At 35.6% G+C, this 461,373-nt stretch carries 462 protein-coding genes, 7 pseudogenes, 4 riboswitches and 1 other annotated feature (2 of these 474 cut by a window edge); of the genes and pseudogenes, 381 read left to right on the top strand and 88 right to left on the bottom strand.

Going from position 1 to position 461,373, the window contains the following annotated elements; genetic code table 11:
- The 3 genes in view from LCF45_RS20120 to LCF45_RS20110 are tightly spaced (each overlapping or abutting the next) and all read right to left on the bottom strand, a layout consistent with a single transcriptional unit that may run on beyond the window.
- A protein-coding gene (locus LCF45_RS20120) for an ABC transporter permease subunit (protein WP_002128959.1) crosses the window boundary here: on the bottom strand, positions 1–887 show its 5' portion. 175 nt of this gene lie to the left of the window's left edge; only the first 887 of its 1,062 coding nucleotides appear in the window; its start codon is at positions 885–887; its stop codon lies beyond the left edge, outside the window.
- Entirely contained in the window at positions 877–1,758 is an 882-nt protein-coding gene (locus tag LCF45_RS20115) for an ABC transporter ATP-binding protein (protein ID WP_002128958.1), read from the bottom strand. The genes LCF45_RS20120 and LCF45_RS20115 overlap by 11 nt, the downstream gene beginning before the upstream one ends.
- Positions 1,724–2,143, bottom strand: a complete 420-nt coding sequence (locus LCF45_RS20110; RefSeq protein ID WP_002033900.1) for a GntR family transcriptional regulator — start codon at positions 2,141–2,143, stop codon at positions 1,724–1,726. Before LCF45_RS20110 ends, LCF45_RS20115 begins: the two co-directional genes overlap by 35 nt.
- Positions 2,144–2,309: 166 nt before the next feature.
- On the opposite strand from LCF45_RS20110, the gene dacF reads away from it, so the two are divergent.
- The 13 genes from dacF to LCF45_RS20045 all read left to right on the top strand — a co-directional run bounded on the left by dacF (position 2,310) and on the right by LCF45_RS20045 (position 11,417).
- Positions 2,310–3,500 carry a serine-type D-Ala-D-Ala carboxypeptidase DacF gene (gene dacF / locus LCF45_RS20105; protein WP_002088461.1) on the top strand — a complete coding sequence of 397 codons (1,191 nt, stop codon included), beginning with the start codon at positions 2,310–2,312 and terminating at the stop codon, positions 3,498–3,500.
- Positions 3,501–3,665: 165 nt separating this feature from the next.
- Positions 3,666–4,016 (top strand): anti-sigma F factor antagonist, encoded by a 351-nt coding sequence (spoIIAA, locus tag LCF45_RS20100; protein WP_002128957.1) that lies wholly within the window; start codon positions 3,666–3,668, stop codon positions 4,014–4,016.
- Positions 4,017–4,457 (top strand): anti-sigma F factor, encoded by a 441-nt coding sequence (spoIIAB, locus tag LCF45_RS20095; protein WP_001243400.1) that lies wholly within the window; start codon positions 4,017–4,019, stop codon positions 4,455–4,457. It abuts the gene before it with no gap.
- 12 nt (positions 4,458–4,469) lie between these two features.
- Positions 4,470–5,228 (top strand): RNA polymerase sporulation sigma factor SigF, encoded by a 759-nt coding sequence (gene sigF, locus LCF45_RS20090; RefSeq protein WP_002014922.1) that lies wholly within the window; start codon positions 4,470–4,472, stop codon positions 5,226–5,228.
- 157 nt (positions 5,229–5,385) lie between these two features.
- Positions 5,386–5,484, top strand: a complete 99-nt coding sequence (locus LCF45_RS20085) for a methionine/alanine import family NSS transporter small subunit (protein WP_000016829.1) — start codon at positions 5,386–5,388, stop codon at positions 5,482–5,484.
- Positions 5,485–5,599: 115 nt separating this feature from the next.
- The gene (locus LCF45_RS20080; RefSeq protein WP_263893573.1) at positions 5,600–6,220 is read left to right on the top strand and encodes a stage V sporulation protein AA; all 621 of its coding nucleotides are present in this window, start codon (positions 5,600–5,602) and stop codon (positions 6,218–6,220) included.
- The gene (gene spoVAB / locus LCF45_RS20075; protein ID WP_016092269.1) at positions 6,213–6,629 is read left to right on the top strand and encodes a stage V sporulation protein SpoVAB; all 417 of its coding nucleotides are present in this window, start codon (positions 6,213–6,215) and stop codon (positions 6,627–6,629) included. Before LCF45_RS20080 ends, spoVAB begins: the two co-directional genes overlap by 8 nt.
- 12 nt (positions 6,630–6,641) lie before the next feature.
- Positions 6,642–7,100: a stage V sporulation protein AC gene (gene spoVAC / locus LCF45_RS20070; protein ID WP_002128953.1), complete on the top strand. Its 459-nt coding sequence runs from the start codon at positions 6,642–6,644 to the stop codon at positions 7,098–7,100.
- 13 nt (positions 7,101–7,113) lie between these two features.
- Complete coding sequence (gene spoVAD / locus LCF45_RS20065; RefSeq protein ID WP_002128952.1) at positions 7,114–8,130, top strand: stage V sporulation protein AD; 1,017 nt, start codon at positions 7,114–7,116, stop codon at positions 8,128–8,130.
- A gap of 3 nt (positions 8,131–8,133) precedes the next feature.
- The gene (gene spoVAE, locus LCF45_RS20060; RefSeq protein WP_002014916.1) at positions 8,134–8,484 is read left to right on the top strand and encodes a stage V sporulation protein AE; all 351 of its coding nucleotides are present in this window, start codon (positions 8,134–8,136) and stop codon (positions 8,482–8,484) included.
- A gap of 5 nt (positions 8,485–8,489) precedes the next feature.
- Positions 8,490–9,059 carry a stage V sporulation protein SpoVABEA gene (locus LCF45_RS20055; protein ID WP_002088445.1) on the top strand — a complete coding sequence of 190 codons (570 nt, stop codon included), beginning with the start codon at positions 8,490–8,492 and terminating at the stop codon, positions 9,057–9,059.
- Positions 9,046–10,518 (top strand): spore germination protein SpoVAF, encoded by a 1,473-nt coding sequence (spoVAF, locus tag LCF45_RS20050; protein ID WP_002128950.1) that lies wholly within the window; start codon positions 9,046–9,048, stop codon positions 10,516–10,518. The genes LCF45_RS20055 and spoVAF overlap by 14 nt, the downstream gene beginning before the upstream one ends.
- A 95-nt stretch (positions 10,519–10,613) precedes the next feature.
- A complete protein-coding gene (locus LCF45_RS20045; RefSeq protein ID WP_002014913.1) occupies positions 10,614–11,417 on the top strand; it encodes a Cof-type HAD-IIB family hydrolase in 804 nt (267 codons plus the stop codon).
- 31 nt (positions 11,418–11,448) lie between these two features.
- Here the strand turns inward: LCF45_RS20045 and LCF45_RS20040 are convergent, their stop codons facing one another.
- Complete coding sequence (locus LCF45_RS20040) at positions 11,449–12,315, bottom strand: DUF1002 domain-containing protein (protein ID WP_263893563.1); 867 nt, start codon at positions 12,313–12,315, stop codon at positions 11,449–11,451.
- Positions 12,316–12,502: 187 nt separating this feature from the next.
- On the opposite strand from LCF45_RS20040, the gene LCF45_RS20035 reads away from it, so the two are divergent.
- Both LCF45_RS20035 and ribT read left to right on the top strand, forming a co-directional pair.
- The gene (locus LCF45_RS20035; RefSeq protein ID WP_000853785.1) at positions 12,503–12,940 is read left to right on the top strand and encodes a peptidylprolyl isomerase; all 438 of its coding nucleotides are present in this window, start codon (positions 12,503–12,505) and stop codon (positions 12,938–12,940) included.
- A 485-nt stretch (positions 12,941–13,425) separates the two neighbouring features.
- On the top strand, positions 13,426–13,794 hold the full coding sequence (gene ribT, locus LCF45_RS20030) for a GNAT family N-acetyltransferase RibT (protein ID WP_000908403.1): 369 nt from the start codon (positions 13,426–13,428) through the stop codon (positions 13,792–13,794).
- A 20-nt stretch (positions 13,795–13,814) separates the two neighbouring features.
- Here ribT and LCF45_RS20025 read toward each other — a convergent pair whose 3' ends face one another.
- Both LCF45_RS20025 and LCF45_RS20020 read right to left on the bottom strand, forming a co-directional pair.
- Positions 13,815–14,333, bottom strand: a complete 519-nt coding sequence (locus LCF45_RS20025; protein ID WP_002128947.1) for a DUF309 domain-containing protein — start codon at positions 14,331–14,333, stop codon at positions 13,815–13,817.
- 99 nt (positions 14,334–14,432) lie between these two features.
- The gene (locus LCF45_RS20020) at positions 14,433–14,528 is read right to left on the bottom strand and encodes a YjcZ family sporulation protein (RefSeq protein WP_000510194.1); all 96 of its coding nucleotides are present in this window, start codon (positions 14,526–14,528) and stop codon (positions 14,433–14,435) included.
- A gap of 169 nt (positions 14,529–14,697) precedes the next feature.
- Between LCF45_RS20020 and LCF45_RS20015 the strand changes: the two genes are divergently transcribed.
- The 6 genes from LCF45_RS20015 to phnF all read left to right on the top strand — a co-directional run bounded on the left by LCF45_RS20015 (position 14,698) and on the right by phnF (position 19,954).
- Entirely contained in the window at positions 14,698–15,441 is a 744-nt protein-coding gene (locus LCF45_RS20015) for a segregation/condensation protein A (RefSeq protein WP_002128945.1), read from the top strand.
- A 156-nt stretch (positions 15,442–15,597) separates the two neighbouring features.
- Positions 15,598–16,170, top strand: coding sequence for an SMC-Scp complex subunit ScpB (scpB, locus tag LCF45_RS20010; protein WP_002128944.1), 573 nt, complete (start codon positions 15,598–15,600; stop codon positions 16,168–16,170).
- A 78-nt stretch (positions 16,171–16,248) separates the two neighbouring features.
- Positions 16,249–17,151 carry a ComEC/Rec2 family competence protein gene (locus LCF45_RS20005; protein WP_002128943.1) on the top strand — a complete coding sequence of 301 codons (903 nt, stop codon included), beginning with the start codon at positions 16,249–16,251 and terminating at the stop codon, positions 17,149–17,151.
- A gap of 206 nt (positions 17,152–17,357) precedes the next feature.
- Entirely contained in the window at positions 17,358–18,500 is a 1,143-nt protein-coding gene (gene nagA / locus LCF45_RS20000; RefSeq protein ID WP_002088433.1) for an N-acetylglucosamine-6-phosphate deacetylase, read from the top strand.
- A 4-nt stretch (positions 18,501–18,504) separates the two neighbouring features.
- Positions 18,505–19,293: a glucosamine-6-phosphate deaminase gene (nagB, locus tag LCF45_RS19995; protein ID WP_002033913.1), complete on the top strand. Its 789-nt coding sequence runs from the start codon at positions 18,505–18,507 to the stop codon at positions 19,291–19,293.
- Positions 19,223–19,954 (top strand): phosphonate metabolism transcriptional regulator PhnF, encoded by a 732-nt coding sequence (phnF, locus tag LCF45_RS19990; protein WP_078172874.1) that lies wholly within the window; start codon positions 19,223–19,225, stop codon positions 19,952–19,954. Before nagB ends, phnF begins: the two co-directional genes overlap by 71 nt.
- A 73-nt stretch (positions 19,955–20,027) precedes the next feature.
- Here the strand turns inward: phnF and LCF45_RS19985 are convergent, their stop codons facing one another.
- Complete coding sequence (locus LCF45_RS19985) at positions 20,028–20,846, bottom strand: Cof-type HAD-IIB family hydrolase (RefSeq protein ID WP_002167724.1); 819 nt, start codon at positions 20,844–20,846, stop codon at positions 20,028–20,030.
- Between the two features lie 165 nt (positions 20,847–21,011).
- Between LCF45_RS19985 and glcT the strand changes: the two genes are divergently transcribed.
- From glcT to ptsP, 4 genes are all read left to right on the top strand, one after another.
- Positions 21,012–21,860 carry a glucose PTS transporter transcription antiterminator GlcT gene (gene glcT / locus LCF45_RS19980; protein WP_002033914.1) on the top strand — a complete coding sequence of 283 codons (849 nt, stop codon included), beginning with the start codon at positions 21,012–21,014 and terminating at the stop codon, positions 21,858–21,860.
- A 340-nt stretch (positions 21,861–22,200) separates the two neighbouring features.
- Complete coding sequence (ptsG, locus tag LCF45_RS19975) at positions 22,201–24,264, top strand: PTS glucose transporter subunit IIABC (RefSeq protein WP_002014901.1); 2,064 nt, start codon at positions 22,201–22,203, stop codon at positions 24,262–24,264.
- Between the two features lie 135 nt (positions 24,265–24,399).
- Positions 24,400–24,663, top strand: coding sequence for a phosphocarrier protein HPr (gene ptsH / locus LCF45_RS19970; protein WP_002033915.1), 264 nt, complete (start codon positions 24,400–24,402; stop codon positions 24,661–24,663).
- Positions 24,663–26,375, top strand: coding sequence for a phosphoenolpyruvate--protein phosphotransferase (gene ptsP, locus LCF45_RS19965; RefSeq protein ID WP_002128938.1), 1,713 nt, complete (start codon positions 24,663–24,665; stop codon positions 26,373–26,375). Before ptsH ends, ptsP begins: the two co-directional genes overlap by 1 nt.
- Before the next feature lie 96 nt (positions 26,376–26,471).
- On the opposite strand, the gene LCF45_RS19960 is transcribed toward ptsP, so the two are convergent.
- From LCF45_RS19960 to LCF45_RS19950, 3 genes are all read right to left on the bottom strand, one after another.
- Positions 26,472–26,846, bottom strand: a complete 375-nt coding sequence (locus tag LCF45_RS19960) for a DUF3915 domain-containing protein (protein ID WP_263893346.1) — start codon at positions 26,844–26,846, stop codon at positions 26,472–26,474.
- 196 nt (positions 26,847–27,042) lie between these two features.
- Complete coding sequence (locus LCF45_RS19955) at positions 27,043–27,261, bottom strand: hypothetical protein (protein ID WP_002088422.1); 219 nt, start codon at positions 27,259–27,261, stop codon at positions 27,043–27,045.
- 234 nt (positions 27,262–27,495) lie between these two features.
- On the bottom strand, positions 27,496–28,113 hold the full coding sequence (locus tag LCF45_RS19950) for a nitroreductase family protein (protein ID WP_002033918.1): 618 nt from the start codon (positions 28,111–28,113) through the stop codon (positions 27,496–27,498).
- A 310-nt stretch (positions 28,114–28,423) separates the two neighbouring features.
- Here LCF45_RS19950 and LCF45_RS19945 point away from each other — a divergent pair, with 310 nt between their 5' ends.
- The 4 genes from LCF45_RS19945 to LCF45_RS19930 all read left to right on the top strand — a co-directional run bounded on the left by LCF45_RS19945 (position 28,424) and on the right by LCF45_RS19930 (position 32,217).
- Positions 28,424–29,716: a GGDEF domain-containing protein gene (locus LCF45_RS19945; RefSeq protein WP_002128934.1), complete on the top strand. Its 1,293-nt coding sequence runs from the start codon at positions 28,424–28,426 to the stop codon at positions 29,714–29,716.
- A 149-nt stretch (positions 29,717–29,865) separates the two neighbouring features.
- Positions 29,866–30,996 (top strand): serine hydrolase domain-containing protein, encoded by a 1,131-nt coding sequence (locus tag LCF45_RS19940; RefSeq protein ID WP_002128933.1) that lies wholly within the window; start codon positions 29,866–29,868, stop codon positions 30,994–30,996.
- 4 nt (positions 30,997–31,000) lie between these two features.
- Positions 31,001–31,879, top strand: a complete 879-nt coding sequence (locus tag LCF45_RS19935; protein ID WP_263893340.1) for an NAD(P)-dependent oxidoreductase — start codon at positions 31,001–31,003, stop codon at positions 31,877–31,879.
- 5 nt (positions 31,880–31,884) lie between these two features.
- Entirely contained in the window at positions 31,885–32,217 is a 333-nt protein-coding gene (locus LCF45_RS19930) for a DUF3909 family protein (RefSeq protein ID WP_002014892.1), read from the top strand.
- Between the two features lie 111 nt (positions 32,218–32,328).
- On the opposite strand, the gene LCF45_RS19925 is transcribed toward LCF45_RS19930, so the two are convergent.
- The 6 genes from LCF45_RS19925 to LCF45_RS19900 all read right to left on the bottom strand — a co-directional run bounded on the left by LCF45_RS19925 (position 32,329) and on the right by LCF45_RS19900 (position 37,362).
- A complete protein-coding gene (locus tag LCF45_RS19925) occupies positions 32,329–32,604 on the bottom strand; it encodes a hypothetical protein (RefSeq protein WP_002014891.1) in 276 nt (91 codons plus the stop codon).
- Positions 32,605–32,923: 319 nt separating this feature from the next.
- Positions 32,924–33,436 (bottom strand): 1,2-dihydroxy-3-keto-5-methylthiopentene dioxygenase, encoded by a 513-nt coding sequence (locus tag LCF45_RS19920; protein WP_002128927.1) that lies wholly within the window; start codon positions 33,434–33,436, stop codon positions 32,924–32,926.
- A complete protein-coding gene (locus LCF45_RS19915; protein WP_002128926.1) occupies positions 33,414–34,052 on the bottom strand; it encodes a methylthioribulose 1-phosphate dehydratase in 639 nt (212 codons plus the stop codon). The genes LCF45_RS19920 and LCF45_RS19915 overlap by 23 nt, the downstream gene beginning before the upstream one ends.
- Positions 34,049–34,708 carry a 2-hydroxy-3-keto-5-methylthiopentenyl-1-phosphate phosphatase gene (locus tag LCF45_RS19910; RefSeq protein ID WP_002128925.1) on the bottom strand — a complete coding sequence of 220 codons (660 nt, stop codon included), beginning with the start codon at positions 34,706–34,708 and terminating at the stop codon, positions 34,049–34,051. The genes LCF45_RS19915 and LCF45_RS19910 overlap by 4 nt, the downstream gene beginning before the upstream one ends.
- Entirely contained in the window at positions 34,705–35,949 is a 1,245-nt protein-coding gene (mtnW, locus tag LCF45_RS19905) for a 2,3-diketo-5-methylthiopentyl-1-phosphate enolase (protein WP_002128924.1), read from the bottom strand. Before mtnW ends, LCF45_RS19910 begins: the two co-directional genes overlap by 4 nt.
- Before the next feature lie 64 nt (positions 35,950–36,013).
- Positions 36,014–36,119, bottom strand: a riboswitch (SAM riboswitch).
- Positions 36,120–36,171: 52 nt separating this feature from the next.
- A complete protein-coding gene (locus tag LCF45_RS19900) occupies positions 36,172–37,362 on the bottom strand; it encodes a pyridoxal phosphate-dependent aminotransferase (protein WP_002128923.1) in 1,191 nt (396 codons plus the stop codon).
- A 14-nt stretch (positions 37,363–37,376) separates the two neighbouring features.
- On the opposite strand from LCF45_RS19900, the gene LCF45_RS19895 reads away from it, so the two are divergent.
- The 4 genes from LCF45_RS19895 to LCF45_RS19880 all read left to right on the top strand — a co-directional run bounded on the left by LCF45_RS19895 (position 37,377) and on the right by LCF45_RS19880 (position 41,199).
- Complete coding sequence (locus tag LCF45_RS19895; protein ID WP_002131202.1) at positions 37,377–38,240, top strand: carbon-nitrogen family hydrolase; 864 nt, start codon at positions 37,377–37,379, stop codon at positions 38,238–38,240.
- A gap of 71 nt (positions 38,241–38,311) precedes the next feature.
- A riboswitch (SAM riboswitch) is annotated at positions 38,312–38,452 on the top strand.
- 88 nt (positions 38,453–38,540) lie between these two features.
- Positions 38,541–39,719 carry an S-methyl-5-thioribose kinase gene (gene mtnK, locus LCF45_RS19890; RefSeq protein WP_002131201.1) on the top strand — a complete coding sequence of 393 codons (1,179 nt, stop codon included), beginning with the start codon at positions 38,541–38,543 and terminating at the stop codon, positions 39,717–39,719.
- On the top strand, positions 39,716–40,771 hold the full coding sequence (gene mtnA / locus LCF45_RS19885) for an S-methyl-5-thioribose-1-phosphate isomerase (protein ID WP_263893331.1): 1,056 nt from the start codon (positions 39,716–39,718) through the stop codon (positions 40,769–40,771). Before mtnK ends, mtnA begins: the two co-directional genes overlap by 4 nt.
- A gap of 290 nt (positions 40,772–41,061) precedes the next feature.
- Positions 41,062–41,199 (top strand): YvrJ family protein, encoded by a 138-nt coding sequence (locus tag LCF45_RS19880; protein ID WP_002014881.1) that lies wholly within the window; start codon positions 41,062–41,064, stop codon positions 41,197–41,199.
- Between the two features lie 150 nt (positions 41,200–41,349).
- Here the strand turns inward: LCF45_RS19880 and LCF45_RS19875 are convergent, their stop codons facing one another.
- Positions 41,350–42,126: a 3-hydroxybutyrate dehydrogenase gene (locus LCF45_RS19875; protein ID WP_002128918.1), complete on the bottom strand. Its 777-nt coding sequence runs from the start codon at positions 42,124–42,126 to the stop codon at positions 41,350–41,352.
- 196 nt (positions 42,127–42,322) lie between these two features.
- Between LCF45_RS19875 and LCF45_RS19870 the strand changes: the two genes are divergently transcribed.
- The 4 genes and pseudogenes from LCF45_RS19870 to LCF45_RS19855 all read left to right on the top strand — a co-directional run bounded on the left by LCF45_RS19870 (position 42,323) and on the right by LCF45_RS19855 (position 44,529).
- Positions 42,323–42,655 carry a PadR family transcriptional regulator gene (locus LCF45_RS19870; protein ID WP_002014879.1) on the top strand — a complete coding sequence of 111 codons (333 nt, stop codon included), beginning with the start codon at positions 42,323–42,325 and terminating at the stop codon, positions 42,653–42,655.
- Complete coding sequence (locus tag LCF45_RS19865) at positions 42,655–43,410, top strand: DUF1129 domain-containing protein (RefSeq protein ID WP_263893329.1); 756 nt, start codon at positions 42,655–42,657, stop codon at positions 43,408–43,410. Before LCF45_RS19870 ends, LCF45_RS19865 begins: the two co-directional genes overlap by 1 nt.
- Positions 43,411–43,423: 13 nt before the next feature.
- Entirely contained in the window at positions 43,424–44,185 is a 762-nt protein-coding gene (locus LCF45_RS19860; RefSeq protein ID WP_016120762.1) for a DUF1129 domain-containing protein, read from the top strand.
- 51 nt (positions 44,186–44,236) lie between these two features.
- A pseudogene (locus LCF45_RS19855) lies at positions 44,237–44,529 on the top strand (DNA-binding protein).
- A 15-nt stretch (positions 44,530–44,544) separates the two neighbouring features.
- Here LCF45_RS19855 and LCF45_RS19850 read toward each other — a convergent pair.
- Positions 44,545–45,162: an ImmA/IrrE family metallo-endopeptidase gene (locus tag LCF45_RS19850; RefSeq protein ID WP_002167734.1), complete on the bottom strand. Its 618-nt coding sequence runs from the start codon at positions 45,160–45,162 to the stop codon at positions 44,545–44,547.
- Between the two features lie 177 nt (positions 45,163–45,339).
- Between LCF45_RS19850 and LCF45_RS19845 the strand changes: the two genes are divergently transcribed.
- From LCF45_RS19845 to LCF45_RS19835, 3 genes are all read left to right on the top strand, one after another.
- On the top strand, positions 45,340–45,633 hold the full coding sequence (locus LCF45_RS19845) for a DUF3928 family protein (RefSeq protein ID WP_002088390.1): 294 nt from the start codon (positions 45,340–45,342) through the stop codon (positions 45,631–45,633).
- Between the two features lie 261 nt (positions 45,634–45,894).
- Positions 45,895–46,344: an NUDIX hydrolase gene (locus LCF45_RS19840; RefSeq protein ID WP_012261633.1), complete on the top strand. Its 450-nt coding sequence runs from the start codon at positions 45,895–45,897 to the stop codon at positions 46,342–46,344.
- A gap of 139 nt (positions 46,345–46,483) precedes the next feature.
- Positions 46,484–47,659: an acetyl-CoA C-acetyltransferase gene (locus LCF45_RS19835; protein ID WP_002128911.1), complete on the top strand. Its 1,176-nt coding sequence runs from the start codon at positions 46,484–46,486 to the stop codon at positions 47,657–47,659.
- A gap of 29 nt (positions 47,660–47,688) precedes the next feature.
- Here LCF45_RS19835 and LCF45_RS19830 read toward each other — a convergent pair whose 3' ends face one another.
- Both LCF45_RS19830 and LCF45_RS27075 read right to left on the bottom strand, forming a co-directional pair.
- Positions 47,689–48,414 carry an AAA family ATPase gene (locus LCF45_RS19830; RefSeq protein WP_002088384.1) on the bottom strand — a complete coding sequence of 242 codons (726 nt, stop codon included), beginning with the start codon at positions 48,412–48,414 and terminating at the stop codon, positions 47,689–47,691.
- 10 nt (positions 48,415–48,424) lie between these two features.
- Positions 48,425–48,683: pseudogene (locus tag LCF45_RS27075) on the bottom strand (hypothetical protein).
- A 148-nt stretch (positions 48,684–48,831) separates the two neighbouring features.
- Here LCF45_RS27075 and LCF45_RS19825 point away from each other — a divergent pair.
- A complete protein-coding gene (locus tag LCF45_RS19825; protein WP_263893327.1) occupies positions 48,832–49,560 on the top strand; it encodes a DUF4184 family protein in 729 nt (242 codons plus the stop codon).
- A 36-nt stretch (positions 49,561–49,596) separates the two neighbouring features.
- On the top strand, positions 49,597–50,355 hold the full coding sequence (locus LCF45_RS19820; RefSeq protein WP_002128908.1) for a hypothetical protein: 759 nt from the start codon (positions 49,597–49,599) through the stop codon (positions 50,353–50,355).
- A 44-nt stretch (positions 50,356–50,399) separates the two neighbouring features.
- On the opposite strand, the gene LCF45_RS19815 is transcribed toward LCF45_RS19820, so the two are convergent.
- Positions 50,400–50,831: a DUF3997 domain-containing protein gene (locus tag LCF45_RS19815; RefSeq protein ID WP_002128907.1), complete on the bottom strand. Its 432-nt coding sequence runs from the start codon at positions 50,829–50,831 to the stop codon at positions 50,400–50,402.
- A 131-nt stretch (positions 50,832–50,962) separates the two neighbouring features.
- Between LCF45_RS19815 and LCF45_RS19810 the strand changes: the two genes are divergently transcribed.
- The 3 genes from LCF45_RS19810 (at position 50,963) to LCF45_RS19800 (ending at position 52,362) form a co-directional block, all read left to right on the top strand.
- Positions 50,963–51,418: an RDD family protein gene (locus LCF45_RS19810; protein ID WP_002138152.1), complete on the top strand. Its 456-nt coding sequence runs from the start codon at positions 50,963–50,965 to the stop codon at positions 51,416–51,418.
- Between the two features lie 270 nt (positions 51,419–51,688).
- Positions 51,689–51,787 carry a hypothetical protein gene (locus LCF45_RS19805; RefSeq protein ID WP_002128904.1) on the top strand — a complete coding sequence of 33 codons (99 nt, stop codon included), beginning with the start codon at positions 51,689–51,691 and terminating at the stop codon, positions 51,785–51,787.
- A gap of 65 nt (positions 51,788–51,852) precedes the next feature.
- Positions 51,853–52,362, top strand: coding sequence for an SDR family NAD(P)-dependent oxidoreductase (locus tag LCF45_RS19800; protein WP_002066937.1), 510 nt, complete (start codon positions 51,853–51,855; stop codon positions 52,360–52,362).
- Between the two features lie 69 nt (positions 52,363–52,431).
- Here the strand turns inward: LCF45_RS19800 and LCF45_RS19795 are convergent, their stop codons facing one another.
- On the bottom strand, positions 52,432–53,532 hold the full coding sequence (locus tag LCF45_RS19795) for an ABC transporter ATP-binding protein (RefSeq protein ID WP_002128903.1): 1,101 nt from the start codon (positions 53,530–53,532) through the stop codon (positions 52,432–52,434).
- Between the two features lie 278 nt (positions 53,533–53,810).
- On the opposite strand from LCF45_RS19795, the gene LCF45_RS19790 reads away from it, so the two are divergent.
- Positions 53,811–55,487 (top strand): glycoside hydrolase family 13 protein, encoded by a 1,677-nt coding sequence (locus LCF45_RS19790; RefSeq protein ID WP_139358482.1) that lies wholly within the window; start codon positions 53,811–53,813, stop codon positions 55,485–55,487.
- Between the two features lie 38 nt (positions 55,488–55,525).
- Here LCF45_RS19790 and LCF45_RS19785 read toward each other — a convergent pair whose 3' ends face one another.
- A complete protein-coding gene (locus LCF45_RS19785; RefSeq protein WP_002128901.1) occupies positions 55,526–57,286 on the bottom strand; it encodes an alpha-glycosidase in 1,761 nt (586 codons plus the stop codon).
- Between the two features lie 324 nt (positions 57,287–57,610).
- Here LCF45_RS19785 and LCF45_RS19780 point away from each other — a divergent pair, with 324 nt between their 5' ends.
- The 4 genes from LCF45_RS19780 to malR all read left to right on the top strand — a co-directional run bounded on the left by LCF45_RS19780 (position 57,611) and on the right by malR (position 62,405).
- On the top strand, positions 57,611–58,870 hold the full coding sequence (locus tag LCF45_RS19780; protein ID WP_002128900.1) for an extracellular solute-binding protein: 1,260 nt from the start codon (positions 57,611–57,613) through the stop codon (positions 58,868–58,870).
- 76 nt (positions 58,871–58,946) lie between these two features.
- Positions 58,947–60,248, top strand: a complete 1,302-nt coding sequence (malC, locus tag LCF45_RS19775) for a maltosaccharide ABC transporter permease MalC (protein ID WP_002088367.1) — start codon at positions 58,947–58,949, stop codon at positions 60,246–60,248.
- Complete coding sequence (gene malD, locus LCF45_RS19770) at positions 60,249–61,091, top strand: maltosaccharide ABC transporter permease MalD (RefSeq protein ID WP_002088365.1); 843 nt, start codon at positions 60,249–60,251, stop codon at positions 61,089–61,091. It abuts the gene before it with no gap.
- A 282-nt stretch (positions 61,092–61,373) separates the two neighbouring features.
- Positions 61,374–62,405 carry a maltose operon transcriptional repressor MalR gene (gene malR, locus LCF45_RS19765; protein WP_002014809.1) on the top strand — a complete coding sequence of 344 codons (1,032 nt, stop codon included), beginning with the start codon at positions 61,374–61,376 and terminating at the stop codon, positions 62,403–62,405.
- Between the two features lie 4 nt (positions 62,406–62,409).
- Here malR and LCF45_RS19760 read toward each other — a convergent pair whose 3' ends face one another.
- Both LCF45_RS19760 and LCF45_RS19755 read right to left on the bottom strand, forming a co-directional pair.
- Positions 62,410–63,573 carry an aminotransferase A gene (locus LCF45_RS19760; RefSeq protein WP_002128899.1) on the bottom strand — a complete coding sequence of 388 codons (1,164 nt, stop codon included), beginning with the start codon at positions 63,571–63,573 and terminating at the stop codon, positions 62,410–62,412.
- A 234-nt stretch (positions 63,574–63,807) separates the two neighbouring features.
- On the bottom strand, positions 63,808–64,008 hold the full coding sequence (locus LCF45_RS19755) for a hypothetical protein (RefSeq protein WP_000929276.1): 201 nt from the start codon (positions 64,006–64,008) through the stop codon (positions 63,808–63,810).
- Positions 64,009–64,317: 309 nt separating this feature from the next.
- Between LCF45_RS19755 and LCF45_RS19750 the strand changes: the two genes are divergently transcribed.
- Positions 64,318–65,592 (top strand): sensor histidine kinase, encoded by a 1,275-nt coding sequence (locus LCF45_RS19750; protein WP_002014814.1) that lies wholly within the window; start codon positions 64,318–64,320, stop codon positions 65,590–65,592.
- Positions 65,593–65,651: 59 nt separating this feature from the next.
- Here the strand turns inward: LCF45_RS19750 and LCF45_RS19745 are convergent, their stop codons facing one another.
- The gene (locus tag LCF45_RS19745; protein ID WP_002014816.1) at positions 65,652–66,395 is read right to left on the bottom strand and encodes a DUF3967 domain-containing protein; all 744 of its coding nucleotides are present in this window, start codon (positions 66,393–66,395) and stop codon (positions 65,652–65,654) included.
- Between the two features lie 236 nt (positions 66,396–66,631).
- Between LCF45_RS19745 and nucA the strand changes: the two genes are divergently transcribed.
- Both nucA and comJ read left to right on the top strand, forming a co-directional pair.
- Positions 66,632–67,066: a DNA-entry nuclease gene (gene nucA, locus LCF45_RS19740; RefSeq protein WP_002014817.1), complete on the top strand. Its 435-nt coding sequence runs from the start codon at positions 66,632–66,634 to the stop codon at positions 67,064–67,066.
- Positions 67,067–67,104: 38 nt separating this feature from the next.
- Positions 67,105–67,494, top strand: coding sequence for a competence protein ComJ (comJ, locus tag LCF45_RS19735; protein ID WP_002088359.1), 390 nt, complete (start codon positions 67,105–67,107; stop codon positions 67,492–67,494).
- A gap of 41 nt (positions 67,495–67,535) precedes the next feature.
- Here comJ and metE read toward each other — a convergent pair whose 3' ends face one another.
- From metE to LCF45_RS19720, 3 genes are all read right to left on the bottom strand, one after another.
- Positions 67,536–69,824, bottom strand: a complete 2,289-nt coding sequence (gene metE, locus LCF45_RS19730; protein WP_002185031.1) for a 5-methyltetrahydropteroyltriglutamate--homocysteine S-methyltransferase — start codon at positions 69,822–69,824, stop codon at positions 67,536–67,538.
- Positions 69,825–69,953: 129 nt separating this feature from the next.
- Positions 69,954–70,142, bottom strand: a riboswitch (cobalamin riboswitch).
- A gap of 223 nt (positions 70,143–70,365) precedes the next feature.
- Complete coding sequence (locus LCF45_RS19725; RefSeq protein ID WP_002128898.1) at positions 70,366–70,923, bottom strand: PadR family transcriptional regulator; 558 nt, start codon at positions 70,921–70,923, stop codon at positions 70,366–70,368.
- Between the two features lie 91 nt (positions 70,924–71,014).
- Positions 71,015–72,556, bottom strand: coding sequence for an MDR family MFS transporter (locus LCF45_RS19720; protein ID WP_263893318.1), 1,542 nt, complete (start codon positions 72,554–72,556; stop codon positions 71,015–71,017).
- A gap of 552 nt (positions 72,557–73,108) precedes the next feature.
- On the opposite strand from LCF45_RS19720, the gene LCF45_RS19715 reads away from it, so the two are divergent.
- Positions 73,109–73,609, top strand: coding sequence for a hypothetical protein (locus LCF45_RS19715; RefSeq protein ID WP_002033821.1), 501 nt, complete (start codon positions 73,109–73,111; stop codon positions 73,607–73,609).
- Between the two features lie 31 nt (positions 73,610–73,640).
- On the opposite strand, the gene LCF45_RS19710 is transcribed toward LCF45_RS19715, so the two are convergent.
- On the bottom strand, positions 73,641–73,874 hold the full coding sequence (locus tag LCF45_RS19710) for a phage holin (protein WP_002014824.1): 234 nt from the start codon (positions 73,872–73,874) through the stop codon (positions 73,641–73,643).
- A 162-nt stretch (positions 73,875–74,036) separates the two neighbouring features.
- Here LCF45_RS19710 and LCF45_RS19705 point away from each other — a divergent pair, with 162 nt between their 5' ends.
- Positions 74,037–74,690, top strand: coding sequence for a diguanylate cyclase domain-containing protein (locus LCF45_RS19705; protein ID WP_263893315.1), 654 nt, complete (start codon positions 74,037–74,039; stop codon positions 74,688–74,690).
- Positions 74,691–75,240: 550 nt separating this feature from the next.
- A complete protein-coding gene (locus tag LCF45_RS19700) occupies positions 75,241–75,903 on the top strand; it encodes a YkyA family protein (protein WP_263893314.1) in 663 nt (220 codons plus the stop codon).
- Positions 75,904–75,935: 32 nt separating this feature from the next.
- On the opposite strand, the gene LCF45_RS19695 is transcribed toward LCF45_RS19700, so the two are convergent.
- Positions 75,936–76,394: a YkyB family protein gene (locus LCF45_RS19695; protein WP_002014827.1), complete on the bottom strand. Its 459-nt coding sequence runs from the start codon at positions 76,392–76,394 to the stop codon at positions 75,936–75,938.
- A gap of 141 nt (positions 76,395–76,535) precedes the next feature.
- On the opposite strand from LCF45_RS19695, the gene LCF45_RS19690 reads away from it, so the two are divergent.
- Positions 76,536–78,110, top strand: coding sequence for a Ppx/GppA family phosphatase (locus LCF45_RS19690; RefSeq protein WP_050551294.1), 1,575 nt, complete (start codon positions 76,536–76,538; stop codon positions 78,108–78,110).
- A 108-nt stretch (positions 78,111–78,218) separates the two neighbouring features.
- On the top strand, positions 78,219–80,327 hold the full coding sequence (locus LCF45_RS19685; RefSeq protein WP_002014829.1) for a polyphosphate kinase: 2,109 nt from the start codon (positions 78,219–78,221) through the stop codon (positions 80,325–80,327).
- A 166-nt stretch (positions 80,328–80,493) separates the two neighbouring features.
- Here the strand turns inward: LCF45_RS19685 and LCF45_RS19680 are convergent, their stop codons facing one another.
- Positions 80,494–80,730, bottom strand: a complete 237-nt coding sequence (locus LCF45_RS19680; protein ID WP_002014830.1) for a hypothetical protein — start codon at positions 80,728–80,730, stop codon at positions 80,494–80,496.
- 97 nt (positions 80,731–80,827) lie between these two features.
- Positions 80,828–81,685, bottom strand: a complete 858-nt coding sequence (locus LCF45_RS19675) for a metallophosphoesterase (protein WP_002014831.1) — start codon at positions 81,683–81,685, stop codon at positions 80,828–80,830.
- Between the two features lie 195 nt (positions 81,686–81,880).
- On the opposite strand from LCF45_RS19675, the gene fadH reads away from it, so the two are divergent.
- From fadH to LCF45_RS19660, 3 genes are all read left to right on the top strand, one after another.
- Positions 81,881–82,645, top strand: coding sequence for a 2,4-dienoyl-CoA reductase (gene fadH, locus LCF45_RS19670; RefSeq protein ID WP_002128892.1), 765 nt, complete (start codon positions 81,881–81,883; stop codon positions 82,643–82,645).
- A 254-nt stretch (positions 82,646–82,899) separates the two neighbouring features.
- Positions 82,900–84,117, top strand: a complete 1,218-nt coding sequence (locus LCF45_RS19665; protein ID WP_002128891.1) for an EAL domain-containing protein — start codon at positions 82,900–82,902, stop codon at positions 84,115–84,117.
- Positions 84,118–84,300: 183 nt separating this feature from the next.
- Positions 84,301–84,789: a DUF3993 domain-containing protein gene (locus LCF45_RS19660; protein ID WP_002128890.1), complete on the top strand. Its 489-nt coding sequence runs from the start codon at positions 84,301–84,303 to the stop codon at positions 84,787–84,789.
- Positions 84,790–84,814: 25 nt separating this feature from the next.
- Here LCF45_RS19660 and LCF45_RS19655 read toward each other — a convergent pair whose 3' ends face one another.
- A complete protein-coding gene (locus LCF45_RS19655) occupies positions 84,815–85,051 on the bottom strand; it encodes a glutaredoxin domain-containing protein (RefSeq protein WP_002014835.1) in 237 nt (78 codons plus the stop codon).
- A 232-nt stretch (positions 85,052–85,283) separates the two neighbouring features.
- Here LCF45_RS19655 and LCF45_RS19650 point away from each other — a divergent pair, with 232 nt between their 5' ends.
- The 10 genes from LCF45_RS19650 to LCF45_RS19605 all read left to right on the top strand — a co-directional run bounded on the left by LCF45_RS19650 (position 85,284) and on the right by LCF45_RS19605 (position 92,311).
- On the top strand, positions 85,284–85,520 hold the full coding sequence (locus LCF45_RS19650; protein WP_000055151.1) for a YkuJ family protein: 237 nt from the start codon (positions 85,284–85,286) through the stop codon (positions 85,518–85,520).
- A 185-nt stretch (positions 85,521–85,705) separates the two neighbouring features.
- Positions 85,706–85,855 (top strand): hypothetical protein, encoded by a 150-nt coding sequence (locus LCF45_RS19645; RefSeq protein ID WP_002033828.1) that lies wholly within the window; start codon positions 85,706–85,708, stop codon positions 85,853–85,855.
- Positions 85,856–85,929: 74 nt separating this feature from the next.
- The gene (locus LCF45_RS19640; RefSeq protein WP_002033829.1) at positions 85,930–86,448 is read left to right on the top strand and encodes a ribonuclease H-like YkuK family protein; all 519 of its coding nucleotides are present in this window, start codon (positions 85,930–85,932) and stop codon (positions 86,446–86,448) included.
- 127 nt (positions 86,449–86,575) lie between these two features.
- Positions 86,576–86,767, top strand: coding sequence for an antirepressor AbbA (gene abbA, locus LCF45_RS19635; protein ID WP_033708000.1), 192 nt, complete (start codon positions 86,576–86,578; stop codon positions 86,765–86,767).
- A 163-nt stretch (positions 86,768–86,930) separates the two neighbouring features.
- The gene (cbpB, locus tag LCF45_RS19630) at positions 86,931–87,374 is read left to right on the top strand and encodes a cyclic-di-AMP-binding protein CbpB (RefSeq protein ID WP_002066926.1); all 444 of its coding nucleotides are present in this window, start codon (positions 86,931–86,933) and stop codon (positions 87,372–87,374) included.
- Positions 87,375–87,551: 177 nt separating this feature from the next.
- Positions 87,552–88,436, top strand: coding sequence for a transcriptional regulator CcpC (locus LCF45_RS19625; protein WP_003191095.1), 885 nt, complete (start codon positions 87,552–87,554; stop codon positions 88,434–88,436).
- A 71-nt stretch (positions 88,437–88,507) separates the two neighbouring features.
- On the top strand, positions 88,508–89,230 hold the full coding sequence (gene dapD, locus LCF45_RS19620; RefSeq protein WP_002128886.1) for a 2,3,4,5-tetrahydropyridine-2,6-dicarboxylate N-acetyltransferase: 723 nt from the start codon (positions 88,508–88,510) through the stop codon (positions 89,228–89,230).
- A 61-nt stretch (positions 89,231–89,291) separates the two neighbouring features.
- On the top strand, positions 89,292–90,422 hold the full coding sequence (locus LCF45_RS19615) for an N-acetyldiaminopimelate deacetylase (RefSeq protein WP_002033831.1): 1,131 nt from the start codon (positions 89,292–89,294) through the stop codon (positions 90,420–90,422).
- A gap of 273 nt (positions 90,423–90,695) precedes the next feature.
- Positions 90,696–91,562 carry a hypothetical protein gene (locus LCF45_RS19610; protein WP_002014843.1) on the top strand — a complete coding sequence of 289 codons (867 nt, stop codon included), beginning with the start codon at positions 90,696–90,698 and terminating at the stop codon, positions 91,560–91,562.
- 83 nt (positions 91,563–91,645) lie between these two features.
- Positions 91,646–92,311, top strand: coding sequence for a potassium channel family protein (locus LCF45_RS19605; protein ID WP_000504033.1), 666 nt, complete (start codon positions 91,646–91,648; stop codon positions 92,309–92,311).
- Between the two features lie 38 nt (positions 92,312–92,349).
- On the opposite strand, the gene rnjA is transcribed toward LCF45_RS19605, so the two are convergent.
- Positions 92,350–94,017, bottom strand: coding sequence for a ribonuclease J1 (gene rnjA, locus LCF45_RS19600; protein WP_002033834.1), 1,668 nt, complete (start codon positions 94,015–94,017; stop codon positions 92,350–92,352).
- A gap of 4 nt (positions 94,018–94,021) precedes the next feature.
- Positions 94,022–94,234, bottom strand: a complete 213-nt coding sequence (locus tag LCF45_RS19595) for a DNA-dependent RNA polymerase subunit epsilon (protein WP_000576436.1) — start codon at positions 94,232–94,234, stop codon at positions 94,022–94,024.
- Positions 94,235–94,782: 548 nt separating this feature from the next.
- Between LCF45_RS19595 and LCF45_RS19590 the strand changes: the two genes are divergently transcribed.
- Positions 94,783–95,556 (top strand): Cof-type HAD-IIB family hydrolase, encoded by a 774-nt coding sequence (locus LCF45_RS19590; protein WP_002014845.1) that lies wholly within the window; start codon positions 94,783–94,785, stop codon positions 95,554–95,556.
- A 62-nt stretch (positions 95,557–95,618) separates the two neighbouring features.
- Here the strand turns inward: LCF45_RS19590 and def (LCF45_RS19585) are convergent, their stop codons facing one another.
- The gene (gene def, locus LCF45_RS19585; RefSeq protein WP_002014846.1) at positions 95,619–96,173 is read right to left on the bottom strand and encodes a peptide deformylase; all 555 of its coding nucleotides are present in this window, start codon (positions 96,171–96,173) and stop codon (positions 95,619–95,621) included.
- A 167-nt stretch (positions 96,174–96,340) separates the two neighbouring features.
- Positions 96,341–96,490 carry a YjcZ family sporulation protein gene (locus LCF45_RS19580; protein ID WP_002014847.1) on the bottom strand — a complete coding sequence of 50 codons (150 nt, stop codon included), beginning with the start codon at positions 96,488–96,490 and terminating at the stop codon, positions 96,341–96,343.
- A gap of 513 nt (positions 96,491–97,003) precedes the next feature.
- Between LCF45_RS19580 and pdhA the strand changes: the two genes are divergently transcribed.
- The 5 genes from pdhA to LCF45_RS19555 all read left to right on the top strand — a co-directional run bounded on the left by pdhA (position 97,004) and on the right by LCF45_RS19555 (position 102,344).
- On the top strand, positions 97,004–98,119 hold the full coding sequence (pdhA, locus tag LCF45_RS19575) for a pyruvate dehydrogenase E1 component subunit alpha (RefSeq protein WP_000536893.1): 1,116 nt from the start codon (positions 97,004–97,006) through the stop codon (positions 98,117–98,119).
- A 3-nt stretch (positions 98,120–98,122) separates the two neighbouring features.
- Positions 98,123–99,100, top strand: a complete 978-nt coding sequence (gene pdhB, locus LCF45_RS19570; protein ID WP_000068162.1) for a pyruvate dehydrogenase complex E1 component subunit beta — start codon at positions 98,123–98,125, stop codon at positions 99,098–99,100.
- Positions 99,101–99,193: 93 nt separating this feature from the next.
- Positions 99,194–100,486: a pyruvate dehydrogenase complex dihydrolipoyllysine-residue acetyltransferase gene (gene pdhC, locus LCF45_RS19565; RefSeq protein WP_002033838.1), complete on the top strand. Its 1,293-nt coding sequence runs from the start codon at positions 99,194–99,196 to the stop codon at positions 100,484–100,486.
- Positions 100,487–100,491: 5 nt separating this feature from the next.
- A complete protein-coding gene (lpdA, locus tag LCF45_RS19560) occupies positions 100,492–101,904 on the top strand; it encodes a dihydrolipoyl dehydrogenase (RefSeq protein ID WP_002014851.1) in 1,413 nt (470 codons plus the stop codon).
- Positions 101,905–102,116: 212 nt separating this feature from the next.
- Positions 102,117–102,344: a hypothetical protein gene (locus LCF45_RS19555; protein WP_002088334.1), complete on the top strand. Its 228-nt coding sequence runs from the start codon at positions 102,117–102,119 to the stop codon at positions 102,342–102,344.
- A 1-nt stretch (position 102,345) separates the two neighbouring features.
- On the opposite strand, the gene LCF45_RS19550 is transcribed toward LCF45_RS19555, so the two are convergent.
- Positions 102,346–102,738 carry a DUF1885 family protein gene (locus LCF45_RS19550; protein ID WP_002128879.1) on the bottom strand — a complete coding sequence of 131 codons (393 nt, stop codon included), beginning with the start codon at positions 102,736–102,738 and terminating at the stop codon, positions 102,346–102,348.
- Positions 102,739–102,872: 134 nt separating this feature from the next.
- Here LCF45_RS19550 and LCF45_RS19545 point away from each other — a divergent pair, with 134 nt between their 5' ends.
- The 4 genes from LCF45_RS19545 to LCF45_RS19530 all read left to right on the top strand — a co-directional run bounded on the left by LCF45_RS19545 (position 102,873) and on the right by LCF45_RS19530 (position 103,854).
- On the top strand, positions 102,873–103,169 hold the full coding sequence (locus LCF45_RS19545; protein ID WP_000462037.1) for a DUF3055 domain-containing protein: 297 nt from the start codon (positions 102,873–102,875) through the stop codon (positions 103,167–103,169).
- 195 nt (positions 103,170–103,364) lie between these two features.
- Positions 103,365–103,493: a GapA-binding peptide SR1P gene (locus tag LCF45_RS19540; RefSeq protein WP_000536778.1), complete on the top strand. Its 129-nt coding sequence runs from the start codon at positions 103,365–103,367 to the stop codon at positions 103,491–103,493.
- 59 nt (positions 103,494–103,552) lie between these two features.
- Positions 103,553–103,681, top strand: coding sequence for a GapA-binding peptide SR1P (locus LCF45_RS19535; protein WP_002033839.1), 129 nt, complete (start codon positions 103,553–103,555; stop codon positions 103,679–103,681).
- Positions 103,682–103,725: 44 nt separating this feature from the next.
- Entirely contained in the window at positions 103,726–103,854 is a 129-nt protein-coding gene (locus LCF45_RS19530) for a GapA-binding peptide SR1P (protein WP_000536785.1), read from the top strand.
- Between the two features lie 37 nt (positions 103,855–103,891).
- On the opposite strand, the gene LCF45_RS19525 is transcribed toward LCF45_RS19530, so the two are convergent.
- Positions 103,892–104,722, bottom strand: a complete 831-nt coding sequence (locus tag LCF45_RS19525) for a protein-glutamine gamma-glutamyltransferase (RefSeq protein ID WP_263893261.1) — start codon at positions 104,720–104,722, stop codon at positions 103,892–103,894.
- A gap of 619 nt (positions 104,723–105,341) precedes the next feature.
- The gene (speA, locus tag LCF45_RS19520) at positions 105,342–106,814 is read right to left on the bottom strand and encodes an arginine decarboxylase (RefSeq protein ID WP_002128878.1); all 1,473 of its coding nucleotides are present in this window, start codon (positions 106,812–106,814) and stop codon (positions 105,342–105,344) included.
- Between the two features lie 383 nt (positions 106,815–107,197).
- Here speA and LCF45_RS19515 point away from each other — a divergent pair, with 383 nt between their 5' ends.
- The gene (locus LCF45_RS19515) at positions 107,198–107,467 is read left to right on the top strand and encodes a UPF0223 family protein (RefSeq protein WP_002014862.1); all 270 of its coding nucleotides are present in this window, start codon (positions 107,198–107,200) and stop codon (positions 107,465–107,467) included.
- Positions 107,468–107,547: 80 nt separating this feature from the next.
- Here LCF45_RS19515 and LCF45_RS19510 read toward each other — a convergent pair whose 3' ends face one another.
- Complete coding sequence (locus LCF45_RS19510) at positions 107,548–108,174, bottom strand: YktB family protein (protein WP_002128876.1); 627 nt, start codon at positions 108,172–108,174, stop codon at positions 107,548–107,550.
- Positions 108,175–108,379: 205 nt separating this feature from the next.
- Here LCF45_RS19510 and LCF45_RS19505 point away from each other — a divergent pair, with 205 nt between their 5' ends.
- Positions 108,380–108,568 carry a hypothetical protein gene (locus tag LCF45_RS19505; protein WP_002121995.1) on the top strand — a complete coding sequence of 63 codons (189 nt, stop codon included), beginning with the start codon at positions 108,380–108,382 and terminating at the stop codon, positions 108,566–108,568.
- 88 nt (positions 108,569–108,656) lie between these two features.
- Positions 108,657–109,448 (top strand): inositol monophosphatase family protein, encoded by a 792-nt coding sequence (locus LCF45_RS19500; protein WP_002033721.1) that lies wholly within the window; start codon positions 108,657–108,659, stop codon positions 109,446–109,448.
- Between the two features lie 43 nt (positions 109,449–109,491).
- Here LCF45_RS19500 and LCF45_RS19495 read toward each other — a convergent pair whose 3' ends face one another.
- Complete coding sequence (locus tag LCF45_RS19495; RefSeq protein WP_000400127.1) at positions 109,492–109,671, bottom strand: DUF5325 family protein; 180 nt, start codon at positions 109,669–109,671, stop codon at positions 109,492–109,494.
- A gap of 140 nt (positions 109,672–109,811) precedes the next feature.
- Between LCF45_RS19495 and typA the strand changes: the two genes are divergently transcribed.
- From typA to LCF45_RS19480, 3 genes are all read left to right on the top strand, one after another.
- The gene (gene typA, locus LCF45_RS19490) at positions 109,812–111,656 is read left to right on the top strand and encodes a translational GTPase TypA (protein ID WP_002014867.1); all 1,845 of its coding nucleotides are present in this window, start codon (positions 109,812–109,814) and stop codon (positions 111,654–111,656) included.
- A 161-nt stretch (positions 111,657–111,817) separates the two neighbouring features.
- Entirely contained in the window at positions 111,818–112,120 is a 303-nt protein-coding gene (locus tag LCF45_RS19485; RefSeq protein ID WP_002014795.1) for a YlaH-like family protein, read from the top strand.
- A gap of 17 nt (positions 112,121–112,137) precedes the next feature.
- Positions 112,138–112,413 carry a hypothetical protein gene (locus tag LCF45_RS19480; protein ID WP_002014793.1) on the top strand — a complete coding sequence of 92 codons (276 nt, stop codon included), beginning with the start codon at positions 112,138–112,140 and terminating at the stop codon, positions 112,411–112,413.
- A gap of 35 nt (positions 112,414–112,448) precedes the next feature.
- Here LCF45_RS19480 and LCF45_RS19475 read toward each other — a convergent pair whose 3' ends face one another.
- Positions 112,449–112,649, bottom strand: coding sequence for a YlaI family protein (locus LCF45_RS19475; RefSeq protein ID WP_002094429.1), 201 nt, complete (start codon positions 112,647–112,649; stop codon positions 112,449–112,451).
- 145 nt (positions 112,650–112,794) lie between these two features.
- Between LCF45_RS19475 and LCF45_RS19470 the strand changes: the two genes are divergently transcribed.
- Both LCF45_RS19470 and LCF45_RS19465 read left to right on the top strand, forming a co-directional pair.
- Positions 112,795–113,250, top strand: a complete 456-nt coding sequence (locus tag LCF45_RS19470; RefSeq protein ID WP_002014791.1) for a PNPOx family protein — start codon at positions 112,795–112,797, stop codon at positions 113,248–113,250.
- Between the two features lie 246 nt (positions 113,251–113,496).
- A complete protein-coding gene (locus tag LCF45_RS19465; protein WP_002088317.1) occupies positions 113,497–114,825 on the top strand; it encodes a PhoH family protein in 1,329 nt (442 codons plus the stop codon).
- Positions 114,826–114,874: 49 nt separating this feature from the next.
- On the opposite strand, the gene LCF45_RS19460 is transcribed toward LCF45_RS19465, so the two are convergent.
- The gene (locus LCF45_RS19460) at positions 114,875–115,372 is read right to left on the bottom strand and encodes a molybdopterin-binding protein (protein ID WP_002014789.1); all 498 of its coding nucleotides are present in this window, start codon (positions 115,370–115,372) and stop codon (positions 114,875–114,877) included.
- Between the two features lie 150 nt (positions 115,373–115,522).
- Between LCF45_RS19460 and LCF45_RS19455 the strand changes: the two genes are divergently transcribed.
- The 3 genes and pseudogenes from LCF45_RS19455 to pyc all read left to right on the top strand — a co-directional run bounded on the left by LCF45_RS19455 (position 115,523) and on the right by pyc (position 120,896).
- On the top strand, positions 115,523–115,810 hold the full coding sequence (locus LCF45_RS19455) for an Fpa/YlaN family protein (protein WP_000135698.1): 288 nt from the start codon (positions 115,523–115,525) through the stop codon (positions 115,808–115,810).
- Positions 115,811–115,935: 125 nt separating this feature from the next.
- The gene (locus tag LCF45_RS19450) at positions 115,936–117,114 is read left to right on the top strand and encodes an FtsW/RodA/SpoVE family cell cycle protein (protein WP_002128874.1); all 1,179 of its coding nucleotides are present in this window, start codon (positions 115,936–115,938) and stop codon (positions 117,112–117,114) included.
- A 333-nt stretch (positions 117,115–117,447) separates the two neighbouring features.
- Positions 117,448–120,896: pseudogene (pyc, locus tag LCF45_RS19445) on the top strand (pyruvate carboxylase).
- Positions 120,897–120,982: 86 nt separating this feature from the next.
- Here pyc and ctaA read toward each other — a convergent pair.
- Positions 120,983–121,918, bottom strand: a complete 936-nt coding sequence (ctaA, locus tag LCF45_RS19440; protein WP_002014781.1) for a heme A synthase — start codon at positions 121,916–121,918, stop codon at positions 120,983–120,985.
- A 497-nt stretch (positions 121,919–122,415) separates the two neighbouring features.
- Here ctaA and cyoE point away from each other — a divergent pair, with 497 nt between their 5' ends.
- From cyoE to ctaG, 6 genes are all read left to right on the top strand, one after another.
- A complete protein-coding gene (gene cyoE, locus LCF45_RS19435; RefSeq protein ID WP_002033731.1) occupies positions 122,416–123,339 on the top strand; it encodes a heme o synthase in 924 nt (307 codons plus the stop codon).
- 93 nt (positions 123,340–123,432) lie between these two features.
- The gene (gene coxB, locus LCF45_RS19430; protein WP_078203115.1) at positions 123,433–124,482 is read left to right on the top strand and encodes a cytochrome c oxidase subunit II; all 1,050 of its coding nucleotides are present in this window, start codon (positions 123,433–123,435) and stop codon (positions 124,480–124,482) included.
- A gap of 60 nt (positions 124,483–124,542) precedes the next feature.
- A complete protein-coding gene (ctaD, locus tag LCF45_RS19425; RefSeq protein ID WP_002014777.1) occupies positions 124,543–126,378 on the top strand; it encodes a cytochrome c oxidase subunit I in 1,836 nt (611 codons plus the stop codon).
- On the top strand, positions 126,378–127,001 hold the full coding sequence (gene ctaE, locus LCF45_RS19420) for a cytochrome c oxidase subunit III (protein ID WP_000557861.1): 624 nt from the start codon (positions 126,378–126,380) through the stop codon (positions 126,999–127,001). Before ctaD ends, ctaE begins: the two co-directional genes overlap by 1 nt.
- Before the next feature lie 3 nt (positions 127,002–127,004).
- Complete coding sequence (gene ctaF, locus LCF45_RS19415; RefSeq protein ID WP_002014776.1) at positions 127,005–127,337, top strand: cytochrome c oxidase subunit IVB; 333 nt, start codon at positions 127,005–127,007, stop codon at positions 127,335–127,337.
- Between the two features lie 81 nt (positions 127,338–127,418).
- Entirely contained in the window at positions 127,419–128,324 is a 906-nt protein-coding gene (gene ctaG, locus LCF45_RS19410) for a cytochrome c oxidase assembly factor CtaG (protein ID WP_033708188.1), read from the top strand.
- A 36-nt stretch (positions 128,325–128,360) separates the two neighbouring features.
- On the opposite strand, the gene LCF45_RS19405 is transcribed toward ctaG, so the two are convergent.
- Positions 128,361–128,726, bottom strand: a complete 366-nt coding sequence (locus LCF45_RS19405; protein WP_002014773.1) for a YugN family protein — start codon at positions 128,724–128,726, stop codon at positions 128,361–128,363.
- Positions 128,727–128,934: 208 nt separating this feature from the next.
- Here LCF45_RS19405 and LCF45_RS19400 point away from each other — a divergent pair, with 208 nt between their 5' ends.
- The 6 genes from LCF45_RS19400 (at position 128,935) to LCF45_RS19375 (ending at position 132,451) form a co-directional block, all read left to right on the top strand.
- Entirely contained in the window at positions 128,935–129,969 is a 1,035-nt protein-coding gene (locus LCF45_RS19400; protein WP_002128869.1) for a CAP domain-containing protein, read from the top strand.
- 174 nt (positions 129,970–130,143) lie between these two features.
- Entirely contained in the window at positions 130,144–130,581 is a 438-nt protein-coding gene (locus LCF45_RS19395; RefSeq protein WP_002088296.1) for a YlbD family protein, read from the top strand.
- Positions 130,582–130,592: 11 nt separating this feature from the next.
- On the top strand, positions 130,593–130,838 hold the full coding sequence (locus LCF45_RS19390; protein ID WP_002014770.1) for a YlbE-like family protein: 246 nt from the start codon (positions 130,593–130,595) through the stop codon (positions 130,836–130,838).
- Between the two features lie 77 nt (positions 130,839–130,915).
- Complete coding sequence (locus LCF45_RS19385; protein WP_263893242.1) at positions 130,916–131,488, top strand: histidine phosphatase family protein; 573 nt, start codon at positions 130,916–130,918, stop codon at positions 131,486–131,488.
- Between the two features lie 116 nt (positions 131,489–131,604).
- Positions 131,605–132,057 (top strand): YlbF/YmcA family competence regulator, encoded by a 453-nt coding sequence (locus LCF45_RS19380; RefSeq protein WP_002128868.1) that lies wholly within the window; start codon positions 131,605–131,607, stop codon positions 132,055–132,057.
- A 127-nt stretch (positions 132,058–132,184) separates the two neighbouring features.
- Complete coding sequence (locus LCF45_RS19375; RefSeq protein WP_002088292.1) at positions 132,185–132,451, top strand: YlbG family protein; 267 nt, start codon at positions 132,185–132,187, stop codon at positions 132,449–132,451.
- Between the two features lie 55 nt (positions 132,452–132,506).
- Here the strand turns inward: LCF45_RS19375 and LCF45_RS19370 are convergent, their stop codons facing one another.
- Complete coding sequence (locus LCF45_RS19370; protein WP_002014762.1) at positions 132,507–132,896, bottom strand: DUF7147 family protein; 390 nt, start codon at positions 132,894–132,896, stop codon at positions 132,507–132,509.
- 529 nt (positions 132,897–133,425) lie between these two features.
- Here LCF45_RS19370 and rsmD point away from each other — a divergent pair.
- Both rsmD and coaD read left to right on the top strand, forming a co-directional pair.
- Positions 133,426–133,992, top strand: coding sequence for a 16S rRNA (guanine(966)-N(2))-methyltransferase RsmD (gene rsmD / locus LCF45_RS19365; protein ID WP_001266992.1), 567 nt, complete (start codon positions 133,426–133,428; stop codon positions 133,990–133,992).
- Positions 133,989–134,480, top strand: coding sequence for a pantetheine-phosphate adenylyltransferase (coaD, locus tag LCF45_RS19360; RefSeq protein ID WP_002128865.1), 492 nt, complete (start codon positions 133,989–133,991; stop codon positions 134,478–134,480). The genes rsmD and coaD overlap by 4 nt, the downstream gene beginning before the upstream one ends.
- On the opposite strand, the gene ylbJ is transcribed toward coaD, so the two are convergent.
- A complete protein-coding gene (gene ylbJ, locus LCF45_RS19355; RefSeq protein WP_002033736.1) occupies positions 134,472–135,701 on the bottom strand; it encodes a sporulation integral membrane protein YlbJ in 1,230 nt (409 codons plus the stop codon). The genes coaD and ylbJ overlap by 9 nt on opposite strands.
- A 112-nt stretch (positions 135,702–135,813) precedes the next feature.
- On the opposite strand from ylbJ, the gene LCF45_RS19350 reads away from it, so the two are divergent.
- Together LCF45_RS19350 and LCF45_RS19345 are read left to right on the top strand one after the other, a co-directional pair.
- Positions 135,814–136,605 carry a patatin-like phospholipase family protein gene (locus LCF45_RS19350; protein ID WP_002088284.1) on the top strand — a complete coding sequence of 264 codons (792 nt, stop codon included), beginning with the start codon at positions 135,814–135,816 and terminating at the stop codon, positions 136,603–136,605.
- Positions 136,598–137,623 carry a SepM family pheromone-processing serine protease gene (locus tag LCF45_RS19345; protein ID WP_002088283.1) on the top strand — a complete coding sequence of 342 codons (1,026 nt, stop codon included), beginning with the start codon at positions 136,598–136,600 and terminating at the stop codon, positions 137,621–137,623. Before LCF45_RS19350 ends, LCF45_RS19345 begins: the two co-directional genes overlap by 8 nt.
- 26 nt (positions 137,624–137,649) lie before the next feature.
- Here the strand turns inward: LCF45_RS19345 and LCF45_RS19340 are convergent, their stop codons facing one another.
- Positions 137,650–138,891 carry a nucleotidyltransferase gene (locus LCF45_RS19340; RefSeq protein WP_175491553.1) on the bottom strand — a complete coding sequence of 414 codons (1,242 nt, stop codon included), beginning with the start codon at positions 138,889–138,891 and terminating at the stop codon, positions 137,650–137,652.
- A 153-nt stretch (positions 138,892–139,044) separates the two neighbouring features.
- Between LCF45_RS19340 and LCF45_RS19335 the strand changes: the two genes are divergently transcribed.
- From LCF45_RS19335 to LCF45_RS19325, 3 genes are all read left to right on the top strand, one after another.
- Entirely contained in the window at positions 139,045–139,545 is a 501-nt protein-coding gene (locus LCF45_RS19335) for a YceD family protein (RefSeq protein WP_002014753.1), read from the top strand.
- A 61-nt stretch (positions 139,546–139,606) separates the two neighbouring features.
- Positions 139,607–139,780: a 50S ribosomal protein L32 gene (gene rpmF / locus LCF45_RS19330; RefSeq protein ID WP_001984764.1), complete on the top strand. Its 174-nt coding sequence runs from the start codon at positions 139,607–139,609 to the stop codon at positions 139,778–139,780.
- 129 nt (positions 139,781–139,909) lie between these two features.
- Positions 139,910–140,416, top strand: coding sequence for an RsfA family transcriptional regulator (locus LCF45_RS19325; protein WP_002185042.1), 507 nt, complete (start codon positions 139,910–139,912; stop codon positions 140,414–140,416).
- Positions 140,417–140,449: 33 nt separating this feature from the next.
- Here LCF45_RS19325 and LCF45_RS19320 read toward each other — a convergent pair whose 3' ends face one another.
- Positions 140,450–140,923 carry an N-acetyltransferase gene (locus tag LCF45_RS19320; RefSeq protein ID WP_002014751.1) on the bottom strand — a complete coding sequence of 158 codons (474 nt, stop codon included), beginning with the start codon at positions 140,921–140,923 and terminating at the stop codon, positions 140,450–140,452.
- Positions 140,924–141,218: 295 nt separating this feature from the next.
- On the opposite strand from LCF45_RS19320, the gene panE reads away from it, so the two are divergent.
- The 39 genes from panE (at position 141,219) to pyrE (ending at position 185,109) form a co-directional block, all read left to right on the top strand.
- Positions 141,219–142,106 (top strand): 2-dehydropantoate 2-reductase, encoded by an 888-nt coding sequence (gene panE / locus LCF45_RS19315; RefSeq protein ID WP_078177801.1) that lies wholly within the window; start codon positions 141,219–141,221, stop codon positions 142,104–142,106.
- Between the two features lie 79 nt (positions 142,107–142,185).
- Complete coding sequence (gene bshC / locus LCF45_RS19310; RefSeq protein ID WP_263893216.1) at positions 142,186–143,802, top strand: bacillithiol biosynthesis cysteine-adding enzyme BshC; 1,617 nt, start codon at positions 142,186–142,188, stop codon at positions 143,800–143,802.
- A gap of 366 nt (positions 143,803–144,168) precedes the next feature.
- Positions 144,169–145,101, top strand: coding sequence for a 16S rRNA (cytosine(1402)-N(4))-methyltransferase RsmH (gene rsmH, locus LCF45_RS19305; RefSeq protein WP_002014746.1), 933 nt, complete (start codon positions 144,169–144,171; stop codon positions 145,099–145,101).
- Between the two features lie 15 nt (positions 145,102–145,116).
- Entirely contained in the window at positions 145,117–145,479 is a 363-nt protein-coding gene (gene ftsL, locus LCF45_RS19300; protein ID WP_002014745.1) for a cell division protein FtsL, read from the top strand.
- Positions 145,480–145,552: 73 nt separating this feature from the next.
- Positions 145,553–147,649 (top strand): penicillin-binding protein, encoded by a 2,097-nt coding sequence (locus tag LCF45_RS19295; protein WP_003190911.1) that lies wholly within the window; start codon positions 145,553–145,555, stop codon positions 147,647–147,649.
- Positions 147,650–147,730: 81 nt separating this feature from the next.
- A complete protein-coding gene (locus LCF45_RS19290) occupies positions 147,731–149,647 on the top strand; it encodes a stage V sporulation protein D (RefSeq protein ID WP_002014741.1) in 1,917 nt (638 codons plus the stop codon).
- Positions 149,648–149,857: 210 nt separating this feature from the next.
- Complete coding sequence (murE, locus tag LCF45_RS19285) at positions 149,858–151,333, top strand: UDP-N-acetylmuramoyl-L-alanyl-D-glutamate--2,6-diaminopimelate ligase (RefSeq protein ID WP_002014740.1); 1,476 nt, start codon at positions 149,858–149,860, stop codon at positions 151,331–151,333.
- 22 nt (positions 151,334–151,355) lie between these two features.
- The gene (gene mraY / locus LCF45_RS19280; RefSeq protein ID WP_002014738.1) at positions 151,356–152,330 is read left to right on the top strand and encodes a phospho-N-acetylmuramoyl-pentapeptide-transferase; all 975 of its coding nucleotides are present in this window, start codon (positions 151,356–151,358) and stop codon (positions 152,328–152,330) included.
- Positions 152,331–153,683 carry a UDP-N-acetylmuramoyl-L-alanine--D-glutamate ligase gene (murD, locus tag LCF45_RS19275; protein ID WP_002142942.1) on the top strand — a complete coding sequence of 451 codons (1,353 nt, stop codon included), beginning with the start codon at positions 152,331–152,333 and terminating at the stop codon, positions 153,681–153,683.
- A gap of 89 nt (positions 153,684–153,772) precedes the next feature.
- Positions 153,773–154,864: a stage V sporulation protein E gene (gene spoVE, locus LCF45_RS19270; RefSeq protein WP_078177805.1), complete on the top strand. Its 1,092-nt coding sequence runs from the start codon at positions 153,773–153,775 to the stop codon at positions 154,862–154,864.
- A gap of 102 nt (positions 154,865–154,966) precedes the next feature.
- Positions 154,967–156,061 (top strand): undecaprenyldiphospho-muramoylpentapeptide beta-N-acetylglucosaminyltransferase, encoded by a 1,095-nt coding sequence (gene murG / locus LCF45_RS19265; protein WP_002088269.1) that lies wholly within the window; start codon positions 154,967–154,969, stop codon positions 156,059–156,061.
- A gap of 61 nt (positions 156,062–156,122) precedes the next feature.
- The gene (gene murB / locus LCF45_RS19260) at positions 156,123–157,028 is read left to right on the top strand and encodes a UDP-N-acetylmuramate dehydrogenase (protein WP_078206269.1); all 906 of its coding nucleotides are present in this window, start codon (positions 156,123–156,125) and stop codon (positions 157,026–157,028) included.
- Between the two features lie 98 nt (positions 157,029–157,126).
- On the top strand, positions 157,127–157,897 hold the full coding sequence (gene divIB / locus LCF45_RS19255; protein ID WP_002014733.1) for a cell division protein DivIB: 771 nt from the start codon (positions 157,127–157,129) through the stop codon (positions 157,895–157,897).
- A gap of 401 nt (positions 157,898–158,298) precedes the next feature.
- Positions 158,299–159,600 carry a cell division protein FtsA gene (gene ftsA, locus LCF45_RS19250; protein WP_002014731.1) on the top strand — a complete coding sequence of 434 codons (1,302 nt, stop codon included), beginning with the start codon at positions 158,299–158,301 and terminating at the stop codon, positions 159,598–159,600.
- A gap of 39 nt (positions 159,601–159,639) precedes the next feature.
- Positions 159,640–160,794 (top strand): cell division protein FtsZ, encoded by a 1,155-nt coding sequence (gene ftsZ / locus LCF45_RS19245; RefSeq protein ID WP_002014730.1) that lies wholly within the window; start codon positions 159,640–159,642, stop codon positions 160,792–160,794.
- 457 nt (positions 160,795–161,251) lie between these two features.
- Positions 161,252–162,169, top strand: coding sequence for a sigma-E processing peptidase SpoIIGA (spoIIGA, locus tag LCF45_RS19240; RefSeq protein WP_002165147.1), 918 nt, complete (start codon positions 161,252–161,254; stop codon positions 162,167–162,169).
- Positions 162,170–162,188: 19 nt separating this feature from the next.
- The gene (gene sigE, locus LCF45_RS19235) at positions 162,189–162,908 is read left to right on the top strand and encodes an RNA polymerase sporulation sigma factor SigE (RefSeq protein ID WP_002128857.1); all 720 of its coding nucleotides are present in this window, start codon (positions 162,189–162,191) and stop codon (positions 162,906–162,908) included.
- 157 nt (positions 162,909–163,065) lie between these two features.
- Entirely contained in the window at positions 163,066–163,845 is a 780-nt protein-coding gene (gene sigG, locus LCF45_RS19230; protein ID WP_002014725.1) for an RNA polymerase sporulation sigma factor SigG, read from the top strand.
- Positions 163,846–164,138: 293 nt separating this feature from the next.
- Positions 164,139–164,417 (top strand): YlmC/YmxH family sporulation protein, encoded by a 279-nt coding sequence (locus tag LCF45_RS19225; RefSeq protein WP_012261605.1) that lies wholly within the window; start codon positions 164,139–164,141, stop codon positions 164,415–164,417.
- A 117-nt stretch (positions 164,418–164,534) separates the two neighbouring features.
- The gene (pgeF, locus tag LCF45_RS19220; RefSeq protein ID WP_002128855.1) at positions 164,535–165,344 is read left to right on the top strand and encodes a peptidoglycan editing factor PgeF; all 810 of its coding nucleotides are present in this window, start codon (positions 164,535–164,537) and stop codon (positions 165,342–165,344) included.
- A gap of 5 nt (positions 165,345–165,349) precedes the next feature.
- Positions 165,350–166,024, top strand: coding sequence for a YggS family pyridoxal phosphate-dependent enzyme (locus LCF45_RS19215; protein WP_002033757.1), 675 nt, complete (start codon positions 165,350–165,352; stop codon positions 166,022–166,024).
- Positions 166,025–166,043: 19 nt separating this feature from the next.
- Positions 166,044–166,514, top strand: a complete 471-nt coding sequence (locus LCF45_RS19210; RefSeq protein WP_002014721.1) for a cell division protein SepF — start codon at positions 166,044–166,046, stop codon at positions 166,512–166,514.
- 6 nt (positions 166,515–166,520) lie between these two features.
- Complete coding sequence (locus LCF45_RS19205) at positions 166,521–166,784, top strand: YggT family protein (RefSeq protein ID WP_002014720.1); 264 nt, start codon at positions 166,521–166,523, stop codon at positions 166,782–166,784.
- A gap of 15 nt (positions 166,785–166,799) precedes the next feature.
- Positions 166,800–167,567 (top strand): YlmH family RNA-binding protein, encoded by a 768-nt coding sequence (locus LCF45_RS19200; RefSeq protein WP_002033759.1) that lies wholly within the window; start codon positions 166,800–166,802, stop codon positions 167,565–167,567.
- Positions 167,568–167,656: 89 nt separating this feature from the next.
- A complete protein-coding gene (divIVA, locus tag LCF45_RS19195) occupies positions 167,657–168,163 on the top strand; it encodes a septum site-determining protein DivIVA (protein ID WP_001131609.1) in 507 nt (168 codons plus the stop codon).
- A 51-nt stretch (positions 168,164–168,214) separates the two neighbouring features.
- Positions 168,215–168,439, top strand: a binding site (T-box leader).
- Between the two features lie 72 nt (positions 168,440–168,511).
- On the top strand, positions 168,512–171,277 hold the full coding sequence (ileS2, locus tag LCF45_RS19190) for an isoleucine--tRNA ligase (RefSeq protein ID WP_002128852.1): 2,766 nt from the start codon (positions 168,512–168,514) through the stop codon (positions 171,275–171,277).
- A 158-nt stretch (positions 171,278–171,435) separates the two neighbouring features.
- Positions 171,436–171,765: a TraR/DksA C4-type zinc finger protein gene (locus LCF45_RS19185; RefSeq protein ID WP_002014715.1), complete on the top strand. Its 330-nt coding sequence runs from the start codon at positions 171,436–171,438 to the stop codon at positions 171,763–171,765.
- 125 nt (positions 171,766–171,890) lie between these two features.
- Positions 171,891–172,349, top strand: a complete 459-nt coding sequence (lspA, locus tag LCF45_RS19180) for a lipoprotein signal peptidase LspA (RefSeq protein ID WP_002128849.1) — start codon at positions 171,891–171,893, stop codon at positions 172,347–172,349.
- 4 nt (positions 172,350–172,353) lie between these two features.
- Positions 172,354–173,262: an RluA family pseudouridine synthase gene (locus LCF45_RS19175; protein ID WP_002128848.1), complete on the top strand. Its 909-nt coding sequence runs from the start codon at positions 172,354–172,356 to the stop codon at positions 173,260–173,262.
- Between the two features lie 204 nt (positions 173,263–173,466).
- Positions 173,467–174,009, top strand: coding sequence for a bifunctional pyrimidine operon transcriptional regulator/uracil phosphoribosyltransferase (pyrR, locus tag LCF45_RS19170; protein ID WP_001156489.1), 543 nt, complete (start codon positions 173,467–173,469; stop codon positions 174,007–174,009).
- 146 nt (positions 174,010–174,155) lie between these two features.
- Entirely contained in the window at positions 174,156–175,448 is a 1,293-nt protein-coding gene (gene uraA / locus LCF45_RS19165; RefSeq protein WP_002014712.1) for a uracil permease, read from the top strand.
- 147 nt (positions 175,449–175,595) lie between these two features.
- Complete coding sequence (pyrB, locus tag LCF45_RS19160) at positions 175,596–176,510, top strand: aspartate carbamoyltransferase (protein ID WP_002128846.1); 915 nt, start codon at positions 175,596–175,598, stop codon at positions 176,508–176,510.
- Positions 176,494–177,780 carry a dihydroorotase gene (gene pyrC, locus LCF45_RS19155; protein WP_002088243.1) on the top strand — a complete coding sequence of 429 codons (1,287 nt, stop codon included), beginning with the start codon at positions 176,494–176,496 and terminating at the stop codon, positions 177,778–177,780. The genes pyrB and pyrC overlap by 17 nt, the downstream gene beginning before the upstream one ends.
- Positions 177,777–178,874, top strand: coding sequence for a carbamoyl phosphate synthase small subunit (locus LCF45_RS19150; protein WP_002111416.1), 1,098 nt, complete (start codon positions 177,777–177,779; stop codon positions 178,872–178,874). The genes pyrC and LCF45_RS19150 overlap by 4 nt, the downstream gene beginning before the upstream one ends.
- The gene (carB, locus tag LCF45_RS19145) at positions 178,859–182,077 is read left to right on the top strand and encodes a carbamoyl-phosphate synthase large subunit (RefSeq protein ID WP_002128845.1); all 3,219 of its coding nucleotides are present in this window, start codon (positions 178,859–178,861) and stop codon (positions 182,075–182,077) included. Before LCF45_RS19150 ends, carB begins: the two co-directional genes overlap by 16 nt.
- Positions 182,074–182,853: a dihydroorotate oxidase B electron transfer subunit gene (gene pyrK, locus LCF45_RS19140; RefSeq protein WP_002088239.1), complete on the top strand. Its 780-nt coding sequence runs from the start codon at positions 182,074–182,076 to the stop codon at positions 182,851–182,853. The genes carB and pyrK overlap by 4 nt, the downstream gene beginning before the upstream one ends.
- Positions 182,850–183,779 (top strand): dihydroorotate oxidase B catalytic subunit, encoded by a 930-nt coding sequence (gene pyrD, locus LCF45_RS19135; RefSeq protein WP_002088238.1) that lies wholly within the window; start codon positions 182,850–182,852, stop codon positions 183,777–183,779. Before pyrK ends, pyrD begins: the two co-directional genes overlap by 4 nt.
- Positions 183,764–184,480, top strand: a complete 717-nt coding sequence (gene pyrF / locus LCF45_RS19130; protein ID WP_000083510.1) for an orotidine-5'-phosphate decarboxylase — start codon at positions 183,764–183,766, stop codon at positions 184,478–184,480. Before pyrD ends, pyrF begins: the two co-directional genes overlap by 16 nt.
- A complete protein-coding gene (gene pyrE / locus LCF45_RS19125) occupies positions 184,477–185,109 on the top strand; it encodes an orotate phosphoribosyltransferase (protein ID WP_012261599.1) in 633 nt (210 codons plus the stop codon). The genes pyrF and pyrE overlap by 4 nt, the downstream gene beginning before the upstream one ends.
- A gap of 116 nt (positions 185,110–185,225) precedes the next feature.
- Here pyrE and LCF45_RS19120 read toward each other — a convergent pair whose 3' ends face one another.
- Positions 185,226–185,480 (bottom strand): YbeF family protein, encoded by a 255-nt coding sequence (locus LCF45_RS19120; protein WP_002033769.1) that lies wholly within the window; start codon positions 185,478–185,480, stop codon positions 185,226–185,228.
- Between the two features lie 166 nt (positions 185,481–185,646).
- Positions 185,647–187,032, bottom strand: a complete 1,386-nt coding sequence (locus tag LCF45_RS19115) for a membrane protein (protein WP_033731203.1) — start codon at positions 187,030–187,032, stop codon at positions 185,647–185,649.
- Positions 187,033–187,133: 101 nt separating this feature from the next.
- Between LCF45_RS19115 and LCF45_RS19110 the strand changes: the two genes are divergently transcribed.
- Both LCF45_RS19110 and LCF45_RS19105 read left to right on the top strand, forming a co-directional pair.
- Positions 187,134–187,565 (top strand): YoqO family protein, encoded by a 432-nt coding sequence (locus LCF45_RS19110; RefSeq protein ID WP_254841782.1) that lies wholly within the window; start codon positions 187,134–187,136, stop codon positions 187,563–187,565.
- Between the two features lie 15 nt (positions 187,566–187,580).
- Positions 187,581–187,937 carry a YoqO family protein gene (locus tag LCF45_RS19105; protein WP_078206264.1) on the top strand — a complete coding sequence of 119 codons (357 nt, stop codon included), beginning with the start codon at positions 187,581–187,583 and terminating at the stop codon, positions 187,935–187,937.
- 164 nt (positions 187,938–188,101) lie between these two features.
- Here LCF45_RS19105 and LCF45_RS19100 read toward each other — a convergent pair whose 3' ends face one another.
- Complete coding sequence (locus LCF45_RS19100) at positions 188,102–189,172, bottom strand: M24 family metallopeptidase (protein ID WP_263893212.1); 1,071 nt, start codon at positions 189,170–189,172, stop codon at positions 188,102–188,104.
- Positions 189,173–189,627: 455 nt separating this feature from the next.
- On the opposite strand from LCF45_RS19100, the gene LCF45_RS19095 reads away from it, so the two are divergent.
- Positions 189,628–190,809 carry a lysozyme inhibitor LprI family protein gene (locus LCF45_RS19095; protein ID WP_078206262.1) on the top strand — a complete coding sequence of 394 codons (1,182 nt, stop codon included), beginning with the start codon at positions 189,628–189,630 and terminating at the stop codon, positions 190,807–190,809.
- A 40-nt stretch (positions 190,810–190,849) separates the two neighbouring features.
- Here LCF45_RS19095 and LCF45_RS19090 read toward each other — a convergent pair whose 3' ends face one another.
- Positions 190,850–192,559: an Rqc2 family fibronectin-binding protein gene (locus LCF45_RS19090; protein WP_002128838.1), complete on the bottom strand. Its 1,710-nt coding sequence runs from the start codon at positions 192,557–192,559 to the stop codon at positions 190,850–190,852.
- A 105-nt stretch (positions 192,560–192,664) separates the two neighbouring features.
- On the opposite strand from LCF45_RS19090, the gene LCF45_RS19085 reads away from it, so the two are divergent.
- From LCF45_RS19085 to spoVM, 17 genes are all read left to right on the top strand, one after another.
- Entirely contained in the window at positions 192,665–195,388 is a 2,724-nt protein-coding gene (locus LCF45_RS19085) for a calcium-translocating P-type ATPase, SERCA-type (protein ID WP_002014490.1), read from the top strand.
- 99 nt (positions 195,389–195,487) lie between these two features.
- Positions 195,488–196,363 (top strand): YicC/YloC family endoribonuclease, encoded by an 876-nt coding sequence (locus tag LCF45_RS19080; protein WP_002088227.1) that lies wholly within the window; start codon positions 195,488–195,490, stop codon positions 196,361–196,363.
- Between the two features lie 67 nt (positions 196,364–196,430).
- Entirely contained in the window at positions 196,431–196,694 is a 264-nt protein-coding gene (gene remA / locus LCF45_RS19075) for an extracellular matrix/biofilm regulator RemA (RefSeq protein ID WP_001251456.1), read from the top strand.
- A 13-nt stretch (positions 196,695–196,707) separates the two neighbouring features.
- On the top strand, positions 196,708–197,325 hold the full coding sequence (gene gmk, locus LCF45_RS19070) for a guanylate kinase (RefSeq protein ID WP_002014492.1): 618 nt from the start codon (positions 196,708–196,710) through the stop codon (positions 197,323–197,325).
- A 2-nt stretch (positions 197,326–197,327) separates the two neighbouring features.
- Positions 197,328–197,540, top strand: coding sequence for a DNA-directed RNA polymerase subunit omega (rpoZ, locus tag LCF45_RS19065; protein WP_002014493.1), 213 nt, complete (start codon positions 197,328–197,330; stop codon positions 197,538–197,540).
- Positions 197,541–197,737: 197 nt separating this feature from the next.
- Positions 197,738–198,943 (top strand): bifunctional phosphopantothenoylcysteine decarboxylase/phosphopantothenate--cysteine ligase CoaBC, encoded by a 1,206-nt coding sequence (coaBC, locus tag LCF45_RS19060; RefSeq protein ID WP_002014494.1) that lies wholly within the window; start codon positions 197,738–197,740, stop codon positions 198,941–198,943.
- Positions 198,940–201,345: a primosomal protein N' gene (gene priA / locus LCF45_RS19055; RefSeq protein ID WP_002128835.1), complete on the top strand. Its 2,406-nt coding sequence runs from the start codon at positions 198,940–198,942 to the stop codon at positions 201,343–201,345. The genes coaBC and priA overlap by 4 nt, the downstream gene beginning before the upstream one ends.
- A gap of 11 nt (positions 201,346–201,356) precedes the next feature.
- Positions 201,357–201,827, top strand: coding sequence for a peptide deformylase (def, locus tag LCF45_RS19050; protein ID WP_002014496.1), 471 nt, complete (start codon positions 201,357–201,359; stop codon positions 201,825–201,827).
- A gap of 22 nt (positions 201,828–201,849) precedes the next feature.
- A complete protein-coding gene (fmt, locus tag LCF45_RS19045) occupies positions 201,850–202,794 on the top strand; it encodes a methionyl-tRNA formyltransferase (protein ID WP_002014498.1) in 945 nt (314 codons plus the stop codon).
- On the top strand, positions 202,791–204,125 hold the full coding sequence (gene rsmB, locus LCF45_RS19040; protein ID WP_002128834.1) for a 16S rRNA (cytosine(967)-C(5))-methyltransferase RsmB: 1,335 nt from the start codon (positions 202,791–202,793) through the stop codon (positions 204,123–204,125). The genes fmt and rsmB overlap by 4 nt, the downstream gene beginning before the upstream one ends.
- Before the next feature lie 4 nt (positions 204,126–204,129).
- Entirely contained in the window at positions 204,130–205,218 is a 1,089-nt protein-coding gene (gene rlmN, locus LCF45_RS19035) for a dual-specificity RNA methyltransferase RlmN (RefSeq protein ID WP_002014500.1), read from the top strand.
- A 4-nt stretch (positions 205,219–205,222) separates the two neighbouring features.
- Positions 205,223–205,975, top strand: coding sequence for a Stp1/IreP family PP2C-type Ser/Thr phosphatase (locus LCF45_RS19030; protein WP_002066780.1), 753 nt, complete (start codon positions 205,223–205,225; stop codon positions 205,973–205,975).
- Between the two features lie 8 nt (positions 205,976–205,983).
- Complete coding sequence (gene pknB, locus LCF45_RS19025) at positions 205,984–207,957, top strand: Stk1 family PASTA domain-containing Ser/Thr kinase (RefSeq protein WP_002014502.1); 1,974 nt, start codon at positions 205,984–205,986, stop codon at positions 207,955–207,957.
- 270 nt (positions 207,958–208,227) lie between these two features.
- Complete coding sequence (gene rsgA, locus LCF45_RS19020) at positions 208,228–209,109, top strand: ribosome small subunit-dependent GTPase A (RefSeq protein WP_002014503.1); 882 nt, start codon at positions 208,228–208,230, stop codon at positions 209,107–209,109.
- A gap of 2 nt (positions 209,110–209,111) precedes the next feature.
- Complete coding sequence (gene rpe / locus LCF45_RS19015) at positions 209,112–209,756, top strand: ribulose-phosphate 3-epimerase (RefSeq protein ID WP_002014505.1); 645 nt, start codon at positions 209,112–209,114, stop codon at positions 209,754–209,756.
- A 104-nt stretch (positions 209,757–209,860) separates the two neighbouring features.
- On the top strand, positions 209,861–210,541 hold the full coding sequence (locus LCF45_RS19010) for a thiamine diphosphokinase (protein WP_002014506.1): 681 nt from the start codon (positions 209,861–209,863) through the stop codon (positions 210,539–210,541).
- A gap of 66 nt (positions 210,542–210,607) precedes the next feature.
- A complete protein-coding gene (spoVM, locus tag LCF45_RS19005; protein WP_001213599.1) occupies positions 210,608–210,688 on the top strand; it encodes a stage V sporulation protein SpoVM in 81 nt (26 codons plus the stop codon).
- A 73-nt stretch (positions 210,689–210,761) separates the two neighbouring features.
- Here spoVM and rpmB read toward each other — a convergent pair whose 3' ends face one another.
- Entirely contained in the window at positions 210,762–210,950 is a 189-nt protein-coding gene (gene rpmB / locus LCF45_RS19000) for a 50S ribosomal protein L28 (RefSeq protein WP_000124776.1), read from the bottom strand.
- Between the two features lie 378 nt (positions 210,951–211,328).
- On the opposite strand from rpmB, the gene LCF45_RS18995 reads away from it, so the two are divergent.
- From LCF45_RS18995 to dpaB, 56 genes and pseudogenes are all read left to right on the top strand, one after another.
- On the top strand, positions 211,329–211,691 hold the full coding sequence (locus tag LCF45_RS18995) for an Asp23/Gls24 family envelope stress response protein (protein WP_002014507.1): 363 nt from the start codon (positions 211,329–211,331) through the stop codon (positions 211,689–211,691).
- 22 nt (positions 211,692–211,713) lie between these two features.
- Entirely contained in the window at positions 211,714–213,390 is a 1,677-nt protein-coding gene (locus tag LCF45_RS18990) for a DAK2 domain-containing protein (protein ID WP_263893201.1), read from the top strand.
- A 424-nt stretch (positions 213,391–213,814) separates the two neighbouring features.
- Complete coding sequence (recG, locus tag LCF45_RS18985; protein WP_002014510.1) at positions 213,815–215,863, top strand: ATP-dependent DNA helicase RecG; 2,049 nt, start codon at positions 213,815–213,817, stop codon at positions 215,861–215,863.
- Positions 215,864–215,951: 88 nt separating this feature from the next.
- Positions 215,952–216,545 carry a transcription factor FapR gene (gene fapR / locus LCF45_RS18980; protein ID WP_000747354.1) on the top strand — a complete coding sequence of 198 codons (594 nt, stop codon included), beginning with the start codon at positions 215,952–215,954 and terminating at the stop codon, positions 216,543–216,545.
- Positions 216,542–217,534, top strand: a complete 993-nt coding sequence (plsX, locus tag LCF45_RS18975) for a phosphate acyltransferase PlsX (RefSeq protein WP_002128828.1) — start codon at positions 216,542–216,544, stop codon at positions 217,532–217,534. The genes fapR and plsX overlap by 4 nt, the downstream gene beginning before the upstream one ends.
- A gap of 14 nt (positions 217,535–217,548) precedes the next feature.
- Entirely contained in the window at positions 217,549–218,493 is a 945-nt protein-coding gene (fabD, locus tag LCF45_RS18970; protein ID WP_002128825.1) for an ACP S-malonyltransferase, read from the top strand.
- On the top strand, positions 218,493–219,233 hold the full coding sequence (gene fabG / locus LCF45_RS18965) for a 3-oxoacyl-[acyl-carrier-protein] reductase (protein ID WP_002014514.1): 741 nt from the start codon (positions 218,493–218,495) through the stop codon (positions 219,231–219,233). Before fabD ends, fabG begins: the two co-directional genes overlap by 1 nt.
- A gap of 69 nt (positions 219,234–219,302) precedes the next feature.
- Positions 219,303–219,536: an acyl carrier protein gene (gene acpP / locus LCF45_RS18960; RefSeq protein ID WP_002014515.1), complete on the top strand. Its 234-nt coding sequence runs from the start codon at positions 219,303–219,305 to the stop codon at positions 219,534–219,536.
- A 58-nt stretch (positions 219,537–219,594) separates the two neighbouring features.
- The gene (gene rncS / locus LCF45_RS18955; RefSeq protein ID WP_002033792.1) at positions 219,595–220,332 is read left to right on the top strand and encodes a ribonuclease III; all 738 of its coding nucleotides are present in this window, start codon (positions 219,595–219,597) and stop codon (positions 220,330–220,332) included.
- A 148-nt stretch (positions 220,333–220,480) separates the two neighbouring features.
- Positions 220,481–224,050, top strand: coding sequence for a chromosome segregation protein SMC (gene smc / locus LCF45_RS18950; protein ID WP_002014517.1), 3,570 nt, complete (start codon positions 220,481–220,483; stop codon positions 224,048–224,050).
- Between the two features lie 14 nt (positions 224,051–224,064).
- Entirely contained in the window at positions 224,065–225,054 is a 990-nt protein-coding gene (gene ftsY / locus LCF45_RS18945; protein ID WP_002088200.1) for a signal recognition particle-docking protein FtsY, read from the top strand.
- A gap of 132 nt (positions 225,055–225,186) precedes the next feature.
- Positions 225,187–225,519, top strand: a complete 333-nt coding sequence (locus tag LCF45_RS18940) for a putative DNA-binding protein (RefSeq protein WP_000891061.1) — start codon at positions 225,187–225,189, stop codon at positions 225,517–225,519.
- A 12-nt stretch (positions 225,520–225,531) separates the two neighbouring features.
- Complete coding sequence (ffh, locus tag LCF45_RS18935) at positions 225,532–226,881, top strand: signal recognition particle protein (RefSeq protein WP_002014519.1); 1,350 nt, start codon at positions 225,532–225,534, stop codon at positions 226,879–226,881.
- Positions 226,882–226,981: 100 nt separating this feature from the next.
- The gene (gene rpsP, locus LCF45_RS18930; RefSeq protein ID WP_000268750.1) at positions 226,982–227,254 is read left to right on the top strand and encodes a 30S ribosomal protein S16; all 273 of its coding nucleotides are present in this window, start codon (positions 226,982–226,984) and stop codon (positions 227,252–227,254) included.
- 14 nt (positions 227,255–227,268) lie between these two features.
- Positions 227,269–227,496, top strand: a complete 228-nt coding sequence (locus tag LCF45_RS18925; RefSeq protein ID WP_002088196.1) for a KH domain-containing protein — start codon at positions 227,269–227,271, stop codon at positions 227,494–227,496.
- 121 nt (positions 227,497–227,617) lie between these two features.
- Positions 227,618–228,133 carry a ribosome maturation factor RimM gene (gene rimM / locus LCF45_RS18920; protein ID WP_002014521.1) on the top strand — a complete coding sequence of 172 codons (516 nt, stop codon included), beginning with the start codon at positions 227,618–227,620 and terminating at the stop codon, positions 228,131–228,133.
- Positions 228,133–228,867 carry a tRNA (guanosine(37)-N1)-methyltransferase TrmD gene (trmD, locus tag LCF45_RS18915; RefSeq protein ID WP_050000358.1) on the top strand — a complete coding sequence of 245 codons (735 nt, stop codon included), beginning with the start codon at positions 228,133–228,135 and terminating at the stop codon, positions 228,865–228,867. Before rimM ends, trmD begins: the two co-directional genes overlap by 1 nt.
- Positions 228,868–229,013: 146 nt before the next feature.
- A complete protein-coding gene (gene rplS, locus LCF45_RS18910) occupies positions 229,014–229,358 on the top strand; it encodes a 50S ribosomal protein L19 (protein WP_002014524.1) in 345 nt (114 codons plus the stop codon).
- Between the two features lie 100 nt (positions 229,359–229,458).
- Entirely contained in the window at positions 229,459–230,010 is a 552-nt protein-coding gene (gene lepB / locus LCF45_RS18905; protein WP_002066791.1) for a signal peptidase I, read from the top strand.
- A gap of 20 nt (positions 230,011–230,030) precedes the next feature.
- Positions 230,031–230,921, top strand: coding sequence for a ribosome biogenesis GTPase YlqF (ylqF, locus tag LCF45_RS18900; RefSeq protein WP_002128821.1), 891 nt, complete (start codon positions 230,031–230,033; stop codon positions 230,919–230,921).
- 55 nt (positions 230,922–230,976) lie between these two features.
- On the top strand, positions 230,977–231,750 hold the full coding sequence (locus LCF45_RS18895; RefSeq protein ID WP_002142917.1) for a ribonuclease HII: 774 nt from the start codon (positions 230,977–230,979) through the stop codon (positions 231,748–231,750).
- A 193-nt stretch (positions 231,751–231,943) separates the two neighbouring features.
- The gene (gene sucC / locus LCF45_RS18890; RefSeq protein WP_002014529.1) at positions 231,944–233,104 is read left to right on the top strand and encodes an ADP-forming succinate--CoA ligase subunit beta; all 1,161 of its coding nucleotides are present in this window, start codon (positions 231,944–231,946) and stop codon (positions 233,102–233,104) included.
- Between the two features lie 19 nt (positions 233,105–233,123).
- Positions 233,124–234,024 (top strand): annotated as a pseudogene (gene sucD / locus LCF45_RS18885) (succinate--CoA ligase subunit alpha).
- A gap of 88 nt (positions 234,025–234,112) precedes the next feature.
- On the top strand, positions 234,113–234,982 hold the full coding sequence (dprA, locus tag LCF45_RS18880; protein ID WP_002167750.1) for a DNA-processing protein DprA: 870 nt from the start codon (positions 234,113–234,115) through the stop codon (positions 234,980–234,982).
- A gap of 144 nt (positions 234,983–235,126) precedes the next feature.
- Positions 235,127–237,205, top strand: coding sequence for a type I DNA topoisomerase (gene topA, locus LCF45_RS18875; RefSeq protein ID WP_002088184.1), 2,079 nt, complete (start codon positions 235,127–235,129; stop codon positions 237,203–237,205).
- A gap of 48 nt (positions 237,206–237,253) precedes the next feature.
- Complete coding sequence (gene trmFO, locus LCF45_RS18870) at positions 237,254–238,558, top strand: FADH(2)-oxidizing methylenetetrahydrofolate--tRNA-(uracil(54)-C(5))-methyltransferase TrmFO (RefSeq protein ID WP_002066796.1); 1,305 nt, start codon at positions 237,254–237,256, stop codon at positions 238,556–238,558.
- A 71-nt stretch (positions 238,559–238,629) separates the two neighbouring features.
- On the top strand, positions 238,630–239,529 hold the full coding sequence (gene xerC / locus LCF45_RS18865) for a tyrosine recombinase XerC (RefSeq protein WP_078175468.1): 900 nt from the start codon (positions 238,630–238,632) through the stop codon (positions 239,527–239,529).
- Positions 239,530–239,571: 42 nt separating this feature from the next.
- Complete coding sequence (gene hslV / locus LCF45_RS18860) at positions 239,572–240,114, top strand: ATP-dependent protease proteolytic subunit HslV (protein ID WP_002014538.1); 543 nt, start codon at positions 239,572–239,574, stop codon at positions 240,112–240,114.
- Between the two features lie 22 nt (positions 240,115–240,136).
- On the top strand, positions 240,137–241,528 hold the full coding sequence (hslU, locus tag LCF45_RS18855) for an ATP-dependent protease ATPase subunit HslU (protein ID WP_002014539.1): 1,392 nt from the start codon (positions 240,137–240,139) through the stop codon (positions 241,526–241,528).
- A gap of 77 nt (positions 241,529–241,605) precedes the next feature.
- Positions 241,606–242,385: a GTP-sensing pleiotropic transcriptional regulator CodY gene (gene codY, locus LCF45_RS18850; RefSeq protein ID WP_002014541.1), complete on the top strand. Its 780-nt coding sequence runs from the start codon at positions 241,606–241,608 to the stop codon at positions 242,383–242,385.
- Between the two features lie 353 nt (positions 242,386–242,738).
- The gene (gene rpsB / locus LCF45_RS18845; RefSeq protein ID WP_002185070.1) at positions 242,739–243,440 is read left to right on the top strand and encodes a 30S ribosomal protein S2; all 702 of its coding nucleotides are present in this window, start codon (positions 242,739–242,741) and stop codon (positions 243,438–243,440) included.
- Between the two features lie 82 nt (positions 243,441–243,522).
- Complete coding sequence (gene tsf / locus LCF45_RS18840) at positions 243,523–244,410, top strand: translation elongation factor Ts (protein WP_002088177.1); 888 nt, start codon at positions 243,523–243,525, stop codon at positions 244,408–244,410.
- A gap of 66 nt (positions 244,411–244,476) precedes the next feature.
- Positions 244,477–245,199: a UMP kinase gene (gene pyrH / locus LCF45_RS18835; RefSeq protein WP_002014544.1), complete on the top strand. Its 723-nt coding sequence runs from the start codon at positions 244,477–244,479 to the stop codon at positions 245,197–245,199.
- A gap of 3 nt (positions 245,200–245,202) precedes the next feature.
- Positions 245,203–245,760 carry a ribosome recycling factor gene (gene frr / locus LCF45_RS18830; RefSeq protein ID WP_000531506.1) on the top strand — a complete coding sequence of 186 codons (558 nt, stop codon included), beginning with the start codon at positions 245,203–245,205 and terminating at the stop codon, positions 245,758–245,760.
- Between the two features lie 85 nt (positions 245,761–245,845).
- Positions 245,846–246,622: an undecaprenyl pyrophosphate synthase gene (gene uppS, locus LCF45_RS18825; RefSeq protein ID WP_033731196.1), complete on the top strand. Its 777-nt coding sequence runs from the start codon at positions 245,846–245,848 to the stop codon at positions 246,620–246,622.
- Positions 246,623–246,639: 17 nt separating this feature from the next.
- On the top strand, positions 246,640–247,431 hold the full coding sequence (cdsA, locus tag LCF45_RS18820) for a phosphatidate cytidylyltransferase (RefSeq protein WP_002088171.1): 792 nt from the start codon (positions 246,640–246,642) through the stop codon (positions 247,429–247,431).
- 23 nt (positions 247,432–247,454) lie between these two features.
- Entirely contained in the window at positions 247,455–248,597 is a 1,143-nt protein-coding gene (dxr, locus tag LCF45_RS18815; RefSeq protein ID WP_002014547.1) for a 1-deoxy-D-xylulose-5-phosphate reductoisomerase, read from the top strand.
- A gap of 17 nt (positions 248,598–248,614) precedes the next feature.
- Positions 248,615–249,871 (top strand): RIP metalloprotease RseP, encoded by a 1,257-nt coding sequence (gene rseP / locus LCF45_RS18810; RefSeq protein ID WP_002088169.1) that lies wholly within the window; start codon positions 248,615–248,617, stop codon positions 249,869–249,871.
- Between the two features lie 109 nt (positions 249,872–249,980).
- Positions 249,981–251,681: a proline--tRNA ligase gene (locus LCF45_RS18805; protein WP_002137931.1), complete on the top strand. Its 1,701-nt coding sequence runs from the start codon at positions 249,981–249,983 to the stop codon at positions 251,679–251,681.
- A 124-nt stretch (positions 251,682–251,805) separates the two neighbouring features.
- Positions 251,806–256,107: a PolC-type DNA polymerase III gene (locus tag LCF45_RS18800; protein ID WP_002185075.1), complete on the top strand. Its 4,302-nt coding sequence runs from the start codon at positions 251,806–251,808 to the stop codon at positions 256,105–256,107.
- A 333-nt stretch (positions 256,108–256,440) separates the two neighbouring features.
- Entirely contained in the window at positions 256,441–256,911 is a 471-nt protein-coding gene (gene rimP / locus LCF45_RS18795) for a ribosome maturation factor RimP (protein ID WP_002088165.1), read from the top strand.
- 17 nt (positions 256,912–256,928) lie between these two features.
- Positions 256,929–258,035 (top strand): transcription termination factor NusA, encoded by a 1,107-nt coding sequence (gene nusA, locus LCF45_RS18790; RefSeq protein WP_002014554.1) that lies wholly within the window; start codon positions 256,929–256,931, stop codon positions 258,033–258,035.
- 11 nt (positions 258,036–258,046) lie between these two features.
- Positions 258,047–258,319 (top strand): RNase P modulator RnpM, encoded by a 273-nt coding sequence (rnpM, locus tag LCF45_RS18785; RefSeq protein ID WP_002088161.1) that lies wholly within the window; start codon positions 258,047–258,049, stop codon positions 258,317–258,319.
- Positions 258,320–258,631, top strand: coding sequence for a YlxQ family RNA-binding protein (locus LCF45_RS18780; RefSeq protein ID WP_001286519.1), 312 nt, complete (start codon positions 258,320–258,322; stop codon positions 258,629–258,631).
- A gap of 4 nt (positions 258,632–258,635) precedes the next feature.
- Complete coding sequence (infB, locus tag LCF45_RS18775) at positions 258,636–260,702, top strand: translation initiation factor IF-2 (RefSeq protein WP_002014558.1); 2,067 nt, start codon at positions 258,636–258,638, stop codon at positions 260,700–260,702.
- Positions 260,699–260,980 carry a DUF503 domain-containing protein gene (locus LCF45_RS18770; RefSeq protein ID WP_002088157.1) on the top strand — a complete coding sequence of 94 codons (282 nt, stop codon included), beginning with the start codon at positions 260,699–260,701 and terminating at the stop codon, positions 260,978–260,980. Before infB ends, LCF45_RS18770 begins: the two co-directional genes overlap by 4 nt.
- Positions 260,981–260,995: 15 nt before the next feature.
- Positions 260,996–261,352 (top strand): 30S ribosome-binding factor RbfA, encoded by a 357-nt coding sequence (gene rbfA, locus LCF45_RS18765; protein ID WP_000776437.1) that lies wholly within the window; start codon positions 260,996–260,998, stop codon positions 261,350–261,352.
- Positions 261,353–261,442: 90 nt separating this feature from the next.
- Positions 261,443–262,366 carry a tRNA pseudouridine(55) synthase TruB gene (truB, locus tag LCF45_RS18760; RefSeq protein WP_078206256.1) on the top strand — a complete coding sequence of 308 codons (924 nt, stop codon included), beginning with the start codon at positions 261,443–261,445 and terminating at the stop codon, positions 262,364–262,366.
- Between the two features lie 43 nt (positions 262,367–262,409).
- Positions 262,410–263,381, top strand: coding sequence for a bifunctional riboflavin kinase/FAD synthetase (ribF, locus tag LCF45_RS18755; RefSeq protein WP_002128800.1), 972 nt, complete (start codon positions 262,410–262,412; stop codon positions 263,379–263,381).
- A 100-nt stretch (positions 263,382–263,481) separates the two neighbouring features.
- A complete protein-coding gene (gene rpsO / locus LCF45_RS18750) occupies positions 263,482–263,751 on the top strand; it encodes a 30S ribosomal protein S15 (protein ID WP_001229392.1) in 270 nt (89 codons plus the stop codon).
- Between the two features lie 161 nt (positions 263,752–263,912).
- Positions 263,913–266,066, top strand: a complete 2,154-nt coding sequence (pnp, locus tag LCF45_RS18745; RefSeq protein ID WP_002033682.1) for a polyribonucleotide nucleotidyltransferase — start codon at positions 263,913–263,915, stop codon at positions 266,064–266,066.
- Between the two features lie 154 nt (positions 266,067–266,220).
- On the top strand, positions 266,221–267,120 hold the full coding sequence (locus tag LCF45_RS18740) for a polysaccharide deacetylase family protein (protein ID WP_002128798.1): 900 nt from the start codon (positions 266,221–266,223) through the stop codon (positions 267,118–267,120).
- 86 nt (positions 267,121–267,206) lie between these two features.
- Complete coding sequence (locus tag LCF45_RS18735) at positions 267,207–268,448, top strand: M16 family metallopeptidase (protein WP_002088150.1); 1,242 nt, start codon at positions 267,207–267,209, stop codon at positions 268,446–268,448.
- A 135-nt stretch (positions 268,449–268,583) separates the two neighbouring features.
- A complete protein-coding gene (locus LCF45_RS18730; protein WP_002014571.1) occupies positions 268,584–268,832 on the top strand; it encodes a YlmC/YmxH family sporulation protein in 249 nt (82 codons plus the stop codon).
- A 172-nt stretch (positions 268,833–269,004) separates the two neighbouring features.
- The gene (dpaA, locus tag LCF45_RS18725; RefSeq protein WP_002128797.1) at positions 269,005–269,907 is read left to right on the top strand and encodes a dipicolinic acid synthetase subunit A; all 903 of its coding nucleotides are present in this window, start codon (positions 269,005–269,007) and stop codon (positions 269,905–269,907) included.
- Positions 269,904–270,329: pseudogene (dpaB, locus tag LCF45_RS18720) on the top strand (dipicolinate synthase subunit B); the annotation flags it as partial. The gene dpaA and the pseudogene dpaB, both read left to right, overlap by 4 nt.
- A gap of 32 nt (positions 270,330–270,361) precedes the next feature.
- On the opposite strand, the gene LCF45_RS18715 reads toward dpaB, so the two are convergent.
- From LCF45_RS18715 to LCF45_RS18695, 5 genes are all read right to left on the bottom strand, one after another.
- Complete coding sequence (locus LCF45_RS18715; protein WP_263893181.1) at positions 270,362–271,909, bottom strand: recombinase family protein; 1,548 nt, start codon at positions 271,907–271,909, stop codon at positions 270,362–270,364.
- A gap of 111 nt (positions 271,910–272,020) precedes the next feature.
- Positions 272,021–272,545: an ImmA/IrrE family metallo-endopeptidase gene (locus LCF45_RS18710; protein WP_263893180.1), complete on the bottom strand. Its 525-nt coding sequence runs from the start codon at positions 272,543–272,545 to the stop codon at positions 272,021–272,023.
- 114 nt (positions 272,546–272,659) lie between these two features.
- Positions 272,660–272,977, bottom strand: a complete 318-nt coding sequence (locus LCF45_RS18705) for a hypothetical protein (RefSeq protein WP_263893179.1) — start codon at positions 272,975–272,977, stop codon at positions 272,660–272,662.
- A gap of 18 nt (positions 272,978–272,995) precedes the next feature.
- Positions 272,996–274,975, bottom strand: a complete 1,980-nt coding sequence (locus LCF45_RS18700) for a DEAD/DEAH box helicase (RefSeq protein ID WP_263893178.1) — start codon at positions 274,973–274,975, stop codon at positions 272,996–272,998.
- Between the two features lie 208 nt (positions 274,976–275,183).
- A complete protein-coding gene (locus LCF45_RS18695; protein WP_263893177.1) occupies positions 275,184–275,555 on the bottom strand; it encodes a helix-turn-helix domain-containing protein in 372 nt (123 codons plus the stop codon).
- 162 nt (positions 275,556–275,717) lie between these two features.
- Between LCF45_RS18695 and LCF45_RS18690 the strand changes: the two genes are divergently transcribed.
- From LCF45_RS18690 to LCF45_RS18640, 11 genes are all read left to right on the top strand, one after another.
- The gene (locus LCF45_RS18690; RefSeq protein WP_070146863.1) at positions 275,718–275,933 is read left to right on the top strand and encodes a helix-turn-helix transcriptional regulator; all 216 of its coding nucleotides are present in this window, start codon (positions 275,718–275,720) and stop codon (positions 275,931–275,933) included.
- A 65-nt stretch (positions 275,934–275,998) separates the two neighbouring features.
- A complete protein-coding gene (locus tag LCF45_RS18685; RefSeq protein ID WP_263893176.1) occupies positions 275,999–276,247 on the top strand; it encodes a hypothetical protein in 249 nt (82 codons plus the stop codon).
- Between the two features lie 90 nt (positions 276,248–276,337).
- Positions 276,338–276,925, top strand: a complete 588-nt coding sequence (locus LCF45_RS18680; protein WP_263893175.1) for a sporulation sigma factor-processing peptidase — start codon at positions 276,338–276,340, stop codon at positions 276,923–276,925.
- A gap of 14 nt (positions 276,926–276,939) precedes the next feature.
- Complete coding sequence (locus tag LCF45_RS18675) at positions 276,940–277,161, top strand: hypothetical protein (RefSeq protein WP_018780945.1); 222 nt, start codon at positions 276,940–276,942, stop codon at positions 277,159–277,161.
- Between the two features lie 184 nt (positions 277,162–277,345).
- Complete coding sequence (locus tag LCF45_RS18670) at positions 277,346–277,630, top strand: hypothetical protein (RefSeq protein ID WP_263893174.1); 285 nt, start codon at positions 277,346–277,348, stop codon at positions 277,628–277,630.
- Between the two features lie 278 nt (positions 277,631–277,908).
- Positions 277,909–278,889, top strand: coding sequence for a DnaD domain-containing protein (locus LCF45_RS18665; protein ID WP_263893173.1), 981 nt, complete (start codon positions 277,909–277,911; stop codon positions 278,887–278,889).
- Positions 278,886–280,208, top strand: a complete 1,323-nt coding sequence (gene dnaB / locus LCF45_RS18660; protein ID WP_263893171.1) for a replicative DNA helicase — start codon at positions 278,886–278,888, stop codon at positions 280,206–280,208. Before LCF45_RS18665 ends, dnaB begins: the two co-directional genes overlap by 4 nt.
- A gap of 2 nt (positions 280,209–280,210) precedes the next feature.
- The gene (locus LCF45_RS18655) at positions 280,211–280,399 is read left to right on the top strand and encodes a hypothetical protein (protein WP_016109007.1); all 189 of its coding nucleotides are present in this window, start codon (positions 280,211–280,213) and stop codon (positions 280,397–280,399) included.
- Positions 280,374–280,736, top strand: coding sequence for a cell division protein SepF (locus LCF45_RS18650; protein ID WP_263893167.1), 363 nt, complete (start codon positions 280,374–280,376; stop codon positions 280,734–280,736). The genes LCF45_RS18655 and LCF45_RS18650 overlap by 26 nt, the downstream gene beginning before the upstream one ends.
- A gap of 71 nt (positions 280,737–280,807) precedes the next feature.
- Entirely contained in the window at positions 280,808–280,999 is a 192-nt protein-coding gene (locus tag LCF45_RS18645) for a DUF3954 domain-containing protein (RefSeq protein ID WP_000512853.1), read from the top strand.
- A gap of 1,466 nt (positions 281,000–282,465) precedes the next feature.
- Positions 282,466–282,603: a hypothetical protein gene (locus LCF45_RS18640; RefSeq protein ID WP_263893166.1), complete on the top strand. Its 138-nt coding sequence runs from the start codon at positions 282,466–282,468 to the stop codon at positions 282,601–282,603.
- A gap of 1,469 nt (positions 282,604–284,072) precedes the next feature.
- Here the strand turns inward: LCF45_RS18640 and LCF45_RS18635 are convergent.
- Complete coding sequence (locus LCF45_RS18635; protein WP_263893165.1) at positions 284,073–284,381, bottom strand: hypothetical protein; 309 nt, start codon at positions 284,379–284,381, stop codon at positions 284,073–284,075.
- Between the two features lie 76 nt (positions 284,382–284,457).
- Here LCF45_RS18635 and LCF45_RS18630 point away from each other — a divergent pair, with 76 nt between their 5' ends.
- The 5 genes from LCF45_RS18630 (at position 284,458) to LCF45_RS18610 (ending at position 286,589) form a co-directional block, all read left to right on the top strand.
- Positions 284,458–284,544 (top strand): DUF3983 domain-containing protein, encoded by an 87-nt coding sequence (locus LCF45_RS18630; protein ID WP_263894893.1) that lies wholly within the window; start codon positions 284,458–284,460, stop codon positions 284,542–284,544.
- Positions 284,545–284,658: 114 nt separating this feature from the next.
- On the top strand, positions 284,659–284,829 hold the full coding sequence (locus tag LCF45_RS18625) for a hypothetical protein (RefSeq protein ID WP_263893164.1): 171 nt from the start codon (positions 284,659–284,661) through the stop codon (positions 284,827–284,829).
- A gap of 27 nt (positions 284,830–284,856) precedes the next feature.
- On the top strand, positions 284,857–285,339 hold the full coding sequence (locus tag LCF45_RS18620; protein WP_263893163.1) for an ArpU family phage packaging/lysis transcriptional regulator: 483 nt from the start codon (positions 284,857–284,859) through the stop codon (positions 285,337–285,339).
- Positions 285,339–285,881: a site-specific integrase gene (locus LCF45_RS18615; protein ID WP_263893162.1), complete on the top strand. Its 543-nt coding sequence runs from the start codon at positions 285,339–285,341 to the stop codon at positions 285,879–285,881. Before LCF45_RS18620 ends, LCF45_RS18615 begins: the two co-directional genes overlap by 1 nt.
- 474 nt (positions 285,882–286,355) lie before the next feature.
- Positions 286,356–286,589, top strand: a complete 234-nt coding sequence (locus LCF45_RS18610) for a hemolysin XhlA family protein (protein WP_263893160.1) — start codon at positions 286,356–286,358, stop codon at positions 286,587–286,589.
- A 344-nt stretch (positions 286,590–286,933) separates the two neighbouring features.
- Here LCF45_RS18610 and LCF45_RS18605 read toward each other — a convergent pair whose 3' ends face one another.
- The gene (locus LCF45_RS18605; protein WP_016092203.1) at positions 286,934–287,263 is read right to left on the bottom strand and encodes a WGxxGxxG family protein; all 330 of its coding nucleotides are present in this window, start codon (positions 287,261–287,263) and stop codon (positions 286,934–286,936) included.
- A 345-nt stretch (positions 287,264–287,608) separates the two neighbouring features.
- Between LCF45_RS18605 and LCF45_RS18600 the strand changes: the two genes are divergently transcribed.
- The 19 genes from LCF45_RS18600 to LCF45_RS18510 all read left to right on the top strand — a co-directional run bounded on the left by LCF45_RS18600 (position 287,609) and on the right by LCF45_RS18510 (position 306,973).
- Entirely contained in the window at positions 287,609–288,124 is a 516-nt protein-coding gene (locus tag LCF45_RS18600; RefSeq protein WP_000512143.1) for a DUF3231 family protein, read from the top strand.
- 451 nt (positions 288,125–288,575) lie between these two features.
- Entirely contained in the window at positions 288,576–288,803 is a 228-nt protein-coding gene (locus LCF45_RS18595) for a hypothetical protein (RefSeq protein WP_016092202.1), read from the top strand.
- Positions 288,803–289,138, top strand: a complete 336-nt coding sequence (locus LCF45_RS18590; RefSeq protein WP_263893156.1) for an HNH endonuclease — start codon at positions 288,803–288,805, stop codon at positions 289,136–289,138. Before LCF45_RS18595 ends, LCF45_RS18590 begins: the two co-directional genes overlap by 1 nt.
- Before the next feature lie 121 nt (positions 289,139–289,259).
- On the top strand, positions 289,260–289,571 hold the full coding sequence (locus tag LCF45_RS18585) for a P27 family phage terminase small subunit (RefSeq protein ID WP_048517240.1): 312 nt from the start codon (positions 289,260–289,262) through the stop codon (positions 289,569–289,571).
- A complete protein-coding gene (locus LCF45_RS18580; protein WP_263893155.1) occupies positions 289,568–291,235 on the top strand; it encodes a terminase TerL endonuclease subunit in 1,668 nt (555 codons plus the stop codon). Before LCF45_RS18585 ends, LCF45_RS18580 begins: the two co-directional genes overlap by 4 nt.
- A gap of 8 nt (positions 291,236–291,243) precedes the next feature.
- Positions 291,244–292,407: a phage portal protein gene (locus tag LCF45_RS18575; protein ID WP_263893154.1), complete on the top strand. Its 1,164-nt coding sequence runs from the start codon at positions 291,244–291,246 to the stop codon at positions 292,405–292,407.
- A complete protein-coding gene (locus tag LCF45_RS18570; protein ID WP_263893153.1) occupies positions 292,391–293,185 on the top strand; it encodes a head maturation protease, ClpP-related in 795 nt (264 codons plus the stop codon). Before LCF45_RS18575 ends, LCF45_RS18570 begins: the two co-directional genes overlap by 17 nt.
- A gap of 3 nt (positions 293,186–293,188) precedes the next feature.
- On the top strand, positions 293,189–294,343 hold the full coding sequence (locus LCF45_RS18565) for a phage major capsid protein (RefSeq protein ID WP_263893151.1): 1,155 nt from the start codon (positions 293,189–293,191) through the stop codon (positions 294,341–294,343).
- A 5-nt stretch (positions 294,344–294,348) separates the two neighbouring features.
- Complete coding sequence (locus tag LCF45_RS18560) at positions 294,349–294,642, top strand: hypothetical protein (protein WP_263893150.1); 294 nt, start codon at positions 294,349–294,351, stop codon at positions 294,640–294,642.
- Position 294,643: 1 nt separating this feature from the next.
- Entirely contained in the window at positions 294,644–294,994 is a 351-nt protein-coding gene (locus tag LCF45_RS18555; RefSeq protein WP_263893149.1) for a phage head closure protein, read from the top strand.
- Between the two features lies 1 nt (position 294,995).
- Positions 294,996–295,340, top strand: coding sequence for an HK97 gp10 family phage protein (locus LCF45_RS18550; protein ID WP_263893148.1), 345 nt, complete (start codon positions 294,996–294,998; stop codon positions 295,338–295,340).
- Complete coding sequence (locus LCF45_RS18545; protein ID WP_263893146.1) at positions 295,337–295,666, top strand: hypothetical protein; 330 nt, start codon at positions 295,337–295,339, stop codon at positions 295,664–295,666. Before LCF45_RS18550 ends, LCF45_RS18545 begins: the two co-directional genes overlap by 4 nt.
- Entirely contained in the window at positions 295,667–296,260 is a 594-nt protein-coding gene (locus LCF45_RS18540) for a major tail protein (RefSeq protein WP_263893145.1), read from the top strand.
- Between the two features lie 6 nt (positions 296,261–296,266).
- Positions 296,267–296,629 carry a hypothetical protein gene (locus tag LCF45_RS18535; RefSeq protein ID WP_263893143.1) on the top strand — a complete coding sequence of 121 codons (363 nt, stop codon included), beginning with the start codon at positions 296,267–296,269 and terminating at the stop codon, positions 296,627–296,629.
- Positions 296,630–296,861: 232 nt separating this feature from the next.
- A complete protein-coding gene (locus LCF45_RS18530; RefSeq protein ID WP_263893142.1) occupies positions 296,862–298,109 on the top strand; it encodes a hypothetical protein in 1,248 nt (415 codons plus the stop codon).
- A gap of 264 nt (positions 298,110–298,373) precedes the next feature.
- Positions 298,374–300,770, top strand: a complete 2,397-nt coding sequence (locus LCF45_RS18525; RefSeq protein WP_263893141.1) for a phage tail protein — start codon at positions 298,374–298,376, stop codon at positions 300,768–300,770.
- Between the two features lie 41 nt (positions 300,771–300,811).
- On the top strand, positions 300,812–302,269 hold the full coding sequence (locus tag LCF45_RS18520; protein WP_263893140.1) for a distal tail protein Dit: 1,458 nt from the start codon (positions 300,812–300,814) through the stop codon (positions 302,267–302,269).
- The gene (locus tag LCF45_RS18515) at positions 302,266–306,588 is read left to right on the top strand and encodes a phage tail spike protein (protein ID WP_263893139.1); all 4,323 of its coding nucleotides are present in this window, start codon (positions 302,266–302,268) and stop codon (positions 306,586–306,588) included. The genes LCF45_RS18520 and LCF45_RS18515 overlap by 4 nt, the downstream gene beginning before the upstream one ends.
- Positions 306,589–306,604: 16 nt before the next feature.
- A complete protein-coding gene (locus LCF45_RS18510; RefSeq protein WP_263893138.1) occupies positions 306,605–306,973 on the top strand; it encodes a hypothetical protein in 369 nt (122 codons plus the stop codon).
- Positions 306,974–307,202: 229 nt separating this feature from the next.
- Here the strand turns inward: LCF45_RS18510 and LCF45_RS18505 are convergent, their stop codons facing one another.
- Positions 307,203–307,517, bottom strand: a complete 315-nt coding sequence (locus LCF45_RS18505; protein WP_263893137.1) for a hypothetical protein — start codon at positions 307,515–307,517, stop codon at positions 307,203–307,205.
- 167 nt (positions 307,518–307,684) lie between these two features.
- On the opposite strand from LCF45_RS18505, the gene LCF45_RS18500 reads away from it, so the two are divergent.
- The 6 genes from LCF45_RS18500 to LCF45_RS18475 all read left to right on the top strand — a co-directional run bounded on the left by LCF45_RS18500 (position 307,685) and on the right by LCF45_RS18475 (position 311,068).
- The gene (locus tag LCF45_RS18500; RefSeq protein WP_147740033.1) at positions 307,685–307,921 is read left to right on the top strand and encodes a hemolysin XhlA family protein; all 237 of its coding nucleotides are present in this window, start codon (positions 307,685–307,687) and stop codon (positions 307,919–307,921) included.
- A complete protein-coding gene (locus tag LCF45_RS18495) occupies positions 307,921–308,160 on the top strand; it encodes a holin (RefSeq protein WP_078180706.1) in 240 nt (79 codons plus the stop codon). Before LCF45_RS18500 ends, LCF45_RS18495 begins: the two co-directional genes overlap by 1 nt.
- Positions 308,157–309,221 (top strand): N-acetylmuramoyl-L-alanine amidase, encoded by a 1,065-nt coding sequence (locus tag LCF45_RS18490; protein WP_263893135.1) that lies wholly within the window; start codon positions 308,157–308,159, stop codon positions 309,219–309,221. Before LCF45_RS18495 ends, LCF45_RS18490 begins: the two co-directional genes overlap by 4 nt.
- A gap of 259 nt (positions 309,222–309,480) precedes the next feature.
- The gene (locus LCF45_RS18485; protein ID WP_263894892.1) at positions 309,481–310,029 is read left to right on the top strand and encodes a spore coat protein; all 549 of its coding nucleotides are present in this window, start codon (positions 309,481–309,483) and stop codon (positions 310,027–310,029) included.
- Between the two features lie 371 nt (positions 310,030–310,400).
- Positions 310,401–310,601 (top strand): spore coat protein, encoded by a 201-nt coding sequence (locus LCF45_RS18480; protein ID WP_131247531.1) that lies wholly within the window; start codon positions 310,401–310,403, stop codon positions 310,599–310,601.
- 14 nt (positions 310,602–310,615) lie between these two features.
- The gene (locus tag LCF45_RS18475) at positions 310,616–311,068 is read left to right on the top strand and encodes a spore coat protein (RefSeq protein ID WP_263893134.1); all 453 of its coding nucleotides are present in this window, start codon (positions 310,616–310,618) and stop codon (positions 311,066–311,068) included.
- Positions 311,069–311,337: 269 nt separating this feature from the next.
- Here LCF45_RS18475 and LCF45_RS18470 read toward each other — a convergent pair whose 3' ends face one another.
- The 3 genes from LCF45_RS18470 to LCF45_RS18460 all read right to left on the bottom strand — a co-directional run bounded on the left by LCF45_RS18470 (position 311,338) and on the right by LCF45_RS18460 (position 313,326).
- On the bottom strand, positions 311,338–312,192 hold the full coding sequence (locus tag LCF45_RS18470; RefSeq protein WP_263893133.1) for a manganese catalase family protein: 855 nt from the start codon (positions 312,190–312,192) through the stop codon (positions 311,338–311,340).
- Between the two features lie 142 nt (positions 312,193–312,334).
- A complete protein-coding gene (locus tag LCF45_RS18465) occupies positions 312,335–312,634 on the bottom strand; it encodes a WGxxGxxG family protein (protein ID WP_263893132.1) in 300 nt (99 codons plus the stop codon).
- Positions 312,635–312,810: 176 nt separating this feature from the next.
- Complete coding sequence (locus tag LCF45_RS18460; protein WP_263893131.1) at positions 312,811–313,326, bottom strand: DUF3231 family protein; 516 nt, start codon at positions 313,324–313,326, stop codon at positions 312,811–312,813.
- Between the two features lie 377 nt (positions 313,327–313,703).
- Here LCF45_RS18460 and spoVFB point away from each other — a divergent pair.
- From spoVFB to mutL, 33 genes and pseudogenes are all read left to right on the top strand, one after another.
- Positions 313,704–313,892, top strand: a pseudogene (spoVFB, locus tag LCF45_RS18455) (dipicolinate synthase subunit B); the annotation flags it as partial.
- Between the two features lie 149 nt (positions 313,893–314,041).
- Positions 314,042–315,088, top strand: coding sequence for an aspartate-semialdehyde dehydrogenase (gene asd / locus LCF45_RS18450; RefSeq protein ID WP_002014577.1), 1,047 nt, complete (start codon positions 314,042–314,044; stop codon positions 315,086–315,088).
- A 23-nt stretch (positions 315,089–315,111) separates the two neighbouring features.
- A complete protein-coding gene (gene dapG, locus LCF45_RS18445) occupies positions 315,112–316,344 on the top strand; it encodes an aspartate kinase (protein ID WP_002088068.1) in 1,233 nt (410 codons plus the stop codon).
- Between the two features lie 11 nt (positions 316,345–316,355).
- Positions 316,356–317,234 carry a 4-hydroxy-tetrahydrodipicolinate synthase gene (gene dapA / locus LCF45_RS18440; RefSeq protein WP_002014579.1) on the top strand — a complete coding sequence of 293 codons (879 nt, stop codon included), beginning with the start codon at positions 316,356–316,358 and terminating at the stop codon, positions 317,232–317,234.
- Between the two features lie 607 nt (positions 317,235–317,841).
- Complete coding sequence (locus LCF45_RS18435) at positions 317,842–319,512, top strand: ribonuclease J (RefSeq protein WP_002088065.1); 1,671 nt, start codon at positions 317,842–317,844, stop codon at positions 319,510–319,512.
- 102 nt (positions 319,513–319,614) lie between these two features.
- The gene (gene tepA / locus LCF45_RS18430; protein WP_002014582.1) at positions 319,615–320,364 is read left to right on the top strand and encodes a translocation-enhancing protein TepA; all 750 of its coding nucleotides are present in this window, start codon (positions 319,615–319,617) and stop codon (positions 320,362–320,364) included.
- Positions 320,361–320,564, top strand: coding sequence for a YlzJ-like family protein (locus LCF45_RS18425; protein ID WP_002088064.1), 204 nt, complete (start codon positions 320,361–320,363; stop codon positions 320,562–320,564). The genes tepA and LCF45_RS18425 overlap by 4 nt, the downstream gene beginning before the upstream one ends.
- Positions 320,565–320,778: 214 nt before the next feature.
- Complete coding sequence (locus LCF45_RS18420) at positions 320,779–323,163, top strand: DNA translocase FtsK (RefSeq protein WP_002128718.1); 2,385 nt, start codon at positions 320,779–320,781, stop codon at positions 323,161–323,163.
- A 203-nt stretch (positions 323,164–323,366) separates the two neighbouring features.
- A riboswitch (purine riboswitch) is annotated at positions 323,367–323,468 on the top strand.
- A 233-nt stretch (positions 323,469–323,701) separates the two neighbouring features.
- The gene (locus tag LCF45_RS18410) at positions 323,702–324,427 is read left to right on the top strand and encodes a GntR family transcriptional regulator (RefSeq protein ID WP_002088063.1); all 726 of its coding nucleotides are present in this window, start codon (positions 323,702–323,704) and stop codon (positions 324,425–324,427) included.
- A 90-nt stretch (positions 324,428–324,517) separates the two neighbouring features.
- Positions 324,518–325,594, top strand: a complete 1,077-nt coding sequence (locus LCF45_RS18405; protein WP_002128714.1) for a BMP family lipoprotein — start codon at positions 324,518–324,520, stop codon at positions 325,592–325,594.
- 108 nt (positions 325,595–325,702) lie between these two features.
- Positions 325,703–327,235, top strand: coding sequence for an ABC transporter ATP-binding protein (locus LCF45_RS18400; protein ID WP_002128712.1), 1,533 nt, complete (start codon positions 325,703–325,705; stop codon positions 327,233–327,235).
- Positions 327,228–328,286, top strand: coding sequence for an ABC transporter permease (locus LCF45_RS18395; protein WP_002088061.1), 1,059 nt, complete (start codon positions 327,228–327,230; stop codon positions 328,284–328,286). The genes LCF45_RS18400 and LCF45_RS18395 overlap by 8 nt, the downstream gene beginning before the upstream one ends.
- A complete protein-coding gene (locus LCF45_RS18390; RefSeq protein WP_002066758.1) occupies positions 328,287–329,246 on the top strand; it encodes an ABC transporter permease in 960 nt (319 codons plus the stop codon).
- A gap of 210 nt (positions 329,247–329,456) precedes the next feature.
- Positions 329,457–330,731, top strand: a complete 1,275-nt coding sequence (gene yfmF / locus LCF45_RS18385) for an EF-P 5-aminopentanol modification-associated protein YfmF (RefSeq protein WP_002033691.1) — start codon at positions 329,457–329,459, stop codon at positions 330,729–330,731.
- Complete coding sequence (gene yfmH, locus LCF45_RS18380; protein ID WP_016120680.1) at positions 330,732–332,018, top strand: EF-P 5-aminopentanol modification-associated protein YfmH; 1,287 nt, start codon at positions 330,732–330,734, stop codon at positions 332,016–332,018.
- Positions 332,019–332,135: 117 nt separating this feature from the next.
- Positions 332,136–332,849, top strand: coding sequence for an elongation factor P 5-aminopentanone reductase (gene ymfI / locus LCF45_RS18375; protein ID WP_002014593.1), 714 nt, complete (start codon positions 332,136–332,138; stop codon positions 332,847–332,849).
- Between the two features lie 76 nt (positions 332,850–332,925).
- Positions 332,926–333,174: a DUF3243 domain-containing protein gene (locus LCF45_RS18370; RefSeq protein ID WP_000114449.1), complete on the top strand. Its 249-nt coding sequence runs from the start codon at positions 332,926–332,928 to the stop codon at positions 333,172–333,174.
- A gap of 139 nt (positions 333,175–333,313) precedes the next feature.
- On the top strand, positions 333,314–334,099 hold the full coding sequence (locus LCF45_RS18365) for a DUF3388 domain-containing protein (RefSeq protein ID WP_000574107.1): 786 nt from the start codon (positions 333,314–333,316) through the stop codon (positions 334,097–334,099).
- A gap of 21 nt (positions 334,100–334,120) precedes the next feature.
- Positions 334,121–335,032: a helix-turn-helix domain-containing protein gene (locus LCF45_RS18360; protein WP_002128706.1), complete on the top strand. Its 912-nt coding sequence runs from the start codon at positions 334,121–334,123 to the stop codon at positions 335,030–335,032.
- A 63-nt stretch (positions 335,033–335,095) separates the two neighbouring features.
- The gene (gene pgsA / locus LCF45_RS18355; RefSeq protein WP_002014596.1) at positions 335,096–335,674 is read left to right on the top strand and encodes a CDP-diacylglycerol--glycerol-3-phosphate 3-phosphatidyltransferase; all 579 of its coding nucleotides are present in this window, start codon (positions 335,096–335,098) and stop codon (positions 335,672–335,674) included.
- 20 nt (positions 335,675–335,694) lie between these two features.
- Positions 335,695–336,933 (top strand): competence/damage-inducible protein A, encoded by a 1,239-nt coding sequence (locus LCF45_RS18350; protein ID WP_002014598.1) that lies wholly within the window; start codon positions 335,695–335,697, stop codon positions 336,931–336,933.
- Between the two features lie 141 nt (positions 336,934–337,074).
- Positions 337,075–338,106, top strand: a complete 1,032-nt coding sequence (gene recA / locus LCF45_RS18345) for a recombinase RecA (RefSeq protein WP_002014599.1) — start codon at positions 337,075–337,077, stop codon at positions 338,104–338,106.
- A 483-nt stretch (positions 338,107–338,589) separates the two neighbouring features.
- Positions 338,590–340,155, top strand: a complete 1,566-nt coding sequence (rny, locus tag LCF45_RS18340; protein ID WP_002014600.1) for a ribonuclease Y — start codon at positions 338,590–338,592, stop codon at positions 340,153–340,155.
- Positions 340,156–340,334: 179 nt separating this feature from the next.
- Complete coding sequence (locus LCF45_RS18335) at positions 340,335–341,129, top strand: TIGR00282 family metallophosphoesterase (protein WP_002014601.1); 795 nt, start codon at positions 340,335–340,337, stop codon at positions 341,127–341,129.
- 149 nt (positions 341,130–341,278) lie between these two features.
- Entirely contained in the window at positions 341,279–341,539 is a 261-nt protein-coding gene (spoVS, locus tag LCF45_RS18330) for a stage V sporulation protein SpoVS (protein WP_000404341.1), read from the top strand.
- 59 nt (positions 341,540–341,598) lie between these two features.
- Complete coding sequence (locus tag LCF45_RS18325; protein WP_002128703.1) at positions 341,599–342,522, top strand: dipeptidase; 924 nt, start codon at positions 341,599–341,601, stop codon at positions 342,520–342,522.
- 227 nt (positions 342,523–342,749) lie between these two features.
- Positions 342,750–344,507, top strand: coding sequence for a 2-oxoacid:acceptor oxidoreductase subunit alpha (locus LCF45_RS18320; RefSeq protein WP_002014603.1), 1,758 nt, complete (start codon positions 342,750–342,752; stop codon positions 344,505–344,507).
- On the top strand, positions 344,494–345,360 hold the full coding sequence (locus LCF45_RS18315; protein ID WP_002088040.1) for a 2-oxoacid:ferredoxin oxidoreductase subunit beta: 867 nt from the start codon (positions 344,494–344,496) through the stop codon (positions 345,358–345,360). The genes LCF45_RS18320 and LCF45_RS18315 overlap by 14 nt, the downstream gene beginning before the upstream one ends.
- Before the next feature lie 432 nt (positions 345,361–345,792).
- On the top strand, positions 345,793–347,322 hold the full coding sequence (miaB, locus tag LCF45_RS18310; protein ID WP_002128700.1) for a tRNA (N6-isopentenyl adenosine(37)-C2)-methylthiotransferase MiaB: 1,530 nt from the start codon (positions 345,793–345,795) through the stop codon (positions 347,320–347,322).
- A 3-nt stretch (positions 347,323–347,325) separates the two neighbouring features.
- Positions 347,326–347,757, top strand: coding sequence for a YlbF/YmcA family competence regulator (locus LCF45_RS18305; protein WP_002033698.1), 432 nt, complete (start codon positions 347,326–347,328; stop codon positions 347,755–347,757).
- A 128-nt stretch (positions 347,758–347,885) separates the two neighbouring features.
- Complete coding sequence (cotE, locus tag LCF45_RS18300) at positions 347,886–348,428, top strand: outer spore coat protein CotE (protein WP_002014610.1); 543 nt, start codon at positions 347,886–347,888, stop codon at positions 348,426–348,428.
- A 180-nt stretch (positions 348,429–348,608) separates the two neighbouring features.
- The gene (gene mutS / locus LCF45_RS18295; RefSeq protein ID WP_263893101.1) at positions 348,609–351,281 is read left to right on the top strand and encodes a DNA mismatch repair protein MutS; all 2,673 of its coding nucleotides are present in this window, start codon (positions 348,609–348,611) and stop codon (positions 351,279–351,281) included.
- Positions 351,282–351,289: 8 nt separating this feature from the next.
- Positions 351,290–353,233, top strand: coding sequence for a DNA mismatch repair endonuclease MutL (gene mutL, locus LCF45_RS18290; RefSeq protein ID WP_002167757.1), 1,944 nt, complete (start codon positions 351,290–351,292; stop codon positions 353,231–353,233).
- Between the two features lie 73 nt (positions 353,234–353,306).
- Here mutL and LCF45_RS18285 read toward each other — a convergent pair whose 3' ends face one another.
- Positions 353,307–354,275, bottom strand: a complete 969-nt coding sequence (locus tag LCF45_RS18285; RefSeq protein ID WP_002167758.1) for an SHOCT domain-containing protein — start codon at positions 354,273–354,275, stop codon at positions 353,307–353,309.
- Positions 354,276–354,719: 444 nt separating this feature from the next.
- Here LCF45_RS18285 and LCF45_RS18280 point away from each other — a divergent pair, with 444 nt between their 5' ends.
- Entirely contained in the window at positions 354,720–356,738 is a 2,019-nt protein-coding gene (locus LCF45_RS18280; RefSeq protein ID WP_016120675.1) for a pentapeptide repeat-containing protein, read from the top strand.
- 454 nt (positions 356,739–357,192) lie between these two features.
- On the opposite strand, the gene LCF45_RS18275 is transcribed toward LCF45_RS18280, so the two are convergent.
- Positions 357,193–357,378, bottom strand: coding sequence for a hypothetical protein (locus LCF45_RS18275; RefSeq protein WP_000461142.1), 186 nt, complete (start codon positions 357,376–357,378; stop codon positions 357,193–357,195).
- Between the two features lie 485 nt (positions 357,379–357,863).
- Here LCF45_RS18275 and LCF45_RS18270 point away from each other — a divergent pair, with 485 nt between their 5' ends.
- Entirely contained in the window at positions 357,864–360,647 is a 2,784-nt protein-coding gene (locus tag LCF45_RS18270) for a dynamin family protein (protein WP_078203099.1), read from the top strand.
- A gap of 176 nt (positions 360,648–360,823) precedes the next feature.
- On the opposite strand, the gene LCF45_RS18265 is transcribed toward LCF45_RS18270, so the two are convergent.
- The gene (locus LCF45_RS18265) at positions 360,824–362,161 is read right to left on the bottom strand and encodes an NAD(P)/FAD-dependent oxidoreductase (protein ID WP_033731171.1); all 1,338 of its coding nucleotides are present in this window, start codon (positions 362,159–362,161) and stop codon (positions 360,824–360,826) included.
- A 302-nt stretch (positions 362,162–362,463) separates the two neighbouring features.
- Positions 362,464–363,261: a cell wall hydrolase gene (locus LCF45_RS18260; RefSeq protein ID WP_002167762.1), complete on the bottom strand. Its 798-nt coding sequence runs from the start codon at positions 363,259–363,261 to the stop codon at positions 362,464–362,466.
- Between the two features lie 381 nt (positions 363,262–363,642).
- On the opposite strand from LCF45_RS18260, the gene LCF45_RS18255 reads away from it, so the two are divergent.
- From LCF45_RS18255 to LCF45_RS18210, 10 genes are all read left to right on the top strand, one after another.
- Positions 363,643–364,632 (top strand): phosphatidylinositol-specific phospholipase C, encoded by a 990-nt coding sequence (locus LCF45_RS18255; protein ID WP_002128693.1) that lies wholly within the window; start codon positions 363,643–363,645, stop codon positions 364,630–364,632.
- Between the two features lie 205 nt (positions 364,633–364,837).
- A complete protein-coding gene (locus LCF45_RS18250; protein ID WP_002167763.1) occupies positions 364,838–366,247 on the top strand; it encodes a glycoside hydrolase family 1 protein in 1,410 nt (469 codons plus the stop codon).
- 30 nt (positions 366,248–366,277) lie between these two features.
- The gene (locus tag LCF45_RS18245; protein ID WP_002088023.1) at positions 366,278–366,985 is read left to right on the top strand and encodes a GntR family transcriptional regulator; all 708 of its coding nucleotides are present in this window, start codon (positions 366,278–366,280) and stop codon (positions 366,983–366,985) included.
- A gap of 193 nt (positions 366,986–367,178) precedes the next feature.
- The gene (locus LCF45_RS18240) at positions 367,179–367,373 is read left to right on the top strand and encodes a hypothetical protein (protein ID WP_002014626.1); all 195 of its coding nucleotides are present in this window, start codon (positions 367,179–367,181) and stop codon (positions 367,371–367,373) included.
- A gap of 32 nt (positions 367,374–367,405) precedes the next feature.
- Positions 367,406–368,086 carry a bacillithiol biosynthesis deacetylase BshB2 gene (bshB2, locus tag LCF45_RS18235; RefSeq protein ID WP_002167764.1) on the top strand — a complete coding sequence of 227 codons (681 nt, stop codon included), beginning with the start codon at positions 367,406–367,408 and terminating at the stop codon, positions 368,084–368,086.
- The gene (locus LCF45_RS18230; protein WP_263894891.1) at positions 368,086–368,883 is read left to right on the top strand and encodes an alpha/beta fold hydrolase; all 798 of its coding nucleotides are present in this window, start codon (positions 368,086–368,088) and stop codon (positions 368,881–368,883) included. Before bshB2 ends, LCF45_RS18230 begins: the two co-directional genes overlap by 1 nt.
- A gap of 67 nt (positions 368,884–368,950) precedes the next feature.
- Entirely contained in the window at positions 368,951–370,384 is a 1,434-nt protein-coding gene (locus tag LCF45_RS18225; protein ID WP_002033714.1) for a MocR-like pyridoxine biosynthesis transcription factor PdxR, read from the top strand.
- Positions 370,385–370,417: 33 nt separating this feature from the next.
- Positions 370,418–370,774: a CidA/LrgA family holin-like protein gene (locus LCF45_RS18220; protein WP_002014630.1), complete on the top strand. Its 357-nt coding sequence runs from the start codon at positions 370,418–370,420 to the stop codon at positions 370,772–370,774.
- A 23-nt stretch (positions 370,775–370,797) separates the two neighbouring features.
- Positions 370,798–371,469, top strand: coding sequence for an LrgB family protein (locus LCF45_RS18215; RefSeq protein WP_002185096.1), 672 nt, complete (start codon positions 370,798–370,800; stop codon positions 371,467–371,469).
- 65 nt (positions 371,470–371,534) lie between these two features.
- Positions 371,535–371,957: a YfmQ family protein gene (locus LCF45_RS18210; protein WP_002088014.1), complete on the top strand. Its 423-nt coding sequence runs from the start codon at positions 371,535–371,537 to the stop codon at positions 371,955–371,957.
- Positions 371,958–371,984: 27 nt separating this feature from the next.
- Here LCF45_RS18210 and LCF45_RS18205 read toward each other — a convergent pair whose 3' ends face one another.
- Positions 371,985–372,386, bottom strand: a complete 402-nt coding sequence (locus tag LCF45_RS18205; RefSeq protein ID WP_002128679.1) for a CBO0543 family protein — start codon at positions 372,384–372,386, stop codon at positions 371,985–371,987.
- Complete coding sequence (locus tag LCF45_RS18200) at positions 372,361–373,539, bottom strand: DUF2515 domain-containing protein (protein WP_002128677.1); 1,179 nt, start codon at positions 373,537–373,539, stop codon at positions 372,361–372,363. The genes LCF45_RS18205 and LCF45_RS18200 overlap by 26 nt, the downstream gene beginning before the upstream one ends.
- 467 nt (positions 373,540–374,006) lie before the next feature.
- On the opposite strand from LCF45_RS18200, the gene LCF45_RS18195 reads away from it, so the two are divergent.
- Genes LCF45_RS18195 through LCF45_RS18180 form a run of 4 tightly spaced genes read left to right on the top strand, consistent with a single transcriptional unit; the run spans position 374,007 to position 377,356 of the window.
- On the top strand, positions 374,007–374,993 hold the full coding sequence (locus tag LCF45_RS18195) for a UDP-N-acetylglucosamine 4,6-dehydratase family protein (protein WP_002142824.1): 987 nt from the start codon (positions 374,007–374,009) through the stop codon (positions 374,991–374,993).
- Positions 374,990–375,898: an SDR family oxidoreductase gene (locus tag LCF45_RS18190; RefSeq protein ID WP_002128673.1), complete on the top strand. Its 909-nt coding sequence runs from the start codon at positions 374,990–374,992 to the stop codon at positions 375,896–375,898. Before LCF45_RS18195 ends, LCF45_RS18190 begins: the two co-directional genes overlap by 4 nt.
- The gene (locus tag LCF45_RS18185; RefSeq protein ID WP_170935245.1) at positions 375,898–376,242 is read left to right on the top strand and encodes a DUF6572 domain-containing protein; all 345 of its coding nucleotides are present in this window, start codon (positions 375,898–375,900) and stop codon (positions 376,240–376,242) included. Before LCF45_RS18190 ends, LCF45_RS18185 begins: the two co-directional genes overlap by 1 nt.
- Positions 376,243–376,291: 49 nt before the next feature.
- Entirely contained in the window at positions 376,292–377,356 is a 1,065-nt protein-coding gene (locus tag LCF45_RS18180; RefSeq protein WP_002128671.1) for an undecaprenyldiphospho-muramoylpentapeptide beta-N-acetylglucosaminyltransferase, read from the top strand.
- A gap of 107 nt (positions 377,357–377,463) precedes the next feature.
- On the opposite strand, the gene LCF45_RS18175 is transcribed toward LCF45_RS18180, so the two are convergent.
- On the bottom strand, positions 377,464–380,184 hold the full coding sequence (locus LCF45_RS18175; protein ID WP_002128670.1) for a putative bifunctional diguanylate cyclase/phosphodiesterase: 2,721 nt from the start codon (positions 380,182–380,184) through the stop codon (positions 377,464–377,466).
- 430 nt (positions 380,185–380,614) lie between these two features.
- On the opposite strand from LCF45_RS18175, the gene LCF45_RS18170 reads away from it, so the two are divergent.
- Positions 380,615–381,004 (top strand): VOC family protein, encoded by a 390-nt coding sequence (locus LCF45_RS18170; protein WP_002014647.1) that lies wholly within the window; start codon positions 380,615–380,617, stop codon positions 381,002–381,004.
- A gap of 224 nt (positions 381,005–381,228) precedes the next feature.
- Entirely contained in the window at positions 381,229–381,804 is a 576-nt protein-coding gene (locus LCF45_RS18165) for a histidine phosphatase family protein (RefSeq protein ID WP_002128669.1), read from the top strand.
- Between the two features lie 67 nt (positions 381,805–381,871).
- Here LCF45_RS18165 and LCF45_RS18160 read toward each other — a convergent pair whose 3' ends face one another.
- Positions 381,872–382,516 (bottom strand): YczE/YyaS/YitT family protein, encoded by a 645-nt coding sequence (locus LCF45_RS18160; RefSeq protein ID WP_263893100.1) that lies wholly within the window; start codon positions 382,514–382,516, stop codon positions 381,872–381,874.
- Between the two features lie 182 nt (positions 382,517–382,698).
- On the opposite strand from LCF45_RS18160, the gene pepT reads away from it, so the two are divergent.
- Both pepT and LCF45_RS18150 read left to right on the top strand, forming a co-directional pair.
- The gene (gene pepT, locus LCF45_RS18155) at positions 382,699–383,931 is read left to right on the top strand and encodes a peptidase T (RefSeq protein WP_002128664.1); all 1,233 of its coding nucleotides are present in this window, start codon (positions 382,699–382,701) and stop codon (positions 383,929–383,931) included.
- A 100-nt stretch (positions 383,932–384,031) separates the two neighbouring features.
- Positions 384,032–385,096: a lactonase family protein gene (locus LCF45_RS18150; protein WP_002128663.1), complete on the top strand. Its 1,065-nt coding sequence runs from the start codon at positions 384,032–384,034 to the stop codon at positions 385,094–385,096.
- Positions 385,097–385,130: 34 nt separating this feature from the next.
- Here the strand turns inward: LCF45_RS18150 and LCF45_RS18145 are convergent, their stop codons facing one another.
- From LCF45_RS18145 to LCF45_RS18135, 3 genes are read right to left on the bottom strand one after another with little or no spacing between them, the layout of a single operon-like run.
- Positions 385,131–386,042 (bottom strand): DNA-3-methyladenine glycosylase 2, encoded by a 912-nt coding sequence (locus LCF45_RS18145; RefSeq protein WP_078206844.1) that lies wholly within the window; start codon positions 386,040–386,042, stop codon positions 385,131–385,133.
- A gap of 2 nt (positions 386,043–386,044) precedes the next feature.
- Positions 386,045–386,569, bottom strand: a complete 525-nt coding sequence (locus LCF45_RS18140) for a methylated-DNA--[protein]-cysteine S-methyltransferase (RefSeq protein ID WP_263893098.1) — start codon at positions 386,567–386,569, stop codon at positions 386,045–386,047.
- 4 nt (positions 386,570–386,573) lie between these two features.
- Entirely contained in the window at positions 386,574–387,146 is a 573-nt protein-coding gene (locus tag LCF45_RS18135) for a bifunctional transcriptional activator/DNA repair enzyme AdaA (RefSeq protein WP_002014656.1), read from the bottom strand.
- Between the two features lie 154 nt (positions 387,147–387,300).
- Here LCF45_RS18135 and LCF45_RS18130 point away from each other — a divergent pair, with 154 nt between their 5' ends.
- From LCF45_RS18130 to LCF45_RS18105, 6 genes are all read left to right on the top strand, one after another.
- Positions 387,301–388,059 (top strand): exodeoxyribonuclease III, encoded by a 759-nt coding sequence (locus LCF45_RS18130; RefSeq protein WP_078206845.1) that lies wholly within the window; start codon positions 387,301–387,303, stop codon positions 388,057–388,059.
- 303 nt (positions 388,060–388,362) lie between these two features.
- Complete coding sequence (locus LCF45_RS18125; RefSeq protein WP_002185107.1) at positions 388,363–389,328, top strand: iron-hydroxamate ABC transporter substrate-binding protein; 966 nt, start codon at positions 388,363–388,365, stop codon at positions 389,326–389,328.
- A 27-nt stretch (positions 389,329–389,355) separates the two neighbouring features.
- Positions 389,356–390,363 carry a FecCD family ABC transporter permease gene (locus LCF45_RS18120; RefSeq protein WP_263893097.1) on the top strand — a complete coding sequence of 336 codons (1,008 nt, stop codon included), beginning with the start codon at positions 389,356–389,358 and terminating at the stop codon, positions 390,361–390,363.
- On the top strand, positions 390,356–391,378 hold the full coding sequence (locus LCF45_RS18115; protein WP_002128652.1) for a FecCD family ABC transporter permease: 1,023 nt from the start codon (positions 390,356–390,358) through the stop codon (positions 391,376–391,378). Before LCF45_RS18120 ends, LCF45_RS18115 begins: the two co-directional genes overlap by 8 nt.
- 14 nt (positions 391,379–391,392) lie before the next feature.
- Positions 391,393–392,214: an ABC transporter ATP-binding protein gene (locus tag LCF45_RS18110; protein ID WP_002014663.1), complete on the top strand. Its 822-nt coding sequence runs from the start codon at positions 391,393–391,395 to the stop codon at positions 392,212–392,214.
- A 16-nt stretch (positions 392,215–392,230) separates the two neighbouring features.
- Positions 392,231–393,049: an alpha/beta hydrolase gene (locus LCF45_RS18105; RefSeq protein WP_033731157.1), complete on the top strand. Its 819-nt coding sequence runs from the start codon at positions 392,231–392,233 to the stop codon at positions 393,047–393,049.
- 47 nt (positions 393,050–393,096) lie between these two features.
- Here LCF45_RS18105 and LCF45_RS18100 read toward each other — a convergent pair.
- Positions 393,097–393,784: pseudogene (locus tag LCF45_RS18100) on the bottom strand (class I SAM-dependent methyltransferase).
- A 90-nt stretch (positions 393,785–393,874) separates the two neighbouring features.
- Here LCF45_RS18100 and LCF45_RS18095 point away from each other — a divergent pair.
- The 10 genes from LCF45_RS18095 (at position 393,875) to LCF45_RS18050 (ending at position 402,316) form a co-directional block, all read left to right on the top strand.
- Positions 393,875–394,951, top strand: coding sequence for a helix-turn-helix transcriptional regulator (locus LCF45_RS18095; RefSeq protein ID WP_016096283.1), 1,077 nt, complete (start codon positions 393,875–393,877; stop codon positions 394,949–394,951).
- A gap of 153 nt (positions 394,952–395,104) precedes the next feature.
- Entirely contained in the window at positions 395,105–395,479 is a 375-nt protein-coding gene (locus LCF45_RS18090; protein ID WP_002066747.1) for an ArsR/SmtB family transcription factor, read from the top strand.
- 66 nt (positions 395,480–395,545) lie between these two features.
- The gene (gpmA, locus tag LCF45_RS18085; protein ID WP_078203092.1) at positions 395,546–396,268 is read left to right on the top strand and encodes a 2,3-diphosphoglycerate-dependent phosphoglycerate mutase; all 723 of its coding nucleotides are present in this window, start codon (positions 395,546–395,548) and stop codon (positions 396,266–396,268) included.
- A 60-nt stretch (positions 396,269–396,328) separates the two neighbouring features.
- Entirely contained in the window at positions 396,329–396,589 is a 261-nt protein-coding gene (locus LCF45_RS18080; RefSeq protein ID WP_002066749.1) for a ferredoxin, read from the top strand.
- Between the two features lie 92 nt (positions 396,590–396,681).
- Positions 396,682–397,617, top strand: coding sequence for a cation diffusion facilitator family transporter (locus LCF45_RS18075; protein WP_002167777.1), 936 nt, complete (start codon positions 396,682–396,684; stop codon positions 397,615–397,617).
- 261 nt (positions 397,618–397,878) lie between these two features.
- The gene (locus LCF45_RS18070; protein ID WP_000849103.1) at positions 397,879–398,106 is read left to right on the top strand and encodes a hypothetical protein; all 228 of its coding nucleotides are present in this window, start codon (positions 397,879–397,881) and stop codon (positions 398,104–398,106) included.
- A gap of 292 nt (positions 398,107–398,398) precedes the next feature.
- On the top strand, positions 398,399–398,701 hold the full coding sequence (locus LCF45_RS18065; RefSeq protein ID WP_002014668.1) for a metal-sensing transcriptional repressor: 303 nt from the start codon (positions 398,399–398,401) through the stop codon (positions 398,699–398,701).
- A 195-nt stretch (positions 398,702–398,896) separates the two neighbouring features.
- Positions 398,897–399,103: a copper chaperone CopZ gene (gene copZ, locus LCF45_RS18060; RefSeq protein WP_002033654.1), complete on the top strand. Its 207-nt coding sequence runs from the start codon at positions 398,897–398,899 to the stop codon at positions 399,101–399,103.
- Positions 399,104–399,197: 94 nt separating this feature from the next.
- Positions 399,198–401,618 carry a heavy metal translocating P-type ATPase gene (locus LCF45_RS18055; RefSeq protein WP_002128640.1) on the top strand — a complete coding sequence of 807 codons (2,421 nt, stop codon included), beginning with the start codon at positions 399,198–399,200 and terminating at the stop codon, positions 401,616–401,618.
- 218 nt (positions 401,619–401,836) lie between these two features.
- Positions 401,837–402,316 carry a GNAT family N-acetyltransferase gene (locus LCF45_RS18050; RefSeq protein WP_002128639.1) on the top strand — a complete coding sequence of 160 codons (480 nt, stop codon included), beginning with the start codon at positions 401,837–401,839 and terminating at the stop codon, positions 402,314–402,316.
- Positions 402,317–402,335: 19 nt separating this feature from the next.
- Here the strand turns inward: LCF45_RS18050 and LCF45_RS18045 are convergent, their stop codons facing one another.
- Positions 402,336–402,608, bottom strand: coding sequence for an HU family DNA-binding protein (locus LCF45_RS18045; protein WP_002033657.1), 273 nt, complete (start codon positions 402,606–402,608; stop codon positions 402,336–402,338).
- 141 nt (positions 402,609–402,749) lie between these two features.
- Positions 402,750–403,565 carry a formate/nitrite transporter family protein gene (locus LCF45_RS18040; RefSeq protein ID WP_002014675.1) on the bottom strand — a complete coding sequence of 272 codons (816 nt, stop codon included), beginning with the start codon at positions 403,563–403,565 and terminating at the stop codon, positions 402,750–402,752.
- A gap of 196 nt (positions 403,566–403,761) precedes the next feature.
- Here LCF45_RS18040 and LCF45_RS18035 point away from each other — a divergent pair, with 196 nt between their 5' ends.
- A complete protein-coding gene (locus tag LCF45_RS18035) occupies positions 403,762–404,655 on the top strand; it encodes a metallophosphoesterase (RefSeq protein WP_078203091.1) in 894 nt (297 codons plus the stop codon).
- Positions 404,656–404,779: 124 nt separating this feature from the next.
- A complete protein-coding gene (locus tag LCF45_RS18030; protein ID WP_263893090.1) occupies positions 404,780–405,991 on the top strand; it encodes a M20 metallopeptidase family protein in 1,212 nt (403 codons plus the stop codon).
- Between the two features lie 54 nt (positions 405,992–406,045).
- Here LCF45_RS18030 and LCF45_RS18025 read toward each other — a convergent pair whose 3' ends face one another.
- Entirely contained in the window at positions 406,046–407,128 is a 1,083-nt protein-coding gene (locus LCF45_RS18025) for a chitinase (RefSeq protein WP_263893089.1), read from the bottom strand.
- 270 nt (positions 407,129–407,398) lie between these two features.
- Here LCF45_RS18025 and gabP point away from each other — a divergent pair, with 270 nt between their 5' ends.
- From gabP to LCF45_RS17985, 8 genes are all read left to right on the top strand, one after another.
- Complete coding sequence (gabP, locus tag LCF45_RS18020) at positions 407,399–408,793, top strand: GABA permease (protein WP_000360102.1); 1,395 nt, start codon at positions 407,399–407,401, stop codon at positions 408,791–408,793.
- A 133-nt stretch (positions 408,794–408,926) separates the two neighbouring features.
- The gene (locus LCF45_RS18015) at positions 408,927–409,265 is read left to right on the top strand and encodes a hypothetical protein (protein WP_078175321.1); all 339 of its coding nucleotides are present in this window, start codon (positions 408,927–408,929) and stop codon (positions 409,263–409,265) included.
- Positions 409,266–409,581: 316 nt separating this feature from the next.
- Positions 409,582–410,124: a DUF420 domain-containing protein gene (locus LCF45_RS18010; RefSeq protein ID WP_000228316.1), complete on the top strand. Its 543-nt coding sequence runs from the start codon at positions 409,582–409,584 to the stop codon at positions 410,122–410,124.
- A 119-nt stretch (positions 410,125–410,243) separates the two neighbouring features.
- On the top strand, positions 410,244–411,407 hold the full coding sequence (locus LCF45_RS18005) for an iron-containing alcohol dehydrogenase (RefSeq protein WP_002128630.1): 1,164 nt from the start codon (positions 410,244–410,246) through the stop codon (positions 411,405–411,407).
- A 157-nt stretch (positions 411,408–411,564) separates the two neighbouring features.
- Positions 411,565–412,317, top strand: coding sequence for a DeoR/GlpR family DNA-binding transcription regulator (locus LCF45_RS18000; protein WP_002128628.1), 753 nt, complete (start codon positions 411,565–411,567; stop codon positions 412,315–412,317).
- Positions 412,314–413,225: a 1-phosphofructokinase gene (gene pfkB, locus LCF45_RS17995; RefSeq protein ID WP_263893088.1), complete on the top strand. Its 912-nt coding sequence runs from the start codon at positions 412,314–412,316 to the stop codon at positions 413,223–413,225. Before LCF45_RS18000 ends, pfkB begins: the two co-directional genes overlap by 4 nt.
- A gap of 13 nt (positions 413,226–413,238) precedes the next feature.
- A complete protein-coding gene (locus tag LCF45_RS17990; RefSeq protein WP_263893087.1) occupies positions 413,239–415,101 on the top strand; it encodes a PTS fructose transporter subunit IIABC in 1,863 nt (620 codons plus the stop codon).
- A 348-nt stretch (positions 415,102–415,449) separates the two neighbouring features.
- On the top strand, positions 415,450–416,415 hold the full coding sequence (locus LCF45_RS17985; protein ID WP_002014694.1) for a 3D domain-containing protein: 966 nt from the start codon (positions 415,450–415,452) through the stop codon (positions 416,413–416,415).
- Between the two features lie 62 nt (positions 416,416–416,477).
- On the opposite strand, the gene LCF45_RS17980 is transcribed toward LCF45_RS17985, so the two are convergent.
- Positions 416,478–416,723, bottom strand: a complete 246-nt coding sequence (locus LCF45_RS17980) for a hypothetical protein (protein ID WP_002014695.1) — start codon at positions 416,721–416,723, stop codon at positions 416,478–416,480.
- 181 nt (positions 416,724–416,904) lie between these two features.
- On the opposite strand from LCF45_RS17980, the gene miaA reads away from it, so the two are divergent.
- Entirely contained in the window at positions 416,905–417,855 is a 951-nt protein-coding gene (gene miaA / locus LCF45_RS17975; protein ID WP_016120658.1) for a tRNA (adenosine(37)-N6)-dimethylallyltransferase MiaA, read from the top strand.
- Positions 417,856–417,880: 25 nt separating this feature from the next.
- Positions 417,881–418,105, top strand: a complete 225-nt coding sequence (hfq, locus tag LCF45_RS17970) for an RNA chaperone Hfq (protein WP_000813896.1) — start codon at positions 417,881–417,883, stop codon at positions 418,103–418,105.
- 81 nt (positions 418,106–418,186) lie between these two features.
- Here the strand turns inward: hfq and LCF45_RS17965 are convergent, their stop codons facing one another.
- Both LCF45_RS17965 and LCF45_RS17960 read right to left on the bottom strand, forming a co-directional pair.
- Complete coding sequence (locus LCF45_RS17965) at positions 418,187–422,179, bottom strand: Gly-Xaa-Xaa repeat protein (RefSeq protein ID WP_263893037.1); 3,993 nt, start codon at positions 422,177–422,179, stop codon at positions 418,187–418,189.
- A 116-nt stretch (positions 422,180–422,295) separates the two neighbouring features.
- Positions 422,296–423,258: a tyrosine-type recombinase/integrase gene (locus tag LCF45_RS17960; protein WP_263893036.1), complete on the bottom strand. Its 963-nt coding sequence runs from the start codon at positions 423,256–423,258 to the stop codon at positions 422,296–422,298.
- Positions 423,259–423,371: 113 nt separating this feature from the next.
- On the opposite strand from LCF45_RS17960, the gene spoVK reads away from it, so the two are divergent.
- Positions 423,372–424,328, top strand: coding sequence for a stage V sporulation protein K (gene spoVK / locus LCF45_RS17955; RefSeq protein WP_002014481.1), 957 nt, complete (start codon positions 423,372–423,374; stop codon positions 424,326–424,328).
- Positions 424,329–424,359: 31 nt separating this feature from the next.
- Here spoVK and LCF45_RS17950 read toward each other — a convergent pair whose 3' ends face one another.
- Both LCF45_RS17950 and LCF45_RS17945 read right to left on the bottom strand, forming a co-directional pair.
- Positions 424,360–424,497, bottom strand: a complete 138-nt coding sequence (locus LCF45_RS17950) for a hypothetical protein (RefSeq protein ID WP_002087943.1) — start codon at positions 424,495–424,497, stop codon at positions 424,360–424,362.
- Positions 424,498–424,596: 99 nt separating this feature from the next.
- Positions 424,597–425,220, bottom strand: a complete 624-nt coding sequence (locus LCF45_RS17945) for a trimeric intracellular cation channel family protein (RefSeq protein WP_263893035.1) — start codon at positions 425,218–425,220, stop codon at positions 424,597–424,599.
- Between the two features lie 92 nt (positions 425,221–425,312).
- On the opposite strand from LCF45_RS17945, the gene hflX reads away from it, so the two are divergent.
- The 31 genes from hflX (at position 425,313) to LCF45_RS17790 (ending at position 460,007) form a co-directional block, all read left to right on the top strand.
- On the top strand, positions 425,313–426,584 hold the full coding sequence (gene hflX, locus LCF45_RS17940) for a GTPase HflX (protein ID WP_002069969.1): 1,272 nt from the start codon (positions 425,313–425,315) through the stop codon (positions 426,582–426,584).
- Complete coding sequence (locus LCF45_RS17935) at positions 426,577–427,848, top strand: methionine gamma-lyase family protein (RefSeq protein ID WP_263893034.1); 1,272 nt, start codon at positions 426,577–426,579, stop codon at positions 427,846–427,848. Before hflX ends, LCF45_RS17935 begins: the two co-directional genes overlap by 8 nt.
- Positions 427,849–428,010: 162 nt before the next feature.
- A complete protein-coding gene (glnR, locus tag LCF45_RS17930; protein WP_002014475.1) occupies positions 428,011–428,400 on the top strand; it encodes a transcriptional repressor GlnR in 390 nt (129 codons plus the stop codon).
- A gap of 48 nt (positions 428,401–428,448) precedes the next feature.
- On the top strand, positions 428,449–429,783 hold the full coding sequence (glnA, locus tag LCF45_RS17925) for a type I glutamate--ammonia ligase (protein WP_002014472.1): 1,335 nt from the start codon (positions 428,449–428,451) through the stop codon (positions 429,781–429,783).
- 270 nt (positions 429,784–430,053) lie between these two features.
- Entirely contained in the window at positions 430,054–430,794 is a 741-nt protein-coding gene (locus LCF45_RS17920) for a YveK family protein (protein WP_002128610.1), read from the top strand.
- Entirely contained in the window at positions 430,743–431,405 is a 663-nt protein-coding gene (locus LCF45_RS17915; RefSeq protein ID WP_078203433.1) for a CpsD/CapB family tyrosine-protein kinase, read from the top strand. The genes LCF45_RS17920 and LCF45_RS17915 overlap by 52 nt, the downstream gene beginning before the upstream one ends.
- Before the next feature lie 305 nt (positions 431,406–431,710).
- Positions 431,711–433,540, top strand: coding sequence for a polysaccharide biosynthesis protein (locus LCF45_RS17910; RefSeq protein ID WP_002167788.1), 1,830 nt, complete (start codon positions 431,711–431,713; stop codon positions 433,538–433,540).
- A 29-nt stretch (positions 433,541–433,569) separates the two neighbouring features.
- Entirely contained in the window at positions 433,570–434,727 is a 1,158-nt protein-coding gene (locus tag LCF45_RS17905; protein ID WP_263893033.1) for a glycosyltransferase family 4 protein, read from the top strand.
- Positions 434,712–435,821 carry a glycosyltransferase family 1 protein gene (locus LCF45_RS17900; protein ID WP_002128605.1) on the top strand — a complete coding sequence of 370 codons (1,110 nt, stop codon included), beginning with the start codon at positions 434,712–434,714 and terminating at the stop codon, positions 435,819–435,821. Before LCF45_RS17905 ends, LCF45_RS17900 begins: the two co-directional genes overlap by 16 nt.
- A 5-nt stretch (positions 435,822–435,826) precedes the next feature.
- Positions 435,827–436,720: a glycosyltransferase family 2 protein gene (locus LCF45_RS17895; protein ID WP_263893032.1), complete on the top strand. Its 894-nt coding sequence runs from the start codon at positions 435,827–435,829 to the stop codon at positions 436,718–436,720.
- 35 nt (positions 436,721–436,755) lie between these two features.
- Complete coding sequence (locus LCF45_RS17890) at positions 436,756–437,817, top strand: EpsG family protein (protein ID WP_002014464.1); 1,062 nt, start codon at positions 436,756–436,758, stop codon at positions 437,815–437,817.
- A 35-nt stretch (positions 437,818–437,852) separates the two neighbouring features.
- Positions 437,853–439,025 carry a glycosyltransferase family 1 protein gene (locus LCF45_RS17885; protein ID WP_002128602.1) on the top strand — a complete coding sequence of 391 codons (1,173 nt, stop codon included), beginning with the start codon at positions 437,853–437,855 and terminating at the stop codon, positions 439,023–439,025.
- Between the two features lie 119 nt (positions 439,026–439,144).
- Positions 439,145–440,353, top strand: coding sequence for a glycosyltransferase (locus LCF45_RS17880; RefSeq protein ID WP_002014461.1), 1,209 nt, complete (start codon positions 439,145–439,147; stop codon positions 440,351–440,353).
- A gap of 63 nt (positions 440,354–440,416) precedes the next feature.
- Positions 440,417–441,385 carry a polysaccharide pyruvyl transferase family protein gene (locus LCF45_RS17875; protein ID WP_002014459.1) on the top strand — a complete coding sequence of 323 codons (969 nt, stop codon included), beginning with the start codon at positions 440,417–440,419 and terminating at the stop codon, positions 441,383–441,385.
- 43 nt (positions 441,386–441,428) lie between these two features.
- Entirely contained in the window at positions 441,429–442,697 is a 1,269-nt protein-coding gene (locus LCF45_RS17870) for a hypothetical protein (RefSeq protein ID WP_016120649.1), read from the top strand.
- An 18-nt stretch (positions 442,698–442,715) separates the two neighbouring features.
- On the top strand, positions 442,716–444,275 hold the full coding sequence (locus LCF45_RS17865; protein WP_016120648.1) for a lipopolysaccharide biosynthesis protein: 1,560 nt from the start codon (positions 442,716–442,718) through the stop codon (positions 444,273–444,275).
- A gap of 334 nt (positions 444,276–444,609) precedes the next feature.
- The gene (locus LCF45_RS17860) at positions 444,610–446,844 is read left to right on the top strand and encodes a right-handed parallel beta-helix repeat-containing protein (RefSeq protein ID WP_002128596.1); all 2,235 of its coding nucleotides are present in this window, start codon (positions 444,610–444,612) and stop codon (positions 446,842–446,844) included.
- 616 nt (positions 446,845–447,460) lie between these two features.
- Complete coding sequence (locus LCF45_RS17855) at positions 447,461–448,066, top strand: sugar transferase (RefSeq protein ID WP_002128595.1); 606 nt, start codon at positions 447,461–447,463, stop codon at positions 448,064–448,066.
- Positions 448,053–449,030 carry an ATP-grasp domain-containing protein gene (locus LCF45_RS17850; RefSeq protein WP_033729827.1) on the top strand — a complete coding sequence of 326 codons (978 nt, stop codon included), beginning with the start codon at positions 448,053–448,055 and terminating at the stop codon, positions 449,028–449,030. The genes LCF45_RS17855 and LCF45_RS17850 overlap by 14 nt, the downstream gene beginning before the upstream one ends.
- A gap of 1 nt (position 449,031) precedes the next feature.
- Complete coding sequence (locus LCF45_RS17845) at positions 449,032–449,727, top strand: HAD family hydrolase (RefSeq protein ID WP_002128593.1); 696 nt, start codon at positions 449,032–449,034, stop codon at positions 449,725–449,727.
- Between the two features lie 30 nt (positions 449,728–449,757).
- Entirely contained in the window at positions 449,758–450,921 is a 1,164-nt protein-coding gene (locus LCF45_RS17840) for an aminotransferase class I/II-fold pyridoxal phosphate-dependent enzyme (RefSeq protein ID WP_263893030.1), read from the top strand.
- Positions 450,922–451,208: 287 nt separating this feature from the next.
- The gene (locus tag LCF45_RS17835; RefSeq protein ID WP_078203421.1) at positions 451,209–453,146 is read left to right on the top strand and encodes a lasso peptide isopeptide bond-forming cyclase; all 1,938 of its coding nucleotides are present in this window, start codon (positions 451,209–451,211) and stop codon (positions 453,144–453,146) included.
- A gap of 15 nt (positions 453,147–453,161) precedes the next feature.
- Positions 453,162–453,287, top strand: a complete 126-nt coding sequence (locus LCF45_RS17830; RefSeq protein ID WP_000712621.1) for a paeninodin family lasso peptide — start codon at positions 453,162–453,164, stop codon at positions 453,285–453,287.
- A gap of 77 nt (positions 453,288–453,364) precedes the next feature.
- The gene (locus tag LCF45_RS17825) at positions 453,365–454,336 is read left to right on the top strand and encodes an aldolase (RefSeq protein WP_263893028.1); all 972 of its coding nucleotides are present in this window, start codon (positions 453,365–453,367) and stop codon (positions 454,334–454,336) included.
- Positions 454,299–454,607: a lasso peptide biosynthesis PqqD family chaperone gene (locus LCF45_RS17820; protein WP_002128586.1), complete on the top strand. Its 309-nt coding sequence runs from the start codon at positions 454,299–454,301 to the stop codon at positions 454,605–454,607. Before LCF45_RS17825 ends, LCF45_RS17820 begins: the two co-directional genes overlap by 38 nt.
- Positions 454,608–454,643: 36 nt before the next feature.
- A complete protein-coding gene (locus LCF45_RS17815; protein ID WP_033713202.1) occupies positions 454,644–455,117 on the top strand; it encodes a lasso peptide biosynthesis B2 protein in 474 nt (157 codons plus the stop codon).
- A 1-nt stretch (position 455,118) separates the two neighbouring features.
- Positions 455,119–456,306 (top strand): nucleotidyltransferase domain-containing protein, encoded by a 1,188-nt coding sequence (locus LCF45_RS17810; RefSeq protein WP_002167807.1) that lies wholly within the window; start codon positions 455,119–455,121, stop codon positions 456,304–456,306.
- Positions 456,307–456,317: 11 nt separating this feature from the next.
- Positions 456,318–458,117 (top strand): ABC transporter ATP-binding protein, encoded by a 1,800-nt coding sequence (locus tag LCF45_RS17805; protein WP_002128582.1) that lies wholly within the window; start codon positions 456,318–456,320, stop codon positions 458,115–458,117.
- A 227-nt stretch (positions 458,118–458,344) separates the two neighbouring features.
- The gene (locus LCF45_RS17800; protein WP_002066545.1) at positions 458,345–458,668 is read left to right on the top strand and encodes a PadR family transcriptional regulator; all 324 of its coding nucleotides are present in this window, start codon (positions 458,345–458,347) and stop codon (positions 458,666–458,668) included.
- Positions 458,661–459,203, top strand: coding sequence for a DUF1700 domain-containing protein (locus LCF45_RS17795; protein ID WP_002128581.1), 543 nt, complete (start codon positions 458,661–458,663; stop codon positions 459,201–459,203). Before LCF45_RS17800 ends, LCF45_RS17795 begins: the two co-directional genes overlap by 8 nt.
- Positions 459,204–460,007: a DUF4097 family beta strand repeat-containing protein gene (locus tag LCF45_RS17790; RefSeq protein ID WP_002014437.1), complete on the top strand. Its 804-nt coding sequence runs from the start codon at positions 459,204–459,206 to the stop codon at positions 460,005–460,007.
- A 103-nt stretch (positions 460,008–460,110) separates the two neighbouring features.
- Here LCF45_RS17790 and lexA read toward each other — a convergent pair whose 3' ends face one another.
- Entirely contained in the window at positions 460,111–460,725 is a 615-nt protein-coding gene (lexA, locus tag LCF45_RS17785) for a transcriptional repressor LexA (protein ID WP_002087894.1), read from the bottom strand.
- Positions 460,726–460,866: 141 nt separating this feature from the next.
- Here lexA and LCF45_RS17780 point away from each other — a divergent pair, with 141 nt between their 5' ends.
- A protein-coding gene (locus tag LCF45_RS17780) for a YneB family resolvase-like protein (protein WP_002128580.1) crosses the window boundary here: on the top strand, positions 460,867–461,373 show its 5' portion. It continues 150 nt past the right edge of the window; the window shows 507 of its 657 coding nt (coding positions 1–507); it begins with the start codon at positions 460,867–460,869; its stop codon lies beyond the right edge, outside the window.

Genomic DNA, 461,373 nt, shown 5'->3' with positions numbered 1-461,373 from the left:
ATAAATATCTTTTGACTATTTTCATTTGGAGAACGTTTGTATAAATATGTGCCAAGTATTAAGTAAAATATTGTATAGAAAATAGGGACTAACATGGATTTAGCCGAATAGTACCTATAAGATGCTGGATCTCTTAAAGTGGTTGAATCGTTTTCTTTTTCACGTGATTTTGGATCATAATCGTAATAAATAGAAAAATTATATATTGGTGCAACTATATTTGTTTTATTATTTATTTCAGAAAGACTTTCATATAAGGAAGAATTTCTATTATTCTGAGCATCTAAATGATTTATTGTAAAATTGTATAGTAATGAAATAAATGTAAGACCCATTAGTAACCAAGGAATACAAAAAACGATTTGTGAAACAACGCTTCCAGTAAAGGCACCAATACATAATGCAGCTGTATATACTGCAACATATGAAACAATTGCATAAAGAAAGTATCGATGAAATGGTTCGAATGATTGATAATCCAAATGAATTGTTGTTCTATAAATAAAGTACATAACAATCCAGTTTACAAGAAGAGACCCCACAATCCAGAATGAACCGAAAGCCCATTTAGATAAGAAAACATCTTTTCTTTTAAATGGCATTGTCATAAGTAGTGCATTAGACTGGTTGCTACGTTCCCATCCTATTAATAGACAAGCAATAGAAATAATAAGAATAGTTATCGAAAAACTATTACCTGTATTTGACGAAAAAACATAATCATAATAGAACGTTCCCTTTTCATGTAATTTATAATAATTAGCAAGTTGTTGCTGAGCTGCTTTATAGTATCCGAAAGATAGAAGATAAAGAGTATAAAAGAAGAACAGTAGTACAGCATATTTCCCGCGTTTCCAATTCCACATCCACAACGCCTTATGAAACATACCCATCCTCCTCAAGTGTCGTAACGAAGACATCTTCAAGTGACATTGATAATTCTTCAATGAGTATTGGTTGCTCTTTATAAAACTTCTCCAGTGTTGTAGCCACATTTTCCTCAATTAAGATTGTATATACTTTTCCTGTTTGGTTTAATATTTTAATATTGCTTAAGTTTTCTAGTTTTTGAGGTAATGAACGTTCATAAGCAACTTGTATTTTGGCAAATCGTGATTTTGCATCATCTAGTGATGTAATAGAATCTACTGTATGTCCTTTTAAAATAATGATTGTATCGGCAATTTTTTCAACTTCATCTAAATGGTGAGTGGAGATGAAAATTGTAATTTCTTTTTCTGCCACTTCTTCAACGAGAAATTGTAGAATCTGTCTTTTGACGATAGGATCAAGTCCGTTTGTCGGTTCATCTAAAATGACATATTCTGCTTTTGCAGCGAAAGCTAAAATGATCGCAAGCAGTGCTTTCATTCCTTTTGAGTAACTACGAATACGTTTGTTTGGTAAATTAAAACGTTCTAATATTTCATAAAAATATTGTTCATCAAATGCTGTATAAACCGCTTTATAAAACTTTACGATTTCTTTTACTGTATATCCGTTCAGTATGTTAGTAGAGTCTGGAACGTATACAACTTTTTGTTTAATTTCAGGATGCATATGAACATCTGTATTCTCATATGTAACAGTTCCTTCATCGGGGTCTAAAATGCCGACCATCGTTCGTAATAAAGTTGTTTTCCCCGCACCGTTTCTTCCGAGCAATCCGACGATACTACCTTTTTGTAATGTGAAAGAAACATCGTCTAAAATCGTTTGGTTATCAATTGTTTTCTTCAAGTTTGTCACTTTCAACATCTGTATTTCCTCCAATCTCTTTATAGTATGAATCTATCCAATCGTGAATTTTATCTTTCGTAATCCCAAGATAAGAGGCTTCTAGTAATAATTGATGAAATTGCTTTTCAACCATAGCGATTTTCCTTTCGTCTAATGTTGGGGTAATCGATTGGGCTACAAATGTTCCTTTTCCTCGTAATGTTTCAATAATCCCTTGTCGCTCTAATTCTTGATAAGCTTTACTTACTGTATTTGGATTTATAACGAGCAAAGAAGCAAGCTCGCGTACAGAAGGAAGTTTATCACTTGGAGCTAACATATTTTTTAGTACGAGCTCTTTTATATTTTGAACAATTTGTTCCCATATCGGAGTGTTGCTTCTTGGATCAAGTTGAATATGCAAGAGCAATGTCTCCTTCCTGATGAGTATTAAGTGTACTACTACGTGTAATACACTTAATACAATATAGGCAAGGAATTTATTTGTCAACTGAAAATAATAGAAAAATATGGTATTGAAAATGTATAAATTGGAAAAAATAAGTTTGATATAGAATGGAGGGTTAGTCATGAAGCGAGTTTTTGGAATACTTGTTTGTTTCATGTTATTGCTTTCTGGTACTTCAGTTAGTTTCGCACAATCTGAGAAAACGAAGCAGGAAAAAACAGAAGAAACCACGCCGAAGTTAGCGGAACAAGCGTCGTCAGCGATCGTAATTGAGCAAGATACAGGTAAAGTTTTGTTTGATAAAAATCCGAATGAAAAGTTACCACCTGCTAGTATGACAAAGATTATGACAATGCTATTAATTATGGAACAAGTTGAAAAAGGAAAACTAAAACTAAACGATAAAGTTAGAGCGAGTGAACACGCAGCTTCAATGGGCGGATCACAAATTTTTCTAGAACCTGGGGAAGAGATGACTGTAAATGAAATGTTAAAGGGCATTGCAATTGCATCTGGAAATGATGCATCGGTTGCAGTAGCTGAGCATATCGCTGGTTCAGAAGAAGGTTTCGTAAATATGATGAACAAAAAAGCGAAAGATCTAGGATTGAAAAATACACATTTTCAAAATCCGACAGGTCTTCCAGCGAAAGATCATTATTCTACAGCGAATGATATGGCTATTATGGCGAAAGAGTTGATGAAGTATCCACTTATTCGAAAATACACAGGTAAATATGAAGACTATTTACGTGAAAATACGGATAAGAAGTTTTGGCTTGTTAATACGAATAAGCTAGTACGTTTTTATCCTGGAGTAGATGGGGTGAAAACAGGCTTTACGACAGAAGCGAAATATTGTTTAACGGCATCGGCTGAGAAAAATGGTATGCGTGTTATTTCAGTTGTAATGGGAGCACCTACATCAAAAGAGCGGAACAATCAAGTAACGAAGCTTCTTGATTATGCATTTGGACAATACATGACAAAGAAATTATATACACGTGGTGAGAAAATTAAGACTGTACAAGTAGGAAAAGGTAAGGAAGAAAAAGTAGATTTAGTTGCGTCAGACAATGTGTCTCTTCTTATGAAGAAGGGCGAAAATATGGACAAAGTTAAACAAGAAGTGATTGCTGAAAAGAAAGTGAAGGCACCGATTAAAAAAGGTGATGCACTTGGCACACTTGTTATTAAAAGAGATAAAGATGTTTTATTAAAACAAACAATTGTAGCGAAAGAAGATGTTGAGGCAGCGAGCTGGTGGGAGTTATTTAAAAGAAGTTTTGGGATGTTTTCAACATCAAAATAGCGGCGGGAATTTTGATGTTTTTCTGTTCGTATTTACTGAAATAATTGCTGAAAGGTTTCACTTTATGACGAAATAGTTCTTCTTTTGTCAGTAGGAAGGATTCTGATTTTATATCACGAAAATCTTATGTTAATGAGTAAAGTTTGAGCATAAGGAGGAAATCGTGTGAGTCTTTCCATGCATTTAGAAGTAAAACGTGACGTCTTATGTGTGAGGCTAGAGGGCGAGTTAGATCATCATACTGCTGAAGAGTTGCGAACGAAAGTCACAGATATGATTGAGACACATGGTGTTCATCATATTATTTTGAGCCTAGAGAACTTAACATTTATGGATAGTTCTGGTTTAGGCGTTATATTAGGCCGATATAAACATGTAAAGGGATTAGGTGGAGAGATGGTTGTCTGTGCAATTTCACCGCCCGTTAAACGTTTATTTGAAATGTCAGGTCTATTCAAAATTGTTCGTTTAGAAGAAAGTGAAGCGCATGCGCTCGCGACGTTGGGGGTGGCGTAGATGAGAAATGAAATGAACCTTCAATTTTCAGCGTTAAGTCAGAATGAATCATTCGCTCGTGTTACGGTAGCTGCTTTTATTGCGCAATTAGACCCGACGATGGAAGAACTAACAGAGATTAAAACAGTTGTGTCAGAAGCGGTTACAAATGCAATTATTCATGGGTATGAAGGAAATGCAGAAGGTGTTGTTTATATTTCAGTGATTTTGGAAGAAGCGATGGTGAAACTCACGATTCGAGATGAAGGGATTGGTATCTTTAACTTAGATGAAGCAAGACAACCCCTTTTTACAACTAAACCTGAATTAGAGCGTTCCGGAATGGGATTTACTATCATGGAAAATTTTATGGATGAAGTAGAAGTTATTTCAAACGAATCTTTCGGGACAACAATCCATTTGACAAAATACTTATCAAATAGTAACGCTCTATGCAATTAAGGAGAATAGCCAATGGACATAGAGGTCAGAAATGAGAAGAAGAAACCTCAGTTAAAGGACCACGAGCTAAAAGCGTTAATTCAAAAAAGTCAAGATGGAGATCAACAAGCGAGAGATACAATCGTTCAAAGTAATATGCGTCTCGTATGGTCGGTTGTACAGCGATTTCTTAATCGAGGATACGAACCAGACGATTTATTTCAAATTGGATGTATTGGACTCTTAAAATCGGTAGATAAATTTGATTTATCTTTCGACGTGAAATTTTCAACATATGCAGTTCCAATGATTATCGGTGAAATACAACGATTTTTACGTGACGATGGATCAGTGAAAGTAAGTAGATCTTTAAAAGAAACAGGAAACAAAGTCCGAAAGATGAGAGATGAGCTTTCGAAAGAATTTGGAAGGGCTCCAACGATTAATGAGGTAGCACAGGCTCTTGAACTAACGCCGGAAGAAGTTGTTCTGGCGCAAGAAGCGAGTCGTGCTCCTTCGTCGATACATGAAACTGTGTATGAAAACGACGGAGATCCAATTACTATTTTAGATCAAATTGCAGATCAATCGGAAACGAAATGGTTTGATAAAATTGCTTTAAAAGAAGCAATTAGAGAATTGGATGAACGAGAAAGGCTAATTGTGTATTTGCGCTATTATAAAGACCAAACCCAATCAGAAGTAGCGGAGCGAATAGGCATTTCGCAAGTACAAGTTTCAAGACTTGAAAAGAAAATATTAAAACAGATGAAAGATCGAATAGATGAATAGCTATCTATTCGATTTTTTTTGTTGTAACGTATGGTTGGTCGATAGCGGCAGCATTCCTTCTAGTCGCGTTAGTTATTGGTCTGAAAAAATGGAATGCACAAATACATTCAGACTCTGTCCAGCTTGAAAAAGAATGGAAGGACCGAGGTGTTTCATGATGAGTGGATCAGCGATTATGATGATGGTTATAGGTATGGTAGTCATTTGGGGAGGACTTGCATTAAGTATTGCAAATTTATTTAAGAAAAAGGCATAAGCTAAAAACATCTGTCCCGAAATGGTACAGATGTTTTTTTATGAAAAAATTGTATTAGAAAAAATTCCAATAACCATACTACAACTACGAGGAAGAGTGAAGGGGTGAATGAAAATTGGAACAAACGATTTATATTAAAATGCGCAATCGCTTAAAAGTGTCTCCTACGTATGAAGTAAAGCTGAGCGATGTTGCTCAACTTGCCGGAGATTCTTTTGTAGTTGAGTTGTTACAAAATGAAATAGTCTACAAAATAACAGCGCATGATAAAACACATGTTGTAATTGATGTTATGAAAGTGATTGAGATTATTCAACAAAAAGTGGCTCACATACAAATTAATTTACTTGGTTCTGGACAAACTCTTGTTGAAATTATATACGAAAAAAAGAAAGTGCATCCGGTTTTCTTCGGACTTGTATGGTTGTTACTTTTCATTGGAGCGGCCCTTGCAATAATTTATTTCCATGAGGATGTAAGTATGCAACAAGTACACCAACGGTTATATTACATGATTACTGGAGAATTTAAGGCGCAACCACTTTTATTTCAAATTCCTTATTCATTAGGTCTTGGATTAGGTATGGTCTTATTTTTTAATCATGTATTTCAAAAGAGAATTAATGAAGAGCCGAGCCCGTTAGAAGTTGAGATGTTTCAATATCAGCAGTCGCTTGATCAATATGTAATTGTTCATGAAAACAAGGATAATATGAAACAGATTGCTGATGATTGAGTGTGCATTTGTTGTATTAATTGGCTTAGCTGGAGGGATTGCAGTAGGTAGCGGATATGTCGCGTTTTTAGCTGTACTTGGTATAATCCCTCGTTTAGCTCAATTAACGAGAAGTGGAAAGCATATTCAATACTTTGAGTGGGCGGTCATTGCAGGTACTTTAACAGGGGCTTGGTGTAGTTTGAAAAATATTACATTTCAAACGTCACAATATTGGCTTGTTATATTAGGGATATTTTGTGGCACATTCATTGGAATGCTCGCTGCGGCGTTAACGGAAGTGTTAAACGTTTTACCTATTTTAGCGAAACGAGTAAGGGTAGAGGAGAAAATTATTGTTTTACTCGTTGCTCTTGTACTTGGGAAAGTAATAGGCTCGTTGTTTCACTGGATTTATTTCGTAAAGTAGGAGGCAATATATATGGCAGGGCGAAAATTGAAGGACGATTACATAAATAAAGTGAAGGAGTACCATCCAAAACCGAACTATTTCATAAATTGTGTGAAGGCATTTCTTGTTGGTGGACTCATTTGTACGGTTGGAGAAGTGTTGATGAAATTTTATATACATTACTTTCACTTTAGTGAGAAAGAGGCAGGAAACCCTACAGTTGCAACTCTTGTTTTACTATCAGCGATTTTAACAGGGTGTGGTGTATATGATAAAATCGGGCAGTTTTCTGGAGCGGGATCAGCAGTACCAGTTACTGGATTTGCGAATTCTATGGCGAGTGCCGCACTAGAGCATAGGAGTGAAGGGATTGTTCTAGGAATCGCTACTAACATGTTTAAGCTTGCAGGAAGTGTCATTGTATTTGGAGTCGTCGGTGCATACATTATCGGGTTAATAAGATATACATTTCAAATTTTAATGTCTTAAAGGAGGGGTGGGTATGAGATTGACAGGAAAACAAACGTGGGTATTTCAAAATGATATCTTCGTGAATGCAACTGGTACTGCTGTCGGTCCGAAAGAAGCTGAAGGCCCTCTGGGAAAGGATTTTGATATTTCATATTCTGACTTACATTGCGGAGAGGAAAACTGGGAACTTGCTGAACGAAGGTTAATGTCAGACTCAATTCAACAAGCGATGCAAAAAGGGAATATAAAAAAATCGCAAATTGATTTCTTTTTAGCGGGAGATTTATTAAACCAAACAGTGACAGCAAATTATGTTGCTCGTGAGTATGGTATTCCTTTTTTAGGGATGTTCAGCGCTTGTGCGACGTCAATGGAAACTTTGGCGATTGGATCAGCTTTTATAGATGGTGGATTTGCGAATCGTATTTTAGCTACAGTAAGTAGTCATAATGCGACGGCTGAAAGACAATTTCGTTCCCCGACAGAATACGGAGGACAAAAGCCAGGGACAGCAAACTCAACTGTTACCGGAGCAGGGTCAATATTAATTAGCAATGAGGAGAGTGCAATTAAAATAACAGCAGCAACAATTGGTAAAGTGCAAGATTTAGGAATTGCTAATCCTTTAGATATGGGATCAGCGATGGCACCAGCTGCTGCTCATACAATTCAACAACATTTTGAAGATTTGAGAAGAAGTGCAGCTGATTATGATCTTATTGTTACTGGTGATTTATCGGCTGTTGGGACACCGATTGCGAAACAACTTTTACTTGAGGAAGGGTATGATTTGGGGAATGTATACAATGATTGTGGATTAATGATTTACAATTCAAATCAAGAAGAAGTGTTTGCAGGGGGCAGTGGTTGTGCTTGTTCAGCTGTTGTAACATACGGCCATTTATTGAGTGAAATGCAAAAAGGGAATTTACAAAGAATTTTTGTTGTTGCAACTGGAGCTCTATTAAGCCCCATGATGATACAACAGAAGGAAACGATTCCAACGATTGCGCATGGTGTTGTGTTTGAAAGCGTTAAAGGAGAGTGAATTGTGGATTTTATATATGCATTTCTTGTAGGAGGAGCTATTTGTGTAATTGGACAAGTGTTGCTAGATTTCGCAAAGTTAACACCGGCACATTTAATGGCAACTTTTGTAGTCGCCGGAGCTATTTTAGACGGATTCGGATTGTACGATAAGCTTATAAAATTTGCAGGTGCTGGGGCAACAGTCCCTATTACAAGTTTTGGACACTCACTATTGCACGGGGCAATGCATGCGGCAGAAAAACATGGATATTTAGGAATTGGAATCGGTATGTTTAGCTTAACGTCTGCGGGGATTTCAGCAGCGATATTATTTTCATTTTTTGTTGCACTTATATGTAAACCGAAAGGATAAATCAAATGAGACGAAGGGTTGTTTTGGTCACAGATGGAGATGAATATGCAAAGCGGACAATTGAGCTGTTAACAAAGGAATTTGGGGGGAGGTGTATTTCAGCATCGCAAAGTAATCCGACCAAATTGACAGGGAAGAAAGTTGTTGAGCTTATTATGCAAACGCCATATGACCCTGTATTTGTCATGTTTGATGACAGCGGATTTATAGGAGAAGGATCTGGTGAAAAGGCGTTAAAGTATGTCGCAACACATAAACAAGTTGATGTACTCGGTATTTTAGCAGTAGCATCTAATACACATCATTGGGAATGGGCGCGTGTAGATGTAAGTGTAGATCGGAATGGGAATTTGACAGAATATGGCGTTGATAAATTTGGACTCCCAGATGGTGAAATTGGCAGGATTAGTGGGGATACGATTTATTGTTTAGATGGTCTGAATGTTCCTGTCATAGTGGGGGTCGGTGATATTGGCAAGATGTGCGGAAATGATGAATGGGAGAGAGGATCACCTATTACTAGAAAAGCGATTCAATTAATTTTGGAAAGGAGTGGGTTTTATGACGAAGCCTAAAAAAGTGAATATCCCGATTTCATCTTTTTTAAGTGATAATGAAAATTATTTAAAGCAAACAGTTGGACTTGGTGTTACATACGATGTTGGTATTCGTAAATTTCAAATTTTAAATAAAGAAATTGGTGTGTTATTTGTAAATGGACTTTGTGATACGAATTATATTATCCCTATTTTAGAAGAAGCGGTGGATACAAATGAAATAAGGGATGTAGAAGAAGATACAGTAAAGCTTTTAGAGAATCGTTTAATTCATCAACAAGTAAGTAAAGTAAAAACGATGGATGATGTAATGCTCCAAGTATTATCAGGACTCATTGTTATATTTGTGGAAGGTGAAACTGAAGCGTTCGCAATAGATGTTCGTAGTTATCCGGGCCGGACACCGACAGAACCAGATACAGAAAAGGTAGTGCGTGGTGCAAGGGATGGCTTTGTTGAAAATATCGTTGTAAATACAGCGTTAATTCGTAGAAGAATACGCGATCCACGTCTTCGAAATGAAATGATTCGAGTAGGGGATAGATCGCAAACGGATATTTGTATTACATACGTTCAAGATGTTGCAAATCCGGATTTAGTGAAGATTATAAAACAAGAATTAAATAATATTGAAGTAGATGGGATTACGATGGCGGATAAAACGGTAGAAGAATTTGTAGTGAAACAAGGTTATAATCCATTCCCGCTTATCCGATACACAGAGAGACCAGATGTAGCAGCAAATCATCTGTTAGAAGGACATGTGTTAGTACTCGTTGATACATCACCAAGTGCTATGATCACTCCAACAACATATTTTCACCATTTACAGCATGCAGAAGAGTTTAGACAAAATCCAGCTGTAGGTACATTTTTACGTTGGGTACGTTTTTTAGGTGTTATATTTTCGCTATTCTTACTGCCATTTTGGCTAGTTTTTGTTTTTGATCCGACTCTTTTACCGGAAAGTCTTGCTTTCATTGGACCAAATAAGATGACGCATTTACCGATTTTATTACAAATTTTGATGGCGGAAGTCGGACTCGAATTTTTAAGAATGGCCGCCATTCATACACCGACATCATTGTCGTCGGCAGCAGGATTAATTTCTGCCATATTAATTGGTCAAATTGCAATTGATGTAGGCTTGTTTGTACCAGAAGTTATTTTGTACGTAGCAGTTTCTATGATTGGAGCATACGCTACGCCAAGTTATGAGTTAGGGCTTGGGAATAAGATTGGAAAATTGTTTGTCATTATTTTAACAGGCATATTTCATGAAATGGGATTTGTCATTGGAATGACGATATTGATTCTATTTTTAACATCTATAAAAAGCTTGCAAACACCGTATTTATGGCCGTTTTTACCGTTTGATTGGGGCGCGTTAACGAAAATTTTACTTCGTCCAACTATGTCTAGTTTAAAGGTTCGTCCAAGTATTGTAAGACCTCAAAATGTGCGAAGACAAAAATAAGCGGGATTATGCTCCGCTTATTTTTTATTGAAAATTTATTGTTTTTTTAACAAAAATCAAACATTTTTTTTGTACAATTAGAGTAGATATTGTGTATGGAAGGGGAAGAGGACATGATTAAACTATTTGTAAGTGATTTAGATGATACACTCGTTTACAATATGAATGATATGCAAAAAGAAGATGAACGAGCGCTTTGTTGGCTAGCTGAAAACGGGACAAATATTTGTTTTGCCTCTGGCCGTTTTACTCACCGAATTGATGAGGCGGTAAAAAGGTTTTCGTTCCCGTATTACACAACTAGTTTAAATGGAGCGACAATGATACTACCGGATGGAAAAGTATTTCATGAATCGAGTTTTGAAGATGGGGTTGCCCAGGAAATATATCGATATATACATAAAAAGGGACTAGCAGATATTGTTTGTGCAAATGAGCAGCGATATACAAAAAGGAAGAATGAACATCACCATACTTTTGAAGAGTATATGGGAGTGCATATTGCTGAAATCGAAGAGTTAGAAGAGGAATTTGGGAAGACTGTACATCCTGCGAAATTATTTGTTTTTGGCGAAGAAGAAAAAATTGTAGCATTAGATCAAGAGTTGAGAGATACATTTCATAGCGAAGCGGAAGTCTTTATATCGGGTAAGCGATATGTTGACATTATGCCAAGAGGTGTAAGTAAAGGAAGCGCTCTGAAGCGATTAATGGAACATTTACAAATTGAAGCAAATGAAGTTGCATGTATTGGAGATTCTTTCAATGATATTTCTATGTTTGAAGTAACCCCGCACTCCTTCACCCTCCATCATGCTCATCCGTATGTGAAGGAGAAAGCAAATTATGTTGTCCGTTCGGTTGAAGAAGCTATTATGAAATTACCGTTACTTGTATAAAAAAGAAGCTCGTCACTGGCGAGCTTCTTTTTTACTTGAATAAAGATTTAACGAAATCAATGATACTAGAGAAGAAATCTTTTACTTTATCTAGGAAACTTTGCCCTTCTTCAGATCCTAAGAAGGCAGACACATGGTCTTTTGCTTTCTCTAATTGGCTACCAACTTGGTTCCAATCGATATTAAGATTTTTCATTTTATCAAATAACGCTACTAGGCTATCCAACTGTTCATCTGTTAATGTAATACCGAGTTGATCAGCAATTTTTTTAATTAATGTACGTAAATCTTCAGTTGTTTTTGGCTGTTCTTTTGCAATTTCTTCTTTAATTTTTGCAACAAGTTGAACTGCTTTTTCTTCGCCGATTTTATCACCAAGCTGGGCTGTTTGTACCATTTCTTCATTGGCTACTTTTTTTACTTCTTCAGGAATGGCTTTGTTTGATGTTGTTTCATAGGCCTTCATTAAACCTGTTAAAGCAGCAGTTCCTGAAACTTTAAATGGTGCAGTAATTTGAATCTCTGCATCTTTCACACCTGCTGTAATAAGTGAATTTGTGTACATTGCATCTGTTATCGAATTAATGTTTTTTGAGCGTACAATGAGACCTGACCCTGGTTTTGTGTATGTAATCATAGAAGAGGAAATAGCTCTCGTACCAATTTGCGCTTTTGGAACGATGCCCTCTAGAAATTTATGTTCTTCCGCATTAGATACAGTAATAATTTGTGCATCTTTTGGTGCTTTCATTTCTTTCAAAAGATCTTGTTTCTGTTGTTCAGATAAGTTTTCTCCTAGTGTAACAATTGATTCTCCCTCAATGATGTCTGCAAATGAAGCTGTTGGCATAATAAATACGGCTACAGCTAATAGCAGAGCTAGTAATTTCGTTTTCACGAAAAATCGCTCCCTTTCTCTTTCTTAAATTTTCGGGCAACACAGTTATTATAGTATATTTTTCTTATTTGTCACCTAGCTTCTTCCACATTTCAAAAAAGAAGTATGCAGATTGTCGGATTCTTTTTGTTTCTCGTCATGAATATGGTAATATAGTGCTGAGATAGTTGAAAGGAGACATATACATATGAAAACTTTAGGATACATATTAATGGAAAATGGCGAAAAAATCGATTTAGAATTTTTCCCAGAAGAGGCACCAAAAACAGTAGAAAACTTTAAAAAATTAGCAGAGCAAGGATTTTATGATGGTGTGACATTCCACCGCGTTATTCCTGGCTTCGTAAGCCAAGGTGGAGACCCAACAGGCACAGGAGCAGGTGGCCCAGGTTACTCTATCCCATGTGAAACTGATGGAAATCCTCATAGACATCTTGTTGGCTCACTTTCTATGGCACATGCTGGCCGTAATACAGGTGGTAGCCAATTCTTTGTTGTTCATGAGCCACAACCGCATTTAGATGGCGTACATACTGTATTCGGTAAAGCAACAAGCGGTATTGAAACAGTATTAAACATGCGTCAAGGCGATGTAATGAAAGAAGTTAAAGTTTGGGAAGAATAAGTTACGAGAAAAGGAGAGCGATTTTGCTCTCTTTTTTTATTTCCTATAAACAGGGATTGGTATATATTTTAAAGTATATGACACAAATAGGACGGCTACTAACGTTAAATTATATTGTTCATGAGAACAAACTTTTAACAAAATACATAGGATGGAGTACGAATTATATGCTTCAATAAATGTATTTCTCTTAACATATTGCTTTTGGTAGAACTACTTTGTTCAAAAGTGGTTAATAAGTGAAATGTGATGAGAAAGGGATTTTCCTTTTAGTTCCTATATAGTATTGTCTCTTTTTTGAGCGGTGTAATAGAAAGAAATAGCGTGGAAACATATATTTGACTTTCTTCTTAACGCTTTGTATGATTATCAAGTTGTTTCAGCCCCTTCTCACTCTGGTAAAAATATTGTAGAATGAATGTGATATGAAAAGAGTGATTGAGGGGATAAATAGTTTGTAACTTTTGTAAGAAGGGATAAGGGTTATGTTAATTCGTTTTAAAAAAAGTTATGAAAAAATTGCAATGGGGCTTCTTTCATTTATGCCAACTGAAAAAGATGTAAAAACATTACAATTGACAATGAAAGAATATGAAGCGAAAGAGGATTGGCAATTGTATTTGTGGAAACAAAATGAAGATTTTGTTGGGATAATGGGGATTATAAAAAAAGAAGATCAGGTATTGGAAATTCAGCATTTGAGCGTGAATCCGTCTCACCGTCATATGGGGATTGGGACGAAGATGGTTCAAGAGCTTAAGAGTAAATTTCTTGAGTTTACAATTTGCGGAAATGAGCAAACAGCAAGTTTTTGCAAAAAGTGTAAAGAGCTTGAACAAAATATACATTCATGAAAGCAGGGATAAGTAGTTTATTATCTCTGCTTTCTTTTTTGTAGTTGCTCGTGTCGCTCAGAAATGACTTCTGTTCGATCACGCAATGTGTGCTTACTTATGATGTATTCACCAGGAATGACGTTCACATCTTTCCAAGAGAGGTTTTGTTTCTTACATAACTGTATGCATTGTTTTTCTAACGATACGTCTAATAAGGGTAAAAATAACGGCGCAAAAATTTCCTTTTTGTGGATATAGTGTAATCTTTCATTTAATAAGAACATAAGTTGTTTATGATCTATTCCTAATTGATGTAAAGATGTACTGTTCTTTTCTAAAAGTGCTATTGCGCTTTTTATCATCTTCTCTGCACCATTCCAGTTGGATCGTCTGTGATGGTATAAGGAAACAGCAATTTGAATGAGACCGACTAAGTAATTGTCGCGTTCTCCTCTAGGTTTTAATTTCCAATACTCTTCTAATATTTCATGACATTCAAAATAATCATAGTCTCCGTGAAAATGAATTAAAAATTGTATGTACTCGGTAGGATACATTTTATTCGCTCCTGTCTAACGGTTATATGTACAGTTTATCATAGAAATATTAACAATAAGCGACTAGGGAAATATCCCTAGTCGCTTTATTGCGTCCTATTAGCAGAAGCAAGCTGCTCCTACAATGATTAGTAAAATGAACAGTACAACAAGTAATGCGAACCCACCGCTAAAACCGCAATCAACGTGACCCATAGTTTTTTGACCTCCTACATTGTTCTTACTACATTGTTATCATATGAAGCGGTGGGCATTATGACATGGGCATAGGTCTATTTTTAATTAAATTTCTTAAAAAGGTTGGATAGAACATGAGTATGCTCTATACTTATGGTGTTATAGAAAAAATGTGGTGGGATGCTTTGTGCAGTATAATTTTAAAGTAGAGGCTTTTGAAGGGCCTTTAGATCTATTGTTACACTTAATAAATCGTTACGAAATTGATATATATAATATTCCTGTAGCGAAAATTACAGAGCAATATCTATCTTATGTCCATACGATGAAAGAATTACAATTAGATGTTGCCAGTGAGTATTTAGTAATGGCTGCAACGTTATTACAAATTAAAAGTAAAATGTTGTTACCGAAACAAGAAGAAGATGTACCTGATAACGGTGAAGACTTTATAGATGATCCTCGTCAAGAATTGATGGAGAGGTTAATTGAATATAAGAAATATAAGCAAGTTGCTACTGAGTTAAAAGAAAGAGAACAAGAAAGAGCACAGCTATATACACGTCCGCCAATTGATTTTACATCATTTCAACAAGAAGAGGAGACAAGCTTACCTCTTGATGTTACGTTATATGATATGTTAGCGGCATTTCAAAAGCTAATGCGTCGTAAAAAAGCAAAAACCCCCGTAACAACGCGAATTACTCGCCAAGAAATACCAATTGCACAGCGAATGACTGATATTCTACAACAGTTAGAAGTAAGAGGCGGTCGTCAAAGCTTTTATGATTTGTTTGTTGATGAAGAACGTGAAATAATGGTTGTAACATTTTTAGCGGTTCTTGAGCTAATGAAAAATCAACAAATCATAATTGAGCAGGAACATAATTTTGATGAAATTTTCGTATCAAGCTCTAATAAATCCGTATAGAGTTGATGTGAAGATGGGATAGAAATATTTTATCTCATGTTAGGTTTTAATGTATCGTTTGGAACGAGAGAAGAAATATTGAACCGAACGCATTTACTGTGATTCGGTTTTTTTATGTGTGTTTTTTATGGGAAATAGGAGAAAGGAGTTCGTAAAATGGATAGAAAAGAACAAAAATCGATTATTGAAGGGCTTTTATTTGTTGCAGGTGACGAAGGGATTTATCCGGAACAGATAGCTAAAGTTCTGGAAGTTGAAGTGGAAGAAGTAATAAACAGTATAGAGGAAATGCAAAAAGAATGCGAAGGATCGAATCGCGGTTTGCAAATTGTACAATATGCAAAAGTGTATCGTTTTGCAACAAAGAAAGAACATGCTTCGTACTATCAAAAATTAATAGATACTCCAACCGCGGCTTCACTTTCTCAAGCAGCTCTTGAAACGTTGGCAATCGTTGCGTACCGTCAACCGATTACAAGGACAGAAATGGAAGAGATTAGAGGTGTGAAAACGGATAAGGCATTACAAACGTTAGTTTCACACTTACTTATAAAAGAAACGGGAAGAGCGGAAGGACCAGGGCGCCCTATTTTATACGGAACGACGAAAGAATTTCTAGATACGTTTGGATTGAAAACATTAGATGATTTACCACCTCTTTCGGAAGAAAATGAACAAATGAATGAAGCAGATTTATTCTTTGGTTCTTTACAGGAATTATCAAAATAAAAGCTTAGCATTTTGCTAAGCTTTTTTTGTATATCAATTACAGAGCGTGCCATACTAAATGAAAAAAGGAGACGAGTTATGAAAGGTGTACGGAGTATTCTATTGTTGGTTTCTGTTTTATTATGTTTTTCGTTAAACAGCGCATCGGCTAAAAGATATATGATGTCTATTCATACTGCGTCTTCTATACATATGCAGCGGCAACATTTCGGTAAAATGAAAGTGAGTTTTTTAAAAGTTGGACAAGGTGATGCGACACTTATTACATTGCCAAATGGTCAAACGATGTTAATAGATGGGGGTCCTTATGAAGCGGGAGAGGTCATTATTCAAAAACTAATTGAAAAAAGAATTAATCATTTAGATGTGATTGTAAGTACTCATCCTGATATGGACCATATAGGAGGACTTATTCCAATTGTAGAGCAAATGCCAGTTTCCCTCGTATTAGATAGCGGGAAAACATATAGTTCATTTACTTATCATACGTATCGAAATAACATTAAAAAAAGGGGCATTCCTTTCATTTCAGTGAAGGAAGGACAATACATACCGCTAGATCCACATGTTTCTATACAAGTATTAAACAATGGTAAATCGAAAGACGAGAATAACGAGTCCTCAATTGTGTTAAAGATTCGATATGGTAAAGCGGACTTTTTATTAATGGGTGATGCTGATATACGGACGGAAAATGAAATATTAAAGCAATTTGATGTACATGCAGATGTATTAAAAGTTGGGCATCATGGCTCGTATACTTCAACGAGTGAAACATTCTTAAAAAAAGTAGATCCACAATTCGCTATTCTTTCGTACGGGAGTAGAAATCCATATGGGCATCCTCATCAGAGTGTAGTAAGACGATTAAAACAGCGTGGTATAATGATATATGGAACAAACAAGCGAACTGTGGAAATAGAAACAGATGGTGAACATATTACTATGGGGGCAAGCGGTCTTATGCCATTACTTAAGTAACTAATTATATAAGAGGTTATTATCCATTTTGGTAAAAATGGATAATATATATTAGAATGAAAAAGAAATCAATTTCCTTTTTTCGCTGAACGAAGAGGAAATTTCATTAGAATGTATAGACAACTACTTGTGTGTATATTAAGATGGAATTAGGCGAATAAGGTAATAATAATAAGTAGGTATTTCATGGGAAAGGGTCGATGAAAATGAAAACGCAAGTTGTCATCAATGCCGAAATTTATACAGGTAAAGAAGTAGTGGAAAACGGATTTATTCGTTACACAGAAACAGTTAAAGAAATTGGTTTGATGGCTCAATATGTATCACAAGAAAATGAAACTGTGTTAGATGTGGCAGGAAAGATTGTGATTCCAGGTATGATTGATGTTCATATTCATGGTGGATACGATATTGATGCGATGGATGCAAATAGCGATGGATTAGTAACTCTTGGTAAAGAAATGTTAAAAGAAGGAGTTACAACTTACTTCCCAACAACAATGACACAAGCTCCAGAAGCGATTGAAGCGGCGCTAAGTGCTGCGAAGGAAGCGAAAGACAAAGGAGCACATTTCGAATATATTCACTTAGAAGGACCATATGTTTCAAAAAAACGTGCGGGTGCACAACCACTTGAACATATTGTTCCTGCGAGTATCGAGCAATTTAAACAATGGCAGGAAGCAAGCGGTAATTTAATTAAATTAGTAACATATGCACCAGAAGAAGAAGGTGCGTTAGAGTTTGAACAGTATCTTGCTGAAACAGGTGTTGTTGGCACAATGGGGCATACAGATGCAATTGATGCACAACTGAAAAATAGAAAAATTACACATGCAACACATTTATACAATCAAATGCGTGGATTACATCATCGTGAACCAGGAGTTGTTGGTCATGTGTTATTAAATCCAGATGTAATGGTTGAAGTAATTACAGATGGTATTCACATTCACCCTGATATGGTGAAATTAGCATATAAATTAAAAGGACCGAAAAAAGTAAGTGTCATTACAGATGCAATGCGTGCAAAAGGTCTTGAAGAAGGATTATATGAGCTTGGCGGACAGCCAGTACATGTAAAAGATGGCAGTGCCCGATTAGAAGATGGAACGTTAGCTGGTAGTATTTTAAAAATGGATCAAGCTTTCCGAAATGTAATTGAATTTACAGGATGTTCAATCGAGGAGGCAGTGTTAATGACATCAGTTAACCAAGCAGAAGAATTTGGATTAAATAATAAAGGCGCATTAGCGGTAGGTAAAGATGCAGACTTTGTTGTTATGACTGAAGAATTACATGTATATGATACGGTTCGTTTAGGAATTCATATGAAGGAAGGGAAGTAATTAGATGAATATTCTAGTTGTAAAAACTCCAGAAGAATTAGCAGAAGCAGGTTATAAGTTAATTAAAGAGGTTGTAAAATCAAAAGAAAATCCAACTTTAGGAATGGCTACAGGAAGCTCTCCATTAGGTATTTATGCAGAAATGCGAAAAAATAAACTTGATACAAGTCATGCAACCACTGTAAACTTAGATGAGTACGTAAATTTACCACACGAAGATAAAAACAGCTATCACTATTTCATGCAAGAACAGTTGTTTGATCATCTTCCATTTAAACAAACTTATGTACCGAATGGGATGGCAAGTGATTTAGAGGAAGAGTGCAAGCGTTATGAAGGCATTCTAGTAGCTAACCCAGTTGACTTACAGATTCTTGGAATCGGTGAAAACGGTCACATCGGATTTAATGAGCCAGGAACACCATTTAATTCTCCAACTAACATTGTAGAATTAACAGAATCTACACGCCAAGCAAACCTTCGCTTCTTTGAAAATGAAGAAGATGTGCCGACTCATGCGATTACAATGGGAATTGGAAGTATTATGAAAGCGAAACAAATTCTACTTGTTGCTATGGGATCTAAAAAGGCAGAAGCTATTAAAGAATTATTGCAAGGTGAATATAGTGAGGCGTGTCCTGCTACAGTTTTACAACGTCATCCGAATGTAACCGTAATCGCAGATCCAGAAGCTCTATCTTTATGCAGTGAGGCGATTGCTGATGAACATCGACAAGTATTCACCATTTCCGATTTATTATCAGATTCAAGAGTGGGTGAAACAGCTAATTGAGGAAGGCGAATGGAAGCCGGGAGATAAAATTCCGTCTGAGAATGAACTTTGTGATAAGTTCGAAGTGAGTCGTATGACAATCAGACAGGCGATTAATAACTTAGTGGAACAAGGTTATTTATACCGGAAACGTGGGATTGGAACGTTCGTCCAACTTCCGAAAGTGGAGCAAAAGTTGCAAGGAATGACGGGATTCACAGAAGATATGATATCTCGTGGTATGAAACCGAGCAGCCAGTTATTAAGTTTCCGCCTAGTTCCAGCTACTGCTAAAATAGCAGACCGGCTGAGAATACAAGAGGGAGAATCGGTTTATGAAGTGAGGCGTACGCGCTTAGCTGATGACGAACCGATTGCATTTGAGACGACATATTTGTCGCCAACTCTTGTGAAAGATATTAACGAAGAAATATTACAACAATCTTTATATGAACATTTAGAGAAAAAACTGGGCTTTAAGCTTGTTCGCGCTACTCAATCAATTGAAGCTTCAATTGCAACGGATAATGAAGCTGAACATCTGCATATTCCTAAAAAGGCGCCTGTACTTGTAATGCGTCAATGGTCATATTCAGAAGGTGAGTTACCGTTAGAGTATGTGAAATGTATTTATCGTGGGGATCGTTACAAGTTTATTACGAACATCGCACGTAACAAGTAATATATTTCAGTTTGTGAAGTACAGTGAACTTTGATGTTTTCAACATGTAAAGAAATAAAAATACGACTCATCCTTATAAGGATCGAGTCGTATTTTTATTTGCTTCTTCATTATAAACAAGTACTTGGTTAACGGCATCTTTGACAGTATCTACTACATAGTGAGCGTGCTCTTTTACCGCATCATCAGCTTGAGACATAGCAAAACTATGGGGAGTTAAGGAAAACATTGGAATATCATTGTAAGAATCCCCTATGCACGCAACCTCCTCTGGTTGTATTTGAAACTCTTGTAATAAAACAGAAATAGCAGAACCTTTACTAATATTTGGTGGCATTACATCTAAACATTGTTCAGCTGAAATGAAAGTACTAACTTTTCCATGGAATTTTTCATCGATCTTTTTTTGAAGGAGTTGTAAGTTTTCTTTTGTTCCACCGATAGAAATTTTATTTGGAAAAATTGTATCATCGATTTTCTGTAATAAATTTGGTTCTTCAACAGAAGTCATTGCTACTTGTTTTTCGAGTTCATGAATAAAAGGTGTCTTTTCTTCAATATAGTAATTATGCTCATCACTTACATAACGGAAATAAGGGTCTTGATTTGTCATAGCTAGTAAATCAGGAAGAATGCTGGAATCAAAATTTGCGGATAATAGTTGCTTATTTTCATTAGTGTATACAAACACACCATTTACACTAATACGATGGAAATTTGTATTTACAGCTTTCATTAAGTCTGCGATTTCATTATCAAGTCGTCCAGAAGCGAAGCAAAGAATAACATTTTGCTCAGCAAGACTGCGAAGTGCCGCAACATCCTGTTCATCAATCAGACCTCCATGCTGCATCATTGTACCGTCAATATCACTTACAAACATTTTAATCATGTTGCTATCTCCTTTCTATGTACAGTTGCTCTTACATTATACGCATCATATACAAACATGTCTAAAAAATGAATTTTTATCAAATGGTAGATGTTTTACATTGACGACAAAGAAGAATGTTCTGTAACATAAAAGTAGGCTATTTAAGTACGAGGGTGGTGTTATATGAGTAATTATCTAGAAATTAAAAAAGTTTTAAATAATAATGTCATCATTGCTAGCCATCCTGAACACGAGGAAGTAGTAGTGATCGGTAAAGGAATTGGATTTGGAAAAAAGGCTGAAGATGTGTTGGAGCAAGAACAAATTGAGAAAATGTTTGTTTTAAAAAATGAACGTGATCGAGAACAATACAAACTTTTAGTGCCGCATGTGAGTGAAAAGCTAATTGAATTGATGAATGATATTATGTTATACATTCAAGAAAAAGCGGAGTCTCCATTAAATGAACATATTCATATCGCTTTAACAGATCATATTTCTTTTGCAATTAAAAGGCTGAAACAAGGACTTACAATAGATAATCCTTTTTTAGTTGAAACGAAAATGCTATATCCAGAGGAATATGAAATTGCTGAAGGAGTTGTGAAACTTTTAAATTCTCGTTTGCAAATTACATTACCAGAAGGAGAAGTTGGCTTTATCGCACTCCATATTTATAGCTCGCTTACAAACTCTGATTTATCTTCTGTTAATCAAAATTCTCGTCTTATTGCACAACTTGTGTCTTTAATTGAGACAAACCTACAAATTACATTAGACCAAGAAAGCATTCATTATTTACGCCTTATTCGCCATTTACAATATGCTATTGAACGGGTGAAAAAAGGAGAAAAAGTAGAAGAAGCACAAAGTTTTGCTGATTTATTAAAATTAGAATATCCAGTTTGTTACAATTTGGCGTGGAAGCTAGTCAAAGTAATGCAGAACGAATTACAACTTCCTGTTTATGAAGCGGAGAGTATTTATTTAACGATGCATTTACAACGATTAGTGAAAGCAGAACATGTGTAAAAAGACATATATTTTTGTCTAAAATGAAAACGTTAAAAAAAATGATTGAATCGCTTACAATAGTTATGTATAATAACTATTGCAAAGTTATACAAAATTCGACAAACACATTAAGGTAAATAACGAAAACGTTTGCTTTAATTATAGTGAACTTATACGTAATCCTATTTTTGACACGTGTTACTGATTCGATCAGGCATGAGTGGAGAAAAGTTGGGAATGTAAGCTAAAGAAAGGGACATACTACCCTTTGTATAGCTATCGTTCTATCTTTTTTTTCCTCATGCCTTTTTGGCGTTTGTCGAAAAGTATCAATATAGATAAGAGAGGAAGGGTTTCCATGTTTAAGAAGATCTTTGGTGTTCTTCAAAAAGTCGGAAAAGCGCTTATGCTTCCAGTAGCGATTTTACCGGCAGCAGGTATTTTACTTGGATTTGGTAATGCATTTCAAAATCCACAACTAACAAATGTTATCCCTGCTTTAAAAGCAGATTGGTTCGTAATGGTTGCAAAAATTATGGAACAATCTGGCGATATTATTTTCGCTAACCTTGCGCTATTATTCGCAGTTGGGGTAGCGATCGGTTTAGCTGGTGGAGACGGAGTAGCTGGTTTAGCAGCGTTCGTCGGATACTTAATTATGAACAAAACGATGAGTGTATTCTTAGAAGTAGATAAACTAGTGAAAGTAACAAGCACTGGAACAGATCCAGTAAAAATTGGATTTTCAGATCCAGCATATGCAAACGTATTAGGAATTCCAACGCTGCAAACAGGAGTGTTTGGTGGTATTATCGTCGGGATAGTAGCGGCATATTGTTATAATAAATACTTCAACATTGAATTACCATCATACTTAGGTTTCTTTGCAGGTAAGCGTTTCGTACCAATCGCAACTGCAACATTCTCTTTAGTGGTAGGTATTATCATGTGCTTCATTTGGCCATACATTCAGGGTGGCTTAAATACGTTCTCACATCAAATGATTGATGCAAATAGAACGATAGCAGCATTTATATTCGGTTTAATCGAACGTTCATTAATTCCATTTGGATTACATCATATTTTCTATTCACCGTTCTGGTTCGAATTCGGTCAGTATACAAATGCAGCTGGCGAATTAATCCGTGGTGACCAAAAAATCTTTATGGCACAGTTAAAAGACGGCGTAGAATTAACAGCAGGTACATTTACAACTGGTAAGTATCCGTTCATGATGTTCGGTCTTCCAGCAGCAGCTTTAGCAATGTACCATGAAGCACGTCCGGAAAATAAAAAATTAGCAGCTGGTATTTTAGGATCTGCTGCATTAACATCTTTCTTAACAGGTATTACAGAACCGCTTGAATTTTCATTCTTATTCGTAGCACCAGTATTATTCGGAATTCATGCAGTATTCGCTGGTCTATCATTTATGACAATGCAAATTTTAGGTGTTAAAATTGGTATGACATTCTCTGGTGGTTTAATTGACTTCATATTATTCGGTGTACTACCAGGTCGTACGGCATGGTGGTGGGTAATTATTGTTGGTCTTGTACTAGCAGTTATTTACTACTTCGGATTCCGTTTCGCAATCCGTAAATGGAACTTAAAAACACCTGGTCGTGAAGTAGCGAATGCTAATGAAGGCGCAGGGAAAACAGAAGCAGGAGAACTTCCACGTGAAGTATTAGTAGCACTTGGTGGTAAAGAAAACATTGCTTCGTTAGATGCTTGTATTACTCGTTTACGCGTTCAAGTTAACGAACAAAAAAATGTAAATAAAGACCGTTTAAAAGAGCTTGGAGCAGCCGGTGTACTTGAAGTTGGAAATAACATTCAAGCTATTTTCGGACCGAAATCTGACACGTTAAAATCACAAATTCATGATATTATGTCGGGTCGTACACCTCATGTGGAAAAAGAAGCGCCTGTAAAAGTGGAAGAAGCTCCTCAACAGGTTGATGAAAATGAAACAATCGTTTCACCAATTGAAGGGAAAATCTTACCGATTACAGAAGTACCTGACCAAGTATTCTCAGGGAAAATGATGGGAGATGGATTTGCGATTGAGCCAACAGAAGGAACAGTAGTTTCTCCGGTTAATGGTGAGATTGTAAATGTATTCCCTACAAAACATGCGATTGGTATTCAGTCTGAAGGCGGAAAAGAAATTTTAATCCACTTCGGTATTGATACTGTAAAATTAAATGGTGAAGGCTTTGAAGCGCTTGTAGCACAAGGTGATAAAGTGAAGCAAGGACAACCATTATTAAAAGTAGATCTTGCATTTGTAAAAGAAAATGCACCATCTATTATTACACCAATCGTCTTTACGAATTTACAACAAGGGCAACAAGTCGAATTGAAAAAAGATGGAAATGTTAAGAAGGGCGAAAACGCTATTATTGACATTCAGTAGGAATTTGACGCAAAATGTTTATAATTATAATAGGCGATGTGGTTGACCGAACATCGCCTATTATATACAATAGATGATGTAGTACTCACGTCTATACAACTAAAAAAATACTGTATTTGAAGGAGATAAATTATCATGGAAAAAATCTTTAAAGTAACTAGCGACTCAGGAATTCATGCTCGTCCAGCAACTCTACTTGTAAACACTGCAAGCAAATTTGGTTCTGACATCAACTTAGAGTATAACGGAAAAAACGTTAACTTAAAATCAATCATGGGTGTTATGTCTTTAGGAATTCAACAAGGCGCGGAAATTAAGGTCACTGCAAATGGTGATGATGCAGCTCAAGCACTAGCAGCTATCGAAGAAACTATGAAAAACGAAGGATTAGGAGAATAATGACTCTTAACATTCAAGGGATCGCTGCATCAAGTGGGATTGCTATTGCAAAGGCTTTCAGACTTGAGAATCCTGAATTTAACATTGAAAAGAAATCAATTACAGACGAAGCTGCTGAAATTGCACGCTTAGACGCTGCGCTTGAGAAAGCAAAATCTGAACTAGAAGCTATTAAGGACCATGCTTTTGCTGAGCTAGGTGCTGATAAAGCTGCTATCTTTGAAGCACATTTATTAGTATTAAATGATCCGGAATTAGTAAATCCAGTAAAAGATAAAGTAAATGGCGAAAAAGTAAATGCTGAATTTGCAATGGATGAAGTTGCATCAATGTTTATTTCTATGTTTGAAAACATGGATAACGAATACATGAAAGAACGTGCTGCGGATATTCGCGACGTAACAAAACGTGTTCTTGCACATTTACTAGGAATTAACTTCTCAAACCCTGGTACAATTTCTGAAGAAGTAATCATCATTGCTGAAGATTTAACACCATCTGATACAGCTCAGTTAAACCGTAAGTATGCAAAAGGTTTCACAACTGATATCGGTGGACGTACATCTCACTCTGCAATTATGGCTCGTTCTATGGAAATTCCAGCTGTTGTTGGTACGAAAGTTGTTATGGAGAAAATCCAAAACGGCGATATCGTAATCATTGACGGTTTAGATGGAGAAGTAATTGTAAACCCATCTGAAGAAACTCTTCGTTCTTTTGAAGAAAAGAAAGCGAAATTTGAAGAGCAAAAAGTTGTATGGGCAAAATTAAAAGACCAAGCAACTGTAACAAGTGATGGACATCACGTTGAGCTTGTTGCTAATATCGGAACACCAAATGATGTACAAGGTATTATCGATAATGGCGGAGAAGGCGTTGGTTTATACCGCACAGAATTCTTATACATGGGCCGTGACAATCTTCCAACAGAAGAAGAGCAGTTCGAAGCGTATAAAGCAGTTCTTGAAGGTGTAAAAGAAGATCAACCAGTCGTTGTTCGTACACTTGACATCGGTGGAGATAAAGAACTTCCATACTTACATTTACCAAAAGAAATGAACCCATTCTTAGGATACCGTGCAATTCGCTTATGTCTTGATGAGCAAGATGTGTTCCGTACACAACTTCGTGCATTACTTCGTGCTAGCGTATACGGTAACTTGAAAATTATGTTCCCAATGATTGCAACTCTTGATGAGTTCCGTCAAGCGAAAGCAATCTTATTAGAAGAGAAAGCAAAACTTGTAGAAGCGGGTACAACTGTTTCTGATTCTATTGAAGTTGGTATGATGGTTGAAATTCCAGCTTCAGCAGTATTAGCAGATCAATTCGCCAAAGAAGTTGATTTCTTCTCTATCGGAACAAATGACTTAATCCAATACACAATGGCTGCAGACCGTATGAACGAACAAGTAGCTTACTTATACCAACCATATAACCCATCTATTTTACGTCTTGTAAAAATGGTTATCGATGCTGCTCATAAAGAGGGCAAATGGGCTGGTATGTGTGGTGAGATGGCGGGAGATTCACTTGCTATCCCATTATTATTAGGATTAGGCTTAGATGAGTTCAGTATGAGTGCAACATCTATCCTTCCTGCAAGAACACAACTAAGCAAGTTGTCAAAAGCAGAAATGGAAACATTAGCAGAAAAAGCATTAACAATGTCAACTGCTGAAGAAGTTGTTGAATTAGTTAAAAGCATATAATAGTAAAAAAACCTGAGTCGATTTGAAATCGGTCTCAGGTTTTTTCTATGAGAAAAGTAAATCTTATTTTCTTACTATAGAGGATAAGGAACAGAATTAGATAGCGATTGCAACGATATCAGTTGGGCATACACGTAAAATACCAGTAAAAGTATTTCGATTTTGATTGTTCTTATCGTCTTTATCGTTAGCTTTGTCGTCTTTGTTATTACGAGCTAAAGCAGAGAAAAGAGCAACGCCGTTAGCGAAACCTTCAAAAATTACATTGTTGAATGTTCCGTTACCTCTAATGCTTAAAAGAGAAAGTTCTGTTCCAACTGAAATGCTAGCAAGTACGTTACATACAGCTGTTTGTTGTGGTTTTACCTCTTTCTCTTTCTCGCGATGATCGCGATGGTCGCGATGGTCACACTCTCTTTCACGATGATGACAGTCTCTAAAGTTATCACAGCATCCAAATGATCCAAACATAATCCTCATCACCCCCTTCACACTTATAATCTATGTAAGTTCGGTAGTTAGTGACTGGACAGATAATGGAAATTTTTCTAGGGGATTTTCTCATTTTAAATGACTAGATGGGTATTTAGTATGGAATGATGTTTAAAATAGGGGAAATGTCACAAAAAAATGTAAAGACCACCGAAATGAATGAATTAGGTAGCCTTTACACTTTTTTGCTTTTATATAAAACGATGATATATACAGGAAGAGCTAAGAGTAGTGGTGCAATGGATCGTGCAGTATGTTTTTCTGCTTCTAATTGTAACGCTTCTTCTTTAGGGAATTGTAACACTGATATGTTTGCAGCATCGCCAATAAAATATAGCAGTAGTACAGTTACTATGTAACTCAAAAGTGCGATAAAGCTTCCGTATGAACTCAATGAAAATCCCTCTCTTGTTATCTATTTGTTATCATTGTATCACAATTGTAACAAAAATACACGGTTATATTTCAATGCTTTAACAAATTTCGACACAAAACGCCATATTTGTTTATGGTGATAGCGTAAAAATTACAATTTCTCTATGTGTAGATGTCGAATAATACATTGTAATATTACGGATGTGTGACAGAATATAAAAAAACGAAGGTAATGAAATTACCTTCGTTTTTATTATTTCGCCCATTCACTTACTTGTTCTACGCTCATGCGCGGTGCAGGGTGACCTTTTAAAGTGGATTCACCAATTGTAATAAGCATAATTGGTACGTAACGAGATGAAACATTAAATTCTTCCATTAGTGCTTGTGGGTTGAAACCACCAATTGCGCAAGTATCCCAGCCAGTTGCTTTAGCAGCAAGCATAAGTTGCATTGCTGCTAAAGCAGCATTTGAAAAGGCAGCATCTCGTGGGTATTGCTCACGAGTATATGCAGATTCAATATTTTTAGCTAAGCGCTCTTTTGCGTCTGCTTTCATAAATCCTTGTTCTACAATTGGACCGTAAACAGGTTCAACATTTTTATATGCCTCTAAATCACCTAAAATAGCGACTACGGCAGAAGCATCAAGAATTTGTTGTTGGTTATAAGCAATTGGGTGTAATCGTTTTTGTACATCTTCGCCTTGGAAAACAAGGAATTTCCAGTGTTGCAAGTTCCAAGCAGAAGGTGCTTGCGCAGCTGCTTTTAAAATTTCATGTAACTCTGTAGATGAAATTTCTTTTTCAGGGTTGAATGCACGTGTAGATGTGCGTTCATATAAAACGTTAAAAAAGTCATTGTTTGTCATTATATATCCTCCAAATTAAATATCAACTTAATATAAAATAAATGTAATATACTCTACTTACATTTTGTAAGTTATTGAATTTAAGAATATAATACCTTTATTTTAATTGTCAAGTTTTAAATAGTAAGGCAGGGCATTCATACAAACGATACAATTCATATAATCATACACTAAAAAAGGAATTTCCAGAGCAGATAAGCGAAGATAACATTCTCAATTAGCTTGTTAATATGAGTTCCTCACAATTCTTTATAAAATGATTGTGAGGAATTCAGTAAAACAAGATATATGAAGTGAGTGAAGACTAGTGATGAACATACTACATTTTTTATTAGAGAATACTGTTTTCCAAAATGTATTACAAGATCTTCAGTTGAATGTCCTTTATATAGAAGATGGATGTACACATCAACAAACGATAGAAAACGTCCATCCAAAATGTATGTTTATAGCAAATAGTTTTGAAGAAGGAGAAATATTGTTTCATAGAACTAGACCACATATTGTAATTATGTATGTAACAGATTTCGCTCAAATAAAATATATAAAGAATATATATAATTCACAGAGCACATTCATTATCATTTGGGATCAACAGATAGATAATCAGTTTGCAGATTTACTACTGTTAGGAATACGTAATATTGTTATAGCACCAGTAACTCCACAAGTGGTACTAGAGGAAGTGAATAAGAGTTTATATCAACTTTCTTTAGTGCGGCAAGTAGGTTTACAACAAGAATTGCTTCAAACGATGTTTGATTTTCAAAATGATTTATTATTTATAGTAGAAGATGATGAGATTGTTGATTGTAATACGAATTTTTTACAATTCTTCGGACATGATAATTTATTTACGTATCGTGAACAACATTTAGTGTTTGCAGAACATCTTATTAGAGAAAACGGATATTATTCGACGACTCACGATATAACATGGCTGGATGATACTTTATCAAATGGAAGAAGAATTAAAATGTACAATTATGAAGGAGAAGCATTTACTTTTCTATTACGTGCGACACCATTACCAGAAGACTTATCGCGATTTATAGTAAAATGCACAGAGATTACAGAATTAGATGAAATCTATCAAGAGCAAGAAAGATTGGCTATGATAGATTCATTGACAGAAATATATAATCGCTTGAAATTCCAACAAATATTGGAGACAGAGTGGGAGAATGTATTACGTAATGATGAAAAAGTTGCACTTATTTTGTTTGATATAGATAATTTTAAATCAGTAAATGACACATATGGTCATGATTTTGGCGATTTAGCATTAGTACAACTTGCAGATCTTATGAAATCTAAAGTTGAAGATCAACATGTATTTGCAAGATGGGGAGGAGAGGAATTTATAATATTAGTGACAAATACGGTAGAAAAAGAAGCGTTTCAAGTTGCGGAATCATTGCGATTTTTCATTGAAACAAAGCATTTCTCTGGAATTTCGAAATTAACAGCGAGTTTTGGAGTTGCGTTATATGAGCAAGGGATTACAAGAGAAGAGTTAATGCAAAGAGCGGATATTGCGTTATATGAAGCGAAAAAAAATGGGAAAAATCAAGTATGTATATATAGAAAAGAAAAAATGTGATTTTTCGCAACAAATTGTTGCGATTTTTTTTTATTACTTGATAATAGAATATAGGGGACCATTTTAACCGAGAAGCTCCCACTTCAAGTAAGCTCGCAAGAGAGACTAAGTGGTGGGTAGTTCACATGAAGTAATTACGGAGGAACAATATGATAAAAAAAATAACGGTTATGGCTTCACTGTCTGCTGTAGTTTGCGGCGGAGTATACTATTTTCTCTATAGTCCCGATCCAAAGGAACAAGCAGTATTAACAACAAAGGTAACTCCTGCTATTGAGTCAGAGGTACAGGATAATATAGAAGAAGTACAAAAAATTGATTATGCTAGTATATCTCAAAAGTTAGATCAGTATTTAGTAGGAAAGCAATTTAATGGGACAGTTTTGGTGACAGATAAAGAGCATGTTATATTGAATAAAGGATATGGATATGCTGATGTTCAAAATAAAATAGAAAATACGCCTCAAACAAAATATCGTATCGGTTCTATTACGAAAACAGTTGTTGCTACATCCATTCTACAGTTACAAGAACAAGGGAAGTTAAATATCCAAGATAATGTAAATAAATACATTCCTTCATTTCCAGCAGATAAACACATCACGTTATATCACTTATTAACGCATACATCTGGTTTACCGGAAAATGGGGAAGGGAAGGTTAATGTAGCTTCACGTATAAATTTAGTAACTTGGATTGGAAGTCAAAAATTAGAGTTTCCACCAGGAACAGGTTGGAAGTATACGGATTATAATTATATGGTGCTCGCTTATATTATAGAAAATATAACGAAAAAGCCTTTAGGAGACTATGTAAAAGAAAATATATTTACAAAGGCCGAGATGCATGAATCAGGTATGGGAAATATGGTGCCTGGAGATAAAAACTTCACGAAGGGGTATGTGAAGAAAGATCAAGAGCTTGTACTAGCACAAAAATTAGGGATGGACTGGTTATATGGATCGGGTGAGATGTATACGACAGTAGGGGATATGAAAAAATTAGATGAAGCGATTATAAATGGAAAGCTTCTTTCTGAACAAAGTATACAAGCGATGTTTACACCTTCACAAGAAAGAAAATATGCATTTAGCTTTTACATATATCCAGATTATTTCCATAACCATGGTGTACTATCTGGTTGGAACACTTTCAATAATTTTAATAAAGAAAAAGGAACTTTTGTTATTTTATTTTCAAATGTGAAAAATAGTATGGATGATGATTTTAATAAAGAGTTCCGAAAGATGGTAAATGATTTATTAGAACAAAGGGGATGAGAAGATGGAAAATAAAAATTTATCAATAGGTTTCATTGGTATTGGTGTAATGGGAAAAAGTATGGTACATCATTTAATGCAAGGCGGTCATAAAGTATATGTATATAATAGAACGAAAGCGAAGGCAGCTTCTTTAGTGCAAGAGGGTGCGACTTGGTGTGATACACCGAAAGCGTTAGTAAAGCAAGTTGATGTTATTATGACGATGGTTGGTTATCCTCATGATGTAGAAGAAGTGTACTTTGGGATTGATGGAATTTTAGAACATGCAAATGAAGGTACGATAGCAATTGACTTTACAACATCTACACCAACATTGGCAAAACGTATTAATGAAGTTGCGAAAAGCAAGAATATATATACATTAGATGCACCAGTATCTGGCGGGGACATTGGGGCTAAAGAAGCAAGACTAGCAATTATGGTCGGTGGAGAGAACAGAATATATGATATTTGCTTACCTCTATTTGAAAAACTAGGAACAAATATTCAGTTGCAAGGCCCTGCTGGGAGTGGACAACATACAAAAATGTGCAATCAAATAGCAATTGCTTCTAACATGATAGGAGTATGTGAAGCGGTAGCATATGCGAAAAAGGCTGGACTTAATGCAGATAAAGTATTAGAGAGTATTTCGACAGGAGCAGCAGGTAGCTGGTCATTAAGTAATTTAGCTCCTCGAATGTTAAAAGGAGATTTTGAACCTGGCTTTTATGTAAAGCATTTTATGAAAGATATGAAGATTGCTTTAGATGAAGCTGAAAAATTACAATTACCAGTACCGGGTTTAACCCTAGCGAAGGAATTGTATGAAGAGCTAATCGCAGATGGAAAAGAGAATAGCGGAACACAAGTATTATACAAAAAGTATATAAGGGGGTAAATGGAATGGATCTCCAAAAGTTTGACGAGATGATTGATGCTGTGCAGCGAGCAACTTGTGTACAGATTAATGATAAGCAAAAAGAAGCTTTTAAACAAAAATACGATTTTGGACCAGATTTTGAATATGGAAGAGATGAGAAAGGGCATTATGTTATCCGAAGCTCGAAAAAGATGTTAGAGGAAATGGAGTTTTATTTGGCATTGAAATATGATCGAGATGGAATTGTCCTTTATATGCATGCTGAGATTGAAGGGACATGTCATGTATCCGTTAGCTACAGTGAAGATGCACTTCATTTGCAAGAATTGTTTCAATTTCTAGAAGAAAATAAATAAAAAGTCCTCATTTGAGGACTTTTTATTTATTTAGGCAGGCATAATATTTAAGTTGGATAATTTATCCCGCTATTTGTGGGCAGTAAAACTCCCACTGATTAAAGTTTCACTTTATAGGCTGGAAGCGCGGCGGCATCGTTCAATTGGGAATGGAATAACTTGGGCAATGTGATTAGGGCCGAGCTGTTTCGCGCGAGCATGGCGTAGTATATAAAATGCGCACAGAATAGAAACAGGAATAGCACCATATAAACCGAAAAATAAAGCGCTTACACATGATGCAACAAAACCTAAAACACCAACTTCTAATTCTTCCATAATAGCTCCTAAAATGACAGGAATAGCTCCGCATGTAACTCCTAGTATAAGTGCGATAAGTAAACTCATGATTATCCCCCTCTGTTTGCAATATTCTTTTCCTTCTTATTAGTTGTAGTATATCATACGTAAAACAGAATTTTCAGAAAAATTTCAAAAAAAGTTCAATAAATGTTCAAAAAAAATTCCGAAATATACTTGATAAAGTGGAATTGTGATTCGAGATATTTGATTTAAACAAACGAAAGGGAAAAATCATTTTAGTAAATAAAAAATCAGGCTTACTTCAATGTTATGAAATAAGCCTGGTCCATAGGAGGATGTATATATGTAGAGTGAATAAAAGGTTGGAAAAGGGGTTCCAAGTTCTTTTATTCAACTAGCTACCTTAATAAATTGGAACCCAACCTTCTGTTGTAACAAAAATACGAATAGCTACAACTTGGCGATCATCTTGTAAGGTGAAATAGTGTCTTGCATTTTCAGGCACAGATATAAGATCACCAGGCTCGAGTTCAACGTCAAAGAATCGACCATCTTTTCCTTCAATAGCGAAGATGCCATGACCGCTGACAATAAAGCGAACTTCATCGTCAGTATGATGGTGTTCTTTTTGGAAATTAATTAATAACTCGTCAAGGTTAGGTGTGCTATTTGAAAGTGAAATCACATCATATGCTTTATAACCTCTGCGCTCTGAAACATCAGCAATTTCTTTTGAAAACAACGTTAATATTTCAGCTTTGTTTTCATCTGTTAAGGAGTAATTTTCTTTTAAATGAGTAGGAAGTTTAGAAATATTCCATTTCTCATATAAAACATCTTCTCCTTGTAGAAAGTTTGATACTGCTACTTCATTTTCAATACGAGTATTTTCCTCATGAATACGAATTTGCGCCATTAGAAACGCCTCCTTGAATTGATAATAATTTTATATGAAATTGGAATAAAAACTCATAAGCTTCTAATCTTTTTTTTGCATCAAAGCTATCACGGCCCCATACGGTAATGCCATGGTTTCGAATTAATACTGCTCCTGAATCTCCTTGTATATGCTTTCGGAATTTCTCTCCAAGCGTCGGGATATGAGCATCATTTTCGATAATAGGAATGTTAATCGTTGCACCTTCTTCCCAAATATCAAGAGCTTTAATAATCTCTTGATTTTGAAGGGTGACTGCATCACTATACAAATTTGTGATGACATTGTTATCAGTTGTATGAACATGAAGTACGCACCCGGCGTTCGTATTGTTATAAATATGTGTATGCAATATTGTTTCTGCCGAAGGGCGTAACTCAGTTTCTAAAACGGGAACTCCTTGATGATTTACTAATAAAAAATCATCTGGAGTGGTTTTGGTTTTATCTTTGCCACTTGCTGTAATAAGAAAAGTAAGGGGATCATGACTGACTTTTATAGAAATATTTCCACTCGTTGCTGGAAACCAATTCCGAGTTGTTAATTCTTTTTTAATTTCACTTAAGTCATACCATTGACGAAAAAGTTGTTTCATAATTTCACCTCCAACAAATGTTTTAGTTCAGCTAGAACATCGTGAAATGTTTCAAACGGTGTATAAGCAATACGATTTTCTTCACACTTTGTAATAAGGAAGTCACGGGCGAATACTTTATCTGCTTGTTTTGTTGCTTGTAAATCAGTAATAGAATCTCCAATCACAATATGAAAATCATCTTTAGAGCTTAGTTTACGAATTAATGATGATTTACAGAGACCACAACTATGCTGACATTGCTCGTCACAAGGGTGCGGCCATTTCACTTCAACAAATTCTCCTGAAAAGTCAGTTGCATTACAATAAATTTGTTCTTTAGGGATTATTTCTTGTAAGAGTGGATAGACGAAGAAATCCATTCCACCTGATATAACGTAAAAGGAAATGTTATTTTCATTAATGAATTGTATGAATTCATGAAAACCTGTACGGATTTCAGCAGTTTCTTGTAAAAACTGAATAATATCATCGTGTAGATTAATAGGTATTAATCGAAATAATTGAGAAACACCTTCTTGAATAGAAAGTTCTTGCGATAAAATTTTTTGCTTTATTTCCTCTGCTTCTGGTGGTGCGAATTTTTCCATAATGGACATGATATTATCGTTATTTGTAATCGTACCATCGAAATCACAAAATACTTGAATACTCATAATTTCACCTCATGAGAAGGATTTCCCCATATTTGTAGTGCGCTATGCAAATTTATTTCATCCACTTCATGGAGTGGTTTACCTTGTAAAGTAGCTTCAATTGCAGCACGGAAAGCTTTGCCACCACCTTGAGCTCCATTTGGATGCCCATGAATCCCGCCGCCGGCATTAATAACAACATCCTTACCAAAATCTCGTAAAATAAAGGGAACGAAACCAGGATGAATTCCAGCAGATGGAACAGAAAAACTTTTCTTGAAATAGTGGTCTTCCTCAGTTAATGCTTCTGTAATGAGAAGAGCTTCCTCTTTTTCTAATGCAACGTTGCCGTATGGTGATGGGAATAAAGAGAAATCAGCACCAGCGTAACGTAGTAATTTTCCAAGTAGTAATGGAGAAGAGAAACCGTATAGTTTCGATGATGAATATGCGCCACTTACAGCAGGGTGTGCCATAATAGGAATTGGAATTTCATCGTCTTCTACAAGTGCTTGCAGTACATCTAATCCATAAGAAAATACATTAAATAAAAGAATGTCTGCTCCAGCTATCACCGCACGTTTCGCGTTTTCTTTTAAATCATAAGTTCGACCTGTTAAGTTTACTGCGTATAAAGTTTTATGCCCGTAAGTTTCGTATACAGATTGTAAAACTTCTTTCCCAGATTCAATTCTTTTTATAAGTGGTGTTAATGAGTTTTCGAATAAAATTTCATCATCTTTTACAATATCTACGCCTCCAATTGCCTGATCGCGTAGTTGAGTTTTTAAATATCCAATATTCCGTCCTATCATCCCTTTGAAAATACTCATTAGAAGAGGTCGATCTTGAACTTGTAAAAGGTTTCGGATGCCTTCAATTCCAAATTTTGGTCCAGGGAACTGTTTCTTTAATTCGTCTGAGAATGTTAAATCAATTAGTTTAATTTCTCCATCTAACGAAAGTTTTCCAAATGTTGTTGTCAAAATGGCTGGTAAGTCAGGGCTAAAGTTCAGCGATGGATAATGAATTTTAATGAGTCCACGTGATACTTTTTTGCCGAGGTAAGAGTTAATATGTTCTTGTTCGTCTAACGCTTCAATATGAATGACATTACCTTTATGTTGTTTTAATTGTTCTTGTAATAAGTGTGGTAAATGAGTCCATGAACCAATTGTTAAACCGATTGCAATTTGTTCTGCTTTCTTTTCTAAGTTGTGAGAATCATCGTGGATTAAATATGTCGCTATAATTCCGCTCATTGTTATACCCTCCTAGTTAAATAAAAAAACCTCTCAGCTAAGGAGAGGTTTTTTTACAACCAGCTCCTTATCTGTCAGCGTAACGCTGCGAGAATTAGCACCGTGTCTACAATTGTAGATCGGTTGCCGGGTTTCGTCGGGCTCGTCCCTCCACCTGCTCTTGATAAGAAGTATTTAGAAATGTTTTAATTTTTAAGATAACTGAATTTTGTCAGATATTTTTTATGTTGTCAATGACTTTTTGAAAAAATTTAATTTATCAATTCGATTAATTGCTTCTCGTAATCTATCTTCTGTATGCAAGAGACCAACACGGACATACCCTTCGCCGTGCTCACCAAATCCAACACCAGGAGCAACTGCAACGTGTGCTTTTTCTAGTAAAATGTCAGAAAATTGCTCAGATGTATATCCTTTTGGAACAGGAAGCCATGCAAAGAATGATCCTGTTGGAATGTTTACTTTCCAACCAATTGAGTGACAAGCTGAAATAAGAGCATTTCTCCGAGATTCATAACTATTAACAAGATCTACCACACAAGACTGCGAGCCTAATAGTGCTTCGCGGGCAGCATCTTGAACTGCACCAAAAATACTAACATACATATGATCTTGCAATAGGTTAATAGTTTCGATGACACTTTCATTTCCTACTGCAAAAGCAATACGCCATCCAGCCATATTGAAAGTTTTCGATAAAGTGTAAATCTCAATACCTGTATCTTTAGCGCCGTCTGCTTGCAAGAAACTAACAGGCTTTTGACCATCGAATCCGATAGCACCGTAAGCAAAATCGTGAACAACTAATATATTATGTTTATTAGCAAAATGAATGGTTGCATCAAAAAAATCTTTTGATGCAGTAGCGCCGGTAGGGTTATTTGGATAGTTTAAAAACATTAACTTTGCTCGCTCCGCAACAGAGTCATCAATTTTTGTATAATCCGGTAAAAAATTATTTTCTGCAATAAGCGGCATTGTTTCAAATTGTGCTTTTGCTAAAGCAACTCCTGATAAATAATCTGGATAGCCTGGATCTGGAACGAGAATAGTATCACCAGGGTTTGTAAAACAAACTGGTAATTCTACTAATCCAGCCTTTCCGCCAAACAAAATAGCAACTTCAGTTTTTGGATTTACTACTACATCATATTCACGTTGATAGAATGTTGCCACGGCTTCTTTTAAGCTTTCGTGTCCGCGAAATGGCGGATATTTATGATGAATGGTCTTTTCAGCAGCATCTTGTAAAGCTTTAACGATATGCTGCGGTGTTGGTTGATCTGGATTACCTTGACCTAGATTAATAACATCGTGACCAGCTGCAACGACTTTGTTAACTTTTGCAACAAGTGAAGCGAAAAATTGTGTTGGCAATGATGTTACTATCTCAGAAGGTTGAAATAATTTCATACTTTCCACCTCTTTTGAAAGTTGTTACAATTCTAGTGACAAATGATATAATCTTTCCAGTATTTTGTAAAGAAAAAAATGAGAATGGGGCTGAAAAAATGAAAGTCGCATGTATTCAAATGGATATTGTCTTTGGAGATGTAGAAAAAAATATTGAGAACGCTAAAAAAAAAATAAGTGAAGCGATGAAAGAAAGACCAGATGTTATCGTCTTACCAGAACTCTGGACAACAGGATATGATTTAACGAGACTTTCTGAAATTGCAGATACGGATGGATTAGAAACGAAAGAAAAGTTGAAAGAATGGTCGAAGCAATATGGTGTACATATTGTTGGTGGTTCCATAGCAAAGCAAACAGAGCAAGGGGTTACAAATACAATGTATGTTGTAAACAATGAAGGGAATCTAGTCAATGAATATAGTAAAGTACATTTATTTCAGCTGATGGATGAACATAAATATTTAGTTGCTGGTAATGAGACAGGTGAATTTAAGTTAGATGATGTAGAGTGTGCTGGTACAATTTGTTATGATATTCGTTTTCCAGAGTGGATGCGCGTTCATACTGCTAAAGGTGCAAAAGTTTTATTTGTTGTAGCAGAATGGCCATTAGTACGTTTAGCACATTGGCGTTTGCTTTTACAGGCGAGAGCAGTTGAAAATCAGTGTTATGTTGTTGCGTGCAATAGAGCAGGAAAGGATCCGAATAATGAGTTTGCAGGTCATTCTCTAATTGTGGATCCTTGGGGTGAAGTTGTGGTAGAGGCAAATGAAGAGGAATCAATTTTATTTGGAGAACTTAAATTCGAGAAAATTAAAGAGGTACGTAAAGGAATTCCAGTTTTTGCAGATCGTCGTCCAGAATTATACAAATAAAATGTTGACAAGTGATTTTTATTCTTGGTATAGTCTTCATCATAAAGTTAAAAATTCTAAAAATTATAAAACTCTTATCAAGAGCAGGTGGAGGGATTTGGCCCGATGAAGCCCAGCAACCGACCGTAATACCATTGTGAAATGGGGCGTTTATGACGCCAAAAGGCACGGTGCTAATTCCAGCAGAAAGTAAACTTTCTGGCAGATAAGAGGGGAGAAGATAAACTTCAAACCTCTTTCTTTGTGGAAAGGGGTTTTTCTATTTTAGAAAAACCTCTGAATGAAAAGGAGGAGAAGACGATGGGATATTATTCATTAACTGAAACAACAGCTATACAATATGCGAAAGAACACGGTTATTTTGAAAAGAAAGCAAATGTAGTTTGTCATGAAATTGGAGATGGAAATTTAAATTACGTGTTCAAATTAGATGATGGAGAGAAGTCTATTATAATAAAACAAGCACTGCCATATGCGAAAGTAGTTGGTGAGAGCTGGCCACTGTCTATAAAAAGAGCGACGATTGAAAGTAAAGCATTACAAATTTTTGCGAAGTATGTGCCAGATTATGTTCCGGTAGTGTACAGTCATGATGAAGAGTTAGCAGTTACAGTAATAGAAGACTTATCAAGACTAACAATTACAAGAAAAGGATTAATAGATGGAGAAGGATATCCACTTTTATCCCAGCATATCGGTCGTTTTCTAGCACATGTTTTGTTTTATACTTCAGATTTCGGTTTACAGTCAGAAGAGAAAAGGGTACTAGAAGGTACATTTGTAAATCCAGACCTTAGTAAAATTACAGAAGATTTAGTTTTTACGGATCCATTTGGACATTATGATACGAATGATTATGAGTCAGATTTACAGTCAGTGATTGATGAACTTTGGAGTGACAAAACTTTAAAACTAAAAGTAGCACAATATAAATATAAGTTTTTAACGAGAAAAGAAGCGCTTATTCATGGTGATTTACATACTGGTAGTATTTTTTCATCACCTTCTGAAACGAAAGTGATCGATCCAGAATTTGCAACGTACGGTCCATTTGGGTTTGATATCGGTCAATTTATTGCAAATCTATTATTAAATGCTTTATCTAGAGAAGAAGAAAAGAGAAGTGTACTATTTTTCCATATAGAAAAGACATGGAGTTATTTTGTAGAAAACTTTACGAAGTTATGGATTGGAGAAGGTGTAGAAGCATATACGAAAGAAAAACAATGGTTACCAATTATTTTGCAAAATATCTTTACTGATGCCGTCGGATTTGCCGGATGTGAACTGATTCGTAGAACAATTGGCTTAGCTCATGTAGCGGATTTAGATGGGATAGCAAATAAAGAAAATAGAATTCAAGCTAAAAAACAAGCGTTATCCTTAGGTAGAGAACTAATAAAATATGAAGCCAAGGGTGCTGATATTCAACTGTTTCGAACATTATTTCAACAGACAGTTGGAGGCGTAAAAGCATGAGTACAATTATTACTATTCCGAGATCTGTAAGTTGGAAAGGCGATGGAATTGCAGTATTAAATCAAACAAAGTTGCCGCATGTCACTGAATACAAAACATTAACGAATATTGAAGATGTATGGAAAAGTATCATTATGTTAGAAGTACGAGGAGCGCCTGCAATTGGAATTGTAGCTGCGTTTGGTTTGGCGCTTGCGGCAAAGAAATACGATGCTATAAATATCTATGAGTTTCAGAAGAAGTTTAATAGAGATTGTAACTATTTAGGAACATCACGCCCGACAGCAGTCAATTTATTTTGGGCAATCGATCGTATGAGAGAATCTATTCGAGAGATTACTACAATAAAAGAAGCTCAAAAAATATTAGAAGAAGAAGCGCTTCATATTCAGCAAGAGGATGAAATGGTGTGCCGAAGTATTGGAGAACATGCTTTAACATGTTTTAAAGACGGTGATAAAATTTTAACAATTTGTAACGCTGGAAGTATTGCAACTGCTAGATATGGAACAGCATTAGCCCCATTTTATATTGGGAAAGAGAAGGGTGTGCGTTTACATGCGTATACGTGTGAAACGAGGCCGGTTTTACAAGGTGGCCGTTTAACGACATGGGAATTGAAACAAGCAGACATTGATGTAACGCTTATTACGGATAATACTGCAGCACATGCAATTCGAACGAAAGAAATTAATGCGATTATCGTAGGGGCAGATCGAATCGTTGAAAACGGTGATACTGCTAATAAAATAGGAACATTAAATTTAGCTATATTAGCAAAGTATTTCGGTATCCCATTTTACGTTGCAGCACCGTTATCTACATTTGATACTACGAAACAAACAGGTGCTGAAATTGTCATTGAAGAAAGAGATGAAACAGAAGTTACGAAAATTTTTGGGAAACAAGTGGCGCCACTTGGAACGCCTGTATTTAACCCTGCATTTGATGTAACACCGCGTGAATTAATTACGGGGATTATTACTGAGAAAGGTATTTTACGTGGAGATTATAAGCAAAAAATTACATCATTATTTGAAAAAATAAGCTAACTGCTCAGTCGCTATATAAAAAAACGGTAGAAGAGCATGTTTTTAAATGGTCGAGAGGGACTGGCTATGTATAGGAGCGGTAAGTGCCTGTTCCTACCACGCGCAACGTTTTAAAACAAAGAAAGGTAGCAAGGTGTAGGACCATTTGTATCTTCATGGTAGCAATCTATATGCTGAAAAATGAAATGTATGGCTGAGTAGTTAAAAAACAAGCTAATAAAAAATAGCTTGTTTTTTATGCCTTAAGTCTTCGTTTCCTCTTATTTATGTAATGAAGGGAGGAGAGAAAGATGGAAGAGTGGATCGGGATGATAGGTAATGTGGGCTTTCCAATTGTTGTAACGCTATATTTACTACATCGCATTGAAAGTAAATTAGACGGAGTGATTGTAGCAATTGAGAAGCTCCCTAAACAATTACTAAAGTAGGAAGATCCTCGCGATAGAAAGTAAAATAAAGTTTGCTCGCGAAGAGCAAACTTTATTTTTTATCCTGCATTAACGGGCAGTAAAAGCCCGATTGGTGAAGGCTAATAATTAGTGGGGATGAACAAAACCCCCACTGATTAAAGTTTCACTTTATTGAGCAGTATAACCACCATCGATAACGACAGCTTGACCAGTTATACCTTTTGCTTTTTCACTCGCTAAAAACATAGCATAATCAGCAATTTCTTGTACTTGTAGCAAACGCTTCTGTGGTACAAGAGGATAAATGACATCTTCTAAAACATTTTCAAGTGGTACATTTCGCGTAGTTGCTAAGTCTTGTAGTTGATTTCGTACAAGAGGGGTATCAACATATCCGGGACAAAGAGCATTTACAGTAATTCCATGAGTTGCTCCCTCTAAAGCAGCAACTTTTGTTAATCCAATTACACCATGTTTCGCACTATTATAGGCAGCTTTTCCAGCGAATCCAACAAGTCCGTTAATCGAAGCAACATTAATAATACGACCATATTTTTGCTTTTTCATAATCGGAAAGGCATGTTTGATGGCGATAAATGGAGCGATTTGCATAATTTTAATAAGAAGCTCGAATTTATCAGTTGGAAAATCTTCAATCGGTGAAACATGTTGCATTCCTGCGTTGTTAATTAATACATCTAATGAACCGAAATGACGAACTGTTTGAGAAAGTGCTGCTGTAATTTCTTCTTCAGATGTAACGTCACATTTTAAACCAATGGCTTGATAGCCTTCTTTTTGCAATTGTTCAGCAGCTTCTTTTGCACGATCTTCAAGGCGATCACTAATGACAACTTTCGCACCTTCTTTTGCGAAAGCACTTCCCATTTCATAACCAATACCGCTCGCAGCACCTGTTAAAAAGACAACTCGATTTGTAACCATGATGAAAAACACTCCTTCATAATAAAAGTTCTCTTATTGCTCTATTTAGAGAGGTGATAATAAAATCCCTGCAAACATTTGGAAAAATATCTTTAGCTATCTTGTTTTGCAAAATAGTCTCTGCTATACTATTTTGTAAAGCAAGGTACTTACGCTTATCTATCTTGTAAAACAAGATAGCAGGAGGATTTCAATTATGTCGACAAGTCAAATGCTGAAAGGGATTTTAGAAGGATGCTTACTTGCTATTATTTCTGAAGGTGAAATATACGGTTATGAAATGAGTGAAAGATTAGCGAAGTATGGTTTTACAATGGCGAGTGAGGGAAGTATTTATCCGTTATTAATACGAATGCAAAAGGAAGGGTTAATAACAAGTGTAATGAAGGAATCTCCATCTGGCCCAAAGCGAAAATATTATACATTAACAGAAAAAGGCGAGGAAGCACTGGATGAATTTATGGATCGCTGGGAAGCGATGCAAAGTAGTGTAGAGCGTCTACTTGAAGGGAAGGGGAGAAAAAAATAATGTTATCAAATGAAGCGCGAAATTTTTTATTAGATATGAGATTATTTTTAACTGCAAAGAGTGTGAAAGAAAGCGATATTGAAAGCTTTTTAGAAGATGCAGAGTTGCATTTAATAGAAGGTGAGGGTGAAGGGAAAAGTGTAGAAGATATTTTCGGAAGTTCACCGAAAGAATATGCGAATGAACTTGTAAAAGTGATGGAAAGGGATAGAAAGGAAAATTGGAAGCAAATTGGTTTTACGGTAATGAATATCGTATCGTTTTGGTTTATTACTTCTATCTTAATAGTGAATAACGGAATTCTACAGATTTCACTTATTCAGTGCATTGGCTATAGCTTTACATTGATCGTAGCTGTAATGGGTCCAAATTTTCTGCTTCGTAAAATGACATTTGTAACAAGTTTTACAAAAACGTGGTTTTTAGTCATGATTGCGCCAATGTTTTTATTAGGAGCAGTTCCGATATTAGATATGATATATCCTACAACGATGTTTACGTTGACTCTAGTCCAAAGTTATATATTAGCTGGAGGGATCTTTATCCTCACGGTAGCTATAAATATATATTTTGAAGGATGGTTTAAAAATTTATATTTAATTATTCCGCTTTCTATTATGTTAGTTTTTAAAACGTTCACATCGGAAGATCTCGTGCCAATGTTATTTCAAATTATATGTTTATACGGAAGTTTGTTTATTTTAATCTTCCTTGAAATTATGATGAAGGCGAATAGAAAAGAAACGGTTAATTAAGGGAGGGATTCTAATGCAAGTTTCTAAAGAAGGAGAAAAGTTTTTAATCGATACGAAAGTGTATTTAATTACGAAGGGAATTAAAGAAGAAGATGTAGATGCTTTTCTAGAGGATGCAGAGCTACATTTAATAGAAGGTGAGAAAAAAGGAAAGACGGTAAGTGATATATTTGGTGATTCGCCAAAAGAATATGCAGAAGAATTAGCGAATGAGATGGAGAAGGATAAAGGCGGGAGTATAAAGACTATTTTAGGAATGATAATTGGGATAGGTGGATATTGGTTACTTACAAATATTTTATTTGAAAGTCCGAATCATGAACTTACATTAACGAATGTACAATTGATTGGGTACCCAATTGTTTTAATGATAACTATTGTGGCTATTATTTTTGCTTTTAAGATGTCATCATTTAAAAGCAAAATAAAAGAATTTAGCATTATTTATGTAGCAGCTTTGCTACCAATTTTATTACTAGTATTATTAATGTTTATGAATAAATGGTATGGGACACCTGTATTGCAATTAACTACTATGCAAAGTTATATACTAGCTGGAATTGTCTTATTAGTGTTGTTAATTGGTGAAGCTTTTATACTTGGATGGATTGGAATATTAGCTGTTATCGTACCGCTATTAATTATGTTTGTATTTAAAGAATTAGGGAAGCAAAACCCATATTGGGGAATACTAGAGCCTTTACTTCTGTACGGAAGTTTGTATGTATTAATGCGATGGTCTTTGAAAAATGAGGAGAAAAAAACTGTAAGCTAGCTTTATATTAATAGTGCACGAACTGAATTTTTTATTAAGGGGGGAACAAATATGCAAAGTATATTTCTAGGTATATTGTCTATTATATTTTTAGGTTTAACGATTTTTGGGCTATATACTACCTTTTCGAAAAAGGTACATGATGACTATTTCGATACTTTATTAGATGACACATCGGGTTATGTTTTGTTCTTCGGTTTAATAGGAAAAGGGCTGCTCTGGATATACAAAAAATTATTTCCAAAGAAATACTATATTTTGATTTTTAGAAGGATTATGCTTAGGTGTATAGTGTATCCTTTGCAGCCGAAAACTGGTTTGTTGATTTGAATATATTGTTTTAAACAGTAACAATATCGTTACTGTTTTTTTCTTTGTAATAAAGGACTTTGTAAAGAGAGCGCTTTTTGTTCATTTGTTAATAATGAATTGATGTGAACGTTATTAGGGCTAGGGACTATAGGGTACATAAGGTTCGATGGTGAATGGTGATGTTCAGAACCGGTTGGAGAGTGGGGATCTGCGTGCGTAAGTTTTCCATGAATTCGTCTTGTAAATAAAATATGACCAATTTCGTGAGCGAGGGTGTATATATTTTTCATTGGAGCAGCTGAGTTTGTTAAAACGATGTAACCAGTAAGTTGTTGTTGTTTCGCTAGAGAGTAAGCGCAAGCGATTACTGCGGTTTCTTTGAAATAATCACTACCAATATAACAAATATAAAGGTCGCATTCAGGAGCTTCGTTAACACAAGTTTGAAAAAAAGATGATAATTTTTCCTGACTTTGAATGGAGTTTTTATAACTAATTTCCCGATTACAAAAACGGAAAAGCTCGTTTAGTACAATTACTTCTTTAATTTTAAATGTAATGGGATGCCAAATTGATTCTGCAACTGCTAAATCTTTTGCAATACGGTCGTCAGAAATATCGGCGCCTGGAGTAATGCAAACACATATATTAACGTATGAATTCATAAGGAACACCTCAAATGAAAAAATTCTTTCTATAATATATGTGGGGGAAAGGTCCTATGTATGGATAAACGCCTTGTTTATTACACGAATATATAGACTATAAGTCGAAAAAATTTCATAGTTCTATAACGTAGTATGGTCTGCTTTTTGATATAGTAAAGAAAAGGGGGAGAATATATGTATACATTAAAAATCGTTTCAGACAGAGAAGCTCTGTATCAATTTGCGAGCTATGTAAGAGTTGTGCAAGGGGTTGAAGATGTATATGTGGAGGTGGGAGAACCTTTATATGAACATCCATTAATGAAGTTTTATGTACATATTACAATTGAAGAAACATATGATCAGCATAAAGCATTGCAAGAAATAGCTAGGTTAGTAGAATTAGGGCGTTTTACATATGTCCATTATCATAATGAGGAAATTGAAGAAGCTTTTGAAGTTGTAAAATACGAAAGCTTTAAGAAATAAAGTGAAACTTTAATCAGTGGGGGCTTTGTTCATCGCCCACTGATTATCAGCCCTCACCAATAGGGCTTTTATGGGCAGCCCGATCCCCACCTAACTTCTTTACTTTCGCTGAATTTTGAGGTAGGGGTCTTACCGCCCGCAAATAGCAGGATAACGGTAAAAAAAGGAAGTGGAAGCTTCCTTTTTTATTGAAAATTACAGCAACAAAAGAAAGAGAATTTTGTTATGATAAGGAAGGGTGAGGAAAGGGGAGTTTACATATTGGGGTATATTGAAGAGTTACGCAAAGTAGTTGGTACGAGACCACTTATTTTAGTAGGATCAGCAATTATTATATTAAATGATAATCAAGAAGTATTGCTTCAATATCGTTCAGATACATATGATTGGGGCGTACCTGGTGGGGCAATGGAACTGGGAGAAACGACAGAAGAAACTGCTCGTAGAGAATTATTCGAGGAGACGGGACTAAACGCGAAAATTATGCAATTTCTTGGCGTTCTTTCAGGAAAGGAAGTTTATTTCCGTTATCCAAATGGAGATGAAATTTTTAATGTGATTCATCTGTATCAGGCACATCATGTAAGCGGAGAATTAAAGCTCGATCATGAAGGGTTAGAACTTCAATATTTTCCAGTAGATAAGTTACCAAAATTGAATGAAACGACAGAGAAGATATTACAAAAATTCTTATACGCATTGACAGAATAGAAGGTTAATTCCTTCTATTTTTATTATATTAAATATTTTGATTTTTTGGTATGTTTATAGTATGATAATTTTAGACATACAACTTATGGAATTTCACCTACAAACTTACTAGGGTACATAAGAGAGGGGCAAGTACAAAATGCATAATGTTGTCATTACAGCTGCAGTTCGTTCACCAATTGGAACTTTCGGAGGAGCACTAAAAAATATAACACCAGTAGAATTAGCTGTTCCTGTACTTCAGGAAGCTGTAAAAAGAGGCGGAGTAGAGCCACATGAAGTTGATGAAGTAATTTTAGGTCATTGTATTCAAAGAACTGATGAAGCAAATACGGCAAGAACAGCTGCATTAGCGGCAGGATTTCCTGACACAGTTACTGGTTATACAATTCAACGTCAATGTTCTTCAGGTATGCAAGCAATTATGTCTGCTGCAATGCAAATCCAATTAGGTGTAAGTGATATTGTTGTTGCAGGTGGAGTAGAAGCAATGAGCTCGAGCCCTTATGCATTAAAACAACACCGCTGGGGACAACGTCTACAGCACGGAGAAATTCGTGATACGGTGTGGGAAGTTTTAGAAGATCCGATTCACCATATTATGATGGGTGAAACAGCGGAAAATTTAGTTGAACAATATGAAATTACAAGAGAGGAACAAGATGAAGTTGCGCTTCGTAGTCATACATTAGCGTTGCAAGCGATGGAGTCTGGATACTTTGACGATCAAATTGTTCCTATTACAATAAAAGAACGTAGAAAAGAAGTTGTATTTGCGAAGGATGAACATCCACGTGCAGATATTACAGCTGAAAAATTAGCAGGATTAAAACCAGCTTTCCGTAAAGACGGATCAGTAACTGCAGGGAATTCATCTGGTCTTAATGACGGAAGTGCAGTTCTAGTATTAATGAGCGAAGAAAAAGCAAAAGAAAAAGGCTTACAACCGTTAGCTCGAATTGTTGGATACTCAGTAGCGGGTGTAGATCCGAAAATTATGGGTATTGGACCAGCACCAGCAATTCGTAAAGGATTAGAAAAAGTAGATTGGTCATTAGAAGATGCAGATTTACTTGAAATTAATGAAGCTTTCGCTGCACAATATTTAGCTGTAGAGAAAGAGTTAGGGTTAGACCGTGAGAAAGTGAATGTAAACGGTAGTGGTGTAGGACTTGGACATCCAATTGGTTGTACAGGAGCTCGTATTACGGTAAGTTTAATTCACGAATTAAAAAGACGTGGATTAGAGAAAGGTATTGCCTCTCTATGCGTTGGAGGCGGTATTGGAGTAGCTTTATTTATAGAAGCATTATAAAAAAGAGGCAGCGATTGCTGCCTCTTTTTTTATGACTCAAATAAGTGATGAAATAATCGATCGCGATTTTCAAAGAAAAGTTTTGTTGTTTGGTAATGCTCCGTTTCTTCTAATGTCGATTCGTGAATCCCCTCTTGAGTTAAAGAGTATATAGTAGATTCAGGATAAGCCATTAAAATGGGAGAATGCGTCGCGATAACAAATTGTGAACCTTGTTCAGCTAGTTCGTGCATGCGAATGAGCATTGAAAGTTGTCTCATCGGGGATAAAGCTGCCTCAGGCTCATCTAAAATGTATAAACCTTGTCCTGAAAAACGATTCATAAATAATGAGAAGAATGATTCGCCGTGTGATTGTTCGTGAAGTGAAACGCCGCCGTAAGATTTTATAGCATCTATTTCATCGATATAAGAAGCAACGTTATAAAATGATTCAGCGCGAAGAAAGAAACCGTCGTTTGGTGTATTGAAACTTTTTGAAATTCGAAGGTATTCATGTAAAGATGAATGGGAATCGTTTGTGCTAAATCGGAAATTTTTTGTTCCACCTTCTGCATTAAAACCTAAAGCCACTGCAATTCCTTCGAGTAATGTTGATTTACCTGTTCCATTCTCTCCAATAATGAATGTTACATTTGGGTGGAAAGCTAGTGATTGTAAAGTTCGAATAGCGGGTAGACAGTAAGGGTATGCGGAAAAGCTAGGGATATTTTCTTTTTTTAATGTGACATTTTTTAAAAAGGGTACGTCAATCAATATATAAACCTCAATTCATAACGGATTTTGATTCTAAAAAAGCGGCAAATACTAATGTAAGACAACTTGCTAATAGTATTATATATTGAAGTGCGCCAAAACCGAGACCTTCCCAGCCGAAAGCCATTCTCTTTCCTATAAAAATGATAAGAACGTTCATAAATCCATATATATTTTATAATTTTGTAGTACTTCCATATAAAGAATCCGATGTATGTACTTAAAAACAATATAAACAAAACAAGAAAAAAGACAAGTGTTAATGACACGTGAACACTTCCTTATTTTCTGAATATTTTATGTGGATTATAACACGTAAACTATCATATTCCAATGTGAAAATAAACATTGCATCAAGATTAATTCTCTCGTTATGATAGATGGTATTCTATTAGAAATATGAAGAGGAGTATTAATATGCCGTTTACATTCGCACATCCAGCAGCTGTTCTCCCTTTTGCTAAGAAACATTCTAGTTATATTTCGGTGACGGCTCTTATATTGGGTAGTATGGCACCTGATTTTGAATATTTTTTATATTTTAGGCCATACGGTATTATTGGCCATACATGGGTTGGTTTCTTCTATTTGAATTTACCACTCGTTTTTTTATTAGCATATGCATATCATTTTATTTTAAAAGGACCATTTATAACACATTTACCTAAGCCTTTTGCTAGTTACTATAAATATGTAGTAGATGCGAAGTGGGGGCTGTATACTTGGAAGGATTTTTTTGTATTTTGCTATTCTGCTTTATTCGGTATGGTGACGCATGTCGTTTGGGATGCTTTTACTCATAAGACAGGCTATTTTGTTATGGAAATGCCGCTGTTACAGCAAGAAGTATATAGTATTCCAATTTATAAATTTTCACAGCATGGGAGTACATGTTTTGGTCTACTATTACTAATATATGTACTATGGAAATATAGGAGGGAAACTGATCAAGATACTAGTTTAACTGCGGAAAAAAAGAAATATTGGGCTTCATCTATCGTTGTGGCGGCCATTATATTTATCGTTCACGCGTTATTAGACCCCTATTTTCATATTTTCCAAATAGGAGGTATAATAGTATCTGGACTGACAAGTTCGTTTTGTGGACTTCTTATTGTTTCTATAGTTTACAAATCAAGGGACTAATTTATATTAATGAATGATAGTGTTAGGAGAAATTAAATGATGAAAGCATGGAAAAGTATTTTTGTTTTATGCAGTTTTCTTCTTATGTTAAGTGGTTGCTTCCAGCAAGAAGAAAAGAAGGCAGAACCTAAAAAGAAAGAATCTATTCCAGAAACAAAAGAGTATGGTGGGCGTGAGCTTAAAAAAGTAGGACAAAAAGTGAAAGAAAAAGGGTGGGGGACATTTGAATTAGAACAGATTCATTCTGTGAATCAGACATTTGAAGTAGCCCCAATGAAAATTCACGTACAAGATGTTAAAGTTATCTCATTATCACAAATGAGCAAAGAGGCAAAAAATACATTGAAAGTGTATACTGCATTAACTCCTGAAGAAGTAAAGCGTAGATTGGGAGATAAAGTGAGTCAAGAAGATGCTGAATTATATGCATCGTTAAGTGGAACAGAGATTAGCGATACGATTCGGTATGTTGAAATTACATATAAGGTAGAGAATAGTGGAGATAAGAACATGCAATTTTTCTCTATGAATGGTGTTGCTATAAATGACAAACAACATTTTAATGTAGCGACTCAAAACTTTTTATATGATGAAGATACGCTCGTTGGTACAAAGAGTGTTTCAAGGGAAGATTATAGGCCTGGTGAGACACGAGAAGGAATTATCGGTTTAATACTTGATGATGGAAAAGAAAAAGTAAAGGATATTAAGTTTACGACAGATGATTTAGCAGCAGGAGACACAAATGAAGCTGTTAAAGAACCGCAAACTTTTAATATTTCACTCTCTAAATAAAGTGTCTTTATAATAATTTAAGCAAAAACAGTCAGCATAAAAAGTTATGCTGACTGTTTTTTTAGCTCTTTCACATATGAATCTACACTTTGAAAAGGCACTGTAATTTTAAAAGCATCTTTTTGCTCGTTAAATTGTTTTTCATTATAAGGACCAAATCGTTTATTATGCTTTACATCGATAATCCAATAATGTTCAATTTTTTTATTTGTAATTGCTGCGTCAGGATTGTTTGGATCTGATTTTTCCTCAATTTGCTTTGTGATAATGTATTTATCGTCCCAAGCAATTTCTGTAATTTTTGCAGGGATGTATTGTGTAGCATATACAGCATCCTGCGATGGGAAAAGTTCAAATGCATCTCCAGAAGTATGTATGAGTTCATATTCATCGTTAATTGTATAGGTTAAATGGTTTGTATTGCCTGTGCAACCTGTTAATAAGAGTGCGGCAAATAGGATTATCCATCTTTTCAATATGGGAACCTCCTTTATAATGCTGTTGTAACACATTGTACAAGAAAAGTAAGCGAAACGCCAGTTTACAATGTTTTTTAGAAGTGGTACGATGAAACGGGTAAAGAAGGATATGAAGGAGTCGACACAAAATGAAGTTAAAGATGCATCGTCCAGCGCTTGTAATGAATCGCATAGGTGCTTCCCTTATTGACATGTTTTTAATCTCGGTTACGTACGGTGCAGTAGTAGCTATTATTACAGGAAACTATAGTGCTATTTTTAATCGTTTTAATATAAGTTTAGGTGACTATAGATATGACCTTACACTTGTTTTCGTATTAATGGCTATAAATTTTATTCTGTTACCTTTTCTTTGGAACGGTTCTACACTTGGTAAAAAGGTAACAAGAACAAAAATAATCTCGTTAACAAGTGAAAAACTAACGTTACAAACATTAATAATACGATTTTTGGTATTATTATTACCAAGCATATTATTACTTGGAGTTCCATTAATATGCAATGTATATATGATGTTATTCCGCAAAGATAATTGTGGCTTCCATGATTTAATTGCAAAGACAAAAGTGATGAGTCTTGTATAATTAATATTTAGAGTATACGTGCTACTAATGAAATAAGACTTTTTATTGTTTGTATATAAAAAGTCTTATTTTTAATTTCATGAAAAATTCCATAAATGGAATTGATATAGGGCGGATATTTCCTATATAATACCCTCCATATTATTGATGGATGTTTAAAGAAGCTGTAGCTAATTCAAACATCCTATTTTCGTTTTGAATAGATTGAAAATTGAGAGAATTATATAATGGGTATAAATAATATCGTTATATAACAAAGGGGGATTTGGAATGACTGGAGGTAGCTTAATATTTTGGGGAATTCTTATTTTTATTGGTTTAACCTTCGATCAATATAATAGTAAGAAAAAAAAAGAAACAAAAAAGTAATCGCTTACAAGCTGTAGAGTGAACTTTTCCTGCTTGCAGACTAATCTAATAAAGGAGTATACTGAATGACGGTAAGACTTATAGAAGGGGTAATGAAAATGAAGCTTGCAGGAAAGGTTGCCATTGTAACTGGTGGTGGCATCGGTATTGGACGTAGTACAGCTCTTTTGTTGGCTAAGCAAGGCGCAAAAGTAATTGTGACGGACATTGATCAAGAAAGTGGACAAGCAACAGCTGAGGAAATTACGGATTTAGGCGGAGAAGCACTTTTTGTATCCTACGATATGGGGAAACAAGGAGATTGGCAACGTGTTATTAGTTTTGCTATGGAGGCATACAGTCGTATTGATATGCTTTTTCAAAATGCTGGTCTATATAAAATAGATTCTATTTTTTCTCGCCAACAAGAGAACGATTCCAATGTACTTTGTATTAATGACGTTTGGATAGAGATAAAACAATTAACGTCATCTTTTATGAAACAGCAAGAAGAAGTGGTGCTTAGTGATTTACCTGTTTTTGGTATTATTAGCACGAGAGGACAATCATTTCATACAATAGAAGCCCTAGTATAATAATGGAAAACCGCCCCCAGTATATATGTGGACGGTTTTTTTGTATGTTCTATTATAGAACTTTATTTTTTAACGAATACGTTGTTCGGTTTGGCTATCAAAGAAATGTGCTTTATTCATATCAAAAGCAAGTTTAATTTGGTCACCAGGTGAAAAAGTATGTCTTGCATCAACACGTGCTGCAAAATCTTGATTTCCAAGTTTCATATATAAAATGGATTCAGCCCCTAACAACTCTGCAACTTCAATTTTTGTTGTGAAAGTAGTAGATTGTGAAGCTTCTAAAAATAATAGTTCATCATGAATATCTTCTGGACGAATACCTAAAACAATTTCTTTATTTACATAGCCTTGTTCGCGTAATAACTTCATTTTTCCTTCAGATACTTTAAACTTTAGTGAACTGTCTATAACGAAATCGGTTTCAGTTAATTTTCCACGGAAGAAATTCATTGCGGGTGAGCCGATAAAACCACCAACGAAAATATTTTCAGGTGTTTCATATACTTCTTTTGGAGTTCCAATTTGTTGGATTTTGCCGTCTTTCATAACAACAAGGCGTGAAGCCATTGTCATTGCCTCAGTTTGATCATGTGTTACATAAATTGTCGTTGTGCCAAGGCGGTGGTGTAATTTAGAAATTTCTGATCGCATTGCAACACGTAGTTTAGCGTCTAAGTTTGATAATGGTTCATCCATTAAGAAGACTTTTGCGTCTCGAACAATTGCTCTACCTAATGCAACACGTTGACGTTGTCCACCGGATAAAGCTTTCGGTTTTCTATCTAAATATTGTTCAAGCCCTAAAATTTGAGCTGCATGTTTCACTCGACGGTCGATTTCATCTTTCGGTATTTTTCGAAGTTTTAATCCAAATGCCATATTATCATACACACTCATATGTGGATAAAGAGCGTAGTTTTGGAAGACCATTGCGATATCTCGATCTTTTGGAGGAACATCGTTCATTAGCTTACCATCAATTGAAAATTCTCCTTTTGAAATATCTTCAAGTCCAGCTACCATTCGTAGTGTTGTAGATTTTCCGCATCCAGAAGGACCAACGAATACGATAAATTCTTTATCTTGAATGTGTAAGTTAAAATCTGTTACGGCTGTTACGTTATTATCATATATTTTATAAATATTTTCTAATTTAAGTTCTGCCATGATATTTCCCCCTAGAAAGTTTATGCAAACGTTTTCTTTGAATTTATTATAAACGAATAGATTCAAAAAAGAAATAAAAACACTATAAAAAAATAAAACGTTTTCATTATCCCTATGAATATATAATAAGTTCCACATGTTTTATTAGAAAAAGAAAATAAATATTGTAAGCGCTATTTTAAATTTGGATAGAATCTGTTATCATTCAGTAATGAAAACGTTTGCGCCTTGAAAAAAAGAAAAAAGAATCAATAGTATAGATGAAATGGGGTAGCATAATGGGAAAACAATGGTGGAAAGAAAGTGTAGTATATCAAATTTATCCTCGTAGTTTTATGGATAGTAATGGTGATGGTATAGGTGATCTTCGTGGTATTCTTGCGAAGCTAGACTACTTAAAAGAATTAGGTATTGATGTAATTTGGTTATCACCAGTCTATGAATCTCCAAACGATGATAATGGTTACGATATAAGTGATTATTGTAAAATTATGAACGAGTTCGGAACAATGGAAGATTGGGATGAACTATTACATGAAATGCATAAACGTAATATGAAACTTATGATGGACTTAGTTGTTAATCATACTTCAGATGAACATAATTGGTTTATTGAATCATGTAAATCGAAAGATAATAAATATAGAGACTATTATATATGGCGCCCTGGAAAAGAAGGGAAAGAGCCGAATAACTGGGGAGCAGCATTTAGTGGATCTGCATGGCAATATGATGAAATGACAGATGAATATTATTTGCATCTGTTTTCTAAAAAACAGCCAGATTTAAACTGGGATAATGAAAAGGTAAGACAAGATGTTTATGACATGATGAAGTTTTGGTTAGAAAAAGGAATTGATGGGTTCCGTATGGATGTTATTAATTTTATTTCTAAAGAAGATGGCTTACCATCTGTTGAAACGGATGAAGAAGGATATGTTTCAGGGCATAAACATTTTATGAACGGTCCGAATATTCATAAGTATTTGCATGAAATGAATGAAGACGTATTGTCTCAGTATGACATTATGACGGTTGGGGAAATGCCTGGTGTAACGACAGAAGAGGCTAAATTGTATACAGGGGAAGCTAGAAAAGAACTGCAAATGGTATTCCAATTTGAACATATGGATTTAGATTCCGGAGAAGGCGGGAAATGGGATGTAAAACGATGCTCACTTCTTACTTTGAAACAAAATTTAACAAAGTGGCAAAAAGCATTAGAACAAACAGGATGGAATAGCCTTTATTGGAATAACCATGACCAGCCTCGCGTTGTATCTCGTTTTGGTAATGATGGAGCTTATCATACTGAATCAGCAAAAATGTTAGCGACAGTACTTCATATGATGAAAGGGACACCATATATTTATCAAGGAGAAGAAATCGGAATGACCAATGTTCGATTTGAATCAATTGATGAATACCGAGATATTGAAACACTAAATATGTATAAAGAAAAAGTTATAGAGCGCGGCGAAGATATAGATAAAGTGATGCAGTCTATATATATAAAGGGCCGAGATAATGCTAGAACTCCGATGCAGTGGGATGATAGAGAACATGCTGGATTCACAACGGGTGAGCCTTGGATTGCGGTAAATCCTAACTACAAAGAGATTAATGTGAAACAGGCAATCCAAGATGAAGAATCAATTTTTTATTACTATAAAAAATTGATTGAATTACGTAAAAACAATGAAATAGTTGTGTATGGAACATATGATTTAATATTAGAAAATAACCCTTCTATTTTTGCTTATGTAAGAACATATGGAGAAGAAAAGCTTCTGGTGATTGCAAACTTTACTGCAGATGAATGTGTATTTGAATTGCCTGAGGACATTATTTATAGTGAAGCAGAGTTATTAATACATAATTATGATGTAGAAAATGTATTGATAGAAAACATTACATTACGACCGTATGAAGCAATGGTATTTAAATTGAAATAAGAAAAGCCTTATGCCACCCTGGCATAAGGCTTTTACTATTACCATTTTAAAATAGAGAATCCATACGGTGGAAGTGTAACTTGTAATACACTTGCTTCCGCTGAAAATTCTTCGTTTGTATAAATGTTAATTATTTTCTTCCTGGTAATATGAAGAGGGAGTGAAGTTGTAACTTCACTGTTAGTAGGATTTAAAACGAAAAAGATAGTTTCATCTTCATATGTTTTTGTATAAGAAATATAATTATGTTCATCATTTGCCTCAATGAATTGAAAAGTACCATTTCCTCCAAATGCTTTATGTTGTTTCCGTAATGAAATTAATGTTTGTATATGTGTAAATAAAAGAGTATCTTGTTCTTTTTCATCCCATATCATACATTTGCGGCAGTCAGGATCCATTCCACCATCCATACCGATTTCATCGCCGTAATAAATACAAGGAGAACCGATGAAAGAAAGGTGAAATACATAGAGTAACTTTAACTTATTTTTATCCCCGTTACATGTTGCTAAAATTCTAGGTGTGTCATGACTGTCTAATAAATGAAATGCCGCTTCATTTACATTCATAGAGTAGGAATGTAGAGAATCGGTAATTTGTTTCATAAATTCACTTGCATGAATGGATTCGTTAGCAAAGTAAGAAAGTAGAGCGTTTGTAACAGGATAGCTCATTACAGCATCAAATTGGTCACCTTGTAGCCATGGGAGTGCATCGTGCCAAATTTCACCTAAAATATATACTTCAGGATTTAATGCTTTTATTTCACTTCGGAATTCTCTCCAAAAACTGTGATCGACTTCATTTGCTACATCAAGGCGCCAACCGTCTATATTGAATTCTCTTACCCAATAACGCCCTACTTCAAGTAAATATTCTTTTACATCTGGGTGTGCTGTATTTAATTTAGGCATATACGGTGTAAATGCGAAAGTATCATAATTGGGAAGTGGCTCGGTTATAATTGGAAATTCATGAATATGGAACCAATCTTTATAGGCGGAATTTTCACCTTGTTCCAGCACGTCTTGAAATTTATCAAAGAAGTACCCGCTATGATTAAAAACAGCGTCGAGCATTACTTTTATACCATGTTTATGACACTCCTGAACGAGTTCTTTGAAAGTTTCTTTCGTCCCAAATTGTGGATCGATTTCCATGTAATCAATTGTGTCATATTTATGATTCGAATGAGCTTTGAAAATAGGAGTGAAATATATTCCGGAAATTCCAAGCTTCACAAGGTAATCAAGGTTTTGAATAATACCAGCAAAATCTCCGCCGAAAAAATTAGTTGGAGTTGGTTCGGTACTTCCCCAAGGGAGGGTGTTTGCTGGATTTAATGTGTTATCCCCGTTAGCGAATCGTTCCGGGAAAATTTGATACCATACTGTGTCTTTAATCCAGGATGGTGCCCTGAAAACGTCTTTTGCATGAACAAATGGAAAGCAGAAAAAGTTACCGACATCGTCATTTGGGATATTAGAAAAAAATCCTCGTTCTGTATAAATAAAAGTTTCTACGTCGTTTTTTAATTCGAATCCATAACGTAAGCGTTTAAATTTTGGTTTGATTGAAACGGACCAATAATCAAATAACTCAGTAGATCCAGTTTTTTTCATCGGTGTACTCGCTGTAATCCATTTCCCGTCCTGCCATTCGTACGGGTCACCGTAGATGAGAGCGGCGTTGTGAACATCATCTCTTTTTGTGTGTATTCGGATGTGAATTGTTTTTTCGTCGTAAGCGTATGCATAATTATCTTTTGGCCTATGATAGATCGCTTCTTTAAGCATATAGAAAATCCCCCTTTAATATCTCTATACATATAGTTCCCTTAAACGAAATAATAAAGATTATGTTGCAAACGATTGCCTTCCACATAACTTTAATATTGCTTATAAGAGTAGTATTCATTTTATGTAAAGTCAATGAATAAAGAGTATGATAAGATTATTTTGAAAATTAATATTTGCAAAATGAATAAAAGGATGTATAATGATAGACAAATAGCGCAAACGTTTTCATAGATTTAGATATTGTTTGCGCTTCTATTAAACAATCAAATGCAAACGTTTTCAATTAAAGAGGTACATAGACAATTTAGGGAGGTTTTTGGGATGAAGAAAGCATTATCACTATTAACGATTTCAGCATTGTCAATTGGCATGTTATCTGCATGTGGACCGAAAGATTCAGGAAAAAAAGAGGAAAGTAAAGCGAAGAAAGACTATGATCTTCTCGTTTGGGAAGATGATAAAAAAGGTGTTGGTTTAGAACCAGCAGTGAAAAGCTTTGAGGAAAAATATAAAGTAAAAGTAAAAGTTGTTGAAATGCAAATGACAGATCAAGTGAAAAAGTTACGTCTTGATGGACCAGCGGGGACGGGACCAGATGTTGTAACATTGCCACACGATCAAATCGGAAATGCAGTAACAGAAGGCTTAATTTCTGAAGTAAAAGCAGATGATGCTGTGAAGAGTAAATTTACTGACTTATCAATAAAGGCACAAACATACAACGGGAAATTATATGGTTTACCAAAAGCAATTGAAACACCAATTTTTATTTACAATAAAAAATTAATGCAAAAAGCTCCAGAAACGATGGACGAGCTATTTAACTTCTCAAAAGACTTTACGAAGGATGGCAAGTACGGATTTTTAACATTAGGAGATAACTTCTACTTTGCTAACGCGTTTATGGCAGGTATGGGCGGATATGTATTTGGTGAGAAAGACGGAAAGCCAAATGCAAGTGATGTTGGATTAAATAATAGCGGAGCAGTACAAGGTGCTGAATATCTTCAAAAATGGTACAAAGAAAAGTTATTCCCGAAAGGTATTATCGGTGAATCTGGTGGACCTGCTGCTGACGGATTATTCAATGAAGGAAAAGCAGCATCTATTATGAATGGACCGTGGGCGTTCCAAGCGATGGAAAAGAACGGAATTGATTATGGTGTTGCTCCAATGCCGAAATTACCAAATGGTCAACCGATGAAAACATTTGTTGGGGTAAAAGGATGGCATGTAACAAGTTTCTCTAAACAAAATGATTTAGCTACAAAGTTCACTGAGTGGGTAACAAATGAAGAAAATGCAAAAATTCGATTTGAGAAGACAAAAGAGATTCCTCCAGTAAAATCAGTAATGGAAGATCCAATTATTAAAGATAATGAAGCTGCAAAAGCAGTTGCAACTCAATCAGAAAATGGAATTCCAATGCCGAATATTCCAGAAATGCAAGAAGTATGGAAACCAGCTGGAGACGCTCTTCAGTTAGTTGTTACAGAAAAAGAGGCACCAAAATCCGCGCTTGATAGTGCAGTGAAACAAATTAAAGGAAATATTGAGGCAAATCATAGTAAGAAAAAATAAGGTGAAATTCGTGCCTCTAATAGGAGAGGCACGAATTCTCTCCCTTCCAAGTAGGAAGAAAAAAGGGGGAAAGAACATGCAAACATCTATGGAACCAATGAAAGATATGAATGGTTCGAAACATAGGAAAATGGCGACCATGTTATCTATTATTCCAGGCATGGGCCAAATATATAATAAACAATTTGTAAAAGGTCTTATTTTTCTAGTATTAACAGGTTCATTTATTGTAGCATTTGCTGATTTGTTAAATATGGGATTATGGGGAATTGTAACGCTCGGTACAGAAGTTCCACGTGACCATTCTGTCTTTCTATTAGTAGAAGGGATTTTGGCACTTATCGTCATAGTGTTTGGACTCGGAATATATGGATTTAACTTATATGATGCATACCAAAATGGGAAGAAACGTGATATAGGAACACCATTAAACTCAGTAAAAGAGCAATACCGTAACTTATTAGATCAAGGTTTTCCATATTTAATGGTTTCACCAGGATTTCTATTACTAATCTTTGTAGTTGTATTTCCAATCATTTTTGTAATCTTAATTGGATTTACGAACTATGACTTATATCACTCTCCTCCAGCTAAATTAGTAGATTGGGTGGGCTTTAAAAACTTTATTGATATTTTCACATTACCAATGTGGAGAGAGACATTTTTAAGTGTATTTTCTTGGACTGTCATTTGGACATTTGTTGCAACAACATTACAAGTTGCACTTGGTATTTTCTTAGCGATTATCGTAAATCAGCCTGGTATTAAAGGTAAGGCAATTATTCGAACAATCTTCATTTTACCGTGGGCTGTTCCAGCATTCGTATCTATTCTTGTCTTCTCGGGTATGTTTAATGAAACATTTGGAGCAATTAATAATCAAGTATTAGCTTTATTCGGGATTGAAAAGATTGCTTGGATGACAGATCCGTTTTGGGCGAAGATTGCTTTAATTATGATCCAAACGTGGCTCGGTTTCCCATTCGTATTTGCAATGACAACAGGTATATTGCAATCGATTCCAGGAGAATTATATGAAGCGGCTACAGTAGATGGAGCAACTGCTTGGCAACAGTTCCGCAAAATTACATTGCCACTTGTTTTATACGCAACAGCACCAATTTTAATTACACAATATACGTTTAACTTTAATAACTTTAGTATCATTTATCTATTTAACGGCGGAGGTCCTGCTGTAGCGGGGCAAGATGCAGGTGGAACGGATATTTTAATTTCATGGATTTATAAGTTAACGATGACTTCAGCGCAGTACGGAAAAGCAGCAGCTCTTACAATGATTTTATCGTTAATCGTTATTACAGTTGCGTTATGGCAATTTAAGAGAACAAAATCATTCCAAGAAGAGGATATGATGTAAATGAATATTAAACGACAAAAGATGTTACGTCTTTCATTAAGTTATTTGGTTATCTTCATAATGTGTGCGATTATTTTCTATCCATTACTATGGATTATTGGTTCATCGTTTAATCCAGGAGATAGTTTGTCTGGTTCTAGCATTATTCCAAAAAATGCTACGTTAGATCATTATCGTAAGCTACTTGATCTTGATTCAAGTAATTACTTACTTTGGTATAAAAATACGTTAAAAGTTAGTGTTATGACGATGATTTTTTCGGTGTTAGCAATTAGCTTTACTGCTTATGCATTTTCGAGATATCGTTTTGTCGGAAGAAAAAATGGTTTATTAACATTTTTAATTCTACAAATGATTCCGAACTTTGCAGCGTTAATCGCACTATATGTATTAGCGCAGTTAACAGGATTAATTGATACACATCTTGCATTAATTTTAATTTATGTAGGTGGAGCAATTCCAATGAATACTTGGCTTATGAAAGGGTATTTTGATACGATTCCGAAAGAGTTGGATGAGTCAGCCCGCATGGATGGAGCAGGACACTTCCGTATTTTTTGGCAAATCATTATGCCGCTTGCAAAGCCAATCGTAGCGGTTGTAGCATTATTCACTTTCATCGGTCCATTTACAGATTTCATTTTAGCAAGTATTATTTTACGCACGCCGGAAAATTACACTTTAGCAGTTGGACTCTATGAAATGGTAGCGAAGAAATTTGGTAATGAATTTACGACGTTTGCGGCTGGTTCCGTATTAATTGCAATCCCGATTTCGATTTTATTCTTATCACTACAAAAATACTTTATTTCTGGTTTAACAGCTGGAGGTACGAAAGGATGAGAAATGGGACATTATGTCCCATTTTTCTTTTCATCTCTCTATAAAAAAATTATAGAGAGATGAAAAGAGATTTGACATCGCATATGAAAAGAAGTGAAATAAATAGTATATTATAGTATAGGAAAAAAGAGCTATATCCCTTACAATACATGGAGAGGGAGAATATGATAAGTTTTGCAAGATAGAATAAATAAATGACAGTTTATGACTTCTCCTATGACTTGCAACGGGTGCAAGATAAAATATATGAAAATGGCAGAGAAGTGAAAGGAGGGGATTTTTATGACAGTTACAATTAAAGATGTGGCGAAGAAGGCGAACGTAGCACCATCAACTGTTTCTCGTGTAATTGCTGATAATCCAAGTATAAGTGAAAAGACAAAGCGCCGTGTTCGAAAAGTAATGAGTGAATTAGGGTATCATCCAAATTTAAATGCAAGAAACCTTGCGAACCAAACGACGAAGACACTTGGTCTTGTTATGCCGAGTTCTGCAAGTAAAGCTTTTCAAAATCCATTTTTCCCAGAAGTTATAAGAGGAATTAGTTCATTTGCACATGTGGAAGGGTATGCGCTTTATATGTCGACTGGTGAAACGGAAGATGAAATTTTTAATGGTGTTGTAAAAATGGTACAAGGGCGTCAAATCGGTGGTATTATTCTTTTATATTCAAGAGAGAACGATCGGATTATTCAATACTTGCATGACCAAAACTTCCCGTTTGTTTTAATTGGAAAACCATATGATCGAAAAGATGAAATTACATATGTAGATAATGACAATTATACAGCTGCAAGAGAAGTAGCGGAATATTTGATTTCATTAGGCCATAAACAAATCGCATTCATCGGCGGTGGATCAGATTTACTTGTAACGAGAGATCGTTTGGCGGGGATGAGTGATGCTTTGAAACTAGCAGATATTCTATTGCCGAAAGAGTATATTTTACACTTTGATTTTTCAAGAGAGAGTGGTCAACAGGCTGTTGAGGAATTAATGGGACTAAAGCAACCACCGACGGCAATTATGGCAACGGATGATTTAATTGGACTTGGCGTGTTAAGTGCGCTTTCTAAAAAAGGATTTGTTGTACCGAAAGATGTTTCGATTGTAAGCTTTAACAATGCTTTATTATCAGAAATTGCTAGTCCACCACTTTCGACAGTTGATGTGAATATTTATCAATTAGGGTATGAAGCGGCAAAAGCTTTAGTTGATAAGGTGGAGCATTCTGAATCTACTTCAAAATGCATTATTATTCCGCATAAATTATTGAAGCGTCAAACTTGTGATCATTATGCAACAAAAAGCTAAGAGTTTAACTCTTAGCTTTTTTCTTTAGAAAGGCTTCTAAACGGTCACAGCCTTCTTTTAAAGTTTCAATACTGTAAGCATAGGAAAGGCGAAGGTAGCCTTCACCGTATTCGGAAAATGCGGTTCCAGGAACAACGGCTAGCCCAGCCTCTTTTACAAGATCAAGTGCAAAATCAAATGATGAAGATGTTAAATGTCCAACATATGGGAATAAATAAAATGCACCTGTTGGCTTCTCAACCGTTAAACCCATTTGAATGAGTCTATTATATACGTAATCACAGCGTTTTTTGTATTGATAGCGCATCATCTTCGGGGCATCTTTAGCAGCTGTTAAAGCTTCGATTGCAGCATACTGAGCGATTGAAGTAGCGCATGTAACATTGTATTGATGAACTTTTAATATGTGTTTTGCTAAATATTCTGGAGCAAATAAAAGTCCGATACGCCAGCCGGTCATAGAATGTGATTTTGATAAGCCGTTAATGACAATCGTCTTATCACGCATTTCTGGGAAATGAGCGATAGATGTGTGTTTTTCTTCATATACAAGTTCACTATAAATTTCATCAGAAAGAACGAAAATATTTTTATCTTTTAAGACAGATACAATATCTTCTAATTCTTCTTTTGATAAGGTAACACCAGTTGGATTAGAAGGATACGGTAAAACGACGCATCTTGTTCGTTCTGTAATTGCATGTTGCAATGCTTCAGCTGTTAAACGAAATCCAGTTTCGCGAACATCTATAAAAATAGGAGTTGCACCACATAGTCGAATAATCGGCTCGTAACCAGGGTAAATAGGAGCAGGTAAAATTACTTCCGTTCCTGGTTCTAAAATAGTTCGGAATGCAACATCGATCGCTTCACTAGCACCGATTGTAACAATGGTTTCGTTTTCAGGTGAATAATGTAAATTGTAGTTGTCCTTTACAAAGTTACAAGCTGCCTTGCGTAATTCTAGTAAACCAGCGTTATGTGTATAGCTTGTATAATTTTCTGTAATGGCCCGTTTAGCTGCTTCTTTTACTAGAGAAGGTGTAGGGAAATCGGGTTGCCCAATTGTTAAAGAGATAAGATTATCATAGTTTTGAATCATATTAGAGAACTGACGGATTCCAGAAATTTGGATGTCCTTCACTCTAGGATTAATGAATTGTTCCATTGTATCTCCCTTTCTTCCGTTTGAAAATTAAGTTCATTTTATCATATTTTCAACTATTACGCTTTGTTTATAAAATTTCCCCCGCTATTTGTGAAAGATAAGAATCGTATCTTAAAATTCAGTGGAAGTAAGAAATTATGTGAGGGTTCAAATGTCTATAAGAGTATAAGCTGTGTGAGTTAATTAAAGTTTCACTTAAGCATAAACACAAAAAAAGCCGCTGCAAGCGACTTTTTAATAACCGTATTCCCAATCTATTTCATCTTCGTTCCAAAGTACGGAAGATACTTTGCCAAGATGGACAACGGATTCATTTACAGCACATGTACAGTCTTCGTCCCCTGCTTTATGTTGCAATTCTTCGTATACTGATTTTTCAACGTTTTCTAGCACAACCAAATTTTCTTCTTTTAAAACAAGCGTAGTACCCGCCATATTTATCTTCCTCCTACTAAAGTAATGATCACTTATTTGTAAACATAGATAGTATGGATTATATGCTGTATTTTGCGATAGTTGTCCGTCTAGTGAAGTGTTTTTTATTTTCTTTGTAATCCGTATTCATTGTATACTGCACGAAGGAAATTTGGTACAGGGTTTACAATCATTTCGGAAATTTGTAACATTTATTATTAGTTGTTAACAAATAATTAACAAAGATGTTAAGAAAAATCAAAATTTTGAAACAAATAGACTTATAAAATGATATAATCATATCAAAATACATATAGGGGATGAGAGGCTATGGAGCTGATTCGTGATTTAATGATCCAAATTGCCATCATTATTTTACCACTATTTTTATATGAAGCGATTCGTTTAAATCGTTATCAAGGAATGCTTCCGAAGCCTAATCGCTACTTTATTATGTTTTTATCTAGCGTTACACTCGTTCTCTCCATGACATACTCTATTTGTTTTGGTACCGTTTGCGGATACAATTTTCATCCAGTCCCAATTGTTAGTGGTTTTTTATATGGTGGGATTGTTGGGCTCATCCCTGCCATTATTTATGTTGCATATGAATGGATTTTTAAGGGGCTTAGTTGGTTGCCTATGGTAGAAGTTATATTTCTTTCGATAATTCCATTATTTTTGTCAAAGAAATGGTCTCTTTTTTCAAGAGATAAGAAGCTAATATTAGCTTTTATGATTGCATCATTTTATGTTCTTGTTTCATTAGTAGTCGGGATGTTGAATGTCCTTTTAGAAACAGGTTTTACACCGTACATATCTAATCTATATAGTGGGTATATATTTGCATCACTTATTATGGTTATGACAATGGTATTTCAAGTGTATTTGACTGAGTATTTAAACGAAAATGCATTATTGCGTACAGAAATGCAAAAATCAGAAAAACTTAATATTGTAAGTGAGTTAGCTGCAAGTGTTGCACATGAAGTTCGAAACCCTCTCACTGTTGTACGAGGGTTTATTCAATTGCTAGAGAGTACGGAAGACGTAAAAAACAAAGATTATATGCGTCTCGTATTAGCTGAACTGGATCGTGCTGAACAGATTATTTCAGATTATTTAAATTTAGCAAGGCCTCAAATTGAAAAAAAAGAACATATTTGTTTATCAGCACAATTAATTGAAATGACAACTCTTATGTCATCATTTGCAGCGATGCAGGGCGTTTATTTGCAAGTTGAGATTTCTGAGAGCCTTTATACTATCGGCGATAAGACGAAATTGAAGCAAGCTATTATGAATGTTGTTAAAAACGGTATTGAAGCAATTCAAGGAAACAAAGGGTATTTAAAAGTAACAGCTATTCAAAAAGATGAATTGATAATAATAAGAGTTAAAGATAGTGGTGTTGGAATGACAAAAGAACAGTTAGTAAGGCTTGGACAACCGTATTATTCTTTAAAAGAAAAAGGAACAGGATTAGGCCTTATGGTAACATTTAGTATTTTACAAGCGCATAATGGCACATTGGAATATAAAAGTGAAAGCGGAAAAGGAACTGAAGCTATTATTATATTGCCAGCTGTACGATATAAGGAATAAAAGTTACCGATAGAAGGTAACTTTTTATTTTATCGTGCATTAGAAAAAGATACAAAATTTCATTCATTTATTTTTTCTTGTTTTGTTCGAACGAATAAACTTTTAAATGATTGAAAGAAGCTTTGCTCTTTTGAGGCGGCGACTAATCTTTTTGTTTCTTGAATTTCGCGAATAACTTGCATAAGTTGTGTATCACGGTTGCTATCTTTATTGTAAATTTGATTGACAAGTTTATTCATTTTTTCTTCTTGTTTGGATTCTCGCTTATACATATGATTCATTAATAAGTCCATCTTTTCTTTTTGGAGTGCATCTGTTTGAGCGGCGTGAACAACTAGATCTTGTAACATTTTTTCTTGTGAGCCTTCTTTTACATAAACTTGTTGCATTAGTTCATCTAATTTCTCGTCTTTTAAACGATTTTGTGTAATGAGAGTAGAGTTTTGATGAATAATTGCTTCATTTAATTGAGCAAGCATTTCAAGTTTTAGCATGAACTCCTCAAAGTTACGCCCATCTTCTTTTGGTTGCACTTCTTGCTTATCTTGAATAACAGGTACAGGTGGGGCCTCTTTTTCTTTTAAAATAATAGGTATTGTTTCTGAAATGTCCTCTTGTAATGTAGCAGCTCTTTCATGTATAGATTTCAATAGTTTTAAATCATCCAATTTATAAATACGAGCATCAGCTGTTTTTGAAATGATATAACCGTGTTCCTCTAAGAGTTGGCTATATTTTCGGACTATATGTTTTGGGATACCTGTTTTATTTGTAACATCTTTCGTTTTATAAATAGCTTCCATGATAGTTCCTCCCCAAAAAGTATCGTATATATCATTTCAACCTTTTATGTGGACTTCCTTTGAAAAAGAATGTCGGAAGGTTATTAGTTTTCTACAGCATTAGTGAAAAGATGAAGAAAAATGAATGTTTTTGGCGGAATGGAGAGGAAGAGCTAAAATAATGTCTGAAAACATACATAGAAGAAGTTTGTTATAATAACTGAGGAAAAGAAATTGGTAGGAACACGGAGGTACACATGAAGCAATTTAAAGGTATTATCATTTCAATTATTGCAATTCTTTCTCTTTTGGTAGCGGTATATGAAGTACTTGTGCCAGAGGAGACAAGTACTAAAAAAACAACTACGTATGATCAAATTCTAGAGTTCCCGAAAGAACGATATCCAGAGACCGGGAAACATATAACGGATGCTATAAAAGAAGGACATTCGGAAATGTGTACAATTGATCGTAATGGTGCAGCGGATAGAAGGAAATTATCGTTAGCGCCATATCCGACGAAGAAAGGTTATGATCGTGATGAATGGCCGATGGCGATGTGTAAGGAAGGCGGAAAAGGAGCTCATATTGAATATATAAGTCCAGCAGATAACCGCGGTGCAGGTTCTTGGGTAGGGAATAAGCTAGACAAATATCCAGATGGTACGCGTGTGAAATTTGAAGTGAAATAGTAATTGGCATACATTTCATAGTGGAGAGAGGGATAGTTATGGAATTAACAATTTCATATTCGCAATTAATGATAATGAACTATGATGGTCAGCAGCCTTATGTAGATTGGACTCCTGAAGATTTTGAAAGAGGCTATGCTGAGGTGGATGGAGCTATTATTTTTGAAGCAATCTCTGACTATACTTGTGAAGTGGAAGTTACTTGTGGAAATCATATTGAGAAAGAAGAAGTGGTTAGAACGATATCAGTTCCTTTCACAGTGAAGAATGAAGAAGTATATATAACAAGTATTCTTTCTAATAAATATCATATTCCTATTCCGAACGGGGAATATATGATAGTCTTGCAGGCAACTCCTCTTGAAGAGCCATCAGACGATGAATTGTATAAAGTACAATACGACTTCTATTTTGAGAGTGTAGAATAAAAAAACGTGTTATCCTTTTTGAAGGATAACACGTTTTTTTATTATGCGTTTGTTTTTAGGAGAGAACGAGCGTCTTTTGCTGCCTGAACCATGTGCTCTAAAGCAGGTATAACTTCCTCAGTTCTTCGTGTTTTTAAACCACAGTCTGGATTAATCCAGAAATATTTAGGGTCACATACTTGTAAAGATTGTTCTACGATTGTGAACATTTCATCTTTACTTGGGACACGTGGGCTATGAATATCATATACCCCTAGACCAATTCCTTTTTCATATGTTGTATGCTTTAATGTATTAATAAATTCTCCATGACTTCTTGATGTTTCGATAGAAATAACATCTGCGTCTAACGCTCGAATTGCATCTACAATATCTTCGAAGTTACTATAACACATATGAGTATGAATTTGTGTTTCATTTTCTACAGAAGATGTTGCTAAAAGGAATGATTGAACTGCCCATGTAATGTATGCATCCCAATCTTTTTCTTTTAACGGCATACCTTCACGAAGTGCAGGTTCATCGACTTGGATTACTCTAATTCCGGAAGATTCAAGTAACTCAATTTCATGACGAAGTGCTAATGCAATTTGATATGAAACTTCTTTTCTTGAAATATCATTTCGAACGAATGACCAATTTAAAATAGTGACAGGTCCAGTTAGCATACCTTTTACTACTTTCTCTGTTAAGCTTTGTGCATATACAGTTTCTTTAATAGTCATTCCACTTATAAAGGCAACATCACCATAAATAACAGGTGGTTTTACGCAACGAGAACCGTATGATTGTACCCATCCGTTTTTAGTAAAGGAGAAACCAGCAAGTCTTTCTCCAAAATATTCCACCATGTCAGTTCTTTCGAATTCACCATGTACTAGTACATCAAGACCAATATCTTCTTGGTAACGAATCCACTTTGCAGTTTCTTTTTCAATGAATTGATTATATTGTTCATTTGTAATATCGCCGTTACGCCACTGTTTACGTGTTTGACGAACTTCAGATGTTTGCGGGAAGCTACCAATAGTTGTTGTTGGTAACAACGGTAATTGTAAAGCTACTTGCTGTAGTTCATATCGTTTTTCAAATGGAAGAGGACGTGAGAAATCATCTTCTTTAAGTGATGTACGTGCCACTTTTACATCTTCACGATTACGTGCAGCTGATGAGCGGATTGCATGATGTGCATTACGATATGTTGTTAAATCGCTACTGATGCTTTCTACACCTTTAGTAAGAGCAGAATGGATAAGGACTAGTTCTTCTAATTTTTGATTAGCAAATGCAAGTGCATCAAATAATTCACTTGTTAAGTGCGTTTCTTCCGTTTTATCAATTGGAGTATGCAATAAGCTACAAGAAGGTTGAACAATTAAACCTTTTGCTGTGATTTGATTTTGTAATGTTGTAAATAAAGAAAGTACATCATCAAGATCAGCTCTCCAAATGTTACGGCCATCTATACAACCGATAGCTAAAATTTTATCAGCTGGGAATCCGTATTTTGAAATAGCATTTACATTACCTTCTTTGCCATGAACAAAGTCTAATCCAATACCAGAAACAGGGAATGCAATAATTTCTTCATAGTTCTCTTCTACACTGTCAAAATATGTTTGTAGAAGAAGATTAGCATTTGGAACCTGTTTATGAATAGCTTCGTAAAGTTCTTTCGCTTGATTAATTTCATCTTTTGTTAAAGAGGCGAAGATTGGTTCGTCAACTTGAATAATTTGTGCTCCAGCTGCGTGTAATTCAGAGAATAATTGTACATAAGGTGCAACTAGCTCTTTTAAAATAGTGGCAAATTGCTCTTCGTTATAACCTTTTGCTAGTTTTAGGAATGTATAAGGGCCTAAAATAACTGGTTTTCCATCAACGCCTAACTCTTTTTTCGCTTCTTCATATAAACGAAGAGGACGATTGTCTTTTAAAGAGATTTGTAATCCTTCTTCATATTCAGGAACAATGTAATGATAGTTTGTGTTAAACCATTTTGTCATTTCAGAAGCAACGTGATCTTTAGAGCCGCGTGCCATTGCAAAATATACATCAAGGTAAGAGGTAAACTCTGAAAAACGTGACGGGATGAATCCTAACATGTAGGCCGTATCCAGAACGTGGTCATAATATGTAAAATCGCCAACTGGAATTAATTCAATTCCCTTTTCTTGCTGTACTTTGACGTGTTGAAGGCGAATTTCTTTCATTGTCGTTAAAAATTGTTCTTCATCAATTTTATTGGACCAAAAAGCTTCCAATGTTTTTTTCCACTCTCGTTGTAGTCCGATACGTGGATAACCTAAGTTACTTGTTTGAATTGCCATTTTAAATTCCTCCCTAATTGAAAGTAAGCATTTCCGTTTACTCGGAAATACCTATAACAAAAAGCATAAAGGCATAGAAAAATAAGCCTTCCTTTTTGTTCTTAACACCTCATCATCATCCGTGAGTCTATCAGTGTTGTTAAAATAGGCAGGTATCCTGACTTATGCTTCATATAATTTCTTTCACCTTCCCGTTTTCACAGTGGCACAAAAAAGAAATCTCAGCATTTACAGTGGCGGGACCGTGTTGGAGTTTCACCAAACTTCCCTTTTAAACACGAAGTGAAATATTCGTGTACCTATTTTCCTTTTGAAAGGAATTTAACAAGCGATATGATATTGAAACAAATTCTAACACAATTTTCGGAATTTTGTCCACTGTTTTAAAATAAGAAAATTCTAAAGTTTTTCATTTCTTTTTATTCGGAAAATTAAGTTTTTTTAATGTTTATTTATTATTAAAATGAGGGTGTTTTGAGTTGCGAGGAATAATTATAGTGTTAAGTTTTTCTAGAAGAGGAGGCACCTCTTTTAGAAAAACTTAATCATTATCTACACCTATTTCTGAAAGACGACCTGCAGTTGCATCTTGTAAGAGCGTGTTTAGCCAACGTAATTCAACATTAATATGCTCAATGACGCTTTGTAGAATATATAGTTGAGCACGAGGAACTAGTTGTTTATTATGATCGTATATCGTTTGCATTGTATGTAAATAGAGCATTGTATCATCTCTCTTTTTTTTCAAAATAGGAACTAGAGCTTGTTCGTCGCTAAAGTGAGCGAAAGAGAGCGCTGAATAAATAGGTTTATATATTTGGTTTTTCGCTTCAAATTGTTTTAATAATAAGGTGTGGAAAAGGGCTTTTCCTTCCTCTGTTATATGGAAGATTGTTTTATCTGGTCTATTCGTATCTCTAACAATATTGGTAATGCTAATCGCACCTTGTTTTTCTAATTGCTCGAAGGCGTAGTATAGCGATCCCTTGGCATATTTAATATAACAATCCATTTGTCTTTCTTTCATTATGTGCTGCACTTCATAGGGATGTTTATCTCCTTCGAGTAACAAGCCGAGAATGACTAACTTCATGCTCATGCTGTCTCAACTCCTGTATATAGAAACTTTATATATATTATAAACGGTATATCCTCTTTCATAAAGGGATATACCGTTTCGTTTTTCTATATTAGCTTACTTGTTTTTGTTTTTGCTTTGTTTTTGGTCCTGTTAAAAGACGTTCATTTCCCATAAGTAAAATACAAATTATACTTAGCGTAGCTGGGATAAGTGCCCAGAAAAATGTATTAGCAATAGATGTTGCAAGAGCCTCTTTAATTCCGCTCAGTACTTCAGGAGGTAGCTTTTCAGTAGCATTTGGTGATAATAAAAAGCTTGTGTCTCCACCTTTAGGAGCCATTTTTTCTAGTTCAGGAGGGAAGACTGCTTTTAATTTATCAGTGAAAACATGATTTTGAATCGTACCGAAAATCGTGACGCCAAGGGTCATTCCAAGTGAACGGAAGAATGAGTTCGTGGATGTAGCAGAACCGCGATCTCTCATTTCTAATTTGTGGATAGATGCCATACTTAAAACTGAGAAGGAGAATCCAACTCCAAGTCCAGCAAGCACCATAAACATTGTTACGAGTGTACGAGGTGTTTCCATAGTTAAAGTACTTAGTAAATAAATACCAAGAACGAAGAAAACTCCAGATACTGTCATGATGTTACGATAACTTGTTCGTGAAGCTAATTGTCCACCAGTTTGACTTCCGATTACAGATCCTACCATCATAGGTGTCAAAATTAACCCAGCATTTGAGGCTGAACCACCGAGAACACCTTGAACGAAGATTGGAATATAAACTGTACAGATGATAAAAGCTGCGCCATAGAAAAAGGCAACACCTTGGCTAGCTGCAAATAAAGGTTTTTTAAATAAATGGAAAGAAATAATAGGCTCGGTTGCGTTTCTTTCTACGAAGAAGAAAATAATAAGCAGAATAACAACAGTTGAAAATAAACCAATAATCACATTAGAGTCCCATGCATATTCTTTACCACCAAGTTCTAAAGCAAACATTAAGCAAACCATACTAATGACAAGCGTAATAGCACCAGCCCAGTCAATTTTTTGTTTTCGATATTCTAGAGACTCGCTATAGTATTTAGTAATGAAGAAGAAGGAAATAAGTCCTAACGGAATATTAATATAGAAGACCCAGTGCCAACTTATATAATCTGTAATGTAAGCACCTAATAAAGGTCCGAAAACACTAGATGTTCCGAAAACAGCACCAAATAGTCCGGTCATTTTTCCTCGTTTTTCAGGCGGGAATATATCATACATAATTGTAAATGCGATAGGCATAAGAGCGCCGCCACCAATTCCTTGAATGGCTCTATAAATACTTAGTTGTTCAATACTTGATGCTGTCCCGCAAAGTGCAGAACCAAATAAGAAGAGAATTAATCCGCCAATAAAAAAGCGTTTCCGTCCGTACATATCAGACAGCTTACCGAAAATAGGCATTCCGGCCATTGTTGCTACCATGTAGGCGGATGTGACCCAAACGAATTTGTCGAACCCTCCTAAGTCTCCGACAATCGTTGCCATCGCAGTTGCGACGATTGTGTTATCCATTGCTGCCATTAGAATACCAAGTAGTAAACCAGCAACAACAAATTTTGTTTTACTTGAATCGTTTTTTGATAGTTGTGCTTCCAAAAGTAGCCCTCCTTTAATAAAAATTAAACTAACTTAAGTTTTTTAGTGCAATGCATAAAAAAACTTTATGTACAGTTTGTATAGTTCCTCTTCATTTTATAAAAAATTGCACTGACATGATATAAAGGATGGAAATCATAAATTATATTATAGTCAAATTTGACTAAAAGGCAAATGTTTTCTACCGCCAAATTATTTTATCCCGCTTTAACTGCCCGCTAAAGCCCGATTGGTAAAAGCTAATAATCAGTGGGGGATGGACAAAACCCCCACTGATTAAAGTTTCACTTTATTATATTGACCAAAAGAGAGTAAGAATTTATTTTGTTATGTAGTCAAGGAAGGAAATTGTAAAAAAATATTTAATAAAGTATAACCTGTGTCAACCTATTAAAAATGGTTTTTTCTTTATATTGTCGAATAGGATAAAAGGAAAAGAAAAATTTAATATGATTTGTAACAAGCTAAATATTTTTTCTAAGTGTAGTTCATTGCATCGAGAGGCAGAATACAGTTGTATAGATGATATATCTGGAATGAGGTGAATATATTATGAAAATATGGAAACGAATTTCGGATCAAGGAAGGTATTCTATACCGTTACAGCCGGTTTTGTGGATTGATGGTTCTAAAAAGGACACGGAAGCATCCGATGTAGCAGTCACATTGCAAATCCGTAGTATGTATAAAGAAAAATTTTCGTATGAGATGATCTATGATGTTAATGACATACTAATTATTCGACTTGAAGTTGAAAATAAAGGCGTTGAAATGATTTCGCGAGTAGTTGTAAGTCATATGATTCGTGATTATTTCGCGTATATCCCAAACTCTTTAAAAGCAGATAAGGGAATAAGTGAGTTTTTATTTCAGCTTGTAAGGTGGCGAATCGATAATTTATCACCGAATGAAAAGGTAGAATTAATTTGTCAAATAAAAGCAAATAAAGATAAAGCTCCTCCCAATTCATTATTTCAGGCTACATATACATTTCAATATAAAGGTGTATCATATGGACCGCTACAAACAAATGAAGTGGTTGTCAGAAAATGATAAGAAGGAACCTGTGCGAAAGGTTCCTTCTTTAATGAAGATTGTGCTTCTTGAGTAATTTCTTTTGTTCCACTCCCTTTTTTCCAATATAGTTATTTTTGTATCCAAAATATAGAATGAATAGAAATGAAATAACATTTACTATAGCGTCAATTTGATCGTTTGTAATGAAGTTTATTCCGAAAGAGTTAAATAGTAATTTTAATGATAACAAAAAGCCAGCTAGTAAGCGCATAATATCTAATAGATTTTCTTTTTGAGGCATATAGGTCACTCCTTCCTAAAAACGATATATAGTATATATATGAAATAAAATAGAAAAGGTATACAAGCTTAAGTAGAAATGTACATTAAATATGTACATTTTTTATTTTATAGAAAAACATTATTGTTATAGAAACATATATTGGTATAAAAGGAGGAGAGTATGAAACATAAAGGGAAAATTAGTGGGTTATTACTTGGGAACACAGTTGCGGTTACAGAATGGATTGCACTTCAGGATGTAATTGCTAAGCTAGATTCGAGATCATTTTTAACCGTCTTTATTATTTATATATTGCAAATGATACTAAGCTATTATTTTGGACATTGGTACGATAAAAGAACGAATACGCGTGTAAATATTGAAGTAGGAGGAATGACGAATAACGATTTTGTCGTTGATTTTTTTGGAAAAGTAGCTGCTTTATCAGAAAGAGATTCTCGTAATATTACAGTGTATATTCTTTCCGTAAAAGAATGGGATGTATTAAAAGCCACAGTGCAAGAAAAAAAGTTAGATGAGCTAGTCCAAAGAGTAGAACGTACAATTGTAAAGACAGTTCGAAAAGGCGATGTAGTTACGAGGTGGGATGAAAATAAATATGTTATCGTAGCTGTTGATAATGGCTATGAAAAGTCAACAATAACAAGTAGATTAATCAAAAATATTCAAAATGAAATAGCGAATGATTTATTAAGTGTCACACTATTATTTGGGGCTGCAAGTTATCCTATAGAAGGGAAAACTTTTGAAGATTTGTTTAGAAAGGCACAAAATCAATTGTATAATTATAGAAACTTGCAAAGTCATGAATGAAACTTTGATTTAAAGAAGTATGATATAAAGATTTTTTGTAACATTTTTTTGTCTTTTGTTACAAGAAAACTTTTTTTTGTAACAAAAGTCTTTAAAAATATATGAAATCAGCATATAATTGTGTGTGGATGTGTCAATGCATTTTGCACAATGTTTTCAGTTTAAAAGTGTAGAGGAAAACATGCTCTACACTTTTCCTTTTTAAGAAATTAAAAGAATCTTTGTAAGAGTTGCGAGGTCCCCTTTGCACTATGTAAAATGGACAAAGAGGTTATTTGATAGAAAGTGAGAAAGGGAATGATAGACGTGAGAGGTCAACGATCATCTTTTATCAGGTGAAACATTATAGTGTTTCTTGCAGTAGGTAAGATTAAGGAAAATACCTTTATGTTTTAAGACATTACATAATTTTAAGTACGAAAATTGTACAAGCAGTATAAATAATTATTGATGATCTTCGTAAAAAGATGCGAGCGTGAAATAGCTAACGAAGTTACATGTTTTTCATGGGATTTTTGGCACGATGGTCGTTTATTAATAGGGGGAAAAGATGTTGAAATATAATAAATTAGCAATTGTAACTGCATTATCAATGACTTTACTAGCTGGTTGTTTTGGCCCAAAACCAGAAGAGGAGCTATATGTTGCATTTGAAAATGCTGCCAAGCAAGAAAAAACAATGTTTGAAGATGCGAAAAAATTAGAGTCATTAGAGAAAGAGGGTCAAGTATTATATAATCAAATTGTCCAAGAAGGAAAAGATAATAATCAGGCTGTTAAGGATAAGCTTGATCAAGCGGTGAAAAATACAGCTGAACGAGAAAAAGTTCTTATTAAAGAAAAAGAGGCGTTAAATAAAGCGCAAGAAGAAGTGAAGTCAGTTGATAAGCATGTGAAGAAAATTGAAGATAATAAATTAAAAGAACAGGCTGATAAAGTAAAGAGTACTTATGAGAAACGACATGATTCATTCCAAAAGATGTACGATAGCTATAATAAATCTTTAAAGCAAGAAAAAGAATTATATACAATGCTACAAGATAAAGGTACAAAATTAAAAGATATTAGCGAGAAAGTAAAGGTAGTAAACCAAGCATATAAAGATATTGAGACAGAAAAAGATAAGTTTAATGAATATACGAAATCATATAATACAGAAAAAGTTGCATTCTATAAACAAGCTAATATTAAAATTAAGGAAGATAAAAAATAAAACAGTTTGGCCTAATATTAGGCCAAACTGTTTTATTTTTTTGTATAGGTACGGCTATACCATGGAACTGGTTCGCTTAATTTTTTTTCCTGTTTTAATGCTTCAGGACCAATATAATCTTGAAGTGTTTTTTTTGCTATTGTTAAAGATAAGGTTGTTTTCGGATTTCGATAGGAGGATTCAAGGTGACCAAGATGCGGTAGGGTGCGAAAATCATCTTTCGTAGGAGGGATATGGAAAAAATAATCACCTAAACGTATAAGAACATCGGATTGTTGTTGACTAAAACGTGGATTTCTAGAAAAATGTAATCCTTCTTTGATAGCCTTTTTTTCAGTAATTAAGCGTTCTAAAGCAGTCTTTTTTAACCAATATAAGTACTTAGGGTTAGTTGCAGCTTTAGCATGACGATTCACAACGAAAATAGATTGAGCTAGTCTATTAATAGAATGTTGATTATGCAATGGAGATTGTGGTTGTGAAGGTTTCATATTGACTCTCCTTTCAATTTTTCCTTATTATAGCATAAATAAAATGGGTTTTTATTATATGCAAAAAGTAATTGTATATATTTTCAATATTAAAGCAATATTGTTACAAAAAACAACTATTTTGTATAATAGTGATAGAATATGTTTCAGAAATTTGATAATGAAAGAGTGAGAAGTTTGAAAGAAATATTAAAATTACAATATGCCATTATAGATATTGGATCTAATACAATGCGTTTAGTTATTTATGAAAAGCAAAATGGAGGTTTTTATAAAGAAATTGAAAATACGAAAGTGGTTGCTCGGTTAAGAAATTATTTAATCGATGGTGTTTTGAATGAAGAAGGTAAAGAAGTATTGTTACAAACATTATTTCAATTTCAAGAAAGTACAAAATTCCATCAGTTGCATCATGTACTTTGTGTTGCAACGGCAACAATTAGACAGGCTGAGAATCAAGAAGAGATTAAAAAACTTGTTGAAGGACAAACAGACTTTACTCTTAGAGTATTATCAGAATATGAGGAAGCACGTTACGGCTATTTAGCAGTTATGAATTCTACTTCGTTTTCGGAAGGAATAGCAGTAGATATTGGTGGCGGAAGTACGGAAGTTACATATATTAAAAATAGAGAGATTTTAGAGTACCATAGCTTTCCTTTTGGTGCGCTTTCTTTAAAACATCTATTTATTAAAGGTGATATTCCTACTAAAGATGAATTAGAGGAAATTCGAGAGTATTTAGAGTGTCAATTTCGAACGTTACCATGGTTAATTGATAAGAAATTGCCTCTTATTGCAATTGGTGGTAGTGCGAGAAACTTAGCGAAAATCCACCAAAATTTAACAAACTATCCTATAGCGGGAGTACATTTATACAAAATGAAAGAAGAAGATATTGAAAATGTAAAAGGTGCATTGGAAAAACAATCGTTTATCGAACTTCAGAAAATGGAAGGATTGGCAAAAGATCGAGCTGATACAATTATTCCAGCGGTTGAAGTATTTCATAAACTTGTAAATATTACAGAAGCAACGGCATTTGTATTAAGCAAAAAAGGATTAAGAGAAGGTGTTTTCTATGAAGAGTTGACGAAAGATTTAGGGATTTCATATTATCCGAATGTAGTTGAAGAAAGCTTACATTTGTTATCACACGAATATGAAATGGATATGGAATTTGTCATTCAACTTATTAAACATGGAAGATTGATTTGTAAACAACTCGAAGAAATGGGACTGATTTCTGTTTCAATAAAAGACTGGGAAGCATTCCATCAAGCAGCGAAAGTATTTAATATTGGAAAATATATAGACGAAGAAGCGAGTCGTTTACACACGTTTTATTTATTGGCAAATAAAACAATTGACGGCATGATGCATAAAGATCGAGTGAGGTTAGCGCTTATTGCATCTTATAAATCAAAAATGCTATTTAAACAACATTTATCTCCATTTGAAGGTTGGTTTGATAAAAGCGAACAAAAAAAAATCCGCCTATTAGGCGCTGTTTTACAATTTTCAGCTGCTTTAAATGTAAGACAAAGATCGCTTGTTGATACGATATCCATAACAGAAAATAAAGAAGGATTAACGTTTAGAATTTTATGTGAGCAATCGGCATTAGCAGAAAAAGTACAAGCTGAAAAACAAAAAAAGCAGCTAGAAAGAGTATTGAAAACAAATATTCACTTATCATTCGAATCAAAACGTTAAGTTGTACGGATGTCTTTACAGAAAATTAACACTTTGGAATATTGTAATTTGATAAAATGAAAGTAACTAAATTATAGTGAAAAAGTTTCAAAGGGAAGTGTGAAGAGAATGGAATTGCTAAAGGGGAATTTAGTAAATTTAAATGATACAGCGTATTATAATAATCGTGAATTAAGCTGGCTAGCATTTAATGAACGTGTATTACAAGAAGCGCAAGATGAAAATAATCCACTATTAGAAAGACTAAAGTTTATTAGTATTTTTAGTTCGAATTTAGATGAATTTTTTATGGTGCGCGTAGCAGGTTTGAAAGATCAAGTAAGTGCGGGATTTAATCAGCCAGAAAATAAAGCAGGTTTAACACCAAAGAAACAGTTAAATAAGATTGCGATAAAATCGCATGAGTTAATGACTGTGCAGTATGAAACGTTTAAAAATTATGTATTGCCAGCGCTTGAACTAGAGGGGATTGAGCGTTTAACATTCCATGATTTGACGAAAGAGCAAAGGGAATTTATCGAGGAGTATTTTGATGAACAAATATTTCCGGTTTTAACCCCTGTATCTATTGATGCGTATCGTCCATTTCCAATGTTATTAAATAAAAGTTTGAATTTAGCTACTATTTTATATGATGAGCAACAGGCTGAGGAAGAAAATCGTACGAAGTTAGGAATTGTACAAGTGCCTTCATTACTGGAGCGTTTCATATTTTTACCGAGTGAAGGGCAAAAACATAAATTTATTTTATTAGAAGATGTAATTAGTGGTTTTACTCATAAACTATTCACAGGATATAACGTATCACCTGTTACTCGTTTCCGTATTACACGTAATGCGGATTTAACGATCCATGAAGAAGGTGCACGCGATTTATTAAAAGTAATTGAAAAAGAATTGAAAAAGCGTAAGTGGGGAGCTGCCGTTCGTTTAGAAGTTGGTAAAGAACACATTGATGAAAGAGTGTTAGCGTTATTGTATGATGTGTTAGAAGTAAAAGATGAAGATGTGTACATGATGGATGGACCGTTAGATTTAACATGTTTATTCTCCTTATATAAAAAATTAGCGCCTTTATATGAACATCTAGTATATCCGGCTCTTATTCCTCAACCTCCTCAAGATTTAGGTGATGAGGAAGATGTATTTGAAAAAGCGATAGAACATGATATTTTATTACACCATCCCTTTGAGTCGTTTCAGCCAGTCGTTGATTTTGTCCGTGATGCGGCAGATGACTCGAATGTACTTGCGATCAAACAAACATTATATCGTGTAAGTGGAGATTCTCCAATAATTCAGGCGCTGAAGGTAGCAGCTGAAAAAGGAAAACAAGTGACGGTATTGGTTGAGTTAAAGGCAAGGTTTGATGAAGAGAATAATGTTCATTGGGCTAAAGAATTGGAACAGGCCGGATGTCACGTTATTTACGGAGTAAGTCACTTGAAAACGCATAGTAAAATTACGTTAGTTGTAAGAAGAAGAAACGGAAAAATTGAAAGGTTTGTACATCTTGGAACCGGAAATTATAATGATGCAACAGCGAAGTTGTATACCGATTTTGGATATATTACATCGCGAAAAGACTTTGGTGTAGATGCAACAAATTTCTTTAATTATTTGAGTGGTTATACAAAAAAACCGCATTTTCATCATTTATCTGTTGCCCCGTTTGATATAAGAGAGCAGTTTATGGAGTTAATAGATGAGGAAATCCGTTATCATAGACAATATGGAAATGGATATATTATCGCTAAAATGAATTCGTTAACAGATAAACCGTTAATAAAAAAAATGTATGAAGCATCACAAGCTGGGGTAAGGGTAGAGCTCATCGTTAGAGGGACATGTTGTTTAAGACCTGGGATTCCGAATGTAAGTGAAAATATTCGTGTAGTTAGTGTTGTTGGAAGATATTTAGAACATAGTCGTATTTATTATTTCCATCATAATGGAGATGAAAAAATATATTTATCTTCAGCTGATTTGATGACGCGAAATATGGAAAAACGAGTAGAAATATCCTTCCCAATTTTAGATATTGAAATGAAAGCGAGAATAAAGGCAATTTTACAGCTGGTTTTAGCTGATAATGTGAAAACACGTGAACAAAATAAAGATGGTGACTATTATTATATAATTAATAGTAGTATAGAAGAAATTGATAGCCAAGTGAATTTATTTAAGATGGCGTATCAAAATACAGACGCTGAATAGTGTGAAAAAAGTAAAAACCTCTTATTGAATTTAAGAGGTTTTTACTTTTTTTCTCTACTCATATATTCTCAAAATGGAAGGATGAGTAGAGAGAATAGTTTTTATTATAGGCGTGTGATGAGTTGGTTCGTTGAGAGAAAAACATTAGAAGAATGGTTGGTTTAAATTAATAATAGTATGGTTGTTGACAAGGCCCTCCGTAACAAGGAAAAGGTGCTGGTGGTGGGAAAGGCGGTGGATAAGGCGGATAAAACGGTCTAGGCCCGAAAGCTAATGCTCCACCGAGCAATCCTCCAGCAATTCCAGCTAGAAATGGAACACCGAAAAATGGAAAGAAGCGTGAGTCGCCTGCTGGGCCAAAAGGTGCTGAACGAACTGGGATTGGTTGATAATATGGATACATGAACAAACCTCCTTTACTGGACTCATTTTTATCATATGGTGGACCAAGCGTGGATGAGCGCGTACAAGGAAGGATATGTAAGGAAATAGGCGAATTGTTACGAATGTTGTAGGATGAAGAGTGTAATTTCAGGTTTTGACATAAAGCGGAATGGGACACGTGTTCTTCCAATACCTCGATTGACATAGAGAGTCAAACCTTGAATGTTATAGAAACCTTCAATATATTCTTTTGCAAGCGACGGGGTAATAATAGCACCTAAAAAAGGAATTTGTACTTGTCCCCCATGGCTATGACCAGAAAGTTGAAGATTGATTGGATATGTAGCGATTTGTGGCGCGATATCTGGTTCGTGAACGAGAACAATTGTATAAATATTTTGTTTTGCATGTTGTAAAGTTTCCGCTATTTTTGGTTTACCCAGTAGCATATCATCGAGTCCGAAAATAGAAATTTCACTATTATCCAGTAAACGAATTCGCTTTTCGCTATTTTGCAAAAGTTCAAATCCAGATTCGCGCATGATGTGATCATAGTATTCAGTTCCATATCCGCCATGGTCGTGGTTACCATAAATAGAAAATTTACCGAAGGGTGCCTGTATATTCTTTAAAATGGATGCAACAAAAGAAGCCTCGGTATATGTTTGGTAATCATCAATGAGGTCACCAGTAAAAAGGACAATATCTGGCTTTTCAGCATTAATCTTGGAAACGATTTGAGATAAATGTTGGAGAGAGAAATAGTATCCTAGATGTAAATCGCTAAATTGAAGGATCTTCATACCATGAAAACCTTTTGGTATGAGCGGTGATTTAAGTGTGTGTTGCGTAAAAGAAAGCAAATAGGGCTCTATATATTTAGCATAATAATAGCCGATGCTTGCGGTTATAAATGAATATAGACAAGTGCGTATTCCAGATTTTAAAAAATTTCTTCTTGTAATTTTCTTCATATACAGGTTACTCGAACCTCCCTTCAGTTTTTTAAAAATATATTTTAAATACTAAAAAAGTAGTATAGATTACGAAAAAAATGAACGAAAAGAAACCTCTTTACGTTAAAATATCAGAAAAATTGAAAAATATAAAGATTTCTATCAAATAAAGTGATAAAATGAATATGTATTCATTTTTTGGAGGGGATGTATGTGAAAGAGAAGGTAGTTATTATAACAGGTGGATCAAGTGGAATGGGAAAAGGGATGGCGATACGTTTTGCGAAAGAAGGGGCACGTGTTGTTATTACAGGGCGTACAAAAGAAAAGCTAGAAGAAGCAAAGTTAGAAATTGAACAGTTTCCAGGGCAAGTATTATCTGTACAAATGGATGTACGAAATACTGATGATATTCAAAAAATGATTGAACATATTGATGAGAAGTTTGGACGAATTGATATTTTAATAAATAATGCAGCTGGAAACTTTATTTGTCCAGCAGAGGACTTATCTGTGAATGGCTGGAATTCGGTAATTAATATTGTATTAAATGGTACATTTTATTGCAGTCAGGCTATTGGGAAATATTGGATTGAAAAAGGTATAAAAGGAAATATTATTAACATGGTGGCAACATATGCATGGGATGCAGGCCCAGGGGTTATCCATTCGGCAGCAGCTAAAGCTGGTGTACTAGCGATGACAAAAACTCTTGCTGTTGAGTGGGGACGTAAATATGGAATACGAGTTAACGCTATCGCACCAGGACCAATTGAGCGTACAGGTGGTGCCGATAAATTATGGATTTCAGAAGAAATGGCTAAGCGTACATTGCAAAGTGTTCCACTTGGTAGAATGGGTACACCAGAAGAAATTGCGGGTCTAGCTTATTATTTATGTTCAGATGAAGCTGCATACATAAATGGAACTTGTATGACAATGGATGGTGGCCAGCATTTGCATCAATATCCATTTTAAAAGGAAAGAAAAATGAATGATTCATTAATTTTTCTTTGGTGAAATGTGACGAAGTTGTGACACGTGAGAGAAATGTGTTTACAAAGGGGAATATATAGGTTATATTTAAGACCTCTTTTTTCTTCATAGTAGAATTGCTAATTCCCCTTAGCATTTTACCCCTCTAATCCCTTCAGGAAAACTGAAGGGATTTTTTATTATTTTTCCGTAAATATCGTGTTATAATTTTTGAAAAGTAAAGGGAGGGAAGCACGTTGATAGATGCATTAGATGTAATGAGTAACTTGGATAAAGTCCTTCCTTATTATCAAGCTATTTTTAGTGCTGATGAGCATACAGTAATTGGATATGAAGTTGTAGGACGTATTCAAACAGAAGAGGGCATACAAAGTTTAGCATCTTTCTTCCATGATGATTCTATTCCGAGTGAGTTCCAACTTGAAGCGGATAACATCATCGTAGAAAAAGCGTTAAATAGGTATTTAGAAACGGATCAAAAATTATTATTATTTATACATCGGAATGCTAATGTATTAATGAATGATGAAGATGAAAGTTTACTTCAACTTTTGCTGATGTATGAAGAACAAGGTTTGAACTTACAACGCATTGTTCTGGAAATAACAGAACATGAATGTAAAGAAGATATAGAACAATTTAATCATTTACTCATGTATTATCGTACATATGGTATTCAAATTTCGATTAATAAAGTCGGAACGGGTACAAGTAATTTAGAGCGTATTAGCGTGTTAGCACCGGATATTTTAAAAGTAGATTTAACAAATTTAAGGCAAACTGCACTTTTACAATCTTATCAAGATATTTTATATTCCTTATCTTTACTTGCTAGAAGAATTGGTGCGACATTGTTATATGAAGAAATTGATGCTTTTTATCAACTACAATATGCTTGGAAAAACGGTGGTAGATATTATCAAGGTAATTATTTGAAAGAATGTTTACCTGATTTTATTGAAACGAATGTTTTAAAAGAGCGACTTGGTAATGAATGTCATCAATTTATTCTGCATGAGAAGAAGAAGTTGCAAAAAATTTATAATTTAACAGAGATGTTACGTGATCGAATTGGTGATGTTCTGTCAAAACAAAAAAAGAATGAAGATATAAATGATTGGTTATTACAATTTAGCCAAAGCATATCACAATATAGTTTTCGGATATTTATTTGTAATGAAGATGGTTTTCAACAATCGGGTAATATTATGAAAAAAGATGGTGGATGGATCATTATGCCAGAGTATTATATGAAGAACTGGAGCTGGCGCCCGTATTTTCTAGAAAATATAATGAAAATGCGTTTTGAGAATAAGGCAAGACTTTCAGATTTATATGCTGATATCGAAACTGGTGAAATGGTACGAACATTTTCATTCCCGATTGATGATGAAAACTTTTTATTTATAGATTTATCGTACGAATATTTATATGAAGAAGATGTTTTATTTTAATGCACGAAGAAATTCGTGTATTTTTTTGTTTGTTTTTATCATAAATTGGTAATAGTGAAAATGATGATGAAAATGCTGTCTATCGTTGTAAAGATTTTACGAACGAAATCATCCCTTTCTTTGCATAATCATTGTTACAATGAATACTACAAAGACAAGCTCTTTTAAAAGGAAGGTGAAAAAATGAAGAAATATGGAATATGGTTTGTTCTATTTATATGTGTTGCCTTTCTAGTTGGCTATAGTGTCACAACTGTTTTAGGAAAAGAAGAAGTGAAAGTGGATCGGAAAGAAGTGTTTACAACGATACAAAAAGGTTATGAGACGCAATTTTCAATCCGCGGGAAGCAAATACCTACGAATAAGATGATAGAGACGTTATCACCATATTTTACAAATAATTTCCTTCAAGTTTTTACAGATGAAAACAGTAGAAATGAAAAACAAAGTGGTGAATATTTACTTCCAGCAAAAGAAGCTCCATTTTCTTTTAATTCAGAAACAAAAATGTCTTATGATGAAGAACATAAAAATTTATATGTCTATGAGCGGACAAAGAGTGGACAATATCAAATTGTGACATTGCAAAAGGATAATGGAAAATGGAAATTAGCAGGGTATCATGAAAGTCAGGAACTGTTGACTGAAATAAAAAGGTTACAACAATTATGAGAATAGGAATAGGTGTCGCCTATTCCTATTCTATACCGAGTAGCTGTTGTAATTTTTCAATTTGAAAACCTGCCACAACTTCTTCGTCAATTACAACTGTTGGAGTTGAATAGGATTCATAGTCATATAAAAGACGATTGCGTGCAGCAGCGTCTTTTTTTATGTCAAATTCTTCATATACAACGTTATTATGTTTTAAAAATTCTTTTACAATGGTACAAGGCGGACAATCAGGTTGTGTATAAACCTCAATTTTTTTCATTGTAATTCCTCCCTTTTTCTGTTGTTTATTATATTCTGCCAGTATAAAAAGCGCAATAAAGAAGTAAAAAGATGCTCTTTCATCTTTTTACTTCTTATTTCGACAAATTTTAGTTGAGTTTCTTGCCAAGAACCTTTATCCTAGATTGTGGAACGTTTTTTCTGTTATGACGGATAGAATGAGTATAGCTGTAAAACCTATTGGTAGGAAGATCAGAGAAAGGAGAGATTTCATGTCTCTACTCCAAGGAATTTTAACTCGACTTGTTAGTCTACAAGAACAAGCTGAAAGCGGTGAAGTAGCACAACGCTATTTTGAAGTGAACGGTGAGCGCAAATGTAGCGTGAAATTTTTCGATAAAAGTGAAATGTATGAGTTAGAAGTGTATCAACAAGGTGAAAAACCTCAAGTGTATCAATTCGATAACATCGATATGGTTGCAATTGAGATTTACGATATCATTTCTTGATACATATAAAAAAGGTACTGCCAAATGGCGGTACCTTTTTTAGTTATATTAATTAATGGGCTATATAGGTAGTAGAAGTTTCAATTTAAGTCGCGATTAAATAAAAGAGTTTTTATAAAGGTATATGTATAGGAATTTTTCATTTTTCCTACAATGATAGTAAATATTAATAGGAGGTGCAAAGGATGGAACGCTTACCGATTGTTATTTGTCCTAATTGTCACAGTCATGCTGAAATTAATCACGTATTAACCGCCCAATCTAATCAAAATGTAATATATACATGTAGGTTTTGTAATTATGTAATTCGAAATATTGAAACGAATAAAGGGTAGTAAGTTATAATTTTTGTTTTTGTCCCATACAATGAGAATACGAAAAGTCTGTCTAATTGAAAGGACGTGACTATGTGGACGGTGAGCATACATTTTATAATGTTTCAGAGAGACATTTGAATTTTGATATGGTATTTAACCGTATTTGTAGTTTCATTGAAAAGGATCCGCGAAATTTATATCGATTATCTATTGGGACAGACTCACAAGCGCATCAAAAGGATACGAGGTTTATTACAGCGATACATATTCATCGTGTTGGAAAAGGAGCATGGGGATGTTTGCATCATAAATCAGTGAAAAATAAGCCAGCAACGTTGCGAGAGAAAATATATTTAGAAACACAGTTTAGTCAAGAAATCGCCTATCTATTTACTCCCAATCATATACAAGCGATATGGGATTTATTGCACCCATACGCTCAAGATGGAGCAGGATTCATAATGGAGATTCATTTAGATATCGGGAATGATGGTTTAACAAAAGAATTTATTTTAGATATGACGATGAAAATTCAAGCAATGGGATTAACAGCAAAAATTAAACCAGATGCTTATGCGGCATTTAGTTACGCAAACAGATATACAAAATAATGTGAAATGATGTCTATATATTCGCAGTCGTTAAGTATTTCTAACAAAAACTGAATATTACATCTGTTAAATAGACTGAAAAATTTATATAATGAGAGTGATGATGCGAGTGCAAGGAGAGGAGCATATGGAAAAGGAATTTGTTTTAACAAGAGAAGAAGAAAATTTATTGTTGGATATTCTGTTTCAGCAAAATTACGCGAGCGAAATTTTAGCGGTGGAGCTTACAGACATTGAGAATGGTTTAAAACAGATAGATGTGACGCAATATAAAAAAATCACAAGATTGTTTTACCGATTAAAAAATAAAGGGTATTAAGCACTACCGGAATGGTAGTCTTTTTTTTATGTTATATGCTAAAATAGTTATGTATTTTTATTAGAAGAATGTCAGGACAAAATAATAATATGAAAACGCTATCATAAAATGTGAATAGGACCGGAGAATATTAGCAGGAAAAAGGGAAAATGGGGGATGTAACATGATTAGTATTCCGAAAGACGAGTTTCAACAAATTCTTGTGAAGGATTTAATGATTTCATCAGATAAAGTAGCACATGTACAAATAGGGAATGGTCTAGAACATGCTTTACTCGTTCTTGTGAAATCTGGATATTCGGCGATTCCTGTTTTAGACCCTATGTATAAATTACATGGGTTAATTAGTACTGCTATGATTTTAGATGGTATTTTAGGATTAGAGCGCATTGAGTTTGAAAGACTTGAGAATATGAAAGTGGAACAAGTGATGAAGGAAGAGATTCCAGTTCTTATGTTAGAAGATTCTTTTGCAAAAGCTTTAGAAATGACAATTGATCATCCTTTTATTTGCGCTGTCAATGAAGAAGGTTACTTCGAGGGTATTTTAACACGGCGGGCTATTTTAAAATTGTTGAATAAAAAAGTGAGACAGCATAATCGATAACGTAGGGAAAGTGACTTCACAGAAAAGGCGAAGTCACTTTTTTTCGTGCATATCAGTTGTGTATGTATTATATTTAAAAAGACATAAAGCATAAGAAAAGTTTGAACTAACAAACCGTTCTAATGTATAAAAGTATGCAATTAAATTAAGGATGAAATACTTATTAAAATTAGGTGTATGGAAGCTAAGGAAAGAGGGAGAAAGTTGCAAATTGATGATTTTCAAATGATGGTTGTGTTAGCTCAGGAATCAAATATGAGAAAAGCGGCGGAACGTTTATTTGTTTCCCAACCTGCGCTTAGTCAACGATTACAATCTATGGAGAAACAATGGGGAATGAAATTTTTTATTCGTTCACAAAAAGGATTAACAATTACACCTGAAGGGGAAAAAGTTGCAAATTATGCAAAAGAAATGTTACAACGGGAAGAGGGTATTAAAAGTGAACTGGCTCTTTTTAGAACCGAAACATACGGTACGTTAAAAATAGCTGTTGCATCAGTCATTGGGCAATATTGGCTTCCACCTGTTTTGAAAAAATTTGTGCATAAGTATCCTTCTGTGAAGATATCTCTGTTTACTGGCTGGAGTAGTGAAGTGCAAAAGCAATTTTATGAAGGAGACGTTCATGTTGCTATACTGAGAGGATCACAAGAATACAAAGGGCAGAAACAACAATTATTTGAAGATGAATTATATTTAGTTGATAAAGAAATAAAAGATATTTCGATGTTAAAAGAGACAAATAGACCATTTATTCAATTTAAAAGTGATTCGACCTACTATGGACAAATACAAAATTGGTGGTATGGATTATTTTCAAATCCACCTAAGCGAACGATTGTAGTTGACCAAATTGAAACGTGCAAACAGCTTGTTTTAAATGGAATAGGTTATGCTCTTTTACCTTCGACTGTTTTAAAAGAAGTGCAGGAAAATATGTATAAAACACCTGTTCAATTAACGAGAGAAACATGGTTATTGACGAGTGACTCGGCAAGGCAGTTGAAGCAAGTACAAGCATTTTTAGAAATTATAGAAGAAATTCAAATGGGAAAATAAGATTATTGTCTTGCTACTCGCTCTATCGTTTGGTAGAGTAACATTATAAATGGATTTAGGAGGCAACAAGAATGAAAATGATGGACGCTAACGAAATTATTTCGTTTATTCAAAACAGTGAAAAGAAAACTCCTGTAAAGGTATACATAAAAGGGGATTTAAAAGAGGTAACATTCCCTGAAACAGTACAAGCATTTGTAAATAAAAAATCTGGTGTATTATTCGGAGAATGGTCTGAAATTAAGACAATTCTTGATGAAAATAGCAAGCACATTGTTGACTATGTAGTTGAGAATGACCGTCGTAATTCTGCAATTCCAATGCTTGATTTAAAAGGTATTAAAGCTCGTATTGAGCCAGGCGCGATTATTCGTGACCATGTAGAAATTGGTGACAACGCTGTTATCATGATGAATGCAACAATTAACATCGGTGCTGTAATTGGTGAAGGTACTATGATCGACATGAACGCAGTGCTTGGTGGACGTGCAACAGTTGGTAAGAACTGTCACGTAGGTGCAGGTGCTGTACTTGCCGGTGTTATTGAGCCACCTTCTGCAAAACCAGTTATTGTTGAAGATGATGTTGTAATTGGTGCAAATGTAGTTGTTCTAGAAGGCGTTACAGTAGGTAAAGGTGCAGTTGTAGCAGCAGGAGCTGTTGTAACAGAAGATGTGCCTCCATATACAGTTGTTGCGGGAACTCCGGCACGTGTAATTAAAGAAATTGATGAGAAGACAAAAGCAAAAACTGAAATTAAACAAGAGCTTCGTCAATTAAACCCAGAGAAATAAAAAATAAAAAGCGTAAGAGCATGAATGTGCTCTTACGCTTTTTATAGATAGAGGTGCAAAAATGACAGTAAGCAAATTTGTCCAAGTTCGTAGAGATTTACATAAAATTCCGGAGATTGGATTTAAAGAGTGGAAAACACAACAGTATATTTTAGATTATATAGGAACGCTTCCTAATGAATATTTGGAAGTGAAAACATGGAAAACAGGTGTAATTGTTAAAGTAAATGGAAAAAATCCAGAAAAAATAATAGGTTATCGTGCAGATATAGACGGTCTACCAATTACAGAGGAAACTGGATATGAATTCTCTTCTGTCCATGAAGGAATGATGCATGCATGTGGACATGATTTGCATGCAACAATCGGTTTAGGACTTCTAACAGCGGCTGTAAGCGAAAGAATAGATGATGATCTTGTGTTTATATTCCAACCAGCTGAAGAAGGTCCAGGTGGTGCACTTCCTATGTTAGAAAGCGATGAGTTAAAAGAATGGAAGCCTAATATGATTCTTGGACTTCATATTGCGCCTGAATACTCTGTGGGAACAATCGCGACAAAAGAAGGTTTATTATTTGCGAATACATCAGAGCTATACGTTGATTTAAAAGGAAAAGGTGGACATGCTGCATATCCGCATACAGCAAATGATATGATTGTTGCAGCGAGTCATCTCGTTACACAACTTCAATCAGTTATTAGTCGTAATGTGAACCCTCTTGACAGTGCGGTAATTACAATTGGGAAAATTACAGGTGGTACAGTTCAAAACATTATCGCAGAAAAGTCTCGTTTAGAAGGAACAATTCGAACGCTATCAGTGGAATCAATGAAACGTGTTAAAAGCCGAATTGAGGCAATTGTTGCGGGAATAGAAGCTTCTTTTCAATGTGAAGCTGTTATTGACTACGGAGCGATGTATCATCAAGTGTATAACCATGAGGAGCTAACGAGAGAGTTTATGCAATTTACACGTGAACAAACGACTATGGACGTAATTACGTGTACGGAGGCAATGACAGGTGAAGACTTTGGTTATATGCTTCGAGAGATACCTGGATTTATGTTTTGGCTTGGAGTAAATTCAGAATATGGTTTACATCATGCGAAATTAAAACCAGACGAAGAGGTTATTGAGAAAGCAATTGTATTTTTAAATCAATATGTGAAGTGGAAGGGAAATAGAAAGTGAACTTACTCGCTAATTGTGCAATAGTTTAGAGTGGGGACTTCTTAGTTCAGAGACGAAAACATCTTTCGTATTCGTTAGTGTTAGACATCTTCATACAAATGAGTAAAGTTAAATTTGACGTCTTAATAATGAGCAGGGGGTTTTTAGCCACTGCTCATTATTAATTATTGCTAATAGGGAAGATAATTATTTAACTACCCTATATATGTTTACTTTTAGTATGAAAAGTGTGTAAAATCAATGTGATACATAGAAAAAAGGGTGGGGAATTACGTGCAAATTAGCAGTGCGATTTTATGTTTCGTCTTATATGCATATGTTATTATTGCGGCGGTTTATTTTGGGATAAGTTTTTACGCCTATCGTTTAGCAAATAATAGTGAATATGAAGAAACATACAAATGGGTGAAAAGATATTTGTCACCTGTACTAGAAATTATGAATGGATTTGTTCTTTTTTTATTTATTGGATTAATTGCTTTCTCAACGAGTTTAGTAGGGAATAAGACTACGTTATTTGTACTAGGTATCATTATTTTTATGCTATTAGGAATTCGGATTGGTAATACGGTGTTTTGGAACGAAAGGAAAATAGATGGTTGGACAGGGATGTTTATTCCATGTATGTTAGCTGCAATTGTGACGAATATAGAACATGAATATTATCAATTACATTTTTGGCTTATCATTGTTTTAACAATCCTCTCTGTTTTGTATATAAGTACTGTCGTGCTAACATACATCGCAAATGAAAAAGGAGATGCAAAAGGTGCGCACTTCTTTAGAGGGCGTGCATTATTATGGAGTGTGCCGACGATGGCAGTTATAGGAATTATTGCGATATTAGTAAATGGATATCAATTTACTAATTGGCAATTGTTTTTAGAAACTTGGTGGATCTTCATTGTTTCGCTTGTAGCTTTTTTAGGCGCAACACATTATTTATTCCATCAACATCATTACATATTGGCACTGTTATTCGCATTTACACAACTTTTATTTGCTTTTTTCGGACAAGAAACGCTATTGTTCGTTTTTGAAACATTTAGTTCATTTGGAAATATATTTGTATTTGGTATGTTAATTTTCGGTATCGCGTTTTATTTACAACAGTATTTTTATATGCAAAAACAAAAATAAGAAGTATATACAGGTTTTTGTAGCGAATTTAAAGTATGTTACAATAAAAGTACATAGTATTTGATGTTATTGGAGGAATTCATGTGGGCGAAAAAGAGAAAGAATTTGCTGTTATTGGGCTTGGCCGTTTTGGTGGAAGTATTTGCCGTGAATTAGCTCAATTAGGTATGGAAGTAATGGCAATTGACTCAGATGAGGATAAAATTAATGAGTTTGCAAATATAGCTTCGCATGCTGTAATTGCAGATTCAACAGATGAGATGGTATTAAAAAGTCTTGGTATTCGTAATTTTGATCATGTAGTCGTTGCTATTGGAGATAATTTGAATTCAAGTATTTTAACAACGTTAATTTTGAAAGAATTAGGTGTGAAAAATATTACTGTAAAAGCTCAAAATGACTATCATGAAAAAGTGTTAAGTAAAATAGGGGCAGATCATATTGTGCATCCAGAACGAGATATGGGAAAAAGGATTGCTAATAATATCGCATCAAGTAATGTGTTAGATTATCTAGAGCTTTCAGATGAGCATAGTATTGTAGAGATTATCGCAAATAAAAAAATTGATGGGCACTCTTTAATTGAATTAGATATTCGTGCGAAGTTTGGTTTGAACATTGTAGCAATTAAACGTGGAAAAGAAGTTATCGTATCTCCTCGAGCTACAGAAAATGTTCAGGCGGGAGATATATTAATTGTAATTGGTCATGACGATGAAGTAGATCGTTTTAAGCATTTTTTAAGATAAGAGAAAAGGACAATGCCGAGGAGGCATTGTCCTTTTTCTTATATTTCCATAATGATTGGTAAAATCATTGGACGACGTTTCGTTTTTTCGTATAGGAATGGTGCTAATGTGTCTGTAATCTCATTTTTAATTTCAGACCATTGTGTTGTTTTTCGCTCCATTACTTTTTCTAAATGTGTTGTAATTAATGTTTGAGCATCGTTGATTAAATCGCTGCTTTCACGCATATAAACGAAACCACGCGAGATGATATCAGGTCCTGCTGCAACTTTAAATTCTTTCATATCAATGCTTACAACTACAATAACAAGTCCTTCTTCAGAAAGAATGCGACGATCACGTAATACGATATTACCGATATCTCCAATACCATTTCCATCGATATAGACAGAGCCAGATGGGATTTTCCCAGCTACGCTTGCTTCATCAGAACGTAAAGCAAGAACATCTCCATTATCCATAATGAAACAATTTTCTTCTGGAATACCACAATCATTAGCTAATTTCATATGCATACGTTGCATACGGTATTCACCATGAATTGGCATGAAATATTTCGGCTTAATAAGACGTAGCATTAACTTTTGTTCTTCTTGTCCACCGTGTCCACTCGTATGAATATTTGAGAGTTTACCATGGATTACATCAGCACCAGCGCGGTACAACATGTTAATTGTACGACTTACACTAATTGTATTGCCTGGGATTGGTGAAGAAGAGAAAACAACTGTATCGCCAGGGATAATTTGAATTTGACGATGTGTACCATTGGCAATACGTGAAAGTGCTGCCATCGGTTCCCCTTGACTACCTGTACATAACATAACAACTTTATTAGCTGGTAGGCGGTTTAGCTGAGCTGTGTCTATGAATGTATCCTTTGGACACCGGATATAACCAAGGTTTTGTCCGATTTCAATAGCCGCTTCCATACTTCGACCGAATACAGCTACTTTACGATTGTTTTCAACAGCAGCCTCAACAACTTGTTGTAAGCGATGGATATTCGATGCAAAGGTTGCGAATATAATACGACCGTCTACTTTGCGGAATATATCTTGAATACTATCACCAACGCGGCGCTCAGACATCGTAAAGTTTGGCACTTCACTGTTTGTACTATCAGATAAGAGACAAAGTACACCGTCTTTTCCGATTTCGGCCATTTTTGTTAAATCTGCTGGCTCACCTACTGGTGTGAAATCAAATTTGAAATCACCTGTATGAACGACTTGTCCTTGAGGTGTTTTCACAACAACTCCGTATGAATCCGGAATACTGTGAGTTGTACGGAAGAAGGAAACAGATGTCTTTTTAAATTTAATAACATCATCTTCTTGAATTTCATAAAGTTTTGCTTTACGAAGTAATCCGTGCTCTTCTAATTTGTTTTTTATTAGGGCAATTGCTAATTTTCCACCGTAAATTGGAATGTTTACTTGACGTAATAGATAAGGAATTCCACCGATATGATCTTCGTGACCATGTGTAATGAATAACCCTTTAATTTTATCTTCGTTTCGCACAAAATAAGTGTAATCTGGTATTACATAATCGATCCCGAGGAGTTCGTCTTCTGGAAATTTAATTCCAGCATCAATTATAATAATTTCATCTTGAAATTGAACAGCATATGTATTTTTACCGATTTCACCAAGACCACCGAGTGCAAAAACGGCAGCTTGATCATTTTTTAGGAATTTCATATGACTATACGATCTCCGCTAATATTAAATCAGCGTTTTGTTTTTCATATTCAAGATGAGCACCAGTAACAGACTGAACGAACTCGATATTATATGCGAACTTATTTAATTTTTTACGAACATCCTTTTGAGACGTAGCCTCTAAATATAAAACTTTTGTATTTTCACGTACTGGGACCTCAGTTAATTTTTCTTGATAAAATACTTTAAAAATCATTGGGAAAACCTCTCCTTGTCTATGTTTTGCATTATCTGTTACTTATTATAAAGCAAACAGTCACGATTTTCATGTTTTTTCGAATGAGAATGAAGAAAAAGCCCGAAATGGGCACAATTTAAGCGATTGTCTTCTTACGGACTAAATCGTTTAAATAACGCTTGAGCTTTTTCTTCAGCTTCTTCAGCATGATTACTCCTTCCTTTCCTTATTTAAAACATGCATATTACTAATGATAACTCTGTCTCCCATACAAGAAAGAAGATTAGAAGTGAATAGTGAATCTTGTTCTTTTTAGTATAGTGTAAGTTATCTTGTAGTAACGATTAGTAGCCGTTAGTTATAGATATAGTATGAGGAAGAATAGAAAAGAAAATTCATCCGAACAAGTATCCACATTTTTTCACTAATAGTATATGCACATTTCATAAATAAGGTCAGAAAGTGAACGCTTTCTTCACAGATGTTTAATATGTTATACTTTTTTTTGAAATTTGAAAAGTGATAATCAAAATAGGAATATAGAGTGCCAGAAAGGATTTTGACAAATGAATGATAAAATTGTCTTTTTTGATATTGATGGAACATTATTAGATCATGATAAGAAAATTCCGCAATCTACAAGAGATGCAGTAAGAGATTTACAAGAAAAAGGTGTGCATGTAGCGATTGCAACAGGGCGTGCGCCATTTATGTTTGAAGATATTCGTGAGGAACTCAATATACATAATTATGTTAGTTTTAACGGGCAGTATGTTGTATTTGAGGATGAGGTATTATTTAATAATCCATTACATCCTGATGCTCTACATAAGTTTACTCAGTTTGCAAAACAAGAAGGATATCCACTTGTATATCTTGACCATCAAGAAATGAGAGCGTCAGTGGAATATCATGATTATGTAAAAGAAGGTTTTGGAAGCTTACAATTCGAGCATCCGGCATATGAACCTGATTTTTATGAGAAACGCGATATTTATCAAACGCTTCTTTTTTGTGAAGTAAACGAAGAAGAAAAGTTTATTCATCATTATCCAGATTTTCATTTTATACGCTGGCATGCATATTCAATGGATATTATCCCTAATGGTGGTTCTAAGGCAAAAGGGATTGAGAAGTTTATTGAGAAAATAGGATTTAATCGTGAACAAGTATATGCATTTGGGGACGGATTAAATGATTTAGAAATGATTGAAGCAGTAGGAACGGGCATTGTGATGGGGAATGGTCATGAGGATTTGAAAAAACTTGCTAATTATGTGACAAAAGATGTTAATGAAGACGGTATTTATCACGGATTAAAGTGGGCTGGCTTGTTATAAGTAAGTGTGGAACCCATTTCACATAATAAAAAGGCGGAAGATTAACTTCCGCCTTTTTACTATTATCGCTCGAGAGGTTTTGAATCATCGGGAGCCACAAATGGATTGTCTTTATTAATATGGTCATAGAACATAACACCGTTTAAATGGTCGATTTCATGTTGGAATACAATTGCTGGTAAACCTTTTAATCGCAGTTTTACGTCTTCACCGTTAATCGTTGTTGCCTTTACTGTAATTCTCGTGTAACGAGGGACATAACCAGGTACTTCACGGTCTACAGATAGACAGCCTTCACCATTTTGTAAATATGTACGTTCAACAGAATGACTAATGATTTTTGGGTTAAATAATGCGTAGCTATATAACGTATCATTCGTATCAGTTACATGAACCGCAATCATTTTCTTTGAAATACCGATTTGCGGAGCCGCTAATCCGATTCCGGGGCGTAAATTATATTTTTCAGCCATTTCAGGGTCCTGGCTATTTATTACAAATTCAATCATTTCTTTAAGAGTATTTGTATCTTCCTCGCTAGCAGGTAAGGAGACCTCTTCTGCGACGTCGCGCAAAATAGGATTTCCTTCACGAATTACCTCATTCATTGTAAGCATATGTAATCTCTCCTTTCTCCTTTAGTCTACCAAAAGAGATAAAAAAAGTCATCGGCAAGTAAGGAAGAGCTACTTGGAAACAAATCTTCTACAGATAAGTTATGTAATAAAAAGAAAAGACGGCAAAGCCGTCTGTTTCTTTCCATAGTTGTTTCATTTTACATTAATTAGCGAATGCAAGCAGCACCAACGATAATTAAAAGGATAAACAACACAACGATTAAGGCGAAGCCGCTTCCAGATCCGCCACAAGAACCGCCATAACCGTAGGAAGGATATGAACAAGTTGTTGGATAGCAATATGAGTATCCGTACATGAGATGACCTCCTTTATCATTTCCCGCTAATACTGCGGTTACTATAATGTATGGAGGAATGATCAGAAATGTATAGGTATTTACCTATAAAAGGAAGAAGTGTTTGTATAATTTTCTTGAGAAGAGAGAAAAACTAAGGAGAATTAAATCGTTTACATATTATTCTAAGAGAAAAAATAAGTTAAAAAGGGAATAATATAACAGCAGGTTATTGCTTACTAATACAGATGTGAAAAATAAAAACACGTTTGTGTAGAGGAAACCGGCATATTATTTATAAAAAAACGTATTCAAAGTAATTGACATCGTAATTAGAATAGTTGTAAACTAAAAAACGTGATCAAGATTGTATTAATATGTTTTTGAAAAAACATTAGTACAGATTGTTAGGTACACAAAATTATTCTCAACCGACAAACAAATTTGTTGGTTTACATTGTTGCGCTTTCAGTCTAGCTAATAGATAGTGAAAGCGTTTCAGAATATGGTTCAAGAGAGGAAGAGGTGAACGGAATGGGTACTAAAACAAAAAAGACCCTATTTAATGTTGATGAGCAAATGAAAGCTATCGCAGCTCAATTTGAAACATTACAAATTTTAAATGAAAAAGGCGAAGTTGTGAATGAAGCAGCTATGCCTGAATTATCTGATGATCAATTAAAAGAATTAATGCGCCGTATGGTGTATACTCGCGTACTAGATCAACGTTCTATTTCTTTAAACCGTCAAGGACGTTTAGGTTTCTACGCACCAACTGCTGGACAAGAGGCTTCTCAATTAGCAAGTCATTTCGCACTTGAAGCAGAAGATTTCATCTTACCAGGATATCGTGACGTTCCACAATTAGTGTGGCACGGTCTACCATTATACCAAGCATTCTTATTCTCTCGTGGACATTTCATGGGTAACCAAATGCCTGAGAATGTAAATGCACTTGCTCCACAAATCATTATCGGTGCGCAAATCATCCAAACTGCTGGTGTTGCGTTAGGTATGAAATTACGTGGTAAAAAATCTGTTGCAATTACTTACACTGGTGACGGTGGTGCTTCACAAGGTGACTTCTACGAAGGTATGAACTTTGCGGGTGCATTCAAAGCTCCAGCAATCTTCGTTGTACAAAACAACCGTTATGCAATCTCTACTCCAGTAGAAAAGCAATCTGCAGCTAAAACTGTAGCACAAAAAGCAGTAGCAGCAGGTATTTACGGAATTCAAGTAGACGGTATGGATCCATTAGCTGTATACGCAGCAACTGCTTTCGCTCGTGAGCGCGCAGTAAATGGCGAAGGTCCTACTTTAATCGAGACTTTAACATTCCGTTATGGTCCACATACAATGGCTGGTGATGACCCAACTCGTTACCGTACAAAAGATATCGAAAACGAATGGGAACAAAAAGATCCAATCGTACGCTTCCGTGCATTCTTAGAAAACAAAGGCCTATGGTCTCAAGAAGTTGAAGAGAAAGTTATCGAAGAAGCAAAAGAAGATATCAAACAAGCAATTGCTAAGGCTGACCAAGCTCCAAAACAAAAAGTTACTGATTTAATGGAAATCATGTACGAAAAAATGCCTTACAACTTAGCTGAACAATATGAAATTTACAAAGAAAAGGAGTCGAAGTAAGCCATGGCTCAAATGACAATGATTCAAGCAATCACTGATGCTTTACGCGTTGAAATGAAAAATGATCCTAACGTACTTGTGTTTGGTGAAGACGTTGGTGTAAACGGCGGAGTATTCCGTGCTACTGAAGGTTTACAAGCTGAATTCGGTGAAGATCGTGTAATGGATACTCCACTTGCAGAGTCTGGTATTGGTGGACTTGCAGTTGGACTTGCACTTGAAGGCTTCCGTCCAGTTCCAGAAATCCAATTCTTCGGTTTCATTTATGAAGTAATGGATTCAGTTTCTGGTCAATTAGCTCGTATGCGTTACCGTTCTGGTGGACGTTGGACTGCTCCAGTAACAATTCGTTCTCCATTCGGTGGTGGTGTTCATACTCCTGAACTACATGCTGATAGCTTAGAAGGATTAGTGGCACAACAACCTGGTCTAAAAGTTGTTATTCCATCTACTCCATACGATGCAAAAGGTCTTTTAATCTCTGCGATTCGTGACAACGATCCAGTTATCTACTTAGAGCATATGAAATTGTACCGTTCATTCCGTCAAGATGTACCAGAAGGTGATTACACAATTGATTTAGGCAAAGCTGACATCAAACGTGAAGGTACAGATGTATCTGTTATCGCTTATGGTGCTATGGTTCATGCTGCATTAAAAGCTGCTGAAGAACTTGAAAAAGAAGGTATCTCTTTAGAGGTTGTTGACTTACGTACAGTTCAACCATTAGATATCGAAACAATCATCGCTTCTGTTGAAAAAACAGGCCGCGTAGTTGTAGTTCAAGAAGCTCAAAAACAAGCTGGTATTGCAGCTAACGTTGTAGCGGAAATTAACGACCGTGCAATCTTAAACTTAGAAGCTCCAGTTGTACGTGTTGCAGCTGCTGATACAGTATTCCCATTCTCTCAAGCTGAGAGCGTATGGTTACCAAACCATAAAGATATTGTTGAAGCTGTTAACAAAGTAATGAACTTCTAATTTTTAGTTTTTCATGTGCAAAAGAAATCAGCACATGCTGGTTTCTTTTGTACATATTCCATAATAATGAAATGAATCAGGGGGCTGAATTCCGTGGCATTTGAATTTAAACTACCAGATATCGGTGAAGGTATCCACGAAGGTGAAATCGTAAAATGGTTTATTAAACCAGGCGATGAAGTAAATGAAGATGATGTACTTCTTGAAGTACAAAATGATAAAGCAGTAGTAGAAATCCCTTCTCCTGTTAAAGGTAAAGTACTTGAAGTACTTGTAGAAGAAGGAACAGTTGCAATTGTAGGAGATACATTAATTAAATTTGATGCTCCTGGATACGAAAACCTTAAATTTAAAGGTGACGATCATGATGAAGCTCCAAAAGCTGAAGAAGCAGCAGTAGAAGCGCCAGCAGCGGAAACTACTCCAGCAGCAACTGCAGAAGTAGTAAATGAGCGTGTAATCGCTATGCCATCTGTTCGTAAATATGCTCGTGAAAAAGGTGTAGATATTCATAAAGTAGCTGGTTCTGGTAAGAACGGCCGTGTTGTGAAAACTGACATCGATGCATTTGCAAATGGTGGACAAACTGTAGCAGCAACTGAGGCTCCAGCAGCAGTAGAAGCTACTCCAGCAGCAGCAGCGAAAGAAGAAGCACCAAAAGCACAACCAATCCCAGCTGGTGAATATCCAGAAACTCGTGAGAAAATGAGTGGTATCCGTAAAGCGATTGCGAAAGCAATGGTTAACTCTAAGCATACAGCTCCTCACGTAACATTAATGGATGAAGTAGATGTAACAGAACTTGTTGCTCACCGTAAGAAGTTCAAAGCTGTTGCAGCTGACAAAGGTATTAAATTAACTTACCTTCCATACGTTGTAAAAGCTTTAACATCTGCATTACGTGAATTCCCAATGTTGAATACTGCTTTAGACGATGCTTCTCAAGAAATCGTTCATAAACATTACTTCAACATCGGTATCGCAGCTGATACAGACAAAGGTCTATTAGTACCAGTTGTTAAAGATACAGATCGTAAATCTATCTTTACTATTTCTAACGAGATCAATGAACTTGCTGGTAAAGCACGTGATGGTCGTTTAGCTCCAACTGAAATGAAAGGTGCTTCTTGCACAATTACAAACATTGGTTCTGCAGGTGGACAATGGTTCACTCCAGTTATCAATCACCCAGAAGTAGCAATCCTTGGTATCGGCCGTATCGCTGAGAAACCAGTTGTGAAAAACGGTGAAATCGTTGCAGCTCCAGTATTAGCATTATCTCTAAGCTTTGACCATCGTTTAATTGACGGCGCAACTGCTCAAAAAGCATTAAACCAAATTAAACGTCTATTGAATGACCCACAATTATTAGTAATGGAGGCGTAATAACAATGGTAGTAGGAGATTTCCCAATTGAATTAGATACAGTCGTTGTTGGTGCAGGTCCTGGTGGATACGTTGCGGCAATTCGTGCAGCACAATTAGGTCAAAAGGTAGCGATTATTGAAAAATCTAACCTTGGTGGCGTATGCTTAAACGTTGGATGTATTCCTTCAAAAGCGTTAATCAATGCAGGTCATCGTTATGAGAATGCAATGCATTCTGATGACATGGGTATCACTGCAGAGAACGTAAAAGTTGACTTTACAAAAGTTCAAGAATGGAAAAACGGCGTAGTTAAGAAATTAACTGGCGGTGTTGAAGGCCTTCTTAAAGGTAACAAAGTTGAAATCATTCGCGGTGAAGCTTACTTCGTAGATGCTAACACATTACGCGTAATGACTGAAGATGCAGCACAAACTTATACGTTTAAAAATGCTGTTCTTGCAACTGGTTCTACACCAATCGAAATTCCAGGATTCAAATACTCTAAACGTGTTATCAACTCTACAGGCGCTTTAAGCTTACCTGAAATTCCTAAAAAACTTGTTGTAATCGGCGGCGGTTACATCGGTATGGAATTAGGTACTGCATATGCTAACTTCGGTACAGAAGTTACTGTAGTAGAAGCTGGCGACGAAATCTTAGCTGGTTTCGAAAAAGCTATGAGCTCTGTTGTTAAACGTGCTCTACAGAAAAAAGGTAACGTAAATATCCATACAAAAGCTATGGCTAAAGGCGTTGAAGAAACAGAAACTGGCGTAAAAGTTAGCTTTGAAGTTAACGGTGAAATCCAAACTGTAGAAGCAGATTACGTATTAGTAACTGTAGGTCGTCGTCCAAACACTCAAGAAATCGGTCTTGAGCAAGTTGGAATTAAAATGACTGACCGTGGCATTATCGAAATTGATGAGCAATGCCGTACAAATATTTCAAACATCTATGCAATCGGTGATATCGTTCCTGGACCACCATTAGCTCACAAAGCTTCTTACGAAGGTAAAGTAGCTGTTGAAGTAATTAGTGGCCATGCATCAGCAATCGATTACATCGGAATTCCTGCAGTATGCTTCACTGATCCAGAATTAGCATCTGTTGGTTACACTAAGAAACAAGCTGAAGAAGCAGGAATGACAGTAGCTGTATCTAAGTTCCCATTCGCTGCAAACGGTCGTGCGTTATCATTAAACAGCACTGACGGTTTCTTACAACTTGTAACGCGTAAAGAAGATGGTCTTCTTGTAGGCGCGCAAGTTGCAGGTGCAGGTGCTTCTGATATTATCTCTGAGATTGGTTTAGCTATCGAAGCTGGAATGACAGCTGAAGATATCGCTCAAACAATCCATGCTCACCCAACATTAGGTGAAATCACAATGGAAGCAGCTGAAGTTGCTCTTGGAATGCCAATTCACATTGTAAAATAATTTAAGTAATGTAAATACCCCATCTCTTATTTAAAGAGATGGGGTATTTTTATTTTCATAAAATGACTTGCAAGGTCTTTATATGTACTTGTCGAATGAATATATAATACTTTAAATGAACCGTTAGCATATATGCCGTTATATAATATGTAATTGATTCAAACTTAATCCCATATATTAATAAAATAGAGCATGTCAAAGGAGAAGGTTCCATGAGAATATTACATGTTATATTTTATCATTTTCTATTATGGAGTGGTTTTTCCATTGTATTAACATTATCGAATGGTGATAAGTTTCATTATAAAGTAATTCTCTTTTTCGTATTTCTTTATTTGGCATATGTGATTGCATGTTTTGTATTACACGTAAGAAAGCAGGCATTATTCCTTACGTGTTCAAATTGCATACTTTTTTTAATCATATTCTCTATTTTTTAAATTAACGTTTATAGAAATACATTGTTCTTCCATTAAATAGTTGTAACTCTCCTTCTAATTTCTTCGCTAGAAAACGGCTAAATTCATTTGCTTTTCCTTTATCACCAAATGTTGCTGTAGTAGGCAAAGAAACCTGAATAAAAGATTGTTCCTTTTCTATTCCAATCCCAACATAAATAGAATCATATCGATCGTGACTCGATTGGAGTTTTAATGTTGTTGCTGATGTATCTAATATTTCATAAGGAAAAGCTGTATTTGTATAAGCATAATTAATTTGATTACCAGTCTTGGAAGTAACGGTTTTATAGTTATGAAAAAGGTGTTTAACATCTTCTATTGAAACAGATTGTTGATTGGATTTAGGTACAAGTGTGATAAAGGCGTGTTGCATACAAATTCCCCCTTAGCTTAGTAGAATAATATCATTCTACATCCTACTGAATTTTTTGACAATTAAAAGGAGTATTACTTTTTTTGTTTAATATATTAATGAGTAGGAAGTGTTATTTAGAAAGGTGGAAACTCATGTTTGAAAAATTGTATGATGAGCATGAAAGTGTGAAGGTACGATTTTTAGGATTTATGACGCATGATACACGTTATGATTTTGGAGTTATTTATACAAATATGTTTTTTGGAAAGCCACTTATTGTTTGTATGCAAACAGGGAGATCTACTTTGCTTGGGAGAGATGATGTAGAAAATGTTCCATATATACAGGAAACTTTTAAGTTAGGATCGGAAGAGGAGGCGGAGGAGTTAGCTCAATTTTTTAAATTTCTTGTTCCGTCTACTTCTTTGCATGCGGAGTATGAAGAATAATTAACAAGAAACAGTCGTACGTATGAGATATGGCTGTTTTTTTGTGTTAATATCGCATACTAATTTAATTTTAAAATATTTAATGTGTTATACTAAAAACCTATTGACGTAAAAAGTATAACATATTAAAATAAAGACAGAAAGTTAAGCGGTTACAAAAGTTTTTGGGATTATAAACTTAGGGGGAAATGAAAAATGGGAACAATCGTATGTCAAGATTGTGAAGGTACAATTGCACACTTCGAGGATGAGAAAGTAACGGTACTTTACGGGAAATGTGGATCTTGCGGATGTGATCACACAGAACATACAAAAGCCCAATAATTGATAGGAAATTGACAGCTAAAAGTTTTTAGGACCATAAACTTAGGGGGAAATGAAAAATGGGAACAATCGTATGTCAAGTTTGCGAAGGAACAATCGGACATTTTGAGGATGAGAAAACGACAGTACTTTATGGGAAATGTGGTTCCAATTGTGACTGTGCTAGTAGAGACAATGCGAAAGCTTAATCATATATAAGTAGATTATTCTTAAAAATCAGGGGGAAATGAAGATGGGAACAATCGTATGCCAAGTTTGTGAAGGAACAATCGCACATTTTGAAGATGAAAAATCAACAGTACTTTATGGGAAATGTGGATCTCATTGCGAATGTGACCATAAAGAACATACAAAAGCTTAATAATTAAGAAAAAACGCCTACACATGTAGGCGTTTTTTTAATAGATTGTAGTTATATGTCCGACTGTTGCAACAATTGCATCATCTCTAATAGGAATAAATCCAATTGATGTTTGTGGCGTGTTAGGAGGGGCATATTGACTCATCATACGGCTATCAATACGAGTAATAAAATCGGTTAAATAAGCTGAAATAAAAGCATAAGGGATCCTTCGTTCATTTAATGAATAAATAATTTCCTCTTTCGTTTTTACGCCTACGCCATGTCCGTAAAAAAAGAAGTTTCCTAGATAGATTGTATTTTCTCCTTGCCACTCAATCGTAGCTGGATTAACTTGTGGGTTTTTAAAGTAAACGAGGTCACCTGGAACGATATCGCCACTCGTTTTTGTTATGAGCTTTAAGTCGCGATCGTAGTCCCATGTATAAAGTAAGAGGTTTGCGAATAGACGGTTGAAAGTTTTTTCCTCATATAATGATAGTAATGCTTTGTAAAAAATGATAATCATTGCGGTGGCACATTCAGTTCCATATAGTTTTCCGTTTTTAAAAATATCTTGGATGGCAATGGAAGGGGCTATGTTTGGAAGTAGTTGAAATCCGCCAAGTGATGTTCTTTCCCAAAACTGAGGATTGCAAAAAGATTGTTGAAACGTACGAAACTGAAATCCACTTTGAAAAAGTTCTAGCGCGGAAGTAATAATATTAACTCGTAAATTAAGATCAAAGCTGAGTTCATCGGCTGTTCGGAAGGAATAAACTTCTTGATTTCCCGCCATTATGGATAAAATCTGTTGTTTTTCAGCTGCAAATGGCTCATATTCATTTGTGATATAAGGGTGTACAATAGAACGGCCTATCACAATCATAATGGTATCCCCACCTATACGTTACAGATTTCGCGATACGGGAAAGCCTATATTGGACTTTAGACATAGGATGAAAGTATCGCTTTTTCATAGAAAAACATTTATCCCGCTATTTGCGGGCAGTAAGAATTCCACCTCAAAATTCGGCTGGAGCCCTGCTGCCCGTAAACGCCCGATTGGTGAAGGCTAATAATCAGTGGGGATGAACAAAACCCCACTGATTAAAGTTTCACTTTATATTTTGGTAGACTTTAACTACAGACAAGTACAAGTCTTTAAAACGCCAATGTGTTCTTTGAAAAAAGATAGCATAGGGAGTTCGATAGCCGAATTCAAGCTATCGGTAAAATGATATGTGTCGTCAAGAACAAGACGCTAAAACACCTGAACACGAATCTGTACGGTATGGTATAAGTACCGTAGCTCACGAACCTATACGATTTGTTGTGAGAGTGGTGATGGCACACCGCAATCTTGCACGTCAGCGATACCAGAAATGGACTTCGCCTTAGGTAGCAAGAATCCCACTGATGTTAGTCAGCTTGCCCCATTAGGGTGGGAATGTCAAATTCTTTAGTATCGTATGAAAAAAAGAGAAAAAAGGTGAAAGAAAAGCCTATCAACTGATAGGCTTGTACTCTTTAATAACACGTAATGTTTGTAATGTCATATCTTCAGGACCTTGTACAGGTAACCCAGCTTCTAAATTTTTAAGAATATACTCTAAGTTATCTTGTGTAATAATTTCCCCCGGAGTAAAGATTGGAATCCCTGGCGGATAAACCATAACAAAATCAGCTATAATACGACCTGCTGCGTTTTCAAATGGAATGACTTCTGTTTCTGAATAAAAAGCATCTCTAGGAGAAAGTGCTAGCACAGGTATTTCTGGTATTTCTACTTGTACTTGAACACCTTTGTCTGCTCTATTTCTATATGTTGCTGCTAAATCTTGTAATGCTGTAATAAGTGTATCTGTTTCACTTTCTGTATCTCCAAATGTGATAAGACAAAGTATGTTATATAAATCAGAGAGTTCTACTTCAATGTTGTAATGTTCTCTAAGCCATACTTCAGCCTGATGGCCTGTAATACCTAAATCTTTTACAGATACAATTATCTTTGTAGGATCATAGTTAAAAGTAGCATCTGTTCCTAGCATTTCTTTTCCGGGACAATAAAGATGCTCAATAGCATTAATAGCATCACGAACATGCTCAGCTAATTGTATTGTTTGTTCTATGAGAGCTGTTCCTTCTGTAGCAAGACGTTTTCTAGCAACATCAAGGGATGCTAACAAAATGTAAGAAGTTGATGTAGTCGTAAGCATGCTAATAATGGATTGGACATGCTTTACGTTCACAAGACCTTCTTTTACATTAAGAATAGAGCTTTGGGTTAAAGACCCACCTAATTTGTGAACACTTGTTGCTGCCATATCTGCACCTGCTTGCATAGCTGATATTGGTAGTTCATCATGAAAATGGATATGAACACCGTGAGCCTCATCAACAAGTACAGGAATATCGTAAGAATGAGCTAATTCTACAATCTGCTCTAAATCTGCAGCAAACCCAAAATATGTTGGATTTATAACAAGTAAGCCTTTCGCATCTGAGTGCTCTTCAAGAGCCTTTTTGACAGATTGAATTGTGATCCCATGTGAAATACCGAGCTTCGGATCAATCTCAGGATGCATGAAAATTGGTTTTGCACCTGAGAAAATAATAGCTGACATTACTGATTTATGCACATTCCGTGGCACGAGGATTTTATCCCCAGGACCGCACACGCTCATCACCATTGTCATAATTGCACCACTTGTACCTTGAATAGAAAAGAACGTATGATCTGCACCGAAAGCAGCGGCTGCTAAATCCTGTGCTTCTTTAATCATACCTTTTGGATGATGTAAATCATCGAGCGGCGCAATATTAATTAAATCAATTGCTAATGCATTATGCCCAATAAATTCGCGAAATGTAGGATCCATGCCCTGTCCTTTTTTATGACCAGGAATATGGAATTGAACTGGATTTCGCTTACTGTGCTCAACTAAAGCGGTAAACAATGGTGTTTCGTATTGGGACAATCTATACACCCCTTCTTCTTCGTAATATTTATTAGAGTTTGTTTTATATGATTTCATCTCATTCTAAAAGGAAATTAAGATGACAAACTTTTAGAACTTGACTTGTTTTTCTGCCATTCGCAAAAGCCTTTTTGGGGATGGTAGTCTCACTTTATTCTCTATAAAACAAAAGCATTATATCACCAATAATTATAGATGTATAGAAAAATCTCATTTTCAAGGTGAGTATGTTTAATAGTTATATTTTAAATGCTGCAAAGAGGAAGACAATTCCATTGAAATGGATAAATGGTGTATAATGCAGAGTGGCTATAGTGAAGAATAAAAGTTTGTCTTAAAGGTAGCATAATGGAAAAAGAAAGAATACTGAATGAGGTGCAAAAATGGAATATCAATATCCACTTGATTACAATTGGTCAAATGAAGAAATGGTAGCAGTTGTAAAGTTTTATGAAGCGATTGAAAAGGTATATGAAAAAGGAGTTTTGAGAGAAGATTTGATGGAATTATATCGTCGTTTTAAAGAGATTGTGCCATCGAAGGCAGCGGAGAAAAAAATTGATAAAGAATTTCAAGAAGTAAGTGGATATTCTATATATCGTACGATTCAAAGAGCAAAAGAAGTAGCAGAAAAAAAGATTGTAAAAATGTAAAAAGATTTTGAAAATTAAAATACAAAGTGCTATAATGTGATAACAACTAAAAACGGACAATATAAATTGTCCGTTTTCTACTATCGATTACAAAGTGCATATAAAGGAAGGAGTGGTTGCATCGTAGATTCAATCTTAGCAAGGAATTGTTCGTTGGTCATTGCTGAAAACTCCTCTGGTGATATATGAATACCGACTAATAATTCTGCTTTTTTCACAGTAGCTAAACGTTCAATCATCTTTTGTAAGTCTTCCGTTTCAAGCGTTTCATGTAATTTTACACCTGGTTTAGTATGGTCAATGGACCAAACGAAGTCATTTGGAATATTTGTTTTTAAATCATTTAAATGTTCTAAGAAGGCGTGAGCCGTCTCCACTTTTTGTGGACACTCATAGATTAAACCAAAGTATATGAAGGCATGAGTACCCCATAAACCAATTTGGAAGTGTGGTAACATTTTATATCCACGTTTATTTGTTGAAAAAGCAACCCAAGTATCGTTTGGTGGATTGACTTTGCGGCGTGCATGTTTTGCTACATGGTAGAAAAAGTTTTCGTCAGTTTGTTGTGATAAATATGCTGCAAACTGTTCCCCTAAAGCGTCTAGCTTAGGATGAATATTCGTTTTAATTGCGCTCATTCGTTCTTCAAGACCATCAACAGTAAAGACTTCAAAATCAGTTGATGTGAATGTTTGTAGTGTCATGATTGTTCCTCCAACTCCTATTTTGTTTTAATTTTAGCATAGCTTGTACTATTCATAAAAAAAACAGCACAAAAAAATTTAAATAAAAAAATATAATTTTGTTGCATAGATGATTTATCCAACATAGTATAGTATAAAACAAAAAATCAGAAAATTGAATCAATTCTAGTCCGAGGGCAGACGAATATTGGGAGGAGGCAAAAAAATGAGACAGGTGATTAATGCGTTAAAGAGAACAGATGCTGAAAAGAGAATTCCGGTGCTACGTTTGGAGCTAGATTATGAATTAGCAACTTTATATGATGCGATGATGGATAACGACAAACAGAAAAAAGAAGAGTGCGTACAAAAATTAGAAGTGTTAAGACTTGAAATGATCCGTTTAGAAGCGTAATAATAGTATATGTATAAATAATTAGTTGGTGCGAACCTTATAAAGGGTTCGTTTTTTCTGTGAACAGTATAGATCGGAGTGTTTAAACATGCAAGAAGTATGGAAAGACATCGATACACACGCGAAACAGTGGATTCGAGAAGCCGGAGAACAATTAATGGCGTCACTGAAAAAAACACTTATTATAGAAACAAAGTCAAATGCAGCTGATCTAGTAACAAATATGGACCGAGAAACGGAGCAGTTTTTAATTGGGAAAATTAAAGAAACATTCCCGGCTCATAACATTTTAGGAGAAGAAGGCTATGGAGATGAGATTACCTCTTCTAATGGGGTTGTTTGGTTAATTGATCCAATTGATGGCACGATGAACTTTGTTCATCAAAAAAGAAATTTCGCAATCTCAATCGGGATTTATGAGAACGGTATCGGAAAGATTGGTCTTATTTATGATCCAGTTCATGACGAACTATATCATGCGGTAAAGGGAGAAGGGGCTTTTTGCAATGATTTAGCTATTCCCATGTTGGAAAAAGGAACGGTAGAGCATGGAGTTATAGCTTTGAATGCGATATGGCTTACTGATAATCCATTGCTTAATATGGAAAAAATGATGATGCTCGTTAAGAAGGCGAGAGGTACGAGGTCATATGGTTGTGCAGCGTTAGAAATGGTATATGTTGCCACGGGAAGATTAGACGCATATGTAACACCGCGCTTATCGCCATGGGACTTTGGCGGGGGACAGATTATTGTAGAGGAAGTTGGCGGTAAAGTGACAACGTTCTTGGGAACGCCTCTTTCTATTGTAGAGAAAAGCAGTGTGTTAGTTGCAAAACCAGGAGTATACGAAGAATTATTACCATTTGTATCGCAATAATGAAAAAAGTAAGAGGCATAAAGAAGCTTCTTACTTTTTAATGTTATTGCGATTTACGCATTTTTCTTTTTGTTACAAAACCGTATCCAACTGTAACAAATGTGCCGATAATGCAAATAATAATGCCGATGGGACTATTTTCAGCAATCATAATTCCGATACCAATTAAGAAGATAACACCGATAATTGCTGTTAATAAAAAGCGATATTGAATGTGTTCCATTTCTTCACCCTCCAATCTTATTTTACTTTCACAAAAGTAAGAATACAACTATATTTTCATTCTTGATTTTATTTTGATTGCCATTGTATCCCCTTCGCTCTTATAATAGAGAAGGATTAAAAAGACATTAGGAGTTGGACATGTTGAAAAAACGACAAGATTTACGAAATATAGCAATTATTGCCCACGTTGACCATGGTAAAACAACACTTGTTGACCAGTTATTACGTCAAGCGGGGACGTTCCGTGCGAATGAACATATTGAAGAACGCGCAATGGACTCAAATGATCTAGAAAGAGAACGTGGTATTACAATTTTAGCGAAGAATACTGCGATTCACTATGAAGATAAAAGAATTAACATTTTAGATACACCTGGTCACGCTGACTTCGGTGGAGAAGTAGAACGTATCATGAAAATGGTTGATGGTGTTCTACTTGTAGTTGATGCATATGAAGGTTGTATGCCACAAACACGATTTGTTTTAAAGAAAGCTCTTGAGCAAAACTTAACTCCAATCGTTGTTGTAAACAAAATTGACCGTGACTTCGCTCGCCCTGATGAAGTAGTTGATGAAGTAGTTGACTTATTCATCGAACTTGGTGCAAACGAAGATCAATTAGAGTTCCCAGTTGTATTTGCATCAGCAATGAACGGAACAGCAAGCTTAGATTCAAATCCAGCAAATCAAGAAGAGAATATGAAATCATTGTTTGACACAATCATTGAACATATTCCAGCACCAATTGATAACAGCGAAGAGCCACTTCAATTCCAAGTAGCACTTCTTGATTACAATGACTATGTTGGTCGTATTGGGGTTGGACGCGTATTCCGCGGTACAATGAAAGTAGGACAACAAGTTGCATTAATGAAAGTTGACGGAAGTGTAAAACAATTCCGTGTAACTAAATTATTTGGTTACATTGGATTAAAACGTCAAGAAATTGAAGAAGCAAAAGCTGGAGATTTAGTAGCTGTTTCAGGTATGGAAGACATTAACGTAGGTGAAACGGTATGTCCGGTTGAGCATGAAGAGGCTTTACCATTATTACGTATTGATGAGCCAACATTACAAATGACATTCCTTGTAAATAACAGCCCATTTGCAGGTCGTGAAGGTAAATTCATTACTTCTCGTAAAATTGAAGAGCGTCTTCGTTCACAATTAGAGACAGATGTAAGTTTACGTGTAGATAATACAGATTCTCCTGATGCATGGATCGTATCTGGACGCGGAGAGTTACATTTATCAATCTTAATTGAAAACATGCGTCGTGAAGGTTATGAACTACAAGTATCTAAGCCTGAAGTAATTATTAAAGATGTCGATGGCGTAAGAAGTGAGCCTGTAGAGCGCGTACAAATCGATGTTCCTGAAGAATACACTGGTTCTATTATGGAATCAATGGGCGCACGTAAAGGTGAAATGTTAGATATGGTGAATAACGGAAACGGTCAAGTTCGCCTTACTTTCATGGTTCCAGCACGTGGGTTAATTGGTTACACAACAGAATTCCTAACATTAACTCGTGGTTATGGTATTTTAAACCACACATTTGATTGCTACCAACCAGTACATGCTGGACAAGTGGGTGGACGTCGTCAAGGTGTTCTAGTTTCACTTGAAGCAGGAAAAGCATCACAATACGGTATTATGCAAGTTGAAGACCGTGGTGTAATCTTCGTTGAACCAGGTACAGAAGTATATGCTGGTATGATCGTTGGAGAACATACACGTGAGAATGATTTAACAGTTAACGTTGTAAAAATGAAACAACAAACTAACATTCGTTCTGCGACGAAAGATCAAACTTCAACAATGAAAAAACCACGCTTAATGACTTTAGAAGAGTCATTAGAGTACTTAAACGATGACGAGTTCTGTGAAGTAACTCCAGAATCAATTCGTCTACGTAAAAAGATTCTTGATAAGAGTGAGCGCGAAAGAGCTGCTAAGAAAAAGAAATCTGTTGAAGCATAAAATAATAGAACAGCTACCTTTTATAAAGGTAGCTGTTTTTTTGTTTTATGTTTATTTTTTTAGAATATTTACTCTTTTTTTGTAGACAGTATTTTTTTTGCGAGTTACTCTTGTATTAAGTACATAAAGAGAATTTGTTTCATGAGAAGGGGTGAAAGATAGTGTTAGAAAGAATGTCATTTTTCGCGAAACTTTGTAAAGTTGATGAAAATCCAGAGTTAGGGATGTGGTTACTTTATGGAACAATAATTTTATTAAGTGCACTTGTATATAATTTAGGATTTGCAAGGAAGCTATCGGTACTAAAAAATATAGTGATATATATTTCTTTAGCAATTGGATGCACGGTATTAACTTTTTTTGCAGTTTTTTTACCCGTTGGAGAGGGGCTCGTTGTAGCGGCAATTGTACTTGGAATTTATAGACTGCGTTTACGTCAAGCTAAACAACAAAAAACAGGGTGAAAAAAGGAGGGGCTTTCATGCGCTCAGTACAAGATGCATTATATAATTGGTTAACAATTAAAACGGTTGCGGAAGCACGTCCAGATGATAGAGCTGCACAAGAAACGTATGTATTATTTCAAAATATGATATATGAAGAGCATAAATTACGAAATGTAGAAGTTGAAAAGAACGAGGAAATGTATTTGATTACATATGAAATTGATGGAGAAATAAGGTGTGCAAGATTTCCGGTAGAAGCCATTGATTGTTTTTTGGATCAGATGAATCGTGAACCAGAAAAATACAAATAAGTCCTTATCTATATGATTAAGGACTTATTTCCGGTTTACCAATCGTCTTCTACTTTTTTATCACGATATAATCGGAAATTACCACTCGCATGGCGTTCCATAGTACGCTCTGCAATTCGTTCCGTACATTCCATGCACATATATGTATGAATAGGGCGATTACGCAGTTTTTTTGCCATAGGATTTTCGTCATCTAACATATCTTTTTTATCACAAATCATACATCTGACTCTCATTTCGTCACCTCAATACGAATTCTATCAGTATAAGTATATCATGGAAGCATAATGTTTTTGAATAATAGCGGGAAAAAATAATATTTTCGCAATTCGAAAAATAGGTTATGATAAGGATATATAAATAATATTTGGAGGTGGAAATATGGCGAATGTAGTTGAGCCTACATTGACAGGTGATTTAGTACAATCTTTGCGTAAAGAGTGTATCGTTATGATAGCAACAACAGATTTCGAAAAACAAATTCCTAACGTAAGTGCTATTTCTTGGGTATATGCAGTGAGTGAAACTAGTATTCGATTTGCGGTAGATCAACGCTCACGTATTGTGGGGAATATACGGCATAGTGCAGGGGTTGTATTGACTATAATGGCGAATGAATCCGTATTTTCCATAAGTGGTGAAAGTGAAATTTTAACAGATAGAATGGAAGGGATTCCTCTAAAATTAACGGTAGTAGAAGTGAATGTACAAGAAGTTCGTGATGTTATGTTTTATGGTGCGAAACTTGCTACTGAACCAACATATGAAAAAACATATGATCTTCGAGCAGCTAAAAAGCTTGATAACCAAGTATTAGTAGGAATGAAAGAATTATAAAGAAGATGAATAGGAACATCGTTCATAAACTTTTACAAGTGAGTATTGTGATTTAATGTGAAAAATTATAATAAAAAGTAATATATTGAATAGAAATGAATAAAAAATAAAGAAAAGGTTTAATTTCTATGAATTTCGATTCTACCTCGTTTTTACGGTACATATAATTATAACAATGGTTCGTCCATATTTTATGGATGAAACCCTTGTTCTACAAATTTAAAAGTGGAGTCAGGGGGTAACAGGTTGGATAAAATTTATGTGTTAGATACGAATGTACTTTTGCAGGATCCTTTATCTATTTTTTCATTTGCAACAAATGAAGTAGTGATTCCAGCAGTTGTATTAGAAGAGGTTGATTCGAAAAAACGTTATATGGATGAAGTAGGACGAAATGCTCGCTATGTATCTAAGTTAATCGACAAATTTCGCGAAATAGGAAAGCTGCATGAAAGTATTCCGTTAGAAAACGGCGGTACATTTCGTATTGAATTAAATCATCGCTCATTTGTTCAACTGCAAGATATTTTTGTAGAAAAAACAAATGATAATCGAATTTTAGCGGTAGCGAAAAACCTCTCTTTAGAAGAACAAGAAAAAGAGGACGGGAAATCAGTTATTTTAGTAAGTAAAGATGTACTCGTAAGGGTAAAAGCTGATGCAATCGGATTGCAGGCCGAAGATTATTTAAGTGACCGAGTAATCGAAGTGGAAAATATATATTCAGGATTTTTAGAAGGGTATATATCAAAAGAACAGTTAGATTATTTTTATGAAAAAGGTGAACTACCTTTATCTGAAATCGCAAATCATCCTTTTTATCCAAATCAGTTTGTTGTAATGAAAGATGCACTAGGGGGTTCTAGTTCTGCACTTGGGATTGTGGATCATTTAGGTAAGAAGGTAAAAAAACTTATTTTTCACAATGAACAAGTGTGGGGGATACGCCCACGAAACGTGCAGCAAATTATGGGATTAGAATTGCTACTTCGGGAAGATATTCCACTTGTAACGTTAACAGGGAAAGCCGGTACAGGAAAAACGTTACTTGCATTAGCTTCGGGACTAATGCAAACGGAAGATTTAGGGTTATATAAAAAACTACTTGTCGCGAGACCAATTGTACCGGTAGGGAAAGATATAGGCTATTTACCAGGAGAGAAAGAGGAAAAATTAAGACCGTGGATGCAGCCGATTTTTGATAATCTAGAGTATTTATTCAATACGAAAAAGCCTGGGGAGCTAGATGCTATTTTAGCTGGAATGGGTTCGATTGAAGTAGAAGCGCTTACCTATATACGCGGGAGAAGTATTCCAGACCAGTTCATTATAATTGACGAGGCACAAAATTTAACGAAGCATGAAGTAAAGACGATACTAACAAGGGTAGGCGAAAAAAGTAAGATTGTATTAATGGGGGATCCTCAGCAAATTGATCACCCGTATTTAGATGAATATAATAACGGTTTAACATATGTTGTAGAGAAGTTTAAAGAACAACGTATTAGTGGTCATGTAAAGTTTGTTAAAGGAGAGCGTTCTAATTTAGCACAACTAGCAGCGGATTTATTATAAAAAGGAGTGAGCTTAAGCTCACTCCTTTTTTGCCTTTTAATTATACAATTTAAATGATTGTAAATTTACGGATGTTACGAATCGGATTTTGTCTATTAGATCCATCATGGAAATATAGATGAACAGGCCCGTCTTCTCGTAATGGTTTACCTTCTTTTGAAAAACCGAGAATAGCTTTATGAGCTGTTTCTAACGGAAGTGTAATTGTATTGTCTGTGGTTTCAATTTCGACATGAGTAGCATCTTCTAAAATTTCAGCATTTTTTAGAAATGGATGAAGTGGTATGCCAAAGGTCCCGTTAATAAGCTGTTCTTTTTTATATTTCTTTACACTTTGTTGTATTGGCGGGAAGGCAGCACCATCACGGATTTCGCGATCCCAATGCTCTGAAGTATGTTTTAAGTATGTTTCTAATTCGGATGATTCTTCTCTAGTTTCATCAAAGTAGGTTGTCAAATCTATTTTTCGATCATCGAAAATCCATACAGTTGGATCGATAGTGATTGGAAAACGAACTTTTCCATTAATAAATAAAATTTCGCTCATTGTTGTTCCCCCATTTGTGTTATACTCCCACTTTTCAGTATAATAGTATTAGACACTGTTGTCACAAAAAATGTTTCTATTGCAATTTATTAAAACTATCGCTAATATTAATAGATATGAGAGAGTAGGACGGAAACGGAGGGAATCAATTTGGCGTCTGAGACAGTATCAAATCATCAGGAAAAGGCACTAGCCCTTCTACAAGCGGATGCAGAGAAGATTTTAAGACTTATTAAGGTACAAATGGACAATCTTACAATGCCGCAATGTCCATTATATGAAGAAGTTTTAGACACACAAATGTTTGGACTATCCCGCGAGGTCGATTTTGCGGTTCGCCTTGGTCTTATTGCAGAAGAACAAGGGAAAGCAATGTTAGGAGAGCTCGAACGTGAGTTGTCTGCACTTCATGAAGCATTTACAAACAAACAACAATAACGGGTTCAAATAAGGGGGCTCAAACTGAAATAGTTTGGGCTTTTTATTTGTATAATAAAGAAGGAAGAACCTATATACATATGGAATACAACAATAATTAAATTGAAACAGAAAGAGGAAATGAAATGAAAAAAGTATGGAAATCGATGGATTATTCCTTATTACTTCCTCTTGTTATCTTATGTGTGCTGGGAGTAATAATGGTATATAGTTCTAGTTCCATTGTTGCGATTTCGAAGCATGGGAAACCAGCGGATTTCTTTTTTAATAGGCAAGTATTAATTCTAGCTGTTGGAGCGATAATGTTAGCGATTATCATTGCTATTCCTTATAAACTTTGGAGGAAGCGAATAGTTTTAATAGCAATGGGAATAGGTAGTGTTGGTTTATTAGCAGCAGCCTTGTTTTTCGGTAAGGAAGTAAACGGTGCAAAAGGGTGGATATTAGGTATACAGCCCGCTGAATTTGTTAAAATATCGATTATTATTATATTAGCTCGTTTTTTTGCGAGAAGACAAGAGACAGATACTCCTGTTTTTAAAGGATCGGGACTTACGCTTGGTTTTGTTGGATTGGCAATGTTTTTAATTTTAAAGCAAAATGACTTAGGTACCGATTTATTAATTGCGGGAACGGTTGGAATTATGTTTCTTTGCTCGGGGGTACGGATTAATTTATGGATAAAACGAATCGTTTTAACTGCCATAGTGTGGATTCCGGCACTATATTTTCTCGGGAATTATGCATTAAGCAAGTATCAAAAGGCACGTTTTTCCGTTTTTCTTGATCCATTTAATGATCCTCAGAATGATGGATTCCAATTAATAAATTCTTTTATTGGAATTGCTTCAGGAGGGCTAAATGGTCGAGGATTAGGGAACAGTGTGCAAAAATATGGATACTTACCGGAACCGCAAACAGATTTTATTATGGCAATTATATCTGAAGAGCTTGGTTTTATAGGTGTAGCTGTCATTTTAATTTGTTTATTACTTATTATTATTCGGGCATTTAGAATTGCACAAAAGTGTAAAGATCCATTTGGAAGTTTAATAGCAATTGGAATTGCAAGTTTGTTTGGAGTTCAAACTTTTGTTAATGTCGGTGGTATGTCTGGGTTAATACCGCTTACAGGGGTGCCATTACCATTTGTTAGTTATGGTGGGAGTTCTTTGTTAGCTAATCTGCTTGCAATGGGTATACTGTTAAATATTGCTAGTTATGTAAAACGACAAGAGAAACAACAAAACAAATTGACTAACGAAATAGAACAAGGTGGACCGCATCTTGTTGTTGTAAAATAAAAAACACATTGAGCTCTAGAGTTCAATGTGTTTTTTATTTTGTTAGATTTTAAATGTGATACAATATTGATTGTTTTAAAATGAAAAGTATATTACATTTAAGTTAATGTGATATACAATATTGTTGTTAGAAAAGGAAGAGGTATGCTATACTATTTTTGTGAAACAAATTGATCAGAAAACTTATCATTTGTTGAAAAATAAGGTATGATGGATAAAAATAAAGTGAAGCTTTCTAAGTATAATATAATGTAGAAAGTGAAGAACTTCACGCTCTTTAGAGTGTGTATGTATTTTATCTCTAGAGTGGTAGGAAAATAGAGGGGGAAAATCATGACAAAGCTGCAACGTATTCAAAAAGTATTGGTAGCTAACCGTGGAGAGATAGCAATTCGTGTGTTCCGAGCATGTTCAGAACTTGGATTAAACACAGTTGCGATCTATTCTAAAGAGGATAGCGGTTCTTATCATCGCTATAAAGCCGATGAGTCCTATTTAGTTGGGGAAGGGAAAAAGCCAATTGATGCTTATCTAGATATTGAAGGCATTATTGAGATTGCGAAAAGTAATCATGTAGATGCAATCCACCCTGGATATGGTTTCTTGTCAGAAAATATTCAATTTGCAAAACGTTGTGAAGAAGAAGGGATTATCTTTATCGGTCCAAAAAGTAAGCATTTAGACATGTTTGGAGATAAAGTTAAAGCAAGAACACAAGCGCAGCTAGCACAAATTCCAATTATTCCTGGTAGTGATGGTCCAGTAAATTCAATAGAAGAAGTTGAAGAATTTGCTGAAAAGTATGATTACCCGATTATTATTAAAGCATCCCTTGGTGGCGGCGGTCGCGGTATGCGTATTGTACGTGCTAGTGAAGAATTAAGAGAATCGTATAATCGCGCGAAATCAGAAGCAAAAGCAGCCTTTGGTAATGATGAAGTGTACGTTGAAAAATTCGTTGAAAAACCTAAACATATAGAAGTACAAATTTTAGCAGATGAAGAAGGTAATGTTGTTCATTTGTATGAGCGTGATTGCTCTGTACAACGACGCCATCAAAAAGTAGTTGAAATTGCACCGAGCGTGTCGCTTTCAGATGATTTGCGTCAGCGTATTTGTGATGCTGCAGTAAAGTTAACGAAAAATGTAAATTATTTAAATGCTGGAACGGTAGAATTCCTTGTAAAAGGTGATGAGTTTTACTTCATTGAAGTAAACCCACGTGTTCAAGTTGAACATACGATTACAGAGATGATTACAGGAGTGGATATCGTTCAATCGCAAATTTTAATAGCTGATGGACATGCATTACATAGCAAAATGGTAGGTGTTCCTAAGCAAGAGGAAGTGGTTGTGCATGGATTTGCAATCCAATCTCGTGTAACAACAGAAGACCCACTTAATAACTTTATGCCTGATACAGGAAAGATTATGGCGTACCGATCAGGTGGTGGTTTTGGTGTTCGTCTTGATACAGGTAATAGTTTCCAAGGTGCAGTTATTACACCGTACTACGATTCTTTACTTGTAAAAGTTACTACTTGGGCACTTACTTTTGAACAAGCCGCTGCAAAAATGGAACGTAACTTAAAAGAATTCCGTATTCGTGGTATTAAAACAAATATTCCATTCCTAGAGAATGTAGTAAAACATAAAAACTTCTTATCAGGAGAATATGACACTTCATTTATTGACGCGTCACCTGAACTATTCTTGTTCCCGAAACGTAAAGACCGCGGAACAAAAATGTTAAATTATATTGGTACAGTAACAGTAAATGGCTTCCCGGGAGTAGGGAAAAAAGAGAAACCAATTTTCCCAGATGCTCGTATACCAAATGTGATACACTCAGAGCCAATGCAAAATGGAACGAAACAAATTTTGGATGAGCGTGGAGCGGATGGATTAGTAAAGTGGGTACAAGATCAAAAGCGTGTACTTTTAACTGATACAACATTCCGTGATGCACATCAGTCATTACTTGCAACTCGTGTTCGTACAAAAGATTTACATCACATTGCAGAGCCGACAGCGAGAATGTTACCAAACTTATTCTCAGCAGAAATGTGGGGCGGTGCAACGTTTGATGTTGCATATCGTTTCTTGAAAGAAGATCCATGGGAACGATTACTAGATCTTCGTGAAAAAATGCCAAACGTTTTATTCCAAATGTTACTTCGTTCTTCAAACGCAGTTGGATACAAAAACTATCCAGATAATTTAATTCAAAAATTTGTAGAATGTTCCGCGCAAGCCGGAATTGATGTGTTCCGTATTTTTGATAGCTTAAACTGGGTAGAAGGCATGAGAGTTGCAATTGATGCTGTACGAGATACTGGTAAGATTGCAGAAGCAACAATGTGTTACACAGGAGACATTCATGATCCGTTACGCAGTAAATATGATTTAAATTATTATAAAAATTTAGCAAAAGAGTTGGAAGCATCAGGAGCTCACATTTTAGGAATTAAAGATATGGCGGGCTTACTAAAGCCAAACGCAGCATATGATTTAGTTTCAGCACTAAAAGAGACGGTGTCGATTCCAATTCACCTGCATACACACGATACGAGCGGAAATGGTATTTTAACGTATACGAAGGCGATTGAAGCAGGTGTTGATATTGTCGATGTAGCGGTGAGTTCTATGGCTGGTCAAACGTCACAGCCGAGTGCGAATACATTATACTATGCGTTAGGTGGAAACGAAAGACAACCAGATGTTAATATAGACTCATTAGAAAAACTATCTCATTATTGGGAAGATGTACGAAAATACTATGCTCCATTTGAAAGTGGTATGAATGCTCCTCACACAGAGGTATATATGCATGAAATGCCGGGTGGACAGTATAGTAATCTTCAACCAACAAGCAAAAGCGGTTGGTTTAGGAGATCGCTTTGATGAAGTTAAAGTGATGTATCGCCGTGTTAATGATATGTTTGGCGATATTGTAAAAGTAACACCATCATCTAAAGTTGTCGGTGATATGGCATTATTTATGGTTCAAAATCACCTAACAGAACAAGATATTTTAGAACGTGGACATGCTATGGACTTCCCAGGATCTGTTGTTGAAATGTTCTCTGGAGATTTAGGACAACCATATGGTGGTTTCCCGAAAGAATTACAAAAAAATTATTTTAAAAGGGAAAGAGCCATTAACAGTAAGACCGGGTGAATTATTAGAACCAGTAGATTTTGATGCTTTAAAAGAAGAGTTATTCCACAAACTTGGACGCGAAGTAACAATTTTTGATGTAGTCGCATATGCATTGTATCCAAAAGTATTTATGGACTACGAAAAAGTTGCTGGGATTTATGGAAATGTATCTGTGCTTGATACACCGACATTCTTCTATGGTATGAGACTTGGTGAAGAAATTGATGTGGAAATCGAGCAAGGTAAAACATTGATGGTTAAACTAGTTTCCATTGGGGAGCCACAGCCAGATGGAAATCGTGTGCTTTACCTGGAGTTTAATGGACAACCGCGTGAAATCGTAGTGAAAGATGAAAGCGTGAAATCAACTGTTGCACAGCGTGTGAAGGGGAATCGTGAAAATCCAAATCATATTAGCGCAACGATGCCGGGAACTGTTATTAAAGTAGTTGTAAAAGAAGGCGATGAAGTGAAAAAAGGTGATTCCATGGCAATTACAGAAGCTATGAAAATGGAAACGACGGTTCAAGCGCCATTTAGTGGTAAAGTGAAAAAAGTATATGTAAATGATGGGGATGCAATTCAAACGGGAGATTTACTCATTGAATTAGATCATTAAAATAAAGAAAAAGAGCTGTGCGAAAGCAGCTCTTTTTTGTGTGTAAATAATACCTTGCCGAATTGGCAAGGTATTAAAGTTTTACTTTATTTTGTTTGCTTAGAAGTTGATTCAGTTTCTTTTGCATTGACTGTACTTCTTGTACCTATCATAACTAAATAGCATAGTACAGCAAACAGGCAAGAAATGAAGAGCGAATGTAATAATGCCATTGCTAAACTAGCATTTGTAAATACGACTAAAATCCCTACTATAGCTTGAAGTGTAACAAGGATAAATGAAATAATCCATCCCCAGTATACTACACGCTGCTGCTTGTAATGGCGAATAGCGATAATCATCGCATATAGTATCCAAGCGAAAATTAACATCGCTGCAACTCTATGTCCCATTTGAACCCACTCATGTAGTTGAGTTGGCATAGGTCTATTTTTGCTACATAAAGGGAAGTCTGGACAGGCTAAGGTAGCTCGTTCGTGACGTACTAAAGCTCCTGTGTAGACAACGATATAACTGTAAATTGTTACACCATAAATATGAAATTTCATTTTTTTGTCCATAATAAGTGAACGTGCATCAAATTTCTGATCAATTTCAAAAATAAGACACGTTAACAAGATGACAGAAGCAAATGAAATTAAGGAAATACCGAAATGAATAGCTAATACAGCAGGCATTTGACCCCAAACAACCGCCGCCGCTCCCATTAATGCTTGTGCAACTAAAAATACGAAGGATAAAATTGCTAACGTCTTTGTTTCGCGCACATGTTTATAATATTTCCAGGACAAGATACAAAGAAGAGTAACAAGGATTCCTGCTGATCCAGATGTTAAGCGGTGACTTAGCTCAATAATAGTCTCCATTGATAAATTAGATGGAACAAATTCACCGTTACAAAGAGGCCATGATTTGCCGCATCCTTGGCCTGAACCCGTTTTTGTAACTAAAGCGCCTCCTAGTAAAACTACTAATAAATCGAGACTTGTAATGACTGCTAACCATTTAATAAAGCGTTGCAATCTCTTTCACCATCTTTCTGCTATGAAGTTATTGCGAAATATTTTCATTCCATTATGTATAGAATAAAACGTGCTACAGTCCTATGATATATAAAAAATAATAAAATAGCAAAGAAATGGAGGGCGAGGACAACGTACGTATTATAAAGAAAAAAATGGGATTTAAAATACATATTTTAGGAGGAATTTAGGCTATTTTGAAAAGAAGTGGGGAGAATACATGCTAAATATGACAAAATAGTTTATTATAGAAGATAACATCATGTTATGATAAGGATAAATTAGAATAAAGTTTTTTAATGTTCGACACAAAAAGTTCATGTTTTCTTCACAAAATGTTCGGGAAATGTGATTTAATATATTGGAGTATGGGCGTAGATTAGTAGTAGAATGGGTTAACAATATTTCTACTGTAATAATATTGCTATATAGAAGCGAAATATTTCACATGAAATATATGCTTAGAAAGATGATAGGTTTAAGAGGGGGTTAAAGTGATGAACCATGCAACAAGTGAGCTGCATGATGAGTCAGCTGTTTCAATTGTACCGGAAACAACTCGGTTACAAGATTTATCAGCGCTCGTTAAAATGGGGATTGTAAACTCAAATACACTTACTGTATTTACAGGATTTTGGTTGGCTTTACATTTTAATGGATTGAGTGTTATGGACAATCTAGATAAGTTATTTTTCACAATCGTTGGTTCGGCATTAATTATGGCAGGGGTATGTTGTTTAAATAACTACATTGACCGAGATATCGATCCATTAATGGAAAGAACAAAAAACCGTCCAACGGTAACAGGTAAATATAAACCTGGCTTTGCACTTGCATTTGGACTTGTAATTTTACTTCTTGGCTTTGCATTTTTATTACTTACTACACCGATGGCAGTGTTAATCTCATTTATTGGTGCCTTCACATATGTTGTTTTATATACGTTATGGACGAAGAGAAAATATACGTTAAATACTGTTGTAGGTAGTATATCAGGAGCAGTTCCACCTTTAATTGGATGGGCGGCAATTGATCCGTCTTTAAATCATCCAATTGCTTGGATGTTATTTTTAATTATGTTTATTTGGCAAATCCCACATTTCCTCGCATTAGCGATGAAGCGTGTTGATGAATATCGAAATGCAGGAATCCCAATGCTTCCTGTTGTACAGGGATTTGATATTACGAAACGTCAGATTATGATTTGGACAGTATGTTTATTACCACTACCATTTTATATGAGTGGACTTGGAATAACATTCATGGTAATTGCAACATTGCTTAACATCGGATGGATCGCATTAGGGCTTTATGGCTTCCGTCAGCAAGATGACATCAAGTGGTCCGTAAAAATGTTTGTTTATTCCCTGAATTACTTAACAATCTTATTTGTGTCAATGATTGTAGTTACATTCTTCTAAGACAACGACATGATTGGATTTCTTTACGTTGAGATTTACTTTACTTAACTATAAAGTACAATCTAATTCACAAAGAAAGTGGGGGTTGTTTGTATGAAGAAACAGTGGCGACTGCTTTCGTTCGTTTCACTGCTGGCTTTACTGTTAGGGGGATGCGGTAAAGCTTTTCAGTCTACTTTAATTCCGCAAGGGGAAGTAGCAAAAATGCAATATGATTTGCTCTTACTAGCGAGTGCAATCATGGTAGGAGTAGTACTTGTAGTTACTATTATTTTCTTATATGTAATTGTGCGTTTCCGACAAAAAAAGGGTGAGGAAGATTATATTCCAGAGCAAGTTGAAGGAAATCACAAACTAGAAATTATATGGACAGTCATTCCGATTATTCTTTTGTTAATCTTGGCTGTTCCGACTGTTACATATACATTCAAGCTTGCTGATGTAAGTGCGATGGAGAAAAAGAATATTGATAAAGATACTATCGTTGTTGATGTAACAGCGAATCTTTATTGGTGGGAATTTTCTTATAAATCAGAAAAAATAGTAACTTCTCAAGATTTAGTTATCCCCACAGGTAAGAAAGTGTATTTGAATTTGAAGGGTGCCGATATTAAACATTCGTTTTGGGTTCCATCTTTAGCTGGGAAAATGGATACAAATACAGATAATGTAAACAAAATGTGGTTAAAGGCAGATAAATCGGGCACTTATAATGGTTTTTGTACAGAATTTTGTGGCCCATCACATTCTTTAATGCAGTTCAAAGTGAAAGCTCTGGATGAAAGCGAGTACAAAAAGTGGCTTGCTGACATGAAGAAGATTGATGGAAAAAAAGAAGTAGCTTCTACAAAGGCGCAAGAGGGTCAAGAAATATTTAATAAAAGCTGTATTGGTTGTCATGCAGTTGGATCAAATGATAGTAGACCACCTTCTGCTCGTATCGCACCGAACTTAGCAAACTTCGCAGATCGCGATATGGTTGCTGGTATTGCCGAAAATAATGAAGAGAACTTAAAAAAATGGCTCAAAGATCCTGAAAATATGAAACCAGGTAATAAAATGACTGGTAAATATGACAACTTAACGGATGATCAAATTAATGCATTAAATGCATATTTACAAACGTTAAAGATTGAAAAATAAAGAGGGATCATTTGCGAAGGGGAGGTTGAAAACGTGAGTTCTGTAGCAAAAAAACAGGGGATGGGTGCTGTCATATGGGATTATTTAACGACAGTAGACCATAAAAAGATTGCCATTCTCTATTTAATTGCAGGTGGATTGTTTTTTGTAATAGGTGGAATAGAAGCACTATTTATTCGCCTGCAGTTAGCGATTCCTAACAATGCTTTTCTTGTTGGGGATGCTTATAATCAAGTATTAACGATGCACGGTACAACAATGATTTTCCTCGCAGCTATGCCACTCGTGTTTGCATTTATGAACGCCGCTGTACCACTTCAAATTGGAGCACGTGATGTGGCGTTCCCGTTTTTGAATTCGCTCGGATTTTGGTTATTTTTCTTTGGTGGATTATTTTTAAATTTAAGTTGGTTTTTAGGAGGAGCGCCTGATGCAGGGTGGACATCGTATGCATCTTTAGCTTTAGCCTCTAAAGGACATGGTGTTGATTTTTATGTACTCGGCTTGCAAATATCAGGTATTGGTACATTAATTGGAGGTATTAACTTCCTTGTTACAATTATTAATATGCGCGCGCCAGGGATGACGTACATGCGCATGCCGATGTTTACATGGACAACATTTGTAACATCTTCACTTATTTTATTTGCATTTCCACCATTAACTGTAGGATTAGGACTTTTAATGTTAGATCGTTTATTTGGCACAAGTTTCTTTAATCCGGCACTAGGTGGGAACACGATTATATGGGAGCATTTATTCTGGATCTTCGGTCATCCGGAAGTATACATTCTTATACTCCCAGCTTTCGGAATATTCTCAGAAATCTTCGCCACATTTTCGAAAAAACGATTATTCGGTTATTCCTCTATGGTGTTCGCGACAGTATTAATAGGGTTTTTAGGATTTATGGTATGGGCGCATCATATGTTTACTGTTGGTCTTGGGCCTGTTGCAAATGCTATCTTCTCGGTTGCAACAATGGCGATTGCAGTTCCAACGGGTATTAAAATATTTAACTGGCTCTTTACAATGTGGGGTGGAAGTATTAGGTTTACAACACCAATGATGTGGGCGGTAGCTTTTATTCCATCCTTCGTTATGGGTGGAGTTACAGGTGTTATGCTTGCTTCTGCACCAGCTGATTATCAGTTTCATGATAATTATTTCGTAGTAGCACACTTTCATTATGTAATTGTTGGTGGTGTTGTATTTGGTTTACTTGCAGGTGCGCATTATTATTGGCCACTTATGTTTAATAAAGTATTAAATGAAACATTAGGTAAGATAACATTTTGGTTATTCTTTATCGGTTTCCATTTAACATTCTTTATTCAGCATTTCCTTGGATTGATTGGTATGCCACGTCGTTACTACACATATCTTGAGGGCCAAGGGTTGGAAATGGGGAATATGATTAGTTCTATCGGAGCTGTGTTTATGGCTCTTGGAACGATTGTTCTTTTATTCAATGTAATAAAAACAACGGTATCAAAAGAGAAGGCTGGCCGTGATCCATGGGATGGACGTACATTAGAATGGACAATGCCAGCACCAACACCGGAATACAATTTTAAACAATTGCCATTTGTTCGCGGATTAGATCCGTTTTGGATTGAAAAACGTGAAGGTAATAAAGAGATGACAGCAGCGGAACCAGTTGGTGATATTCATATGCCAAATGCTTCATTTTCACCATTTATCATTTCTCTAGGCTTATTCATAGCAGCATTCGGTGCGATGTATATGCAGGGTGGCAAAGATAAATTTTGGTTATTAGTAGCGATTATCGGTTTAATCATTACGTTTGGTACAATGTTCCTTCGTTCAGTAATTGATGATCATGGATATCATATTCATAAGGAAGATTTAGATGATAAGGGGGGCAAGGCGTAATGCATGTAGATGAGAAATTAACGAATGAAACATTTCCAGCAGAGCCTGAAAAAGCAACCCTTGAGGGGAAAAATAAGTTTGTTGGTTTTTGGTTATTTCTTGGAGGCGAAACAGTGTTGTTCGCTTCCTTATTTGGCACATATTTAGCGTTAAAGAACTCTACAAATGGTGGACCAACATCTCAAGAGATGTTTCAAATGCCACTCGTTTTCATTATGACGATGCTTTTGTTAACAAGTAGTTTAACGAGTGTATACGCAATGTATCATATGAAAAATTTTAACTTTAAGAAAATGCAACTTTGGTTACTTGTAACAGTGTTGCTTGGCTTAGGATTTTTGGGGTTTGAAATATATGAGTTTTATCATTATACGCATGAATTTAAGCATACTATGAGAAGTAGTGCATTTGGTTCTGCATTTTATGCTCTTGTTGGTACACACGGGCTCCACGTGTTGTTTGGATTATGTTGGATTTTAACATTAATCTTTAGAAACGCGAAGAGAGGCTTAAATTTATACAACGCACCAAAGTTTTATGTTGCATCAATTTATTGGCACTTTATTGACGTAGTTTGGGTGTTTATTTTCACTGTAGTATATTTGATGGGAATGGTGGGATAAACAATGGCGGTTAAGCAAACGAATAATCCTAAGGTGGATCTTGTTTATCGGAAGAGAAAAAGTGCAGAGGAAATGAAGCACCAAGTTGTTACATTTTCACTAATGATTTTTTTAACATTAGTTGCATTTGCAGCGGTGGCATATCCGAAAACATTTAGCCCGATTTTTTCGGTTCCATTTATATTATTGTTAGCAGTCATTCAAGTTATATTTCAGTTATATTATTTCATGCATATGAGTCATAAAGGGCATGAAGCGGCGAGTTTCTTCTTGTACTCTGGATTGTTAATTGGTTTATTAACAATATTAGCCTTTATGACAATTGTGTGGATTTAAACAGTGATAGTAGGGGGCTCTGATATATCAAAGCCCTCTTTTTATATGAAATATAAGAATTTTGAAAAGGTAGGTGTGGAAATGGAAAACTTATGGGTATTTGGTTTTCAAGCTTTATGGAGTCCAATTTTTTTATTATTTATGATCTCGATTCTTATTAGTTATTTTTTAATTATTGGACCGTATAGAACGCGATTTGAAAATGCGACAAAGGTAAGTAAGAAGCAAATTTTTTATTTTACGACCGGGATTGTTCTTTTGTATGTTGTAAAGGGAGGACCTATTGATTTAATTGGTCATATCATATTTAGTGCACATATGTTTGAGATGGCAGTAATGTATATTGCGGTGCCTCCGTTATTACTGCTTGGTATACCTGTTTGGTTATATCGTTATATTACTTCTTTTAAGTTCGTTCAAATTGTGATAAAGTTTTTTGCTAAGCCGCTTATTGCGTTGTTTGTATTTAATGGCCTGTTTTCCTTTTATCATTTGCCAATTGTTTTTGATGCAGTAAAACAAAGTCAAATAGCGCATCCTATTTGCCTTGCTATATTGTTTTTTGCAGCAATGATGATGTGGTGGCCAATGTTAAATCCACTGCCAGAATATCAAACTTTAAGTGATATTAAGAAGCTTGGTTACATGTTTGCTAATGGTATTTTATTAACGCCAGCTTGTGCGTTAATAATTTTTGCGACTGCACCATTATTTGCAACATATACAGATCCGGCCGCTTGGATGAAGGCAATGGAACTCTGTGTACCGGCGGGTACTTTATCAGATTTAAATATAACTGGACCAGAATTTTTACATTGGATGCCGGTAGTACAAGACCAGCAAACAGGTGGTATTATTATGAAAATTGTCCAGGAAATAGTGTACGGTACGATTATCGGTTATGTGTTCTTTAAATGGGCACGTAGAGAGCGTGAAAAGGATAAAGAGCAGCTGCAAGAGTTACCTCCTTATTTGCAGACGAAATAAAAACTAGCGCATCGTGTTAATGCGCTAGTTTTTTTGTTATTCAATAATTTGAAATTCTTTTAACTCTTTTTCAATATTTTGTAGGAGTTGTTCGCTTTTTTGAAGTACATTCGTTGGAAAAATCTCATCATCGCCATATTCAACGCCATGAGGATAATAATGTTTTCCTAATAAGGGTGGCAATAGTTTTACTTGAGCGTGTCTGCCGCCGATGTCACCTTCAACAGCAAATCCTTGTACACGTAAATAATAAATATCCTTTAATATTTCAAATTTATAATCATATGTAACGCGTTCGTAATCCCATTGTCCGGCAAGTACAAAATGATTGTTTTCCATAATCTCAGTTAAAAGAGTTAGATCAACGACTGCATCAGTAAAGTTTGTATTTGTAAATTGCATAGAATACCTCCTTATTTTAATGTTAGTTCATTATTTTTATAATAGTACGAATAATAAGAAAGTGCAATTCGTATTGCAAGAAAAGGGATAATCCAGACTTTTTTTCGTGAAAATATGATATAGTGAAAAGAGTACGGTACACACAAAAAAGGAAAAAAAAGGATTTGTGTATATCTCGATTTTATGCTTTGTTCAGGAGGTATATCGTTTGAAGAAATTATTGCGTATCGTAATGATTACATTTTTAATTTTAGCTGTTGATTTATACGGGAAGTTACTCGTGTCACAATATATATTAACCCCATCTCACTCTAAGCAAGAAAATAAAATTGTGAAAAAGAAGAAGCAAGTAAATGAAGAATCCACAGACACTGTTTTAAATATGATCGGTGGGGACTCTGAGAATTTATTAGCGAAGTGGGGCGAACCATCTCGAATAGAGCCGTCTGCTTATGGATATGAATGGTGGGTGTATAATCAAGATTTAGCTCAGTATGTTCAATTTGGAGTTGCTGAACGTAAAGTTGTAACGGCGTATGTTGCTGGTGAGCAAGTTAAGGTGGCTCCCTATTATATAAATGAAAAGTATGAAGAGGTATATAAAAAGAATCCACTTTCACATGAGATTTCATTAAAAAGAGGAAAGAATAGTTATCAATTTGAGTTATCTGATACGGAAGTAATGGAACAACCGCTAGTACCTGTAGAAGATGGATGGGCACAATTATACTTTGATCACTTTACACATGAGCTTGTTGGTCTTCGTTATATGGATGATGAAACGTTATTACGACAAAGACCATATCAACTTGTTTATTCAGGTGAATTAATAGCGGAACAGCCGCTGACGCCAGAAAAAATGAAGCAAGTAGAAAATGGAAATATGCAACAAATTCTCGATTTAACAAATATTATTCGGAATCGTCATCAATTACCGTTGTTAACGTTGGATCAACAAACTGCAGATGTTGCGTTTGGCCATAGTAAAGATATGAAGGATAATAATTATTTTTCACACGATTCACCTACTTTTGGTACGTTAGGAGATCGCTTGCAACGTGGGCAAGTGGCTTTTCAACTTGCTGGTGAGAATATAGCGGCGCAACATAGCGATGGAATTGCGGCGGTACAAGGTTGGTTAAATAGTGAGGGTCACAGAAAGAATTTATTAAATGAGCAATTTACTGGATTAGGTGTTGGGGTATATGATAAATTTTATACTCAAAACTTTATCCGAAAATAAAATGAAACTTTAATCAGTGGGGGACATCCTTCAATGATTATTAGCCTTCACCAATCGGGCTTTAACTGTCCACAAATAGGAAGATAAAAAGGTGCATGAATCGTCTAAAAATAGGCGAACCATGTGCCTTTTTTTTCTTACAATATAGTAGATATACATGAAGAGGTGAGGATTATGCCAACAACAAAAGGGCCGTTACATCCATCGGTTCAACAGTTTAAAGAGTTTGTAAACCATCACCCTAAAATGGTTCATGAGGTTAGAAGTGGTCAAAAAACTTGGCAGCAATTTTATGAAGAATGGTACTTACTTGGTGAAGAAGATCAAATATGGACAGCATATAGACCTGATGGAGCACCTGCTTTTTCTTCGGTAAAAGAAAATAAAGAAGAAAAAGAAAATCGAACAGAAGAGGAAAAAACTGCTGATGTGATGGGGCAAATGCTTTCTTTCTTTAAAAAGCTAGACGTAGAACAAATGCAACATCATTTAGCAAATGTAACGAGTGCGATTGGTAGCGTGCAACAAGTTATTCAACAATTTCAAGGAAACCGTGCGCAGCAAGAACAAAGTACTTCTGAAAATAATCCTTTTTTCTTTCAAAAGGATTAGGGGGAAAGAGAATGAGAGCAGAGCTTATGGAGTTTATAAAAGCTGATGAGGATTTAGCTCGCTATATTCGGGAACAGCCATACTGGTACCGGAAATTGACGCGTAACCCAGAAGAAAAAGAAGCTTTTGAGTTAGCTGCCATGCAGCATTTCAAAAAAACGATACCAGATAAAGTGGAAAAATTTCAAAATCAATTGGCCGTTGCTTCAATTATGATTGATATGTTCCAGTATATGAAGCAGCAAAATACGACGTAATTGGAAGGGAAAACTATGTCCGTTATGCAAAACTTTTGTTACAATAGAATCGGATTATTTAAAAAAGGAGTTGCAGCATGACGGAAATTTGTTTAGTACGACATGGACAAACTGATTGGAACTTTCAAGAGATTATTCAAGGGCGCGAAGATATTCCACTCAATGAAGTTGGGAAGAAGCAAGCTAGTCAAAGTGCAGCTGCCTTGCAAGCGGAATCGTGGGATATAATTATAAGTAGCCCGTTAATTAGAGCGCAAGAAACAGCTAAGGAAATTGCTGGGGCTATTGGATTACCATCTATTTTATTAGATGAGCGATTTATGGAACGTAATTTTGGCGAAGCTTCTGGGAAACCAGTTGCGGCCGTTAGAGAGTTAATTACAGAAGGTAAAGTAGAAGGAATGGAGCAGGATGAAGAAATTGTAGAGCGCTGTTTTACGGCTTTACAACAGGTTGCAGCAGCACATGGAGATAAACGTATTATCATTGTTGCGCATTCACATGCAATAAAAGCTATTTTACACGCAATTGCACCAAATGAAATTACATTTAAAACGCCGTTAAAAAACGCATGTATTAGCTACGTGAAAGAGAATAGCGGGAAATGGGATGTTCTTAAATATAATATTGCGGAGCATATTAGTGTATAAGAGTGCAAGAAGATTGTATGAAAAGTAATTAGAATCATATCTTTCTTTTAGGTGAGACACTTCAATTAGTAGTTCTGTTCCAAATGTGTTATGATGAATACTCGGAGGTGTCTCTCATGATTGTAGCGACGCTGGAAAGCGTATTGATTTTAGATAAGGCAGAGCAGCTTGCAAAAGCGATCATCTGTTCAGATATAGCAGAAGATTACCGTAAGTATTATAAGGATTTACAAGAAGATATAGAAGTTCAGACGCTAATTCAGCAATTTACAGCGATGAAAGAGCGATACGAAGAAGTGCAACGTTTTGGTAAATATCATCCTGATTATACTTTCGTTTCGACGAAAATGAGGGAATTAAAGCGTTCTGTAGATATGCATGATAAGGTTGCGACCTTTAAAAGAGCAGAAACAACTTTACAGAAGTTATTAGATGAAGTTAGTGTAGCAATTGGTTCTGAGGTGTCTTCTTCCGTTAAAGTTCCAACAGGAAATCCGTTTTTTGATGCGGGTGGCTGTGGCGGTGGTTGTGGTACCGGAGGCGGTTGTGGTTGTAAAAAAACGGGGTAATTTACCCCGTTTTTTAGAATATAGAAGAAAACGTATACAGAGTTTGTTCTTTAATGTCATAAATTTATGATTGGTTTTCATAAAATATAAGAATATAAGTTTTTAAAAGGAGAAGATGGAGAAGATTATGTTCGGGCAACGACAAAGTATGATTGTTTATTTACATTCATTGAAACATGCCAAGATTTTAAGGAAATATGGTAACATTCATTACATATCAAAACGTTTGAAATATGCCGTTGTATATTGTGATATGGAACAAATTGAGCATATGATGCAAAAATTGAATAAACTTCCTTTTGTAAAAAAAGTAGAACAGTCGTATCGCCCATTTTTAAAAACGGAATTCGAAAATTCGCGTCCTGATCGGGCAAAAGAATACGATTATAGCTAAGTAAAAAAATCCCCTGCTAAATTTAGCAGGGGATTTTTTTACTTGAAATAACGTGTTATTTCATTGGAGGAATGAAATTGTTCATTCGTAAAATACCAATTAGATGATTAAAAAATAGTTCTTTTTCAGGGAAAGTTGTTGATGGTTTTACAGTAAAGGGAGTAACTTTTTTCCCTATTTGTTCCGCCATTTCTTCAAATAAAACGACACGTTTACTTTTTTTATTTTCAAGTACAGGAATGCCTTCACGACATATGTATAATGGTTGGAAATCACCAGTAGTTGTCGGTTTTAGTATTACAACAAGTGAACACACTTTTTTTTCGTTTTTTACAGTTTCGAATTGTAACATATGTGTTACACGTTCTTGGTTTGTTTTGGCAATTTCAAGTAATTCATATAAGTCAGAGTAGCCTTCTCCGAGTTCTATAAAGCGTTGAATCATATTTTTTCCTCCTCTTTCTTTTACTGTACCACCTGACTTTTTAAATGAAAAGTAGACAAATAAAAAAACCCTGCAAAGCAGGGCCCTTCTAATACTAGTATGTACTACTAGTAAGAAGGCAAAGGGAGAGGAGAAACCGGAGGAAGAACTTATGGGGAAACGTAAGTCTTCTCCGCGGTTGGCAACAACATCGAAAATGATGTTGTTATATTTATTTATGTCCAATCTAAAATGAAGATATACATAATGAAATTAAAATTTATGTTAGGCTTTTTATTTTTCTTTTTTTTATTTTATGATAGGATAAAAAAGGTAAAGTGGAACTGATGTACATAGAGGGTTGTTGCTTGCAAATAGTGAAATGGATATGAAAGAAATAGCGAGCGATTATTTTAACTGAGGTTTTCAATTAGTTAAATAACAGATTAATGAAAAAATGTATGAAATAGTATGAATCGGTAGCGGTTACCGAATTGAAATGAATTTGCTGTAATCGCTCTATAGATTGAAATAAAGGTAGTGACAACAGATGAGAGTAGTTTCAGGAAAATGTAAAGGGCACCCACTTAAAGCGGTACCTGGTAATACAACGCGTCCAACGACAGATAAAGTGAAAGAATCTATTTTTAATATGATAGGTCCTTATTATGATGGTGGTATCGCTCTTGATTTATTTGGTGGTAGCGGTGGTCTTGGAATTGAGGCCATAAGTAGAGGGATTGATAAAGCGATTTTTGTTGACCGAGATAGTAAAGCGATAAAAGTCATTCATCAAAATTTAGAAAGCTGTAGACTACAAGAACAAGCTGAAGTGTACCGAAATGATGCAGAGCGTGCGGTAAAGGCGCTTATAAAGCGTGAAATATCATTCGATCTTATACTAATAGACCCTCCATATAAAGCTCAAAAAATTGTGTCTTTAGTTAGTGTAATGGATCAACATGGATTGTTAAATAAAGATGGCATCATTATGGCAGAGCATGGGGATGACGTGGTTTTACCTGATTCTATAGGAGAGCTTGTAAAAGTACGGGCAGAAAACTACGGGATTACAGCAATTTCGATTTATAAGTATGAAGGTGAGGGGACAGAATGACAAGTATAGCTATTTCTTCAGGGAGTTTTGATCCAATTACCCTTGGACATTTGGATATTATTAAAAGGGGAGCAAAAGTATTTGATGAAGTATATGTAGTTGTTTTAAACAATTCATCAAAAAAACCATTCTTTTCGGTAGAAGAACGCCTAGAGTTAATTCGAGAGGCGACAAAGGATATTCCGAATGTAAAAGTTGATTCACATAGTGGATTATTGGTGGAATATGCAAAAATGCGTAATGCAAATGCAATATTACGTGGTTTGCGAGCAGTTTCTGATTTTGAATATGAGATGCAAATTACTTCAATGAATCGAAAATTAGACGAAAATATCGAAACTTTCTTCATTATGACAAATAATCAATATTCATTTTTAAGTTCAAGTATTGTGAAAGAAGTTGCGAGATATGGTGGGAGTGTAGTAGACCTTGTTCCTCCGATTGTAGAGCGTGCTTTAAAAGAAAAGTTTAAAACCCCGTTAAAGTGAACGGGGTTTTTCTTTATGAATGCGTAAAAACAATAAGATGACATACAAATATAAACAAAATAAGGTGAAGATTGGTCCGTAGTGTATAAATGATGTCCAAATATCAGTTAGTGTATAAGAATGATTCAATAAAAATACGGGAAGATCTTCTTGCGTAGGCGAGAAAGAATGAACTTTTTCATAAAATGGTCCCCAAAATATAAAAGTGAAAATAGGAGCGAGAATACTTTGGATAATTCGAGCTAAAAAATATGGTTTAAAGCGGATATCTGTCTCCGCTAATATGCTTGCTACTTGTGCCTGAATAGAAAGACCGCTAAATGCTAAAATGAAGCTTGTTACCATCGCTTGTTGAAGAAGTGTTGATTCATTAATTTGACTAATCATTTGGCTTCCAAGCGTCATTTCAAAAATACCGGATAATATCGGAATACTAAATTGGGATGTAAGTTGGAAGAATGATAAAATATGTTGCATAATAAAAGAAAGCGCTTCTGTAATTTTGAAAACAGTAATCATTTTATTTAAAACAGAGAATAAAATAATAAACCCACCAATCATGAGCAATGTTTGAATAGAAGAAACGATAGCGTCACCGAGTAGTTTTCCGATTGGTCTTTTTTCTTGCATACGTGTTTGGTGGAGGATGGAAAAAGGGTTTTGAAAGGCACGCTTTTGATTCGTATGTTTGTCTTTTATGTAAGTATCGTTATTACCATAAAAGCGCATAAGTAATCCGACGATAAAGTTACTTATATAATGTGCTGCTGCTAATACGAGTCCTAATTTCGGATTATTGAAAAAACCAATAGAAACCGCTCCGAAAATAAAAAGTGGATTAGAAGAATTTGTGAAAGATACGAGTCGTTCCGCTTCAATTTGTGTTAGTTGATTGCTCTTGCGTAGTCTAGCGCTTAATTTGGCGCCAGCGGGGAATCCTGAAGCCATTCCCATTGCCCAAACAAATCCGCCTACCCCTGGAACACGAAACAGTGGACGCATTAGTGGTTCTAATATAACACCGATAAATTTTACAATACCAATACTGATTAGAAGTTCCGCAATGATGAAAAACGGTAGTAGTGAAGGGAATACAACTTCCCACCATATATTTAACCCGCGAATTGAAGCTTGCAAAGCATCTTGGGGGTGAAGTACAAGAGAAAAGGTTAAAAACAACATTGATATGGTAAGAAAAGCAGTTTTCCATTTTTCGTACATGTAAGAAAATCCCCCTTTGTCCCAAAAACGTTCATTTCAGTATACGTGGATATGTGGTGAATTTAGACCATAAGTATGAAAAAGGAATGAAAAAAATTAAAGGGTGAGAAAAATGAAGGAACCAAAAATCGGTTTAGCGCTTGGATCCGGAGGTGCAAAAGGTTTTGCTCACATAGGGGTAATAAAAGTGTTGAGGGAAGCTGGCATCCCTATTCACATGATAGCAGGTAGTAGTATAGGGGCATTAATTGGTACATTTTATGCAGCGAGTTGTAACGTTGAAAGACTGTATAAATTGGCAGCTGTTTTCAAAAGGAAATATTATTTGGATTTTACAGTTCCTAAAATGGGATTTATTGCTGGAAAACGTATTAAAGATATGATTAAAATGTTTACATATAATAAAAATTTAGAAGAGTTAGATATCCCGACAGCTGTTGTGGCTACTGACATTTTGAAGGGGGAGAAAGTTGTTTTTACAAGTGGTCCGATTGCGGAGGCGGTTCGAGCTAGTATATCTGTACCAGGGGTGTTTGTTCCAGAAAAAATAGATGGCCGCTTATTAGTGGATGGAGGGGTAATTGACCGTATTCCAGTATCGGTTGTAAAAGATTTAGGTGCTGATATTGTTATTGCTGTTGATGTATCTCCAATTAAGGTGAATGGAGAGGTTACATCGATTTATGATGTAATTATGCAAAGTATTGAAATTATGCAACATGAACTTGTGATGAATCGGCAAATAGCATCAGATTTAATGATGCGGCCAGCAGTGGAACAATTTAGTTCGCGTGCTTTTACACATATTGAAGACATTATTAGGGTCGGAGAAGTGGAAGCGGAAAAACATATTTCAAACATTTATTTACTAATTGAGCAGTGGAAGGAGAAACATAATGTTTAAGCGTTTTCGGTTTATATATGCAATTTTAATAGGGGTTATATTGGCGATGCTACTTGTTTATGTGCGCTTGCCGTATTATGTGACAAAACCAGGTATGGCCGCGAAATTAGCGCCGTACGTGCAAGTTGACGGTGGAACTAAAGAGTCTGGCGATTTCATGCTTGTCACTGTCTCAATGGGACCTGCTAATGTGGTGAACTTAATAGCCGCGCAATTTAATAAATATACACACGTTTCGAAGGCGGAAGAAATATTGCAAAAAGGCGAGAGTGATGAAGAATATCAATTTCGCCAAAATTATGCAATGAAAGATTCGCAAAATGCAGCAATCTATAATGCTTATAAACGTGCAAATCGCTCTGTTTCTTTTGAAAATAAAGGTGTACTGGTTGCTGGTGTAGCAAAGGGTATGCCGTCAGAGGGAAAGCTTAAGCTTGGAGATGTTATTATAGCTGTCGATGGAAAAATATTCGACAAGACGGAACAATTTATTGAGTATATGACAGGGAAAAAAGAAGGGGACACAGTAAATATTGAATACAAGCGGGGCGGAAAACAGTTTAAAGAAAATTTAAATGTAAAGACGATCCCTAATGGGAATGGACGCGTCGGTATAGGGGTCTCTATCGTTACAGAAAGAGAGTTAGTAGTAGATCCGAAAGTGAAAATCGATTCCCATGAAATAGGCGGTCCATCAGCGGGGTTAATGTTTACACTAGAAATTTATAATCAGCTCGTTGAAGAAGATTTAACAAACGGACATGAAATAGCTGGAACAGGTACAATCAATGATAAAGGAGAAATTGGTCCAATTGGTGGTATTCAGCAAAAAGTAGTAGCTGCTAGTGATGCGGGAGCTGAAGTGTTTTTTGCGCCAAATGAAAAAGGTGTAGAGAAATCGAATTATAAAGATGCTCTTGAAGCTGCGAAAGATATTAAAACGAAGATGAAAATTGTACCGGTGGACACACTGGATGATGCATTAACTTATTTGGAAAAAATGGGTAAAACAAAGTAAACCTCTCTGAAGAAGAGAGGTTTTTCTTATAGGAATTTTTTCGTTATTTCATCATAACGAATTGGATGATGCGTTGCGTCTTGTTTTAGCAGTTGTGTCCGCAAAGGTTCTTGCATTATGGAGAAATATACAGCATTTGATTTTCGTTCTATGTCTAAAGTTGGATGTTCGAATGTTTTTGTATGAGTAAGGATTGGGAGTTCTATTTTTTTCTTATTTCTAGAAAGATAAGTTTGTCCTTTTTGTGACATTCCGAGAAGACGGATATACGGCGCATGTTGCTCTATATTTGCTTTGTGTATTTCTTCCTTCGTTGTATTTGTTAAAATATGTGTACAAGCTCTTTGCAATCTAGTCCATGTATAACGTTTTGTTTTTAATGCTTCCATGAATGAATAGAAAGATGAACTGTTTTGTATTTTTGATAAAATACGATGCTCTAAACCTTCTTCCATTTCATATATATGTTGTAAGTCCTCTGAAGACATCGTCATAAGTTTGTATTTAAAAAATGAAAAGTATTTTTCCCAGTTATGTAACGTCCCGTAGTTTTGCTTGTAGTTTTCTAAAAGAGAAGCAGTCATTTTCGGGATAAAAGGCTCAATAGTTGTAGAGGAACTGTTTTCATTAAATAGCTGTTTGCGAATACTTGTTGCACTTGCAATATGTTGATCGTGAAATGTTTCATCATGATAATGAGAGGCGAATCTTTTTATAGTTTGTGCTTGCATCGAACTGTTTTGTAAGAGAATTGCTTTAATGTACTGTAAGCCTAAAATGTTATTTGGTTGTGACATATCTACGTTTTTTTCGGGTGGTAAGATGTGTAGAAAGGCTTCAGATGTAGCTTTGGCATAACTATTACCTGCATTCATAAATCGCTTCACAAGACGATTAAAAGTCTCTTCTTCATTTTTTTGTATAGCGATGGTATTGTAGAAATTTTCAGCTTGTCCATCTTCACTACCGAAACAAATTTCAGAAACACCAAGGGCGTTTAAAATCGAAATTGCGCCATTTGCGAAAGTTTCGGCCTTTTGTGTTGCGAATGCATATGGAAGCTCTACAACGAGGTCTACGCCGTTTGTTAAGGCCATTTTGGTACGATACCATTTGGAGATGAGTGCGGGCTCACCACGCTGCAAAAAAGGACCACTCATAACGGCGATAATAATATCAGACTGTGTTAACTTTTTTGTTTGTTGCACATGATAAGCATGACCGTTATGAAAAGGGTTATATTCAACAACAATACCACTGGATTTTATGGTAATCTCTCCTTTCGATGTAGCATCTTTTTGGAAAACGTGATAGTCTATATATTATTTCCTATGATGACTTCATTATAGTGTAAAGAAAAAACATTGACAAATATAAAATGGCTAGCTATAATTTTGTTTGTTGCCTTGAGGTGATATGATATGAAATGGTCCATCCATCAATTGAATAAATTGAGAAATAAAGGATTGACATTAAATGAAATGGTAGATGTAAGTGAACTAAAAGAGGTCGAGAAAGATATTCGTGAAATTAATCCTGCTCATGTAACAGGAAGAGTTGATTTTGGCTCCGGTAAGTTTACGTTTCATCTACATATAACTGGAAGCATGGTTTTACCATGTTCTCGCTCTTTAGTAGATGTGACATTACCATTTGACATTAAAACAACTGAGGTGTTCCAAACTTCGGAAGAAGAATTTGAAACAGAAGCTGAAATTCATTGTTTAGAAGGAGAAGTACTTGACTTACTGCCCGTAATCAAGGAAAATATACTTTTGGAGATTCCAATGCAAATTTTCAGTGATGATGTTTCTGGTGGAGCACCGATGCAAGGTCAAGACTGGCAAGTGATTTCGGAAGAAAACAAAGAAAAGACTGTTGATCCACGATTAGCAGGACTTGCAAAGTTTTTTGACAAATAATCGGAAGACTGGTTTAGGCCTTCATATGAAAATAACTATTTCTTTTAAGGAGGTGGGAAGAATGGCTGTACCTTTTAGAAGAACTTCTAAAACAGTAAAAAGAAAGCGTCGTACGCATTTCAAATTATCAGTACCTGGTATGGTAGAGTGCCCAAGCTGTGGTGAAGCGAAATTAGCTCACCGTGTATGTAAAGCATGCGGTACTTACAAAGGTAAAGAAGTAATCAGCAAGTAATTGCGGGAAAATAAACGTAGAAGATATCTTCTACGTTTATTTTTTTTGTCTTATTCTTTATTTGTTGTATTCTATCTTTTCTAGTAACTGCATATGCTTAATAAAAAATGCATAGGGAGGACTAGAGAGATGGCGACAACAAGACAAGATGCTTGGACTGATGATGAAGATTTGCTTCTGGCAGAAGTAGTACTCCGGCATATTCAAGAAGGTGGAACGCAACTTTCTGCCTTTAAAGAAGTGGGGAGACATTTGTCTCGCACACCAGCAGCATGTGGATTTAGATGGAACTCTTATGTTAGAAAGCAATACAAAGAACGTATTGAAGAAGCAAAGCAACTTCGTAAAGTAGAAAATTATGAAGTGAAAGAGACAAAGGTAGTAGAGCCTACATCAATTACATTGAATGATGTTATTGAATTCTTGCGAAATTATAAAGATGAAAGCTCTTTAATGGTGTTGCAACAACAAATTGAATCGTTACAAACAGAGAAAGAACGTCTTCTGGAGCGATTATCAGTATATGAGGAAGAATATAGAACATTACTTGATTATATCGATCAAAAAAGAAGTGTAATGGTAGCGGAAAGAAATGGCGCTCGCTCGAATGGAGAATTAGAAAAATTAAAGAAATAAAAACAGCTGCGTAACAGCTGTTTTTTTTGTTTCTTATGCAGATTCTTCGTTTGTAATCGCATTCGAATTTGTTTCTGGATGCCAAATATAAAAATCACCATCAGTTACTGATACTGGCTGGAAACTTAATTTATCCCAAAAACCAGATGACTGGATACGTGCTATCGTTTTAATTGGGAATTGTAGTTGTTTCGCATAATTAACAAGCATTTGTCCGAATCCTTGTTTTTGAAAAGTCGGCAATACTTCAAGTTTATAAAGTTCTAGGTAAGTACCTGTAATTTCAAATGGTTCTCCACCGTTCCTTTTCATATATAGACTCATACGTGCGATTAGCGATCCACCATAATAAATCCCGTAAAATGGAGACTCACTATCATTTTCAATAATGTTTGCTTGTAATTCTTCCAACATGGATAGTTCTTGAGCTCCGCACCCTTTAAATTTTTTAAATTCATCTAATGTTTTATAATTGATGAGCAAGCGTTCAACTTTTGGGAATCCCATTACATCACGTCCTTTTCTTATCTTGTTGAATGCAGAAAAGTTAAAATATTTATAATAATATTATAACTCATTTTTAAATTTTTATGAAGAAGATAGAATATTTCTTTCATTATTTTTTTGAGGATTTGCTAAACTAAGAATAGAACTATGTATATAGGTAGTATATACGTAGTGAAAGAAGAGGTTGCATTTGTTAAAAGATAATTGAATCCTCAACTATGTAATTGTAATTTAATAAGATATAAAGGGGGAAAGGCAAGGGAACTTATATCACTTGTTAATATGAGTTCTTTGTGTGAAGATGAAAATTGGAATTGTTGGACCGGGAGCTATTGGTCTCCTATATACATTTTATTTACAAAAAAGTAATCAAGATGTTACGTTGTTTACAAGAAACGATAAGCAAGCAGAAGAATTAAACTTAACGGGTGTAACTTGTATTAGGAATGGAGAACGTGAAACGGTATTTCCATCTATTTTACCGATAGAAAGTATGCTGGATAAACAGTTAGATTATACATTTATTGCTGTAAAGCAATATCATGTAACTGATATATTACCTTTTGTGCAGGGAGAATCGTCATTAATCTTTTTGCAAAATGGAATGTCACATCTTCACGTTATGCAAAAAATAGGAAATGAACGTATAGCAGTCGGGATTGTGGAGCATGGTGCAAAAAAAGAGGATGGACATACAGTTCGTCATACTGGAATAGGTGTTACAAAGTTTGGTGTAGTGCGTGGTCAATCTAGTTGTTTTAAAAAGGTATTTAATTGTTTTCCTTTTGATTATTTTCCGATTCAGATAGAAGATGATTGGAAGGGGATTATGCGTAATAAATTAGTAGTCAATGTATGTATTAATCCGTTGACGGCATTATTGCGGGTTGAGAACGGGGAGTTAATTTCAAACCCGCTTTTTTATCAAATGATGGAGCAAGTATTTCAGGAAGTTGCATTTCTTGTTAAAGAAGAAGATAAGGAAATGCTATGGAAAATGGTATGCCAAGTATGTGAAAAAACATCCCATAATATTTCATCTATGTTAGCAGACGTAAGAGCGAATAGACAAACGGAAGTTAACGCGATTGTTGGATATGTATTAGAAGAAGCTAAGGAACAACAACAATCTGTTCCGACACTTCGATTTTTGTTCAATGCAATAAAAGGAATGGAATTATAAGTGTTTTTCTTTGCTTTTACGTGAAACATTGAATACAATGTGGGTTGGTGAGAGAACAGGATACGAAAGGAAGAATTATATGGAGATAAAAGAAATCTCTGTTCCACTACAAGGTGTTGTAGCGGACTATATGAACGGTAAAAAAGAGATACAGTCATGTTTTGATTATCTGTTAACAGAGGATGCTTTTAAACAGCGTTTACATGATTTACGTGAGAGAGAGTTTTTCCGTCAAGATTTAGTAACGCATTTATTAGAATATAATACACAATTGCAAGCGGGAGAATTTACAATTCAAAATATAAAAGCGCTTGAAGATGAAAATACATATGTAGTTATAGCTGGACAACAAGCTGGGTTATTAACTGGTCCGCTTTATACAGTTCATAAGATCATTTCAATTTTACAGCTTGCAAAAGAAAAAGAAGAGAGCTTAGGGGTTCGGGTTGTTCCTGTCTTTTGGATTGCTGGTGAAGACCATGATATGGATGAAATTAATCATACATTTGTAACGAAAAATAAAAAAATAAAAAAGACCATTTTTCATGATCGTTATCCGAAAAAGGCGAGTGCTTCTGAGTCTGAGTTTTCTATTGAAGACTGTAGAAAATGGGTCGAAGAGATTTTTAAAACATATCCGGAAACGAATTTTACAAAGGATGTATTACAATTTGTTGATGATGCTTTAGGTAAATCGCATACATATGTAGATTTCTTTGCGCACCTTATTACGAAAATGTTCGCAAATTCTGGTTTAATTCTTGTAGATTCACATCATCCTGCATTAAGAAAATTAGAAGTGCCGTTTTTACAACACATTATAAGTAAATATAAAGAAATTCAAGTAGGGCTTCGTAATCAACAGGAAGTACTTAAGGAATTAGGATTTAAACCGATTATTGAAACGAAGACAAATGCAGTGCATATATTTATGGAAATTGATAATGAGCGAGTATTGCTTGAAGAGAATCAAGGGAAGTTTATTGGAAAAGATGGAGTGCATTCATTTTCGTATGAAGAATTGATGGAAGAGATGGAAAGAAGTCCAGAACGTTTTAGTAATAATGTTGTAACGCGCCCTCTTATGCAAGAATATGTGTTTCCTACGTTAGCGTTTATTGGCGGTCCAGGGGAGTTAGCTTATTGGAGTGAATTGCAACAAGTGTTTCATACGGCAGGTTTCCAAATGCCACCTGTTGTTCCGCGGCTTACAATTACTTATATGGAGCGAGATATAGCGACAGATTTATATGATTTAGATTTGCAAGAAATTGATCCATTTCTAAATAATATAGATAATCTGCGTGACAATTGGCTTTCTAATCAAATAGAGGAACCGATAGACGAGCGATTTATAGAAGCGAAAAAAGAAATAATGGATATTCATACATCATTACAACAATTCGTGAAAAAAATAGATCCAGGGTTAAATGAGTTTGCGGGGAAAAATGAACTGAAAATTAATGAGCAAATTGAACTGTTAGAAAAAATGTTGAAAAGAAATGTTGAGAAGAAACATGAGGTTCAACTGAATAAATTCCGCCGTTTACAATTCGCGCTTCGTCCATTAGGAGCACCGCAAGAACGTGTGTGGAATGTGTGTTATTATTTAAATCAGTTCGGCCTTGATTTTGTTGACCGGGTAATGGAACAATCTTTTTCGTGGGATGGAAAACATCATGTAATAAAACTATAGAATCTTGCTCTTTTGAGCAGGATTTTATTTTTATTCTGTTGAATTAACTGTGAAGTGAAATATTTCTGAATTATCCATCTTATGTTAATGTAATGAATCGCTATGTATCAGGTATATATATATGACAAAATAGCACAAAATGTAAACGGATTAATATCTTTTTCGACAGGTTTTTGTTTAAATTCCCGCAAAAAATGATAAAATTTAGTATATAATAAAATAAAATAGCGATTTGTATAGCGTACTACCTTGTTGGAAGTTAAATGAGTCGTTCTTTAGTAGCATTTCATCCTCTAGTAGTAAATTGTGTTTGTAGAGTGAGAAATGTATTTAACATAATTAATTGGAAAAAGAGTAGGTGCAGCAATGTTCAAACACGTAACAGTACTTTTGAAAGAAACAGTAGATGGCTTAGATATAAAACCGAGTGGTACATATGTAGATTGTACACTGGGTGGAGGAGGACATAGTTCTTATTTATTATCTCAGCTAACAGATGGTGGAAAGTTAATAGCATTTGATCAAGATGAAATAGCGATTCAAAATGCGAAGGAAAAATTTTCTTCTTATGGTGAACAATTTGTAACAGTGAAGAGCAACTTCCGTTATTTATCTGAAAAACTACATGAATTAGGTATCACAGAAGTAGACGGGATTTTATTCGATTTAGGTGTTTCATCCCCACAATTAGATACACCAGAGCGTGGCTTTAGTTATCATCATGATGCACCGTTAGATATGCGGATGGATCAAGATGCCCCATTAACAGCATATGATGTTGTGAACAGCTGGTCATATGAACAACTCGTAAGAATTTTCTTCCAATACGGAGAAGAAAAATTTTCAAAGCAAATAACAAGGAAAATTGAAGCTTATCGCGAGAATAAGGCTATTGAAACGACAGGAGAATTAGTGGAATTAATTAAAGAAGGTATTCCAGCTCCGGCACGTAGAACAGGTGGACATCCTGCGAAGCGAGTATTTCAAGCGATTCGTATTGCTGTAAATGATGAATTAAAAGTATTTGAAGAAGCGTTGGAATCTGCAATTGATATGGTCAAGCCTGGTGGAAGAGTTAGTGTTATAACATTCCATTCTTTAGAAGATCGTATTTGTAAAACGACGTTTAAGCGAAATAGCACAACGCCGCAATTACCACAGGGACTACCGATTATTCCGGATGAATTTAAGCCGAAATTAAAGCTTATTACAAGGAAACCGATTTTACCTTCTGACATTGAATTAGAAGAAAATAATCGAGCGCGTTCTGCGAAGTTGAGAATCGCTGAAAAACGATAAAAAGGAGAGAGAGGTATGACTAATTTAGCTGTAAAGTATAAACAACAGGCGCAAGAAGAGGTACAAATTCAAGCGCCGCCACAGCAGATGGTTAAGCCAAAAGTTAAAACGAAAATTACAAGAATTGAAAAGCTATTGTACGTAACGTTTATTGGATTTTTATTATATGCTTGTGTAGCTTTTATTGGGAATAAAGCGGGTCTATATCAAGTTAATGTAGAAGCAGCGACGATAGAAGAACAAATTGTGAAAAAACAAAAGGAAAATCAAGAATTGCAGGCTGAAGTAGAAAAGTTAAGTCGTTATGAACGTATCGCTGAAGTTGCAAAAAAACACGGGCTAGAAATTAATGCGAATAATGTGAAAGGCCTAAAGTAAGGCAAATAGGTGTGAAGAAAAGATGAAGAGAAATATGACCAAATTTCATACCAATAAGGGAGCAGGTTATTTTATGATATTTTTCCTCCTGCTCTTTTTGCTGTTATTAGCCCGATTTTTTTACATACAAGCAACAGGAACAGTGGACAATCATGATTTGAAGAAACTTGCTGAACAGAAACATAGTAAAAAAGGAGTTCTCGAAGCGAATCGAGGAACAATTTATGACCAAAATGGTCATGTGCTAGCACAAGACGCAAATTCCTATAAAATGGTAGCGGAATTAAAAGGTGCTAGGCCTGTTGAGGATAAAGAGGATACTGCAAAGAAAATCGCTGGAGTACTCGGAACGGGCGAAGATGCGATCTTAGCCGCTTTAAATAAAGATAGAAGTCAAGTGGAATTTGGAACATTAGGTAGGGGCTTGACGAAAGAAAAGAAAGAACAAATAGAAGCGTTGAAATTGCCAGGAATCTCTTTTATCACCGAAAATGCGAGAGTGTATCCAAACGGTGATTTCGCATCTTACGTCATAGGGCATGCCAGCCCTGATGAGAATGGAATCGCAGTAGGTCAATTTGGCTTAGAAAAGAGTTTGGATAAGTATTTAGGTGCTTCTAATGGTGAGGTAGCTTATACAGGGGACCGTAAAGGAGTATCTCTTGACGGTGGGAAAGTGAATGTAAAGGCACCTAAAAATGGAGATAATGTGTATTTAACGCTTGACCAACGTATTCAAAGTTATTTAGAAGACGCAATGAAAGAAGCGAGTAAACATTATGAACCAGAAAATTTAATTGGAATTGTTGCGGATCCAAAGACGGGGAAAATATTAGCGATGTCTAGTAAACCTGGTTATGATCCGAACCAGGGAAAGATGGATTATTATTATAACGATGCAATTGCAAATGCATTTGAACCGGGATCAACAATGAAGATTTTCACATTAGCGGCGGCCATTAATGAAGGTGTATACAATGGACAAGACTTTTATCAGTCTGGTACATATCAAGTTGGTAATCGCAAAATAAAAGATCACAACGGCGGCGCTGGATGGGGTTCTATTACTTTTGATGAAGGGGTAGAGCGCTCTTCAAACGTAGCGTTTGCAATTTTAGGTGATCAAAAACTTGGTCCAGATCGTTTCCGGAAATATATTCATAATTTTGGATTAGATGAAAAAACAAACATTGATTTACCTAGTGAAGGGTCAAATACAATTTTATTTGATCAACAAATACAACAAGTAACAACAGCGTTTGGACAAGGTTCTACAGTTACACCAATTCAACTTGTACAAGCTGCAACAGCGATTGCAAATGATGGGAAAATGATGAAACCTTATACAATTGATAAAATTGTGGATCCAATAACAGGTAAAGTACAGCTAGAGCATAAACCAAAAGAAGTAGGGAAACCTGTTTCCAAAGATACAGCAGCGCAAGTAAGGCAATTACTAGAACGTGTTGTTACATCACCGAAAGGAACAGGAACTGCATATAAAATTGATGGGTACTCAGTTGGGGGGAAAACAGGTACAGCACAAATTCCTGACGGGAAAGGTGGCTATATGACGGGAAGAGAGAATTATATATTCTCATTCTTAGGTATGGCACCGATGGACGATCCGCAACTTGTTGTGTATGTGGCAGTTAAACAACCAAAATTAAAAGATGATGAAAACGGGGCTAAGCCTTTAGCTGATATCTTTAAATATGTAACGAAAAATAGCTTAGAGTACTTAAAGATTAAGCCGAATGAAGTAAAAGACCCGAAAAAATATGTGAAAGAACAACAAACTGTCGTTCCAGATGTAACCGGAAAAACGATGGAAGAAGCGAAAAAAACAATTGATAAAGCAAAACTTCGTCCAATCGTATTAGGTGAAGGTAAAGTGCAGCAGCAAGTGCCAAAAGCAACTGAACAAACATTAAAGGGTGATCGAGTCTTCTTAGTAGGAGATAAACCTACAATGCCAAATATACAGGGATGGGCACTGCGTGATGTTATGAATTTAGCAAAAACATTAAAGCTTAACTTAAAACCTTCTGGTACAGGATATGTAACTGAGCAAAGTGTAGCGGAAGGGACATTGTTGCAACCTGGTACAGAATTAGGTGTAACACTCGTACCACCACTTGAACCGCAGCAAGAAGCAGAAAAGCCATAATGGTAATAGGGAAGAAGTTCTAATTAAATAAGTACAAGCATATATTGGAACAAGCTAGGCGTAAGGGAGGCTTGTTCCAATATGCGTGTATCAAATGTAACAGTTAGAAAACGACTTATTTTTATACTTATATCGGGTATACTCATTTTCACCATTATCGATATTCGTCTTGGATATGTGCAATTTTTTCTTGGAAATATGTTAACGGATCGTGCGAAGGATTCATGGAGTCGTAATATTACTTTTGAACCAGAGCGAGGGAAAATTTTAGATCGAAATGGTGTGGAGCTTGCTACGAATAAAAGTGCACCGACCGTCTTTGTTGTGCCGAGGCAAATTGAAAAACCAGCAGAGACTGCAGAGAAGTTAGCTGCAGTATTAGGTGTGGAAAAAGATGATGTTTATAAGCGGATTACAAAAAAAGAATCGATTGTAAGGCTTGATAAAGGCGGAAGGAAAATATCGCATGACAAAGCGAAAGAAGTACGCGGATTAAGTTTAAAGGGTGTGTACATCGCAGAGGATTCTATCCGGTACTATCCATTCGGTAATTTTTTATCACACGTATTAGGATTTGCGGGCAGTGATAATCAAGGGCTTATGGGACTAGAGAAATATTATGATAAAGAGCTAAATGGTGATAAAGGTCATGTGCGATTTTTTGCAGACGCGAAAGGACAGAGAATGCCTAACGTTGGAGATGATTTCAAAAAACCAGAAGCCGGCTTGAATTTAGGATTAACAATTGATTCACGCATTACGAGGATTATGGAAAGAGAAATGAATATTGCGGAATCAACGTATAATCCTGACGGTATGATAGCAATTGCAATGAATCCGAAAAATGGTGAAATTTTAGGTATGTCAAGTCGACCAAGTTTTGATCCAGCAGATTTCCAAAGTGTTTCTCCGGAAGTATATAACAGAAACTTACCTGTATGGAGTACGTATGAGCCGGGGTCAACATTTAAGATTATTACATTAGCTGCAGCCTTGAATGAAAATTTAGTAGACTTAGAGAAAGATACATTTTATGATGATGGGGCAGCTGAAGTTGGTGGAGCTAGATTGCGGTGTTGGAAAGCTGGAGGCCATGGTAGCCAAACGTTTTTAGAGGTAGTTCAAAACTCTTGTAACCCAGGATTTATTGAACTCGGTGATCGTCTTGGTAAAGATCGATTGTTTAAATACATTCGCAATTTCGGGTTTGGACAGAAGACCGGAATTGATTTACAAGGTGAAGGTAGCGGGATTTTATTTAATTTAGATAAAGTTGGTCCAGTCGAGCAAGCGACGACTTCATTTGGGCAAGGTGTTTCTGTTACACCGATTCAACAAGTAGCAGCTGTAGCGGCCGCTGTAAATGGTGGAACTTTGTATCAGCCATATATAGCGAAGGAATTTATTGATCCGAAGAATAATCAAGTTGTCAGCAAAAAGACACCTGTTGCGAAAAGGGAAGTTATTTCCAAGGAAACTTCAGAGAAAGTTCGTTACGCATTAGAGAATGTTGTAGCGAAAGGTTCGGGTAAAGGGGCTTATATTGATGGATATCGTGTAGGTGGAAAAACTGGAACTGCTCAAAAGGTGAAAGATGGAAAATATTTAGATAATAACTATATTGTATCATTTATCGGTTTTGCTCCAGCTGACGATCCGCAAATTGTTGTTTATGTAGCAGTGGATAATCCAAAAGGAGTCACTCAATTTGGTGGAGTTGTAGCAGCACCTATTGTTGGGAATATTCTTCGTGACGCACTTCCTGTAATGGGAGTGGAACCGAGAAAAGAGCAAGTTGAGAAAGAATATAAATGGGGCGATACACCAACTGTGGAAGTTCCGAATTTAATTGGTATGAAAAAGAAAGATTTACAAACGCAACTTGTAGACTTGAAGCTTGATATAAGTGGTGATGGTGGGAAAGTAATTAAACAATCACCAGAAGCAGGAGCTAAAGTAAAAGAGGGTTCAAAAGTTAGAATTTACTTCGGGAATTAAAGGTAACTGATTGTGTTTTATGGTACAATTGGTGGAAGTGAGTTCTTTATAGAAAAATTGCTTTACTTGAGACGATAAGTGTCTCATTAATAAATAAATCTATTGATTAGACTATAGTAGCACTTACCTCCTATTTTTATATAACTAGGAGGTAACGTGTTACTTGCTAAAATAAGAGATAAATAAACAATGTAGAGAGGGTTTAGTGAAATGAAGTTGCATACACTTGTATCATGTTTGCATGATTTTCCAGTTGTTCCAACAGAAAATCCAGAAATAACATCTATTGAAGCGGATTCACGTAAAGTGAAAGAGGGAAGCTTATTTATATGTATGAAAGGATATACGGTTGATAGCCATGACTTTGCTAAGCAAGCAGCCGCACAAGGAGCGGCTGCTATTGTTGCGGAAAGACCAATTGATGTTGACGTTCCAGTTGTACTTGTGAAAAATACTTTTCGTTCGCTAGCGGTTTTAGCTGATTATTTTTATGGCCAACCAACACACAAGTTACATTTAATCGGTATTACAGGTACAAATGGAAAGACAACAACATCGCATATTATGGATGAAATTATGCGCGCACATGGTCATAAAACAGGGCTAATTGGAACGATTAATATGAAAATCGGTGATGAAACATTTGAGGTGAAAAATACAACACCAGATGCACTAACACTTCAACAGACATTTTCAAAAATGGTTGAACAAGGTGTGGATAGCACAGTAATGGAAGTTTCGTCTCATGCTTTAGATCTTGGCCGTGTACACGGGTGCGATTATGATGTTGCAGTATTTACGAATTTAACACAAGATCATTTAGACTATCATAAAACGATGGAAGAATATAAACATGCGAAAGGGTTGCTTTTCGCACAGCTTGGCAATAGTTATCATCATAATCGTGAAAAATACGCTATATTAAACAGTGATGATCCAGTAGCAGAAGAGTATATGAGAAGTACAGCAGCTACTGTTGTAACATACGGTATAGATGTGGCAAGCGACATTATGGCACGAGATATCGTAATGACGAGTGGCGGTACAACATTTACACTTGTAACACCGTACGAAACTGTAAATGTTACGATGAAATTAATTGGTAAGTTTAATGTATACAACGTGTTAGCTGCTACAGCAGCAGGTCTTGTTTCAGGAGTGAGCTTACAAACAATTATTGATGTAATTAAAGAGCTTGCTGGCGTTCCTGGACGTTTTGAAGTTGTAGATGGTGGACAAAATTACACAGTTATTGTTGACTATGCGCATACACCTGATAGCTTAGAGAACGTACTAAAAACAGCAAAACAGTTTGCAAAAGGCGATGTATATTGTATCGTTGGTTGCGGTGGTGATAGAGATAGAACGAAAAGACCAATAATGGCAAGTGTCGCAACCGAATATGCAACTCATGCAATTTATACATCAGATAATCCAAGAAGTGAAGATCCGAAGGCTATTTTAGATGATATGGTAAATGATGTGAATGGGAATAATTATGAAGTAATTGTCGATCGAAAAGAAGCGATACGTTCCGCTATCTCGAAAGTAAAAGCAGAAGATATTATTATTATTGCTGGTAAAGGGCATGAAACGTATCAAATTATTGGTAAAGAAGTTCATCATTTTGACGATCGTGAAGTTGCTAAAGAAGCAATCACGGAGCGTTTAAACAACGAAGTGTAACAGCATGAGAGGAGGACTACATGTGCTTGAACAAGGTTTATTAGTAACGGCTGGGGTAGCATTTTTAATTTCTGTTGCCCTTTCGCCATTATTTATTCCATTTTTAAGAAAGTTAAAGTTCGGACAGAGTATTCGTGACGAAGGACCGAAGTCACACCAAAAGAAATCAGGGACACCAACGATGGGTGGTATTGTCATATATGTATCTATGATGGTGACTACGCTTATTATGGCGATTAAATTTAACAATTTAGGTGCAGAAGTATCATTGTTATTATTAGTTACATTTGGGTACGGATTAATCGGATTTTTAGATGACTACATAAAAGTAGTAAAGAAAAGAAATCTTGGTTTAACATCAAAACAAAAATTGATTGGTCAGCTTGTAATTGCTATTGCGTTCTTTTTAATTGGAAAAGGGCAAGCATTTCACACGTATATCATGATTCCAGGAACTGATGTTAAATTTGAATTAGGCTGGGCGTATTTTGTTCTCGTATTATTTATGCTTATTGGTGGATCAAATGCGGTTAATTTAACAGATGGTTTAGATGGTTTATTATCAGGAACAGCTGCTATTGCATTCGGAGCATTTAGTATTATTGCTGTAGCTCAAGAACAATTTGGGGTAGCGATTTTCTGTATGGCAGTTGTAGGAGCTGTACTTGGATTTTTAGTATTCAATGCGAATCCAGCGAAAGTATTTATGGGGGATACAGGTTCTCTAGCTTTAGGTGGTGCTATCGCAGCTGTAGCGATTTTGTTAAAACAAGAATTGTTACTCGTTATTATTGGCGGTGTATTCGTAGCGGAAACTTTATCTGTTATTATCCAAGTTATTTCGTTCAAAACAACAGGAAAGCGTGTCTTTAAAATGAGCCCATTACATCATCATTATGAATTATGTGGTTGGTCAGAGTGGCGCGTTGTTGTAACGTTTTGGTCTGTAGGATTTTTATTAGCTGTGCTAGGAATTTATATCGGGGTGTGGATGTAATTGAAAACTGTAACTGAATATCAAAATAAAAATGTTCTTGTATTAGGTATTGCTAAAAGTGGTTATGCAGCAGCTACTTTATTAAAAAAGTTAGGGGCAAACGTCATTGTAAATGATGGGAAACCATTAGCGGGTAATGTGCTTGCAGCTGAGTTACAAGCGGAAGGAATGGATGTTGTGTGTGGTGGGCATCCATTAGAATTGCTGGAGAGAAACATTTCACTTGTCGTAAAAAATCCAGGAATTCCATATTCTAATCCACTCTTAGTGGCGGCGAAAGAAAAACAAATTCCAATTGTAACTGAGGTTGAATTAGCATATTCCATTTCAGCAGCACCGTTTGTTGGGATTACGGGATCTAACGGTAAAACAACAACGACAATGTTAACGTTTGAAATGTTAAAAGAAGGACAAAAGCACCCAGTTATTGCGGGGAATATAGGTACTGTAGCTTGTGAAGTTGCACAATTGGCGAAGGAAAATGAAGTTGTCGTTACGGAACTTTCATCGTTTCAGTTGATGGGAGTGGAATCGTTCCAACCAAAAATTGCAGCCTTTTTAAATTTATTTGAAGCGCATTTAGATTATCACGGGACGAAGAAAGAGTATGGTTTGGCGAAAGCGAATATTTTCAAAAACCAAACTGAAGCAGATTATAGTATAATTAACGCAGATGATGCAGATGTCATGGCGTTATCGGCATATAGTAAAGGACAGAAAGTATTATTTTCGACGACGAAAGAAATTGAAGATGGTGCGTATATAAAAGATAACGCTCTTTATTTTAAAGGCGAAAAAGTAGTTAAAGTAAGTGATATTGTTTTACCTGGTAAGCACAATTTAGAAAATATTTTAGCAGCAATGAGTATTGCTAAATTACTAGGTGTTTCTAATGAAGCAATTACTGCTGTGTTAAAAAGTTTTACAGGTGTAAAACATCGCTTAGAATATGTAACAACGATTAATAATCGTAAATTTTATAATGATTCAAAAGCGACGAATATGCTAGCGACAGAAAAAGCATTATCTGCATTTACACAACCGATTGTATTATTGGCTGGTGGACTTGATCGTGGTAATGAATTTGATGATTTAATTCCATATTTTAAACATGTCAAAGCGATTGTGACATTTGGACAAACTGCACCAAAATTAGTAAGAGCGGCAGAAAAAGCAGGATTAGATGTAATTGAAAGTGTCGATACTTTAGATGATGCAGTAGTGAAAGCTTATGCTCATTCTACCGATGGTGATGTAATTCTTCTTTCACCAGCATGTGCAAGCTGGGATCAATTTAAAACATTTGAAGAAAGAGGAGACATTTTTATACAAGCTGTGCATAAACTTATATAAAGTAAATCAAAACATCAGTAGGCTAACACCTACTGATGTTTTGTTACATAGGGCAAAGGTTCTGCCCAAAGAGGTGGTGTTCATGGCTAATGAAGAAAACGCCTGATTTTATTCTCATCATCGTTACACTTGCGTTGTTAACAATCGGAATGATTATGGTTTATAGTGCGAGTGCGGTTTGGGCCTCTTATAAAATGGGGGATTCATTCTTTTTTGCAAAAAGACAATTGTTATTTGCAAGTCTTGGGGTAGTAGCTATGTTTTTTCTGATGAAAATTGATTATTGGGTATGGCGTACGTATTCAAAAGTAATTTTACTAGTTTGTTTCGTTCTTCTTATTCTCGTTCTTATTCCTGGAGTAGGTCTCGTTCGTGGAGGGGCGCGAAGTTGGATTGGAATCGGGGCATTTTCTATCCAACCGTCAGAGTTTATGAAATTCGCGATGATTATTTTCTTAGCAAAATTTTTAGCGGAACGACAAAAATTAATTACATCTTTTAGACGAGGTTTACTACCGGCTCTTAGTTTTGTATTTCTTGCTTTTGGGATAATTATGTTACAGCCAGATCTTGGTACGGGAACGGTAATGATTGGGACATGTATTATTATGATATTTATTTCGGGAGCAAGGGTCTTTCACTTTGCAATGTTTGGTTTGCTTGGTGCAGCGGGATTTGTAGGGTTAATTGCATCAGCGCCATATCGAATGAAACGCATCACATCATATTTAGATCCGTGGTCGGATCCGCTCGGAAGTGGATTTCAAATTATCCAATCGTTACTCGCAATTGGACCTGGTGGTTTATTTGGGCTTGGACTTGGACAAAGTAGACAAAAATTTCTCTATTTACCTGAACCACAAACAGACTTTATATTTGCAATCTTATCCGAGGAATTAGGTTTTATTGGTGGTTCATTTGTGTTATTATTATTTAGTCTATTATTATGGCGTGGGATTCGTATAGCATTAGGAGCGCCAGATTTATATGGTACGTTTTTAGCAGTAGGTATTGTGGCGATGATTGCGATTCAAGTAATGATTAATGTTGGTGTTGTAACAGGACTGATGCCTGTTACCGGTATTACTTTGCCATTTTTAAGTTATGGTGGATCAAGTTTGACCTTAATGTTAATGGCGGTAGGTGTATTATTGAATATAAGTCGCCATTCTCGCTATTAAACCCTGTTTAAAAGACAGGGTTTTTCGTGTGTGTGTGAAAATACAATATGTATATAGAAATAAATACGATTGAATAAGAACAGGGAAGTGGAGGAATCAGTAGTGCGAGTATTAGTAAGTGGTGGGGGTACTGGAGGACATATTTATCCAGCTCTTGCTTTAATTAGAGAAATAAAAAAACTAAATCCTGAAGCAAGATTTTTATACATTGGTACAGAGAATGGATTAGAGAGTACCATCGTACCGAAAGCGGGTATTCCGTTCCAATCTATTGTTATAAGTGGATTTAAACGAAAAATCTCTCTTGATAATGTAAAAACAGTGATGCGTTTCCTAAAAGGTGTTCAAGATAGTAAACGATATATTCGTCGTTTTAACCCTGATATTGTGATTGGTACGGGTGGATACGTATGTGGGCCAGTTGTATATGCTGCGGCTAAATTAGGTATTCCGACTATTGTCCATGAACAAAATAGTGTACCTGGTGTAACGAATAAATTTTTAAGTCGTTATGTCGATAAAGTTGCAGTTTGTTTTGAAGCAGCTGCAGAACATTTTCCACAGTCAAAAGTGGTTATGACAGGTAATCCACGTGCATCAGAAGTAATGGACCAAAATGGAATGAAAGGAAAACGTTCGGTAGGACTATCCCTTTCTAAAAAATCCGTGCTTATTTTTGGTGGGAGCCGCGGGGCTAGACCGATTAACGATGCTTTTGTAGAAGCGATTGAACAATTTGGGAATAAAAGTTACGAAGTATTATATGTAACAGGCGAAGTACATTATGATAAAGTTATGGAAGCCGTGAAACAAAAAGGGAATCCGAATAATGTTATTATTAAACCTTTTATTCATAATATGCCAGAGGTACTGACGGGTGTAGATCTTGTTGTTTCAAGGGCAGGGGCTACAACGCTTGCAGAATTAACAGCGTTAGGAAAGCCGAGTGTATTAATTCCAAGTCCGTACGTAACAAATAACCATCAAGAAAAAAATGCACGATCAGTTGTTGATAAAGGAGCAGCTAAAATGCTACTTGAAAAAGATTTAACATCTGAAACGCTTATTCGTGACATTGATGAGATTTTATTGGATACACAAACATTACAAAATATGAAACTGGCTACTAAGCAACTTGGTATTCCAGATGCAGCAAATAAGCTATATGAAGTAATGAACAAGCTTATTAAAAAATAACATTAGGTGAACGCCCTGCATATTACTGTAATAAGGAGACTTGATATGGGGGAGATTGTCTATGGAACAATTAGTAAAAGAGCTTTTAGAAGCAAATGTTGGTCGCGTGTTAGTTAATGAACCGTTAGCGCGTTACACGACTATGAAAATAGGCGGACCAGCTGATATTTTAATTGTACCAAAGCATGTTGCTGGTATTGAGAAGACTCTAGAGTTAGTAAAGAAGTACAAGACAGGGTGGACTGCAATTGGTCGTGGTTCAAATCTTCTCGTATCTGATCAAGGTATAGAAGGTGTGGTTATTCGTTTAGGAGAAGGATTAGACCATTTAGAAGTCGAAAAACATAGAGTAAGAGTCGGTGCTGGATATCCCCTTATTAAATTGTCAACTTTACTTAGTCGACAGGGATTAGCGGGCCTGGAATTTGCAAGTGGTATTCCAGGAAGTGTTGGCGGTGCAGTGTATATGAATGCAGGCGCTCATAAGTCCGACATATCGAGTGTATTAACGAAAGCTCGTATTTTGTTTGACAATGGAACAATTAATTGGTTGACGAATACCGAAATGGGCTTTTCTTATCGCACATCTGTATTGCAAATGAAACGCCCTGGTATTGTTTTGGAAGCTGAATTCCAATTGGAGGTAGGCGAACGCGAGGGAATTGTAAGAAGCATGCAAAAGAATAAAGAGTATCGCCGTGAAACGCAGCCTTGGAATCACCCTTGTGCAGGAAGTATATTTCGAAATCCAGTCCCCTATTTTGCAGGAGATTTAATAGAAAAATCAGGGCTTCGTGGTTATACAATAGGTGGAGCTCAAATTTCTGAAATGCATGGGAATTTTATTGTTAATACTGGTGTGGCCTCAGCGCAAGATGTATTAGACTTAATCGCATTGGTAAAGCATACAATTAAAGATAAATTTGGTGTTGATATGCATACAGAAGTAGAAATAATTGGAAGATAACGGTTGTTCGTTCCGCTCATTATCATTTATGTTATAATAAGAAGATAAGAACGGCATGAGGAACATGCCGTTCTTTATGTTACATAGGGGGATCGTACATGAAAAATAGTAAAGTGATTAAACTACAAGATCGTGTACCAAAATTAAAGAATCAAAATAAAAAAAATAAGAAACCTGTTAATCATCGGTTAATTTTATACATATCGATTTTATTTTTATTAGTACTCTTTTTAATTTATTTTCGGTCTCCGCTTAGTAATATAAAAAAGATAAGTGTCTTTGGAAATCATTATATGACAGATGAACAAGTTATGAAGGAATCAGGTGTGACATATGATACGAGTTATTTCCGAGTAACAGCTCATAAAGCAGAAGAAAACTTAACGAAACGAAAAGAAATTAAAGAGGTAAATGTAAAAAAACGTTTCCCAAACAAAATTGATGTTCATATCGAAGAATATTTAACAATTGGCTATATAAACAAAGATGGGAAATTACAACCGTTATTAGAAAATGGGAAAACACTCGATGTACTTCCGAACGGAAAGCTTCCAGTTGCAGCACCAATTTTTGAACCATTTAAAGAGGAAAAAATGAAGGAATTAATTGCAGAACTAGAAAAATTAACGCCAACTATTTTAAGGTCTATTTCTGAAATTCGTTATACACCAACGAACGCAAATGAAGATCATCTTACTTTATATATGAATGAAGGATATGAAGTGAGCACCACTATTCAAAATTTCGCAAAGCGAATGGAAGCTTATCCACTTATTTTAAAAACAATTGAACCTGGTAAGAAGGTTTTAATTGACTTAGAAGTGGGTGCATATACGAAGGAACTAGGTGCTGAAGAAAAGAAAGAATAGAATGATAGTTTTTACTGCGTTATTACGTATGAAATGAAACAAACGTTCTTTTATATGGATGCTAATTTGCAAGAATGCTTAATTTGATGAAAAAAATGTAAATTTTCTTAGATTCATACTAGGATTGGTACAAGTTTCACTTTTCTACAAGTACATCTTAGTGTAGACTTATACTTGGCGGTAATCTTTACACTTGAAATATAATTATTTCAAGATAGAGCAGTTATTCACAGGTTACTGCGATATTCTTAAATGAATGTTAAATAAAAATAAGAAAAATATAGGGTTAAAAAAGGGAAACGTACAAAGACGTTGAATATTTTTCTTATAAATAGTAAAGTTGCGATTGTTGTTCCATATATTGAGTTGTATGGTATAAATAAAGAAGGAGGTGCCAAAGAATGAACAGCAATGAAATATATGTTAGTCTTGACATCGGTACATCCAATGTTAAAGTCATCATTGGTGAAATGGTTAATGATAGCTTAAACATTATTGGTGTTGGAAACGTAAAATCAAATGGTTTGAAAAAGGGATCGATAGTTGATATAGATGAAACTGTTCGATCAATTAAAAAAGCAATTGAACAAGCCGAGCGCATGGTGGGTATCCACATTGAGCAAGTTGTAGTAGGTGTCAATGCAAACCAGGTACAGTTGCTCCCGTGTCACGGAGTAGTCGCTGTTTCAAATGAAGATCGTGAAATCGGGAATGAAGATGTCTTACGCGTTCTAGATGCAGCGCAAGTTGTGTCAATTGCTCCTGAACGTGAATTTATTGATGTGGTACCTCGACAGTTCATTGTAGACGGTCTTGACGAGATTAACGATCCACGCGGGATGATCGGTGTAAGATTAGAAATGGAAGGTACACTTATTACAGGCTCGAGAACTTTACTACATAACCTACTTCGTTGTGTAGAAAAAGCAGGTCTTGAAATTGTTGATATTTGTCTGCAACCTTTAGCGGCAGCGACAGTTGCGTTATCTTCGGATGAAAGAAATAGAGGGGTAGCCCTTGTTGATATGGGTGGAGGATCTACAACCTTATCTATTTTTAAAGATGGAGAGTTGCAAGCAACGAGCGTATTGCCATTAGGTGGAGATCATATAACGAAGGATATAGCGATTGGGCTGAAAACTTCAACAGAAAATGCAGATCAAATTAAGCTGAAATATGGACATGCTTTTTATGATACAGCATCTGAAGAAGAGATGTTTACGGTTCCTATTATGGGAAGCGATCAAACAGAACAATATTCTCAGTTGGAATTATCGGATATAATAGAGGCTCGTGTAGAGGAAATTTTAATGTTTGTTCAAGATGAAGTGCATAAGTTAGGAGTAAAGCAAGCTGCTTCTGGATATGTACTAACTGGTGGGATAGCTTCTATGCCAGGTGTTCTTGATCTTGCATACGATATTTTACATGAAAATGTTCGTATAGCAACTCCTGATTATATTGGTGTTCGTGAGCCTCAATATACAAGTGGAGTTGGATTAATTAAACATTCTTATCAAAAAGCTAAATTACGTGGGAAAAATGTGCAGGAAAAGCAAGAACATTTTGAACCAGTACCAGCACCAATGCCGGTACAACAGCAACCTGCGAAACAAAAAACTCGTAATCAAAACAATACTAATCAAAATGATGACCGCATGATGTCAAAAGTAAAACGTGCATTCCGTTATTTATGGGATTAAAATTGGACACGAAAAATGAGGTTCTAGGGGGATTTCGACATGTTAGAGTTTGATACTACTCAAGATCAATTAGCGAATATAAAAGTTATCGGTGTCGGCGGTGGCGGAAACAATGCTGTAAACCGTATGATTGAACACGGTGTACAAGGTGTAGACTTTATCGCTGTGAATACTGATGCACAAGCATTAAATCTATCAAAAGCTGAAACGAAAATGCAAATTGGTGGAAAATTAACGCGTGGACTTGGTGCAGGCGCAAACCCTGAAGTAGGGAAAAAAGCTGCAGAAGAAAGTAAAGAACAGATTCAAGAAGCGCTTCGTGGCGCGGATATGGTCTTCGTAACTGCTGGTATGGGCGGCGGAACTGGAACTGGTGCAGCTCCAGTTGTTGCTCAAGTTGCAAAAGAACTAGGCGCGTTAACAGTTGGTGTTGTAACACGTCCATTTACATTTGAAGGGCGTAAGCGTGCAACTCAAGCTGCATCTGGTATTGCGTCATTTAAAGAAAATGTAGATACACTTATCGTAATTCCAAATGATCGCTTATTAGAGATTGTTGATAAAAATACGCCAATGTTAGAAGCGTTCCGTGAAGCAGATAACGTATTACGTCAAGGTGTTCAAGGTATTTCTGATTTAATTGCTACACCAGGTCTAATTAACTTAGACTTTGCAGACGTAAAAACAATTATGTCTAATAGAGGTTCTGCTTTAATGGGTATCGGTTCTGGTAATGGTGAAAATCGTGCTGCTGAAGCTGCGAAAAAAGCGATTTCCAGTCCATTACTAGAAACATCTATTGATGGAGCTCAAGGTGTTATTATGAACATTACGGGCGGCGCAAACTTAAGTTTATATGAAGTACAAGAAGCAGCAGACATTGTAGCTTCAGCTTCGGATCCAGAAGTAAATATGATCTTCGGTTCTGTTATTAATGAAGGATTAAAAGATGATATCGTTGTCACTGTAATTGCAACTGGTTTTGATGATAGTGCTTCGACACAACCACCAAAACCAATTATCCGTCCGACTGCGAATCACACGCAACAGCAACAACAACCAGTAGCTCAACCTTCAAAACAACGTGAAGTTAAGCGTGAAATGAAACGTGAAGAGCCGGTTGTGCATGATCGTCATACTGATTCAGATGACATCGATATTCCAGCATTCTTACGTAACCGTCGTAGACGATAAAAGAAAAGGAGCTTTCATGCTCCTTTTTTTTGTTGTCTAAATGGAAAAGATCTGCTAAGCAGATCTTTTTTTATTATTTTGCATATGGAGAGCCCAGTCCTATTTTTAAACCATAAGCTGTGATAAATAAATTGAAACTTTAATTAGTCGGGGGTGTTCATCCAAAAATGATTGTTAGCCCGACGCCCACTTAACTTCTGTACTTTTTTATAGCTGAATTTTGAGGCAGGGTCTTACTGCCCGCAAATAGCAAGATAAACTTTGTATATATATAATTCAATTATTATGTATACAAGTAAAAAATTTATATTATTCTATGAAAAATACACTTTTATTTTTTACCGACAGATTATGTCTAGAAATCACAAAATAACAAAAAAATCCCTCCACCAATTGACACACTTTCCTATTGGATATGCATTATACTAGTCTCAACTTAAAAAAAGAGGTGAATTGTTTGGTTGTTTACGCCGACATCGTTTGGTTGTTAAACGCCTGCATTGATTTTCTTTTACTTTTATTAACAGCCACCGTGTTAAAAAAGAGAATCAAAAGATGGAGGCTTGTGTTAGGGGCATTTATAGGTTCAACTATTGTTATTTTCGCCTTTACGCCTTTTGCTTCTATGATGACACATCCAATTATGAAACTATTGTACTCGTTACTTATTGTGTATACAGCATTTGGGTTTTCGACATTTAGAAATTATACACAAACTGTTTTTACTTTCTATTTTGTAACCTTTATGGTTGGTGGAGGATTAATTGGAACGCATTACTTTTTGCAAACGAACGAAATGGTAAATGGATTAGTTCAATCTAAATCAGTTTCTTACGGTGATCCAATTAGTTGGGTATTTGTTATTTTTGGTTTTCCAGTAATTTATTATTTTTCTAAAAAGCGTATAGAAAGCGTAGAGGTCACAAAGATACACTATGATCAAATCGTGAAAGTGGAAATTCAATTAGCTGGAGAGGAACTAGAATTAGCAGGTCTAATTGATAGTGGGAACCAACTTTATGACCCGTTAACGAAAACACCCGTTATGATTATGCATATTTCATCATTAGAACATTGTTTGCCAGCTTGGTTAACAGAACAAATTTATTCCAAAACAGAAATTCCTCAAATACCAGAAAATGATTCTGGATGGGCGACGAAACTACGTTTAATTCCTTTCCGAGCAGTAGGAGTAGAGAATCAATTTTTATGGGCAATTAAGCCAGATTGTGTGCGAGTTTATCATGAAGGTAGTTCGGTTGTTGTAAACAAAGTACTGATTGGATTAAATACACAACAATTATCTACTAATGGAGAGTATCAATGCATTGTACATCCGAAAATGTTGATTTCGCAAAAGATGGTAATTGCTTAATTATGAGAGGCGGGATAATATGGTGAAATTTAAATTTTATTTGGTATACCTTTGGTATAAAGTATTGCTGAAATTAGGAATTAAGACCGATGAAATTTATTATATTGGTGGAAGTGAAGCGTTGCCACCGCCATTAACGAAAGAAGAAGAGGCAGTTCTTTTGAATAAATTACCAAATGGAGATCAAGCTGCGAGGTCGATGCTTATTGAACGTAACCTAAGGCTTGTTGTATATATAGCAAGAAAATTTGAAAATACAGGGATCAATATTGAGGATTTGATTAGTATAGGAACAATTGGTCTTATTAAGGCAGTGAATACATTTAATCCAGAAAAGAAAATTAAATTAGCAACATATGCATCTCGTTGTATAGAAAATGAAATTTTAATGCATTTGCGTCGAAATAATAAAAATCGTTCGGAAGTTTCTTTTGATGAACCGCTTAACATTGATTGGGACGGAAATGAACTGTTACTATCAGATGTTTTAGGTACAGATGATGACATTATTACAAAAGATTTAGAAGCTACTGTAGATCGTCATCTTTTAATGAAAGCATTGCATCAATTAAATGACCGTGAAAAACAAATTATGGAGCTTCGGTTTGGACTCGCTGGTGGCGAAGAGAAGACACAAAAAGATGTGGCTGATATGCTTGGAATTTCACAGTCTTATATTTCTCGTTTGGAAAAAAGAATTATAAAAAGATTACGAAAAGAATTTAATAAAATGGTGTGAAGAATAAGACCAGTCGGTATCTAGACTGGTCTTATTCTTTTTTTGTGCATGAGGAAATATGATATTTGTGAAAAATGATAGAAAAACCGTATGCATAAAATCCCCTTCAAAGGAAATACTTTACACTGTACAGCAACTCCCGATAGGAGGGAACACTTTGACGAGAAACAAAGTAGAAATTTGCGGTGTTGATACAGCTAAACTTCCAGTACTAAAAAATGAAGAGATGCGTAAATTATTTCGTGAAATGCAAAGTGGAGAGATAAGCGCCAGAGAGAAATTAGTGAATGGAAACTTACGTCTTGTACTGAGCGTCATCCAAAGATTTAATAACAGAGGAGAATATGTTGATGATTTATTTCAAGTTGGTTGCATTGGACTTATGAAATCCATTGATAACTTTGATTTAGGCCAAAATGTAAAGTTTTCAACGTATGCTGTGCCGATGATTATTGGAGAAATACGCAGATATTTGCGTGATAACAATCCAATTCGTGTATCTCGCTCATTACGAGATATTGCGTATAAAGCGTTGCAAGTAAGAGAAAAATTGATTGCTGAAAATTCAAAAGAACCAACAGCAATGGATATTGCGAAAGTTCTTGAAGTGACACATGAAGAGATTGTTTTTGCACTAGATGCGATTCAAGATCCGGTTTCATTATTTGAACCGATTTATAACGATGGAGGAGATCCTATCTTTGTTATGGATCAATTGAAGGATGAAAAACAAAAGGACGAGCAGTGGGTTGAAGAACTGGCGTTGAAAGAAGGAATGAAGCGTTTAAATGATCGTGAAAAAATGATTATTCGAAAACGTTTCTTTCAAGGAAAGACACAGATGGAAGTTGCCGAAGAAATTGGGATTTCTCAAGCGCAAGTATCACGTTTGGAGAAGTCTGCTATTAAGCAAATGAATAAGACGATTCAAGGATAAGGTCCTCACCAGTTATGGTGAGGTCTTTTTTATATATAATATTTTGCGCTCATAGTAGATTGGGTAGGTTCATATAATGAAAATAAAATGGATGTTCTATTAGTAGCGGTTATATACTGTTTATCCGCTTCGAAATTAGGCTGAAGTAAAAAGTTAGATGGAAGCGGGACTGCCCGTAAAAGTCCGATTGGCATGGGTTAATAATCAGTAGGGATGGGGATAATCTCACTGATTAAGGTTTCACTTTATTTGAGAGCGTACTTACGATTCATGATATAAGGGAGAGGATGAATATGATACGGATTTCGGAGTTTCAAATGAAGGATGTTGTAAATGTTTCAGATGGAAAGAGGCTTGGGAATATTGGAGATATTGATATTGATATAGACACAGGAAAGATTAGGGCGGTTATTATTTCTAAGCAGGCACGAATGCTTGGACTCTTTGGGAAGGAAGTAGAATTTGTGATTCCTTGGGAGCAAATTATGAAAATTGGAGAAGATGTCATACTTGTAAAAGTAGATCATGTTAATTCTGTAACAGAATCAATACAAACACCGACAATTTCATAAAGAATATTACAAATTCCTCTTTTTTTTCTGTTGTCATTATGAAAAAATAAAAGTATGGTAAAATAGACAGGAAGTACCATACTTTTTTCTGTTATTTTAATTAAAAGGAGTCGCTTTATGAGAGAACCATTTAAATATGCGGACGGTATACTGTATTTACAAGCGTGGAAAGAACTTGGAAACATTACTGTTGGATTTACGACAAAAGATGGTGGAGTAAGTACAGGCTCCTTTCATGCGATGAATTTAGGATTACATGTGAATGATATCGTGGAGAATGTTCATGAAAACAGACGCATTTTAGCTAATAAGTTACAAAAACCATTAGAAAAATGGATTTGCTCTGAACAAGTTCATGACCATCATGTTGAGAAAGTAGGACTGCAAGAAAAAGGGAAAGGCGTTTATTCATATGAAGACGGTATTCCAAAAACGGATGGCATTTATACGACTAACAAAGATGTTCTCTTAACATCTTGTTACGCTGATTGTGTTCCGCTCTATTTTTATGCACCATCACATGATATGATAGGACTTGCGCATGCTGGGTGGAAAGGGACTGTAACAGAGATTGCGAAAGAAATGATTCAAAAGTGGAATGCAGAAGGTGTTTCAAGTGATGAAATTCATGTCGCAATTGGTCCTGCAATCGGATCATGTTGTTATGTTGTTGATGATCGTGTATTAACAGCAGCACAGCAAGTAGTAAACGGATCTGTTCCTCATAAAGTAATTTCTGATGGTCAGTATGCAATTAATTTAAAAGAAGTTAATCGTATATTATGTGTACAAGCAGGCATAAAAGAAGAACATATTGTAATGTCATCTCTTTGTACAAGCTGTGAAGAACAATTATTTTTCTCTCATCGTCGTGATCAAGGTAAGACGGGGAGAATGTTGAGTTTCATAGGTTTTAAGGAGGAGTGAAGTAAGTGACAGTGCAAGGGAATTTAGCAGATGTAAACGAAGTAATTAAAGAATCTTGTGTACGAGCTGGACGTTCGATGAAAGATATTAAGCTCGTTGCAGTTACAAAAACTGTAGGGATTGAAAAAACAAGCGAAGTAATTGAAACAGGAATTATTGATTTAGGTGAAAATAGAAATGAAGGTTTCTTACAAAAATACGAGCATTTCGGTTCAAAAGTGAATTGGCATTTTATTGGATCATTGCAAACGAGAAAAGTAAAAGAAATCATTAATGAGATTGATTATTTACATTCATTAGATCGTCTTTCGCTTGCAAAAGAAATTCAAAAACGTGCTGATAAGAAAGTTAAATGCTTTATTCAAGTGAAAACATCATCTGAAGAATCAAAGCAAGGATTGGCGATAGAAGAAACAATTTCTTTTATTCAAAGTTTGCAAGAATTGGATAAGATTGAAGTGGTAGGATTAATGACAATGGCTCCGTTTACAGGAGAAGAGGAAGAGATTCGTCGCTGCTTTAAGGAATTGCGCATGCTACAAACAGAGGTGCAGGAGCTAGAATTATTACATGCACCATGTAAAGAATTATCAATGGGAATGTCAAATGATTACACGATTGCAATTGAGGAAGGCGCTACATATATTCGTTTGGGAACGGTTTTAGTAGGAAAAGCGTAGGAGGAAGGAGAAAGTTATTATGAGTTGGTCAAAAGTAAAATACTTCTTTTTTGACACACCGGAAGAAAAAGAAGCAGCTCAATATAGTTATGAAAAGGAGCAAACAGACATGAAAAAGCAACAAGATCCCCCAGAACAACAAGATGTTCCGTTTGCGAAAGTGCAACCGAAGCAAAATGTAGTGAGTATTGAAACAGCGAAGCAATCTTCAAAAGTTGTTTTACTAGAACCACGTACATATTCGGAAGCGCAAGGCATTTCGGATCACTTAAAAGGTAGACGAGCTGTTGTAATTAATTTGCAAAGAATGTCTACAGATCAAGCTGTACGTATCGTTGACTTTTTAAGTGGTACTGTATACGCTATAGGCGGGGATATTCAAAAAATAGGCCCGAAAACATTTATGTGTACACCTGAAAATGTTGATATCGTTGGTGCGATTTCAGAGTTATTCGGTGAAGAAGAAGAGACAAATATAAAGAGGTGGTAATACGCCATGACAACAGTTTTAACAGTGTTACTTACTGCTATCGAGATTTACTCGTGGGCACTAATTATTTACATTCTCCTATCATGGTTTCCTGGCGCAAAGGAATCAGCTTTTGGAGATTTTCTTGCGCGTATTTGCGAACCGTATTTAGAGCCGTTTAGGAGGTTTATTCCACCATTTGGTATGATTGATATTTCTCCACTTGTTGCTATTGTTGCCTTGAAACTTGCTAGAGGTGGTTTAGTGAGTTTATTCAACTATTTTTTATAGTGTGAGGTTAAATACATGAGCATCTATGAGCATTTTAGACCTGATGAAGAGGTCTTTGTGGATAAAGTATTAGAGTGGAAACAGGCTGCTGAGTACCATCAAGTCAAGTTAACAGATTTTCTTGATCCAAGACAGCAACAAATTGTTTCTATGGTAATAGGGCAAGGAGATGTAGCTGTACGGTTTGATGGTGCGATGCCTGAAGCCGAACGGAAAAGAGCACTAATTTATCCAGATTATCTAGAATTAAATGAAGAGGAATTTCAAGTAGAAGTATTAGAAATTGACTATCCTTCCAAGTTTTTTACGCTAGAACATAGGCAAATATTAGGTGCATTCATGTCGCTTGGTTTAACAAGGGAAAAATGTGGTGATATTTTGCTTCAAGAAGACCGTGCCCAAATTGCAGTTGCCAAAGAAGTTGTATCGTATATTGAAATGAACTTACAATCAATAGGGAAAATGAAAGTCACACTCTCTCCTATACAAGTAGAGAAAATTTTGCGTGTAGGTGAAAAATGGGGAGAAAAATCTGGGACTGTTTCGTCACTTCGTCTAGATGTTTTATTAGCTGAAATGCTACATATATCTAGGCAGAAGGTACAGCCTCTTATAAAAGGTGGCTTAGTAAAAGTCAATTGGAAAACAGTAGAGCAAACTTCGTATGAATGTTTTCCAGGGGATGTTTTCTCGGTTAGAGGGTATGGACGAAGTAAATTATTTTCTGTAGAAGGTAAAACGAAGCGCGACAAATGGAGAGTTTTGTATGGTATACTAAAATGATTGGTTTTTTAGAAGGAAATTCTCTTATTTTGTCGAAGAAAAGATATAATTGAAAGAGGAAATTTAGATAACTACTTGGAGGTGGCGTTGTGCCGTTAACACCATTAGATATTCATAACAAAGAATTTGGTCGCGGGTTTCGTGGCTACGATGAAGATCAAGTAAATGAGTTTCTTGATCAAATCATCAAAGATTATGAATTAGTCATTCGTGAGAAAAAAGCTTTAGAAGAAAAGGTTGCACAATTAGAAGGAAAGTTAGATCATTTTTCTAATATTGAAGATACGCTGAACAAATCTATCATTGTCGCACAAGAAGCTGCTGAAGAAGTGAAGCGTAATGCACAAAAAGAAGCAAAATTAATTGTACGTGAAGCAGAAAAAAATGCAGATCGTATCATTAATGAAGCGTTAGTGAAATCAAGAAAAGTTGCTTTTGATATTGAAGAGTTGAAGAAACAAGCGAAAGTATTCCGAACTCGTTTCCGTATGTTATTAGAAACACAACTTGAAATGTTAAACAACGATGATTGGGATAAACTAATTGAATTAGAAGACGAAGTGGACGAACTGTTGAAAAAAGAAGAAACAGTGTAAGCTTGACGTTTTTCTCATTATTACATATAATTTTAAACAGCATATTTATTAAGAAAAACGAAGATAGGGATAAGTACCTTTTTCATACCTTATATAGCGAACTGAGGATGGTGTAAGCTCAGGATAAGGAGATAATGGGAATATCACCCTGGAGTTCCGCGCTGAACAAATTTAGTAAGCGTAGGCGTATATTCGCGTTAAGAATATAAAGAGGACCTTATGCATTTGTATATGGTCTACTAGGGTGGTACCGCGGGAGACTTTCTCGTCCCTTTTTGGGGATGAGAGGTCTCTTTTTTATTCCCTTTTTTAAGGTCTGTCGTTTATATATTTAAGGAGGAATTGAGCATGGAGTACAAAAATACATTACTAATGCCAAAAACAGAATTCCCGATGCGTGGGAATTTACCGAAACGTGAGCCTGCAATGCAAGAAAAATGGGCTGAAATGAATATTTATGAAAAGGTACAAGAACATACGAAAGGCCGTCCTTTATTTGTACTACATGATGGACCTCCATATGCAAATGGTGACATCCATATGGGACACGCACTAAATAAAGTGTTAAAAGACTTTATTGTTCGTTTTAAATCAATGACTGGATACTGTGCACCATATGTACCAGGTTGGGATACACACGGTTTACCAATTGAGCAAGCTTTAACAAATAAAGGTGTAAAGCGTAAAGAAATGACAGTTGCTGAGTTCCGTAAGTTATGTGCAGAGTATGCATATGAGCAAGTGGAACGTCAACGTGAACAATTTAAGCGTTTAGGTGTACGTGCAGATTGGGATAATCCATATATTACTTTAGAGCCAGCTTATGAAGCACAACAAATTAAAGTGTTTGGTGACATGGCGAAAAAAGGTTATATCTATAAAGGACAAAAACCAGTTTACTGGTCTCCAACAAGTGAATCAGCTTTAGCAGAAGCTGAAATTGAATATCAAGATAAAAAATCAGCATCTATTTACGTAGCATTCCCTGTAAAAGATGGAAAGAACGTATTAGAAGGTGATGAGAAATACATTATTTGGACAACAACGCCTTGGACGTTACCTGCAAACTTAGGTATTTCTGTTCACCCAGAACTTGAATATGCTATTGTGAAAGTAAATGATGAGAAATATATCATCGCTTCTGAACTATTTGAGACAGTTGCAAAAACGTTAGAGTGGGAAAATGCTGAAGTTGTGAAAACGGTAAAAGGTAGCGAACTTGAGTATACAGTTGCAAAACATCCATTCTACGATCGTGACTCATTAGTTATGCTAGGAGAGCACGTAACAACAGATGCAGGTACAGGTTGTGTTCATACAGCACCAGGACACGGGGAAGATGACTTCGTTGTTGGTAAAAAGTATGGCTTAGAAGTACTTTGCCCAGTTGATGATAAAGGTGTATTAACAAATGAAGCACCTGGATTTGAAGGCTTATTCTATGATAAAGCTAACAAGCCAATTACGGAAAAATTAGAAGAAGTAGGCGCGTTACTGAAACTAACATTCATTACGCATTCATACCCACATGATTGGAGAACGAAAAAACCAATTATTTTCCGTGCGACAGCGCAGTGGTTTGCATCTATTGAAGCGTTCCGTAAAGAATTATTAGAAGCTGTTGCGGAAACAAAATGGGTACCAGCATGGGGAGAAACTCGTCTTCATAATATGGTTCGTGACCGTGGTGACTGGTGTATTTCTCGTCAGCGTGCATGGGGTGTGCCAATTCCTGTATTCTATGCAGAAAATGGTGATCCAATTATTACAGATGAAACAATTAATCATGTAGCAGATTTATTCCGTGAGCACGGTTCTAACGTATGGTTCGAGCGTGAAGCGAAAGATTTATTACCAGAAGGATTTACACATACAGGTAGCCCAAATGGTGAATTCCGTAAAGAAACAGACATCATGGATGTATGGTTCGATTCAGGTTCTTCTCACCAAGCGGTATTAGAAGAGCGCGAAGACTTACAACGTCCAGCTGATTTATATTTAGAAGGATCTGACCAGTATCGTGGTTGGTTTAACTCTTCATTATCAACAGCAGTTGCTGTAACTGGTAAAGCTCCATATAAAGGCGTACTAAGCCATGGTTTCGTACTAGATGGTGAAGGACGTAAAATGAGTAAGTCGATTGGAAACATCGTCGTACCGAAGAAAATTATGGATCAATTAGGCGGAGACATTTTACGCTTATGGGTATCTTCTGTTGACTATCAATCTGATGTACGTATTTCAGATGATATTTTAAAACAAGTAGCAGAAGTGTATCGTAAAATCCGTAACACATTCCGTTTCTTATTAGGAAACTTAGATGATTTTAATCCAAGTGAAAATACAGTAGCGGTAGCTGAACTTCGTGAAGTAGATCGTTACATGTTAGTGAAGTTAAATGACTTAATTACAAAAGTAAAAGATGCATATGAAACATATGACTTTGCTGCTGTATATCATGCAATTCACAACTTCTGTACAATTGATCTAAGTTCATTCTACTTAGACTTTGCAAAAGACATTTTATACATTGAAGGTGCAGATCACGCGGATCGTCGTGCAATTCAAACTGTATTATATGATGTTCTTGTTGCATTAACGAAACTTGTAACGCCAATCTTACCTCATACAGCTGATGAAGTATGGCCATATGTTCCTGGTGCAGAAGAAGAAAGCGTACAGTTAACTAATATGCCAGAAGCTACAGAAGTAGAGGGTTCAGAAGCGTTAAGAGCAAAATGGGATGCATTTATGACATTACGTGATGACGTTTTAAAAGCGTTAGAAGTAGCTCGTAATGAGAAAGTAATTGGTAAGTCATTAAATGCGAGCATTACGCTATATCCGACTGCAGAAATGAAGGCTATGTTAGAGTCTATTAGCGAAGACTTAAAGCAATTATTCATCGTCTCTGAGTATAAACTTGGTGGTACAATTGAAGAAGCGCCAACAGAAGCACCAAAGTATGAGCATACAGCTGTAGTTGTAGCACAGGCGACAGGTGAGACGTGTGAACGTTGTTGGGTTGTTTCAGAAACAATTGGTAAAGATGCAGAACATGAAACATTATGTGAGCGTTGTGCAACGGTTGTTAAAGAAAATTATGTAAAATAATGAAAAAAAGCTGACTGCTCATAATAGCAGTCAGTTTTTTGTTGATGATATATCGAAATAACTTTCACTCTCTTTCCTATGAAGGAAAAATGTGTGTGAGGTAAGCGTGGAAATTTCGGACACACTAATTGTACATTGCAGCTGGGAGGAATGTACACGTGAATGAAATTTATATGGAAATAAAAGAAGAATTGCAATTGATGAGAAAAGAGTTGCAAGATAGATTGGCGAAAGAAGTAATGCACACATACTATATGGAATTTGGGCAAGAACTTGGATACGAAATAAAGGAAGAGACAAAGAAAAAATTGCTATTACATGATATAAAAGAGGATTTAAAAGATGTAGAACGTGCATTGTTTAAAATGGAAATAGATATGTACGGTATTTGTGAAGAAACTGGAAGAGCGATTTCTACAAAACAAATGAAAACAATGCCGACTGCTCGTACTATTCATGAATTTTTCTATGAAAAGGTAAATGTATGAAATACGCACAACGATATTATGTTACCTTTTTTTAATTTATTTTATTCTTCTACAAAGGTTCATTGTGAAAAGGTAGCAGCTATGCTAAAATTTTGAGGTACACTGTCTTTGTGGGGGAAATGAAAATGATATATTATGTAATAGCGTTATTTGTCATTGCCATCGATCAAATATCGAAGTGGCTAATTGTAAAGAACATGGAATTGGGTACGAGCATTCCGATTATCGATAATGTATTATACATAACATCTCATCGAAATAGAGGAGCTGCCTGGGGTATTTTAGAAAATAAAATGTGGTTTTTCTACATTATTACAGTCATTTTCGTAGCATTTATCGTATTTTATATGAAAAAATATGCGAAAACGGACAAGCTTCTAGGTATTTCATTAGGTCTAATTTTAGGCGGAGCAATTGGCAATTTTATTGATCGTGTATTTAGACAAGAAGTAGTGGATTTCATTCACGTGTATATTTTCTCGTACAACTATCCGGTATTCAATATAGCTGACTCAGCATTATGTATTGGAGTTGTATTAATTATTATTCAAACAGTATTAGAAGGAAAGAAAGCGAAGGAGTAATTGAATGAGTGAAGTAGTACAAGTAACAGTTGCAGAAGAACAAAAAAGCGAGCGAATTGATAAATTCGTTGCAGAAATAAACAGTGAATGGTCACGTTCACAAGTGCAGCAATGGATTAAAGATGCTGTTGTGACAGTAAATGGGAAATCAGTTAAAGGGAATTATAAAGTAAAAGGAAATGATGAAATTACAGTAACAATTCCCGAGCCAGAAGAGTTAGATATTCAACCGGAAGATATGAATTTAGAAGTTTATTATGAAGATGCCGATGTACTAGTTGTAAATAAGCCGCGTGGCATGGTAGTACATCCAGCACCAGGGCATACGAAGGGTACGCTTGTAAACGGACTTATGCATCATTGTACAGACCTATCAGGTATTAACGGTGTAATGCGTCCTGGTATAGTACACCGTATTGATAAGGATACATCTGGATTATTAATGGTTGCTAAAAATGATATGGCGCATGAATCACTTGTAAATCAACTTGTAGCAAAAACGGTAACAAGACGTTATAAAGCGATTGTACATGGTGTAATTCCACATGATAAAGGAATAATTGACGCTCCAATTGGTCGTGATAAAAAAGAACGTCAAAGTATGACTGTTGATGAAAATGGTAAGAATGCAGTTACACATTTCCAAGTGTTAGAGCGATTTAAGGATTTCACACTTGTAGAATGCCGCTTAGAAACGGGACGTACACACCAAATTCGTGTTCATATGAAATATATTGGTTATCCACTTGCAGGAGATCCAAAGTATGGTCCGAAGAAAACATTAGATATGAATGGACAAGCACTTCATGCAGGGATTTTAGGTTTCGATCACCCTCGTACTGGTGAATATATTGAGTTTGAGGCACCGATTCCAGAAGTGTTTGAAGAAGCGCTAAATGTTTTACGGAAATAGTATTGACAAATCATAAGAAAACTGAGATACTGACAACAGTTAAATAATGATCCTTTAACACAGCCCCGTGAGGTTGAGAAGGTAACGGTTTGAAATACTTAGGGTATGTTGTACCCTTTTTTCAAAAGTCCTCTCGCACACGCTGAGAGGACTTTTTTTATACCATTACTCTCACGCAAGAAAAAAAGCTTGGAGGTGTAGAGCATGCAAGAGAAAGCTGTCGTTTTAGATGACCAAATGATTCGCCGCGCTTTAACACGAATTAGTCATGAAATCGTGGAACGAAATAAAGGTGTCGATAATTGTGTTCTTGTCGGAATAAAAACACGTGGAATTTTTATTGCACAACGTTTGGCAGAACGAATTGGTCAAATTGAAGGAAAAGAGATGGAAGTAGGAGAGTTAGATATTACGTTATATCGTGATGATTTAACACTACAATCGAAACATAAAGAACCACTTGTAAAAGGTTCTGATATTCCTGTAGATATTACGAAGAAAAAAGTTATCCTTGTGGATGATGTGTTATATACAGGTAGAACAGTTCGAGCAGCAATGGATGCTCTTATGGATTTAGGTAGACCATCACAAATCCAATTGGCTGTTCTTGTTGATAGAGGTCATCGTGAATTACCAATTCGCGCTGATTATGTAGGAAAGAACATTCCAACATCTAGTGAAGAGCGTATCGAAGTTGATTTGCAAGAGACAGATCAACAAGATCGAGTAAGCATATACGATAAGTAAAGCCCTTTTAAATGTAGTCCTGTGAGGCTGCCAAAGGGTCTTGGCTTTCATATGTCAAATTTGGCATACGAAAGTGTAGGACTCTTTGTGCACAGGCACAAAGAGTTTTTTTATTGCAAAAATTAAAACTGAAGGAGGATGTAACAATGGAGCAAAAGCCAGTGTTAGACATTCATGAAGTACCGAAACCGGGAAAATGGTTATTATTAAGTATACAACATTTGTTCGCGATGTTTGGATCAACAGTGCTTGTTCCGTTTTTAACAGGACTGAATCCATCAGTAGCTTTAATATCAAGTGGATTAGGAACGCTAGCGTTTCTTCTAATAACGAAAGGTCAAGTACCAGCATATTTAGGATCATCATTCGCCTTTATTGCACCAATTATTACAGCGAAAACAGCAGGTGGACCTGGAGCAGCGATGCTTGGAGGAATGCTTGCGGGACTTGTTTACATCTTAATCTCACTCGGAATTAAGAAATCTGGGTCAGAATGGATTATGAAATTACTTCCGCCAATCGTAGTTGGGCCAGTCGTAATGGTAATCGGTTTATCTTTAGCACATACAGCAGTGAACATGGCGATGAACGGTGCGGATGGTAAGTATAGCATTACACACTTTTCAGTAGCATTAGTAACATTAGCAATTACAATCATTTGCTCCATATTCGGGAGAGGATTTTTCAGTATCATACCAGTGCTACTTGGAATCATCGGCGGGTATATATTCGCTTACTTCCAAGGGCTAGTAGATTTAAAGCCAGTAGCTGAGGCAAAATGGTTTGTCATACCAGACTTCACAGTACCGTTTGTAACATATACTCCGGAGTTTTCATGGAAAATTGTACTCTTAATGGTGCCAGTTGCACTTGTAACAATTTCAGAACATATCGGACATCAAATTGTACTTGGAAATGTTATTAAAAGAGATTTAATTGAAAAACCAGGTTTACATCGTTCAATCTTCGGTGATGGGATAGCAACATTGATCGCATCACTAATAGGAGGACCACCGAATACAACGTACGGTGAAAACATCGGTGTGCTAGCAATTACGAGAGCATACAGTGTATACTTATTCATCGGTTCAGCAGTGTTCGCAATCATGTTTGGATTTATCGGGAAGATTTCAGCACTGATTCATTCGATTCCAACACCAGTTATGGGTGGTGTATCAATCTTACTCTTCGGTGTAATCGCATCAAGTGGTTTACGTATGATGGTAGACGATAAAACAGACTTAGGTGACAAACGAAACTTAATGATTGCATCAGTTATACTAGTAATCGGTATTGGCGGAGCGGTACTGCACGTAGGTGAATCGTTCCAAGTAGAAGGAATGGCGTTAGCAGCAATTGTAGGTGTACTATTAAATCTACTACTACCAGAGACAAAACAAACAAATAAAACAAAACAATCTAAGCAGATTGCTTCATAAAAATAACCTTTTAATTCAGTCCTGTGAGATAGAAAAGGGTGGCTACTTTAACGCACCCTAGTCTCAAAGACTAGGGTATTTTTATACAGTTATTGTTATATAAATTCAATGATGTTATCATAAAAAACAGAAAGATGAGGGATGACGATGAGCCATTTGTTAACGATGAGTGAATTATCGGAACAAGAAATTTCAGAAATCCTAAAAGACGCAGAAGATTTCGCGAATGGAAAAGAGAGAAAAACGACAGAGCAAACATTTGTTGCGAACTTGTTCTTTGAGAATAGTACGAGGACGAGATTTAGCTTTGAAGTTGCTGAGAAGAGATTAGGACTTGAAGTATTAGACTTTTCCGCAGATGCATCTAGCGTACAAAAAGGAGAAACTTTATACGATACGATAAGAACACTAGAATCAATCGGAACAAAAGCGGTAGTCATCCGCCATGAGCAAGATCGTTACTTCGATGAATTAAAAGATCAGGTGAATATCCCAATCTTGAACGCTGGAGATGGATGTGGAAATCATCCAACGCAATGTCTACTCGATCTTCTAACAATTAAACAAGAGTTTGGAAGATTTGAAGGTTTGAAGATTGCAATAGTTGGGGATGTTCGTCATAGCCGAGTAGCACGTTCTAATGCAGAAGCATTAACGAAACTGGGCGCGACAATTTACTTTGCAAGCCCAGAAGAGTGGAAAGATGAAGAGAACACATTTGGAACGTACAAGAGTTTAGATGAACTTGTTCCAGAAGTGGATGTGATGATGTTACTTCGTGTACAACATGAGCGTCATGACCATTATGAAACAGACATTATGAAAGAGTATCACGAGCAACATGGGTTAACAGTTGAAAGAGAAAAACGTATGAAAGAAGGAAGCATTATTATGCATCCAGCCCCTGTAAACCGTGATGTTGAAATTGCGAGTGAACTTGTCGAGTGTGAACGCTCACGCATATTCAAGCAAATGGAAAACGGGGTCTACGTAAGAATGGCTGTACTAAAACGCGCATTACCAAATGTATTAGGAGGAATGAAACATGAATTATTTGTTTAAAAATGGTCGTTATATGAATGCAGAAGGAACAATCGTAGCAACAGATCTTCTCGTACAAGACGGTAAAATTGCGAAGGTAGCAGAAAATATTACGGCAGATAATGCTGAAGTAATCGATGTAAATGGAAAGTTAATCGCACCTGGATTAGTAGATGTACACGTTCATCTTCGTGAACCAGGTGGTGAACATAAAGAAACAATTGAAACAGGAACACTTGCAGCAGCAAAAGGTGGATTTACTACAATTTGCGCAATGCCAAACACACGCCCAGTACCAGATTGTAAAGAACATATGGAAGACCTGCAAAAGCGTATTAAAGAAAAAGCACATGTAAATGTATTACCATATGGAGCAATTACAGTACGTCAAGCAGGTTCTGAAATGACCGATTTTGAAACGTTAAAAGAACTTGGAGCGTTTGCTTTCACTGATGATGGCGTAGGCGTGCAAGATGCAAGCATGATGTTAGCTGCAATGAAGCGTGCATCGAAATTAAATATGGCAGTTGTTGCACACTGTGAAGAGAACACACTTATTAATAAAGGATGTGTACATGAAGGGAAGTTTTCTGAGAAACACGGATTAAACGGTATCCCATCAGTATGTGAATCCGTACATATTGCCCGGGACATCTTACTTGCGGAAGCTGCAAATTGTCACTACCACGTATGTCATGTAAGTACAAAAGGATCTGTACGTGTAATCCGTGACGCGAAACGTGCTGGAATTAAGGTGACAGCAGAAGTAACACCGCATCACTTAGTATTATGTGAAGATGATATCCCATCGGCTGATCCTAACTTTAAAATGAATCCACCGCTTCGAGGAAAAGAAGATCATGCAGCGTTAATTGAAGGACTATTAGATGGAACAATTGATATGATCGCAACTGACCATGCACCGCATACTGCAGAAGAGAAAGCGCAAGGGATTGAAAGAGCACCGTTCGGAATTACTGGTTTTGAAACAGCATTCCCGCTTTTATATACGAACCTTGTGAAAAAAGGAATCATTACATTAGAGCAACTGATTCAATTCTTAACAGAAAAACCAGCTGACACATTCGGTTTAGAAGCAGGGCGCCTAACAGAAGGTAGAACAGCTGATATTACAATTATCGATTTAGAACAAGAAGAAGAAATTGATCCAACAACATTCTTATCAAAAGGAAAAAACACACCATTCGCAGGTTGGAAATGCCAAGGTTGGCCGGTTATGACAATCGTTGGTGGTAAGATCGCATGGCAAAAGGAGAGTGCATTAGTATGAAAAGACAACTTATCTTAGAAGATGGAACAGTATTAATTGGAAAAGGTTTCGGAGGAGAAATAGAAAAGTCAGGTGAGGTTGTATTTACAACTGGGATGACTGGATATCAAGAAACTTTATCTGATCCATCATACTGCGGTCAAATCGTAACATTTACGTATCCATTAATCGGAAACTACGGCATTAACCGTGATGATTTTGAATCAATTCACCCATCTGTAAATGGTTTAATCGTAAACGAAATTTGTGATCACCCATCAAACTTCCGTAATGAAATTTCGCTAAATGATTACTTGAAAGAAAGAAATATCCCAGGATTAGCAGGAATTGATACGAGAAAATTAACAAGAAAAATTCGTCAATATGGAACTTTACGCGGACGTCTTTGCAATATGGATGTGGATGTAGAGGACATCGTTAGCCAATTGAAAGCAACTGTCTTTACAGATCATGTGAAACGCGTATCAACAAAAGATCCATATCCAAGTCCAGGCCGTGGACACCGAGTTGTACTTGTAGACTTCGGAATGAAACATGGTATTTTACGAGAATTAAATAAGCGTGATTGTGATGTAATTGTTGTACCTTACAATACAACAGCAGAAGAAATTCTACGCCTTAGCCCAGATGGAATTATGTTAAGTAATGGACCTGGGGACCCAAAAGATGTACCAGAAGCAATTGAAATGTTAAAAGAAATTATTGGTAAAGTTCCTTTATTCGGGATTTGCCTAGGACATCAATTGTTCGCCCTGGCATCTGGTGCGAATACAAGTAAGTTAAAATTCGGTCACCGTGGTTTAAATCATCCAGTAAAAAATCTTGCAACTGGAAAAGTAGCAATTACATCTCAAAACCATGGTTACGCAGTAGAAGAAGAATCAGTTGGAAATACAGAACTGGAAATTACACATGTTGCTTTAAATGATGGAACAGTAGAAGGTCTTCGTCATACGAAGTTCCCAGCATTTACAGTGCAATACCATCCAGAAGCTTCTGCAGGACCAGAAGATGCAAATGATTTATTCGAAGATTTCTTAGCAATGATTGAAAACTTCAAGAAAGAAGGGGAAGAGTTATGCCAAAACGCCTAGACATTAACACAATTTTAGTAATCGGATCAGGACCAATTGTAATTGGGCAAGCAGCAGAGTTTGATTACTCTGGTACACAAGCTTGTCAATCTCTTAGAGAAGAAGGTTACAAAGTAATCCTTGTTAACTCTAACCCAGCAACAATTATGACAGATACTGCAACAGCAGATAAAGTATATATAGAACCATTAACATTAGAATTCGTAAGCCGTATCATTCGTAAAGAACGTCCAGATGCACTCCTACCAACATTAGGTGGTCAAACAGGCCTAAACATGGCTGTTGAACTTGCGAAATCAGGCATACTTGAAGAGTGCGGAGTTGAAATTTTAGGAACAAAATTATCAGCAATCGAGCAAGCCGAGGATCGTGATTTATTCCGTACATTAATGCAGGAATTAAATGAACCAATTCCATCTAGCACGATTATTCATACGCTGGAAGAAGCACATGAATTTGTAAAAGAAATTGGTTATCCAGTTATTGTTCGCCCAGCATTTACAATGGGGGGAACAGGTGGCGGAATCTGTAATAATGAAGAAGAACTAATTGAAATCGTATCAGGTGGATTAAAACATAGTCCAGTAACACAATGTTTATTAGAAAAGAGTATTGCCGGTTGTAAGGAAATTGAATATGAAGTAATGCGTGATTCGAATGATAACGCGATTGTAGTATGTAACATGGAAAATATCGATCCGGTTGGGGTTCACACAGGTGATTCTATCGTTGTAGCACCGAGCCAAACATTAAGTGACCGTGAGTATCAAATGTTACGAAACACTTCATTAAGAATTATTCGTGCATTAGGAATTGAAGGTGGATGTAACGTTCAGCTTGCACTTGATCCACATAGCTTCCAATACTATGTAATCGAAGTAAACCCGCGTGTGAGTCGTTCGTCTGCACTAGCATCTAAAGCAACTGGATATCCAATTGCGAAGCTAGCGGCGAAAATTGCAGTCGGTTTAACATTAGATGAAATTATAAACCCAGTAACACAAAAAACATATGCTTGCTTCGAGCCAGCATTAGACTATGTTGTTTCAAAAATTCCACGTTGGCCATTTGATAAGTTTGAATCAGCAAACAGAACACTTGGTACACAAATGAAGGCAACTGGTGAAGTTATGTCAATCGGACGTAACTTAGAACAATCATTATTAAAAGCGATTCGTTCTTTAGAGCTTGGCGTTTATCACCTAGAGTTAGACCACTTAAAAGAGCTTGATAAAGAAACGATGAAAAAGCGTATTATAAAAGCTGATGACGAGCGTCTGTTCGTTGTAGCAGAAGCAATCCGTCAAGGTGTAACGAAAGAAGAAATCAACGAATGGTGTGAAATGGACTTCTTCTTCTTACAAAAAATTGAAAATATCGTAAACATGGAACGCGAAGTAAAAGCGAATGTAGGAAATATGGAAGTGTTACAATCTGCTAAAGAAATGGGCTTCAGTGACCATTACATCGCCAATGCTTGGAACAAAACAGAGCGTGAAATTTACGATATGCGTAAAGAAAGCAATATGACTCCTGTTTATAAGATGGTAGATACTTGTGCGGCAGAGTTTGAATCTGCAACACCATACTACTACAGCACATATGGTGACGAGAATGAATCGATTGTAACAGATCGTAAGAGTGTAGTTGTACTAGGATCTGGTCCAATCCGTATTGGTCAAGGTGTTGAGTTTGATTATGCAACAGTTCACTCTGTATGGGCAATAAAAGAAGCTGGATATGAGGCAATCATTGTTAATAACAACCCAGAAACAGTTTCAACAGACTTCAGTATTTCTGACAAATTATACTTTGAACCATTAACAATCGAAGATGTAATGCACATTATCGATTTAGAAAAGCCAGAAGGTGTTATCGTCCAATTCGGTGGACAAACGGCAATTAACTTAGCGGCTAAATTAGAAGCACACGGTGTAAAAATCTTAGGAACATCACTTGAAGATTTAGACCGTGCAGAAGATCGTGATAAGTTTGAAGCAGCTTTAACAAAGCTTGGTATCCCGCAACCAGTTGGTAAAACAGCAACGACTGTAGAGCAAGCAGTAGCGATCGCTGACAAAATTGGTTACCCAGTATTAGTAAGACCATCTTACGTACTAGGTGGACGTGCGATGGAAATCGTATATCGTCAAGAAGAATTACTGCACTACATGAAAAATGCGGTTAAAGTTCACGCAGATCACCCAGTATTAATCGACCGTTATATGGTTGGTAAAGAAATTGAAGTAGATGCAATTTCAGACGGTGAGAATGTATTCATTCCAGGTATTATGGAACATATCGAACGCGCTGGAGTTCACTCTGGGGATTCAATTGGAGTATATCCACCACAGAGCTTATCTGAAAAACTAAAAGAACAAATTATTGAACATACAATTGGGCTTGGAAAAGGTTTAAACATTGTTGGATTACTAAACATTCAGTTTGTAGTATTCAAAGATGAAGTGTATGTAATTGAAGTAAATCCACGTGCGAGCCGTACAGTACCATTCTTAAGTAAAATTACAGGCGTACCGATGGCAAATATCGCAACGAAAGTTATTTTAGGTCAAAACCTTGTAGAACAAGGATATGGAACTGGCTATCACCCAGAAGAGAAGGAAGTGTATGTAAAAGCACCGGTATTCTCATTTGCGAAACTACGCTCAGTTGATACAACATTAGGGCCTGAAATGAAATCAACAGGGGAAGTAATGGGTAAAGATTTAACGCTTGAAAAAGCATTATATAAAGGACTTGTTGCTTCAGGAATTAACATTCCAACGCACGGATCAGTAATCATCACTGTAGCGGATAAAGATAAAGAAGAAGCGCTGGAAATTGCAAAACGCTTCCATGAAATCGGCTATAACTTATTAGCAACAGCAGGAACAGCACAATCGCTAACAGAACAAAACATTCCGGTGCAAGTTGTAAACAAAATTGATTCTGAAGACTACAACTTACTTGATATTATCCGTCAAGGGAAAGCTCAGTTTGTAATCAATACATTAACAAAAGGAAAACAACCAGCGCGTGATGGTTTCCGCATTCGCCGTGAATCAGTAGAAAATGGTGTGGCTTGCTTAACATCACTTGATACAACGAGAGCAATCTTGAGAGTATTAGAATCTATGACATTCTCAGCTCATTCAATGAAAGAAATTACGCAAACGAAGCGTCACGAGGTGGTACATGCATGATGCAAAAGCAAAATATGATCGTCGTTAACCAAAAAGAAATCGCAAAAAACATTTACGAATTAGTGCTTCAAGGGGATTTAGTGCAGCAAATGAACGATCCAGGGCAGTTTGTACACATTAAGGTAGCAGAGGGCATTACGCCCCTTCTGCGCCGCCCAATTAGTATTTGTAATGTCGATCAAGACAAGAACGAATTTACAATGCTATATCGTGCGGAAGGACAAGGGACAAAAACATTAGCGAAAAGAAAACAAGGTGAACTTGTAGATGTGTTAGGACCACTTGGTCATGGATTTCCTGTAGAAGAAGCGGAATCTGGACAAACGGCTCTATTAGTCGGTGGGGGAATTGGTGTACCACCACTATATGAATTGTCACAGCGTCTTGTAGCAAAAGGAGTACGCGTTATTCACATCTTAGGTTTCCAAACGAAAGATGTTGTCTTCTATGAAGAGAAATTCGCAGAACTTGGTGATACGTATGTTGCAACAGTTGATGGTACACATGGTACAAAAGGGTTTGTAACAGATGTAATCGATAGCTATGGAATTGACTTTGACATTCTCTACTCATGTGGACCTTTAGCGATGCTTCGTGCATTAGAAGGACGCTATAAGGAGAGAAAAGCCTACATTTCATTAGAAGAACGTATGGGCTGTGGTATTGGAGCATGTTTCGCATGTGTATGCCATTTGCAAGCAGATCCGAGTGGGCATTCTTACAAGAAGGTGTGTAGCGACGGACCAGTATTTCCAATCGGGGAGGTTGTACTATGAACAGATTGCAAGTTGAATTACCAGGGTTATCATTAAAAAATCCAATCATCCCAGCATCTGGTTGCTTCGGATTTGGTCGTGAGTATGCACAGTTCTATGATTTAAGTGTACTTGGATCAATTATGATTAAAGCGACAACAGAACAACCTCGTTATGGAAACCCAACGCCTCGTGTTGCTGAAACACCAGGCGGAATGCTAAATGCAATCGGGCTTCAAAATCCTGGATTAGAAAAGGTAATGAATTCTGAATTACCTTTTCTCGAGCAATTTGATCTTCCGATTATTGCAAACGTTGCGGGTTCACAAGCTGAGGATTACGTAGCGGTTGCGAAGGCGATTTCAAAGGCACCTAATGTTCATGCGCTAGAATTAAATATTTCTTGTCCAAACGTAAAAACGGGTGGTATCGCTTTTGGTACAAATCCTGAAATTGCTGCTGATTTAACGAAGCGAGTAAAAGAGGTTTCTGAAGTACCGGTATATGTGAAATTGTCACCGAACGTGGCAAACATTGTGGAAATTGCAAAAGCAATTGAAAATGCGGGTGCGGACGGTTTAACGATGATTAATACATTGCTTGGTATGCGTCTAGATTTAAAAACTGCAAAACCAATTTTAGCAAACCGTACGGGCGGACTATCAGGGCCTGCGATTAAGCCAGTAGCAATTCGTATGGTACATGAAGTAAGTCAAGCGGTTAACATTCCGATCATCGGAATGGGTGGTATTGAAACAGCGGAAGATGTAATTGAATTCTTCTATGCGGGCGCAAGCGCGGTCGCAGTTGGAACGGCGAACTTTATCGATCCGTTCGTATGTCCGACAATTATTGAAGAATTACCAGCATTACTAGATGAATTAGGATTTGATCATATTTCGGAATGTCAAGGAAGGAGCTGGAAGCAAACATGTCACAGTCGTTAATCGTTGCACTAGATTTTCCAGGGAAACAAGAGGTAGAACAATTCTTACACCACTTTGAAGGGGAAGAGTTATTTGTCAAAGTTGGTATGGAGTTGTTTTACAAAGAAGGTCCTGCAATTATTACGTACTTAAAAGAAAAAGGACATAAAATCTTCCTAGATTTAAAACTTCATGATATTCCGAATACGGTAAAAAGCGCTATGCGTAGCCTAGCTAGTCTAGATGTAGATATGGTAAATGTTCATGCTGCTGGGGGAAGCAGTATGATGAAAGCTGCGATTGAGGGATTAGAGGAAGGTAAGCAAGAAGGAAAAGAGAGACCGATTTGTATTGCAGTTACACAATTAACAAGCACTTCGGAAGCTATGATGAAAAAAGAGATTGGCATTGAGAAAACGTTAGAAGAAGCGGTTGCTCATTATGCAAAATTAACGAAAGAAAGTGGACTTGATGGAGTTGTTTGTTCAACACTTGAAGTACCAAAATTACGTGAAGTATGCGGAAATGAATTTGTAACAGTAACACCGGGGATTCGTCTTGCAAGCGATGATGTAAATGACCAAGTGCGCGTAGCAACACCGAAACGTGCGAGGGAACTTGGTTCAAGCTACATCGTAGTTGGACGTAGTATTACAAAAGCAGAAAATCCGCTTGAAGCGTATAAAACAGTAAAACAACAGTGGGAAGGTGTAACAGTATGAAAAAAGAAATCGCATCGCATTTATTAGAAATTGGAGCAGTATTTTTACAACCGAATGACCCATTTACTTGGTCTTCTGGTATAAAATCACCAATTTATTGTGATAATCGTTTAACTTTATCTTATCCAAAAGTACGCCAAGCGATTGCAGCTGGATTAGAAGAGTTAATTAAAGAGCACTTCTCAACTGTAGAAGTTATTGCAGGAACAGCAACTGCTGGTATTGCGCACGCTGCATGGGTAAGCGATCGTATGGATTTACCAATGTGCTACGTGCGTAGTAAAGCAAAAGGTCACGGTAAAGGGAACCAAATCGAAGGAAAAGCTGAAAAAGGTCAAAAAGTAGTAGTAGTAGAAGACTTAATTTCAACTGGCGGTAGTGCAATTACATGTGTAGAAGCACTTCGCGAAGCTGGCTGTGAAGTATTAGGAATCGTATCAATCTTCACATACGAGCTTGAGTCAGGAAAAGAGAAACTAGAAGCAGCAAACGTAGCATCATATTCTTTAAGTGATTACAGTGCATTAACTGAAGTTGCAGCAGAAAAAGGTATGATCGGACAAGCTGAAACGAAAAAATTACAAGAGTGGCGTAAAAATCCAGCAAATGAAGCTTGGATTACAGCGTAACACGAAAAAAGACGACCGCGGGGGAACGCGGTCGTCTTTTTTATATCATTGCTAAAATTTTATGTAAAGTTCCATCGATATCAAAGAAAATCATAGTACAATCTCCTCACTAATAACTACTTATTGTTTTCTGCAACTTCATATCCTCTCACAAACAATAGAGTCATATAAGAAATAATAAATGAGAAGATACTATACATACCGACCCAAAAGAAAAACTTTGGAGGGAAGGCGATAGCACCTACTATTAAAAAACTAGCAAACGTTACAATTGGCATTACATAGTACGTTCTCGTTCTACGTGTTCCAATAACAGAAACGATAAAGATAAGTAATGGACAAATTAATAAGACAAAAATCAATTCATTCATAGTTATGTCCCCTTTTCTAATTGAAGTAATCTGTTTCTCGTAAACGTTTTGAAATAAATACTCTCCTAATATAACTTCGCTAACATATACATAATCCCTTTTGAAAGTCAGTAATAAATGATTGATTTCACAATGAAAAACGTAAGCAAGAGAATACTCGCTTACGCTATAGAATAAACATCGCAACGATCGTGGTGACGATTAAGCCAATCACAACTGGTAAAAAGTTTCGGCGCGCAAGTTCAAAAGGATCTACTTTGCATATGGCAGCGGCAGGAATAAGCGCCCAAGGAATTAAAGTGCCACCGCCAGTCCAGATTGCTGCAATTTGCCCAAGTGCTGTTAATGTAGCTGTTCCATGCCCAAGTGCTGTTCCGAAAAGATTGGCAATCGAACCAGTAAGTGATATACCGGAAAAGCCAGATCCATCTAAGCCTGTTATGACACCAACGATAGTTAATGTTCCTGCCGATACATATTGGTTTAAAGGAACAATTTGAGATAAGGCGATTCCTAAGTCGTTAATGATTCCATGTGAACCTTTCGGTAAATAGTCCCCGATAATTTTCACAAAGCCGCTATCTCCTAAATAAAAGAGTGCAGCAATTGGGATAACTGGACCAAAGATTTTAAATCCAAATTGGAGCCCTTCTATAAAATAATCGGTCGTTTTATTCAGTCCATTACCTTTGTAGGCGATGAGAGAAATAATGATAATCATAATAACAGTCGTCCCGCCGATAAGTGCAGTTGCATCGCTTCCTTGTAGTTTAAATTGAATCATGCAAAGAATATCTATGGCATATACGATCGGAATACAAATAGCGAGCCATTTTTTTGTCTGAGGAGATAATGAAGTGAGCGTTTTAGAAGACTCAGTTGATGGAATAGATTCTTGTATAGATAAGCCTGTATGAAATTCTTTTCGTAAGAAGAAAAATGCGACGGAAGTTGTCACAATACCCATAACGATAACGAGGGGAACACTGGCTGAAACAACGCTGGAAACAGGAAGACCAGCAGCATCTGCAGTTAATTTCGGTGCACCTTGAATAACGAAGTCACCAGATAAGGCGATGCCGTGTCCGAATAAGTTCATAGCGATTGCGACTCCAATTGGCGGAAGGCCGACGCGTACAGCGACTGGTAATAAAATGGCCCCCATTAAGGCGACAGCTGGAGAAGGCCAAAAGAAAAAGGAAATTGTCATCATTAAAAGACCGATAATCCAGTAGGCATGTGCAGGTGTACGAATCATCTTTGTAAATGGTGAAATCATCGTATCATTTATGCCGGTATGAACGAGTAGGTTGCTCATTGATACGATAATGGAGATGATTAATATAGTTGGTAATAGTTCGGTAATGGCGTAAATGAAACTTTGAAAGATACCACTAATGGCAAGAGGGATAGAACTTGTAGCGGTTAATGCTAATAAAAAGATAAAAACGATACAAATGATCGTCGTATCTTTTCTAAAAATAAAAAAGGTAATAATAGTGAGTAAACAAAGAATATAGAGAGCATGTAAAAGCGTTAATTCAACTCCCATAACATTCACATCCTTTAGGCATTCGTGTAGTTCATTGTATGGAAGCAGTGAAAGTATGTGAGTATAGGAAAAAGAAAAAAAGTGAAATTTCATGTACTGTAATGGTAAGAACAATAAATGGATGTTACAATACAATTAATCCTAAAAATGGAATTAAAAGAGGGCTTATGCGCAAAGAAATTGGATTTTGGGGATTTATCATATCTTGTAGTCTATTAATCATTTTAAATCTGCTTACAAACAATGAATGGATAAGTATCATACCTGTTCTCGGGTTTGTTTTTATACTGTTATATCGTTGGGATGACATGAAACAACATGGTAAGAAAAGTATTGGAATTATGATAGGTATCATTGTTGTTTGTTCATTTGTCGTAGGGGTTATTTTAATAGAGGGCCAAAAGCAAATGGAGAAAATGTCTATTTTTCAAGATTGGATGTCTTCTGCGAAAGGTCTTTATCTTGTAATTGTAGTCGTTATTTTTCTAAGAGTCATGATAAGAATAGCAAGTTACATATTAAAGGAGAAGTAGAATGGGGGAGTACGAATGAGAGAGAAAATAGGGTATTATGGTGTGCTCGGTTGTTTAATATTATCAGTTATTTCGGGGCAATTTCTTAAAAGTGAATGGGTACCAGTAATATTATGTATAGGAGTATTGATTTTTGCTCCTATGTATCGCTGGGATGAATGGAAAGCATATAGTCGAAAAAAGAAAATTGTTTTCAGCATCGAGTTTGTCATTATAATTAGCACGATTCCGTTTTTGTTATTGAAAGGAAATGAGGTAATAGATGGAATTGTAATGTTTCAAGGGTGGTTATTTATTGCGAAATTGCTATATTTAATATCGGTAGCGGTAGTGGCTAAAAAAGTAAACGAAAAGTTATTCGTTAATGAATAAAAGAAAATGCCACCTTATTCGGTGGCATTTTCTTACTTTACTGAATGAGCTTTTTGCATCTTTTTAATTAAACGAATTTGTCCGCGATGGTTGATCTCATCTTCAAATACGTGAAACCACTTAAAGTAGTTATGAAAAAACTCCTGTTAAAAAGTTCATGACTTTTAACAAGGGATAACAATTAATTCTCTATTCGCTTTTGTAATAACCTCATAGCCCTCTTTTGTGATGACAATATCATCTTCAATTCTACACCCGCCCCAGTTTGGTATATAAATACCTGGTTCAACTGTAACAACCATACCTTCTTCTAAAGTAGCCTTACTTTCTTGGGATAGACGGAGAGGTTCATGAATTTCTAACCCAAGCCCATGACCAGTAGAGTGGCCGAAATATTGACCGTATCCATGTTCTGTAATGTAATCTCTCGTTATATCATCGATACTTTTCGCCGTTTCTCCAGGTTTAATGGCTGCAGTTCCACGCTTTAATGCTTCTAATACAACATTATATATATTTTTGAATTCTTCCGATGGTTCGCCAATCGCTACAGTACGTGTTAAATCGGAACAATACCCGTTATAAAGTGCACCGAAATCTAAGGTAACGATATCGCCGTGCTCGATTATTTTATTCGATGCAACGCCATGAGGAAGTGAAGAGCGAACGCCAGAAGCTACAATAATTTGAAATGATGAGGATGTAGCTCCTTTCTTTCGCATGAAAAATTCTAATTCATCTCGGACATCAGTCTCACTTATTCCTGGCTTTAGAAACGTAAGGATGTGGTGAAATGATTCGTCAGCAATATTAGCCGCAATTTTCATTGTTTCTATTTCAGGTGTGTCTTTAATAATGCGAATATCTTCGATGATTTCGCACACTTGCACCATTTCCGCATGTATGTATTTTTGTAAGTTTTTATATTGTTGTAATGTCATGTTATTTTCTTCAATTCCAAGTTTTTGAATGTTTAATTTCGATACTTGATTTGCGATTTCTTTTTCTAGATTTCCTTTATGCATAATAATTTCAGCTTCTTTTATTTGTGATTTCGCTTGATCTACATAGCGAAAATCAGTTATAAAAACCGCTTTATCCGCAGAGATTAAGACGACGCCAGCGCTACCTGTAAAGCCTGTTGCATATTGGCGATTTTCTTTTTTGGTAATAAGTAATCCGTCAATTTCATATTTTTGTAGTTGATTTTGGATTTTAGTAATTCTTAAATTCATGTTAATTTCCCCCTTTTCACAGTATTGAATAAAGCAAATAGCGTGCCAAAAGATAACTTTAGAGAAAGGATAGTGGGGAATATATATAAGGGAAGGTAAAGTAAAGTAAAGTTCTGTCCGCTATTTGTGGGAAGGACTATTTGAAAACTACGGATTGCTTCAAAATATTAGTGAGCAAATGAAAAGAACATCGAATCGATTTTTTTACACACTGTAAAAAAATTTATACAAATACGAGAAAATAATGTCAAATTTTTTTGGAATATCGAAGTTAGGAAAGAAAAGGATAAGCGATGTTTAGAGTGTATATTTGAAAATAACATTACGTTTATTATTTATTTTAATATAAAAATTAATATATAAATAAAAAAATTATTGATACAATAGGTAATTGTTGGGTTTCTCTCGAAGATAGGGATACGTAACGAATAAATAGGATTAAGGAATGTGAGTATATGAAAAAATTAAGTAAAGTAATGTCATTTTGCTTGGTAGTTAGTATGTTTGTTCTAGCAGGTTGTGAAAAAAGTGAAAACAAAGTTCAAGTAAATGAAAAGATTGAACAGCTTGATGAAGCACCAGAAGTGACAGGAAAAGAAGCGAAAAAGATTGTACGAAAGAGCGTAGATAGGATAGCAAACGCTTTTAGTGAGATGGAAAAAGAAAATGGATGGAGCCGAAATAATCCTGGAGATATGGAGACAGCGAAAAAAGGAGTTAAGGGATTAGTTACAGATAAGTTTGTAGAAAATCAGCTTCCTAAGTCGCTTGACACATTTAATAGGTCTAGAGAGACGGATATGTTGCCATTCCCAATTCATATTGAGCCAGACGTGAGAATAACTTGTTCACAGAAAAATGATGTTTTAAAGATTGAGACGCTTATCCTTGCAAATGATATGGGGAATGAAGCGGAGACGTGGGAATTTGTTTTAGTTTATACCGATGGAAAATGGTTAATGGATAAATGGTCATCAAATACGCCAGTAGATTTAAAGTTAACTAAAGAAGAAGCTAACGAAATTCTTAGAGTTCAAGGTTTCAAGAATGTCTCTTTCGTTAGAGAAGAGAATAGTGGAAATAAGAAATATATTTTTAAAGAAAGTAACGGAGTAGTTGCTGTGGATGCCCAAACATCTGTTATTACTCACAATGTAGATGATGAAGAGCAAGAGAAGGTAACGAAACAAGATTTTATTCAAGAGCAAGAAACAGCTAAGGGAAATGATTCCAGTACGTATACTAGTTCAAAAGAAGAGAAGCAGCCAAAAAAAGAATCTTCTTCAGTATTAGGTAAAACTAAGGCTCTAAATGAGTTAGTTGCTCTAGAAAACGAAGAAAAACATACAAATGTTATGTCAACAAATGACATAGTAAATGAAATAGAAGGAAATTATCAACTATGGGATAATAAACTAAATGAAATTTACAGTACATTAAAAAATACGATGTCAGCTGATGCATTTCAGTCATTAAAAACAAAACAGATTGCATGGGTTAAAGAAAAAGAAAGTAAAGTTACAGCGATTGGTACAGATCCAAATAATGGAACGATGAGACGTATAGAGGCTTCGGAAGAGAAATATAAGATGACAAAAGAAAGATGTTACGAATTAGTTAATGGGTATATGAACTAAATTAAAGAATGCGTTGCTAGCTAGCAACGCATTTTTTAATTTACGCTTTTAATTTCATTACTGTATCAGCATCTGGTGTTACATATAATGTTTGTTGATTGTCATATGTAACAAATCCAAGTTTTGCACCGCTCGGTTTTTTGACATGGCGTACCTTTGTGAAATCTACAGGAACAGAACTAGAATCTTTTGCTTTACTGTAATAAGCAGCGATTTTAGCGGCCTCTTGTAAAGTCTCTTCCGTAGGTTCAAGAGAACGAATGACAACGTGGGACCCAGGTATGTCTTTCGTATGTAACCAAATTTCATCACGACGGGAGAATTTCGTTGTTAAATAATCATTTTGCTTATTGTTTTTACCGACGAAAATTTCTGTGCCATCACTAGCTAAATATTTGTCCAATACTGGTTTTGTCGGTTTTTTCTTTGAGTTTTTCTTCTTACGATTACGTACATAACCTTCTTCGGTCAGTTCTTCACGAATCTCTTCAATATCTTTTGAAGAAGCAACCTCCATTTGTTGAAGTAAGCTATCGAAATAAAGAATTTCTTCATTTGTTTTTACGATTTGTTCTTCTACAATAGCAACTGAATTTTTCGCTTTTTGGTACTTTTGGAAATAGCGTTGTGCATTTTCAGATGGTGTTTTTAAAGGATTTAATGTGATTTTTACAGTCCCACCATTTTCGTCGTAATAGTTAACGACTTCTATCTCTTTATCACCTTTTTTCAAAGCGTACATATTGGCTGTAAGTAGCTCTCCAAATAGTTGATATTTATCTGCTTTTCCGGCATCTTGTAATGTTTTTTCTAGTTTAATTAGCTTCTTTTCATTTTTTGTTTTTTCATTTTGCATAAAGCGTTCTAAATCGTGAGCTTGTTGTTTTACACGATCGCGCTCTGCTTTACCAAAGAAGAAACGATCTAATAATTCACTAACAGATGAAAATGTTTTTTCGTTTCCTTGTAAGTGAGAAAGAGGGAATAGGTAAAAGAACTCTTTTCCATTTGCTGTTATCATTGCTGGCACGTACTGATGTGTTAGCAAAGGTTTTTGCAAGCTGAAGAAAGCTTCAGATAATGCTTTTTCATTTGCCATACCTGCTTTTTTTACAACTTCTTTTGCAAATAATGGGGAAATTCCCATGAATGCTCCGACAAGTTGTTTGTCCATGTTGCCAGATAAAAAGTCTAGCGGTTTAATAAAATCATCTTCTGTTTCGATAAGAAGCGGATTAACTTTATGTTGTGCCGGTGGGGCAACATATTCAGCTCCAGCATATACAGTACGATGTCGGTTTACCGCTAAAGAAACGTGTTTTAAGCTATCTAAAATAACATTTGTTTTCGTATCTACTAAGATAATATTACTGTGCCGTCCCATTATTTCGATTACTAATGTTTTTACTGATTCGTCACCGATTTCATTGCGACTGCGGACTGTAATTTGAATAATACGTTCTAAGTCAATTTGTTCAATTTTTTCAATAAATCCACCTTCTAAATGTTTGCGAAGAAGCATACAAAACATCGGCGGTAGCGCTGGTGAATTGTAGTTTTGATTTGTTAAGTGCATACGCGCATATGTAGGGTGAGATGAAAGAATTAGTTTTTGGTTTTTTCCGTTTGCTCGAATATGTAATAAAACTTCATATTTTGAGGGTTGATATATTTTTGAAATTCTTCCTGTTTGAAGAGAATTTGCAATTTCATGTGTAATTGCTCTTGTAAATAATCCATCGAATGCCATGAATGAACACTCCTTTCTAACTAAAAGTTAATTATAGCATTTTTTTGGACGAGGCTGAATAAGCTTTCATTAGAGTATGTCTGGAATCAGGAGGTCGATGGCAGGATGAACTGGTATGAAATGCGAGCACATGAAGTGGAGGAAAGAACGAATACGAATGTGGAGGTAGGTCTTACAGAGCAAGAAGCAGAGGGCCGATTAAAGAAATTTGGCACAAATGAATTGCAAGAAGCAAAGCGGCCTTCTGCGCTTATGGTGTTTTTAGCGCAATTTAAAGATTTTATGGTACTTGTTTTATTTGGTGCTACAATTATTTCAGCTTTTTTAGGAGAGTATATTGATTCGATTGCAATTGTTGCAATTGTTATTATTAATGGTGTCCTCGGTTTCTTCCAAGAGAGGAAAGCTGAAAAATCGTTGGAAGCTTTAAAAGAATTGGCAGCTCCTCAAGTTACTGTACTAAGAAATGGGAAGTGGATAAAAGCACCGTCAAAAGCGCTTGTACTGGGTGATATTATTAAATTTTCTAGTGGTGACCGTATTGGCGCGGATGTTCGCCTTGTGGAATCTTCAAGTTTATATATTGAAGAATCGGCTCTTACAGGAGAGTCATTGCCTGTACAAAAGAAGGTAGATGCGTTACAAGGTCAAGATGTTTCAATTGGTGATCAAAAAAACATGGCATTTATGGGGACGATGATAACGAGAGGTGCTGGAACAGGGGTAGTCGTAGCAACTGGAATGAATACAGCTATGGGGCAAATTGCAAATATGTTGCAAAATGCTGAGCAAATGGAAACGCCATTACAAAGAAGATTAGAACAGCTTGGAAAAATTTTAATTATTGTTGCTCTTATTTTGACGGCTCTTGTTGTACTAGCTGGTGTATATCAAGGGAATGAAGTGTATCACATGTTTTTGGCTGGGGTTTCGCTTGCTGTTGCAGCTATTCCAGAAGGATTGCCAGCTATCGTTACGGTTGCGCTATCACTTGGTGTACAGCGTATGATTAAAAAGAGGGCAATTGTGCGAAAGTTGCCAGCTGTAGAAACGTTAGGCTGTGCTTCTGTTATTTGCTCAGATAAAACAGGAACAATGACACAAAATAAAATGATGGTAACACATATGTGGTCAGGCGGAGAATTGTGGAAAGTAACAGGTCAAGGCTATGAGCCAACAGGTTCGTTTATGAAAGGTGAAGAAGTAATTGACCCTACTAAGACGAAATCACTGTATCAACTACTTACATTTGGCTGTTTATGTAATAATGCGAATGTTATTCAAAAGAAAAAGACGTATGTGTTAGATGGAGATCCAACAGAGGGAGCTCTCGTTGCTGCTGCAATGAAGGCGGGAATATCACGTGAAGCTCTTAAAGGAAAGTTTGAAGTCATTCGTGAATTTCCTTTTGATTCAACTAGAAAAATGATGAGCGTTATCGTTCGTGATCGTGAAGGTAAAAAATTTGTTATTACAAAAGGAGCACCAGATGTTCTTTTGCAGATGAGTCAAACAATTTTGTGGGGAAATAAGCAGCAGCCTTTAAGTGAAATGTATCGAAAAGAAGTGCAGGCAGCGATTCATAGTTTAGGAAGTCAAGCTTTACGAACGATTGCGGTGGCATTTAAACCGTTAAAAGCTACAGATTCAATTGAACATGAAAGAGAAGTCGAGCAGGATTTTATGCTTGTTGGAATACAAGGAATGATAGATCCGCCAAGACTAGAAGTGGCGCAAGCGGTGAAAGAGTGTAAGGAAGCTGGTATTAGGACGGTAATGATTACGGGAGATCATAAAGTGACGGCAATGGCAATTGCGGAACAGCTAGGGGTTTTACCGGCGGGTGGACGCGTTGTTGAAGGTGTAGAACTTGCGAATATGGATGTAGAGGCATTAGAAGATATTGTAGAAGATACGTATGTATTCGCTCGTGTGTCTCCTGAGCATAAATTGAAAATCGTTAAGGCGCTGCAAAATAAGGGACATATAGTAGCTATGACAGGTGATGGAGTGAACGATGCTCCAGCTATTAAAACAGCTGATATAGGGATTGCGATGGGAATTACAGGGACAGATGTTGCAAAAGAAGCTTCTTCACTTGTGTTGTTAGATGATAACTTTGCTACGATTAAATCGGCGATTAAAGAAGGTAGAAACATATATGAAAATATTCGGAAGTTTATTCGGTATTTGTTAGCATCTAACGTTGGTGAAATTTTAGTTATGTTATTTGCGATGTTACTTGCACTGCCATTGCCGATGGTTCCAATTCAAATTTTATGGGTGAACTTAGTTACTGACGGTTTACCAGCGATGGCATTAGGTTTGGATAAGGCTGAAGGAGATGTGATGAAGAGAACACCACGCCATCCGAAAGAAGGGGTGTTCGCTAGAGGGCTTGCGTGGAAAATTATAAGTCGTGGTTTTTTAATCGGAGCAGTGACATTAGTAGCGTTTATTATTGCATTTAACCAGCATCCGAATGAATTGAAGTATGCACAAACGGTAGCCTTCGCAACATTAGTACTGGCTCAGCTTATTCATGTATTTGATTGTCGTAGTGAACATTCTATATTTCACCGCAACCCGTTTGGAAATATATATTTAGTAGGGGCGGTTATTATTTCTTTACTGTTAATGCTTGTAGTTATATATTATCCACCATTACAGCCGATTTTTAGCACAATGCCGATACAAGCACGAGATTGGTTGTTAATTGGAGGATTATCATCTATTCCGACCTTCTTATTAGTAGGATCCTTATTAACAAGAAAAAAGGGGAAAAAGAAAAAGCCGCTGTTATATAAGAAGGGATTAAACTTGAAATAGTCAATGATATGAAAATATGATATAATTTACAGAAGGTAGTAGAGTCGCATCTCTATTGCCTTTTTCATTGAGTTATTTCATGGCTTGGATGTGATAAAGATGATTTGTAGTATGACAGGATTTGGAAGATCGAAGGTAGAAAACGATACTTTTCAAATAACAGTAGAAATGAAGTCGGTGAACCATCGTTTTTTAGAAATGAGTATTCGGCTTCCGAAGCAAATGATGGCGTTTGAAGACAAGATTCGTAAAATAATTGCAAAGCAAGTTCGCCGTGGACGTATTGAAGTGTCTATTAGTATAACAGGCGAAGGGCTTGTTGAAAGAAAACTAACTGTGAATTGGGAACTTCTCAAGCAGTACCAATCCATTATGGAAGATATAAAAGGGAAATTTCAATTACAAGATTCTATTACACTCGGGCAACTAATGGGAATGCCAGAAGTAACGGCAGTTGAAGAAATAGAAAATGTAAATGAACAATTTGAAACCGGTTTATATGAAGCTGTTCGTCAAGCTGCTCATATGTTGAAAACGATGAGAGATGGCGAAGGAGAACGATTACATAAAGATATAGCATATCGTTTGCAAGAGATTCATAATTGTGTAAATGCAATTATTCCACATGCACCAATTGTTACACAAAAATATCGTGAACGATTAGAAAATCGCTTAAAAGAATTACATAACCAAGATTTAGATGAACAACGATTGCTGACAGAAGTAGCAATATTTGCAGAGCGTTCAGATATTCACGAAGAATTAGTTCGATTACAAAGTCATTTAGATCAATTTCGTGAAGCACTGCAAATTACAGAGCCTGTTGGAAGGAAAATGGACTTCATCGTGCAAGAGATGCATAGGGAAGTTAATACGATAGGTTCTAAGGCAAATGACTTAACAATTTCAAAATATGTCGTAGAAATGAAAAATAACCTTGAAAAAATTCGTGAACAAGTACAAAATATTGAGTAGCTTTCAAAAAATATATAAAGTTATACGTGGTGGAGAAATCGGATAGACTTACTAGGAGGCGCAAACTATGGCCATGCGGTTTTTAAATATTGGATACGGAAATATTGTATCTGCTCATCGAATTATTGCTATTGTAAGTCCGGAGTCAGCTCCTATTAAACGGACAGTACAGGAAGCGCGTGAACATAATGCTTTGCTTGATGCTACGTATGGGAGAAAAACAAGGGCGGTTATTGTTATGGATGATGGGCATGTAGTATTAAGTCCAATTCAGCCAGAGACGATTGCACATCGTTTGAATAATAAAGAAGATTTAAGTGAGGAAGGGTAGGTTTTACATATTTATGAGAAGTAGAAGAGGATTGCTCATCGTTCTTTCGGGACCTTCTGGTGTCGGGAAAGGAACGGTTCGAAAAGAGCTGTTTAGCCATGAAGACACACGTTTTCAGTACTCTATTTCAGTAACGACACGTAAACCGCGTGAAGGTGAAGTAGATGGTGTGGATTATTTCTTTAAAGAGAGAGAAGAATTTGAAGAAATGATTCGTAATGAAAAGTTACTTGAATGGGCTGAGTTCGTTGGTAATTATTACGGAACACCGATTGATTATGTTGAAAAAACGTTACAAGAAGGAAAAGATGTGTTCTTAGAAATTGAAGTGCAAGGAGCAATTCAAGTTAAGAAAGCCTTCCCAGCAGGTGTATTTATTTTCTTAGCACCTCCAAGTTTATCTGAACTAAAGAACCGAATTGTCGGCCGTGGTACAGAAACTGAAGATGTTATTGAAAATCGTTTAACTGTAGCGAAAGAAGAAATCGAAATGATGGACGCTTATGACTATGTTGTAGAAAACGATCAAGTTGAATTAGCTTGCGACCGAATTAAAGCAATTGTGGTTGGTGAACATTGCCGCCGCGAAAGAGTGGCAAAATACTATAAAGAAATGACGGAGGGTCTATAATTATGTTAAATCCATCAATTGACTCATTATTAACAAAAATCGATTCTAAATATACACTTGTAACAGTAGCTGCAAAGCGTGCACGTGAAATGCAAATTGCTGACAATTGTGTTATTGAAAAGCCTGTTTCTTATAAATGTGTAGGTAAAGCATTAGAAGAAATCGATTTAGAAGTATTAAAATATGTACCAAGCGATGACACAATAATTGATTAAGACATTCTTTTCGACAAATTAAAACATAGACTTTATAATTTTCTATGTAACGGTAACAACCTATTTACAAGTAGGTTGTTATTTTTTTACGATAGGGATGAAAAGGAATCGAAAAAGACGGAACGAAATACTGGTACTGACGAGCTGGAAATTCTATTTCAGTAGAATAAGTTTGAAAAAGAAAGAGGACGAGTCATATGCTAAAAGGGAAAAAGATACTTCTATGTGTAACAGGAGGCATTGCAGTTTTTAAAGCGGCTGCGTTAACAAGTAAATTGACACAAGCTGGCGCTCTTGTAAAAGTAATGATGAGTGAGTCGGCAATGAAGTTTGTTACGCCTCTTACATTTCAAGCACTTTCTCGCCATGATGTATATACGGATACGTTTGATGAGAGAGACTCCGCTGTTATTGCTCATATTGATTTAGCGGATTGGGCAGATGTTGTACTTGTTGCACCTGCTACAGCTAATTGCATTGGAAAGTTAGCTGGCGGTATTGCTGATGATATGATTACAACTACTTTGTTAGCTACTACAGCTCCGGTGTGGATTGCACCTGCTATGAATGTGCATATGTATGAAAATAAAATTGTTCAAAAAAACATGATGACGTTAAAAACATTAGGATATACATTTATTGAGCCTGGGGAAGGTTTTTTAGCATGTGGTTATGTAGCAAAAGGAAGACTGGAAGAACCTGAAGCAATTATTGGACGATTAGAAGAGGCTTTCTCGGAACAACAACCATTGCAAGGAAAACGAATATTAATAACAGCTGGACCGACACGTGAAAAGATTGATCCGGTTCGTTTTATGACGAATTTTTCTTCTGGAAAGATGGGGTATGCGATCGCAGAAGTTGCAGCAGGCTTAGGTGCTGATGTCATACTTGTGTCAGGACCGACAGCATTAGAGTCACCATTACATGTCACAACAATACAAGTGGAATCTGCACAAGATATGTTAGAGGCAGTCCTTCAGCATTATCAGAGTGTGGATGTTGTCATCAAAACAGCAGCCGTTGCAGATTACCGTCCGAAATATGTTCATGATAATAAAATGAAAAAGAAAAATGGCGATGCTGTAATTGAATTAGAAAGAACAGTGGATATTTTAAAAACGTTAGGTGAGAAGAAGGACCGACAGTTACTTATCGGTTTCGCAGCTGAAACGACAAACATAGAGGAATACGCAACGAGAAAATTACGTGAGAAAAATGCAAATATGATTGTTGCGAATGACGTGAAAGCGCAAGGAGCTGGGTTTGGTACGGATACAAATATTGTGACAATGTATAGAAAAGATGGAGAAATCATTGAGCTGCCACTTTTAACGAAGAAAGAAGTGGCTCGTGAAATATTAAAGCAAATAGAAATGATGTTAGAAGATGATTATGTATGAAGTTTGCAAGTGTAATTGTTGATGTACCTGCACGTCAAACAGATCGACCGTTTGATTATATTATCCCTAAAAAATGGGAAGATATCGTGCAAACAGGAATGCGTGTAGTAGTCCCATTCGGTCCGAGGAAATTGCAAGGTTTTATTATTGGCATAAAGGATTCGGTTGAACTAGAAAGTAAAAAGTTAAAAGCGTTGTATGAAATATTAGATGTCACTCCGGTTTTAAATGATGAATTATTAAAACTTGGGTATTGGCTTACAAGTGAAACGTTATGTTATATGATTTCAGCTTTTCAGGTGATGCTTCCGACGGCGATTAAAGCAACATATAAAAAGCGTCTGCAACTTCGTAACCGAGAAGAAGTAGCACCAGAAATTCTTTCTTTATTTCAAGGGAAGGAAACGATAGATTGGGAAGTTATCGAAGCACAGCCGCACCTATATCGCACTATTCAACAAGAAATTAAAAATGGTACGACTGAAGTGGTTTATCAAGTAAAGGATAAAGTGCAGAAGAAGAAACAAAGAGTAGTTCAACCGGAGTTGCCGGCAGATAAATTGGAATTAGCAGCATTTGAACTGAAAAGTAAAAAACAACAAGATGTACTCTATTATTTTGTAGAAAACTACAAAAGTGTACCGTTAAAAAATTTAACAGAAGAATTACAAATAACAGATGCTCCAATAAAAGCACTTGTTAAAAAGGGTCTAATCTCAGAAAAGTATGTAGAGGTATACCGGAGTCCGTATGACGATGATGATTTTGAACAAACGAAACCATTTCCGCTTACTGAGGAACAAAAACAAGTAATTACACCGATTTTGTCATCAATTACAAATGAAACTTACAATCCATTTTTACTATATGGTGTTACAGGAAGTGGTAAGACTGAAGTGTATTTACAATCTATAGCAGCGGTGCTCGAGAAAGGAAAAGAAGCAATTGTGCTTGTTCCTGAAATTGCGCTAACGCCCCAGATGGTAGATCGCTTTAAAGGTAGGTTCGGTTCGCAAGTTGCAGTTCTTCACAGTGCGCTTTCTGTTGGCGAGAAATATGATGAATGGCGAAAGATATTAAGAAAAGAAGTGAAAGTTGTAGTTGGTGCGCGTTCAGCTATTTTTGCTCCATTCGAAAATTTAGGAATCATTATTATTGATGAAGAGCATGAATCAAGTTATAAGCAAGAGGATAACCCAAAGTATCATGCAAGAGATGTAGCAGTGTGGAGAGGACAATACCATAAGTGTCCAATCGTTCTCGGAAGTGCAACGCCGACACTTGAATCGTTTGCTAGAGCGAAAAAAGGTGTCTATGGGTTGCTTACAATGGAAAAACGTATGAACAAACAAGCTTTGCCGACTGTAGAAATTGTTGATATGCGTGAAGAGCTTCGTGATGGAAATCGCTCAATGTTTTCAAAGGCACTGCATGAAAAAATAGCAGATCGATTAGAAAAGAAAGAACAAATGGTTCTCTTTTTAAATAGAAGGGGTCATTCTACGTTTGTGATGTGTCGTGATTGTGGGTATGTCGTACAATGTCCGCATTGTGATATTTCGTTGACATATCACAAAATGAACCATCGTTTAAAGTGTCATTATTGTAGTCATGAGGAAAATATGCCAACGGAGTGTCCTGCTTGTAATAGTACGTATATTCGTTTCTTTGGTACAGGGACGCAAAAGGTTGAAGAAGAAATCACAAAACTATTCCCTGAGGCGCGGGTCATTCGAATGGATGTGGATACAACAAGCCGTAAAGGAATGCATGAAAAATTATTAAAGGCGTTTGGTGAAGAGAAAGCAGATATATTACTTGGAACACAAATGATTGCAAAAGGGCTTGATTTTCCGAAGGTGACGCTTGTTGGCGTTTTAACGGCGGATACGATGCTTCATCTACCTGATTTTCGGGCGAGTGAAAAGACGTATCAGCTATTGACACAAGTGAGTGGACGTGCAGGAAGACATGAATTGCCAGGTGAAGTTGTAATTCAAACGTATACGCCGGAACATTACAGTGTAGAATTAGCAAAGAATCAACAATATGATGTATTTTATGAGCACGAAATGCAAATGAGGCAAATGAGACAATATCCGCCATATTACTACGTTGTACTTGTAACTGTATCTCATCCGGAGTTATTAAAGGCAGTCCAAGTGACGGAAAAAATTGTCGGTCATTTACGAACGCATTGTTCAAGGCAAACAATGGTGTTAGGGCCGGTTGCTTCAGCAATTCCAAGGATAAAAGATAGATATCGTTACCAATGCATGATAAAATACAAACGGGAACCAAACTTAAAGAACGTGCTCAAAATGGTAAATGAACATTATCAAGCAGAAATGCAAAAAGAGCTACAAATCTCAATTGATTTTAATCCAACAATGTTAATGTAGCGGAGGGAAATATGGCAGTTTTAGAAATTGTAAAGCATCCAAATGAAGTGTTAGAAACACCATGCGAAAGAGTAATTAACTTTGATAAAAAGTTAGTGAAATTGTTAAAAGATATGCATGAAACAATGTTAATTGCAGACGGAGTTGGTTTAGCTGCGCCACAAGTGGGTGTAAGCTTACAAGTTGCTGTTGTTGATATAGGTGATGATACAGGTAAAATTGAATTAATTAATCCTGTTATTTTAGAAAAACGTGGTGAACAAGTAGGTCCCGAAGGCTGCTTAAGCTTTCCGGGACTTTATGGTGAAGTGGAGCGTGCAGATTACATTAAAGTACGTGCACAAAATCGTCGCGGTAAAATATTTTTATTAGAAGCGGATGACTTCTTAGCGCGTGCAATTCAGCATGAAATCGATCATTTACACGGTGTTTTATTTACATCTAAAGTGAAAAGGTATTATGAAGCAGGCGAATTAGAATAGGTTTAAAAGGAGCGGTTTTTGAATGATGAAAGTAGTATTTATGGGGACACCGGACTTTTCTGTGCCGGTGCTTCGTCGTCTTATCGAGGACGGATATGACGTAGTTGGTGTTGTAACGCAACCTGATCGTCCAGTTGGTAGAAAAAAGGTTTTAACACCTACTCCTGTTAAAGTAGAAGCGGAGAAACATGGTATTCCAGTAGTACAGCCGTTAAAAATTCGTGAAAAAGACGAATATGAAAAAGTATTAGCACTAGAGCCAGACTTAATTGTAACAGCAGCATTTGGACAAATCGTACCGAATGAAATTTTAGAAGCGCCAAAGTATGGATGTATTAATGTCCACGCATCATTACTTCCAGAACTTCGCGGTGGTGCACCAATTCATTATGCGATCATGGAAGGTAAAGAGAAAACAGGTATTACAATTATGTATATGGTAGAAAAATTAGATGCGGGCGATATACTAACGCAAGTAGAAGTAGAAATTGAAGAGCGTGAAACAACAGGTTCATTATTTGATAAGTTAAGCGAAGCAGGAGCACACCTTTTATCTAAAACGGTTCCTTTACTAATTCAGGGTAAACTAGAACCAATTAAACAAAGTGAAGCTGAAGTGACGTTTGCATATAATATAAAACGTGAGCAAGAGATAATTGATTGGACAAAAACAGGTGAAGAAGTATACAATCACATTCGCGGATTGAATCCATGGCCAGTTGCTTATACGACTTTGGCAGGACAAGTTATTAAAGTATGGTGGGGAGAGAAGGTCTCTATTACAGAGAAAGCTGAACCAGGTACAATAGTAGCTCTTGAAGAAGATGGATTTGTTGTTGCAACAGGGAACGAGACAGGCGTTAAAATCACTGAATTGCAACCATCTGGTAAAAAGCGTATGAGTTGTTCACAATTTTTACGTGGAACAAAACCTGAAATTGGTACGAAGTTAGGAGAAAATGCATGAGACAAAATGTTCGTGAGTTAGCTCTGGATGGCTTAATTCAAGTAGAAAAAAGTGGTGCATATAGCAACTTACTTTTAAATAATTTGATTGAAAAAAATACAATTGACAGAAAAGATATTGGTTTATTAACTGAAATGGTATATGGAACAATTCAACGTCGTGACACACTAGATTATTATTTACAACCATTTTTAAGAAAAAAGGTTGAAGCGTGGGTAAGAGTGTTGCTTCGCCTATCTCTATATCAAATGCTATATTTAGACCGAGTTCCAGAAAGAGCGGCTATTCATGAAGCAGTTGAGATTGCAAAGCGTCGTGGGCATAAAGGGATTTCAGGCATGGTGAACGGAGTATTGCGTTCAATTCAGCGAGAAGGTGTACCTTCGTTAGAAGAAATCGAAAATCCAGTAGAACGTCTTGCGATTGCAACGAGTCATCCAATGTGGCTTGTACAAGAATGGGCATCCGAATATGGTTTAGAGACAGCAGAGAAAATGTGTGAAGTAAATATGTTGCCACCTGTACCAACAGCACGTGTAAATGTTGATAAAGTAACGGTAGAAGAAGCGGTTGCGTTATTAGCTGATGAGGGTATAGAAGCAAAACGTGGTGAATTGTCAGAGGATGCAATTCAAATTGAAAGAGGAAATGTCGCACATACAGAAGCGTTCAAAAAAGGTTTCCTTTCTATTCAAGATGAAAGCTCAATGCTTGTAGCACGTGCTTTAGAACCGAATAAAGGAGATACAGTTCTAGATAGTTGTGCTGCTCCTGGCGGAAAAACAACTCATATTGCAGAGCGTTTGGACGGAACTGGTAAGGTAATGTCGCTTGATTTACACGCACATAAAGTACGTTTAATTGAACAACAGGCGAAGAGACTTGGTTTAGAAAATGTAGAAACGATGGCTTTAGATGCTAGAAAAGTTCAAGAGCATTTTGCAAATGAATCTTTTGACAAAATATTAGTAGATGCACCATGTTCTGGATTTGGTGTTATTAGACGTAAACCTGATATTAAGTTAGGTAAAGATAAGGGCGATAGTGAAAGGTTATCAACGATTCAACTTGCGATACTAGAAAAAATAGCACCATTGTTAAAACAAGGTGGTCGCCTTGTTTATAGTACGTGCACAATTGAAAAAATAGAAAATGAACAAGTAATAAAGCAATTTTTACAAGAGCATCCTGAATTTGAATGGGATACTACGATAAAAGATCGCATGCCAGAAAAGTTAAATCCGTATATTGATGAAGGTCAAGTACGAATTTTACCGCATTATTTTGCAACAGATGGCTTTTATATTGCTTGTTTAAGAAAGAAGGTGTAGCATCATGGAAACGACTGTAAAAAAACAAAAGAAAAATCTAGAAACAAAGAAACCATCAATTTATTCTTTACAACTTCATGAAATGCAAGATTGGTTAAAGGAACAAGGAGAACCTAAGTTCCGTGCAGGACAAATTTTTGATTGGCTATATAAAAAACGTGTAAAAAATTATGAGGATATGTCAAACCTTGCTAAAGGATTGCGCGATAAATTGTCGAATTCCTTTGATATTACTACTTTAAACACTTTAGTAAAACAAACGTCTTCGGATGGAACGATTAAATTCCTATTCCAGTTATACGATGGATACTCTATTGAAACTGTACTAATGCGACATGAATATGGAAATTCCATTTGTGTAACAACACAGGTGGGTTGCCGCATTGGCTGTACGTTCTGTGCTTCTACACTTGGTGGGTTAAAACGAAACTTAGAGGCTGGAGAAATTGTAGCGCAAGTAGTAGAAGTTCAGCGTGCGCTTGATGAAACAGAAGAACGTGTAAGTTCTCTTGTTGTTATGGGAATTGGAGAGCCATTTGATAATTATGATAACTTAATGTCATTCTTACGCATTGTAAATCATGAAAAAGGAATTCATATTGGTGCAAGACATATGACAGTTTCAACAAGTGGAATTGTTCCAAAAATTTATAAGTTCGCTGAAGAAGATATGCAAATTAATTTTGCGATTTCATTGCATGCTGCAAATACAGAGATACGTTCAAAATTAATGCCGATCAACCGTGCTTATAAGCTACCTGATTTAATGGAAGCTGTTAAATACTATGTAAATAGAACAGGGCGTCGTATTACATTTGAATATGGCTTATTTGGAGGAGAAAATGACCAAGTTGAGCACGCTGAAGAACTTGCTGCGCTCTTAAAAGGTGTAAAATGTCATGTAAACTTAATTCCGGTAAACTACGTGCCAGAACGTGATTATGTACGTACGCCACGAGAGCAAATTTTCTTATTTGAAAAGACGCTAAAAGATCGTGGAGTGAATGTAACCATTCGCCGTGAACAAGGTCATGATATTGATGCAGCCTGCGGTCAGTTGCGTGCAAAGGAGCGCAAAGAAGAGACGAGGTGACTAGATGAAAGCCGTGTTTCTATCGGATAAAGGAAAAGTTCGTCAACATAATGAAGATAGTGCAGGAGTTTTTCGCAATTTAGATGGAAATATTTTAGCGGTAGTAGCAGATGGAATGGGAGGTCATCGAGCTGGCGATGTAGCTAGCTCGATGGCTATTCAATTATTCCATGATTATTGGAAGCAAACGCATAATATGAATGAGCCTAAAAAGGTAGAAAAGTGGTTACATACTAACGTTGGAATTATTAATGAGCGCATATATGCTTACTCTCAGCAGCATGCAGAATGTAATGGCATGGGAACAACACTTATAATAGCCATTTGTACATCGAATTTTGTGACGATAGGTCATATAGGAGATAGTCGTTGTTATATGGTATCAGAGGGGAAAATGACGCTTGTAACGGAAGATCATTCGCTTGTAAATGAACTTGTAAGACATGGCGAAATTTCAAAGGAAGATGCAGAATATCACCCGAAAAAGAATGTTTTGTTAAGAGCATTAGGAAATGAAGAAACAGTTGGATTAGATGTTAAAACATTGGTGCTTGAAGAAGATGATCAATTGCTTCTTTGCTCGGATGGATTGTCTAACAAAGTTTCTATTGCTGATATGCAACAAATTTTACAATTGAATGAACAGCTCGAGGCGAAGGGAGAGCATCTCATTCAATTAGCAAATGATCGTGGTGGAGAAGATAATATTACCCTCGTTATTATTGATTATACGGATTCGACAAACGAAAGTAGGTGAAGTGCAACGTGCTGATTGGAAAACGCTTAAATGACCGTTATAAGCTGCTGAAAATGATTGGCGGTGGAGGAATGGCCAATGTATATTTAGCTCATGATGATATACTCGGCCGAGATGTAGCGGTAAAAATATTAAGACTCGACTATTCAAATAATGAAGAGTTTATTAAACGTTTCCATCGAGAAGCGCAATCTGTTACAACGTTGTCGCATCCAAATATTGTGAATATGTATGATGTTGGGGAAGAGGATGATATATATTATCTTGTAATGGAATATGTACCTGGACGAACATTGAAGCAATACATAATTGATCGAGGGATGTTACCGATAGGAGAGGCTCTTGATATAATGGAGCAGTTAACGTCCGCTATGGCACACGCCCATCATTTTGAGATTGTACATCGTGATATTAAACCGCACAATATTTTGATTCGAGATGACGGAGTGGTCAAAGTAACAGACTTTGGAATTGCGACAGCTACAAGTGCAGCAACAATTACACATACAAATTCGGTGCTCGGTTCGGTGCATTATTTATCACCAGAACAAGCGCGCGGCGGTATAGCGAATAAACAATCAGATATTTATTCACTTGGGATTGTTATGTTTGAATTGTTAACAGGAAGACAACCGTTTTCTGGTGAATCTGCTGTTGCAATTGCGTTAAAACATTTACAAAATGAAATGCCATCTCCAAAAAGATGGAATGACAATATTCCACAAAGTGTTGAAAATATTATATTAAAGGCAACTGCGAAAGATCCGTTCCATCGATATCAATCTGCTAACGCGATGAAACGAGATATTGAAACAGCACTATATCCAGAACGAATAAATGAACAACCATTTTACATACCAGAAGATATGGAAGCAACGAAAGCGATTCCAATTATTCAACAAGAACAACTATTTCAAAATGTAAGTGATGAAACGATTGTATTAAAAGGAAGTAAAGTGGATGAACAAGTAAGAAAAGAAGAGACCAAATCAGGTAAGAAGAAAAAGCGAAATAATAAATGGCTGAAAGTTTTAATTACAACATTTTTACTTTTAGCGATAGGGATAACATTAGCACTTACTGTTATTCCAGGCTTCTTTATTCCGAAAGATGTGAAGGTTCCTGATGTGGCTGGTATGAAATATACGACAGCTGTAAATACATTAGTTGAAAAAGGTTTTGAAGTTACTGAACCTAATCTTGTATATACAGATGATGTTGAAGCCGGAAAAGTGATAAAAACAGATCCTATAGCAGGAAGAGTAGTGAAAGAAAACTCTAAAATTACTATCTATCAATCAGGTGGGAAAAAGAAAAGTAAGATGCGTGATTTGACAGGAAAAGATTTCGAGAGTATAAGAGCTGAGTTAGAAGAAGAATATAAACAAGTTACAATAAATTATATTGAAAATGATAAGCCGAAAGGTGAAATTGTAGAGCAAATACCAACGCCTGATCAAATGGTTATAGAGACAGAACAAGAACTGAAAATTTGGGTAAGTAAAGGACCTTATCAAATAAGACCAGGTGATTTTTCAGGATGGACTGAAAATAGTGTAAAAGGTTATTTAAATGAAAGAAAGCTTGTTTCTGATATAAAAAGAGAGTATTCAGATACGGTTGATAAAGGTCTTGTTATTTCACAGTTACCAAAGCCTGGGACACCTTTAAAAGAAGGAGATAAAGTATCGATTGTTATCTCCGATGGTCCGAAGCCTAAAGTGACGAAAACGGTAAAAGTGGATAACATTTCTATCCCATATGAAGCTTCTGCAACAGGTGAGAAAAAGCCGCAAACAATAGAAATTTATAAAGAAGATATGCAGCAAAAAATGGATAAACCAGTTGAAACGAGAACAATTACTGAGTCAGCGATTATTTCTTTAGAATTTGTAATTCAAGAAGGTGCAAAGGGACACTATAAAATTGTCCGAGATGGAGTAACGATTATGGACAAGGAAGTACCATATCCAGCTCAATAATAGTGAATTCCATCGTCCTTATATAGAAGATGGAATTTATTACTCTTGCCTGTTATGCTGTCTACATCGTGGACTGTATAACAGGCAAAAATATATGATTCAAAAAGCTGTAAAAGTGATACTGTTGTAAATAATATTTCAAATTTGATGGTAGATTAAATATATGAACCTGGATATATATTTGGTGGGCTTTGAACTAATTGTTTAAAGAACGCTAGTCTATTCATATTTAATTGCAGTTTTATTTTATACAAAATAAAGGAGAATTATATGCCAGAAGGAAAAATTGTAAAAGCTCTAAGTGGGTTTTATTATGTGCAGAATGAGGAAGGGATTACACAATGTCGTGGGCGTGGTGTATTTAGAAAGAATAAAATTACGCCACTTGTAGGAGACCAAGTTGTTTTTCAAGCGGATAATCCGAATGAAGGTTATGTGTTAGAAGTATTTGATCGGAAAAATGAACTTGTTAGACCTCCTATTGCTAATGTTGATCAAGCTATTCTTGTTTTCTCTGCGGTAGAACCAGATTTTAATCCAGGACTGTTAGATCGATTTTTAGTATTAATTGAATATCATAACATTAAACCAATTATTTGTATTAGTAAGATGGATTTAGTAGATGAAAAAATGAGAGAAACTGTTGAATCTTATGCAAATGATTATCGTGAAATGGGTTATGATGTGTTGTTTACTTCAATAAATACATCGGAAAGTATTGATATTCTGAAACCATTCTTAGAAGGTTGTATTTCCGTCGTTGCAGGCCAATCTGGTGTTGGGAAATCTTCAATGCTAAACGTATTACGTCCAGATTTAGAATTGAAAACTAATGATATTTCTTCACATTTAGGACGTGGAAAGCATACGACAAGACACGTAGAATTAATTACAGTTGGAAGCGGACTTGTTGCGGATACACCTGGTTTTAGTTCGCTTGATTTCATAGATATAGAGGTAGAAGATCTTACATATTGTTTTCCAGAGTTGAAAGAAGCGAGCCAATACTGTAAATTTAGAGGGTGTACACACCTTGCTGAACCGAAATGTGCGGTGAAAGCTGCGGTTGAAGAAGGAAAGATTACCGAATATCGTTATAAGAATTACAAACAATTCGTAGAAGAAATTAGAGAGAGAAAGCCGAGGTATTAGTCATGATTAAAATTGCACCATCGATTTTATCAGCAGATTTTTCAAGATTAGGGGAAGAGATTAAAGATGTAGAAAAAGGCGGAGCTGACTACATTCACGTCGATGTAATGGATGGGCATTTCGTACCAAATATTACGATTGGACCATTAATTGTAGAAGCAATCCGTCCGATTACATCATTACCGTTAGATGTACATTTAATGATTGAAAATCCTGATAACTATATCCCAACTTTCGCAAAAGCGGGAGCGGATATTATTACTGTTCATGTAGAAGCGTGTCCTCATTTACATCGTACAATTCAGTTAATTAAATCTCATGACATTAAAGCAGGGGTTGTATTAAATCCGCATACTCCAGTTTCAACGATTGAGCATGTATTAGAAGATATAGACATGGTATTACTTATGACAGTAAATCCTGGATTTGGCGGGCAGAAGTTTATTCATTCTGTATTACCGAAAATCAAACAAGTTGCAGAAATGGTTAAAGAGCGAAATCTAGAAGTGGAAATTGAAGTTGATGGTGGTGTCAACGCTGAAACGGCAAGACTTTGTATTGAAGCAGGAGCGAATGTTCTTGTAGCGGGATCAGCAGTATACAATCAAAAAGACCGCGGTGAAGCAATTCGTGTAATTCGCGGATAAAGAATGAACGAACGAACCTTTATCCTAGTGAAGCTTCTAGTTCATTAAGACTTCACTATTTATACATGTTAGAGTGGCAAATAAGGAGAAAGGCAATCTACCGAATGGCAGATTGCCTTTTTACAATAGAAGGGGAAGGAAAAATGATTATTCATATTTTAGCGGGAGGACCTGCAGAATACTGCGCAGATTTTTCGCGGTATGAAAATGAAGAAGTAGTTTGGGCGGCCGTTGATAGAGGAGTGTACCGTTTGTTGAAAAGAGGAATCACTCCGGCTGTTGCGTTTGGGGATTATGATTCAGTTACTGATGAGGAATTAGCATGGATGAGGCAACAAACAAATGAATTACATATCGTCCCGCGAGAAAAAGATCAAACAGATTTAGAAATTGCAATTAGCTGGGCTTTAGAACAGAAACCAAAATTAATTCGTATTTTTGGTGCTACTGGTGGAAGACTTGATCATGGTTTAGCAAATATTCAGATGCTTTTAAAGGGATTAGAAGTAAATATAGAAATGTGTATTGTGGACAATAAAAATGAAATAATGGTGAAAAAGTTTGGTATGTATATAATTGAAGGAAACGAACATTTTCCATACGTATCATTTGTACCAGTTACTGAAAGGGTAGAAGGTATTACACTTCACGGTTTTAAGTATCCCCTTACTAATAAAACAATAGAGTGGGGATCGACACTTTGTATTAGTAATGAACTCGTTGAGGAAAAAGGTACTTTTTCATTCACTTCTGGCATATTAATGATGATAAGAAGCACTGATTGAAGAAACAATTTTGCTCCTTGCATCATATAGTGAACAAGTGGAGTAATGGGGATTAGGAGGGAAACCATGAGATTTTATACAATTAAGTTACCTAAATTTCTTGGTGGAATTGTTCGTGCGATGTTAAATACCTTCAAAAAAGACTAAAAAAAGCACCTATTACCGGTGCTTTTTCCAATGGTATAATAAAAAAAGAGCCTAGCGGCTCTTTTTTTTATTATTAAACACGTTCGATTTTGCCAGATTTTAATGCTCTAGCAGAAACGTAAACACGTTGAACTTTTCCGTCGATGCGTACGCGAACTTTTTGAAGGTTAGCGCCCCATTTACGTTTTGTAGCGTTCATTGCGTGAGAACGAGAGTTACCAGAACGAGCTTTTCTTCCAGTGATAGCACAAACACGAGCCATTTATATTTCCCTCCCTTAACTACCGTAACATACGTAATTTTTCAATATTAGTCTTTTATGCGATGCTAAAAACACTACTATAATTTAACACAACTAAAAAGAGAATGCAACACCGTAGGAAAAAGAAATCAAGAAAAAATACTTGACACTATATGTCAATGAAGAAAAGGTGAAATCAAGAAAAATTGCTTGACATATTATAGTGGTACATGTTGTATAATAACAATGGACTATTTTGCTCATCATAAAAAAATGTAATTTAAAACATAAAATATGAGAGTGAAAAAGAAAGAACGATGGAATTTTCTTTAAAAAGATTATATGATAGTAACTAAAGTAGTCTAGCTCACTTTCACCATTTATGAAGGGGGAAACGAGATGTCAATTGAAATTAAAACGAAGTACGGTCAAATTGATATTAGTACAGATGTAATTGCAACAATTGCTGGAGGTGCCGCAGTAGATTGCTACGGTATCGTAGGTATGGCATCAAAAAATCAGTTAAAAGATGGATTAACAGAAATTTTACGAAAAGAAAACTTCACTAGAGGCGTTATTGTTCGTAAAAATGAAGATGAAGTACATATTGATATGTATATTATTGTGAGCTATGGTACGAAAATTTCAGAAGTAGCACATAACGTGCAGACTAAAGTGAAATATACATTAGATCAAACTGTAGGACTAGCAGTAGATTCTGTAAACATCTACGTACAAGGAGTTAAAGTAATAAACTTGTAATGTGCATTAAGGAGGAAAATCTGTGTCAATTCAAAAAATTGATGGAAAACGTTTATCACAAATGATCATTCAAGGAGCCAATAATTTAACAAATAATGTTCAGCTTGTTGATGCATTAAACGTATTCCCAGTTCCAGATGGCGATACCGGTACAAACATGAACTTATCAATGACTTCAGGCGCACGTGAAGTGAAAGCAAATCCTTCGCAGCATGCTGGTAAAGTCGGTGTAAGTTTAGCCAAAGGATTATTAATGGGAGCTCGTGGTAACTCTGGGGTTATTTTATCTCAGTTATTCCGTGGTTTCTCTAAATCCATTGAACAAAAAGAAGAATTAACGACAGTTGATTTTGCTGCAGCTTTAGAAGCTGGAGTAGAGGCAGCTTACAAAGCGGTTATGAAACCAATTGAAGGAACGATTTTAACGGTTGCAAGAGAAACGGGTAAATATGCAGTGACAGTTGCGAAAAAACAGCGCGACTTTGTTTTGTTTATGGAAGACGTTGTAAAAGAAGCAAACGCATCGTTAAATCGTACGCCAGATTTATTACCTGTATTAAAACAAGTTGGCGTTGTAGATAGCGGTGGTAAAGGTCTTGTTGTTGTATATGAAGGATTTTTAGCTGACTTAAAAGGAGAAACGATTTCTTCTAATATGCCTGCCCAACCATCTATGAATGACATGGTACGTGCAGAACATCACCGTAGTGTACAAAGCCAATTGAGTACAGAAGATATTAAGTATGGATATTGTACGGAATTCATGGTGAAATTAGAGCCTGGAAAAATGAAGGAACATAATTTCTCTGAACAAAAATTCCGTGAAGATATTAGTGTGTACGGAGATTCACTACTTGTTGTATCGGATGATGAGGTTGTAAAGGTTCATATTCATGCGGAACATCCTGGAGATCCTATGAACTATGGACAACGTTACGGTAGTCTAATTAAGATTAAAGTAGAAAATATGCGTGAACAGCATACTGCTTTATTAGATGAACCTACCATGGTACCTGAACAAACGAATCAGCCAATAGAGAAACAACCGTATGGTATTGTAACTGTAGCTATGGGATCGGGTATTAAAACTCTATTTGAGAGCATTGGTGCAACGAAAGTTATCGAAGGTGGCCAAACGATGAATCCGAGTACGGAGGATATTGTGAAGGCGATTGAAGAGGCAAACGCTGAAAAAATCATTATCTTACCAAATAACGGGAATATCGTGATGGCAGCAGAACAAGCAGCGTCAGTTGTAGAACAAGAAGTTATTGTTATTCGTTCAAAAACAGTTCCTCAAGGTATGGCTGCAATATTAGCATTTAATCCAGTTGGAACGCTAGAAGAGAATGAAGAAAACATGAAAGAAGCTTTAACTCATGTGAAAACAGGTCAGATTACGTATGCTGTTCGTGATACGGAAATTGACGGTGTAGCGATTCAAAAAGATGATTTCATGTGTATTGCAGATGGGAAAATTGTATCTACAAATGCTGAGAAAGTAGGAGCTGCAAAGCAATTACTAGAAGCGCTAATTGATGAGGATTCTGAAATCGTAACGATTCTACAAGGTGAAGATGCAACAGATGAAGAAGTGGCTAAATTAGTTGCGTTTGTAGAAGAGAACTTTGAAGATGCAGAAGTAGAAGTACATGCAGGGAACCAACCGGTGTATTCTTTCATCTTCTCTGTAGAATAAGAAAAGATTCGATTTGAAAATAAATGGGTTACTTACTTGCTAATGGATAAGAAATAGTGATATGAAGTTTATTACTAGTTTTTATTCAAAAGGCTAGCATATTGATGATAGAAAAGAGCCTTGCTGCTAATAGTGAGGCTCTTTTCTTACGTATTGTACAACTTTGTTTTATCCCGCTATTTGTGGGCAGTAAAACTTCCACCCCCTATATTCGGCTGGAGCAAAGAAGTTAAGTGGGAGATTAACTGCCCGTAAACGCCCACTGATTATAGTTTCACTTTATATAGAGGGATTAGAGTAGTTTCTCTTAGAATGCCTATGATAGAATATATAAGGTGAAAGAGAGCGATTACAGATGTCAATGATAATAATGGATAATCAATAGAATGAATCAAAGAAAATAATGTGACGGAGCGTGAGAATCTTGAATGAAGTTGTACAAGTTCCTGTTACGGATGTAAAGGGAATCGGAGGAGAAACATCTGAGTTGTTACACGAGATGGGAATTTATACAGTTTCTCATCTATTAGAACATTTTCCGTACCGCTATGAAGACTATGCGATGAAAGATCTTGCTGAAGTAAAGCATGACGAGCGTGTAACGGTTGAGGGGAAAGTTCATAGTGCTCCTTTACTGCAATATTATGGGAAGAAGAAGTCACGTCTTACAGTTCGTGTTCTCGTCGGTCGTTATTTAATTACAGCTGTATGTTTTAATAGACCATACTATAAACAAAAGTTAAATTTAGATGAAACGGTAACGATTACTGGTAAATGGGATCAGCATCGCCAAACAATTGCTGTATCAGAACTGAATTTTGGACCGGTTGTACGACAACAAGAAGTAGAACCTGTATATTCAGTGAAAGGAAAACTGACAGTAAAACAGATGCGCCGGTTTGTTGCACAAGCATTTAAGGAGTATGGAGATTCTATAGTCGAAGTGTTACCAGATGGTTTGTTAAGTCGATATAAATTATTATCACGCTATGAAGCGCTCAGAGGGTTACATTTTCCAGTGGGACAGGAAGACTTAAAGCAAGCGCGTCGCCGTTTTGTATATGAGGAGTTTTTCTTGTTTCAGTTGAAAATGCAAACATTACGGAAAATGGAAAGGGAAAACTCGAAAGGGACGAAAAAGGAAATTTCATTAGTAGAATTGCAAGAGTTTACTGATGCGCTTCCGTTTCCATTAACTGGTGCACAACGCCGGGTTGTAGATGAAATAATGAAAGATATGATATCTCCGTACCGAATGAATCGATTATTGCAAGGGGATGTAGGTTCTGGAAAAACAGTTGTTGCTGCGATTGCTCTTTATGCGGCGAAATTGGCTCATTATCAAGGTGCTTTGATGGTTCCTACAGAAATTTTAGCCGAGCAACATTATCAGTCGCTCGCGGAGACGTTTTCACATTTCGGTATGAAGGTTGAATTGCTAACAAGTTCTGTTAAAGGTGCGAGACGTCGAGAAATTTTGTCGAGATTAGAACAGGGAGAAGTAGACATCCTTGTTGGAACGCACGCTTTAATTCAAGACGAAGTTATATTTCATAGGTTAGGTCTCGTTATTACCGATGAACAGCATCGATTTGGTGTGGCGCAGCGCCGGGTTTTACGTGAGAAAGGTGAAAGTCCAGATGTATTGTTTATGACGGCGACCCCAATCCCGCGTACGTTAGCTATCACTGCATTTGGAGAGATGGACGTTTCTATTATCGACGAAATGCCAGCTGGTAGAAAGGTAATCGAAACGTACTGGGCAAAACATGATATGTTAGATCGTGTCCTCGGCTTTGTGGAGAAAGAGATAAAAAAAGGAAGACAGGCATATGTTATTTGCCCTCTTATTGAAGAGTCTGAGAAGCTTGATGTACAAAATGCTATCGACTTACATAGTATGCTGACTCATCATTATCAAGGGAAATGCCAAGTTGGATTAATGCATGGGAGACTATCATCTCAAGAAAAAGAAGAGATAATGGGACAGTTTAGTGAAAATAAAGTGCAAATTCTTGTGTCGACAACAGTTGTTGAAGTAGGCGTGAATGTACCAAATGCGACTGTTATGGTTATTTATGACGCGGAACGTTTCGGTTTATCACAGCTCCATCAGCTGAGGGGGCGTGTTGGGCGTGGTAGTGAACAATCATATTGTTTATTAATTGCGGACCCAAAATCAGAAACGGGAAAAGAAAGAATGCGCATTATGACTGAAACAAATGATGGATTTGTATTGTCAGAAAAAGATTTAGAGTTACGAGGTCCTGGGGATTTCTTTGGAAGTAAGCAAAGTGGTCTACCAGAATTTAAGGTTGCTGATATGGTACATGATTATCGGGCGTTAGAAACAGCAAGACAAGATGCAGCGATACTAGTTGATTCAGAAGCGTTTTGGCATAATGATCAGTATGCTTCGCTGCGTACTTATCTTGATGGGACAGGTGTGTTCCAGGGAGAGAAGCTCGATTAAAAGTAGTCTGCAAAAGTTTTTGTTGCATTCTACTTTTAATGATTATATACTACTTTTAGTACCTAGTCATAAAAATGGATGGTGCGGTATGAAAAAAAGAAGAAGTAAAAAAGAAAGACAAGAATTATTACAACAAACAATAGAAACGAATCCTTTTATAACGGATGAAGATTTAGCGGAAAAATTTCAAGTGAGCATACAAACTGTTCGTCTTGATCGTATGGAATTATCTATTCCTGAATTAAGAGAACGAATTAAGCATGTGGCTACAAAACAACATGAAGAAGATGTGAAATCTTTACCGTTAGAAGAGGTTGTCGGAGAAATTATTGATATAGAATTAGATAGACATGCGATTTCTATCTTTGAAGTAAAGGTAGAACATGTATTTAAAAGAAATCAAATTGCTCGTGGGCATCATTTGTTTGCACAAGCAAACTCACTAGCTGTTGCGGTTATTGATGAAGAATTAGCTTTAACTGCAAAGTCCACCATTCGATATATTCGTCCTGTAAAATTAGGAGAGCGTGTTGTTGCAAAAGTACGTGTTGAAGATGTAGAGAATGATAAAGGACGGACGGTTGTCAAAGTGCGTAGTTTTGTTGGAGAAGAACTTGTCTTTACAGGCACTTTTGAAATGTATCGATCTAGTAATTATAGTGAGGAAGGTAACAACTTATGAAAATCGCAATAGATGCAATGGGCGGCGATCATGCACCAAAGGCTGTAGTATTAGGAGCAATGAAAGCTATTAAGGAATACTCAGATTTACATATTACGTTAGTAGGGAAAGAAGAGGGAATTCGTCAATATTTAACGAGTGAAGAGCGAATTACTATACTTCATACGGACGAAAAAATTGAATCGACAGACGAACCAGTAAGAGCGGTTCGTCGAAAAAAACAAGCTTCAATGGTACTAGCGGCGCAGCAAGTAAAAGACGGCGTAGCGGATGCTTGTATATCAGCAGGTAGTACAGGAGCTTTGATGGCAGCTGGATTGTTTGTTGTTGGTCGTATGGAAGGAATTGAACGACCAGCTTTATCACCTACAATGCCAACTGTTGATGGAGAAGGTTTTGTTATGTTAGATGTTGGAGCCAACGTTGATGCAAAACCAATTCATTTATATCAATATGCAGTAATGGGCTCTGTTTACGCAGAGAAAGTAAGAGGAATTAAAAATCCACGCGTTGGACTTTTAAACGTTGGAACAGAGGATGGTAAAGGAAACGAGCTTTCAAAACAAGTCTTTGCTATGCTCAAGGATGCACCAATTAATTTCGTTGGAAACGTTGAATCAAGAGATTTATTGCAAGGTGTAGCAGACGTTGTTGTATGTGATGGTTTTACGGGTAATGTAGCGCTAAAATCATTAGAAGGAACAGCACTTGCGTTATTCTCTATGTTAAAAGAACAATTAATGAGTTCGTTTACGAGCAAATTAGCAGCAGCGGTATTAAAACCAAAACTTATGGTATTGAAAGATAAAATGGATTATTCGGAGTATGGGGGAGCGGCGTTGTTTGGATTGAAAGCTCCTGTCATTAAGGCTCACGGTTCTTCTAATGACCAATCGATATTTAGTGCGATTCGTCAAACGAGAGAAATGGTAGCGAAAGAAGTAATTCCTACAATTTCAAGTGTAATGGAGAAGGAGCCGCTTCAATAAGAGGAGGATTTGAAATGGGAAAAATAGCATTTCTTTTTCCGGGCCAAGGTTCACAGGCAGTTGGAATGGGTAGACAGTTAGCGGAGAATAATAAAGAGGTTGCGAAAGTGTTTGCAAAAGCGGATGAGGTTTTGCATGATTCTCTTTCAGAAGTGATTTTTGAAGGACCGCAAGAAAAGTTAACATTAACGACAAATGCGCAGCCGGCACTATTAACAACGAGCTTTGCAATTTTAACAGCTTTGAAGGAGTATGATATTACACCTGATTTTGTCGCAGGACATAGTTTAGGTGAATATAGCGCTCTTGTAGCTGCTGGTGCATTAACATTCGAAGACGCTGTATATGCTGTAAGGAAACGCGGGGAATATATGGAAGAAGCTGTTCCAGGCGGGGAAGGTGCAATGGCAGCTATTTTAGGTGCGGATCCGGATATGCTGAAACGAGTTACAGAAGAAGTAACAAGTGAAGGATATGCAGTACAAATTGCTAATATGAATAGTACGAAGCAAATTGTTATTTCTGGAACAAAGCAAGGAGTAGAACTTGCTTCTCAAAGAGCGAAAGAAAATGGTGCTAAAAGAGCAATTCCGCTCAAAGTAAGTGGACCGTTTCATTCCTCGCTTATGAAACCAGCTGCTGAGAAATTCCAAAGTGTTTTAAATGAAATTACAATTCAAGACACGAATATTCCTGTTATTGCAAATGTTACGGCAGATGTTATTACGCGTGGTACAGATATTCAAGCAAAGCTAATTGAACAGCTCTATTCGCCTGTATTATGGTACCCATCTATTGAGTATATGGTGAATCAAGGGGTAGATACATTTATTGAAATCGGACCTGGAAAAGTACTTGCTGGTCTTATGAAGTCGATTGATTCTTCAGTGAAAGCATATGCGGTATATGATGAAGAGACATTAAAAGATACCATTTCAAATTTGAGAGGAGAAAGCTGATGTTAAAAGGGAAAGTAGCATTAGTAACTGGTGCTTCACGTGGGATTGGTCGTGCGATTGCTATTGATTTAGCGAAACAAGGGGCAAATGTTGTAGTAAATTATGCTGGTAATGAGCAAAAGGCGAATGAAGTAGTTGATGAAATAAAGAAATTAGGTTCAGATGCCATTGCAGTAAGAGCAGATGTTGCAAATGCTGATGATGTTACTGCAATGGTGAAACAAACTGTAGATACGTTTGGACAAGTTGATATTCTTGTAAATAACGCTGGTGTAACAAAAGATAATTTATTAATGCGTATGAAAGAAGAAGAATGGGATACAGTTATTAATACAAACTTAAAAGGTGTTTTCTTATGTACGAAAGCAGTATCGCGCTATATGATGCGTCAACGTCATGGACGTATTATTAATATCGCTTCTGTTGTTGGTGTAACAGGAAACCCAGGACAAGCAAATTATGTTGCTGCTAAAGCTGGTGTAATTGGATTAACAAAAACATCAGCAAAAGAATTAGCGAGCCGAAATATTACTGTAAATGCAATTGCTCCAGGGTTTATTGCAACTGATATGACGGATGTATTAGATGAAAATATAAAAGCCGAAATGTTAAAATTAATTCCTGCAGCTCAGTTTGGAGAAGCACAAGATATCGCAAATACTGTAACGTTTTTTGCTTCTGATCAAAGTAAATATGTTACAGGTCAAACGTTAAATGTTGATGGCGGTATGGTAATGTAATAAAAGAATCGATTTCAACTAGTTTTTTTGGACAATATTTTATATAATATTTGAGGGGAGGTGAATAGAATGGCAGATGTTTTAGAGCGTGTAACCAAAATTGTCGTTGATCGTTTAGGAGTAGAAGAAACTGAAGTAGTACCAGCTGCAAGCTTCAAAGAAGATTTAGGCGCAGACTCCCTAGATGTAGTAGAACTTGTAATGCAATTAGAAGATGAATTCGAAATGGAAATTTCTGATGAAGATGCTGAAAAGATTGCTACTGTTGGCGATGCTGTGACTTACATAGAGAGTCATCTATAATGCTTAAGTGAAGTCCCGTTTTTTAACGGGGCTTCTCGGCTTATATCTGGAGGGACCTATGCCGTACCGAAAACATAGAGAAAAAAAATACGAAGCAAAATATCGTGAAGCTTTTAAAGTATTTCAAGAAGAGATAGGTATTACGTTTACAGATGAAAAATTATTGATTCAAGCGTTTACGCATTCATCGTATGTGAATGAGCATCGAAAAAAACCGCATGAGGACAATGAGCGTCTTGAGTTTCTTGGCGATGCTGTATTGGAACTCACTGTATCACAGTATCTGTTTCAAAAATATCCGACAATGAGCGAAGGAGAGTTAACAAAACTACGTGCAGCTATTGTATGTGAGCCATCTCTTGTTCGTTTTGCAAACGAAATGTCATTTGGTAGCCTTGTTTTATTAGGGAAAGGTGAGGAAATGACGGGTGGACGTGAACGACCAGCTTTATTAGCGGATGTCTTTGAAGCGTTTATTGGTGCCCTTTATCTTGATCAAGGGCTAGAAACAGTTTGGGGATACTTAAAAGAAGTTGTATATCCAAAAATTAATGAAGGTGCTTTTTCTCATGTGATGGATTATAAGAGTCAATTGCAAGAATTGATTCAGCGTGATGGTAGTGGCAATGTTGAGTATCAAATTTTGCAAGAAAAAGGACCGGCCCACAACCGAGAATTTGTGTCCCGTGTAACTTTAAATAATGAGGCATTAGGTCTTGGAAGTGGTAAGTCAAAAAAAGAGGCAGAGCAACAAGCTGCTGCAGAAGCATTGAAAAAATTAAAAGAACAATCATGAGGAATCCCCCTTTGAATAAGGGGGGTTCCTTATGCATAGAATGAAACTTTCCTTTTATTTATAAATAAAAGGAGTGGGAAATCCGTATAGTAGTTTGTTTTCGTACAGACAACGTTTACAACAACGGAGAATAGGAGGAAGGCCTTTCGTGTTTTTAAAAAGATTAGAAATAGCAGGATTTAAGTCTTTTGCTGAGCGTGTATCTGTCGATTTTGTTCCAGGTGTAACTTCTGTAGTAGGACCTAACGGGAGCGGGAAAAGTAATATTACTGATGCAATTCGCTGGGTACTTGGTGAACAATCTGCAAAGTCATTACGCGGTGCAAAGATGGAGGATATTATTTTTGCCGGCAGTGATACGAGAAGAGCGGTTAATGTTGCTGAAGTTACATTAACTTTAAATAATGAAGACCAACGCTTACCGATTGAGTATAACGAGGTGTGTGTAACGCGTCGTGTATCTCGTTCGGGTGATAGTGATTTTTATATTAATAAACAATCTTGTAGATTAAAAGATATTATTGATTTATTTATGGACTCTGGTATGGGAAGGGAAGCTTTTTCGATTATTAGCCAGGGGAAAGTCGAAGAGATTTTGAGTAGTAAATCAGAAGAACGTCGTGGTGTATTTGAAGAAGCTGCGGGTGTGCTGAAATATAAACTTCGTAAAAAGAAAGCTGAAGGGAAATTGGCGGAAACACAAGAAAACTTAAATCGTGTACAAGATATTATTCACGAATTAAGTAGTCAAGTAGAACCACTAGAAAGACAAGCTTCTATTGCGAAAGATTATCTTGAGAAAAAAGAAGAATTAGAGAAAGTAGAAGCTGCGCTTATTGTACATGAAATTGAAGAATTACATGAAAAGTGGGAAGCGCTTCGAAATCAATTTGGGCATAATAAAGATGAAGAAGCTAAAATGTCGGCGAACTTACAAAAAAGTGAAGAAGAGCTTGAGGAATTACGCGGGCAATTACAAGCCGTTGATGAATCTGTAAATTCCTTACAAGAAGTTCTACTTCTGTCTAGTAAAGAACTAGAAAAACTAGAAGGGCAACGCGAGCTGTTAAAGGAAAGAAAGCAAAATGCAACGACACATTGTGCGCAGCTTGAAAAGCTAATTGTTGAGTTAACAGAGAAAACTACAAGTTATGATGGCGAAATTGAAACAAGTACAGAAGCTTTAATGCAATTTGTGAATCAAGTAAAAGAATTGGAGAAGAAATTGCATGATAACGAGCAATTACTTGCGACTTTTGCTGAGAATTTAGAGGAACAAATTGAGAATTTAAAAGGTGACTATATTGAACTTTTAAATCAACAAGCAAGTCTTCGTAATGAATTATCTATGATTGAAGAACAATCAAAACAGCAAAACTCTAAAAACGAACGACTTGATGAAGAAAATGAAAAGTATGTACAGATGCGTGTGGAAATTACAGCGAAAAAGGCGAAACTTGTAGACAGTTATGAGCAAGCGAGAGAGAAAATAGCTGGCATTATTTCTAACATACAGAAGACAGAAACGGCACTTGGGAAATGTAAGTCACAGTATAGTGAAAATGAAACGAAACTGTATCAAGCGTATCAATTTGTGCAACAGGCGCGCTCTCGGAAAGAAATGTTAGAAGAGATGCAAGAGGACTACTCTGGCTTCTATCAAGGGGTACGTGAAGTATTAAAGGCTAGAGAAAATAGACTACAAGGTATTGAGGGAGCTGTTGCAGAACTTCTGACTGTGCCGAAAGAATATGAAATCGCAATGGAAATCGCCCTTGGGGCAGCGATGCAACATATCGTAGTACAAACAGAAGAGCATGCTCGTAATGCAATTGCATTTTTAAAGCAAAATAAACATGGCCGTGCAACGTTTTTACCTCAAGCTGTTATTAAAAGCCGATCGCTATCATTTGATCAATTACGCATTGTGAATCAGCATCCATCGTTTGTCGGTGTAGCGGCAGAACTTGTGCAGTACAATAATAAATATGAGAATGTAGTTTCAAGTTTATTAGGTACAGTTGTTGTTGCGAAAGATTTACGAGGAGCAAATGAGTTAGCGAAACAACTGCAATACCGCTATCGTATTGTAACACTCGAAGGTGACGTAGTGAACCCGGGTGGTTCTATGACGGGTGGAGCTGTAAAACAGGCGAAATCCTCTTTATTGGGACGTCAACGTGAACTTGAAGAGTGGACTAAAAAACTAACTGACATGGAAGAAAAAACAACGAAGCTAGAAAACTTTGTTAAAGCAGTAAAGCAAGAGATTCAAGAAAAAGAAGTACAAATACGAGAGTTACGCCAAGGTGTAGAGACCGAACGTGTAGATGAACAGAAGCTAAGAGAAGAAATTAATCGTTTAGAATTAGATGAACATCGTATTAATGATCGTTTATCGATTTACGATTTAGAGATTGAAGGATTTTTACAAGATCAAGTAAAAATGCAAGGGCGCAAAGAAGAGTTAGAAAAGATTTTAGCGACTCTTCAAGCTGAGATTGGGGAATTAGATAGCAAAATCGTCGTTTTAACGAAACAAAAAAGTGAACAATATTCTTCAAAAGAAAAAGTTCAGAAGGAAATGACGGAGCTAAAAGTACAAGCTGCTGAACAACAACAACGTTTGTCTAATCAAAAAGAAAAAGTCGAACGATTGACGAAGGAAAAAGAAGAGACTGATGCGACGCTTGTAAAAACGAAAGAAGATTTAGCGTTCTTAAAGCAAGAGATGACATCTAATTCAAGTGGCGAAGAACAAATTACGAATATGATTGAGAAGAAAGCGTATGATCGTAATCAAACTTCGGAGTTAATTCGTTCTCGTCGTGAACAACGCGTATCATTGCAAGAAAGAGTCGAGCATTTAGAGCGCGGTGTGAAAGAAACAATAGGTAAACATAAATATATTCTTGAGATGCTGAAAGATCAAGAAGTGAAAATTAACCGACTTGATGTAGAGCTGGAAAATAGATTGCAACATTTACGTGAAACATATACTATTTCATTTGAAGCAGCAAAACTTAAGTATACAATGATGATGCCTGCAGAAGATGCACGTAAAAAGGTGAAACTAATTAAACTATCCATTGAAGAGTTAGGCGCAGTAAATTTAGGGGCAATTGATGAGTATGAACGTGTAGCAGAGCGCCATACATTCTTATTAGAGCAAAGAGATGACCTAGAAGAAGCGAAATCGACATTGCATCAACTTATTACGGAAATGGATGAAGAGATGAAAAAACGCTTTTCTACTACATTCGAAGGGATTCGAACAGAGTTTCAATCTGTATTCTCTGAATTATTCGGAGGTGGAAGAGCGGATTTAGTAATGACAAACCCAGAAGATTTACTAAATACGGGTATTGATATTGTAGCGCAACCACCAGGGAAGAAACTACAAAATTTAGGTTTACTTTCAGGGGGAGAGCGTGCTTTAACGGCAATTGCGCTCTTATTTGGTATTTTAAAAGTACGCCCAGTTCCATTCTGTGTTCTAGATGAAGTGGAAGCAGCTCTTGATGAGGCAAACGTTGCTCGTTTTGCGCAGTATTTAAAGAAATTTAGTGATGAAACGCAGTTTATTGTAATTACACACCGAAAAGGTACAATGGAAGAGTCTGATGTATTGTACGGTGTAACAATGCAAGAGTCAGGGGTGTCGAAGCTTGTTTCTGTTCGTTTAGATGATGGCGAAGAACTTGTTGCAAGTAGATAGGAAGGATGGGAAGTATGAGCTTTTTAAAAAAATTAAAAGAAAAAATTTCAAAACAAACGGATACGGTAACAGAGAAGTTTAAACAAGGATTAGAAAAAACGAGAAATTCATTTGCTGATAAAGTAAATGACTTAGTGTACCGTTACCGCAAAATAGACGAAGATTTCTTTGAAGAATTAGAAGAAATTTTAATTAGTGCGGATGTCGGAGTTTCGACAGTGATGGAATTAATTGATCAGTTGAAAGAAGAAGTGCAACGTCGTAACATTCAAGATCCGAAAGAAGTACAGGCTGTTATTTCTGAAAAGCTAGTGGGCATTTACAAAGGTGACAGCGATTTTAGTAATGAAGTTAATATACAAGAGGATCAATTAACAGTAGTTTTATTTGTTGGTGTGAATGGTGTGGGGAAAACGACGACGATTGGTAAGCTTGCACATAAATTTAAATCAGAAGGTAAGTCTGTCCTATTGGCGGCAGGAGATACATTCCGTGCTGGGGCGATTGAGCAATTAGAAGTATGGGGCGATCGTGTTGGTGTAGAAGTAATTAAACAAGGGTCAGGATCTGATCCAGCGGCTGTTATGTATGATGCTGTACAAGCGGCAAAGGCCCGTAAAGTGGATGTATTGCTATGTGATACAGCGGGACGCTTACAAAATAAAGTAAACTTAATGAATGAGTTAGAGAAAGTGAAGCGCGTAATTGAGCGTGAAGTACCAGGGGCTCCTCATGAAGTATTACTTGTTATTGATGCAACAACAGGGCAAAATGGTTTAAGTCAAGCGAAAACATTCCGTGAAGCCACGAATGTTACTGGTATTGTTTTAACGAAGTTAGATGGAACTGCTAAAGGTGGTATCGTCTTAGCGATTCGTAACGAAATGGATGTTCCGGTGAAATTTGTTGGGCTAGGAGAGCAAATGGATGATCTGCAACAGTTTGATCCAGAACAATATGTTTATGGTTTGTTTGCGAACGTAGTAGAAACAGAAGAAGTGTAAGTGAAAGAAGCGGTATTTCCGCTTCTTTTTTTATAAAAATATGTGATGTTAAGAAAAAAACTTGACACTCTTTTGTACTCCATGTAAACTAAGTCATGTAAAGGGAAATCACTTAACAAAGGATGATCCAACATGCTCGAGAAAACAACGAGAATGAACTATTTATTTGATTTTTATCAATCGTTGTTAACGCAAAAACAAAGAAGTTATATGTCGCTTTATTATCTAGATGATTTATCTCTTGGTGAAATTGCGGAAGAATTTGATGTAAGTCGCCAAGCCGTGTATGATAACATTAAACGGACTGAAGCGATGCTTGAAGAATATGAAGATAAATTAGTATTACTTCAAAAGTTTCAAGAGCGACAGCGACTTGTTGCAAAGCTAAAACAGCTAATCAGCGAAGAAGAGCATGTAAATGAAGAAATGAAACAAGTTGTTGAAGCTATCGAAAAATTAGATTAGGAGGGCGGCAATATGGCATTTGAAGGATTAGCCGACCGACTTCAACAGACAATGCAAAAAATCCGCGGCAAAGGAAAAGTTTCTGAAGCCGATGTAAAAGAAATGATGAGAGAAGTTCGTCTAGCTCTTTTAGAAGCGGATGTTAACTTTAAAGTAGTAAAAGATTTTATAAAGCGTGTGTCTGAGCGTGCTGTCGGACAAGATGTAATGAAAAGTTTGACACCTGGACAACAAGTAATTAAAATCGTACAGGAAGAACTTACAGAACTTATGGGCGGAGAGCAAAGCAAAATTGCTGTTGCTAATAAGCCACCTACTGTTATAATGATGGTTGGTCTGCAAGGTGCGGGTAAAACAACGACGACAGGTAAGCTTGCAAATTTGCTTCGTAAAAAGCATAATCGTAAACCGATGCTTGTTGCAGCGGATATTTACCGTCCAGCAGCGATTAAACAGCTTGAAACATTAGGGAAGCAATTGGACATGCCTGTTTTCTCCTTAGGAGATCAAGTAAGTCCGGTTGAAATTGCGAAACAAGCGATTGCGAAAGCAAAAGAAGATCATCACGATTACGTTTTAATCGATACAGCGGGTCGCCTGCATATTGATGAAGAACTAATGGGTGAATTAGCGAAAGTCAAAGAAGTTGCGAAACCGGATGAAATTTTCCTTGTTGTCGATGCGATGACAGGACAAGACGCGGTAAATGTAGCACAAAGTTTCCATGAACAGTTAGGATTAACAGGTGTTGTATTAACGAAATTAGATGGTGATACGCGCGGTGGTGCGGCATTATCTATTAAGGCTGTAACAAATACACCAATTAAATTTGCTGGTATGGGTGAAAAACTAGATGCAATTGAAGCGTTCCATCCAGAACGTATGGCATCCCGTATTTTAGGGATGGGCGACGTCTTAACATTAATTGAAAAAGCGCAAGCTACAGTTGATGAAGAGAAAGCAAAAGAACTTGAGCAAAAAATGCGTACGCTTTCGTTTACGCTTGACGATTTCCTAGAACAACTTGGACAAGTGCGTCAACTTGGACCGCTTGACGAATTGTTAGGAATGCTTCCTGGTGCAAATAAAATTAAAGGGCTGAAAAATGCACAAGTTGATGAAAAACAAATTGGGCATATTGAGGCAATTATTCGTTCTATGACTAAAGTAGAACGAGAACAACCGGAAATAATCAATGCTAGTCGTAAAAAGCGCATTGCCAAAGGTAGCGGTACAACGGTACAAGAAATCAATCGTCTAATCAAGCAATTTGATGATATGAAAAAAATGATGAAGACGATGACGGGAATGCAAAAAGGTAAGAAAAAAGGACTAGGTGGATTGAAGTTTCCATTCATGTAAGGAAAAAAGATGGCTCTGTTAAGAAAAAATACTTTACAAAGCAATAGTCTTTTTGCTAATATAATTATCTGTGTGAAATAAATTCGGAGGTGCTTTATAAATGGCAGTTAAAATTCGTTTAAAACGTATGGGAGCTAAAAAAACTCCTTTCTATCGTGTAGTTGTTGCAGATTCTCGTTCTCCTCGTGACGGACGTTTCATTGAGGAAATCGGTACTTACAATCCGGTTGCTCAACCAGCGGAAGTTAAGATCAACGAAGAAGCAGCATTAAAATGGTTAGGAAATGGTGCTAAACCATCTGATACAGTTCGTAACCTTTTCTCTAACCAAGGTATCATGGAGAAATTCCACTTATCTAAACAAGGTAAGTAATTGAGGCAATGACAATGAAAATGTTAGTCGAGACAATTGTTAAACCTCTTGTGGATCATCCTGGAGATGTAAAAGTTACACAGGAACTTTGCAACGGAGAAATAAAGTATCGATTAACTGTACATCCTGAGGATGTTGGAAAAGTCATTGGAAAGCAAGGGAAAGTTGCGAAAGCGATTAGAATGCTCTTGTATTCAGTGGGACATCATAATGATGAGAACGTCACACTGGAAATTCAATAAACGTAAAAAGGGCGAGGAGTTATTTCCTCTCCCTTTTTTAACATTTAAAGAGAAATTGCATGTTCCATATATAAAATGGAAATGCTTAATTTATATAGAAACCAGGGGTGACATACTATTTATGACAAAATGGTTTAATGTAGGGAAAATTGTAAATACTCATGGCGTAAAAGGAGAAATTCGTGTTATTTCTCGTACTGATTTTCCAGAAGAGCGATATAAAGTAGGGAACACGTTATACATATGGGATGAGAAAGGTACAGACTATCTTACAGTGAAGGTAACTTCTCATCGTCAACATAAGACATTTGATTTATTAACACTTGAAGGATACAACAATGTAGATGAAGTAGAGAAGTTAAAAGGTTCTTTAATAAAAGTACCAGAAGAGCAGTTAGGCGAACTAGCTGAAGGTGAATACTACTACCATGAAATTATTGGTTGCAACGTTGTAACGGAAGAAGGAGAAGCGTTAGGGACAATCAAAGAGATTCTATCTCCTGGTGCGAATGACGTTTGGGTGATTAAACGTCCAAAGGGTCAAGATTTGTTAATTCCTTATATTGATGACGTTGTACTTCAAGTTAACATTGAAAATAAATTAGTAACCATTCATGTAATGGAAGGGCTACTATAATGAAAATTGACATTTTAACATTGTTTCCAGATATGTTTACGGGTGTATTTGGTTCTTCAATTTTAAAGAAAGCACAAGAAAAAGAAGCGGTAGAGCTTCGTGTTGTCAATTTTCGTGAGTATACAACTAGTAAGCATAATAGTGTAGATGATTATCCGTATGGTGGGGGCGCTGGTATGGTATTAACCCCACAGCCTATCTTTGACGCAGTAGAAGAGTTAACGAAGGAAACAGACCGTAAGCCGAGAATCGTCTTAATGTGTCCACAAGGAGAGCGTTTCACGCAGAAGAAGGCAGAAGAGCTTGCTGGAGAAGAGCATGTTATTTTTGTATGTGGCCATTATGAAGGATACGATGAACGAATTCGTGAGCATCTTGTAACAGATGAGATTTCTATTGGGGATTACGTATTAACGGGTGGAGAATTGGCTTCTATGGTAGTCACTGACAGTGTTGTACGTCTTTTGCCAGGAGTGCTTGGGAATCAAACGTCACAAGTGGAAGACTCTTTTAGCACAGGTTTGTTAGAACACCCACATTATACACGTCCTGCTGATTTTCGTGGTATGAAGGTACCGGATGTACTAATGTCAGGAAATCATAAAAACATTGATGAATGGCGCCATAAAGAGTCACTACGTCGTACGTACACACGTAGACCGGATTTACTGGAAGAACGAGAATTATCTAAGCAAGAAGAGAAATGGCTGAAACAGATTAAAGAAGACCGATAAGGGCTTGATATATTTTCTATTGCAACAGTCCTAGCAATATGCTATTATAACATTTGTGCTACTGAAATCAGTAGCCGTATTAACGATGTTCCGCTGTAATTTAATAAGACTTTATAAGAGCATCTGTTTAAAGGAGAGAATTTAATATGCAACAATTAATCACAGAAATCACAAAAGGCCAATTGAAAACTGACCTTCCTTCATTCCGTCCTGGAGACACTTTACGTGTACACGTAAAAGTAGTTGAGGGAACTCGTGAAAGAATTCAGCTTTTCGAAGGTGTTGTAATTAAACGTCGTGGTGGCGGAATCAGTGAAACATTCACAGTTCGTAAGATTTCTTACGGTGTAGGTGTTGAGCGTACATTCCCAGTTCACACGCCAAGAATCGCGAACATCGAAGTACTTCGCCGTGGTAAAGTACGTCGTGCTAAGTTATACTACTTACGTAACCTTCGCGGTAAAAAAGCACGTATTAAAGAAATTCGATAAGACATGTATGGGAGCTTGTAAATACACAAGCTCCCTTTTTCCAATCTATATGAAATTTTGGTATAATACGAGCAGCTTACATAACAGTGGAGGGGAAAGCATGAAGAAAGAGAAGAGCTCACTTTGGGAATGGATCAAAGCAATTTTGATTGCTGTTGTATTAGCGGGCGTAATTAGACAGTTTTTCTTTGCCCCAATTCTCGTAGACGGTGTATCGATGTCGCCGACTTTACATGACCGTGATCGAATGATTGTTAATAAAATTGGCTATCACATAGGTGATCCGAAACGCTTTGATATTATTGTATTCCGAGCGACGGAAGAAAAAGATTATATTAAGCGTATTATTGGCCTGCCAGGCGACGAAATCGAATACCGTAATGATAAACTATATGTTAACGGGAAACCTTATGAGGAGCCGTATTTAGATAAGCAGAAAAAACAACTTGCTGACGGACCGCTTACATATGATTTTACTCTTGAAGAAATGACAGGAAAGAAAACTGTTCCAGAAGGTCAATTATTTGTTTTAGGCGATAATCGTCGTTTTAGTAAAGATAGCCGTTCGATTGGTACAATTTCAATGGACCAAGTGATTGGTAAAGCAAATATGCTATATTGGCCTTTAAAAGATGCACGTATTGTGAAATAAAAGAAAAAGAAGGTGGCAACATGGTAATTCAATGGTTCCCAGGACATATGGCAAAGGCTAGACGCCAAGTAACAGAAAAATTAAAGTTAATTGATGTTGTAATTGAGCTTGTAGATGCTCGATTACCTTTATCTTCTCGTAATCCAATGATTGATGAAATTATTACACATAAACCAAGGCTTGTTGTTTTAAATAAAGCGGATATGGCGGATGATCGTCTTACAAAGCAGTGGATTGCATATTTTGATGAAAGAGGTCAAAAGGCAATTTCAATTAATGCGCAAGCTGGACAAGGTATGAAAGAAATTGCAGCAGCTTGTAAAGTTCTTGTCAAAGAAAAATTCGATAAAATGGTTGCTAAAGGCATTAGACCAAGAGCAATTCGTGCTTTAATTGTAGGTATTCCAAACGTTGGTAAATCTACACTAATTAATAAATTAGCGAAGAAGAATATAGCAAAAACAGGAGATCGTCCTGGTGTGACAACGGCCCAGCAGTGGATTAAAGTTGGGAAAGAAATGGAATTATTAGATACACCAGGTATTTTGTGGCCTAAATTTGAAGATGAATTAGTTGGTCTTCGTTTAGCGACGACTGGTGCAATTAAAGATTCTATATTAAATCTACAGGATGTAGCTATTTATGCGTTACGTTTTATGGAAAAACATTATCCAGAACGTTTAAAAGAGCGATATAATTTAAATGACATTCCAGAAGAAATTGTGGAGTTATTTGATGCAATTGGAAAAAATAGAGGTTGCTTAATGGGCGGCGGAATGATTGATTATGATAAAACATCTGAGCTTATACTTCGTGAGCTTCGTGGTGGAAGATTTGGAAAAATGACATTTGAAACACCAGAAGAGTTTGCAGAGCAGGTAGAAGATGCGGAAAAAGTAGAAGAAGTATAAGACGTGCGTTTGTACGTCTTTTCTTTTTGGTTACGTTTAAAAGGAGTGTAAATAGATGCAAAAAATGACTATTCATGAAGCGGAATGTTTGCTGCAAGAAATTATGAATGAAGAAGACGAGCGTTTTCAAATGTTAGTGAAAGATGAGCGAAAAGGTGTTCAAAAATTAATTTTGAAGTGGTATAAACAAAAAGAGTTAGCGCAAAAAGAAAGAGAAAAATTTCTAGAAATGTCAAAGTACGAAAATGAGTTACGTGAAAAAGGGCTCACATACATTGCTGGTATTGATGAAGTGGGTCGTGGGCCGTTAGCGGGACCGGTTGTGACGGCGGCAGTCGTCCTTCCGGAAGACTTTTATATTCCAGGATTAAATGACTCGAAAAAATTAAGTGAAGCGAAACGTGAGCGTTTTTATGATGAAATTAAAGATCATGCAATTGCGATTGGAGTTGGAATTATATCACCACAAGTTATTGATGAAATAAATATTTATCAAGCGACGAAGCAAGCGATGTTAGATGCCGTTGCTAATTTATCATGTACACCAGAATATTTATTAATCGATGCGATGAAGCTTCCTACATCAATTCCGCAAACATCAATCATTAAAGGTGATGCGAAAAGTGTCTCTATTTCAGCTGCATCTATTATTGCGAAAGTGACGAGAGACCGCATGATGAAAGAGTTAGGAGGAAAGTATCCTGCATATGGATTCGAACAACATATGGGATATGGGACGAAACAGCATTTAGAAGCGATTGAAGTACATGGAGTATTAGAGGAACATCGAAAATCATTCGCGCCAATTAAAGATATGATTCAAAAATAAGCTGTATATTCACAGCTTATTTTTTATTTTGGTATATAAACATTATTATTTTCGAAAAAGAATAAAGCGATTTCAGTTTTCTGACACTTTATTGTAGACAGCGTGCCAATCATCTTATACAATGGCAATGTAATGTTTTTTAAACATTAAAAAACTTTTCGAGTAAAACAGGAAAACAGGGGAGGATGGGACCATGAATATCCATGAGTACCAAGGTAAGGCAGTCCTTAGAAGCTATGGGGTTAGCGTTCCGAACGGGAAGGTTGCATTTACAGTAGAAGAAGCTGTAGAAGCAGCGAAAGAATTAGGAACGGAAGTATGTGTAGTTAAAGCGCAAATTCACGCTGGTGGACGCGGCAAAGCTGGCGGTGTAAAAGTTGCGAAAAATTTAGAAGAAGTTCGTACATATGCAGAAAGCATTTTAGGAACTACACTTGTGACGCATCAAACAGGTCCTGAAGGTAAGGAAGTAAAACGCTTACTTATCGAAGAAGGTTGCGATATTAAAAAAGAATATTATGTAGGTCTTGTATTAGATCGTGCAACTTCTCAAGTTGTTTTAATGGCATCTGAAGAAGGTGGAACAGAAATTGAAGAAGTAGCAGAAAAAACGCCTGAAAAAATCTTTAAAGAATATATTGATCCAGCAGTAGGTTTACAAGGTTTCCAAGCGCGTAGAATCGCGTTTAACATCAATATTCCAAAAGAACTTGTAGGACAAGCTGTGAAGTTTATGATGGGCTTATACAGTGCGTTTATCGAAAAAGATTGCTCTATCGCTGAGATTAATCCACTTGTTACAACAGGTGACGGTAAAGTTATGGCGTTAGATGCAAAATTAAACTTTGATTCTAATGCGTTATATCGCAATAAAGATATTTTAGAACTTCGTGATCTTGAAGAAGAAGATTCAAAAGAAATTGAAGCTTCTAAATATGACTTAAACTACATTCCTTTAGATGGAAATATCGGTTGTATGGTTAATGGTGCAGGTTTAGCAATGGCTACAATGGATATCATTAAACATTACCATGGTGACCCAGCTAACTTCTTAGATGTTGGTGGCGGCGCAACAGCTGAAAAAGTTACAGAAGCATTCAAAATTATCCTTTCTGACAAAAATGTAAAAGGTATCTTCGTTAACATTTTTGGTGGCATTATGAAGTGTGATGTTATCGCAGAAGGTGTTATTGAAGCGACGAAGCAGGTAGGTCTTGAGTTGCCTTTAGTTGTACGTCTTGAAGGTACAAACGTAGAGCTAGGAAAGAAAATTTTAAATGAGTCTGGTTTAAATATTGTTGCAGCAGAATCTATGGCAGACGGTGCACAAAAAATTGTTTCACTAGTGGGCTAATAGAAAGCGGGGGAGAAAAATGAGCGTATTAGTTAATAAAGATACAAAAGTTATTGTTCAAGGTATTACAGGTTCTCAAGGGTTATTCCATACAAAGCAAATGATTGAATACGGTACGAAAATTGTAGGTGGTGTAACACCAGGTAAAGGTGGCACTGATATTGAAGGCGTACCAGTATTTGATACAGTAGAAGATGCTGTGAAAGCAACAGGCGCAAACGCTTCAGTTGTATACGTTCCACCCGCTTTTGCGGCTGATGCAATTATGGAAGCTGTTGATGCAAAGGTTGATTTAGTAGTATGTATTACTGAAGGAATCCCTGTATTAGATATGGTAAACGTAAAGAGATATATGGCGGGTAAACATACACGTTTACTTGGACCAAACTGCCCTGGTGTCTACACCTGACGAATGTAAAATTGGTATTATGCCAGGATATATTCACAAAAAAGGTCATGTTGGTATCGTATCTCGCTCTGGTACATTAACGTATGAAGCTGTACATCAGTTAACGCAAGAAGGTATTGGCCAATCTACTGCTGTAGGTATCGGGGGAGACCCTGTTAACGGTACGGACTTTATTGATGCGTTAAAAGCATTTAATGAAGATGAAGAAACGCATGCTGTAATTATGATTGGTGAAATCGGCGGTACGGCAGAAGAAGAAGCAGCAGAATGGGTACAAGCTAATATGACAAAACCAGTTGTAGGCTTCATTGGTGGTCAAACAGCGCCTGAAGGCAAACGTATGGGTCATGCTGGGGCGATCATTTCTGGCGGCAAAGGAACTGCTGCTGAAAAGATTAAAACAATGGAAGCTTGTGGTATTAAAGTAGCGGAAACACCAGCTGTTATGGGTGAAACATTAATCTCTGTTTTAAAAGAAAAGGGATTATTTGAGACTTGTAAAAACTACTAATCTTTTTGAAAGACACCTTCTTATTAGAGGGTGTCTTTTTACACATTTTTTGTTTACATAATAAAAATTATGGGTAAGGAGAATTGAGATGAAAAGAGAACGTTTATTGCACCTTCATTACATGTTGGCGGATCATTGGAAGGCGATGGAGAGACTACTATATGTTGATCCAGAACTGAAGGGAATATACACTTTTAGTCCGGAACAATTTGAATATTACGCTGGAATATCCTCGGAAAAATCTTTAGAACTAGTAAATTTTCTTCAAATTTCAAATCTCCAACAATATGTATCCCAGTTAGAAAAAAAGAGAATATTTTATATAACAATATGGGATAAGGACTATCCACAATTACTGCGAGAAATACAAGATCCCCCTTTTGTTTTATACGGAAAAGGAGAAAGAGATTTTCTAAATAAAGTAAATAAATTAGCGATTGTTGGAACGAGAGAACCGTCTTTATATGGAAAGGAGAGTATGAAGTTTATTTTACAACCTTTACTTGAAAAAGAATGGCTTATTGTTAGTGGGTTTGCAAGAGGGATAGATACAATTGCTCATGAAGTTACAGTAAGGCAGCATTGCCCGACCATTGCAATATTAGGACACGGATTATCTTATATGTATCCAAAGGAGAATAGAGGTTTGTATGACACGTGGAAAGATTATATATTGTTATTGACAGAGTATCCGCCTCATTATGTGCCGAAAAAATGGTATTTCCCAAAAAGAAATCGAATTATTAGCGGTATAAGTAAAGGTGTTTTAGTTGTAGAAGCAAAAACGAGAAGTGGATCCCTTATTACTGCAGACCTTGCGCTAGAACAAAATAGAGAGGTGTTTGCGCTTCCTGGACCTATATTTATAGAGAGTGCAGCGGGAACGAATCATCTAATTCAACAAGGCGCAAAGCTAGTAAGAAATGCGGAGGATATCCTTGAAGAAATTTTAAATTAACCATATATTTTTATGTTTTTATTAAACAATTATTGACAAATGGTAGATTGTCGCTGTATGGTATATTCATTCTTGATTGACAAAAACAAGAGAAATCAATAAGATTGATGAAGACTTGAATCCACCTCTTAAGGAGGCACTAGCATGTCAGATTACCTCGTAATCGTGGAGTCGCCTTCTAAGGCGAAGACCATTGAAAAATATTTAGGGAAAAAATACAAAGTCGTCGCGTCCATGGGACATGTCCGCGATTTACCTAAAAGCCAAATGGGGATAGAAGTAAAGAATAACTTCACCCCGAAGTATATTACCATTCGTGGTAAGGGTCCCGTTTTAAAAGATTTAAAATCAGCGGCAAAAAAAGCAAAGAAAGTCTATCTCGCGGCCGATCCGGATCGTGAAGGAGAAGCAATTGCTTGGCATTTAGCAAATACGTTAAATGTGGACGTTGAATCAGATTGCCGAGTTGTATTTAATGAGATTACAAAAGATGCAATAAAAGAATCATTTAAATATCCTCGTGCAATTAATATGGATTTAGTAGATGCACAACAGGCAAGACGTATACTCGATCGTCTTGTTGGTTACAATATTAGTCCTTTATTATGGAAGAAAGTAAAAAAAGGATTAAGTGCAGGACGCGTACAATCTGTAGCAGTTCGTTTAATCATCGAACGTGAAAAAGAAATTCAAAGTTTTGAACCTGAAGAATTCTGGACAATTAAAACAGAATTTGTGAAAGGGAAAGACACATTTGAAGCAAGCTTTTACGGTGTAGATGGTGAAAAAGTTCAATTAACGAACGAAGCACAAGTGAACGAAATAATCGAAAAGATGAAAGACAATGCGTTTTCGGTTGAAAATGTAACGCGAAAAGAGCGAAAGCGTAACCCTGCATTACCGTTTACAACATCTTCCTTGCAACAAGAGGCAGCGCGTAAGTTAAATATGCGAGCAAAGAAAACAATGATGCTTGCACAGCAGCTGTATGAAGGGATAGATCTTGGAAAACAAGGGACTGTAGGTCTTATTACGTATATGAGAACTGATTCAACACGTATCTCAGAAACAGCTCAAACAGAGGCTCGTGATTACATTACTGAGGCGTTTGGTGCGGAATACATAGGAACAGAGAAGAGGAAAGAAACGAAAAAGTCGAAAGCACAAGATGCGCATGAGGCGATTCGTCCTACTTCGGTAATGAGAAAGCCAGAGGAACTAAAAAGTTTCTTAAGTCGTGATCAACTCCGTTTGTATAAACTGATTTGGGAGCGATTTGTTGCAAGTCAAATGGCATCTGCTATAATGGATACTGTTACAGCGAAACTCATTAATAACAATGTTCAGTTCCGTGCAAGTGGATCAGTTGTAAAGTTCCCAGGATTTATGAAAGTGTACGTAGAGTCGAAAGATGATGGTGCGGAAGAAAAGGATAAGATGTTGCCACCGTTAGAAGTAGGTGAAACTGTATTTTCAAAAGATATAGAACCAAAGCAACATTACACACAGCCTCCGCCGCGTTATACAGAGGCTCGTCTAGTAAGAACACTTGAAGAGCTTGGAATTGGGAGACCGTCTACTTATGTACCGACACTTGAAACAATCCAAAAACGAGGATACGTTGCTTTAGATAATAAACGCTTCGTTCCGACTGAGCTTGGTGGAATAGTAATCGAACTTATTTTAGAGTTTTTCCCAGAAATTATTAACATTGAATTTACTGCCAATATGGAGCAAAGCCTTGATGAAGTAGAAGAAGGAAATGCGAATTGGGTGAAAATTGTTGATGATTTCTACGTAGGATTTGAACCGCGCTTAGAAAAAGCGGAAAAAGAAATGCGTGAAGTGGAAATTAAAGATGAACCAGCTGGGGAAGACTGTGAATTATGTAGTCACCCGATGGTCTTTAAAATGGGTAAATATGGGAAGTTTATGGCTTGTTCAAATTTCCCGGAATGTCGTAATACAAAACCGATTGTAAAAGAAATCGGTGTTACTTGTCCGAAGTGTGATAAAGGGCAAATTATTGAACGCCGTAGTAATAAAAAGAAACGCCTTTTCTACGGATGCGGTACGTATCCAGAATGTGACTTTGTATCTTGGGATAAGCCGATTGGTCGTAAATGTCCGAAGTGTGAAGGTATGCTCGTAGAGAAAAAGTTAAAAAAAGGCGTGCAAGTACAATGTATTTCGTGTGATTATGAAGAAGAACAACAAATGTGAGCGTAACTGCTCACATTTTTTTCGGGAAGAAAAGGAAAGGTGATATATATGACAACACAAGTAGTAAACGTCATTGGCGCAGGTCTTGCAGGAAGCGAAGCAGCTTACCAAATTGCAAAGCGTGGTGTCCAAGTAAAATTATATGAAATGAGACCAGTAAGGCAAACACCAGCTCATCATACAGATAAATTTGCTGAATTAGTATGTAGTAACTCACTTCGCGCAAACACATTAACAAATGCTGTTGGTGTTATTAAAGAAGAAATGCGTCTAATGGATTCTGTCATTATTCGTGCAGCCGATGAGTGCTCTGTACCAGCAGGAGGTGCTTTAGCTGTAGACCGTCATGAATTCGCGGCGAAAGTGACTGAATATGTGAAAAATCATCCGAACGTAACTGTAATGAATGAGGAAATCACTGAAATTCCAGAGGGACCAACTGTTATTGCGACAGGTCCACTTACGTCTCCTGATCTTTCTGCACAATTAAAAAAACTAACAGGTGAAGATTATTTTTATTTCTATGATGCTGCCGCGCCAATCGTTGAGAAAGACAGCATTGACATGAATAAAGTATATTTAAAATCCCGTTATGATAAAGGTGAAGCGGCATATTTAAACTGTCCAATGACAGAAGAAGAGTTTGATCGTTTTTATGAGGCTTTAATTGCTGCTGAGACAGTGCCTTTAAAAGAATTTGAAAAAGAAATTTTCTTTGAAGGTTGTATGCCAGTAGAAGTTATGGCAAGTAGAGGAAGACAGACGTTAGTATTTGGGCCGATGAAGCCTGTTGGGTTAGAAGATCCGAAAACAGGGAAAACACCGTATGCGGTTGTTCAGTTACGTCAAGATGATGCAGCAGGAACATTATACAATATTGTAGGCTTCCAAACACATTTAAAGTGGGGGCCACAAAAAGAAGTGTTACAGCTAATTCCAGGACTAGAAAACGCAGAGATTGTACGTTATGGTGTAATGCATCGTAATACGTTTATTAATTCGCCTAATTTGCTTCGTCCAACATATCAATATAAACAACGTGATGATTTATTCTTCGCTGGTCAAATGACTGGTGTAGAGGGTTATGTTGAATCAGCAGCATCAGGATTATTAGCGGGTATTAACGCTGCTCGACTTGTACAAGGTGAAGAGCCAGTTGTATTACCACCTGTAACTGCAATGGGAAGTATGGCAAATTATATTACTGCGACAAATGCGAAAAACTTCCAGCCAATGAATGCAAACTTCGGTTTATTTACACCGTTAGAGAAGAAAATTAAAAAGAAACAAGAGCGAAATGAAGCATATGCTACACGCGCTTTGGAAACAATTCAAAATTTTGTAAATATTTAATTAAATTTCTTGCAAAGGCTACTAAGTTGTGATACGATTTAGTAGCCTTTATTGAGGTGAATTATATGGATGTGAATGTGAAGAAATTGTTACAATTATTCGTTGGATATTTACAAATTGAAAGAAATTATTCAAAATATACAATTGCAAGTTATCAAAATGATTTAGAACATTTTGTGCAATTTATGGAGCGAGAAGGCATATCCTCTTTTTTAGATGTTACATACGCGGATGTTCGTTTATACTTGACGACGTTGCACGATCAGAAGTTAGCCCGTAAATCTGTCGCAAGGAAAGTATCAAGCTTACGAAGTTTATATCGTTTTTTGATGCGTGAAGGTTATCAAAAAGATAATCCGTTTGCACTTGCGTCACTTCCCAAGAAAGAATTGTCAATCCCAAAGTTTTTATATGCTGAAGAGTTAGAGGAATTGTTTGAAGTTTCTGATACAGGGGCACCATTAGGTCAAAGGAATCAAGCTTTATTAGAGTTGATGTATGCAACTGGGATTCGTGTAAGCGAATGCGTTAATTTGCAACTTACCGACATTGACTTTGCAGTGGGAACAATTTTAGTGATGGGAAAAGGGAAAAAACAAAGATATATTCCGTTCGGAAGCTATGCACAAGATGCTTTAATTACTTATATAGAGAACGGGAGAAAACAGTTAGCTCAAAAGACTGAAGAACAATCTCATATGGTATTTTTAAATGCGAAAGGTAAGCCGTTAACAGATCAGGGTGTACGTTATGTTTTGAACGAACTCATTAAGAAAGCTTCACTTACAATGCGGATAAGTCCCCATATGTTAAGGCATACATTTGCTACACATATGTTGGATGAAGGAGCGGATTTACGTACTGTGCAGGAGCTATTAGGTCATGAGAATTTGTCAACCACACAAATTTATACGCATGTCTCTAAAGAAAGATTGCGTTCTGTGTACATGAAGCATCACCCGCGGGCATAAATTGCTTTTAAGGCTATAAAAACATATAAAGGAGTTTTTTCTATGGGAAATTTCCACGCTACAACGATATTTGCAGTTCATCATAATGGAGAATGTGCAATGGCTGGAGATGGTCAGGTAACGATGGGGAATGCTGTTGTAATGAAACATACAGCTCGCAAAGTTCGCAAACTTTTCCAAGGGAAAGTTTTAGCTGGTTTTGCAGGATCAGTTGCTGATGCATTTACTCTTTTTGAAATGTTTGAAGGAAAATTAGAAGAGTATAATGGCAATTTGCAGCGCGCTGCAGTTGAGATGGCGAAACAATGGCGTGGTGATAAAATGCTACGTCAGCTAGAAGCAATGCTCATTGTCATGGATAAAACAACGATGCTCCTTGTTTCAGGTACAGGAGAAGTGATTGAACCAGATGATGGTATTTTAGCAATTGGTTCAGGCGGACATTATGCACTTGCTGCTGGTCGTGCTTTAAAGCAACATGCAAGTGAACATTTAACAGCGAAACAAATTGCGAAGGCCAGTTTAGAAATTGCAGGCGATATTTGTGTTTATACGAACCACAACATAATTGTTGAAGAATTGTAGAATCGTAAGGGAGGCATTTTATATGCATTTACATTTTACTCCGCGTCAAATTGTGGAAAAATTAGATCAATACATCATCGGTCAAAAAGATGCAAAGAAAGCGGTTGCTGTAGCTCTACGAAATCGATACCGTCGCAGTAAATTAGTTGAAAATTTACGTGATGAAATTGCACCTAAAAACATTTTAATGATTGGACCGACAGGTGTTGGTAAAACAGAGGTAGCACGGCGAATGGCGAAACTCGTTGGAGCACCTTTTATTAAGGTTGAAGCGACGAAATTTACAGAAGTTGGATATGTGGGTCGAGATGTAGAGTCGATGGTCCGCGACCTTGTTGAAACGTCTGTTCGCATTGTGAAAGAGGAAATGGTAGTTAAAGTTCAAGATAAAGCAGAAGAGCAAGCGAATCAACGTCTTGTTGAAATTTTAGTGCCGAGTCCGGAGAAACAATCTGGATTTAAAAATCCATTAGAAATGCTTTTTGGTGGTAATCAAAATTCAAACCAAACATCTGATGCACAGGAAGATGATGAAATCGAAAAGAAACGTCAAGATGTGGAAAGAAAGCTTGCGGCAGGCCTTCTTGAAGATGAAGTGATATCGATCGAAGTGACGGAACAACAGTCTTCTATGTTTGATATGTTGCAAGGAACTGGCATGGAGCAAATGGGAATGAATTTCCAAGATGCACTAGGAAGTATCATGCCGAAAAAAACGAAAAAACGTAAACTTTCTGTAAAAGAAGCAAGAAAACTCTTGACAAATGAAGAGGCACAGCGCTTAATTGATATGGATGAAGTTACACAAGAGGCTGTTTATCGTGCTGAACAGCTCGGGATTATTTTTATCGATGAAATTGACAAAATTGCTGGTAAGCAGTCGAATAGCGTAGATGTATCGCGTGAAGGTGTGCAACGTGACATTTTACCGATTGTAGAAGGGTCGAATGTAGCAACGAAATACGGATCAGTAAAAACGGATTATATTTTATTTGTTGCAGCTGGAGCGTTCCATATGTCTAAACCGTCGGATTTAATTCCGGAATTGCAAGGGAGATTTCCGATTCGAGTAGAATTAACAAAATTATCGGCGGATGATTTTGTTAAAATATTAATCGAGCCTGACAATGCGCTAATTAAACAGTACACGGCGTTATTAGCGACTGAAGGTATAGAAATTGAATTTTCAGACGAAGCTATTCGTAAGATTGCTGAGATTGCTTATCAAGTTAATCAGGATACAGATAATATTGGAGCGAGAAGACTTCATACTGTTATGGAGAAGCTCCTTGAAGATTTATCGTTTGAGGCATCTGAAATTACGTTAGAGAAAATAACGATAACACCTCAATATGTTGAGGAAAAATTAGCGACAATAGCTAAAAATAAAGATGTGAGCCAGTTTATTTTGTAATAGTGTCATCAGGTGACTCGCCCTAGTTTCCAAGTGATGAAAAAATATGTAAGTAACATGTAGGAGGAAATTTTGAAATGGAATTATTAGCAAAAACGAGAAAATTAAATGCGTTATTACAGAGCGCAGCAGGAAAGCCTGTAAACTTTAGAGAGATGTCTGACACAATGTGTGAAGTAATTGAAGCGAACGTGTTCGTTGTAAGTCGTCGCGGTAAATTATTAGGATATGCGATTCACCAACAAATCGAAAACGAACGTATGAAGCACATGCTTGCAGAGCGTCAATTCCCAGAAGAGTATACGCAAAGTTTATTCAATGTTACAGAAACATCTTCAAATTTAGGTGTGGATAGTGACTACACAGCATTCCCGGTAGAAAATAGAGAATTATTCGGTCAAGGTTTAACTACAATCGTACCAATCGTTGGTGGCGGTGAGCGTCTAGGTACACTAGTATTAGCTCGTCTTGGTCAAGAGTTCTTAGACGATGATTTAATTCTTGCTGAATACAGCTCAACTGTTGTAGGTATGGAAATCTTACGTGAAAAAGCAGAAGAAATCGAAGAGGAAGCACGTAGTAAAGCTGTTGTTCAAATGGCGATTAGCTCATTATCTTACAGTGAGTTAGAAGCAATCGAGCATATCTTCGAAGAATTAAATGGAACAGAAGGTTTACTTGTTGCAAGTAAAATTGCTGATCGCGTGGGAATTACTCGTTCGGTAATCGTAAATGCACTACGTAAATTAGAAAGTGCTGGTGTTATTGAGTCTCGCTCTTTAGGTATGAAAGGAACATACATTAAAGTGCTAAACGACAAGTTTCTACAGGAACTTGCTAAATTAAAAACAAACTAATTTATAAAAAAACTCTCCTCGCTTGAGGAGAGTTTTTTGTTTTTTTAAGTGAATGATTTTGCTTACGTAAGGCGTCATGACAACATTCATTAGAAAACTATTAATTAACCTTCAATTCCTTGCTTAAAGGAATTGAAGGTTGGTAATACTAGAATTTGAGCGTGAAAAAAAGAAAGTTTTACATTGTTCGCATTTTCGACTTGATTGTAATATTTCAGTATGATATAGTAAGCAGTGGTGTCAGTACAAAGTACACACGTTTACTGATTTAAGTGTTGGTGCTACGTTCGTAGTTTCGCTTAGAGATGAAGTAAACGGAGGATATCAAAAAACCATTTAGGAGGAACTAAATTATGTCAGTAATTTCTATGAAACAATTGCTTGAAGCTGGTGTTCATTTCGGACATCAAACTCGTCGTTGGAACCCAAAAATGAAGCGTTACATCTTCACAGAGCGTAACGGTATCTACATCATCGACTTACAAAAAACTGTGAAAAAAGTTGAGGAAGCTTACAGAACGATGCGTGACATCGCTGCTGAAGGTGGAGACATTTTATTCGTAGGTACTAAAAAACAAGCACAAGAAGCTATTAAAGAAGAAGCAACTCGTGCTGGTATGTACTTCGTTAACCAACGTTGGTTAGGTGGAACTTTAACAAACTTCCAAACAATCCAAAAGCGTATCAAGCGTCTTAAAGATATCGAAAGAATGCAAGAAGATGGTACTTTCGAAGTACTTCCTAAGAAAGAAGTTGTTCAACTTAAAAAAGAGTTAGAGCGTCTTGAGAAATTCTTAGGCGGTATTAAAGATATGAAAGGTCTTCCAAGTGCATTATTCGTAGTAGACCCTCGTAAAGAGCGTATTGCAGTTGCTGAAGCGCGCAAATTACACATTCCAATCATCGGTATCGTTGATACAAACTGTGATCCAGACGAAATCGATCACGTTATCCCAGCAAACGATGATGCAATTCGTGCTGTAAAACTTCTTACATCTAAAATGGCAGACGCGATCCTTGAATCAAAACAAGGTGAAGAAACTGTTACTGCGTAACAAATTTGGAAAGGTGATAAGGGGTTCGGCCTTTTATCACCTTTTTTAAGGTATAAATACATATTTTAGGAGGATGAAAAACATGGCAATCACTGCACAAATGGTAAAAGAACTTCGTGAAAAAACTGGCGCAGGTATGATGGACTGCAAAAAAGCTTTAACAGAAACTAACGGCGACATGGAGAAAGCAATTGACTTCTTACGTGAAAAAGGTATTGCGAAAGCTGCTAAAAAAGCAGACCGCATCGCTGCTGAAGGTTTAACTTTCATCGAAACAAACGGTAACGAAGGTTTAATCTTAGAATTAAACTCTGAGACTGATTTCGTTGCGAAAAACGAAGGTTTCCAAGCGTTAATTAAAGAATTAGCTGCTCACTTATTAGCTAACAAACCTGCTAACGTTGAAGAAGCTATGGCTCAAACAATCGAAGGCGGCAAAACAGTAGAAGAGCACATCAACGAAGCAATCGCTAAAATTGGTGAAAAACTTACACTTCGTCGTTTCGAAATCGTATCAAAAACTGATGCTGATGCATTCGGCGCTTACCTACACATGGGTGGACGTATTGGTGTATTAACAGTTCTTGAAGGTTCTACTGATGAAGCAGCTGCTAAAGATGTAGCAATGCACATCGCAGCAGTTAACCCTAAATACATCGACCGCGATGCTGTAACAGCTGAAGAAGTTGAGCATGAGCGTCAAGTATTAACACAACAAGCTTTAAACGAAGGCAAGCCTGAAAAAATCGTTGCGAAAATGGTAGAAGGCCGTCTTGGCAAATTCTTTGAAGAGATTTGCTTACTTGACCAAACATTCGTTAAGAATCCTGACATGAAAGTTCGTCAATTCGTTGAGTCTAAAGGCGGAACATTAAAAGGATTCGTTCGCTACGCTGTTGGTGAAGGTATCGAAAAACGCGAAGACAACTTTGCTGAAGAAGTAATGAACCAAGTAAAAGGTAACAACTAATACAGATTAGGGAACACATTGTGTTCCCTTTTTTAAAATAAAGATGTAAGCAATTGGAGGTTCATTATGAGTAAACCGAAATATAATCGTGTCGTTTTAAAGCTGAGCGGAGAAGCTTTAGCTGGCGAGCAAGGATTTGGAATTAACCCAGCTGTTATTAAGTCAGTTGCGGAACAAGTGAAAGAAATTGCAGAACTTGATGTAGAGGTTGCAGTTGTTGTTGGTGGCGGTAACATTTGGCGTGGGAAAATTGGAAGCGAAATGGGCATGGATCGTGCAGGAGCAGATTACATGGGCATGTTAGCAACAGTTATGAATTCATTAGCTCTTCAAGATAGCTTAGAGAATATCGGAATTCAAACTCGCGTACAAACTTCAATTGAGATGCGTCAAGTGGCAGAGCCTTACATTCGTCGTAAAGCAATTCGTCACTTAGAGAAAAAACGTGTTGTTATCTTTGCTGCAGGTACAGGTAACCCATACTTCTCTACAGATACAACAGCAGCATTACGTGCAGCTGAAATCGAAGCGGACGTTATTTTAATGGCGAAAAATAATGTGGATGGCGTATATAGTGCAGATCCATCTATTGACCCAACAGCTACGAAATACGAAACACTTACTTACTTAGATGTATTAAAAGCAGGTTTAGGTGTAATGGATTCTACAGCTTCTTCTTTATGTATGGATAATGATATTTCATTAATTGTATTCTCGGTTATGGAAAAAGGTAACATTAAACGTGCCGTTTTAGGCGAAAATATTGGAACAGTTGTAAGGGGGAAATAAATTATGGGACAACAAGTATTGAAGTCTTCAAATGAAAAAATGGAAAAAGCAGTTGCTGCTTATTCTCGTGAATTAGCAACAGTTCGCGCTGGTCGTGCAAGCTCGTCTGTATTAGATAAGGTACAAGTTGATTACTATGGTGCACCAACACCAGTTGTGCAATTAGCGAACATTACAGTTCCAGAAGCACGTTTGCTTGTAATTCAACCTTATGATAAAACTTCTATCGGTGATATTGAAAAAGCAATTTTAAAAGCAGATTTAGGCTTAAACCCTTCTAATGATGGAACTGTAATTCGTATTGCATTCCCTGCATTAACAGAAGAGCGTCGTCGCGATCTTGTAAAAGTTGTGAAGAAATATGCTGAGGAAGCAAAAGTTGCTGTTCGTAACGTACGTCGTGACAGTAATGATGACCTTAAGAAGCTTGAAAAAGCTGGCGACATTACAGAAGATGATTTAAGAGGATATACTGAAGATATCCAAAAAGAAACAGATAAATATATTGCAAAAGTTGACGAAATCGCAAAAAACAAAGAAAAAGAAATTATGGAAGTGTAATAGCGATAATTTCGCAAATATGACCCTCTTCTTAAGGGGGTCTTTTTACACTTTTAGGCATACGTCTGCTTGTTGGAGGGTATGAATGATGTTTAAAAAGTTTCCTTTTTTTAAAAGTAAAAAGGTCACATCGTTTGATCATCTCATTGAAAAAGTGAAAAAAGGATATATCCCAGAACATATTGCTATTATTATGGATGGTAATGGAAGATGGGCAAAGAGAAGAGCCATGCCTCGCATTGCTGGTCATCATGAAGGTATGCAAGTTGTGAAGAAAATCACAAAATTTGCAAGTAAGCTTGATGTGAAAGTATTAACTCTTTATGCTTTTTCGACTGAGAACTGGAAAAGACCGAAAAAAGAAGTTGATTATTTGATGAAGCTTCCAGAAGAATTTTTAGGTACATTTTTACCAGAGTTGATTGAAGAAAACGTACAAGTCCGAGTAATAGGGCAAAAAGATCGTCTTCCTACGCATACGCGCAGAGCGATGGAAAAAGCCATGGAAGATACGAAAGAGAATACGGGATTAATTCTTAATTTCGCGTTAAACTATGGAAGTCGAGATGAAATCGTTTCTGCTGTGCAACATATGATGAAAGATAGTGAGGAAGGAAAAATTCGTTCGGAAGAAATAAGTGAAGAAAAGATTTCTTCTTACTTAATGACGAGTTCTTTACCTGATCCAGAGTTGTTAATCCGTACAAGCGGAGAGCTACGTATTAGTAATTTCATGTTATGGCAAATTGCTTATTCGGAATTTTGGTTTACAGATGTGTATTGGCCAGATTTTACCGAGGAACATTTGCTAAATGCGATTACAGACTTTCAACATAGAGGGCGCAGATTCGGAGGCGTGTAGAAAGAGAGGGTTTGGTAGTGAAACAGAGAATTATTACTGGAGTGATTGCTGCCGCGCTATTCATTCCCATCGTAATTTACGGTGGCGTGCCTTTTACAGTTTTAGTGTATGCACTTGCTTCTATAGGTTTATATGAATTAATTCGTATGAACAAGCTTACGCTTATTTCGGTACCAACAGTTTTAGCTGCAGTATTATTGTGGATTATTTTAATTCCGAGTAGTGCATCAGAACTGTTTACGTGGATTGGGTTAGGTAAATTAGAAATCACATTTGTGATTGTTTTATTACTTTTATCATATACAGTCCTTTCTAAGAATACATTTACTTTTGACAATGCTTCATTTTTACTTATGGCAACGACATATGTTGGAATGGGATTCTTATATTTAAATGAAACGAGAATATTAGGAATCAAATATGTGTTCTGTGCACTATTTGTCATATGGGCAACTGATTCAGGTGCATATTTCATAGGAAAAGCATTTGGAAAAAGAAAATTATGGCCAGAAATTAGTCCGAATAAAACGATTGAAGGTTCATTAGGCGGTATTGTTTGTGGAATTGTTGTTGCACTTGTTTACAATATGTTCTTCCCAGTTGAAGCGAATGTAGGAGTTTTAATCGTTCTGACGATTATCATTTCTATTTTTGGACAAATTGGTGATTTAGTGCAATCTGCATTTAAACGCCATTATGGTGTAAAGGATTCAGGTACAATTTTACCTGGACATGGTGGTATTTTAGATCGAACAGATAGTTGGTTATTTGTGTTACCAATTCTATACTTCTTATTACAATACAATTAATAAATGAACGAGGGGTTGGAGTCATGAAAAACATTAGTTTACTAGGTGCAAGCGGATCAATCGGTACACAAACATTAGATGTGTTACGCTCGCACCCAGACCAATTCCGTCTCGTTGCTTTTTCTGTAGGGAAAAATGTTGATTATGCAGTAAAGGTAATTCAAGAATTTTCCCCGCAAATTGTCTCTGTGCAAAGAGAGGAAGATGTTTTAAAATTACAAGCTGTTTCTGGTAATACAAAAGTAGTATATGGTAGCGAAGGCTTATTAGAAGTAGCGCTGCACCCAGATACAGAAATTGTAGTGAATGCTGTTGTAGGTAGCGTAGGGTTGTTACCGACACTCCGCGCAATTGAGGCGAAAAAAACAATTGGAATTGCAAATAAAGAAACGTTAGTAACTGCAGGGCATCTTGTAATGGAAGCAGCACGAAAACATAATGTATCGTTACTTCCAGTAGACAGTGAACATTCAGCTATTTTTCAATGCTTGAATGGTGAAAATGAAAAAAGAATCTCTCGCTTAATTATAACTGCTTCAGGCGGAAGTTTTCGTGATAAAACGAGAGATGAATTGCATCAAGTGACCGTAGAAGATGCACTTCGTCATCCAAACTGGTCAATGGGTTCGAAAATTACAATTGATTCTGCTACAATGATGAATAAGGGGCTAGAAGTAATTGAAGCACACTGGCTTTTTGGTATCCCTTATGAGCAAATCGATGTTGTTCTACATAAAGAAAGTATTATTCATTCTATGGTTGAATTTGAAGATCGTAGTGTAATGGCACAGCTTGGCTCACCTGATATGCGAGTACCGATTCAATACGCGCTTACATATCCTGATAGATTGCCTCTTTCAGACACGAAACAGTTAAATTTATGGGAAATGGGAACATTGCATTTTGAGAAAATGAATCAAGAGCGTTTCCGTTGTCTACGTTTTGCGTATGAAGCTGGAAAGACAGGTGGAAGTATGCCGGCTGTAATGAACGCGGCAAATGAAGTAGCTGTTGAAGCTTTTTTACAAAAGAGAATTGGTTTCTTAACAGTGGAAGACCTCATTGAAAAAGCAATGCACCATCACACTGTCATTGCACGTCCGAGCTTAGAGGAAATTCAGGAAATTGACGCAGCCACAAGACGGTTTGTGATGGAACAAATTTAGCAAAGGTGGTTATGGAATTGAATACAGCGATTGCCTTTATATTAATTTTCGGTGCACTCGTATTTTTCCATGAGCTAGGGCATCTATATTTCGCAAAAAGAGCAGGTATTTTGTGCCGCGAGTTCGCGATTGGTTTTGGTCCGAAAATATTCTCATTTGAAAAGAATGAAACGGTGTATACGATTCGATTACTGCCCCTTGGTGGCTATGTAAGAATGGCTGGCGAGGATGCGGACACAGTTGAGTTAAAACCTGGAAAAAAGGTTGGACTTGTATTAAATGAAAAAGACGAAGTTGTGAAATTAGTTTTTGACGGACATGAAAAATATCCAAATGTTCGTGTCATTGAAGTCGAACAAGCTGATTTAGAGCATAATCTTACAATTTTGGGTTATGAAGAGTACGAGGAAGAGCTGCAAACATTCCGAGTAAATGAAAAAGCTCGTATCATTTCTGCGGGAGAAGAAATTCAAATCGCTCCGTACAATAGACAATTTGGCTCTAAAAAATTGGGCCAACGTGCTCTAACAATCTTTGCAGGTCCTGCAATGAACTTTATTCTAGCATTTGTTATTTTTGTGATTCTTGGATTTGTACAAGGAGTTCCTGTTGACAAACCAATGGTCGGAAAAGTAATGGAGAATAGTGCTGCAGAACAAGCTGGATTAAAAGAAAACGATACGATTCAAGCAATCAATGGGAAGAACACTAGTACATGGAAAGATGTTGTAACGATTGTACGTGAAAACCCAAATAAAGAAATTACGTTACATGTAAAGCGTGATAGTGAGCAATTTAATGTGAAAGTAACACCAACGCTTGATAAAGAAGGAAAAGACGAAGTTGGTAGAATTGGTGTTTATTCTCCTGTAGAGAAAACAGTGATGGGTTCTATTAAATCAGGGTTTGAACAAACATACGAATGGACGAAACTAATTTTTGATTCTCTTGTGAAATTAGTAACGGGTCAATTTTCTATTAATGAGTTGTCAGGTCCAGTAGGAATTTATAATCTAACAGATCAAGTTGTAGATTATGGATTTACGCGTGTACTAAGTTTAGCGGCAGTTTTAAGTATTAACCTTGGTTTATTTAATTTATTACCAGTCCCAGCTTTAGACGGTGGACGTTTGTTCTTCTTCTTAATTGAAGCATTACGAGGAAAACCAATTGATCGTCAAAAAGAAGGAATGGTTCACTTTATTGGGTTTGCATTATTAATGTTGCTTATGTTAGTTGTAACATGGAATGACATCCGTAAGTTTTTCTTGTAAAATAAGAAGAAGTTTATAATGAAATAGAGCTCATAGAATAAAATCCCTCACCTAACTCGAGGTGAGGGGTTTTATTGCGTGTAAGAGTAAAATGAAGAGGTGCGAATAAATGAAACAAAGTATGGTATTCAGTCCTACATTACGTGAAGTTCCAGCAGATGCTGAAATTAAGAGTCATCAATTATTACTTCGCGCAGGGTTTATGCGTCAAAATGCTTCTGGTATTTATAGTTTTCTACCATTTGGTTTAAAAGTGTTACACAAAGTAGAACGTATTGTTCGTGAAGAAATGGAGCGCGCAGGGGCAGTAGAACTATTAATGCCAGCTATGCAAGCTTCTGAATTATGGCAAGAATCAGGTCGTTGGTATTCTTACGGATCAGAATTAATGCGTATGAAAGATCGTAATGCTCGCGAGTTTGCGCTAGGGGCAACTCATGAGGAAGTAATTACAGATCTTGTACGTGATGAAATTAAATCATACAAAAAACTACCATTAACATTATATCAAATTCAAACAAAATTCCGTGATGAGCAAAGACCACGTTTCGGTTTATTACGCGGAAGAGAATTTTTAATGAAAGATGCGTATTCTTTCCATGCAACACAAGAAAGTTTGGATGAAGTATATAGCGGTTTATACAAAGCGTATTCTAATATCTTTGCTCGTTGTGGTTTGAATTTCCGTGCAGTTATCGCTGATTCTGGAGCAATGGGTGGAAAAGATACACACGAATTTATGGTGTTATCTGATGTAGGTGAAGATACAATTGCGTATTCTGATACATCTGATTATGCGGCAAATATTGAAATGGCTCCTGTTGTTGCTACGTATACGAAGAGTGATGAAGCCGAAAAAGCACTTGAAAAAGTAGCAACTCCAGATCAAAAAGCTATTGAAGAAGTATCTGCATTCTTAAATATCGCAGCGGAAAAATGCATTAAATCTATGGTGTTTAAAGTAGATGCGAAATTAGTAGTAGTACTTGTTCGTGGCGATCATGAAGTCAATGATGTAAAAGTGAAGAATGTATACGGAGCTTCAGTCGTTGAGCTTGCTTCACATGAAGAAATAAAAGAGTTATTAAACTGTGAAGTGGGTTCTTTAGGACCGATTGGTGTTACAGGGGATATCGAAATTATCGCTGACCATGCTGTAGCATCAATTGTCAACGGATGTTCAGGAGCGAACGAAGAAGGATTCCATTATGTAAATGTAAATCCAGAACGTGACTTTAAAGTAAATCAATATACAGATTTACGCTTCATCCAAGAAGGAGACCAATCTCCAGATGGAAATGGAACAATTCTTTTCGCACGTGGAATTGAAGTTGGTCATGTATTCAAATTAGGAACCCGTTATAGTGAAGCAATGAACGCAACGTTCCTAGATGAAAACGGAAAAACAAAACCACTTATTATGGGTTGTTACGGTATCGGTGTATCTCGTACAGTGGCAGCAATTGCAGAGCAGTTTAATGATGAGAATGGTTTAGTTTGGCCAAAATCTGTTGCACCGTTCCATGTGCATGTAATTCCAGTAAATATGAAATCTGATGCACAACGTGAAATGGGTGGAAATATCTATAACTCATTACAAGAGCAAGGATACGAAGTATTACTAGATGATCGTGCAGAACGTGCAGGTGTTAAATTTGCAGATGCAGATTTATTCGGCCTTCCAGTTCGTGTTACAGTTGGTAAAAAAGCAGATGAAGGTATTGTAGAAGTGAAAGTACGTGCTACAGGCGAGTCTGAAGAAGTGAAAGTAGAAGAACTTCAAACATATATTGCTAATATTTTAAAATAAGAAGAGGTACCTCGTAATGAGGTACCTTCTCTTTCTTTGTAAACGTATTTTGTAAAAGAAGAAGGAAGAAATCTTTCTTTGTAGTACGTTTCAATTTATAATAGCAAATGGAAGGAGAGTGCTTATGTCATTAACAAATGAACAACAAGAGCGATTTCAAATTTTGCTCCAACAGTTGCAAATACCAGAAGACCTTATAAATCAATATTTACATGGCGGTGGTATTGAAAAGCTAGTTATTGATAAAGCGAATAAAAGTTGGCATTTTGACTTACAAGTGCCACGTATTTTGCCGACAGAATTATATGAGTTGCTAGAAACAAAGCTTAAGCAATCATTTTCTCATATTGCAAGAACAACATTTGCATTAGAAGCAGAGAATAAACAATTTACAGAAGAAGAAGTGAAGGCATATTGGCCGCTTTGTACAGAACGAATTACATTTTCACCTATGTTCGCGTACTTAAAGAAGCAACTTCCGCAGGTCAATGGCGTGAAGTTGCTATTAAATGTGAATAATGAGCTGGAATCTACTACTTTAAAGAAAAACGTTGCGAAACCAGTAGGTGATCAATACGAAGCTTTTGGATTCCCGCGTTTTCAGTTAGACACACATATAAAGCAAAATGCAGAAGAAATGCAAAAGTTTCGTGAGCAAACACAGGAAGAAGATCGTCAACGAGTTATACAGGCTATGGAAGAGATGGCTAAAAGGCAAGCTGAAGAAAGTGATGTTGTTCATGAAGGACCAGTTGTGCTTGGTTATCTTATTAAGCCAGATGAAGAGATTACGCCGCTGCGTGAAATTCAAGATGAAGAAAGAAGAAAAACCGTTCAAGGGTATGTTTTCCATGTAGAGACGAAAGAACTTCGTAGTGGACGTACATTATTAACTTTAAAGATAACTGACTATACGGACTCTATTATGATTAAGATGTTCTCACGTGATAAAGAAGATATCCCGATGTTACAATCCTTGAAAAAAGGAACTTGGGTAAAAGCGCGTGGTTCAGTTCAAAATGATACATTCGTGCGTGATTTAGTTATGATCGCAAATGATATAAATGAAATAACGGGACCTTCTCGTAAAGATAAAGCAAAAGAAGGGGAAAAAAGAGTAGAACTTCATCTTCATACTCCAATGAGTCAAATGGATGCTGTTACTTCTGTGTCTAAGCTCGTTGCCCAAGCCGGAAAATGGGGGCATGAGGCTATTGCAGTTACAGACCATGCTGTTGCACAGTCGTTCCCAGAAGCATATTCTGCTGGTAAAAAGGCTGGAGTTAAAGTTCTATATGGTGTAGAAGCAAATTTAGTTAATGATGGTGTGCCGATAGCATATAACGAAGCACATCGTCTACTTGCAGAAGAAACATATGTTGTCTTTGACGTTGAGACAACAGGGTTATCTGCTGTATATGATACAGTCATTGAGTTAGCTGCTGTAAAGGTAAAAGGTGGAGAAATTATTGATCGCTTTGAATCTTTCGCAAATCCTCATCAACCATTATCGGCGACGATTATTGAATTAACAGGTATTACAGATGATATGTTAACTGATGCACCAGAAGTGGACGAAGTGTTTAAAAAGTTTGAGGAATGGATGGGTGACCATACACTTGTTGCTCATAACGCAAGCTTCGATATGGGCTTTATTAACGTAGGTTTTAAAAAGGCTGGGATAGAAAAAACGAAAAATCCAGTTATTGATACGTTAGAACTTGCACGGTTCTTATTCCCAGAAATGAAAAATCATCGATTAAATACGATGTGTAAAAAGCTTGATATTGAATTAACGCAACATCACCGTGCGATTTATGATACAGAAGCAACGGGATATTTACTTGTGAAGATGTTAAAAGATGTGATTGAAAAGGGATTTGAATATCACGATCAACTAAACGATAGTATGGGACAAGGGGATGCGTATAAACGTGGGCGTCCAAGTCATCTGACGTTACTTGCCACATCAGATGTTGGGTTGAAAAACTTATATAAACTTGTTTCATATTCTCACTTGAATTACTTTTATCGTGTACCACGTGTACCACGATCACTATTAAAAAAATATCGCGAAGGCATTTTAGTAGGAACAGCTTGTGACAAAGGTGAAGTATTTGAAGCTATGATGCAAAAAGCGCCTGAAGAAGTAGAAGAAATTGCACAGTTTTACGATTACATTGAGGTTATGCCTCCAGAAGTGTTACGTCATTTAGTGGAACGTGAACTCGTTCGAGATGAAGGACAGTTAAAAACAATAATTTCTAACTTAGTAAAACTAGGTGAGACGTTAGATAAGCCAGTTGTTGCTACTGGGAATGTGCATTATTTAGATCCAGAGGACGCGATATATCGGAAAATTTTAGTCAGTTCGCAGGGAGGAGCTAATCCGTTAAATCGCCATTCATTACCGCCTGTACATTTCCGTACAACAAATGAAATGCTAGATTGTTTTTCATTCTTAGGTGAAGACAAAGCAAAAGAAATTGTTGTGACAAATACACACAAGATCGCGTCATTAATTGGTGATGTTCGTCCAGTAAAAGATGATTTATACACACCGAAAATTGAAGGTGCTGATGATGAAACACGTGATATGAGCTATATAATGGCAAGAAGTATCTATGGAGATGAACTACCGGAAATTGTAGAAGCTCGTTTGGAAAAAGAATTGAAAAGTATTATTGGACATGGATTCGCCGTTATTTATTTAATTTCACATAAGCTTGTGAAAAAATCGTTAGTGGACGGTTATCTAGTAGGTTCGCGTGGATCGGTAGGTTCATCATTTGTTGCAACGATGATGGAAATTACAGAAGTAAACCCATTACCACCGCACTATGTATGTCCAAAGTGTAAACAATCAGAGTTCTTTAATGACGGTTCTGTAGGTTCTGGTTTTGATTTACCAGATAAAGAATGCCCAACATGTAATGTTCCATATGTGAAAGATGGGCATGACATTCCTTTCGAAACGTTCCTTGGATTTAAAGGGGATAAGGTACCGGATATCGATTTGAATTTCTCCGGAGAATACCAACCACGCGCCCATAACTATACGAAATTACTGTTCGGTGAAGATTATGTATACCGCGCAGGAACAATTGGTACGGTTGCGGAAAAAACCGCTTATGGGTATGTGAAAGGTTATGCTAATGATCATAACTTAACAATTCGAAATGCAGAGATTGATCGCTTAGTTGCGGGATGTACAGGTGTAAAGCGTACGACCGGACAGCATCCAGGTGGTATTATCGTTGTACCAGATTACATGGATATTTTTGACTTTTCACCAATTCAGTTTCCGGCTGATTCAATAGGTGCTGAGTGGAGAACAACGCACTTTGACTTCCACTCAATTCATGATAATTTATTGAAACTTGATATATTAGGACACGATGATCCGACTGTTATTCGTATGCTTCAAGATTTAAGTGGTATTGACCCGAAAACAATCCCAACGGATGATCCAGAAGTAATGAAAATTTTCTCTGGTCCAGAGTCTTTAGGGGTAACGGAAGAACAAATTAACTGTAAAACAGGTACACTTGGTATACCAGAGTTTGGTACGAAATTCGTAAGACAAATGTTAGAAGAAACGAAACCAACGACGTTTTCAGAGCTTGTCCAAATTTCTGGACTGTCCCATGGTACAGATGTATGGTTAGGTAATGCGAATGAATTAATTTATAACGGTACGTGTACACTGAGTGAAGTTATCGGTTGTCGTGATGACATCATGGTATATTTAATTTATCAAGGCTTGGATCCATCATTAGCCTTCAAAATCATGGAGTCGGTGCGTAAAGGTAAAGGTGTACCAGAAGAATGGGAAGAGGAAATGAGAAATAACAATGTACCAGGTTGGTATATTGATTCATGTAAGAAGATTAAGTACATGTTCCCTAAAGCCCATGCGGCTGCTTACGTACTTATGGCTGTACGTATTGCATACTTTAAAGTACATTTCGCACTTTTATTCTATGCGGCATATTTTACAGTTCGTGCAGATGACTTTGATGTAGAGGCGATGGCGAAAGGTTCAGCATCCATACGTGTAAAAATTGATGAAATTGCACAAAAAGGATTGGATGCAGCACCGAAAGAGAAGAGTTTATTAACGGTACTAGAAATGACACTTGAAATGTGTGAGCGTGGTTATTCATTCCAAAAGGTTGATTTATACCGCTCGCATGCAACCGAATTTATAATTGATGGGGATACTTTAATTCCTCCATTTAATGCAGTTCCCGGTCTTGGTACAAACGCAGCTTTCAGTATTGTTGAAGCTCGTAAAAATGGTGATTTCTTATCAAAAGAAGACTTACAGCAGCGCAGTAAGGTTTCTAAAACGATTATTGAGTATTTAGATGGTCAAGGTTGTCTAGGAGATTTACCGGATCAAAACCAATTGTCACTGTTCTAATAGGTAGGAAAAATCTTTGCAAATCAACATTTGCTATGGTATACTATAAACCGAGATAACCATGTCATGTATATTTTGTGAAAAAGAGAGTGGGGAAACCCACTCTTTCGTGTTACTATCTACATTTTGCTTATGTAGATAGTAAAGATATTTCTGTCGTATATACATATTTTGTTACAAGTTTTACTTCTTAAATTTGGTAATACTAAGACAGATATTCCCTGCTTAACGGCAGGGGCTTTTGTTAGCTAACGAGAAAGAATAAGATAGACCGTCTTTATGAACGGGATCTTTTCTTGTAAATGGTACATGGCGGCAGGAAGGAGGCTGTTTATGGATAAGAAAGTCACAGAAATTGTAGAAGCATTTGCGCAGCCAATCGTTGAAGAGTTAAATCTTGAACTTGTAGATGTAGAGTATGTGCAAGAAGGACAAGACTGGTTCTTACGCGTATTCATCGATTCTGAAAAGGGAGTCGAAATTGAAGAATGCGGTGCGGTAAGTGAACGTTTAAGCGAAGCTTTAGATAAAGAGGATCCAATTCCTCATCTTTACTTTTTGGATGTATCATCTCCTGGAGCGGAACGTCCATTAAAGAAAGAGAAAGACTTCCAGCAAGCGGTAGGAAAACAAGTGGCAATTAAAACATATAAGCCGATTGATGGTGAGAAGATGTTTGAAGGAAAGCTACTTTCCTACGACGGTAATACAATTACACTACTATTAACAATTAAAACACGTAAAAAAGAAATCCAAATTCCAATGGATAAAGTTGCAAATGCGCGACTTGCTGTTACGTTTTAGTAAGAAGGGGGATCTTCATGAGCACTGAGTTGTTAGATGCTTTGCTCGTATTAGAGTCAGAAAAAGGTATTAGCAAAGATATTATTATTGATGCGATTGAAGCAGCATTAATCTCTGCTTATAAACGCAATTTTAACCAAGCACAAAACGTTCGTGTGAGCTTTAACCCAGAAGTGGGAACAATTCAAGTTTTAGCACGTAAGGACGTTGTAGATAATGTGTTTGATCCACGTCTTGAAATCTCTGTAGAAGAGGCAAGACAAATTAATCCAAACTACCAAGATGGTGACGTACTAGAAATTGAAGTAACGCCAAAAGATTTTGGTCGTATTGCAGCGCAAACTGCAAAACAAGTTGTAACACAACGAGTTCGTGAGGCGGAACGTGGTGTAATTTATTCAGAATTTAGTGATCGTGAAGAAGACATTATGGTTGGTATTGTACAGCGCCAAGATGCTCGTTTCATCTATGTAAGCTTAGGTAAAGTAGAAGCTTTATTACCTGTAAGTGAGCAAATGCCAAATGAGCAATATAAACCACATGATCGTATTCGCGTATTTATTACAAAAGTAGAAAAGACAACAAAAGGACCACAAATTTACGTATCACGTACACATCCTGGTCTTTTAAAACGTTTATTCGAAATGGAAGTTCCAGAAATTTATGATGGAACTGTAGAAATTCGCTCTGTAGCACGTGAAGCAGGCGACCGTTCTAAAATTTCTGTATATGCAGAGAATATCGATGTTGATCCAGTAGGTTCTTGTGTAGGACCGAAAGGACAACGTGTACAACGCGTTGTAGATGAACTAAAAGGTGAAAAGATTGACATCGTTCGCTGGTCGAATGACCCAGTTGAATATGTTGCAAATGCTTTAAGTCCATCACAGGTTGTTAAAGTACTTGTAGATGAAGCAGAGAAAGCAACAACTGTTGTTGTTCCAGACCACCAGCTTTCATTAGCGATTGGTAAGCGTGGACAAAATGCGCGTCTTGCAGCTAAATTAACAGGCTGGAAAATTGATATTAAAAGTGAGTCTGATGCGAAACAACTTGGTATTGTGACAGAAGAAGATAGCGTAATCGCATTCGGATTCGATTCAGCTGAAGACGAAATCGAATAGAGGTGATGAGTATGAGCAATCGAAAAGTTCCGTTACGAAAATGTATTGCGACGCAAGAGATGAAATCAAAACGAGAGCTAGTTCGCATTGTTCGTTCCAAAGAGGGCGAAGTGTCTATTGATTTATCAGGAAAAAAATCAGGACGAGGTGCATATTTATCAAAAGATAAAGAAAGCATTATTCAAGCCCAAAAGAAAAACATTTTGGAACATCATCTAAAAGCGAAAATCGACAGTTCTCTGTACGAAGAGCTTCTTGAGCTTGTTGAGAAGGAGTCGAAATAAGTGTCTGATTGGAAATCATTTTTAGGACTAGCAAACCGCGCTCGAAAAATTATTTCGGGTGAAGAACTCGTTTTAAAAGAAGTACGAAGTGGCAAAGCAAAGCTAGTATTGCTTTCTGAAGATGCGTCAGCGAACACTACAAAACGTATCATTGATAAAACCACGTACTACAACATACCAATGAGAAAAGTCGAAAATCGACAACAATTAGGGCATGCGATTGGGAGAGACGAGCGAGTCGTTGTAGCTGTTTTAGATGAAGGCTTTGCGAAAAAGCTACGTAGCATGCTCGATACAAATTACCGGGGGTGAAGGTATGAGTAAAATTCGAGTACATGAATATGCAAAAAAAAATAATATCTCAAGTAAAGATCTTATGACAAAACTAAAAGAGATGAATATCGAGGTTTCGAATCATATGACAATGTTAGAAGATGAAGTAGTAAACAAATTAGATAATCAATATAGCGCTGGAGCGGAAAAACCTTCTGTTGCAGATGAGTTTGAAGTAGAAGAGAAAGTTGTTCGCAGTAAAAAGAACAGCAATAAGAATAAGAAAAAAGGCAAAGCAAATGAAGATAAACGTCAAGATAACTTTGCTGGAAGACAACAAACACCAATAGTAGAAACACCAGATAAAATCACTTTCTCTGGAAGCCTTACAGTAGGTGACCTTGCTAAAAAGTTAAGCAAAGAGCCATCTGAAATTATTAAAAAGCTCTTCATGCTAGGAATTATGGCGACAATTAACCAAGACTTAGATAAAGATACAATTGAGTTAATTGCTACTGATTACGGTATTGAAGTAGAAGAAGAAGTAGTTGTAAGTGAAACTGAATTTGAAACATTCATCGATGAGCAAGATGATGAAGAAAACTTAAAAGAACGTCCAGCTGTTGTTACAATTATGGGACACGTTGACCATGGTAAAACAACATTGCTTGACTCTATCCGTAATTCAAAAGTAACTGCTGGCGAAGCTGGTGGAATTACTCAGCATATCGGTGCATACCAAGTTGATGTAAATGATAAGAAAATTACGTTCTTAGATACACCAGGTCACGCGGCATTTACAACAATGCGTGCTCGTGGTGCACAAGTAACAGATATTACAATTCTTGTTGTTGCAGCTGATGACGGTGTTATGCCACAAACAGTTGAAGCGATTAGCCATGCGAAAGCAGCTGGAGTACCAATTATTGTTGCTGTGAATAAAATGGATAAACCAGCGGCAAATCCTGATCGTGTAATGCAAGAATTAACAGAATATGAATTAGTTCCAGAAGCTTGGGGCGGAGACACGATTTTCGTACCAATTTCTGCGATTCAAGGCGAGGGAATTGACAACTTACTAGAAATGATCCTTCTTGTGAGTGAAGTAGAAGAATATAAAGCAAATCCAAATCGCTATGCAGCTGGTACTGTAATTGAAGCCCAGCTTGATAAAGGTAAAGGAACTATCGCGACATTACTTGTTCAAAATGGTACACTTCGAGTTGGAGATCCAATTGTTGTTGGAACATCATTCGGTCGTGTTCGTGCAATGGTAAGTGATATTGGTCGTCGTGTAAAAGTTGCTGGTCCATCAACTCCTGTTGAAATTACAGGTTTAAATGAAGTGCCACAAGCGGGAGATCGTTTCATGGCATTCGCTGATGAGAAGAAAGCTCGTCAAATCGGTGAATCACGTGCACAAGAAGCATTAGTTGCACAACGTGGTGAGAAATCTAAATTCAGCCTGGAAGATTTATTCCAACAAATCCAAGAGGGCGATGTAAAAGAAATTAACTTAATTGTGAAAGCAGACGTACAAGGTTCTGTAGAAGCAATGGCAGCATCACTTCGTAAAATTGATGTTGAAGGCGTAAAAGTGAAAATTATCCATACAGGCGTAGGTGCGATTACAGAATCTGATATTATTTTAGCTTCTGCATCTAATGCAATTGTAATTGGATTTAACGTACGCCCTGATGTGAATGCGAAGCGTACAGCTGAATTAGAGAAAGTTGATGTTCGTTTACACCGTATTATCTATAAAGTAATCGAAGAAATTGAATCAGCAATGCAAGGTATGCTGGATCCAGAATTCGAAGAAAAAGTAATCGGTCAAGCGGAAGTTCGTCAAACATTCAAAGTAACAAAAGTTGGAACAATCGCAGGTTGTTACGTAATAGACGGTAAAATTACACGTGATAGTGGCGTTCGTATTATCCGTGATGGCGTAGTAGTCTTCGAAGGAAAACTTGATACGTTAAAACGTTTCAAAGACGATGTAAAAGAAGTTGCACAAAACTATGAGTGTGGTATTACAATTGAGAGATATAATGATCTTAAAGAAGGGGACATCATTGAAGCATACGTTATGGAAGAAGTGAAGCGATGATTATCGCTTCACTCTCATTCGAGTGTATGATTTACGATGTGCATTCTTTAAAAGAGAAACGAGCAATTTTGCAACGTGTGTTAACTCGTGTGAAACAGCGCTATAATGTAGCTGTTTCTGAAGTTGGGCATCAAGATGTATGGCAACGTACAGAAATTGCAATTGTTTCCGTATCCTCAAATCGTGTTGTCTGTGAAAAAGAAATGAATCGTGTACTTGAGTATATCGATTCATTTCCTGAAATTGAACGTACGATAACACATTTGGAATGGTATTGAATGAGGTGAAGAGTTATGAAATTACGTGCGAACCGTGTGGGCGAGCAAATGAAAAAAGAATTAGGCGACATTATCAGTCGTAAAATTAAAGACCCACGTATTGGATTTGTTACAGTAACAGATGTACAAGTGAGTGGAGATTTACAAATTGCTAAAGTATACATTTCTGTTTTAGGTGACGAAGAACAGAAAGAAAATACATTAAAAGGTTTAGCGAAGGCAAAAGGCTTTATTCGTTCAGAAATTGGCCAACGTATTCGTCTTCGTAAAACACCAGAAATTACCTTTGAGTTTGATGAGTCTATCGGATATGGTCATCGAATTGATACACTTTTACATGAAATTAATAAAGACGGTAAACGTGAAGAATAATGGATAGACATTTGTCTATCCATTTTTTCAATGTAAAATAAGTTTTGCATAATTGCAATTACTACAAAAGAATAATGATGAGGTGAGTATATGGAAGGTGTAGTATTATTACATAAGCCAAAGGGAATGACATCACATGATTGTGTGTTCAAATTAAGAAAGATATTGCGTGAGAAACGAATTGGTCATACAGGGACACTGGATCCAGATGTAACAGGAGTATTACCTATTTGCGTTGGGCGTGCAACAAAAATTGCGCAATTTTTAACAAGTGAAACAAAAACATACGAAGGTGAAGTGACATTAGGATTTTCAACAACAACAGAAGATGCTTCTGGTGAAGTTGTGGAGAAACAAGATGTAAATCGTGTCATTACACGTAAAGAAGTAGAAGAGGTACTAGCGGAATTAACAGGGACAATTGAACAAATGCCGCCGATGTTCTCAGCTGTAAAAGTTAACGGAAAAAAACTATACGAATATGCAAGGGCAGGACAAGAAGTTGAACGTCCAGTTCGTACAATTACAATTCATGAATTTGTATTACTTGATGAACGTGAAGTTTTTGAAGGGGAAAATATTTCATTTCGTTTCCGTGTAACGTGTAGTAAAGGAACATATGTAAGAACACTAGCAGTAATGATAGGTGAAAAACTTGGATTTCCATCACATATGTCTCACCTTGTAAGAACAGCATCTGGTGAATTTTTACTAGAAGATTGCATATCATTTGAAGAAATTGAAGAAAACGTGCAAAATGGAACAGTAGAGTCTATTTTCATCTCAATTGATGAGGCGCTAAGTAAGTTTCCAAAAATGGTTGTAGATGAAAAGCAAGCTGAAAAAATAAAGAACGGTATGTTCTTAAACAATGAATTAGAAACAGCAGCACCATTTATTACAGTATTTGATAAAAATGATCGTTGCTTAGCAATTTATGAGCATCACCCAAAACACCCTGGAATGCTAAAGCCAATGAAAGTACTTGTGAATAATCAAGAACTAAAGCTATAATGAATTATTGGAAGGATTATTACAGAAAAAGGTGAATTCAAGCGTGAAACTTATTCATTTAACTCATCCACATGAACAAAATAAAATAGAATTACCACCTACTGTAATGGCATTAGGATATTTTGATGGCATTCATTTAGGACATCAACGTGTGATTCGAACAGCGAAAAAAATAGCGGATGAAAGAGGATGTAAAAGTGCTGTCATGACGTTCCATCCACACCCATCTGTTGTATTAGGAAAAAAAGAAGCGCATGTGGAGTATATTACACCGATGCGCCTTAAAGAAGAAATCATCGCAAGTTTAGGGATTGATATCTTATATGTGGTGAAATTCGATGAGCCATTTGCTGGATTATTACCACAGCAGTTTGTCGATGAGTATATTATTGGTTTAAATGTAAAGCATGTAGTAGCAGGCTTTGATTATTCATATGGACGTTTAGGAAAAGGGAAGATGGAGACTTTACCATTTCATGCAAGAGGGGAGTTTACACAGACCGTGATCGAAAAAGTTGAATATCAAGAAGAAAAAGTAAGTTCTACTTCATTACGAAAGTTAATTCGAAACGGTGAAATGGAACAAATTCCATCTATTTTAGGGAGAGCTTACACGGTAGAAGGAACAGTTGTACACGGTGATAAGCGTGGACGTCAAATTGGTTTCCCAACTGCAAATGTAGGTTTAAGTGATGAATATTTGTTGCCACCTGTAGGTGTATATGCGGTAAGATTGAAGGTTCATGATGAATGGCATGATGGTGTATGTAATATCGGATATAAACCAACTTTCAAAGAGAATGAGCGTCAATTATCTATTGAAGTGCATCTATTTGAATTTAATAAAGACATATACGATCAAAGTGTTACAGTGGAATGGCACATGCGTATAAGAGAAGAAAAAAAGTTTAATGGAATTGATGAGTTAGTTGCTCAAATCGCTCAAGATAAAAAGGTTGCCCAAGAATATTTTGCGAGCGTAAAGAATATACTTGCTTTTTCAAATGAAAAGTAGTATTCTATGTTATGTACTTTATGACAACCATTACTTGGCATTGCGACTCACCGATGCTTGCTAGGTAACTGGGGGTTTAATTATTAGGAGGTGAAATAGGATGGCTTTAACACAAGAGCGTAAAAATGAAATCATTGCACAATTTAGAACTCATGAGACTGATACTGGTTCTCCAGAGGTTCAAATTGCTGTCCTAACGGAGCAAATTAACACTCTAAACGAGCACTTACGTACTCACAAGAAGGATCATCATTCACGTCGTGGTCTATTAAAGATGGTTGGTAAACGTCGTAACTTACTTACTTACCTTCGTAATAGCGATATCACACGTTACCGTGAATTAATCACAAAGCTTGGCTTACGTCGATAGTCAAAGAAGCGGGAATATTCCCGCTTTTTTGTTAGGTAAAAATATATCTTCTACTCTTTATAGCTTACTTAATTTTCGGCAATACTAGAGGAAAGAATATTGTGATATACTATCCATTTACATAGAAGAATTGAATATTTTAAATTGAGAGGGGTACTTAAATGAGTCAGGAAAAGCAAGTCTTCTCGATAGATTTAGCTGGTCGTCAGCTAACAATTGAAACAAGTCAGCTTGCAAAACAAGCAAACGGAGCAGTATTAGTAAGATACGGCGACACAGCAGTTCTATCTACAGCAACTGCATCAAAAGAGCCAAAAAATGTAGATTTCTTCCCGCTTACAGTAAACTATGAAGAGCGTTTATATGCAGTTGGAAAAATCCCAGGCGGTTTTATTAAGCGCGAAGGCCGTCCAAGTGAAAAAGCAATTTTAGCAAGTCGTTTAATTGACCGTCCAATCCGTCCACTTTTCGCAGATGGTTTCCGTAATGAAGTACAAGTTGTCAGCATCGTAATGAGTGTTGATCAAGACTGTTCTTCTGAAATGGCAGCTATGCTTGGTTCTTCATTAGCATTATCTATTTCAGATATTCCATTTGAAGGTCCAATCGCAGGTGCGACAGTTGGTCGTATTAATGGCGAGTTCGTTATTAATCCAACAGTAGAACAGCAAGAACAAAGTGATATGCACCTTGTTGTAGCTGGTACGAAAGATGCAATTAACATGGTTGAAGCAGGAGCGGATCAAGTACCTGAAGAAACAATGTTAGAAGCAATTATGTTTGGACACGATGAAATTAAACGTCTAATTGCATTCCAAGAAGAGATTGTACAAGCTGTCGGTAAAGAGAAAACAGCAGTGAAACTTTATGAAGTGGATGCTGATTTGAACCAAGCTGTACGTGAAATGGCTGAGACAGATATGCATTCTGCAATTCAAGTGCACGAAAAACATGCACGTGAAGATGCAATTAGCGTAGTGAAAAAGCGTGTAATTGAGCATTACGAAGCTGAGGAAGCTGATGCTGATACATTAGGACAAGTAAGTGAGATTTTATATAAAATTGTAAAAGAAGAAGTACGTCGTCTTATTACAGTTGAAAAAATCCGCCCAGATGGTCGTAAAGGTGACGAAATTCGTCCTTTAGCATCAGAGGTTGGCATTTTATCTCGTACACATGGTTCTGGTCTATTCACACGTGGACAAACGCAAGCATTAAGTATTTGTACATTAGGTGCATTAGGCGATGTGCAAATTTTAGATGGTCTAGGTGTAGAAGAGTCAAAACGCTTTATGCACCATTATAATTTCCCTTCATTTAGTGTTGGTGAAACAAGACCAATGCGTGGACCAGGTCGTCGTGAAATTGGTCACGGAGCACTAGGAGAACGTGCTCTTGAACCTGTACTTCCATCTGAAAAGGATTTCCCATATACAGTTCGTCTTGTATCTGAAGTATTAGAGTCAAATGGTTCTACTTCACAAGCGAGTATTTGCGGTAGTACATTAGCGATGATGGATGCGGGTGTACCACTTAAAGCACCAGTTGCTGGTATTGCAATGGGTCTAGTGAAATCTGGTGAGCATTATACAATTTTAACAGATATTCAAGGAATGGAAGACCATTTAGGTGATATGGACTTTAAAGTAGCAGGTACTGCAAAAGGTGTAACTGCACTACAAATGGACATTAAAATCGATGGTTTATCTCGTGAGATTTTAGAAGAAGCATTACAACAAGCGAAAGTTGGTCGTATGCACATTCTAAATCACATGTTATCTGTTATCGCTGAACCTCGCATTGAGTTATCTGCGTATGCTCCGAAGATTATTACAATGGCAATTAACCCAGATAAAATTCGTGATGTTATTGGACCAAGTGGTAAACAGATCAATAAAATCATTGAAGAAACTGGCGTTAAAATTGACATCGAGCAAGATGGTACAGTATTCATTTCATCAATTAATCAAGAGATGAATGAAAAAGCGAAGAAAATTATCGAAGATATCGTTCGCGAAGTACAAGTAGGCGAAATCTACTTAGGAAAAGTTAAACGCGTTGAAAAATTCGGTGCGTTCGTTGAATTATTTAGCGGTAAAGATGGACTTGTTCACATTTCTGAACTTGCACTTGAGCGTGTAGGTAAGGTAGAAGACGTTGTGAAAATCGGTGATGAGATTTCAGTTAAAGTTATCGAGATTGACAAACAAGGTCGTGTAAACTTATCTAGAAAAGTATTGCTAAAAGAAGAGCAAGAAAAAGAAGCAGCTAAAGAAGAAGCAGCTAAAGAAGAAAACGCACAAGAGCAACAATAAGTGAAAGCCAGTATAGCTGGCTTTTTTTGTTATGTAAAAAATGTGATTCATTTAGATTTTTATGTGAGTATAGGTATAGTTTTCATCATAACGCTCAAATTAACAAAGATAAGAAGAAAATGGTTTCTTTTTTATAGTTAATGGGAGGGTTTATATGAAAGCTCGTATATTAGCGTACATATTTATATTTTCTTTATATATGGGTTGTGGCTCTTATTCCGTTTTTGCGCAGGATAACTTGTATGAAGAGATTCAAAAGCATGTAAAACAGTACGAGATTATGCCGCAAAATGCGATGATTGATAAGATTTGGAAGGCGACGCCTGGGTATAATGGAAAACAAGTGGATATAGAAGCGTCCTATAATAATATGAAGAAAATCAAGAAGTTTGATCAAAAACAACTTGAATTTAAGGAAGTATCACCGAGTGTTCACTTAGAAGATTTACCACCAGCTCCCATTTATCGAGGACATCCAAATAAAAAGATGGTGGGATTAACAATTAATGTGGCCTGGGGTAATGAGTATTTGCCACGTATATTAGAGATATTGAAAAAACATGATGTGAAGGCGACTTTCTTTTTAGAAGGACGCTGGGTGAAAGAAAACTTACGATTTGCCAAAATGATTGTCGATGCAAATCAAGAAGTAGGAAATCATTCTTACACACACCCTAATATGAAAACGCTGTCTACAGATGAAATACGAGATCAATTACAAAAAACGAATCGAATGATAGAAGCAGCTACAAATCAGAAAGTGAGATGGTTTGCTCCGCCAAGTGGAAGCTTTCGGGATGAGGTAGTAAAAATAGCGGATGATTTCCAAATGGGGACGATTATGTGGACTGTAGATACAATTGATTGGAAGCGGCCAGAACCGGGTGTGCTATTGCAGAGAGTAATGCGAAAAATACATCCAGGTGCTATTGTGCTAATGCATCCTACTTCATCTACAACAGAAGCGCTAGATACTATGATTAAAAATTTAAAGGAACAAGGATATAAAGTGGGGAATATTACAGAATTACTAGATGAAAAACGTGTGGATTAAATACATTTGCATGACATTCATCTCTAAACTTGTTATCATTAAATAATAGCAATTATTTAGAGAAACTGGCATTAGGAGGAAAGTTTTTGATTAAAAAATATACGTGTAAAAATGGTGTAAGAATTGTTATGGAGAATATACCAACTGTACGCTCGGTTGCGATTGGTATATGGATCCACGCAGGTTCAAGAAATGAAAATGAAAAAAATAATGGGGTTTCGCACTTTTTGGAACATATGTTCTTTAAAGGGACAGAAACGCGAAGTGCAAGAGAGATTGCAGAATCATTTGATAGCATTGGTGGACAAGTAAATGCTTTTACTTCAAAAGAATATACATGTTACTATGCGAAAGTGCTAGATGAGCATGCTAAATATGCATTAGATGTTTTAGCAGATATGTTCTTTAATTCAACATTTGATGAGGAAGAACTGAAAAAAGAGAAGAATGTTGTATGTGAAGAAATAAAAATGTACGAAGATGCGCCAGATGATATTGTGCATGATATGTTAACGAAAGCAACATATGAAACGCATCCGCTTGGATATCCTATTTTAGGAACAGAAGAAACGCTTGAAACATTTACAGGTGATACGTTACGTCAATATATGAAAGATCATTACACACCTGAAAATGTTGTTGTATCAATTGCAGGGAATATTGATGAAGCATTTTTACAAACTGTAGAGCAATATTTCGGTAGTTACGAAGGGACAACAAATCGTGAACAAGTACATAGCCCAATTTTCCATTTCAATAAAGTAGCACGTAAGAAGGAAACAGAACAAGCTCATTTATGTTTAGGATATAAAGGCTTGCAAATGGGACACGAAGATATTTATAATTTAATTGTATTAAATAATGTTTTAGGCGGTAGTATGAGTAGCCGTTTATTCCAAGAAGTACGTGAGCAACGTGGATTGGCGTACTCAGTATTCTCTTATCACTCTTCTTATGAAGATACAGGAATGTTAACACTTTACGGTGGAACAGGTAGTAAACAATTAGATACACTGTATGAAACAATGCAAGAAACGTTAAATACGTTGAAAAATACAGGTATTACAGAAAAAGAGCTTGTTAATAGTAAAGAACAATTAAAAGGAAACTTAATGTTAAGTTTAGAAAGTACGAATAGTCGTATGAGCCGTAATGGTAAAAACGAATTGCTTCTTCGTAAACATCGTTCTCTTGATGAGATTATTGAAAGTGTAAACACTGTAACAAAGCAAAATGTAGACGAGTTAATTCGCAATATGTTTACCGATGAATTCTCTGCGGCACTTATTAGTCCAGATGGAAAACTGCCAAAAGGAATGAAACTTTAATCGATCTTGTAATTCATTCGCTTTCGGAAATAACCGTATCTCTTTTATATGAGATACGGTTATTTTTTTTATATATGCAGAATAGGTACTTATTATAGGATAACCTTCATAAAAAGTAGGATAGGGGGAGATTTAATGCGTTTAAGTGAATTAAGTGGCAAAGAGATTGTGGATTTAGAAAGAGCAGAAAAAATGGGAGTTTTAGGTCATGCAGATTTAGAAATTGATGAGAGAGATGGAAAAATACAAGCGCTTATTATACCTGCTGGGAAATGGGGAGGTTTTAAAAGAGAACAGCAAGAAGTGAGAGTAGAATGGAGCAAAATAAAGAAGGTTGGAAATGATATGATACTTTGCGATCTTACGAACCATTCAAGATCATAGTGAAAGATGACCATTTTGGTTGTCTTTTTTTTATCTTTATATAAAGAAGATAAATCACGTGTGCTTTTTGTTTTTCAATCACCTCAAACTCGTACATTACATATGATGTGGAGGAAAAAGAAAAAGTAGGCATTTTTCTTATAAATGAAAGAAAAAGAAGGTGAATTAGGGAATGTTGACTGAGATGCATATTGCTGTCATAGGAGGAGATGCACGGCAGCTAGAAGTAATTCGCAAGCTAGTCGAACTGGACGCGAAACTTTCATTAATAGGGTTTGAACAGTTAGATCATGGCTTCACAGGGGCAGCAAAGGAAAGTATACAAGATTTAAATTTCACTTCTTTAGATGCAATTATTTTGCCGGTTGCAGGGACGAATGCCAGAGGAGAAGTAGATACTATTTTTTCAAATGAGAAAGTTTCCATAACGAAAGAACAAATTGAAAAGACACCAGAAAACTTCACTATATATTCAGGTATTGGTACACCTTACTTGGAAAATCTCGTAGCTACTACAAATCGCAAACTTGTAAAATTATTTGATCGTGATGATGTTGCAATCTATAACTCTATTCCGACCGTAGAAGGTACACTAATGATGGTTATTCAACATACTGATTACACAATTCATGGATCAAATGTAATGGTTTTAGGATTTGGTAGAACTGGTATGAGTGTTGCAAGAGCCTTTCAATCATTAGGAGCACATGTCAAAGTTGGAGCGAGACGTTCGGAACATATTGCTCGTATTACAGAAATGATGTTTTCTCCTTTTCATATGCAAGACATAGAGAAAGAAGTAGGTAATATCGATATTGTTATTAATACAATTCCGCATCTCGTTGTGACAGCGAATGTTATTTCAAAAATGCCAGCTCATACGCTAGTTATTGATTTAGCTTCTAAGCCAGGTGGCACGGACTTTCGCTATGCGGAGAAGCGTGGAGTGAAGGCATTATTAGCACCTGGTCTTCCTGGGATTGTTGCACCGAAAACAGCAGGACAAATATTAGCGAATGTTCTTTCTCAGTTATTAATAGCGGATGCAATCGCAAAGGAGGATGATGAGAAATGAGTTTGAAGGGAAAACGAATTGGTTTCGGATTTACAGGGTCACATTGTACGTATGAAGAAGTTATGCCACATTTAGAGAAGTTAATTGCAGAAGGTGCAGAAGTACGTCCCGTTGTTTCTTATACTGTCCAATCAACAAATACTAGATTTGGCGAAGGGGAAGAATGGATTAAAAAGATCGAAGAAATAACCGGTTTTAAGGCAATTAATTCAATCGTTGGCGCAGAGCCACTAGGACCGAAAATTCCACTAGATTGCATGGTGATCGCACCACTAACAGGGAATTCGATGAGTAAATTTGCAAATGCAATGACAGACTCTCCAGTATTAATGGCAGCAAAAGCGACGCTTAGAAATGGGAAGCCTGTTGTGTTAGCTGTTTCGACGAATGATGCATTGGGGCTTAATGGAGTAAATCTAATTACACCAACAAGGTGACGACAAAGCGCGAATGCTTATATGTCGCCATCTTGAGGGAGCTTAGGGTAAAGCACAAGTTCGAAATCATCAAGCCTTTGCCATTTTTCTTTCTTATAAACAGCCTTTTCTAAAACTGATTTTAGGAGGCTGTTTTTCTTTTTTGGATCATCTGTTTTGGAGTACAGATCAAGAACATGCTCCACTTGAGGAATTGTATCTTTCTTCACTTTCTCCTTTTTTATTTCTGTTTTAATTTCTTTCTTTAAGTTTTCCATCGTTGAGGTGATTTCATTAATGCGATCAGAAACTACATTCGAACGTTCTAAAAACATATCGACAGTATAAACGCCACGCTCTAATAAATCATGCAAATTATTTTTTTGTTTTTGGACATCCACTAATTCTTTTTCAAGCTTTCGTAATGCAACTTCATTCATTTGAATAACTTGTGTTTCTTTCAATTTGTCATCTTGCTTATGTTTTTCAAAATCAGCTTTATAATTGACATACCATTCTTTTAAAGCCTCGAGTAATCGTTTTTCAATTAACTCAGTATAGCTTGATTTGTTTTCGCAGCCACGGTGTTTACAATCCATAGCTTCTTTTCTATTTTTCGGATAACGTTGGACCATACTGTAACCACATTTACCGCATTTAATAATACCAGCAAGTGGATTTTTAATTCCATTTGTATTGTAAGGAACATGATACCTTGAATTTAATTTATCTTGTACTTGTTCAAACAGACTTTCTGAGATAATTGGTTCATGTTTTCCATCAGCGATAATCCAATCTGATTTATCTTGCCTTGCACAACTACGCTTTACAGCATCAGGACGTTTCACTTCTTTTCGTTTTTGCCACGTTACTTTTCCGATGTATACATTGTTTTTTAATATATCTAAGATACTGTAGGGGTTCCATTCATTTCCTAACTTACTTTTGTAGCCAAGATCATTTAACTTGCTTCTGATTGCGTTAGCGCCCATATCCTCATTTGCATACCAATCAAATATCATTCTTACGACAGAAGCTTCTTCTGAATTAATCGTTAACGTACGCTCTCGCTTATTTAAACGGTGGATATCATAACCATAAGGCGCATGGGTACCGAGGTAATTACCAGCCTCTACACTTGCGATACGGCCGCGTTGCATACGGCGTGTAATAATCTTTAACTCCTTACGTGCCATAAACGCTTCAAATTCGCTGTATTCTTCGTCCCACTCATCATTAAGGTCATAAGTCTTCCTTGGTGTCATAATCTTCGTATTCGAGCGTTTAAACGTCTCTAAAATGATTCCTTGCTCTTTCATACCACCACGACCTAAACGGTCCATATCCATGCAAAGAACAGCATCATATTTGTTATCTTCAATTTCTTCAAGTAGCGCCAACATTTCAGGGCGTTTCACTAAGCTCTCACCAGAAACAATTTCCTCACGGACAGCTAAAATATTTAAGTTCATTTCCTTGGCAATTTTCAGCAGGGTAGAGCGGTGCTTTGCTAAAGTTTCGCCTTCACCGCGTGCTTCGGCTTCGAGGTCGGCACGTGATTTACGTAGGTAGATTGCGGTTTTCATAGGAATTCCTCCTCTTATTAATAACCATTATATAAAATTAATTCGAATAAATTATAAAAAATGTTAGAAGTATTTTACATAAAATAAGCTAAATGCTATGTATATTTTTTATTATGTAATTAAGCATATTTGCGGAAAAATAGTTTGTAGATGAGCAGCTAACAATTGATTTTCATAATGTAATAAGCGCTGTTTTGCCAGATGAAACGAAACATTGAAAGTTTTTGCGATGAAGTGTATTGATTCTTTTTGTGTTTCAGGAAAGTCTAATGTCCTTAACATAAAAGTCGGAATACAAAAATGTAGCATGAAATTCTTAGCTTTTGTTTCTTGATAATCTAAAAATAATTTTGACATATATAGTTGATTTCCTACATGGAATAGAACATGACAAAGTTCATGGCCAAAATCTTCCCATTGATAATAAGATGCATTTCGATTATCAATAATAATACTCGGTAAATCACCTCTATAAATAGCACGACTTCCCAGTGGGACAGAATGTAGCCAAATATTTAGCTTTTGAGCAATCAATGTCATATCAAGTTGTTCTGGAACAAAGATAGATAAGGAATGCAAAAGGTTCTCAATATAGTCTTCGATTTGTGTTGTGTAGTAGGGCTGTGTTTTATGCATATCATTTCACTCCATTGCTCAAATTACAAACGTATGTTCTTATTTTACTGTAAAAAGAAAAGCCCGTGAAGGGGCTTTTCTAAAAGTTGTTATTTACTTGAGTTATGCTTCAGCTTAAGAAGCACATAAATCATTTGTTTTTGATTTTGTAAGGTAACTATCTAAGATTTTTCTGGAGAATATTGTATGAACTTCATAAGAAGTCACTAGTTTCCAAGTAATAAGTAAGTCGTCCTTATAAGTTAGTTCATCAACCGTTTTAGTTAGGCAATCTACATAGCCAGTTGTAACATGGACAATTAAACATCCATCTGAGTTTGTTTGGAAAGATGTATCTAATATTTTTCCGCCTTTTTGTATATTGCTAGCTATTAAATCAAGGTAATGCATACCTTTGTAGATAAGGTTCCTTTCTGTATCACATTGTATCATTTTGGATTCCTCCCAATACTATTTTTCACCGTATTGATTTAAATAATAATCTATTTTTTCTAAGAAACGTTTTTTGGCAGCTGCAAAATCTTCTGGTAAGTATGAGCTAAAATGTTTTTTTGTTGTACTATATAACCCTTGTTTAAAGTTCCTTACAATATATCCTATATTATTTATAGGATCATTATCAATAGTATTTTCTGCATCATACAACTCAAAACCTTCTTTTTCTAGAACGGACGTTCTGAAAAAGTCATCTAATTTTGAATGCATCCATTTTGTGAAATCTTTACGGATTGTTTCAGCTAACACTAACCTTTGGTATTCATCAAAAGTTTTGTTATGCTGATCTTGGTTTTTGGTTTCTAAATTGCTAATAAGAAGTTCAGCTTCATCTTTATCAATTAAACCTTCGCGTTCCATAGTAGTAACTTGGTCAATTTTTCTTTGCATGATTTGTTGTTCTTCACTAATCAAGCTATATGTAGCATGTTTAAATTGCTCATATCCATTTGTTGTGAAAGCATCTTGCTTTCCTAATCCTTTAGGTGAGTATGCGCTAACAGACCCTATGTTTACAAGACCTGGATTCGGATCCAAATCAGCAGAAGGAATTTTTTCAAGAACAGGTTCTTTTTCTACAAAGCCTAATTCATCAAAAGCAAAAGCCATTTGCTGTGAAATATCTTCAGCCTGTTTTTTTAATGTTTGTCCATATTCTTCTTGAGTTTTGTAGTAATACCATAATTTTTCCAGACCGAGCTCTTGATGATATACTACATTACAGAAATTGTTTACATCATGTTGATCTTGACTATATATTTTTCTTAATCCACGTCCTATAGCTTGAGCATAAGGGGAAAGAGTTTTAAATGGTCTGAAGATGGAAATTACAGAGATATTAGGATTATCATAACCCTCTCCTAACATTTGGATATTTACCATGACATCATATTGGCCGTTTGCAAAATCGTTTAATCGTATTTCAATTTGTTCTGGCGATAATCGACTACTGACATAAGTACACGAAAGACCACAATCTTCAAACCATTTTGTAACTAATTGTGCATGGTCATCATTACATGTAATTGCTAAAACTTGATGATTCGGGTAGCTTTTTCGTTTTAATTCCAAAATTTCCTTTGTGTGATTGATTACTTGTTTAGAACATATTTCATCCATGGCTATTGTTCTATTAATCCAATCATTTCCTAGGATTTTTTTTGCTTCTTCTAATGAATAATCTTTTCCACTTTCTGGGTCATGAAAATTTAATTCCCCAGGAATCCCTTCTGCTTTTACAACATTTTTTAATAACCCATCTTCTATTGCCTCTGCTAATGTATATTCGAAAATCGGATCATATTCATGGGTAGAAATCTTTAAGTTATCACTGCGGAACGGTGTCGCGGTTAATTTAATGATTTTAGAAGCATTAAAATAATCTAAGGTGTTTTGCCACATATCTGCTGCAACATGGTGAGCTTCATCAATGATAATCATGTCAAAGAAGTCACGATCTACTAATTCTTTTAAATTAACTTCTTCACTGCTACCAACAATCTTATGGATATTTGTAATTACAATATCTGAGAGATCTAGCTTTCTTAAAACTTGTTGTTTAGATTCTTCGTCTTTACTATTAAATCCTTGGTATAAGTAGCTTTTTGGAAATTTACTTCGATCTAGTATAACCTTTCGCTTATACCAAAATGTATTTTCAGGATTTGTAATCGAGTCAAATTCTTTAAATACCGTTTTTCGAACGATCCGTCCTGGAGTAACCACTAAAACTCTTCCTTTGCTTAAACCAAAAGGAAGCATAGCCATGACACCTGTTTTTCCGGAACCGGTAGGCATAATAATTAGACTTTCTCTATATTTAAAGTCTTGGAATTCTTCATAGTGTGAAATAGCTGCTTGATAAGCATCAATTTGAGGTGAGTATAGATAGGGATTACCTTGAATTAATGGTTTTGTTGTTTGGAAAATGCTCATTTACTTCATCCTTTCTTTTATAAACACATAAGATAGTTTATATTTTAAATTTACAAACTATTTTTCTTGTAAATTAGGCCTTATCGAAAAAATAAAGAAGATAGTAAGAGTTGCCCAAATATATGAATTAAAGGGGTAATTAACCAGCAATATATAAATAAAAACACGCAATATAGCGTGCGATTATTCATTATAAATTGCATTTAAATTAACATTGTTTATCCCCAGATTTACGATTTTTCTCCTTACTTTTAATAAACTCCCAAAACTGTTTAAGCTCTTCTTGTTTATCAGGAGAAGCGTCTTTGATGTCTTTAAACCAAAGGCCTAAATCTGGATCTGTTAAAGGGTTATAGGTATCAGTGTCTCTGGACGTAGTTTTAGCAACATTTCTGCCTAAAAGATAGTCAGTTGAAACCTCAAAGAAATCTGCAAACTTATTTAGCGTGTCATAATCAGGTTTTCTGTTTCCATTTTCATAACCTGATATTGTTGACTCAGCCAGATTTAATTTTTGACCTAACTCTTTCATAGTTAGGTTATTTGTCTTTCTTAATTTTCGTAAATTCTCTCCAATCATAGGAATCCTCCTATTCAACTTCTGAGTTTAATTATACTTTGCAAAGTGCAAAATTTGAAATGAATTGACAATAACTTTGCAAAACGCGTTGACACTTTGCGCATTGCGTAGTATATTTTGGTTAATAACACAAAATGCAAAGTTTTAGGTGGTGATAAAGAATTGAGTGGGCCAAAAGAAATACGCATGAAATTGGGAATTAGTATTGAAGAAGCTGCAAAGAAACTCGGTATTTCAGGTGGCTATTTATCGCAAATTGAAAACGGACAGCGGCAGATTAGTACAGAGAGAGCGGATCAAATTGCAAAGTTATATGAGAAGAAAAAAGAAGATATTTTTTTACCTACGCGCTATTCAGTTTGCAAAGTTTTGAAATGATAAATGGTGCAAGGGTTTGAATGGTAATGAAGATCTATGTCTGAATAATGAAAGAAGGTGAAAAAATGTCAACAATTCAAATGGCAGTACCAGTAGATCCACAGCATAAACATATAAAAAGCCCTTCAAGAGGTGACACCATGAGCCAACAAGAAGAATATGCAGCGACTTATGAATTTGGAAAAACGAAAGTCCGTGTTGTGGCTCCTGAACCAAAATCGCAAAAGGATATTGATAAAATCCTTCAAGCATATTACAAGGCTGGTTGGGCCATCATCAAAGAAATGCAAGTGAAAGAAAATATTGAGGAATAGTTCCTCTCTTTTTACATGAATAATAGACAAGTTACGCATGTACTACATTTATTATAATCATTTGAAAACTAAATATGGAGGCGAACAGATATGGGAACAAGCATATACTGCAATTCAGCAATAGGGGAATTATTACAGAATGCTAGAGAATGTTGTGATAATGTTCAGCTGAAAACGAAGAAAGGGTTATCTAAGTACCTTGGTATTACACATGAACGCTTAACTCGTATTGAATCTGGACTTTCTAAACCAGAATTTGAGCTTGCGATGGATTGGTGTCATGCAACAGGAGCAAAGTTGAATCAACAAGCGATTAAACATATTTATGGTGTTGGTTTACCACCTACAGATCCACGTTTAACTCAAGATGTGAATTTACAATTGATGAACTACATTAAACAAGCAGAAGAGGGGATTTTAGCAGCGAAGGAAATCATGAACTTACAAGTTGCAACAAGGTCATGGAAGCTTGATGAAAAAAAGAGACATGAATACGCAGTTCATGCAAAAGAAATCTTCGATACAATCCAAGCTACTCAATGTGTAGTACAAGCTCTTGAGCAAGTTCATTTTGGCATTATGGAACAAATACAAAGAAGCTGGTTGCAAAAGGCTATGGCGGAGAACGTTATTATTCAATCGGTGGATAGCTTAATGACTTTAACAAAAGTTTTATAAAGGAGGAAATGTAAATGACAGTAGATTACAAGAATCCAAGCTTAAGAGAATATAAGGAACTAATTCGTTATGATGCAAAGTTAACTGGTGAAATAAAAATAGCTAAAACATTTGGTGATGATAAAAAGTCAGGAGAATTACAACAAGAGAAAAAGTTAGTGGGAATTCGAATCAAAATTATTGAGGCATCATTTACTTTAAAACATAAGTGGGCAAAAGAAAAAGCTACCGCCTAGACAACAGTAGCTCGCAATAAATTCTACAAAGTAATTATACCATTTTATTCATTATTTGGACAAGCCACTGTGCTTGTCGTTATGACCAGAAAGGGATTATTGTTCCTCCCTTACCTCTACAAAACTCCTTTCTGGTTGTAACGATGCATACAGCATCAAATTAAATAGAAAGGAGATGTAATTCATGACATATAAAAACGATTCTCTTCATGATCTAGTTCTTCCAGGAGATTTTTCATTTGCAAATAAACTTCATAACTGTATGGTGGCATGTATTCATAACATGTTTACTGCAAATTCAGCTGAAGAATCAAATTACTGGGAAGAAGAACTGGAACGATGTATGAAAGAATTTAAAATGCTTCGTGATACAAAAGAGGAACATGAGGCATCGATGAGTTATCGTGTAGTGATTAAAGATTTAAGAGCAAGAGGAGTTAACGCTTCATTGGTAACACGTAGAAAATAAAAAAGTCTATCACTTGGCAGAGTGATAGATAAATGGTCTTGCAAAGATCTTAGGATTAATTATATCAAATTAGCATTCGTATAACAACGGAGTGTGCCGCATGCTTTTAGACAAATCATCACATAGAGTGTTGCTGAATCCTAAAGTGTTTCAACAAGCAACATCAGAGCAACACCTAATTTACTTAGTAAAACAATATCTCAAAACAGGATATAAGAATTATCGCTTATTACGTGTAGAAGACGGATTTGCGATATGTAAACGGGAGGATGAATAATATGGCAGTTTATAGACCAGTACACGTTTCATTTTGGCAGGATTCATTTGTTTTAGATCTTACACCGGAGGAGAAGTATTTCTACTTATATTTGATGACAAACAGTAAGACGTCTCAATCAGGAATCTATGAGCTTCCACTTCGTATTATTGAAACCGATACAGGATATAACCGTGAAACTGTTATGAAGCTACTAGAACGTTTTGCTGAGTACGGAAAAATTAATTACAACCAAAAAACAAAAGAGTTGTTCTTAATCAACTGGTTGAAATTCAATCCGATTAAAAATGTAAACATTGAAAAGTGTGTTTTAAAAGAGATTCAATCTGTGAAGGACCAAGATTTTTTAGCTGATTTCTATGAAACATGTTTGCAATTAGAACGTGAACAAGATTTCAAAATCCCTCGTATTAAGGAGTATTTATCAGTCCGTTTGGAGGGGCTTATAAGGGGCTTCCAAGACCCTAGCAAGGAAGAAGAAAAAGAAAAAGAAGAAGAAAAAGAAGAAGAAAAAGAAGAAGAAAAAGAAAAAGAACAACAACAAGAAGAACGCGCAAGCGCGGAAGAAGTTGTTGAGGTTAATCCGATTTCTTTTTACGAACAAAACTTCGGACTGATTACACCTTTTATTGCAGATGGTATTCATGCATGGATAGATGATTTAAATGCAGAGCTTGTTGTAAAAGCTATGGAAATCGCTTTAGAGAAAAATACAAGAAACATGAATTACGTAAATACGATTTTAAGAGATTGGCATCTTAAGGGATTGAAAACAATAATGGACGTTGAGGCAGCTGATAAAGCATTTCGTACTCAGCGATTAACAAAAGCGCAGCAACAGACACAAGCACCTTATCAACAAAAAGGCTTATCGGAATCTACTAAAAACGTAATACAGCAGCAAGAATCATGGGAACAAAACATTCCAACGGATGAAGAACTTGCAGCGCTTAATCAAAAAAGTGGGTGGATGGTTCAATGAGTAACGATATGATTCGTAACACAGAAGCTGAACAAAGTGTTTTAGGTAGCATTATCCAAGAAGGCGATTTAATTAAAGATTGCCAGCTGAAGGCAAAACAGTTTTCTTTACCAACACACCAAGTGATTTTTAAAGCGATGAGAGAGTTAGAGGATGCTGAGGTTCCAATAGACCTTATCGCTCTCATGGGGAAATTCGATGAAAGCTTTATGAATCAGATTGGCGGAATTGAATTCTTTGTAAACCTGACAGAAGTTGTAACAACAACTAAAAACTTCTCGTATCATGAAGGTTTAGTGATTGAAGCTTGGAAGATGCGACATGCTCAAGAGGTTGCTGGTAATTTATATAATCGTCTTCAGCATGAAAGAGATATGAGCGCTATTAGTACATCGATTGATGAATTAAGCGCCATTGAGGAGACGGGTTATTCAGATGAATTTAACCTAAAGGAAACCCTAGTTGATCTGTATAAGAACATGCAAATTGATGTAGGGGATTTAACCGGTATACCAACTGGTTATGACGACTTAAACAGAATGACCGCAGGATTGCAAGAAGGTGATTTAATTATTATCGGTGCCCGCCCTTCGATGGGGAAAACAGCATTTGTATTAAACATTGCATTCCATGCAGCAAGCGCTCATACAGCAACAGGGGTCTTTTCTCTAGAGATGGGCGAAGAACAGTTACTTAAGCGTATGATCTCAAGTACTGGAAATATAGATGCTACGAAATTAAAGAACCCTAAAAAGCTATGTAATTTAAAGGATTGGGAAAAGATTAGTCAGGCTATGGGCTTGATAAATGATTTACCATTAGAAATTTACGATAAAGCAAATGTAACGATGCAAGAGATTTACGCAAAGACTAGGAAATTAAAGCGTAAGTATCCTGATAAAAAGGTGCTAGTCGCAATTGATTACTTGCAGCTTATTGTAGGTGATTCGAAGCATAGAGGAAACCGCATGCAGGAGATTGGGGAGATTAGTCGCAAGTTGAAACTTATGGCAAGAGAGCTAAATGTATGCGTGGTTGCATTATCACAGTTAAGCCGAGCTGTTGAAAGCAGACAGGATAAACGCCCATTACTATCAGATTTACGTGAGAATGGTCAAATTGAGCAAGATGCGGACTTGATCGCATTCTTATATCGTGAAGATTATTACGACCGTGAAACAGAAAATAAAAACATAACGGAAATCATTTTAGCGAAACAGAGAAATGGTCCAGTTGGTGTTGGTGAATTAGCATTCATTAAAGAATTTAGTAAGTTTGTAAATTTAGAGCGGAAGTTCAATCACCAACAGGAGGCTTAATCATGTTGTTACGTCAGGAAGTAGAGCGTAGAAAACTAGCGATCATTCGTAAATTATTGGGATTAGGATTAGCTGAAATTAACGGACAAACATTAGATCAACTAACGTTAACGCAGCTTGAAGGAATCTTAATTGCAAGCTTGCAGGTATTGGAGGGAAAGAACAATGCCAAAGCAATTAACAATTTTTGACGTGGAACCAGTTGTATCATTTGATCCTAAGAAAGCTCATATTCACCGTTTGAATTCAAAATTACGGTATGCAGATGTGGTTGTACAAATACCACGTCATGCCAAAGCGATTGATGAATTAAAACCTACGACAGCGCCAGATGATCGTCACGAATTATTTGAGGATTATACAATTGGGATTTGGCGTTATAAGCGAGTGGAGGAAAAACAGTTTGATTGGGAAGAAGCTGAAGAGATATGTAAGCGAGCAAGGGATAGCAAAGAGCCGATTCCAATACGGCTTCATTTATCTCTTGAACAATCATTTGTTCCAGAAAATGTTGTGCGATATTTGTAGACAAACAAAAAAGCCGAGATTGCTCCCGACTTGCTTCGACAAAGTAATTATAACATATGGGAGTGATCTTGGTGGGAATTAGAAAAGAAAATCTTGTAGAAATGACAGCTGAAATAGATTTGAAAATAAACGGAATATATGTTGTTAAAAATGGTCAGGTCCAACTAATAGAACCACCCCAAGGTGGATTTGGTGAACAATCATTTGTATATCAAAGTGGAAAAGTAATTCGTATGGAAGAAAGAAAAACACAGTTACTTTAATCAAATTTGAATTTTGTACAAATATGCAGAGGGGATGGGGATAATCATATAAATAAAAACTCAACTCTCAAAAGGGTGAGAGTTGAGTCTGTGGATGAAATTACTGAGTTCTTGGGATGGTGAACACCAGCACATAAATAATAGCATGAGTATTCAGAAAAAACATTGAGTAAATGTTTCCGATTTTTCAAATTATAGTTAATTGGTTTTTATTAAACAAAAGCGTTAATTGAAAACAAAAAAAGAGCGTACAAATGAGTAGGCTCTTAGAAAGATAGGTTTTATGAGTATTGAATTACCATATACTTTATGTTTCTTTTGCATAATCGTGTAATCAAAATTGAATAAAAAGAGCACATGTTTAAATGTGCTCTGCTCCTTAAAAAGGTGACAGCTCACAAGGCCCAATTTGTAAGCTGAATACATGTGCAGCCGATATTAATATATGTATTTTTTCATGAAGGGTGAAAAGAGAGCACCTTTTCAAAGTGCTCTTTGTAAGGAGATTCCTATAAGTGAAGAGCTTCCATATCAATAATATATGCTTGTCTTATCTAAAGGTGAAAACTTTTATAAGAATGTTATTTCATAGTAAAAAATCTAAGAGCACGTAGATAACAATGCTCTTAGATTAGAAAGGTAGATTCCTATGCCTGGAGGGTCTCCATACAATAACATATGCTTGTCCGATTTAAATGTGAAAAAATTTAACAAAATAGTTATTTGAAACGAAAATATGTACTGAAAAAGAGCACCTTAAAAGGTGCTCAATGACTAATTTTGAGTTGATCATGATTATTGTATGTATGTTTCTAATATATGTGCAGTTTTATATAAAACCCTTATTTAAAGAAAAGGAGCGCTTTTTAAGGCGCTCTATGACCAAGATTTATATATAAAGGTGACTGTGATTATTTTATGTATGCTTCAAATTTATGTGTAGTTTTTAAATGAAATCTTTATTTTAATGTAAAAAGCCCTAGAGGGGACTAGGACTTTTTACATAATAAATCTTTCTGTTTTTAAAAGGACTTAATGAAGATAACACATGAATGTTTCAAAAATGTAACAAAAAAGTGAACAAAATAGTTATTTGAATTAAAAAGAGCACCATTAGAGTGTGTGGTGCTCTTGGGTCAAGAACTATAACGTAGATTAAAGAAAGAATAATGTATACCAAAAAGACAGTAATGTAAGCCATCCGATTGTAAGGGCTATGTATTTTAAAATTTTCATGGTTACTCCTTTTAGATATAGAGTGCACCATGCTGGATAATTTAATTAATTTTTTAACAAAATCCTTATTTTTTATTAAAAACCGCCCTTGTATTTTGGGGTCACAAGGGCAGAAGATATTATGGGTTTGCAAAGGGGAATTTGTAAATCCTTATAAAATGTAACATGTATATAAGCCTAAAGTGGTTACGAAAAAGTAACAAAATCGTTATTTGAAAGGGAGATTGAAAATGTCCTTAGTGGGGAATTTGAAAGAAGCTCAAGAAACTGCTTTTATGGCAATAAATACAATTAAAAAGCTACAAAGAAGAATAAGTGAACTTGAGTTAGAAAACGATCAACTGAAAGGCGTAAATAAGTTTTCTTAATAAAAATTGCATTGTGTAGAAATGAGGAAACTAAAAAAGAGCACCATGTACAAGTGCTCTTCAAGGTAGGAGGTAACTCTATGAGCTGTGTCTAGGTTAGAAGTATATGGTGTGAGAAAGAAATAAGAACAAAATTTTATAATCAGACTAATAAAAAAGAGCAGCTAGCAAAAGCTAACTGCTTAGCCCCAGGGAAGGGAGAGGAGCGATTTGTTAGGTCTAAGGTTGAAATAAGGGTTTTAGATATTAAGACCTAAATATAGTATGGATTTCAATTTAAAAGTTATGCATATAAACTGCATTCGTGCAAAAAAAATGGTTAACAAACAAAGCAGCTAGCTAATTAAGCTAACTGCAATGTTCTCTAAAGGATATGTGATTCGGCACAATTTCATGGGGAAACTATTACGGCTGTTAGCATACCTATAGTATCTACAATTTGTGGGAATTAATTCTTGGATTTTATAATAAAGGACCAATAAAAATAAGATGGCAGACAGTTGGTAAGTGAACTGCCTGCCAAATGAATGAACAGCTTTGATTTGGAAAGATTGAGCTACATCTGTAATAGCTCATGAGTAGTATAGGTAGAAACTTAAAAGTTTATTCAATGTGTAAAGTGAACTAAACAAAAACCTTACTTTGCATAAACAAGTAGCTAGCTTAATAAGCTAACTACTTGTTTTACAAAAGAAAATTAGGCCCTACAAGTAAATGATATGTAACTTTTAGTTACAGCTATAGTATAAGCAGAATTAAAAATATTATGTGGGAGTGAAAATGAGTTTAATAACAATCTCATTTTGTAAAGTTCAAATGCATCCAAAAGGAGAATAACCGAAGGATGCATTTGAACAGTAAATTTGTTATTAGAAATTTTGGTCATGTATACACATAACCAATGTTTAGTATGGGTTTAAATATAACAAAGTATGCAAAAGAGCAGCTAGCAAAAGCTAACTGCTCCATTACCAAAAGGGTTCAAGCTACAATCACTGTTAAGAAAGTAGCTTACAGATAGTATGTACAGAATTGTGATGATTATTCAGATAAATAAAAAGAGCACCTTCGAACAGTGCTCTTTCATGAAGGTTATGCGGAAATAAAATGACGAGCTCACCTAGTAGAAAGGATGGCACAAAATAATATATGAACTTTTATCTAATGGGTGACAGTGAAATAAAAAGAGCAGCTAGCAAAAGCTAACTGCTCCCTACAAGGAGGTACAAAGACAACTACTTTAAATGGGTTCTGGCTAACAGCCTATCTACATTATTGACGGGAAATTGAGTTTTATTCAGGAGGTAGATGTATTTAATGAAAGAATATAGCCCACCATATTCCGAATAATGCAATCCACCCGATTGTAAGGGCTATATATTTTAGAAATTTCATAATTACTCCTTCAAGGACATTGGATTGTTTATAATATTCGCGGAATATTGAGTTTTATTTGTGAAGAATTACTTTTAACTTAATGCATAGCCCACGATCAAAGTTAGTGTTAAAAAAAATGACAATGACAATGTTAGTAGGACTGTTGCTATGCTTCTAAGCATCGCGATCCAATTATCTACTTTAGAGAATCCTTTCATACCAGCAAAAAAGGTTGCCAGTGTTAAAACTAGTAAAAAAAATAAAGGGTGGATAGGTAGTGAATTCATAATAAACATTTTCGTTTCAGATGAGGCTATCGAACCAATCTCAAGATATAAGAGGAATAAACCAATGCAAATAAAAGAAAAAATAAAGGACCATAGATTGATGTTATGTTTCATTGCTTTCTCCTATGTTATTAAAATATTTCCATTTAATTTTAATGGAAAATAAAATAAAAAGAAAACCAGAAAAGCTATTGTTCGACGTGCGAAATCCTTTGAAAAATATAGAGTTAAAAATGCCTGGAGAAACATTTTTGTACAGGCTGGTATCTTAAAGTGAAAAGAAACTGAATATAGTCCGGCTAGAAAACTAGAGGACACCAATTTTTAGAGCAGCAAAATGGCTGTTTTAGGAATAGGTGTCCTTTTTATTTTGAAAAGGGAGATGGGGAGAATGAAAGTACTAAAGGATCAATTGCGTGAATGGAAAAAGCAATCAAATCAAGTGAAAAAGAAAAAGAAGAAAAAATCAAAAGAGAAGCTAAGCACTCGTGACATTGAAAATTTAATGGGGGTTCATGGACCACGTTATGAACGTAGACGTGGAGCTTTAAGACAAAAGTAATTTAAAAATAAAAAGGAGTGGTCTTACATGACTAAACAATTATCTTTCTTACCAAAAATCGATAGAACGGCAACGCAAGAGGAATTAGAAGGCGTGTTGGAAAGTGTACGTATACATAGACAATTTGGGATGATGCGTAAAGAAATGAAAGTCACTCCTTCTTATGAAATACGTGAGCACGGTCCTACACATGCAGTTGGTAAGCCGTTAGAAAATGTTGCTATAGCAAATATTCAACAAAGTAAACGAGAAGAATGGCTTGAAAGGATGTCATTACGTATTAATCAGTTTCTAAATCGATTAGGAAACGGACGTGCAGGAAGTATTCAAAGGGATATTATTTGTAAACGTTATTTAGAAGAAGAGGATATGTGTGATTACATGGTTTATAACGAAATCGGAATGTCAGAGCGTACTTATCGACGTTGGAAGTCTAAAGCGTTTTATAAACTTGCTTTTGCACTTGGATTAGAAGTTTACGAGACAGAAGAGACTGGAGGTAATGAATAATGAATTTTGTTCAGCCGATACGTAATCAAGAGCAAATACAACAAATTAAGGAACATCTAAAGGAAAAAAGTGAACGTAATTATATTTTGTTTGTAATGGGAATTAATACAGGTTTACGTATAAGTGATATTTTAAAACTAAAGGTTGGAGATTTAAATGGTAGTCACATCTCAATGCGTGAAATGAAGACAGGTAAGCAGAAGCGTATACAGATTACAGCAGCACTAAAGAGAGAACTTCGATGGTTCAATGAAAATAGAGAAGATGATGAGTATCTATTGAAAAGTAGACAGGGGAAGAATCGTCCAATTGGCCGCAGTATGGCATACAAGATATTAAGTGGAGCCGCAGCAGAGTTTGGATTAGACGAGATAGGGACGCATACCTTGAGAAAGACGTACGGGTATCACATGTACATGCAAACCAAAAACATAGCATTACTTATGGAGATATTCAATCACTCGTCAGAGAAGGTCACGTTACGTTATATAGGTGTAAATCAAGATGCAATGGATAAAGCAATGAGTAGATTTAAAATCTAAGCATTGTTTTTTCTTTTTAATCTATACAGTTACGCATAATTTTCTAACTGTGTAACTCAAAAGAGAAAGTGTTATAAAACTATGAATAACAAGGGTTGTGGCGTTTGGCTCAGTTACACAGAATATAAGATATGGGTAAGTGAAGAAAAGGCATAAAAAAGGAGCGTAGTTCGTCAAACAGATGTAATGCTCTATTACTTTTAAGTTAAGAAATTCATTGCTTCCGATTAATTGCATCTGTTTTTTGTGATTGTTGTGATTTGAACCATAATATTGCCATAAATCTTTTTTTACTTATAAACTTGCCAGAAGTTTTAATATAAAGCATAAAGTTGCCGTGTTTTTTATTAATGTAGCTTGATGGGCAGGTGGTGCAACCCTAATAGATTTGGGACCTCTCTTTGTATCACTATCCTTTAATTATCATATACATATAAGGTATTAAAATTAAATTTAAAAGGAGAAATATGTTATATGACAAAATTGGAGGAACTAGAAAAAGATTTTAATCAAATGAAACTAGATTTAAAAGCTATACAACATGATATGAAAAATTTAGAAACAAGAATACTAGTAGCTGAAAAGGATGTTTTAACTATTAATAAACAATTAGATAAAATTAGTGCAAATACTACATGGATTTTACGATTAATCATAAGCGGATTGTTAACAGGAGTACTTGGTGTAGTAGCAAGAGCCCTGTTATAGGAAAAAAGGATGTTGGTCAATCAAAACGGATTTAGCGAAGCAAAGAGATTATTTGATTAACTAGCGTGGGAGCCCTTCAAGGATTGAGGGGCTCAAAGGGTACACTCTTTACTGTGGATGTGGTTTACATATATTTTGACAGTCATAGAAATTACCTCCTGTTCTTAACAAGCAATAGGTGAAACAGTCTTGGACAGTATAGGCAAACATTGAGGTTATAGGCGGATTGCCACAAACCGAAAGAACCATAAGCCTGCCCAAGCGGCAAAATTATGGTTCAAATCACAATTGTTATTGATTTTAAAAAAATAAATATCTTTTAAAATTAAATGCAATGTTCTACATTAACGTGTTTCTGGATCTTTGTCTTTTTTTCTAAGACCAAATAATCCTACTAGTCCCAATAAACCAAGCCAAGCCCAATTATTATTTTTATTATGATTAGCATTTAAATCATTTGTCGTATTTACATTTCGAGTTCTCACATCATTATTAACTCTATTCATGTTATTGTCATTAACTCTATTCATATTATTGTCATTAACTCGAGTTGTAATGTTATTATTGTTAACTCTATTCGTATTATATCCATCGTATTCAGCATGGACGCTTGTACCAAAAACCATAATAGTTAGTAATAGGGCACCTAAAATAGATGAAAGTTTTTTCTTCATGGTTTTCCCTCCTTTCGTATTTAGTAATGTCTCCAGTTCCTTTAGACAATATTCGGTTGGAAATATATATAACCATTTGAATTGAAATTGTGATAAACATCTTTAATTTTTATTATTAAAAGTACTTATAATAATGGATTAAGTTAATTGAAATTTATTTATTTTTTATAAGAATAAATTTTTGGTAACAGTACATTCTATGAGAGGTAATTACTATATTTGGGTAAGGTGTTCCTTATGAGTTATAAGAACTTATTTTCTTTAATCCAGAACATGGTTGGGAAAATTTTTTCTATAGTAAGTATTGTTGCTAAAAGTCTAATTTCTTTAAGGAGGAATATTTTTATGGGTATTTTAAGTGGAAATCCACAAAATGAACCAATGCACTACGGAGAAGTCTTTGGGATTTGGAGTTATCTTGCAGCGGCACAAGGTGCAATTGCTGGATATCAAGTTCTTATTAACCACACAGGAGACGAGGATTTAAAGAAATTTTTAGAAAACCTTGTAGAGAATGATATCCAATCAGAAGTTGAAGAATTAAAAAATATATTAAAATTAAATGGTGTTGCATTACCACCAGCACCTCCAGAAAGACCAGTTGCATCTATTGAAACGATTCCTCCTGGAGCTCGCATTAATGATGCAGAAATTGCTGCAAAAGTTTCTATGGATCTTGCTGCTGGGTTAGTAGCATGTAGCCAAGCTATGGGTCAATCTCTTCGAGAAGATGTAGGAATGATGTTTGGTCAATTTCATATGAAAAAAGCACAAGCTGGAGCTATATTACTTCGTCTGAATAAGAAAAAAGGTTGGATTATTCCGCCTCCATTACATGTTCTACAATCAGATCAAGCATAATACCTAAATAAACATTCAATCTATTCTTTATGGCTGTTGCAGTGAGGTAGTCTAGGAAAATAAATGTTGTTAGCGAATTAAAATAAGTGGCAGAGTTGTGACCGCTTTTTGGCAGTAAATGTGCCGGCTATTTTGCAATTACCGTGTTATATTTGTATTGTGAGTAATGGCGGAAAACACAACTCATAAAGATTCCTTTATATTTTGTCTAAACGACTCATAATGATGGCATATAAAATCCGTAACCAGCAGATGGTAGTGATTGAATGTTACCGTTATTAGGGAGAGCTTTTGCTCTTCTTCCAGCTACTTAATAATGTTGGTGAAGATAAAAGTAACAACATTAGGTGGTTGGAAGAAGAATAAAACTTCATTTACCGTAATTAAAATACAAATCAATAATTGATATAAAAGCATCCATTCGGGTGCTTTTTATTTTGGAGGATGAAAGATGGATCTAACTAAATTAACCAAACAAGAACAATCAGTTGTGATTGGTACATTCATTTCCATATTGGGTGAGCAAATAGTGAATGGGAATATTAATCCTGGGAAGTTAGAGAAGGTAAGTGTAATTCATAATGAGCTACACGATAACACAACACCAAAACAAAGAAGAGAAGCAATGATTAGTTTGCTCGATAAAACAATGAATGAGTTCTTAGTAACGGATGAATGATGAAGGAATACAAAACCAAACAACAGAAGCGTAAGTTCTATGACAGTGGTGAGTGGAAGAGTATACGAGAACAAGTCAAGAAGCGTGACAACTATGAATGCCAAGAGTGTAAGCGCAAAGGTCATGTTCGTGTGGACACCAATGAGTACAGTGAGAGTGCCAAGCGTAAGAAGATACAACTCGTTGTCCATCATATAAAAGAACTAGAACATCATCCAGCACTTGCATTAGAAATAGATAATCTAGAAACAGTCTGTGTGGATTGCCACAATAAAGAACACGGTAGAACATTCAAAAAGAAACAAAATAAATGGGAACATGATGAAAAGTGGTAAAAATGATTCGAAAATCCCCCCCCTTAAAATATTTCAACGATTTTTCGTCTTAGGGGCACCGGAGGAGGGGGTTAACTGTCAGGTTTTTTTCGAAATTACGCACGTAAGGGGGGGTGGGTAGATGGCTGTTAGTATTGTGAGGTTAAAAGAACAGCTCATGAATAGTATTGATATTGCAGATTTAGTCGAAGTTGAAAAGGTAGAAAGATACATTGATCTGGTCAAGGCATTTAGAAAAATAAATAAAACCATTAATAAAGAAGGCGAGTCCGTAACAGTAAAAAACGGTTCTCAAGTTTTTGTTAAAGCCCACCCTCTTATAGGTGAGAGGAATAAAATTAACAGTTCTTTAATTGCGTTAGGCAGAGATATAAAGTTTGTTGTTAAGGCTAACATTCCTAATGCGGGTTATAGTGAAAGTGATCTAACATGATTAGGCAAAAGTACATTAATGAATATATTGAACTTTATCGAAGTGGAAAAGTAAAGTTCAATAAAGAAAGAGAATTGTTAATTGAATATCTAGAAAAATATGTTTTGAACAGAGACGATTTATATTTTGATGATGAAATGATCGAGAAGTGTATCCGCTTTGGTGAGAAGTGGTACTTTCCATTACAATCTTTTCAGAAATTCTTAATAGCATTCGTCTTTTTATTTTACAAGAAAAATGGTCGCGTATTTTATCGTAAATTCTTATGGATGCTTGGACGTGGTGGCGGTAAAAACGGATTAATATCAGTCATCATTCACTTTTTAATTAGTGAAATGCATGGTATTCCGGAGTATAACATTTCCGTTGTTGCAAACAGTGAAGAACAAGCGAAAACAAGTCCTGATGAAGTTCATAAATGCGTTAAACGGAATGAAATATTGCAACGAGCATTTAAAACAACATTAACTCAAACTGTTTCTAAAGCTACAGGAAGTGTATTGAAGTTTAGGACATCAAACGGAGATACAAAAGATGGTTTGCGTGATGGCGCGGTTGTATTTGATGAAATACATCAATATGAAAGTAATAAAGATGTGCGAGTCCATATCAGTGGTTTAGGGAAAAAGAAAAACCCACGCGAATTTTATATTGGTACAGATGGATATGTACGTGATGGTTTCTTAGATAAGCAAAAAGAAAAAGCAATGAAGGTTTTAAACGGTGAAGCCCGTCCAAACGCTATCTTTCCATTCATTTGTAAATTGAATGATGAAAAAGAAGTTGATGATCCAGACGATTGGGAAATGGCAAACCCTATGTTATCGCAGCCTTTAAGTGAGTATGCCGAAGGATTGCTTGAAACAATCAAGGAAGAATACGAAGATTTAGAAGATGATCCAAGTAACCGAGAAGAGTTCATGACGAAGCGTATGAACTTACCAGTTACAAACTTAGAGCGTTCCGTTGCAAAGTGGTCAGAAATTCTTGCTACAAATCGTCCATTCCCTAATTTATATGCTCAAGAGTGTATAGGTGCATTAGACTTTGCGAGTATTAGAGATTTTGCAGCATGTGGCCTTTTATTTAGACAAAATGGTGAGTACATTTTTAAAACGCATTCCTTTGTCCGAAAGGAATTTGTAGATATCTATTATGGATATTCTAAAAAAGCAGGTGAATTTAAAAAACAAAAATTTGCTCCAATAAAAGAATGGGAAGAACAAGGGCTACTAACGGTTGTGGATGAACCGACTATTAATCCTCAACACATTGTTGATTGGTTTGTAGAAATGCGCGAACAATACGGAGTTAAAAAGATTATAGCTGATAATTTCCGTATGGAAGCAATAAGGCCTTTATTAGTTGCGGAAGGGTTTGAAATAGAAGTTATACGAAATCCAAAAGCAATTCATAGTTTACTAGCTCCACGTATTGAAATGGCATTTGCAAATAAACAAATTATTTTCGATGATAACCCTTTAATGCGTTGGTACACACAAAACGTATTGGTTGTTATCAAAGGTGATGGAAACAAAATATACGAGAAAAAAGAGCCAGTACGTAGAAAAACAGATGGATTCCAATGTTTTGTTCATGCTCTTTATCGAGCGGATGAGATACAAGAGGCAACCGACTTTATACTAAGCGATATTAAATTCTAATAAAGGGGGTGATAACCATTGGATGGTTAGGTTCAGTATTCAAAAGAAATAAAGAGCTAGAATTTATGGTCGATCTAGATTTGATTGCTGATACAGCAAACAGGGTTCATATGAAACGATTAGCAATCGATACATGCGTATCATTTTTAGGAAGAACGATTAGTCAATCTGAATTTAGAGTAAGAAACGGTAAAGCTTTTGAGAAGAATGAGCTTTATTATCGATTAAACGTTAGACCGAATAAGAATATGACCGCAAGCACATTTTGGGAAAGGTATATTCGTAAACTTATTTATGATAATGAATGCTTAGTTATACAAGCAGATGATGGTGATTTACTTATTGCCGATGGATTTCAACATAATGAATATGCTGTATATGAAGATACTTTTACCGATGTAATAGTAAAAGATTACACTTTTAAGAGAAGTTTTAAGCAAAGTGAAGTTATTCATTTAAAGTATCGAAATGATAAATTATCTCCACTTATTGATGGATTATTTGCAGATTATGGGGACTTATTTAGTAGGATATTAAACTCTCAAAAACGTAAAAATCAAGTTCGTGGCACAGTTGATATGGAGATGACTGGTTCAAAAACAGAAGAGAACATAGCGAAGTTACAAAAGTTTATAGACGATGTGTATCAGGCATTTGGTAATAAAGATATTGCTATTGTTCCACAACAAAAGGGTATTAATTATAACGAAATATATAATGGTGTTGCGAATGGGCCCAGTGTGGAAGAAATCAACAAAGTAACCAGTGGTTTTTTAAATCAAGTAGCAATGGCTATCGGTATTCCAACAGCTTTATTATATGGGGAAATGGCTGATGTAGAGAAGCAAACGAAAAATTACATACTTTTCACAGTAAGGCCATTATTAAAAAAGCTATCTGATGAAGCAAATGTTAAATTCTTTGAAATGAATGAATATCTTTCAGGACAAAAGATTGAAGTTAAGGCTGTTTCTTACCAAAGTATATTTGACCTTGCAACAAGTATTGATAAGCTCATTTCTTCAAGCGCATTTACAGGAAATGAGATTAGATCCGAAGTAGATTATGAAGATTCGGATGATCCAAACTTAAATGTTCATCACATTACGAAAAACTATACAAAATTAGATGAATCTGAAGGGGGTGAGAAAGAAAATGACGGTGAAAATTGACGTTAAAGGACCAATCATTTCTAGTGATGAGGCTTGGATTTATGAATGGTTTGAAATGGACGCAACAAGCCCAGGTATGGTTGCAAATAAACTTACTAATGCCAATGGTGAGGATTTAATTGTATCAATCAATAGTCCTGGCGGTTATGTACATGAAGGTTCAGAGATTTATACAGCATTAAAAAATTATCCTGGTAATGTAGAAGTTCAAATCGTTGGTTTAGCTGCAAGCGCGGCTTCTGTTATCGCAATGGCTGGTGATAAAGTTCGAATTTCTCCAACAGCACAAATTATGATTCACAATGCTTCCATGTGGAATGGCGGAGATCATCGTGATATGGAGAAAGCTGCTGAGATGTTGAAAACAACAGATCGAGCAATCGTGAACGCTTATGTCATTAAAAGTGGTAAATCCGAAGAAGAACTACTTAATATGATGGCGGAAGAAACATGGATGGGGCCACAACAAGCATTAGAAAATAACTTTGTGGATGAAATCATGTTCATGGAGAATCCAGTTAGAATGACGGCCTCAAGTACCGTTTCTGCCATGATTCCACAGAAAGTAATCGATGGTTTTAGAAACGGAACCCTCAATAAAGAGAAAGCTGAAGGAATTACAAAAGAAGATTTAAATACAGCACTATCAGGATTAAAAAGTGAAATTCTGAATGAGATACAAACTAATACAAAAACAAATCCAAAAGAGCCTATTCAAGAGCCTGTTAATACGAAACAGAATCTGGGTACGCTCTTTTTAAATTTAGGAGGAAAATAAATTATGGTAATTAAATTTAATAACTTTGAAGAAAAGAAACTAGCATTTGCGAAAGCAACACAAGAAGGCACACCAGAAGAACAGTCAGCAGCATTAAATTCTATGATTGAAGCACTTGCTACAGATGTGCGAGCAGATATTTTAAATCAAGTAAATGAATCAATGGTAGATCGTTCTATTATGCAGTCCCGTGGTGCTAATGTACTAACAAGTGAAGAAATGAAGTTCTTTAATGCCGTTGTTGAAGAAAGTGGCTTTAAGTCTACTGAAACTTTACCTAAAACAACTCAAGAACGTATTTTTGACGATTTAGTTGAAGACCACCCTTTCTTACAACATATCGGTTTAGAGAATTTAGGGGCTGTAACAGAATTTATTTACGGAGATCCAGAAGGCGCAGCGGTATGGGGGCCATTATTTGATGGTATTAAAGGGCAACTAAATGCTACATTCCGTAAAGATAGCATTGCCCAACTTAAATTAACAGCGTTTATCCCATTAGCAAATGACATGCTGAAACTTGGGCCTGTGTGGGTAGAACGATACGTTCGTACAATGATTACAGAAGCAATGAAAGTAGGTTTAGAACGTGGATTTGTAGCCGGTACAGGTAAAAATGAACCTATCGGATTATTAAAAGATCCAAGTGGAAGTGTTACGAATGGAGTATATCCAGATAAAAAACCAGTGGGTACTTTAACGTTTGAACCAGGCCGTAAAACAATCAATGAACTAAAAGGTGTAGTTAAATTACTAGCTAAAAAATTAAACGCTGATGGTTCAGATGCAGATAGACCAAAAAATATTGCTGGAAAAGTAGTTATGGTAACAAACCCATTTGATACTTTTGATATTCAAGCAAACGCGACAATTCAAAATGCAGCTGGAGCATATGTGACTAGCTTGCCATTTAACCCAATCCTTACGGAGTCGGTGTTTGTGCCTCAAGGAAAAGTATTATTCTTTGTTAAAGGTCAGTATGTTGCAGCGATGGGCGGCACAGAGCCTATTAAAAAGTTTGAAGAAACACTAGCTTTAGAAGATGCAACAGTTTATATTGCTAAACAATTTGCTACTGGTAAGCCAAAGGATAAATATACATCTCAAGTTTACACATTGAAGATTGAAGAAACATCAACTCCGCCAGCTGAAGGGTGATGTGAATGGATACGGTAATTTCAGAAGAAATTTTACAGCAATTTAAAGACCGGATGCGTTTAGGTGATGATGAAGACGATAACCTAAGACGTATCCTTTTTGCATCCAATAAAGATTTAGTCAGGGTTTGTGGTGATTATGATCTTAATAAAGACGAGGTGTTCAAGGAATTAGTCTTTGAACGCTCTCGTTATGTTTATAACGATGCTTTAGAGTATTTTGCTAAAAATTTTTTAAGCCAGATTAATAGTTTAAGTATTGATAAAGCATTAGAAGAAATCAAACTGGACGGTGAATAAAATGCGTCCTTTTCAATATAAAAAACCATTAAATACAGGTGATTTTAGGAATCGAATTACTATTGAACAATCTGTAGTAATAAAAGATGAATTAAACCAAGTAATCGAAACATCTTGGCCAGAATTAAAAAAAGCCTGGGCAATGATAAAAACGGTGAAAGGGTCTGAGTATATTGAAGCTTCCGCTTCACAGGCTACACGGGTTTATCGTTTTGTGATTCCGTATACTTCTGGTATTACGGAAGAAATGCGAATTAATATGAAAGGTCGTATCTTTGATATCATCGAGCCGCCAATGAATGATGATGAAATGAATCAAACATTGACTATAATCGCAAAGGAGCATGTTTAATATGAATGATTTTGCGGGAGAGCTTGCCAGGGAATTACAAAGATATGCAAATGTTGTGGAAGAAGAATTAACAACTGCACAAGAAGATGTAGCTGATATTGCTGTAGGTAAGTTAAAACAAAATAGTCCTAAAAAAACAGGGGGTTATCGTAAAGGATGGCGTAAGAAAAAAGATGGGAAATCTATTGTTATCCATAATACAAAGGGGCAATTAACGCATCTTTTAGAAAATGGCCATGCGAAAGCTGGTGGTGGCCGAGTACCAGAGAAAGTGCATATTCGTCCAGTTGAAGAGTATGTAATTAATGAATTGCCAAGACGTATTGAAAGGGCAATAGAATCATGACATTAACATTAGGGGAATTAATAAAAATCCTTGAAGCTACAGGTTATCCTGTGGCTTATTCGCATTTCACAGCAACACCAGGTAATCCAGTTCCACCTTATATCTGTTTTCTTGTGGAAGGTTCAGCAAATTTAATGGCTGATAACAAGGTGTATCACAAGATAAATGATTTAAATATAGAGCTTTACACAACTAAGAAAGACTTATTTGCGGAAGCCAAGCTAGAACAAGTCCTAGACGATCATGAGATTCCTTATGAATCGTATGGGACTTTTATTGAATCTGAAAAAATGTATCAAAAATTTTATGAAACGAGGTTGATATAAATGAATGAAAATAAAGTAACATTCGGTTTGAAAAATGTACATTACGTGCCATTAGATATTAAGGATTTCTTAGTTACATTCGGGACGCCAATTCCATTACCTGGTGGAGTCGAACTAACTTTTGAGCCACGCGGTGATTTAATTGAATTCTATGCAGATGATATGCTTTATTACGCAGCAAGTAATAACCAAGGTTACGATGGAACATTAAATATTGCTACTATCCCAGAAAAATTTGCTATTGATGCACTTGGTGAGGAACTAGATGAAACGGATGGCGTATTAAATGAATTAGCTGATGCAAAAGGAAAACCATTCGCATTATTATTTGAGTTTGATGGTGATGTGAACGCAACTCGACATGTTATGTATAACTGTTCAGCAAGTCGTCCAACAATTGCATCTAAAACAAAAACAAGTTCTGCGGAACCAAATACAAATGAACTGAAGTTTGTTTCTAGCCCGATTGTTTTAGCGCCTGGTGGAAGACCAATGGTTAAAACGAAAACGACTGCTAAAACAACACAAGCAATTTATAACGACTGGTACAAAAAAGTATATGTAAAAACACCAGCAGCACCAAAAGGAGCGTAATTATAAATGGAAAAGACAATTACTATAGATGGAAAACAAGTTCGATTAAAAAGCACAGCGGCAACAGTTAAAAAGTACAAAGCACAATTTAGACGTGATTTATTTGCGGATATGTTTGGATTAGGAATAATTTCACCAATCACACCTCAAGATGGTTCACAACCTACTATTGATTTAGCGAATGCTGATTTAAGTAAAGTAGATTTTGAAGTCATTTATGATTTAGTTTGGTTATATGCAAAAACAGCAAACCCAGAAATAGCTGATCCGATTACATGGTTAGATGGATTTGATGAGTTCCCTATTTACGAAATTATTCCTGAAATTATGGATCTGATTCAAAGTACGATGGGAGCAAAAAAAAAATAACAGAAAATGATGAAGAGCAAGGAACTTTCGGTGATGAAGAGTTAACAACCGATACGTTCCTTGCTCTTTGTTATAAAGCGAAATTATCACATGGTGATTTAGAAGAAATGACTATTGGTGATTGTTTTGATTATATTGCTGAATTCGCTGAAATGGAAAATCCAAAGAAAGAAAAAGTAAGAAAAGCAACTCAAAAAGACTTTAATGCTTTCTAAGGAAGAGGGGTGAAATTATGGCAGGAGGAAGAATAAAAGGGATTACAATTGAAATCAATGGTAATACTCAACCGTTACAAAATGCCTTAAAAGATGTTAATAAACAAAGCGATTCTTTGGCTAAAGAGTTGAAAGATGTTGAGCGGTTGTTGAAATTTGATCCAGGTAATATTGAAGCATTAGCCCAAAAACAGCATTTACTTACTCAACAAATTGATAACACAACACAAAAGCTAGATAAATTGAAGGCAGCTGAGCAACAAGTTCAAGCGCAATTCCAAAACGGAAAAGTTTCAGAAGAACAGTATCGTGCGTTTAGGCGTGAAATTGAATTTACACAAGGATCACTTGATGGGTTGAAAAATAAGCTTGGAAACATGAAAGCTGAGCAAGAAAGTGTAGCAAGCTCCACCAGGCAATTAGAAACTTTATTTAGTGCTACAGGAAAAAGTGTTGATGACTTTGCAGGAGCATTAGGTAATCGTCTTGTAAATGCGATTAAAAGCGGGTCGGCTACAAGTCGCCAGTTAGAACAGGCAATTGGTCTTATCGGTCGTGAAGCTTTAGGAGCAGAAACAGATTTAGAAAAATTACAACGTGCACTTCGTTCTGTGGATGCTGGAAACTCCATACAACAAGTACGAAATGAGTTAAGAGATCTACAACAAGAAGCTGACCGGACTGAGAAAAAGTTTGAAGGGCTACAAATAGGATTAGAAAACGTCATAGGTGGTATGGCAGCTGGTGGCGGTATTGCGAGTGCAGTTGAGCAGGCAATGGACATGTCTAAATTAAAAACAAAGATTGATATCACTTTTGATGTTCCGGAGTCTTCGAAAAAATCAGTAGAAGAAGCTGTAAGGGGCGTAACTACTTATGGTGTGGATGCAGAAGAAGCCTTAGAGGGTGTTCGAAAACAATGGGCATTGAATAAGGATGCTTCTGATGAAACGAATGCTGCTGTAGTTAAAGGAGCGGCAACGATTGCGGCAAGTTATGCTGGTATTGATTTTAACGAACTTATACAGGAAACCAATGAAATTGGTGCAACATTAGGAATTACTAATGAAGAGGCTTTAGGATTAGTTAACACGTTATTAAAAACAGGTTTTCCACCTGAACAATTAGACATTATTGCTGAATACGGTGACCAAATGGTTCAAGCTGGCTTTACAGCTAAAGAAGTTCAAGGAATTATGTCAGCTGGTGTAGACACGAAAAGCTGGAATATAGACAACCTATTGGATAAAAAATTGTCCCTATGAGTGGCGACATTCATAGAAAACTCCTTTAATTCAGTGGAACTCTCAAAAGAGACAATACTGAGCGAAGCCTTTAATTTAGGAACGTGCAACGACTAGCTGAAAAGCGTAGGGTGTAAGCAAATGACATCCGAAATGGGGAGCATCTTATATAAAGATGATGATATAGTCTGGTCTGTATAGTGATATACAGAAGTTCATAAGAGAACTGACAGGATGTTGCGAATCCTGTTGAACATATCGGGTGTTAAAGAAGGCCGTATCAAAATGGCTGAGTTTGGTGCCGGTGTAGATAAGTCCATGCAAGCGGTTTTAGATAAAACAAAGATTTCAGCCGATCAATTTGAAAAATGGGGACAAGCAATTGCTGGCGGTGGTGAAAATGGACAAAAAGCGATGCTTGAAGCAACCAAGGCTTTAGCTGGTGTTGAAAATGCGACAGACAGAAATGCGCTTGGTACGAAGATGTTCGGTACCCTTTGGGAAGACCAAGGAAAGAAAATTATCGATACGATTCTAAAGGCAGAAGGTAAGCAAGTTGATTTGAAAAAAGGAGTAGAGGATTTACATGGAGCAACTTCTAAAATAGATGCAAGTCCAGCTGTTAAGTTTCAAAAAGCCATGGAAGATTTAAAAATGGCACTTGAACCAGTTTTATCTGTGGTAGCTAATCTTGTTTCTAAATTTGCAGAATGGGTTTCTGACAATCCGGAATTAGCAGCAACATTAGCGGCTATCGCAGTAGCTATCGGGGTGATTTCTGGTGCGGTTATGGCACTTGCTCCTATAGTTATGGCGATCATGGGCCTGTTTGGTGTCGGAGCAGGAATAGCGGCTGCGATTGTTGCTGTTGTTCCTCTTATCATAGCCGCTATAGCAGCTCTAGGAATTGCAATTTATAAAAATTGGGACGATATCCAAAAATGGACCATCGAGGTATGGAATTCAATTGCAGAATTCCTAATAGGAATATGGGACGGCATATCCCAATGGGCAACAGAAACATGGGAAAGTATTAGCGAATCTACCGCTTCTGCTTGGAATTCAATTAAAGAGTTTTTAGCAGAACTATGGAATGGAATAATGGAGTCCCTATCTGAAACATGGAATTCTATTGTTGAAACTACTACGGAAACATGGAATTCTATAGTTGAATATTTGACTGGAGTTTGGGATGGGGTAGTTGAGACGTTATCAGAAGTTTGGAATAGTATCAGCCAAACCACTTCCGAAGTGTGGACAGCGATTAGTGAGTTTTTCATTAGTACCTGGAATGGGTTAGTTGCTTTTATCACACCGATTTTACAAGGGATAGCTGATTTCTTTGCAATGATTTGGAATGGCATTTCAACAGTGATTCAAACAGTATGGAATTTCATTACGCAATACTTACAGGCGATTTGGACAGCTATTTTATACTTTGCTACTCCAATATTTGAAAGTATTAAGAATTTCATTTCTGAATGTTGGAATACCATTAGCGCTACTACAAGCTTTGTATGGGAAACGATTAAGAATTTCTTAGTTTCCTGTTGGAATGGGCTTGTAGCATTTGTTATGCCGATTTTTGAGCAAATCAAATCTTGGATCATTACTGTGTGGGATACAATCAGTTCAGCAACAATGGCTGTGTGGAATGCAGTGAAGAATTTCTTACAAGCATGCTGGAATGGATTAGTTGCTATTGTAACACCAATTTTTGATGCAATAAAAAACTGGATTGTGAATGCCTGGAACACGATTAGTTCCACAACAAGTGCAGTATGGAATGCCATTAAAAGCTACCTTTCTAGCTTATGGAGCTCAATTGTTTCCATAGCGAGTTCCGTATTCAATAACATCAAAGAAGCTATTTCGACTGTCTGGAACATGATTAGTAGTACGAGTAGTAGCATCTGGAATGGTATTAAATCAACTCTTTCAAACATTTGGGAAGGGATAAAATCAACAGCATCTTCGGTTTGGGATGGACTAAAAGAAGCTATTATGACTCCTGTTCGTTGGGTAACAAATGCTGTTAGTGGAGCGTTTGAAGGAATGAAATCGGCTGTATTAGGTGTATGGGATGGAATTAAAAGCGGTATTAAAACAGCGATTAATGGAATTATTCATATCATAAATAAATTTATAGATGGTTTTAACACGCCAGCAGAATTATTGAATAATATACCAGGTGTTAGTGCTCCGACTATTCCGCATGTTCCTATGCTTGCTAAAGGTGGAAAACCTGTAGGAGATGGCTCATTTATTACTGGAGAAAAAGGACCTGAGATGTTTACGAAAAGAGGTAATTCAATTACAGTTACTCCGTTATCTTCGAAAGAGAGATCGCTTGGTATCACTGGAACTATGAATCAATTAATGGGCGATATGAGCCGTATGATGGCTAATTCTATGAGTCAGTTATCAGGCTTAAAAAGCGTTATGAGTGGTGTATACGGAAGTATGTCAAACAGTAGGCAAGCAATGACAGCTAGTGTTGCAAATCAAGTGTTTAATTATTCGTCAGGATCATCTGGCGGTAATGGAGTAATTCCGATGCTCGGAGGAGATTTAGTAGTTGAAGTACCTGTTAGTTTAGAAGGACGAGACGTGGCACGTGGTACTTATAGATATACAACTGAATATCAAGAAAGAGAAGCACAGAGAGATTCAGACTTTTAAGTTTGAGTCTCTTTTATTTTTAAACGAAATGAGGTGTTAACATGAGTTCTTTTACATTTAACAAAATACGTAAAGACTTTATTCAAATAGAAAAGGGATGGAGTCCACCGACATGGGCACCTCTAAAGCGAAATTTTTTAAAAACACCTGGATATCCAGGTGCAAGATTATTAGGTACAGAAACGGACCCTCGTCCACTTCCTGTACCTGTAGGAATTATTGTTCCAGATGAAACCAATTTAGAAACGTTAAAGGAAGAAATATCAGCTTGGTTAATTACAGAAGAAGCGGTCGAGCTAGTTTTTGATGCAACTCCTGATAGAACATATATAGCTGTTATTGATGAAGATTTTAATCTTGATGATTTCGTTACATTAGGCAAAGGTACTTTGAAGTTTACTTGTCCTATGCCTTATAAATTAGGACCTACTCGAACGGTAGAATTTGAAATGGATGGACGCGGATTAATAGCAAATATTCAAAACAAAGGCAGTGTAGAATCTAATCCAATTATTGAAATTGAAGTAACGAAGCCTTCCACATTTCTTGATGTATGGAATGGAACGAATTACTTTCGCATTGGATATCCATTGAAAGCAGATCAGATTCCAGTTGAAAGAAATCAACGTGTATTATGGGATGAAATGTCCACCACTGTAGGATGGACGAATGTAGCTAAAACAGAGGATATGACGGGTGGAGGTAAGTTTAAAACAGATGGATATCGTTTTATGGCTGAATATCTAGGCGAACCTACAGTAAAAGGGTGGCATGGTTGTATAGCCAAAAAGAATATTCCACAAGGACCATTACAGGATTTCATCATGCAAGCCTATGTACAAATTAATAGTCATCATTGGGATCAAATGGGACGTGTGGAAATAGGTCTTCTCGATGAAAATAGCGATTATGTAGCTCGTATATCGATGAGCGATGTTCAATGGGAAGCCGAGCAGAATAGTGGATTTGCTAGTGTTGGGAATAGTAAAAAACCGGGTGGGCAAGTCTTTATCAACGAGCATGGAGATCATCCAGATACTTGGACTAACTTCAGAGGTCGCTTATGGCTTGCAAGAACAGGGAACAGATGGGAAGCATATATTTCTAAATTTATTTTAGGTACGGAGACTGATGACTCAGAGCGCTTTGTAGTGTGGATAGACGAAAATAACGTCAACATGAATAAAGTCACTCAAGTACAAATCAGTATTTCTCAGTTCTCTAACAACATGTTTTGTTCGCAAATGAGTATTGATGATTTGAAAATATGGAAAGTCAATATGAATACACAAGATAACCCACCGTATATTTTCGATGTTGGAGATAAAGTATCCATTGATACAGAGAGAAGCCTTGTAACGATAAATGGTAAGAGTGCTATTAATCTAAAAGATATATTTAGTGATTATCCGGTTGTTAATAAAGGTTCAAACACACTAGAGGTTATGCCTTCAAACGTAGGAAAAGCAAAGGTAATATACAGGGATATATTTAGATGAGAACACCTAGCGGAACACTTCATGTTGTCGATTTTCAAACAGAACAAATCGTTTCTACTATCCAATCTAAAGATTATTGGGATGATAAACGGCATTGGGAAATCAAGAACAATATTGATAAGTTTGATTTTACAACGGCTGATGGTACAGAACAAGCAGCTACACTCATGCAACAAAACTTAGTGTTAAAAGAGGTGCGTAGCGGTGTTATTGTACCGTATGTAATTACTGAAGCTGAAAAACTTTCTAATGATAGATCCGTAATTACTTATGCATCTGGTGAATGGATTTTATTAGCAAAAGCAGGTGTTATCAATCCTCAACGAATTGAAGGGAAAACGGTCAATGAGTTTATTGACATAGCTTTAACAGGGACAAAGTGGAAACGAGGTCGTACAGAATACTCTGGTTTTCATACAATGACTATCAATGAACCTATCGACCCGCTTAAATTTTTAAAGGATATCGCTTCTCTTTTTGATTTGGAAATTGTGTATCGTGCTGAAGTTGTGGGTAATCAATTCGTTGGTCGTTATGTGGATATGGTTAAGAAGCGTGGTCGAGAAATAGGTAAAGAAGTAACTCTTGGTAAAGATTTAATGGGAATCAAACGTATTGAAAACTCTCAAAATATCTGTACAGCGCTTATGGGGTTCGTTAAAGGTGAAGGAGATAAGATAATTACAGTTGAGAGTATTAATAACGGTTTGCCGTACATCGTAGATAGCGATGCGTTCCAGCGCTGGAATGAAAAAGGGCAACATAAATTCGGCTTTTATACGCCAGAAACAGAACAAGATATTACTCCAGAACGTTTAATGACTCTTATGAAAACAGAGATAAAAAAACGTGTTAATACATCTGTTTCTTATGAAGTTCAAGCGCAAAGTATCGGGCGAGTTTTTGGATTAGCGCATGAGCTAATTAATGAGGGTGATACAATCCGAATTAAAGATACAGGTTTTATACCTAAACTGTATCTAGAAGCTCGTGTTATTGCTGGTGATGAATCATTTACTGATCCTACACAAGATAAATATGTGTTTGGTGATTATCGTGAAATCATTGATCCAAACGAGGAATTACGTAAGCTCTACAATAAAGTCCTGGCTTCTCTTGGAAATAAACAAGAAATTCTAGATCAGCTAGATAAGTTGGTTAAAGAGACTGCTGAAAAAGCTAACAATGCTCAAAAAGAATCTGAAGCCGCAAAGAAACTTGCTGAAAAAGTACAAGAAAACATAAAGAACTATCAAACGACTATCATTGAAAGTAAAACAGCGCCGACTACAGGATTGGAAGCTGGTAAAACAATATGGCGAGATATTAGTAACGGGAAACCTGGTATTTTAAAAGTATGGAACGGTAACGGGTGGGAATTGCTAATTCCTGATGTAGAAGTAGTAAAGAAAGAGACACTGGAGCAAGTCAATAAGGATATTCGGTCCACAAAAGAAGAATTAAATAAGAAAGTGGAAGAAGCACAAAACGAAACCGCTGGACAATTTAATGTAGTAAACGAAAATCTTCAAGAGGTTTCTCGAACTATTAAAAATGTACAAAACTCTCAAGGTGAAATTAATAAAACTGTCTCTGAAATGAAACAAACCAATGAAGGTTTTACTAAATCTATTGAATTATTAACAAAAAAAGACGGTGAAATTACTGGAAAATTAAATACAGTAGTAGAGACTTCCGAAGGCACAAAAAAGATAATCTCTGAGGTGCAGCAAACAACAAATGATCTAAAGAAAACCACAACTGAAATTACAGAAAAAGCAGGGAAGATTAGTGAGAAATTAGAGAACGTAGAAAAGAAGGTTGCTAACGATAAAGCTGGAGGACGTAACCTTCTTTTAGATTCAAATGTTAAATATGAAAAAGCGGATTATTTAATTAATCAATATACTCTATCTGAAAATTTTTCTGCAGGTGAGGAATATACTTTTGTAATTAAAGGTAGTGTTCCACAGGGACAGAAATTTGGCATTTGGCAGAATGGTGGTTCGATTAATGTCGGGTATGCAACAAGTGTTTATGCCAGTGGAATTACTTATGTGACATTTAAAGCTGTTGCAACGACGGTAGGTAACGAGAAGAAATTGTCTTTATACAATTCCCCTCAAAACACAACGAAAGCGACAGTTGAATGGGTTGCTTTATATAAAGGGAATAGACCGCAGGATTGGACACCAGCTCCAGAAAACCAAGTAACAAATGATGAATTCACTAAGAAAACAACTGAGATTACAAAAAGTGTGGACGGTATTAAAGAAAGTATTAAAACAGTTGAACAAACACAAGGAAAATTTAGTGAACGTGTTAACACTGTAGAAAAGAATGCAGAAGGAACAACTGCAAGTGTTAAGAAATTACAGGAAACACAAACTGAGCAAGGAAAGACGCTTAGCGAGGCTACTACAACAATAGGTCAACATAGCGAAGCATTGAAGCTAACAATGAAAAAGAAAGATGTTGAGGATTATGTAGGCGGTTTAGGTACTGTCAACGAGTTGCGTGATGCTGATTTTAAGTTAGGACAAAAATACTGGCTTTGGAATAGTGGTAATGGGGCTGTTGGCTCTGTTGATACAAATTTAAAATACAAAGGTATGAATACATTCTCGATTACTGTTACTGGACAGACTCAAGATCGTTGGTGGGGTCTAACAAGTCAATTCATTGAGTGTCAAGTTAACGAGGAATTTGTTGCATCAGGTTATTTCAATACTGACGGGAAAACACCTATTGATAGTGGCGGTGCATGTATTGAAATTGAGTGGTGGACTGCTGACAAAAAAACTCGTGTTAAAACAGCTAGAACGAATGTCAAGGTTGTAAATAATACGTGGGTTCATGCTGTATGTACAGACAAAGCACCTGCTAATGCATCGTTTGTGAGATGGCGTTATTATGTTACAAGAAATGGGCGTTTGTGGTGTGCTGCACCTATGTTGCAACGTGGGACTATAGCTACCGAATTTTGGTTACATCCGAAAGATCAAACTGATGTTGACAAGATGTTGGAAGATATAGCTGATAGAGTAGCAACTGAGGATTACAATAAAAAAGTAACGGACATTGAGAGGGAAATAAAAGCTACAGTAGACGGTATTGAAATAACCTCGAATAAACAAGAAAAATTTATTAATGAGACTTATGCCGCTTATGTAAAAGAAACTGGATCTAAGATTAAAGTTTTAGATGAAGGAATTCTGGCAGAAGTTAAAAAAGGAAATATCATTGCAGCTATTAATTTATCATCGGAAAAATTAATAATTGATGTTGCAAAGGTAAATATCAATGCAGATACAATGGTGAAGTGGTTAACAGCAAAAGGTATCGATACGAATATCATTAACGTTAATGGTGATAAAATTACCATTGATAAAAATGGTGTAACCGTTAAAATGCTAGACTTCCTATTCCAAGACGAATGGGGAACAAAAACAACTGCGGTATCCAGACGAAACTTAATAGCAGATTCCGATTTTTCTAGTGTTGGAAAGAAAAACATTGGGAATGCAGATTACTATGGGTTTGAAGGTGGATATGGTTTAACTTGGAGGTCGCAGGGCAATGTAGTGATAGAAAAAAATACATCTGTATTTGATTACGAACAAATGGTTAATGCGGCAAGGGTAGATATGTACAACTATCCAGAAGCAGTGGTTAACAATGGGATACATCCAGGAAACGAATATACATTATCTGCACATTTTAGAGCATCTATGATAAATGGTGTACGTAAGACAGCGAAACCACGCTTGCACGTATGTTGTGTGAAGTTTAGGGACAATGTTTCCTATGACATATGGAATGAACAAAAAATGGATTTCCCTGAGCCATCTATATTCTATGGAGAAATCAGAAGATACTCATTTACATTCAAAGTACCAACAAACTATAAACCACAAGAACATGCATTGATTATTAAAGTCTGCTCTGCAAATGGACAAATAACTGGTGCACAAACAGCGGTTTGTGTTTCAGGTGTAACACTATACAGCGATAAATATGCATCTATGTATAACTGGGATCGTGCAGCAGCAGAAAGAGCCGCTGGTCTTCAGCCGTTTAATGCAATTGCTATAGGTGGTATAAATAACATATTGCAACCAGCAGCAGACGGGCAAACGTTTGATATAAATACAGAAAAAGATGTTAAGTTTTTTAGTAATATACGAGCAGTACAAGGTGTAAATCTCGGTGGGAATGCATATCAAGGTTGGGGGCATATTCGCTTTACGGATGGTAATCTCGGACCAGGTTTTTATGTTAATACCCCGAATGGTTGGAAATTTAACGCACTTGGATAGAAAGGAAGGATTGGACATGGATATTAACTATATGAAGCCTTTTCAGGAAGGTGCAACGCTTCCTTATATGGGAAGAATAGTAGACATAAAGCGAACTGAAACAGGCGTTTTTATACAAGTACCTGTTGATATGTTAGATAATGCAGGGATTGCCAATGATACTAGTAAAGTCGAGGTCTGGAGGGAAATGAATGACGGAGGAACTGTTTGTTTTAGAGTTTTAACAAAATGTGAGTTATGCGGTCGTGGATCCAGACTGTATGAATTAGATTTAGGAGTTGCTAAAAGAAACATTTGTGCAGATGATTATTTCAAACTTACAGGAAAAAATCCACCGCAAGAACCACTAGCAATCGAAAATACAACGCGAATAGAGCAGCCATAAGCTGGTCTTTTTATTTTGAACAAAATACGGCTTTTAGAGACAAGTGTGCGATAACATGCTTTTTTATTTAAAAAAAGGCGACTGTAAGTGTAATGTATATGGGCTCTAAATATTAACGAGCGGATTTGATGCAGGGTAAGTTATCTTTGTAAAAGAACTAAGGATTAAGATTAATAAAAAGTGATTTAAAAAACGTTACTCTTGATGTCGATTAAATCACTAAGTTAAATTAATCCTGTGAATCTGCGTTGTCATGATTCGCTGTATTCGAATCGTGATTATTACCTTCCGAATGATCCTGAGCACTTTTCATAGACGCTGTAATAACTGAGGTTGTCATTATGGCATTCATCCAGCTAGCTTCAGCATCATTAGTATTTGTTCCTGAATCGTTATGATTACCATTTTCTTGTATTGAGGAATGATTTTTTAATTCTTTTTCAATAGATTTGTTAACTTGTTTCTTCCTACCAAAAATCTTCATGAATACTAGTAATATAAAGCATACAATGAAGATTATTAGAAGAAAAATTATCCCTTCCATATGCACACCTGCTTTCTACTTTAAACGATAACAAATAACACGGTACAATAACACATTACAAGGGAAATTTTTAAAAATAAAATTATTCTGAATAAAATACGACTTTTAAAACAAATCAAAGCGTGCTTATAGCAGGCTTTTTAATTTTTAGAAAAGGAGTTGAACCAATGCAAGAAATTCAAGATTTAAAGCAAGAGATCCAACAAATTAAGTCAGATCAAAAGGATATGCAGCGCGATATCCGAAACATAGAAACACGTACCACTGTCAATGAAAAGGACATTGTGAATATAAACAAACAGCTTGAGAAGATTAGCGCCAATACTACCTGGATTCTCCGTATCATTATTGGTGCAATCGTAACAGCACTTATCGGTTTATTGTTGAAGGGAGGTGGTATGTAATGATTGAGATTACTGTAATGATTGGAATTGTAGTTGGTCTTTCACAGATTGCAAAAACAATTGGATTACAAACAAAATATGTTCCGTTATTGAATTTAACGCTTGGCATTGTGCTAGGCGTTTTATTTTTGGACGGAGATATCAAAGCAAATGTATTTCAAGGAATCATCATTGGACTATCAGCAAGTGGATTATTTGACCACACAAAAATTATGAAAAAGGATGTTGATGCTAAATGAAAAAGACAATGAAACATATTACCTCATTTCTTATGATTCTAGTACTTGCTGGCTCTTTTGCAACAAGTGCTTTTGCTGATAGAACGCTTATTATTCCAGATTTACCAAAACAACCATACCGTTATGGTGTAGGTGCTTATGAAGGCGTTGTAGCTCATTCAACGGCAACTCCAGAAGCACCAGCTATTAATATTCAAAAATATGAATATCATACATGGCGTTCAGCATTCGTTCACTATGCAGTAGATTGGAATGAAACAATCCAAATTGCTGATACAAAATACATCGCTTATGGAGCTGGATCAGGAGCGAATAAACGTTTTGTACATGTAGAGCTTTGCGAAACAGCTGACTATGATAAATTCAAACGTAGCTATGATAAATATGTGAAGTTACTAGCTAAAACCTTACGTGACCGCGGTTTATCTGTAGAAAAGGGATTATGGACTCACTACGATGTTACGAAGTATCTTGGTGGTACAGATCATGAAGACCCACTTGATTATCTGCGTAGTCATGGCGTGTCAGAAGCTCAATTTCGAGCTGATGTGCAACGTGCATACAATAATGCTAATGTTGAGGTTTCTGTTCTTGATAAGCCATCTAAACCAGCAGAAGTATCAACAACTGTAACTGATAGTGTAATTTATATTGAGGGATACAACGTTAACTTACGTAAAGGACCAGGTACAAGCTATTCTAAGATTCGTCAGTTAAACAAGCCAGAATCTTATGTTGTATGGGCTGAAAAGGATGGTTGGTTAAATCTTGGCGGTGAACAATGGATTAAAAACGATCTATCTTATGTGAAGTTTAATAAGAAAAGCACAGTAGATTCTTCTATTGTTGGGAAGCGTGTTGTTTCAAAAGTTAACAATCTACGTTTCTATGATGCTCCATCTTGGCAAGATAAAGATGTTGCTGGTTCTGTAGATACAGGATTAGGATTTACTATTGGTGCAAAAGTAAGTGTAAATAGTTCACCACAATACAAAGTACACAACAGTAAAGGGAAAACTTACTTTATAACGGCAAATGAAGCTTATGTTTATGTGAAGTAAAAGAGAGCTACCTTCTTATTAGAAGCTAGCTTTTTGTTATTAGAAAAAAAGAAGTAGAATTAAAAATAGAAGATTAAGTTACTTGTCCAAACAATTCTTTTTGAAATACATAAAATGCCAGTAGTTAGCTAATATTTTCATATTGATAATTTTTCAGATTAAAAGGGGTGATTTTATGTGTGAATGTGAAGTGTGTAGAAGAAAGAAAAACCGGAGTCCATTAAATCGGGATTCTGAACCAATAAAACAGGGTGAGTTTATGTGTGAATGTGAAGTGTGTAGAAGAAAGAAAAACCGGAGTCCATTAAATCGGGATTCTGAACCAATAAAACAGGATTCTGAACCAATAAAACAGGGTTCTGAACCAATAAAACAGGATTCTGAACCAATAAAACAGGATTCTGAACCATTAAATTCTTATTCATTTATTAAAAATGCTAATTTTTTAGAAGAAGCTATACAAACAGATGAAATTGATCAAGTTTCTGAGGAGTATATTGAAATAATTGATTCAGCAGATGTACAAGTTACTACTACAGATACAAAAGCTGCGCTATCTATCCAAGCGGCATTACAAGCAGCTATTGTGGTTGTAGTAAGTATTTCTATAGCAGATAGTGAAAAAGCAGATAAAATAACACAAGAATTATTTCAAAAATCATCTATTAAACAAATTAATAGACAAAAATTGCTTATTAAAAATTCCAGAAACGTATCCGTAACAACTACTGATACAGATATTGCAGTGAATATTCAAATTCTTCTTCAAGTTTTATTAGCTTTACTAGTTAAATTAAACATTTTATAAAGTGTTTATCCCGTTTATATTTAGCTATAAGGGTTTACTCTAGGTAAATATTACGTTGTTGTAGTATGTGGTACAAGCTTGGACTCTTTATAATGACTGGATTAATATTCAAGATTAATGCGAAAGTAGGTGTAGATAACTACACAATAGCAAAGGTAAAATATATTATTTAACAGTAAATGAAACTTATGTATATGTGAAGTATAGGAAAGCTGCCTTCTTATTAGAAGCCAGCTTTTTAATTTTATTGGTAAAAAGAATTAAAAATAGAAGATTAAGTTACTTGTCCAAGCAATTCTTATTAAAATACATATAATGCTGGTAGTTATTCGAAATTTTTATAGAAAATTTGATTGGAGTGAATATTTTAAATGGATGATTTAAACAAATTTTCTTCCTTTAAATTTGATAAGGACCAAAAGAATATAATCATAGACCTTTTACTCTCAGATGTTTTTAATAGGCATGGGATAAATGAAGAAAAGTTAAAAAATTTATCGCCAGAAAAAAAGCAGCAAATTAAAAGTATTGTTTCTGAAATACAATCACAGGTTAATAATTATTTGGATTGAAAGGGGGTGAACTTATGGACAAAGCATGCAGTTCAGATGAAAATAAAAAGTGGAGTGCATTAGATTCTTCAAATCCGCATCCGTCTTTTAAAAATGCTAACGTTTCAGAAGTGGCTAAACAAGAAAGTAAAACTTACCAAATCTCTGAAGAATCTATTACAATTGTTGATTCAGCAGATGTAGAAGTTACTACTACAGATACAAAAGCTGCGTTATCTATCCAAGCAGCATTACAAGCAGCTATTGTGGTTGTAATAAGTATTTCTATAGCAGACAGTGAAAAAGCTGACCGTGTAGCACAAGAATTATTTCAAAAATCATCTATTAAACAAGTTAATAAGCAAGAAACTGTTATTAGAAATTCTAGAAATGTTTCAGTTACGACTACGGATACAGATATAGCAGTAAATGTTCAAATCCTTCTCCAAATTTTATTAGCTTTACTAGTCAAATTAAACATTTTATAAAATGCTTAACCTGTTTTTTAGATATAGTGCTTCTTATAGGTAAATAGTCACTGTTTTGATTATGGTACAAGCTATGAATATTTATCATAACTGGACTAATATTCAACATCGCCAAAATATTAATGTAAACAAACAATGTGATGGAAAATAAAGTTTGGTTATTTGTTTAAAATTAAAAAGCCGTATCCTATCTTGGATTCGGCTTTTAAATTTTTAAACATATAAATCTGAAAAGATTATATTAAATTAAAGATGAATTTGAAAAATGATTATAAATTCATATCTTTTAAGCCAGGGCTATGTTCGTTTGGCATCTCTGGTAATTCTGGAACAGGAAATCCTTTTGGAGGTTCTGTTACATGTAGTTCACCTTTATTTCTACTTGGGGACTCACCTTGGAATATTTCGCCTATTCTTGTTTGATCTAACCTAAAATTAAATTGAGCATTGTGGAATCCCATTTCTACATACTTTCTACATTCTGGATACTTATTTATATCATAGTTAGGAACTGGAAAGAGCTTTCCCCATTCCACCCCTAATGTTTCTAAAGCTTTTGCAAAAGCATTTTGATGTGCATTATCACGTACAATTAAAAATGCAAGTGTTTCTCGAAATGTTTGATTTGAACTCATTTCATATATTCTTGTTTTTTGTAATACACCAGTTGATTCAAGAACTAAATTGTCTAATAAGTCGCTAATTAAGTTCCCGTGACTATATACCCAGGAACCATTCCATGGGTTGCCTGCTGCATCAACAGGGAGTGAACTTTTAGCACCTATGATAAAATGGTGTGGATTTGCGTGTTTAACTGCCTCATCGATTGGTGCACCGTCTAAAGCTACATTACCTGGTTGTGATTCTCCAGCCTCGTTTAAAAGTTGATTGATTGTATTTTGTACCAACTCTACATGACTAATCTCTTCAAGAAATATACCTCGAAGTAAATCACGATATTGCTTCTCTTTTCCTCTAAAATTTGAACTTTGAAAGAAATATTGCATCATTGTACGCATTTCGCCAAAATGTCCGCCTAAAATTTCTTGTAAAACTTTAGCAGCAGCAGGATCTGGCTTGTCTGGTTTAATAATGTTAATTAATTCTTCTTTATAATAATACATAGTATGATCCTCTCTTTTTGGGAATAGAAAACTATATTTATTTTGGAAAATTAATAAATCGCCTTTTTAAAGGCGATTTATATTTTATGTTCACTGTATCATCTTGATATATAAGTACTTGTTTACTAAAAAATGTTCCACATTAGCGTGTTTCTTTGTCTCCTCTTCTAAGACCAAGTAACCCTGCTAGTCCTAATAAACCAAGCCAAGCCCAATTATTATTTTTATCACGATTATCATTTAAATCATTTGTCGTATTTACATTTCGAGTTCTTACATCATTATTAACTCTATTCATGTTATTGTCATTAACTCGAGTTGAAATATCAGTATTATTAACTCTATTCATATTATTTCCATCGTATTCAGCATGGGCAGTTGTACCTAAAAACATAATAGCTAGTGCTAAAACGCTTAAAATAGATGATAATTTCTTCTTCATAGTTCTCCCTCCTTTCTTATGCATTAATTTCTCCAGCTCTTTGTACATTATTCGTTTAAGAGCATCTAAACTATAACGATAAGGATAAATTTATGAGGGGTATCTTTAATTTCGAAAATTAAAGATACAGGTAAATACAACGAAGCGGTTAGCAAAAGCTAACCGCTTACTCTATGTTATGCTTGATCAGATTGAAGAACATGTAAAGGAGGGGGAATAATCCAACCTTTTTTCTTATTTAATCGCAGTAAAGTAACACCTGCTTGTGCTTTTTTCATATGGAATTGTCCAAACATCATTCCTACATCTTCTCGAAGAGATTGTCCCATAGCCTGACTACATGCTACTAATCCAGCAGCAAGATCCATAGAAACTTTAGCTGCAATTTCTGCGTCATTAATACGAGCACCAGGAGGGATTGTTTCAATAGATGCAACTGGGCGTTCTGGAGGTGCTGGTGGTAATGCCACCCCATTTAATTTCAACAAGTTTTTTAATTCTTCAACTTCTGATTGGATATCATTTTCTATAAGGTTTTCTAAAAGTTTTTTTAAGTCCTCGTCTCCGGTATGATTAACGAGAACTTGGTAACCAGCAATTGCACCTTGTGCTCCTGCAAGGTAACTCCAAAGTGCAAAAACTTCTCCGTAATGCATTGGTTCATTTTGGGGATTGCCACTTAATACTCCCATTTTAAGATGCCTCCTTAAACTGAATAAATTTTTTGAAAGACTTTTTATCAAAGAAAAAATGGTTTTAAAAATGTTCCGTAATAAAGAAAACAGGTTTCTAAAGTTCATTTGGAACACCCTAACTACAAGTAATATTTTCTCAATTTATAATGTACAAATGTAAAGAATATATACCATGTAACTTAGGATAGGAATTTAAATTATTAAATACACCAAAAATTCAGCTCCTTTAGGAGCTGGATTTTTGTCAATTTTACATTAAAGATATAGGTTATAAATGTAAAATGAAAAGTATGGAATCTAAATTCATTTAAACTCCATACTTTTTTGTATATAATAGAAGGAAAAATATGCGCCTTCTTTGTCATCACCCTGTTGGCGTCAACCTAATGCGCCTAATGGCTACAAAAGACATCTACTTCGTACCATTTGGCCAAGATGCACCAGAGAAAAAACCGAACTCAATGGTAGCTCGTATGGAGTTACTTGAAGATACAGTATTGGAAGCGCTACAAGGAAAACAATTACAACCTGTTGTTGTAGAAAAATTCAGATATATGAATTAAAAAACGAAAAAAACGTACAATTTTTGTTGAAACCATCATTCTTACTGTAGAATATGATAAAATTAACGTTATTAAGATTAGAGGGGGCATTGTAAGCTCCTTCTAATTCTAAGTTATAGAAGGATTGGTATCTAGAAAGGGGCATAGTGATGGAAAAGCAAAAAACTTTTCATGTCGCTGTAGTTGGAGCAACCGGCGCAGTTGGTGAACAAATGTTAAATACTTTAGAGAAACGAGAATTTCCAATTGGGAAGTTAACGTTACTTTCATCTAAACGATCTGCAGGTAAGAAACTTGTATTTAAAGGCGAAGAATTTACAGTTCAAGAGGCAACTCCTGAAAGTTTTGAAGGAGTAGATATTGCACTATTTAGTGCAGGTGGATCTGTATCGAAACAATTAGCGCCAGAAGCAGCAAAGCGCGGTGCAATTGTTGTTGATAATACAAGTGCATTCCGTATGACAGAAAACGTGCCACTTGTTGTACCTGAAGTAAATGAAAATGATTTAAAAGAACATAATGGTATTATTGCAAATCCAAACTGTTCTACAATTCAAATGGTAGTAGCTCTTGAGCCAGTTCGCCAGCAATATGGTTTAAAACGAGTAATCGTTTCCACATATCAAGCTGTATCAGGTGCTGGTGCGGCAGCTATTGAAGAACTTCATGAACAATCACAAGCAATCTTAAATGGCGAAGAAGTAAAGGCGAATGTTTTACCTGTATCAGGTGACGAAAAGCATTTCCAAATCGCTTTTAATGCTATTCCACAGATTGATAAATTCCAAGATAATGGATTTACATTCGAAGAAATGAAAATGATTAATGAAACGAAAAAAATTATGCATATGCCTGAATTAGAAGTAGCTGCGACATGTGTACGTTTACCAGTTGTATCGGGTCATTCCGAGTCTGTATACATTGAAGTAGATAAAGAAGGCGTAACAGTAGAAGAAATGAAAAACTTACTTGCAAATGCAGAAGGTATTGTACTGCAAGATAATCCAGCAGAGCAGTTATATCCAATGCCAGCTACTGCAGTAGGTAAAAATGAAGTATTCGTTGGAAGAATCCGTAAAGATTTAAATAATGATAAAGGATTCCACCTTTGGGTCGTATCTGATAACTTATTAAAAGGCGCTGCATGGAATTCTGTTCAAATTGCAGAGCGCTTAGTAAAATTACAATTAGTGTAAACGGCTAAGAGAAGGTGCAAAATATGAAAATTATTGTTCAAAAATTTGGTGGTACATCAGTACGTGATGACAATGGGCGCAAGCATGCGCTTCACCATATAAAAAAATCGTTAGCTGCTGGTTATAAAGTAGTTACTGTTGTATCAGCAATGGGCCGTAAAGGTGAACCGTATGCAACTGATACGTTATTAAGTCTTGTAAATCAAGAGGAACCTAATATTTCTAAACGTGAGCAAGATTTATTATTATCATGCGGAGAATTAATCTCAGCAATTGTTTTCTCTAACATGTTGAATGAGAATGGTATAAAAGCAGCAGCATTAAATGGTGCGCAAGCTGGTTTTGTAACGAATAATGACTTTACGAATGCTAAGATTATTGAAATGAATTGCGATCGTATACATGAAGAGTTACAAAATGTAGATGTTATCGTCGTGACTGGATTCCAAGGTCAAACGAAAAATGGAGATACGACAACACTTGGACGCGGAGGTAGTGATACCTCAGCTTCAGCATTAGGTGTTGCGCTTCATGCTGAATATATCGATATCTTCACAGATGTTGAAGGTGTTATGACTGCGGATCCTCGTATCGTAAAAGATGCACGTCATCTTCAAACTGTAACATATAACGAGATTTGTAACATGGCTTATCAGGGTGCGAAAGTTGTTCATCCGCGTGCGGTTGAAATTGCGATGCATGCAAAAGTACCACTTCGTGTACGTTCTACGTATTCTGATAGTGAAGGTACGCTTATTGCGGCATATGATGGTGCTACAAAAGGGCAGGATGTAGAAGAACGTCCTGTTACAGGGATTGCCCATGTGTCAAACGTAACGCAAATTAAAGTGCTTGCAAAAGAAACTGCATATGATTTACAACAACACGTGTTTAAAGAAATGGCTAATGAAGGGATTAGTGTGGACTTAATTAACATTTCTCCTACTGGTGTAGCTTACACAGTAAAGGATAGTGTATCAGCGCGTGCAGTTGAGGTTTTAAAGCAACTTGGATATGATCCAGTGGTGACAGAGCATTGTGCGAAGGTTTCTATCGTTGGTGCTGGAATGGCAGGTATTCCAGGGGTTACAGCGAAAATTGTCACAGCTTTAGCGGAAAAAGGTATTCAAATTCTGCAATCAGCAGATAGTCATACGACAATTTGGGTTCTTGTAAAAGAAGCCGATTTAGTGGAGGCTGTGAATGCATTACATAGTGCATTTGAGCTTTCAAAAGAAAAGCAACTGGAACAATAAGGAGTGAGATCATGATAGATTTTGGGACAATTGCAACCGCGATGGTAACACCGTTTGATAAAAATGGTAATATCGATTTTGCAAAGACAACGAAATTGGTAAATTATTTAATTGATAACGGTACAACAGCAATCGTGGTAGGAGGGACGACTGGAGAATCTCCTACATTAACATCAGAAGAAAAAGTAGCGTTATATCGCCATGTCGTATCTGTTGTCGATAAAAGGGTGCCCGTCATCGCTGGAACAGGTAGCAATAATACGCATGCTTCTGTCGATTTAACAAAAAAGGCAACTGAAGTTGGTGTTGATGCAGTTATGCTAGTGGCACCGTATTATAATAAACCGAGTCAAGAAGGGATGTACCAGCACTTTAAAACAATCGCTGAAAGCACTCCGCTTCCGGTAATGCTATATAATGTTCCAGGACGATCTATTGTACAAATCTCCGTTGATACAGTTGTTCGTTTATCAGAAATAGAAAACATTGTTGCGATTAAAGATGCAGGTGGCGATGTATTAACAATGACAGAAATCATTGAAAAAACAGCGGACGACTTTGCAGTATACAGCGGTGATGATGGTTTAACATTACCAGCTATGGCAATTGGAGCAAAAGGTATTGTTTCTGTAGCATCTCATGTTATCGGGAATGAAATGCAAGAAATGATTGCTGCATTCCAAGCTGGAGAGTTTAAAAAAGCGCAGAAATTACATCAATTACTAGTAAAAGTAACGGATGCACTATTTATGGCGCCGAGCCCAACACCAGTAAAAACAGCATTACAAATGGTGGGATTAGATGTAGGTTCTGTACGTTTGCCACTTCTTCCATTAACGGAAGAAGAAAGAATAACGTTACAATCCGTAATGCAATCTATTCCTCGTTAATAAAAATGACCTAGTGTGAAACTAGGTCATTTTTATTTTGACTAACTATATGTAAGTGATGAAAATTAGCTATAGTTAATAGGCTGTAATAAGAAGGGGGTGGCAGGGGGGAGAATTAGTAAGAAACTGATTACAGAGATAAGATTTTTTAGTGAATATCGTTTCATGTTTATGTAAAGAATTTACATGAATATTTTTCCATCAAACTCTTATTACGTAGGGAAAATAGTAAAACTGATATGAATTTTGCCCTCTTAAATTATAATCTCATTTTAATGTCTTCTCTTGTCTTTCGCATAATTTAACTTGTGTTCTATTTCTTGTATCAGTTATAATATGGCTAAGTAGCTTAGTACGGGTATGCTTAGCAAAATTGGTAAAAATTAAGATTTAATGAAATTTTCATATCATATCGAATAAGATATTTGATTTATATAATGAAAGAGAGGTGAAACCTGGTTTAAAAAATTAACAAGGACATGATATCGCATAACGGTAAGGACATTCGTCTTGGACGGTGAATATATGGTGGTTGTAGAGTTTCCCCTGGTGTCTCTGCAATTTTAGTGAAATCAGTGTTTGCAAGATTTTTAAACCAGGCAACAACATGAAGAGAAAAGAGAATGAGTCTGTTAAAGTATTTGCTCTTGGCGGAGTAGGTGAAATCGGAAAAAACATGTACTGTGTTGAAATTGATTCTGAAATCTTTATTGTAGATGCCGGATTGATGTTCCCGGGAGATGAAATGTTTGGGATTGATATTGTTATTCCTGACATTACATATTTAGTAGAAAATCAAGAGCGAGTAAAAGGACTATTTATTACCCATGGTCATGAAGATCATATTGGTGGAATTGTTTATGTGCTTCGTAAATTATCTATTCCAGTATATGCGACGAAATTAACGGTAGGACTTATACAAGAAAAGCTTGGCGAAGCAGGAATGCTAGGCCGTGTAGACTTAAAAACAATTGACTCGAATTCAACAGTAGAGTTTAATTCAACAAATGTGTCATTCTTCGGAACGACACATAGTATTCCGGATTCTGTGGGTGTTTGTTTCCATACATCAAAAGGTGCTGTAGTATATACAGGAGACTTTAAATTTGATCAAACTCCAATCGGAAATAGTGGAGCAGATCTTGGGAAAATGGCGCAAATTGGAAATGAAGGCGTACTTTGCTTGTTATCTGATAGTACAAACGCTGAACGTCCTGGTTATACAGGTTCGGAAAAAGAAGTTGGTATAGAGATTTCTAAAGTATTCTATAGTTCAGAAGGGCGTATTATTGTTGCTTCATTTGCCTCCAATGTACACCGTATTCAACAAGTGTTTGATGCAGCTGCTGAAACTGGAAGGAAAGTAGCGGTAGTAGGACGTAGCATGGTGAAAGTGGTAGATATTGCAAGACGTCTTGGTTATTTAGATGTTCCAGAAGGTATGGTTATTTCATTACAAGAAATAGACAATTTCCCGGAAAAAAAGGTAGCCATCTTAACGACTGGTAGTCAAGGGGAACCGATGGCAGCCCTTTCTAGAATGGCGAAACAAGCTCATAAACAAATTTCAATTCGTAAAGGCGATACTGTTATTATTGCAGCTTCTCCAATTCCAGGAAATGAAGTATCTGTATCAAAAATTATTGACTTGTTATTTAGATCTGGTGCTGAGGTTATTTATTACGGTGAAAGAAAAGTTCACGTTTCAGGTCATGGTAGCCAAGAAGAATTAAAGCTGATGATAAATTTAATGAAGCCGAAGTATTTTGTACCCGTACATGGTGAGTTCCGTATGCAAAAAGCACATGCGTATTTAGCGGAAGATGTAGGTGTTGCGAGAGAGAATATCTTTATCGTAGAAAAAGGCGATGTAATTGCTTTTGGTGACGATGAAGCAAAATTAGCTGGTAAAGTGCAAGCTGGTAATGTTTTAATTGATGGATTAGGTGTAGGTGACGTCGGTAACATCGTTCTTCGAGATAGAAAGATGTTATCTCAAGATGGAATTTTAGTTGTTGTTGTAACACTTGGTAAGGATGAAAAGAAAATAATCTCTGGTCCAGAAATTATTTCACGCGGCTTTGTATATGTTCGTGAATCAGAAGCATTAATCGAACGATCCACAGATATTGTACGTATGATTGTTGAACAATCAATTAAAGAATATACAATTGAATGGTCTATGTTGAAACAAAATATTCGTGAATTATTAGGGCAGTTCTTGTACGAAGAAACGAAGAGAAAGCCAATGATTTTACCGATTATTATGGAAGTATAAAGAAGGTCACCTTTACAGGTGATCTTTTTCTTTTTTAACCCTATCGAATGAAATTCATAACTTAAGAAATAATAGTTATATACGAGTGAAAGGGGATGCGATATGACAGAACGTGATCGTTATACAAATGAAGAAAAAGAAGCTGAGCCGAAAGAAGTTCCAAAAGAGGCTTCTATAGTGGAGAAAATTCAGCAACTTGGACAGACAAATGTACCACAAATGAATGAATCGCGTATTCATTGCTTAACAATTGTTGGGCAGGTGGAAGGTCATATTCAGTTGCCACCACAAAATAAAACAACAAAATATGAACACATCATTCCGCAAATTGTCGCGATTGAACAAAATCCGAAAATTGAAGGTTTACTGTTAATATTAAATACAGTTGGGGGTGACGTTGAAGCTGGATTAGCGATTTCTGAAATGGTGGCTTCGCTTTCAAAACCAACTGTATCTCTTGTTTTAGGAGGAGGGCATTCAATCGGTGTACCGATTGCGGTCTCAACTGATTATTCATTTATTGCCGAAACAGCGACGATGACAATTCATCCAATTCGTTTAACAGGTCTTGTTATAGGTGTGCCACAAACATTTGAGTATTTGGATAAAATGCAAGAACGAGTCATTCGATTTGTGACAAAGCATTCGAAAGTAACGGAAGATCGTTTTAAAGAGCTTATGTTTGCAAAAGGGAATTTGACGCGAGATATTGGGACGAATGTAATAGGTGGAGATGCAGTGAAGTATGGTCTTATAGATGGTGTCGGTGGTATTGGTAGCGCACTTCGAAAATTAAACGAATTAATTGATGAACGCAAGGATAATAGTACAGAAGGGACAATGCTACAATGATTTTATATACAATTATGCCAGAGCAACTTGTGTATCCGGCCGATTATTCACAATGCGAAAGCCAAAAAGTTGTGAATATAAATGGCGTGGAATTAGTGGTTTCTGAGGAGGATAATCAATGTTACTCTATTGTACGTGTATTAAGTACGAATCCGTCTCACTACCTAGAGTTTGAGCCTGGACAGAAAATTACCTTTTAGCAAAAAGAAGGATTTTGTTTAGGAGCTATGGTATAATATAAAAAACAAGACGGTTGAGCAGCCATGAGTAGGCTGCTTTCTTCTGTTTATTTAACATTTTACAAGAAGTGTAAAAATAGAAGATATAAAGACCTGAAAAATAGAGAGAAAGACATGTAAGTAGAGCTTTTTTATAAGAAAGTTGTACTTAATTTTTAGAACACGAGGTGAAGAAATGGCAAAACAAAAGCAAAGAGGGACGAAGGCTAAGGCAAGACGTACGATAAAGCCAACTTTGTATTATGAAATCGTCGGGTTGACTCTTTTTGCACTTTCGATTATTACGATTTTACAGCTAGGTGTTGTAGGGAAATCGTTTGTGTTATTTTTTCGCTTCTTCTTTGGTGAGTGGTACATAATAGGTGTGTTAGGTGTAATAGCTTTATCTGTTGCGTTTGTAATAAAGCGGGGATGGCCCAACCTTTTAAATAAACGGCTAATAGGTGTTTATTTAATTGTACTAGCAATATTAATGTTTAGTCATATTACATTATTTAACCTGCTTACGAAAGATGGAGCTGTGCAAAATACTTCTGTAATTGTTAGTACAAAAGATTACTTCTTCCTTGAAATGAAAAAGGGCCCGGATAGTGTTCATTTAGGTGGTGGTATGTTCGGTGCACTGATGTTCGCAACGTGCTACTTCTTATTTGACGAAGTAGGGGCATATATCATTGGAATTATTTTAGTTATTCTTGGAATACTTTGTATAACAAATAAACATATTGGAGAAGTACTTGCTCCGATAGGGAGAATTCTTAGAAGTCAGTTTCAAGTAATGCAAGGGGATTATAAAGATTGGAAATCTCAAAGGGTCGCCGAGCAAACTGAAAAGAAAAAAACAACAAGAAGCAAGAGGCGTGAACGTGTTGCTGAACAAGAAGAAGCTATTGAGCCAGTAGAAGAAATAGAAATTGGTCCACCAATTATTTCGAATTTTACTGAGAATTATCCAGTACGTGAAGAGACGGAAAAGCAGATAGAAGAAAATGATTTAATTACTCCTCCGTTTATTGAAGAGGCAGTTCCGCCTGCGCCAGAAGAACAACCTCACAAGAAACGAGGAGAAAAAATCGTTGAATCGCTAGAAGGTGAAACGAAAGCACCTCCTATACAATTTTCTAATGTGGAAAATAAAGATTATAAGCTTCCTTCGCTTGATATATTAAAGTTTCCCCAAAATAAGCAAGTTACAAATGAAAATGCGGAAATTTATGAAAATGCTCGTAAATTGGAACGTACATTCCAAAGTTTTGGTGTGAAAGCGAAAGTAACAAAAGTACATAGAGGTCCTGCAGTTACGAAATATGAAGTGTATCCTGATATGGGAGTAAAGGTAAGTAAAATTGTTAGTTTAAGTGATGATTTAGCGCTTGCTTTAGCAGCGAAAGACATTCGTATTGAAGCACCTATTCCTGGGAAATCAGCTGTAGGGATTGAGGTTCCGAATTCAGAAGTTTCTATGGTAACGCTGAGAGAAGTTCTTGATTCAAAGGCGAATAACCACCCAGAAGAGAAGTTATTAATCGGTCTTGGACGTGATGTTACAGGAGAGGCTGTATTGGCACGTTTAAATAAAATGCCCCATTTATTAGTAGCTGGTGCGACTGGTAGTGGAAAGAGTGTATGTATTAATGGAATTATTGTAAGTATTTTAATGCGTGCAAAACCGCATGAAGTAAAATTAATGATGATTGATCCGAAAATGGTAGAGTTAAATGTATATAACGGTGTTCCGCACTTATTAACACCAGTCGTAACTGACCCGAAAAAAGCATCACAGGCTTTGAAGAAAGTTGTGAGTGAAATGGAGCGTCGTTATGAATTATTCGCGCATAGCGGTACGCGTAACATTGAAGGATATAATGATTATATTAAAGAACATAATAGCCAATCGGAAGCGAAACAACCTGAATTACCATATATTGTAGTGATTGTGGACGAGTTAGCTGATTTAATGATGGTTGCTTCTTCGGATGTAGAAGATGCGATTATGCGTTTAGCGCAAATGGCACGTGCTGCTGGTATTCATTTAATTATTGCGACTCAGCGTCCGTCAGTTGATGTCATCACAGGTGTTATTAAAGCGAATATTCCATCGCGTATTGCATTTGCTGTATCTTCCCAAATAGATTCTCGAACGATTCTTGACGGTGGTGGTGCAGAAAAGTTGCTAGGTCGTGGAGATATGTTATTCATACCAATTGGTGCATCGAAACCTGTTCGTGTACAAGGGGCGTTTTTATCAGATGATGAAGTTGAGAGAGTCGTAGAATCTGTTATTGCGCAGCAAAAAGCGCAATATCAAGAGGATATGATTCCACAAGATGTTCCTGAAACAAAGCAGGAAGTAGAAGATGAATTATACGATGAAGCGGTTCAGCTTGTAGTAGAAATGCAAACAGCATCTGTTTCTATGTTACAACGTAGATTTAGAGTAGGATATACGCGAGCAGCTCGTTTAATTGATGCCATGGAAATGAATGGTGTAGTAGGTCCTTATGAAGGTAGTAAACCAAGGGGAGTACTCATTAAAGATGTGCAAGAAAAAAGTTCTTAAAAAAAGCCTAATTGTTTTTACAATTAGGCTTTTTTATATGCTGTTTTTGTTATATACTATAGTCACTGACGAAGAAAGGGCTTACATCTTTAAGGGCCCTTTAGAATACGAATGCTTATCGTTTTGGTTTTCAAAACGTTCGATATTTAATGTAGAAAAATGTTGAATTCTGTTGACACATATGGGAGCAAGTGGTAAGATTACTTCGAAAAGAATCACTGCCTCATATAATCTTGGAGATAAGGTCCATAAGTTTCTACCTGGCAACCATGAATTGCTAGACTATGAGGGGAAAAGTGTGTAACAAAGGATGTAAGGAATCTTTGTGCCGAACTTTTTCTCTATATGAGAAATGTTTATGGTACAAAGTTTTTTTTATGGGATAAAGTGTGAAAATTTCATCTTGAAAAATTATTAATATTTATTCGATAATTACGCTTATTTTTAGTATTTAGTAATTTATACTATGTTGTAAGTTGAAAAAAGAGAAAAGAAGTCTTACATCAGAGGTCGAATAATTGAAATGCGGGGGAGTCTTATGTCAGTAAAATCCGATAGTCGTCACCTATATTTGCGGGTGATTGATCACATCAAAGGGAAAATTAAAGATGGGGCTTACAAAGAAAAACAAAAGTTACCTTCAGAGTTTGATCTAGCGAAAGAACTTGGTGTAAGTAGGGCAACTTTAAGGGAAGCACTACGTATTTTAGAAGAAGAAAATGTTGTTATTCGTAGACATGGTGTAGGGACATTTGTAAATGCGAAGCCGTTATTTTCTTCTGGAATAGAGCAACTTTCTAGTATTACAGATATGATTTCTAGTGTGGGGAAAACACCAGGAACAATCTTTTTATCATCATCTACAACAACTTTAACAGAAGAAGAAAAAGAGAAATTTAATTGTGAAGATGCTTTTAGCGCAGTAATGATTGAACGTGTTCGTACAGCGGATGGGGAACCAGTTGTATATTGCATTGATAAACTGGCAAAAGAGATATTACCAGATTTATCGGGATACAATGAGGAATCGCTGCTTACAGTAATACATAATAATACGCACAAGCGTATCACATACGCAGTTGCTCACATTGAACCGATTGGTTATCACCCGAAAATTTCACCGATTTTAGAATGTGAACCTGAAACGGCACTGCTAGTTTTAAAACAAATGCACTATGATCAAAATGATGAGCCAATCTTATATTCTATTAATTACTTTAGAGCTGATAAGTTTAGCTTCCACGTATTAAGAAAACGTATGTAGGGAAGTTCCTTTTTAGGGAGGTGACAGCAAGAAGTAAGGGACAGCAGCGTATGAATCATTAGACAAAACATTTCAGGAGGGGTTTCTAGTATGAAGAAAAAAACAGGTCTTTTATTATCGTTAACGTTAGCAGCAAGTACAGTGTTAGGTGCATGTGGTAACTCGGATAAAGCGGATAGTGACAAAAAAGGGGATAAAGAGTTTAAGGTTGGTATGGTTACAGATGTTGGGGGCGTTGATGACAAATCATTTAACCAATCAGCTTGGGAAGGTTTAACAAAATTCGGTAAAGACAACGATTTAAAGAAAAATGAAGGATATCGTTACCTTCAATCAAGTAAAGATGCTGATTACATTCCAAATTTAACGAAATTTGCGAAAGATCATTATAACACAACATTTGGTATTGGATACTTAATGGAAAAATCAATTGAAAAGGTGGCTGAACAGTATCCAAAAGAGCAATTTGCGATTGTAGATACTGTTGTAAAGAAGCCGAACGTAACAAGTATTACATTTAAAGACCATGAAGGTTCATTCCTAGTTGGAGCTGTAGCAGCGATGACAACAAAATCAAATAAAGTTGGTTTTGTTGGTGGTGTGAAGAGTCCGTTAATTACAAAATTCGAATCAGGTTTTAAAGCTGGTGCAAAAGCAGTAAATCCAAATATCGAAATTGTATCACAATATGCTGATGCATTTGATAAGCCAGAAAAAGGATCTGTATTAGCTTCAGCAATGTACGGTCAAGGCGTTGACGTAATTTACCATGCTTCAGGTGCAACTGGTAACGGTGTATTCACAGAAGCGAAAAACCGTAAGAAAAAAGGTGAAAATGTTTGGGTAATCGGTGTTGACCGTGACCAAAATCAAGAAGGCATGCCTGAAAACGTAACTTTAACTTCAATGGTAAAACGTGTTGATGTTGCAGTAGCAAAAGTAGCGCAAGAAGCGAAAGATGGTAAGTTAAAAGGCGGTAAAGTAGAAGAGTTCGGCTTAAAAGATGATGGCGTTGGTATTGCGAAAACAACTGATAATGTGAAAAAAGTAAACCCAGAAATTTTAACAAAAATAGAAGAGTTTGAGAAGAAAATCACTGCTGGTGAAATTAAAGTACCTGCGACTGATGATGAATATAAAGCATACGAAGCTGCTCTAAAGAAATAATGATAGAGCAATAGCAAAGGTTAGTTCTTAGAACTAACCTTTGTATATATAAAAATACTTTTAATAGAGTGTAATTGGGGAGTGTTCCCTGCTAGAAGGAGGAACAAAATGGAATACGTAATTGAGATGAACAATATTACAAAAGTATTCCCAGGTATTGTAGCGAATGACGATATTACGCTGCAAGTAAAACAGGGAGAGATACACGCTTTACTTGGAGAAAATGGTGCAGGGAAATCAACGTTGATGAATGTACTGTTCGGTTTGTATCAACCAGAACAGGGCGAAATTAAAATTAAAGGAACCCCTGTAAAAATTACAAATCCGAATATAGCAAATGACCTTGGAATTGGGATGGTCCATCAGCACTTTATGCTTGTTCATAATTTTACAGTTACAGAGAATATCATTCTTGGAAATGAGCCGAAGAGAAAAGGGAAAATAGCTGTTGAAGAGGCTGCAAAAGAAATTAAACAATTATCTGAACAGTACGGTTTAGCTGTTGATCCAAATGCAAAGATTGAAGATATTTCGGTTGGGATGCAGCAAAGGGTTGAAATATTAAAGACGCTTTATCGTGGTGCGGAGATTTTAATATTCGATGAACCGACTGCAGTGTTAACTCCTCAAGAAATTCATGAGTTGATTCAAATTATGAAAAAGCTTGTGCAAGAAGGAAAATCTATCATTCTTATTACACATAAATTAAAAGAAATTATGGAAGTTTGCGATCGTTGCACAATTATTCGTAAAGGTAAAGGAATTGGTACAGTTGACGTTGCGAAAATGGATGAACATAAACTTGCAGAATTAATGGTCGGACGTCAAGTGAATTTTAAAACAGAAAAAATAGGGGCCAAACCGAAAGAGGAGGTTCTGTCTGTTGCGAATCTTGTCGTTCATGATGCACGCCAATTACCTGCTGTAAAAGGCCTTGACTTAACTGTTCGTGCAGGAGAAATCGTTGGTATTGCAGGGATTGATGGAAATGGTCAAAGTGAATTAATAGAGGCGATTACTGGTTTACGAAAAGTTGAGTCAGGTTCTATTGCAATTAAAGGAAAAGAAATAACGAATTGGCCTGTTCGAAGAATTACAGAGGAAGGAATTGGTCATATTCCAGAAGACCGTCATAAACACGGGCTAGTTCTTGATTTTTCTGTTAAAGACAATATAGTTTTGCAAACATACTATAAAAATCCATTTTCAAAGAAGGGGATTTTAAACTTTAGCAAAATCACAGAGAAAGCAAAGGCGCTTATTGAACAGTTTGATGTACGTACGCCTAGCGAACAAACATTAGCGCGTGCTCTATCAGGTGGAAATCAGCAGAAAGCTATCATTGCACGTGAAGTAGATCGTAATCCAGATTTATTAATTGCAGCACAACCAACACGTGGTTTAGATGTAGGTGCGATTGAATTTATTCATAAAAAATTAATCGAGCAGAGAGATAATGGGAAAGCAGTATTACTTCTATCGCTAGAACTGGATGAAATTTTAAATGTAAGTGATCGAGTTGCTGTTATATATGAAGGTAAAATTGTAGCAATTGTCGATGCGAAAGAAACAAATGAACAACAGCTTGGTTTGTTGATGGCTGGCGGAACGGAGAAAGAGAAGGTGAATACAAATGGCTAAAAAATTTTTAACGGAGCGAACAATTAACATTTTAGTTCCTGTATTATCCGTTATTTTTGGTTTACTTGTTGGTGCCATTGTAATGTTAGTTAGTGGATATGATCCAATTGTTGGGTATGCAGCGCTTTGGGAAGGAATGGTTGGAAATCCGCAGGCTATCGGTGAGACGCTACGTACGATGATTCCACTCGTGTTAGCTGGTCTGTCTGTTGCATTTGCGTTTCGTACAGGTCTCTTTAACATTGGGGTAGAAGGACAATTATTAGTTGGATGGCTTGCCGCTGTCTGGTTTGGATATGCAGTATCGTTACCAGCATTTTTGCATATTCCGTTATCTATTTTAGTAGCCGCGATTGCCGGTGGTTTATGGGGATTTATACCTGGATATTTAAAAGGAAAGCTTAAAGTAAATGAAGTAATTGTCACAATTATGATGAACTACATTGCACTTTATGTCACGTATGATCTTATTAAACGTTTTATACATGAAGGTAATGAGAAATCTTATGATGTACAAGCGAGTGCTTCATTAGCTTCTGATTGGCTATCTTCATTGACAGATGGATCTCGTTTGCACTGGGGAATTGTTGTAGCTATTTTAATTGCTATTGTAATGTGGTTCGTATTAGATAGAACTACGTTAGGATATGAGTTGAAATCGGTTGGTTTTAACCAAAATGCATCGCAATATGCAGGGATGAAAGTCTCTCGTAATGTTGTATTATCAATGACAATTGCTGGCGCTTTTGCTGGAATTGGTGGGGCAATGGAAGGTCTAGGAACATTCCAAAGTATGACGGCAATGACATCGTTTACTGGTATTGGATTCGATGGGATTGCGGTAGCTCTTCTTGGAGGAAATAATCCGTTTGGTATATTATTATCGGCTTTACTGTTCGGTGGTTTGAAAAGTGCAGCCCCGCAAATGAATTTTGAAGCAGATGTACCTTCTGAGTTAATTAATGTTATTATCGCATGTATTATTTTCTTTGTTGCTTGCAGTTATGTTTTACGCTGGGCACTTACACGCATGAGCAAGGAGGGGAAATAAATGAGCTTTATAGATATTTTAGCCATTCTTGTGACTGGTACTTTATATACGGCAGCGCCACTTATTTTTACGGCGTTAGGTGGAGTGTTCAGTGAACGTTCTGGGGTTGTAAATATAGCCTTAGAAGGTTTAATGTTATTTGGTGCATTTACTGGTATCGTTACAACGTTATTAATGGGTGATACGTGGGGAGCAATGACTCCTTGGATTGCACTATTATTTGCAGCTATTGGTAGTGGGTTATTTGCACTTCTTCACGCAGTAGCGTCCATTACATTCCGCGCGGATCAAGTAGTAAGCGGGGTAGCGATTAACTTTTTGGCTCTCGGTTTAACAGTATTTGCGATTAAGAAAATCTTTGGTAAAGGACAGACTGATTTTATTCAATACCGAATTGAAAAAATCGATGTTCCAGGACTTTCGGATATTCCGGTAATCGGGAAAATCTTTTTCTCAAATGTACCGTTAACGTCGTATATTGCCATTATTTTAGCATTTGTTGTTTGGTACATTATTTATAAAACACCGTTCGGTCTTCGTCTTCGTGCTGTTGGTGAACATCCAATGGCAGCAGATACGATGGGGATTAATGTATATAAAATGCGTTATATTGCAGTTTGTATATCTGGAATGTTTGCAGGAGTGGGTGGTGCGGTCTTCGCAATGTCGATTTCTGGTAACTTCTCAGGTGCTACAATTACTGGACAAGGTTTCTTAGCACTAGCAGCTATGATCTTTGGTAAATGGAATCCACTTGGTGCTCTTGGAGCAGCGCTGTTCTTCGGATTTGCTCAATCACTTGGGATAACAGGTGGTACAATTCCTATATTAAAAGAAATTCCAAGTGTATTCTTAACGATATTACCGTATGTATTTACAATATTAGCACTCGTTGGTTTTGTAGGCCGATCTGAAGCTCCGAAAGCATTAGGAACGCCTTATGAAAAAGGAAAACGATGAGTATTTAGAAAGTATAAAAAAAGCTCGCACATTAGTGCGGGCTTTTTTACATAGAATATATTTAATACGGAATTTTACTATGTTCCTTACATATTAAAGTTTTTAGAAAGACTCAAATGTAAGCATAATAAGGAAGAAAATTTGATTTTTTATTTCTAAAAACTGTATATTGAAGAGGAATATTCCTACATACGTAAAGGAGGGCTATTAATGAAACTAATGGAACAGCAACTGCATGAATTAGGTGGCTTGCGAGTACATATTATTCCGACTGATAAATTTAAAACAAATACCTTTGTATTTCGTTTTAAAGCACCTTTAAATGAGGAGACGGTGACAGAGCGTGCCCTATTGCCGTACGTATTGCAAAGTGCGACAGAAAAACTGCCTTCTGTAATTCGTCTTCGTCAATATTTAGAAGAATTATATGGATCTTCTTTAGCGGTAGATGTAAGTAAAAAAGGAGAAGACCATATCATCTCTATTTATGTAGACATTGCAAATGAAACATATTTACGCGATGCACCACCGTTATTTGAAAAAGCGCTTTCTATGTTATCTGATATTGTTTTACATCCAGCAACAGAAGGGGACGGTTTTCTATCTTCTATTGTAGAAAGTGAGAAACGAGCACTCTTGCAACGAATTGAAGCTACTTATGATGATAAAATGCGTTATGCAAACGAGCGTTTAATTGCAGAAATGTGCAAAGTAGAACCATATCGCTTAAGTGCAAATGGAAAAAAAGAAAGTGTTGCTTCTATTACAAATGAAAGTTTGTATCAATATTATCAAAAAGTGTTAGCTGAAGATGAAATGGATTTATATATCATTGGTGATATTTCAGAAGATGCTGTGGAGCTTGTAAATAAGTATTTTTCGATTTCACCTCGCGCTATGAAAGAGAGAAATGTACTTCTTCATAAACGAAATAATGAAGAAAAAGAAATTGTTGAAAAACAAGAACTAAAGCAAAGTAAATTAAATATCGGCTATCGCACATTCATTACGTATAAAGATGAAGATTATTTTGCATTACAATTGTTTAACGGATTATTTGGAGGGTTTTCTCATTCGAAGTTATTCGTAAATGTCCGTGAAAAAAATAGTTTAGCGTACTATGCAGCATCGAGATTTGAAAGTCATAAAGGTTTGCTCTTCGTTATGTCTGGAATTGAAGCGAAGAACTTTGAAAAAGCTGTTGAAATTATTAAAGAACAGATGAAAGCAATGCAAAGCGGTGATTTTTCAGAGGAAGAGATTCAGCAAACGAAAAGTGTAATTCAAAATCAAATCTTAGAGGCAATTGATACACCACGTGGTTTTGTTGAAATGCTTTATCACGGGGTGATTTCAGAGCGTACGCGTCCAGTTGAAGAATGGCTAACGGGCATAGAAAGCGTGACGAAAGAAGAGATTGTGAAAGTTGCTAATAATATTGAACTAGATACAATTTACTTTTTACATGGAACGGAGGGAGAATAAATGGAGAAAATTGTGTATGAGCAATTAAAAGAGACGCTATATTATGAAAAACTTCCGAATGGATTAGACGTATATATCTTACCGAAACAAGGCTTCAACAAAACATTTGCAACATTTACGACGAAGTACGGTTCTGTTGATAATACATTTGTACCGCTTGGAAAAGAAGACATGACTCGTGTACCAGATGGAATTGCTCATTTCCTTGAGCATAAATTGTTTGAAAAAGAGGACCATGACGCGTTTCAATTGTTTAGTAAACAAGGTGCTTCAGCGAACGCTTTTACATCTTTTACAAGAACCGCTTATCTCTTTTCCTGTACATCAAATGTAGAAAGAAATTTAAATACGTTGTTAGACTTTGTACAAGAACCGTATTTCTCTGAAAAAACGGTTGAAAAAGAAAAAGGTATTATCGGTCAAGAAATTCAAATGTACCAAGATAACCCAGACTGGCGTTTATACTTTGGGTTAATCGATAGTTTGTTTGTGAAACATCCAATTAAAATTGATATTGCAGGGACAATTGAGTCCATTAGTAAAATTACAAAAGACCTACTGTATGAATGTTATGAGACTTTTTACCATCCGAGCAACATGTTATTATTTGTTGTTGGAGCGATTGATCCTGAAAAAACAATGGATTTAGTTCGTGAAAATCAAGCGAAAAAAGATTACGAAAATCAACCAGAAATCGTTCGCTCTTTTGAAGAGGAACCAGAAGAAGTAAATGAAAAGAAAAAGATTATTTCAATGCCTGTTCAAACTCCAAAATGTTTAGTTGGTATTAAGGCAACGAATTTAAAAGAAAAAGGGCAAGCTCTGTTAAAACAAGAAATTGCACTTACATTACTTTTAGATTATTTATTTGGAAAAGGGTCAGTTCATTACGAATCTTTATATAATGAAGGTCTTATTGATGATTCGTTCTCGTATGACTATACAGAAGAAAATAACTTCGGTTTTGCAATGGTTGGTGGAGATACGAAGCACCCTGATGAATTGGCAGAGCGATTAAAAGGTATTTTACTACAAACGAATTATGATCAGTTAGATGAGACTGCGCTGGAACGGGTGAAGAAAAAGAAAATTGGCGGATTTTTACGATCGTTGAATTCACCTGAATATATTGCAAATCAGTTTACACGATATGCGTTTAATGAATCTAGTTTATTTGATGCTCTTACAGTGTTAGAAGGATTAACTGTTCAAGACCTACAACAAGCAGCAAAAACATTATTAATTGAAGAGAAAATGAGTGTCTGCCAAGTGTTACAAAAAAAATGAAGTAATATGTGAATAAAAAACGCAGTATCTATATCCCTCATCTAACGTTTGGTTATTGCCAAATGGTAAGATGAGGGTATTATTTATTTATACATAAAAAGATAAGAGAGGGAATTTATGAAAAAGTATGCATTAGTAACTGGAGGAAGCGGAGGGATTGGCTCTGCTATTTCGAAGCAGTTAATCGAGGATGGTTATACAGTCTATATTCATTACAATAAAAGCGAAGAGAAGATAAGGGGGTTACAAAAGGAGTTTGATGCAGTGATTCCTGTGCAAGCAAATTTAGCTTCTATCGATGGAGCAGAGAAATTGTGGGGACAAATCGAACATCCTATTGATGTTATTGTATACGCAGCTGGAAAGAGTATATTTGGATTAGTAACAGATGTTACGAATGAAGAATTAGATTATATGGTGGAGCTTCAAGTGAAGAGTGTATATAGACTTTTATCGATGGCGCTTCCACCGATGATCGGGCGGAGAAGTGGTAATGTTGTTGTTATTTCATCCATTTGGGGGCAAATAGGAGCGTCTTGTGAGGTGCTGTACTCAATGGTGAAAGGTGCACAAAATTCATATGTGAAGGCTTTAGCGAAAGAAGTTTCTCTAAGTGGATTGCGCGTTAATGCGGTAGCGCCAGGTGCGATCGAAACAGAAATGTTAAATGTATTTTCAGAAGATGATAAAAATGAAATTGCTGAAGATATTCCATTAGGTAGAATAGGACTACCCGAAGAGGTAGCAAAAACAGTATCATTCCTCGTTTCGCCAGGAGCTTCTTATATTACGGGGCAAATTATCGGAGTGAATGGCGGTTGGCATTGCTAAAAAATTCTTACATAAAAAACAAGAAATTGTACAAATTAAGCATGATTCTATTACTAAAATAGTGAGGTGCTTAAACATGTCAGTGTTAGATAATTTTGATCAGTGGAAGAGCTTTTTAGGAGAACGTTTAGAACAAGCGGGGGGAAAAGGGCTTGATGGTGGTGCCGTATCAGATATGGCATTTCGTGTTGGTGATTATTTAGCAAATGAAGTAGAAGCGCGCAACGATCAAGAAAAATTATTGTCTGAGCTTTGGAAAGTTGCTGATGAACAAGAGCAACATACAATTGCAAATTTAATGGTGAAGTTTGTACAACATAAGTAAAAGTAGAGAGGAGCTTCTCCTCTCTACTTTTTTTGTATAGTAATTAGGAGGAATAGATTATACATTTAGCTTCCCTATTAAGGTGAAATCATATAATATAGTACGTAGGTGTAAAGTAAGCGTAGGGGAGTGATCTTGGATGATTGAATGGTATTTTGAATATGAAATACATAAAAACCGACCTGGCTTACTTGGTGACGTTTCTTCGTTAATCGGTATGCTTGGCATCAATATTGTCACAATTAATGGTGTAGATAATGCACGACGTGGACTTTTGCTTATGTGTGATAATCAAGAACAAATCTCTAGACTTGAATCAATTTTAAATACGATGGATAATATAACGGTAACGAAATATCGTCCGCCAAAGCTTAGAGATAAGCTAGCAGTTAGACATGGTAGGTACATACAACGAGATGCAGATGATAAGAAAACATTTCGATTTGTGCGTGATGAATTAGGATTGCTTGTAGACTTTATGGCGGAGATAATGAAAAAAGAAGGTCATAAATTAATTGGGATACGAGGAATGCCTCGTGTCGGAAAAACAGAATCTATTGTTGCCGCAAGTGTTTGTGCAAATAAGAGATGGTTATTCGTATCATCTACTCTCATTAAGCAAACTGTTCGTAGCCAATTGATTGAAGATGAGTATAGCGACGATAATATTTTCATACTAGATGGAATTGTGTCGACAAAGCGTGCAAATGAAAGACACTGGCAGCTCGTTCGTGAAATCATGAGATTGCCTGCAACGAAAGTTGTGGAACATCCGGATGTGTTTGTGAGTCAGTCAGAATACACATTGGATGATTTTGATTATATTATCGAATTGCGTAACGATTATGATGAAGAAATTCAATATAATTTAGTAGATGAAATTGAGCAAGGTACGCAAAACAATTTCTCTATGTTCGACTTTTAAAGAAATATTGAGGTGTTAGTAGTGACGGAATTAGGACAAAAGCTGACAGAAGCAAGAGAAGCGAAAGGCTTATCTATTGATCAGCTGCATGAGATTACAAAAATTCAAAAACGCCATTTAGTAGCGATTGAAGAAGGCAATTATGATGTGTTGCCAGGAGCTTTTTATGCGCGTGCATTCATTAAACAATATGCAGATGCTGTTGGATTAAATGGAGAGGAACTGCTTGTGGAATATCAGAGTACGATACCACAGTCTGAAAAACGTGAAGTTCCACAAGTATCAACTGGACAAAAAACACAAGAAACAATGCAAAAATCTTCATCATGGCCAATTGCGGATCATATGCCCAAAATTTTGATTGCGTTGTTAGTAATCGCATTTGGAGTGGTAGTCTGGTTTGTTATTCAAGCGTTAACTGGAAAAGATGATAGGCAAGTTCCAAATGCTCAAAGTGAGAAAATTGAGGTTCAAAAAGCAAAAAATTCTCCGTTAGATACGAAGAAAGATGAAGCGAAAGCGGAAGAACCAAAAAAAGAAGAACCAAAGAAAGAAGAACCAAAGAAAGAAGAGCAACCAGCGCAACCAACTGGACAACAAGAAGTGAAGGTAGTTGGAACGAGTGGTAAGGTATCTACTTTGGAAATTCATAATAATAAAACATTAGAACTGGAAATTTCAGCGAAGGGTGCAAGCTATGTAGATGTTAAAGATGATGCGGGTAACGAAATTCTAAACACTACAGTACAAAGTGGTCAAACAGAAAAACGTGATTTATCAACAGTAAAAGAAGTGCGGCTTAATATTGGAAGTGCACCGAATGTTGAAATTAAACTGAATGGCCAAGTGGTTACTTTCCCATTAGATCCAGCAAAAGAATATCACCAAAGATTGGTGATAAAAAACCAAGGGATAGGGCAAGCTGCGCAATAACAGTCATCGCTTCGATGACTTTTTTCAATGAACAAATGTTTTTGACATGATGGAGGAATAGCTGTGAATTTACCAAATAAAATTACAATATCTAGAATCTTCTTAATTCCAATTTTTATGGTAATTATGTTAGCGCCCTTTGAGTGGGGCTCATTTATAATTGGTGATGTAGAGTTACCAATTCAACATTTAGTAGGGGCACTTATCTTTATTATTGCTTCGGCTACAGATTGGATTGATGGACATTATGCAAGAAAGTATAATCTTGTAACGAATTTAGGGAAATTCCTTGACCCGTTAGCAGATAAATTACTTGTTTCGGCAGCACTTATCACATTGGTAGAAATGCAATATGTACCTGCTTGGATCGTTATTGTAATTATAAGCCGTGAGTTTGCAGTAACAGGTTTACGCCTTGTACTTGCTGGGACAGGAGAAGTAGTTGCAGCAAATCAGCTAGGGAAAATTAAGACATGGACACAAATTATTGCGATTGCAGCATACTTATTACATGATGTACCGTTAAATCTACTTCATATTCCAGTTGCAGATATTTTCATATGGATTGCATTATTCTTTACCGTTATTTCAGGATGGGATTATTTCTGGAAAAATAAAGATGCTTTTGTAAACTCAAAATAGAAGTTTATGGGGGAATTGGGATGAATGCTGAAATTATTGCGGTTGGAACGGAATTATTACTTGGACAAATTGCAAATACAAATGCCCAGTTTTTATCTGAAAAGTTAGCTTCAATCGGAATTAACGTGTACTACCATACTGTTGTTGGGGATAATAACAAGCGATTACAGAAGGCAATTGAATTGGCTGAAGAACGAGCTGATATGCTCATTTTTACAGGTGGATTAGGACCGACAAAAGATGATTTAACGAAAGAAACAATAGCGTCTAGTTTAGATGAAGAGCTTGTGTATGATGAAAAGGCATTAACATCGATAAGCGATTATTTTAAGCGTACAGGCCGTGAATTTACGGAGAATAATAAAAAGCAGGCGCTCGTTTTAAATGGATCGACTGTATTTGCGAATGATCACGGTATGGCGCCTGGTATGGGATTAAATACGAACGGAAAAGTTTATATTTTATTACCAGGACCACCAAAAGAAATGAAGCCGATGTATATAAGTTACGTAGAGCCTTTTTTATGTAAGTTTACAACGGGGGAAAATATTTATTCTCGTGTTCTTCGTTTTTTTGGTATTGGGGAATCTCAATTAGAGGTGAAAGTTCAAGATTTAATTGATGGACAAACGAACCCAACCATTGCACCACTTGCAAATGATGGCGAAGTGACATTACGTTTAACTGCCAAACATCATGATGCTGATGAGGCGGAGAAACTGATTCAGCATGTGGAAGATTTGATTTTAGAAAGAGTAGGAGAATTTTTCTACGGATATGACCAAGATTTCCTTCATTACAAGGCAATAAGGCTATTGAAGGAAAAAGGGTTAACTTTAGCGTGTGCAGAAAGTTTAACAGGTGGTCTTTTTGGAAATCAAGTAACAGAAAATGCTGGTGTTTCATCTGTATTTAAAGGCGGTGTCATTTGTTATCAAAATGATGTGAAGCAACAAATTTTACATGTACCTGAAGAAGTGTTACGTACTGATGGCGCGGTTAGTAAACAGTGTGCTCGCTATCTTGCTGAAAATGTAAAGGAACTGTTAAAAGCAGATATCGGAATTAGTTTCACTGGGGTGGCAGGACCGGATGCTTCAGAGCATAAAGAACCAGGAACAGTATTTATTGGATTGGTGATTAAAGATGAACCAGCTGTAGTCTTCTCGCTTAATTTAAGTGGAAGTCGTCAACAAATTAGAGAACGCTCTACAAAATATGGATTTTATCATTTATTTAAAAAGCTAGAAGAGATATAAATTTCTTCTAGTTTTTTTGTTGGAAAACCTAGTTTTATTCGATATAAAATAAAAAAACGAATAAATGTTCGATTTTTGTTGGCAAATTGAATTGAAAATAGGTATAATAAGATTAGCAATTTAGTTAAGGAGGAATTTTGAATGAGCGATCGTCAAGCGGCATTAGATATGGCGTTAAAACAAATAGAGAAGCAATTCGGTAAAGGTTCAATTATGAAATTAGGAGAACAAGCGGAGCGTAGAATTTCTACAATTTCAAGTGGTTCTTTAGCACTTGATGTGGCACTAGGGGTAGGCGGATACCCACGTGGCCGTGTTATTGAAATTTATGGACCTGAAAGTTCAGGTAAAACAACAGTTTCATTACACGCAATCGCGGAAGTACAGCGTCAAGGTGGACAAGCAGCGTTCATTGATGCGGAGCATGCAATGGATCCTGTATATGCACAAAAATTAGGTGTTAACATAGATGAATTACTATTATCACAGCCTGATACAGGGGAGCAAGGACTAGAAATCGCAGAAGCACTTGTACGAAGTGGAGCGGTTGATATTATCGTAATTGACTCTGTGGCAGCTCTTGTACCGAAAGCTGAGATCGAAGGGGACATGGGTGACTCTCACGTTGGTTTACAAGCACGTTTAATGTCACAAGCACTTCGTAAACTTTCAGGTGCAATCAACAAATCAAAAACAATCGCAATCTTTATCAACCAAATTCGTGAAAAAGTTGGGGTTATGTTCGGGAACCCAGAAACAACTCCAGGTGGTCGTGCGTTGAAATTCTATTCAACTGTCCGTCTTGAAGTACGTCGTGCTGAGCAGTTAAAGCAAGGTAACGATATTGTTGGTAATAAAACGAAAGTAAAAGTAGTTAAAAATAAAGTAGCACCGCCATTCCGTGTTGCTGAAGTTGATATTATGTACGGAGAAGGTATTTCAAGAGAAGGTGAAATCTTAGATATGGCTTCTGAACTTGATATCGTTCAAAAGAGCGGTGCTTGGTACTCTTATAATGAAGAACGCTTAGGACAAGGTCGTGAAAATTCGAAGCAATTCTTAAAAGAGAATACGGATTTAAGAGAAGAAATTGCCTTCTTTGTTCGTGAACATCACGGAATTGGTGAAAACTCTGGTGTTGAAGACACGGAAGATTCAACTCGTCAAGATTAAAAAATAAAAGACACGGTCCCGTGTCTTTTATTTTTTAATCCACTATGAAAGCGTTGTATATAGCTGGAGATAAAATATTTATTCTATCCAAAAGGCTATGTGTAAAGGGGAATATTCATATATTTTAAGTGAATGAATTGGGATTTTCTAAGGTTTTCCAGGATAATATGCCGTCTGTTTTTTTAATCCATATAAGATTCAGGGCTGAAGGTAAAGAAAGTAAAAGTAGACAACGCTTGACAATGAAAATTGCGATAGATACAATGAGAATGTATATTTTTTCTTATATACGATATACTCTTCTCAAGAAGAGAAGTAATATTCGGAGTAAGACTTAAATCTTGCCGAAATAATAATATGACATTTTAATTGTGAAATGAAGAAAGTCCCTTAAAAAAGCGGGACGACGGTCTTTGCTGTACGTTGTAATTCAATGTACATGCCGACAGTCTTTTTTCATTCATAGCAAGGGGAGGTGAAATCATGAGTAGTAGTACAGTTTGGATACTCATCTCCATTTTGCTTGCAACAGTCGGTGCAGTTGTTGGCTTTTTTGTTCGAAAGTCTATTGCTGAAGCGAAGATTAATGGTGCAGCTAATGAAGCAAAACGTATTCTAGACGAAGCGAATCGTGATGCTGAAGCACTTAAGAAAGAAGCGCTTTTAGAAGCAAAGGATGAAATTCATACACTTCGTACAGAAGCTGAATTAGAAATTCGTGACCGTAGAAGCGAATTACAAAAACAAGAAAATCGTTTAATGCAAAAAGAAGAGAACCTTGATCGTAAAGACGAAACGCTCGATAACCGCGAGCGACAGTTAGAAAAGAAAGAGGAATCTCTTGTAGCGAAACAACAACAGATTGAAGAGTTGGAAAGCAAAGTGGGAGAGTTAGTTCAAAAGCAACAAACAGAATTAGAGCGCATTTCCAATCTGACCCGCGAACAAGCGAAAGCAATTATTCTTGGTAAAGTGGAAAGTGAAGTTTCTCATGAAATTGCCGTTATGGTAAAAGAAAGTGAAGTTCGCGCGAAAGAAGAAGCGGATAAGAAGGCAAAAGAGATTTTATCTCTTGCAATGCAAAGATGTGCAGCTGATCATGTTGCTGAAACAACCGTTTCGGTTGTAAATCTTCCAAATGACGAAATGAAGGGACGTATTATCGGACGTGAAGGTCGTAACATTCGTACGTTAGAAACGTTAACAGGTATTGACCTTATTATCGATGATACACCAGAAGCTGTAATTCTATCAGGATTTGACCCGATTCGTCGTGAAACAGCTCGTATCGCTCTTGATAAACTAGTACAGGACGGACGTATTCACCCAGCGCGTATTGAAGAGATGGTCGAAAAATCAAGACGTGAAGTGGACGAGTATATTCGTGAAGTCGGAGAGCAAACAACGTTTGAAGTGGGTGTTCATGGCTTACATCCAGATTTAATTAAAATTTTAGGTCGTTTAAAATACCGTACAAGTTACGGACAAAACGTCTTAAAACACTCTATGGAAGTTGCATACTTAACTGGACTTATGGCAGCGGAGCTTGGTGAGGATGAAAAACTAGCAAGACGTGCTGGTCTATTACATGATATCGGAAAAGCAATCGATCATGAAGTAGAAGGTAGCCACGTTGAAATTGGTGTTGAACTCGCAACGAAATATAAAGAGCATCCTGTTGTAATAAACAGTATCGCATCTCACCATGGTGACACAGAACCAACTTCTATCATTGCAGTTCTAGTTGCTGCAGCAGATGCATTATCAGCTGCAAGACCGGGAGCTCGTAGTGAAACGCTTGAGAATTACATTCGTCGTCTTGAAAAGTTAGAAGAAATTTCAGAGTCTTATGAAGGCGTAGAAAAATCTTTCGCAATTCAAGCAGGACGTGAAGTTCGTATTCTGGTAAAACCAGATACAATTGATGATTTAGAAGCTCATCGTTTAGCTCGTGATATTCGAAAACGTATTGAAAATGAACTGGATTATCCAGGACATATTAAAGTAACTGTTATTCGTGAAACACGTGCAGTGGAATACGCAAAATAAAGTGGTGAAACACCACTTTATTTTTTTGTGTTGGAATTGGGTAAAATAAAGAAAATTATTTATGAGCAGTATGCAAGTGAAAGAAACTTATAATAGATAAATTGTAACTGTTGTAAGGAAATAGCTTTAAGGTTATAGTATGGTAATAAAAAATGTAGTACATAGAAAGGGTAAGACATATGAGAATATTATTTGTTGGGGATGTAGTAGGATCTCCTGGTAGAGACATGATTCAACAGTACGTACCGGCATTAAAGAAGAAATATACACCGACAGTAACAATTATTAATGGAGAAAATGCTGCGGGTGGACGTGGAATTACGGAAAAAATATATCGAAACTTTTTAGAGTGCGGGGCACAAGCGGTTACGCTTGGAAACCACGCTTGGGATAACCGTGAAGTATTTGAATTTATCGATGATGCAAAATATCTTGCAAGACCAGCTAACTTCCCAGAAGGAACGCCGGGAAAAGGGCTTATCTTTGTAAATTGTAATGGAACAGAAGTTGCAGTTATTAACTTACAAGGACGTACTTTCCTTCCTCCAATTGATTGTCCATTCCGTAAAGTGGATGAGTTAATCAGTATTGCAAAAAAACGTACAAACATTATCTTTGTTGATTTTCATGCTGAAACAACAAGTGAGAAGCAGGCGTTAGGTTGGTATGTAGACGGTCGTGCTACAGCGGTAGTAGGTACACATACACACGTTCCTACAGCTGATAATCGTATTTTACCAAGCGGAACAGCTTATATTACAGATGTTGGTATGACAGGCCCATATGATGGGATTTTAGGTATGGATCGCGAAGCGGTATTGAAGAAGTTTTTAACGAACTTACCAGTGCGTTTTGAAGTGACGAATGGTAGAACACAATTAAGTGCAGTGTTAATTGATGTGGATCCTAATACAGGGAAAGCAAAGAAAATTGAGCGCATTTTAATTAATGATGACCAGCCATTTTTTGACTGATTTTTAACAAAAAGTTAGAGAATTCGTTATATTTTAATTTTTTAGAAAAATTACAGAAATTTAGCAGGAATACGTGCCATTCCTCGTGAATATAAGTTAAAGTGAAATAATTGCTATTACTTTTTATAGAAACGAGGAGGAAACGCGGAATGGAAATATTAAAAGTTAAAGCAACGTCGGTCCCTAATTCTGTAGCTGGTGCACTTGCAGGTGTTATTCGCGAACGCGGAACAGCAGAAATTCAAGCTATTGGTGCAGGTGCATTAAACCAAGCGGTAAAGGCAGTAGCAATTGCAAGAGGATTTGTAGCGCCTAGCGGTTTGGACTTGATTTGTATCCCAGCGTTTACAGATATTATGATTGATGGTGAAGAGCGTACAGCGATAAAATTAATTGTAGAACCTCGTTAAGTTGAAACAACCTGTTTGCATGTATGCAAACAGGTTGTTTTTGTAATGGAGGAATGAAAATGAAAATTTTTGATGCACATTGCGATGTACTCTTTCAGTTATGGAGTGCAAAGGGAAAAAAAGACTTTCAAAACGATTCACAATTACATATTACATTTGAACAATTAATGAAAAGAAAAGGAAGTATACAATGCTTTGCTATATATATACCAGAAACAGTAGCGTATGAAAAGCGTTTTGAAGTTGCGCTGCAAATGATAGATATTTTTCATAATGAAATTCTATCGCTACCAGGAATGAAGTTTATTCAGACAAAAAACGATATTAACATGCTAAAACAGGACGAGATTGGAGCATTATTAACATTAGAAGGATGCGAAGCAATTGGAAAAGAAGCGATGAAATTACGTTTGTTTTATCGCTTAGGTGTACGTTCCTTTGGATTGACATGGAACTATGCCAATCTGTTAGCTGATGGAGCGCTAGAGGCACGTGGAGCAGGTTTAACTACATTTGGTAGACAAGTTGTACAAGAACTTAATACGTTACATTTATGGACCGATGTGTCTCACTTAAATGAAAGAAGCTTTTGGGATGTTATTGAAATTGCTAAAAACCCAATTGCATCTCATTCAAACTGTTATCAACTTTGTGGGCATCCACGCAATTTAACCGATGAACAAATAAGAGCCCTTATAAAGAAAAATAGCATTATTGGTATTACTTTCGTACCGCAGTTTTTAACGAATGAAAGACAAGCGAATATAGCAGATATATTAAGGCATGTGGAATATATTTGTTCATTAGGTGGAGAAAAAAATATAGGATTCGGTTCTGATTTTGATGGGATTTTAGAAACTGTTGTAGGTGTAGAAGTATATAGGGATTATGAAAATATAATTAATCAACTGTGTAAAAAGTATAATGAATCAACTGTAGAGCGATTTTTGTATAAAAATTTTGTTGACTGTATAACGTTCTAAAAATTATATTTTAATAATTCGGAAGAGTTAAAATAAATTCACTTGAATTTATTGATTTTTTTAAGACCTAATACTAGAATGGTAAACGAAATAGCATTATACTAAAGATTCAGGGAAAACAGAAGAGGCATAATTTGCGTCCATTGTAGTTTATTTGCATAAAAAATGCTAAACTAATACTGTAAAAAAATACACTACAATGAATGCAGCCAAAAGGGGTGTAGGAGATGATTAGTCAACTTTCATGGAAAGTTGGAGGCCAACAAGGTGAAGGAATTGAAAGTACAGGGGAAATCTTCTGTATTGCATTAAACCGATTAGGATATTACCTATACGGTTACCGCCACTTCTCATCACGTATTAAAGGCGGCCATACAAATAATAAAATTCGTGTAAGTACAACAGAAGTACGCGCGATCTCAGATGATTTAGATATTTTAATTGCTTTTGATCAAGAAACAATTGATTTTAACTTCCACGAACTACGTCCGGGCGGAATTGTAGTTGCGGATGCGAAATTTAATCCGACAATACCTGATAATACAGATGTAAATCTATATGTGATACCGTTTACAGATATCGCTTCAGAATTAGGCACATCTTTAATGAAAAATATGGTTGCTGTTGGGGCATCTAGTGCGGTATTAGGATTAGACGAAACAGCTTATTTAGAGGTTGTTGAAGAAATCTTTGGTCGTAAAGGAGAGCAAGTCGTTCAAAAGAATATGGAAGCAATTAAACGCGGCTCTCAATACATGAAAGAATTGCTTGGTGAGAAAGTAAACATGATGCAGCTTGAAAAAGCTGACGGTAAGAAACGCATGTTTATGATTGGAAACGACGCAATCGCATTTGGTGCGGTAACTGGTGGCGCTCGCTTTATGTCTGCATATCCAATCACACCTGCATCTGAAATTATGGAATATTTAATTAAAAAGTTACCGAAAGTCGGCGGAACAGTAATCCAAACTGAGGATGAAATCGCAGCTTGTACAATGGCGATCGGTGCAAACTACGCTGGTGTTCGTACATTAACAGCATCTGCTGGTCCTGGTCTTTCTTTAATGATGGAAGCAATTGGTTTAGCAGGTATTACTGAAACACCGCTAGTTATCATTGATACACAACGCGGTGGTCCAAGTACGGGCTTACCAACAAAACAAGAGCAGTCTGACTTAATGGCTATGATTTACGGAACACATGGTGAAATTCCAAAAATCGTAATGGCGCCAAGTACAGTTGAAGAAGCTTTCTATGATATTGTAGAAGCGTTTAACTTAGCAGAAGAATATCAAGTGCCTGTTATTTTCTTAACAGATTTACAGCTTTCTTTAGGAAAGCAAACAGTAGAACCACTTAAGTTAGATAAAGTGGAAATTCGTCGTGGTAAGCTTGATTTAGAAGTAGAATTACCAGAACGTGAAAATAAAGCATACTTCAAGCGTTATGAAGTAACAGAAGATGGAATTTCACCACGTGTTTTACCTGGTATGAAAAATGGTATTCACCATGTTACAGGTGTAGAACATGATGAAACGGGTAAACCATCTGAATCAGCGTTAAATCGTAAAGATCAAATGGACAAACGTTTCCGTAAAATGGCGAATTTACAGTTTAATACCCCTATTTACAAAAATGCTAAGCATGATGACGCAGACGTATTGTTAGTAGGCTTTAACTCAACTCGTGGTGCGATCGAAGAGGCAATGCAGCGTTTAGAACAAGAAGGAATGAAAGTAAACCATGCCCATGTACGTTTAATTCATCCGTTCCCAACAGCTGAAATCGATCCACTTGTGAAAAAAGCGAAGCGTGTTGTAGTAGTAGAAAACAATGCAACTGGTCAGCTTGCTAACATTATGAAAATGAATCTTGGCAATGGCGAGAAAATTTCTAGTCTTTTAAAATACGATGGAAATCCATTCTTGCCGAAAGAGATTTACAACGAATGTAAAAAAGGGGTTGTATTAAATGGCAACATTTAAGGACTTTCGTAACAGTGTAAAACCAAACTGGTGCCCAGGTTGCGGAGACTTCTCGGTGCAGGCTGCGATTCAGCGTGCGGCAGCTAACGTTGGTTTAAATCCAGATGAGCTAGCTGTTATTTCTGGTATCGGCTGTTCCGGTCGTATTTCAGGGTATATTAATTCATATGGTTTGCATAGTATTCACGGACGTGCTCTTCCAATTGCACAAGGTGTGAAAATGGCAAATCGTGATTTAACAGTTATTGCATCCGGTGGTGACGGTGATGGTTTTGCGATTGGTATGGGACATACAATCCATTCTATTCGTCGTAACATTGATATTACGTACATCGTAATGGATAACCAAATTTACGGATTAACAAAAGGTCAAACTTCACCACGTAGTGAAGCTGGATTTAAAACGAAAAGTACACCACAAGGTTCAATTGAACCATCACTAAATGTTATGGAAATGGCTTTAACAGCTGGTGCGACATTTGTGGCGCAAAGCTTTTCAAGTGATTTAAAAGAATTAACGCAAATTATTGAAGCTGGTATTAACCATAAAGGCTTTTCATTAATTAATGTATTTAGTCCATGTGTTACTTATAATAAAGTAAATACTTATGATTGGTTTAAAGAGAATTTAACGAAACTAAGTACAGTAGAAGGATATGATCCATCTAACCGCATGATGGCTATGCAAACATTAATGGAAAAGAACGGGTTAGTAACAGGTTTAATTTATCAAAACACAAAGCAGCCTTCTTACCAAGAGCTTGTAAAAGACTATAGTGAAAAACCTTTAGTGCAAGCTGATTTGAATATGGATCAGAAAATGTTTGATGAGCTTGTTGCTGAATTTATGTAATGATCGGAGAGAAGGTTGCCGCTTGGTAACCTTCTTTTTGAGTGAATAAAAATAATTAATAGATTTGTTTACTTAGAAAATTCAGAATGATAAAATAATATATAAATCGTTGTATAAAAATAGCATGTTCATTAACTGTGAAATGAAATATAGGATAAGAAGCCTTCTTCGTTAAAGTTGGCTAAAGGCTCTATACTATGATAATGTGTATAGGGATAAAGCAATATACTTTTGGGTAGGACAAGATGAAATAAAAAAAAGGGAATGTCTATTTGTGTGGGGAAGACTTCATTCTTACGGATGATTAGATCGATTACTCAAGTTTCAAAGGGCAAGTTATCTCTCATGCTATCAACATCATTGAGATGGGTCTAAGCGCATTAAAATGGACTACAGAGTGTGTGTATAGTTAAGGGTGAAAGGAGATTACCGATGAACGAGCAACAACGATTAGCAAGTCGACAAGCAAATTCCTCTACGAAAAAAGAAGAGAAAGATTATAGTAAATACTTTGAAAGTGTATACCAACCACCTTCCTTGAAATTGGCGAAAAAGCGTGGGAAAGAAGAAGTTAAAATTGAAAGAGATTTTGGCCTACCTGAAGAGTTTCGCAATTTTGGCGCAGGAAGAAAGTTTTACATTCGTACATATGGCTGTCAAATGAATGAGCATGATACAGAAGTAATGGCTGGGATTTTTACAACACTTGGATATGAGCCAACCTTTTCAACTGAAGAGGCAGATGTAATTTTATTAAATACTTGTGCAATTCGTGAAAATGCTGAAAATAAAGTGTTCGGTGAACTTGGTCATTTAAAATCATTAAAGCGAAGAAATCCGGATCTTATAATTGGTGTATGTGGTTGTATGTCTCAAGAGGAATCTGTTGTAAATAAAATTATGCAAAAAAATCAGCATGTAGATATGGTGTTTGGTACACACAATATTCATAGATTACCGTATATTCTAAAGGACGCAATGTTCTCAAAAGAGACGGTAGTTGAAGTTTGGTCAAAAGAAGGGGATGTAATTGAAAACCTTCCGAAAGTACGTCGTGGTGATATTAAAGCTTGGGTAAATATTATGTATGGCTGTGATAAGTTTTGTACATATTGTATTGTACCGTATACACGCGGAAAAGAGCGCAGCAGACGTCCAGAAGATATTATTAAAGAAATTCGCCATTTAGCTGCGAACGGTTATAAAGAAATTACGTTACTTGGACAAAACGTAAACGCATACGGTAAAGACTTTGAAGATATACAATATGGTCTTGGCGATTTAATGGATGAACTTCGTAAAATCGATATCGCGCGTATTCGTTTTACAACAAGTCATCCACGTGATTTTGACAATCATTTAATTGATGTTCTTGGAAAAGGTGGTAACCTAGTAGAACATATCCACTTACCGGTTCAATCTGGTAGTACAGATATGCTTAAAATTATGGCGCGTAAATATTCGCGAGAACACTATTTAGAGCTTGTACGAAAAATTAAAGAAACAATTCCGAATGCAGTGCTAACGACTGATATTATCGTTGGTTTCCCAAATGAAACGGATGAGCAGTTTGAAGAGACGATGTCGTTATATCGTGAAGTAGGATTTGATACGGCATTTACATTTATTTATTCTCCGCGTGAAGGTACACCAGCTGCAAAAATGCAAGATAATGTTCCGATGGAAGTGAAGAAAGAGCGATTACAACGCTTAAATACACTAGTGAATGAATATGCAGTTAATAAGAATAAGTGTTATATAGGTCAAATTGTAGAAGTATTAGTTGAGGGAGAAAGTAAGAATAATCCTGAAGTACTTGCGGGATATACACGTACGAATAAACTTGTAAACTTTGTTGCTTCAAAATCTTTAATTGGTCAGCTTGTGAAAGTAAAAATAACGGAAGCAAAAACTTGGTCTCTTAACGGGGAATTGGTTAAGGAGCCGATTGAGGTGAAATAATAGATGAAAGTATATACGAAAGATGAAATTGTTGAGCAAGCGAAAGAATTAGCAAAAATGATCTCTGAAACAGAAGAAGTCGATTTCTTTAAGCGAGCAGAAGCACAAATTCATAAAAATGAAAATGTAAAGCGAGCAATTGATGAAATAAAAGCTTTGCAAAAACAAGCAGTAAACTTGCAACATTATGGGAAATGGGAAGCTTTGAAAAAAGTAGAAGCTGAAATTGATGCACTTCAAGATAAGTTAGATAATATCCCAGTTGTACAGGAGTTTAAATCTTCACAAACATATGTAAATGACTTACTACAGCTAGTTGCTAGTACCATTTCTAACAATGTAACAGATGAAATATTAGTTTCAACTGGCGGCGATGTGTTGAAGGGCGAAACTGGTGCAGCAGTAGAAAGTAAAAAAGGAAATTGTGGTTGTTAAAGAGATGTCTTATTGACATCTCTTTTTTTTAGTGGGTTATATCGGAAATTCTTCTCAAAAAAAAGAATGACACATTCCGCTATTGTCACGCATATGATTAAGTGAATAGTGATTGAGGAGGGTTACGAATGTCCGAATTTAGAGAGATTATTACAAAAGCAGTGGTTGGAAAAGGACGTAAGTATACAAAGTCAACGCATACATGTGAATCGAATAATGAGCCAACAAGTATTTTAGGGTGCTGGGTAATTAACCATTCGTACGAAGCGAGAAAGAATGGAAAACATGTGGAAATTGAAGGTTTCTATGATGTAAACACTTGGTATTCATTTGATGGAAACACAAAGACTGAAGTTGTAACAGAACGTGTTAACTACAATGATGAAGTAAGTATTGGGTATCGTGATAAAAACTTCTCTGGTGACGATTTAGAAATTATTGCTCGTGTAATTCAGCCGCCAAATTGTTTAGAAGCTCTTGTATCGCCAAATGGTAATAAAATTGTTGTGACGGTAGAACGTGAATTTGTAACAGAAGTAGTTGGGGAAACGAAAATTTGTGTAAGTGTAAATCCTGAAGGTTGCGTAGAATCAGACGAGGATTTCCAAGTCGATGATGATGAGTTTGAAGAATTAGATCCGAACTTTATCGTCGATGCAGAAGAAGAGTAAGAGAAGGCTAGGGAGAAGTTCTTCCTAGCTTTTTACAGTACATAAGTGGTTCTGCATGAACATGATTCCTTATGAAATGTGCTATAATGAGGAGAGACTCCTGGAATAGGAGATATGGATGTCCGTGAATTGTGACATATATGAATATAGATTATTATGTAAGAATTATGGAGGAAAGACATGACGCAATATACGCCTATGATACAGCAATACTTAAAGGTTAAGGCAGACTATCAAGATGCCTTTTTATTTTTCCGATTAGGTGATTTTTATGAAATGTTCTTTGAAGATGCGGTTAAAGCAGCTCATGAACTTGAAATTACATTAACGAGCCGAGATGGTGGTAGTAGTGAACGTATACCGATGTGTGGTGTACCGCATCATGCAGCTAAAAATTATATTGAACAACTTGTTGAAAAAGGATATAAAGTAGCTGTTTGTGAGCAAGTGGAAGACCCAAAAACAGCTAAAGGTGTAGTACGTCGTGAAGTAGTACAACTAATTACGCCAGGAACGATGATGGAAGGGCGTACAATAGACGAGAAGGAGAATAACTTCTTAGCAGCATTAACACATTTCGAAGATGGATCTTATGCGCTAGCTTGTAATGACTTAACGACTGGACAAAATACAGTGACGTTATTAACTGGTTCAGTAGAAGATATTTTATTAGAAGTGTATGCGACTGGTTCAAAAGAAATTGTTGTAGATTCTACATTTTCAAAAGATGAATTAAATAAGTTAACTGAAACATTAAAAATGACGATTTCGTATGAAGATGCAACAACTATTCCAGAAGGATTAGAACATCTTGTGAAAAGTGTTTCCCAAGCAAAATTAATTAAAGCAATTGGACGCTTATTTAACTATGTGATAAGAACACAAAAACGTTCGTTAGATCACTTGCAACCAGTAGAAATTTATTACACGAATCAATTTATGAAAATTGATGTGCATTCAAAACGTAATTTAGAGTTAACAGAGACTCTTCGCACGAAGGAAAAGACAGGCTCATTATTATGGCTATTAGACAAAACAAAAACGGCTATGGGTGGGCGTATGTTAAAACAGTGGATGGAACGTCCGCTTATCCAGAAAGAAAAAGTTGAAGAGCGTTTAGAAATGGTTGAAACGTTTGTAAATGATTACTTCTTACGTGAAGATTTAAAAGAAAAGTTAAAAGAAGTATATGATTTAGAGCGTTTAGCAGGGAAAGTTGCATTTGGTAATGTAAATGCACGGGACTTATTACAATTAAGACGTTCTTTACTGCAAGTACCAGCTATTTTAGAAGCGATTAGTCTTTTAGATAATGCTTATGCAGCAAGGTTAATTCAAGGTGCAGATCCATGTGAGAGCTTAACTGAATTACTAGGAAGAAGTATTCAAGAAAACCCACCGCTTTCTATTAAAGATGGAGATATTATTAAAGATGGCTATAATGATAAGCTTGATCAATATCGTTACGTTAGTAAAAACGGAAAAACGTGGATTGCTGAGCTTGAAAAACAAGAGCGTGATATTACAGGGGTTAAATCATTAAAAATTGGGTACAACCGTATTTTCGGCTACTATATTGAAGTGACGAAGGCTAATCTTGCAGCACTTCCAGAAGGGCGCTATGAGCGTAAACAAACACTTGCAAATGCAGAGCGTTTCATAACAGATGAGCTAAAAGAAAAAGAAACATTAATCTTAGAAGCAGAAGAGAAAATTGTACAATTAGAATACGATTTATTTACAGCACTTCGCGAAGAAGTAAAAGTATTCATTCCGAAATTACAGCATTTAGCGAAAGTAATTAGTGAACTAGACGTACTGCAAAGCTTTGCGACAGTTAGTGAAGAAGAGCAGTTTGTAAAACCTGTTTTAACAAATAAGCGCGAAATCTTTATTAAAGATGGTCGTCATCCTGTCGTTGAAAAAGTATTGAACGGGAAATTGTATGTACCGAATGATTGTATTATGCCGGAGAAGATGGATGTCTTTTTAATTACAGGACCGAACATGTCTGGTAAAAGTACGTATATGAGACAATTAGCACTTGTTACTGTTATGTCACAAATTGGTTGTTTTGTACCAGCGACAGAAGCAGTATTACCTGTCTTCGATCAAATCTTTACGAGAATTGGTGCAGCGGATGATTTAATCTCAGGTCAAAGTACATTTATGGTTGAAATGTTAGAAGCGAAAAATGCAATTGCAAATGCATCAGAGAGAAGTTTAATTTTATTCGATGAAATTGGACGCGGTACATCCACGTATGATGGTATGGCACTTGCGCAAGCAATCATTGAACATATTCATGACCAAATTGGTGCGAAAACATTATTCTCTACACATTATCATGAATTAACAGTGTTAGAAGAAAGTTTAGACCAACTAAAGAATGTACATGTTTCAGCAATTGAAGAGAATGGAAAAGTAGTTTTCCTTCATAAAATTCAAGATGGAGCGGCTGATAAAAGTTACGGAATTCACGTTGCTCAACTTGCCGAGCTTCCAGAGAGCTTAATCGCTCGCGCGAAAGAAGTGTTAGCACAACTAGAAGGACAGGAAGAAATTGTTATTCCGAAACGAGTAGAAGTGAAAGTGCCAGAAGTCGCTCCAGAACCAGTTGTTGTAAAAGAAGAACCAGCAGAAATACAAGAAAAGAAAGAAGAGACTGAAGAAGATTCACAACTATCTTTCTTTGGAGGAGAACAGTCTTCGAAAAATCAAGACAAGCCTGTGCTAAATCCAAAAGAAACGGCAGTACTTGCACAAATTAAAAAGATTGATTTACTCGATATGACGCCTTTAGAAGCGATGAATGAACTGTATCGTTTACAGAAAAAGTTAAAGAAAGGATGAGTAAGTAGATGGGGAAAATTCGCAAACTCGATGATCAACTCTCTAACTTAATTGCGGCAGGGGAAGTAGTAGAGCGCCCGGCCTCAGTTGTAAAAGAACTCGTGGAAAATTCCATCGATGCGAATAGTACATCTATTGAAATCCACTTAGAAGAAGCTGGATTATCGAAGATTCGCATCATTGATAATGGAGATGGTATTGCTGAAGAAGATTGTATCGTTGCATTTGAACGACACGCAACGAGTAAAATTAAAGATGAAAATGATTTATTTCGTATAAGAACGCTCGGTTTCCGCGGAGAGGCCCTGCCGAGTATTGCCTCAGTGAGTGAATTAGAATTAATTACGAGCACAGGTGATGCGCCTGGTACACACCTTAGTATTAAAGGTGGAGACATTATAAAACAAGAGAAAACGGCAAGCCGAAAAGGAACAGATATTACTGTACAAAACTTATTTTTTAATACACCAGCGCGTCTTAAATATATGAAAACTATTCATACAGAGCTTGGGAACATTACAGATATCGTGTATCGTATTGCAATGTCTCATCCAGAAGTATCGTTAAAACTGTTTCATAATGAAAAGAAATTGCTTCATACATCAGGGAATGGTGATGTAAGACAAGTACTTGCATCGATTTACAGCATTCAAGTTGCGAAGAAGCTTATTCCGATTGAAGCTGAATCTCTAGACTTTACAATTAAAGGATATGTAACATTACCAGAAGTAACGAGAGCGTCGCGTAACTATATGTCAACGATTGTAAATGGCCGTTACGTTCGAAATTTCGTATTAATGAAAGCCATTCAGCAAGGATATCATACGTTATTGCCAATCGGACGATACCCAATCGGCTTCTTATCAATTGAAATGGATCCAATGCTTGTTGATGTCAACGTACATCCAGCAAAATTAGAAGTACGCTTTAGTAAAGAACAAGAATTGCTAAAGCTTATCGAAGAAACATTGCAAGCTGCATTCAAAAAAATACAACTCATTCCAGATGCTGGTGTAACAACGAGGAAAAAAGAAAAAGATGAAAGTGTGCAAGAACAGTTCAAGTTTGAGCATACAAAACCGAGAGAATCATCTATGCCTAACATCGTTTTACCAACAGGAATGGATGAGAAACAAGAAGAAACAACGACTGTAAAACAACCAGCACAACTGTGGCAACCGCCGAAGCAAGAATGGCAACCACCACAGTCACTAGTAAGAGAAGAGCAAAGCTGGCAGCCATCCTCTAAGCCGGTAATAGAACAAACGGTTCGAGAGGAAAAGGAATGGACTAGCAACGATGACGATTTTGAATTAGAGGAATTGGAAGAAGAAGTTCACGAAATAAAAGAGATTGAAATGAACGGTAACGATTTACCACCACTTTATCCAATTGGACAGATGCACGGAACATATATTTTCGCTCAAAATGATAACGGGCTATATATGATTGATCAGCATGCTGCGCAGGAGCGCATCAATTATGAATATTTCCGTGATAAAGTGGGACGAGTTACGCAAGAAGTACAAGAATTACTTGTACCGTACCGCATAGATTTATCTCTTACCGAATTTTTACGTGTCGAAGAGCAGTTAGAAGAACTAAAAAAAGTCGGACTATTTTTAGAGCAGTTTGGTCATCAATCCTTTATCGTTCGTTCGCATCCAACGTGGTTCCCGAAAGGACAAGAAACAGAAATCATTGATGAGATGATGGAGCAAGTCGTCAAACTAAAAAAAGTGGATATTAAAAAGTTACGTGAAGAAGCAGCCATCATGATGAGCTGTAAAGCATCTATTAAAGCAAATCAATATTTAACGAACGATCAAATATTTGCTTTACTTGAAGAACTTCGGACAACAACAAACCCATATACATGTCCGCATGGAAGACCGATTCTGGTGCATCATTCTACTTATGAGTTGGAGAAGATGTTTAAGAGGGTTATGTAGGTATACTATGATTTTGGATATGATTTAATAAAAAAGAAGCGATGAAATACATCGCTTCTTTTTTTGTTTGCATTTAGTTTAAGAGCTTTTCTTTTTGTTTAGTAAATTCTTCATCTGTAATGATTTTTTTATCTTTTAAAATCGCTAATTTTTCAATTTCATCTGCGACAAACATGTTGTTAGGAAGAGGGGAAATATTTGTTTGTTCCTGACTGTCAGTCATATATTCTTGGATAATTGAATCTATTATCTGTGGTTGCATAATTTTGGATTCGATTTTTTGATAATATGCTGGAGTGTGTATTGCAAGTCTTATATTCTCTAGGGCCTGTGTAAGGTGTCGGGTGTCCTTTAATTGGGAAGAAAACATTTCTTCTAAAACCCCTTGACGGATAGGTGCCCAAATGAAAAATATAATTATTAGTATAAGAGAACTAATTCCTAAAAAATAGCCTATTGCTTGAGAAACGTCATTAAATATTTTATTAGTAGGATTATTAATCCATTGATTGAGTGCTGTCCAAGCAGGAATGATAAATAACAAAGATAATCCACCATAGGTTGAAAGGATAGTAGCCCATCCTTTTTTTTCAAGGTGTTCAATTCGTTTATGAAAAATGTCTATTAAAAAGTCTAATGTTTTTTCATCTGTTTTTGGATCTCCATTTAATATGTTGTTTTGAATTAAAAAAGATTTAATTATTAAACTAATCGATTCATTCCAATAAGGGCTTTTCACATTAATTTTATACTTTTTCAAAGCTTGTTCTTGGGCTGGATAAATCACTATTTTTTTGAAAAGCTGGAAAAGGATAATAACAATTAAACAGTATATTATTAGGTATGTAACTGGGGCGGTTAATGTTGTATTGTTATTGCCTGAAAATAAACTATATAAGTAAAATGCTATAAAAAATAAAGTAATTATAGTGAAAATACTTTTAGATATTCTATACTGTACCGCGATAGGCTTATAAATCAAATTCCAACTGGTTAGTTTGCTTTTATAAAAATCTAGTAATTGATTCTCTATCAAAGTCACTTAGTCTCCTTTTTACACTGTGGATTTTAATATTATTATATCAAATTATTTGTTTTTAAACATTTTATAATGTGTGTTCCTTTAATATTTCTATTTCATTTATGTGTTCTGAATCAATTATATTTATTTCGATACATCTTTGTAGTTTTTTATTAACATTTATTAACAGAAGGAAGATTAGGAGATTTTTTAAGTAATTTAATTGATTTTAACAAAAAATATAACAACATAGATATAGTTGTTACAGGCAGAACAACTGCTTTTGCCGATTTAAACAAGTTTATACCACTTGGCTCTCATATAATAAATCTTAAAGAGTTCTCTGTATACAAAACAGAAGAGTGGTTATACAAATGGCAGTGTTACAAAAAAATATCTGAGAAAAATATACAAGATATACTTGCTTATAATCACTCAACTAGCTCTTTATTAAGTGTTCCGTTAATGTTATATATGTTTTGTACAATGCTAGAAGATGAAGGGGAATTAATAAACGATATATTTGAGCTGAAAAAATGGCAATTTTATCAAAAGTTACTTGATTGGACTTGTGCAACCAGTAAATTCATTAAAAATGATGATTTTAATCTTTTGCGAAGAGTATTTACAATTAAAGAACTCGCGGAAATTAAGCGGAAATTGAATAGAAATATAGCGTTATCAATGTATAATAAAGGAAGTTTTCACATAACAGATACGGATATAATTAAAAGGAAGCTTATGCCTGACTGCCATTTTAATAAATTAGAAATAAATGAGATAGGTAGAAAAGAGCATTTACTGACAAATACATTTATTGTATTAAATTACATGAGACCTTCTAAAGAACAAGATAATCATGGTCATATCGTATTTGAATTTGTACACAAGAGTTTTTATGAATTTTTAGCTGCGGAAGCTGTTATTGAGGCTTTACATAGTTTAAGTATTAACGATATGAGCATGGATGCAATCGCTGAAGTTTTTTATGAAAGTTTCGGTAGATTGAATATTAGTTGGGAAATCAGAACTTTTATTGAAAATTTAATGGATGAAATTCTCCCTGTTAAACTAGCGATTATTTATGAAAATTTATTGGATTTTTATTATTCATTCCATCTTCCAAGGGTTTTCATTAATACACATAGTTCAAAAGTAATTGGTGAATACTTTAATAAATATCCTGAAAATATATCTAAAAAACTAGAAATGGAAAGTAATGTTACAAGTGCTTTACTTTTTTTACTGCCACAATTAGCTCAATTGTGCAGAAAAAGGTTTAAAATAGGGAAGGAAAAGTATGATTTTAAAAATTTTTCTCTACATTCCAGTACAATAAATAATAATGATTTTTTAGATTTAAGTTTTTCTGAGTTTAATAAAATTAGTTTGCAAGGTATGAATTTAGGCACAACAGACTTCTCTGAATGTTATATAGATTCATGTGATTTAGATTATACACAGTTTGTTAATTCGGAATTTGATGATTGTCAAATTTTAAATTCAAATATGAAATCAGTAAATTTAAGGGGTGCGTCATTTTCTAATGCGGTACTAAAGCAGCTAACCATAAAGGAATCTGATTTTTCAGATGCTATATTTGAGAATGCTATTTTAGAAAAAGTGAAAATTGAAGAATCTAACATGCATAATGTAACATTTGGAAATTTTTCTAGATTAGAAGGAATTAAAATATATAAATCTGATTTATCGCATGTGATATTTGAAAATTGTTATATTTTAGATTCGATGTTAAAAAAAATTGTGATAGCATATGGTAGTTTTGAAAATATTAAAATTGAAAACTGTGATCTTACTGACTCAGATTTTTCTTATTCAACAATGACTGGCTTGTTACAACAATCAGTGTGTATAAACTCACAATTTATTAAATGTAATTTTAAGGGGGGAGACTGTTCAAATTCGGATTTTACTAATGCAAATTTCAGCGGGGCTAACCTTGAGGGTGTGAACTTTTCAAATGCTAACTTATCCAATGTTAATTTTAAAGGAGCTAACCTAAAAGGGGCGATTTTCACTAATGCCAATTTATCCAAAGTGGATTTCTCAAATATATATTTAGATGATACTTATTCACTAGAGTGCGATTTTACTAATGCTTTATTAGCTGATACTAACTTTACTACTTTGGATTTAACTAAATCTAAAATGAAAGGTACTAAGCTTATTAGAGCTAATTTAAGTTTTGCTAATTTATCAAAAATGGATTTATCGAATATAAATTTAAAATATGCCAAAGTTGTAAATTCCAATTTAAGTGAATCTATTCTGGTTTTTTCAGAAATAGTAGAAGCTAAAATCTGTAATGCCTGCTTACGTTATTGCGATTTAACAGGAGTTGATTTTTTAGATTCAATCATCCAGGATTCTGATTTCAGCTTTTCAGACTTAACTTTAACTAATATTGAGGGTCGTTTAAGCGTATATGTTAATAATAAAGATATTAATGTAAAACGTTCTTGAATTTAATATCAAAGGATTTTTAATATTAAATTAATACTCTGAGAGCACTAATTTAATGCATGTTAAATGGGATAGAGGTTTTTAGGGTGGAAAATTAATTGAATTAGTAATTATCATTTAATTAATTTTAACTGGGCATGACAGTAATTAGTTTTTTTCTTTTTTATTATGTAGATTCTGGATTGTTAAAATAGTAATCATAAAGTTTTTGAAATCCTTCATTGTGCCATTCAAATTTGATTACAGTGTACTTTGCTTAGAATTAAATTTATTATGTTAAATAATTTAATTCTAGGCAAAGGTAACTTCAATTTATCTATGTATAAAAAAGCGCTGTATATCAGCACTTTTTAAAAGTACATGAGTTGTATAAGAAAGATTTATATATTACCTATAACTATGCAAGGTCTAATATAGATTCTTATTTGATTAATTGTTATAAAAGTGTATAAGGTTATTTATTTTTATTATTATTAATTTTTTCAGTATATAAAACCTGCTCTTTATAATGCTTTTTAATTGGGAAGTTATGTGTACCAGAGCCGTTTTTGAAAGTTTTATTGATGGGGTTTTTTAGAGGGACTGTTGTAGTTTCGGTAAATTCATATGGGTAATTTATTTTAGATTTATCTTCAAACATGAAAATGCCTCCTTTTTAGGATTTCCTGAATTCTTTACTATAACATGATATGCATATAGATTTTTTTTGGACTAGTTATTTATATAGGTTAATGGAATTTAATTACGTAACTACTGAAATATTTCAAAGGAAAACAATGTGAGAAATATATTATAATGATTTCTTTTATTTATTAGCGAAGGGAATCTTGCATATATATTCGTTATAGATTGTTTTTATAATGTAATATATATATAGTTTTCCTGATAATATAATGTGGAATATTATAGTGTTATTAGGTTATTAGGAACATTTAATGTTGTTTCACAACTGAAAGGGAATTGAAAAAAAACTGAAACTTTTCTCATAAAAATTCAATCTTACTTGAAAAATGAAAGGAAAATGAAATTTTCTAAAAGGAATTCTTTGTTAAGATAAAAAGCATACATACAAAAAAGTATTGACATATCTCAAAAATGTATTTTCGAGATATAGTGGGGGAAAAGATGAGATTAGAAAAACAATTAATAAAAAAGATGTATTATGAAACATTCCTAATGGAGAATGAAACACACCCACCTCTTCAAGTACTTGGAGAAGCTTATGTAAACGAAGAAAAAAATGAGATTTCTGATGGATCTTATATTCGTTTTGCACAAGGTGAATTTTATTATCACCATCAAGATTTTGAAGCAGCTATTTTTAAATGGGAGAAAGTTAGTAATGAACTAGCACCATGGGCACAAAAAAATATTGCGGATGCTTACTTCGAACTTAACCAATTATCAGTTGCTGAAAATGTGTATACTTCCATTACTACTGATAACAAAATACTTATGACCGAAATTGTACTGCAATTACTGTCTCTTTACATCGAGCAAAATAATTTTGATTCAGCTTTCGCTGTTATAAAAGAAGCGGTTTCTTTAAATCCCGATTATCCAAACGTCACAACAATTGCCCGTTCCTTTTATGAAGAACAGCAAGATTTTGATAGTGCAGTAGAGCTTGCTGTGAACGAGTTAATTCGAACAGAATCTTATCCGTGGTTTGAGGTTCTAAAAGAATATATCGATAAAGGATTTACTAAAAATATTTCACCAGACTATTTTTATAAAGTATTAGTTACATTAAATAATGTAGATCAAGTACAATTTACGCAAATTGTTTCATCACTTTGGCACAGCTATAAAGATGAACAAAATTACTTATTATGGCTCAACACAATAAATGAATTTTTCATACATATCGAAATACATTCGTCCGATATATGGGACGAAATTTCTTCTCTTTACGAAGAAACATACTTTGAATTAATTCAAGGTCAATATATGCTTAGACAATTACACGATATCATTCCAAACCTGTTAACAAATTGGTTAAAGGTAGTTAATCCCTCTCATGCTGTATTTCCATCTGCAGCAGTATTGGCATGGGATGAGATTTTTCCTTCTAAAATAGATTCAGCGGATATAAAAGATGCAGAAGACCTACTGTCATATTCTATTAATCATGTGAATGGCTTAGAGTATAGTTTACATCTTTTTGAATCTATTACACACTGGGCACAAGAACATGATTTAGAAATGGGTAACCGATTTAGCTGGTTAGTTGGTGAGCTTGCAGATTTAAGAACAAATCGCCTATTAGTAACTGGAACTTCAGGGAACGGAAAAGCTTCATTTATTAACTCTATTTTAGGAGAAAATATATTAGAAAACTCAATCTCAAATGTAGTTGTTTTTAAAAATGACGCTTATACAGAAATTAACGCTATAACAGATTCGGAAATTACAACAACTGAGAATTTCTCTGATTTCCATAACATGATGGCAGTGCATCGTCAAACATATAGAGATAGAGCGTGTGTTGAATTTAAATTACCATGCAGGTTTTTAAGTAAAAATAAACTTACATTCGTTGTTACACCTAGCTTTAATAGGAACAATGACGCGAGAGATGAGGTATTTGAATATTTAAACTCTGTAGATGAATTATTATTCGTATTGAATACGGATTCACCTTTTACTGACAAAGAACGTGACATTCTATTAAGTATCCAAGAACATACACCAAATCTACAAGTTCATTTCTTATTAAATAAAATCGATAACATTTACAATGAAGCAGAAGCAAAAAGAGTTATACAAGATACGCAAGTGAGAATAAATACATATTTCCCTAATGCAAGAGTTTTCCCTTATTCTTCGTTATATACAAATAGTAAACAACTAAACGATTTAACTGAGTTTATTCATTTTAACTTTAACCATAAAAATATCGATGTAGAACGTACTGAAAAGCTATTGTTTTTCATTCGAAAAACAATTACATATCTTTTGGATAAACGTGTCGAGAGGGAAAATAATCTAGTGGATTCTATTAATTGGAATGAAGATATGTTAGTTAAACTAAATGCTTGTATTAATAACCTTACTGCTTTTGAGAAGGAAAAAATTCATTTAATTACAGAAGCATATCGTACAATGAAAAACGAAATTACTAATGATCTTACAGAACATATTCCGAAACTATTGCAGAGTTGTTCCGATTTAATTAGTGAAGAAAGTGATTTTGGGCACATTGATATTGAACTAAATACAGCGATGAATGAAAGGGTGCAACAATATCTAGAACAAACTGTATTACCTAATCTTGCTCGCTCTATGCAAAATTGGATTGCGACTTCTAATAACGAGCTCCTTCAAAGTCAATTGTACTTAGCAGAAACCAGTGAAGGACTTAATTCTTTATTTGGAGAAAATCGAATACAGTTAGAATGTGACTTTAAAGTAATTGATGACTGGCGAAGAGATACTGATAGAATGACAACTAGAATACAAATGGAAGAAGTAAATATTTTACGCCGATTTACGCCAGCACAATTTTTACTGAAAAGTGCCGGTAAATTATTTGGAGTTCTTCCTAAAAATAAAGCTATGCTATATAACAAATACAAACAGTATTTAGAAAATGAAGATTATACCGATGTAACGGCTTCTATTATGAAGAAATTTTTCTTGCAGTTTGAGCTATTTGAAAACACACAAGAGCGGGATATTAATATGTTCTTTAGAAATCCATTTGGCTCGTTGGAACAAGCTGTAAAAAACACTCATTTAGAAATAAAAGAAAAACAAGATAAACTGCATAAAATGGAATCAAACCCTGAAGTTTATCATGATCCTATAACGCTCTTTGAATTGAGATTACGTCAATGTGAAGTAATCTTGAATATAGGTGAGGATAATTCCTATACAGATTTACCTTTAGAAACAATCATAGAATAAACGTAAAGTAACTCCAAAATATACAATAAAAGTTGATTTTGGAGTTGTTTTTTGTTTACATCTGTATAATATGTACGTTCTTTTTAATAGCAGATTGCATCATGTGTTATAAGAGAAGTAATAGGGAAAAGGGAGCAATAGCAATTAGTTGCTCCCTTTCCATTTAATTAGAGTATTTAAATGTCTGATAAATATTTTCCAACATGCAGACCACTTGCAGCTGCTTGAGATAATGAATGAGTGACGCCTGAACAATCTCCAATTAAAAATAGCCCATCCATACTTGTTTCAAAATGGTTATTGATTTTTATTGTAGGAGCATAGAACTTTCCATCAATTCCATATAATAAAGTATCTTTATCGATAGGTTCTTGGATAAATTGTTCTAAACGTAATAAAAATTTTTTGAGTCCTTCAATATATAATGGAGGAATTTCTTCATTCAAATCTCCATAATCTCCGTGTAGTGTAGGCTGTATACGATTATGTTTCATGTTGTTCTCGGCTGTAGGTTGTTTCTTTATTAAGTCCTCTAAACGCTGTATAACAATCCGATCTCGTCCTTGGTTAATGCTTTTAATAATTGAACTTGCGTATACATTTGCTTCTTTGAGAGTTGGAAAATAGCGCGGGATAAATAAAGTGAAATTTAAGTTAGAAGTGCCAGTTCCTTGCTCTCGAAAATTTTGACCGTCAGGCATAACTAAACCTTCTTCATACTTTCGAATAATGCGTCCTTTTGGATTCATACAGTAAGTAGTAGCCGTGAAATGTTCATGCTGATAAGAAAGTTTCGTCTCAAATGTATCTTTTAATATAGAACGTAATTGATGTTCTTTCATCTCTACCCTAATACCTAAATCTATACGGGTTTGTTCCTGTGCAATTTCAAGGGAAGAGCACATTTCTTTTAACCAATCCGTTCCAGAACGCCCAGTTGCAAATACTAATTGCTTAGAATGGACAGTTCCTTGATTTGTAGATATTTTAAAATGGTCTTGCTGCTTAACGACATGTTGTACATCTATATGAAATCGGATATCTATTTTGTTAAGTAAAAATTCATAGAGCTGCTGAAAAATGTTACTTGAAAGTGTAGTGCCAAGATGCCTTACTTCTGTTGTGAGCATTTGTAAACCACACGCTTCAGCTCTCTTAGTGAGATTTAGATTTTCTGTAGAATACTTTGAAACCGAACTTCCGCCAAACTGACATAGAATTTTATCTACTTCAGCCATGAGTTGTATAAAAGCTTTTTTACCTACTTTTTGCTCAAGTTCGCCACCAAATCCATTTGTATAATTAAATTTCCCTTCAGATTTTCCTAAACCACCAAATCCGAAATATTTATCACATGTAGTACAATTACACACTTTTCCTTGGTCTAAAGGACAATGGCGATCTTTTAGCGCTTTACCTTTATCAAGAATTAAAATCTTTTTGTTACTTTGGGCTAATGAATAAGCCATAAAGATGCTACTTACTCCAGCTCCGATAATTGTAACATCATACATATTCTTTCACCTGCTAACGAATAGTTTGTTTTTTATTTTCTTAGTGTATAACACTTTTATGAAGTTAAGAAATAGCTTTTATTAATAAAGAGGGAGTTTTTGAACTTGATGCTTTTTTAATTTCTCTGAGTGGTGGAGTAAATACAAATGTTTTTATTTGAAAGAAGAAATAGATTTAAATGATCACTATGTCATATGATTAATAAAATCTTACATATAAAAAAACAGACCTTTTAAGTAAAGAGGTCTGCTAATCATTGGAAATAGTTGTTAAGTGCATAAATTTGAAGAGAATTATAGTTTTATTTAGCGAAGACGTGGTTACCGATTACCGCTACTGTTTGACGTGTCGTAATCCATTTGTTTGTTGAAGTTTTTGGATTATAAAAATAAAGCCAATCAGAATGTATTCCATTTGTAGAGATAGCCTCTTCTACTGCCATTTTTGCTTCTGCGCTGGCAGGCTGATTAATTCTACCATCGGTAACAGGAGTAAATGCATATCCGCGTTTAATAGGTTCATAAATAACACCTGTTATTGTATTTGGAAAACCATTTGCATTTACACGATTCAAGATAACTTTCGCCACCGCTACTTTTCCTTTATATGATTCGCCACCTGCCTCAGCAGTAACTAAGCGTGCCATTAAGTCTTTTTCTTTTTCTGAAATACTTGAATTGATTTTTAAATGTTGTCCTGTATAAAGCTTGTTTCCGACTGTATTGTTAATTTGTTTTATAGATTGAACGGTAACATTGTAACGCTTTGCTATAATTTCTAATGAATCTCCCGGCTGTACTTGATAAATAATTTGTCCAGAGATGTTCTTAGGTTTGTCGTTTTGGTGAACAGTGACCTCATTTGATTTCATGGATCCTGGAATATGTAACTGTTCACCAATAAAAGTTTGATCTTTTCCTTTATTATTTGCTTGTTTAATAGATTGTATTGAAACTCCATATTGTTTACTGATACCCCAAAGTGTATCATTCTTTTTTACTGTATGAATGGTGGAAGCCTCAGCTACACCTTGATTACATACGAATGTAATTGCTGCCGCAGATAAAGGAATTATATGTTTTATTTTTAATAATTGCATTGTAAATCCTCCCAATAAAAAATTAAGTTTTAACTGTTGAGTAATGTAGTTCAGAGTATATAAGATATGTATTTATATTTTAATATAAGTATATTAGCACGTATAGAATAAATAATCATTATAAGTTTTTTATTTATATCATGTAGGACCCAAATATGAAATATTGCATATGAAAGCCCATTGAAGTTCGAGTTGTTGCTTACTATAATTTATCTAGTGAAAAGGGATATTAAATTTTTTTAATGCATTGAGATGAGAATATGTGGATGTTTTTAAATTTTACTTCTATGCAATATTCCATATTTATGAAACATTATTTATTAAGTAGCTTATATTATATTCAATAAGTTTGATATAAAACAGAAAAAGAGAGGGATAAAAATGAGCAATAAGAAGTTTATTTTGAAATTATTCATATGTAGTACTATACTTAGCACATTTGTATTTGCTTTCAATGATAAGCAAGCAGTTGCTGCTAGCGCTGGTAATGGGCTTGAAAACTGGTCAAAATGGATGCAACCTATACCCGATAACGTACCGTTAGCACGAATTTCAATTCCAGGAACACATGATAGTGGAACGTTCAAGTTGCAAAATCCGATAAAGCAAGTATGGGGAATGACGCAAGAATATAATTTTCGTTACCAAATGGATCACGGAGCTAGAATTTTTGATATTAGAGGGCGTTTAACAGATGATAATACGATAGTTCTTCATCATGGGCCATTATATCTTTATGTAACATTGCATGAATTTATAAATGAAGCGAAACAATTTTTAAAAGATAATCCAAGTGAAACGATTATTATGTCTTTAAAAAAAGAGTATGAGGATATGAAAGGGGCAGAAGATTCATTTAGTAGTACGTTTGAAAAAAAATATTTTCCTGATCCTATCTTTTTAAAAACAGAAGGGAATATAAGACTTGGAGATGCTCGAGGAAAAATTGTGCTACTAAAAAGATACAGTGGTAGTAATGAATCTGGAGGATATAATAATTTTTATTGGCCAGATAATGAGACGTTTACGACAACTGTAAATCAAAATGTAAATGTAACAGTACAAGATAAATATAAAGTGAGTTATGATGAGAAAGTAAAATCTATTAAAGATACGATAAATGAAACGATTAACAACAGTGAAGATTGTAATCATCTATATATTAATTTTACAAGCTTGTCTTCTGGTGGTACAGCATGGAATAGTCCATATTATTATGCGTCCTACATAAATCCTGAAATTGCAAACTATATGAAGCAAAAGAATCCTACGAGAGTGGGCTGGGTAATTCAAGATTATATAAATGAAAAATGGTCCCCAATACTTTATGAAGAAGTTATAAGAGCGAATAAGTCACTTGTAAAAGAGTAAAGATTGTCATAGTAAGAAGCGATGAAATACATCGCTTCTTTTTTGTTTTCTAAAAATTAACATCAAATATAGCTTTACATATCGTACGTTCATGATAGAAAAAAATCGAAACTTAAGCTATAATTACTACATATAAAATTTGTACCTATAAATTTTATATGTAGTAATGAATTTGATTTATTGTAATGAAACGGAGGTATATATTATGAAGTTTCCACATGATTTTTTATTCGGGGCTGCTTCAGCTTCTTATCAAGTAGAAGGTGCATGGAATGAGGATGGAAAAGGTGTTACGAATTGGGATGAGTTTTCAAAAATTCCTGGCAAAACATACGATGGAACAAATGGTGATATAGCGGTTGATCATTATCATCGATATAAGGAAGATGTTCGTTTAATGGCTGAGATGGGATTGGAATCGTATCGTTTTTCGATTTCTTGGGCGAGAATATTGCCGACTGGAGATGGAGAGGTAAATGAAAAAGGAATTGAATTTTATAACAATTTAATTGATGAATGTTTAAAGTACGGGATTGTACCGTTTGCCACTTTATATCATTGGGATCTACCATTACCGTTAGAAAAAGATGGTGGGTGGACGAATAAACGAACAGCAGAGGCTTTTGTAAAGTATGCAGAAATTTGCTTTAAGGCATTTGGTGATAGAGTGAAACATTGGATTACTTTTAATGAAACAGTAATGTTTTGTGGATTAGGCTATTTAAAAGGTGCACATCCACCAGGAATACAAAATGATGTTCCAAAGTATTTTCAAGCGACTCATTATGTATTTTATGCGCATGCGAAAACAGTTGCGGTGTACAAGCAGCTGAAACAGTATGGGGAGATTGGGATTACACATGTTTTCTTACCTGCTTATAGTGTGGATGATCAAAAAGAAAATATACTAGCAGCAAATCATGCGAATGAATATGAAACGTACTGGTACTACGATTCAGTTTTAAAAGGTGAGTATCCGTCTTATGTTGTACAACAATTAAAGGAAAATGGGTGGACTCCTAATTGGACGGTTGAAGAATTAGAAATCATTAAACAAAATGCTGAAAAAAATGATTTTATTGGCTTGAATTATTATCAGCCAATACGAGTAGAAAGATATGATATGGATATAAAGAGCGAGGAGCATTCTCGAGAAAACTCAACACTTGCTCCAGGTAATCCTTCTTTCGATGGTTTTTATCGAACAGTAAAAATGGATGATAAAACATATACCAAATGGGGGTGGGAAATATCTCCCGAAGGTTTCTTAGATGGATTGCATATGTTGAAAGCGCGTTACGGTGACATAAAGATGTATGTAACGGAAAATGGACTTGGTGATGAAGATCCAATCATTGACGGAGAAATTGTAGATGTTCCGCGAATTAAATTTATTGAAGAGCATTTAAAAGTAATGAAGCGTGCAATTCAAGAGGGAATTAATTTAAAAGGTTATTATGCATGGTCAGTTATTGATTTATTAAGTTGGTTAAATGGATATAAAAAGCAATATGGCTTTATTTTTGTCGATCATAATGATAACTTAAAACGTAAGAAGAAACTTTCGTTTCATTGGTATAAACATGTGATCGAAACGAGAGGAGAAGAGTTATAACAGATAAAAGAGTATTTTAGGAGAAAGTGTATGAGTGCAAAGTATAAACAAATTGCAGATGTGTTAGAGCAAAACATTCGAGATGGGCTTTTTAATGAAACGAAAAAATTACCTACAGAAGAAGCGTTGATGAATCGATTTGAAGTAAGCCGTAATACGATACGTAAAGTAATTAGTCAGCTTGTGAATAGAGGTTATATTTTTCAAGTGCAAGGTAGTGGTATGTTTTTACGTGAAACTTCTGTAACAGATTACATTAATTTAGGAAGTTTACGTGGATTAACGAAAAATCTCGTTTCACAAAATATTGAAACGAAAGTGCTAGAGATTGAAGTAATAGAGGCAAATGAAGAGATAGTAGAACGGATGCAATGCGAGATTGGAACTAGGTTATATTTCTTGAAGCGCGTAAGAATTGTAGATGGGAAACCATTCTCTATTGAAGTAAGTTATTTCAAAAAAGATATCATTCCTTATTTGAATGAAGAAATAGCATTAAGTTCTGTATACAGTTATTTCATTGAGGATTTACGATTAAATATTGGCTTTGCCGATAAAGTTATTAGTTGTGAAAAAATAAATAAAGAAAATGCAAAGCTTTTAGAACTAAATGAAGGTGATCCAGCGCTTCTTATTGAAAATACAGTTTATCTTGTAAATGGAACAATTTTTGAGCTATCTCAATCAATGTTTCATTATGAAAAGACCAAACTTTTAAATCGAATTAATTTTAATTGAAAATGAATATAAGTAGCCTTGTAAAAAAGCAACTGGTCCTAAGTGAGCAGTTGCTTTTTATTTTTAAAGTGGATGAGCAAAAAAACACAAAAGTGGTTGGTCCGTTTTTTACAAACTTCTATTATGATAAGAGAAGAAAGGTAGTATTTTATTCATGCTTTAAAATAGACTGGCCTTAGAGAGGTGGAAGACAATGAGTTTTGCGATTTCACTAGTTGTTATTATTGTAGTTGTATCACTATTTGGGACCGTACTAGTCGCACGAAATGTAGAAGAGAATTACGGTAAGTCTACAAAGAGGAATGTAAAAAACTTATCTGCTATCTATATCATTCTTCTTTTAGGGCTTCTTGTGGGAGTTACTTGGTATGCGGTCGTTATTTTATAGAGTGTGTATATGATGAAGGAGTTAATGCATTGATGAAAAATGAGCGCCATGTTTTAGTTGTTTTCCCGCATCCAGATGATGAGTCGTATTGTGTGGCTGGCACAATTTTGGCTTATACGGAGCAGAAAGTCCCTCTTACCTATGTTTGCTTAACACTTGGTGAAATGGGGAGAGCGATGGGGAATCCACCTTTTGCAACTCGTGAATCTTTATATACAATTAGAGAGAAAGAGTTAAAGCGAGCTACAAATATTTTAGGGATTGAAGATTTACGTATGATGGGATATCGTGATAAAACTCTTGAATTTGAAGAGCCTGGAAAATTAAGAAGCTTGATTCAAAACTGTATTGAAGAATTGAATCCTTCTGTAGTTATTTCTTTCTATCCTGGGTATGCAGTTCATCCGGATCACGATGCAACAGGGGAAGCAGTAGTAGAGGTCTTAGCTAATATTTCGGAAAGTAAACGACCAGCCTTTTATGCTGTAGCTTTTTCGAAAAATCATGAAGACGAAATAGGACCTCCAGATTTTAAAAATGAAGTGAAAAAATATGTTTCGAAAAAATTGGAAGCATTACGAGCACATGCATCACAATTTACAACTAAAGTGGATGAGCTGGAAAGGGAGTATGAAGACGGTATTTCAGGCACAGTTGAGTGGTTAGAAAGAGAACCGTTTTGGATATATTCATTCAAAGATAAAAATATGTGATGCTACATCTGAAGGTGATGAATATGTATTTTGAATATAAGAATCGAAAGATTTTTTACAATATAGAAGGATCGGGTCCTGTCATATTGTTTTTACACGGTCTTGGAGGAAATTCGAATAATTGGTTATATCAAAGAAAATACTTCAAGAAGACATGGACCGTAATCTCACTCGATTTACCTGGGCATGGGAAATCCGAAGGGATGGAAATTAGTTTTAAAGAATATTCAGATGTTTTATATGAGTTATGTAATCATTTAAAGCTAAAATCAGTAACAATTTGTGGTCTTTCAAAAGGAGCTAGAGTGGGTATCGATTTTGCTATTCAATATCCACGTTTTATTTCTAGCTTAATTGTTGTAAATGCATTTCCCTATTTAGAACCGGCAGATCGTAAAGAACGACTTGAAGTATATGATTTACTTAGCTTGCAGGATAAAGGGAAAACTTGGGCTGATACGTTATTGAGAGCAATGGGAGTAGAAGATAATGATGCAATTGTCCGAGGATTTCATCAATCCCTACAAATGATTCATCCGACGCATATTCAAAGGCTATTCGCTGAATTAGTTGATTACGATCAAAGACCATACCTCTCTAACATTGCATGTCCTGCATTAATAATACGAGGAGAGAATGATTATTTTGTTCCGGAAAAATATGTGAGAGTTTTTGAAAAACACCTGAGAAACGTGACCTTCGTTGAGTTGAGAAATAGTGGGCACTTGCCTTATTTAGAACAGCCTACTAGCTTTAATGTGACGGTAGAGGCATTTTTAAATCATGCGCTTGATTAATACCATTTTTGCAGTGAATACTGTTATTAATGAGTTCAGGGCACCAGCTTGGAGAGGAGGGAACTAAATGGAATGGCAACCGAATCGTGAAGATAAGATACCAGTTTATAAACAAATTGCTGATTACATTGAAAGAGGCATTTCTACCGGTGAATTCCCTTCTGATAGAAAATTACCTTCCGAGCGTATGTTAGCACAGAATTTACAAGTGAACCGGAGTACGGTCGTAGCTGCTTATGAGGAATTGAAATCACTTGGGGTAGTAGAACGGAAAAAAGGAAGCGGCACTCGGGTGAATACAGATATATGGGGTGTGTCACATAAACGAATACCGAACTGGGGTAGGTACGTTGAGGATGGATCGTTCTTACCTAATGTACCACTTGTTCAACAAATTCGAACGGAAACACAAAAAGATGATTTAATCAATTTAGCGAGTGGTGAATTGTCATCAGATTTAATTCCGAGTGATAGATTTCGAACAATTTTGTCGGAGAAAACATTTATGGGAAATCTCGGTTATGACCATCCGCTTGGAAATGAAATGTTGCGAAAAACCATTGCGGCACATGTCGAGCAATATAAACAAATAGAAGCAGATTCAAGCTCTATTCTTATTACATCTGGAGCTCAGCAAGCACTTAATCTTATCGTTCAATGTTTGTTAAAGCCTGGAGATGCGATTGCAATTGAGGATCCCTCCTATTGTTATTCACTTCCGATGTTTAAATCAGCAGGTTTAAAAATATTCCGTTTACCAGTTGATCAGCATGGTATGAATCCAGATGACTTAATCGATTTGCACAAAAAGCATCGCATTCGTATGGTGTTTTTAAATCCGGATTATCAAAATCCAACTGGAACGGTACTTTCATTGGCAAGACGTAAAAAGGTTTTAGAACTATCTTCTGAATTTGGTATACCGATTGTAGAAGATGATCCGTATAGTTTGACTTCTTTTAATGGAGAAGTGAATCCAACATTGAAATCAATGGATCAAAATGGGAATGTTCTTTATGTGAGCTCATTATCAAAAATTGTTGCATCAGGATTACGTATTGGTTGGGTAATTGGCCCCACGCGCGTAATTGAGAGATTGGCAGATGCGAAGCAGCAAGTTGATTTCGGTCATAGTGTATTTACACAGTGGGTAGCGAACCAATTTTTAGAATCTGAGGATTTTCATACGCATATTACGTTGCTTCGTGGACAACTGAAACAAAGAAGAGATGAGTTAATTAGAAAGCTTGAAGAAATATTAGGGGATCAGATTGAATTTTTTGTTCCTGAGGGCGGAATACATTTATGGTGCAAAGTGCAAGGAACGTTTGATGAATATCATTTACTAGGTGAATCTATACAAAATGGTGTAGCATTTGTCCCAGGAAGCGTCCTAGGTTCGAAAAGTGAATATGTCCGATTTACTTTTGGCAGAGCGAATGTAGAACAAATTCAGCTTGGAGTTACAAGGTTTGCGGAAACATTAAATGAGATTTCATAATAGTGAAGCGTAATATGGAAATGAGGGAAAGAAATGAAGTACGTGACGCTTTTACTTCAAGTAGGCGTGCTATATGTGTTTAGCTTAGCTGGTACGTGGATTCAAGGAGTATTCCATCTGTCGATGCCAGGAAGTTTAATAGGGATGTTAATATTGTTTCTACTCCTTTCTACTCGTATTTTTCCATTAAAGTGGTTTGAGGTAGGGGCAGAAAAGTTAATAGTATTTTTACCGTTATTTCTAATTCCTTCGACAACAGGATTAATGGAATATGGATCTTTTCTTTTAAGTAAGGGGAGTGTTATATTCCTTTTAGTAGTTGCAAGTACGGTAGTAACATTGATTGTTTCAGGGTATGTAAGTCAATTATTAGTAACATCAAAAAAATAAAATCGACAAGGTGCACGATTCAAATGGTCTTAATTATTATTACTGTAGTAATTTATTTATTGGCGACAAAGTTATATAAAAAATTTACGTCTCCATTTACGTTACCGGTATTAACAGTTACAGCAATTATGATTTGCTTATTTTTGATATTTGGTATTTCTCATCATGAGTATAAGGAAAATGGGGGAGACATTCTTTCAGGTTTTTTGAGTCCTGCAATTGTAGCGTTAGCCATACCTCTATTTAAAGAGCGAGAGATACTTATGAAAAACTTTTTAGCGATACTAATCGGCGTAGTGATAGGTATAGTGGCTTTAACGAGTATGAATGTAGTGATTGGTGGAATTTTAAATATAGATAAGGAACTTATATTAACAACTTTACCACAATTAGCGACAATGCCTATTGCCATTTCATTAGCGGATCAAATTGGTGGCATTCCATCTATGACTTCTAGTTTTGTAGTTGTTGCAGGAATAACAGGTGCTATTATCGGACCGACAGTACTTAAATTTTTCCGAATAACAAGTACGATTGGAAAAGGAGTGGGGATGGGCTGTGCATCACATATTATTGGTGTGAGCCGTCTAGTGAAAGAAGGAGAGAAAGAGGCAACTATCGGTTCGGTAACGATGATTGTAACAGGGATACTTATTAGTATATTAGTACCTTATGGAGTGAAATTTTTATTTTGAAAATTAATGAATCGTAATAAGGAGCATAACACTACTCATTTTAGAGCGTAATGGAGATGATTAAAATGACAACATGGTTTATAGTTACATTATTTATTTTTGGTGCTCTTAAAGTACTAGTTTCTAGTATGCCAACTTCTGTTGTAGAATCAATTATTAGTAGATTTGAGTTACACCAAAAACTTGATGAGGAAAATACTACTGTAACGGTAGATGGGGAAAGTATAGAAGGAGAAATGAAACTTCAAGTTATTCATGAATTTAACGAGGCTTTATTTTTAGATAAACATTATTTTCCGCCGCAAGGGAATGGTACACCGATAGTCATGGAGACGAAGAAAGGAAAAAGAGAGATTAGATTTTCTATATATAGCTACGAGGAACACGTTGATGTAGTAAAGCAATATAAGAAGAAAGTAGTTGCATATCGTTTGCGATCAAAAAGCCTTCAAAGTCGTTCAGTAGCAGTGACTGAAGATTATGCTTAAGGAGAGACCGTTATTATAACGGTCTCTTTATTTTTGCATCCAAGTATATAATTTCCAAATAAGAGAAAAGAAAATGATATATCCAAATAAAGAATAAGCATGATGCCAATTCCCGTTATGTACAAATAAACCTAACCGCTCAGCAACTTGTTCAAAAATACTAGCACAAAGCCCTATTAAAATAATAAATATAGTTCTAGAAACTGCAGATAATGTTTTTGAAATTTGTATGAAAATGATTGTTAAAATTGGTAGCACAAACAACGTAAAGCCTATGTTAACTGAAAATATAGATGAGAAAGGTCTAACTGGAAAGGAATATATTTGTGTATGCACAAAGAAAGCATCTAAGCAAGTTCCAATAATAGAAGAAAGTAAGACTGTAACTAATAATGCTAAAAAATCATTCTTCTTCTCGAAGGAGGACATTTTTCTTTGCGAGAATTGCGAGTTCAATTTTTTCGAGTGTTTTGCAGTAGTCTTCTGTAATTTTTCCATTTATATTTTCCTCCTTATCAACTAAATAATTTACAACTTGCCAATCGTTAAACCAATCTTCATTTTCAACTTCTTCATGTTTCATATCCCGCCATGCATAGATGAGTGCAGGGCTGTATATACGATACGCGTCACTACGTAACTGGCATTTCTTTATTCGGCGTTTATAAAACTCACGTGAAAAAGATTCATTTACACTAGAAAATAAATGAGGCCAGTAATCTTTTCTTGAGCCTGTATGTGGATGGTGATGGACCCAGTTTATTATTTGAGATAAAATATGTGTATCCCGAAATAACAATGAATACAACCGTTTTCCAAGTGAAATTCGTTCATGCAAAGAAGTGAAATGTTTCATTGTATCACCAAATAGTAATACTTTTTGCTTTTTATCATTTTCGTAAAATGGGAAAAGGATATGATTAAACTGAAAAAAATCAAAGAGTTTAAATCCAATACTATTTAATACAGTCTTTTTAAAGTGTGCATTTTGAATAACTCTTTTTTCTAAGTAGTTTTGTTCATTAATAATAGTTGCGATCGCTAATGTTTTTTTGTTACCTGTTTTCCAAAAATCGTTCCACATTGTTTCCATAAATGTAGAAACATTTAAGTGAGTGAGAAGGTGAAATAGCTTTTTTGATTTTTTTACACTTTGCTCATATAGTAAAAATTGAGGATATACATCTTGGAAAATGAGCCAATTTCCTCTTTCTAAAAAAGAGAAAAATGTAATTTGATCTTTCTCGGATAAAAGCCTCGTATATAAATCTCCCTTTAAATCTGTCATATTCCAGCCACCGTTACGTGATACGATATGCCCAAGTAGTGCCCAATGTATTTCTGGATATTGAATGTAAAATTGGTAGTATGCACGTGTTCTTGTGACGTTATTTTTATTTAGTTCTTTTGTCTGAGCTTTAATTTTATCGATGATAAGTTGCTCTTCTTTCGTTAATTTATATATGGTAACAGAAGAGATGAGATCGCTTTTTTGTTGTAACTCGTTTTTCACGTCGAATAGGGAGAGAGGGAGTGCTTTTGAGAATTCTTTAGATGTATTGTTTGAATTGCTTTGGTACATTCCATTACCTCCCTTTTCTATGAGTTTAAATGTGGTATTGGTTATGAATCATTCCATTTATCTCGCTATTAACGAGCAGTAAGACTCCCATCTCTAAAGTCGGCTAAAGCAAAGAAGTTAGGTGAGGGTGGGGCTGCTCGTAAAAGCCCGACTGATTCAACTAATAATCAGTCGGGGATGGACAAAATCCCCACTAATTAAAGTTTCACTTTATTTTATTACGAGCATAAGAAATAAATGAGCGGTGTTTTTTAAACCAGTAATATAGTTATCATTCAAACAGTATAAAGAAAATCTAATTGCTAAGAAGTGAAATGAAAAACAGAAACTATTAAAAAATAGTTTCTGTTTTTTTATTTTGTCAATTAAATGTAACAAACGACGATTATGATTTGAATCAATTGAAAATAATTCAATAACCTTAATAAATACAATTTGAATTGAAATATATGGTAGGAGGAAAAGGAATGCTTAATAAAATAATTTTAATTACTGGTGGTACAGGTTCGTGGGGACATGAACTTATAAAACAACTATTAGAAAAATCACCGAAAGAAATTAGAGTTTTTTCAAGGAATGAAACGGTTCAGTTTGAAATGCAGCAACAGTTTATAAATGAAGAGAGATTGAAATTTATTATTGGAGATATTCGTGATAAAGAGCAACTAGTATATGCTTGCCAAGGTGTACATTATGTATTTCATCTTGCAGCTTTAAAGCATGTTCCAGTATGTGAATATTATCCTTATGAAGCTATAAAAACAAATATACATGGTACGCAAAATGTAATTGAAGCATCTATCCAGAATCAAGTTGAGAAAGTTATATATGTTTCAACTGATAAAGCGGCCGATCCATCAAATACGTATGGGATGACAAAAGCAATTGGTGAAAAATTAATGGTTCATGCGAATGTGCAAACGAAGAAAACAAAATTCATTTGTGTTCGTGGCGGAAATGTTTTAGGAACGAGTGGAAGTGTGGTACCGCTTTTTAAAAAGCAAATTAAGCAATCTTCAAAAGTAGGGATTACCGATGCAAATATGACTAGATTTTTCTTAACCATTGAAGATGCTGTTGGATTGTTATTTAAAGCAGCATCTGAAGGAAGAGGAGGAGAAATCTTTGTTATGAAAATGCCAGCATGTAAAATAACGGATTTAGCAAGAATATTGATTGAAGATTCAAAAAAAGAAAACGTGAAGATAAAAGAGGTAGGGATAAGACCTGGTGAAAAATTAAGTGAAATGCTTTTATCTGAGGTAGAGAGTAAAACAAGTATTAGTTTTGATCAAAATTATTTTGTGGTACTACCGACTATTCCTATAGAAGGACTTCAAGAATATTATGCTAGTTATCCGCTTGTGGATGTGAAGAGTTTTAGTTCTCAACAAGACTTACTTACAAAACATGAGGTGAAACAAATGTTAGAAAAAGGAGGGTTTTTACGATGAAAAGAAATGCGAGCCTTTTAATAACTGGTGCAAATGGCTTCACAGGACGTCATGCTTGCCAATATTTTTTAGAGCAGGGCTTTCATGTAATTCCTATGTTTCAAAATCGTTCACATAGAGAAAAAATCGAAAATGGTATTACTTGTGATTTAACAAATAAGAGTGAAGTAATGAAGGTAATTAAACAAATAAAACCAGACTATGTATTGCATTTAGCAGGAAGAAACTCAGTTAATGAGTCTTGGACAGCTTCTCTGGAATATATAGAGATTAACGTAATAGGGACTTTATATTTATTAGAAGCCATTAAGCAGGAAGCCTCGCATTGTAAAACATTAGTTATAGGATCTGCATTGCAAGCAGATAGTATGAAAAACATAAAAGTTTCAAATCCATATAGTTTAAGTAAAACTATGCAAGTCATTATTGCGGAGGCTTGGGGCGGATTAATGGATTCAAATATTATCATTGCAAAGCCCTCAAATTTAATTGGTCCAGGAGTATCGAATGGTGTTTGTTCAATTCTCGCAAAAAAAATGATAGATATAGAATCAGGTAGAAGTAAAGCGATTATTGAAGTAAACAGTTTGAAAGATAGTAGAGACTTTCTAGATGTACGTGATGCAGTTAAAGCGTATCATGTGTTATTACGTGATGGTATAAATGGAAAACAATATAATATTGGATCAGGAGTAAAACGCTCTTTATTAGATGTATTGGAACAATATAAAGGATTAACACAGTTGAATTTTACTATAAAAGAAACAGAGAATAGTGAGAGCGGCTCAAATGAAAGTTTAGTATTAGAGGATATAAAAAAGTTAGGTTGGGTTCCAGAAATCCCATTTCAGCAATCATTAAAAGATGTACTTGAGTATGCGAAGTGTAGTGACATCTGCATTTAATGAAAAATATAAAAGGATGTAAGAAATATATGAATTGTTATGAGACTATAAATAATCAAAATATGCTATCGCTTTCGATTGTTGATACGCTGGATTGGAAAGATGAAGAAGAACACGTTTTGCGCATCTATGAGGCGATAAATACATGTCGAGCATATGTGGAAAAGGTTAATCGAAACCCCAAAACAATATATACAGGAACTAGGCCTGTAATCCAAGTCTTTACTCAGTATGAATGTAGTGAGTATGGAAATGATTTTTATGAACTCATCAAAGATCTTTTGCAAGACATAGGTCTGGAGTTAAAGATTTATATAAATCATAGTAAGTTAATGTACATTTGAAAGATTACTATAAAGCTAGACTTTTAATGATAAAGGTGGGATATAAGCTATGAATAAAACGATTCTCTTTACTGGGGGCGGTACAGCCGGACACGTAATGATTAATATGGTATTGATTCCTAAATTTATAGAAAAAGGATGGGGAGTTGAGTATATTGGATCTCAAAATGGAATTGAAAAATTATTAGTTCAAAATGTTAAGTACAATAGTATTTCAACGGGGAAGCTCCGGAGATATTGGGATTGGGAGAACTTTAAAGATCCTTTTAAAATTATAAAAGGCTGCTTACAAAGTTATAAATTAATTAAGAAAATAAAGCCTGACGTTATCTTTTCTGCAGGAGGATTTGTTTCAGTTCCTGTAGTTGTAGGGGCATGGTTAAATAGTGTACCTATCGTAATACGTGAACCAGATAGCACGTTAGGACTTGCAAATAAAATAGCATTACCTTTTGCTACAAAACTATGCACAACATTTCCTCATACAGGGAAGAATGTAAGTAATGAGAAAAAGGTTTATGTAGGACCAATTGTAAGGGAAGAAATTGAGAGAGGTAACGTATTACGAGGAAGAAGGTATTGTGAATTTCAGCAAGATAAGCCAGTATTGTTAATAATGGGTGGGAGTCAAGGTGCTAAGTGGATAAATGATATGGTAAGGAAAAGTTTAGATACATTATTATTAAGTTTTAATATTGTTCATATGTGTGGTAAAGGGAAGGTGGATCCTTCTATCGGAATGGAAGGTTATATGCAATTTGAATATATAGGAGAAGAGTTGCCACATATACTGAATATGGCAAGTGTTGTAGTTTCCAGAGCGGGTTCTACTGCTATTTCTGAATTGTTATTTTTGAAGAAACCGATGTTGCTTATTCCGTTAACTAATGGTTCCAGTAGAGGGGATCAAGTTTTAAATGCTGACTATTTTTCTAGGCAAGGGTATGCGGAAGTATTACTTCAAGATAGAATAAGCACCAGTACATTTACAGATGTGGTAAATAAGTTGTATGTAAATAAGGAGAGATATATTCAAAACATGAATGGATTTAAGAAAACAAATGAGGAGGGAATTCATCAATTAATAGATTTAATAAATGAAGTAGTTAAATAATAAAAAAAGGAAAGAAATTATTTTCTTTCCTTTTTACTATAGTTGTTCAAATTCATTATTACCTATAACGATTACATTCAGTATAGAGTTATATGCATTTTGATTTACTATGGACGAATACCGTTTTCTAACAGCTTAGTAAATGCATTGGCATAAATAGGTTTACTGTAATAGTAACCTTGAATAAACTGACATTTATTTTTTTGAAGGAAATTTACGTGTTCTTTCGTTTCTACGCCTTCAGCAATGACGGACATTCCTAATGTATTTGCTAATGTGATGATTGTTTTAATGATTTCCATTCCATCTTCACACGTTTCAGACATTGTAATAAATTCTCTTGGGATTTTTAACGTATCGATTGGATATAAAGGTAAGTAGGCTAGGGAAGAATAGCCTGTACCAAAGTCGTCGATTGAAATGTGAATCCCTAAACTTTTTAGTGTACGCAGTTTTATCAATGTTTCTCTCTCATCCATCATTGCAATTCGTTCTGTTAATTCTAAATCAAGGGAACTTGCTGGTAAGCCTGTAGTTGCTAAAGTAGAAGAAATAGATTTTACAAATCCTTCTTGTTCAAATTCTTTAGCAGATAAATTTACCCCTATTTTTAAATGCGAATATCCGAGTGCATGCCAACGTTTCATTTGCTCACAAGCCTGCTGTAATGTCCATTTTCCTATTGGAATAATTTGTAGTGTTTCTTCTGCAATCGGAATAAACTCGTATGGAGAAATAACACCTAATTCAGGATGATTCCACCTGATTAAAGCTTCTGCACCGATAATTTTATTAGATTCACTATCAACTTGAGGTTGATACAAAAGGAACAATTCTTCATTTTGTATTGCGTTTGGTAAATCTTTTTCTAATCGTAATCGTCTTTCGATTTTTTTAGCGATTACATCGTCATAAATAGAGACAGAGTTAAGCTCTTTTGCCTTTGCATCATACATTGCAACATTAGCGTTTTTCAGAAGTGTAGCGGTATCGATTCCGGAATGTGGATAAATGGAGATACCGATACTCAGTGATAAAGTTAATTTATGCTCATGTATGACAAACGGCTTTTCCATGCTTTCAAATAATTGGTTACATAACTCGAATAAGGAATATTCGTCAGTATAGTTTTCAATTAAGATTGTAAACTCATCACCACCGATTCTTGACAGATGAGTATGTGATGGAAGACATGATTGGAATCGCTTTGCTACTTCTTCTAATATGTAATCACCTGACGAATGTCCAAGTGTATCGTTAATTACTTTAAAGCGATCTAAATCTAAATATAATAATGCAAACTCACTTTGTGTTGTTTGAGCATTTTTTATAAATTTTCTTAGCTTCCTATGGAAAAAGGATCGATTCCCAATTTTCGTTACAGTATCGTGGAATGCTAAATATTTTATTTCTTCTTGTTGTTTTTTTAGTGCGGTAATATCCTTTACCATAATATAGCTTCCTGAAATTTGTCCATCTATCATAATAGGAACGATGGTAACGTATAAAAAATAAGTAAAGCCATCTTTATATTGAGAACTAAGTTGTAAGGATGCTGATTCTTGTTGTTTAACTTTTTCTAATGCAGATATCAGTTTATGTTTATCTGCATCTAAAATAATAGAAAAACATGTCTCACCAAGTAACTCGTTCGTTGGTGCTCCAAGTAGTATACTTCCTGCTTTATTTACATTTAAGAATATTCCATTTAAATCAATCGTAAAAATGGGATCAGGATGATATTCATATAATGATTTGAATTTTTGTTGTTTCTGAGATAGGGCCTCTGATTTATGGACTAAATCAGAAGTTCTTAAAGTAACTTTTTCTTCTAGTTGAGCATTAAATACTTGTAAACGTTTTGTTAGGGTGTCGTTTTGCATACGCACAATAGAATGGCGAATAAGTACGAAAACAAAAGCGATACAATTTCCTGTAATGAGAGTTGAAGACGATGTTTGTTCTTTTAATGTAAACCCGATTAGTATTGCAACAGCAAGATAGGGAAATACGACTAAAACTTTCTTTCCTAGTATAGGGTTTACAATGAAATAATTTTTATGGCTATTATCATCTTCTGAAATAGACCCAGCTATTGCGATAAGCAATATAGGTATTCTATATAAAAGACGTAAAAATGTTATAGTGTCAGTTGATAAATGGGTATTTAAGTAAAAATAAATATAGTTAAAAGTTGCAGAACTAATTAATACAAAAATAAAGATATAAATTTTCCGCTTGGACTTAAAAATTGTTGGGCGGAAAAAGAGACTAACACCTAGTAGAAGAAATAATAGATCTGCAATTGGATATAGAAATGAAAGGAAAATATCTGCGAGTGAAAGTGAGAATATATTTAAATTTGGCTGATTAAATAAATACCATTCTAATGTGAATATGGAAGTAAGTACTATACATATATCACAAATAAAGAAAGCTTTTTCCCATTTATTGCATTCTTTTAAGATCTTATAGCAAAAAGCGATAAGGCAGAAGAATAGAAAAAACATGTAAAATACATCAGAAATAGTAAAATGATGTATTGGAAGTTCGAAAAAGGTATCTTGATACGTATATACTACTTTTCCTAATAAAAAACTACCAATTGCAATTGTAATACATATCCAAAAAGGATTTGAACTAACTTTTTTAGAGTATATAGAGTAAATTAGCGATATAAATGTAATGACTTCAACGATGAGTGAAGCGAAGCGTACATTGAAATTTGAAAAATTAGTAGGGAACAGAAAGAAAAACATAAAATAGATTGAATAGCATATTAATGTTGTGATTAATATACATAGCTGTAAATTTTTATTTAATTTCAAAAAAATCACCTTCTTTAAGTATGTACTATATTCGTAATATCTATACGTAATAATATTACTTAAGGATTGTATCAGATTTCCTTATAAAAAGCATGCTTATAAGGAAAAAAACAAGAGTGCAATAATTCTTGAAAATGAAAAAACACTACATTTAATGATTTTTAGTGTATCAAGATTTTAGATGGGAATTGTATATTTAGTCATCCAGTATATTTTAAAGGTTTTTTAGTGCTTTGCAAGTGGAGATGCAAATTTGCATATAAAATGATGGGATTTTCTTTCTAGGTGAGTTTTTGATTGTTATAGGCTAGTAAGGAACACCTTTGTATGTATCTATCTATTTTCATACTAATGAGGGATTTCAAAAATGTTTTAAGAATATACAATAAAATATAGTCATTCATTACGTTTTTAGTATGGGAGGAAAAGCATGAAAAATTGGGTGAAGTTTCGAATAGCACGTCCAACAGATAAGTTTGAAGAGGTTATAGCATTCTATGAAAAAGGATTAGGTTTAAAGCGTATAGGTGAATTTTACGGTCATGAAGGTTACGATGGCGTCATGTTTGGACTACCAGATGAAGAATATCATTTAGAATTTACAAGATATATAGATGGGAGCCCATGTCCAGCTCCAACAAAAGATAACTTACTTGTATTTTACATGCGAGAAGATAGTGAAATGAAAAAAGTGAGTAAAAGGCTGCATACAATGGGGTATGGTGAAGTAGAACCAGAAAATCCGTATTGGAAAGAAAAGGGGATAACGATAGAAGATCCGGATGGTTGGAGAATTGTATTGATGAAAATAGAAGAATGAGGTGTGGCGAAACTAGAGGAGAAAGGCGTTTCGAGTTTTGATAGTGTAAAAGAAAATATATATAAGCTTCCTTGAAGGGGATAAAATCAAGGGGAAGCTTTTTTATGAATTTATCTGAAAATTAACATTTGATAATTTGTTCTGGAAAGATATGAAATAAGAACGTATATTCTTATGGGTTGATAGTCATGTCTTTAAAGAGGGATATAGAAAAGGGAGGAATTATGAATACATATATCTATATGGTTAGGCATGGTGAATCGCCAAAATTAGAAGGAAATGAAAGAACACGTGGATTAACTGAGAAGGGAATTTTAGATGCTCAAAGAATAACTGAGATATTAGAAACAGAGGGAATTAATACTTTCATTTCAAGTCCGTATAAGAGGGCTATGTTAACGATAGAAGAGTCAGCGAATCTCCATGAAAAAGAAATGTTAGTATATGAAGGTCTTAAAGAGTGTAAGTTTTCAAATGAAAATAAAATTATATCGGATAAGGAAGTGTACCCACTTGTAAAGGAGATGTTTTTTAATCCAGAATATGCACTGACGGATGGAGAGTCATATGCGGATTGTCAGCGAAGAGTAGTGAGAGTGTTAAAAGAAATATTAATGAATTTTCAAGGACATAAAATTGTAATTGGTACACATGGGCTTGTAATGACACTAATGATGAACTATTTTGATAATCAATATGGACTTGAATTTTTAATGAATACATCCAAACCGGATATATATAAGCTAGAATTTAAAGAAGAGCAATTAATGAATGTAGAGAGATTATGGAGAGAAGAATGAAATGGGGTATATGGAGTGTGTTTTAAAAATTACTTTTAAAACACACTCTTTTGCATTAAGTTGAGTTTTAAATATTTTCACTAATACGTTCTTTGTTTTTGTTATTTAAAGTATGTAAGAGTTTTTGAAATACCTTAAATGAATGCTGGAATATTGGACTTTGAATAAAAGTGTATAGAAAAGTTACGATAAAAACAGGACCTCCTAGCATGTATCCAATGACTAGTACAAAGCATTCTACAATAATTCGAGCACGGCTAATAGATAACCCAGTTTTGTCAGAAATGGTAAGCATGAATCCATCGCGGGGTCCAGCACCAATGCCAGCCGCAACGTACATGCCGCCCCCAATGCCTGTAATTGCAATACCAGAAAATAAAATGAGTAAGTTTATCCATAAATAATCACTAGCGTTTGGAAGGATTTTTGATTGTAAGAAAAAGTCCATAATAGGACCGATAAGTAGTGCATTTAAAAATGTGCCCACGTTTATATATTTTCGATCTACTAGTAAAGAGATAAGAACGAGACATAATCCACATATGACACTCCAAGTGCCAATTGTCCACCCCAATCGTTGGTAGAGAGCCATATTTAAAACTTCCCAAGGGTGTAAACCGAGGAATTTAACTTTGACTGCGAGAGCATTTCCAAGTCCAAAAAAAATTAATCCTAGGAAAAAAAGAAAATAGCGAAAGAGAGTTAGCCTCATCTTTAAAACCTCCCAATATATAATGATGTATATTACATGTTTGAATTTAAATGTACAAATGTTATGTCTTTTTATGATTTATTAAAAATGTAAATGGATATATATTTTCACAGTCAAAAAAGTTAAAATATTTCGTTATAAGGATTATAATAGAGAGAGAACTATAAAAGGAGTGAACGAATTTGAAACAAGAACTTATTGAAAGATTTACGAGATATGTAAAGATTGATACACAATCAAATGAAGAAAGTCATACAGTGCCTACAACACCAGGGCAAATTGAGTTTGGTAAGTTATTAGTGGAAGAGTTGAAAGAGATTGGGTTATCAGAAGTGACGATGGATGAAAATGGTTACGTAATGGCAACACTGCCTGCTAATACAGATAAGGATGTTCCTGTAATCGGCTTTTTAGCTCATTTAGACACAGCAACAGATTTTACAGGGGAAAACGTAAAACCACAAATTCATGAAAATTTTGATGGTAATGCGATTACGTTAAATGAAGAATTAAATGTTGTGTTAACACCTGAACAGTTCCCGGAATTACCATCATATAAAGGACATACAATTATTACAACTGATGGTACAACACTTCTTGGAGCAGATGATAAAGCTGGTCTTACAGAAATCATGGTCGCAATGAATTATTTAATACATAATCCGCAAATTAAGCATGGAAAAATAAGAGTAGCATTTACACCGGATGAAGAAATTGGCCGTGGACCATCGCATTTTGATGTAGAAGCGTTTGGTGCATCGTTTGCTTATACAATGGACGGAGGTCCATTAGGTGGTTTAGAATATGAGAGTTTTAACGCTGCAAGTGCCAAATTAACTTTTAGAGGGACAAATACACATCCTGGAACAGCGAAAAACAAAATGCGTAACGCAAGTAAACTCGCTATGGAATTCGATAGACAGTTACCAGTAGAAGAGGCGCCAGAATATACAGAGGGATATGAAGGGTTTTATCATTTACTCTCTTTAAATGGTGATGTCGAGCAAAGTAAAGCTTACTATATTATTCGAGATTTTGATCGTAATCATTTTGAAGCGCGTAAAAATAATATTAAAGATATTGTGAAAAACATGCAAGAGAAGTACGGCGAAGATGCAATCGTTTTAGAGATGAATGATCAGTATTATAATATGCTTGAAAAAATTGAACCGGTGAGAGAAATTGTTGATATTGCGTATGAGGCAATGAAAAGTTTAAATATTGAACCGAATATTCATCCAATTCGCGGTGGAACAGATGGATCGCAATTATCATATATGGGATTACCAACGCCAAATATTTTCACTGGTGGTGAAAACTATCACGGTAAATTTGAGTATGTTTCGGTAGATACTATGGAAAAAGCTGTTCAAGTAATTGTAGAAATCGCAAGACGATTTGAAGAACAAGCTTAAAAAGAGAACCAAGTAGTAATGAAGTGCTACTTGGTTCTTTTCTATAGTAAAAATACAAAGTGAAACTTGTTACAAGACGTTTGTAAAAGGGGGAAATGTTATGAGTGAAAATCAGTTTCATGGTTATATAGGGACATATACCAAAGCAGAGAGTAAGGGGATTTATAAATTTATACTTGATACGAACATCGGAGAACTTAAAGGGATTGAATTAGCAGCTCATATAGGAAGTCCGACATATGTAACGATTAGTCATAACAACGAGTACCTTTATTCTGTTGCGAAAGATAATGGGTTAGGTGGAATTGCTAGTTTTTCTATTCATAATAAATCCGGTAATCTAAATTCGATTAGCATGCAAGTTTTAGAAGGGGCATCGCCGTGCTATGTAAGTGTGAATCGGGAGAATAGTATAGTAGTAGCAGCTAATTATCATAAAGGAACAGTAGAGTCCTATTTAGTGAAAAAGGATAATGGAAGTTTAAATGCTGCTACGGTAATTGTAGAACATAAAGGGTCAGGACCAAATAAGGAAAGGCAAGAAAAGGCACATGCTCATTATATAGATTTTACTCCTGATGAAAAATATGTAGTAGCAGTTGATTTAGGAATAGACAAGGTGATTACATATAAAGAAAGTGATGGAGAACTAATAGAAGTTACACGGTTATCTGTAAAACATGGTAGTGGTCCAAGGCATCTTATATTTCATCCAAGTGCGCAGTATGCATATGTTATGACAGAATTAAGTTCAGAGATTATTGTACTTCAATATGATGCAAAGAGTGGCAGTTTTAAAGAAAAACAATACATTTCTACATTACCTGAAGATTTTAGAAAAGATAGTTACGGAAGTGCAATTCACATTTCTTCTGATGGCAAGTTTGTTTACGCAGCAAATAGGGGACATAATAGTATCGCGGTTTTCCGAGTGAATGAGCACAATGGAGAGCTCGCTTTTATTGAAACAGTATCGACAGAAGGGGATTGGCCACGTGATTTTTCTTTAGATCCGGATGGAAAATTTTTAATTGCAGCGAATGAAAGATCTAATACTTTGACTTTATTTGCTAGGGATGAAATGACAGGGGAGCTAACGCTTGTACAGACGGACGTAAATGTTCCAGAGCCAGTATGTGTGAAGTTTTTACATGTGAAAAAATAGATAGGTTTCCCTATCTATTTTTTATTAGGAAATTTTAATATAGCACCCGCCACAAATAAAAAGTCGCGTAAGACTCCCAATTTGTCCAATTTGATGCAAATTCTTTTATTTCATTTTTAGTCGGTTTCTTTTCGGAACCTGTTATAAATTTAATTGCATTATGCAAACCAACATCATCAATTGGAAAAGCTGAAGGGAATCGTAAGCAACGCATCAAAACATAGTGAGCTGTCCATGGCCCTATACCGCGAATGCTAGTTAATTGTTTTTCAGCTTGCTTCACATCTTGTATTTGTAATAGAGATTCTTTTGATAATTTACTTTCTGTAATGAGCTGCGCGACGTCAATTAAGTATTCGCACTTTCTTGTAGTCATTTTTAATGTTGCGAGATCTTCTACATCTAAATTTGCTATTACTTCAGGTGATGGGAATATCCAATGTTTTCTACCGTTCCAATCTACATAATCACCAAAATTTTCGACTAATCTTCTTTTTAGAGTATAGGCATATGTGAGGTTGATTTGTTGACCTAGAATCCCCCAGCATAGTGCTTCAAATAAATCCGGAATTCCCAAAGTACGAAGACCGTAAAATTCTTTAATGGGTTTTTGAAGGAGTGGGTCGTGTTTAGCTAATTTATAGAAGGGAGCTAAATCAGTAGTTAAATCAAACCACTCTTTTACATAGTTAGATACGGCATCGTGTGCCCATTTTTCAGAGACATATGATTCTCCTAAAAAACGTATTTGAATATTACTATCGGCATTCAAACCAATTTCAATTAATGGATTTATGTTTTGAACAGGAATGACTTTATAGATTTTATTGTTTTCAATATGAAACATACATTCATTTTTAGAACGCGATAGATAGCGTAAGTTTTCTTGAAAACTAAATTCTTTTGGAACGACTAAAGACAATATTTCATTACAATCCTCTGTCATATTTACTCCTCCCGAAGCGCTTCTAATTTGAGCAATTCTTTTTTCATTTCTAAACCACCTCTAAAACCGGTAAGTTTACCATTTTTCCCAATAACGCGGTGACAAGGAATAGTGATAAGCAGAGGATTTGCCCCAACGGCAGTCCCAACTGCACGTACAGCGTTAGGTTTTTGAATTCTTTCCGCAATCTCTGAATAAGAATGTGTCTCCCCATAAGGAATTTCACGTATCGTATTCCAAACAGCTAATTGAAATGCAGTTCCGTAAACATCGATAGGAATTGTAAAGGTTTCTAGTTTGGTTTCCAAATACTCGATAAGTTCTTTTGTGTATGTTTGCAGATAATCTGGATTTTGGATGAATGTATGTTGTGGCAGTTTTTTGCTAGCCCACGTATTTAGTTCTTCAAAAGTTTCATTTTGCGATCCGATGAAGCATAATCCATTTGAAGTAGCTGCAATATGCATACGCCAATGGTTATGAATAAGCAATGTCCAATATATAGTTTTATTTTCATATGGTTTCATTATTTCATACCTCTTTTATTCCGTTCTTTTTTCGATATTCAGTAGGGGTAAATCCTGTCTTCTTTTTAAATAAAGTCGCGAAATACTCCGGATTTTCTATCCCGACATCAGTACTAATTTCCATAATGGATTGATTTGTATGTGAAAGGTATTCTGTCGCTTTTTTAATTCTGAATTGCTGTATATATTCTATTGGACTAATCCCTACAATTTTCTTGAAAGTGCGTTGTAGATGATAAGGGCTACCATGGCATATTTCTGCGAGTAAGTCGAGGGTTAACACGTCACAATAATGTTTTTGGATATATTCTTTAATTTGCTCTACCCATTCTTCATTAGGTAAAGTTAGCCCGTTTGGTTTACAACGTTTACACGGACGAAAATTTTCATGTAATGCTTGCTCTGCCTTAAGAAAAATACGTACATTGTTTTTATTCGGTATTCTCGATTTACATGATGGTCGGCAAAAAATACCGGTTGATTTTACAGCGTAAAAGAATTTGTCATCATATGTGGAGTCATTATGAATAATTGCTTGCCAATACTCATTTGTTACTGTGAACTCTTCATTATGCACAGAACATCACCTCTGGCATTAGTATAACCTGAATAAAGTACGTATGTACGCATTTATGAATGTAAGAGCAAGATTACAAAGATGAAACTATGATAGGGTATCTATTTTGTGTTAGCATGAAAATTGAAAATGCACATCAAGAGGAGGAACATAGATGAAGTTGATTTCATGGAATGTAAATGGTTTGCGAGCAGTTATTGCAAAAGGTGGATTTTTAGAATATCTTGAGGAATCAAAAGCTGATATATTTTGTTTACAAGAGATTAAATTACAAGATGGGCAAATTGATTTAAATCCAGAGGGATACTATACATACTGGAATTATGCTGTGAAAAAAGGCTACTCAGGAACGGCTATTTTCACGAAAAAAGAACCGATTTCTGTTACATATGGTTTAGGGATTGAAGAGCATGATCAAGAAGGACGAGTTATTACGTTAGAATTTGAAGATTTTTATATGATAACGTTATATACACCAAACTCCAAACGTGGATTAGAACGCTTAGATTACAGAATGAAATGGGAAGATGATTTCAGGGCCTATATTAAACGATTAAATGAAAAGAAATCAGTTGTTTTTTGCGGAGATTTAAACGTCGCACATAAAGAAATAGATTTAAAAAATCCAAAAAGTAACCGTAAAAACCCTGGATTCTCTGATGAGGAGAGGGAGAAGTTTACACGTACTTTAGAAGAAGGATTTGTTGATACGTATCGCTACCTTTATCCTGATCAGGAAGGAGCATATTCGTGGTGGTCGTATCGTATGGGAGCGAGAGCAAAAAATATTGGATGGCGTTTAGATTATTTTGTTGTCTCGGAAAGAATGAAAGACAAAATAACAGAGGCGAAAATTAACAGTGAAATAATGGGATCAGACCATTGTCCAGTTGAATTACATATAAATTTCTAAAAAAAGAAGTATCTCGCTAATAATAGGCGGATACTTCTTTTTAATTCAGTTTGTTAAAATTTTTCAAATCATTCTTGAAATAATTGCATATTAAATATATACTTAGTAACGATAATCATTATCATTGAAAAAGGTTATCGATGGATGAAGTGTAAAAGAATTATAGTTTAGGGGAAGTGAATGAGAATGAGTTCCGGATAAAATTATTAATCTAATGAAATATATGTTTGGGACAAGTTTCATGTAGTTAAGTTTTCATATAAAAATAATCTATTTACAAGTTTTGAGAGGAGATATATAAAGATGAACAAGAAGTTATTTACATTAGGGATGGTTACAGTTTTAAGTGTTGGTTTAGCAGCATGTAATAGTGCAGACAAAACTTCTGGGGAACAAAAACAACAGACAAAGGCTACGGAAACGAAAAAAGACGAAAAGCGAAAGATTACATATTTAGGTAAAGAATATACAGTACCAGCAAAAGTAGATAAAATTGCGACAGCTAGTTTAGAGTCAATGGAAGATGCGGCAGTACTTGGAATTAAACCGGTAGGTGCAATTACTGTAGGTGGTAAATTACCAAAGTATCTTGAAAAAGAATTAGAGGGTGCAAAATCTGTGGGTGAAAAAATGCAACCTAATTTTGAAACATTACTTCAATTAAAACCGGATGTTATTACATCTAGTACGAAATTCCCAGCAGAAACAGCTGAAAAGTTTACGAAAGTAGCTCCGACGTTCCCGGTATCACACGTTTCAACAGATTGGGAAGATAACTTAAAGTTAATGGGAGAATTAACTGGTAAAAAAGATAAAGCAGAAAAAATTATTAAAGATTACAATGCGGACGCTGAAAAAGCAAAAGCAAAATTAGGAGATAAGTTAAAAGACAAAAAAGTACTTGTAATTAGACTAAGAGCAAATGAATTATTCCTATATCCAGAAGGAGTATACTTCAACCCTGTAATTTATAAAGATCTTGGACTAACTGCTCCAGAACAACTTAAAACTGTAAAAGCACAAGAGAAAATTTCATTTGAAAAACTTGCTGAACTTAACCCAGATTATGTTTTCTTACAATATGAGGCAAGTGAAAATAAAAACCCGAAAGTGCTAGAAGAAATTGAAAGCAATCCAATTTGGCAAAGTATGAATGCTGCGAAAGAAAAGAAAGTATTTGTAAACGTTGTAGATCCAATGGCCCAAGGTGGCACAGCTTGGAGTAAAACAGCATTCTTAAAAGAAGCAGTGAAAAATTTATCTAAATAATACAATAAGTAAGGTGCGTTGAATGATATGCAGAAAACGAATGCGGTACGAGTAACCATTTTATGTATAGCACCCATATTGATTTTATTTACAGTTATACTTTCTGTTTTATATGGGGCGAAAAACATTGATGCTGAAACAGTGTGGAATGCTTTATTTCATTTTGATTCAAGCGATGTAAATCATAATATTATTATTACTTCACGTTTACCAAGGGTAGTTGCAGCTCTTTTAGTCGGAGCATTTCTAGCCATATCAGGAGCACTTATGCAGGGGATGACAAGAAACTATCTTGCATCCCCTTCTATTATGGGTGTGACGGATGGTGCAGCCTTTGTTATTACACTTTGTATGATTTTTCTTCCGGGAATGTCATCGATTGGTATGGTTTTATGTTCAATGATTGGCTCTGCACTAGGAGCCGGTATAGTGTTTGGTTTTGGCTCACTCCTTCAAAATGGCTTATCCCCTGTTAGATTAGCAATTATAGGGACAGTTATTGGAACATTTTTAAGTAGTGTATCGGCTGCGATGGCTTCATATTTCCAAATTTCTCAAAATGTTAGTTTTTGGTTTAATGCAAAGTTAGATCAAGTGGACCCTAATATCATTAAAATCACGATACCATTTGGGATAATTGGTATAATTTTAGCACTATTAATATCAAAATCTATTACCATTCTTTCTTTAGGAGAAGAAGTTTCTATTAATCTAGGTCAGCGTACAAAACTAGTTAAAGCGATGGCAATTTTATCAGTTATTTTTTTAACAGGAACAGCAGTTGCTTTAGTGGGGAAAGTTGGTTTTGTAGGTTTAATTATTCCACACATTACGCGCTTTATAATTGGGGTAGATTATAAGTGGATTTTGCCTTGCGCAGGCGTTATTGGTGGAGTTTTCTTAGCATTATGTGACATTTTAAGTAGATTTGTAAACTATCCATTTGAAACACCAATTGGAGTCGTTACTTCCTTAATTGGAATTCCTTTCTTCCTTTATTTAATCCGTACAAGAGGAGGAGAGAGACATGCTTAAAAGTTCAAGTCAACGTTTTGGAATGACAATGGGGATTAGTATATTTTTAATATTATGTGCTATTTATATTAGTTTAACGAATGGTACGTTTGATATTACGATTACAGATGTATTTAAAACACTCTTTAGAATAGATCCAGTACCAGACCACGATTTAGTTATTTTTGAGTTTCGCCTTCCGCGCATTGTAATTGCTGGATTAGTAGGATTAGGCCTCGGTGTTGCGGGTGCTGTAATTCAAGGGATTACGAGAAATGGATTGGCGGACCCAGGTATTTTAGGAGTGAATGCCGGAGCAGGTACAGCCATCGTAATTTTCATGTTCTTCTTTCAAGGGCAATTAAAGAGCACAGACTGGGTTTCTATTATGATGATGCCGATGTTTGGTTTAGTCGGTGGGCTAGGAGCCGCTATAATAATTTATCTGTTTTCTTGGAAAAACGGTAAGTTAGACTCGCAACGTCTTTTATTAACAGGGATTGCAATTGGATCTGGATTTGGAGCGTTTTCTATGTATTTATCGCTCAAAATGAAGTCAACTGATTTCGAGATGGCTGCAGTTTGGGTGTCTGGAAGCATATATAGTGCAAACTGGAAGTATATTGTTGCTATGTTACCGTGGCTTATCATTTTAATTCCACTTATACAAAAGAAAGCTTATTTATTAGATTTATTTCAATTGGAAGAAACGAGTATTACAAGTTTAGGTGTTGCAGTAGAACGAGAGAAATCCATTTTACTATTAAGTAGTATCGGACTTGTGAGTGCATGTGTTGCTGTTTCAGGAAGTATTGGTTTCATTGGATTAATGGCACCGCATATAGCGAAAAGGCTCGTCGGTATTCAGCATAAATATATAATTCCTACGTGTGGAGTAATCGGAATGTTCCTTGTAATAGCTTCAGACTTTATTGCAAAAACAGTTTTCACCCCTGTAGAGTTACCTGTTGGAATCGTTATTTCTATTGTCGGTGTACCGTATTTCTTATATTTACTTTATAAGGCGAAAGCGTAAGAGGAGGAATAAAAGTGAGTATTTTAAGTGCAAAAAATTTAGAAACGAGTTATGAAAAGCTTACAGTGTTTCGCGATTTAAATGTGGAAATACAAGAAGGAAAAGTAACGACAATTATAGGACCAAACGGGTGCGGGAAATCGACATTGTTAAAAACGATGGGAAGAATTTTAAAACAAAAAAGCGGTAAAGTATATTTGCAAGGACAGGATTTAAATACAATTCCAACGAAAGAAATTGCGAAGCAGTTAGCTTTACTTCCGCAAACTCCAATTGCACCAGGAGAGCTTAAAGTAGAAGAGTTAATTTCTTATGGACGCTATCCACATCGAAATAACGTAAATAAGTTAACTTCAAAAGATAAAGAAATGATTGATTGGGCATTAGAAATAACGAAAACTTCTGAATTTCGAACGAGACAAATTGCAAATTTATCAGGTGGTCAACGACAGAAGGTATGGCTAGCGATGGCTTTAGCACAAGAGACAGAAGTGTTGCTATTAGATGAGCCAACTACATATCTTGATATGTCTCATCAATTAGATGTATTACAAATTGTGGAGAAGTTAAATAAAGAACATAATTGTACGGTCGTTATGGTATTACATGATATTAACCATGCAGCAAGGTTTTCAGATGAAATTATTGCAATGAAGGAAGGGGAAATCGTTACAACTGGTAGCCCAGAAGAGATTATTACAAATGAAGTATTAAAAGAAGTATTTCATATTGATGCGCGTGTCATGATTGATCCGTATAATGGGTCTCCTGTTTGTTTTGGATACGATAGCGTTGTATCTCAAGAAGAGAAAGTAGAAATATATGTAACGAGTTAAGAAGGGGGGATGTAAGATGAATACTACTATTGAAAAACAGCAGATTATTACATCTAATACAGAACAGTGGAAAATGTATTCAAAATTAGAAGGTAAAGAATATCAAATTCATATTTCAAAGCCGAGGCAGCCAGCACCAGAGTCAGGATATCCTGTTATATACGTATTAGATGGCAATGCCTTTTTTCAAACATTCCATGAAGCGGTTAAAATACAATCAGTTAGAGCAGAGAAAACAGGTGTTTCACCAGCTATTATAGTAGGTATTGGTTATCGTATTGAAGGGGCATTTTCAGGAGAAGAAAGATGCTATGATTTTACGCCTAGCGTAATTTCAAAAGATGCTCCTTTAAAACCGGATGGTAAACCGTGGCCTAAAACAGGAGGGGCACATAACTTCTTTACGTTTATTGAAGAAGAATTGAAACCACAAATTGAAAATAATTTTGAAATTGATAAAGAGAAACAAACGTTATTTGGACATTCTCTAGGTGGATTATTTGCATTACATATACTATTTACAAATGTAAATGCTTTTCAAAATTATTTTATTAGTAGTCCGTCTATTTGGTGGAATAATCAATCCGTACTTGAAAAAGAAGAGAACCTTATAAATGAATTAAACAATGCTAAGTTTGAAACAGGGGTATTCCTTACAGTTGGGTCACTAGAACGAGAGCATATGGTTGTAGGTGCAAATGAATTATCAGAGCGCCTTCTCCAAGTAACACATGATAAACTTAAATTTAAGTTTTATGAAGCGGAAGGGGAGAATCACGCATCTGTTGTCCCAACGTCTTTAAGTAAAGGATTGCGATTTATTAGTCAAGTGTAGAAGACGTATATGAAAAAAGGTAAGCAATTGCTTACCTTTTTTCATTATTATTTTATTGCCACGTACCCATCAATTAAAAAGCTAGTGAAAAAACGAGTGATTTGAGTAAAGCCACATTCCTCCATGATAGTTAGTAAATCTGTTTCAGAAATAGGAAACATTTCTTTTTCAAAAGAATTTTCAAATCGTTCCCAATCTTTTAATGGAATTTGATTTTGCATCATATGGTTGCGCCAAGCATTTAATTGTGCAGAAAACATACTTGTATGGGGTATACCATTTATTGAAGAGAGAAAGAATGGAGCACCGGGCTTTAAGCGACTACTAATTTCATTAAGTAACTCTTTTTTCCCCTTCATAGTTGGGATGAAGTGCAGAACAAGCATACAGGTGGCAGCGTCAAATAATGGATTGGTTAATAATGAATGAACAGTTCCATGTACAAATTGAATTTGATTTTGTATGCCTGCGTTTTCAATTCTTTTTTTTAGCTAACTGTAGCATGCTTTCAGATGGATCAACACCTGTAAAATAAAAATTGCTATTTTGTTTGCCTATTGAGAGGATTTCTTGTCCACCACCAGCACCTATAATTAGTAACTTTGGATTCATATTTTCTTTAGGGAGTGTAGTAAATAAGAAATGATTCATCATTTCATATAGGGTAAAATATCCAGGGATTTTCAACGGAATTGTTCGTTCATACGTATGTACAGTACAATCATTCCAGCTCATTTTTTAACCTCCTCTTTTACAATAAAGTTTCACTTTATTATGAAATGAAATGGTTAGAGGAAACAATCCCATAAATCTGGGGGAATAAAGATGATTTATGAACAGGCAACGAAAGAAATAACAGTGTTAATGAAAAGCGAGAGCTCAACTAGACAATTCCAAAAAGGGTTTTTAAATATATTAAAAAAGTTAATTCCATTTGATGCTTCCTGCTTCACCGCTATAGACCCACGCACATTTTTATCAACCGGGGCATATACAGATCGAATAATTGAACAGCTGCATTCGCAGTTATTTATGAATGAATTTTTAGAGGATGATTACAACAAATTTAAAGATTTAGCACGAAAGGCCCCCCATGTTGGCGCGATACGTATTGTCACAAATGATAATCCGATAAAAAGCGCTAGGTATCGAAATATTTTAAAACCAGCCGGTTTTATAGATGAAGTAAGAGTGGTTTGTATGAGTAAAGGAAAATGTTTTGGACACTTAAGTTTGTTTCGAGATAATACAAGAGTATCTTTTCAACAAAATGAATGTGAGTATTTATCAAAAATAAGCTCTATTGTGGGAGATACATTAAGAAAATCATTTATAACATGTTCAGAGGAACAAGTGGAAGTAGTAGGAACGGGTACGATTATATTAAATGAAAAATTTGACCTACTATATTGGGATCAAAATGGAAAGGCGTGGCTATCCACTCTTAGAACATATGAACAATTGAATGAAGATGACGTTCCAAGGCCAATACGTGCGGTTTGTTCAAGAGTGAAAGCAAACGAATCTAATAGGGAAGCAGCAGATGAAGGGGAAATGGTAGGTATTGGTTTATCTTGTGGACAATTTTTAGTTATTCGCGCGAGTAGGTTAGAAGGTTACGGTAGTTGTAATGATGGCTATATAGTTTTGTTTGAAAGAGCGAGGCCGGAAGAAGTTTTTCCCCTTATTGCAGATTCTTATAGTCTTTCTCAAAGAGAGAAGCAAGTGATAGTAGGGATTGTTAGAGGAATGTCAACAAAAGACGTGGCGGAAGAATTGCATATTTCTACGTATACAGTTCAAGATCATTTTAAGTCCATTTTTGAAAAGGTAGGGGTATGTAGTAGAAATGAACTTATATGGGAGGTTTTTTCGAAGTTTTGTTTTTCTAAAGAGAAGTAATAATAGAAAAGAATCCAAAGTCATTTAGGATTCTTTTTTTATAATTTTTTTTTAGGATAACCGAAAACATTCAAATGAACATTTGAATGTTTTCGGTTAATAAGGTATACTGTATACATAATCAAATATATACTTGAATAAGAGGTGTTACTTATGAAAGAAGAACATTGTGAACTTTGTTATCACGATGAGCAAAAAGTAAAGCATGCAAGTGACATGTTGGAGAAAGAAAATATAAGTAGTGTAGCGAAAATGTTTAAGGCACTTGCAGATGAAACACGTTTGAAAATTGCTTATGCGCTGTATACGGAAAATGAGCTTTGCGTACGAGATGTCGCAAGTATTATTCATAGCAGTATTGCAACGGCATCGCATCATTTAAGACTATTACAAACAATAGGATTAGCGAAAAAGCGTAAAGAAGGGAAACTTGTTTTTTATTCATTAGATGACTCTCACGTAAATGGATTAATTGAATTAGCGTTTAGTCATAGTAGTGAAATGAACAAGAAAGAACTTGATATGTAATCATGCATTTTCATAAAGATACTTCTTTATGAAAATGCAACTTTAAAAGGAGAGGAGATAATAAGTATGGTAAAGCTAGTTTTAATACGGCACGGACAAAGTGAATGGAATGTTGAAAATCGGTTTACAGGTTGGACGGATGTAGACTTATCAAATGCTGGTCTTCGAGAAGCAAGAGAAGCTGGAGAGATTTTGAAAGCCGATGGATTCTCATTCGATATAGCATATACATCTGTTTTAAAAAGAGCGATGCGTACTTTGTGGATTACTCTTGAGGAAATGGATTTGATGTGGATACCTATTCATAAAACCTGGAAATTAAATGAGAGACATTACGGTGCACTTCAAGGATTAAATAAAGAAGAAACAGCGAGAAAATATGGTGATGAGAGAGTAACTTTATGGAGACGTTCAACAAATGTACGCCCACCAGCTCTTACAAAAGATGATGAGAGATATGAAGCGGCACATCCGAAGTATAGAGATTTAAAAGAAAATAAGTTTCCCCTTACAGAAAATCTAGAAGATACAGAAAAACGAGTTGTTTCATATTGGGATGAAGAAATAGCCCCTAATTTAAAAGATGGAAAAAAAGTGATTATTGTAGCGCATGGAAATACAATACGAGCTTTAGTAAAACATTTAGATCAAATTTCAGATGAAGATATAGAATATGTAAACATTCCAACAGGAACACCATTAGTTTATGAATTAGATAACGATTTAAAACCGATATGTCATTATTATTTAAGGGGAAAAGGAGAAGTGATAGAAAGAAAAATAGTGTAAAATAATCATTTCTATATACCCTACCTTAGTATTGTATGAGATTAATGGAGGTAACAAATATTGTTACATTATACTGTTGTAAATAAAGAAACTTGTGAATCATGTGGATTATGCCGCTCTATAGCACCAGATATATATCAATTGGATTGTAAAAGTAAAGCATTTGGTGCATTAGATCACAATGAAGGAATAATTGGAATTCCAACTACATTTTTGAATGCAATGGTGGCAGCATATGAAAGTTGTCCGACAAATTCGATTCGAGTAGGAAAAGAGTCGTTTGAAAATCAAAAATTAGAAAATGGTATGAGAATGGATTAAAGCCGCGTTTCTATATTAATAAAAGCAATAGACAGATAGAAGTGGTGAATTTCAGAACAAATGTTAATAGATTAATAAAAGGAGGAATTTATATGGGACATCATCACGGTCACCAACATCATGGGCATTCCCACGGACATCATCATTTTGAAGAGAGTAGAGAAGGGAATAAGAAAGGTTTAATTACGGCATTAGTAATTACGGCAATTATTATGTTTCTTGAATTTTTTGGAGGACTAGTTACAAATAGTTTAGCCTTATTATCTGATTCAGGACATATGTTAAGTGATACAAGTTCGTTATTATTAAGTTTAATTGCCATTGGATTAGCAGCTAGAACAGTTACTTCTACAAAAACGTATGGATATTATCGTTTTGAAATTTTAGCTGCATTAATTAATGGAATTACCTTATTTGTTGTGGCGGGACTTATCGTGTGGGAAGCAATCGGAAGGTTTTTTGAACCACCAACTGTAGCGAGTGGTCCAATGATGTTAATCGCATCAATTGGTTTACTAGCGAATTTAATTAGTGCAGGGGCTCTTATGAGACAAGGTGATGTGAAAAATAACGTCAATTTACGTAGCGCATATTTACATGTTCTTGGAGATGCTTTAGGTTCAGTTGGTGCGTTAGTAGCTGGTGCACTTATGTCTTTATTTTCATGGTATATTGCAGATCCAATTATCTCAGTAATTGTAGCGCTATTAATTTTAAAGAGTGCATGGGGAGTAACAAAACATTCCATTCATATACTTATGGAGGGTACACCTGTTTCAATTGAGATAGAACAAGTTAAGCAAGCTATTAAAGAAGTAGAGGGTGTACGTGATATACACGATCTCCACATTTGGACAATTACATCAGGATTAGATGCATTAAGTGTCCATGTAATGATCGATAAAAAACAGGACGATCAAGAAGTGCTTCAAAATATTATTACTATGTTAAAACAGGAGTTCCATATTGAACACGCTACAATTCAAATTGAAACGCTTAAGATTAAGCATAGTGAAATGGTCATTTAATAAAATTGAACAAAAAGGCTATGGAGGAAATTCTCCATAGCCTTTTTGTTCACGTAAGTAGAATTGTCCTTTTTGAACGTTTTGTTTCAACTTTTCGTCTAAAGAGACAAAAAGTTGTCACAATTCCGTCACAATTAGCATAAACATAAAATAGACGAAATGAACTTACTTCCAAAAGGGCTTGGTTAATTCAATTTATGATTAGTAAAGCTGAAAAAGCGCGGATTTAAAGTTCACTATATTCTCAAGGAGGTAGATCGTATGAAAACTATTCTTGCTATCGCTGGGCTTATTTGGGTTTTATCACATGGCATTCCAATTTATGAAGGAGAACAAATTCGCAGTGCTCTGAATAAAAATTTTAATGAATATCATATCATTGATCGGCAAGATAATGTTGTGACAGTTCGTGTAAATGACTGTTTTCATACGGTAACCGTTGAAGGAACTTCAGTAGTGAATGATACAAAAGTATGTGACCAGCAATAATTATATATAGGAAGAAAAAAGTCTCAATTTACACGTGTGAAAATTGAGACTTTTATATTTGTGGATGAATAATAAGCGGGGATGGACAATCCCTGCTTATTATTGTTTTTTTGAAAAAAAGAAAGGGTATCATATTAATTGAGACTGAGAAGCTAATGATGTGTTAAGAATAATCATAAAGCGAAAATATACTCATATGGGGTATCCTACATAGATATTTGATGATATAATTGGTATACTCATAAAAGCAATTGTTTTATTGGATGAAGAGAAACTTTAAGAAGGTGATAATATGGATCATAAGGACCATGAATCAGTAACACATAGATCAGAAAAAGAAAAAGAACAAATTATAAATAGATTAAAGAGAATTGAAGGCCAAGTCCGTGGTATTCAAAATATGATTGAAAATGATCGTTATTGCGTGGATATTTTAGTTCAAATTTCTGCGATTAATGCAGCGATGAAAAAAGTAGGAATGGGTGTCTTAAAAAATCATACGAGTCATTGTGTTTCAGGAGCTATTAAAAATGGTAATGGTGACGAAGCAATTGAAGAATTAATGACAGTATTTGAACGTTTTTCAAAAGCATAAAAGCCAAGCTAGTATTTGACTAGCTTGGCTTTTGTTTATATAGGAGAAGATATATAAATTCATAATTGGAGCAAAAAAATAAAGATTTTAGAAAAAAATAAAAATCATGATACAAAACCATTGATTACCTTAGGGGGGTATGGTAAGATGTAGTTGTGATTAATAAACAATGAATAAACAAGAGGAGGATTTTAAATGGAACAGTTAACATTAAAAGTTGAGGGTATGTCTTGTGGGCATTGTGTAAATTCTATTGAAAGTAATGTGAAAGAACTAAACGGCGTTGAACAAGTAAAAGTTCAATTAGCAGAAGGAACTGTTGAAGTTACTATCGACTCATCAGTTGTAACGTTAAAAGATATCGTTGCTGTAATTGAAGATCAAGGCTATGAAATTCAATAATAATTTTTAATATAGAAATAAATCGTACTTTATATGGAGTACGATTTATTTTGCTAAAAATTATACCTTATAAGGGTATATAGAGGTGAGAGACATGAATGAACAAAAAGAGGCCAATCTCCAAATATCAGGCATGACATGTGCAGCCTGTGCAAATAGAATTGAAAAAGGCCTGAAAAAAGTAGAAGGTGTTCATGATGCAAATGTAAATTTTGCACTTGAAAAAACAAAAATAATGTATGATCCCCATAAAACAAATCCACAACAATTTAAGGAAAAAGTTGAGTCGCTAGGATATGGAATTGTAAGTGATAAAGCTGAGTTTACTGTTTCAGGGATGACATGCGCAGCATGTGCGAATAGAGTAGAAAAGCGTTTAAATAAGTTAGAAGGTGTGAACGGAGCGACAGTAAATTTCGCTTTGGAATCAGCTACAGTAGATTTTAATCCTGATGAAATTAATGTAAATGAAATGAAGAGTGCAATCACGAAATTAGGATATAAATTGGAAGTGAAATCAGATGAGCAAGATGGATCAACTGATCATCGCTTACAAGAAATTGAACGACAAAAGAAGAAATTTATCATTTCGTTTATTTTATCATTCCCGTTATTGTGGGCAATGGTGAGCCACTTCTCATTTACATCGTTTATTTATTTACCTGATGTGCTTATGAACCCTTGGGTGCAGCTAGCTCTTGCAACTCCGGTTCAGTTTATCATTGGAGGCCAGTTTTATATTGGTGCTTATAAAGCGCTACGCAATAAAAGTGCAAACATGGATGTTCTTGTGGCACTTGGAACGTCCGCAGCTTATTTCTATAGTGTGTATTTAAGTATTAGGTCGATTGGTTCTTCAGAACATATGACAGATTTATATTTTGAAACGAGTGCGGTACTTATTACTTTAATTATTTTAGGTAAATTATTTGAGGCGAGAGCAAAAGGGCGTTCATCAGAAGCTATTAAAAAGTTGATGGGACTACAAGCGAAAACTGCCACAGTTGTGCGAGATGGAACAGAGATGAAAATTTTAATCGAAGAAGTGGTAGCTGGTGATGTTGTCTATGTTAAACCTGGTGAAAAAATCCCAGTAGATGGAGAAATTGTAGAAGGAAAATCAGCGATAGATGAATCGATGTTAACAGGCGAGAGTATTCCAGTTGATAAAACAATTGGGGATGTAGTAATTGGCTCTACAATGAATAAAAATGGATTTTTAAAAGTTAAAGCAACTAAGGTAGGAAGAGATACTGCATTAGCTCAAATTATTAAAGTAGTAGAAGAGGCTCAAGGTTCAAAAGCTCCTATTCAAAGGGTAGCTGATCAAATTTCTGGTATTTTCGTACCAGTTGTAGTTGTAATTGCTATTATCACATTTGCAGTGTGGATGCTATTTGTTACACCTGGTGATTTTGGCGGAGCACTTGAGAAAATGATAGCAGTACTTGTTATCGCTTGTCCGTGTGCATTAGGTCTTGCGACACCTACATCTATTATGGCTGGATCAGGAAGATCGGCTGAGTATGGCATTTTATTTAAAGGCGGGGAGCATTTAGAAGCAACCCACCGATTAGATACAGTTATTCTAGATAAAACAGGTACTGTGACAAATGGGAAGCCGGTGTTAACAGATGTAATTGTAGCAGATGGATTCCATGAAGAAGAAATACTACGTTTAGTAGGTGCGGCAGAAAAAAATTCTGAACACCCACTTGCAGAAGCGATTGTAGAAGGAATTAAAGAAAAGAAAATTGTTATCCCAAGTTCAGAAACATTTGAAGCGATTCCTGGATTCGGCATCGAATCAGTTGTAGAAGGGAAACAATTATTAATTGGTACACGTCGATTAATGAAGAAATTCGATATTGATATTGAAGAAGTTTCTAAATCGATGGAAGCGCTAGAACGAGAAGGAAAAACAGCAATGCTTATTGCGATTAATAAAGAATATGCTGGTATAGTGGCTGTTGCGGATACTGTAAAAGATACTTCAAAAGCAGCTATCGCAAGACTTAAGAAAATGGGTCTAGACGTTGTTATGATTACAGGAGATAATACACAAACTGCTCAGGCAATCGCTAAGCAAGTTGGTATTGATCACGTAATTGCAGAAGTATTACCAGAAGGAAAAGCAGAAGAAGTGAAAAAACTGCAAGCGCAAGGTAAGAAAGTAGCAATGGTTGGAGATGGAATAAATGATGCTCCTGCACTGGCTACGGCGGATATCGGTATGGCAATTGGAACCGGAACGGATGTAGCGATGGAAGCGGCAGATATTACGTTAATCCGTGGTGATTTAAATAGTATTGCTGATGCAATTTTTATGAGTAAAATGACGATTAGAAATATTAAGCAAAATCTATTCTGGGCGTTAGCTTATAACGGCCTAGGAATTCCAATTGCGGCGCTCGGTTTCTTAGCACCTTGGGTTGCAGGTGCAGCAATGGCATTTAGCTCTGTATCAGTCGTATTAAATGCATTAAGATTACAAAGAGTTAAATTGAAATCTTAAACACTTTCAGCTATAAAGCGAATTTAATATGCTTTTTTACAATAAACAATACTTTGTATAAGTATTGTTTATTGTTCGTTTAGAAGGAAAAGTCGATATAATATAGAAAGAGCAGAAGTAGAATCATATATAGTGGAAGAAACTGCTTCGAAAATAAACACGAAATAATTATCCGGATAACCGAAATAAAAGAGTTAGTTTGATAAGGAGTTTTACATATGTTTAAAGATATTAAAATTAGAACATTCCAGAAAGAGGATTTAGAGCAAGTATTACAATTGTTCTATGAAACGGTTCATACGGTGAATGCAAAAGATTATAACGAGTTACAGCTACAGGCGTGGGCCCCAGAGCGACTAGATAGAGAGAGATGGCTACAGTCTTTAGAAAAGAATATTTGTTACGTTGCTGATTATAAAGGTGTGATAGTGGGATTTGGGGATTATAATGATGATCATTACGTAGATCGCTTATTTACGCATAAAGATTATCAAGGACAAAGGATAGCATCATACATACTACAGAAGTTAGAAAAAGAAGCAGTGAACTTGCAGCATAGGGATATATATACAGAGGCGAGTATTACAGCAAAACCTTTCTTTGAAAGCAAAGGTTTTATTTGCATAAAGGAACAAAATAAGCAGCATAATGGTCAGATTTTTATTAATTATGTCATGAAAAAAATAGCCTTCTCATAAATGAGAAGGCTATTTTTCATTATTTTACAGCTTCTTTTAGTTCTTTACCAGCTTTAAAAGCAGGTACTTTAGAAGCTGCGATTTGCATTTCTTCACCCGTTTGTGGGTTACGGCCTGTACGAGCAGCTCTTTCACGAACTTCGAATGTACCGAATCCGATAAGTTGTACTTTTTCGCCAGCAGCTAAAGAGTTAGTGATTGATTCTACTACAGTTTGTAAAACTACAGTAGCTTCTTTTTGAGAAATCTCAGCGTTTTGTGCTACGTTTTTAATTAATTCTGTCTTATTCATGTTTTTCACCTCATATGTAAATAATGCTATTTAAGTTGTTATTATAACGTATAAAACATTCGAGAACAAGTGTACGTACATATATTCGCAAAAAAAATGAAATTTGTAATATTTTTTAGGACCAATTTATAGACATTCAATTTAAGCGGATACAGATTTTTTCTTTAATGCAGTTTGCTCTTTATTGGAAGGTAGTTTCTTATTATAAGATATGAAATAAGGTAATGCTACAAATAACATACCCCCTACTAAGTTTCCGAAGAAAACAAAAATGAAGTTTGGAAAATATTCAACCCAAGTTAAATGACCAGAAAAAATTGCAGCTGGGATGACAAACATATTGGCTACAACGTGTTGAAATCCAATCGCAACAAAAGTCATAACAGGGAACCAAATACCGACAATCTTTCCGATAAATTCTTTACTTCCCATACTGAGCCAAACAGCTAAACAAACGAGCCAATTACACCCGATTGCAGAAATGAAGGCTTGCAGTGGTGTATCTTGTAGTTTAGCTTGTGCAATAGAAACTGTTTTTGCTAAAAAAGCTCCCTCCGTTAAGCCGACGATATGACCAAAAAAATAAGCGACGAATATAGCACCTATGAAGTTGCTAAACGTAACAATAACTAAATTTCGTATGAAGTGAAATAAGTCGATTTTTTTGTGAAGCCATGCCATTGAAACGGTCATCATGTTGCCAGTTACTAATTCACCGCCTGCAAGGATAACGAGTATAAGACCGATAGGGAATACGGCAGCACCTAAAAAGCTAGTAAATGATCCCCAAGATTTTGGCATTGTTCCGATAACATGGATATCAAGTAAATATCCTAATGCTATGAAAGCACCACCAAAAAAACCGAGAATTAGCATAGGGAGCAATGATAAATGAGCTTTTTTTCTTCCAGAATTAGCAGCAAGTTCCGTAATTTCTTCTGGTGTAAATACAGACATGAATAATCTCTCCTCAATAAAATGATAGAATGAATAGAAGGAACATTTTAAAGAATCTATGTATGATAAAAATATGATATGACTTCTGTATAAATTTGTCAAAGTGAATGGGGATGAAATTGGATATAACGAACATTGTTCATGTTGTCACATTAATGTAACAATAAGGATTTAAAGTGATTTTAGAGGTGAAAACATGAATACGCATCATGTAAAAAAAGAACGAAAAAAATCAATCGTAAAGATATTTATTATTAGTTTCATAAGTATATTAATGATACCAGTAAGTTTGTATTTCTATGCGACTGAAATAGAAAGAAGACTAGTAACAGTTACGTGGAATGAAATAGAAGCTCCTACAATTCCTAAAGAGTTTAATAATAAAAAAATATTGCAGTTCTCAGATGTACATTTAGGACCAGATTTTACATTGAAACAACTAGAAAATTTGGTGGAGAAGATGAATGAATTACATCCAGATATAGTAGTTTTTACAGGAGATTTAATAGATAGGTTTGGATCCTATAGTGCGGAAAGAGAAGAAGCAAAGGTTATTTTGCAGAAAATTAAAGCTCCCCTAGGAAAATATGCTGTGTTTGGGAATCATGATAGAGGTGGGGGCGGTAGTTTATTTTACAAAAAGTATATGGAGGAAGCTGGTTTTTCTGTGTTAGTAAATGAAGTGCAGAAAATTAAAGCGGAAAACGGCAAGTATATTACAATATCAGGTTTGGATGATTTTTTATTAGGGAAGCCACAAATAGACTCGACTTTAAAAAACTTAAGACAACAAGATTTCAATATGCTATTAATACATGAGCCGGATGTTGTAGATAAAGTATCTCGTTATCCAGTCGATTTTCAAATGTCAGGACATAGTCACGGAGGACAAGTTCAAATTCCTTTTGTAGGTCCTTTAATTACTACAAAACTAGCTGAGAGTCATGTTGAAGGTATGTATGAATTAGAAGGGAAGAGTAAGCTGTTACATTTATACGTAAATCGTGGTATTGGGACAACCCGAATGCCTGTTAGATTTTTGAGTGTACCGGAACTTTCACTATTTGTATTGAAGCAAAGTAGTGACTGAAGTAGAACGTTTAATATTTTGAAGAATTAAGAGTACTTTTAAAGAAAGTTCTCTTTTTTTATTGATTAAATACAGAATATTATGTATTTTTTATTTAAACTGTTAAAAAGAAAGGGGAATTTCTATGATAGAAACATGGCATAAAGAATTGGAAAGTTTATATAATCAAATGGTTTTGTGGCGAAGAGATTTTCATCAATACCCAGAGCTATCGTTTCAAGAAATAGAAACACCGAAAAAAATAGCTGAAATTTTAAAAAGTTTTCATATTGATGTGAAAACAGATGTCGGGGGAAGAGGGGTAATCGGCGTAATTGAAGGTGGAATACCTGGGAAGACGATGGCGCTACGTGCTGATTTTGATGCACTACCTATTCAAGATGAAAAGAAAGTTTCATATAAATCAAAGGTTCCTGGTGTAATGCACGCTTGTGGCCATGATGGACATACAGCAACACTTTTAGGAGTTGCAAAAATATTAAGTGATAACAGAGACCAACTTTCAGGAAAAATAGTCCTTATTCATCAACATGCAGAAGAGAAAGAGCCTGGCGGAGCAATTGCCATGATTGAGGATGGTTGTTTAGAAGGAGTAGATGTTGTTTTTGGTACACATTTATCTTCTCAGATGCCTTTAGGAATTGTTGGAACAAAAGCTGGAGCAATGATGGCGGCAGCTGATACTTTTGAAGTGAAGATTCAAGGGCGAGGCGGTCACGGCGGTATGCCACATCATACTGTAGATGCTATTATCGTTGCAACACAAGTTATTAATCAGTTGCAACTTTTAGTGAGTAGAAAAGTCGATCCACTTCAATCAGCAGTTTTAACAGTTGGTACATTCCATGCCGGGCAAGCCGATAATATTATTGCGGATACTGCTACGTTTACAGGAACCATTCGAACGTTAGATCCTGAAGTGAGAGAATATATGGAGAAGGAATTTAGACGAGTTGTTGAGGGGATTTGTCAGTCCCTTCATGCTGAAGTTAATATTCAATATAAACGAGGCTATCCAATATTAATAAATCATGTAGCTGAAACACGTCATTTTATGACGGTTGCGGAACACGATCTTGGCAAAGAAAGGGTCATGGAAGTACCACCTATTATGGGCGGAGAAGATTTTGCATACTACTTAGAACATGTTCCAGGAGCATTTTTCTTCACAGGTGCCGGTAATGAAGAAATAGGGGCAACATATCCACACCATCATCCTCAATTCGATTTTGATGAACGTGCGATGTTGGTTGGTGGGAAGTTGCTTTTAAGTCTTGTGAATAGTTATTCAAGAGATGGAAAAGGATTTCTTCATCATGTAGAAGTGAAAAAGTAATTTACATAAATAAAAAACAACAATAGGTCATATAAAACCTATTGTTGTTTTTTATTATTTTTGCAAGGAAAGACTATCAAAATATGTTCTATAGTTATTAGAGAATTCAAAGTTGTTTTTTGCATCCCAATTAATAGACCAAGACATTAGGCCACGGAATGCAGGATAGCCACTCTGACTTGAAAGTTTATACTTTCCTCCGAAAGGAATTCCTTTAATGATATAATCTAAAGCTTTTTTCATTTCAGTTGGAGAAATATATCCGCCACTTGGAGCGGCCGCTGGTGCTGCAGGAAGTCCAATCATGACTTGATCCGAACGAAGAGGCGGGAAAATGTTATTTGCATTACCACCTACAGGAAAACCATGTAAGAGCATATCTGCCATAGCGACTTCGTAGTCTGCAGTACCTTGATTGTAGTTATTACCGTCCATTCCAATCCCGCTACCAGCGTTGTAGTGTTGAACGTGAATGTATGTTAGTTTGTCTTTCACTCCGTAAATAATAGGTAAATATGCACCCCAGATGCTTCCATATGCGCTATAGCCGCCTTGAACATAAGCTGTTTCAGGAGCCATGCTTAATAGGAAATCTGGACCGTAATGGTCTGAAATCGTTCGAATTGCTGAGATAAGATTCACGATTTGAGGAGTTGTTGGGTTTTTAAAATTAGTGTCATTACCGTTTAAGTAAATACCTGATTCAAGGTCAATATCTATTCCATCAAAACCGTATTTATCGATTAGAGATTGTATGGAATTAATAAAACGTTGTTTAGCAGCATTGTCAGGAAGTAAAACGACCCCATTTTGTCCACCTATTGAAAGAACTACTTTTTTTCCTTTACTTTTTAAATAGGAAATATCAGATTTGAATTCTGCATCTGTACCATACACAGGGGAAAATTCAACAGTGGAACGATCACCACCAGTTTCACCGAAAGATACATTGAGTACATCCCATTTTGGTGAAACGTCTCTTAATTTAATAATGCCAGTACCGTTATCAAAGTTATGCCAGTATCCAACGAGTAATTTTGATCCAAAATTGTTTGCTGCTTGTGCTTGAAAGGGAGCTAGCGGTAGCAGTAAGAAAATTACTAAAGTACAACAAATGAATTTGAACTTGTTTAACATATCAACACTCCTATACAAAAAGTTGTCTAGATGTATAATCTTGTTTATTTAATGGTATCTGAAAATTCATTCTCTTGTAAGGTGACTATAATTTTCTCAACAATTGTGTATGGGAAATTATTAAACCTAATGAAATAATTTTTGAAGGAGGTCGAATTACGATTGTTAAATTCAGAATATTTTGATATATTTTAAAGTATAGGATAAGATTTTTCACATAATACTCTTACGTAAATTTCAAAATTAAGTTTGGAAGGGGATGTACAAGAGTTGGATAAAAATCTTAAGAAAGACCTCAAAATACGCCACATTACAATGATTTCCATTGGTGGCGTAATAGGAGCTGGTTTGTTTGTTGGAAGTGGTGCGGTTGTGCATTCAGCAGGTCCAGGTTCTATCGTTTCATATGCATTAGCAGGACTTCTAGTTATTTTCGTTATGAGAATGCTAGGAGAAATGGCAGCTATTAATCCGACAAGTGGTTCATTTGCAACATATGCAAGAGAGGCAATTGGTCCATGGGCAGGTTATACAATTGGGTGGCTATATTGGTTTTTCTGGGTAATTGTTATTGCAATAGAAGCTACAGCAGGTGCTGGTATTATTCAATACTGGATTCCAGAAATCCCACTCTGGTTATTAAGCTTAATATTAACGATTTTATTAACGTTGACGAATGTTTTCTCGGTGAAATCATTTGGAGAATTTGAATATTGGTTTTCATTTATTAAAGTAATAAGTATTGTTTTGTTCCTTTGTCTTGGACTAGCTGTTATTTTAGGATTTGTACCAGGAACGGAAGCACCTGGCACTTCGAATTTGGTAGGTCAAGGAGGATTTATGCCAAATGGTATAAGTTCGGTGTTACTTGGAATCACCGTCGTTATATTTTCATTTATGGGATCTGAGATTGTTGCAGTGGCCGCTGGAGAGTCTGCCGAACCTGTAAAGGCAGTCAAAACAGCAACAAATAGTGTAATTTGGCGTATTCTCGTATTTTTCATTGGATCGATCGCTGTAGTTGTTACACTCCTTCCGTGGAATTCGGCGAACATACTAAAAAGCCCATTTGTGGCGGTACTGGAACATATAGGGATACCAGCGGCAGCGCAAATTATGAATTTTATCGTTTTAACAGCTGTACTTTCTTGTTTAAATTCGGGTTTATATACGAACTCAAGAATGCTTTTTTCAATGGCAGAAAGAGGAGATGCGCCAAAGGCATTTTTGAAATTGAATAGTAGTGGTGTTCCAGTTCGGGCGGTTTTATTTGGAACTTTCTTTGCTTACATTGGAGTTGTTTTTAGTTACATATCTCCAGATAAAGTATTTTTATTTCTAGTGAATGCATCTGGCGGGATTGCGTTACTCGTTTATCTCGTTATAGCAGTTTCACATTTCAAGATACGTAAAAAAATGGGGAAAGCGGAACAACAAAATTTGAAAGTGAAAATGTGGCTTTTTCCATATGTAACATATGTTACAATTGCTGCAATTATAGCAGTTTTAGTTGCCATGCTCGCAATTGAATCTTTACGTTCACAAGCGCTTTTAACAATGCTTGTTACTGTTCTTATAATAATTTCTTATTTTATTTTTAATAGAAATAAAAATAGTACATTGTTGAATCCTAAAAGTAAGAATGAGGAATCTGTTCGATTCTAATTTCTTGTTTTAGAAGAGAGTTACACCCAATCATTGCTATAAAAGAATCATATATAATCATAGAAACAAGTAATTACTATTGTCATAGTGAATATAAACTTTTTTCTTGACTTTTTATATGAAGGCGAGCAAAATGGTAAAAAAGGAAGGGGGGATGACGATGGAAGAGTACGTATTAGAGCTGTATAACTTTTTATATACGACAGAATGGCAAGATATTGTTTCATTTCTAGGAATAATGTTTTGTATGAAAATTGTAATTGTATATATGGAAGAGCAAGGTATGTTCTATTCCTTCTCATCTCCGTTCGATGTGCAGCGCGAGCCGTTGCCAAACTATGCCAAGGTAAATTACGAACAATTTCCTTTTGTGATTTTCTTTATGATTCGATTTATAACAGCAATTGTAAAGAAAAAGGAAAGTGACGATGAAGAGTGCCACTCAACTTGTAATATAGCGACTGCTTTTTAAGCTAAATACAAGGAGGAGATTTATATGTGGTTTCGATTTCTTATGATTGGTTTCTTTTCATTAACAGCAATTTCATTAATGGGATATCAAGTGTCTGAAATATATCAAGCGTATAGCAGTACGTTTTTTAACAAAAACTAATCGCATTGCTATTTGAATAATAAAGCGATAAAATCCTTCTTAAGAAGTATTGTTAAGAAGGGTTTTTTCTTTGCCCTGTCTTACTGTGTCAAACTATTGTCACATTTACACTGTGAATAATATGTTAAAATAGTGAGGTTACGTATACATATTTGAAGGAAGAGGAGTGACCATTTTGGTGGATCAATCAACGAATCAGAAAAGCTATGCTCCTATTGTGATAACGCTTTCTGTAATTGTAAATGCGATTATTTTATTTTTGTTCTTTGGACCTGTTGGCTATGAAGGAGAAGTACATTTTGATGTAACAATTTTACCAATGTTAAATGCAATTTTTAATAGCTTTACGTTCGTATTCTTATTAGCAGCTTTATACTCTATTATTAAGAAGAATGTGAAAATGCACCGTGGTTTCATCCTAGCAGCATTTACAACGACGTTGCTATTTTGTGTTTCTTATTTATCGTATCATTACTTGGCGCCAGCAACACATTTTGGCGGAGAAGGATTCATTAAATATGTGTATTTCATCATTTTAATTACACATATTATCCTTGCAGCAATTATTGTACCGCTTGCATTGTTTGCACTTGTGTTTGGTTTTACGAATCAATTAACACGTCACCGTAAAATTGTACGTTGGACGATGCCGATTTGGTTATATGTAAGTTTATCTGGTGTTATTGTTTACTTAATGATCTCACCTTATTATCAATAAAAAAAATCTCAGCCTGTAGGCTGGGATTTTTTTTATTAGGCAAATATTTTTGTGAAATGAAAAAATTGTGGTATACAAAAGTATAGTTGCTTTTTATATAGAAGGGATGGTAAAGATATATGCAAAATTTTGTATTTCGTAATCCGACAAAACTTATTTTTGGTAAAGGACAGTTAGAGCAGTTAAAAACGGAAATTCCACAGTTCGGTAAAAAAGTTCTTCTCGTGTATGGAGGAGGCAGCATTAAAAGAAATGGTATTTATGATAATGTGATTTCTATTTTAAAGGATATAAATGCGGAAGTATTTGAGTTGACAGGAGTTGAACCGAATCCTCGTTTATCAACAGTAAAGAAAGGGATTCAAATTTGTAAAGACAATGGAGTCGAATTTATTTTAGCGGTTGGCGGAGGAAGTGTAATCGACTGTACGAAGGCGATTGCTGCTGGTAGTAAATATGATGGAGATGTATGGGATATTGTAACGAAAAAATCATTTGCTAGCGAGGCGTTACCGTTCGGTACTGTACTCACTCTTGCGGCAACAGGTTCTGAAATGAATGCAGGATCTGTAATTACAAACTGGGAAACGAATGAAAAGTACGGCTGGGGCAGTCCAGTTACATTCCCTCAGTTTTCAATTTTAGATCCACTACATACTTCGTCTGTGCCGAGAGATCAAACGATTTATGGTATGGTCGATATTATGTCGCACGTATTAGAGCAATATTTCCATCACGGCATGAATACAGAATTACAAGATCGTTATTGTGAATCTGTTTTAAGAACAGTAATTGAAACAGCTCCTAAGCTTTTAAGTGATCTAGAAAATTATGAGCATAGGGAAACAATTTTATATTGCGGTACTATGGCGTTAAACGGCATTTTAGCGATGGGAGTAAAAGGAGATTGGGCAACTCATAATATTGAGCATGCAGTTTCTGCTGTTCATGACATACCGCATGGGGGCGGACTCGCGATTCTATTCCCAAATTGGATGAAGCATGTTATAGATGAAAATGTGAGTCGCTTTAAACAGTTCGCTATTCGTGTATTCGATGTAGAAACAGATGGGAAGACAGATAAAGAGGTTGCATTAGAGGGAATTGAGGCGTTACGTCAATTTTGGACTTCAATTGAAGCTCCAGTAACATTAGCTGATTACGCTATTAGAGAAAGTGAAATTGACTTAATGGCGGATAAAGCGATGGCTTATGGTGAATTCGGTAACTTTAAAAAATTAAATAAAGATGATGTTCTTGCAATTTATAAAGCTTCTTTATAAGTGAAGCGAGAGAAGAAACCTATTTGATTGTTGTATCAAATAGGTTTCTTTTTTTTGTTTATAACCGATTTTGATTGATAGTGATTATTTTTGATTGTTTATGGTTGATTTTTGTGATCGTTTTCATTATACTGTAATCAAAGAAGAGGTGAATAAAATGTTAACTCCTGAACGTCATCAAATGATATTGCAACTTGTAAAAGAGCAGAAGGTTGTTAAATTACAACAATTAGTTGAAAGAACAGAAAGCTCTGAATCGACAATTCGTCGTGATTTAGCACAATTAGAAAAACAAAGGTTATTAAAAAGAGTTCATGGTGGTGCCTCTGTTTTAACAGGAAAAGGACAGGAGCCAACGATGATTGAAAAATCATCCAAAAACATTCAAATAAAACAACAAATTGCCAAGTATGCGGCTAGTATTGTTGAACAAGGGGATTGCGTTTATTTAGATGCAGGAAGTACAACATTTGAAATGATCCCATTTTTAATAAACAAAGATGTTACTGTCGTAACGAATGGACTTATGCATATTGAAGCTTTAGTTGAAAATAATATTCGTGCGTATTTACTAGGCGGGATGATGAAGAGTAGGACGAAAGCTTTAATTGGTGCTATGGCACAGGAAAGTATGCAAAAGTACCGTTTTGATAAATGTTTCTTAGGAGCAAATGGTGTACATGAACAGCTTGGTTTTACAACTCCAGATCCAGAAGAGGCACTTTTAAAACAAATGGCATTAACATTTGCGAACGAAGGATATTTCTTAATTGATGAAAGTAAGTTCTCAGAAGTTGCATTTGCGAAAATTGCTAATGTTGAAGAAGCGAATATTATTACAAACCATTTAGAAATTGATTTAGAAAAATATAAAAGACAAACCAATGTAATTGAGGCTGATAAACAATGATCTATACAGTTACTTTAAACCCATCTATTGATTATGTAGTACAAGTTAATTCCTTCGATTTAGGCGCAGTAAATCGAGCAGAGAAAGATATGAAATTTCCTGGAGGGAAAGGCATTAACGTTTCTCGTGTTCTTCATCGTTTAGGTGTTGAAAATGTAGCGCTTGGATTTACTGGTGGATTTACCGGTCGATTTATTAAAGATGTATTACAGGCGGAAGGTGTAACAACAAACTTCGTCCAAGTAGACGGTGATTCCCGAATTAATGTGAAAATAAAAGGGCAAGAAGAGACAGAATTAAATGGGCAAGGTCCTAATGTGACAAATGAACAATTTGAACAATTAATGAAACAAATCAAAAGTATGAGGCAGGGAGATTGTGTTGTACTAGCTGGAAGTGTACCGGCGTCTATCTCAACTACTTTTTATGAATCAATCGCAGCGCTCGGAGCTGAGAAAGGTATTCGCGTAGTAGTCGATGCAAGTGGAAGTGCGCTGCAGCATGTAATTAAAAATAAACCATTTTTAATAAAGCCTAATCATCATGAACTTGGTGAGTTATTCGGAGTAGAGATTTCAACAGTAGAAGATGTTTTACCGTTTGGAAGAAAATTAGTTGAACAAGGTGTAGAGCATGTTATCGTATCAATGGCTGGAGATGGGGCTTTATTATTTACGGCACAAGGTATATATGAAGCAACTGTTCCAAAAGGTGTTGTAATTAATTCGGTTGGGGCCGGAGATTCTCTCGTTGCAGGATTTGTAGGTAAATATGAACAGAAAAAAGATATTGAAAAGGCATTTCAATATGGCGTTGCAACAGGGAGTGCAACAGCATTTTCAGCTGATTTATGTGAAAAAGAAAAAGTAGAAGAATTATTGTCGCAAGTAATTGTAACTAAGCGATAGGGGGAAGTAACATATGAAAATTACAGAACTATTAAAAAGGGATACAGTTATTATGAACTTGACAGCTTCAAATAAAGAAGCTGTCATAGATGAATTAGTTGAGAAATTAGACGGAGCAAATCGTTTAAATAGTAAAGCTGAATTTAAAGAATCTATTTTAAAGCGGGAGTCACAAAGTACAACTGGCATAGGGGAAGGGATTGCTATACCTCATGCGAAGACGAATGCGGTTAAACAACCATCGATTTGTTTTGGTAGAAGTGTAAGCGGTATCAACTATGAGTCGCTTGATGGACAGCCTGCACATCTGTTTTTTATGATTGCTGCGAGTGAAGGGGCGAATAATACTCATTTAGAAACGTTATCTCGTCTCTCTACGTTATTGATGGATGAAGGGGTCCGCAAGCAATTATTAGAAGCAAAGGATGAGGATGAGCTTCTCCGTTTATTTGATGAAAAAGAGAATGAAAAAGAAGACGAAGAAGAAGTTGAAGTAGCAAAGCCAGAAGGGAATGAGCCATACGTATTAGCTGTTACAGCTTGTCCGACTGGTATCGCTCACACATATATGGCTGCGGATAGTTTGAAAGCAAAAGCAGCAGAGTTAGGAATAGCGATTAAAGTTGAAACGAATGGATCAACAGGTGTTAAAAACGATTTAACGAAAGAGGACATTGAACGCGCAACGGCTATTATTGTAGCTGCAGATAAACAAGTAGAAATGAATCGTTTTGCTGGGAAGCATGTCATTCAAGTACCAGTCGCCGATGGGATTAGAAAAACTGAAATCCTTCTTAATCGAGCTATAAAACAAGATGCACCAATCTTTAAAGGGGTAAAAGAGGATGGGAAGGCAGAAAATGTAGAGAAAGAAAAAGGGCTAGGAATTTATAAGCATTTAATGAGCGGTGTAAGTAATATGCTTCCGTTCGTTGTTGGTGGTGGAATTTTAATTGCACTAGCGTTTTCGTTTGGTGGTATAAAAGCGGAAGGTCCTTTAGCTGAATTGTTCATGTCTATTGGGGGAGGAAAAACAGGTGCGTTTTTATTCCTTGTACCAATCTTAGCTGGATTTATTGCGAGTTCTATTGCTGATCGTCCTGGTTTTATGCCTGGTGTTGTAGGTGGGTTTTTAGCAGCACAAGCGAATGCGGGATTTTTAGGTGGATTAATTGCTGGTTTCTTAGCTGGATATGTTGTTTTAGGATTGAAAAGATTATTTTCAGGATTACCAGTACAGTTAGAAGGAATTAAACCTGTTTTGTTATATCCAGTCTTTGGATTGTTGATTACAGGAGTTGTTATGCAAAAAGTAGTAAATCCGCCTGTAGTAGCATTAAATGAAATGTTAACAGGATGGTTAAATGGTTTGAACGGTACGAATGCTATATTATTAGGTCTTATTTTAGGTGGTATGATGGCAATTGATATGGGTGGTCCAATTAATAAAGCGGCATTTACATTTGGTATTGCTGCAATAGAAGCGCAGAATTTTGGAGTTCACTCAGCAGTTATGGCTGGTGGTATGGTACCGCCACTTGCGATTGCATTCGCAACCACATTCTTTAAAACAAAATTTACAGAAGCAGAACGTAAATCTGGTTTAACAAATTATATTATGGGAGCATCGTTTATTACAGAAGGTGCGATTCCATTTGCAGCTGCCGATCCGGTTCGAGTAATAGTAAGTTGTGTTGTTGGTTCAAGTATCGCGGGTGCCTTATCTATGTTATTCCAAATTACATTGCCGGCACCGCATGGTGGATTGTTTGTTATCGCATTAGTGAATAAACCGTTGCTATATATTGTTTCTATATTAATTGGAACGATTGTTTCAGCTATTATGATAGGTGTTTGGAAGAAGAAAGTTAAATAAAAGATAAAAAGGGACAGCTAATAGGAGTTGTTCCTTTTTCGTTACAAAAAGTAATTTAATAATTGGATTATGATGGATTTTGGTAAAAGATGTAATGAAAAGTGATTTTTTTGTAACAAAAAAGTAATACTGTAATTTTTTCTGGAAAAAAATTCTTATACTAATTTGTGAGAAATATATGAAAACTATTGCTAATTTTGGTAGAAATACAATTTTTTAATATGGAAATTTATGTTACAAATCATTAATCGTTTATTACGAATGCTTTGTAATTGTGTGATTTTCGAAATTCTACAAAAAACTGTTGCTATAATGAGAACACGAAAACAAAGCAAATGGAGGCTATTCATGAAAAAATTATTAGGTATAGCAACAGCAGCAGTTTTTGGTCTTGGGATTTTTGCAGGTTCTGCTAAAGCGGAAACGATTGTAACAACAGATGTATTAAACGTTAGAGAAAACCCAACTGTAGAATCAAAACTTGTAGGTAAAATGTTAAGTGGAAATAAATTAGATGTTATAAATACAGAAAACGGATGGTCCAAAATTAAATTAGATGGTAAAGAAGCTTTTGTAAGTGCTGAGTTTACGAAAAGTTCTTATTATGTAACAGCAAACGTATTAAACATTCGTGCTGGAGCGAATACTGATTCAGAAATTCTTGGCACGCTTAAAAAAGATGACTTGATTGAAACGACAAATCAAGTACAAAACGAATGGTTACAATTCGAATATGGCGGGAAAGCGGCGTATGTTCACATACCATTTTTAACAGGTACAGCACCTGTTATTGAAAGAAAAGAAGTTCCAGCTCAAGATGAAGCGCCAACTAAGGTGAAAACGGCGGTTAAAAATGATACATCAGTTAAGGAGAAAGCGCCGGCTAAAAATGATACGGCAGTTAATGGAAAAGAATCAGTTAAAAGTGGAGCATCAAGTAAACCAGTAGCGCAAGCGAAGCCGGCAACTAAGCCAGTGGCAAAATCTACTGAAACAAGTGAACCTGCTGGTCGTGAAATAACAGTAGAAGCGACAGCTTACACAGCTCACCCGAGTGAAAATGGCACATATGGTGGTCGTGTGTTAACTGCGATGGGGCATGATTTAACAGCGAATCCAAATATGAAAGTTATTGCTGTTGATCCGAAAGTAATTCCTCTCGGATCAAAAGTGTGGGTGGAAGGATATGGAGAAGCAATTGCTGGAGATACTGGTGGCGCGATTAAAGGAAACCGTATTGATGTTTTAGTTGGTTCAGATAGCACTGCTGATAGTTGGGGTCGTAAATCCGTTAAAGTGAAAGTTATAAAATAATTTATTAAAATAAAAAACGGCTGCTTAAAAATGTCTAAGCGGCCGCTTTTTTTATATAAGAATTATTGAAAAGGGTAAATTGTTTTACCTGTAATAATTTTATACGCGGTGCAAAATTGAGTTTGCATATACTCTGTATTTTTATTTTCTGGATGTAACGTTGTTTCTTGAAGAGTAGAATGAAAGGAACGTAGTAAACAATTTAGTGCGAAGTATAATTCTTCTTGTGAACAATTTTGTTCTTTTGTAGCAGTAGCTAAAATAAGGTCTTTTATTAATAATGGAAAATCGATAGTCGCTTGTTTCATAGTCATTGCACCCTCTCCGAGCTATTTTTAATCATGTATATGCAGAATTGGACAAGCTATGCTCTTTTTTTTGTGTAATTTCATGTACTGGATTCAAAGAACTTGCAATCATGCCGTTAAAATTGGTAAGATTGGGTATAATCAATAGATGGAGTATATTACATAAAGAGAGTTGAATGATATGGGAGAAGTGCAACGTGAAAAAGTTGCTGTCATCATTGGGCCAACTGCTGTCGGAAAGACGAAATTAAGTATCGATCTTGCAAAAGCGTTGAATGGTGAGATTATTAGTGGTGATTCCATGCAAATTTATCGTACGATGGATATCGGGACTGCAAAGGTGACGATAGATGAGATGGACGGAATTCCGCATTATATGATTGATATAAAAGATCCGGAAGATTCATTTTCTGTGGCGGAATTTCAAGAACGTGTCCGTAAGTGCATTCGAGAAATTACAGAGCGCGGGAAATTACCAATTATTGTTGGTGGAACCGGTCTTTATATACAATCTGTTCTATTCGATTACCAGTTTACAGATGAGGCTGGGGACGCTACATACCGAGAACAGATGGAAAAGTTAGCATTAGAACACGGTGTGGAATATGTACATAAAAAGTTACAAGAAGTAGATCCAGAAAGTGCGGAGCGTATTCATGCCAATAATGTAAGGCGTGTTATTCGGGCGTTAGAAATTTTTCACACGACGGGTGAAAAAATGAGTAACCAGCTCGAAAAACAAGAAAATGAGTTACTGTACGATGTTTCATTAATTGGCTTGACAATGGATCGAGAAATGCTATACGATCGCATTAACTTACGTGTTAACCTAATGATTGAACAAGGTTTATTAGAAGAAGTAAAAGGTTTACATGAAAGAGGAGTGCGAGATTGTCAATCTATTCAAGCGATTGGTTATAAAGAGATATATGATTATTTTGAGAATCGTGTATCTTTAGAAGAAGCGGTATCACAATTAAAGACGAATTCACGCCGTTATGCAAAACGTCAATTAACGTGGTTCCGTAATAAGATGGATGTCACGTGGTTCGATGTTACTGATGGTGAAAAAACGTCAGAAATTTTACGATACATAGAAGGAAAGCTACAACTAAAGTCGAATAATAGGTAAGTAGAGAAAAAGAGGAGGATTCGACATGAAGCAATCAATCAATATTCAAGATCAGTTTTTAAATCAACTCCGTAAAGAGAATACGTTCGTTACGCTGTACTTATTAAATGGTTTCCAGCTTCGTGGATTAATTAAAGGATTTGATAATTTTACAGTCCTGCTGGAAACAGAAGGTAAGCAACAGCTTATTTATAAACATGCAATTTCTACATTTGTACCACAAAAAAATGTTTCAATTGAATTAGAGTAGTAATGAATTATTGTACATAACAAAAAAAGAGCGAGTTTCTCGCTCTTTTTTTTATTTGTCATAAACAATAAATAGTGAAATTTAAGCGATTCTAAATACAGTAAGACGAATGTTAGTGTTTCCTGTTGCAGGGATCGTAATCTCGTTAAGAGTAGATTGGACAGAAATGTTTGCTCCAGCAGCTAATGTTTCGATTGTAGTAAATGAAAGTGAGTCGCCTATTAGATTTGAAGAGAAGTTGTCAGTAGCAACAGCTCCATTAATTGAAATTCCTACTCCAAGTGGAGCGCATCCTGGCGCAGTTGTAGAAATAGATACGCTAATTACATAAATACCAGCGTTAATAACAGTAACTGTATTTGTGCCGTTAAAGATAATATTGTTTACGTTAATTGCAGTACTAAAAATAAAGTTATTAAATTGGAGTACTGTTTGTTGGATGTTGTTTGTTACAACGATTGTTGCTACTGGGAAGCTAGGTCCAGTAGGTCCGGTAACTCCTATACCAGTAGCACCCGTTGGTCCTTGAACACCTTGAGGTCCGGTAGCACCCGTGTTACCTTGAACACCTTGAGGTCCAGTGGCACCTGTGTTACCTTGAGCACCTTGAGGTCCAGTGGCACCGGTAGCGCCCGTGTTACCTTGAATACCTTGAGGTCCAGTGGCACCTGTGTTACCTTGCGCACCTTGAGGTCCAGTGGAACCAGTAGCGCCTGTGTTACCTTGCGCACCTTGAGGTCCAGTGGAACCAGTAGCACCTGTGTTACCTTGCGCACCTTGAGCACCTTGAGGTCCAGTGGAACCAGTAGCGCCCGTGTTACCTTGAGCACCTTGAGGTCCAGTAGCACCTGTGTTACCTTGAGGTCCAGGAGGCCCACCAGAAGGTCCAGTAGGTCCGGTAACTCCTATACCAGTAGCACCTGTGTTACCTTGAACACCTTGAGGTCCGGTAGCACCCGTGTTACCTTGAACACCTTGAGGTCCGGTAGCACCCGTGTTACCTTGAACACCTTGAGGTCCGGTAGCACCCGTGTTACCTTGAACACCTTGAGGTCCGGTAGCACCCGTGTTACCTTGAACACCTTGAGGTCCAGTGGAACCAGTAGCGCCTGTGTTACCTTGCGCACCTTGAGGTCCAGTGGAACCAGTAGCACCTGTGTTACCTTGCGCACCTTGAGCACCTTGAGGTCCAGTAGCACCTGTGTTACCTTGAACGCCTTGAGGTCCGGTAGCACCCGTGTTACCTTGAACACCTTGAGGTCCAGTGGAACCAGTAGCGCCTGTGTTACCTTGCGCACCTTGAGGTCCAGTAGCACCTGTGTTACCTTGAACGCCTTGAGGTCCAGTAGCACCTGTGTTACCTTGAACGCCTTGAGGTCCAGTAGCACCCGTGTTACCTTGCGCACCTTGAGGTCCAGTGGAACCAGTAGCGCCCGTGTTACCTTGCGCACCTTGAGGTCCAGTGGAACCAGTAGCACCTGTGTTACCTTGCGCACCTTGAGCACCTTGAGGTCCAGTAGCACCTGTGTTACCTTGCGCACCTTGAGCACCTTGAGGTCCAGTAGCACCTGTGTTACCTTGAACGCCTTGAGGTCCAGTAGCACCCGTGTTACCTTGCGCACCTTGAGGTCCAGTGGAACCAGTAGCGCCCGTGTTACCTTGAGCACCTTGAGGTCCAGTAGCACCCGTGTTACCTTGAGCACCTTGAGGTCCAGTGGAACCGGTAGCACCTGTGTTACCTTGAACGCCTTGAGGTCCAGTAGCACCCGTGTTACCTTGAACACCTTGAGGTCCAGTGGCGCCTGTATTACCTTGCGCACCTTGAGGTCCAGTGGAACCAGTAGCGCCCGTGTTACCTTGAACGCCTTGAGGTCCAGTAGCACCTGTGTTACCTTGAGCACCTTGAGGTCCAGTGGAACCAGTAGCGCCCGTGTTACCTTGAACGCCTTGAGGTCCAGTGGAACCGGTAGCACCTGTGTTACCTTGAACGCCTTGAGGTCCAGTAGCACCCGTGTTACCTTGCGCACCTTGAGGTCCAGTGGAACCAGTAGCACCTGTGTTACCTTGCGCACCTTGAGCACCTTGAGGTCCAGTGGAACCAGTAGCGCCCGTGTTACCTTGAACGCCTTGAGGTCCAGTAGCACCCGTGTTACCTTGCGCACCTTGAGCACCTTGAGGTCCAGTGGAACCAGTAGCACCTGTGTTACCTTGCGCACCTTGAGGTCCAGTGGAACCAGTAGCGCCCGTGTTACCTTGAACGCCTTGAGGTCCAGTAGCACCTGTGTTACCTTGAACGCCTTGAGGTCCAGTGGAACCGGTAGCACCCGTGTTACCTTGCGCGCCTTGAGGTCCAGTGGAACCGGTAGCACCTGTGTTACCTTGAACGCCTTGAGGTCCAGTAGCACCTGTGTTACCTTGAACGCCTTGAGGTCCAGTGGAACCAGTAGCGCCCGTGTTACCTCTAGGTCCGGTCGCACCGGTAGCACCTGTGATACCTCTAGGTCCGGTCGCACCAGTAGCGCCCGTGTTACCTCTAGGTCCGGTCGCACCAGTAGCGCCCGTGTTACCTCTAGGTCCGGTCGCACCAGTAGCGCCCGTGTTACCTCTAGGTCCGGTCGCACCAGTAGCGCCCGTGTTACCTCTAGGTCCGGTCGCACCAGTAGCGCCCGTGTTACCTCTAGGTCCGGTCGCACCAGTAGCGCCCGTGTTACCTCTAGGTCCGGTCGCACCAGTAGCGCCCGTGTTACCTCTAGGTCCGGTCGCACCGGTAGCACCTGTGATACCTCTAGGTCCGGTCGCACCAGTAGCGCCCGTGTTACCTCTAGGTCCGGTCGCACCAGTAGCGCCCGTGTTACCTCTAGGTCCGGTCGCACCAGTAGCGCCCGTGTTACCTCTAGGTCCGGTCGCACCAGTCGCGCCCGTGTTACCTCTAGGTCCGGTCGCACCAGTCGCGCCCGTGTTACCTCTAGGTCCGGTCGCACCAGTCGCGCCCGTGTTACCTCTAGGTCCGGTCGCACCAGTCGCGCCCGTGTTACCTCTAGGTCCGGTCGCACCAGTAGCGCCCGTGTTACCTCTAGGTCCGGTCGCACCAGTAGCGCCCGTGTTACCTCTAGGTCCGGTCGCACCAGTAGCGCCCGTGTTACCTCTAGGTCCGGTCGCACCAGTAGCACCTGTGATACCTCTAGGTCCGGTCGCACCAGTAGCGCCCGTGTTACCTCTAGGTCCGGTCGCACCAGTAGCGCCCGTGTTACCTCTAGGTCCGGTCGCACCAGTAGCGCCCGTGTTACCTCTAGGTCCGGTCGCACCAGTCGCGCCCGTGTTACCTCTAGGTCCGGTCGCACCAGTAGCACCTGTGATACCTCTAGGTCCGGTCGCACCAGTAGCGCCCGTGTTACCTCTAGGTCCGGTCGCACCAGTAGCACCTGTGATACCTCTAGGTCCGGTCGCACCAGTAGCGCCCGTGTTACCTCTAGGTCCGGTCGCACCAGTAGCGCCCGTGTTACCTCTAGGTCCGGTCGCACCAGTAGCACCTGTGATACCTCTAGGTCCGGTCGCACCAGTAGCGCCCGTGTTACCTCTAGGTCCAGTAGGTCCAGTAGGTCCTCTGCCGAACGAAGCTGAATTAACTAGAGTAGTTTGTAACTCTGCAATTAATTTAAGGAGTTCTTGGAGTGTACAAGGATCAATTCGGAATAACTTTGTAATGTAAAGTAAATAATTAATTAAAATTTGAAGTTCAACAAATACAGCACTTGCTACGAAGGTTGGATTTTTTAATATAGTTATTAAGTTTTTAATGATGGCTAATCCTTGTGCTTTCAGAGCGGAAGTAGTGTCTAGTGAACAGATGAATTTGCTTAGTAGGTGCAATGTATCTATTAGATTCTCAATGTTTTTGGGAGATGGATTGGCGAAAAGTTTAGGGATTATTTTTATTAAATCGTTAATGATTGCACGGAATGTTCTAATTTGCGCTTTAGTAATTGGAATCGTTGGGGTAGTTGGAATTCGTCCAGCGCTAGTTGGAAAGCAGGGATTGGAGTATTTATTTTGATTGTCGTTAAAGCGAGACATTAAATCTCTCCTTTCTAATAAGAATGTGAACGAAACTCATCATAGTAGATGCAGGGAATAGCTAAATGGTCATAGTGAAATTGAGTGTTTCGAGAAAAAAATAAAAAAACGCCTTATTATAGGGCGTTTTTTTTATTTTCAGCATATTGATAATATCGCTTTAGTGAAATTTTTGATTTGAAGCCAACTAATTTTATGATTTCTGGCTCTGGGGTTTGTTTTTTTATTAGGCGTAAAATAAACGTGTTCCGGAAATGTTGTCCAGAAATGCCTTTACGTAAATTGGCTCTTGCTACTTCAAGTCGGATCATTTTTTGGATAGCGATTTCTGTTAGTGCTTTTGGTGCATCGTTTTCGTATACCCATCTGTATGTTCCGCGGTTAAAATCGAATGCAACAAACAACGGGTCATTACTATGGTATTTAGGACGAACTGGTTCTGGAATACTTTTATAATATGTGTACAGTTGTTTTTTGTCTTCGATTGCTAATGTGATTGTTCTTTCTACTCCTGCGGTTGCTGGAATAGAAAGTGTATTAGTTTCAAAATGAACGTGATGCATAGTTAATACTGTAAGCTCTTGTAAGGATAGTCCGTAGTCGATTAATATACTTAAAATGGCGATATTACGATCCATTAATAATGGACGAACGGGACGTTGTTTTTCTGAAAGTCCTTCTAATGAAGTGACTATATGCTTTAATCTTTTTTCTTCATCGGATGAAATGAAATCTTCATTACGCAATGCACGGTTTGGTTGAATAGTAATTTCCATATCATTCAATGGATTTGGAATGTTAAGAAAATGATGCATTCTATTTAATACAATAAATACACGATGCATTGTTTTCTCAGAGTAGTGTCGATTCTTTTTTAAGTCTGAAAAGTAATCTTCATAGTCTTTTGTACAAAGTGTTGCCCATATATTACTGGAAGGGAGCTTTTTGTTTTTTTCTAACCAATGTCCAAAATCTTCAATGTCATAAACATAACGTTTAATGGTTGAAGACTTTCGGCCTTTATTCAATAAAAAAATAGAAAAGGCTTGTATTGTATCATGGAATTCCGTTGTTTCCATAGTCCCACCACCTTGATTATTTCTTATATTATAGCAAACTTTTCTGAAAATAGGCATTTGCAAGAGGGACTGGAATAATAATATTTGGTGAGTGGATAAAATGAGGTGATTGTATGGAACAATCGATGCGTAAGAAAAATAACAATCAAATTAATATTGTATTAAACCATCGAAAGAAAATTTCGTTACCGGCATCAGAAAATAAAACGGTAATTTCAAGTGAAACCACTACTAAACATGAGATGTTGCAGAGAATTGAAGAAGAGATGGGAAAGCTTGTTGGGATGGATGAAATAAAAAAGATAATAAAAGAAATTTATGCTTGGATTTATGTAAATAAAAAAAGACAAGAGATGGGGTTGAAATCTGAGAAGCAAGTGCTTCACATGTTATTTAGGGGGAATCCCGGTACTGGGAAGACAACCGTTGCTAGAATGATAGGGAAATTGTTGTTTGAGATGAATATTTTATCGAAGGGGCATTTAGTTGAAGCAGAACGTGCTGATCTTGTGGGGGAGTATATCGGTCATACAGCGCAAAAGACGAGAGATTTAATAAAAAAGGCCATGGGAGGTATTTTGTTTATTGATGAGGCGTATTCTTTAGCGCGGGGGGGAGAGAAGGATTTTGGGAAGGAAGCTATTGATACACTTGTGAAGCATATGGAAGATAAGCAGCACGGTTTTGTATTAATTTTAGCTGGATATTCAAGAGAGATGAATCATTTTCTTTCATTAAATCCAGGGTTACAATCTCGTTTTCCATTTATTATTGAATTTGCGGATTACTCGGTAAATCAGCTGTTGGAAATTGGAAAGAGAATGTATGAGGAGCGTGAATATCAGTTATCTAAAGAAGCGGAGTGGAAATTTCGAGATCATTTACATGCGGTAAAGTATTCGTCGCAAATTACATCGTTTAGTAATGGGCGATACGTACGGAATATTGTTGAAAAATCGATTCGTACACAAGCTATGCGATTGTTACAAGAGGATACGTATGATAAATATGATTTAATTGGGATATCAAGTATGGATTTAATGCTTGAAGAGGAGACGCACAGTACGTAAACTGTGCGTCTGTTTTTATGCATAAGTTCGTTTACTCTTTTTTTGCTTTTTCTTGGTGAGTTTTATGAAGACGTTCCATTTTAGCGCTCTTTTCGTGCGCTGAATTTGGATCATGTCCAAATTGGTTTACTGAGCTTTTTTGAGCTCCTTTATTAACATGGTTTGTCATTTGCATTCACCTCGCTTTAAAAATTAGTATAAACATTATGTAAAGAAAAACTCGTTAGAAAAGAAAAACCTCTTTACGATATGTAAAGAGGTTAGATTGCTATTTATGCATTGAGCGCTCCTTTGTATCGATGCGTCTATGCGGTAAATGCCATTTGTAATGAATAGAAACCATGCGGAAGCAAACAATTAAAATGAATAAGGTGTATAGAGCCCAATCGCTAACGATGACTTTAGCGCCAATCAAAAAACCGGCTAAAATCGTCCAAAACGCATATACATCAGCTCGAAGGACGAGAGGTTTTCTACGTGCTAAAAGATCACGAATAATACCGCCGCCAATGCCAGTTAAAACAGCAGCTACAATTGTAGCGCTAATTGGTAAATTTAATTTTTGGGCGTATAGAGCTCCTTGTACGGCGAACGCTGATAAGCCGATGGCATCTGTGATGTTTTCCCACTTTTTCCAATGCATAATTAATTTATTAGGAAAAAGAAAAATGATCGTCATTGATAATAGTGCGATTTGGAATAACATGTCTTGTTGCCAAAACGCGACGATTGGATAACCGATTAATAAATTACGAAGGGCACCTCCCCCAAATGCGGTTGCCATTCCTAAAATATATACCCCGAAAATATCATAATCCTCTTCCATTGCAACAATGGCTCCGCTTAGTGCGAAAGCGATTGTGCCTATGATGCTAAAAATCTCCCATGCCATGAATTTTCTCCCCCGCTAACTAGATGAAATGTGCTTCCTCTGCTATTATATTAGAAGGTTTAAATTTCGAAAAGGATGAGTGAACATATTTGATGGAAGAAAAAGAAAAAATCATATTAGTTGGCTGTCAATTGCCACAAGATGATGATGAAAAATTTATGCATTCCATGAAAGAGCTTGCATCGCTAGCGAAAACTGCGCGAGCGGAAGTGTTAGTATCAACGACGCAAAAGCGCCCGAAGTTTCATCCGGCGACTTATATAGGAAAAGGTAAACTAGAAGAGCTTGCAGCGTTGACGGAAGAATTAGAACCAGCTGTTATTGTTTTTAATAATGAGTTAACACCAAGTCAAATTCGGAATTTATCTTCAGTATTAGATGCGAGAGTGATTGACCGAACGCAGTTAATACTAGATATTTTTGCGCAACGTGCGAAATCGAGAGAGGGTAAGCTTCAAGTAGAATTAGCTCAATTGCAATATACAATGCCGCGCCTTATGGGACAAGGTCTTGCTTTATCGCGTCTTGGTGGTGGAATTGGTACAAGGGGACCAGGAGAGACGAAGCTTGAGACAGATCGTCGTCATATTCGATCTCGTATTGATGAAATAAAGAGACAACTTGCGGTTGTTGTGGAGCATCGAAAGAGATATCGTGAGAGAAGAAAAGATAATAAAGTGTTTCAAGTTGCGTTAATTGGGTATACAAATGCAGGAAAATCTACGTTGTTTAATAGATTAACGGAAGCTGATACGTTTGAAGAAAACTTATTGTTTGCAACGCTAGATCCGACGACAAGAAAGATGCCGTTACCTTCTGGTTATACAGTGCTTTTGACTGATACGGTTGGTTTTATACAAGATTTACCTACGTCACTAATTGCTGCTTTTCGATCTACGTTAGAAGAAGCTGGGGAAGCGGATGTTATTTTACATGTTGTTGATTCTGCAGATCCTAATTATGTAGGGCATGAGCAGACAGTAAAACAATTATTGTCGGACCTTGAAATTAATCGTATTCCTATTATTACGTTATATAATAAAAAAGATAAATTGCATCAAAACTTCATTCCATTTCCGAAAAGTGATTTCTTAATGACTAGTGCTTTTGAAGAAAGTGATTTATTGCGTATAAAAGAAGCGCTAGAAACGAAGATGAAGGAAGAAATGGATGATTATCAAGTGGAAATCCCTCCGAGTGAAGGTAGGTTATTAACGCTTTTAAAGACAGAAACAATATTAACTAAAATGGAGTTTCTAGAAGATAAATTTGTATATGATTGTACAGGGTATATATTTGCTCATTCATCGCTTAAGGGGCAATTAAAGAGATTTTTAGTGGAAGAAGGAGAAAATAATGTTTGATCGTTTGAAAAATGGAGAAAAAATTGCTCCAATCGTAAAAGAAGTAGAAAGTCAAATTATAGAAGTACATAAACATGTGGATGAAGTGATTGAGAGTAACCAATTTCGTGTATTAGAAAGTTTTCGTAAACACAAAATTAGCGATTCGCATTTTATTCCGACGACAGGTTATGGTTATGATGATATTGGTCGTGACACGTTAGAAAAAGTGTATGCTGATGTATTTGGGGCAGAAGCGGGTCTTGTTCGTCCGCAAATTATTTCAGGTACTCACGCAATTTCGACAGCTCTATTCGGTATTTTACGTCCAGGAGATGAACTGCTATACATAACAGGAAAACCATATGATACGTTAGAAGAAATCGTTGGTGTACGCGGAAAAGGTGTAGGCTCATTTAAAGAATATAATATTGGTTATAACGCAGTTCCGTTAACTGAAGAGGGATTTGTGGACTTTGAAGCTGTTGCAGCTGCGATCCATAGTAATACGAAGATGATTGGTATTCAGCGTTCAAAAGGATATGCTACTCGTCCGTCGTTTACTGTTTCACAAATTAAAGAGATGATTGCGTTTGTGAAAGAGATTAAACCTGATGTTGTTGTATTTGTAGATAACTGCTATGGCGAATTTATTGAAGAAGAAGAGCCATGTCATGTTGGTGCGGACTTAATGGCAGGCTCTCTTATTAAGAATCCTGGCGGTGGAATTGTTAAAACTGGTGGTTACATTGTTGGTAAAGAGCAGTATGTTGAAGCGTGTGCATATCGTCTAACATCTCCAGGAATCGGTGCGGAAGCAGGGGCATCTTTATACAGTTTGCAAGAAATGTATCAAGGTTTCTTCTTAGCGCCGCATGTAGCGGGACAAGCGCTAAAAGGTGCGATTTTTACAGCTGCATTTTTAGGAAAGTTAGGGATGAATACATCACCAGCTTGGAATGCACCAAGAACAGATTTAATTCAGTCTGTTCAATTTGATGATAAAAATCGTATGATTGCGTTCTGTCAAGCGATTCAATATGCATCTCCAATTAATTCTCATTTCACTCCATATGCAAACTATATGCCGGGTTATGAAGATGATGTAATTATGGCTGCGGGGACGTTTATTCAAGGTGCAAGTATTGAGCTGTCGGCTGATGGTCCGATTCGTCCGCCTTATGTTGCTTACGTGCAAGGTGGGTTAACTTATTCGCATGTAAAGATTGCGATTTGTTCTGCGATTGATGCGTTAATTGAAAAAAAACTATTAACAATTTCTTAAAGGAAAGCTGTCGATTTCGGCAGCTTTTTTCGTGTGAAAGTAATGATTTGTGCCATTAGAAAAAAATGAAAAAAATCATGTAAGAAAAGCTAACATCTATTGACACTAAACATAACATGGTGTAAAATGAGAAACAGTTAAGGCGAAGGAGGAACTGAAACAATGAAAGAAGATAGACGTTCTGCTCCGCTGTTTCCAATTGGTATTGTAATGGATTTAACACAATTATCTGCACGTCAAATTCGCTACTATGAAGAGCATAATCTTATTTTTCCAACCCGTACAAAAGGGAATCGTAGATTATTTTCATTTAACGATGTAGATAAATTGTTGGAAATTAAAGATTTGTTAGATCAAGGCTTAAATATGGCCGGAATTAAACAAGTATTGCAAATGAAAGAAAATCAAACAGAAGCAGTGAAAGTAAAAGAAGAAACGAAAGAAATTTCAAAATCCGAGCTTCGCAAAATTCTTCGAGATGAACTACAACATACAGGTAGATTTAATCGGACCTCATTGCGACAAGGTGACATTTCAAGGTTTTTTCACTAAAGATAACTGATTCTGAAGGTGTTTAGAGGGACTAAGGAGGAATTTATAATGGCTAGGTACACAAAAGAAGATATTTTCCGTTTGGCGAAAGAAGAGAATGTAAAGTATATCCGTCTGCAATTTACGGACCTTTTAGGGGTAATTAAAAACGTAGAAATTCCAGTGAGCCAATTAACAAAAGCTCTTGATAACAAAATGATGTTTGATGGATCTTCTATTGAAGGTTTCGTACGTATTGAAGAATCTGATATGTATTTATATCCGGATTTAGATACTTGGGTAATTTTCCCTTGGACAGCTGAAAAAGGTAAAGTAGCTCGTTTAATCTGTGATATTTACAATGCTGATGGTACTCCATTTGATGGCGACCCACGTAACAACTTAAAGCGTGTGTTAAAAGAAATGGAAGCATTAGGATTCTCAGATTTCAATCTTGGACCAGAGCCAGAATTCTTCCTATTTAAAGTTGATGAAAAAGGAAATCCAACACTGGAATTGAACGATAACGGTGGATACTTCGACCTTGCGCCGATGGATCTAGGGGAAAACTGTCGTCGTGATATCGTTCTTGAACTTGAAGAAATGGGCTTTGAAATTGAAGCATCTCACCATGAGGTTGCGCCAGGTCAACATGAAATTGACTTTAAATATGCAAATGCAATTCGCTCATGTGATGACATTCAAACATTCAAGCTTGTTGTAAGAACGATTGCTCGTAAACATGGTTTACACGCAACATTTATGCCGAAACCATTATACGGTGTGAACGGTTCAGGTATGCACTGTAACTTATCACTATTTAAAAATGGTGAGAACGTATTCTTCGATCAAAACGGTGATTTACAATTAAGTGATGATGCTCGTCACTTCATCGCAGGTATTTTAAAACATGCGCCAGCATTTACAGCGGTAGCAAACCCAACTGTAAACTCTTACAAGCGTTTAGTACCTGGATATGAAGCTCCATGTTACGTAGCATGGTCTGCACAAAACCGTAGTCCATTAGTGCGTATTCCTGCATCTCGTGGTATTAGTACACGCGTAGAAGTACGTAGTGTTGACCCAGCTGCGAACCCATATTTAGTAATGGCTACATTATTAGCAGCAGGTCTTGATGGAATTAAAAATAAATTAACTCCACCAGCTGCAGTAGACCGTAACATCTACGTAATGACAAAAGAAGAGCGTGAAGAAGCAGGTATCGTTGACTTACCAGCAACATTAGCGCAAGCGTTAGTTACTTTACAATCTAATGAAATCGTATGTGGCGCATTAGGTGATCATTTACTTGAGCACTTCATTGAAGCAAAAGAAATTGAGTGGGATATTTTCCGCACGCAAGTTCACCAATGGGAACGCGACCAATATATGTCTCTATACTAAGAGAGAAAAAAGCCCTAATACTACGGTATTAGGGCTTTTTCGTCATTTATCTACAGTGAAAAAACGCGAATATTGTCGCATTTTTTTTAGTGTCATCAGGAAGTAATTTAGTGAAAATAATTTGTGTTGACTCGTTCTGTATAAAGAACTAAAATGGCATTAACTAGAAATGTTTGTATATTAAAAAGAATGAAAATATTGTTTTTTTTCTTAAGTTTTCGATGCCAATTTCAAGTTGAAGCTCATTGGTTTTAAATGAGGAGGGAAGTTATGGATAAGGAAATAAATTTGAAAAATCTATTTACTATTATACGGAAAAGAATTTGGATCATTCTATTATTTACAACTCTCACAACAGTAGCAGGAGCGATGTATACTATATATGTAAAAACACCATTATATGCCTCTTCAGCAAGAGTTATTGTTCAAGCTAATGCTGAAACGATGAATACATTGAAAGCGATGGTAAATGAGCCTGTAATATTAGAAAAAGTGGCTGCTGAATTGAATATTAACAGATCTGCAGGTGCATTAAGTGGACAAATAAGTACAGAAAGTGTGCAAGGGTCCCAGATTATGAGAATAAATGTAGTGGATATAGATCCTGTGCTTGCTCATAAAATTGCAAATACTACAGCCGTTGTTTATAAGAAAGAAGTAGCGAATATACTGAATTTTAATAATGTGAGTATATTACCAGAAGACCCAGTTCAAAAAAATTCTATGCCTATAAATATAAATCACTTTAAGACGATACTAATTGCATTCTCTATAGGTATGGTGCTCAGTATTGGATTCATTTTTTTATTGGATTCACTTGATGAGAGAATCAAATCGGAACGGCGAATTGAACAATTGTTAGATGTCCCTGTTTTGGGCGGAATATCTAAAATGAATAGAAAAAATGTGAAAGACAAATTCAGTAAAAAAAATACGGTATTATTGGGGGAGGGAACGGAGTGGCTTACAAAAATAGACGAAAAACAAATAAAGTTAAAGGAGAAAGTATAATTGTACATACCGCTCCAAGATCGAAAATTTCGGAGCAGTATCGTTCGCTTCGAACAAACCTTCAATTATCTTCATCTATTCATAAAAGCAGAACTATAGTTATTACTTCTCCGAGGTATGGTGAAGGAAAATCAACGATTACAGTTAATTTAGCAGTCTCAATAGCACAAAAAGGTGAAAAAGTATTGGTAATAGATGCAAATTTACGAACACCAACGATTCATGAAATGTTTGGAGTAGAAAATACAATTGGATTAATTGATATATTGAACGGAAAAACAACTTTAGAGGGCGTCGTGAAAAAAACAGAGATGGAAAGTCTGGATGTATTAACTAGCGGACCAGTACCATTTAATCCATCTGAAGTGCTTAGTTCAGATGCAATGGATATGTTAATTCAAAAGGCGCTGGAACGATACGATATTATATTATTTGATTCTTCTCCTGTACTAGAAGTAACGGATACGAGTGTATTGGCTGATAAATGTGAAGGTGTATTATTGGTGATCCGTTATAATCATACTGTGAATGAAGATGCGCTTGAAACGAAAAGGGCGTTAAGTTTTACGAAAAGTAGGATATTAGGTGCGATTTTGAATGGAAAAGTATAAATAACATAAATGCACTTTAGAAAAATGAATTTAATATCCTTATATCAGGATGTTCTTTATAAAGAATTTTTTAAAGGGATACGATGTGGTGATGTCTCCTTACCGCTATCAACGGAGGCACTCGATTATGCTGTGGGTTGTGAAAACAACCTTAGATGCGAGTCATCAAGAGTGTAATGTGAGGGAGGGTTAGATGCCCCTATTTTATTAAAGTTTCTAACTATGTGTTTTTAATAAAGAGAATATAGTTAGAAACTTTAAATTTGAAAGAGTTAAGTATGGAATTGATTAAAGGAGGAAGTTACATGACGTATCGACGGAGGATATCGTTATTGCTTTTAATGGATTCAATGATTGTGTTAAGTGCTATTTTCTTTAGTTATTTCTTTGTAAATGCTAGCTTTAGTGTTATCACTTTATCATCAATTATTAGCTCTATCACTCTACTAGTCAGTCATCATTTATTTGCTTTAATATATAAGTTGTATAATAAAGCTTGGGAATATGCAAGTATAGGAGAATTACTCATTATATGCAAAGTTGTTACATTTTCTATAATTGCTACAGCGGTTGTGCAGCAACTAATCATGCAAAAAATGTATTTTCGGCTGTTAGTTGTAACTTGGATGATTCATATTTTATTAATTGGTGGTTCACGTTTTATATGGAGAATGTACAGAGATATTTATTATGTAAAAAAGGGTGATAAAAAAAGAACGTTAATTGTTGGTGCGGGATCTGCTGGGACAATGGTTGCAAGGCAGTTGTTAAAGAATAGTGCTGCCGAATTAATGCCAGTCGCATTTATTGATGATAATGTAAAAAAACATAACCTTGATATTTGGGGTATTCCAGTAATTGGTGGTAAGAATCAAATTGAGTACGCTGTTAAAAAACTGAATATTGAAATAATAATTTTAGCAATTCCTTCATTAAACAAAAGAGAGCAAAATGTTATTTTGAAAAGATGTTTAAAAACAGAAGTGAAAACTCAAATTCTTCCGATGTTAGAAGACTTAGTAACGGGTAAAGTATCGGTGAACGAATTCAGGGATGTTCAAGTAGAGGATTTATTAGGGCGTGATCCTGTAGAACTTGATGTGGATATTATTTCAGATTATATAACTGACAAGGTTATTTTAGTTACTGGTGCAGGAGGTTCGATTGGTTCGGAAATTTGTAGACAAATTGCAAAATTTAGGCCGAAAAGGTTGATTTTACTAGGGCATGGGGAGAACAGTATTTATTCTATAGAAATGGAATTAAACAGAAAATATGGAGATATGAAAGGCACGTTTATTCCTGAAATCGCAGATATACAAGATGAAAAAAAGATGAATTCAATAATGAATAAACATCTTCCAAATGTTGTATATCATGCAGCTGCACATAAACATGTACCACTAATGGAGAATAATCCTGAAGAGGCTGTTAAAAATAATTTGATTGGAACTATGAATGTATCAGAGGCAGCGAGAGCACATGGAGTAGGAACGTTTGTTATGATTTCCTCTGATAAAGCTGTGAACCCGACGAGTGTTATGGGAGCAACAAAGAAATTAGCTGAGATGGTAATTCAACATAAAGATAAAATAAGTCATACAAAGTTTGTTACTGTACGCTTTGGGAATGTCTTAGGAAGTAGAGGGAGTGTTATACCTTTATTTAAGAAGCAAATTCAAAATGGTGGACCAGTTACAGTTACTCATCCTGATATGGTTCGGTATTTTATGACAATCCCGGAAGCATCAAGACTCGTAGTGCAAGCTGGTGCTTTAGCTAAAGGTGGAGAGATTTTTGTATTGGATATGGGAGAACCAGTGAAAATAGTCGACCTTGCCAAAAATCTTATTCGATTATCAGGAAATTCTGTGGATGAAATAGGAATAGAATTTACTGGTATACGCCCAGGGGAGAAACTTTTTGAAGAATTACTAAAAGAAGATGAAATGAATGAAAAGCAAATTCATCCGAGGATTTACGTAGGACAAGAAATGAATGTTCGTATAGAAGAAATTGAAGAGTTTATTTCAAGTTATACAGATTTAAACGAAGTAGAATTAAGAAAACGATTGTTAAAGTTAGTAAATCAGCGTAAAACTTTAAAACTGTTAATACCTGTATCAGGTCAATAGAAAAAATTTATATAAGACGGGTGCGTGGGATGGTGTCTAAAAAAGTTCTGTTTTGTGCAACTGTAGATTATCATTTTAAGGCTTTTCATTTACCGTATTTGAAATGGTTTTCAGAACAAGGATGGGAAGTACATGTTGCAGCGAATGGGAATATACATCTTCCGTACGTAACTCGAAAATATAATATTCCTATTCAAAGGTCACCTCTTAGTATACAAAACATCCACGCATATAAAAAACTAAAATCAATTATTGATCAAAATAAATATCATATCATTCATTGTCATACGCCTATGGGAGGAGTAATTGCTCGTTTAGCTGCTCAGAAAGCCAGGCGGCAAGGAACGAAAGTCGTATATACAGCACATGGATTTCACTTTTGTAAAGGATCACCGTATATGAATTGGTTGCTTTATTATCCGATTGAAAGGATTCTAGCTTCTCATACGGATTGTCTAATAACAATTAACCAAGAAGATTATGATTTAGCAGTTAAACATCGCTTTCCAGTGAAAGATATTAAGCTAGTTCACGGTGTAGGAATAGATGTACAACGGTTTACTCCTGTAACTGAAATTGAGAAACGAGAATTAAAGCTACAATGTGGCTATAAATCACAAGATTTTTTAATGTTTTATGCTGCTGAATTTAATAAGAATAAAAATCAAAGCTTTTTAATCCGTGTATTAGCACAATTGAAAAATGAAACGCCACATGCGAAGCTTTTGCTTGCTGGAGAAGGACCGTTAATGGAAGAGTGCAAAAAAATAACGACTCAACTAGGCGTGAGTAATATGGTTCACTTTCTTGGTTATAGAAATGATATAGCCTCTTTGTTACAGATGTCTGATCTTGCAGTTGCATCGAGTTACCGGGAAGGTTTACCAGTTAATATTATGGAAGCTATGGCTTGTGGAATTCCGGTTATCGCTACGGACAATCGGGGACATAGGGAGCTAATTATTAGTAATAAAAATGGTTGGATTATAGATCGTGATGATATAAAGACGATGTCTGAAAGAATAAATACTATTTCTAAAAATACTAAATTACAAGCTCAGTTTGGACAGTATGGACGTACTATTATTACAAGTGAATATTCAGTTAACGAAGTGTTGAAAGAGAAACAAGAAATTTATACAACATATATGGATGGAATGGAGGATTTAAATTGGGCACTCCATTGAGAGTATTACATGTAGTCGTAAATATGAATAGAGGCGGAGCCGAAACTTTAATTATGAATTTATATCGCAATATAGATCGTTCCAAAGTTCAATTTGATTTTTTAACATGTAAAGAAGGAGTGTTTGATGAAGAAATAGTAAAGTTGGGCGGAAAAGTTCATAGAATTCCATATGTTACGGATGTTGGTCATAGAGGCTATATAAAGGCATTAAATACCTTCTTTAGCTCTCATCCGCAATATAAAATCGTTCATTCACATATGGATAAAATGAGTGGATTGGTACTTCGTTCAGCTAAAAAAGCAAGGGTGCCAGTTAGGATTGCACATAGTCACAATACTAGTAGTGAAGGTGGTGCTACTGCAAAAATCTATAAATGGTATGCAGGAAAATCTATAGGTACATGTGCAACGCATTTGTTAGCATGCTCAAATGCAGCTGCGAGATGGTTATTTGCAGATAAAGCTGATACAGCTAGAATCTTAAAAAATGGAATTGATTGTGATAGATTTTTGTTCATTCCAGAAATGAGAAAACATGTAAGAGAAGAATTACAGCTTGAGCAAGACGCTCTTGTTATTGGCCATGTTGGAAGATTTGCTCATCAAAAAAATCATGCTTACCTTATAGAAGTATTTGCGCAGTTAACTCGATTTAGGCCGAATTCAATTCTTTTATTAGCTGGCGAAGGGCCACTTCGTATGGAAATTGAAAATCAAGTGAGGGAATTAAATTTGGAGAAGCATATAAGGTTTCTTGGGATACGAGCTGATATAGAAAGGATACTTCAAGCATTTGATGTATTTGTTTTTCCATCCATACATGAGGGATTGCCACTTACTCTCATAGAGGCGCAAGGAGTTGGTTTGCCTTGTATTATATCGGATGCTATTACGAAAGAAGTGGATTTGGGAATGAATCTAGTTGAACATGTTCCTCTAGCAGATAAAATGGCTTGGATAGAAAAAATGAAAAATATAGAAATTAGTAATTTTCCGAGGGAAATACCAGCTCAAGTATTTTTGGAGAAAGGCTACGATATAAAACATACGGCAGAATTAACTCACGACTATTATTCCGTACTTTCGAGGTGAGTAATTTGGAGAATTTAACGATTTTCACCCCTACTTATAATAGAGCATATTGTCTTACAAATTGTTATGAGAGTTTAAAACGTCAAACATGTAAGAATTTTATTTGGTTAATAATAGATGATGGATCTAGTGATAACACAAAAGAATTGGTGGATAGCTGGATTGCTGAAAAATATATAAAAATTATGTATCATTGGCAACAAAATCAAGGGATGCATGGTGCTCACAATACAGCATACGAAATGATTGATACGGAGTTAAATATTTGTATTGATTCTGATGATTATATGCCAGACGATGCTGTAGAAAAAATCCTTTCTTTTTGGAGTATATATGGGAATGATGAAGTTAGTGGGATAATTGGATTGGATTTGTATACAAATGGGCAAATAATTGGCTCAAAGTTACCAGAAAACCTTAAATATTCCACGTTGTTTAATCTTTACAACAAACATGGTATCACAGGTGATAAAAAATTGGTCTATCGCACAGAATTGACTAAGAAATATCCATACCCAATTTTTAAAAATGAAAAATATGTTGGGTTAGCATATAAATATTATATGTTAGATCAGCAGTATGAGATGTTACTGATGAACGAACCTCTTTGCTATGTTGAATACATGCCTGACGGTTCATCAATGAATATGCTAAATCAATATCGTAAAAATCCAAGAGGTTTTGCTTTTTATCGTAAGGAACTTATGAAATTACCATTTACTAATCGAGTATTCAAGTATAGGCAAGCTGTACATTATGTATCTAGTAGTTTTATAGCGAAAAATAAAAGATTTATGCAAGAGTCGCCATGCAAAGGTCTTACGATTTGCGCATTGCCATTTGGAGTTATTCTTTATAGTTACATTACAATGAAAACAAGAATGGAAGTAAATATATAGGGATTTACTTAGTAAGTAAATGAGAGGACATAATAATGACTATACTTTGGATGAATCTTTTTATCGTATTCATACTCGCATTTTTTGCAAGGTATTTTGCTATACCTGTAACTAATAATTTTACATTGATAAAGCCAAATAGATTATTGGTTTTAATGGCGGCTCTATCACTTGTATTGGTAGCGGGACTTCGGAATAATATTGGGGATACTTATTTTTATATGCATGCATATAAAATAACGGAGTTTAATTGGGAGTATGTTCAAACTAACAAAGACATGGGCTTTAATATTTTTCAAATGGTTTTGAAAAAATATGCGGATGATCCTCAAGTAATGGTTTTTACTACAGCATTGATAACAAATGTACTCATTGTAGCAACACTATATAAATATTCAAGACTAATTGAATTGAGTTTATATGTTTATATTACGTCGGGTATGTATTTAACATCAATGAATGGGATTAGGCAATATTTAGCCGCTGCAATTATTTTTGCTGCCACAAAATATATTTTTGAAGGAAAATGGAAAAAATATATGGCAATTGTATTATGCGCATCAACATTTCATGCAAGTGCATTAGTTCTTATGCCAATCTACTTTTTTGTAAGAAAAAAAGCCTGGTCAGGAACGACATATTTGCTTCTTTTTTTAGCAGTATGTGTAGTTATAGGTTTTAATCAGTTTTCGGAAGTTTTATTTTCGGCAATTGGAAATACTCAATATGGTCAATATAAGGAATTTCATGAAGGTGGTGCCAATATACTTAGGGTTGCTGTGAGTATAGTGCCAATTATACTGGCTTACCTTGGGAAAGATAAAATGAGGGCGTTATTCCCTGAAAGTGATTATATTGTAAATATGTCTATATTAGGTCTTGTTTTTATGATTATTTCAACACAAAATTGGATATTTGCTAGATTCTCCATATATTTTGGATTGTATCAGTTAATATTAATTTCTTGGGTTGTGAAGTCATTTACAGATAAAGATCAAAAATTGATTTATTATGCAGTTCTAGTGTGCTATTTTATTTATTTTGTATATGAACATGTAATTACTCTGGGAATTATCTATAAGAGTAACCTACTTTGATAATAAAGTGCAAGATGCTGGGAGAGGATTGTTAAATGGGGATAGATTCTAAGCTTAGACCTAAAAATAAAAAGAAGGTTTTACACATTGTCAGCGCTCTGAATCGCGGGGGAGCTGAAACGTTACTAATGAATATATATAGGAAAATAGATAAGAGGCAGCTTCAGTTTGATTTTGTATCTCATCGAAATGAGAAAAATGATTATGAAGATGAAATAATGGCGTTAGGTGGGAGAATATATAAGGTACCTAGTTTAGGACAAATAGGACCTTTTTCCTATGTTAAAGAACTTGTGAAAATTATGTCGGATAATCAATATGAAGTTGTACATGCACATACGGATTATCAAGGTGGTTTCGTTGCTGTAGCGGCAAAAATAGCTGGTATAAAAAAGAGGATTTGTCATTCGCATAGTAATAATTGGCCACAAGACTCTGGAATAAAAGCAAGAGTTATCCTAAAGGTTTTGCAATCTATTATTAAATATGCTGGAACTAATTATTGTGCGTGCAGCGTTGAAGCAGCACGTTTTTTATTTGGCGAAAGGATGCTTCATAGTGAGAGGATAGAACTAATTAAAAACGGTATAGATATTAATCAATTTACTGATATAGACGCTGGGAGTAGTGTCAGCGTAAGAAGGGAACTTAATATACCGAATGCAACAAAATTAATAGGACATATAGGAAGTTTTTCAGAGTCAAAGAATCATATTTTTATCCTAAAAGTTTTAAAGCAAATTTTAAAACGAGATTCAAATTTTGTTGCTATTTTAGTAGGAGATGGCCCGTTAAGGATTTCTATTGAATTAAAAGCAAAGCAATTAGGGATTTTTGAAAATATTAGATTTTTGGGGGTTAGGAAGGATATTCCACGACTCATGAAGAGTTTTGATGTTTTTATTTTTCCTTCTTTGTTTGAGGGGTTTGGTATTGTAACTTTAGAAGCGCAATCTGCAGGTGTACCATGTGTTGTAGCAGATACGCTACCTAATAATACTGATATGGGGTTAGGGATAATGTCATTTGTTGACTTAGATGAAGAAATTGAAATATGGTGTAAAGAAATTTATAAAGCCTTGTTAAAAGAAAGACCTGACAGGGAATTTATAATTAACAATATATCGAAATTAGGCTTTGATATTAACGATAACATTTACGAGTGGCTATCGTTATATGGAATTGTGCGCAAGGAAGAAATAGGATAATCTAATTTATTTTCATTTTATATGTCTGATGTATAAGGAGATTTGTTGAGCGTAACAGCAAAATACAAATATAAAATGAGGAAGAGAAATCAATAATAGATTTTGTGAGGTATCCTATAATGAAAAAGAAAAGAATATTAATTACATCTTTTGATATGGAAATTGGTGGAGTAGAAAGAAGTTTGATTGGTTTATTAAATACAATTGATTACAGTAAGTATGATATAGATTTAATGTTATTTAAACATGAAGGTGGATTTTTCTCTTTACTACCTAAAGAGCCGAATTTATTAGAGGAATTGCAACAATATACTACTTTTAGAAAATCAATTAAGCAGATATTACAAGAAGGGCATTACTCAATTGGGATTACTAGGATAATAGGGAGAATTATGGGCGTTATGCATGGGCGATATGTAAATAGTAAAGAACCTGGATACTTCGTCATTCAATATGGATGGAGAATATCTCTTCCATTTCTTCCAAAGTTGAGAGAAGAGTACGATGTTGCGATAAGTTTTTTATGGCCGCATTATTTTATAGGGGATAAAGTTCGAGCGAAAAGAAAAATTGGGTGGATTCATACTGATTATTCGAACATACAACTTAACAAAGAAATGGAATGTAAAATGTGGAGGAAAATGGATGATATTGTGGCGGTTTCCGAAAGTTGTAGAGATACATTCCTGAATAGTCTGCCTTATATTAATAAAAAGGTGCAAGTGATAGAAAATATAATAGATTCTGAATTTGTTCGCGAACAATCTAATGAAGGAGATATTACTCAGGAAATACCAATAAATAGAGAGCGAATCAAGTTAGTTACTGTTGCTAGACTTTCTCATGCTAAGGGAATTGATGACGCTATATATGCGCTTAGAAAACTATTAGATCAAGGGTATGATATCGAGTGGTACATAGTTGGATATGGGCCTCAAGAAGCGGAACTTAAATTGTTGATAGATAAATTAGGACTTCAAGATGAATTTGTTTTACTAGGTAAGAAGATTAATCCGTACCCGTACATAAAAGCATGTGATATTTATGTACAACCTTCTAGATACGAAGGGAAGGCAGTAACAGTTCGGGAAGCGCAAATTCTTAAGAAACCAGTATTAATAACTAATTTTTCAACTGCCAAAAGTCAGCTGGAGAACGGGGTAGATGGATATATTTGTCCAATGGGTATAAAGGGAATTGTCGAAGGAATAAAAAAAATGATTGATGATGTTGAATTCAGAAGTGAAATTGTTAATAATGTAAGCCAAAAAAATTATGGTAATGAAATAGAAGTGGAAAAGATATATAGGTTAATTGAATTAGAATAGATTAAGTTATAAAACTAAAAAATCTTTTACTATTTATAAAAGATACTTGGGGGAATTATTTTTATGGAGAATGTTTTAGTATTAGATACATCGGTAGGTTCTCTTAACAAGGGTGACGATATAATAATGAAGTGTGTAAAGCATCATCTTTCTGATATAACTAAAAATGCATATGTTTTAACATTACCTACTCATGTTTCACCTTTTCATTGGTACCAAGTAGCGAGAAAATCAAATAGGGTAAAGATTTATAGTGATGCGAAATATAAGTTTGTAGGTGGTTCGAATTTGCTAGCAATGGATATGTTTACGCACTTTCCGCAGTGGAATATTAATATATTTAATTATGGTCCTTTAAAGGGGAGTATTCTGGTTGGAGTTGGTGCAGGAAAAGGGAATAAAATAAATCCCTATACAAAAATGTTATATAGAAAAGTTTTATCACATGAATATATACATAGCGTTAGAGATGAAAGAACAAAAAAAATTTTAGAAGAAATGGGCTTTAAAGCTCTAAATACTGGTTGTGCAACTTTGTGGTCTTTTACGCATGATTTTTGTAGGGGAATTCCAAGTGGAAAATCGGAATCGGTTGTTTTTACACTAACCCATCATTCTAAAAATCGTGAAAAAGATCAATTATTGATAGATACACTTAACAAAAGTTATGAAAATGTCTATTTTTGGATACAAGACGCTGATGATTTTGAATATTTAAAAACTTTAGAGGGTATACAGGACATAAAAATTATACCTCCTACTATAGAGGCGTATGAAAAAATCCTAAATACAGCCGTCGATTATATTGGAACACGTTTACATGGCGGCATATTTGCTATGCGTCATAAAAAACGTGCAATAATTATCTCCATAGATGAAAGAGCTAAGGGGATGGGCGAAACGTATAATTTAAATCTGATTGATAGAGAAGATTTAAATAATCTTGAAAAAATGATAAATTCAGAGTTTATCACGGATGTTCAAGTGAATTTTGATGTAGTAAATCAATGGTTAAAACAGTTCTCTAATTAATAAATGTACTTTGATAAAAATGGCGATTTATTAGGAGGCTCAAATGAATAGTATAATTCTCGATAAAATTGTCGTAAGAAATAATAGAGTTGATTATTCTTTTAGTATTAAGGGGGATTTACAAAAGTATTTTAAGACAAGTAATCATATGTTTCTTGAATATAACTATGATGTATCTGATATCCCTTTAAGTATTTTGGCTATTCCGTTTGTTGCAAATGTAGTTCCTCTTGTATGGATTACTAATTCAACAATAGTAATAAATGAACTAGATAAATCTTTTTATATTTGTTTAAATAATATAAAAAATGCATATCAAAACATGTTTCCTGGTGTGAAATTTAAAGGATCCGTGGATGTAGGAGAAATTATTGATAATGTTTACATTCCGGAATTTGAAGCGGCATCTTTATTTAGTGGGGGATTAGATGCACTTACTACATTTATAAGAATAAAAGATAAAAAACCCTTGCTAGTTACTGAATATGGATGGCATGAAAATGAAATAGAGGGTAGTAAAGTATGGGAGGCAGATAAAGAAAATGCCATAAATTTTGTAAAGGATAATGGACTAGAAAATATTTTTATACAATCCAACTATGGGACCTTTATAATTGCAGGGAACATTGACCATGATTTTAGAGAAAAGTTAAACGATACATGGTGGCATGGATTGCATCATGGTCTAGCTATAATATCTGCAGCTATTCCAATAGCTTTTAAACTTAAGATAAAATGTATATACATTGCAAGCTCTAATTCTCCATTATATCAAGTTACTTGTGCATCTGATCCAACTGTGGATAATGAAATAAAATATGCATCTGGAACAGTATTTCATGATGGATACGAACTTACTAGGCAAGAAAAGATTAAAGTTGTTGTGGACCATTATTCAGCTAGTAAAGAACCTGTTAATATCAGGGTATGTTTTAAAAATGAAGAAAATTGTTGTAAATGTGAAAAATGTTTAAGAACAATTATGGGAATTATTGCTGAAGGGAGAGATCCTCGTGAATATGGTTTTAATATTCCAAGTAATCTTTATCAGTACGTTAAAACTTCTTTAAATAGTGAGGTGAAGTTTTTTACTAATACATTCATTGAAATGTATTGGAATTTAATCCAAGTGCGAATGAAACAAAATTGTGATTGTATTACAGATAAAAATTTACTAAATTGGTTTCTAGATTATGATTTCAAGGCGCAACGAAGAAAAGCGTTATTAAAATACAGGATAACAAAGTTTTTCCCTATTTTAAAGAGGAAGATTAGTGCCAAATTTAGTAGAGTGGGTACGCAAAACAACTAAAATATAGAAGGTATTACGATGAGAATACAAAATTCCTTAAAAAATATTTTATTCGGTTTGTCTGGACAAATAATTAGTATTGGCATGGGATTTGTTGTTCGAACTGTTTTTATTTATACACTCGGTATAGAATATTTAGGTGTGGATGGGCTTTTTACAAGTATACTATTGATGTTTTCCCTAGCTAATTTAGGCTTTGATACAGCTATAATTTATAGTTTATATAGGCCATTAGCTGAGAAGGATATCTATAAAATACAGGCATTAATGAATTTATATCAAAAAGCATACAGATTAATAGGAGTAGTAGTTTTATTATTAGGGTTATCTCTATTACCATTTCTTGATTATTTAGTGAATGCAGATACTATGATTAAAGACATTAACATTATCTATCTTTTATTTTTAATAAGTTCGGTGTCATCATATTATTTTGTATATAAGCAATCTATTATTATTGCTGATCAAAGTAACTATATCATTTCTAAAATACACACTTTGTTCATAATTATATCTAACGCATTACAAATTGTTTTATTAATAATTATTAGTGATTACATTGTAGTACTGATAGTTCAATTAACATTGAAAGTAATTGAGAATGTATATATTGCAAATAAGGCAAATAAATTATATCCATTTTTAAAAGAAAAAAATAATGCGAAATTATCTAAGGCAGACAGACGAGAGTTTTTTGAGAATTTGTATTCCTTGTTACTATATAAAATTAGTGGTGTAGTAATTAATGCAACAGATAATATAATTATATCGAAATTCATTGGAATTATTTGGGTTGGTGTGTATTCAAATTATTTGTTGATCTTAAATACATTAAATACCTTATTAGGCTATTTGTTTTATTCTATCACTGCTAGTGTTGGAAATTTGAATGTGAAAGAAAATGCAGAAAAAAAATATTTTATTTTTCGTGTAATTAACTTTTTTAATTTTTGGATATATGGATTTTGTACAGTTTGCCTTTGGAATTTGATAAATCCATTTATAACACTCTGGTTAGGTGAGGAATATGTGTTTAATAAGTATGTATTATTTTTCATATTACTTAATTTTTTCACTTCAGGAATGCAAAATACAACTACAATTTTTAGAGAAACCACAGGTTTATTTAAAAAAGGGAAGTATAGACCTATCATAGCGGCAATTATAAATATTGTAGTTTCTATAATTCTCGCGAAACAAATAGGAATAGCAGGAGTGCTTTTAGGGACTGTTATTAGTAGATTATGTACTTACTTTTGGTATGATCCTTATATTATATTTAAAATGATTTTTAAAAAATCTGTAAAAGTATATTTTATTAGATATATTTTGTTTGTAGTGCTTGTATTATTTTCTGTTATAGCAACGGATTTTATTGGTTATATTTTTCACATAAATATATTTATGGACATGGTAATACGTAGTATTTTGTGCCTGATTATTCCGAATTTGATCTTTTGGATGGTATTTAAAGAGGCGGAAGAGTATAGATATTTCCTTAATTTAACCCGAATATTAATAAAAAAAATAAAGTCGAAAATATTAACTCGGAAAGTTTCGAATGATAATTATCCATAAATTATTATTTTATTTTTTCCATATCACAGTAAAGAATGCTTTATTTACGGAAGAGATTTTAGGTTGTTCTGAAAATAATAGTAGGGGAGTTATGTATGAAGAGCATAGTGTCTTTTTAATAAAATTGTAAGTTTAAATAGTATAAATAAAAGGGTATTGAAATAAAAACAGCTAGTAAGAATAGATCTATTTAGGAAGGAGAAAGGAATTGTGAAAAGACTTTCTAAATAATGGATCTCTAAAAACAATAAAAAGTGATGTTACTTCTCTTATATCCAATCAATTTACCTTATGAAACATAAGATGTAGAAAAGCAAAAAAGAGGTGTGAATTGATGTGGAGAAGAAGGGATAATCTTGGGAATTTGAATGATTTAGATTTGGTGTCCAAGCCTCCTTTTCATAATGACATTTTAACTTATGATAGTACGCAATTAAAATGGATTCCAAAATCATTTGAAGCTACAAATTCTACAAGTATATATGTATTAGAATTAGATAGATGGGATGTTAAGAATGATGGGACTGATGCTATCAATACTTCCAAAGGTATTAATAATGCTTTAGTTTGGGCGGCTCAACAAGGTTATACGGAAGTTGTGTTACCTAGAGGAATATATTTGATTGATAAACAAACACCCATCGAACCACCAAGTCATTTAACTTTGAATCTAAACGGTTCAACATTAAAAATGGAAACAAATAATTTGACTGGATATGCAATTATAAGTTTTCGTAGAAATCAAGTATATTCTAGGATAACAAATGGTATTATCCAAGGAGATAGATATACACATGATTATTCTAGTGGGGGAACACATGAGGCAGGGTACGGCATTGAATTGGGGAGTTTTACTCCACCTGCTGATGGGGGGAACAATACACGGTTTGTATCTTTAGATAATCTAGATATTTTAGATTGTACAGGAGATGCCATTACACTGAACAGTACTTTTGGGCAGATTTCACCTTTTCCTACAGCATTAGCAAGTTCATTTGAACAGGGAGCAATTAATACAACAGATGGTTCATTAGTAAGTAGTACAACAAAGATACGTTCCAATTTGCAAATTGATATGACCCAAGTGGCTATTGTAAAGTATGGTTACTTTGGATTATATGGAAATGGATTTGGAGCATTGGGTTCTGAAATAAAATGCGATTATTATGATGTCATTTTTTACACTTCAAATAATATATTTTTATCTTCAAAAACCAATGTACAATTCTTTGATGAAGTAGAAGTCCCTAATGGAGCAAGTTATGCTAAAATTGTTTTGCATCAAGGGAATGTTCCTGCTCCTGCAAATTGTTTAATAAATGTTCGGGTGCCTTCTTTTTCACAATATACTTATATAGAAAAATGTAATTTACATGATTGCCGTAGACAAGGGATTAGTGTATGTGGGGCAAAGAATGTATATATTCGAGATAATGATATTCATCACATCGCAGGTACCAATCCACAAAGTGGACTAGATATTGAAGATGGATATGATTTAAATCAATATATATACATTGAAAGAAATAATTTTCATGATAATAAAAATTATAATATTATTGTTGTAAATGGGAAATTTATCTATATATCGAATAATTCTATTATGAATACCATTTCAAATGCTTATGTTGGGCTATCTATTAATGGTGGTGCAGATAGGGTAATCGTAACAGGGAATAATATCCGATTAACCAAGGTCTCTTTGTTAGGAGATGTTATTTTTTCCAATAATTATGTATACGGAGCGCAAGTAAATGTTCAAGGTGTATATGTAAATCGACCTATTAATATATTAGATAATATTTTTTCTAATAGTAAAATGATTATTGATACCCCCTTTCCATATGCGGTTAAAGTTGATTCCTGTCGCTTTATAAACGATGCAGATAAACTAAATTCCTTGTCATCATTGTATCAGTGGACATTAGAGATGAAAAATGAGCCGCAAACTATCTCAAATTGTATATTTGAAGGACAAGACGTTTTGTATTTAAATTATGTACCAGTAGGAACAGTTAAATCAGGATGGATATTTGAAAATATTATATTTAATAATGTTAAAAACCCAACCTTAGTTGCAGGGACATATACAAATTGCTTTTTTAAGGACGTAACCTTTTTGGGGATAACAAGTACAGGAAGCACTTTAGAATTAAAAGATTGCAAGTTCTTTAGTATAGATAGAAATAACACGTTATTTACAGTGAATAACCTCAAAGCATTCAAGATGATGGATTGTCATATAGAAAAACCAAATGGTACGGTCTTGAATATTCAAAATGTATCTGATGAAATAGTGTTAGGGGGAAATACTATAAAAATTACAAATGATACTCTTCAGAGAGCTATTATTGTTTTGGATGCAGCGTTTACTGGTAAGCAAGTGATAATTCAAAATAATATTATAAATTCCACAAATTTGATGCAAGTTGGGATAGATAATAGAACAACGAGTATTACACCCCTAGTAGTAATTCAAAACAACGTGTTGAATAATGCGAAAATTACAATTACAGGGAGGGAATTTCTGCAAGGGAATATAGTTAATGGTGTAATAGATCCAAATTAATGCATGGTGATAATTAAATTTGAATAGTTTCAAAAAATTATGAGAAATGAAGTAGAGTGGCTCTTAATAAATATGTCCATAAAGTATTATATAATGGTACATGGAAGGATTTTGTCCAATGTAATTATTCGAAATAGTCTAATTCCTAATAGATAATAGGTTTATTGACTTTTAGTTACTACTATAGAATAGAGAAAAGCTATTATGTTTTTTATAAACATAATAGCTTTTTATTATTACGTTAACTGCATACTAAAAAATAGTGTGTAGGAGAATTTTTAAATAATAAATGGATTTTTTAATATACTATTAAGCGTTGTTTATAAAACTGTGTTTGTGAATATATTTTTTGAGATTTTTACAGTGTGTAATAGTCTCTTGGATAAGCATTTGGAAAAATATATTTTGCACCTATGTGTATTGCTTTCTTCTACTTATTAAGTTTTAAAGCTGTGTACTATAGAAAATGTTTGCAGGTGATAAGTAAAGAGAAATTGAATACAATTCTTTAATTACAACTTAAGAATACTTGATTTCAATCCGTAATGAATACTTTGTAGATTATTTAACTTTGGAAAAGCATTTGTAATAATTTAAGATGGGGGAATGATTGGTAATGAAGAGACTGTTTGATATCTTTATTTCTTTATTATTATTAATTTGCTTTTTTTTCGTTATTCTTTTAGTAGCAATTATAGTTAAAACTCAGATAGGATCACCCATTTTATTTAGACAACAACGTCCAGGGTTACATGGAAAACCTTTTTATCTTTATAAATTTCGTACGATGACCAATGAGCGAGATCGTAATGGGGAGCTGTTACAAGATCACGCTAGATTAACTAAAGTTGGAAAATTTCTTAGAAAATATAGTTTAGACGAATTACCACAATTAATAAATGTGCTAAAAGGTCAATTAAGTTTGGTGGGCCCCCGCCCATTATTAATAGAATATATGCCTTTATATTCGAAAGAGCAAGCTAAAAGGCATAATGTAAGACCCGGAATCACTGGATGGGCTCAAGTTAATGGAAGAAATAGTATCTCATGGGATGAGAAATTTAAATTAGATGTATGGTATGTTGAGAATCAAAGTTTTCTTTTAGATTTGAAAATTTTATATCTAACTTTTAGTAAGGTTTTAAAGTCGGAAGGGATAACAAATAATAAGCATGTGACTATGCCAGTTTTTAAGGGGGGAATCGAGCATGGGGGGGAATAAAATGAATATTTTGTTTACTAGCTCTGGTAGGAGGGTCACCTTAATTAAAAAATTTAAGGAAGTACTTAAACAAGAAGGAATCAAAGGGAAAATCTTTACTGCAGACTTAAAAGAAACTGCTCCCACCATTTACTTTAGCGATAAGCATTTTATTGTTCCGCGTGTAAATGAAGAGGGATATATAAATGAATTATTAAAAATATGTAAATCTGAAATGATAAATCTAATAATTCCGTTAATTGATACAGAATTAACCCTTATGGCTAATAATTCGAAGGTTTTCGAAGGTATTGGTGTAAAAGTATTAGTTTCTAGTATGGAATTAAATAAGATTGCTAATAACAAAAAATACACATATAACTTTTTTGCATCTAATAATATACCAACACCTAGAGTATATAGTGATGAAGAGATTGGAAGAAAAGAATATCAATTTCCACTATTAATTAAACCTTATGATGGCAGTTCTAGTAAAGGTGTAACAAAAATAATGAATGAAAAGGAATTGGAATTTTTTAAGGATTATATACCTAACGCTATGATACAAGAGTACGTTTCAGGAGAAGAATACACTATAGATGTCATGGTAGATTTCTGTGGGAATATAAAAACAATCGTTCCTAGATTGCGTATAGAGACACGAGCAGGTGAGGTAAGTAAAGGTATAACCAAGAAGGATTTTGATATCATCCAAGCAGCAGAAACTGTAATAAAAGCTCTTCCTAATCCTATTGGGTGTATTACTTTACAATGTTTTAAAAAGGAGGATGGACAAATTACGTTTATTGAAATAAACCCTCGTTTTGGAGGAGGAATACCACTATCAATAGAAGCAGGAGCGAATTTTCCACTTTGGACAATTAAAATGTGTCAGGGGGAAGTCTTTATAGATAAGGACTTTAATTGGAGAGAAAATTTAACAATGCTTAGATATGATGAAGCGGTTTTTATGGAGAGTATTTAAGATGATGATTAAAGCAATTGTTTTTGATATGGATGATACTTTATATAAAGAGAAAGATTATGTTGTAAGTGGTTTTAAAGCAGTGGATGATTGGATTAAAGAGAAGTATAAGAAAACCGGATTTTATAATATTGCAATTCAATTATTCGATTCGGGGGAAAGAAGGTTCGTGTTTAATGAAACACTAGAAAAGTTAAACATTCCTTACGATGAAAAATTGATTAGTAATTTGATAGAACAGTATAGGTTTCATAAACCAGATATTCAATTGTTGGATGAAGCGGATTGGGTACTAAATAATTTAGTTAATACCGTTAAAATAGGACTTATTTCAGACGGATATTTAGTTGCCCAAGAAAAGAAAATTAATGCATTAAAGTTAAAAGAGAGATTTCATTCGATAATTCTCACTGATGAGCTGGGAAAAGAATATTGGAAGCCGAGCCAAATTCCTTATGAAAAAATAAGTAAGGAACTACAGGTGCCTCATCAGCAATGTGTCTATATAGGAGATAATTTAAGTAAGGATTTTATAACAGCCAAGAAATTGAAATGGTTAACGATCCATATTAATAGAGAAGGTGGAATTCACCATAATCTTATAGTTGAGCAAGCTTATAAAGCACATTATACAATTGATAATTTAAGGAGATTATCTGATATATCTGTATTAGAGCATATGTTTTTAGATACATAGTATTTAAATATGTATAAAGGATGTGTTTACATGCACACAGTTCAGCATAAAAAGCGAATTTACCTTTCCTCACCGCACATGAGTGGAAATGAACAAAAATATATTCAAAATGCATTTGATACAAACTGGATTGCCCCTCTTGGCCCAAATGTTGATGGATTTGAAAGAGAACTTGCATCTTTTGTAGGAGTGAAAGGTGGGGCTGCAGTTAGTTCAGGTACGGCTGCTATTCATTTAGCTTTGCGATTATTAGATGTCCAAAAGGGAGATACAGTGTTTTGTTCAAGTTTTACTTTTGTAGCGAGTGCGAATCCGATTGTTTATTTGGGAGCTGAACCAGTATTTATTGACTCAGAACCGGAAACATGGAATATGTCACCGAATGCATTGGCACATGCATTGTATGAAGCTAATAAAGTGGGGAAATTACCAAAGGCTATCATTCTTGTTCATTTATATGGTCAGAGTGCTAAACTAGATGAAATTCTTTCACTTTGTAATCAATATAATGTTCCTATAGTTGAGGATGCAGCAGAATCTCTTGGATCTACATATAAAGGAAAAGCAAGCGGTACATTTGGGAGGTTTGGGGTTTATTCATTTAACGGAAATAAAATCATTACAACTTCAGGTGGTGGAATGCTAGTTTCTAATGATGTAGAAGCATTAGAAAGAGCGAGGTTTTTAGCGACACAAGCAAAGGATCCAGCTCCACATTATGAGCATAGTGAGATAGGTTACAATTATAGAATGAGTAATATATTAGCTGGTGTTGGGAGAGGGCAATTAGAAGTGTTAGAAGATAGAGTGAGGACTAGAAGGTGTATATATAAACGGTATTATGAAGCACTATCTCACATGCCAGGATTTTATTTTATGCCTGAATTAGAAAATACTCGCTCTAATCGTTGGCTTACTACATTGACAATTGATGAAAAGGAATCCGGGATCTCTATTGGGAAATTGTTGAGAACTTTAGCAGAAGAGAATATTGAAGCGCGTCCTATGTGGAAGCCACTTCATATGCAGTCGCTCTTTAAAGAGAAGAAGTATTATCCGCATAGCAAAAATGAAGATGTGTCGCAGTACCTATTTCAAAGTGGGATTTGTTTGCCTTCAGGATCTAATATGTTAGCTGAAGATCAACAAAGGGTAATTCAAGGTATTTTAAAAGCTGTAGAATGGAAGAATTAAAAGTAAGTAAAAGTGGAATTAGATTTGTATACGTACCACCATTTGTTCTTTATAATGAATTTTTAAGGGGTGTGTTTGGGGACATTCAGTTTCAATTGACATAAAAAAGGGATAATTATAGGCTTTTAATATCTATATCTTAGTCTGAAAGTAAATTTAAGCATGTAATTGAGAAAGTAATAAAACAAATAATTTCGTTCGTTAAAAAGAATGATAAAGAGGTATGTTTAACGAATTTAATATGTAAATAGTATTTGTAGTAACTTTTCATATATTAGGAGGAAGAAATGAGCGCTATAGCTGGCATTATCCACTTTACTAATGAGCCTGTATCAATTGAGCACGGAAGAGAAGTAATGAGTCGTTTATACAAATATCCTGCCGATGATATTCAAATATGGCACAAAGAAAATGCTTTTCTAGGATGTCATGCACAATGGATTACACCAGAGTCAGTTGGTGAACAATTACCCTTTTATAATTATGAAAAGCAACTGGCAATTACAGCAGATGCTATTATTGATAATCGTGATGAGTTATTTGAAAAACTACAAGTGGATTATTCGGATAGAAAAAACATGACAGATAGCGAGTTAATTTTACTCTCTTATCAGAAATGGGGGGAAGCGGCTCCAAAATATTTGGTAGGCGATTTTGCCTTTATGATTTGGGATGAGAAAAAACAAACTCTTTTTGGTGCCAGAGATTTTTCAGGAAGTCGGACACTTTATTTTTATCGTGGTGAGGAAAAATTTACTTTTTGTACTATTATAAATCCGTTATTTTCTCTACCATATGTTGAGAAGAAATTGAATAAGCAGTGGATTGCTGAATTTCTAGCTATACCTGTAAATTTCGAATCGGTAGATCCACAGTTAACAGTTTACAAATATATAGAACAAGTGCCTCCATCACACACTATTTTGGTAAAGGAAGGCGAAGTGAAGTTTTCGCGATACTATACACCAACTGTTGGGGAAATGCTTAATTTAAAATCAAATGAAGAGTATGAAGAGGCGTTTCGAGAGGTGTATCAAAGTGCAGTGAAGGCACGTTTACGAACACATCACCAAGTAGGAGCTCATTTGAGCGGAGGGCTAGACTCAGGTTCTGTCGTTAGTTTTGCTGCAAGTGATTTACGGGCTGAAAATAAAAAATTACATACGTACAGTTATGTTCCAGTAGAAGGATTTGAAGATTGGACACACAAAGGTAGAATAGCTGACGAAAGACCATTTATTCAATCGACTGTCGAGCATGTAGGGAATATACAGGATTATTATTTAGAATTGCCGGAGAGAAGCCCACTATCGGAAATTGATGATTGGCTGGAAACAATGGAGATGCCATATAAATTTTTTGAGAATACTTTTTGGTTGAGTGGAGTTTATGAAAAAGCATCTCAGAATGGAATAGGAGTACTTCTTAGTGGTCAAAGAGGTAATTGGACAGTATCGTGGGGACCTATTTTAGATTACCAGGCAATGTTATTGAAAAAGCTACATTGGATTCGTTTTTATCGTGAACTACATTTATATAGTAGAAATATAGGAGTGAAAAAATCACGTGTTTTTGAAGTGGTAAGACGAAAGGCATTTCCATTTTTGCATCAGTTACTTTTTTCAGGGAAACAAGATGCAAATTCCGCAATAATTAATCCGGAATTTGCAAGGGAAATGAATGTTTTTGACAGACTCAGAGAACAAGACATCGATATAACAGGCACCTCTATCTCTAATGCATATGACATGAAAAGAGAACAGTTTGAAAAACCATATTATTGGAGCATAAATGGAACGTATGAAACGAAATTATCATTACGTTATGCTTTATGGGATCGTGATCCCACAAATGACTTACGATTGATTCAATTTTGTTTGTCAGTTCCAGAAGAACAGTATGTTCAAAATGGTTTGGATCGAGCCCTGATCCGGAGAGCCACAAAGAATTTCCTTCCTGATAAAGTACGATTGAATCAACGGGTTCGAGGTATTCAAGGTGCAGATGGTGTTTACCGCATGGCTCCTTTTTGGAATGAATTTATTGAGGAAGTTGAAGAACTTAGTGTAGATCCAGTAATTTCTGAATTTCTAAATGTCGAGGTAATTAAGAAAGCTATCTCAAAAATTTGTAAAGAACCTCTACCAGAATATGCATTTGATTTAGATTTTAGAATTTTAATGCGTAGCTTAATCTTCTATCGATTTATAAAAAAAGCAATGTGAAAGGAGGTGATACGTATGAAAAAGGAATGGAAACAACCTGTATTAGAAGTACTTAATATTAATATGACTATGGCGGGGCCTGGGCATAAATATCCAGATGCTGTTCAACCTGACCCAGATGATCCAGTGAAGTACAGTTAAGTCATTGGAAAAATAAAGCTCTTATATAGCTTTATTATATAAGAGCTTTCAAAAAATTGACAATGTGGGGGGATAGGATGTTTGATTCTATGGGGAATGTGTTATATCAAGCCTTCGGGTTAAAAATAGTAAGTGAAATCCCATTACCTGAATTGTCTCAGCTGAATGAAAAAAAAGAGATGGCGGATGTTCAAGTTGAAATAACTGATTTGTCAGCACAGTGGGGTGAATATAGCGCAGAAAAGCAAAAAACGATAGTAGTGGAGGATGATATAGTTATGTTTCATGTTCCTCAAACTGCAATATTCGCTATACAATCAGGTGAGAAAATCACCTTTTCACCTATGGCAAATGCAGAAGAAGATAAAATTCGACTATATATTTTGGGAACTTGTATGGGGGCGCTTTTAATGCAACGTAAAATACTCCCATTGCATGGGAGTGTAATTGCTATAGATGGGAAAGCATATGCATTAATTGGTGATTCAGGAGCTGGAAAATCAACGTTAGCCTCGGCTTTTTTGAATAAAGGATATAAGCTTTTAAGTGATGATGTAGTTGCTGTGTCTCTTTTGAATAAAAATACTGCAATAGTTCATCCTTCTTACGCACAACAAAAATTATGGCAAGAGAGCATAAATGAGTTAGGAATGGAAGTAGCGCAATTTAGCCCTTTATTTGAAAGGGAAACGAAGTATGCTGTTCCTGTGAATTCTCAATTCTTTCCTGATCCATTACCTCTTGCTGGTGTTATTGAATTAGTAAAAACGCAGGGAGAAGATATCGAGATGACCCGTATAGAAGGGCTCGCACGCTTGTATAAATTATACCGCCATACTTTTAGGAATTCTTTGATTTCTAAATTAGGATTGATGGAATGGCATTTTGAAACTTCATCTAATATTGCAAGTGGAATGGAAATATTTCAAGTAAGCCGCCCGGCTTCAAGATTTACAGCTCATGAGCTTGTGGAAGTTATTTTAAATACTATACAGAAAGGGAGTATGGTTGATGGTTGTCCACTCGAGAAAAATATCATTAGAACATAACGTTGTCCAAAGTAAGGGTAATATAGTAAGCGATATGGATGGAGAAAAAGTTATGTTAAATGTCCAGAAAGGAAATTACTATAACTTAGGTGAAATAGGCGGAGAAATATGGGAGCTTATTGAAAAGCCAATAATAATTAATCAGCTTGTTACTATGCTAGTATCTAACTATGATATTGAACGAAAAGATTGTGAAGAGCAAGTTCTTTCCTTTTTAGAGTGTTTGTTTCAAGAAGGGTTAATTCAAATAAAAGATCAGCCTAATAGATAGATTCGTAATTTCAAAAGAACTGTTAGGAAGGGATTAATAAATATTGTGAAAAGGTTAAGGATGTTTTTATCACTAAACATGAAAACAAAGCTCTTATTTTTAGAGGCTTTTATTTTTTTAGGATGGGCACGTGTACTAAAAAATATTACATTTTCCAAAGTTGCACCTTCTTTAGGGGATTACATGAGTGAAACCTCAAGTACTCATATTCAACCGCACGGAGATACGCTAAAAAAGGTGTCCGAAGCAATTTCTATTATGAGTCGTTATACTTTTTGGGAAAGTCAATGTCTCGTTAAAGCTATAGCTGGGATGAAAATGCTCGAAAAACGTCACATTGAGAGTACTCTTTATTTAGGAACTGCTAAGGATAGTCATGGTGAATTAATTGCGCATGCATGGTTACGGAGCGGTTCTTTTTATGTTACTGGATCAGAAGGAATGGAGAAATTTACTGTCGTTGGATCATTTGCAAAGAGGTTAAGTGAGGACACTATTAAAGGAGAATAAAATGGAGAAAGATTTTGGTCTTAATGTAGAGTTCATGTCTAAGGAATTGAAACTTCTTTTTACAATTTTGAAGTTACAAGATGACGAAACACTGCAAACTTATAGTAGTGAATGGTTCACAGATATTGATTGGGAGGTTTTTCTTGAGCAAGCCATGCATCATCGTGTTTATCCGGTGATTTATCAAAAACTTAAACAGGTAGATGAGGAACGAATTCCTTCACATGTTGTACAAACTTTAAATAGAAAATATAGAAATAATACATTTCAAATGCTTTATTTAAGTGCTGAAATGGAACGAATAAATAAATTTTTTAATGAAAATGAGATTCGTACGATGTTTCTAAAAGGACCTGTACTATCTCAGGACTTATATGGAGATATTTCTTTACGAACATCTTGTGATTTGGACGTTCTCATTCCTGTTCAAAAATTAGAAAAAGTAGAAAAACTACTTTTAGAGCAAGGATATGTGAAAGATGATTATATTCAAACGATATTAAGTGATTGGAAATGGAGGCATCACCATATAACATTTTTCCATCCAACAAGGCGGATCAAACTTGAAATTCATTGGAGGTTAAATCCTGGACCGGGTAAGGAACCTGGGTTTGAAGAGCTTTGGAAGCGAAAGAGAAAAAGTGCACTTACAAGTAATTCGGTATATATGTTAGGAAAGGAAGATTTATTTTTATTTCTTGTCTCTCATGGTGCTAGACATGGTTGGTCTAGATTGCGCTGGTTAGTGGATATAAAAAAAATTGTCAATCAAGATCTTAACTGGAGTGAGATTAACAAATTAATGAGAAAATATCAAATGTTTCATTTAGGAGGACAAGCATTAATTTTGGCATCTCAAATGTTAGGTGCACGATTAGATAAGAGGATGATGGAATTAGTAGCGAAAAAACGTTCAAAGCAGTTAGCTCAAGAAGCGCTGTTTTATTTCAAGCAAATGATAAACTTGCATACCGATCCTGTTCCTGAAGAAGTACTTGCTTATCATAGTAGGCATTTATTTTCACTGATGTCTAATCAGCAAAAAATTTTATTTATTATGAGCCAACTCTATCCTTATCCGATTGATGCAAAAACATTGCCGTTACCTAAATTCCTTCATTTTTTATATTTTCCTTTACGTCCGTTTCTATGTCTTTGGAGGAAAACAAAGAAGCTTGCTTTGTCATAGGGGGAACATCGATGAATCATATTATATATTTTATGAAGAAATTATATTCTTCTGCAGGGAAAATTCTGTATGTGAATTTGTTTGGTATGGTTTTAATAAGTTTACTTGAAGGGATAGGTATTATTTTATTAATTCCTATGATAAGTATGGCTGGAATAATTAATATAGGTGAGGAGACTGCTTTTATTGCACCTGTTTATAGATTTTTGCAGGATTTCCCTAAAACAACAAGCCTAATTTCTATTTTAGGTATATATATACTAATAGTGTTAGGGCAAAATCTATTACAACGAAACATAACGCTAAGGGATGCGAGAACGCAACAAGCTTTTGTACGAGAATTAAGAATAGAAACATATAGTATGATTCTAAAAGCGAAGTGGAGTTTTTTTTTAGAGAAAAGGAAAACAAATCTAATAAATATATTAACTACAGAATTAGCTCGCGTAAGTTATGGGGTTAATTTAATTTTACAATTGTTAGCTGTTATTCTGTTTACATTCATACAGGTGGGGCTTGCGTTTTTATTATCTCCCCAAATAACTATATTTGTTTTGGTCTTTGGCTTATTATTCTTAGTAGCTTCTCGTGCTTTTATAAAAAAAGCACGAATACTAGGCGGTAAGACCTCGAAATTAGCACAAGACTATCTTTCTGGTATAACAGATCATTTTAATGGAATTAAAGATATAAAGAGTAATACTTTGGAAGCATCACGTTTAGATTGGTTACAATCTATAACAGAAAAGATGAGTAATGAACAAATGGAGTATATGAGAATAAGGTCGAACTCTCAATTGTTTTATAAAGTTTCAATGGCTATTTTAATTGCATTTTTTATATTATTATCAGTAAGTATATTTAAAGCTCAACCCACCCAATTACTATTAATCATACTCATCTTTTCGAGACTATGGCCACGATTTATGACAATTCAGTCAAATTTAGAACAGCTTGCTGCAAGCATTCCTGCTTTTAAGTCATTATGGGACTTACAAGGGGAATGTAATGAAGCAATTGAAATGCAGGATATACATCAGCAAAAACATATAAAGCCGATTTGTATAGAGCAGGGTATTGAATGTAAGGGTATTTATTTTCGATATAATAAGAAGGAGCATTTGTATGCACTTCAAAATATTAATGTGAAAATACCAATCAATAGTATGACGGCTATTGTGGGACATTCGGGAGCTGGGAAGAGCACATTAATCGATGTTTTAATGGGATTGATTCAGCCAGAGAAAGGTCAAGTATTAATAGATGGAACTCCTCTTACAAGTGAAAATTTATTGTCATTGAGACGGGCTATTAGTTATGTGCCACAAGATCCTTTTTTATTTAATGCAAGCATAAGAGAAAATTTATTGATGATTGAGCCGAATGCGAGTGAAGAACAAATTTGGACTGCATTAGATTTTGCGGCGGCAGCTGAATTTGTACGAATGCTTCCAAAAGGGCTTGATACTCTCATTGGAGATCGTGGAGTGAGACTTTCAGGTGGTGAACGTCAACGACTTGTACTAGCTCGAGCTATTTTAAGACAACCATCCATTTTAGTATTAGATGAAGCTACGAGTGCATTAGATACTGAAAATGAAGTAAAAATTCAATCAGCAATAGAAAGGTTGAAAGGAACGATGACTATTGTTGTTATTGCGCATCGGTTATCTACGATCCGCAATGCAGATCAAGTTATTGTTTTAGGAAAAGGTGAGATTGTTCAAAAAGGTGAATTTAATCAATTGGCTAAAGAGAGAAAAGGTGTATTTCGAAATTTATTAGGGTCACAAATGGAAGTGGGTTCATAGAGGAGAAAGATTGAATGAAATCTTGTATTATTGTAATTCGAGTTGAATGATAGCCCGGATAATGGTCAGTTACAAAAGGTCTTATTCGGGCTTTTATATTTGTGTTTTCTAAATTTAGGGAATAAATATAATTCAGTACCTTGCAATAAACAATACTAAGTGGTATATTATGGATAAAATAGCTACCGTTTATTGAACAGTACTAAAATGAGAAAGGGGGATTGTCCTTGAACGTTCAGTTTAAAAAAGGTGTGTTAGAACTGTGTGTATTGGCACTTGTAAAACGTAAGGATTGTTATGGATATGAACTTGTTCAGCAAATCTCTAATAAATTTTTAATATCGGAAGGTTCTGTATATCCGTTATTACGTCGTTTAACGAAAGAGGGATATTTTCAAACGTATTTAAAAGAATCCACGGAAGGACCGCCCCGTAAATATTATCAACTAACAGAGCAAGGAGAGATGCAACTTACTTTATTAGTAACAGAGTGGCGTGATTTTGCTAAAGGTGTTCAAGAAATTATTGAAGGGGTGGAATGGGATGAGTAAAGAGCAGTTTCTTAAAGAATTATCAAGTCATCTTAGAAAGTTACCAGAAGAAGAGCGACAAGATATTTTATTTGATTATGAAGAGCACTTTCAGTTTGGGATGGAAGAGGGGAAAACTGAATCAGAAATAATAAAGGGACTTGGCTCTCCGAAAGTAATTGCGAAAGACTTACTTGCGATGTATCGATTTGATGAAATGAAAAAAGATCCGTCGACTTCAAATGTGACAAGAGCTGTCATGGCAGCGGTTGGACTTAGTTTGTTTAATTTTATTATTGTGTTAGGCCCGTTAGTTGCAATTATAGCTTTTATATTTTCCTTTTGGGTCGGTGGGATTGCTAGTGTAGTGACACCATTTTTCGTTATTGTAAAAGTATTTATGGGCACTTTTATATGGTTGGATCTTTTCGTTAGTATAACGTTTGTCGGAGTAGGTTTGTTGTTATGTATTGTAGCTTATTATAGTACGAAGTGGTTTAAAAGATTATGTGTACGCTATGTAGTCTGGAACTTCAAAATGATAAAAGGGGAGTAGATGATGAAAAAGATATTATTAGTAGCTATCGCTTGTATCATTATTGGAGTAATAGGGATTTCACAAACATATGAAAAAGCAGTACAAACTGCAGAGAAAGGAGATAAAGAGGACGTAATTAAAAACGAAACGCTAAAAAATGTAGAAGTTAAGTTAGATGCTGGAGATATTGTTGTCCAAAAATCTCCTGATTCCTCTTTTTATGTAAAGCAAAAAGGAGACGTAAGTAAACAGGAGATTCGTATTGCTGAAGATGGTGATACATTAAAAATCATAGGGGAAATAGAAAAAGGTGTTTCATTTGATTTTTCATTTTACAATTTCGGATTTCAAACGCCTACATTGACTATATTAGTACCTGAACGTTCTTATCAAGAGATAAAAGTAAATTCATCCGCTGGACAAATAGAAATAAGTAATGTGAAAAGTGACCGCGTAAGTGTTGAAACACTCGCCGGAGAAGTGGATTTGAAACATGTAACAGCAAAGAGTGTGGAGGGGTCTACAAAAGCTGGTGAGGTGAATTTTAAAAAAGTCATAGGGAAAGTAACAGCAAAAACGGCTAGTGGGGATATAGATATTATTGATCATGATTCTAAATATGATTTAGAGGTAAGTTCAACTGCTGGAGATGTAGATATTACTTTATTGGAAAAACCACAAGATGCAGTTATAACTGGGCAAACTGCTGCTGGAGACGTGACAATTTTTAATGAAGACAATAAAAATATAACGATTGGTAATGGTAGTAAAAAGATTAGCGGTAAAACCGCTGCTGGAGATGTTACTATTGAAACGCGTTAATAATTAATGAAACGCATTCTTTTGAATGAACGGAAATCTATCAAAATATAAAAAGAAGATAATTACCTATATAAATAAGGGAATTATCTTCTTTTTATTATTTTTAATGTAAATCACGATATACGCCAATTACTTTTCCAATAACTGACACTTGTTTTAAAATAATAGGTTCTAGTGAAGAGTTTTCCGGTTGTAGACGGAAATGATCTTTTTCTTTATAGAAACGTTTAACAGTTGCTTCGTTATCTTCTGTTAAAGCAACTACAATTTCACCGTTGTATGCAGACTGTTGTTGGCGAACAACAACTAAATCACCATCAAAGATACCGGCTTCAATCATGCTATCTCCAGAAATGCGTAACATAAACACTTGATCTGCTCCAGCAACGATACTAGCTGGAAGTGGGAAGTGATCTTCTACACTTTCGACTGCTGTAATCGGTAAACCGGCAGTAACTTTTCCGATGATTGGAACTTGAATAACAGATTGTGTTTCCGTTCGGTTGTCACCTAAAATTTCAATTGCGCGTGGTTTTGTTGGATCGCGTCGAATATATCCCTTTTCTTCTAGTCGTGATAAATGTCCGTGCACTGTAGAACTAGAAGCAAGGCCGACTGCTTGACCGATTTCACGTACGGAAGGTGGATATCCTTTTTCTTGTACTTTTAGCTTAATAAAGTCGAGAATGTCTTGCTGGCGTTTCGTTAACTTTTCCATGTTTTCTAACACCTCGTTTTCTTTCATTTTTCTTATTATTAAGTATAACATGCGAAAAAACATTCTACAAACATAAGTTCGAACGAAAGGCAAATTTATGATACACTATAAGGAAAATATAGTGAGAAAGAAGGGTTCAAAATGAATGCAATTATTTATGCACGTGTGAGCACAACAAAAGAAGAACAGGAAACATCATTATTGCGTCAAAAAGATGAATTATTGCATTTAGCTGAGCGCTATCAAATGGATGTTACAAAGGTAATTGAGGAGCAGGCTAGCGGTTATACAATTGAACGTGATGGCATATTAGAAGTGCTAGATACAATTCGAGATGAACAAGTTGATGTACTACTTATACAAGATGAAACGCGTCTTGGTAGAGGAAATGCAAAGATTGCATTAATGCATTGTTTACATAAAGAGGGGATAAAAGTTTATACACACACACATAGTGGTGAATTACAGCTTTCAGATTCTGATTCGATGGTGCTAAATATAATTGGGATCGTTGAAGAGTATCAAAGAAAGATCCACAATTTAAAAATTAAACGTGGCATGCAAAGAGCAGTGGAGAAAGGATTTCGTCCAGAAAATAATTTGAAAAATCGTCATTTAAGCGTAGGACGTGAGAAAAAAGAAGTGCCA

Origin of the sequence: Bacillus sp. 41-22 (assembly GCF_025809295.1) — a bacterium.
In the GTDB taxonomy this organism is placed as follows: domain Bacteria; phylum Bacillota; class Bacilli; order Bacillales; family Bacillaceae_G; genus Bacillus_A; species Bacillus_A mycoides.
Note: the sequence above shows the minus strand (reverse complement) of the source record. Positions and strands in the feature narration are given on the sequence as shown.

Bases quoted from the DNA above. Each gene is read 5' to 3' on its own strand.
- LCF45_RS19930 (WP_002014892.1), top strand. From the start codon at position 31,885: ATGGATCTCCAAAAGTTTGACGAGATGATTGATGCTGTGCAGCGAGCA.
- LCF45_RS19810 (WP_002138152.1), top strand. From the start codon at position 50,963: ATGAAGTTAAAGATGCATCGTCCAGCGCTTGTAATGAATCGCATAGGT.
- LCF45_RS19395 (WP_002088296.1), top strand. From the start codon at position 130,144: ATGCCAACAACAAAAGGGCCGTTACATCCATCGGTTCAACAGTTTAAA.
- LCF45_RS19715 (WP_002033821.1), top strand. From the start codon at position 73,109: ATGAAAATATGGAAACGAATTTCGGATCAAGGAAGGTATTCTATACCG.
- dnaB (WP_263893171.1), top strand. From the start codon at position 278,886: ATGAGTAACGATATGATTCGTAACACAGAAGCTGAACAAAGTGTTTTA.
- LCF45_RS19945 (WP_002128934.1), top strand. From the start codon at position 28,424: ATGAACATACTACATTTTTTATTAGAGAATACTGTTTTCCAAAATGTA.
- LCF45_RS19805 (WP_002128904.1), top strand. From the start codon at position 51,689: ATGACTGGAGGTAGCTTAATATTTTGGGGAATTCTTATTTTTATTGGT.
- ctaG (WP_033708188.1), top strand. From the start codon at position 127,419: ATGGAAAACTTATGGGTATTTGGTTTTCAAGCTTTATGGAGTCCAATT.
- LCF45_RS19920 (WP_002128927.1), bottom strand. From the start codon at position 33,436: ATGGCGCAAATTCGTATTCATGAGGAAAATACTCGTATTGAAAATGAA.
- mtnW (WP_002128924.1), bottom strand. From the start codon at position 35,949: ATGAGCGGAATTATAGCGACATATTTAATCCACGATGATTCTCACAAC.
- LCF45_RS18315 (WP_002088040.1), top strand. From the start codon at position 344,494: ATGGCAACATTTAAGGACTTTCGTAACAGTGTAAAACCAAACTGGTGC.
- LCF45_RS19085 (WP_002014490.1), top strand. From the start codon at position 192,665: ATGAACTGGTATGAAATGCGAGCACATGAAGTGGAGGAAAGAACGAAT.
- ileS2 (WP_002128852.1), top strand. From the start codon at position 168,512: ATGGAGTACAAAAATACATTACTAATGCCAAAAACAGAATTCCCGATG.
- LCF45_RS19705 (WP_263893315.1), top strand. From the start codon at position 74,037: ATGAAACATAAAGGGAAAATTAGTGGGTTATTACTTGGGAACACAGTT.
- LCF45_RS19875 (WP_002128918.1), bottom strand. From the start codon at position 42,126: ATGGTTACAAATCGAGTTGTCTTTTTAACAGGTGCTGCGAGCGGTATT.
- LCF45_RS18585 (WP_048517240.1), top strand. From the start codon at position 289,260: ATGGCTGTTAGTATTGTGAGGTTAAAAGAACAGCTCATGAATAGTATT.
- LCF45_RS19335 (WP_002014753.1), top strand. From the start codon at position 139,045: ATGAAATGGTCCATCCATCAATTGAATAAATTGAGAAATAAAGGATTG.
- LCF45_RS18000 (WP_002128628.1), top strand. From the start codon at position 411,565: ATGTTAACTCCTGAACGTCATCAAATGATATTGCAACTTGTAAAAGAG.
- rnpM (WP_002088161.1), top strand. From the start codon at position 258,047: ATGAGCAATCGAAAAGTTCCGTTACGAAAATGTATTGCGACGCAAGAG.
- LCF45_RS17880 (WP_002014461.1), top strand. From the start codon at position 439,145: ATGAAAAAGAAAAGAATATTAATTACATCTTTTGATATGGAAATTGGT.
- LCF45_RS18200 (WP_002128677.1), bottom strand. From the start codon at position 373,539: ATGTACCAAAGCAATTCAAACAATACATCTAAAGAATTCTCAAAAGCA.
- LCF45_RS18435 (WP_002088065.1), top strand. From the start codon at position 317,842: ATGAAGAGAAAAGAGAATGAGTCTGTTAAAGTATTTGCTCTTGGCGGA.
- LCF45_RS19940 (WP_002128933.1), top strand. From the start codon at position 29,866: ATGATAAAAAAAATAACGGTTATGGCTTCACTGTCTGCTGTAGTTTGC.
- LCF45_RS19535 (WP_002033839.1), top strand. From the start codon at position 103,553: ATGGGAACAATCGTATGTCAAGTTTGCGAAGGAACAATCGGACATTTT.
- nagB (WP_002033913.1), top strand. From the start codon at position 18,505: ATGAATATTCTAGTTGTAAAAACTCCAGAAGAATTAGCAGAAGCAGGT.
- LCF45_RS18210 (WP_002088014.1), top strand. From the start codon at position 371,535: ATGACAACATGGTTTATAGTTACATTATTTATTTTTGGTGCTCTTAAA.
- LCF45_RS18305 (WP_002033698.1), top strand. From the start codon at position 347,326: ATGAAAGTATATACGAAAGATGAAATTGTTGAGCAAGCGAAAGAATTA.
- nusA (WP_002014554.1), top strand. From the start codon at position 256,929: ATGAGCACTGAGTTGTTAGATGCTTTGCTCGTATTAGAGTCAGAAAAA.
- copZ (WP_002033654.1), top strand. From the start codon at position 398,897: ATGGAACAGTTAACATTAAAAGTTGAGGGTATGTCTTGTGGGCATTGT.
- LCF45_RS20055 (WP_002088445.1), top strand. From the start codon at position 8,490: ATGAGACGAAGGGTTGTTTTGGTCACAGATGGAGATGAATATGCAAAG.
- LCF45_RS19350 (WP_002088284.1), top strand. From the start codon at position 135,814: ATGAAGGAACCAAAAATCGGTTTAGCGCTTGGATCCGGAGGTGCAAAA.
- LCF45_RS18500 (WP_147740033.1), top strand. From the start codon at position 307,685: ATGCAAGAAATTCAAGATTTAAAGCAAGAGATCCAACAAATTAAGTCA.
- rlmN (WP_002014500.1), top strand. From the start codon at position 204,130: ATGGAAACGACTGTAAAAAAACAAAAGAAAAATCTAGAAACAAAGAAA.
- uraA (WP_002014712.1), top strand. From the start codon at position 174,156: ATGGAGCAAAAGCCAGTGTTAGACATTCATGAAGTACCGAAACCGGGA.
- LCF45_RS20025 (WP_002128947.1), bottom strand. From the start codon at position 14,333: ATGTATCCTACCGAGTACATACAATTTTTAATTCATTTTCACGGAGAC.
- glcT (WP_002033914.1), top strand. From the start codon at position 21,012: ATGAGTAATTATCTAGAAATTAAAAAAGTTTTAAATAATAATGTCATC.
- rpsO (WP_001229392.1), top strand. From the start codon at position 263,482: ATGGCTTTAACACAAGAGCGTAAAAATGAAATCATTGCACAATTTAGA.
- LCF45_RS19110 (WP_254841782.1), top strand. From the start codon at position 187,134: ATGGTAAGAACAATAAATGGATGTTACAATACAATTAATCCTAAAAAT.
- LCF45_RS19500 (WP_002033721.1), top strand. From the start codon at position 108,657: ATGCAAGAAGTATGGAAAGACATCGATACACACGCGAAACAGTGGATT.
- frr (WP_000531506.1), top strand. From the start codon at position 245,203: ATGGGACAACAAGTATTGAAGTCTTCAAATGAAAAAATGGAAAAAGCA.
- LCF45_RS19760 (WP_002128899.1), bottom strand. From the start codon at position 63,573: ATGGAACAATTCATTAATCCTAGAGTGAAGGACATCCAAATTTCTGGA.
- spoVAC (WP_002128953.1), top strand. From the start codon at position 6,642: ATGGCAGGGCGAAAATTGAAGGACGATTACATAAATAAAGTGAAGGAG.
- LCF45_RS18675 (WP_018780945.1), top strand. From the start codon at position 276,940: ATGACAGTAGATTACAAGAATCCAAGCTTAAGAGAATATAAGGAACTA.
- LCF45_RS19120 (WP_002033769.1), bottom strand. From the start codon at position 185,480: ATGAATGAATTGATTTTTGTCTTATTAATTTGTCCATTACTTATCTTT.
- pyrR (WP_001156489.1), top strand. From the start codon at position 173,467: ATGCAAGAGAAAGCTGTCGTTTTAGATGACCAAATGATTCGCCGCGCT.
- recA (WP_002014599.1), top strand. From the start codon at position 337,075: ATGAGCGATCGTCAAGCGGCATTAGATATGGCGTTAAAACAAATAGAG.
- LCF45_RS19700 (WP_263893314.1), top strand. From the start codon at position 75,241: ATGTTGAAATATAATAAATTAGCAATTGTAACTGCATTATCAATGACT.
- LCF45_RS19960 (WP_263893346.1), bottom strand. From the start codon at position 26,846: ATGTTTGGATCATTTGGATGCTGTGATAACTTTAGAGACTGTCATCAT.
- asd (WP_002014577.1), top strand. From the start codon at position 314,042: ATGGAAAAGCAAAAAACTTTTCATGTCGCTGTAGTTGGAGCAACCGGC.
- ptsH (WP_002033915.1), top strand. From the start codon at position 24,400: ATGGAAAAAATCTTTAAAGTAACTAGCGACTCAGGAATTCATGCTCGT.
- LCF45_RS18140 (WP_263893098.1), bottom strand. From the start codon at position 386,569: ATGAAACCATATGAAAATAAAACTATATATTGGACATTGCTTATTCAT.
- ctaE (WP_000557861.1), top strand. From the start codon at position 126,378: ATGCATGTAGATGAGAAATTAACGAATGAAACATTTCCAGCAGAGCCT.
- LCF45_RS18120 (WP_263893097.1), top strand. From the start codon at position 389,356: ATGCAGAAAACGAATGCGGTACGAGTAACCATTTTATGTATAGCACCC.
- ptsG (WP_002014901.1), top strand. From the start codon at position 22,201: ATGTTTAAGAAGATCTTTGGTGTTCTTCAAAAAGTCGGAAAAGCGCTT.
- dapG (WP_002088068.1), top strand. From the start codon at position 315,112: ATGAAAATTATTGTTCAAAAATTTGGTGGTACATCAGTACGTGATGAC.
- LCF45_RS18505 (WP_263893137.1), bottom strand. From the start codon at position 307,517: ATGGAAGGGATAATTTTTCTTCTAATAATCTTCATTGTATGCTTTATA.
- spoVS (WP_000404341.1), top strand. From the start codon at position 341,279: ATGGAAATATTAAAAGTTAAAGCAACGTCGGTCCCTAATTCTGTAGCT.
- LCF45_RS19860 (WP_016120762.1), top strand. From the start codon at position 43,424: ATGCAAGTTTCTAAAGAAGGAGAAAAGTTTTTAATCGATACGAAAGTG.
- nucA (WP_002014817.1), top strand. From the start codon at position 66,632: ATGAAGCAATTTAAAGGTATTATCATTTCAATTATTGCAATTCTTTCT.
- pdhB (WP_000068162.1), top strand. From the start codon at position 98,123: ATGGCTCAAATGACAATGATTCAAGCAATCACTGATGCTTTACGCGTT.
- LCF45_RS18925 (WP_002088196.1), top strand. From the start codon at position 227,269: ATGAAAATGTTAGTCGAGACAATTGTTAAACCTCTTGTGGATCATCCT.
- LCF45_RS18640 (WP_263893166.1), top strand. From the start codon at position 282,466: ATGTCCTTAGTGGGGAATTTGAAAGAAGCTCAAGAAACTGCTTTTATG.
- murB (WP_078206269.1), top strand. From the start codon at position 156,123: ATGGAACAATTAGTAAAAGAGCTTTTAGAAGCAAATGTTGGTCGCGTG.
- divIB (WP_002014733.1), top strand. From the start codon at position 157,127: ATGAAAAATAGTAAAGTGATTAAACTACAAGATCGTGTACCAAAATTA.
- comJ (WP_002088359.1), top strand. From the start codon at position 67,105: ATGGAATTAACAATTTCATATTCGCAATTAATGATAATGAACTATGAT.
- LCF45_RS17920 (WP_002128610.1), top strand. From the start codon at position 430,054: ATGGATAAGGAAATAAATTTGAAAAATCTATTTACTATTATACGGAAA.
- LCF45_RS18185 (WP_170935245.1), top strand. From the start codon at position 375,898: ATGAAAAATATAAAAGGATGTAAGAAATATATGAATTGTTATGAGACT.
- LCF45_RS20020 (WP_000510194.1), bottom strand. From the start codon at position 14,528: ATGGGTCACGTTGATTGCGGTTTTAGCGGTGGGTTCGCATTACTTGTT.
- LCF45_RS18560 (WP_263893150.1), top strand. From the start codon at position 294,349: ATGGATACGGTAATTTCAGAAGAAATTTTACAGCAATTTAAAGACCGG.
- LCF45_RS19460 (WP_002014789.1), bottom strand. From the start codon at position 115,372: ATGAGCGAAATTTTATTTATTAATGGAAAAGTTCGTTTTCCAATCACT.
- LCF45_RS19080 (WP_002088227.1), top strand. From the start codon at position 195,488: ATGATTTGTAGTATGACAGGATTTGGAAGATCGAAGGTAGAAAACGAT.
- LCF45_RS19150 (WP_002111416.1), top strand. From the start codon at position 177,777: ATGAAAAGACAACTTATCTTAGAAGATGGAACAGTATTAATTGGAAAA.
- LCF45_RS18400 (WP_002128712.1), top strand. From the start codon at position 325,703: ATGGAATACGTAATTGAGATGAACAATATTACAAAAGTATTCCCAGGT.
- LCF45_RS18705 (WP_263893179.1), bottom strand. From the start codon at position 272,977: ATGATACAATGTGATACAGAAAGGAACCTTATCTACAAAGGTATGCAT.
- LCF45_RS18710 (WP_263893180.1), bottom strand. From the start codon at position 272,545: ATGCATAAAACACAGCCCTACTACACAACACAAATCGAAGACTATATT.
- pyrE (WP_012261599.1), top strand. From the start codon at position 184,477: ATGAAAAAAGAAATCGCATCGCATTTATTAGAAATTGGAGCAGTATTT.
- LCF45_RS17945 (WP_263893035.1), bottom strand. From the start codon at position 425,220: ATGGCATGGGAGATTTTTAGCATCATAGGCACAATCGCTTTCGCACTA.
- LCF45_RS18420 (WP_002128718.1), top strand. From the start codon at position 320,779: ATGGCAAAACAAAAGCAAAGAGGGACGAAGGCTAAGGCAAGACGTACG.
- ftsY (WP_002088200.1), top strand. From the start codon at position 224,065: ATGAGCTTTTTAAAAAAATTAAAAGAAAAAATTTCAAAACAAACGGAT.
- ribT (WP_000908403.1), top strand. From the start codon at position 13,426: ATGTTAATTCGTTTTAAAAAAAGTTATGAAAAAATTGCAATGGGGCTT.
- LCF45_RS17875 (WP_002014459.1), top strand. From the start codon at position 440,417: ATGGAGAATGTTTTAGTATTAGATACATCGGTAGGTTCTCTTAACAAG.
- mtnK (WP_002131201.1), top strand. From the start codon at position 38,541: ATGGGATATTATTCATTAACTGAAACAACAGCTATACAATATGCGAAA.
- lexA (WP_002087894.1), bottom strand. From the start codon at position 460,725: ATGGAAAAGTTAACGAAACGCCAGCAAGACATTCTCGACTTTATTAAG.
- pyrH (WP_002014544.1), top strand. From the start codon at position 244,477: ATGAGTAAACCGAAATATAATCGTGTCGTTTTAAAGCTGAGCGGAGAA.
- LCF45_RS18480 (WP_131247531.1), top strand. From the start codon at position 310,401: ATGGATGATTTAAACAAATTTTCTTCCTTTAAATTTGATAAGGACCAA.
- LCF45_RS19680 (WP_002014830.1), bottom strand. From the start codon at position 80,730: ATGTATCCATATTATCAACCAATCCCAGTTCGTTCAGCACCTTTTGGC.
- typA (WP_002014867.1), top strand. From the start codon at position 109,812: ATGTTGAAAAAACGACAAGATTTACGAAATATAGCAATTATTGCCCAC.
- lepB (WP_002066791.1), top strand. From the start codon at position 229,459: ATGAAGAAAGAGAAGAGCTCACTTTGGGAATGGATCAAAGCAATTTTG.
- LCF45_RS18655 (WP_016109007.1), top strand. From the start codon at position 280,211: ATGTTGTTACGTCAGGAAGTAGAGCGTAGAAAACTAGCGATCATTCGT.
- LCF45_RS19795 (WP_002128903.1), bottom strand. From the start codon at position 53,532: ATGGCAGAACTTAAATTAGAAAATATTTATAAAATATATGATAATAAC.
- LCF45_RS18615 (WP_263893162.1), top strand. From the start codon at position 285,339: ATGAATTTTGTTCAGCCGATACGTAATCAAGAGCAAATACAACAAATT.
- LCF45_RS18800 (WP_002185075.1), top strand. From the start codon at position 251,806: ATGTCATTAACAAATGAACAACAAGAGCGATTTCAAATTTTGCTCCAA.
- LCF45_RS18195 (WP_002142824.1), top strand. From the start codon at position 374,007: ATGCTTAATAAAATAATTTTAATTACTGGTGGTACAGGTTCGTGGGGA.
- LCF45_RS19825 (WP_263893327.1), top strand. From the start codon at position 48,832: ATGCCGTTTACATTCGCACATCCAGCAGCTGTTCTCCCTTTTGCTAAG.
- LCF45_RS18150 (WP_002128663.1), top strand. From the start codon at position 384,032: ATGAGTGAAAATCAGTTTCATGGTTATATAGGGACATATACCAAAGCA.
- lpdA (WP_002014851.1), top strand. From the start codon at position 100,492: ATGGTAGTAGGAGATTTCCCAATTGAATTAGATACAGTCGTTGTTGGT.
- LCF45_RS18190 (WP_002128673.1), top strand. From the start codon at position 374,990: ATGAAAAGAAATGCGAGCCTTTTAATAACTGGTGCAAATGGCTTCACA.
- trmFO (WP_002066796.1), top strand. From the start codon at position 237,254: ATGACAACACAAGTAGTAAACGTCATTGGCGCAGGTCTTGCAGGAAGC.
- LCF45_RS18475 (WP_263893134.1), top strand. From the start codon at position 310,616: ATGGACAAAGCATGCAGTTCAGATGAAAATAAAAAGTGGAGTGCATTA.
- topA (WP_002088184.1), top strand. From the start codon at position 235,127: ATGTCAGATTACCTCGTAATCGTGGAGTCGCCTTCTAAGGCGAAGACC.
- scpB (WP_002128944.1), top strand. From the start codon at position 15,598: ATGGATAGAAAAGAACAAAAATCGATTATTGAAGGGCTTTTATTTGTT.
- LCF45_RS19290 (WP_002014741.1), top strand. From the start codon at position 147,731: ATGCGTGTATCAAATGTAACAGTTAGAAAACGACTTATTTTTATACTT.
- LCF45_RS19625 (WP_003191095.1), top strand. From the start codon at position 87,552: ATGGAAGCTAAGGAAAGAGGGAGAAAGTTGCAAATTGATGATTTTCAA.
- ftsA (WP_002014731.1), top strand. From the start codon at position 158,299: ATGAACAGCAATGAAATATATGTTAGTCTTGACATCGGTACATCCAAT.
- LCF45_RS19870 (WP_002014879.1), top strand. From the start codon at position 42,323: ATGTCGACAAGTCAAATGCTGAAAGGGATTTTAGAAGGATGCTTACTT.
- LCF45_RS19105 (WP_078206264.1), top strand. From the start codon at position 187,581: ATGAGAGAGAAAATAGGGTATTATGGTGTGCTCGGTTGTTTAATATTA.
- rsmD (WP_001266992.1), top strand. From the start codon at position 133,426: ATGAGAGTAGTTTCAGGAAAATGTAAAGGGCACCCACTTAAAGCGGTA.
- ymfI (WP_002014593.1), top strand. From the start codon at position 332,136: ATGAAAAAGTATGCATTAGTAACTGGAGGAAGCGGAGGGATTGGCTCT.
- miaA (WP_016120658.1), top strand. From the start codon at position 416,905: ATGGGAGAAGTGCAACGTGAAAAAGTTGCTGTCATCATTGGGCCAACT.
- sigE (WP_002128857.1), top strand. From the start codon at position 162,189: ATGGTGAAATTTAAATTTTATTTGGTATACCTTTGGTATAAAGTATTG.
- LCF45_RS17905 (WP_263893033.1), top strand. From the start codon at position 433,570: ATGGTGTCTAAAAAAGTTCTGTTTTGTGCAACTGTAGATTATCATTTT.
- LCF45_RS19115 (WP_033731203.1), bottom strand. From the start codon at position 187,032: ATGGGAGTTGAATTAACGCTTTTACATGCTCTCTATATTCTTTGTTTA.
- coxB (WP_078203115.1), top strand. From the start codon at position 123,433: ATGAAGAAACAGTGGCGACTGCTTTCGTTCGTTTCACTGCTGGCTTTA.
- LCF45_RS18740 (WP_002128798.1), top strand. From the start codon at position 266,221: ATGAAAGCTCGTATATTAGCGTACATATTTATATTTTCTTTATATATG.
- LCF45_RS19820 (WP_002128908.1), top strand. From the start codon at position 49,597: ATGATGAAAGCATGGAAAAGTATTTTTGTTTTATGCAGTTTTCTTCTT.
- LCF45_RS18125 (WP_002185107.1), top strand. From the start codon at position 388,363: ATGAACAAGAAGTTATTTACATTAGGGATGGTTACAGTTTTAAGTGTT.
- LCF45_RS18265 (WP_033731171.1), bottom strand. From the start codon at position 362,161: ATGTATGATGTTACAATTATCGGAGCTGGAGTAAGTAGCATCTTTATG.
- LCF45_RS19095 (WP_078206262.1), top strand. From the start codon at position 189,628: ATGAAAAAATTAAGTAAAGTAATGTCATTTTGCTTGGTAGTTAGTATG.
- yfmH (WP_016120680.1), top strand. From the start codon at position 330,732: ATGGAGAAAATTGTGTATGAGCAATTAAAAGAGACGCTATATTATGAA.
- LCF45_RS19405 (WP_002014773.1), bottom strand. From the start codon at position 128,726: ATGCAATTTACAAATACAAACTTTACTGATGCAGTCGTTGATCTAACT.
- dxr (WP_002014547.1), top strand. From the start codon at position 247,455: ATGAAAAACATTAGTTTACTAGGTGCAAGCGGATCAATCGGTACACAA.
- infB (WP_002014558.1), top strand. From the start codon at position 258,636: ATGAGTAAAATTCGAGTACATGAATATGCAAAAAAAAATAATATCTCA.
- ylqF (WP_002128821.1), top strand. From the start codon at position 230,031: ATGGTAATTCAATGGTTCCCAGGACATATGGCAAAGGCTAGACGCCAA.
- LCF45_RS18260 (WP_002167762.1), bottom strand. From the start codon at position 363,261: ATGCAATTATTAAAAATAAAACATATAATTCCTTTATCTGCGGCAGCA.
- LCF45_RS18075 (WP_002167777.1), top strand. From the start codon at position 396,682: ATGGGACATCATCACGGTCACCAACATCATGGGCATTCCCACGGACAT.
- ptsP (WP_002128938.1), top strand. From the start codon at position 24,663: ATGACTCTTAACATTCAAGGGATCGCTGCATCAAGTGGGATTGCTATT.
- LCF45_RS19385 (WP_263893242.1), top strand. From the start codon at position 130,916: ATGACGGAAATTTGTTTAGTACGACATGGACAAACTGATTGGAACTTT.
- ctaD (WP_002014777.1), top strand. From the start codon at position 124,543: ATGGGTGCTGTCATATGGGATTATTTAACGACAGTAGACCATAAAAAG.
- LCF45_RS19390 (WP_002014770.1), top strand. From the start codon at position 130,593: ATGAGAGCAGAGCTTATGGAGTTTATAAAAGCTGATGAGGATTTAGCT.
- LCF45_RS19910 (WP_002128925.1), bottom strand. From the start codon at position 34,708: ATGAGTATTCAAGTATTTTGTGATTTCGATGGTACGATTACAAATAAC.
- malR (WP_002014809.1), top strand. From the start codon at position 61,374: ATGACAGTTACAATTAAAGATGTGGCGAAGAAGGCGAACGTAGCACCA.
- rimP (WP_002088165.1), top strand. From the start codon at position 256,441: ATGGATAAGAAAGTCACAGAAATTGTAGAAGCATTTGCGCAGCCAATC.
- lspA (WP_002128849.1), top strand. From the start codon at position 171,891: ATGATATATTATGTAATAGCGTTATTTGTCATTGCCATCGATCAAATA.
- LCF45_RS18565 (WP_263893151.1), top strand. From the start codon at position 293,189: ATGGTAATTAAATTTAATAACTTTGAAGAAAAGAAACTAGCATTTGCG.
- LCF45_RS19675 (WP_002014831.1), bottom strand. From the start codon at position 81,685: ATGAAGAAAATTACAAGAAGAAATTTTTTAAAATCTGGAATACGCACT.
- LCF45_RS18350 (WP_002014598.1), top strand. From the start codon at position 335,695: ATGAATGCTGAAATTATTGCGGTTGGAACGGAATTATTACTTGGACAA.
- cotE (WP_002014610.1), top strand. From the start codon at position 347,886: ATGTCCGAATTTAGAGAGATTATTACAAAAGCAGTGGTTGGAAAAGGA.
- LCF45_RS19175 (WP_002128848.1), top strand. From the start codon at position 172,354: ATGAGTGAAGTAGTACAAGTAACAGTTGCAGAAGAACAAAAAAGCGAG.
- LCF45_RS18130 (WP_078206845.1), top strand. From the start codon at position 387,301: ATGAAGTTGATTTCATGGAATGTAAATGGTTTGCGAGCAGTTATTGCA.
- LCF45_RS18035 (WP_078203091.1), top strand. From the start codon at position 403,762: ATGAATACGCATCATGTAAAAAAAGAACGAAAAAAATCAATCGTAAAG.
- metE (WP_002185031.1), bottom strand. From the start codon at position 69,824: ATGGCAATTCAAACAAGTAACTTAGGTTATCCACGTATCGGACTACAA.
- gpmA (WP_078203092.1), top strand. From the start codon at position 395,546: ATGGTAAAGCTAGTTTTAATACGGCACGGACAAAGTGAATGGAATGTT.
- LCF45_RS18520 (WP_263893140.1), top strand. From the start codon at position 300,812: ATGAGTTCTTTTACATTTAACAAAATACGTAAAGACTTTATTCAAATA.
- LCF45_RS18715 (WP_263893181.1), bottom strand. From the start codon at position 271,909: ATGAAAACCGCAATCTACCTACGTAAATCACGTGCCGACCTCGAAGCC.
- LCF45_RS19835 (WP_002128911.1), top strand. From the start codon at position 46,484: ATGCATAATGTTGTCATTACAGCTGCAGTTCGTTCACCAATTGGAACT.
- LCF45_RS18545 (WP_263893146.1), top strand. From the start codon at position 295,337: ATGACATTAACATTAGGGGAATTAATAAAAATCCTTGAAGCTACAGGT.
- LCF45_RS18685 (WP_263893176.1), top strand. From the start codon at position 275,999: ATGTCAACAATTCAAATGGCAGTACCAGTAGATCCACAGCATAAACAT.
- LCF45_RS17985 (WP_002014694.1), top strand. From the start codon at position 415,450: ATGAAAAAATTATTAGGTATAGCAACAGCAGCAGTTTTTGGTCTTGGG.
- fabG (WP_002014514.1), top strand. From the start codon at position 218,493: ATGTTAAAAGGGAAAGTAGCATTAGTAACTGGTGCTTCACGTGGGATT.
- LCF45_RS19750 (WP_002014814.1), top strand. From the start codon at position 64,318: ATGGAGCTGATTCGTGATTTAATGATCCAAATTGCCATCATTATTTTA.
- LCF45_RS18460 (WP_263893131.1), bottom strand. From the start codon at position 313,326: ATGGGAGTATTAAGTGGCAATCCCCAAAATGAACCAATGCATTACGGA.
- ffh (WP_002014519.1), top strand. From the start codon at position 225,532: ATGGCATTTGAAGGATTAGCCGACCGACTTCAACAGACAATGCAAAAA.
- rsmB (WP_002128834.1), top strand. From the start codon at position 202,791: ATGAGACAAAATGTTCGTGAGTTAGCTCTGGATGGCTTAATTCAAGTA.
- LCF45_RS19495 (WP_000400127.1), bottom strand. From the start codon at position 109,671: ATGGAACACATTCAATATCGCTTTTTATTAACAGCAATTATCGGTGTT.
- plsX (WP_002128828.1), top strand. From the start codon at position 216,542: ATGAAAATCGCAATAGATGCAATGGGCGGCGATCATGCACCAAAGGCT.
- LCF45_RS18145 (WP_078206844.1), bottom strand. From the start codon at position 386,042: ATGACAGAGGATTGTAATGAAATATTGTCTTTAGTCGTTCCAAAAGAA.
- mutL (WP_002167757.1), top strand. From the start codon at position 351,290: ATGGGGAAAATTCGCAAACTCGATGATCAACTCTCTAACTTAATTGCG.
- LCF45_RS18540 (WP_263893145.1), top strand. From the start codon at position 295,667: ATGAATGAAAATAAAGTAACATTCGGTTTGAAAAATGTACATTACGTG.
- LCF45_RS18050 (WP_002128639.1), top strand. From the start codon at position 401,837: ATGTTTAAAGATATTAAAATTAGAACATTCCAGAAAGAGGATTTAGAG.
- spoVAD (WP_002128952.1), top strand. From the start codon at position 7,114: ATGAGATTGACAGGAAAACAAACGTGGGTATTTCAAAATGATATCTTC.
- gmk (WP_002014492.1), top strand. From the start codon at position 196,708: ATGAGAAGTAGAAGAGGATTGCTCATCGTTCTTTCGGGACCTTCTGGT.
- LCF45_RS18370 (WP_000114449.1), top strand. From the start codon at position 332,926: ATGTCAGTGTTAGATAATTTTGATCAGTGGAAGAGCTTTTTAGGAGAA.
- fapR (WP_000747354.1), top strand. From the start codon at position 215,952: ATGAAAAAAAGAAGAAGTAAAAAAGAAAGACAAGAATTATTACAACAA.
- rpe (WP_002014505.1), top strand. From the start codon at position 209,112: ATGATTAAAATTGCACCATCGATTTTATCAGCAGATTTTTCAAGATTA.
- LCF45_RS18485 (WP_263894892.1), top strand. From the start codon at position 309,481: ATGTGTGAATGTGAAGTGTGTAGAAGAAAGAAAAACCGGAGTCCATTA.
- hflX (WP_002069969.1), top strand. From the start codon at position 425,313: ATGGAAGAAAAAGAAAAAATCATATTAGTTGGCTGTCAATTGCCACAA.
- codY (WP_002014541.1), top strand. From the start codon at position 241,606: ATGGAATTATTAGCAAAAACGAGAAAATTAAATGCGTTATTACAGAGC.
- LCF45_RS18365 (WP_000574107.1), top strand. From the start codon at position 333,314: ATGATTGAATGGTATTTTGAATATGAAATACATAAAAACCGACCTGGC.
- LCF45_RS17795 (WP_002128581.1), top strand. From the start codon at position 458,661: ATGAGTAAAGAGCAGTTTCTTAAAGAATTATCAAGTCATCTTAGAAAG.
- LCF45_RS19900 (WP_002128923.1), bottom strand. From the start codon at position 37,362: ATGAAATTATTTCAACCTTCTGAGATAGTAACATCATTGCCAACACAA.
- LCF45_RS18275 (WP_000461142.1), bottom strand. From the start codon at position 357,378: ATGTTTGAAGATAAATCTAAAATAAATTACCCATATGAATTTACCGAA.
- sucC (WP_002014529.1), top strand. From the start codon at position 231,944: ATGAATATCCATGAGTACCAAGGTAAGGCAGTCCTTAGAAGCTATGGG.
- LCF45_RS18245 (WP_002088023.1), top strand. From the start codon at position 366,278: ATGAGTGCAAAGTATAAACAAATTGCAGATGTGTTAGAGCAAAACATT.
- rpsP (WP_000268750.1), top strand. From the start codon at position 226,982: ATGGCAGTTAAAATTCGTTTAAAACGTATGGGAGCTAAAAAAACTCCT.
- LCF45_RS19515 (WP_002014862.1), top strand. From the start codon at position 107,198: ATGGAATATCAATATCCACTTGATTACAATTGGTCAAATGAAGAAATG.
- LCF45_RS18095 (WP_016096283.1), top strand. From the start codon at position 393,875: ATGATTTATGAACAGGCAACGAAAGAAATAACAGTGTTAATGAAAAGC.
- LCF45_RS18470 (WP_263893133.1), bottom strand. From the start codon at position 312,192: ATGTATTATTATAAAGAAGAATTAATTAACATTATTAAACCAGACAAG.
- rpmF (WP_001984764.1), top strand. From the start codon at position 139,607: ATGGCTGTACCTTTTAGAAGAACTTCTAAAACAGTAAAAAGAAAGCGT.
- LCF45_RS19470 (WP_002014791.1), top strand. From the start codon at position 112,795: ATGGCGAATGTAGTTGAGCCTACATTGACAGGTGATTTAGTACAATCT.
- spoIIAB (WP_001243400.1), top strand. From the start codon at position 4,017: ATGAGAAATGAAATGAACCTTCAATTTTCAGCGTTAAGTCAGAATGAA.
- LCF45_RS18620 (WP_263893163.1), top strand. From the start codon at position 284,857: ATGACTAAACAATTATCTTTCTTACCAAAAATCGATAGAACGGCAACG.
- LCF45_RS18070 (WP_000849103.1), top strand. From the start codon at position 397,879: ATGAAAACTATTCTTGCTATCGCTGGGCTTATTTGGGTTTTATCACAT.
- sigF (WP_002014922.1), top strand. From the start codon at position 4,470: ATGGACATAGAGGTCAGAAATGAGAAGAAGAAACCTCAGTTAAAGGAC.
- rsmH (WP_002014746.1), top strand. From the start codon at position 144,169: ATGTTCAAACACGTAACAGTACTTTTGAAAGAAACAGTAGATGGCTTA.
- LCF45_RS18730 (WP_002014571.1), top strand. From the start codon at position 268,584: ATGCGTTTAAGTGAATTAAGTGGCAAAGAGATTGTGGATTTAGAAAGA.
- LCF45_RS19525 (WP_263893261.1), bottom strand. From the start codon at position 104,722: ATGATTGTGATAGGCCGTTCTATTGTACACCCTTATATCACAAATGAA.
- LCF45_RS18055 (WP_002128640.1), top strand. From the start codon at position 399,198: ATGAATGAACAAAAAGAGGCCAATCTCCAAATATCAGGCATGACATGT.
- LCF45_RS19545 (WP_000462037.1), top strand. From the start codon at position 102,873: ATGTTTGAAAAATTGTATGATGAGCATGAAAGTGTGAAGGTACGATTT.
- pyrC (WP_002088243.1), top strand. From the start codon at position 176,494: ATGAATTATTTGTTTAAAAATGGTCGTTATATGAATGCAGAAGGAACA.
- LCF45_RS19345 (WP_002088283.1), top strand. From the start codon at position 136,598: ATGTTTAAGCGTTTTCGGTTTATATATGCAATTTTAATAGGGGTTATA.
- LCF45_RS18580 (WP_263893155.1), top strand. From the start codon at position 289,568: ATGATTAGGCAAAAGTACATTAATGAATATATTGAACTTTATCGAAGT.
- pyrF (WP_000083510.1), top strand. From the start codon at position 183,764: ATGTCACAGTCGTTAATCGTTGCACTAGATTTTCCAGGGAAACAAGAG.
- LCF45_RS18065 (WP_002014668.1), top strand. From the start codon at position 398,399: ATGGATCATAAGGACCATGAATCAGTAACACATAGATCAGAAAAAGAA.
- LCF45_RS18590 (WP_263893156.1), top strand. From the start codon at position 288,803: ATGAAGGAATACAAAACCAAACAACAGAAGCGTAAGTTCTATGACAGT.
- LCF45_RS19690 (WP_050551294.1), top strand. From the start codon at position 76,536: ATGTTTCAGAAATTTGATAATGAAAGAGTGAGAAGTTTGAAAGAAATA.
- carB (WP_002128845.1), top strand. From the start codon at position 178,859: ATGCCAAAACGCCTAGACATTAACACAATTTTAGTAATCGGATCAGGA.
- LCF45_RS17845 (WP_002128593.1), top strand. From the start codon at position 449,032: ATGATGATTAAAGCAATTGTTTTTGATATGGATGATACTTTATATAAA.
- uppS (WP_033731196.1), top strand. From the start codon at position 245,846: ATGATGTTTAAAAAGTTTCCTTTTTTTAAAAGTAAAAAGGTCACATCG.
- LCF45_RS19595 (WP_000576436.1), bottom strand. From the start codon at position 94,234: ATGATTTTTAAAGTATTTTATCAAGAAAAATTAACTGAGGTCCCAGTA.
- LCF45_RS19645 (WP_002033828.1), top strand. From the start codon at position 85,706: ATGGAACGCTTACCGATTGTTATTTGTCCTAATTGTCACAGTCATGCT.
- LCF45_RS18250 (WP_002167763.1), top strand. From the start codon at position 364,838: ATGAAGTTTCCACATGATTTTTTATTCGGGGCTGCTTCAGCTTCTTAT.
- LCF45_RS17820 (WP_002128586.1), top strand. From the start codon at position 454,299: ATGGTTGTCCACTCGAGAAAAATATCATTAGAACATAACGTTGTCCAA.
- LCF45_RS17870 (WP_016120649.1), top strand. From the start codon at position 441,429: ATGAATAGTATAATTCTCGATAAAATTGTCGTAAGAAATAATAGAGTT.
- LCF45_RS18530 (WP_263893142.1), top strand. From the start codon at position 296,862: ATGGCAGGAGGAAGAATAAAAGGGATTACAATTGAAATCAATGGTAAT.
- LCF45_RS18270 (WP_078203099.1), top strand. From the start codon at position 357,864: ATGAGATTAGAAAAACAATTAATAAAAAAGATGTATTATGAAACATTC.
- LCF45_RS18770 (WP_002088157.1), top strand. From the start codon at position 260,699: ATGATTATCGCTTCACTCTCATTCGAGTGTATGATTTACGATGTGCAT.
- mtnA (WP_263893331.1), top strand. From the start codon at position 39,716: ATGAGTACAATTATTACTATTCCGAGATCTGTAAGTTGGAAAGGCGAT.
- LCF45_RS17860 (WP_002128596.1), top strand. From the start codon at position 444,610: ATGTGGAGAAGAAGGGATAATCTTGGGAATTTGAATGATTTAGATTTG.
- tsf (WP_002088177.1), top strand. From the start codon at position 243,523: ATGGCAATCACTGCACAAATGGTAAAAGAACTTCGTGAAAAAACTGGC.
- LCF45_RS19985 (WP_002167724.1), bottom strand. From the start codon at position 20,846: ATGATTAAAATGTTTGTAAGTGATATTGACGGTACAATGATGCAGCAT.
- coaD (WP_002128865.1), top strand. From the start codon at position 133,989: ATGACAAGTATAGCTATTTCTTCAGGGAGTTTTGATCCAATTACCCTT.
- LCF45_RS17885 (WP_002128602.1), top strand. From the start codon at position 437,853: ATGGGGATAGATTCTAAGCTTAGACCTAAAAATAAAAAGAAGGTTTTA.
- LCF45_RS19865 (WP_263893329.1), top strand. From the start codon at position 42,655: ATGTTATCAAATGAAGCGCGAAATTTTTTATTAGATATGAGATTATTT.
- LCF45_RS17840 (WP_263893030.1), top strand. From the start codon at position 449,758: ATGCACACAGTTCAGCATAAAAAGCGAATTTACCTTTCCTCACCGCAC.
- pfkB (WP_263893088.1), top strand. From the start codon at position 412,314: ATGATCTATACAGTTACTTTAAACCCATCTATTGATTATGTAGTACAA.
- LCF45_RS19210 (WP_002014721.1), top strand. From the start codon at position 166,044: ATGAGTTGGTCAAAAGTAAAATACTTCTTTTTTGACACACCGGAAGAA.
- LCF45_RS18225 (WP_002033714.1), top strand. From the start codon at position 368,951: ATGGAATGGCAACCGAATCGTGAAGATAAGATACCAGTTTATAAACAA.
- LCF45_RS19325 (WP_002185042.1), top strand. From the start codon at position 139,910: ATGGCGACAACAAGACAAGATGCTTGGACTGATGATGAAGATTTGCTT.
- hfq (WP_000813896.1), top strand. From the start codon at position 417,881: ATGAAGCAATCAATCAATATTCAAGATCAGTTTTTAAATCAACTCCGT.
- LCF45_RS19475 (WP_002094429.1), bottom strand. From the start codon at position 112,649: ATGAGAGTCAGATGTATGATTTGTGATAAAAAAGATATGTTAGATGAC.
- def (WP_002014496.1), top strand. From the start codon at position 201,357: ATGGCAGTTTTAGAAATTGTAAAGCATCCAAATGAAGTGTTAGAAACA.
- LCF45_RS19380 (WP_002128868.1), top strand. From the start codon at position 131,605: ATGATTGTAGCGACGCTGGAAAGCGTATTGATTTTAGATAAGGCAGAG.
- pyrK (WP_002088239.1), top strand. From the start codon at position 182,074: ATGATGCAAAAGCAAAATATGATCGTCGTTAACCAAAAAGAAATCGCA.
- pyrB (WP_002128846.1), top strand. From the start codon at position 175,596: ATGAGCCATTTGTTAACGATGAGTGAATTATCGGAACAAGAAATTTCA.
- LCF45_RS19555 (WP_002088334.1), top strand. From the start codon at position 102,117: ATGAGAATATTACATGTTATATTTTATCATTTTCTATTATGGAGTGGT.
- LCF45_RS17950 (WP_002087943.1), bottom strand. From the start codon at position 424,497: ATGACAAACCATGTTAATAAAGGAGCTCAAAAAAGCTCAGTAAACCAA.
- LCF45_RS19880 (WP_002014881.1), top strand. From the start codon at position 41,062: ATGGAAGAGTGGATCGGGATGATAGGTAATGTGGGCTTTCCAATTGTT.
- LCF45_RS18515 (WP_263893139.1), top strand. From the start codon at position 302,266: ATGAGAACACCTAGCGGAACACTTCATGTTGTCGATTTTCAAACAGAA.
- dapA (WP_002014579.1), top strand. From the start codon at position 316,356: ATGATAGATTTTGGGACAATTGCAACCGCGATGGTAACACCGTTTGAT.
- LCF45_RS18160 (WP_263893100.1), bottom strand. From the start codon at position 382,516: ATGAGGCTAACTCTCTTTCGCTATTTTCTTTTTTTCCTAGGATTAATT.
- LCF45_RS19745 (WP_002014816.1), bottom strand. From the start codon at position 66,395: ATGGAAGCTATTTATAAAACGAAAGATGTTACAAATAAAACAGGTATC.
- LCF45_RS18030 (WP_263893090.1), top strand. From the start codon at position 404,780: ATGATAGAAACATGGCATAAAGAATTGGAAAGTTTATATAATCAAATG.
- LCF45_RS19785 (WP_002128901.1), bottom strand. From the start codon at position 57,286: ATGCTTAAAGAAGCGATCTATCATAGGCCAAAAGATAATTATGCATAC.
- fmt (WP_002014498.1), top strand. From the start codon at position 201,850: ATGATGAAAGTAGTATTTATGGGGACACCGGACTTTTCTGTGCCGGTG.
- LCF45_RS19790 (WP_139358482.1), top strand. From the start codon at position 53,811: ATGGGAAAACAATGGTGGAAAGAAAGTGTAGTATATCAAATTTATCCT.
- LCF45_RS18215 (WP_002185096.1), top strand. From the start codon at position 370,798: ATGGTCTTAATTATTATTACTGTAGTAATTTATTTATTGGCGACAAAG.
- LCF45_RS18550 (WP_263893148.1), top strand. From the start codon at position 294,996: ATGAATGATTTTGCGGGAGAGCTTGCCAGGGAATTACAAAGATATGCA.
- cyoE (WP_002033731.1), top strand. From the start codon at position 122,416: ATGAACCATGCAACAAGTGAGCTGCATGATGAGTCAGCTGTTTCAATT.
- rpmB (WP_000124776.1), bottom strand. From the start codon at position 210,950: ATGGCTCGTGTTTGTGCTATCACTGGAAGAAAAGCTCGTTCTGGTAAC.
- spoVK (WP_002014481.1), top strand. From the start codon at position 423,372: ATGGAACAATCGATGCGTAAGAAAAATAACAATCAAATTAATATTGTA.
- LCF45_RS18495 (WP_078180706.1), top strand. From the start codon at position 307,921: ATGATTGAGATTACTGTAATGATTGGAATTGTAGTTGGTCTTTCACAG.
- LCF45_RS18465 (WP_263893132.1), bottom strand. From the start codon at position 312,634: ATGAAGAAGAAATTATCATCTATTTTAAGCGTTTTAGCACTAGCTATT.
- spoVM (WP_001213599.1), top strand. From the start codon at position 210,608: ATGAGATTTTATACAATTAAGTTACCTAAATTTCTTGGTGGAATTGTT.
- LCF45_RS17965 (WP_263893037.1), bottom strand. From the start codon at position 422,179: ATGTCTCGCTTTAACGACAATCAAAATAAATACTCCAATCCCTGCTTT.
- LCF45_RS19205 (WP_002014720.1), top strand. From the start codon at position 166,521: ATGACAACAGTTTTAACAGTGTTACTTACTGCTATCGAGATTTACTCG.
- truB (WP_078206256.1), top strand. From the start codon at position 261,443: ATGGAAGGTGTAGTATTATTACATAAGCCAAAGGGAATGACATCACAT.
- rncS (WP_002033792.1), top strand. From the start codon at position 219,595: ATGCCGTACCGAAAACATAGAGAAAAAAAATACGAAGCAAAATATCGT.
- LCF45_RS19660 (WP_002128890.1), top strand. From the start codon at position 84,301: ATGAAGAAATATGGAATATGGTTTGTTCTATTTATATGTGTTGCCTTT.
- LCF45_RS17825 (WP_263893028.1), top strand. From the start codon at position 453,365: ATGTTTGATTCTATGGGGAATGTGTTATATCAAGCCTTCGGGTTAAAA.
- LCF45_RS19925 (WP_002014891.1), bottom strand. From the start codon at position 32,604: ATGAGTTTACTTATCGCACTTATACTAGGAGTTACATGCGGAGCTATT.
- LCF45_RS18335 (WP_002014601.1), top strand. From the start codon at position 340,335: ATGAGAATATTATTTGTTGGGGATGTAGTAGGATCTCCTGGTAGAGAC.
- LCF45_RS18410 (WP_002088063.1), top strand. From the start codon at position 323,702: ATGTCAGTAAAATCCGATAGTCGTCACCTATATTTGCGGGTGATTGAT.
- rsgA (WP_002014503.1), top strand. From the start codon at position 208,228: ATGCCAGAAGGAAAAATTGTAAAAGCTCTAAGTGGGTTTTATTATGTG.
- LCF45_RS19480 (WP_002014793.1), top strand. From the start codon at position 112,138: ATGCGCTCAGTACAAGATGCATTATATAATTGGTTAACAATTAAAACG.
- rnjA (WP_002033834.1), bottom strand. From the start codon at position 94,017: ATGAAATTCCTAAAAAATGATCAAGCTGCCGTTTTTGCACTCGGTGGT.
- LCF45_RS19225 (WP_012261605.1), top strand. From the start codon at position 164,139: ATGATACGGATTTCGGAGTTTCAAATGAAGGATGTTGTAAATGTTTCA.
- LCF45_RS18390 (WP_002066758.1), top strand. From the start codon at position 328,287: ATGAGCTTTATAGATATTTTAGCCATTCTTGTGACTGGTACTTTATAT.
- LCF45_RS18610 (WP_263893160.1), top strand. From the start codon at position 286,356: ATGACAAAATTGGAGGAACTAGAAAAAGATTTTAATCAAATGAAACTA.
- LCF45_RS19100 (WP_263893212.1), bottom strand. From the start codon at position 189,172: ATGAATTTAAGAATTACTAAAATCCAAAATCAACTACAAAAATATGAA.
- LCF45_RS18230 (WP_263894891.1), top strand. From the start codon at position 368,086: ATGCTACATCTGAAGGTGATGAATATGTATTTTGAATATAAGAATCGA.
- spoVE (WP_078177805.1), top strand. From the start codon at position 153,773: ATGAAGAAAACGCCTGATTTTATTCTCATCATCGTTACACTTGCGTTG.
- LCF45_RS18105 (WP_033731157.1), top strand. From the start codon at position 392,231: ATGAATACTACTATTGAAAAACAGCAGATTATTACATCTAATACAGAA.
- trmD (WP_050000358.1), top strand. From the start codon at position 228,133: ATGAAAATTGACATTTTAACATTGTTTCCAGATATGTTTACGGGTGTA.
- acpP (WP_002014515.1), top strand. From the start codon at position 219,303: ATGGCAGATGTTTTAGAGCGTGTAACCAAAATTGTCGTTGATCGTTTA.
- LCF45_RS18490 (WP_263893135.1), top strand. From the start codon at position 308,157: ATGAAAAAGACAATGAAACATATTACCTCATTTCTTATGATTCTAGTA.
- LCF45_RS19510 (WP_002128876.1), bottom strand. From the start codon at position 108,174: ATGACACTACAAACATTCACATCAACTGATTTTGAAGTCTTTACTGTT.
- LCF45_RS19695 (WP_002014827.1), bottom strand. From the start codon at position 76,394: ATGAAACCTTCACAACCACAATCTCCATTGCATAATCAACATTCTATT.
- LCF45_RS18700 (WP_263893178.1), bottom strand. From the start codon at position 274,975: ATGAGCATTTTCCAAACAACAAAACCATTAATTCAAGGTAATCCCTAT.
- LCF45_RS20035 (WP_000853785.1), top strand. From the start codon at position 12,503: ATGAAAACTTTAGGATACATATTAATGGAAAATGGCGAAAAAATCGAT.
- rbfA (WP_000776437.1), top strand. From the start codon at position 260,996: ATGAAATTACGTGCGAACCGTGTGGGCGAGCAAATGAAAAAAGAATTA.
- LCF45_RS18425 (WP_002088064.1), top strand. From the start codon at position 320,361: ATGATTTTATATACAATTATGCCAGAGCAACTTGTGTATCCGGCCGAT.
- pdhA (WP_000536893.1), top strand. From the start codon at position 97,004: ATGGGTACTAAAACAAAAAAGACCCTATTTAATGTTGATGAGCAAATG.
- LCF45_RS19590 (WP_002014845.1), top strand. From the start codon at position 94,783: ATGAATGATAAAATTGTCTTTTTTGATATTGATGGAACATTATTAGAT.
- LCF45_RS18180 (WP_002128671.1), top strand. From the start codon at position 376,292: ATGAATAAAACGATTCTCTTTACTGGGGGCGGTACAGCCGGACACGTA.
- LCF45_RS18670 (WP_263893174.1), top strand. From the start codon at position 277,346: ATGACATATAAAAACGATTCTCTTCATGATCTAGTTCTTCCAGGAGAT.
- LCF45_RS18570 (WP_263893153.1), top strand. From the start codon at position 292,391: ATGACGGTGAAAATTGACGTTAAAGGACCAATCATTTCTAGTGATGAG.
- LCF45_RS18015 (WP_078175321.1), top strand. From the start codon at position 408,927: ATGGTAAAAAAGGAAGGGGGGATGACGATGGAAGAGTACGTATTAGAG.
- dapD (WP_002128886.1), top strand. From the start codon at position 88,508: ATGAAAATGATGGACGCTAACGAAATTATTTCGTTTATTCAAAACAGT.
- ftsZ (WP_002014730.1), top strand. From the start codon at position 159,640: ATGTTAGAGTTTGATACTACTCAAGATCAATTAGCGAATATAAAAGTT.
- LCF45_RS18595 (WP_016092202.1), top strand. From the start codon at position 288,576: ATGGATCTAACTAAATTAACCAAACAAGAACAATCAGTTGTGATTGGT.
- LCF45_RS17910 (WP_002167788.1), top strand. From the start codon at position 431,711: ATGACGTATCGACGGAGGATATCGTTATTGCTTTTAATGGATTCAATG.
- LCF45_RS19375 (WP_002088292.1), top strand. From the start codon at position 132,185: ATGTTCGGGCAACGACAAAGTATGATTGTTTATTTACATTCATTGAAA.
- pgeF (WP_002128855.1), top strand. From the start codon at position 164,535: ATGAGAGAACCATTTAAATATGCGGACGGTATACTGTATTTACAAGCG.
- LCF45_RS19950 (WP_002033918.1), bottom strand. From the start codon at position 28,113: ATGACAAACAATGACTTTTTTAACGTTTTATATGAACGCACATCTACA.
- spoVAF (WP_002128950.1), top strand. From the start codon at position 9,046: ATGACGAAGCCTAAAAAAGTGAATATCCCGATTTCATCTTTTTTAAGT.
- LCF45_RS19200 (WP_002033759.1), top strand. From the start codon at position 166,800: ATGAGCATCTATGAGCATTTTAGACCTGATGAAGAGGTCTTTGTGGAT.
- LCF45_RS18165 (WP_002128669.1), top strand. From the start codon at position 381,229: ATGAATACATATATCTATATGGTTAGGCATGGTGAATCGCCAAAATTA.
- LCF45_RS18255 (WP_002128693.1), top strand. From the start codon at position 363,643: ATGAGCAATAAGAAGTTTATTTTGAAATTATTCATATGTAGTACTATA.
- LCF45_RS18805 (WP_002137931.1), top strand. From the start codon at position 249,981: ATGAAACAAAGTATGGTATTCAGTCCTACATTACGTGAAGTTCCAGCA.
- spoVAB (WP_016092269.1), top strand. From the start codon at position 6,213: ATGATTGAGTGTGCATTTGTTGTATTAATTGGCTTAGCTGGAGGGATT.
- LCF45_RS18325 (WP_002128703.1), top strand. From the start codon at position 341,599: ATGAAAATTTTTGATGCACATTGCGATGTACTCTTTCAGTTATGGAGT.
- LCF45_RS19850 (WP_002167734.1), bottom strand. From the start codon at position 45,162: ATGAATTCATACGTTAATATATGTGTTTGCATTACTCCAGGCGCCGAT.
- pnp (WP_002033682.1), top strand. From the start codon at position 263,913: ATGAGTCAGGAAAAGCAAGTCTTCTCGATAGATTTAGCTGGTCGTCAG.
- LCF45_RS19710 (WP_002014824.1), bottom strand. From the start codon at position 73,874: ATGCCTCAAAAAGAAAATCTATTAGATATTATGCGCTTACTAGCTGGC.
- remA (WP_001251456.1), top strand. From the start codon at position 196,431: ATGGCCATGCGGTTTTTAAATATTGGATACGGAAATATTGTATCTGCT.
- LCF45_RS19725 (WP_002128898.1), bottom strand. From the start codon at position 70,923: ATGAGCATGAAGTTAGTCATTCTCGGCTTGTTACTCGAAGGAGATAAA.
- LCF45_RS18665 (WP_263893173.1), top strand. From the start codon at position 277,909: ATGGCAGTTTATAGACCAGTACACGTTTCATTTTGGCAGGATTCATTT.
- LCF45_RS18680 (WP_263893175.1), top strand. From the start codon at position 276,338: ATGGGAACAAGCATATACTGCAATTCAGCAATAGGGGAATTATTACAG.
- ctaF (WP_002014776.1), top strand. From the start codon at position 127,005: ATGGCGGTTAAGCAAACGAATAATCCTAAGGTGGATCTTGTTTATCGG.
- nagA (WP_002088433.1), top strand. From the start codon at position 17,358: ATGAAAACGCAAGTTGTCATCAATGCCGAAATTTATACAGGTAAAGAA.
- LCF45_RS18995 (WP_002014507.1), top strand. From the start codon at position 211,329: ATGTCAATTGAAATTAAAACGAAGTACGGTCAAATTGATATTAGTACA.
- LCF45_RS19915 (WP_002128926.1), bottom strand. From the start codon at position 34,052: ATGAAACAACTTTTTCGTCAATGGTATGACTTAAGTGAAATTAAAAAA.
- LCF45_RS18205 (WP_002128679.1), bottom strand. From the start codon at position 372,386: ATGTCCTCCTTCGAGAAGAAGAATGATTTTTTAGCATTATTAGTTACA.
- cbpB (WP_002066926.1), top strand. From the start codon at position 86,931: ATGATTAGTATTCCGAAAGACGAGTTTCAACAAATTCTTGTGAAGGAT.
- dacF (WP_002088461.1), top strand. From the start codon at position 2,310: ATGAAGCGAGTTTTTGGAATACTTGTTTGTTTCATGTTATTGCTTTCT.
- LCF45_RS19295 (WP_003190911.1), top strand. From the start codon at position 145,553: ATGATATTTTTCCTCCTGCTCTTTTTGCTGTTATTAGCCCGATTTTTT.
- LCF45_RS17980 (WP_002014695.1), bottom strand. From the start codon at position 416,723: ATGAAACAAGCGACTATCGATTTTCCATTATTAATAAAAGACCTTATT.
- LCF45_RS18280 (WP_016120675.1), top strand. From the start codon at position 354,720: ATGTTATATATGTTTTGTACAATGCTAGAAGATGAAGGGGAATTAATA.
- LCF45_RS18320 (WP_002014603.1), top strand. From the start codon at position 342,750: ATGATTAGTCAACTTTCATGGAAAGTTGGAGGCCAACAAGGTGAAGGA.
- LCF45_RS18045 (WP_002033657.1), bottom strand. From the start codon at position 402,608: ATGAATAAGACAGAATTAATTAAAAACGTAGCACAAAACGCTGAGATT.
- LCF45_RS18005 (WP_002128630.1), top strand. From the start codon at position 410,244: ATGCAAAATTTTGTATTTCGTAATCCGACAAAACTTATTTTTGGTAAA.
- LCF45_RS18650 (WP_263893167.1), top strand. From the start codon at position 280,374: ATGCCAAAGCAATTAACAATTTTTGACGTGGAACCAGTTGTATCATTT.
- LCF45_RS17935 (WP_263893034.1), top strand. From the start codon at position 426,577: ATGTTTGATCGTTTGAAAAATGGAGAAAAAATTGCTCCAATCGTAAAA.
- LCF45_RS18170 (WP_002014647.1), top strand. From the start codon at position 380,615: ATGAAAAATTGGGTGAAGTTTCGAATAGCACGTCCAACAGATAAGTTT.
- LCF45_RS19935 (WP_263893340.1), top strand. From the start codon at position 31,001: ATGGAAAATAAAAATTTATCAATAGGTTTCATTGGTATTGGTGTAATG.
- rpsB (WP_002185070.1), top strand. From the start codon at position 242,739: ATGTCAGTAATTTCTATGAAACAATTGCTTGAAGCTGGTGTTCATTTC.
- LCF45_RS18535 (WP_263893143.1), top strand. From the start codon at position 296,267: ATGGAAAAGACAATTACTATAGATGGAAAACAAGTTCGATTAAAAAGC.
- LCF45_RS17810 (WP_002167807.1), top strand. From the start codon at position 455,119: ATGGAGAAAGATTTTGGTCTTAATGTAGAGTTCATGTCTAAGGAATTG.
- priA (WP_002128835.1), top strand. From the start codon at position 198,940: ATGAAGTTTGCAAGTGTAATTGTTGATGTACCTGCACGTCAAACAGAT.
- dprA (WP_002167750.1), top strand. From the start codon at position 234,113: ATGAAAAGAGAACGTTTATTGCACCTTCATTACATGTTGGCGGATCAT.
- yfmF (WP_002033691.1), top strand. From the start codon at position 329,457: ATGAAACTAATGGAACAGCAACTGCATGAATTAGGTGGCTTGCGAGTA.
- LCF45_RS19505 (WP_002121995.1), top strand. From the start codon at position 108,380: ATGAGACAGGTGATTAATGCGTTAAAGAGAACAGATGCTGAAAAGAGA.
- LCF45_RS18625 (WP_263893164.1), top strand. From the start codon at position 284,659: ATGAAAGTACTAAAGGATCAATTGCGTGAATGGAAAAAGCAATCAAAT.
- dpaA (WP_002128797.1), top strand. From the start codon at position 269,005: ATGTTGACTGAGATGCATATTGCTGTCATAGGAGGAGATGCACGGCAG.
- LCF45_RS19370 (WP_002014762.1), bottom strand. From the start codon at position 132,896: ATGATTCAACGCTTTATAGAACTCGGAGAAGGCTACTCTGACTTATAT.
- glnA (WP_002014472.1), top strand. From the start codon at position 428,449: ATGGCTAGGTACACAAAAGAAGATATTTTCCGTTTGGCGAAAGAAGAG.
- mutS (WP_263893101.1), top strand. From the start codon at position 348,609: ATGACGCAATATACGCCTATGATACAGCAATACTTAAAGGTTAAGGCA.
- LCF45_RS17865 (WP_016120648.1), top strand. From the start codon at position 442,716: ATGAGAATACAAAATTCCTTAAAAAATATTTTATTCGGTTTGTCTGGA.
- LCF45_RS18395 (WP_002088061.1), top strand. From the start codon at position 327,228: ATGGCTAAAAAATTTTTAACGGAGCGAACAATTAACATTTTAGTTCCT.
- LCF45_RS19685 (WP_002014829.1), top strand. From the start codon at position 78,219: ATGGAATTGCTAAAGGGGAATTTAGTAAATTTAAATGATACAGCGTAT.
- abbA (WP_033708000.1), top strand. From the start codon at position 86,576: ATGGAAAAGGAATTTGTTTTAACAAGAGAAGAAGAAAATTTATTGTTG.
- miaB (WP_002128700.1), top strand. From the start codon at position 345,793: ATGAACGAGCAACAACGATTAGCAAGTCGACAAGCAAATTCCTCTACG.
- LCF45_RS19780 (WP_002128900.1), top strand. From the start codon at position 57,611: ATGAAGAAAGCATTATCACTATTAACGATTTCAGCATTGTCAATTGGC.
- LCF45_RS18605 (WP_016092203.1), bottom strand. From the start codon at position 287,263: ATGAAGAAAAAACTTTCATCTATTTTAGGTGCCCTATTACTAACTATT.
- tepA (WP_002014582.1), top strand. From the start codon at position 319,615: ATGACAGAACGTGATCGTTATACAAATGAAGAAAAAGAAGCTGAGCCG.
- LCF45_RS19755 (WP_000929276.1), bottom strand. From the start codon at position 64,008: ATGGCGGGTACTACGCTTGTTTTAAAAGAAGAAAATTTGGTTGTGCTA.
- rny (WP_002014600.1), top strand. From the start codon at position 338,590: ATGAGTAGTAGTACAGTTTGGATACTCATCTCCATTTTGCTTGCAACA.
- fabD (WP_002128825.1), top strand. From the start codon at position 217,549: ATGGGAAAAATAGCATTTCTTTTTCCGGGCCAAGGTTCACAGGCAGTT.
- LCF45_RS18025 (WP_263893089.1), bottom strand. From the start codon at position 407,128: ATGTTAAACAAGTTCAAATTCATTTGTTGTACTTTAGTAATTTTCTTA.
- LCF45_RS18510 (WP_263893138.1), top strand. From the start codon at position 306,605: ATGGATATTAACTATATGAAGCCTTTTCAGGAAGGTGCAACGCTTCCT.
- LCF45_RS19030 (WP_002066780.1), top strand. From the start codon at position 205,223: ATGAAAGCCGTGTTTCTATCGGATAAAGGAAAAGTTCGTCAACATAAT.
- LCF45_RS18090 (WP_002066747.1), top strand. From the start codon at position 395,105: ATGAAAGAAGAACATTGTGAACTTTGTTATCACGATGAGCAAAAAGTA.
- LCF45_RS19845 (WP_002088390.1), top strand. From the start codon at position 45,340: ATGTATACATTAAAAATCGTTTCAGACAGAGAAGCTCTGTATCAATTT.
- LCF45_RS19540 (WP_000536778.1), top strand. From the start codon at position 103,365: ATGGGAACAATCGTATGTCAAGATTGTGAAGGTACAATTGCACACTTC.
- malD (WP_002088365.1), top strand. From the start codon at position 60,249: ATGAATATTAAACGACAAAAGATGTTACGTCTTTCATTAAGTTATTTG.
- bshB2 (WP_002167764.1), top strand. From the start codon at position 367,406: ATGAAAAATGAGCGCCATGTTTTAGTTGTTTTCCCGCATCCAGATGAT.
- LCF45_RS18405 (WP_002128714.1), top strand. From the start codon at position 324,518: ATGAAGAAAAAAACAGGTCTTTTATTATCGTTAACGTTAGCAGCAAGT.
- LCF45_RS18555 (WP_263893149.1), top strand. From the start codon at position 294,644: ATGCGTCCTTTTCAATATAAAAAACCATTAAATACAGGTGATTTTAGG.
- pyrD (WP_002088238.1), top strand. From the start codon at position 182,850: ATGAACAGATTGCAAGTTGAATTACCAGGGTTATCATTAAAAAATCCA.
- rimM (WP_002014521.1), top strand. From the start codon at position 227,618: ATGACAAAATGGTTTAATGTAGGGAAAATTGTAAATACTCATGGCGTA.
- LCF45_RS20045 (WP_002014913.1), top strand. From the start codon at position 10,614: ATGGAAGGGGAAGAGGACATGATTAAACTATTTGTAAGTGATTTAGAT.
- LCF45_RS18940 (WP_000891061.1), top strand. From the start codon at position 225,187: ATGCTCGAGAAAACAACGAGAATGAACTATTTATTTGATTTTTATCAA.
- LCF45_RS19010 (WP_002014506.1), top strand. From the start codon at position 209,861: ATGGCAGATTGCCTTTTTACAATAGAAGGGGAAGGAAAAATGATTATT.
- LCF45_RS18600 (WP_000512143.1), top strand. From the start codon at position 287,609: ATGGGTATTTTAAGTGGAAATCCACAAAATGAACCAATGCACTACGGA.
- LCF45_RS17990 (WP_263893087.1), top strand. From the start codon at position 413,239: ATGAAAATTACAGAACTATTAAAAAGGGATACAGTTATTATGAACTTG.
- LCF45_RS19530 (WP_000536785.1), top strand. From the start codon at position 103,726: ATGGGAACAATCGTATGCCAAGTTTGTGAAGGAACAATCGCACATTTT.
- hslU (WP_002014539.1), top strand. From the start codon at position 240,137: ATGCATTTACATTTTACTCCGCGTCAAATTGTGGAAAAATTAGATCAA.
- ylbJ (WP_002033736.1), bottom strand. From the start codon at position 135,701: ATGTACGAAAAATGGAAAACTGCTTTTCTTACCATATCAATGTTGTTT.
- LCF45_RS20115 (WP_002128958.1), bottom strand. From the start codon at position 1,758: ATGTTGAAAGTGACAAACTTGAAGAAAACAATTGATAACCAAACGATT.
- LCF45_RS17805 (WP_002128582.1), top strand. From the start codon at position 456,318: ATGAATCATATTATATATTTTATGAAGAAATTATATTCTTCTGCAGGG.
- LCF45_RS20005 (WP_002128943.1), top strand. From the start codon at position 16,249: ATGAAAGGTGTACGGAGTATTCTATTGTTGGTTTCTGTTTTATTATGT.
- LCF45_RS19615 (WP_002033831.1), top strand. From the start codon at position 89,292: ATGACAGTAAGCAAATTTGTCCAAGTTCGTAGAGATTTACATAAAATT.
- murE (WP_002014740.1), top strand. From the start codon at position 149,858: ATGAAGTTGCATACACTTGTATCATGTTTGCATGATTTTCCAGTTGTT.
- glnR (WP_002014475.1), top strand. From the start codon at position 428,011: ATGAAAGAAGATAGACGTTCTGCTCCGCTGTTTCCAATTGGTATTGTA.
- LCF45_RS17835 (WP_078203421.1), top strand. From the start codon at position 451,209: ATGAGCGCTATAGCTGGCATTATCCACTTTACTAATGAGCCTGTATCA.
- LCF45_RS18525 (WP_263893141.1), top strand. From the start codon at position 298,374: ATGGCTGAGTTTGGTGCCGGTGTAGATAAGTCCATGCAAGCGGTTTTA.
- LCF45_RS19090 (WP_002128838.1), bottom strand. From the start codon at position 192,559: ATGGCATTCGATGGATTATTTACAAGAGCAATTACACATGAAATTGCA.
- hslV (WP_002014538.1), top strand. From the start codon at position 239,572: ATGGGAAATTTCCACGCTACAACGATATTTGCAGTTCATCATAATGGA.
- LCF45_RS19655 (WP_002014835.1), bottom strand. From the start codon at position 85,051: ATGAAAAAAATTGAGGTTTATACACAACCTGATTGTCCGCCTTGTACC.
- LCF45_RS17790 (WP_002014437.1), top strand. From the start codon at position 459,204: ATGATGAAAAAGATATTATTAGTAGCTATCGCTTGTATCATTATTGGA.
- rpoZ (WP_002014493.1), top strand. From the start codon at position 197,328: ATGTTAAATCCATCAATTGACTCATTATTAACAAAAATCGATTCTAAA.
- LCF45_RS20085 (WP_000016829.1), top strand. From the start codon at position 5,386: ATGAGTGGATCAGCGATTATGATGATGGTTATAGGTATGGTAGTCATT.
- def (WP_002014846.1), bottom strand. From the start codon at position 96,173: ATGCTTACAATGAATGAGGTAATTCGTGAAGGAAATCCTATTTTGCGC.
- LCF45_RS17890 (WP_002014464.1), top strand. From the start codon at position 436,756: ATGACTATACTTTGGATGAATCTTTTTATCGTATTCATACTCGCATTT.
- ftsL (WP_002014745.1), top strand. From the start codon at position 145,117: ATGACTAATTTAGCTGTAAAGTATAAACAACAGGCGCAAGAAGAGGTA.
- bshC (WP_263893216.1), top strand. From the start codon at position 142,186: ATGGAGATAAAAGAAATCTCTGTTCCACTACAAGGTGTTGTAGCGGAC.
- phnF (WP_078172874.1), top strand. From the start codon at position 19,223: ATGAACATCGACAAGTATTCACCATTTCCGATTTATTATCAGATTCAA.
- LCF45_RS19580 (WP_002014847.1), bottom strand. From the start codon at position 96,490: ATGTACGGATACTCATATTGCTATCCAACAACTTGTTCATATCCTTCC.
- LCF45_RS17855 (WP_002128595.1), top strand. From the start codon at position 447,461: ATGAAGAGACTGTTTGATATCTTTATTTCTTTATTATTATTAATTTGC.
- LCF45_RS18895 (WP_002142917.1), top strand. From the start codon at position 230,977: ATGCAAAAAATGACTATTCATGAAGCGGAATGTTTGCTGCAAGAAATT.
- LCF45_RS18220 (WP_002014630.1), top strand. From the start codon at position 370,418: ATGAAGTACGTGACGCTTTTACTTCAAGTAGGCGTGCTATATGTGTTT.
- LCF45_RS18115 (WP_002128652.1), top strand. From the start codon at position 390,356: ATGCTTAAAAGTTCAAGTCAACGTTTTGGAATGACAATGGGGATTAGT.
- LCF45_RS19650 (WP_000055151.1), top strand. From the start codon at position 85,284: ATGTCTCTACTCCAAGGAATTTTAACTCGACTTGTTAGTCTACAAGAA.
- LCF45_RS19800 (WP_002066937.1), top strand. From the start codon at position 51,853: ATGACGGTAAGACTTATAGAAGGGGTAATGAAAATGAAGCTTGCAGGA.
- LCF45_RS17850 (WP_033729827.1), top strand. From the start codon at position 448,053: ATGGGGGGGAATAAAATGAATATTTTGTTTACTAGCTCTGGTAGGAGG.
- LCF45_RS19320 (WP_002014751.1), bottom strand. From the start codon at position 140,923: ATGGGATTCCCAAAAGTTGAACGCTTGCTCATCAATTATAAAACATTA.
- LCF45_RS17830 (WP_000712621.1), top strand. From the start codon at position 453,162: ATGAAAAAGGAATGGAAACAACCTGTATTAGAAGTACTTAATATTAAT.
- LCF45_RS18040 (WP_002014675.1), bottom strand. From the start codon at position 403,565: ATGTCTGTATTTACACCAGAAGAAATTACGGAACTTGCTGCTAATTCT.
- LCF45_RS18695 (WP_263893177.1), bottom strand. From the start codon at position 275,555: ATGATTGGAGAGAATTTACGAAAATTAAGAAAGACAAATAACCTAACT.
- rplS (WP_002014524.1), top strand. From the start codon at position 229,014: ATGCAACAATTAATCACAGAAATCACAAAAGGCCAATTGAAAACTGAC.
- coaBC (WP_002014494.1), top strand. From the start codon at position 197,738: ATGCTAAAAGGGAAAAAGATACTTCTATGTGTAACAGGAGGCATTGCA.
- LCF45_RS18240 (WP_002014626.1), top strand. From the start codon at position 367,179: ATGAGTTTTGCGATTTCACTAGTTGTTATTATTGTAGTTGTATCACTA.
- LCF45_RS17960 (WP_263893036.1), bottom strand. From the start codon at position 423,258: ATGGAAACAACGGAATTCCATGATACAATACAAGCCTTTTCTATTTTT.
- LCF45_RS19550 (WP_002128879.1), bottom strand. From the start codon at position 102,738: ATGCAACACGCCTTTATCACACTTGTACCTAAATCCAATCAACAATCT.
- LCF45_RS19450 (WP_002128874.1), top strand. From the start codon at position 115,936: ATGAAAAAAGTATGGAAATCGATGGATTATTCCTTATTACTTCCTCTT.
- LCF45_RS18635 (WP_263893165.1), bottom strand. From the start codon at position 284,381: ATGAAACATAACATCAATCTATGGTCCTTTATTTTTTCTTTTATTTGC.
- malC (WP_002088367.1), top strand. From the start codon at position 58,947: ATGCAAACATCTATGGAACCAATGAAAGATATGAATGGTTCGAAACAT.